This window comes from Paraglaciecola sp. QJM3NY_14 (assembly GCF_056173245.1).
The window spans coordinates 1,499,457-1,960,829 of record NZ_CM149664.1; the positions used below are offsets into that span (position 1 = coordinate 1,499,457).

The 461,373-nt window shown below is 44.5% G+C and carries 387 protein-coding genes, 5 tRNA genes, 3 rRNA genes, 13 pseudogenes and 1 riboswitch (2 of these 409 running past the window's edge); of the genes and pseudogenes, 222 read left to right on the plus strand and 186 right to left on the minus strand.

From position 1 onward, the window contains the following. Positions 1-79 carry the 3' end of a flagellar motor protein PomA gene (gene pomA, locus AC0VYA_RS06360; RefSeq protein ID WP_006992184.1) on the plus strand. Its footprint begins 686 nt before the window's first position, so the window shows 79 of its 765 coding nt (coding positions 687-765); the start codon falls outside the window, past its left edge; its stop codon occupies positions 77-79. A 3-nt stretch (positions 80-82) separates the two neighbouring features. Then, positions 83-1,000, plus strand: coding sequence for a flagellar motor protein MotB (locus AC0VYA_RS06365; RefSeq protein ID WP_011574170.1), 918 nt, complete (start codon positions 83-85; stop codon positions 998-1,000). A 120-nt stretch (positions 1,001-1,120) separates the two neighbouring features. On the opposite strand, the gene AC0VYA_RS06370 is transcribed toward AC0VYA_RS06365, so the two are convergent. Genes AC0VYA_RS06370 through AC0VYA_RS06400 form a run of 7 tightly spaced genes read right to left on the minus strand, consistent with a single transcriptional unit; the run spans position 1,121 to position 6,621 of the window. Then, complete coding sequence (locus AC0VYA_RS06370) at positions 1,121-1,678, minus strand: DUF3833 domain-containing protein (protein WP_475490435.1); 558 nt, start codon at positions 1,676-1,678, stop codon at positions 1,121-1,123. A gap of 8 nt (positions 1,679-1,686) precedes the next feature. Beyond that, a complete protein-coding gene (locus AC0VYA_RS06375; RefSeq protein WP_475490436.1) occupies positions 1,687-2,211 on the minus strand; it encodes a chalcone isomerase family protein in 525 nt (174 codons plus the stop codon). Between the two features lie 3 nt (positions 2,212-2,214). Next, complete coding sequence (locus AC0VYA_RS06380; RefSeq protein ID WP_473479276.1) at positions 2,215-3,468, minus strand: class I SAM-dependent methyltransferase; 1,254 nt, start codon at positions 3,466-3,468, stop codon at positions 2,215-2,217. Between the two features lies 1 nt (position 3,469). Then, positions 3,470-4,198 (minus strand): DUF1365 domain-containing protein, encoded by a 729-nt coding sequence (locus AC0VYA_RS06385; RefSeq protein ID WP_475490437.1) that lies wholly within the window; start codon positions 4,196-4,198, stop codon positions 3,470-3,472. After that, positions 4,198-5,469, minus strand: a complete 1,272-nt coding sequence (locus AC0VYA_RS06390; protein ID WP_475490438.1) for an NAD(P)/FAD-dependent oxidoreductase — start codon at positions 5,467-5,469, stop codon at positions 4,198-4,200. Before AC0VYA_RS06390 ends, AC0VYA_RS06385 begins: the two co-directional genes overlap by 1 nt. Positions 5,470-5,485: 16 nt before the next feature. Next, positions 5,486-6,202, minus strand: coding sequence for an SDR family NAD(P)-dependent oxidoreductase (locus tag AC0VYA_RS06395; protein WP_475490439.1), 717 nt, complete (start codon positions 6,200-6,202; stop codon positions 5,486-5,488). Further along, positions 6,199-6,621, minus strand: a complete 423-nt coding sequence (locus tag AC0VYA_RS06400) for a nuclear transport factor 2 family protein (protein WP_475490440.1) — start codon at positions 6,619-6,621, stop codon at positions 6,199-6,201. The genes AC0VYA_RS06395 and AC0VYA_RS06400 overlap by 4 nt, the downstream gene beginning before the upstream one ends. Positions 6,622-6,783: 162 nt before the next feature. Between AC0VYA_RS06400 and AC0VYA_RS06405 the strand changes: the two genes are divergently transcribed. From AC0VYA_RS06405 to AC0VYA_RS06415, 3 genes are read left to right on the plus strand one after another with little or no spacing between them, the layout of a single operon-like run. Continuing rightward, positions 6,784-7,350, plus strand: a complete 567-nt coding sequence (locus AC0VYA_RS06405; protein ID WP_011574178.1) for an LON peptidase substrate-binding domain-containing protein — start codon at positions 6,784-6,786, stop codon at positions 7,348-7,350. Positions 7,351-7,405: 55 nt separating this feature from the next. Next, positions 7,406-8,020, plus strand: coding sequence for a sigma-70 family RNA polymerase sigma factor (locus tag AC0VYA_RS06410; RefSeq protein WP_011574179.1), 615 nt, complete (start codon positions 7,406-7,408; stop codon positions 8,018-8,020). Then, a complete protein-coding gene (locus AC0VYA_RS06415) occupies positions 8,013-8,684 on the plus strand; it encodes a ChrR family anti-sigma-E factor (protein WP_475490441.1) in 672 nt (223 codons plus the stop codon). Before AC0VYA_RS06410 ends, AC0VYA_RS06415 begins: the two co-directional genes overlap by 8 nt. 79 nt (positions 8,685-8,763) lie before the next feature. On the opposite strand, the gene AC0VYA_RS06420 is transcribed toward AC0VYA_RS06415, so the two are convergent. Beyond that, positions 8,764-9,528 carry an outer membrane protein assembly factor BamD gene (locus tag AC0VYA_RS06420; RefSeq protein ID WP_473481247.1) on the minus strand — a complete coding sequence of 255 codons (765 nt, stop codon included), beginning with the start codon at positions 9,526-9,528 and terminating at the stop codon, positions 8,764-8,766. Between the two features lie 175 nt (positions 9,529-9,703). On the opposite strand from AC0VYA_RS06420, the gene rluD reads away from it, so the two are divergent. The 3 genes from rluD (at position 9,704) to clpB (ending at position 14,125) form a co-directional block, all read left to right on the plus strand. After that, a complete protein-coding gene (rluD, locus tag AC0VYA_RS06425; RefSeq protein WP_011574182.1) occupies positions 9,704-10,687 on the plus strand; it encodes a 23S rRNA pseudouridine(1911/1915/1917) synthase RluD in 984 nt (327 codons plus the stop codon). Between the two features lie 6 nt (positions 10,688-10,693). Beyond that, complete coding sequence (gene pgeF / locus AC0VYA_RS06430) at positions 10,694-11,428, plus strand: peptidoglycan editing factor PgeF (RefSeq protein WP_475490442.1); 735 nt, start codon at positions 10,694-10,696, stop codon at positions 11,426-11,428. A 120-nt stretch (positions 11,429-11,548) separates the two neighbouring features. Further along, a complete protein-coding gene (gene clpB / locus AC0VYA_RS06435; protein ID WP_475490443.1) occupies positions 11,549-14,125 on the plus strand; it encodes an ATP-dependent chaperone ClpB in 2,577 nt (858 codons plus the stop codon). A 107-nt stretch (positions 14,126-14,232) separates the two neighbouring features. Here the strand turns inward: clpB and prsT are convergent, their stop codons facing one another. Both prsT and xdp1 read right to left on the minus strand, forming a co-directional pair. After that, positions 14,233-17,028, minus strand: a complete 2,796-nt coding sequence (gene prsT, locus AC0VYA_RS06440) for an XrtA/PEP-CTERM system TPR-repeat protein PrsT (RefSeq protein ID WP_475490444.1) — start codon at positions 17,026-17,028, stop codon at positions 14,233-14,235. A gap of 157 nt (positions 17,029-17,185) precedes the next feature. Further along, a complete protein-coding gene (gene xdp1, locus AC0VYA_RS06445) occupies positions 17,186-17,962 on the minus strand; it encodes an exosortase-dependent surface protein XDP1 (RefSeq protein WP_475490445.1) in 777 nt (258 codons plus the stop codon). 378 nt (positions 17,963-18,340) lie between these two features. Here xdp1 and pssA point away from each other — a divergent pair, with 378 nt between their 5' ends. Further along, positions 18,341-19,165: a CDP-diacylglycerol--serine O-phosphatidyltransferase gene (gene pssA, locus AC0VYA_RS06450; protein WP_011574187.1), complete on the plus strand. Its 825-nt coding sequence runs from the start codon at positions 18,341-18,343 to the stop codon at positions 19,163-19,165. A gap of 431 nt (positions 19,166-19,596) precedes the next feature. Here pssA and AC0VYA_RS06455 read toward each other — a convergent pair whose 3' ends face one another. Then, the gene (locus AC0VYA_RS06455; RefSeq protein ID WP_475490446.1) at positions 19,597-19,890 is read right to left on the minus strand and encodes a hypothetical protein; all 294 of its coding nucleotides are present in this window, start codon (positions 19,888-19,890) and stop codon (positions 19,597-19,599) included. Between the two features lie 136 nt (positions 19,891-20,026). Between AC0VYA_RS06455 and AC0VYA_RS06460 the strand changes: the two genes are divergently transcribed. The 5 genes from AC0VYA_RS06460 to rrf all read left to right on the plus strand — a co-directional run bounded on the left by AC0VYA_RS06460 (position 20,027) and on the right by rrf (position 25,476). Beyond that, positions 20,027-21,559: ribosomal RNA gene (locus AC0VYA_RS06460) — 16S ribosomal RNA — on the plus strand. A 103-nt stretch (positions 21,560-21,662) separates the two neighbouring features. After that, positions 21,663-21,738: transfer RNA gene (locus AC0VYA_RS06465), tRNA-Ala, on the plus strand. 18 nt (positions 21,739-21,756) lie between these two features. Further along, a tRNA-Ile gene (locus AC0VYA_RS06470) sits at positions 21,757-21,833 on the plus strand. Positions 21,834-22,212: 379 nt separating this feature from the next. After that, a 23S ribosomal RNA gene (locus AC0VYA_RS06475) occupies positions 22,213-25,097 on the plus strand. Positions 25,098-25,360: 263 nt separating this feature from the next. Next, positions 25,361-25,476 (plus strand): 5S ribosomal RNA (gene rrf / locus AC0VYA_RS06480). Together the 16S, 23S and 5S rRNA genes with 2 tRNA genes alongside form the textbook arrangement of a ribosomal RNA operon. A 907-nt stretch (positions 25,477-26,383) precedes the next feature. Here the strand turns inward: rrf and AC0VYA_RS06485 are convergent. Further along, positions 26,384-28,540 (minus strand): tRNA(Met) cytidine acetyltransferase TmcA, encoded by a 2,157-nt coding sequence (locus AC0VYA_RS06485; RefSeq protein WP_475490447.1) that lies wholly within the window; start codon positions 28,538-28,540, stop codon positions 26,384-26,386. Positions 28,541-28,607: 67 nt separating this feature from the next. On the opposite strand from AC0VYA_RS06485, the pseudogene AC0VYA_RS06490 reads away from it, so the two are divergent. From AC0VYA_RS06490 to rimI, 9 genes and pseudogenes are all read left to right on the plus strand, one after another. Further along, a pseudogene (locus AC0VYA_RS06490) lies at positions 28,608-29,007 on the plus strand (acyl-CoA thioesterase). Then, positions 29,007-29,912, plus strand: a complete 906-nt coding sequence (locus tag AC0VYA_RS06495; protein ID WP_475490448.1) for a hypothetical protein — start codon at positions 29,007-29,009, stop codon at positions 29,910-29,912. Before AC0VYA_RS06490 ends, AC0VYA_RS06495 begins: the two are co-directional and overlap by 1 nt. Positions 29,913-29,998: 86 nt before the next feature. After that, positions 29,999-30,103: riboswitch (TPP riboswitch) on the plus strand. A 74-nt stretch (positions 30,104-30,177) separates the two neighbouring features. Further along, positions 30,178-32,241, plus strand: coding sequence for a TonB-dependent receptor (locus AC0VYA_RS06500; RefSeq protein WP_475490449.1), 2,064 nt, complete (start codon positions 30,178-30,180; stop codon positions 32,239-32,241). Between the two features lie 15 nt (positions 32,242-32,256). Next, the gene (locus tag AC0VYA_RS06505) at positions 32,257-32,514 is read left to right on the plus strand and encodes a hypothetical protein (RefSeq protein ID WP_011574192.1); all 258 of its coding nucleotides are present in this window, start codon (positions 32,257-32,259) and stop codon (positions 32,512-32,514) included. Further along, complete coding sequence (gene pnuC / locus AC0VYA_RS06510) at positions 32,514-33,161, plus strand: nicotinamide riboside transporter PnuC (protein WP_011574193.1); 648 nt, start codon at positions 32,514-32,516, stop codon at positions 33,159-33,161. Before AC0VYA_RS06505 ends, pnuC begins: the two co-directional genes overlap by 1 nt. Further along, entirely contained in the window at positions 33,139-33,978 is an 840-nt protein-coding gene (locus AC0VYA_RS06515; protein WP_475490450.1) for a phosphotransferase, read from the plus strand. The genes pnuC and AC0VYA_RS06515 overlap by 23 nt, the downstream gene beginning before the upstream one ends. A gap of 73 nt (positions 33,979-34,051) precedes the next feature. Further along, positions 34,052-34,128: transfer RNA gene (locus AC0VYA_RS06520), tRNA-Trp, on the plus strand. Between the two features lie 439 nt (positions 34,129-34,567). Continuing rightward, entirely contained in the window at positions 34,568-35,107 is a 540-nt protein-coding gene (locus AC0VYA_RS06525) for a hypothetical protein (protein ID WP_475490451.1), read from the plus strand. Continuing rightward, positions 35,100-35,546 carry a ribosomal protein S18-alanine N-acetyltransferase gene (gene rimI / locus AC0VYA_RS06530; protein ID WP_475490452.1) on the plus strand — a complete coding sequence of 149 codons (447 nt, stop codon included), beginning with the start codon at positions 35,100-35,102 and terminating at the stop codon, positions 35,544-35,546. Before AC0VYA_RS06525 ends, rimI begins: the two co-directional genes overlap by 8 nt. Before the next feature lie 54 nt (positions 35,547-35,600). Here rimI and AC0VYA_RS06535 read toward each other — a convergent pair whose 3' ends face one another. The 4 genes from AC0VYA_RS06535 to AC0VYA_RS06550 all read right to left on the minus strand — a co-directional run bounded on the left by AC0VYA_RS06535 (position 35,601) and on the right by AC0VYA_RS06550 (position 38,084). Beyond that, complete coding sequence (locus AC0VYA_RS06535; protein WP_006993853.1) at positions 35,601-35,855, minus strand: helix-turn-helix domain-containing protein; 255 nt, start codon at positions 35,853-35,855, stop codon at positions 35,601-35,603. A gap of 286 nt (positions 35,856-36,141) precedes the next feature. Further along, a complete protein-coding gene (locus tag AC0VYA_RS06540) occupies positions 36,142-37,029 on the minus strand; it encodes a hypothetical protein (RefSeq protein ID WP_475490453.1) in 888 nt (295 codons plus the stop codon). Between the two features lie 78 nt (positions 37,030-37,107). After that, positions 37,108-37,818 (minus strand): hypothetical protein, encoded by a 711-nt coding sequence (locus tag AC0VYA_RS06545; RefSeq protein WP_475490454.1) that lies wholly within the window; start codon positions 37,816-37,818, stop codon positions 37,108-37,110. Then, positions 37,818-38,084, minus strand: a complete 267-nt coding sequence (locus AC0VYA_RS06550; protein ID WP_006992269.1) for a helix-turn-helix transcriptional regulator — start codon at positions 38,082-38,084, stop codon at positions 37,818-37,820. Before AC0VYA_RS06550 ends, AC0VYA_RS06545 begins: the two co-directional genes overlap by 1 nt. A gap of 594 nt (positions 38,085-38,678) precedes the next feature. On the opposite strand from AC0VYA_RS06550, the gene AC0VYA_RS06555 reads away from it, so the two are divergent. Next, positions 38,679-39,491: an SDR family NAD(P)-dependent oxidoreductase gene (locus AC0VYA_RS06555; protein WP_475490455.1), complete on the plus strand. Its 813-nt coding sequence runs from the start codon at positions 38,679-38,681 to the stop codon at positions 39,489-39,491. A gap of 394 nt (positions 39,492-39,885) precedes the next feature. Here AC0VYA_RS06555 and AC0VYA_RS06560 read toward each other — a convergent pair whose 3' ends face one another. Both AC0VYA_RS06560 and AC0VYA_RS06565 read right to left on the minus strand, forming a co-directional pair. Further along, the gene (locus AC0VYA_RS06560; RefSeq protein WP_011574200.1) at positions 39,886-40,131 is read right to left on the minus strand and encodes an HP1242/YdcH family protein; all 246 of its coding nucleotides are present in this window, start codon (positions 40,129-40,131) and stop codon (positions 39,886-39,888) included. 210 nt (positions 40,132-40,341) lie between these two features. After that, complete coding sequence (locus AC0VYA_RS06565; RefSeq protein WP_475490456.1) at positions 40,342-41,247, minus strand: LysR family transcriptional regulator; 906 nt, start codon at positions 41,245-41,247, stop codon at positions 40,342-40,344. Positions 41,248-41,353: 106 nt separating this feature from the next. On the opposite strand from AC0VYA_RS06565, the gene AC0VYA_RS06570 reads away from it, so the two are divergent. The 5 genes from AC0VYA_RS06570 to lysS all read left to right on the plus strand — a co-directional run bounded on the left by AC0VYA_RS06570 (position 41,354) and on the right by lysS (position 48,976). After that, positions 41,354-42,343: a zinc-dependent alcohol dehydrogenase family protein gene (locus tag AC0VYA_RS06570; RefSeq protein ID WP_475490457.1), complete on the plus strand. Its 990-nt coding sequence runs from the start codon at positions 41,354-41,356 to the stop codon at positions 42,341-42,343. Positions 42,344-42,694: 351 nt separating this feature from the next. Then, complete coding sequence (gene prfC, locus AC0VYA_RS06575; RefSeq protein ID WP_011574203.1) at positions 42,695-44,281, plus strand: peptide chain release factor 3; 1,587 nt, start codon at positions 42,695-42,697, stop codon at positions 44,279-44,281. 75 nt (positions 44,282-44,356) lie between these two features. Continuing rightward, complete coding sequence (gene argS / locus AC0VYA_RS06580; protein WP_475490458.1) at positions 44,357-46,093, plus strand: arginine--tRNA ligase; 1,737 nt, start codon at positions 44,357-44,359, stop codon at positions 46,091-46,093. Between the two features lie 187 nt (positions 46,094-46,280). Continuing rightward, positions 46,281-47,379 (plus strand): peptide chain release factor 2 gene (gene prfB / locus AC0VYA_RS06585; protein ID WP_473479340.1). Its coding sequence is split into 2 segments (ribosomal slippage): positions 46,281-46,355 and positions 46,357-47,379, totalling 1,098 coding nucleotides; the frame shifts between segments, so codons are not numbered across the junction. Positions 47,380-47,422: 43 nt separating this feature from the next. Further along, positions 47,423-48,976, plus strand: a complete 1,554-nt coding sequence (gene lysS, locus AC0VYA_RS06590) for a lysine--tRNA ligase (protein WP_011574206.1) — start codon at positions 47,423-47,425, stop codon at positions 48,974-48,976. A 155-nt stretch (positions 48,977-49,131) separates the two neighbouring features. Here the strand turns inward: lysS and AC0VYA_RS06595 are convergent, their stop codons facing one another. The 3 genes from AC0VYA_RS06595 to AC0VYA_RS06605 are packed head-to-tail and all read right to left on the minus strand — an operon-like array spanning position 49,132 to position 51,306. Next, positions 49,132-50,016 carry a ketopantoate reductase family protein gene (locus AC0VYA_RS06595; RefSeq protein ID WP_475490459.1) on the minus strand — a complete coding sequence of 295 codons (885 nt, stop codon included), beginning with the start codon at positions 50,014-50,016 and terminating at the stop codon, positions 49,132-49,134. A 17-nt stretch (positions 50,017-50,033) separates the two neighbouring features. Continuing rightward, entirely contained in the window at positions 50,034-50,750 is a 717-nt protein-coding gene (locus AC0VYA_RS06600) for a TIGR01621 family pseudouridine synthase (RefSeq protein ID WP_475490460.1), read from the minus strand. Continuing rightward, positions 50,743-51,306 (minus strand): Hpt domain-containing protein, encoded by a 564-nt coding sequence (locus AC0VYA_RS06605; RefSeq protein ID WP_475490461.1) that lies wholly within the window; start codon positions 51,304-51,306, stop codon positions 50,743-50,745. The genes AC0VYA_RS06600 and AC0VYA_RS06605 overlap by 8 nt, the downstream gene beginning before the upstream one ends. Before the next feature lie 105 nt (positions 51,307-51,411). Here AC0VYA_RS06605 and AC0VYA_RS06610 point away from each other — a divergent pair, with 105 nt between their 5' ends. The 4 genes from AC0VYA_RS06610 (at position 51,412) to AC0VYA_RS06625 (ending at position 61,670) form a co-directional block, all read left to right on the plus strand. Beyond that, positions 51,412-54,288: a M16 family metallopeptidase gene (locus tag AC0VYA_RS06610; RefSeq protein WP_475490462.1), complete on the plus strand. Its 2,877-nt coding sequence runs from the start codon at positions 51,412-51,414 to the stop codon at positions 54,286-54,288. Positions 54,289-54,391: 103 nt separating this feature from the next. Further along, positions 54,392-55,981: a glutamate--cysteine ligase gene (gene gshA / locus AC0VYA_RS06615; RefSeq protein WP_475490463.1), complete on the plus strand. Its 1,590-nt coding sequence runs from the start codon at positions 54,392-54,394 to the stop codon at positions 55,979-55,981. Between the two features lie 2,769 nt (positions 55,982-58,750). Continuing rightward, the gene (locus AC0VYA_RS06620) at positions 58,751-59,407 is read left to right on the plus strand and encodes a transglycosylase SLT domain-containing protein (RefSeq protein WP_011574212.1); all 657 of its coding nucleotides are present in this window, start codon (positions 58,751-58,753) and stop codon (positions 59,405-59,407) included. 715 nt (positions 59,408-60,122) lie between these two features. Next, positions 60,123-61,670, plus strand: coding sequence for an AMP-binding protein (locus AC0VYA_RS06625; RefSeq protein ID WP_475490464.1), 1,548 nt, complete (start codon positions 60,123-60,125; stop codon positions 61,668-61,670). Here AC0VYA_RS06625 and AC0VYA_RS06630 read toward each other — a convergent pair. Next, positions 61,667-62,293, minus strand: a complete 627-nt coding sequence (locus AC0VYA_RS06630; protein WP_011574214.1) for a TetR/AcrR family transcriptional regulator — start codon at positions 62,291-62,293, stop codon at positions 61,667-61,669. The genes AC0VYA_RS06625 and AC0VYA_RS06630 overlap by 4 nt on opposite strands. A 134-nt stretch (positions 62,294-62,427) precedes the next feature. Here AC0VYA_RS06630 and AC0VYA_RS06635 point away from each other — a divergent pair, with 134 nt between their 5' ends. Both AC0VYA_RS06635 and AC0VYA_RS06640 read left to right on the plus strand, forming a co-directional pair. Then, the gene (locus AC0VYA_RS06635; protein ID WP_475490465.1) at positions 62,428-63,303 is read left to right on the plus strand and encodes a crotonase/enoyl-CoA hydratase family protein; all 876 of its coding nucleotides are present in this window, start codon (positions 62,428-62,430) and stop codon (positions 63,301-63,303) included. 31 nt (positions 63,304-63,334) lie between these two features. Next, positions 63,335-65,383: an oxidoreductase gene (locus AC0VYA_RS06640; RefSeq protein WP_475490466.1), complete on the plus strand. Its 2,049-nt coding sequence runs from the start codon at positions 63,335-63,337 to the stop codon at positions 65,381-65,383. A gap of 96 nt (positions 65,384-65,479) precedes the next feature. Here the strand turns inward: AC0VYA_RS06640 and AC0VYA_RS06645 are convergent, their stop codons facing one another. Beyond that, positions 65,480-66,361, minus strand: a complete 882-nt coding sequence (locus AC0VYA_RS06645; protein ID WP_475490467.1) for a LysR substrate-binding domain-containing protein — start codon at positions 66,359-66,361, stop codon at positions 65,480-65,482. Between the two features lie 147 nt (positions 66,362-66,508). Between AC0VYA_RS06645 and AC0VYA_RS06650 the strand changes: the two genes are divergently transcribed. From AC0VYA_RS06650 to AC0VYA_RS06660, 3 genes are all read left to right on the plus strand, one after another. Beyond that, positions 66,509-67,486 carry an aldo/keto reductase gene (locus AC0VYA_RS06650; protein ID WP_473479369.1) on the plus strand — a complete coding sequence of 326 codons (978 nt, stop codon included), beginning with the start codon at positions 66,509-66,511 and terminating at the stop codon, positions 67,484-67,486. Between the two features lie 87 nt (positions 67,487-67,573). Further along, positions 67,574-67,999 carry a GlcG/HbpS family heme-binding protein gene (locus tag AC0VYA_RS06655; RefSeq protein WP_475490468.1) on the plus strand — a complete coding sequence of 142 codons (426 nt, stop codon included), beginning with the start codon at positions 67,574-67,576 and terminating at the stop codon, positions 67,997-67,999. Then, positions 67,996-69,777, plus strand: coding sequence for an alpha-amylase family glycosyl hydrolase (locus tag AC0VYA_RS06660; RefSeq protein WP_475490469.1), 1,782 nt, complete (start codon positions 67,996-67,998; stop codon positions 69,775-69,777). Before AC0VYA_RS06655 ends, AC0VYA_RS06660 begins: the two co-directional genes overlap by 4 nt. A 91-nt stretch (positions 69,778-69,868) precedes the next feature. Here the strand turns inward: AC0VYA_RS06660 and AC0VYA_RS06665 are convergent, their stop codons facing one another. After that, a complete protein-coding gene (locus tag AC0VYA_RS06665) occupies positions 69,869-71,200 on the minus strand; it encodes a Na+/H+ antiporter NhaC family protein (RefSeq protein WP_475490470.1) in 1,332 nt (443 codons plus the stop codon). A gap of 390 nt (positions 71,201-71,590) precedes the next feature. Between AC0VYA_RS06665 and AC0VYA_RS06670 the strand changes: the two genes are divergently transcribed. From AC0VYA_RS06670 to AC0VYA_RS06680, 3 genes are all read left to right on the plus strand, one after another. Next, entirely contained in the window at positions 71,591-72,130 is a 540-nt protein-coding gene (locus AC0VYA_RS06670) for a hypothetical protein (protein ID WP_473479379.1), read from the plus strand. A gap of 451 nt (positions 72,131-72,581) precedes the next feature. After that, the gene (locus AC0VYA_RS06675; protein ID WP_473479380.1) at positions 72,582-73,865 is read left to right on the plus strand and encodes a cation:proton antiporter domain-containing protein; all 1,284 of its coding nucleotides are present in this window, start codon (positions 72,582-72,584) and stop codon (positions 73,863-73,865) included. Between the two features lie 148 nt (positions 73,866-74,013). Further along, entirely contained in the window at positions 74,014-74,415 is a 402-nt protein-coding gene (locus AC0VYA_RS06680; RefSeq protein ID WP_475490471.1) for a BLUF domain-containing protein, read from the plus strand. A 52-nt stretch (positions 74,416-74,467) separates the two neighbouring features. Here AC0VYA_RS06680 and AC0VYA_RS06685 read toward each other — a convergent pair whose 3' ends face one another. Both AC0VYA_RS06685 and AC0VYA_RS06690 read right to left on the minus strand, forming a co-directional pair. Next, positions 74,468-76,336: a choice-of-anchor I family protein gene (locus AC0VYA_RS06685; RefSeq protein ID WP_475490472.1), complete on the minus strand. Its 1,869-nt coding sequence runs from the start codon at positions 76,334-76,336 to the stop codon at positions 74,468-74,470. Positions 76,337-76,584: 248 nt separating this feature from the next. Next, the gene (locus AC0VYA_RS06690) at positions 76,585-76,959 is read right to left on the minus strand and encodes a cupin domain-containing protein (protein ID WP_475490473.1); all 375 of its coding nucleotides are present in this window, start codon (positions 76,957-76,959) and stop codon (positions 76,585-76,587) included. 757 nt (positions 76,960-77,716) lie between these two features. On the opposite strand from AC0VYA_RS06690, the pseudogene AC0VYA_RS06695 reads away from it, so the two are divergent. Continuing rightward, a pseudogene (locus AC0VYA_RS06695) lies at positions 77,717-78,672 on the plus strand (IS110 family RNA-guided transposase). Positions 78,673-78,704: 32 nt separating this feature from the next. Here AC0VYA_RS06695 and AC0VYA_RS06700 read toward each other — a convergent pair. The 5 genes and pseudogenes from AC0VYA_RS06700 to AC0VYA_RS06720 all read right to left on the minus strand — a co-directional run. After that, positions 78,705-79,388: a hypothetical protein gene (locus tag AC0VYA_RS06700; protein ID WP_475490474.1), complete on the minus strand. Its 684-nt coding sequence runs from the start codon at positions 79,386-79,388 to the stop codon at positions 78,705-78,707. A gap of 163 nt (positions 79,389-79,551) precedes the next feature. Beyond that, positions 79,552-79,977, minus strand: coding sequence for a hypothetical protein (locus AC0VYA_RS06705; protein WP_475490475.1), 426 nt, complete (start codon positions 79,975-79,977; stop codon positions 79,552-79,554). A 1,653-nt stretch (positions 79,978-81,630) separates the two neighbouring features. Beyond that, positions 81,631-81,792 (minus strand): annotated as a pseudogene (locus AC0VYA_RS06710) (transposase); the annotation flags it as partial. A gap of 218 nt (positions 81,793-82,010) precedes the next feature. Beyond that, on the minus strand, positions 82,011-82,994 hold the full coding sequence (locus tag AC0VYA_RS06715) for a transposase (protein ID WP_475490476.1): 984 nt from the start codon (positions 82,992-82,994) through the stop codon (positions 82,011-82,013). Between the two features lie 116 nt (positions 82,995-83,110). After that, positions 83,111-83,308: pseudogene (locus tag AC0VYA_RS06720) on the minus strand (IS4 family transposase); the annotation flags it as partial. A gap of 176 nt (positions 83,309-83,484) precedes the next feature. On the opposite strand from AC0VYA_RS06720, the gene AC0VYA_RS06725 reads away from it, so the two are divergent. Beyond that, positions 83,485-83,961, plus strand: coding sequence for a phosphate-starvation-inducible PsiE family protein (locus AC0VYA_RS06725; RefSeq protein ID WP_473481249.1), 477 nt, complete (start codon positions 83,485-83,487; stop codon positions 83,959-83,961). Positions 83,962-84,110: 149 nt separating this feature from the next. Here the strand turns inward: AC0VYA_RS06725 and AC0VYA_RS06730 are convergent, their stop codons facing one another. The 7 genes from AC0VYA_RS06730 to sodB form a co-directional block, all read right to left on the minus strand. After that, the gene (locus AC0VYA_RS06730; RefSeq protein WP_011574232.1) at positions 84,111-84,479 is read right to left on the minus strand and encodes a YacL family protein; all 369 of its coding nucleotides are present in this window, start codon (positions 84,477-84,479) and stop codon (positions 84,111-84,113) included. Positions 84,480-84,500: 21 nt separating this feature from the next. Further along, a complete protein-coding gene (locus AC0VYA_RS06735; RefSeq protein ID WP_475490477.1) occupies positions 84,501-84,995 on the minus strand; it encodes a M48 family metallopeptidase in 495 nt (164 codons plus the stop codon). Positions 84,996-85,014: 19 nt separating this feature from the next. After that, a complete protein-coding gene (locus AC0VYA_RS06740; protein WP_011574234.1) occupies positions 85,015-85,308 on the minus strand; it encodes a VF530 family protein in 294 nt (97 codons plus the stop codon). Between the two features lie 66 nt (positions 85,309-85,374). Beyond that, positions 85,375-86,940 (minus strand): SpoVR family protein, encoded by a 1,566-nt coding sequence (locus AC0VYA_RS06745; RefSeq protein WP_475490478.1) that lies wholly within the window; start codon positions 86,938-86,940, stop codon positions 85,375-85,377. A gap of 3 nt (positions 86,941-86,943) precedes the next feature. Then, positions 86,944-88,227, minus strand: coding sequence for a YeaH/YhbH family protein (locus AC0VYA_RS06750; protein WP_475490479.1), 1,284 nt, complete (start codon positions 88,225-88,227; stop codon positions 86,944-86,946). A gap of 53 nt (positions 88,228-88,280) precedes the next feature. Next, positions 88,281-90,203: a PrkA family serine protein kinase gene (locus tag AC0VYA_RS06755; protein ID WP_475490480.1), complete on the minus strand. Its 1,923-nt coding sequence runs from the start codon at positions 90,201-90,203 to the stop codon at positions 88,281-88,283. Between the two features lie 332 nt (positions 90,204-90,535). Further along, positions 90,536-91,117, minus strand: a complete 582-nt coding sequence (gene sodB / locus AC0VYA_RS06760) for a superoxide dismutase [Fe] (protein ID WP_011574238.1) — start codon at positions 91,115-91,117, stop codon at positions 90,536-90,538. Between the two features lie 266 nt (positions 91,118-91,383). Here sodB and AC0VYA_RS06765 point away from each other — a divergent pair, with 266 nt between their 5' ends. Continuing rightward, complete coding sequence (locus tag AC0VYA_RS06765; protein ID WP_011574239.1) at positions 91,384-91,713, plus strand: Grx4 family monothiol glutaredoxin; 330 nt, start codon at positions 91,384-91,386, stop codon at positions 91,711-91,713. Positions 91,714-91,898: 185 nt separating this feature from the next. Here the strand turns inward: AC0VYA_RS06765 and AC0VYA_RS06770 are convergent, their stop codons facing one another. Then, positions 91,899-92,093, minus strand: coding sequence for a bacterioferritin-associated ferredoxin (locus tag AC0VYA_RS06770; protein ID WP_006993419.1), 195 nt, complete (start codon positions 92,091-92,093; stop codon positions 91,899-91,901). Between the two features lie 265 nt (positions 92,094-92,358). Between AC0VYA_RS06770 and AC0VYA_RS06775 the strand changes: the two genes are divergently transcribed. Then, positions 92,359-92,964, plus strand: coding sequence for a peroxiredoxin (locus tag AC0VYA_RS06775; protein WP_006993420.1), 606 nt, complete (start codon positions 92,359-92,361; stop codon positions 92,962-92,964). A 135-nt stretch (positions 92,965-93,099) separates the two neighbouring features. Here AC0VYA_RS06775 and rnt read toward each other — a convergent pair whose 3' ends face one another. Next, entirely contained in the window at positions 93,100-93,735 is a 636-nt protein-coding gene (gene rnt, locus AC0VYA_RS06780) for a ribonuclease T (protein ID WP_473479408.1), read from the minus strand. A 209-nt stretch (positions 93,736-93,944) separates the two neighbouring features. Here rnt and AC0VYA_RS06785 point away from each other — a divergent pair, with 209 nt between their 5' ends. After that, positions 93,945-94,808, plus strand: coding sequence for a flagellar protein MotY (locus AC0VYA_RS06785; RefSeq protein WP_475490481.1), 864 nt, complete (start codon positions 93,945-93,947; stop codon positions 94,806-94,808). 134 nt (positions 94,809-94,942) lie between these two features. On the opposite strand, the gene glpQ is transcribed toward AC0VYA_RS06785, so the two are convergent. The 7 genes from glpQ to AC0VYA_RS06820 all read right to left on the minus strand — a co-directional run bounded on the left by glpQ (position 94,943) and on the right by AC0VYA_RS06820 (position 102,023). Then, entirely contained in the window at positions 94,943-95,932 is a 990-nt protein-coding gene (glpQ, locus tag AC0VYA_RS06790; protein WP_473479410.1) for a glycerophosphodiester phosphodiesterase, read from the minus strand. A 56-nt stretch (positions 95,933-95,988) separates the two neighbouring features. Further along, complete coding sequence (gene gloA, locus AC0VYA_RS06795; RefSeq protein WP_475490482.1) at positions 95,989-96,372, minus strand: lactoylglutathione lyase; 384 nt, start codon at positions 96,370-96,372, stop codon at positions 95,989-95,991. A gap of 103 nt (positions 96,373-96,475) precedes the next feature. Then, positions 96,476-96,790, minus strand: coding sequence for a quaternary ammonium compound efflux SMR transporter SugE (sugE, locus tag AC0VYA_RS06800; protein ID WP_475490483.1), 315 nt, complete (start codon positions 96,788-96,790; stop codon positions 96,476-96,478). A gap of 421 nt (positions 96,791-97,211) precedes the next feature. Further along, positions 97,212-98,585, minus strand: coding sequence for a cellulase family glycosylhydrolase (locus AC0VYA_RS06805; RefSeq protein WP_475490484.1), 1,374 nt, complete (start codon positions 98,583-98,585; stop codon positions 97,212-97,214). Positions 98,586-99,406: 821 nt separating this feature from the next. After that, positions 99,407-100,432: an NADP-dependent oxidoreductase gene (locus AC0VYA_RS06810; RefSeq protein ID WP_475490485.1), complete on the minus strand. Its 1,026-nt coding sequence runs from the start codon at positions 100,430-100,432 to the stop codon at positions 99,407-99,409. A gap of 404 nt (positions 100,433-100,836) precedes the next feature. After that, a complete protein-coding gene (locus tag AC0VYA_RS06815) occupies positions 100,837-101,607 on the minus strand; it encodes an SDR family NAD(P)-dependent oxidoreductase (RefSeq protein WP_475490486.1) in 771 nt (256 codons plus the stop codon). 164 nt (positions 101,608-101,771) lie between these two features. Continuing rightward, the gene (locus AC0VYA_RS06820; RefSeq protein WP_475490487.1) at positions 101,772-102,023 is read right to left on the minus strand and encodes a hypothetical protein; all 252 of its coding nucleotides are present in this window, start codon (positions 102,021-102,023) and stop codon (positions 101,772-101,774) included. A 303-nt stretch (positions 102,024-102,326) separates the two neighbouring features. Between AC0VYA_RS06820 and AC0VYA_RS06825 the strand changes: the two genes are divergently transcribed. Beyond that, positions 102,327-104,147 (plus strand): acyl-CoA dehydrogenase C-terminal domain-containing protein, encoded by a 1,821-nt coding sequence (locus AC0VYA_RS06825; protein ID WP_475490488.1) that lies wholly within the window; start codon positions 102,327-102,329, stop codon positions 104,145-104,147. Between the two features lie 275 nt (positions 104,148-104,422). Here AC0VYA_RS06825 and AC0VYA_RS06830 read toward each other — a convergent pair whose 3' ends face one another. The 4 genes from AC0VYA_RS06830 to AC0VYA_RS06845 form a co-directional block, all read right to left on the minus strand. Beyond that, positions 104,423-105,133: a hypothetical protein gene (locus tag AC0VYA_RS06830; RefSeq protein ID WP_475490489.1), complete on the minus strand. Its 711-nt coding sequence runs from the start codon at positions 105,131-105,133 to the stop codon at positions 104,423-104,425. Between the two features lie 83 nt (positions 105,134-105,216). Further along, on the minus strand, positions 105,217-105,525 hold the full coding sequence (locus AC0VYA_RS06835) for a hypothetical protein (protein ID WP_475490490.1): 309 nt from the start codon (positions 105,523-105,525) through the stop codon (positions 105,217-105,219). Between the two features lie 342 nt (positions 105,526-105,867). Continuing rightward, positions 105,868-106,359, minus strand: coding sequence for a hypothetical protein (locus tag AC0VYA_RS06840; RefSeq protein ID WP_475490491.1), 492 nt, complete (start codon positions 106,357-106,359; stop codon positions 105,868-105,870). A 118-nt stretch (positions 106,360-106,477) separates the two neighbouring features. Further along, complete coding sequence (locus tag AC0VYA_RS06845; RefSeq protein ID WP_475490492.1) at positions 106,478-106,729, minus strand: hypothetical protein; 252 nt, start codon at positions 106,727-106,729, stop codon at positions 106,478-106,480. A 253-nt stretch (positions 106,730-106,982) separates the two neighbouring features. On the opposite strand from AC0VYA_RS06845, the pseudogene AC0VYA_RS06850 reads away from it, so the two are divergent. Next, positions 106,983-107,085 (plus strand): annotated as a pseudogene (locus AC0VYA_RS06850) (transposase); the annotation flags it as partial. A gap of 262 nt (positions 107,086-107,347) precedes the next feature. Here the strand turns inward: AC0VYA_RS06850 and AC0VYA_RS06855 are convergent. After that, the gene (locus AC0VYA_RS06855) at positions 107,348-108,478 is read right to left on the minus strand and encodes a PepSY-associated TM helix domain-containing protein (protein ID WP_475490493.1); all 1,131 of its coding nucleotides are present in this window, start codon (positions 108,476-108,478) and stop codon (positions 107,348-107,350) included. A 2-nt stretch (positions 108,479-108,480) separates the two neighbouring features. After that, entirely contained in the window at positions 108,481-110,568 is a 2,088-nt protein-coding gene (locus AC0VYA_RS06860; protein ID WP_475490494.1) for a TonB-dependent receptor, read from the minus strand. Positions 110,569-110,723: 155 nt separating this feature from the next. On the opposite strand from AC0VYA_RS06860, the gene AC0VYA_RS06865 reads away from it, so the two are divergent. The 3 genes and pseudogenes from AC0VYA_RS06865 to AC0VYA_RS06875 form a co-directional block, all read left to right on the plus strand. Next, entirely contained in the window at positions 110,724-111,605 is an 882-nt protein-coding gene (locus AC0VYA_RS06865) for a helix-turn-helix transcriptional regulator (RefSeq protein WP_475490495.1), read from the plus strand. Positions 111,606-112,099: 494 nt separating this feature from the next. After that, the gene (locus AC0VYA_RS06870; RefSeq protein ID WP_475490496.1) at positions 112,100-112,423 is read left to right on the plus strand and encodes a hypothetical protein; all 324 of its coding nucleotides are present in this window, start codon (positions 112,100-112,102) and stop codon (positions 112,421-112,423) included. A gap of 399 nt (positions 112,424-112,822) precedes the next feature. After that, a pseudogene (locus AC0VYA_RS06875) lies at positions 112,823-113,312 on the plus strand (transposase); the annotation flags it as partial. Between the two features lie 22 nt (positions 113,313-113,334). On the opposite strand, the gene AC0VYA_RS06880 reads toward AC0VYA_RS06875, so the two are convergent. Further along, complete coding sequence (locus AC0VYA_RS06880) at positions 113,335-114,201, minus strand: Abi-alpha family protein (RefSeq protein ID WP_475490497.1); 867 nt, start codon at positions 114,199-114,201, stop codon at positions 113,335-113,337. Between the two features lie 1,178 nt (positions 114,202-115,379). Between AC0VYA_RS06880 and AC0VYA_RS06885 the strand changes: the two genes are divergently transcribed. From AC0VYA_RS06885 to eutC, 11 genes are all read left to right on the plus strand, one after another. Next, positions 115,380-116,048, plus strand: coding sequence for a GntR family transcriptional regulator (locus AC0VYA_RS06885; protein ID WP_011574257.1), 669 nt, complete (start codon positions 115,380-115,382; stop codon positions 116,046-116,048). Between the two features lie 99 nt (positions 116,049-116,147). After that, positions 116,148-117,026: a methylisocitrate lyase gene (gene prpB, locus AC0VYA_RS06890; RefSeq protein WP_011574258.1), complete on the plus strand. Its 879-nt coding sequence runs from the start codon at positions 116,148-116,150 to the stop codon at positions 117,024-117,026. A gap of 115 nt (positions 117,027-117,141) precedes the next feature. Beyond that, positions 117,142-118,266 carry a bifunctional 2-methylcitrate synthase/citrate synthase gene (gene prpC / locus AC0VYA_RS06895; protein WP_475490498.1) on the plus strand — a complete coding sequence of 375 codons (1,125 nt, stop codon included), beginning with the start codon at positions 117,142-117,144 and terminating at the stop codon, positions 118,264-118,266. 132 nt (positions 118,267-118,398) lie between these two features. Beyond that, a complete protein-coding gene (gene acnD / locus AC0VYA_RS06900; RefSeq protein ID WP_475490499.1) occupies positions 118,399-121,005 on the plus strand; it encodes a Fe/S-dependent 2-methylisocitrate dehydratase AcnD in 2,607 nt (868 codons plus the stop codon). Between the two features lie 9 nt (positions 121,006-121,014). Further along, positions 121,015-122,244 carry a 2-methylaconitate cis-trans isomerase PrpF gene (gene prpF / locus AC0VYA_RS06905; protein ID WP_475490500.1) on the plus strand — a complete coding sequence of 410 codons (1,230 nt, stop codon included), beginning with the start codon at positions 121,015-121,017 and terminating at the stop codon, positions 122,242-122,244. A 217-nt stretch (positions 122,245-122,461) separates the two neighbouring features. Continuing rightward, positions 122,462-123,643: an MFS transporter gene (locus tag AC0VYA_RS06910; protein ID WP_475490501.1), complete on the plus strand. Its 1,182-nt coding sequence runs from the start codon at positions 122,462-122,464 to the stop codon at positions 123,641-123,643. A gap of 192 nt (positions 123,644-123,835) precedes the next feature. Further along, the gene (locus tag AC0VYA_RS06915; protein WP_475490502.1) at positions 123,836-124,846 is read left to right on the plus strand and encodes a GGDEF domain-containing protein; all 1,011 of its coding nucleotides are present in this window, start codon (positions 123,836-123,838) and stop codon (positions 124,844-124,846) included. Between the two features lie 484 nt (positions 124,847-125,330). Then, positions 125,331-126,425, plus strand: a complete 1,095-nt coding sequence (locus tag AC0VYA_RS06920) for an alkene reductase (protein ID WP_475491041.1) — start codon at positions 125,331-125,333, stop codon at positions 126,423-126,425. A 177-nt stretch (positions 126,426-126,602) separates the two neighbouring features. Further along, entirely contained in the window at positions 126,603-127,658 is a 1,056-nt protein-coding gene (locus AC0VYA_RS06925) for an NAD(P)-dependent alcohol dehydrogenase (protein ID WP_475490503.1), read from the plus strand. Between the two features lie 682 nt (positions 127,659-128,340). Continuing rightward, the gene (locus AC0VYA_RS06930; protein WP_475490504.1) at positions 128,341-129,744 is read left to right on the plus strand and encodes an ethanolamine ammonia-lyase subunit EutB; all 1,404 of its coding nucleotides are present in this window, start codon (positions 128,341-128,343) and stop codon (positions 129,742-129,744) included. Further along, entirely contained in the window at positions 129,744-130,652 is a 909-nt protein-coding gene (eutC, locus tag AC0VYA_RS06935) for an ethanolamine ammonia-lyase subunit EutC (RefSeq protein WP_475490505.1), read from the plus strand. The genes AC0VYA_RS06930 and eutC overlap by 1 nt, the downstream gene beginning before the upstream one ends. A gap of 128 nt (positions 130,653-130,780) precedes the next feature. Here eutC and AC0VYA_RS06940 read toward each other — a convergent pair whose 3' ends face one another. From AC0VYA_RS06940 to AC0VYA_RS06955, 4 genes are all read right to left on the minus strand, one after another. Further along, positions 130,781-132,487, minus strand: coding sequence for a DUF3466 family protein (locus AC0VYA_RS06940; protein WP_475490506.1), 1,707 nt, complete (start codon positions 132,485-132,487; stop codon positions 130,781-130,783). A gap of 304 nt (positions 132,488-132,791) precedes the next feature. Beyond that, on the minus strand, positions 132,792-134,303 hold the full coding sequence (locus AC0VYA_RS06945) for a hypothetical protein (protein WP_475490507.1): 1,512 nt from the start codon (positions 134,301-134,303) through the stop codon (positions 132,792-132,794). Positions 134,304-134,749: 446 nt separating this feature from the next. Continuing rightward, on the minus strand, positions 134,750-136,000 hold the full coding sequence (locus tag AC0VYA_RS06950; RefSeq protein WP_475490508.1) for a Vgb family protein: 1,251 nt from the start codon (positions 135,998-136,000) through the stop codon (positions 134,750-134,752). A gap of 172 nt (positions 136,001-136,172) precedes the next feature. Then, on the minus strand, positions 136,173-136,853 hold the full coding sequence (locus AC0VYA_RS06955) for an SDR family oxidoreductase (RefSeq protein WP_475490509.1): 681 nt from the start codon (positions 136,851-136,853) through the stop codon (positions 136,173-136,175). A gap of 333 nt (positions 136,854-137,186) precedes the next feature. Between AC0VYA_RS06955 and AC0VYA_RS06960 the strand changes: the two genes are divergently transcribed. Continuing rightward, positions 137,187-138,413, plus strand: coding sequence for a threonine/serine exporter family protein (locus tag AC0VYA_RS06960; protein WP_475490510.1), 1,227 nt, complete (start codon positions 137,187-137,189; stop codon positions 138,411-138,413). Positions 138,414-138,459: 46 nt separating this feature from the next. On the opposite strand, the gene AC0VYA_RS06965 is transcribed toward AC0VYA_RS06960, so the two are convergent. The 3 genes from AC0VYA_RS06965 to AC0VYA_RS06975 form a co-directional block, all read right to left on the minus strand. Beyond that, a complete protein-coding gene (locus tag AC0VYA_RS06965) occupies positions 138,460-140,091 on the minus strand; it encodes an FMN-binding glutamate synthase family protein (protein WP_011574273.1) in 1,632 nt (543 codons plus the stop codon). Positions 140,092-140,268: 177 nt separating this feature from the next. After that, complete coding sequence (locus tag AC0VYA_RS06970; RefSeq protein WP_011574274.1) at positions 140,269-140,640, minus strand: VOC family protein; 372 nt, start codon at positions 140,638-140,640, stop codon at positions 140,269-140,271. A 176-nt stretch (positions 140,641-140,816) separates the two neighbouring features. Beyond that, positions 140,817-141,701: a LysR substrate-binding domain-containing protein gene (locus tag AC0VYA_RS06975; RefSeq protein WP_041713494.1), complete on the minus strand. Its 885-nt coding sequence runs from the start codon at positions 141,699-141,701 to the stop codon at positions 140,817-140,819. Positions 141,702-141,933: 232 nt separating this feature from the next. Between AC0VYA_RS06975 and AC0VYA_RS06980 the strand changes: the two genes are divergently transcribed. The 3 genes from AC0VYA_RS06980 (at position 141,934) to fghA (ending at position 144,497) form a co-directional block, all read left to right on the plus strand. Beyond that, the gene (locus AC0VYA_RS06980) at positions 141,934-142,260 is read left to right on the plus strand and encodes an SMR family transporter (protein WP_473479485.1); all 327 of its coding nucleotides are present in this window, start codon (positions 141,934-141,936) and stop codon (positions 142,258-142,260) included. A gap of 144 nt (positions 142,261-142,404) precedes the next feature. Beyond that, complete coding sequence (locus AC0VYA_RS06985) at positions 142,405-143,529, plus strand: S-(hydroxymethyl)glutathione dehydrogenase/class III alcohol dehydrogenase (protein WP_475490511.1); 1,125 nt, start codon at positions 142,405-142,407, stop codon at positions 143,527-143,529. Between the two features lie 125 nt (positions 143,530-143,654). Next, complete coding sequence (gene fghA / locus AC0VYA_RS06990; protein ID WP_475490512.1) at positions 143,655-144,497, plus strand: S-formylglutathione hydrolase; 843 nt, start codon at positions 143,655-143,657, stop codon at positions 144,495-144,497. A 77-nt stretch (positions 144,498-144,574) separates the two neighbouring features. On the opposite strand, the pseudogene AC0VYA_RS06995 reads toward fghA, so the two are convergent. Further along, a pseudogene (locus AC0VYA_RS06995) lies at positions 144,575-144,769 on the minus strand (LysR family transcriptional regulator); the annotation flags it as partial. Between AC0VYA_RS06995 and AC0VYA_RS07000 the strand changes: the two are divergent. Beyond that, positions 144,763-144,942, plus strand: a pseudogene (locus AC0VYA_RS07000) (DUF4437 domain-containing protein); the annotation flags it as partial. The pseudogenes AC0VYA_RS06995 and AC0VYA_RS07000 sit on opposite strands and share 7 nt — an antisense overlap. 606 nt (positions 144,943-145,548) lie before the next feature. Here AC0VYA_RS07000 and AC0VYA_RS07005 read toward each other — a convergent pair. Then, positions 145,549-147,171, minus strand: coding sequence for a sulfatase-like hydrolase/transferase (locus AC0VYA_RS07005; RefSeq protein WP_475490513.1), 1,623 nt, complete (start codon positions 147,169-147,171; stop codon positions 145,549-145,551). A 326-nt stretch (positions 147,172-147,497) separates the two neighbouring features. Next, positions 147,498-148,805: a short-chain fatty acid transporter gene (locus AC0VYA_RS07010; RefSeq protein WP_475490514.1), complete on the minus strand. Its 1,308-nt coding sequence runs from the start codon at positions 148,803-148,805 to the stop codon at positions 147,498-147,500. A 288-nt stretch (positions 148,806-149,093) separates the two neighbouring features. Between AC0VYA_RS07010 and AC0VYA_RS07015 the strand changes: the two genes are divergently transcribed. Further along, complete coding sequence (locus AC0VYA_RS07015; RefSeq protein WP_475490515.1) at positions 149,094-150,020, plus strand: bestrophin family protein; 927 nt, start codon at positions 149,094-149,096, stop codon at positions 150,018-150,020. Positions 150,021-150,423: 403 nt separating this feature from the next. On the opposite strand, the gene AC0VYA_RS07020 is transcribed toward AC0VYA_RS07015, so the two are convergent. After that, complete coding sequence (locus AC0VYA_RS07020; protein ID WP_475490516.1) at positions 150,424-151,356, minus strand: 2-hydroxyacid dehydrogenase; 933 nt, start codon at positions 151,354-151,356, stop codon at positions 150,424-150,426. 181 nt (positions 151,357-151,537) lie between these two features. After that, entirely contained in the window at positions 151,538-152,191 is a 654-nt protein-coding gene (gene maiA / locus AC0VYA_RS07025; RefSeq protein ID WP_475490517.1) for a maleylacetoacetate isomerase, read from the minus strand. A 536-nt stretch (positions 152,192-152,727) separates the two neighbouring features. On the opposite strand from maiA, the gene AC0VYA_RS07030 reads away from it, so the two are divergent. Then, positions 152,728-155,112: a multiheme c-type cytochrome gene (locus AC0VYA_RS07030; protein ID WP_475490518.1), complete on the plus strand. Its 2,385-nt coding sequence runs from the start codon at positions 152,728-152,730 to the stop codon at positions 155,110-155,112. A gap of 87 nt (positions 155,113-155,199) precedes the next feature. Continuing rightward, the gene (locus AC0VYA_RS07035; RefSeq protein ID WP_475490519.1) at positions 155,200-155,547 is read left to right on the plus strand and encodes a VOC family protein; all 348 of its coding nucleotides are present in this window, start codon (positions 155,200-155,202) and stop codon (positions 155,545-155,547) included. A gap of 50 nt (positions 155,548-155,597) precedes the next feature. On the opposite strand, the gene AC0VYA_RS07040 is transcribed toward AC0VYA_RS07035, so the two are convergent. Further along, positions 155,598-156,227: a LysE family translocator gene (locus AC0VYA_RS07040; RefSeq protein WP_011574290.1), complete on the minus strand. Its 630-nt coding sequence runs from the start codon at positions 156,225-156,227 to the stop codon at positions 155,598-155,600. Between the two features lie 382 nt (positions 156,228-156,609). On the opposite strand from AC0VYA_RS07040, the gene AC0VYA_RS07045 reads away from it, so the two are divergent. The 10 genes from AC0VYA_RS07045 to AC0VYA_RS07090 all read left to right on the plus strand — a co-directional run bounded on the left by AC0VYA_RS07045 (position 156,610) and on the right by AC0VYA_RS07090 (position 166,796). Then, the gene (locus AC0VYA_RS07045; protein WP_473479508.1) at positions 156,610-158,196 is read left to right on the plus strand and encodes a cytochrome ubiquinol oxidase subunit I; all 1,587 of its coding nucleotides are present in this window, start codon (positions 156,610-156,612) and stop codon (positions 158,194-158,196) included. Then, complete coding sequence (cydB, locus tag AC0VYA_RS07050) at positions 158,193-159,332, plus strand: cytochrome d ubiquinol oxidase subunit II (RefSeq protein WP_475490520.1); 1,140 nt, start codon at positions 158,193-158,195, stop codon at positions 159,330-159,332. The genes AC0VYA_RS07045 and cydB overlap by 4 nt, the downstream gene beginning before the upstream one ends. Positions 159,333-159,403: 71 nt before the next feature. Further along, positions 159,404-159,556, plus strand: coding sequence for a cytochrome bd-I oxidase subunit CydX (gene cydX / locus AC0VYA_RS07055; RefSeq protein WP_006992518.1), 153 nt, complete (start codon positions 159,404-159,406; stop codon positions 159,554-159,556). Continuing rightward, entirely contained in the window at positions 159,546-161,333 is a 1,788-nt protein-coding gene (gene cydD, locus AC0VYA_RS07060) for a thiol reductant ABC exporter subunit CydD (protein WP_475490521.1), read from the plus strand. Before cydX ends, cydD begins: the two co-directional genes overlap by 11 nt. Continuing rightward, positions 161,326-163,200, plus strand: coding sequence for a thiol reductant ABC exporter subunit CydC (gene cydC, locus AC0VYA_RS07065; protein ID WP_475490522.1), 1,875 nt, complete (start codon positions 161,326-161,328; stop codon positions 163,198-163,200). Before cydD ends, cydC begins: the two co-directional genes overlap by 8 nt. A 292-nt stretch (positions 163,201-163,492) precedes the next feature. Beyond that, positions 163,493-163,927 carry an OsmC family protein gene (locus tag AC0VYA_RS07070; protein WP_475490523.1) on the plus strand — a complete coding sequence of 145 codons (435 nt, stop codon included), beginning with the start codon at positions 163,493-163,495 and terminating at the stop codon, positions 163,925-163,927. 160 nt (positions 163,928-164,087) lie between these two features. Then, positions 164,088-164,306 (plus strand): DUF6500 family protein, encoded by a 219-nt coding sequence (locus AC0VYA_RS07075; protein ID WP_011574297.1) that lies wholly within the window; start codon positions 164,088-164,090, stop codon positions 164,304-164,306. Between the two features lie 128 nt (positions 164,307-164,434). After that, complete coding sequence (locus AC0VYA_RS07080; RefSeq protein ID WP_473479525.1) at positions 164,435-164,821, plus strand: VOC family protein; 387 nt, start codon at positions 164,435-164,437, stop codon at positions 164,819-164,821. 174 nt (positions 164,822-164,995) lie between these two features. Next, the gene (locus AC0VYA_RS07085; RefSeq protein WP_475490524.1) at positions 164,996-165,211 is read left to right on the plus strand and encodes a hypothetical protein; all 216 of its coding nucleotides are present in this window, start codon (positions 164,996-164,998) and stop codon (positions 165,209-165,211) included. Positions 165,212-165,641: 430 nt separating this feature from the next. Beyond that, positions 165,642-166,796, plus strand: a complete 1,155-nt coding sequence (locus tag AC0VYA_RS07090) for an HDOD domain-containing protein (RefSeq protein WP_475490525.1) — start codon at positions 165,642-165,644, stop codon at positions 166,794-166,796. A 43-nt stretch (positions 166,797-166,839) separates the two neighbouring features. Here the strand turns inward: AC0VYA_RS07090 and AC0VYA_RS07095 are convergent, their stop codons facing one another. From AC0VYA_RS07095 to AC0VYA_RS07105, 3 genes are all read right to left on the minus strand, one after another. Further along, positions 166,840-167,238: an ACT domain-containing protein gene (locus AC0VYA_RS07095; protein ID WP_475490526.1), complete on the minus strand. Its 399-nt coding sequence runs from the start codon at positions 167,236-167,238 to the stop codon at positions 166,840-166,842. Between the two features lie 136 nt (positions 167,239-167,374). Beyond that, positions 167,375-168,136 (minus strand): enoyl-CoA hydratase, encoded by a 762-nt coding sequence (locus AC0VYA_RS07100; protein WP_475490527.1) that lies wholly within the window; start codon positions 168,134-168,136, stop codon positions 167,375-167,377. A 39-nt stretch (positions 168,137-168,175) separates the two neighbouring features. After that, positions 168,176-168,625, minus strand: a complete 450-nt coding sequence (locus AC0VYA_RS07105; protein WP_011574302.1) for a MarR family winged helix-turn-helix transcriptional regulator — start codon at positions 168,623-168,625, stop codon at positions 168,176-168,178. Between the two features lie 217 nt (positions 168,626-168,842). Here AC0VYA_RS07105 and AC0VYA_RS07110 point away from each other — a divergent pair, with 217 nt between their 5' ends. Then, positions 168,843-169,805 carry a serine aminopeptidase domain-containing protein gene (locus tag AC0VYA_RS07110; protein ID WP_473479535.1) on the plus strand — a complete coding sequence of 321 codons (963 nt, stop codon included), beginning with the start codon at positions 168,843-168,845 and terminating at the stop codon, positions 169,803-169,805. A gap of 180 nt (positions 169,806-169,985) precedes the next feature. Continuing rightward, positions 169,986-170,291, plus strand: coding sequence for a hypothetical protein (locus AC0VYA_RS07115; protein WP_473479537.1), 306 nt, complete (start codon positions 169,986-169,988; stop codon positions 170,289-170,291). Between the two features lie 285 nt (positions 170,292-170,576). On the opposite strand, the gene AC0VYA_RS07120 is transcribed toward AC0VYA_RS07115, so the two are convergent. Then, a complete protein-coding gene (locus AC0VYA_RS07120; RefSeq protein ID WP_475490528.1) occupies positions 170,577-171,035 on the minus strand; it encodes a hypothetical protein in 459 nt (152 codons plus the stop codon). 48 nt (positions 171,036-171,083) lie between these two features. On the opposite strand from AC0VYA_RS07120, the gene cls reads away from it, so the two are divergent. From cls to map, 5 genes are all read left to right on the plus strand, one after another. Beyond that, complete coding sequence (gene cls, locus AC0VYA_RS07125) at positions 171,084-172,538, plus strand: cardiolipin synthase (protein WP_475490529.1); 1,455 nt, start codon at positions 171,084-171,086, stop codon at positions 172,536-172,538. 58 nt (positions 172,539-172,596) lie between these two features. Beyond that, positions 172,597-173,370, plus strand: coding sequence for an endonuclease/exonuclease/phosphatase family protein (locus AC0VYA_RS07130; protein WP_475490530.1), 774 nt, complete (start codon positions 172,597-172,599; stop codon positions 173,368-173,370). A 198-nt stretch (positions 173,371-173,568) separates the two neighbouring features. Continuing rightward, positions 173,569-174,000: a universal stress protein gene (locus AC0VYA_RS07135; protein ID WP_475490531.1), complete on the plus strand. Its 432-nt coding sequence runs from the start codon at positions 173,569-173,571 to the stop codon at positions 173,998-174,000. Positions 174,001-174,475: 475 nt separating this feature from the next. Continuing rightward, positions 174,476-174,682: a ParD-like family protein gene (locus AC0VYA_RS07140; RefSeq protein WP_011574309.1), complete on the plus strand. Its 207-nt coding sequence runs from the start codon at positions 174,476-174,478 to the stop codon at positions 174,680-174,682. 1 nt (position 174,683) lies between these two features. Then, positions 174,684-175,460 (plus strand): type I methionyl aminopeptidase, encoded by a 777-nt coding sequence (gene map / locus AC0VYA_RS07145; protein ID WP_475490532.1) that lies wholly within the window; start codon positions 174,684-174,686, stop codon positions 175,458-175,460. Between the two features lie 123 nt (positions 175,461-175,583). Here map and AC0VYA_RS07150 read toward each other — a convergent pair whose 3' ends face one another. The 6 genes from AC0VYA_RS07150 to leuA all read right to left on the minus strand — a co-directional run bounded on the left by AC0VYA_RS07150 (position 175,584) and on the right by leuA (position 186,686). Continuing rightward, on the minus strand, positions 175,584-178,700 hold the full coding sequence (locus AC0VYA_RS07150; RefSeq protein ID WP_475490533.1) for an FG-GAP-like repeat-containing protein: 3,117 nt from the start codon (positions 178,698-178,700) through the stop codon (positions 175,584-175,586). A gap of 117 nt (positions 178,701-178,817) precedes the next feature. After that, positions 178,818-180,755: a CRTAC1 family protein gene (locus tag AC0VYA_RS07155; protein WP_475490534.1), complete on the minus strand. Its 1,938-nt coding sequence runs from the start codon at positions 180,753-180,755 to the stop codon at positions 178,818-178,820. Between the two features lie 654 nt (positions 180,756-181,409). Then, on the minus strand, positions 181,410-181,793 hold the full coding sequence (locus tag AC0VYA_RS07160; RefSeq protein ID WP_011574315.1) for a nuclear transport factor 2 family protein: 384 nt from the start codon (positions 181,791-181,793) through the stop codon (positions 181,410-181,412). 839 nt (positions 181,794-182,632) lie between these two features. Further along, entirely contained in the window at positions 182,633-183,157 is a 525-nt protein-coding gene (locus tag AC0VYA_RS07165) for an Atu1372/SO_1960 family protein (protein WP_473479558.1), read from the minus strand. Between the two features lie 63 nt (positions 183,158-183,220). Next, positions 183,221-184,546 carry an aminotransferase class V-fold PLP-dependent enzyme gene (locus AC0VYA_RS07170; RefSeq protein ID WP_475490535.1) on the minus strand — a complete coding sequence of 442 codons (1,326 nt, stop codon included), beginning with the start codon at positions 184,544-184,546 and terminating at the stop codon, positions 183,221-183,223. Positions 184,547-184,958: 412 nt separating this feature from the next. After that, positions 184,959-186,686 carry a 2-isopropylmalate synthase gene (leuA, locus tag AC0VYA_RS07175; protein ID WP_475490536.1) on the minus strand — a complete coding sequence of 576 codons (1,728 nt, stop codon included), beginning with the start codon at positions 186,684-186,686 and terminating at the stop codon, positions 184,959-184,961. Between the two features lie 156 nt (positions 186,687-186,842). Here leuA and AC0VYA_RS07180 point away from each other — a divergent pair, with 156 nt between their 5' ends. Further along, positions 186,843-187,304 (plus strand): Lrp/AsnC family transcriptional regulator, encoded by a 462-nt coding sequence (locus AC0VYA_RS07180; RefSeq protein ID WP_011574319.1) that lies wholly within the window; start codon positions 186,843-186,845, stop codon positions 187,302-187,304. Positions 187,305-187,689: 385 nt separating this feature from the next. Here the strand turns inward: AC0VYA_RS07180 and yiaY are convergent, their stop codons facing one another. The 5 genes from yiaY to AC0VYA_RS07205 all read right to left on the minus strand — a co-directional run bounded on the left by yiaY (position 187,690) and on the right by AC0VYA_RS07205 (position 192,785). Further along, the gene (gene yiaY, locus AC0VYA_RS07185; RefSeq protein ID WP_011574320.1) at positions 187,690-188,838 is read right to left on the minus strand and encodes an L-threonine dehydrogenase; all 1,149 of its coding nucleotides are present in this window, start codon (positions 188,836-188,838) and stop codon (positions 187,690-187,692) included. A 305-nt stretch (positions 188,839-189,143) separates the two neighbouring features. Continuing rightward, positions 189,144-190,079 carry a hypothetical protein gene (locus AC0VYA_RS07190; protein ID WP_475490537.1) on the minus strand — a complete coding sequence of 312 codons (936 nt, stop codon included), beginning with the start codon at positions 190,077-190,079 and terminating at the stop codon, positions 189,144-189,146. Between the two features lie 60 nt (positions 190,080-190,139). After that, the gene (locus AC0VYA_RS07195; RefSeq protein WP_475490538.1) at positions 190,140-190,787 is read right to left on the minus strand and encodes a LysE family translocator; all 648 of its coding nucleotides are present in this window, start codon (positions 190,785-190,787) and stop codon (positions 190,140-190,142) included. Between the two features lie 184 nt (positions 190,788-190,971). Beyond that, a complete protein-coding gene (locus AC0VYA_RS07200; protein ID WP_475490539.1) occupies positions 190,972-191,478 on the minus strand; it encodes a DUF6515 family protein in 507 nt (168 codons plus the stop codon). Positions 191,479-191,612: 134 nt separating this feature from the next. Further along, on the minus strand, positions 191,613-192,785 hold the full coding sequence (locus tag AC0VYA_RS07205; protein WP_475490540.1) for an aminotransferase class I/II-fold pyridoxal phosphate-dependent enzyme: 1,173 nt from the start codon (positions 192,783-192,785) through the stop codon (positions 191,613-191,615). 365 nt (positions 192,786-193,150) lie between these two features. Here AC0VYA_RS07205 and AC0VYA_RS07210 point away from each other — a divergent pair, with 365 nt between their 5' ends. The 6 genes from AC0VYA_RS07210 to AC0VYA_RS07235 all read left to right on the plus strand — a co-directional run bounded on the left by AC0VYA_RS07210 (position 193,151) and on the right by AC0VYA_RS07235 (position 200,157). Then, on the plus strand, positions 193,151-195,184 hold the full coding sequence (locus AC0VYA_RS07210) for a TonB-dependent receptor plug domain-containing protein (protein ID WP_475491042.1): 2,034 nt from the start codon (positions 193,151-193,153) through the stop codon (positions 195,182-195,184). Positions 195,185-195,212: 28 nt separating this feature from the next. Continuing rightward, a complete protein-coding gene (locus AC0VYA_RS07215; RefSeq protein WP_475490541.1) occupies positions 195,213-196,337 on the plus strand; it encodes an HmuY family protein in 1,125 nt (374 codons plus the stop codon). Between the two features lie 159 nt (positions 196,338-196,496). Beyond that, the gene (locus AC0VYA_RS07220; protein ID WP_475490542.1) at positions 196,497-197,429 is read left to right on the plus strand and encodes a heme/hemin ABC transporter substrate-binding protein; all 933 of its coding nucleotides are present in this window, start codon (positions 196,497-196,499) and stop codon (positions 197,427-197,429) included. Between the two features lie 89 nt (positions 197,430-197,518). Continuing rightward, positions 197,519-198,547 carry a FecCD family ABC transporter permease gene (locus AC0VYA_RS07225; RefSeq protein ID WP_475491043.1) on the plus strand — a complete coding sequence of 343 codons (1,029 nt, stop codon included), beginning with the start codon at positions 197,519-197,521 and terminating at the stop codon, positions 198,545-198,547. A 5-nt stretch (positions 198,548-198,552) separates the two neighbouring features. Continuing rightward, on the plus strand, positions 198,553-199,389 hold the full coding sequence (locus AC0VYA_RS07230; protein ID WP_011574329.1) for an ABC transporter ATP-binding protein: 837 nt from the start codon (positions 198,553-198,555) through the stop codon (positions 199,387-199,389). Positions 199,390-199,422: 33 nt separating this feature from the next. After that, a complete protein-coding gene (locus tag AC0VYA_RS07235) occupies positions 199,423-200,157 on the plus strand; it encodes a HugZ family pyridoxamine 5'-phosphate oxidase (RefSeq protein WP_475490543.1) in 735 nt (244 codons plus the stop codon). Positions 200,158-200,300: 143 nt separating this feature from the next. On the opposite strand, the gene AC0VYA_RS07240 is transcribed toward AC0VYA_RS07235, so the two are convergent. Then, entirely contained in the window at positions 200,301-200,861 is a 561-nt protein-coding gene (locus AC0VYA_RS07240; protein ID WP_475490544.1) for a lysozyme, read from the minus strand. 252 nt (positions 200,862-201,113) lie between these two features. Between AC0VYA_RS07240 and AC0VYA_RS07245 the strand changes: the two genes are divergently transcribed. After that, the gene (locus AC0VYA_RS07245) at positions 201,114-201,551 is read left to right on the plus strand and encodes a potassium channel family protein (RefSeq protein ID WP_041713514.1); all 438 of its coding nucleotides are present in this window, start codon (positions 201,114-201,116) and stop codon (positions 201,549-201,551) included. 35 nt (positions 201,552-201,586) lie between these two features. After that, positions 201,587-202,528, plus strand: coding sequence for a hypothetical protein (locus AC0VYA_RS07250; protein WP_475490545.1), 942 nt, complete (start codon positions 201,587-201,589; stop codon positions 202,526-202,528). 167 nt (positions 202,529-202,695) lie between these two features. On the opposite strand, the pseudogene AC0VYA_RS07255 reads toward AC0VYA_RS07250, so the two are convergent. Continuing rightward, positions 202,696-203,667 (minus strand): annotated as a pseudogene (locus AC0VYA_RS07255) (integron integrase). 228 nt (positions 203,668-203,895) lie between these two features. Here AC0VYA_RS07255 and AC0VYA_RS07260 point away from each other — a divergent pair. The 4 genes from AC0VYA_RS07260 (at position 203,896) to AC0VYA_RS07275 (ending at position 205,813) form a co-directional block, all read left to right on the plus strand. Beyond that, complete coding sequence (locus AC0VYA_RS07260) at positions 203,896-204,399, plus strand: hypothetical protein (protein WP_475490546.1); 504 nt, start codon at positions 203,896-203,898, stop codon at positions 204,397-204,399. Positions 204,400-204,500: 101 nt separating this feature from the next. Next, on the plus strand, positions 204,501-204,860 hold the full coding sequence (locus AC0VYA_RS07265) for a hypothetical protein (RefSeq protein WP_475490547.1): 360 nt from the start codon (positions 204,501-204,503) through the stop codon (positions 204,858-204,860). Positions 204,861-204,973: 113 nt separating this feature from the next. Further along, positions 204,974-205,384, plus strand: coding sequence for a hypothetical protein (locus AC0VYA_RS07270; protein ID WP_475490548.1), 411 nt, complete (start codon positions 204,974-204,976; stop codon positions 205,382-205,384). Between the two features lie 87 nt (positions 205,385-205,471). Beyond that, entirely contained in the window at positions 205,472-205,813 is a 342-nt protein-coding gene (locus tag AC0VYA_RS07275; RefSeq protein WP_475490549.1) for a ribonuclease E inhibitor RraB, read from the plus strand. A gap of 104 nt (positions 205,814-205,917) precedes the next feature. Here AC0VYA_RS07275 and AC0VYA_RS07280 read toward each other — a convergent pair whose 3' ends face one another. Next, entirely contained in the window at positions 205,918-207,126 is a 1,209-nt protein-coding gene (locus AC0VYA_RS07280; protein ID WP_475488912.1) for an IS4-like element ISPat1 family transposase, read from the minus strand. 130 nt (positions 207,127-207,256) lie between these two features. Between AC0VYA_RS07280 and AC0VYA_RS07285 the strand changes: the two genes are divergently transcribed. Further along, a complete protein-coding gene (locus AC0VYA_RS07285; RefSeq protein WP_475490550.1) occupies positions 207,257-207,790 on the plus strand; it encodes a hypothetical protein in 534 nt (177 codons plus the stop codon). A gap of 107 nt (positions 207,791-207,897) precedes the next feature. Here AC0VYA_RS07285 and AC0VYA_RS07290 read toward each other — a convergent pair whose 3' ends face one another. Further along, positions 207,898-209,106, minus strand: a complete 1,209-nt coding sequence (locus tag AC0VYA_RS07290; RefSeq protein ID WP_475491044.1) for an IS4-like element ISPat1 family transposase — start codon at positions 209,104-209,106, stop codon at positions 207,898-207,900. 492 nt (positions 209,107-209,598) lie between these two features. Between AC0VYA_RS07290 and AC0VYA_RS07295 the strand changes: the two genes are divergently transcribed. Continuing rightward, the gene (locus AC0VYA_RS07295) at positions 209,599-210,861 is read left to right on the plus strand and encodes an AAA family ATPase (RefSeq protein ID WP_475490551.1); all 1,263 of its coding nucleotides are present in this window, start codon (positions 209,599-209,601) and stop codon (positions 210,859-210,861) included. Between the two features lie 133 nt (positions 210,862-210,994). Continuing rightward, on the plus strand, positions 210,995-211,360 hold the full coding sequence (locus AC0VYA_RS07300) for a cupin domain-containing protein (protein WP_475490552.1): 366 nt from the start codon (positions 210,995-210,997) through the stop codon (positions 211,358-211,360). A 33-nt stretch (positions 211,361-211,393) separates the two neighbouring features. On the opposite strand, the pseudogene AC0VYA_RS07305 reads toward AC0VYA_RS07300, so the two are convergent. The 4 genes and pseudogenes from AC0VYA_RS07305 to AC0VYA_RS07320 form a co-directional block, all read right to left on the minus strand. Then, a pseudogene (locus tag AC0VYA_RS07305) lies at positions 211,394-211,792 on the minus strand (transposase); the annotation flags it as partial. A gap of 217 nt (positions 211,793-212,009) precedes the next feature. Next, positions 212,010-212,510 (minus strand): annotated as a pseudogene (locus tag AC0VYA_RS07310) (transposase); the annotation flags it as partial. A gap of 296 nt (positions 212,511-212,806) precedes the next feature. Beyond that, positions 212,807-213,763, minus strand: coding sequence for a proline iminopeptidase-family hydrolase (locus AC0VYA_RS07315; RefSeq protein ID WP_475490553.1), 957 nt, complete (start codon positions 213,761-213,763; stop codon positions 212,807-212,809). Positions 213,764-213,978: 215 nt separating this feature from the next. Next, the gene (locus AC0VYA_RS07320) at positions 213,979-214,863 is read right to left on the minus strand and encodes a LysR family transcriptional regulator (RefSeq protein WP_475490554.1); all 885 of its coding nucleotides are present in this window, start codon (positions 214,861-214,863) and stop codon (positions 213,979-213,981) included. A 154-nt stretch (positions 214,864-215,017) separates the two neighbouring features. On the opposite strand from AC0VYA_RS07320, the gene AC0VYA_RS07325 reads away from it, so the two are divergent. From AC0VYA_RS07325 to AC0VYA_RS07335, 3 genes are all read left to right on the plus strand, one after another. Beyond that, positions 215,018-216,202, plus strand: coding sequence for an MFS transporter (locus AC0VYA_RS07325; RefSeq protein WP_475490555.1), 1,185 nt, complete (start codon positions 215,018-215,020; stop codon positions 216,200-216,202). A 781-nt stretch (positions 216,203-216,983) separates the two neighbouring features. Further along, the gene (locus AC0VYA_RS07330; RefSeq protein ID WP_475490556.1) at positions 216,984-221,114 is read left to right on the plus strand and encodes a PKD domain-containing protein; all 4,131 of its coding nucleotides are present in this window, start codon (positions 216,984-216,986) and stop codon (positions 221,112-221,114) included. A gap of 117 nt (positions 221,115-221,231) precedes the next feature. Next, a complete protein-coding gene (locus AC0VYA_RS07335) occupies positions 221,232-221,843 on the plus strand; it encodes a PEP-CTERM sorting domain-containing protein (protein ID WP_475490557.1) in 612 nt (203 codons plus the stop codon). Between the two features lie 97 nt (positions 221,844-221,940). Here AC0VYA_RS07335 and AC0VYA_RS07340 read toward each other — a convergent pair whose 3' ends face one another. Further along, complete coding sequence (locus tag AC0VYA_RS07340; RefSeq protein ID WP_475490558.1) at positions 221,941-224,196, minus strand: tetratricopeptide repeat protein; 2,256 nt, start codon at positions 224,194-224,196, stop codon at positions 221,941-221,943. Positions 224,197-224,469: 273 nt separating this feature from the next. On the opposite strand from AC0VYA_RS07340, the gene AC0VYA_RS07345 reads away from it, so the two are divergent. Genes AC0VYA_RS07345 through AC0VYA_RS07355 form a run of 3 tightly spaced genes read left to right on the plus strand, consistent with a single transcriptional unit; the run spans position 224,470 to position 227,242 of the window. Continuing rightward, a complete protein-coding gene (locus tag AC0VYA_RS07345; protein ID WP_475490559.1) occupies positions 224,470-224,772 on the plus strand; it encodes a DUF1330 domain-containing protein in 303 nt (100 codons plus the stop codon). 3 nt (positions 224,773-224,775) lie between these two features. Then, positions 224,776-225,831: a nitrilase-related carbon-nitrogen hydrolase gene (locus AC0VYA_RS07350; protein WP_475490560.1), complete on the plus strand. Its 1,056-nt coding sequence runs from the start codon at positions 224,776-224,778 to the stop codon at positions 225,829-225,831. Beyond that, positions 225,824-227,242 carry an aldehyde dehydrogenase family protein gene (locus AC0VYA_RS07355; RefSeq protein ID WP_475490561.1) on the plus strand — a complete coding sequence of 473 codons (1,419 nt, stop codon included), beginning with the start codon at positions 225,824-225,826 and terminating at the stop codon, positions 227,240-227,242. Before AC0VYA_RS07350 ends, AC0VYA_RS07355 begins: the two co-directional genes overlap by 8 nt. Before the next feature lie 336 nt (positions 227,243-227,578). Here AC0VYA_RS07355 and AC0VYA_RS07360 read toward each other — a convergent pair whose 3' ends face one another. From AC0VYA_RS07360 to AC0VYA_RS07370, 3 genes are all read right to left on the minus strand, one after another. Continuing rightward, the gene (locus tag AC0VYA_RS07360) at positions 227,579-228,844 is read right to left on the minus strand and encodes an MFS transporter (RefSeq protein ID WP_475490562.1); all 1,266 of its coding nucleotides are present in this window, start codon (positions 228,842-228,844) and stop codon (positions 227,579-227,581) included. 82 nt (positions 228,845-228,926) lie between these two features. Then, complete coding sequence (locus AC0VYA_RS07365) at positions 228,927-229,232, minus strand: YciI family protein (protein ID WP_475490563.1); 306 nt, start codon at positions 229,230-229,232, stop codon at positions 228,927-228,929. 11 nt (positions 229,233-229,243) lie between these two features. Beyond that, the gene (locus AC0VYA_RS07370) at positions 229,244-229,999 is read right to left on the minus strand and encodes a GntR family transcriptional regulator (protein WP_473479651.1); all 756 of its coding nucleotides are present in this window, start codon (positions 229,997-229,999) and stop codon (positions 229,244-229,246) included. 92 nt (positions 230,000-230,091) lie between these two features. Between AC0VYA_RS07370 and AC0VYA_RS07375 the strand changes: the two genes are divergently transcribed. The 4 genes from AC0VYA_RS07375 to AC0VYA_RS07390 are packed head-to-tail and all read left to right on the plus strand — an operon-like array spanning position 230,092 to position 235,689. Next, positions 230,092-231,441, plus strand: a complete 1,350-nt coding sequence (locus AC0VYA_RS07375) for an MmgE/PrpD family protein (RefSeq protein ID WP_475490564.1) — start codon at positions 230,092-230,094, stop codon at positions 231,439-231,441. A gap of 3 nt (positions 231,442-231,444) precedes the next feature. Next, positions 231,445-232,863: an MmgE/PrpD family protein gene (locus tag AC0VYA_RS07380; protein ID WP_475490565.1), complete on the plus strand. Its 1,419-nt coding sequence runs from the start codon at positions 231,445-231,447 to the stop codon at positions 232,861-232,863. 4 nt (positions 232,864-232,867) lie between these two features. After that, positions 232,868-234,343: a phenylacetate--CoA ligase family protein gene (locus tag AC0VYA_RS07385; protein WP_475490566.1), complete on the plus strand. Its 1,476-nt coding sequence runs from the start codon at positions 232,868-232,870 to the stop codon at positions 234,341-234,343. Further along, on the plus strand, positions 234,343-235,689 hold the full coding sequence (locus AC0VYA_RS07390) for an amidase (RefSeq protein ID WP_475490567.1): 1,347 nt from the start codon (positions 234,343-234,345) through the stop codon (positions 235,687-235,689). The genes AC0VYA_RS07385 and AC0VYA_RS07390 overlap by 1 nt, the downstream gene beginning before the upstream one ends. Before the next feature lie 251 nt (positions 235,690-235,940). Here the strand turns inward: AC0VYA_RS07390 and AC0VYA_RS07395 are convergent, their stop codons facing one another. The 6 genes from AC0VYA_RS07395 to AC0VYA_RS07420 all read right to left on the minus strand — a co-directional run bounded on the left by AC0VYA_RS07395 (position 235,941) and on the right by AC0VYA_RS07420 (position 244,183). After that, positions 235,941-236,405 (minus strand): GNAT family N-acetyltransferase, encoded by a 465-nt coding sequence (locus tag AC0VYA_RS07395; protein WP_475490568.1) that lies wholly within the window; start codon positions 236,403-236,405, stop codon positions 235,941-235,943. Positions 236,406-236,590: 185 nt separating this feature from the next. Continuing rightward, entirely contained in the window at positions 236,591-238,138 is a 1,548-nt protein-coding gene (locus AC0VYA_RS07400; protein WP_475490569.1) for an amidohydrolase, read from the minus strand. Further along, on the minus strand, positions 238,122-239,288 hold the full coding sequence (locus AC0VYA_RS07405; RefSeq protein WP_473481260.1) for a M14 family zinc carboxypeptidase: 1,167 nt from the start codon (positions 239,286-239,288) through the stop codon (positions 238,122-238,124). Before AC0VYA_RS07405 ends, AC0VYA_RS07400 begins: the two co-directional genes overlap by 17 nt. A gap of 76 nt (positions 239,289-239,364) precedes the next feature. After that, positions 239,365-242,532: a TonB-dependent receptor gene (locus tag AC0VYA_RS07410; RefSeq protein WP_475490570.1), complete on the minus strand. Its 3,168-nt coding sequence runs from the start codon at positions 242,530-242,532 to the stop codon at positions 239,365-239,367. A gap of 86 nt (positions 242,533-242,618) precedes the next feature. After that, positions 242,619-243,617, minus strand: a complete 999-nt coding sequence (locus AC0VYA_RS07415) for a FecR family protein (RefSeq protein ID WP_475490571.1) — start codon at positions 243,615-243,617, stop codon at positions 242,619-242,621. Next, the gene (locus AC0VYA_RS07420; RefSeq protein WP_475490572.1) at positions 243,614-244,183 is read right to left on the minus strand and encodes an RNA polymerase sigma factor; all 570 of its coding nucleotides are present in this window, start codon (positions 244,181-244,183) and stop codon (positions 243,614-243,616) included. The genes AC0VYA_RS07415 and AC0VYA_RS07420 overlap by 4 nt, the downstream gene beginning before the upstream one ends. 171 nt (positions 244,184-244,354) lie before the next feature. Here AC0VYA_RS07420 and AC0VYA_RS07425 point away from each other — a divergent pair, with 171 nt between their 5' ends. Together AC0VYA_RS07425 and tmpT are read left to right on the plus strand one after the other, a co-directional pair. Continuing rightward, on the plus strand, positions 244,355-244,897 hold the full coding sequence (locus AC0VYA_RS07425) for an NUDIX domain-containing protein (RefSeq protein WP_475490573.1): 543 nt from the start codon (positions 244,355-244,357) through the stop codon (positions 244,895-244,897). 222 nt (positions 244,898-245,119) lie between these two features. Beyond that, the gene (gene tmpT / locus AC0VYA_RS07430; protein ID WP_475490574.1) at positions 245,120-245,779 is read left to right on the plus strand and encodes a thiopurine S-methyltransferase; all 660 of its coding nucleotides are present in this window, start codon (positions 245,120-245,122) and stop codon (positions 245,777-245,779) included. Between the two features lie 51 nt (positions 245,780-245,830). On the opposite strand, the gene AC0VYA_RS07435 is transcribed toward tmpT, so the two are convergent. From AC0VYA_RS07435 to AC0VYA_RS07450, 4 genes and pseudogenes are all read right to left on the minus strand, one after another. After that, positions 245,831-246,154: a hypothetical protein gene (locus AC0VYA_RS07435; RefSeq protein ID WP_475490575.1), complete on the minus strand. Its 324-nt coding sequence runs from the start codon at positions 246,152-246,154 to the stop codon at positions 245,831-245,833. Continuing rightward, positions 246,151-247,002: pseudogene (locus tag AC0VYA_RS07440) on the minus strand (YHYH protein); the annotation flags it as partial. The pseudogene AC0VYA_RS07440 and the gene AC0VYA_RS07435, both read right to left, overlap by 4 nt. 328 nt (positions 247,003-247,330) lie before the next feature. Continuing rightward, on the minus strand, positions 247,331-248,023 hold the full coding sequence (locus AC0VYA_RS07445; protein WP_475490576.1) for a response regulator: 693 nt from the start codon (positions 248,021-248,023) through the stop codon (positions 247,331-247,333). Then, a complete protein-coding gene (locus tag AC0VYA_RS07450) occupies positions 248,020-249,471 on the minus strand; it encodes an ATP-binding protein (RefSeq protein ID WP_475490577.1) in 1,452 nt (483 codons plus the stop codon). Before AC0VYA_RS07450 ends, AC0VYA_RS07445 begins: the two co-directional genes overlap by 4 nt. A 137-nt stretch (positions 249,472-249,608) precedes the next feature. Here AC0VYA_RS07450 and AC0VYA_RS07455 point away from each other — a divergent pair, with 137 nt between their 5' ends. Both AC0VYA_RS07455 and AC0VYA_RS07460 read left to right on the plus strand, forming a co-directional pair. Then, positions 249,609-249,857: a hypothetical protein gene (locus tag AC0VYA_RS07455; protein WP_475490578.1), complete on the plus strand. Its 249-nt coding sequence runs from the start codon at positions 249,609-249,611 to the stop codon at positions 249,855-249,857. A gap of 116 nt (positions 249,858-249,973) precedes the next feature. Then, positions 249,974-250,318 carry a hypothetical protein gene (locus AC0VYA_RS07460; protein WP_475490579.1) on the plus strand — a complete coding sequence of 115 codons (345 nt, stop codon included), beginning with the start codon at positions 249,974-249,976 and terminating at the stop codon, positions 250,316-250,318. Between the two features lie 140 nt (positions 250,319-250,458). On the opposite strand, the gene AC0VYA_RS07465 is transcribed toward AC0VYA_RS07460, so the two are convergent. After that, positions 250,459-251,232, minus strand: a complete 774-nt coding sequence (locus AC0VYA_RS07465) for a GDP-mannose dehydrogenase (RefSeq protein WP_475490580.1) — start codon at positions 251,230-251,232, stop codon at positions 250,459-250,461. A 299-nt stretch (positions 251,233-251,531) separates the two neighbouring features. Here AC0VYA_RS07465 and AC0VYA_RS07470 point away from each other — a divergent pair, with 299 nt between their 5' ends. Together AC0VYA_RS07470 and AC0VYA_RS07475 are read left to right on the plus strand one after the other, a co-directional pair. Then, positions 251,532-252,077 (plus strand): heme NO-binding domain-containing protein, encoded by a 546-nt coding sequence (locus tag AC0VYA_RS07470; protein WP_011574370.1) that lies wholly within the window; start codon positions 251,532-251,534, stop codon positions 252,075-252,077. After that, complete coding sequence (locus AC0VYA_RS07475) at positions 252,070-253,563, plus strand: sensor histidine kinase (protein ID WP_475490581.1); 1,494 nt, start codon at positions 252,070-252,072, stop codon at positions 253,561-253,563. The genes AC0VYA_RS07470 and AC0VYA_RS07475 overlap by 8 nt, the downstream gene beginning before the upstream one ends. On the opposite strand, the gene nosR is transcribed toward AC0VYA_RS07475, so the two are convergent. From nosR to AC0VYA_RS07495, 4 genes are all read right to left on the minus strand, one after another. After that, complete coding sequence (nosR, locus tag AC0VYA_RS07480) at positions 253,541-254,860, minus strand: response regulator c-di-GMP phosphodiesterase, NosR family (protein WP_475490582.1); 1,320 nt, start codon at positions 254,858-254,860, stop codon at positions 253,541-253,543. The genes AC0VYA_RS07475 and nosR overlap by 23 nt on opposite strands. A gap of 37 nt (positions 254,861-254,897) precedes the next feature. Continuing rightward, on the minus strand, positions 254,898-256,583 hold the full coding sequence (locus AC0VYA_RS07485; RefSeq protein WP_475490583.1) for an ATP-binding protein: 1,686 nt from the start codon (positions 256,581-256,583) through the stop codon (positions 254,898-254,900). Positions 256,584-256,621: 38 nt separating this feature from the next. After that, positions 256,622-257,446 (minus strand): phosphate/phosphite/phosphonate ABC transporter substrate-binding protein, encoded by an 825-nt coding sequence (locus AC0VYA_RS07490; RefSeq protein ID WP_475490584.1) that lies wholly within the window; start codon positions 257,444-257,446, stop codon positions 256,622-256,624. Between the two features lie 74 nt (positions 257,447-257,520). Continuing rightward, positions 257,521-258,078, minus strand: coding sequence for a response regulator (locus AC0VYA_RS07495; RefSeq protein WP_475490585.1), 558 nt, complete (start codon positions 258,076-258,078; stop codon positions 257,521-257,523). Positions 258,079-258,231: 153 nt separating this feature from the next. Between AC0VYA_RS07495 and AC0VYA_RS07500 the strand changes: the two genes are divergently transcribed. Together AC0VYA_RS07500 and AC0VYA_RS07505 are read left to right on the plus strand one after the other, a co-directional pair. Continuing rightward, a complete protein-coding gene (locus AC0VYA_RS07500; protein ID WP_475490586.1) occupies positions 258,232-259,281 on the plus strand; it encodes a putative porin in 1,050 nt (349 codons plus the stop codon). A gap of 79 nt (positions 259,282-259,360) precedes the next feature. Next, complete coding sequence (locus tag AC0VYA_RS07505) at positions 259,361-261,052, plus strand: EAL domain-containing response regulator (RefSeq protein WP_011574376.1); 1,692 nt, start codon at positions 259,361-259,363, stop codon at positions 261,050-261,052. Here AC0VYA_RS07505 and smrB read toward each other — a convergent pair. Next, positions 261,049-261,609 (minus strand): endonuclease SmrB, encoded by a 561-nt coding sequence (gene smrB / locus AC0VYA_RS07510; RefSeq protein WP_473479718.1) that lies wholly within the window; start codon positions 261,607-261,609, stop codon positions 261,049-261,051. The genes AC0VYA_RS07505 and smrB overlap by 4 nt on opposite strands. Before the next feature lie 112 nt (positions 261,610-261,721). Here smrB and prmB point away from each other — a divergent pair, with 112 nt between their 5' ends. The 4 genes from prmB to cspE all read left to right on the plus strand — a co-directional run bounded on the left by prmB (position 261,722) and on the right by cspE (position 265,535). Then, complete coding sequence (gene prmB, locus AC0VYA_RS07515) at positions 261,722-262,648, plus strand: 50S ribosomal protein L3 N(5)-glutamine methyltransferase (RefSeq protein WP_475490587.1); 927 nt, start codon at positions 261,722-261,724, stop codon at positions 262,646-262,648. Positions 262,649-262,721: 73 nt separating this feature from the next. Next, positions 262,722-263,822 (plus strand): chorismate synthase, encoded by a 1,101-nt coding sequence (aroC, locus tag AC0VYA_RS07520; RefSeq protein ID WP_473479721.1) that lies wholly within the window; start codon positions 262,722-262,724, stop codon positions 263,820-263,822. Between the two features lie 50 nt (positions 263,823-263,872). After that, positions 263,873-265,006 carry an MFS transporter gene (locus AC0VYA_RS07525; protein WP_475490588.1) on the plus strand — a complete coding sequence of 378 codons (1,134 nt, stop codon included), beginning with the start codon at positions 263,873-263,875 and terminating at the stop codon, positions 265,004-265,006. A 322-nt stretch (positions 265,007-265,328) separates the two neighbouring features. After that, the gene (gene cspE / locus AC0VYA_RS07530; protein ID WP_006994582.1) at positions 265,329-265,535 is read left to right on the plus strand and encodes a transcription antiterminator/RNA stability regulator CspE; all 207 of its coding nucleotides are present in this window, start codon (positions 265,329-265,331) and stop codon (positions 265,533-265,535) included. A 126-nt stretch (positions 265,536-265,661) separates the two neighbouring features. On the opposite strand, the gene ansA is transcribed toward cspE, so the two are convergent. The 3 genes from ansA to AC0VYA_RS07545 form a co-directional block, all read right to left on the minus strand. After that, entirely contained in the window at positions 265,662-266,669 is a 1,008-nt protein-coding gene (gene ansA, locus AC0VYA_RS07535) for an asparaginase (RefSeq protein ID WP_041713537.1), read from the minus strand. 115 nt (positions 266,670-266,784) lie between these two features. Continuing rightward, complete coding sequence (locus AC0VYA_RS07540) at positions 266,785-267,771, minus strand: hypothetical protein (protein WP_475490589.1); 987 nt, start codon at positions 267,769-267,771, stop codon at positions 266,785-266,787. 6 nt (positions 267,772-267,777) lie between these two features. Next, on the minus strand, positions 267,778-268,515 hold the full coding sequence (locus AC0VYA_RS07545) for a dienelactone hydrolase family protein (protein WP_475490590.1): 738 nt from the start codon (positions 268,513-268,515) through the stop codon (positions 267,778-267,780). Positions 268,516-268,661: 146 nt separating this feature from the next. Here AC0VYA_RS07545 and ppnP point away from each other — a divergent pair, with 146 nt between their 5' ends. From ppnP to AC0VYA_RS07560, 3 genes are all read left to right on the plus strand, one after another. Continuing rightward, entirely contained in the window at positions 268,662-268,943 is a 282-nt protein-coding gene (gene ppnP, locus AC0VYA_RS07550; protein WP_011574384.1) for a pyrimidine/purine nucleoside phosphorylase, read from the plus strand. 40 nt (positions 268,944-268,983) lie between these two features. Beyond that, on the plus strand, positions 268,984-269,331 hold the full coding sequence (locus tag AC0VYA_RS07555; RefSeq protein ID WP_475490591.1) for a Fis family transcriptional regulator: 348 nt from the start codon (positions 268,984-268,986) through the stop codon (positions 269,329-269,331). Between the two features lie 76 nt (positions 269,332-269,407). Continuing rightward, a complete protein-coding gene (locus AC0VYA_RS07560) occupies positions 269,408-269,749 on the plus strand; it encodes a hypothetical protein (protein ID WP_475490592.1) in 342 nt (113 codons plus the stop codon). Between the two features lie 18 nt (positions 269,750-269,767). On the opposite strand, the gene AC0VYA_RS07565 is transcribed toward AC0VYA_RS07560, so the two are convergent. From AC0VYA_RS07565 to AC0VYA_RS07650, 18 genes are all read right to left on the minus strand, one after another. Next, entirely contained in the window at positions 269,768-270,310 is a 543-nt protein-coding gene (locus AC0VYA_RS07565) for a cupin domain-containing protein (protein WP_475490593.1), read from the minus strand. 168 nt (positions 270,311-270,478) lie between these two features. Further along, positions 270,479-270,763, minus strand: coding sequence for a hypothetical protein (locus tag AC0VYA_RS07570; RefSeq protein WP_473479742.1), 285 nt, complete (start codon positions 270,761-270,763; stop codon positions 270,479-270,481). A 99-nt stretch (positions 270,764-270,862) separates the two neighbouring features. Beyond that, positions 270,863-271,783, minus strand: coding sequence for a peptidylprolyl isomerase (locus tag AC0VYA_RS07575; protein ID WP_475490594.1), 921 nt, complete (start codon positions 271,781-271,783; stop codon positions 270,863-270,865). Positions 271,784-271,881: 98 nt separating this feature from the next. Beyond that, on the minus strand, positions 271,882-272,844 hold the full coding sequence (gene lipA, locus AC0VYA_RS07580; RefSeq protein ID WP_475490595.1) for a lipoyl synthase: 963 nt from the start codon (positions 272,842-272,844) through the stop codon (positions 271,882-271,884). Further along, entirely contained in the window at positions 272,837-273,490 is a 654-nt protein-coding gene (gene lipB, locus AC0VYA_RS07585) for a lipoyl(octanoyl) transferase LipB (protein WP_475490596.1), read from the minus strand. Before lipB ends, lipA begins: the two co-directional genes overlap by 8 nt. Before the next feature lie 61 nt (positions 273,491-273,551). Then, positions 273,552-273,818, minus strand: a complete 267-nt coding sequence (gene ybeD / locus AC0VYA_RS07590) for a DUF493 family protein YbeD (protein ID WP_198136279.1) — start codon at positions 273,816-273,818, stop codon at positions 273,552-273,554. Between the two features lie 17 nt (positions 273,819-273,835). Beyond that, entirely contained in the window at positions 273,836-275,008 is a 1,173-nt protein-coding gene (locus tag AC0VYA_RS07595) for a serine hydrolase (protein WP_473479748.1), read from the minus strand. 176 nt (positions 275,009-275,184) lie between these two features. Then, positions 275,185-276,150, minus strand: a complete 966-nt coding sequence (locus AC0VYA_RS07600; RefSeq protein ID WP_473479750.1) for a septal ring lytic transglycosylase RlpA family protein — start codon at positions 276,148-276,150, stop codon at positions 275,185-275,187. Continuing rightward, positions 276,140-277,258 carry a lytic murein transglycosylase B gene (gene mltB, locus AC0VYA_RS07605; RefSeq protein ID WP_475490597.1) on the minus strand — a complete coding sequence of 373 codons (1,119 nt, stop codon included), beginning with the start codon at positions 277,256-277,258 and terminating at the stop codon, positions 276,140-276,142. The genes AC0VYA_RS07600 and mltB overlap by 11 nt, the downstream gene beginning before the upstream one ends. Before the next feature lie 50 nt (positions 277,259-277,308). After that, positions 277,309-278,433: a rod shape-determining protein RodA gene (gene rodA, locus AC0VYA_RS07610; RefSeq protein WP_011574396.1), complete on the minus strand. Its 1,125-nt coding sequence runs from the start codon at positions 278,431-278,433 to the stop codon at positions 277,309-277,311. 15 nt (positions 278,434-278,448) lie between these two features. Further along, positions 278,449-280,380: a penicillin-binding protein 2 gene (gene mrdA, locus AC0VYA_RS07615; protein ID WP_475490598.1), complete on the minus strand. Its 1,932-nt coding sequence runs from the start codon at positions 280,378-280,380 to the stop codon at positions 278,449-278,451. Between the two features lie 2 nt (positions 280,381-280,382). Further along, positions 280,383-280,853, minus strand: coding sequence for a 23S rRNA (pseudouridine(1915)-N(3))-methyltransferase RlmH (gene rlmH, locus AC0VYA_RS07620; RefSeq protein WP_473479756.1), 471 nt, complete (start codon positions 280,851-280,853; stop codon positions 280,383-280,385). Positions 280,854-280,899: 46 nt separating this feature from the next. Further along, positions 280,900-281,217, minus strand: a complete 318-nt coding sequence (gene rsfS / locus AC0VYA_RS07625; RefSeq protein ID WP_006994605.1) for a ribosome silencing factor — start codon at positions 281,215-281,217, stop codon at positions 280,900-280,902. A gap of 38 nt (positions 281,218-281,255) precedes the next feature. Continuing rightward, on the minus strand, positions 281,256-281,915 hold the full coding sequence (gene nadD / locus AC0VYA_RS07630) for a nicotinate-nucleotide adenylyltransferase (RefSeq protein ID WP_475490599.1): 660 nt from the start codon (positions 281,913-281,915) through the stop codon (positions 281,256-281,258). Further along, positions 281,912-282,934, minus strand: coding sequence for a DNA polymerase III subunit delta (holA, locus tag AC0VYA_RS07635; protein ID WP_475490600.1), 1,023 nt, complete (start codon positions 282,932-282,934; stop codon positions 281,912-281,914). The genes nadD and holA overlap by 4 nt, the downstream gene beginning before the upstream one ends. Then, on the minus strand, positions 282,934-283,455 hold the full coding sequence (locus AC0VYA_RS07640) for an LPS-assembly lipoprotein LptE (RefSeq protein ID WP_011574401.1): 522 nt from the start codon (positions 283,453-283,455) through the stop codon (positions 282,934-282,936). The genes holA and AC0VYA_RS07640 overlap by 1 nt, the downstream gene beginning before the upstream one ends. A 15-nt stretch (positions 283,456-283,470) precedes the next feature. Beyond that, positions 283,471-286,083, minus strand: a complete 2,613-nt coding sequence (gene leuS, locus AC0VYA_RS07645; RefSeq protein ID WP_475490601.1) for a leucine--tRNA ligase — start codon at positions 286,081-286,083, stop codon at positions 283,471-283,473. Between the two features lie 189 nt (positions 286,084-286,272). Continuing rightward, the gene (locus tag AC0VYA_RS07650) at positions 286,273-286,458 is read right to left on the minus strand and encodes a hypothetical protein (RefSeq protein ID WP_475490602.1); all 186 of its coding nucleotides are present in this window, start codon (positions 286,456-286,458) and stop codon (positions 286,273-286,275) included. 486 nt (positions 286,459-286,944) lie between these two features. Here AC0VYA_RS07650 and AC0VYA_RS07655 point away from each other — a divergent pair, with 486 nt between their 5' ends. Beyond that, positions 286,945-289,332, plus strand: coding sequence for a Lon protease family protein (locus tag AC0VYA_RS07655; protein WP_475490603.1), 2,388 nt, complete (start codon positions 286,945-286,947; stop codon positions 289,330-289,332). Between the two features lie 84 nt (positions 289,333-289,416). After that, complete coding sequence (locus tag AC0VYA_RS07660; protein ID WP_475490604.1) at positions 289,417-289,911, plus strand: FKBP-type peptidyl-prolyl cis-trans isomerase; 495 nt, start codon at positions 289,417-289,419, stop codon at positions 289,909-289,911. 123 nt (positions 289,912-290,034) lie between these two features. Here the strand turns inward: AC0VYA_RS07660 and yhbY are convergent, their stop codons facing one another. Continuing rightward, the gene (yhbY, locus tag AC0VYA_RS07665; protein ID WP_006994613.1) at positions 290,035-290,331 is read right to left on the minus strand and encodes a ribosome assembly RNA-binding protein YhbY; all 297 of its coding nucleotides are present in this window, start codon (positions 290,329-290,331) and stop codon (positions 290,035-290,037) included. 95 nt (positions 290,332-290,426) lie between these two features. Between yhbY and rlmE the strand changes: the two genes are divergently transcribed. The 12 genes from rlmE to rplS all read left to right on the plus strand — a co-directional run bounded on the left by rlmE (position 290,427) and on the right by rplS (position 300,430). Next, on the plus strand, positions 290,427-291,056 hold the full coding sequence (gene rlmE, locus AC0VYA_RS07670; RefSeq protein WP_475490605.1) for a 23S rRNA (uridine(2552)-2'-O)-methyltransferase RlmE: 630 nt from the start codon (positions 290,427-290,429) through the stop codon (positions 291,054-291,056). 52 nt (positions 291,057-291,108) lie between these two features. Further along, positions 291,109-293,079, plus strand: a complete 1,971-nt coding sequence (gene ftsH, locus AC0VYA_RS07675; protein ID WP_011574407.1) for an ATP-dependent zinc metalloprotease FtsH — start codon at positions 291,109-291,111, stop codon at positions 293,077-293,079. Between the two features lie 85 nt (positions 293,080-293,164). After that, complete coding sequence (gene folP, locus AC0VYA_RS07680) at positions 293,165-293,989, plus strand: dihydropteroate synthase (RefSeq protein ID WP_475490606.1); 825 nt, start codon at positions 293,165-293,167, stop codon at positions 293,987-293,989. A 2-nt stretch (positions 293,990-293,991) separates the two neighbouring features. Beyond that, on the plus strand, positions 293,992-295,335 hold the full coding sequence (gene glmM / locus AC0VYA_RS07685; protein WP_011574409.1) for a phosphoglucosamine mutase: 1,344 nt from the start codon (positions 293,992-293,994) through the stop codon (positions 295,333-295,335). A 129-nt stretch (positions 295,336-295,464) separates the two neighbouring features. Further along, on the plus strand, positions 295,465-296,214 hold the full coding sequence (tpiA, locus tag AC0VYA_RS07690; RefSeq protein WP_475490607.1) for a triose-phosphate isomerase: 750 nt from the start codon (positions 295,465-295,467) through the stop codon (positions 296,212-296,214). Positions 296,215-296,223: 9 nt separating this feature from the next. Continuing rightward, positions 296,224-296,595 carry a preprotein translocase subunit SecG gene (gene secG, locus AC0VYA_RS07695; RefSeq protein WP_475490608.1) on the plus strand — a complete coding sequence of 124 codons (372 nt, stop codon included), beginning with the start codon at positions 296,224-296,226 and terminating at the stop codon, positions 296,593-296,595. Positions 296,596-296,607: 12 nt separating this feature from the next. Continuing rightward, positions 296,608-296,692, plus strand: a tRNA-Leu gene (locus AC0VYA_RS07700). Between the two features lie 102 nt (positions 296,693-296,794). Continuing rightward, complete coding sequence (locus AC0VYA_RS07705; RefSeq protein ID WP_475490609.1) at positions 296,795-297,967, plus strand: ABC transporter ATP-binding protein; 1,173 nt, start codon at positions 296,795-296,797, stop codon at positions 297,965-297,967. 501 nt (positions 297,968-298,468) lie between these two features. Continuing rightward, the gene (rpsP, locus tag AC0VYA_RS07710) at positions 298,469-298,720 is read left to right on the plus strand and encodes a 30S ribosomal protein S16 (protein WP_006994621.1); all 252 of its coding nucleotides are present in this window, start codon (positions 298,469-298,471) and stop codon (positions 298,718-298,720) included. 30 nt (positions 298,721-298,750) lie between these two features. After that, the gene (gene rimM / locus AC0VYA_RS07715; RefSeq protein WP_475490610.1) at positions 298,751-299,281 is read left to right on the plus strand and encodes a ribosome maturation factor RimM; all 531 of its coding nucleotides are present in this window, start codon (positions 298,751-298,753) and stop codon (positions 299,279-299,281) included. Further along, complete coding sequence (trmD, locus tag AC0VYA_RS07720) at positions 299,281-300,078, plus strand: tRNA (guanosine(37)-N1)-methyltransferase TrmD (RefSeq protein WP_006994623.1); 798 nt, start codon at positions 299,281-299,283, stop codon at positions 300,076-300,078. Before rimM ends, trmD begins: the two co-directional genes overlap by 1 nt. After that, on the plus strand, positions 300,071-300,430 hold the full coding sequence (gene rplS, locus AC0VYA_RS07725) for a 50S ribosomal protein L19 (protein ID WP_006994624.1): 360 nt from the start codon (positions 300,071-300,073) through the stop codon (positions 300,428-300,430). Before trmD ends, rplS begins: the two co-directional genes overlap by 8 nt. Before the next feature lie 68 nt (positions 300,431-300,498). On the opposite strand, the gene AC0VYA_RS07730 is transcribed toward rplS, so the two are convergent. Continuing rightward, entirely contained in the window at positions 300,499-300,882 is a 384-nt protein-coding gene (locus AC0VYA_RS07730) for a VOC family protein (protein WP_475490611.1), read from the minus strand. Positions 300,883-300,972: 90 nt separating this feature from the next. Here AC0VYA_RS07730 and soxR point away from each other — a divergent pair, with 90 nt between their 5' ends. From soxR to AC0VYA_RS07750, 4 genes are all read left to right on the plus strand, one after another. Beyond that, positions 300,973-301,428 (plus strand): redox-sensitive transcriptional activator SoxR, encoded by a 456-nt coding sequence (gene soxR, locus AC0VYA_RS07735; RefSeq protein WP_475490612.1) that lies wholly within the window; start codon positions 300,973-300,975, stop codon positions 301,426-301,428. Positions 301,429-301,538: 110 nt separating this feature from the next. Beyond that, positions 301,539-302,456, plus strand: coding sequence for a 23S rRNA (adenine(1618)-N(6))-methyltransferase RlmF (gene rlmF, locus AC0VYA_RS07740; protein WP_475491045.1), 918 nt, complete (start codon positions 301,539-301,541; stop codon positions 302,454-302,456). A 169-nt stretch (positions 302,457-302,625) separates the two neighbouring features. After that, positions 302,626-303,216: a sugar O-acetyltransferase gene (locus AC0VYA_RS07745; RefSeq protein ID WP_475490613.1), complete on the plus strand. Its 591-nt coding sequence runs from the start codon at positions 302,626-302,628 to the stop codon at positions 303,214-303,216. 10 nt (positions 303,217-303,226) lie between these two features. Then, on the plus strand, positions 303,227-304,018 hold the full coding sequence (locus AC0VYA_RS07750; RefSeq protein WP_475490614.1) for a DNA-J related domain-containing protein: 792 nt from the start codon (positions 303,227-303,229) through the stop codon (positions 304,016-304,018). A 68-nt stretch (positions 304,019-304,086) separates the two neighbouring features. Here the strand turns inward: AC0VYA_RS07750 and AC0VYA_RS07755 are convergent, their stop codons facing one another. Further along, on the minus strand, positions 304,087-306,297 hold the full coding sequence (locus AC0VYA_RS07755) for a M3 family metallopeptidase (RefSeq protein ID WP_475490615.1): 2,211 nt from the start codon (positions 306,295-306,297) through the stop codon (positions 304,087-304,089). Between the two features lie 424 nt (positions 306,298-306,721). On the opposite strand from AC0VYA_RS07755, the gene AC0VYA_RS07760 reads away from it, so the two are divergent. Genes AC0VYA_RS07760 through AC0VYA_RS07770 form a run of 3 tightly spaced genes read left to right on the plus strand, consistent with a single transcriptional unit; the run spans position 306,722 to position 309,650 of the window. After that, entirely contained in the window at positions 306,722-307,813 is a 1,092-nt protein-coding gene (locus AC0VYA_RS07760) for a 3-deoxy-7-phosphoheptulonate synthase (RefSeq protein WP_006994631.1), read from the plus strand. A gap of 11 nt (positions 307,814-307,824) precedes the next feature. Continuing rightward, the gene (gene tyrA, locus AC0VYA_RS07765) at positions 307,825-308,952 is read left to right on the plus strand and encodes a bifunctional chorismate mutase/prephenate dehydrogenase (RefSeq protein WP_011574420.1); all 1,128 of its coding nucleotides are present in this window, start codon (positions 307,825-307,827) and stop codon (positions 308,950-308,952) included. A gap of 29 nt (positions 308,953-308,981) precedes the next feature. Beyond that, complete coding sequence (locus tag AC0VYA_RS07770; RefSeq protein WP_473479796.1) at positions 308,982-309,650, plus strand: DUF1275 family protein; 669 nt, start codon at positions 308,982-308,984, stop codon at positions 309,648-309,650. 55 nt (positions 309,651-309,705) lie between these two features. Here the strand turns inward: AC0VYA_RS07770 and pheA are convergent, their stop codons facing one another. The 3 genes from pheA to yciH all read right to left on the minus strand — a co-directional run bounded on the left by pheA (position 309,706) and on the right by yciH (position 312,267). Beyond that, entirely contained in the window at positions 309,706-310,905 is a 1,200-nt protein-coding gene (gene pheA / locus AC0VYA_RS07775) for a prephenate dehydratase (RefSeq protein ID WP_011574422.1), read from the minus strand. Between the two features lie 208 nt (positions 310,906-311,113). Next, a complete protein-coding gene (locus tag AC0VYA_RS07780; RefSeq protein ID WP_011574423.1) occupies positions 311,114-311,914 on the minus strand; it encodes a response regulator in 801 nt (266 codons plus the stop codon). Between the two features lie 32 nt (positions 311,915-311,946). Beyond that, positions 311,947-312,267 (minus strand): stress response translation initiation inhibitor YciH, encoded by a 321-nt coding sequence (yciH, locus tag AC0VYA_RS07785; protein ID WP_011574424.1) that lies wholly within the window; start codon positions 312,265-312,267, stop codon positions 311,947-311,949. Positions 312,268-312,400: 133 nt separating this feature from the next. Between yciH and AC0VYA_RS07790 the strand changes: the two genes are divergently transcribed. From AC0VYA_RS07790 to purF, 17 genes are all read left to right on the plus strand, one after another. Further along, the gene (locus AC0VYA_RS07790) at positions 312,401-312,706 is read left to right on the plus strand and encodes an STAS domain-containing protein (protein ID WP_006994065.1); all 306 of its coding nucleotides are present in this window, start codon (positions 312,401-312,403) and stop codon (positions 312,704-312,706) included. 33 nt (positions 312,707-312,739) lie between these two features. Then, entirely contained in the window at positions 312,740-314,386 is a 1,647-nt protein-coding gene (locus AC0VYA_RS07795; RefSeq protein ID WP_475490616.1) for a SpoIIE family protein phosphatase, read from the plus strand. Positions 314,387-314,394: 8 nt separating this feature from the next. Continuing rightward, positions 314,395-314,856, plus strand: coding sequence for a GNAT family N-acetyltransferase (locus tag AC0VYA_RS07800; protein ID WP_041713552.1), 462 nt, complete (start codon positions 314,395-314,397; stop codon positions 314,854-314,856). An 80-nt stretch (positions 314,857-314,936) separates the two neighbouring features. Beyond that, positions 314,937-315,953 carry an extracellular solute-binding protein gene (locus AC0VYA_RS07805; RefSeq protein ID WP_475490617.1) on the plus strand — a complete coding sequence of 339 codons (1,017 nt, stop codon included), beginning with the start codon at positions 314,937-314,939 and terminating at the stop codon, positions 315,951-315,953. 33 nt (positions 315,954-315,986) lie between these two features. Next, a complete protein-coding gene (locus tag AC0VYA_RS07810; protein ID WP_475490618.1) occupies positions 315,987-317,639 on the plus strand; it encodes an ABC transporter permease in 1,653 nt (550 codons plus the stop codon). Beyond that, entirely contained in the window at positions 317,632-318,678 is a 1,047-nt protein-coding gene (locus AC0VYA_RS07815) for an ABC transporter ATP-binding protein (protein ID WP_475490619.1), read from the plus strand. Before AC0VYA_RS07810 ends, AC0VYA_RS07815 begins: the two co-directional genes overlap by 8 nt. 95 nt (positions 318,679-318,773) lie before the next feature. After that, complete coding sequence (locus AC0VYA_RS07820) at positions 318,774-319,223, plus strand: tellurite resistance TerB family protein (RefSeq protein ID WP_011574430.1); 450 nt, start codon at positions 318,774-318,776, stop codon at positions 319,221-319,223. 459 nt (positions 319,224-319,682) lie between these two features. Continuing rightward, a complete protein-coding gene (locus AC0VYA_RS07825; RefSeq protein ID WP_041714338.1) occupies positions 319,683-319,955 on the plus strand; it encodes an EF-hand domain-containing protein in 273 nt (90 codons plus the stop codon). A 114-nt stretch (positions 319,956-320,069) separates the two neighbouring features. Continuing rightward, positions 320,070-321,473 carry an ATP-binding protein gene (locus AC0VYA_RS07830; protein ID WP_473479818.1) on the plus strand — a complete coding sequence of 468 codons (1,404 nt, stop codon included), beginning with the start codon at positions 320,070-320,072 and terminating at the stop codon, positions 321,471-321,473. Further along, positions 321,473-322,075, plus strand: a complete 603-nt coding sequence (locus tag AC0VYA_RS07835) for a hypothetical protein (RefSeq protein WP_475490620.1) — start codon at positions 321,473-321,475, stop codon at positions 322,073-322,075. Before AC0VYA_RS07830 ends, AC0VYA_RS07835 begins: the two co-directional genes overlap by 1 nt. After that, positions 322,072-323,421 carry a sigma 54-interacting transcriptional regulator gene (locus AC0VYA_RS07840; protein WP_006994077.1) on the plus strand — a complete coding sequence of 450 codons (1,350 nt, stop codon included), beginning with the start codon at positions 322,072-322,074 and terminating at the stop codon, positions 323,419-323,421. The genes AC0VYA_RS07835 and AC0VYA_RS07840 overlap by 4 nt, the downstream gene beginning before the upstream one ends. Positions 323,422-323,641: 220 nt before the next feature. Next, positions 323,642-324,433 carry a tRNA pseudouridine(38-40) synthase TruA gene (gene truA / locus AC0VYA_RS07845; RefSeq protein ID WP_011574435.1) on the plus strand — a complete coding sequence of 264 codons (792 nt, stop codon included), beginning with the start codon at positions 323,642-323,644 and terminating at the stop codon, positions 324,431-324,433. Between the two features lie 137 nt (positions 324,434-324,570). Continuing rightward, complete coding sequence (accD, locus tag AC0VYA_RS07850) at positions 324,571-325,419, plus strand: acetyl-CoA carboxylase, carboxyltransferase subunit beta (protein ID WP_473479824.1); 849 nt, start codon at positions 324,571-324,573, stop codon at positions 325,417-325,419. A 15-nt stretch (positions 325,420-325,434) separates the two neighbouring features. Then, on the plus strand, positions 325,435-326,715 hold the full coding sequence (gene folC / locus AC0VYA_RS07855; protein WP_475490621.1) for a bifunctional tetrahydrofolate synthase/dihydrofolate synthase: 1,281 nt from the start codon (positions 325,435-325,437) through the stop codon (positions 326,713-326,715). Beyond that, positions 326,712-327,356, plus strand: a complete 645-nt coding sequence (locus AC0VYA_RS07860) for an SPOR domain-containing protein (RefSeq protein ID WP_475490622.1) — start codon at positions 326,712-326,714, stop codon at positions 327,354-327,356. Before folC ends, AC0VYA_RS07860 begins: the two co-directional genes overlap by 4 nt. Positions 327,357-327,493: 137 nt before the next feature. After that, complete coding sequence (locus tag AC0VYA_RS07865; RefSeq protein WP_011574439.1) at positions 327,494-327,982, plus strand: CvpA family protein; 489 nt, start codon at positions 327,494-327,496, stop codon at positions 327,980-327,982. 26 nt (positions 327,983-328,008) lie between these two features. Continuing rightward, entirely contained in the window at positions 328,009-329,526 is a 1,518-nt protein-coding gene (purF, locus tag AC0VYA_RS07870; RefSeq protein ID WP_473479830.1) for an amidophosphoribosyltransferase, read from the plus strand. Between the two features lie 151 nt (positions 329,527-329,677). Here purF and AC0VYA_RS07875 read toward each other — a convergent pair whose 3' ends face one another. Then, positions 329,678-330,277 (minus strand): Yip1 family protein, encoded by a 600-nt coding sequence (locus tag AC0VYA_RS07875; RefSeq protein ID WP_011574441.1) that lies wholly within the window; start codon positions 330,275-330,277, stop codon positions 329,678-329,680. Positions 330,278-330,593: 316 nt separating this feature from the next. On the opposite strand from AC0VYA_RS07875, the gene AC0VYA_RS07880 reads away from it, so the two are divergent. The 7 genes and pseudogenes from AC0VYA_RS07880 to miaE (AC0VYA_RS07910) all read left to right on the plus strand — a co-directional run. Further along, a complete protein-coding gene (locus AC0VYA_RS07880; RefSeq protein ID WP_475490623.1) occupies positions 330,594-331,607 on the plus strand; it encodes an HlyD family secretion protein in 1,014 nt (337 codons plus the stop codon). Next, positions 331,607-334,414: a ribosome-associated ATPase/putative transporter RbbA gene (rbbA, locus tag AC0VYA_RS07885; protein ID WP_475490624.1), complete on the plus strand. Its 2,808-nt coding sequence runs from the start codon at positions 331,607-331,609 to the stop codon at positions 334,412-334,414. Before AC0VYA_RS07880 ends, rbbA begins: the two co-directional genes overlap by 1 nt. Before the next feature lie 3 nt (positions 334,415-334,417). Beyond that, a complete protein-coding gene (locus AC0VYA_RS07890) occupies positions 334,418-335,542 on the plus strand; it encodes an ABC transporter permease (RefSeq protein ID WP_475490625.1) in 1,125 nt (374 codons plus the stop codon). A gap of 181 nt (positions 335,543-335,723) precedes the next feature. Continuing rightward, positions 335,724-336,485: a tRNA isopentenyl-2-thiomethyl-A-37 hydroxylase MiaE gene (miaE, locus tag AC0VYA_RS07895; RefSeq protein ID WP_475490626.1), complete on the plus strand. Its 762-nt coding sequence runs from the start codon at positions 335,724-335,726 to the stop codon at positions 336,483-336,485. 69 nt (positions 336,486-336,554) lie between these two features. Further along, entirely contained in the window at positions 336,555-337,496 is a 942-nt protein-coding gene (locus AC0VYA_RS07900) for a hypothetical protein (RefSeq protein ID WP_475490627.1), read from the plus strand. Positions 337,497-337,524: 28 nt separating this feature from the next. Next, the gene (locus AC0VYA_RS07905; RefSeq protein WP_475490628.1) at positions 337,525-338,676 is read left to right on the plus strand and encodes a hypothetical protein; all 1,152 of its coding nucleotides are present in this window, start codon (positions 337,525-337,527) and stop codon (positions 338,674-338,676) included. Between the two features lie 72 nt (positions 338,677-338,748). Further along, a pseudogene (gene miaE / locus AC0VYA_RS07910) lies at positions 338,749-339,381 on the plus strand (tRNA isopentenyl-2-thiomethyl-A-37 hydroxylase MiaE); the annotation flags it as partial. A gap of 15 nt (positions 339,382-339,396) precedes the next feature. Here the strand turns inward: miaE (AC0VYA_RS07910) and AC0VYA_RS07915 are convergent. Beyond that, positions 339,397-339,921 (minus strand): HAD family hydrolase, encoded by a 525-nt coding sequence (locus tag AC0VYA_RS07915; protein ID WP_475490629.1) that lies wholly within the window; start codon positions 339,919-339,921, stop codon positions 339,397-339,399. A 151-nt stretch (positions 339,922-340,072) separates the two neighbouring features. On the opposite strand from AC0VYA_RS07915, the gene AC0VYA_RS07920 reads away from it, so the two are divergent. Then, complete coding sequence (locus AC0VYA_RS07920) at positions 340,073-340,693, plus strand: HvfX family Cu-binding RiPP maturation protein (RefSeq protein WP_475490630.1); 621 nt, start codon at positions 340,073-340,075, stop codon at positions 340,691-340,693. 114 nt (positions 340,694-340,807) lie between these two features. Beyond that, complete coding sequence (locus AC0VYA_RS07925; protein ID WP_011574448.1) at positions 340,808-341,359, plus strand: NAD(P)H nitroreductase; 552 nt, start codon at positions 340,808-340,810, stop codon at positions 341,357-341,359. Between the two features lie 119 nt (positions 341,360-341,478). On the opposite strand, the gene AC0VYA_RS07930 is transcribed toward AC0VYA_RS07925, so the two are convergent. From AC0VYA_RS07930 to AC0VYA_RS07940, 3 genes are all read right to left on the minus strand, one after another. After that, on the minus strand, positions 341,479-342,822 hold the full coding sequence (locus tag AC0VYA_RS07930) for a DEAD/DEAH box helicase (protein WP_475490631.1): 1,344 nt from the start codon (positions 342,820-342,822) through the stop codon (positions 341,479-341,481). Between the two features lie 93 nt (positions 342,823-342,915). Next, complete coding sequence (locus AC0VYA_RS07935; protein WP_011574450.1) at positions 342,916-343,572, minus strand: 3-oxoacid CoA-transferase subunit B; 657 nt, start codon at positions 343,570-343,572, stop codon at positions 342,916-342,918. A gap of 9 nt (positions 343,573-343,581) precedes the next feature. Next, complete coding sequence (locus AC0VYA_RS07940) at positions 343,582-344,301, minus strand: CoA transferase subunit A (protein ID WP_475490632.1); 720 nt, start codon at positions 344,299-344,301, stop codon at positions 343,582-343,584. A 119-nt stretch (positions 344,302-344,420) separates the two neighbouring features. On the opposite strand from AC0VYA_RS07940, the gene AC0VYA_RS07945 reads away from it, so the two are divergent. Then, the gene (locus AC0VYA_RS07945; RefSeq protein WP_475490633.1) at positions 344,421-345,314 is read left to right on the plus strand and encodes a LysR substrate-binding domain-containing protein; all 894 of its coding nucleotides are present in this window, start codon (positions 344,421-344,423) and stop codon (positions 345,312-345,314) included. Between the two features lie 46 nt (positions 345,315-345,360). Here the strand turns inward: AC0VYA_RS07945 and AC0VYA_RS07950 are convergent, their stop codons facing one another. Together AC0VYA_RS07950 and AC0VYA_RS07955 are read right to left on the minus strand one after the other, a co-directional pair. Beyond that, complete coding sequence (locus AC0VYA_RS07950; RefSeq protein WP_041714342.1) at positions 345,361-346,083, minus strand: hypothetical protein; 723 nt, start codon at positions 346,081-346,083, stop codon at positions 345,361-345,363. Between the two features lie 95 nt (positions 346,084-346,178). After that, positions 346,179-346,874 (minus strand): sensor histidine kinase, encoded by a 696-nt coding sequence (locus AC0VYA_RS07955; protein ID WP_475490634.1) that lies wholly within the window; start codon positions 346,872-346,874, stop codon positions 346,179-346,181. 196 nt (positions 346,875-347,070) lie between these two features. Between AC0VYA_RS07955 and cysB the strand changes: the two genes are divergently transcribed. Next, positions 347,071-348,045 (plus strand): HTH-type transcriptional regulator CysB, encoded by a 975-nt coding sequence (gene cysB / locus AC0VYA_RS07960; RefSeq protein WP_006994097.1) that lies wholly within the window; start codon positions 347,071-347,073, stop codon positions 348,043-348,045. 137 nt (positions 348,046-348,182) lie between these two features. Here cysB and AC0VYA_RS07965 read toward each other — a convergent pair whose 3' ends face one another. The 3 genes from AC0VYA_RS07965 to pabB form a co-directional block, all read right to left on the minus strand. Continuing rightward, on the minus strand, positions 348,183-349,556 hold the full coding sequence (locus AC0VYA_RS07965; protein ID WP_475490635.1) for an L-serine ammonia-lyase: 1,374 nt from the start codon (positions 349,554-349,556) through the stop codon (positions 348,183-348,185). A gap of 209 nt (positions 349,557-349,765) precedes the next feature. After that, complete coding sequence (locus tag AC0VYA_RS07970) at positions 349,766-350,359, minus strand: CoA pyrophosphatase (RefSeq protein WP_475490636.1); 594 nt, start codon at positions 350,357-350,359, stop codon at positions 349,766-349,768. A 4-nt stretch (positions 350,360-350,363) separates the two neighbouring features. Then, complete coding sequence (pabB, locus tag AC0VYA_RS07975; RefSeq protein WP_475491046.1) at positions 350,364-351,740, minus strand: aminodeoxychorismate synthase component I; 1,377 nt, start codon at positions 351,738-351,740, stop codon at positions 350,364-350,366. A 246-nt stretch (positions 351,741-351,986) separates the two neighbouring features. Here pabB and AC0VYA_RS07980 point away from each other — a divergent pair, with 246 nt between their 5' ends. From AC0VYA_RS07980 to pnp, 5 genes are all read left to right on the plus strand, one after another. Continuing rightward, positions 351,987-353,516 (plus strand): fumarate hydratase, encoded by a 1,530-nt coding sequence (locus tag AC0VYA_RS07980; protein ID WP_475490637.1) that lies wholly within the window; start codon positions 351,987-351,989, stop codon positions 353,514-353,516. A 213-nt stretch (positions 353,517-353,729) separates the two neighbouring features. Further along, positions 353,730-355,286 (plus strand): DNA recombination protein RmuC, encoded by a 1,557-nt coding sequence (rmuC, locus tag AC0VYA_RS07985; RefSeq protein WP_475490638.1) that lies wholly within the window; start codon positions 353,730-353,732, stop codon positions 355,284-355,286. Further along, a complete protein-coding gene (locus tag AC0VYA_RS07990; RefSeq protein ID WP_475490639.1) occupies positions 355,283-355,954 on the plus strand; it encodes an RluA family pseudouridine synthase in 672 nt (223 codons plus the stop codon). Before rmuC ends, AC0VYA_RS07990 begins: the two co-directional genes overlap by 4 nt. Positions 355,955-356,287: 333 nt before the next feature. Continuing rightward, a complete protein-coding gene (locus AC0VYA_RS07995; protein WP_475490640.1) occupies positions 356,288-357,583 on the plus strand; it encodes a pectin acetylesterase-family hydrolase in 1,296 nt (431 codons plus the stop codon). Positions 357,584-357,954: 371 nt separating this feature from the next. Continuing rightward, positions 357,955-360,066: a polyribonucleotide nucleotidyltransferase gene (gene pnp, locus AC0VYA_RS08000; protein ID WP_006994106.1), complete on the plus strand. Its 2,112-nt coding sequence runs from the start codon at positions 357,955-357,957 to the stop codon at positions 360,064-360,066. 131 nt (positions 360,067-360,197) lie between these two features. Here the strand turns inward: pnp and AC0VYA_RS08005 are convergent, their stop codons facing one another. Next, entirely contained in the window at positions 360,198-361,037 is an 840-nt protein-coding gene (locus AC0VYA_RS08005; RefSeq protein ID WP_475490641.1) for a D-hexose-6-phosphate mutarotase, read from the minus strand. Between the two features lie 76 nt (positions 361,038-361,113). Beyond that, on the minus strand, positions 361,114-362,109 hold the full coding sequence (gene gap, locus AC0VYA_RS08010; RefSeq protein ID WP_475490642.1) for a type I glyceraldehyde-3-phosphate dehydrogenase: 996 nt from the start codon (positions 362,107-362,109) through the stop codon (positions 361,114-361,116). A gap of 235 nt (positions 362,110-362,344) precedes the next feature. Between gap and malQ the strand changes: the two genes are divergently transcribed. The 4 genes from malQ to msrB all read left to right on the plus strand — a co-directional run bounded on the left by malQ (position 362,345) and on the right by msrB (position 369,371). Beyond that, entirely contained in the window at positions 362,345-364,540 is a 2,196-nt protein-coding gene (gene malQ / locus AC0VYA_RS08015; protein ID WP_475490643.1) for a 4-alpha-glucanotransferase, read from the plus strand. Between the two features lie 50 nt (positions 364,541-364,590). Next, positions 364,591-366,780 (plus strand): 1,4-alpha-glucan branching protein GlgB, encoded by a 2,190-nt coding sequence (glgB, locus tag AC0VYA_RS08020; protein ID WP_475490644.1) that lies wholly within the window; start codon positions 364,591-364,593, stop codon positions 366,778-366,780. Between the two features lie 3 nt (positions 366,781-366,783). Next, positions 366,784-368,859 (plus strand): glycogen debranching protein GlgX, encoded by a 2,076-nt coding sequence (gene glgX / locus AC0VYA_RS08025; RefSeq protein ID WP_475490645.1) that lies wholly within the window; start codon positions 366,784-366,786, stop codon positions 368,857-368,859. A gap of 128 nt (positions 368,860-368,987) precedes the next feature. Then, on the plus strand, positions 368,988-369,371 hold the full coding sequence (gene msrB, locus AC0VYA_RS08030; protein ID WP_011574467.1) for a peptide-methionine (R)-S-oxide reductase MsrB: 384 nt from the start codon (positions 368,988-368,990) through the stop codon (positions 369,369-369,371). 134 nt (positions 369,372-369,505) lie between these two features. On the opposite strand, the gene AC0VYA_RS08035 is transcribed toward msrB, so the two are convergent. Further along, complete coding sequence (locus AC0VYA_RS08035; protein WP_232283304.1) at positions 369,506-370,228, minus strand: DUF2989 domain-containing protein; 723 nt, start codon at positions 370,226-370,228, stop codon at positions 369,506-369,508. Between the two features lie 250 nt (positions 370,229-370,478). Between AC0VYA_RS08035 and AC0VYA_RS08040 the strand changes: the two genes are divergently transcribed. From AC0VYA_RS08040 to rluF, 7 genes are all read left to right on the plus strand, one after another. After that, positions 370,479-371,939, plus strand: coding sequence for a glyceraldehyde-3-phosphate dehydrogenase (locus AC0VYA_RS08040; protein ID WP_475490646.1), 1,461 nt, complete (start codon positions 370,479-370,481; stop codon positions 371,937-371,939). Positions 371,940-372,231: 292 nt separating this feature from the next. Beyond that, complete coding sequence (locus AC0VYA_RS08045) at positions 372,232-373,359, plus strand: M14 family metallopeptidase (protein ID WP_475490647.1); 1,128 nt, start codon at positions 372,232-372,234, stop codon at positions 373,357-373,359. Between the two features lie 87 nt (positions 373,360-373,446). Then, on the plus strand, positions 373,447-375,120 hold the full coding sequence (locus AC0VYA_RS08050) for an alanine/glycine:cation symporter family protein (RefSeq protein ID WP_011574471.1): 1,674 nt from the start codon (positions 373,447-373,449) through the stop codon (positions 375,118-375,120). A 94-nt stretch (positions 375,121-375,214) separates the two neighbouring features. Next, entirely contained in the window at positions 375,215-375,541 is a 327-nt protein-coding gene (locus tag AC0VYA_RS08055; protein ID WP_011574472.1) for a hypothetical protein, read from the plus strand. Then, positions 375,541-375,822, plus strand: a complete 282-nt coding sequence (locus AC0VYA_RS08060) for a YeaC family protein (protein ID WP_006994118.1) — start codon at positions 375,541-375,543, stop codon at positions 375,820-375,822. Before AC0VYA_RS08055 ends, AC0VYA_RS08060 begins: the two co-directional genes overlap by 1 nt. After that, positions 375,812-378,610: a DUF349 domain-containing protein gene (locus tag AC0VYA_RS08065; protein ID WP_475490648.1), complete on the plus strand. Its 2,799-nt coding sequence runs from the start codon at positions 375,812-375,814 to the stop codon at positions 378,608-378,610. The genes AC0VYA_RS08060 and AC0VYA_RS08065 overlap by 11 nt, the downstream gene beginning before the upstream one ends. A 135-nt stretch (positions 378,611-378,745) precedes the next feature. Beyond that, entirely contained in the window at positions 378,746-379,621 is an 876-nt protein-coding gene (rluF, locus tag AC0VYA_RS08070; RefSeq protein WP_475491047.1) for a 23S rRNA pseudouridine(2604) synthase RluF, read from the plus strand. A 236-nt stretch (positions 379,622-379,857) separates the two neighbouring features. On the opposite strand, the gene AC0VYA_RS08075 is transcribed toward rluF, so the two are convergent. From AC0VYA_RS08075 to putP, 7 genes are all read right to left on the minus strand, one after another. Further along, positions 379,858-381,585: an SLC13 family permease gene (locus AC0VYA_RS08075; RefSeq protein WP_475490649.1), complete on the minus strand. Its 1,728-nt coding sequence runs from the start codon at positions 381,583-381,585 to the stop codon at positions 379,858-379,860. An 18-nt stretch (positions 381,586-381,603) separates the two neighbouring features. Next, on the minus strand, positions 381,604-383,013 hold the full coding sequence (cysN, locus tag AC0VYA_RS08080) for a sulfate adenylyltransferase subunit CysN (protein WP_475490650.1): 1,410 nt from the start codon (positions 383,011-383,013) through the stop codon (positions 381,604-381,606). Positions 383,014-383,015: 2 nt separating this feature from the next. Next, positions 383,016-383,804 carry a 3'(2'),5'-bisphosphate nucleotidase CysQ gene (cysQ, locus tag AC0VYA_RS08085; RefSeq protein ID WP_475490651.1) on the minus strand — a complete coding sequence of 263 codons (789 nt, stop codon included), beginning with the start codon at positions 383,802-383,804 and terminating at the stop codon, positions 383,016-383,018. Further along, a complete protein-coding gene (cysC, locus tag AC0VYA_RS08090) occupies positions 383,804-384,400 on the minus strand; it encodes an adenylyl-sulfate kinase (protein ID WP_011574478.1) in 597 nt (198 codons plus the stop codon). The genes cysQ and cysC overlap by 1 nt, the downstream gene beginning before the upstream one ends. Further along, complete coding sequence (gene cysD, locus AC0VYA_RS08095) at positions 384,400-385,314, minus strand: sulfate adenylyltransferase subunit CysD (RefSeq protein ID WP_473479901.1); 915 nt, start codon at positions 385,312-385,314, stop codon at positions 384,400-384,402. The genes cysC and cysD overlap by 1 nt, the downstream gene beginning before the upstream one ends. A 131-nt stretch (positions 385,315-385,445) precedes the next feature. Next, entirely contained in the window at positions 385,446-386,666 is a 1,221-nt protein-coding gene (locus AC0VYA_RS08100) for an EAL and HDOD domain-containing protein (RefSeq protein ID WP_475490652.1), read from the minus strand. Positions 386,667-386,686: 20 nt separating this feature from the next. After that, entirely contained in the window at positions 386,687-388,222 is a 1,536-nt protein-coding gene (putP, locus tag AC0VYA_RS08105) for a sodium/proline symporter PutP (protein WP_475490653.1), read from the minus strand. Between the two features lie 106 nt (positions 388,223-388,328). Between putP and AC0VYA_RS08110 the strand changes: the two genes are divergently transcribed. After that, complete coding sequence (locus AC0VYA_RS08110; RefSeq protein WP_475490654.1) at positions 388,329-388,787, plus strand: GNAT family N-acetyltransferase; 459 nt, start codon at positions 388,329-388,331, stop codon at positions 388,785-388,787. Between the two features lie 110 nt (positions 388,788-388,897). On the opposite strand, the gene AC0VYA_RS08115 is transcribed toward AC0VYA_RS08110, so the two are convergent. The 8 genes from AC0VYA_RS08115 to AC0VYA_RS08150 form a co-directional block, all read right to left on the minus strand. Continuing rightward, a complete protein-coding gene (locus tag AC0VYA_RS08115; protein WP_473481269.1) occupies positions 388,898-389,605 on the minus strand; it encodes a DUF3379 family protein in 708 nt (235 codons plus the stop codon). Beyond that, the gene (locus AC0VYA_RS08120; RefSeq protein ID WP_011574484.1) at positions 389,598-390,155 is read right to left on the minus strand and encodes a sigma-70 family RNA polymerase sigma factor; all 558 of its coding nucleotides are present in this window, start codon (positions 390,153-390,155) and stop codon (positions 389,598-389,600) included. The genes AC0VYA_RS08115 and AC0VYA_RS08120 overlap by 8 nt, the downstream gene beginning before the upstream one ends. 186 nt (positions 390,156-390,341) lie before the next feature. After that, positions 390,342-392,096, minus strand: a complete 1,755-nt coding sequence (locus AC0VYA_RS08125) for a BatD family protein (RefSeq protein ID WP_475490655.1) — start codon at positions 392,094-392,096, stop codon at positions 390,342-390,344. Positions 392,097-392,100: 4 nt separating this feature from the next. Beyond that, entirely contained in the window at positions 392,101-394,056 is a 1,956-nt protein-coding gene (locus AC0VYA_RS08130; protein WP_475490656.1) for a VWA domain-containing protein, read from the minus strand. Further along, a complete protein-coding gene (locus AC0VYA_RS08135; RefSeq protein ID WP_475490657.1) occupies positions 394,049-395,080 on the minus strand; it encodes a vWA domain-containing protein in 1,032 nt (343 codons plus the stop codon). The genes AC0VYA_RS08130 and AC0VYA_RS08135 overlap by 8 nt, the downstream gene beginning before the upstream one ends. Continuing rightward, a complete protein-coding gene (locus AC0VYA_RS08140) occupies positions 395,073-395,576 on the minus strand; it encodes a DUF4381 domain-containing protein (RefSeq protein WP_475490658.1) in 504 nt (167 codons plus the stop codon). The genes AC0VYA_RS08135 and AC0VYA_RS08140 overlap by 8 nt, the downstream gene beginning before the upstream one ends. After that, entirely contained in the window at positions 395,573-396,544 is a 972-nt protein-coding gene (locus AC0VYA_RS08145) for a DUF58 domain-containing protein (RefSeq protein WP_475490659.1), read from the minus strand. Before AC0VYA_RS08145 ends, AC0VYA_RS08140 begins: the two co-directional genes overlap by 4 nt. A gap of 11 nt (positions 396,545-396,555) precedes the next feature. After that, on the minus strand, positions 396,556-397,512 hold the full coding sequence (locus AC0VYA_RS08150; protein ID WP_011574490.1) for an AAA family ATPase: 957 nt from the start codon (positions 397,510-397,512) through the stop codon (positions 396,556-396,558). A gap of 398 nt (positions 397,513-397,910) precedes the next feature. Between AC0VYA_RS08150 and fadI the strand changes: the two genes are divergently transcribed. Beyond that, positions 397,911-399,221, plus strand: coding sequence for an acetyl-CoA C-acyltransferase FadI (gene fadI, locus AC0VYA_RS08155; RefSeq protein WP_006994137.1), 1,311 nt, complete (start codon positions 397,911-397,913; stop codon positions 399,219-399,221). A gap of 10 nt (positions 399,222-399,231) precedes the next feature. Beyond that, positions 399,232-401,385, plus strand: a complete 2,154-nt coding sequence (gene fadJ / locus AC0VYA_RS08160) for a fatty acid oxidation complex subunit alpha FadJ (RefSeq protein WP_475490660.1) — start codon at positions 399,232-399,234, stop codon at positions 401,383-401,385. A 198-nt stretch (positions 401,386-401,583) separates the two neighbouring features. On the opposite strand, the gene AC0VYA_RS08165 is transcribed toward fadJ, so the two are convergent. The 3 genes from AC0VYA_RS08165 to AC0VYA_RS08175 all read right to left on the minus strand — a co-directional run bounded on the left by AC0VYA_RS08165 (position 401,584) and on the right by AC0VYA_RS08175 (position 409,581). Next, positions 401,584-401,736, minus strand: coding sequence for a hypothetical protein (locus AC0VYA_RS08165; RefSeq protein WP_475490661.1), 153 nt, complete (start codon positions 401,734-401,736; stop codon positions 401,584-401,586). 357 nt (positions 401,737-402,093) lie between these two features. Further along, positions 402,094-406,611, minus strand: a complete 4,518-nt coding sequence (locus tag AC0VYA_RS08170) for an EAL domain-containing protein (RefSeq protein WP_475490662.1) — start codon at positions 406,609-406,611, stop codon at positions 402,094-402,096. A 189-nt stretch (positions 406,612-406,800) separates the two neighbouring features. Continuing rightward, a complete protein-coding gene (locus AC0VYA_RS08175) occupies positions 406,801-409,581 on the minus strand; it encodes an insulinase family protein (RefSeq protein ID WP_475490663.1) in 2,781 nt (926 codons plus the stop codon). A 109-nt stretch (positions 409,582-409,690) separates the two neighbouring features. Here AC0VYA_RS08175 and sixA point away from each other — a divergent pair, with 109 nt between their 5' ends. Beyond that, positions 409,691-410,164, plus strand: coding sequence for a phosphohistidine phosphatase SixA (gene sixA, locus AC0VYA_RS08180; protein WP_475490664.1), 474 nt, complete (start codon positions 409,691-409,693; stop codon positions 410,162-410,164). Positions 410,165-410,233: 69 nt separating this feature from the next. After that, on the plus strand, positions 410,234-410,425 hold the full coding sequence (locus tag AC0VYA_RS08185; protein ID WP_475490665.1) for a hypothetical protein: 192 nt from the start codon (positions 410,234-410,236) through the stop codon (positions 410,423-410,425). A 28-nt stretch (positions 410,426-410,453) separates the two neighbouring features. On the opposite strand, the gene AC0VYA_RS08190 is transcribed toward AC0VYA_RS08185, so the two are convergent. Then, positions 410,454-411,743 (minus strand): HlyC/CorC family transporter, encoded by a 1,290-nt coding sequence (locus AC0VYA_RS08190; RefSeq protein WP_011574495.1) that lies wholly within the window; start codon positions 411,741-411,743, stop codon positions 410,454-410,456. A gap of 103 nt (positions 411,744-411,846) precedes the next feature. Continuing rightward, positions 411,847-412,635, minus strand: coding sequence for a cytochrome C assembly family protein (locus tag AC0VYA_RS08195; RefSeq protein ID WP_011574496.1), 789 nt, complete (start codon positions 412,633-412,635; stop codon positions 411,847-411,849). A 233-nt stretch (positions 412,636-412,868) separates the two neighbouring features. Between AC0VYA_RS08195 and ffh the strand changes: the two genes are divergently transcribed. The 3 genes from ffh (at position 412,869) to AC0VYA_RS08210 (ending at position 416,005) form a co-directional block, all read left to right on the plus strand. After that, the gene (gene ffh / locus AC0VYA_RS08200) at positions 412,869-414,245 is read left to right on the plus strand and encodes a signal recognition particle protein (RefSeq protein WP_011574497.1); all 1,377 of its coding nucleotides are present in this window, start codon (positions 412,869-412,871) and stop codon (positions 414,243-414,245) included. A 116-nt stretch (positions 414,246-414,361) separates the two neighbouring features. After that, positions 414,362-414,631 (plus strand): Rho-binding antiterminator, encoded by a 270-nt coding sequence (locus AC0VYA_RS08205; RefSeq protein ID WP_473479928.1) that lies wholly within the window; start codon positions 414,362-414,364, stop codon positions 414,629-414,631. A gap of 168 nt (positions 414,632-414,799) precedes the next feature. Next, entirely contained in the window at positions 414,800-416,005 is a 1,206-nt protein-coding gene (locus AC0VYA_RS08210) for a GAK system CofD-like protein (RefSeq protein WP_475490666.1), read from the plus strand. Between the two features lie 21 nt (positions 416,006-416,026). Here AC0VYA_RS08210 and AC0VYA_RS08215 read toward each other — a convergent pair whose 3' ends face one another. Then, positions 416,027-416,935 carry a LysR family transcriptional regulator gene (locus AC0VYA_RS08215; protein ID WP_475490667.1) on the minus strand — a complete coding sequence of 303 codons (909 nt, stop codon included), beginning with the start codon at positions 416,933-416,935 and terminating at the stop codon, positions 416,027-416,029. Between the two features lie 157 nt (positions 416,936-417,092). On the opposite strand from AC0VYA_RS08215, the gene AC0VYA_RS08220 reads away from it, so the two are divergent. Then, positions 417,093-418,091 carry an NADP-dependent oxidoreductase gene (locus AC0VYA_RS08220; protein ID WP_475490668.1) on the plus strand — a complete coding sequence of 333 codons (999 nt, stop codon included), beginning with the start codon at positions 417,093-417,095 and terminating at the stop codon, positions 418,089-418,091. A gap of 198 nt (positions 418,092-418,289) precedes the next feature. Here the strand turns inward: AC0VYA_RS08220 and AC0VYA_RS08225 are convergent, their stop codons facing one another. The 4 genes from AC0VYA_RS08225 to AC0VYA_RS08240 all read right to left on the minus strand — a co-directional run bounded on the left by AC0VYA_RS08225 (position 418,290) and on the right by AC0VYA_RS08240 (position 422,612). Further along, positions 418,290-419,192, minus strand: a complete 903-nt coding sequence (locus AC0VYA_RS08225) for a LysR substrate-binding domain-containing protein (RefSeq protein WP_475490669.1) — start codon at positions 419,190-419,192, stop codon at positions 418,290-418,292. Positions 419,193-419,294: 102 nt separating this feature from the next. Then, on the minus strand, positions 419,295-419,990 hold the full coding sequence (locus AC0VYA_RS08230; RefSeq protein WP_475490670.1) for a pirin family protein: 696 nt from the start codon (positions 419,988-419,990) through the stop codon (positions 419,295-419,297). Between the two features lie 23 nt (positions 419,991-420,013). Continuing rightward, positions 420,014-420,463, minus strand: coding sequence for a DoxX family protein (locus tag AC0VYA_RS08235; protein WP_475490671.1), 450 nt, complete (start codon positions 420,461-420,463; stop codon positions 420,014-420,016). Positions 420,464-421,268: 805 nt separating this feature from the next. After that, entirely contained in the window at positions 421,269-422,612 is a 1,344-nt protein-coding gene (locus AC0VYA_RS08240) for a M28 family metallopeptidase (protein ID WP_475491048.1), read from the minus strand. Between the two features lie 264 nt (positions 422,613-422,876). On the opposite strand from AC0VYA_RS08240, the gene AC0VYA_RS08245 reads away from it, so the two are divergent. Next, positions 422,877-427,451 (plus strand): EAL domain-containing protein, encoded by a 4,575-nt coding sequence (locus AC0VYA_RS08245; protein WP_475490672.1) that lies wholly within the window; start codon positions 422,877-422,879, stop codon positions 427,449-427,451. A gap of 136 nt (positions 427,452-427,587) precedes the next feature. On the opposite strand, the gene AC0VYA_RS08250 is transcribed toward AC0VYA_RS08245, so the two are convergent. Continuing rightward, positions 427,588-428,163, minus strand: coding sequence for a hypothetical protein (locus tag AC0VYA_RS08250; RefSeq protein ID WP_475490673.1), 576 nt, complete (start codon positions 428,161-428,163; stop codon positions 427,588-427,590). Between the two features lie 231 nt (positions 428,164-428,394). Between AC0VYA_RS08250 and AC0VYA_RS08255 the strand changes: the two genes are divergently transcribed. Next, complete coding sequence (locus AC0VYA_RS08255; protein WP_475490674.1) at positions 428,395-430,077, plus strand: sensor domain-containing diguanylate cyclase; 1,683 nt, start codon at positions 428,395-428,397, stop codon at positions 430,075-430,077. A 60-nt stretch (positions 430,078-430,137) separates the two neighbouring features. After that, positions 430,138-430,965 (plus strand): phytanoyl-CoA dioxygenase family protein, encoded by an 828-nt coding sequence (locus AC0VYA_RS08260; protein ID WP_475490675.1) that lies wholly within the window; start codon positions 430,138-430,140, stop codon positions 430,963-430,965. An 8-nt stretch (positions 430,966-430,973) separates the two neighbouring features. Here the strand turns inward: AC0VYA_RS08260 and AC0VYA_RS08265 are convergent, their stop codons facing one another. Continuing rightward, positions 430,974-431,249: a peptidylprolyl isomerase gene (locus AC0VYA_RS08265; protein WP_011574510.1), complete on the minus strand. Its 276-nt coding sequence runs from the start codon at positions 431,247-431,249 to the stop codon at positions 430,974-430,976. 361 nt (positions 431,250-431,610) lie between these two features. Between AC0VYA_RS08265 and AC0VYA_RS08270 the strand changes: the two genes are divergently transcribed. The 3 genes from AC0VYA_RS08270 (at position 431,611) to AC0VYA_RS08280 (ending at position 435,225) form a co-directional block, all read left to right on the plus strand. After that, the gene (locus AC0VYA_RS08270) at positions 431,611-432,378 is read left to right on the plus strand and encodes a class II aldolase/adducin family protein (protein ID WP_475490676.1); all 768 of its coding nucleotides are present in this window, start codon (positions 431,611-431,613) and stop codon (positions 432,376-432,378) included. 48 nt (positions 432,379-432,426) lie between these two features. Further along, positions 432,427-433,602, plus strand: a complete 1,176-nt coding sequence (locus AC0VYA_RS08275) for a mandelate racemase/muconate lactonizing enzyme family protein (protein WP_475490677.1) — start codon at positions 432,427-432,429, stop codon at positions 433,600-433,602. Between the two features lie 300 nt (positions 433,603-433,902). Continuing rightward, positions 433,903-435,225, plus strand: a complete 1,323-nt coding sequence (locus tag AC0VYA_RS08280; RefSeq protein WP_475490678.1) for an aminotransferase class V-fold PLP-dependent enzyme — start codon at positions 433,903-433,905, stop codon at positions 435,223-435,225. A gap of 104 nt (positions 435,226-435,329) precedes the next feature. Here the strand turns inward: AC0VYA_RS08280 and AC0VYA_RS08285 are convergent, their stop codons facing one another. Continuing rightward, positions 435,330-437,585, minus strand: a complete 2,256-nt coding sequence (locus tag AC0VYA_RS08285; RefSeq protein ID WP_475490679.1) for an acyl-CoA dehydrogenase — start codon at positions 437,583-437,585, stop codon at positions 435,330-435,332. 280 nt (positions 437,586-437,865) lie between these two features. After that, on the minus strand, positions 437,866-438,651 hold the full coding sequence (locus tag AC0VYA_RS08290; protein WP_475490680.1) for a M23 family metallopeptidase: 786 nt from the start codon (positions 438,649-438,651) through the stop codon (positions 437,866-437,868). A 297-nt stretch (positions 438,652-438,948) separates the two neighbouring features. On the opposite strand from AC0VYA_RS08290, the gene AC0VYA_RS08295 reads away from it, so the two are divergent. From AC0VYA_RS08295 to rpsO, 10 genes are all read left to right on the plus strand, one after another. Next, positions 438,949-439,395, plus strand: coding sequence for a MaoC family dehydratase (locus tag AC0VYA_RS08295; RefSeq protein WP_011574516.1), 447 nt, complete (start codon positions 438,949-438,951; stop codon positions 439,393-439,395). 281 nt (positions 439,396-439,676) lie between these two features. Then, a complete protein-coding gene (locus AC0VYA_RS08300; RefSeq protein ID WP_475490681.1) occupies positions 439,677-442,361 on the plus strand; it encodes a TonB-dependent receptor plug domain-containing protein in 2,685 nt (894 codons plus the stop codon). 174 nt (positions 442,362-442,535) lie between these two features. Continuing rightward, a complete protein-coding gene (locus tag AC0VYA_RS08305) occupies positions 442,536-442,841 on the plus strand; it encodes a 4a-hydroxytetrahydrobiopterin dehydratase (RefSeq protein ID WP_475490682.1) in 306 nt (101 codons plus the stop codon). A 195-nt stretch (positions 442,842-443,036) separates the two neighbouring features. Next, positions 443,037-443,113, plus strand: a tRNA-Met gene (locus AC0VYA_RS08310). A gap of 160 nt (positions 443,114-443,273) precedes the next feature. After that, positions 443,274-443,732, plus strand: a complete 459-nt coding sequence (rimP, locus tag AC0VYA_RS08315; protein WP_011574519.1) for a ribosome maturation factor RimP — start codon at positions 443,274-443,276, stop codon at positions 443,730-443,732. A gap of 48 nt (positions 443,733-443,780) precedes the next feature. After that, complete coding sequence (gene nusA / locus AC0VYA_RS08320; protein WP_011574520.1) at positions 443,781-445,274, plus strand: transcription termination factor NusA; 1,494 nt, start codon at positions 443,781-443,783, stop codon at positions 445,272-445,274. Between the two features lie 23 nt (positions 445,275-445,297). Then, a complete protein-coding gene (infB, locus tag AC0VYA_RS08325) occupies positions 445,298-447,907 on the plus strand; it encodes a translation initiation factor IF-2 (protein ID WP_011574521.1) in 2,610 nt (869 codons plus the stop codon). 107 nt (positions 447,908-448,014) lie between these two features. Then, a complete protein-coding gene (gene rbfA, locus AC0VYA_RS08330; RefSeq protein ID WP_011574522.1) occupies positions 448,015-448,431 on the plus strand; it encodes a 30S ribosome-binding factor RbfA in 417 nt (138 codons plus the stop codon). 3 nt (positions 448,432-448,434) lie between these two features. Beyond that, complete coding sequence (truB, locus tag AC0VYA_RS08335; protein ID WP_475490683.1) at positions 448,435-449,388, plus strand: tRNA pseudouridine(55) synthase TruB; 954 nt, start codon at positions 448,435-448,437, stop codon at positions 449,386-449,388. A 109-nt stretch (positions 449,389-449,497) separates the two neighbouring features. Then, complete coding sequence (gene rpsO, locus AC0VYA_RS08340) at positions 449,498-449,767, plus strand: 30S ribosomal protein S15 (protein WP_006994175.1); 270 nt, start codon at positions 449,498-449,500, stop codon at positions 449,765-449,767. A gap of 188 nt (positions 449,768-449,955) precedes the next feature. Here the strand turns inward: rpsO and AC0VYA_RS08345 are convergent, their stop codons facing one another. From AC0VYA_RS08345 to AC0VYA_RS08375, 7 genes are read right to left on the minus strand one after another with little or no spacing between them, the layout of a single operon-like run. Then, on the minus strand, positions 449,956-450,336 hold the full coding sequence (locus AC0VYA_RS08345; RefSeq protein WP_011574524.1) for a hypothetical protein: 381 nt from the start codon (positions 450,334-450,336) through the stop codon (positions 449,956-449,958). Beyond that, positions 450,336-450,554: a DUF3820 family protein gene (locus tag AC0VYA_RS08350; protein WP_011574525.1), complete on the minus strand. Its 219-nt coding sequence runs from the start codon at positions 450,552-450,554 to the stop codon at positions 450,336-450,338. The genes AC0VYA_RS08345 and AC0VYA_RS08350 overlap by 1 nt, the downstream gene beginning before the upstream one ends. Next, the gene (locus AC0VYA_RS08355; protein ID WP_011574526.1) at positions 450,547-452,343 is read right to left on the minus strand and encodes an ABCB family ABC transporter ATP-binding protein/permease; all 1,797 of its coding nucleotides are present in this window, start codon (positions 452,341-452,343) and stop codon (positions 450,547-450,549) included. Before AC0VYA_RS08355 ends, AC0VYA_RS08350 begins: the two co-directional genes overlap by 8 nt. A 23-nt stretch (positions 452,344-452,366) precedes the next feature. Then, the gene (locus tag AC0VYA_RS08360) at positions 452,367-453,479 is read right to left on the minus strand and encodes a GGDEF domain-containing protein (protein ID WP_011574527.1); all 1,113 of its coding nucleotides are present in this window, start codon (positions 453,477-453,479) and stop codon (positions 452,367-452,369) included. Between the two features lie 22 nt (positions 453,480-453,501). Then, a complete protein-coding gene (locus AC0VYA_RS08365) occupies positions 453,502-454,095 on the minus strand; it encodes a PqiC family protein (protein WP_475490684.1) in 594 nt (197 codons plus the stop codon). 1 nt (position 454,096) lies between these two features. Beyond that, a complete protein-coding gene (gene pqiB, locus AC0VYA_RS08370) occupies positions 454,097-455,761 on the minus strand; it encodes an intermembrane transport protein PqiB (RefSeq protein ID WP_475490685.1) in 1,665 nt (554 codons plus the stop codon). Between the two features lie 2 nt (positions 455,762-455,763). Then, positions 455,764-456,972: a paraquat-inducible protein A gene (locus AC0VYA_RS08375; protein WP_011574530.1), complete on the minus strand. Its 1,209-nt coding sequence runs from the start codon at positions 456,970-456,972 to the stop codon at positions 455,764-455,766. Positions 456,973-457,042: 70 nt separating this feature from the next. Between AC0VYA_RS08375 and AC0VYA_RS08380 the strand changes: the two genes are divergently transcribed. From AC0VYA_RS08380 to feoB, 4 genes are all read left to right on the plus strand, one after another. Then, positions 457,043-457,534: an arsenate reductase/protein-tyrosine-phosphatase family protein gene (locus AC0VYA_RS08380; protein WP_473479968.1), complete on the plus strand. Its 492-nt coding sequence runs from the start codon at positions 457,043-457,045 to the stop codon at positions 457,532-457,534. A gap of 300 nt (positions 457,535-457,834) precedes the next feature. After that, positions 457,835-459,178, plus strand: a complete 1,344-nt coding sequence (locus AC0VYA_RS08385) for a class II 3-deoxy-7-phosphoheptulonate synthase (protein WP_011574532.1) — start codon at positions 457,835-457,837, stop codon at positions 459,176-459,178. Positions 459,179-459,261: 83 nt separating this feature from the next. Further along, complete coding sequence (locus tag AC0VYA_RS08390) at positions 459,262-459,495, plus strand: FeoA family protein (RefSeq protein WP_006994185.1); 234 nt, start codon at positions 459,262-459,264, stop codon at positions 459,493-459,495. A gap of 114 nt (positions 459,496-459,609) precedes the next feature. Next, a protein-coding gene (gene feoB / locus AC0VYA_RS08395; RefSeq protein WP_475490686.1) for a ferrous iron transporter B crosses the window boundary here: on the plus strand, positions 459,610-461,373 show its 5' portion. It continues 54 nt past the right edge of the window; only the first 1,764 of its 1,818 coding nucleotides appear in the window; the start codon lies at positions 459,610-459,612; the stop codon falls past the right edge of the window.

Sequence of the window (461,373 nt, forward strand, 5' to 3'; positions counted from 1 at the left end):
GAACCCTCGTGTTATTGAAGGTATTTTGAAAAATTATCTTGCAGCCAGTAAGCGCGGTAGCGCGACAGAAGACGCATAACTGATGGAAGACGAATGCCCTAAATGCCCCCCCGCCGGATTACCCGCGTGGATGGGGACATTCGCGGATTTGATGTCACTGTTGATGTGCTTCTTCGTGTTATTGCTGTCGTTTTCAGAAATGGATGTACTGAAGTTCAAACAGATCGCGGGCTCGATGAAGTTTGCGTTTGGCGTTCAAAATAAAATTGAAGTCAAAGATATTCCCAAAGGCACCAGTGTTATCGCCATGGAATTCAGACCGGGTCGACCCGATCCTACCCCTATTGAAACCATTCAGCAGCAAACCATAGAAATGACTCAGCAAATGTTGGAGTTTCAAGCGGGTAATGAAGATTCCGCTGGTGGGCGTCAAAAACAACGCGGTGAACAAAAAGGCGGGGCTGCCCAGCAAACGGCGAGTGAACAATCCAGTGCCAAAACCACAGCGAGTCAAGAAGAAGCCAATAAGCAAATGAAGAAGGTGGCGCAGCAGCTTGAGAAGGAAATTCTTGATGGTGCCATCGAGATGGAGTCACTTGGGCAACAACTGATCATCCGTATTCGAGAGAACGGCTCTTTCTCAGCGGGCTCAGCTTTCTTGCAGCCGCAGTTTAAGCCTATCCTGCGCAAAATTGGAACCTTGTTGGCTGATATGCCTGGGGATATTGAGATATCCGGTCATAGTGACAGTTTGGTTATTTCTAACGAGCTGTATCGTTCTAACTGGGATTTATCAGCTCAGCGCGCAGTTGCGGTAGCTGAGGAGCTACGTAAAGCCCCAGGGTTTGATGAGGGGCGCATGGCGGTCATTGGTAAAGCGGACACCGCCCCATTGTTAGGTGAAGACGATGCTCAAGCAAGAAGCCGCAATCGCCGCGTGGAAATTGCGATTAAACAGGGTAAGGCGAAAGAATCAGAGCCTATCTCGGTCGTAGAATAAGCGGTATTGACCTAAGCGGAGGCAGTAGAGTAGGGCTAGCTTAGTCTATAAATTCAAATCTAAAAAGCGGCACTTCAAATTTGCGCCGCTTTTTTGTTTATTCTAATTCTCGGTATTAATTTACATTTGTGATTCACAAGAGGGAATACGTGCGCTCTTGTCAAAGAAGATAGAGAATTCTGCCACGGTCACGCCAAACTTTTTCATATACGAACGATTCATCACGCGCTGGTCGTCGAGAGCGTACATCCAATCATCAATGGCAAAATCATACTCGGTGCCATCAATGGGCACGGTCAAAGTGTACTGCCAATTAAACGCGCTACCTTGGGATGAGCCAGACGCCTGACCCACAACGTCACCGGCAGTGCCCGTCACTGTTTGGTCTTGCGCGACATTTACCTTCCAAATACGGGTCTGGCGGGTACCGTCGTTAAAGAAAAATGACTCGTGAAGTTGCCCTTTGTTACCTTGCCAAGTGGCGACGATGTCAACGCAGAATCTGCGAGTTAGCTTTCCTGAATAGTCTTGCACAATTCCCCAAGCTGTTATTTCACCATCAAAATAGTTTTTGAGTGAAAATGTGGGCCTAGTGTCACGATAATCATCGATAGAGGCACTGCAGCCTGCAAGCAGAGCTACTACGGCGGTTAATGCCAATGTTTTTAATATCGTCATATACGTTCCTATTGTGACTGGCCTATTAATTTATTACGCAGTTTCGGGTAACTGGCTTTTTTATCTAGCCAGATGCGCAAAAAATTGACGCCAAAGGTGCGATCATCAATACGCCCAATTTCTTCTTGGTTAAAATAGAAGACGCCACCATCAGTGTGGTTTAAGACAAACAACAGCTCATCGTTTTCCTGAATATCAGGCCATATTGCCGTAAGTTGTGTAAGCCATGGCTGGTAGATTGCTTCGCCTAACCCTAGCTTGTTCCATTCATCGGCAGTGGCTTCTACCAGTTCATCTGCCTCAATATCCCGCAAATACTGAATATTTAGGGCGAGAGGACTCTGACTTTCTTGCGTCAGGTCATCACTGGTAAACGTGCCGTCATCACTGTAGAGCGTTGATTGGTATATATCCCAAAATACGACCGACAACTTAGCGCTGCCTACAGGTTTGAGTGCATCGATGGGCGACGCACTTAAGCTCAAAGGCAACAGCAACGCGCTTATAAGTGTATATGTGAGCAACTTTTTCATCGTTTATCGACTAAGTTGTGCATTGTAAGCGGGCTTGCTCAGCACTAGCTGCACCGTACTAATGGTGCGCTCAAGAAAACCGCCTTCGCAATAACTAAAGTAATAGCGCCACATGTTGCCAAAGCGTTCGTCGTAGCCGTCTTTTGCTAGCGCTTCGATATTATCGTTAAACGCTTGATGCCAATGTTGTAAGGTTCTCGCGTAGTCCAGACCGATGTCATGCAGATCGCGGATCATCATATCGGTATGTTTTTTCAGATGTTGATTGATTAAAAGCTGTGAGGGTAAAAAACCGCCGGGGAAAATATGCTTTTGAATAAAATCAACACTCTTAGCGTAACTGTTCAAGCGTTGGTCACTGATGGTGATCGCTTGCAACAGCATAATGCCGTCTTTTTTGAGCAAGTTTGAGCACTGCTGAAAGAAAGTGGGTAAGTACTCTTTGCCTACTGCTTCAATCATTTCAATGGAGACCAGTTTGTCGTATTGGCCTTCAAGCAAGCGATAGTCTTTTTTCAGCAATGTAATATGCTGCTCTAGATTTTCCCGAGCCACCCATTGTTCGGCAAACTGATATTGCTCCTCTGAAATAGTGGTCGTGGTCACTTTGCAACCGTAGTGTTTGGCTGCATACACAGCTAGACCACCCCAGCCGGTACCAATTTCAAGAAGGTGATCGTCTTCGGTCAGCTGTAACTTTTCACAAATTGTTTTTAGTTTATGTTGTTGCGCCTGATGTAAGTCAGCATCTTGATGAGGATAGATTGCCGAGGAGTACATCATGGTTTGATCTAAGAAGCGTGTATAAAGCTTGTTGCCTAGATCGTAATGGTCAGCGATGTTTTTCTTCGCCTGGCTGGTGGAATTGCGCCTTGCAAGGTGGCTTAACTTTCTAAGGGGAAGGGCAAGCCATTCCATTTTACCTTCCCAGCGGTCAAGCATAGGCAGGTTTCGGGCAAATATGCGAATAACGTTGGTCAAATTGGGAGTCGTCCACATACCATCCGTGTAGGTTTCCCCTGAAGCAACGCTGCCACCAAAAAGCAAATGGCGATAAGCGCGTAAATCGATAAAGTTTATCTCAGCGTGCAAGTCAGAACCCTTTTCACCGAATACATCGACGAGCACACCATTTTCTTTTATCACCATTTCGCCTTCCGGCAGGCTAGCAAATATTTTCAACATGATTTGGCGGCTAATTTTGTCTTGCCAAGAGAGAGAATCCACCGCTTGGAGTGTCTGTTCGCTGTTAACCATATTACTTCTTACCTTGTGTTGCGTGAGCGTAAAACGGCACACGTTTTATAAATAGTTTTAGTGCCTGCCAATAAATACCAACGACGGTTCTTATGGCCATATGGGGTATTGATACTAATACGCGGAAGAGGGATTTTGAGTTCAATTCAATCCGCGTTAAATTTAACCCCGTGTCTAAATGAGTAATATCTTTCACGCATTTCAAGGTCAAGTTAAGTTTTTGATTTGGTTGCATAACCGACCATCGATATTGCATGTCCAATGGGTTAAAAGGGGAAACGTGAAACGCTTTTTGTGAATTTCTCTGGTCGTGTAAATCCACCAAATAATGATGCCGCTCATTCCAAGGGGTATTGCTGACTTCAGCTAACATATGGCTATATGTGCCGTCAGGTTGACGTAAGTAGTAAAAATTAACTGGGCTGAAATACAATCCAAACGTGCGCACTTGACCAAGAAAATAGACGTCGCCTTGCAGCGGTTTTTCGGCTAATTCAGACATGCGTTCCAGCACACTGTCTTGTAATGTGGTGTTGTTGTCGCCTAAGTAATCTTCTCGTTTAAAACGTTGCGGCGCCCAGCGAGAGGCGGAAAAAAAACGCACGTCCTTTTCGACTTTTTCTATCTCATCGAGCTTTAACCACATAAGAAAAATATCGTAATTAAAGGCATGCTTTTTGGGATAATGCCGGGCATGAAACACCCGGCCCTTGTAAATAGCGCTTTGCATTACAGACTTTCACCAAAGTGCTGGCATACGTCTAACGCACTCAGCACGCCATCTTCATGAAAGCCGTTGTACCAGTAGGCGCCACAGAAGTGTAGGCCGTCAACACCTGTTATTTCTTTGCGTCTGGATTGAGCAGCTATTGCTGCATTATCGAATTGGGGGTGAGCGTATTGGTACACGCCTAGTATTTTGTCATCTGCGATTGAGTCTCGGTCGTTCAACGTCACACAAAATGTTGTATCAGTACGCAAACATTGCAGTATATTCATATTGTAGGTCAGCACGGCGGGGGATTGATGAGCGTGTTTTTCATCGGCAATGGCGTAATTCCAACTGGCCCATGCCAGTTTACGTTTGGGCAAAACGCTTTCATCAGTATGCAATATGACCTCATTGGGAATGTACTTTATGGCGCCTAAAATGCTCTTCACCGAAGCATGCTGCACAATACTGGTATTGTCTAATAGGCGAAGCGCCTGATCACTGTGGCAAGCAAAAATAACATCATCAAAGTATTCACTGCCTTTAGAGCTGGTCAGCTCATAGCCTTGTGCTGTTTTGGTCACAGAGGTGACGGGAGTATTCAATATTATTTTATTTGTGAAGCCTCTGGTCAGGGGACCAATATACTCCCTTGAACCGCCGATTAACGTGCGCCATTGAGGGCGATCCGTCACATTCAATAGGCCATGATTACTGAAAAATCGTAGAAAAAACTTGAATGGAAATGCTTTTATATCTTCGACACTAGTGGACCAAATCGCAGCGCACATGGGCAGTATGTAATTATAAATAAACGCGTCGCTAAAATGCTGTTCCGTCAAAAAACCAAACAAGCTCTGGTCAGCGGAGATGCCATCCAAATCTTGTGCTTTACATAATTTATTAAAGCGCAAAATATCGCGTACTATACGCCAAAAAAAGGGGCGGAAAATGTTACGTCGTTGGGCAAACAAGCTGTTGATGGTATTGCCGTTATACTCAAGATTCTGCGCTGGATTTTTGACACTGAAACTCATCTCGGTGGGTTGGCTTTTCACGTTGAGTGAATCCATCAACTTGATGAAATTCGGATAGGTCCAATCGTTATATACAATAAAGCCGGTATCGATAGCATATTCTCGGCCATTAACGGTGACATCCTTAGTGGCCGTGTGTCCGCCAATATAATCGTTGGCTTCAAACACGGTGATATCGTGATTATTATTTAATAAGTAGCCGCAGGTCAAACCTGAAATACCGCTGCCGATAATGGCAATTCGTTTAGACATCTTGGTTCGTTTCCTTTTAATTATTTTTCATTTTTTTGCTTAAGGCGACTTTCAGTGAGCTTGGTAAGCGGGAAAGAAAACGCAGTAATAAACCGAACATTGTGGGGAAATAGACACTGGCAGATTGACGCTCTATGCCTTTTAGCAAGCTTTTTGCTGCTTCATGTACGGAAATCTTCATCGGCATATCAAAGTCATTCTTGTCTGTTAACGGGGTTTCTACAAAGCCGGGGGAGATACTTTGCACGACAACGCCTTTGTCCGCTAAATCCACTTCCATGGTTTTAGTCAAATAATGCAGTGCCGCTTTACTGGCACCATATGCCTGACTTTGTGTAAACGGCAGGAATCTGGCCATGCTGTCTACTAATACAAGTTGTGAGCCAGTGCTTAATTTTGGAAGCAGGGCGTCAATACAGTGGACAACGCCAAAAAAATTGGCTTCGAATACACGTTTAAACATATCTGGGTCGAATGAATCTAAATCGACGTATTCACATACCCCCGCATTTAACACATAAATGTCGGCGCTGATCGCCTCTAATTTGAGCTTCGTTTGCTGCCTGTCAGTGACATCAAATTGTAATGTGGTCACAGCTCGAACGCCCTCAAATGTTTTTAGTTTATCGGCATTTCTGCCACAGGCTATGACGTCATATCCACTTTGGGCGGCGTGCTTTACTAAAGCTTCGCCTATTCCTGACGTGGCGCCGGTAATCAGTATACGTTTCATGATGCGAGTCGCTTTTTGAGATATTTAATCACTGTGCCTAACAGCGGCACTTGTTCGTAGAGCATACTGCCCAAATCGTAATAATCTCGCTGGTAGCAAATTTTTTGTTCCTTCACTATCAGCTGGCTGATACCTTCAACGCTGATAAGCTTACCTGCCTTTAATTTAGGGTGTCTAAAATGCATTTTCCAGTTCACAAACACAGTTGAGTCAGCTTCTTTTATCTGTGAAATATCAAAGGTACACTCATTGACATCTGCTAATAATTGCTCGAAATAACGATGAACAGCAGCAAAACCCTTATGTTCGGTGACAGGGTCAACGAACACCACATCATCGCTGTATATGTTTTTAAGCTCACTGAGTGATTGGGTGTCTAGTGATTTATAAAAATTGACAAAAAGCGTTACTACTTCCATCTGTTATGCTCTTCAAAAGTATAAATATTGTTAGCGATATTATAGTAACGCGATAGACGCGTTTTAGATCACTCGTATAGCGCCGTGTTACAAGAGCGATCCTAATTTCAACTCAGACGTACTATTGCTATCAACCACAAAAAATCGTTGTTTACAGTGAATATGATAACTCTACCTTTATTTCCTTTATCAGCACACGTTCTACCCCAAGGACGTATGGATTTGCGCATTTTCGAACCACGTTATGTGCGTATGGTCAAAAATGCCTGCGCCACACAAACTGGTTTTGGAATATGCATGTTAAACGCAAAGGGTGACAAAGACCGAAATGAGCATATTCACCCTGTAGGCACGCATGTAACTGTCGTTGACTTTGATATGCTTAGTGATGGTTTGTTAGGTATAACCGTTGAGGGTGACCGGTGTTTCAATATCGAAAAAGTGACCACTGAGGAAGACGGCTTGCATGTAGGGCAGTGCAGTTGGTCACCAATTTGGCAACCTGAGCCAGAAGCGAATGTTGCGCTAGTTAAGCAACGTTTGATGGATGTATTTAACAAGTATCCGGAAATCCAAGAGTTGTATCCTGAGCCTCTTTTTAATGATCCCATGTGGGTCATCTACCGTTGGCTAGAATTACTGCCAGTATCAGCAGAACAGAAACAACATTTTATTCAGCAAAGGGACTATGTCAAAACGATCGATTATTTGACACAATTAGTGAAATGATCTTTTTCGCATCACAGCCAGTATAAAGACTATTATTAAATACCGGTGGAAAGTGATGCTAGTCGGAATCCCTTTGGAATCAAAACATTCACATGCTGTTGTACCAAAAGATTGTGCGGATGAAATGTCATCGTATCTTGTGTTGGTAGGGCAGTCTCGTTGCAAACGCTCTTTCGCAGAGATATTTAATTATTTCGCGCCACGTCTTCGCTCGTATGCCCTAAAACAAATGGGTAATGAGGCTTTAGCTATGGAATTGGTGCAAGACACCATGTCGAATGTGTGGCAGAAATCTCACTTATTCAATGCCGAAAAAGGTGCTCCCTCCACTTGGATTTTCACTATTGCACGTAATATCCGCTTCGACATGTTGCGCAAACAGCGTAACCGTAAAGAAGATATCTGCGCTGACGATCTATGGCCAGTGCTTTGCGAGCAAACCGCTGATGTAAACGAAGTCTCATTAGATGAGCAAATAACACTTCAGCAGCTCGGGGTTATATTCGAAGACCTGCCGAAAAAGCAACGCGAAGTGATTGAAGCAATTTATATTGAAGGTAAATCTCAGCAAGAAGTCGCTGACCAATTTGACATCCCTTTGGGGACGGTCAAATCCAGAACCCGTCTTGCTTTGCAGCGATTGAAAGAGATGTTAAAAGATAATGATTAATTTTCACCCAGATTTGGCGCATCTTCGCGCTTTCGCTGAAGGAACGTGCCCAACAAATTTAGCTTTGATGATATCCGCCCACGTAGATATGTGCCCTCGCTGCCAAGCAATAACCATGCAGGCACAAGAAGAGGCGGGACTTGAGGTTTTTCCAACCAACCTAGAAGCGGTCGAACCACAACCTGATTTTAACGATATGATGTTGCAAATAATGCAAACTCCCAACGTTGAAGCTCCGGTTCTTCAGCCCGTTAATAACATGCTTGAGTTGGATGGAAAGCACTTTGCCCTGCCAAGAGCGCTTGCTCGATACACCCATAAAACGGGTAATTGGTCACGGCTTGTGGGTAAGCTATGGCAGGCGCCGGTTGATTTAGGCCAGGACGGACAAGCTAACTTCATCTACATGGAAAAGGGCGGCAAAGTACCAGAGCATACTCACAAGGGAACCGAATTTACGTTAGTGATTGATGGTCAATTTAGTGATGGATTAGCTGATTACGATTGCGGAGACTTCACGATCATGGATAGTACCAAGAAGCATATGCCGTTTTCAGAAGCTGACGAGGGATGTTTGGTATTTACTATGGTGGACAAGCCGTTACATTTTACGTCAGGCTTAGCCCGTCTTTTGAATCCGTTCAGTCAATTATTTTTCAAATAAAGTTGGCCTGATTTACCCAATAACAGACAATAAAAAACGCGCTCATGGCGCGTTTTTTTTTGTGAAATTTACCGGATTGTTAGCTAATGAAGCTGCTATCAGGGTAGTTCAACTTAAGTGTTTTCATGACGTTATTTTTCAATTCGTCTAACTTAAGTTGGTCGTAACACTCCACCATAATCTCTAGTGCTTCTTGTACATGATCTGTATCAGGGTAGTACTCTAAAACATAGCGCCCGCGGTTGGCTGCAGCAACAAACGCTTCACGGCGCATATAAAAGCGTGCAATAGCAATTTCATATTTTGCTAAGCGACTTTTGATATGCAACATACGTTTTTGTGCATCAGCGGCATATTTGCTGTCAGGGTATTTCTCGATTAAACGCCTGAAATCTTCGAAAGCTTCACGAGACTTACTTGGATCGCGATCTGAGCGGTCTATACCGACCAATTCTTGGAATAGGTTTTTATCGGATTCCATGTTGGTTAATCCACGCATATAAATAGCGTAATCAACGTCAGCATGGTTTGGGTTCAAGCGAGTGAAACGGTCGATAGTTGATATCGCTTCATTTACTTTACCTGACTTGTAATATGCATAAATCAAGTCCAACTGAACCTGATTGGATAAAGGACCAAAGGGGTATCTGGAATCTAATGCGCTGAGTGTTGCAGTCGCGGCATTGAAGTTACCAATTGCCATTTTTTCTTTCGCATCTTCATACAAAGACTGAGCACTACGGTTGTTGACTACGACTTCTTCTTCATCTGGAGAGGACGAACAGCCACCTAGTGCGATGATCGCAGCGGCTAGAAAAATCTTGGGTAACGATAACTTTCTCATCATATTTGTCTTATTTGCTCTTATTTATGCTTGCGATAAGCGTTCGCCGATTCATTGCTGGCAAAAATCCGTTAGAATAGGGTTTTACCGAACCGATAACAACTGCATATTCTAACCCAGCGTATTGGGCTATGCACATATAAATCGTCCGAAACACTACTAGGGTCTCCTTTGCATGTCTACCAGCTATGAAAAAATACAACTACAGGCCGTGGTGCCGCAAACGTTATTAGGTAAACGTTTGGATCAAGCTTTGGCTGAAATGTTCCCTGATTATTCGCGATCTCGTATAAAAGATTGGATTTTGGCGGATCAAGTTGCCGTTGATGGTCAGATAGTGAACAAGCCAAGAGAAAAATTGCTTGGTGAAGAGTTAATTGAAATTGATGCGAGTATCGAGATACAAGAGCGTCACAGCGCACAAGAAATTGAGCTAAACATTGTTTACGAAGATGAGCATATTTTAGTCATAAACAAACCAACCAATTTGGTTGTTCATCCGGGGGCGGGCAACGCGAGTGGCACTATTTTAAATGCATTGCTAAGCCACGTGCCTGAGATTGCGAGTGTGCCCCGCGCTGGTATCGTCCATCGATTAGATAAAGACACCACGGGTTTGATGGTGGTAGCCAAAACGATACCAGCACAAACACATTTAGTTGAAAAGCTGCAAGCGCGTGAAATCAGCCGCGAGTATGAAGCTGTCGTATACGGTAACTTGATTGCTGGTGGCAGTGTTGATGAGCCTATCGGTCGTCATCCGACTAAGCGCACCAGCATGGCAGTAGTGCAATCTGGTAAGCCAGCGTTAACCCATTATCGGGTTAAACATAAGTACCGGGCGCATACGCATTTACGCTTAAAACTAGAATCGGGTCGTACCCATCAAATACGCGTGCATATGGCACATTTACGTCACCCTTTGGTGGGCGACCAAGCTTACGGTGGTCGTCCTCGATTACCAAAAGCGGCAAGCGAATTGATGATAGAAACGATTCGTGGCTTTAAGCGCCAAGCTTTACACGCCATCCAGTTAGAGCTTGAACATCCAATCACAGGAGAGTGGATGTCTTTTCAAGCGCCGTTGCCCGACGATTTTGTCAACTTGTTGGACGTGTTAAAAGAAGACACGGCACAAAATCCGGATGATCTTGTTTAACACATCATGGCACTAGATCTGATTATCCCTCAGTGGCCCGCACCACATAATGTGCGGGCTTTCTCAACGACGCGTACAGGTGGCTTGAGCGAAGCTCCATACGACTCACTCAATGTGGGAGCACATGTAGGAGACGATCTATCCACTGTGGAGGGGAATCGCGCGTTACTGCCAAAGCATCAACATATAAAATGGTTGAATCAGGTTCATGGCAATGCATGCGTTTCAGTTGACGCCAGCAGCGAACAAAATCAAAGCGTTGATGCCAGTACGACGCTAGATGCCGGTGTTGTCTGCGCAGTCATGACGGCAGACTGTTTGTCCATTTTGTTATGCAACAAAAAAGGCAGTGAAGTTGCGGCCGTCCATGCTGGCTGGAAAGGGTTGGCTGACGGGGTGATTGAAAACTGTTGCCATCACATGAACAGCTCTGCTTCAGAGTTGATAGCTTGGATTGGTCCGCATATTAGTCAGAAGAACTTTGAAGTTAATGAAGCAGTGTTAAGTCGTTTTCAGCAATATGGGCATTGCTTTACTCAAAGCAATGTTGCTGGCAAGTATTACGCTGATCTACAGCAAATCGCCATAGAAAAACTGTCGCGTCTGGGCGTGAGCGGCGTATTTACCGCCAATAAGTGTACTTATGAACTTGAAGAGCAATTCTTCTCTCACCGACGAGCCACCCATCAAGGCCTTTCTCAAACAGGGCGTATGGTGTCGGGCATTTATTTGCAGCCCTGACGACCTTGGAAAAATTGATCTAGCGCAATATTCAGTGACGAATGTCACATTTCCAGCTTGAATATTGACGGCAACGCACCATTAATAGGTTAATTAATAATCCATTAAAGTGAGTGGCATATGCGTTTAGATAGTTTTACCAGCAAGTTTCAACTTGCCATTTCCGATGCTCAATCAATAGCGCTTGGGCGTGACCATCAATATATTGAACCCGTGCATTTGATGACGGCTTTGTTAAACCAACAAGGCGGCTCAGTGCGTTCGCTTTTCGATCATGCCAAGTTGAATGTGAATACCTTACGCTCGGCGTTAGCAGAGGCTGTAGATCACCTACCGCGTGTTGAAGGCGTAGGCGGTGACGTTCAGTTAGCGAAAGAAACGGTAGTGCTGTTAAATTTGAGCGACAAAATCGCCCAAAAACGTAAAGATAAATACATCACCTCTGAAATTTTCGTTTTGGCTGCAGTACAAGATAAAGGCAAGCTGGGCGAGATCTTACGCCAAATTGGCGCCAATGAAGAGTCTATCGACAAAGCAATCGAAGCAATGCGTGGCGGGCAGACCGTCAATGATCCGAATGCTGAAGATGTGCGCCAAGCACTCGAGAAATTTACGACTGATCTGACTGAGCGCGCAGAGCAGGGCAAACTAGACCCTGTGATTGGTCGAGACGATGAAATTCGCCGTACTATCCAAGTTCTGCAGCGTCGTACCAAAAACAACCCCGTACTGATTGGACAGCCTGGTGTGGGTAAAACTGCCATCGCTGAGGGGCTTGCCCAGCGTATCATTAACTCTGAAGTACCTGAGGGGCTCAAAAACAAGCGAGTGTTATCTCTTGATATGGGCGCATTAATCGCGGGTGCTAAGTTTCGCGGTGAATTCGAAGAACGCTTGAAAGCCGTTCTAAACGAGCTGGCTAAAGAAGAAGGCCGCGTTATCCTGTTTATCGATGAATTGCATACCATGGTCGGTGCAGGTAAAGGTGAAGGCGCAATGGATGCCGGTAACATGCTAAAACCTGCGCTGGCTCGCGGCGAGCTACACTGTGTCGGCGCTACCACATTAGATGAGTACAGGCAGTTTATCGAGAAAGATGCAGCATTAGAGCGTCGCTTCCAAAAAGTATTGGTAGATGAGCCGAGTGTTGAAGACACGGTTGCGATATTACGCGGGTTAAAAGAGCGTTATGAATTACACCATTCGGTAGAGATAACAGACCCTGCTATTGTGGCAGCGGCGTCGTTATCGCACCGCTATATAAGTGATCGCCAATTACCAGATAAAGCGATTGATCTTATCGATGAAGCAGCGTCAAGCATTCGTATGCAAATGGATTCTAAACCTGAAGACATGGACAGGTTAGAGCGACGTATCATTCAGTTAAAATTGGAAGAGCAAGCGCTGGCCAAAGAAAAGGATGAAGCGAGTCACAAACGCTTAGAGCTGATCGAGATCGAGCGAGAACAAGCGGAGATCAAGTTTTCTGAATTGGAGAAAATTTGGAAATCAGAAAAGCAAGCCATGCAAGGGACACAAAATATTCGTGCCGAGTTAGACCAAGCGAAACTAGATTTGGAGATTGCGCGCCGTGCATCCGATCTGAGCCGTATGTCTGAACTGCAATATGGCCGGATCCCTGAACTTGAAAGTAAGTTAGAGCTAGCCACAGAATCTGAATCGCAACCACTGGAGCACCAACTTCTTAAAAATCGAGTAACAGAAAGTGAAATTGCTGATGTGCTTTCACGTTGGACAGGCATTCCAGTATCGAAAATGCTTGAAGGTGAGAAAGACAAACTTATGAGTATGGAAGCGGCCTTGCATGAGCGTGTAGTGGGGCAAAGTGAAGCCGTGAATGCAGTGTCTAATGCGATACGTCGCTCTAGAGCTGGCCTTGCGGACCCGAATAAACCGATTGGTTCGTTTTTGTTTTTAGGGCCAACCGGTGTAGGTAAAACTGAGCTTTGCAAAACCTTGGCTAATTTCTTGTTTGACACAGAAGACGCCATGGTGCGTATCGACATGTCAGAGTTTATGGAAAAGCACTCCGTTTCCAGGTTAGTGGGTGCACCTCCAGGCTATGTTGGCTATGAAGAAGGGGGGTACTTAACCGAAGCAGTCAGACGTAAACCTTACTCGGTCATTTTGCTAGATGAAATCGAGAAGGCTCACCCTGATGTGTTTAACATTTTGCTTCAAGTGCTAGATGACGGCCGTTTGACCGACGGGCAAGGGCGCACGGTTGATTTCAAAAATACTGTTATCATCATGACCTCTAACTTGGGCTCAGACATTATTCAAGAGCAGCACAGTGAAAATGATTACGAGAAAATGAAGCAATCTGTACTGAACGTGCTGAGCACGCACTTCAGGCCTGAGTTTCTGAACCGTGTTGATGAAACGGTTGTGTTCCACCCACTCGGCTTGGCACAAATTACATCAATTGCGAGTAAGCAATTACAGTTTTTGCGCAACCGTTTAGAAGAGAAGGGGATTGGGTTGGAGTTAACCGACGCTGCCCTTAAGAAAATTGCTGAAGCAGGGTTTGATCCCGTGTATGGAGCCCGCCCACTTAAACGCGCGATCCAAATGGAAATTGAAAACCCATTAGCACAAAAAATTCTGTCAGGTAAATTGGTGTCAGAAGGTGTGGTAAGCATTGATGCTGATGAGAACGGGCTAATCATCGACTAGCTATATTGCGGTAGAGCAATCAATCATTTTCATGCAAAAAGTAAAACGGCTACCTAGGTAGCCGTTTTTTATGTTTAAAAATCAATTGGTTAAAAAACTTTGAGCGGTTACAGCGTTTGAAGCAACGCTTGGGCATCTCGTTTTTCAGGAAACGTTTTATTACTTGCCAATGCTTGTTTCAATTCATTTTTCGCCTGGTCAATTTTACCCAGTCCTTTTAATGCGGCAGCTAAGTGATATCGGATAGAGGGATCATTCGAACGCATGGTAAAAGCTGTTCGCAGTGTCGTTAGTGCTTCTTGATAGCGTGCGTTATTAACCAATAACCAACCTTTGGTGTCTAAGATCGCGGCAGAGTTCGGCGCTAGTTCGACTGCGCTTTGAGCGTACTCTAAGCCTAGTTCTGGTTGGGAACGGACTTTGATTAAAGCGAGGTTATTATATATACGGGCTTTGTTGGGCAAGTCTTCAACCGCGATAAGTTTGAGGTAATGAGCCTCTGCGCGTTGCATACTTTTTTCAATGTAGAGTAAATCCGCAAGAAGGTGTCTTTGAAAGTGTGCATCCTCATTCGTTAATACGTGCTGCTTCAAATACTCTTTAAAGTCTTGTTGATGTTTACCGTGACTGGCTATTTGATATAACTCGATAAGCGGCAGGGTAAAGTTAGGGGTAAGCGTTACGGCCTCAAAATAAGCGTTATAAGCTTGGTCATCATCGTTCGTGGCTTTAAAGTAATTCCCCTGTAATACATATACATTCGGGTTATTAGTAAAGCTTTTTTGCATATTATCAATAACGTATTTTGCGTCGGTTAAATTCCCTTGATTGATAAGTAATTGACCGTACTCGAGTTTCGCTAACGCATATTGCGGGGCAATAACAGATGCTCTTTCTAAGCTCGATTTTGCACCGCTTATGTCGTTCGCTTGTAATTGAACACGACCTAATTCAACGAGTTGAGAGGCATCATCTGACCATTGTGCAGATAAGATATCCAATTGGTTCTTGGCTTTTTGCGGTTCATCTAATGCTATCAGCAAATTCGCTTTTTCGAATATGTAAGCTGAATTTAACCGGTCTATTTTCAGCAGAGCATTAATTTCATCTAATGCAATAGCGTACTTCTGTTGCACACGATAAATATTGGCAAGAAGTTCATGGGGAGTCACTTTATTAGGGGCTGAGGCTTTCGCCGTGAGTAGTGCCTCTATTGCATCATCAAGATTTCCCTGCTTGACTAATATTTGAGCGCGCAAAACAAGTGCTGATATATTCGTCGGTTGAATAGTAATGACTTTTTCAATTGTTTGACGAGACTCTGATAGCGCTTGTTGTGCAAACTGAACTCGGGACAAATTCATTAGCGCCGCAATGTTGTTAGGATCTGTCGCGAGCACTTCGTTCAAAGAAGCAGTGGCTTGAGCAAAGTGAGCCAAGCGGATGTGCAGATCTGCATGTAGATTTTTATAATCTACATTTTCGGGCGCTAATTCAATCAATTTATTAGCAGACAGTAATGCGTCTTCATAGCGTTGATTGTTAGCTTCAAGTGTCGCTTTAAAAAGTAGAACGTCTTGTGCATTAGCATCAAGAAGACTGTTACCTAAAAGAGCGAGGGCGTCATCAATTTTGTCTCTACGTACTAGCAGCTTTGCCTCTAATAAAATAATCGTATGATTACTGTCATGCACCTGTTTCAATTCTTCAACTAGGCTATCGCACTTAAATACCTTGTTACTTGCTAAATACAGGTCACATAATAACGACGATACAGGAACACTACTGAGCACGATACGCTCGTTGAGCTCGAGCAATTCCATGGCCTTTTTAGCGTCGCCTTGGCGAATATGCGCTTCGGCCAACATACCTAATAATTCAGGAGGAGCTGAGCCACTTTTAATATAGCGGCTTAGCTCTCGCACGGTGACTTCGTAATTTTTATTAATATAAGCGGTTATGCCAGCAACTAAGCTGAGCCAGCTTGTTTGTTCTTTATTTTCTTCGGTGGCCAAGCTCAACATTTGATTAAGTTGAGCGAGTAGTGCATCAGCCTCTGAGCTTTTTTCTTGCATCGCTAATACGCGGGCTTTTAATAGTTGCGTTTGCAAGTCACCAGAAGTTTGTTCTTCAATAAGGGCAATCATCTCCTGTGCTTTACTGAGCATATTCGCTTCTACGTAACTATTGGCAAGAGCGCGTTTAATGGTTGGGTCGAAGTCATCAAACTGATAGGCAAGCTCAAATTGGGTTCGAGCTTCGTCACTTTTGCCCTGGCTTTGCAACACTAAGCCACGCATCATTAGACTTTTGGCATTGTTATGGTCAATTGACAGGGCTTCATCTAGATATTGGTTAGCTTGAGCATATTCCTTATTTAAAAGTGCTATCTGCGCTAATCCGTTTAATACATTGCTGTTTTCACCGAGCTGAAGTTGGGCATTCTGATAAATAGATTTTGCTTTATCTAACTCCTTTTCTTGAATATGCGCCGCCGCTTTTAATAGCTGAACTTCGAGCTTTACGGATGAAGATAAACTGCGAGGTGTCGGCAAATCGATAAGTGCGTCAAATCTTCGACTAATCAGGTAAGCATTTGCCAATGGCACTAGCACTAAGTTTAAATCTGCGCCTGCATCCATAACCTCTTCAAATTCTGTAATAGCGTCATTGATATAACCGTCTACTAATAAAACACGACCCATTAGCAGTTTCGACGGTAAATGTGACGGGGATTCTTGCAGGGCATTTTTAAGATGAATGTAAGATTCAGAAAATGCTTCTTGATTAAACGCAGAGAGCGCTTTTTCATAGTTTTCAGATGTATCGGCGAACGCCAATGAAGGTAATACTGCGCAAAAAGCAATGGCACGAAGCGAAATGGGAAGTGAACGAAGTTTCATATATTGGATTGACTCTTTTCCATAGAATGCATGGCTAAAATACTACGGTATATTTTACCTGAATACCCTAGGTATTTAATGGACACAAATATACTAATGTATATTTCAAGGCAAAAAAAAACCTCACAAGGTGAGGTTTTCAAAACGTTAAACGTGTTTATGCAGTTTTACGACGACGCCATACAGCGAATAAGCCAAACGAAGCTAACACTGCTAATGAGCTTGGCTCTGCAACATCTGTAGGTGGCTTAGGATCTGGGCCAATGCCGGCTATAGTTTTAATACCTGCAATTTTTAAAAAGTCATTTCCACTACCAAAATAACCGCTGCTAGAGCCTGACTGTCCAAAAGAACTATTATAGGCACCAATGACCCAATATTTAGAGTCATATCCAGAAGTTTCGCTGGTCAGTGATGTCCAGCCTTCGCCAATATCAGAAAAACTTGTACTGAGCATTACACTACTTGTCGACGCGATTTCTGACCAAGTGTTACCTTCTAAAGTAGGTAATGAATCGAATGCAGCAATTGAAAAATCAGAATCGTGGGAAGCAGAACCAATGTTAATTTTCGTTATGGAAACAAAGTCGTCAAAAGTTAGTAATAACATATCGCTGTTAGTACCATTATCAACGTAATGCCCGTCGTTATTGTCCTGATTGTAGTTCAACAAACCCCAAGCGTTTTGAGCTACTGTTGCTGTCTCCACAGTGTAGGAATTACCTGTATCCGACCATGCGTTGACCGACACAGCGTTGTCTGATGATGTAAAGTTTAATACATTACCATCATCGTTCCCATCGCTACCATAATACGAATAGCTTGAGTTAGTCGTAAAATCCCACGCTGTATAATCTGTAGCAAAGCTAGCAAATGACATAGACAGTAACGATGCTGCAATCGCTGCGCTGCGCAAAATAAGTTGTTTTTTCATATTTAACCTTCCAGTCCGTAAAAGATGCTGAGTGTTATCAATTATATATTTTCACTCTAAGCATAAATTAAGCCACTTATAAAAGTGCTTCTATTTCAATTGGTTGTTTGATTTTAGAATCGCACTTTAGTTTTATTGTAAAGAAGTTCGACAGCTGAGCTGACCAGTGACTCAATCCATATACATTACGCTAATTATACATTTATTTGTGGGAGCGAATATAGGAAATACGTATAATAGGTATGCTTAAAAATACGCCAACATAGTTTGAAAAAAAATTTAGTAATGGATTGATCTTGCAGTTTTTTTGGATTCCCCAATAACTACCATCAAACGTTTATGTTATCTTGGCGCCGTTATTTTATCTAAGGAGCTGTTATGCCCGAATCTAAGCGTAAAGGTATTTACCTTTTACCTAATTTATTAACCACTGCCGGTTTATTTTCTGGCTTCTATGCTGTTGTTGCGTCAATGAATGGACACTTCGAAGCTGCGGCTGTAGCGATATTCATCGCAATGATTTTTGACGGCCTTGATGGCCGTGTTGCTCGTATGACCAATACCCAAAGTGAATTTGGTGCTGAGTATGACTCTATGGCAGATATGGTGTCATTCGGTATGGCGCCAGCGCTGGTTGCCTACAACTGGGGATTAAGCGGTTTAGGTAAAATAGGTTGGTTAGCTGCCTTTATATACGTAGCTGGAGCAGCTTTGCGTTTAGCGCGTTTTAATACTCAAATTGGTATTGCCGATAAACGCTATTTCCAAGGTTTAGCCAGCCCCGCGGCGGCTGCATTGGTGGCAGGTCTCGTGTGGGTAGGCGGAGAGTATGACGTCAATGGTGACGACTACGGCGTTCTAGTTGCCTTGGTCACTAGCTTGGCAGGCCTATTGATGGTGAGTAATTTTAAATACAATTCATTCAAAGAAGTAAACTGGCACGGTAAAGTGCCATTTGTTGCTTTACTTCTAGTGATGCTGATTTTTGTAGTGGTAGCGACTGAGCCTGCTTTAGTTCTATTCGTGGTTTTTGCCTTATACGCACTCGCTGGGCCTATCAACACCTTTAGGAGTGTAGATAAGGTCAAGTTAGAACATGTAGTAGGCGATGCAGATGAAAACGATGCCGATTTTACCCAAGGTGATGAGCAATCTGAGAGCACCACAGATGATGACGTTGAGGAACCAACGAACAAGCAGTAGCGCTTTGTGGCTATGACGTTCATAAAATCAAAGTCATAGTCTTATATAAAGATGGCAGGGCTAATTAGAGAACTAAGCCCTGTCGTCTGCTTCAAAATCCACCGCTGTGTTCTTTAACTCTCAATAGAATAATTATCTCGTGTAGTATGTAGGCTAGTGATTAGTCGTTAGCTTTTCCAGATCGCACACATACTTTCCTTAATTTACGTTTCATTTTCTTCCTGATTTTCAACAAGACATAACCCGCTAGTAAACTCATTCATGTTTTGCGTTTTTATATACACAGCTTTTTGGATAATACAGGGCAGTTAATTGTCTAAATCTGATACTAAAAATCTGGCGTCATAGGGTGGATTGCAAGTTAGGGATTCTAAGACAAAAGGCAAAACGTTGGAAAATCGACCAATTTGTACCTTCTGCGTGCTTAATGGTTATAAGTTGAGCAGTTGAACATTTTTTTGAAATAAACACTTGCGATCAAAAAAGGGATCTCTATAATGCGCATCTCGCTTCGGGACAGCCGCTAAAACAGCTGCACCGGCACTGGTTTTCACCAGGTGATTTAAGGCTTTTATAAAGACTTTAATCGGCGTGATGTAAGGCGGTTTAGTTTGGTTTTTCAGTTTGTGATTTACGTCAAAAATTGATTCGAAATTAAATAAAAATAACACCTTGACATCGAAACTTGAGAGCGTATTATACGCCTCCCGCTTAAGAGGGTCCACGGACAGCATCTTAAGCCGCTTCTAAAGAAGCACGCTACTTCGGTAGCACTGTTCTTTAACAATTAATAACAAGACAATCTGTGTGGGCACTCACTTGATGAGTGTCTACCAAAAAAATTCATGTTCGATAAATATTTAATTGAAGAGTTTGATCATGGCTCAGATTGAACGCTGGCGGCAGGCCTAACACATGCAAGTCGAACGGTAACATTTCTAGCTTGCTAGAAGATGACGAGTGGCGGACGGGTGAGTAATACTTAGGAATATGCCTTTGTGTGGGGGATAACTATTGGAAACGATAGCTAATACCGCATAACGTCTTCGGACCAAAGGGGGCTCCGGCTCCCGCGCAAAGAGTAGCCTAAGCGAGATTAGCTTGTTGGTGAGGTAAAGGCTCACCAAGGCGACGATCTCTAGCTGTTCTGAGAGGAAGATCAGCCACACTGGAACTGAGACACGGTCCAGACTCCTACGGGAGGCAGCAGTGGGGAATATTGCACAATGGGGGAAACCCTGATGCAGCCATGCCGCGTGTGTGAAGAAGGCCTTCGGGTTGTAAAGCACTTTCAGTTGTGAGGAAAGGTTAACGGTTAATACCCGTTAGCTGTGACGTTAGCAACAGAAGAAGGACCGGCTAACTCCGTGCCAGCAGCCGCGGTAATACGGAGGGTCCGAGCGTTAATCGGAATTACTGGGCGTAAAGCGCACGCAGGCGGTTTGTTAAGCTAGATGTGAAAGCCCTGGGCTCAACCTGGGAATTGCATTTAGAACTGGCAGGCTAGAGTTTTGGAGAGGGGAGTGGAATTCCAGGTGTAGCGGTGAAATGCGTAGATATCTGGAGGAACATCAGTGGCGAAGGCGACTCCCTGGTCAGTAACTGACGCTCATGTGCGAAAGTGTGGGTAGCGAACAGGATTAGATACCCTGGTAGTCCACACCGTAAACGCTGTCTACTAGCTGTTTGTGGATTTAATCCGTGAGTAGCGAAGCTAACGCGATAAGTAGACCGCCTGGGGAGTACGGCCGCAAGGTTAAAACTCAAATGAATTGACGGGGGCCCGCACAAGCGGTGGAGCATGTGGTTTAATTCGATGCAACGCGAAGAACCTTACCTACTCTTGACATACTAGAAACTTTTCAGAGATGAATTGGTGCCTTCGGGAATCTAGATACAGGTGCTGCATGGCTGTCGTCAGCTCGTGTCGTGAGATGTTGGGTTAAGTCCCGCAACGAGCGCAACCCCTGTCCTTAGTTGCCAGCCTTAAGTTGGGCACTCTAAGGAGACTGCCGGTGACAAACCGGAGGAAGGTGGGGACGACGTCAAGTCATCATGGCCCTTACGAGTAGGGCTACACACGTGCTACAATGGCGAGTACAGAGGGAAGCAAACTTGCGAGAGTAAGCGGATCCCTTAAAGCTCGTCGTAGTCCGGATTGGAGTCTGCAACTCGACTCCATGAAGTCGGAATCGCTAGTAATCGCAAATCAGAATGTTGCGGTGAATACGTTCCCGGGCCTTGTACACACCGCCCGTCACACCATGGGAGTGGGTTGCAAAAGAAGTAGCTAGTTTAACCTTCGGGAGGACGGTTACCACTTTGTGATTCATGACTGGGGTGAAGTCGTAACAAGGTAACCCTAGGGGAACCTGGGGTTGGATCACCTCCTTACTATTAGGTTAGGCCTCATCAGGCTGAGTGTTCACACAGATTGTTTTGTTGTTAGTAAAGAAGAACCGAGAGACTCTTTAAAAAGACTGATGTCGATTTAAGAGGGGCTATAGCTCAGCTGGGAGAGCGCCTGCCTTGCACGCAGGAGGTCAGCAGTTCGATCCTGCTTAGCTCCACCAAATTGCTTGCGCAATAATAGGCTTGTAGCTCAGCTGGTTAGAGCGCACCCCTGATAAGGGTGAGGTCGGCAGTTCAAGTCTGCCCAAGCCTACCAAATCTTTCCTACTCTGCGTTATGTAGTTCGTCGTTTAGCAGGCTAAACGTCCTCACTACATGCCTTGATTAGAAAAGATTGCAGCGGCATAGGAGACTCGGTTTTAGTAGAAAAGATTAGCCTTAATCAATGTGTACTGATTCAGTATTTATTGATTAGGGTTTTTTAAACCCTACGTGAATGCGTGCAAACGCAAACACATGTTCTTTAACAATATGGAAAGCTGATAAAAGTAATCAAAACTAAGAGAACTCTTTAAGAGCTTACTCTATCTGATTTGAAAATGAATACTTGTCACGCATGCAGAGTAGATATACTGATAACTTCGGTTATGAGTAACGTCTATACGTCAAATATTAAAGGTTATTTGGGGTTGTATGGTTAAGTGACTAAGCGTATACGGTGGATGCCTAGGCAGTTAGAGGCGATGAAGGACGTGTAAGTCTGCGAAAAGTTGTGGGGAGCCGACAAAATGCTTTGATCCACAAATGTCCGAATGGGGAAACCCACCGCTTCGGCGGTATCATGCAGTGAATACATAGCTGTATGAGGCAAACGAGGGGAACTGAAACATCTAAGTACCCTTAGGAAAAGAAATCAACCGAGATTCCCCTAGTAGCGGCGAGCGAACGGGGATTAGCCCTTAAGCTAATTATGAGCGAGTGGAAGGTGTTGGAAAGCACAGCGATACAAGGTGATAGCCCTGTACACGAACGCGAATTTTAAGTGAAATCGAGTAGGTCGGGACACGTGTTATCTTGACTGAACATGGGGGGACCATCCTCCAAGGCTAAATACTCCTAACTGACCGATAGTGAACTAGTACCGTGAGGGAAAGGCGAAAAGAACCCCTGTGAGGGGAGTGAAATAGAACCTGAAACCGTATACGTACAAGCAGTGGGAGCAGACTTGTTCTGTGACTGCGTACCTTTTGTATAATGGGTCAGCGACTTATATTTTGTAGCAAGGTTAACCGAATAGGGGAGCCGTAGCGAAAGCGAGTGTTAACTGCGCGTTTTAGTTGCAAGGTATAGACCCGAAACCCGGTGATCTAGCCATGGGCAGGTTGAAGGTTGAGTAACATCAACTGGAGGACCGAACCGACTAACGTTGAAAAGTTAGCGGATGACTTGTGGCTGGGGGTGAAAGGCCAATCAAACCGGGAGATAGCTGGTTCTCCCCGAAAGCTATTTAGGTAGCGCCTCGGACGAATACCACTGGGGGTAGAGCACTGTTAAGGCTAGGGGGTCATCCCGACTTACCAACCCTTTGCAAACTCCGAATACCAGTGAGTACTATCCGGGAGACACACGGCGGGTGCTAACGTCCGTCGTGAAGAGGGAAACAACCCAGACCGCCAGCTAAGGTCCCAAAATTATTGCTAAGTGGGAAACGATGTGGGAAGGCTAAGACAGCTAGGAGGTTGGCTTAGAAGCAGCCACCCTTTAAAGAAAGCGTAATAGCTCACTAGTCGAGTCGGCCTGCGCGGAAGATGTAACGGGGCTAAGCAATATACCGAAGCTGCGGACGCAAAGTTTACTTTGCGTGGTAGGGGAGCGTTGTGTAAGTGGCTGAAGGTGAACTGAGAGGTTTGCTGGACATATCACAAGTGCGAATGCTGACATGAGTAACGATAATGCGGGTGAAAAACCCGCACGCCGGAAGACCAAGGTTTCCTGTCCCATGCTAATCAGGGCAGGGTAAGTCGGCCCCTAAGGCGAGGCAGAAATGCGTAGTCGATGGGAAACGGATTAATATTTCCGTACTTGGTATATCAGTGATGGGGGGACGGAGAAGGTTATGCAAGCATAGCGTTGGTTGTCTATGTGAAAGTGTGTAGGGTTGAATCTTAGGTAAATCCGGGATTCTACATGCCTGAGACACGAGACGAGATTCTACGGAATTGAAGTTGCAAATACCCTGCTTCCAGGAAAAGCCTCTAAACTTATGATATATCGAACCGTACCCCAAACCGACACAGGTGGTCAGGTAGAGAATACTAAGGCGCTTGAGAGAACTCGGGTGAAGGAACTCGGCAAAATCGTACCGTAACTTCGGGAGAAGGTACGCCCCTGTTTGTGATTGAACTTGCTTCATGAGCGAATGGGGGCCGCAGTGAAAAGGTGGCTGGGACTGTTTATTAAAAACACAGCACTGTGCTAAATCGAAAGATGACGTATACGGTGTGACACCTGCCCGGTGCCGGAAGGTTAATTGATGGGGTTAGCGCAAGCGAAGCTCTTGATCGAAGCCCCGGTAAACGGCGGCCGTAACTATAACGGTCCTAAGGTAGCGAAATTCCTTGTCGGGTAAGTTCCGACCTGCACGAATGGTGTAACCATGGCCACGCTGTCTCCACCCGAGACTCAGTGAAATTGAAATCGCAGTGAAGATGCTGTGTACCCGCACCTAGACGGAAAGACCCCGTGAACCTTTACTATAGCTTGGCACTGAACATTGACCCTACATGTGTAGGATAGGTGGGAGACTTCGAAGCGTGAACGCCAGTTTGCGTGGAGTCAACCTTGAAATACCACCCTTGTACGTTTGATGTTCTAACGTTGTTCCCTTATCGGGAATGCGGACAGTGCCTGGTGGGTAGTTTGACTGGGGCGGTCTCCTCCCAAAGAGTAACGGAGGAGCACGAAGGTTGGCTAATCCTGGTCGGACATCAGGAGGTTAGTGCAATGGCATAAGCCAGCTTAACTGCGAGACAGACACGTCGAGCAGGTACGAAAGTAGGTCATAGTGATCCGGTGGTTCTGTATGGAAGGGCCATCGCTCAACGGATAAAAGGTACTCCGGGGATAACAGGCTGATACCGCCCAAGAGTTCATATCGACGGCGGTGTTTGGCACCTCGATGTCGGCTCATCACATCCTGGGGCTGAAGTCGGTCCCAAGGGTATGGCTGTTCGCCATTTAAAGTGGTACGCGAGCTGGGTTTAGAACGTCGTGAGACAGTTCGGTCCCTATCTGGTGTGGGCGTTGGATGATTGAGGGGAGCTGCTCCTAGTACGAGAGGACCGGAGTGGACGAACCGCTGGTGTTCGGGTTGTTTTGCCAAAAGCATTGCCCGGTAGCTACGTTCGGAATCGATAACCGCTGAAAGCATCTAAGCGGGAAGCGAGCCCCAAGATGAGTCATCCCTGGCAGTTTAACTGTCCTAAAGGGTTGTTGAAGACTACGACGTTGATAGGCAGGATGTGGAAGCGTTGCAAGGCGTTAAGCTAACCTGTACTAATTGCCCGTGAGGCTTAACCATACAACGCCCAAATGACTTTTTATATCGTTCTAGCGAACGAGTCGTGTTAAATGGCTTAAACGGAAGGAAACCTTCCTGACCATTTACCTACTCGCTAAAGTTAGAGCTGGATAAAATGTTTGAGTGTTGCATGTATGACAAGTATTTAATCAAGAGTAAGACTAAAGAGATTTAGCGATGATTACAGCCAGACCTGCAAGGGAACGGCATCAGCTTTTACATATTGATTTATTAAGCTACGGCTTGATAGATAACAGTTTATGTCTGGCGGCCATAGCGATGCGGCCCCACCTGATCCCATCTCGAACTCAGAAGTGAAACGCATTAGCGGCGATGGTAGTATGGGGTTTCCCCATGCGAGAGTAGCACACTGCCAGACTCCCATTTAGAATGAAGCCACCTATATCGGGTGGCTTTTTTCGTTTCTGCGCTGTAGAAAAAGCAACTGTAGTCGAAATCGCATTTTAAAGCTTGTTAACGAACTAGACGCCTAGGTGTCATACTTCCCTGTAGCTCAGCCCGACATCCATGTCGGTCGTTCAAACGGCTGAAGCGGTGCTCCACAGAGCCCCGTTTTCACCCATCAAGGGCATCTATAGTGCTTTGCATGAAAGCTGAAGAACAACCCATCCCTGGTGTTGCGCACCAGCCACGCCATCCATGGCGTGTCGTTCAGTCGGGCAAAGCTGCGCTTCGCAAAAGCCTCCGCCTTCACCCCCATGCGAGAGTAGCACACTGCCAGACTCCCATTACACGAAAAGCCCTGACCAAAAAACGGTCAGGGCTTTTTCGTATATGCGCTTCGCGCAAAGCGAATCAGCAATAAACCTCCAGGGAAGTATCAAATACGGTATAGACACGTCCATGATGAAGCATTCCCCGCGACAAAGTGGCAGCCACGCCTTCCTTGGCGTGTCGTGCGGCTGGACGTTGCTGTGCAACTAAAGACACCAGCCTTACCCAGACTTCCATTTAGAATGAAGCCACCTAACCGGGTGGCTTTTTTCGTTTCTGCGACACAGAAAATACCAAAGGCAACCGAGACTACACCTCTAAGGTGGCTTCATCCTAAGCGCTGTCGCGCAAAGCTACGCTTCGCAAAAGCCTCCGTCTTCACCCCCATGCGCGGCATCCGATGCGACATCCGTGTTGCGACAATGCCTTCGCGCCAAAGCGACTCAGCAACAAACTTTCAGGGGGTATCAAATACGGTCTAGACACGTCCATGATGAAGCATTCCCCGCGACAAAGTGTCAGGTTTGAGCTCTATGCTAGGTGTAGGGATGCTAAATACTGGCTATCGCCTTTCTTATATATGTATTCAGTTCTTTTTTGCCGTTTAAATTAAATTCTATGACTAAATCTTGGGTCGATTTAAATTGTATTAAGGCAGCTACAAGGATTTCAGTTTCCTTGGTAAGGGTATTAGCGCTATTTACTTTAGTTAGTTTGTTCAAAACGTATTTTGCTAATAACTGAGAGAAAGGCATGTAAGGAGAGGTAGATGCAATAAATTGCTCAACCCGATACCGAGTGCGCGTACAGCTCTCTTCTGGCTGGCAGTACGTTAACAGGTTCGTGAGCAAAGATGTATCCATGCTTCTGTGATAACGGGAAGCGTGGTAAATAAGTTCTTCACCAAATTGCAGTGATAGTTTATTTAATAGGGTAGAAGTAGTCGGACTTAAGGATTTACCCACAATCAGACTAACTTCGCCGCTTGAAGCGTCTCGCTTAAAGCCAAGCTTTAAAGGAACGTAGTCATTATGCCCCCAGAATTTTAGTAAATTTGTGGTTGCTCCAAATGAACTTGTGATTAACGGTATGTCATGTTCAATCGCGGATGATTCGACGAACTTTAACAATGTGCTTGCGATGCTTGTGCGTCTATAGTCTTGACTAACCGCTATTCGTACAATCCGCCATTGCTCATACGTTACGAATTTGTCATCTGCGGTATGTAAGGCCAAGTTTTGGGAGACTAAATGACCATTTACTCTTCTATGACCTAGCAGTATTTCTTGTGATATATCTGCTAAGGCGCTTCCTCCCTCTAAACAAATTAACGCAACGCCGATGACATCCTCGTTGAGTGTACAAACATACACTCGTTGTTCAGGGGCGTCGAGTAATCTGAATAAGTCATCAGGACTCGTTTGATAATGCGCGCTGATAAGCAAAGAGAATATTTTTGACAATAGATCTGGGGAGTCAACCAGTCGCTTCTTAGATACTTCTTGGCACTTAAATTCGTTTAACCTCATGGGGGAGGTTTCCCGGTTTTCAGGTATCTTATTCTGCCCAGTATCTTGGCTTTGTGGCTGGGCGTGTGAACTTGAATTGGAGTCTTGCATGATAAAAACAGTAAACCAAAAATGCTCTAAACAGTCATTTACATACCAACGTATCGGCGTGCTAAGAGTTAGGCTTTTCCAACCTTTGTGCGCAGTTTCTAAGTATGGCTTGAAACGTAATTCAAATCCTCTACCTGCGCCCTCATATCCATGGACAGTTGAGCTTAAAACAACCCTAGGATATGTATCTAAAAGTGTTTTTAAAATAGAGGGGGGGATTGCAGCAGCTTCATCAACAAATAGTAGGTCTGCGTGGTAACACCCCGACACCAATGCGTCAGGTGCTACAAATTCTAAACTCCCATTCTTATTCGAGGTGCTTCGTTCTGGCGCGGTGGCAAATGCAAATACTTGTTCGACATTATGCTTAGTCGGGGCAGTAATGAGGATCCTTTTTTCTTGCTCTAACATTAAAGCTCGTGCAGCCCGACCAAGCGCCGAGGACTTGCCTCGACCTCTATCTGCAGTGACCACCAAGGGGCGATTTCTGTGTCCAGACGCAGCTTTGATAATGCTACTAACAACCTTATCTTGCTCTAAAGTCGCGCTATCTAGTTGTCGATTAAGGTGCTCTGGCGCAATGACGGCATTGTGTCCACGAAACGAAGATGGGGTAATAACAACCGTGTTCTGATCTTTTTCAATTATCGATATCAATCGGTTGATAAACCGACTTGGCTCCAAGTATTGAGCATAGCCGTATGAGTAACGTTTTTTGGAAAGGGGATCGGTATATTGAGACCAGCTTTTCAGCTCAGGGCAAATTAAAATCATTAACCCATTCGCTTTGATAGTGCCGCTATAGGCCATAAGTGCATTTGCACTTAACCCCGAGTAACAGTTATAGATAAGAGTGTTATATTCTCTGCCTAAGTGTTGACGATAATCTACGCTATTAACCTCTTGGTAAGTACGAGGGGCATCACCTACCCACAGATGCTTACTCGCAAGAGACTCGACATTAATAAGTAAGTTTTCAGCCTGCTTTTCAGCCCACTCTTTAGCACCGCTCACAATCACCAATTGGCGGTGAAAAACATGGCTTTTCCGCTGTTTAACCCAAGCTTCTATTTTAAAGTGTAAATCCACGCTGATATTATCTGTACAATAAACTCGAAATTATCGCCAGTTTAAGCAATGTTACCAAGGAATACGAATGCGCTTTTTATCAAGACGATTAGTGATGCCCAATGATCTTAATTATGCCAACTCATTGTTCGGGGGCAGGGCACTGGAATGGATAGATGAAGAGTCTGCGATATACGCAATTTGTCAGCTAGAAACGAATCAATTAGTCACCAAACACATTGGTGAAATCAGCTTTGAATCACCAGCGTTACAAGGTGACGTAGTGGAGTTTGGGCTAGAAACCAAAAAGGTGGGCCGTACTTCAATTACGGTTACTTGCTTGGTGAGAAATAAAGAAAACGATCTGCTTAGCAGACGACATTGTATTTGTTCGTGTTGATCGTGAAACACGCTTGCCCGTCGCCCACGGTAAAACGTTTGATGAGCTGCAAGAACGAGCAAGGTTAGAAATGAAGGGACTGACTTAATGGATCTAGGTTCTTTCTATCGTGTTGCCGAGCTTCCGCGATTTACCGGAAAAATTTGGCTTGCGTTTGCTATAAGTTTTATCTCGATAAATAGTTGTGCCGTAGCGGGGCAATCAGATTATTCAATTATTGAAAGTCATTCTTTACCGAGTGAATTAGAAGAAAGCTCGGCATTGTATTGTGCCGGTAAAGATCAAATTTACAGTATTAATGATTCAGGCAATGCGCCTATTATTTTTCAACTAAGTGATGACGGCGATATTTTGTCTCTGCGCAGCCCAGCCAATGTCAAAAATAAAGATTGGGAAGCCCTGACTGCAGATGACGAATTTTTCTATGTGGGTGATATAGGCAACAATCGAGGGACACGGAAAAATGTATTTATATACAAGTTACCCCGAAATGAAATGGATAAAGCGAAAACCAAAAAACTTAGTGTGTCTTACGAAGGGAATAATCACAAAGCAAACGAGTCGCTTAATCATGACTTTGATGCAGAGGCGTTAGTCGCTGTGGGTGATGACTTAGTCTTATTTTCAAAAAGCTGGCGTACCGATGTTCTCAACGTGTATCTGGTAGATAAAAATGAAAGTAAACAAAAACTCAGCGCTCACATCTCAGTAAAAGGCATTCCAGGTGTGATCACCGGTGCGGATTACGACAAAATGAACGAGCGGTATGTCTTGGTTGGTTATCCTTCGAAACGCGTAGGCTTTGGTGATCCATTTATAGTGCTACTAGATAAAAATTTCACATTAATTGAAACCATACCGTTACCAGGGTACGGGCAGGTAGAAGGTGTGTGCGCTCATCCATCTGGGCAAATTTGGTTTACTCAAGAATCTTCAATTTTTAGCAGTAGTAAATTAGTTAAGTTAAAACTAGCGAGTCATAAAGCGACCTAACGTCATGTTTATGCGAATAATCAGCGCTTGCGCTGGATGACAGTATTGCTACACTGTCGCCGTTAACACTGTCGAGATTCATTTTGTTAACTACCAAGGGGTGCCGAAAGGCTGAGATTTGTCTCTTAAGAGATATGACCCTTACACCTGATCCGGATAATACCGGCGTAGGAATGGTTATTTCGTTCGCATTTCAAAAATGTAAACATCTCCCATTTATCTGCCGCAAAGCCGGATCTTTTCAACCTTTACTGAAGAGATCCCAATGAAGTTTTGTTCTACCTTACTTGCTCTATCCATAGCATCAAGTTTCGCCAGCCACGCTGATGAGTCCAAAGACATTGAACGTATTACTGTTAGCTCAGATTTTCGCCAGCAAGCGTTAATGTTCATCCCTGCAAGCGCAACCATATTAAGCGATTCACAAATTGAAGCTCGCCAAGCGCAACACCTTGAAGATATTTTAAATGTTGGCGCCAATATCAACTTTGCCAGTGGTGCATCTCGCGGGCGATTCATTCAAATTCGCGGTATCGGTGAGCGCAGCCAATTTTCAGAGCCAAGTAACCCATCTGTTGGATTTCTAGTGGATGACTTTGACTTCTCTGGTATTGCAGGTGTGGGCACGTTGTTTGATGTGGAACAAGTTGAAATTTTGCGCGGCCCACAAGCGACCGAGTTTGGGGCGAGTGCCATGGCTGGGGTTATTAAGGTTAAAACCGTTGATGCCGGACCGGATCAAAGCGGTAAATTATCATTTTCACTTGCCGAGCGAAATACATGGAGTGTAGGCGGCGCTTACGGCAATGCCATAACGGATAATTTATTCTATCGTGTGGCGGTTCAACAGTTTAAGAGTGATGGTTTTGTACAGAATACTTTTTTAAATCGTGACGACACCGATAACCTAGATGAATTTACCTCAAGAGTAAAACTGAAATATCTGGCTGCAGATTGGTTGACCTTCGACCTTAATTATCAATATTTCGATATAGATAACGGTTATGACGCGTTTTCTCTGGAAAATACTCGAGAATCACGTGCTGATGAACCTGGTTTCGACCGCCAAAAAACTCATGCCCTAGGCCTGAAAACGGAAATAAACACCGAGCTTACGGATGTTTTTGTTATTTTGAGTCAATCAGATTCAGATATGGGCTACAGCTACGATGAAGATTGGACATACGTCGGCTTTCATCCTGACGAGTATTCTTCCGTAGACAGCTATTTCAGAGAGCGCGATACAGATAACGTTGACATACGCTTTTTATCAAACGAAAACTCAACTTTATTCAATGGCTCAACTCAATGGTTATTTGGCTTGTATTCAAAATCCATGGATGAGAGTTTACTGCGCCAATACACCTATGCAGACGGTGACTTTACAAGTCGTTATCAACAAGACAACCTCGCCGTATATTCGCAAGTCGATACCGAACTGTCTGACACCCTTAGTTTACGCTTGGGCCTTCGCGCCGATCGTTTTGAAATAGACTACAGCGATATAAGCGGTTTCACCCAAAGCAATGATAAAACGTTGATCGGCGGTAAAGCTGTGCTTGATTATAGTATCGATAGCGCCTCTGTTTATGCCAGCGTATCAAGGGGCTACAAAGCCGCTGGCTTTAATCCAGATGAGCGGGTCAGCTCGGACAAGCGTATTTATCAACCTGAGTACAATTGGAACTACGAAATTGGGGTAAAGGGCAACTTTATCAATTACGACGCCTTTATTCGCATGGCAGTTTTCTACATGGACCGTGAAGACACCCAAGTCAGTGATTATGATGTACAAACTCGTGAAGACGGTAGCGCCACATTCATTGACATCATAGGTAATGCTGATACAGGCACTAACTGGGGTTATGAATTAGAGTCAGGCTGGCAAGTAAACGACAGTGTATATTTGCACGCTAATTTCGGTTGGCTTGATGCCACTTTTGAAGATTATACCCTAGCCGATGGCTCGGTTGTTGATAAGCAAGACCAAGCCCAAGCACCAAACTACACCTTCAATATTGGCGCCAATGTGCAATTGTCTGAGCAAGTCAGTTGGACGATAGACGCAGATGGTAAGGACGAATACCGCTTTTCTGACGGTCACGACGAAAAGTCACCATCTTATGTGTTGGTCAACACCGCGATGCGTTTTGATGTACAAGACTGGTCGTGTTCTGTGTGGGTAAAAAATGTGTTTGACCGAACTTACTACGTCCGTGGTTTTGGTGGATTCAACAATGACCCACGAGAAGGTTACGCCACTCCGGAGCCCTATTATCAACTGGGAGATGGCCGTCAAGTGGGCATCAGTGCTCAATACAACTTTTAGCAAGAGGAGCTAATAATGAAATTAGTCGCAGAGATTTCAATGTACCCGTTAAACGAACAGTACCTTGAGCCGATCCAAACTTTTATCGACCGCTTGAATGAATACGGTCACTTGAAGGTAGTCACCAGTGCTACCAGTACTTTGGTGAGCGGGGACTATTTGGCAACCATGCAAGTACTCGCTAAAGAAATGCAGCGCAGTCATCAGGAAGTCGGGCAGGCAATATTTGTATGCAAGTTCCTAAATGGTGACAAAATGAGCAGCGATGTGTAATGCAAGGCTTAATCGAGCTGTTCAATAATATTGCTCAGCAGTTTGTTGCACTACCTTGGCTAGAAGCAACGGCTTGGTTAGAAGCAACGGCGGTAATACTCGCTGTTGCTTATGTGTGGCTAGCAGCGAGAGAGAATATCTGGTGCTGGCCTTGTGCACTGGTAAGCACTGGCATTTATACTTGGTTATTTTGGGAAGTTTCGTTGCTGTTTCATACCTTACTGAACGCCTATTACTTGTTAATGGCGGTATATGGTTGGCAACAATGGAAGCAGCGTGAAGATGACGAGATCCCCATTCAAAGTTGGTCTATTCAAAAGCACCTGGTGCGATTAGTGTTATTAACGTGTATCGCGTTTGGTTTGACCGTTTTTGCTAGCATGTGGTTGGACTCTCAATACCTTTACCTAGATGCTTTTATCACAGTGTTCAGTGTTTACACCACTATGATGGTCGCGCACAAAGTGTTAGAAAACTGGCTTTATTGGATTGTGATCAATAGCTTTGCCTGTTACTTGTATTTCGCGAAAGAGATGTATCTAACGGGGGCACTTTTTATTTTTTATGTGTTATTTGCGGTATATGGTTATATCAATTGGCGCCAACAGCATGTAGGTAGGCCTTATGCCCCATCGGCATCAGCTTAACTCAGCTGTATTGGCTGAGCTAACGAGTCTAGCGCTCTGCCGAGATGGATTTAGCGTAAGGCCAGTTCAAAAGGCCGGGGCGGTTAATACAAGTTATTGTTTAACCACTGCTTCTGGTCAATTTTTTATGAAAATGTTCGAATCTGATCAGGTAAACCAACTTGATCGTCAACAGCTATTCGATATTCAAAAAGCGGTCTGGCAGAAAGGGATGGCCTGTGAGCCGGTCTATCTGTCAACGGCCGCTGGTTTTCAATTAGATGCTTGGGTACAAAGTCATACTTTGGAAAACAGCACTCTGAGCGAAGACATTAAAGCGCATCAGTTGGCTGATGCATTGCATCGCATTCATAGCTTAGATATTGAAGGGCACAGACTGAATTTACCTGCACAGTGGGCAGGCTATCTATCACAATTGCCGCAGCAACAAAATTGGAAAGAGCGCGAGGAAGCGCAGGGGTTAGCGAGTATTTGGTCTGCTACACTGCCCCATGATTTAGTTTTTTGCCATAACGATTTGTCATTTCAGCATGTCACAACAGAACAATCTAACCTGATATTCGATTGGGAATATTGCGCGTTATCAAATCGTTACTTTGACTTAGCGGCTTGCATCGAAGTGAATAATCTCAATTTTGAGGTTCAAACTTATTTGCTATCAAGATATGCACAAAATACGCAGTTACCACTGCCGTTAGTATTACAAAAGACCACTGAAATGCTTCCGTTAGTTAATCTAACGAGTCGTCTTTGGTACGCTGTAGCAAAGAAAATAACCGCCTCACAATGTCATACTGCCGATAAAATAAGCGGTTGAACCTAAACCTGATATTTTAGCTACAAAAGCACTTTACCTTTTACCCTTGTTACGTATAATTCAGCAGCTCAGCAGGGGTGTAGTTCCAATTGGTAGAACAGCGGTCTCCAAAACCGATGGCTGGGGGTTCGAATCCCTCCACCCCTGCCAATTTTTCAGATCCACTCTTCAGTCATATCTCCCATGAATTCAAAATAACTTTTTTACCCGATTGGAGGGTGCGAATCCCCATGGGGTTTGACAAATCGTCTGGAACCACTTGTGCCGAACATCGAGTACCGCGCAGCGCCGTTTACGGTCAGGTACAGGGAAGTACGTGAGTACATCCCTCCACCCCTGCCAATTTTCAGCTTCACTCTTCAATCATATCCCGCATGAATTTAGAATACCCTATTTGCTCTATTCCAGGGTGAGAAGCCCTAAGGCGTCTGACAAATTTCCTACACCTTATTGTTAGCCACATCTCAAACGACTTAGACATATGGATTTACCCCGCTGAGAGATGAGAAGTACAATGGGATTTGATAAATTGCTACCAATTAACGACTGGTGCCCGCCTTCTTTTAAGATATCGTGATAATCTATGCCCATGAATACTAAAACAACACATACACTGACTTCGTATCAACACGCTGTTCTTGGCGAGATGGGCATTGTTGCCTGGTACCCTCAGGGCTCAGAGCCTAAAGCTAGCCAGCTAAGCTCGCAAGATTCAATTCGTTCAGATATCGACCCTGCAAAAACTAATGACAGCAAAAAGACCAGCTCAGTACCTGATGCGATAAAGCGCCTTAAAACTCAATCCGCCGCAACTTCAACAACAGCATCGACATTAGATAAAAAAATAGTGCCGAACAGTTTCGTTCTAGGTGTGGGACTAGCCGAATTGCCTGAAAAATTCTTGAATGATATTTTATCTAGCATTGGTATTTCAAAACAAAATTACGAGCAGATAGCAGATGCTCAGTGTACTCAGTACGACGGGTATCCATTCGCGTGGCAGGTTGGTGATGACGTGATGTTAGAGGGGAGATTACTAACAACCCCTGCATACGGAAACGGTTTCTCATCTTCTACTAAAAAACAGCTGTGGGCGACGTTATCTGGTTTCAAGCACAATAATGACTGATTTAATTCAGCTCAATCAAGATAACTACCGATGTGCCTATGCCATCCATTGCCAGGGGCACACTCACCCTTGGTCTGAACCTGTGTTTGCTGATTGCTTGACCGATAATTATCAAGCCTATGCGTTATTGCAAGACGACATGTATGCAGGCTTGTATGTTGGATTATTTGTGCTTGATGAAGCCACTTTGATGGACATAGCTGTTGGTGAAGCGTTTCGCGGTCGAGGGCTAAGTAAGGTGTTGATGTCACATTTTTTAGCATTGTGCGTAAATAAACACATGCATTGCGTTTGGTTAGAAGTTCGGGCATCTAATGTTGCCGCAATAGGCTTATATCAAGCATATGGTTTCGAGAAAATTGAGTGTCGTAAAGACTATTATGAAACGCAGGATGGACGAGAAGACGCGTTGATGATGAAGTTAGTACTGGGTGGCTAAACTTAAACTACATTGATAATCGATGAAGCCCTTGCGGGCTTCACATCGAAAACATTATCTACGAGCTGAAGAAATGTTTAACTGTTGAGTAGGATCTTGACGTTCGATCGCTAGCTTAACAAACTTAGATGAGTTGTAGTTACAACCTACGCACATGGCAATGAACTGATTCATGCTAGGGCTACCAATTTCTTTTTCCCAGTTTTCATAGGTCTTACGTGTTTTAACGTTAGCAAGCTTTGCCATTTTAACCGTGGTTAAGCCAGCGTCTTGTCTCATTTTTCTTAGATCTGCACCTGTGATATACATGCTTTTATTCCTCATAATTTTATTGAAACTACAACAGAGCTAAAACAGCATATAAAAAAACTCTGTTTTTCTATTGTCAGGCGCAGTGTATGCCAACAAATGTGGATTGGATTCCACAAGGTGAATTAATTTCACATTATTTGAGGGGGCTATGGGCAGAATCGTTACCAGCGATTTATACAAGCGCGTGGAAAGTTAAGCCCCACAGAGTGAGGCTTAATCTACTTGATAAACTGATATGTCGTTAGTTTTCTTAGCTTATATCTTTGTTTTATTCAGCTAAGTGTTAGGCAAGAACTGGCGGTTTGCTTTTTCCAGTATTCATAGCAATGACGGGCGGTTTGCTTTTACCCGTATTCATAGCAAGAACAGGTGGCTTACTTTTACCTGTATTCATAGCAAGAACAGGTGGCTTACTTTTACCTGTATTCATAGCAAGAACAGGTGGCTTACTTTTACCTGTATTCATAGCAAGAACAGGCGGTTTGCTTTTTCCCGTATTCATGGCAAGAACGGGCGGTTTGCTTTTACCCGTATTCATAGCAATAACGGGTGGTTTGCTTTTTCCCGTATTCATGGCAAGAACGGGCGGTTTGCTTTTACCCGTATTCATAGCAAGAACTGGTGGCTTACTTTTACCTGTATTCATAGCAAGAACAGGCGGTTTGCTTTTATCCGTATTCATAGCAAGAACTGGTGGCTTACTTTTACCTGTATTCATAGCAAGAACAGGCGGTTTGCTTTTACCCGTATTCATAGCAATAACGGGGGGCTTGCTTTTACCCGTATTCATAGCAATGACGGGGGGCTTGCTTTTACCCGTATTCATAGTAATGACGGGTGGTTTGCTTTTTCCCGTATTCATAGCAATGACGGGGGGCTTGCTTTTACCCGTATTCATAGCAATGACGGGTGGTTTGCTTTTTCCCGTATTCATGGCAATAACGGGTGGTTTGCTTTTTCCCGTATTCATGGCAATAACGGGTGGTTTGCTTTTACCTGTATTCATAGCAAGAACAGGCTGTCTATTTCTCCCAGCCCCCATCTGTAGAGTATGAAGTTGGTCCCTGTTAAAAGCAGAGGAATAGGGCTGAGAAGAAAATGAAAGAGCAGGTTCGCTCGTAACAGCTAAGGAAATTACGCATAAAGTTAATGTATTTTTTAATAAAGTCATAAAACATCTCTCGAAATAATTAAATTGGCGACAGTTCGCGCTATTGATTATGTCGTGTTTGTATCGAGATGCGAAGTTTTAAGCCTTTAGAAGTTTTGGCAATAGTAATTTATAGCTTTCATTAAATATTGCCCAAATAGCTAGAGTGGCAATTCCATGCATGAAGTAAGCATTAGATGAATAGAAGAAAAGAAGATCTTTAAAATCGCCTAAATGTCTAATTAAGTATTCAATCACAATTGCAGATTGAATTATTATTGATAATCCATAGAGTCTATATATTGTCCAATCTAAATTTATCGAAGTAGCAGTCTTTTTTAGATAATACTCAGTTATGCTCACTCGTGAAAAAATAAGATTTCTGACCAGCAAATTTAAGCCTATTAATGACATGTGCCAGTATATTTGAGGAGCAGGGTATCCTTTTACTAGCCAATATGCCTCAGCGGCAAATATACTTAATGTAAATAGTAAAACGAACTTAGCAATGTGATCGTGGCGGAGGCGAAATGCAAGAATAAGACACATTCCATAAATAAAAATTTTTACTAGTTCATTATTTGATAAATATATCCAAGCTAACTCTTCAAGAATATGCTGAATCAAAATGATTAGTACGATACCGATAACATTCACGTCTTTACGGCAAGCGAAACCGGTAAAGAAAAGTATTCCAATAAATAGGCGGTCGAATAGAAGCGCATTACCAAACGTTAAAATACCTGCGGCGATAAAAAGCCCTCCAAAGAGGGCCGTTATTAGTTTAGGTAAGTACGCGCGCAATAGCATTAGGTATGATTGAAACCGAAATAATCCATAACAGTAGAAAAGAAAGATTCACGGGTTTGCTCTGATGCTTTTTGCCTGCACACTGCCCACCACTTACTAATTACTTCAACACCTATGCTATTCATGGTTTCAGGCTTTTCGTTTTCGATGGCTGACACAGTTTCCCGACTTATACCGACTCGTAACGCGAGTTCGCCTTGCGTGTATCCAGCTTCTTTGCGAAGTGATTTGAGTTGTACACCGCTGAACTTCTTTCTACGTGACATAGTAAGTTGGCTTCCTTCCTAAACATGATTTAATCGTACATTTAGTGGTTTTAGGGCTAAAAAGTTACCCTTCATTGTTCGAATATAAGGCAATGCTAGTAACTTGTAAATGACTTTTAACAAACATTTTTAATCAATCGATAATTAAATTTTGTATAAGATTCTTAAACTTAGGCGAATTCTAGGGGCTGGCGGTCATAAACACAGTGTATATTGCAATCGCTAATAGGAGGAGTCCGCACTGTGGCGAGTCGTTTAAGCAATAAGCGGGTTTTCAGAGGTGAAACACAGTACTAAAACGGGAAATTGCTCCCAAATTGGCGCAACTTAATGCAGTCGGTTATCACCATTATCAATCGATTCTATAAACTGATTCCGTTTTCCTAGTCATTATCAGGTAAATGCTTGAGTGCTAATCTACTGGTGTTTGAAATCGAAACGTTTACACGTTAAAGCGTTGATGCTTCCCATAAGGCAATAAGTGCTGGCATTTATTTTGGCTGAATGATGCCACGCTAGAAAATGCTGTTACCGCGCGTTGACAACGTTCAGCTAACGTTAGATTACTTTATTTTATCACTTGGAGAGACGAGCATGAGTAAAACAGTTTTAGTAACAGGCGCAACAGACGGAATTGGCTTTGAAACGGCAAAAATGTTGTTGTCTGCTGGTCATACAGTGCTATTACACGGTCGCAATAATCGTAAGTTGCAAGATGCACAGGCCGTATTAACCTCTGCAACAGGCTGTGATAAAACAGAATGTTATTTGGCCGATTTGTCCGACGTTAGCCAAGTTATCCAATTGGCCGATGCAATTAAAGAAAAGCACAAGGTGCTTGATGCGCTAATTAATAATGCAGGTGTATTTAAAGTACCATCTGTCATGACTGCCGATGAACTTGACGTGCGGTTTGTGGTTAATACGATAGCCCCTTATGTACTAACGAAGGCATTGCTTCCTATTCTCGCTAAAAACGCTCGTGTGGTGAATGTGTCTTCGGCAGCTCAAGCGCCTGTGAGTCTGGCGGCATTAGCGGGCAATCAATCGATAAGCGACTCGCAAGCCTACGCCCAAAGTAAACTTGCGCTAACCATGTGGTCGCGTCAGTTAGGATTATCGTTCGCGCAGGAAGGACCAGTGATTGTTGCAGTAAACCCCAAATCCCTGCTCGGCAGCAAGATGGTAAAAGATGCCTATGGCATGGCGGGCAGTGATTTGCGTGTAGGTGCAGATATTTTATGTCGCGGTGCGTTATCTGAAGAGTTTTCACAGGCCTCTGGTCAATACTATGACAATGATATTGAGCAATTCGCTCAACCACACCGCGACGCCCTAGATGAGCAAAAAACGCAAAAAATAGTGGCCGCCATGGATGATATTGTTCAGCGTATTACCTCTAAGTAAAGGAGTCTCCATCGAATTAACTCTATGTGGCAGCGATTTAACCATGCTGCCTGTTATCAAATTGGCTATGATCAAATTGTCCATGTTCAGATTGTCCACTATGTACGGCTGCCGTGGATATTATCCGTGTGACAGTTTTCAGTAACATGTGTGCACCGTTAAAAAGTGCATTTGCAGGGCCAGCCACAGTATTCATGAACGCCTAAGGCGGGCTAGTCCTTTAAGCGTAATAGCTTGTTATACTGATCTGGTTTCAGATAAATGGTTTCTCAGGTAAGTGCTTAGCAATTAAAACGTTTAGTGATATGTATTTAGTCAAACGGAATTAAACAAGGGGGGGATGCAGGAAGTACCCGAAACAGGTACTTCCCAACTAGCGTGCTCGATAAGCCTCTTATTTACTTTCCTCGAGTATCCGCTGATAGAGTAGGTCTTTCAACATTGCGCGATCGTGTTTCATCTGATGCATTGCCTCGTCATCGATAGGAGCGTCTTTAAGTTCTAACACGCGTATTTCTTTATCTAATTCGTCGTACTGCTTTGCCTTCTCAGCAAATTTGGCATCATTTTTATTGAGTGCTGAGATGACTTCTCTGTACTCAGGGAAATCGCTATTAAGTGAGTGATTTTCGCCTAACATATTGACTCCTTATTTTATGAATAAACTGACATATACAATCAGCATTGAATTTCAATCGACGCTGGTAATATTTCAACGCGAAGCGTGTTCAATCAAACTGTTAACGCCACCACCAAAAGACATAGGGACGATAGGGCCGTTTGTCAATCATTGGTACAGGAAATAACTATCGCGGACTGCAAATGCTATCGCTGTGAACATTGTGAGTTACTACTTTTGCAACGCTCGCTCCCAATAAGGTGTTTGCCCATAATATGCCAAGAAGAAATCAATGAAAGCGCGCACCTTTGGCGCTAACTGGCGATTACTCGGGTAAACTGCCCAAATCGCCGTTTTGGATACCATGGGGTAATCTTCTAACACTTGAACTAATTGCCCAGATTGCAAAGCCTGATAGGCACACCAGATAGATGACATAACAAGGCCTGAGCCTTCAATGGCAGCGTCTCGTACTGCCTCACCATTATCAATACGGATTCTACCCGTTGCTTTAATACTCACCGAGCCTTTATCTGTTTCAAAATCCCAAGTGTCTAACCCCATTAGATTAACGCACTCATGTGCGTCTATATCTTGAGGGGTTTTAGGGGCGCCATGGCTTTTTATGTACTTTGGCGAAGCGCAAACAATGCGGCGATCTGGCGCGAGTTTGCGTGCAAACAAATTGGAGTCTTTTAAAGCAGCATCGCGTATCGCAATATCAAAACCACCTTCAACTAAATCGACTATCGAGTCGTTAAAGCGAAAATCCACTGATAAATCTGGATAGCGCGCTAAAAATTCATCCAATGCGGGAACAATATGCATTCGCCCGAAAGAGGCCGGAGCCGTGACTCTCAACACACCTTTTGGGTTGTGCTCTCCATCTCCCACGGAAGCCCGTGCGGTTTCTATATTCGTGAGTATTTCTTCTGCATGAGGTAAAAACGCTTCACCTTCTTCAGTTAATGACACCTTACGGGTGGTTCGATGTACAAGGCGAACACCTAAGTTATCTTCAAGTTTGCTTATATAAGCGCTTGCTACGGCAGGTGATAGGTCCTGTTCTTGGCCCGCTGCACTGATGTTGCAGGTTCTGGCGATACGCACGAAAAGCTTGAGGTGTTCAATATTCATTCTATTATCAACTAAATCTAAAAACTGATTGTATCCATTGCCCGATTATCACTACAAAGTGAAGTGGTTACAATGCACATTCTTAATCAATAAAAAGGCCCTTGTGATGAAAGCGATGATTGTAAATGAATTTGGTGATTCCAGTGTTTTTACGCCAACCGAGATAGCCAAGCCTGAAATTAAGCCTGGCCACGTGCTAGTGCGTGTTGCCGCCAGCAGCGTTAATACAGTTGACATGATGATTAGGCAGATGGGCCCAGACTTGCCATTGTCGCCACCTGCTTCAGCCATATTAGGCATGGATTTCGCGGGTACCATCGAAGCAGTAGGCGAAGGAGTCACGGACTTCACCGTGGGTGATGAAGTCTACGGCTGTGCTGGTGGGCTAGCCGATTTACAGGGTACTCTTGCCGAATACATGCTTGCTGACGCAAAACTAATCGCGACTAAGCCTAAAAATTTATCGATGCGTGAAGCCGCTGCATTGCCTTTAGTTGCCATCACTGCCTACGAAGGCCTAAAACGCGCACAGATTAAAGAAGGTCAAAACGTCTTGGTGCATGGTGGTTCTGGCGGTGTGGGTCACATCGCATTGCAACTGGCCCGTTACTTCGGAGCTAATGTATTTTCAACGGGTGGCGGAGATGCGCAAACTTCTCTGATTAAAGAATTGGGCGCGACGAGCATTAATTACAAAACAGAAACGGTTGCTGATTATGTACAAAAGCACACCCAAGGTACTGGTTTTGACGTCATATTTGATTCAGTCGGTGGCGAAAACCTACTGAACTCTTTTGAAGCGGCTGCGTTAAATGGACAAATTGCCACAACAGTATCGTTGCTTGAACTTGACCTATCAGGCGCGCATTTCAAAGGGTTATCATTACACGTGGTGTTTATGCTTATTCCGATGCTGCACGACCACAAACGTGAAGTGCACGGACAAATTTTAACAGAATTAGCAGATATCATTGAAGCAGGTCATTTACGCCCGATACTAGATGATCTCACATTCAGCCTCGAAGACGTGAGCAAAGCGCACGATCGTTTAGCCAGTGGTCAAGGGCTAGGTAAAGTCGTTATCGATATTGAATAAAGTTGAGTACATACTGCGTTACTAGCGCGATGCGCTAGTTTTGGGGCCAATTCGGCCCCTTTTTTATTTCTCTTTTTTCTGTTACTTAGTTTTCACTTTTAGCCTTTTAAATGATGCCTTACCCATTCTTGCGTTGTGTCATTCACTTTCAGCAGAGCTGCTGAGAAAACACTATTAGCCGTTTTAAAAGTATAAATCCAAGCTGATCCACAAGCATTGATTGTTTATGTGCCTAATATCAGCGAAAATAGCGCGCAATGACGATTAACAAGACGGATTTGACGATTGAAGCGCTATCGATGGCTTCTACCTGTGCATGCAAACCGTGAAAACACGAGAAGATTTTATTAGATGTCGAACGCTTTAGTCCCGCAAGAAGTCTCACGCAGACGTACTTTTGCTATTATTTCTCACCCGGATGCGGGTAAAACCACCATTACAGAAAAAGTATTATTGTTCGGAAATGCCTTACAACGTGCTGGTACCGTTAAAGGTAAGAAGTCTGGACAGCATGCTAAGTCTGACTGGATGGAGATGGAAAAAGAAAGGGGCATCTCTGTCACTACGTCCGTGATGCAATTTCCTTATTCTGATTGCTTGGTGAATTTGCTTGATACCCCAGGTCACGAAGATTTCTCAGAAGATACCTACCGTACACTAACCGCCGTTGATTCCTGCTTGATGGTAATTGATGCTGCTAAAGGGGTAGAGGCACGTACGATTAAGTTGATGGAAGTCACTCGCTTGCGCGATACGCCGATCATCACCTTTATGAACAAGCTCGACCGCGATACGCGTGACCCCATCGACTTATTGGACGAAGTGGAAAGCGTACTGAATATCAAATGCGCACCCATCACTTGGCCTATTGGAATGGGTAAAGAATTTAAAGGTGTGTACCATTTGTTGCGTGATGAAACCATTCTGTACAGTACGGGGCAAGGCCATACCATCCAGGAAAAACGCGTTATCAAAGGGTTAGATAACCCAGAACTTGATACTGCCATAGGCGATTATGCTGAAGAACTACGTGACATGCTGGATTTGGTTAAAGGTGCATCTCACGAGTTCAATCATGAAGAATTTATTGCCGGTGAATTAACTCCTGTATTCTTTGGTACAGCGATGGGTAATTTTGGTGTGGATCACATGCTAGATGGTCTGGTTGATTGGGCTCCTTCTCCGCAAGGACGTGAAACTGACCAAGGTAAAGTGGAAGCAAAAGACGAAAAATTCAGTGGTTTCGTGTTTAAAATACAGGCCAATATGGATCCCAAGCATCGAGATCGTATTGCGTTTTGCCGGATCGTGTCAGGTAAATATCAAAAGGGCATGAAAATGCATCAAAGCCGTATCGGTAAAGATGTGCGTATTTCTGATGCCTTAACGTTTTTAGCGGGCGACCGAGAGCTTCTTGAAGAAGCATACGCGGGCGATATCATTGGTTTACATAATCATGGCTCTATTCAAATTGGCGATACCTTTACTTCAGGTGACAAGTTCCGTTTTGCCGGTATCCCTAATTTCGCTCCAGAGTTATTCAAGCGAATTCGTCTGCGCGATCCGCTTAAGCAAAAGCAATTACTTAAGGGCTTGATCCAGTTATCTGAAGAAGGTGCGGTGCAAGTATTTAGACCATTGCAAAACAACGATTTGATTGTGGGCGCCGTAGGTGTGTTGCAGTTCGATGTGGTGGTTGCACGACTTAAAGGCGAATACAATGTTGATGCTATGTATGAGCATATTAATGTGGCGACAGCTCGCTGGATTTATGGCAAAGACGAGCGAAAAGTGGATGAGTTTAGGCGTAAAGCTGAAGCCAATTTAGCCCTCGATGGTGGTGACAATCTAACCTACATCGCTCCGACTATGGTCAACTTGTCGTTAGCCCAAGAGCGCTACCCAGAGATTGAGTTCCATCAAACTCGCGAGCATTAATGGTTCGGGGCAATTCGCTCCGCCAATTTGCACATCTTCTATGTGTTTAACAAATACGATTACTGGCTTTACATTATGAATTTACACACACTTTTATTAAATAAATTTCGCGCAGCGTTAATTGCTATCGGTGCGCCTGAAAACTCACCTGCACCTCTTAGCCGTGCGACCAAAGTCGGCTTCGGCGATTATCAATTTAACGGCGCTATGGCGTTAGCCAAAGTACTTAAGCAAAAGCCTCGGGATATTGCGGAAAAAATAGTAGAAGCCGTTGAGCTCGATGGCATTGCGGAAAAACTAGAAGTTGCTGGCCCTGGTTTTATTAATATTTACTTGAGCAAAGAATGGCTCGCTGCGCAGCTGTCACAGGCCGCGGCAGACCAGCGCTTAAACATTGAATCCCAACCGACTAAAACGGTGGTCGTGGATTACTCTTCGCCTAATTTAGCAAAAGAGATGCACGTAGGTCATTTACGTACCACGATCATTGGTGATGCCGTCGTCAAAGCGCTCGAATTTATGGGGCACAAGGTTATTCGCCAAAATCACATGGGGGATTGGGGCACGCAATTTGGCATGTTGCTGGCGCATTTAAACGATAAGCTTGAATCGAATCAGGTCGCTGAAACAGCACTTTCAGATTTAGAAGACTTCTACCGTGAAGCAAAAGTACGCTTTGATGAAGAAGAGGGATTTGCTGATCGCGCCCGTGAGTACGTGGTTAAACTTCAAGGCGGCGACAGTCATTGCCTAGCACTTTGGCAAAACTTTATTGATGTGTCTATTACCCACAGTGAAGAGGTTTACCATAAGCTTAATGTGAGCTTAACCCGTGACGACATTATGGGTGAAAGTGCCTACAACCACGACTTGGCCAACGTAGTAAGCGAACTGCAAGCCAAAGGCTTAGCGGTTGAAAGCCAAGGCGCACAAGTGGTGTTTTTACCTGAATTAGCCGATAAGGAAGGCAACCCTGCTGCCTATATCGTGCAAAAATCTGGTGGCGGATACTTGTACGCCACTACAGATTTGGCCGCTATCCGCCACCGTAACAAGCAGTTACACGCAGATCGCACGCTGATCTTAACCGACGCGCGCCAAGCATTGCACTTCAAACAAACTGAATTGGTTGCCCGTAAAGCAGGCTTTATTGAGCCAGAGCAAACCTATGAGCACTGCCCATTTGGGATGATGCTAGGCAATGACGGTCGTCCGTTTAAAACCCGTACAGGCGGTACGGTGAAACTGGTTCAACTGCTAGATGAAGCGGTTGAGCGTGCTGAAACGTTATTGAGTAAACGTGAGACTGATTTATCCAGTGATGAGCTAAAAGTACTGGCCAATAAGATTGGTATTGGTGCGGTGAAGTATGCTGATTTAAGTAAAAACCGCACTACTGATTACATGTTTAGCTGGGACAGCATGCTTAGTTTTGAAGGCAATACAGCGCCATATTTGCAGTACGCGTATACTCGCGTGATGAGTATTTTCCGTAAGGCAGGAGTTGATCACCAAACCTTAAATGCACCGATTTCACTCGATGCCCCTCAAGAAAAAATCCTTGCAGTAAAGCAATTACAATATGTTGAGGCCATCAATCAGGTCATTGCAGAGGGCACCCCTCATGTCTTGTGTACGTACCTGTACGAGCTTGCTAGCTTGTTTATGAGCTTTTACGAAGCCTGCCCGATGTTAAAAGACGGCATTGAACAAGACGTGCGCGATAGTCGAATGACACTTGCGGCCTTAACGGCTAAAACCTTGCAATCGGGGTTAAGTTTGTTGGGTATCGATACGATGGAGCGCATGTAACACAGTCGCTTTAACGACATTAAAATGCAAACACCCGCTTTTTAGCGGGTGTTTTTGTTTGTGGTGATGGCGGTAGTCATGGCTGGCGGACATTGATTTTTAGTTCATCGCCCTTGACGTCTGTCATTAATACAGAAAATCCGGTAAAATCCGCCGCCATTCAATCGCTATGATAATGTTAAGGTTTATGTTCGAAATCAATCCAATATTAAATACTATCAGTGACGTAAAGCAGCGCAGTGCATCGCTTCGGGGGTACCTTTGACTATGATCAAAAGAGTGAACGCCTTGAAGAAGTTAACCGCGAATTAGAAAGCCCTGATGTATGGAATGAGCCGGAACGTGCTCAGGCCCTTGGTAAGGAAAAAGTTGCCTTAGAGCAAGTGGTAGAAACCATTGTTTTTCTTGAGCAAGGTTGTGTTGAGGTTGAAGAGCTACTTGAACTGGCGGTAGAGGAAAGCGATCAAGAAACCCTAGACGAAGCAGAAAAAGACTTAGCCGAGTTGGTATCTAGACTTGAAACCTTAGAGTTTCGTCGTATGTTCAGCGGCCCGAATGACGCTAATGATGGCTATATTGACATCCAGTCAGGCTCGGGCGGCACAGAAGCGCAAGATTGGGCCAGTATGCTGCTGCGCATGTATCTTCGCTGGGGTGAAGCGCATGGCTTTAAGACTGAGTTGATTGAAGTTTCTGATGGGGATGTTGCCGGTATTAAAAGTGCAACCATTCGCTTTGAAGGTGAATATGCTTTCGGTTGGCTGCGCACCGAAACGGGTGTACATCGTTTGGTACGAAAGTCCCCATTTGATTCGGGTAGTCGTCGCCATACCTCGTTTGCTTCTGTGTTTGCTTACCCAGAAATTGATGATGATATTGAGATAGACATCGACCCGTCTGATTTGCGTATTGATACGTATCGCGCCTCTGGTGCAGGTGGTCAGCACGTAAACAGAACCGATTCAGCGGTACGTATTACCCACGAACCGACGAATATTGTGGTGCAGTGTCAAAATGACCGTTCACAACATAAAAATAAAGCCCAAGCCATGAAACAGCTAAAAGCCAAGCTGTATGAATTCGAGATGCAAAAGCAGAACGAAGAGAAGCAAACCATGGAAGACAGTAAGTCTGATATCGGTTGGGGTAGCCAAATTCGTTCCTACGTGTTGGACGATTCACGGATTAAAGACTTACGTACCGGTGTTGAAACACGCAATACTCAAGCCGTATTAGACGGTGATTTAGACAAATTTATACAAGCCAGCTTAAAGTCTGGTCTGTAAGTAACCCACATTAATATACAGCTACTAGAAATCAGGAAAGTCGATGACTGAACAGCAACAAGATGAAAACAAGCTCATAGCTGAGCGCCGGGCTAAACTTTCACAGATCCGTGAAAATTGTAAATCGAACGGCTTCCCTAATACCTTCCGCCGTGAATTTTACAGCGAAGATCTTCAAGCTGAATTTGGTGAGCACGAGAAAGCAGCCCTAGAAGAACTCGGTAAAGTGGTCAGCATTGCTGGGCGTATTCTTGCTAAACGTGGTCCATTTCTGTTGTTGCAAGACATGACGGGTCGTATTCAAGCGTACGCCTCAAAAGACACGCAAAAAGACATTAAAGCACGTTACACCAGTTTAGATATTGGTGACATCATTGGTGTTAAAGGTGAGCTACACAAGTCGGGTAAAGGCGACTTGTACGTTAACATGAACGAATATCAATTGTTGACGAAGTCACTGCGACCGTTGCCTGAAAAGTTCCATGGCCTTGCTGACCAAGAGACAAAGTATCGCCAGCGTTATGTTGATTTGATCACTAATCAACAAACCCGCGAGACCTTTATGATCCGTAGCAAAATTGTCACCGGTATTCGCAATTTCCTAAGTGAGCGTAAGTTCATGGAAGTCGAAACGCCTATGCTACAAGTGATCCCTGGTGGCGCCACGGCAAAACCGTTCAACACGCATCACAACGCTTTAGACATTGACATGTACTTGCGTATCGCCCCTGAGCTTTACTTAAAGCGCTTAGTGGTAGGTGGGTTTGAGCGTGTGTTTGAAATAAACCGTAACTTCCGTAACGAAGGCTTATCAACACGTCATAACCCTGAGTTCACTATGCTTGAGTTCTACCAAGCTTATGCTGACTATCAAGACTTGATGAACCTGACAGAAGAAATGCTGCGTACCGTTGCACAAGATGTATTAGGTACCGCCATCGTTAAGAACACCATTAAAGATACTGAAGGTAACGTAGTCGAAGAGAAAACTTATGACTTTGGCCAGCCTTTCCAACGTTTAACCATGAGTGAAGCGGTCATTAAATACTGGCCTGAAGCAAATGTAGCGGCGATCAACGATCCTGAAGCGCATCTCGATGAGCTAAAAGCCATGGCGAAACAGCTGCACATTAAAGAGCCTGAAGTGGATGGCATTTGGGGTGCTGGTAAGTACCTATGTGAAATTTTTGAAGCAACAGCAGAAGAGCAACTTGATCAGCCTACATTCATTACTGCTTATCCTTGGGAAGTGTCGCCTTTAGCGCGTCGTAACGATGATAATCATTTTGTAACTGACCGTTTTGAGTTCTTCGTAGGCGGCCGTGAATTAGCCAATGGTTTCTCTGAGTTGAATGACTCTGAAGATCAAGAAGCACGTTTTCGTAAACAAGTGGCAGAGAAAGATGCAGGCGATGATGAAGCCATGCACTTCGATGACGACTATATTCGTGCTCTTGAATATGGTTTACCGCCAACAGCGGGCGAGGGTATCGGTATCGACCGGTTGGTGATGTTATTCACTGACAGCCCAACGATTAAAGATGTGATCTTGTTCCCGCACATGAAACCAGAAGTCAGTGGCGACAAGGCTGAATAATCAGCCAATAAGTTCAGAATGAAAAAGAGCGCTTTTAAGCGCTCTTTTTGTATTTGGGGACTGAAGAAATGCTGCGCTAAAGTCGCTCTCGCTCTTTTAAAACAATGGGCCCCTTTATAGCTAATACTTAATCTTACCGTTTGAGCGCGAAGGCTTTATGTTAGGGCGTTTATTTTGTTAACCAACTCAGTATTAAATGGCGCGTCTAATCCCTGTTTTTGGGCTTCCTGGCATATGTACCCGTTGATAAAAGCAATTTCGCTTAGACGATGATGAGCAATATCTTGATACATAGATGAGTAGTTTTCAGCGGTGGCGTTAGCCACATCAAGCACCTTTTCAACCAGTTCACTTTCATCTGCATGAAATCCACTGGCTGTCATCACGCTTACTGTTTCAGCACAAATTTTTTCGATATCAGCGCGGTATTTCAACTCGGTTAACTGACCATTTTTGACCCTGTGAATGGCAGTCAGTGGGTTGATTGCTGCATTAATCGCAAGCTTGTCCCACAGGGCTTGTTCGATGCTTTGGTGCCAGGTGCATGGGCCTAAAAGACGGTTTAATATGTTGTGGATTTTTTCAGAGTCAGTCGCTTCTGAATGTTGTAGATAGCCTAAATGACAAACTCCCAACCCCGTTTCAGTCACACTCTGCGCATCTGGCTTATAGGCAGCGTGACTAGTGGTTGCTGCGATAATTGGATTATCAGGCAGCAGTGCTTTTGCACTCTCAATCACCCCCATACCATTGTGCAGCAACACAATCGTTTGCACAGGTGTTAAATCTGCTTGCAACTGCTTGAGCGCATCCTCTACCTGATAGGCCTTTACCGGAATAATCAGCAGATTAAATTCGTTCAGGCTGGAGCGTGCAAATGAGTCGATGTTAATTTGATGGACCCGATGCTCAATGTCGGTTGCGGTAAGTGTAAAGTGCTGCTGGGAGCGCATGAAGACACCAACATCTTGCTGTATTTGATAACATTTAAGCATCAGTAAATTACCGATAGCGCCATTACCCAAAATCGCCACTTTCATTGATAGGTTCCTCTATTTCATTTACTGGCGGCAGTTGGTTTTGTTTTCGGCCAAGATAGTAACCATGGCTCAATATACTCTTGCATAGCCACTTGGCAGTCTTCGTTGGTAAAAAGCTCGCCGCTGGGGGGGAGGCAGGTAAGCTGTATCAGTTGCCCTTGGTATTCGAAGCGCAAGCAATAAGCATGTAGGTAGGTCCTATCTTGCTCAGTGCCCTTATATAAAGCATCACCTAAAATGGGGCAGCCTAAGCTTTTTAGCATAACACGCAACTGGTGGGTTTTGCCCGTCAACGGTTTTAGCAAGAAGAGACGAATCCCCGCTGAAGCGCTTTTACTGAAAAACTGTGTGGTCGCTATCCCAGTACCGTCTTGACTAAACGCCCACTTCCCATCGCGAATTTTCTTCATAGCACCGCTGACAGTGCCTTGCTTTTTTTTGGGTTTTGAGCCACCTAAGGCGAGGTAATACTTTTCAATTGCACGTGTTTCGAACAGTTTGCCCAGTGTGCTTGCTGCTTGAGCATGCTTGGCCAAAATCAGTAAACCTGACGTCACTTTGTCTAAGCGGTGTACCAGCCAGAGTTTGTCGACTGCTTGCTGAGCGCAAACCACAGGCAGGATACCTTGGGCGTCCAATTCATTTTGAACGCTTATTCCATGGGGCTTGTCGATAACAAAAAAATCAGGGTGATCTAAAACAACACGAATAGACGTGGCCGGGGAGCTATTCAAGTAAGGCAATCGCCGCGGGGTAATCAAGATCATCAATGGCATCTCGCAGTGCAACCTGACCTGCGGCATCTAAAGCGCAATCGCGAATATACTGATCGAGTTTGCTGGGGGTAATAAATTCGTTTCTATTGAGTGCTGTTAATAAGTCTTGCTTACCTTGAGCATTGACAACACCTGAGGTTTCTACTGATGCAGTGCCCGCTGCGTCCTGCGATGCGGCTACGTATTCATTAATACACGTTAATGTTTGACGAAGCACTGTATTGTATGTGGTGCAATCTAAGGCTTGCTCTTCCTCATTCTTGATTTGAGCTTCAAAATCACGGCTGGCCTGATGCAGCGCCGACATGCCCAAATTACCACTAACGCCCTTTATGGTGTGAACCAGCTGTCGAACCGAGTCTAAATTTTGTAAGCGAATATCACTGACAAGCGTGTTTTCAGCATCAGAATATTGCTCGTTAAATTTACCAAGCATTTTAACCAATAGGCTCTGATTGCCGCTAAACTGGCGCAGTGCAAAGTCTACGTCGAAAATTACGGGTTCTTGATTCATGTACAGGATCCTTTGAGCGGGCGGTAACATCGCGCGTTGCCAACCAGATAAGCTGGGTGACTTTATTATGAATGAAAGGGTAGACTATTCAACTAGTGTAAATCAATGGGCAAGTTTCTCGTGGTAAAAAAAATCGTTATATTATCGACATTTGCTGGCATTTTATCCGCATGTCAACCTACCAACACTGTGACACAACCTACGACTACAAATTTACCCACTGGGGTAACCTTAGTCGCTGAGCAGGGTGCAAGTGACGACCAAGTCAGGATCCCTTATAAAAAGTATCGTCTTGCCAATGGATTAACCCTAGTCTTACACGAAGACCATTCCGATCCCCTTGTACATGTTGATGTGACTTACCACGTGGGCTCAGCTCGAGAAGAAGTGGGTAAGTCAGGCTTTGCTCATTTTTTTGAACACATGATGTTCCAAGGCTCGAAAAACGTTGCTGATGACGAACATATAAAAATAGTGACTGAGGCTGGTGGTAGTATGAATGGCACCACCAATTCTGACCGCACTAACTATTATGAAACGGTTCCGGCTAATCAACTTGAAAAAATGATGTGGCTTGAAGCCGATCGCATGGGTTTCTTGCTCGGCTCAGTGACTCAAGAAAAGTTTGAGATACAGCGCGAAACGGTCAAAAACGAGCGTGGTCAGAGTTACGACAACCAGCCTTATGGCCTGCGTAGTGAGCGTAACTCTGAAGCCTTGTATCCGGCAGGGCACCCTTATTCGTGGTCAACCATCGGATATATTGAGGATTTGAATCGCGTTAACGTAGATGACCTAAAAGCGTTCTTCAAACGCTGGTATGGCCCTAATAATGCAGTGTTGACTATTGGCGGTGACATCGAGCCAGAGCAAGTACTTGCATGGGCAAACAAATACTTCGGTTCTATTCCTGCTGGCCCAAGTGTGAAAAACGCTGAGAAAGAACTTGTCACCCTAGATGAAGCGCGCTTTGTTACTTTAGAAGATGAAATACACTTGCCATTATTGCAGGTCACGTTTCCTACTGTTTATGTGCGCCATGAAGACGAGGCGCCGCTTGATGTGTTATCCAATATTCTAGGGGCGGGTAAAACGTCATTGTTTTATAAGAATCTGGTCAAAGATGGCTACGCGGTCCAAGCAATGGTTTCTCACCCCTGCCGAGAGCTGGCCTGTGAATTTCAATTGATAGCACTTGCTAACCCGCAAAATAGCACCAACTTGTCTGAGCTTTATGCACGTTTCGAGCAAACGTTGGCTGAGTTTGAAGAGCGCGGTGTGAGCGAAGATGACTTAAACCGCACTAAAGTGGGTATTGAATCTTCAACGATCTTCGGTTTGCAAAGTGTGTCAGGTAAGGTATCGACGCTAGCATCAAATCAAACCTTTGACGGTGAGCCTGACATGGTGCAGTACGATTTGGACCGCTACAATGCTGTCACAGCACAAGACGTGATGCGTGTTTACCAGCGTTACATAAAAGATAAACCGAGTGTGGTGTTAAGTATCGTGCCTAATGGCCAAGTGGATCTAGCTGCCAAGCCGGCTAATTTCACGGTCCCTAAGCGTCAACTAGATAATATCAAAACAGTGCAAGCGCATATCGAACAAGCCACGATTGTCGATACCTTCGATCGCAGTGTTCAGCCCCCAGCGGGGCCTTCACCTGTGGTCAGTGTGCCTGATTTTGACGAGCAGCGTTTTGAGAACGGGTTAACCCTTGTTAGCTTAGCAACGGATGAAACGCCCACGGTGTCGATTAGCTTCAACATGGAAGGCGGGCCTTTACTCGACCCTATCGACAAGGCTGGTTTAGCGTCTTTTACTGCGCAAATGATGAATGAAACGACCAAGGGCTTCACCAATGAAGAAATGGCCAATCAATTAGCGTTATTAGGTAGCAGCATTCGTTTCGATGCAAATGGCCGCTTTACCACGGTGCGTATTAATAGTTTGTCACGTAACTTAGATGCAACCTTGGCGTTATTTAAAAAGAAGATGTTCAGCCCCGCGTTTTTACAAAGTGATTTCCAGCGATTAAAACAACGTTCTGCTCAGTCACTTCAACAGCAAGTTAAAAACCCGTCTGTTTTGGCAAGTCGAGCGGTCAGCGAGTTACTGTTTGGCAAGGATAACCGTGTCAGCCTGCCAGATTCTGGCACCCTGAACACGATTCAAAATATTTCGCTAGATGATGTGAAAGCTTACTATCAGCAATATTATTCACCTTCGAAAGCAAACGTAGTCGTAGTGGGAGACGTAGACACGCAATCTTTGCAGACATCTTTAGACTTTTTAACAAATTGGCCAGCCAAGCCTTATCAGATTAAAGATTATGCTGAATTTCCTAAGATGGGTAAGCCGGTTATTTATCTGGTGGATAAACCAGGGGCAAAGCAATCGGTTGTATCTATCTTTAAACCTTACTTGCCATACGATGCCACAGGCGAGCAATTTAGAAGTAAGCTGATGAATTTCGCTCTTGGTGGCGTATTCAGTAGTCGTATCAACCTGAATTTGCGCGAAGATAAAGGCTATACCTATGGCGCTTCAACCAATTTTATTGGCGGCAAAACGCTAGGTTGGTTTAACGCTAGCGCTGACCTCAAGCAAGGCAACACCGCTGATGGTATTCGTGAAATGCTCAGTGAAATAACTGAGTATCATGAGAAAGGGATGACGCAAACTGAGTTAGAGCTGATGCGCAATGCCTTTACGCAAGGAGATGCATTAGAATATGAGACACCATCCAGCAAAGCGGGATTCCTGCGTCACCTGCTGACCTACGGCTTGGACAAATCGTACCGCGGGACGCAAAACAAGATTATTCATAATATTGGTAAAGATGAACTGAATGCACTTGCTGCAAAGGTGCTTGATCCCAACTCAATGCAAGTTGTAGTCGTTGGAGATGCAAGTGTCATCCGCGCTCAGTTGGCAACGCTTGGAAGGGAAGTGGTTGACCTGACCGTTGAATATTAATGCCTGAGCTGAGCGAATAATTGCTTAGCGAGGGTCTATATTCCTTGAAATAACTTTTACGCTCCCCATTTACTGTGGGTTGCTGACACTATTGGAATTTACTTTGCAAACATTAGATAAAGATTTTAGCGAGCGTTTAGCCATCCTAGCGAAAGAAGACCTTGCTTCTACATTAGCGGGCATAAGCCATGGAATAGAGCGTGAAGCGCTGCGCATTCAACCTAATGGTAAGTTAGCGCAAACGCCCCACAATGAAAAATTGGGGGCCGCTTTAACCCACGATTACATTACGACTGATTTCTCTGAGTCCCTTTTGGAGTTTATTACACCACCTGAGCAAAATGTTGATAAAACATTGGGCCAGCTTCGTGACGTGCATAAATTTGCACTCGCCAATATTGGTGATGAATGTTTGTGGCCTATGAGTATGCCTTGCTACATAGATGATCAAAATGAGATCCCCATTGCGCAGTTCGGCAAATCTAATGTGGGTAAAATGAAAAGCCTTTATCGGGAAGGCCTAAAGAATCGATATGGCAGTATGATGCAAGCGATTGCGGGAGTGCATTTTAATTTTTCATTGCCAGACAGTTTTTGGGATCTTTGGCTAGATAAAGTCGAAAGTAGCGAAAATAATAAAGAAACGAAGTCAGCAGCTTATTTCGCGTTAATCAGAAACTATCGGCGTTTCTGCTGGTTAATTCCCTATTTATATGGCGCGTCACCTGCATTATGCAGTTCATTTATCAAAGGTAAAAACACCACTTTACCTTTTAAAACCATCGGTAAAGGGTCGCTCTATCTACCTTATGCAACGTCATTACGTATGAGTGATCTTGGCTACACTAACAGTGCTCAGTCGGGGTTGATGACATGTTACAACCAAGTCGACAGTTATATAGCCTCGTTACGCAAAGCCATTAGTACGCCCTCAGAAATATTCGAGAAATACGCGGGCAAGAAAGACGGACAATACCAGCAACTTAACAGCAACATGTTACAGATAGAAAATGAGCTGTACTCACCCATCCGTCCGAAACAACCCACAAAACCGTTAGAGAAGCCCACAGACGCTTTGCAAGCTCGAGGGGTTGAGTACATAGAAGTACGCGCATTGGATGTGGATCCGTTTAGTGATATTGGCATCGAGCGTAATCAGTTTTTCTTCTTAGATGTTTTTCTTGTGTATTGTGTGGTGATGCCGAGCCCGGATATGACGCCAGACTCGTACCGTGAAACAGAAACTAACTTACGTGCCGTGGTTGATCATGGTCGCGACCCTGAACTGATGCTCTCGAAAGAGGGTAAATCTGTACCAATGACCCAATGGGCCGCTGAATTGTTTGCAGGCATGAGAGAAGTGGCCAAAGTACTGGACAGTAACCATGCCGTGGCAGAATACAGTCAAGCGGTAGAACAAGAGTGGCAAAAAATTGTTGATCCAGCGTTAACACCTTCTGCCAAGGTATTAGCAATATTACTAGGTGAGAACAAAGATAATGGCACGCTAGGGGTAGAATTGGCCTCAGCGTACAAGCAGAGCCTAAATGAAGCTGAATATCACTTCTTCGACGCAGAAAAGCTTAGTCAGCATGCTGTGAGCTCGTTGGATGCTCAGCATCATATCGAGAAGTCTGACACGGTGAGCTTTGATCAATTCTTAAGTGACTATTTTACCTATCAGTTTAATTAGCTTGGTAGCGGTTTTATTAGATAAGCCCGGCCTACGCCGGGTTTTTTTATGCCTGTTGCTACTTGCTAAACTGTTGGTCAGTGCAAAAAAAAGCCCAGCTAAAAAGCTGAGCTTAAAAATTTTGGGAACACACATAAACTAAAACACACATAACTTATGACCGAAGCAAATGGTGTTAGTTCACGAAAATAAAATTTTTTTTTAATAGGTGTCATTTTGGCGGTGTAGAACGCACTTTGAGAATAATTGAGGAAAAAATCACAAAACGGATAACCATGGGGGCTGAAAAACGTGTTCTTATTTGACCTTTTTAGGGTAAAAAAAAGCCCAGCTAGAAGCCAGGCTAAATAGTTTAATAAGGGAACACACATAAACTAAAACACACACTAAGTATGACCCATATACTCTCAATTTAGTTCAAACAAAAATGCAAAAAATAAATTAGTTAACTATCGGTACTAAATTGGTAGTGAGGCGAGTAAGTTTATCCATTTGAGAGGCGTCGATATTGTCTGTTCTTTCCTATCTAATTTACGTGACTTTTCCTTGCCTTAGGGACTTTTCATCGGTCAAAAAAAAGCCCGACTAAAGAGCCGGGCTAAAATAGTTTAATCGGGAACACACATAAACTAAAACACACACTAGATATGATTGGCACATCACTATTTAGTTCAACAAAAATATAAAAAGATAAATTCCGTAACTATCGGTACTAAATCAATCCCTTCTGATGGTTATCTCAAGATAGGAGGACTAGCGGTTAGCGCTTGGTTCGTTTGATGTCTGGAAAAGTGACGTGATCTTAGGTCAAAAAAAAGCCCAACTAAAGAGCTGGGCTAAAATAGTTTAATCGGGAACACACATAAACTAAAACACACGCTACATATGACTAGCGTGTTCCGTCTTTAGTTCACAAAAAGATGAAAAAAATTGATTAGGGAGTTCAGGCAGTAAAAAATCTATCTATTATGCTGAAAGCATTAAACGAATAGCGCAATCAGTTTAGACAGGGTTTAGATGAGCAACAATTTGGTTCGCTAGGTGATTTCATTATGGTCAAAAAAAAGCCCAGCTAAAGAGCTGGGCTAAATAGTTTATTCAGGAAACACACATAAACTAAAACACACACCGAGTATGACCAACCTATCCTTTATTTAGTTCATTAAAAAGAGTCAAAAAATAATTATTTATCGATTGGTATGAAATTGGCGCAAATTTAATACGAAATAAGCCCACCGGAGACATTGTTTAGGGTAGATGCTAGCGGTAAATTTTTCAGCGTGATGGGCATTTTTCTAATTTTATTTAGGTCAAAAAAAAGCCCGACTAAAAGTCGGGCCAAATAGTTTACTCGGAAAACACACATAAACTAAAACACACGCTAAATATGACCGTAAATATCGAAAAATAGTTCCCAAAAAAATAACAAAAATTAAATTTTTTGGTCGATAGTACTAATTTAGCGGCCTACGGGCTGTTTTTATCATCATACGTAGGTTTACTTGAGCTCGTTAATAAACCGATATCGTGACGTAATACGTAATACGTAATACGTAATACGCCATGAGTTCAGCTAACGCTGAATACTGCAGCTGCTTGTCTTTGCTCACCTTGGTTACTCAGAGGTACTTTAATGACAGTGGTTTTTGATCGCGTAAGAATCCAGCAGGCGTATTAGGTTAGGTCAAAAAGTAGTAACAAAGGGTAGGAAACGAAAAAGAGTTTGCGCGAGAACCAACGTAAAATATAAATCACAGGCAAAAAAAAGCCCAACTAGACGTTGGGCTAAAAATTTTTGGAAACACACATAAACTAAAACACACGCTAATTATGACCCTAGGTACTGCCAGTTAGTTCAAACAAATATGCTAAAAAACTGAAATACTTGGGCTGGAGTCCTAAGGTAGCCGGATGAGTTGGGTTACCTTGATTTTGAACGACGGGCTACTGAACACAAGAAACACAGAAACACTAAAAAGCCCTGTGTCTTTAGTGAGTGCTCTGCTGAATGCACTTTGTGAGAGACAGATTTAGAATACTTGCTTTGCAAGAACCAAGAACCAAGAACCAACTTAACTCGTATTTGATCATAAACAAGAATTGAGCGTAGTTATTATGCAAAACAGTAGGCAAAAAAAAGCCCAACTAGACGTTGGGCTAAAAATTTTTGGAAACACACATAAACTAAAACACACGCTAATTATGACCCTAGGTACTGCCAGTTAGTTCAAACAAATATACAAAAAATCATAAAAGGTAGTCAGCAAGGCGTACAGCGCATCTCAAGGCGTGTTTTCAATTAAACATTTTGGTTTCAGCAAAAGCTAAGCTTCGTCCATTCAACATTATAACGTGTTGGCTTCTGGTGCCGTTTACCACTTGTACTCTTTACTAACCGTTCGTTTAGTGACAGTTGGTCCCATTCAAAGCAGGGCTTGCGAAGTAAGCATGTAGGCTCGAATGGCATCTAAGCAAAGTTTTGTGCGTGCAAGTACAAAAAAAAAGACAAAAAAAGGGCAAAAAAAAGCCCGACAAAATGTCGGGCTAAAAATTTTTGGAAACACACATAAACTAAAACACACACAGATAAGAGTCGGCCACGCATGAATAGTTCAATTGTGAGTTTAATTTTTGTTATCTGTTTATAATCTAGCCAGATTTACTGCTCCTACTTACCATCGTCATGTCGATCGGGTTAGTATGGGCATTCACTGGGTGCGAATGAATCAACACTTGTGCTTCTTCTATAACTTTTGACGAGAGTGACGTATGTCTCGTAATGTGTACCTTCATCCAAAGTCCGGTCAAATTAAGCTCGGTCAAATTTTACTGCTGGCTGCTTCCATCTTTTGTCTGTCCAGTTGCACCACAACGCCACCGAAGAACATCAGTAATATTTGTGAAATATTTTTCGAAAAACGCGATTGGTTTGATGCCGCTGACGACATGACGGAAAAGTGGGGCGTGCCTATGCATGTGCCTATGGCAATGATGTATCAGGAAAGTTCGTTCCGGGCAGATGCTTTGCCGCCAAAAGACTATGTGTTTTTCGGTTTAATCCCTTGGGGGCGGGTGAGCAGCGCTTATGGTTACTCCCAAGCTAAAACTCCAACGTGGGCTGATTACACGCGCGAGACAGGAAATGGCTGGGCGAGCCGAGAAGATTTTGACGACGCCATGGATTTCATGGGGTGGTTTATCAGTAAAACCAACAAAATTAACCGCGTTTCAAAGTGGGACGCTGAGCTGCAATATCTGAATTACCATGAAGGATGGGGCGGTTATAAGCGTAAAAGCTATCGTAAAAAACGCTGGTTACAAAAGGTCGCCAAAACCGTCAAGGCGCGCTCGTTGCGTTACGCAACTCAACTTAAGGGTTGCCGTAAAGAGTTAGAGAAAGGCTGGTTTATGCGTTTGTTTACCTAACAATAAACATTATCCACATCACTTGGTGAATTTGTCATTAACGGCAATGCGCCGGAAAAGGAATATATTTTTAATACCAAGTAGACAAGCGCGAGCGGCTGATAAAAGCCATGAACTGCATTGAACTGTGTTCGCCTCTTGCTAGTCTTCCTATGGATTATAAGATGCCCGCATGCAGAACAGAGCAGAACAGAGCAGAACAGAGCAGAACAGAACAGAGTATGGCTGGATAGCCGCCGCTAATTAAAAACATCATTTGTTGGTTTATACTTGCCAAGCTCAACACATTACGGCGTACAAAATGCTTTTACCCTAAACAAAAAACCGGTAAAGGCTGCGTAAACTTCTCAAATGAAGCGGCATTTGATTTCGCAGCGCTGCCCGAGGGTATTAAAAAACACTGAGTGAGCGTCAAGGCTCTGCGCAATAAACATTGCCTTTCAGGCCTAAGTTCACTTGGCATTTCTTTCGCTTAGAGCACGAGGTTTTTGCAGCAGCGCTTTTTTACCGGACCCAGTGCTCTACTATGTCGCAGCAGCGCAGTGCATACTGGCCATTCACTTTAGATATACCCTCCCATTTAAAATGCTGATGCAAACCAAAGCCTTGCTTGGGTTATCCTGCTGATACTGTCGATTTATTAATCAAACCTTGGGTGTTGATAAAATTGCTTAAAGCAATGAAGGGGACGCTATACCAAGGATAGGAGAAGCGAATGTCAGGCCATTTTCATTTAGCGGGTGAACAAGTAAAGCGTGAAGACATGTTATCCCGAGCGAGAAAAATTGCTCAAATACTGCAAAACAAAGGGGTGTCAACAGGTGACGTAATTGCCATTTTACTACGCAACGATACTACGCTTTACGAGGTCGTAGAGGCATGTCGCTATGTTGGGGCGTATTATGTCACTTTGAATTGGCATGGCACCCAAGCGGAATTAATGCCCATCCTTAGTGATAGTGGCGCGAAAGTATTAGTCGGCCACAGCAATCTACTGGATCAATTTACGCAACCGCTACCCCCAGATTTAGCCGTTTTAGTGGTTGATACGCCAAAGGTTATCAATCACCGCTACGCACCGTCCGATGAAGTTCCCACAGCAAAAAGTTCGACCGACGATAGGCTCAGCGCTGCTAACCATGGGGAACGATTGGCCGCAGTGCTTAGTGATACCCCTGAAATAGAAAGTCAGCCTGAGCGCTTTAGGGGCATGTTTTCATATACGTCTGGCAGTACAGGGAAGCCAAAAGGCATTAAACGCGAATACGATGAACAAAGACCCGATCCTTACACTGTCTTTGCTGGCCTAGCAAAGGCGCTTATGCAGTTAGACAGCGGTGATCGCTTCTATATAGCAGCGCCGCTTTACCACAGTGCTCCACATGCATTAACACTATGCTGCCTGGCGGCAGGAAACGTAACTGTATTTATCGAGCCTAAATTTGATCCAGAGCGCTTTCTAGCCGATGTGCAGCAGCATAAAATAACCCATACCTACATAGTGCCTACTATGATGATCCGCTTGTTAAAGCTGCCACAAGAGGTACGTGAAAAATACGATGTGTCGAGTTTACGCTACGCATTATCCACGGGCTCTGCTTGGCCTGTTGATGTTAAACAAGGCATGATTGACTGGTTCGGGCCGATATTTTTTGAGTCCTATGGTGCCAGTGAATTAGGTTTTATGACGTTAATTTCATCTCAAGAGTCGCTGGCGAAACCCGGCTCAGTAGGCAAAGCCATAGCAGGCGGTTCGATAATTATTCTGGATGATGCTATGCAGCCAGTGCCCACGGGGGAATCAGGTTCTATTTACGTACATCTACCCATGTTTGGACCGTTTAAATACACCAATACGCAGGGGACGCTCGATGGCCTGCATTACCAAAATTACACCACACTCGGTGATATGGGCTATTTAGATGCCGACGGATACTTGTTCATCAACGATCGTAAGAAAGACATGATCATCTCAGGCGGCGCAAATATATTCCCCGCCGAAATAGAGGCCGTTCTGATTCATATGCCGCAAATAGCCGATTGCGCAATCTTCGGCATTCCTGACAGTGAATTTGGCGAGATGATAGTGCTGGCGGCTCAATGTCAGCCAGACCAACATTTAGAGATAGCGCAAGTGTGTGAGTTTTTGGACGGGCGTATCGCGCGTTTCAAATGGCCTAAAAAACTAGAGCTACATGATCAGTTGCCAAGAGAAGACAGCGGCAAAATATTTAAACAACGCTTACGAGCAGCGTATGTTTAATCAGGCTCGCGAATAAATAAATTGACTGCGCAAGTGCACATTTCTTCGATATGACTGCGATCAGCGTATATGCCGTCTATTAATAAGCGTGCGATGCCGTGCATCGTGCCCCAGGTGACCTGGGCAAGACGAAGGGTATCTTCTTGTGGCGACATTAGACCCTGCTCTTGCCATTTTTTGGTCATTTCAACTTGGCGCTGAAAGCTAGGGTAAGCAATGGCGCGCAGATCTTTAGTCGCGCTGTTCTGCTTCCAAATTGTGCGGCCAAACATCAGGTCGTACATTTCAGGGTTTTCAGCGGCGTAGCCAATGTAGCTTTGAAAAAACTGGTGATACTTTTCTCGATTACTGATGTCGGTTTGCGTCAAAATACGCTCAGCATTGCTATGCCAATGATCAAAACCTTCTTGAGCGATGGCGCACAGCAGCTCATTTTTATCTTTAAAGTGATGGTAGGGCGCCGTGCGTGAAACACCCACCCGGTCCGCCAATTTGCGCAAAGAAAGGCCTTCAATGCCCGATTCGCTAAGCATGGCTTTTGCTGCTTCAAGCAAACTAGAGCGAAGGTCGCCGTGATGATAGCTGCCTTTGGCGGAAGCTTTTTTAGATGATGTATTTTGCATAATGATAATTTACCACACATCTTGACAGCGTCAAAATAAGACTTTATCTTGACGTTGTCTAGTTTAACTGGCTGATGGGCGTGACATCGTTTTTCACGAGAAAACGCGCTAATTAGCAACCTAAAATCCGTAAAATGGAGAATAACGTGTCTGATTTAGATTTTTCAAAGCTGGAAACCTTGAGCGTCAGTATTGACCAACATATCGCTCATATTCAGTTGTCTCGCCCCGAAGCATTGAACAGTATGATCCCCATCTTTTGGCATGAACTGCCGGCCACTGTGCGCAAAATTGATGAACAGTCAGCTGCGCGTGTCATTGTTATTTCCTCGCAGGGCAAACATTTTAGTGCAGGCATGGACCTGTCAGTTTTTACTCAAATGGGTAAGGACTTTGTGGGTGAGCCTGCTCGTCGAGGTGAGCGAATGCGTCGCATGGTGCTCGAACTGCAAGACAGTTTTAATGCCCTAGAATCCGTTCGCATGCCTGTATTAGTGGCGATGCAGGGCGGTGTCATTGGTGGTGCAGTTGACATGGTTTGCGCAGCAGACAGTCGTTATTGCACCGAAGATACCTACTTCACCATTAAAGAAACTGAAATTGGCATGACCGCAGATGTGGGCACACTACAGCGTTTACCGCACCTTATTCCTCAGGGCTTGGTGCGCGAACTGGCTTATACCGGTCGTAACATGGGCGCTAAAGAAGCCAAAGAGTCTGGTTTAGTGAATCAAGTATTTGCTGACCAAGAAAGTTTACTCGTAGGCGTTATGAAAATAGCGGCCAAAATTGCCAGTAATTCGCCTCTCGCCGTAGCGGGTTGTAAAGAGATGATTAACTACACCCGTGACCATACCGTAGCAGATGCATTGAACTACATGGCTACATGGCAAACAGGTATGTTCCAAATGCCGGATATACAAGAAGCCATGAGCGCGGCGAAAGAGCAGCGCAAACCCGTTTACGAAGAATTACATAAGAATATCAGTGGTATGCAGCGTAATAAGTAAGCGCTGATTCAGAACAAAACAGGACCAAAAAATGACGACATCAACAGCAAATCTAGCAGGCGCTAGTGTATATCCAAATCTTCTTAAGCCACTGGATTTAGGCTTCACTAAATTAAGAAACCGTGTATTGATGGGCTCAATGCATACTGGCCTCGAAGAAGCGCCTAACGGCCATGAACGCATGGCGAAGTTTTTCGCTGAACGTGCCAGAGGTGGTGTGGGCCTAATCGTGACTGGTGGCATCGGCCCCAACGATGAGGGCGCAACACACCAAAATACCAAACGCTTGAGCAACGATAAAGAAGTGGCTCACCATAAAGTCATCACGGATGCGGTGCACAACGAAGGCGGCAAAATCTGTATGCAAATTCTGCACACCGGTCGTTACGCTTACAACCCGAGTTTGGTTGCGCCTTCGGCGGTGCAAGCGCCTATTAATCCATTTAAGCCTAAGGCTTTAGATGACGATGGGATCGAAAAACAGATAGAAGATTTCATTTTCACCTCAACTCAGGCGCAAAAAGCCGGTTATGATGGTGTTGAAATCATGGGTTCTGAAGGATATTTTTTAAACCAATTCATTGCTGCTCGTACTAACCAACGTGACGACGAGTGGGGTGGTAGTTACGAAAACCGCATTAAATTACCCCTTGAAGTCGTGCGCCGTGTACGTGAAGCCGTAGGTGAGAAATTCATTATTATTTACCGCTTATCAATGCTTGATTTGGTAGAAGGTGGTTCCACCTATGAAGAAGTGGTTGAGCTAGGTAAGTTGATTGAAAAAGCCGGTGCGACCATCATTAATACGGGTATTGGCTGGCACGAAGCACGAATTCCTACCATAGCAACCAAAGTCCCACGTGCTGCATTTACTTGGGTAACCGCAAAATTCCGCGAATCATTGTCTATTCCGGTTATCACGTCGAATCGTATTAACACCCCTGAAGTGGCTGAGCAAGTGCTCGCCCGAGGCGATGCTGATATGGTGTCTATGGCGCGCCCGTTTTTAGCCGACCCTGATTTTGTTATTAAGGCTATCGAAAACCGCTCTGATGAAATCAATACCTGTATCGGTTGTAACCAGGCCTGCTTGGATCACGTGTTTGAAGGCAAGATGACCAGTTGTTTGGTTAACCCTAGAGCCTGCCATGAAACAGAGTTAAATATACTCCCCACACAAGCTGCCAAGAAAATTGCCGTTATTGGCGCTGGCCCTGCAGGGCTTGCAGCGGCTAAAACCGCTGCTGAGCGAGGTCATTCGGTGACCTTGTTTGATTCTGCCGATGAGCTAGGTGGGCAATTCAATATTGCTAAGCAAGTGCCGGGCAAAGAAGAGTTTTATGAGACCATTCGGTACTTTAAACGTCAGCTCGAATTACACAATGTGACCGTTAAGCTCAATACACGCGTCAGCGCAAGTGACTTAAACGATAGCGATTTTGATGACGTGATTGTGGCTACGGGTATTGAGCCACGCACACCACCGATTGAAGGTATCGACCATGCGAAAGTCATGACCTACATTGAAGTCATTAAAGAGCACAAACCGGTAGGCAAAAAAGTGGCTGTGATTGGCGCTGGTGGTATCGGTTTTGACGTATCTGAGTTTTTATCCCACTCGGGCGAGTCAACTAGCTTGAATATTCCTGCCTTTATGAAAGAGTGGGGCATTGATATGACCTTTTCTTCTCGTGGCGGTATTGAAGGTGTTAAACCCCAACCAGCACCTTCGCCACGAGAAATTTTCTTACTACAGCGTAAAACCACCAAAGTAGGCGCAGGTCTGGGTAAAACCACGGGTTGGGCACATCGTGTTGGTTTGCTGAGTAAAGGCGTGAGCATGGTTGCCGGTTGTGAGTACTTGAAAATTGATGACCAAGGTATTCATATTAAAGTGAATGAAGAGGTGCAAGTGCTGGACGTAGATAACGTTATTATTTGTGCCGGCCAAGAGCCACTGCGAGAATTAGTGGAAGGTTTAACCAAGCCGTATCATCTAATCGGTGGTGCTGATGTCGCTGCCGAGCTTGATGCGAAACGCGCAATCGATCAAGGTACTCGTTTAGCGGCTGCATTGTAAACACATACTAACACTGCGCGCATGAGCAAACGTGACATCCCCATTACTGATTGCCGGTAATGGGGATTTTTTATGGCAGCTCCTATTCAGTAATCCTCAACCTCTGTTATCAAAGTACTCTCTAGTAAAGGCAATAAATGCCTTTAACCTAGCCGATTGATGGATCAATTGGGGATGAATAAGATACATGGCAAAATCTGGGCTTAATGCGTTGCCCAACAAAGGAACCAGCTCACCTGAGCTAACCTCTTCCTCGACAACATATTCGGGCACTAAAATAATGCCCTTTCCAGCCATGGCATGCTTCTTAAGAATAAAATTGTCGTTAACCGCTAGCGTGCTATTAATATTCACCTTGTGCTCAGCAAATTGCCAGTGGGTCTTAGGCGACTGACTTAAGCAAATATGCGCCCCTAAGTCCTCAATGCGCTTGGGGTCGCCGTGTTTAGCTAAATACTCAGGACTGGCACAACAGGTATGACGATAATCAAATAGTTTCTTAGCAACCATGTTTTGTGGGGGCGTTTTGGTCGCTCTAAAGGCTAAATCAAAATCATTCTGAGAAAGGTCGTAAGTGGTGTAGCTGCAATCAACACTAACCGAAATGGCGGGATAGCACGCTTGAAATTCAGCACATAAATCCAGAATATAACGTTGAGCAAATTGGTTGGGTGCAGTGATGCGTAGCTCGCCCTCAAGGGCATCATTGTCGTGACGAACTTCACGCTCTAGGGCCAGTAGTGAGCGCTTTATTTGATTCATGCCAGCCAATAATTGCGCCCCTTCCTCGGTGAGCGATACATGACGTGTAGAGCGAATAAATAAATGTTTATCCATGTCTTGTTCAAGCTTACGAATTTGCTCTGACAAATACCCACGGGATATTGAAAGCACTTGTGCTGCGCGGGTGAAGCTTAATTGCTTTGCTACTTCACTGAATAAAATTAAGCGTTCAAACTTTTTATGTTCACGGCTCATAGCAAACGTTCACACTGGAAAATAATATTGATATTCTAGCGCCCCATTGTTCGCTATATCAAACAATGTTTTCACTAACTCTCTCTTTTGCTTTGCTGTTAACTCACTACACTGTGCTCAACCACTATATTCCTTTAAGAGACCGTCATGACAAGTTCGTATTTCCCCCTAGCTCACTATTTACCCAATGTCAGTTCAATTGCCTATGGCTGCATGGGTCTTGGTGGCAATTGGGATGATTCACCCATTACTGACGCGCATGTCGAACAGGCTAATGATTGCGTGAATACCGCTTTGGAATCAGGGATCAATTTTTTTGACCACGCAGATATCTACACGCTTGGTAAAGCCGAGCAGGTATTTGGCAAGGTACTTAGTGAGCGCCCGCAGTTACGTAAACAAATTTACATTCAATCGAAATGTGGGATCCGGTTTGCGGATGCCAATGGCCCAAAACGGTATGACCTGTCAGCAGATTGGATCGAAGCCTCGGTTGAGAGCAGCTTACAACGTTTAAACACAGACTATTTAGATGTACTTATGCTGCACAGACCGGACCCTCTGATGCAACCTGAAGAAATTGCTCGGGTGTTTGAGGCCTTAAAGCGTGAAGGCAAGGTACATCATTTTGCCGTGTCCAATATGCAGCATCATCAAATCGCCTTCTTGCAACGCGCATTGGATGAACCGTTAGTGGCCAATCAAATTGAAGCCAGTTTACTTAAACAAGACTGGATCGATGAAGGCGTTTACGCGGGGAACAGTGAAGGGCGCCACATCAATTTTACGTCGGGTACGTTGGAATACTGTCGCCGTCAAAACATACAACTACAAAGTTGGGGGAGCTTAGCCCAGGGCGTGTATTCAGGGCGCGATGTAAAGGGGCAATCGGATGCCGTACAACGCACTAGTCAGTTGGTCGCAACCCTAGCTGGTGTCTATAACACAAGCTCTGAAGCGATAGTGCTCGCTTGGTTAATGCGGCATCCTGCGCAGCTACAACCCGTTATTGGTACCACAGACTGTGCGCGGATCGCGGCGTCTTGCCAAGCCATGAATATTCAGCTCAGTCGCGAACATTGGTACGCCTTGTATGAAAGTGCTAAAGGCCACGAGTTACCGTAATGAGGGTTTACTTACTTATTATCAGTTGCCACTTAGTAATAGCTAGCAGCCGCAATTAACAGCAAATAAAATCAAAAGAGCGCTTTAATGAATTTAAATACAGCAACAAACATGATGCAAGCAGCCATAACATCGGCGCATGCAAATAATCAACACATCGCGATTTGTGTCACCGATGGTCACGGTGAACTGTTGTGCTTCAGTCGTATGGATGACGCCAGCTTGCAAGCGGGTGTCTTGGCGCAAACCAAGGCATATACTGCAGCACGAGAGCGACAAACTACGCGCCAACTCGCCACGTGGGCGCAAGAAACCCATAAAGACATGGGATATTGGAATGATGCTAAATTTACTGGGATCGCAGGTGGTGTGCCAGTATTTGCTGATACAAAGTGTGTGGGGGCAGTCGGCGTGAGCGGTTTAAGCGAATTAGAAGATGAAGCCATAGGAATAGCGGCAATTGAAGATTGCGGTTTTACTGTAAAAGCTAAGATGAAGGACACTGCAGCATGATATTGAGCAAAGCATTATCACTTATTCTTTTTGCTGTGGTTATTGCTGGTTGCGGCACCGCCGAAAATCAGGATACGCAGCAGACAGTAAACAGCGAGAGCAAGGTCGCTGGCATCGGTAAAGCGAACAACAAACTGCCAGACGATAACTATTTGTTGCGTGATGTGCGCGACGATGTGTTTTATTTCGTGATGCCGGATAGGTTTAACAATGGTGACTCAAGCAATGATAATGGGGCTGTAGAGGGCGGTATTTCTGCTGGTGGCTTCGATGCAACGTCAAACCGAGGTTTTCATGGTGGTGATATGCAGGGCATTGAGCAGAAACTTGATTACCTGCAAGGCATGGGGATCACCGCCATTTGGATGACGCCCATATTGCGCAATAAAGCGGTTCAAAGGGATGGCGTTGCCCACCATGGTTACTGGATAGTGGATTTCACAGAGATCGATCCGCATTTCGGCTCGAACGATGACCTTAAAAGCCTAATTGCCACAGCACATGAAAAAGGCATTAAAGTGTTTTTCGATATCATCACTAATCACACTGCCGACGTGGTGAAGTATGAAGAGTGCCATCATGCCAACGGTGATTTTAAGGCAGAGAACCACTGCTTGTATAAATCTTTACAGCAGCTTGCTGAGGGTGACGACTACACGCCTTTCGTGCCGCTTAGGGAGCAAACGGTCAAAGTACCCGCTTGGCTAAACGATCCGCAATTTTACCACAACCAGGGGGATACCACCTTTACCGGGGAGAGCTCGTTAAACGGTGATTTCAGTGGACTCGATGATTTAGATACAGAAAATCCTAAGGTGTTGCAGGGCATGATCGAAATCTACAAAGATTTGATCAAAGAATTTAAACCCGATGGTTTCAGAATTGATACAGTGCGCCATGTGCGCATGCCATTTTGGCAGACGTTCAGCCCTTCGATAATGGCTTATGCGCAAGAGCAGGGCATCCCTAATTTTCATATTTTCGGTGAAGTGTATGACCCAGACCCTGCGCAATTAAGCCGCTTTACCACACTAGGTAAGTTGCCATCCGTGCTGGATTTCGGTTTTCAACAAGCCGCTGCTGACGTGTTCTATCGTAAACGTAACCCCCAAACTATTGATGCCTTGTTCGCTCAGGATGATTTATATACAGATGAAGACAGCCAAGCGGATTTATTAATGACTTTTTTAGGTAATCACGATATGGGCCGCACCGGTTATTTTATCGAGCAAGGGGTACCTGATGCTAGCAACGAAGAAAAACTGCAACGCAGTATTTTATCTCATGCGTTTATGTATTTATCTCGCGGTATACCTGTTGTGTATTACGCAGACGAGCAGGGGTTTACCGGTGACGGTAATGACGTAAACGCCAGACAAGATATGTTCCCTTCTTTGGTGGCCAGCGACAACGACGATCCGTTACTGGGAAGCAGCGCGAGCACCGCGGATAACAACTTTGACCCTCTGCACCCGATTTATCTGGCGCTGAGTGACTTAGCGCAACTCAGGCATCAACATGAGGCATTGCGCCGAGGGCAATATGAGAGCCGGTATTTTAATGAGGACTCGATGATGTTTGCATTTGCTCGTAAATTGCCACAAGGCAAAGAGTATTTAGCGGTGTTTAATGCTGGTACTGAAGCCGCTAGCTTGACGTTGCCCGCGCAATCAACACATTATGAAGGGCTGGTTGAAGCGACTAGGTTCAACTTAAGCGATGGTGTGATTAAGGTGACCGTACCTGCACTGAGCTTCGCTTTGTACCAAGCCAAATAAACGTAAACGACTTTATTTTTATCAGCAAAAGCCGCAGATGTTATTGCATAATCGATGCTTTAACCTCTGCGCGTAAGCCTTTTTATATGGTTTAACGTGCTTTTTTAGCGCGCCAAATAAAGCTTAGTAAAGTAACTCCAGCAAGAATAAAGCAATAAAACGAATAGGGGATGACGTCTACTGGCGACAGTGAAAACGTTGCGCCAATAATCAATAACTGCCCGCCGTAAGGGATTAGCCCCTGTACCACACAAGCAAAAATATCAAGTAAGCTGGCACTGCGCTTGGGCTCAATACCGCCTTGTTCTGCGAGTGCTTTAGCCGTACTACCGGCGACAATAATCGATACGGTATTATTGGCAATACAGACATTTAAGGCGCTGATAAGTACCGCGATACCTAACGAGTTGCCAATTTTAATGGGTAACGATAAAGCGCGAATAAGCTTGCTGATGGACGCTAGCAAGAAATCGATCCCCCCTTGTTGGCGCATGAGTTCGGATAATCCGCCGAGCATCAGCGACAAGATCATAATCTCCTGCATTTGGCCAAAACCGGCATATACATCTTGCCCCACAGAAACCAGTTGGTAATCAGTGATACTCATACCAATAATTGCGCTAGACAAGATACCAATCACCAGCACTGCGAACACATTTACCCCGGCAACCGCCAACACTAAAATCAGTACATAGGGCAGGGCTAGCCAGCCGTTGGTGCCTTGGGGGATATTTGCTTCGCCGGTTTCGCCTAGTACGACCAATAGTACGATAACAATCAGGGCAGCCGGTAAAGCGAGGTGTAAATTAGCCTTGAATTTATCGCGCATTTCACAGCCTTGTGTGCGTGTTGCGGCGATAGTGGTATCAGAAATGATTGATAAGTTATCGCCAAATATCGCGCCGCTGACCAATACGCCTGCCACCAAAGCGGGCTCGATACCAGTGGCTTGGGCCACGCCCAACCCCACTGGGCCAAGGGCTGCTAGTGTGCCCATAGATGTGCCCATAGCGGTGGCAATAAAGCCCGCGATTAAAAACAATCCAGGCAAGATAAATTGGGCAGGAATAATACTCAGCCCTACGCTTACCGTTGCGTCTACTCCCCCAGTGGCTTTAGCAACGGCGGAAAACGCGCCCGCTAATAAATAGATAAAACACATGGTGATAATATTGCTGTGACCCGCTCCTTCGACGTATCGCGCCATGGTTTGGGTAAGGGATTCCTTTGACAGCAATACGGCGAGTATCACCGCAGGCAGCAATGCTGACGGGGAGGGCAACTGATAAAAAGCATACTCCACGCCTTGCGCCTGATAATAAAAGCTGACACCCAAAAACAGCACCAAGAAGGTGAGCAGTGGCAATAGCGCGAGTTTAGCGCCAGTCGAATAAGGATTTAACGTAGGTGAAGGAGGTTGCATAATTTTACCATGGACGTTTAGACGTCTAAAATACTAACCGTCTGGGGGAAAATAGCAAGTTTAGTTAGTTAAATAGCAATATTTTTCAATATGATCAGATGCTTGCGCGGATATAAGCATTATATCTGTTTAATGGCTTTGCTAATTATGTAGCGGAAATAGAAATTGTCGAAAAGAAAATTGGCGCATTGTATTTGATTCTCTTGGCCGTATTAGATTTTAAACGTTTTCAAGATATTGAATTTAGTTGAATAGTCACTCATGTTGAATTAACCTGTTTTAGCCCAAAAATATTACCATCGGTGGTGGTTGCCAATCGTTAGTGATGACGAGCGCTAGCAGCATAGCGCTATCGGAAGCTATTACATTTAAATAGTAAGAGGAACAAGGATGAAATTTAGTCTTATTCAAATACATGCCATATTACTTGCAGCTGCTTTTCTGTTTGGTTGTGCATCAAAGCCCGTTGGTGAATCGTATGTAATGCAAGATTCAGCTGTTGATACCAACAAAGCACGCGTATTTATTTATAAAAACAAACAGCTTTATGGTAGTGCCTTTTCGTGGCTAATTACTGAAGGTGATACTGAATTAGCGGTTATGTCGACCAATACCTATTTTGTTTTTGATTCAACCCCTAAAACGCTGTCACTTAAAGCTGATTTAAGGACTACCCCAACATATATTCCAACCAGTCCGTTAGGCGTCGTTATGGATACTATTGGCGCCGCAAACGCGCACGAGACGAATTCGAAAATTGAATTAGAAGATCTCCATACTTTCTCAGCATCTGCTGGAGCCACGTATTACTTTAGGTTGGAGTTCAAGCATGATGTGGTTAGTTCACCGCAACCCTACTTGGTTGCAGTAAACGAAGAAGAAGCTCTTAAGGAAATGGAAGGCACACGTTTAGCATTGTTAAAGCAATAACTAAAAGCAATAACTAAAGGCAATAACTAAACGCAATAGTTGTACAGATTCTTCCGGTAGGCCTTGGCGCGTGCATTCGTGGTTCACGAGTGCGCATGTCAACACATGAAATCGCCAAAGTATCTTCTCTCGTATCTCAATTGTTTTAATCACTCACTGAGTGATTTATCAACCATCAGATACTTTGAAAGGGTGTCTGATTAAAACAATTTCAAATAACAATGCTTCTCGAAGCTGCAAAATTTTTCATGAAGTTACATTCCATAACACTTTGCGCATCAATGTTAACAGGCGTGTTAAATGGCATGGGGTATTATCCCCGCGTCAAATTAATACCTAATTGTTATGTCGAATCTGTGCAGCTGAAACCAGTGCGCTTCGGTTTTCTTCTTGGCGCTTCTGCCATGACGTCGACAACAACTCACAAGCCAATTAATCTATAGGAACGTCCATGGACGCTTGGAATCTGATCTGTTTTTTAGGGGCACTGGCTGTCCTTATCGCTTTCACCAATCAATTCGTGCTTAAACTGCAAACGACTATCGCTATTACGACGGGCTCTGTGGTGATTTCTCTGTTATTGATTTTAGCAGTTAAACTGCTGGGGGATGACTCTGCCCAGTCGCTTATCAATGTGGTCAGCAGACTAAACTTTAACCAGATTCTGCTTAATGGCATGTTGGGCTTTTTATTATTTGCAGGGGCTATGGAGATTGATTTACGCGCTTTGCGTCGCCAGCGATGGGAAATCACCATACTCGTGCTGTTTTCTACCCTTGTTTCTACCATCATAGTCGGGTATTTAAGCGCCTTTGTTTTAGCGCAATTTGGTTGGGATGTGCCGTTTATATATTGTTTGTTGTTCGGTGCGCTTATCAGCCCCACAGATCCCATCGCTGTGCTCGCGATCATTAAACAAATGCAGGCGCCTAAAAACATTTCGATTCAAGTCGAAGGAGAATCCTTGTTCAATGACGGGGTAGGCTTGGTTATTTTTTCTACTTTGTTTGCTGTTGCATTTAGCGGTGTTGAGCCAACAGTTAGCAGCGTTGCTGAGCTGTTCTTAACAGAAGCGGTAGGGGGAATTATTTTTGGTTTAGTGCTGGCGGTGATTGCCCATTACTTGATCATAAAAAGTCCAGATATTAACGTTCGCTTATTAGTCACCTTGGCCATTCCGTCTGCGGGGTATGCGCTTGCGATCGCATTGCATGTATCAGGTGCGCTGGCGATGGTGATGTGCGGGATTTTCATCGGCAATGTCACCCGCTCAAAAGGTGCGCCTTTAGCACGAATTTCTAGTATCCGCTTTATCAAGAACTTCTGGCATGCCACAGATACCTTCCTAAATGCTTTGTTGTTCTTACTGATCGGCATGCTGATTGTCAGTATGACCCTATCATTAGACGAGATCTTGATTGGTCTTTGTATGATCCCCGCTGTGTTGTTCGCGCGCTTCATAAGTGTTGGCACTCCTTACTTAGTCTTTAGGCAGTTTAGGCGCTACGACTTAAACTCGGTACGTATTCTGACTTGGGGGGGTTTACGAGGTGGTTTAGCGCTCGCGATGGCGGCGTCTATTCCCAATGACACTATGTTAGGCAATGGTCATAATTTGCATAATTTAATGGTCATTGTGACCTACATAGTGGTTATTTTTTCCATCGTGGTACAAGGCTTAACCATTTCTCCTTTGATTAAGAAGAGTATTGCCGCTGCTGAGTCTAACAATTAGGCATCTTGCTCACCTGTGCGTTTGATACTTGACCTTTCAGGCCAGAAAAGGTGAATAAGTTATTAGACTAACGTCTAGCTTACTCAGTTGATTTACCGAGTAAGCTAGACGTTTATTCGTTCCCTATTGAGTAAGAAGGTTAGGTGTTATGTTTCAATTGATTTACGTAAGCGATTTTGCAAAATCGCTCAATGAAAACGATTTGCAAGACATCCTTATCTCAGCCAGAGCTATCAATAGTGAGCAGGGGATAAGCGGTAAGCTGATTACGGTGTCTCGCCACTTTTTTCAGGTGATTGAAGGTGATGAAGTGAAGGTTAATCAGCTGTATGCCAAAATAAAGCAGGATCCTCGGCATAAAAATGTCCGCTTGGTGATGACGAAAAGCACTGGTATACGTGAGTTTGGTGACTGGACTATGGGGTTCTCGAGTTTACTCGAATCCCAGCAAGAGCAAGATGCGGCTTTTATACTGAGTGATTTTGCCAAACGCGAAAACTTCTCGCCAGAACATCACAGTGGCATCGGGTTATTACTCAAGCAGGTATAAGAAGATGTAACCTTGGTCAAAGCATTTGACCAAGGTTTTTATGCAATATTTTTTATTTCTCAGTCACTTGATAAATAGTCACTGTACCGCTTACTTCGTTGCCGATAATCAATAGCGCATTACCATTTGGGCTGTCACTTGGGGCGACAAATTGAATGCTTTCGGGCCCCAAGTCACCCGATATGGCGACTTCGCTGCAGTCCATGCCTTCGGCTTCATCGCAAGGATTGTTTAAATCATCGTCTAACTCGAAGTCTGTACTGAAATCCCGATTGTTGTAATGGGCCACATAAGCAACATTGAATGGATTTGTGACATCGTAAGCGAACAGATCACCAGATCGCTCTTGGGCAATAAATGCGTAAGTTCGACCTTCTATCTCCCCTACGGTAATGGCCTCAGGCTCGCCACCTTTATCATCAGAACGGTTGTCGCCTTTGTTTTCGGTGTGGGCGCTATTAAAGTCATTGCCTAAAATAGCGGCTGAAATCTTACCGAAGTCATCGCCAGAATCGTACACAAGATTAATGTTTTGGTCCCAGATAGAAAACGAGCGCGCGCCGTAAGCGTACAAGGCTTCAAACTCGCCGTTTTGATCTGCATCTCCCAAGGCTGTGGTGACTTTTAAACGCCCCAGGCCATCATCGCCACCACTTAGGTCATATGTGGCTTGTAAGCTAGGGGAGAGTGTCATATTCAGTTCATCTTCATCAATAATATCCGCTACTCTGACTTCTTCCGAGTAGGCGTAATAATCACGAGAATCCCCTTCATTGGCTGATAAAATAAAGGTCGCGCCATTGTATTGGTATGACGTGATTGTATCTGGCTGATACATGCCGTACAGGCCGTCTACATTGCTAAAATTAGGGAACTCATCTTTATTAGTGAAATCTAATTCAAAATCATTCCAATCTTTAAAGCCAAGGGCACGCACTTCAATCGTCATGTCTTCTAAATCGAGAATGCCAATAGCGTTGCTTTCTTGAAGTGATACATAGGCAGTTTTGCCGTTTGCTGCGTAGGTAATGTACTCAGGCTCTAATTCTTGCGCGACTGTCATGCCCGCTGGGCCAGCGAATTTAACTCCTGACGCTTGCAGCAACGCCTTACGCTTTGCATCCGTGTCAAAATCTTCATCATCAAGTGTGTCACTTGAAAACGTCATATCTGTGGTGAAATTAATCGTTTCTGCTGTGTCAGCTGGAACACCATCTTCGATGGTGATCATAGACACACTACCTTCTGGGTCAACTGCGTAATCTGTGTCTGGCTCACCTTCATTAGCGACTAATACGTTGCTGCCATCAGGGTTGAACGCCACCATATCCGGCAGAGCACCTGCGGCAACGGCCTTGATAAAGGTACCTTGGCCAGTAGCATCTAAACGGTAAAACAATACGGCACCTTGACTGGTTTTCACACTGGCCTCGACCGCAATCGCCAGCATGTCACCATTAATGGCAATGGAGTTAGCTGCTCCTAAGGTGATGGTTTGATCTGCATTTGCCTCATCTTTTACCGTTACGCTATCAGCAAATGTAAATGCGCTAGATTGTAAACTGGCATCAGAAAACGGGTTAGCGACAGCAGCGGTGGTTAAGCCCGATAAATCAATCACTTCAATTTGATTAACGGCAGAGTTAATCGCGAATGCGGTAGTCGAAGCGTGGTGAAACTGAACGATTTCAGCAGCACTCTTACCAAACACCTCTATGCCCCCGGCGGTAAAGCGGCCCACCACTTCAATGTTTACGTCACGGGGCAGGCTTTGGCCATCGGCTCCGTCAGTGCCATTTGCGCCGTCAACACCTGCGGCGCCATCTTGCCCGTCATCACCGTCAAGGGCACAGCCTGAAAGGCCAAAAACGACCGCCATAGTTAACATACTAAGTTTTAACACTTTATTGAGTGGTTGCACTGCTTGTTCCTTTTTTTAATTGTCTTGGGTAAACGCAGCCCAACAACTTAGAGTGGCCATGTGACTCTTTAACGACAATAAAATGAAAAAATTGTGACGACGACTTTTTTAAAAAACGAAACTGGGGGAAGAGCAAACATCAGAAAATTGCTTAGGTGAGAAAGCAGGCCTGAACGAAACGGTCACTTTGAATTCGCGATACCGATGATTAGATTCAAGCCTGAATATATGAAAGCATAAGCGTGTTATTAAGCTATTTCGGCCATAACTTTACCCACGTTAGACATTACCTCAGCTAATTCTTTGGTTGGGCTAAAATCAATAAATTTCAGATCCTTATCGACGATGGCGGTGTGCCCTGGCTGTGCGTAGAAAACGTCGCCGGCTTCAAATGACTCTTGTGTACCGTCATCGTATATAAAGCGGAACGTCCCTTCGAATATATAACCCCAGTGCGGACAATGGCAGTTGTTGTTGTTTAATCCCTTAAGCAAGGGTGTAAAGTCAGTGCCCTTTGGTAGTTCATGAAAAACAACCGTCATATCTCCCAATCCCGCTTGGGAGCGCATGATCATTCCGGGGGCTTGCATTACAACGGGTATATCTTCCTTTTTCATTTTCATTGCTATTTCCTTTCTATAACGCGAATAAAGTAATGCTGTTTACTACTCGACAGCGTAAAGGGTAAGTCAACAAACTTGGCTTACCGCTGATAGAGTGTAGTTAAAGAATATGAATGCTGAGTTTGATGCTAAAACGTTTACACGGAATGAAAGCTGATTTTTTAAAAAAAGGACCTTAATCCGAAATCAAACAGTAGTCCACGAATACGAAAGACAGACGTTTGACGGAGAATCGATGGTTTAAGTGAATTTTTAAGAACTCTATCTTACGGCTTGTATTACAAGAGCTTGAGCAAATTTGATTGTCGGTTAAGTGCCAGTCGCTGTCGTTTTAGGTCTAGCACTTAAACGGCAGCAATGTACGTAAAGCGGTCGTACAGATGTGAAATACCAAACGGCAGTAATGAGCGAAAAGCAGCCGTTCGAGCTTGATGATTTTAACGCCAAGCTAAGCGGATTGTGAAGTTTGGCTAAAATTGGCGAGGTACGAGCCGAGCCAAACTTTAAAATTCCTTGCTTGAGCGCCTTGTATGGATAATAACCCAGGTAAATCATCCTGATTTTAATCGGGGTGAGGTAAAGTGAGACCCAAGCTTTAGCAGCAACTAAAGCCTTCTTTTGTGGTAGTTCGATTGAGCGATGGCTCTTCAGTTGAGAGACCGATAACAAGAAAGAACGCCACAAAGGACTCCAAGCAAAACACTCGAATAGTCTACTGGGTCTCAACCCGCATTATGCAAGCAAGAGTTAGCTTATTGTGAATACAAAAACAAATCAAAACGTTAACGTCGGTGTCGATACGGGCAAGTTTCAATTAGATATTTATATCCGCCCTCTCGATATTTATTTCACTGTTTCTAATGATGAAAAAGGTATCAAGGAGGCGATAAAAATAATCAAAAAACGCGCACCTGGGCGCATTATTATTGAAGCGACTGGCCGATTAGAAATGCCGTTTATTATCGCATGTGCAAATGCCAATTTACCCTTCGTTGTCGCCAACCCATTCACATTAAACGCTTTGCTGGAGCAATAGGTCAGCGAGCTAAAACAGACAAACTAGATGCTCAATTGATTGCGCATTATGGTGAAGCTATTCAGCCTAAGTTATCTCAGTTAAAACCAGAAACGATGCAGGCTATGAGTGATTTAGTTGCAAGGCGAAATCAATTATTGGTCATGCAAACAATGGAAAAGAACCGCCTGCAAATTCTACCAAAAGAACTAGCCATGACCATCAAACCTATTCTCACTGTCTTTAAAAACCAGATAACCAAAATCGAGAATAAAATTGTCGCGCTCATTGAATCTTGTCCTGATTATCAAGCGAAGAACTGCATCCTACAGAGCATGAAAGGGATAGGAAAAATAGCCTCCGCTTCCATCATCAGTAATCTGCCAGAGTTAGGTTACATGACCAACAAACAAGCCTCTGCGTTAGTCGGTGTGGCTCCCATGAATCGAGAAAGTGGGCGCTATAAAGGGTTGCGGAAAATCCAAGGAGGCAGACATCAAGTCAGAACCGTTTTGTACATGGCGATGATGTCAGCGATACAAAGTAACCCCGTATTCAAGGAAACATATCAACGATTGGTCGCTGCTGGTAAGCCTAAGAAAGTGGCTATTATTGCCTGCATTAGAAAGATGGTCGTTATTTTAAATTCGATGCTAAGAGACGGGGTCATGTGGGAAGCGCCAAAGGCTAAAAGTTAGCTATTGACGCCATAGTCTCTTGTTATGTTCTGTTAATCAAAGTTCTTAAGTTTTGCATCCCTAAGGTCTTTAGGTAAATACTGAATCCAATTGCTAAGCCCAATAACTTGCTTAGGCTGAAGAGTACAGCGACTTAATAGGTATTTTCTTAATGACTGGACGAATTTAATACCGTCTTCTTTTTCACTTTCATTAAGGTGAGCTTCCGTTCTATCCAAAATAAATTTATAAGCATGGCAAGTAGATAAATTCCGAATAGAGAGCTTAGTATCGACCTTTTGAGATGAGTATCTTTCTAAATTCAATATATGGTTAATTTGCTTTTCGCTTAAGTCGTTGTTCTCAATATAATAATTATAGTACTCATTTAAACTTTTATACGAGAGAGAGTTGTTATTGAGTGTAAACTCATTTAAAAGTTCTTCTCGTAATAAGAGGTACGATATTGCCAATGACTTCTTTTTTTCTTCACTTACGCCACTACCGTTGCCACCACCAGTCTGCGTACCTGTACCAAGAGAAACTAAAGACTTAGTAAGATCTGGTACATCCTTTAGATCATTAGTTCCATGAGTCTCCGCGCATTGTTTACCTCCAAAGTAGATTTTACCGTCTTCGGACTCCATATAATAAGCTGTACCGGAAGAAAGCTTATGCCCCTTCGCGCAATATGACTCTGTATCTTCATTCACAAAGTCTTTTTTAATAATTTTCAAAAATAACCTCATTCATTTTATTAGTAGGGAAAGCTTCGAATACACGGAAGAACATAACGCTTAACATATGGGGCAATTACTTGCTGGCTATACTGCGCGAAGCGCCAGCCAGTGAGTAATTGTCCCAGCGAGTTTACGAGCGAAATAATGTTTTTGTTATGTTTCATGTTAACTTATCCATTACGCTCATACCAAGTGCAACCAAGGAAATAATCACAGCGGAAACAGAAGCCCGTAATGTATATTTAAAACGTTTATCTTGTAACTTTAAGTCAGCTAATACCGAAGCTAAAAAGGGGAAGTTAACACACTTAGGTTCATCACCGACTTCAAATTCAAATATTGAAACAGTGGTCTTATCGGATGATTTGTACTTGTATTTGTGAGCTAGGTAATAATATAAACGTCCAAAGATAATATCACCGTTAGTACCAAATGCATCTGCTATCAAATGACAATCGATTGGAACATATAACTTGTTAGCACGAATATTCTCATCCAGGTCATAGCGACAGAAGTCATCAAAATAATGTTTATAAATGAAATCTAATATCTCTAAATCAGTGGGGAGCTTGGTACGAGTGAACATTAACTGAACGAATCCTTGTAAACATAACTCTTTGAATATGGGGATTTTAGGAGCGCTTTTTCAGCGAGTAAAATTCCCACCATGATTTTTTTGTTAGGCATTAATTTTACTCAAACACCTAATATAGAATGCTGATACTAAAAATATTGAACAAAAATATAACACATAAATGCAAATGACAGTTGCTTCTTGTGAAGTGTCACTAATACGAATTTGAACCCAAATTGCAAACAAAAACACGTACACTAGGAACGACATATAACTAAGAACATACAGCATTATTTTATGTTGGGTTGCAAACCAATATAAACAATAAGCCCCACCTACACTTATACTTGCAGCTGCAGAAGCTGCTCTTGGGTCAGAGAGAATACTGATATGGAAAAAAAAGGCAAACAAGCCAGCAAAGCCTATCCAAGTACCAACAAAATGATATTTAGAACCATCGCCATTAGATATTAGCAATTTTACTTTGTAGCGGTGTAAATTCAATTAGATGACTAACGCTTTAAATATGGGAATTTTAGGAGCGCTTTTTCAGCGAGTAAAATTCCCACCATGATTTTTTTGTTAGTTGCCATTTGCTACCTTAGTCCATTCTTGATTTATATTTTGTTCTTCAATATTGAGATAATGTTAACAAACAATTACATAGACCCCCATCCTAAAACAACAATTACATAGACACCCATCCTAAGAATCGTGTAAAAAACTCTCCTGCTTCGAACGGAAAATACCCCTCAACAGGCGACAAGGTACTTTTGATCTAAATGGTCGGGGATTATTACTCGAAAAGTGAGCGTAGAGGAAGGAAACTGCGCGCAAGGTCAATTTTCGGGCAAGGGAGTAGGCTACAAGATATGCATGATATGTAATGTTTGAAAATTACATAGACACCCATCTTTAGAATCGAAATTACATAGACACCCATCTTTAGAATCGAAATTACATAGACACCCATCTTTAGAATCGAAATTACATAGACACCCATCTTTAGAATCGTATCAAAAACTCTTCTGCTTGGAAGGGGGGAATACCCTCAACAAGCATTAAAGTACTTTTCATTTGAATGATTGGGGATTTTTACTGGAAAAGTGAGCGTTGAGGAAGGAAATGGTGCGTAAGGTCAATTACCAGGCAAACGCTAACGCTACAAGATATGCATTAGATGTGTTAGTTGTAATGTGTTAGGCGCGCCTTAATAACTCTTTCGCTTTGGCCATTCCTCGCAGCCGTTGATGATGAGTGTGGCGTTTAAATGCATTCATCATTTGCTCCGCACCTGCTGCGTAGCAGAAGTGTTTTTCAAACTCAGTGGTTAATGTTAACCACTGAGCAGCGTCTAATCCTAATCTTTGTAGAATAGAGCAATATTAACAAAAACAATATTAACAAAGACACCCATCTTTAGAATCGTATCAAAAACTCTTCTGCTTAGTGTTAACAAAGACAGCCATCTTTAAAATCGTATAAAAACTCTTCTGCTTAGAAGGGGGGAATACCTCTAAAGAAGCGTTGAGGTACTTTTCATTTGAATGATTGAGAATTTTTCTGGAATATTGAGTGTTGACGGAGAAAACGCAGCGCAAGGTTAATTTTGAGGCAAGAAAGCTGGCTACAAGATAAGCATGATATGTAGTGTTCGAAATTGATTTAGGCGCGCCTTAACAACTCTCTCGCTTTGGTCATTCCTCGCAGACGTTGATGATGGGTATGGCGTTTAAATGCATTCATCATTTGCTCAGCACCTGCTGCGTAGCAGAAGTGTTTTTCGAACTCCGTGGTTAATGTTAACCACTGAGCAGAGTCTAATCCCCAAATTACATAGACACCCATCTTTAGAATCGTATCAAAAACTCTTCTGCTTGGAAGGGGGGAATACCCCTCAACAAGCATTAAAGTACTTTTCATTTGAATGATTGGGGATTTTTACTGGAAAAGTGAGCGTTGAGGAAGGAAATGGTGCGTAAGGTCAATTACCAGGCAAACGCTAACGCTACAAGAGATGCATTAGATGTGTTAGTTGTAATGTGTTAGGCGCGCCTTAACAACGCTTTCGCTTTGGTCATTCCCCGCAGCCGTTGATGATGAGTGTGGCGCTTGAATGCATTCATCATTTGCTCCGCACCTGCTGCGTAGCAGAAGTGTTTTTCAAACTCGGTCGTTAATGTTAACCATTGAGCAGCATCTAAGCCTAATCTTTGTAGAATAGGGCTGTGAGTGTTATCAATATGACCGGCCTTATCATCACGAATGCATCGGCCTGTCGTGTCTACCAATTCACAATAGTCTTTGAGTGAGTAAGTGATACCTCGAGGGATATTTTCACGAGGATTTCCGACAAAGGGCAGTAAAACACTGGGTTGTGACTGTTGGTTTTTAGCGGCATGAATGCGCTTTTTGATACTGGTGTGCTTTGACGTTTCAGGTGTTTCTGCTATTTTTGCGCGAATGGGGTTTAAATCTACATAGGCCATGCACGCTAGCACCGCACTTTCATCTAACAGGGCTTGTGATTTAAATCGACCCTCCCAGAAACGACCAGTGCAGCTGTCTTCTTTATTGGCTTCACGAGCAATATACTCATTTAAGTCACGCATAAACCAGCTTATGTCGTACAAACGTTGCCGATAGGTTTCAACGGTCTCATCAAAGGTGATTAGCTCGCCTTGGCTCAGCGTATCGCCGTTCATGAACTTCTGGGTCAGCAATGTGCCTCTGTGTAGCTTGTGATAACGTCTCAACACTTCATCGCTATCCCAATTATCAGCCATTGTTTTATCCACACATAGCACCACATGCGTGTGATTATTCATAACCGCATAGGCACAAATGTCTATGGCGAATACAGAAGATAAAAACAACAAACGCTCTTCTACCCAACCACGGCGGTGCTCGAAACTCTGGCCAGAGTATTTATCTATTCCACACAAGAAAGAACGCCGCACACAGCGGGAAACGCAATGGTAATAAGGGGTATCGATTAAACTGATTTGGCTTTTTCGAGGTTGAGGCATAACCAGCTACCTGATAAAAATGAGACACACTTCAAGTCTAGCTTAGCCCTGAAAATTGACCATTTTTATCATGGGTGTCTTTCTTTTTGTTTCTTTTTGGTGTCTTTCTTTTTTGCTCCAAGCAGCCTGTCGATGCGTTTAATGTTGTGTTTCGGGGCCACGGAGCCTGAGATATTTTGTCCTAATTCGGTCAACGACAGTTGCTGGCCATCTAGCAAAGATTGAGTGGCAACCATCAAAGAGGAAAGACGTTTGGCATGTAGATTAGGGCATTGTTTTTTAAGCAAATCATGTAAGATATGGATATCACGCATGGTGTTATTCTTTGTAGGTAGCAGCTTGGTTAGTTTTTGGCGAAATCCTCTTTCTTGATAAAAAACATCAAATAGCACCATGCGTGTCTATATTATTGTTTCTGCTCATAATTATGAGGGGATTCGTTAGTGTTAAGCGTTAGGGCTTTCTGCGCTATTTGCTTAACTCTGGAGATATTATGAAACATGAAGAGTTACCTGAAAACACGTCAGATAAATTATTGAACCTATTACACTCTAATATTAGATTTGCGATTAAAATACTGGCTATTTTGATGGTGTTAGTAATTTACTGGAGTATTGCTGACGTTGTTTATGTTCTTTATATGAGGTTATCAGTACCACCATACTTCCTTCTAGACGTAGAAGATATCCTTCAGGTCTTTGGTGCATTCATGATTGTATTAATCGCTGTTGAAATATTTATTAATATTCGATTATACCTTGGCTCACATATAATCCCAGTTGAGTTAGTTGTGGCAACTGCACTCATGGCTGTAGCACGAAAAATTATAGTGTTAGACCTTAAAATTGTTTCAGCCGAACAAATTATGGGACTAGCTTTGGTTACTCTCGCTTTAGGGATAACTTATTTTCTACTAAAACGTAAGGCTCAATCAAGCCCTAGCAAGCCGCTCAAGCAGGACAAATAACAGTTGGCTGCTACTCCTGCGTCGCTCATAGCCGTCTGTCAGAGTAGTTCGAAACCAGTCTGTCTCGAATATCATCATATATGTGAGCTCAAACAGATTAAATGCGGTGCTGCAAATACAATTTTGACGATAACAATCCGACCGGTGAGCTACATTCTGCCTACAAATTGTTGCCATGATAACAGCACTTCTTTGAAGTCTTCTAAGCCGCAACCGCAGATTGATTCTTGATCGTATAATTCAGTGTCTTCAGGAATATCAATTTCGCCTTCATCTCGGGTTATGGCCGCGTAAACTTCTATCTCATCTCGCGTTAAATCCATATTGAATTCACGCCCTTGCAACGCGTATTGCTCAATGTCTTTGTGTTCTAATTGCTGAATAACATCCAACAAGTGCTTTATTTTCTGGCGATCTCGACCGAGCTCTTCACTGAACCATAAGCCGAGCGTTTCCGCCCCCATTTCAAAAATGGCGGCAGGCTCTGCGCGATCGTTCCGAATAAATTGATAATCCATTAGGTGTCCAAAAAGATTGAATTAAAAAATGTCGCCCCGGGCTTCAATCTGAGTTAAATAAACTCGCAGATCAAATTCCAATTGATGGTAATCCGGCAGCATATGTAAACATAGTTGATAGAATGCTTTGTTGTGATCTTTCTCTTTTAGGTGTGCTAATTCGTGCACCACAATCATATTGAGGAAGGGCTCTGGAACACGTTTAAATAGCGTACTCACGCGAAGCTCATTCTTGCTTTTGAGTTTCGCGCCTTGCACCCGTGAAACATACGTGTGTAAACCTAACGCATGGTTAACCACATGTATTTTTGGATCAAATGCGATTTTACTAAGCGGTGCAGACTTACGCATAAAACGGTTCTTTAGGTCCATAACATATTGCCGTAATGCATTGTCGTTGCTCACGTCATGCGCATGGGGATAGCTTTTGAGCAAATAGTCTTTTAATTTATCTTGCTCAAGGAGCTGCTCTATTTTGTCTTGCAGGTGTCCAGGGTATGCAGCTAAGTACTTCATTGTATAAATGTTAATGACTCTACTTTTTAGGCTCAGGCCAAACAAATTCACCGGTAGAAGCGGGCGCTTGAACGGTTTTCTTAGGGGATGAAGATTTGCTTCTAGTGGTATACAAATAAAGCTCTTCGACTTTGGCTCTAGCCCAAGGCGTTTTGCGTAAAAACTTTAAGCTTGATTTAACGCTTGGATCGCTTTTGAAACAATTGATTTTTACTTGCTCGTGCATTCGCTCCCAACCTAGCTTTTCGACCAGTGTTTCCACTATGTGTTGCAAGGTTAAGCCGTGCAAGGGATTGTTTTTCTGAACTGTCATTCTGTCACATCTGAAATAGTTTGATATTGGGCAATATAATCTGCGACGTTAGGACCAGGAGGTACGCTAAATTATGATGCCTGTTAGGGGTTGTGAATTCTCTACCGGCTGATCCGGGTAGGTAGCAAGTGTTTGCCGTGAACCGTGTTCGTCTATTTGCTCTAATTTAACAGAAAATCCCCACAAATGATGTAGATGCTTTAACACTTTATGGTGGCTGTCAGCCAGTGGAACACCGTTTTGTGGTAAATATGACAAGGTTAAAGAGCGGTCGCCTCTGGAGTCTACATCATACACTTGTATATTTGGCTCAAGATTACTCAAGTTATATTGCGCGGATAGCTTCTCTCTGATGGCGTGATAACCGGCTTCGTCATGAATGGCGGAAACATCGAGAAACGCGTTTTGTTCATCATCTTCAATGGCGAAAAACTTAAAATCACGCATTAGCTTTGGTGACATAAACTGACTGATAAAGCTTTCATCCTTAAAGTTTTGCATAGCGAAATGGACTGTTTCCAACCAATCTTTGCCTGCAATTTCGGGAAACCATTGGCGGTCTTCATCAGTGGGTGATTGGCAAATGCGCTTTATGTCCATAAACATATTGAAGCCGAGTGCATATGGATTGAGGCCTGAATAATTCGGTTGGTTATATGCCGGTTGTGCCACCACATTGGTATGGCTGTGTAAAAACTCGAGCATAAACTTATCTGTGAGTTTACCCTCATCGTAGAGATGGTTAAGTATATGGTAATGCCAAAAGCAGGCCCACCCCTCGTTCATAACCTGCGTCTGTTTTTGTGGGTAAAAATACTGAGATACTTTACGCACGATACGTACTAATTCTCGTTGCCAAGGTTCCAACAAAGGGGCGTTCTTTTCGATAAAATAGAGCACATTTTCTTGAGGCTCAGAAGGGAACCTTCGATTAGGTTCACTGCTTTTGGCTTCAGACTTGGGCAAGGTACGCCATAATTCATTCACTTGAGATTGGATATGTTGCTCACGATTTTGCTGGCGCTCCCGCTCGATCTGCATGGATATTTTCTGCGGCCGTTTGTAGCGGTCAACGCCGAAATTCATCAACGCATGACAAGAGTCGAGCACATTCTCGACTTCACTCACACCATATTTTTGTTCGCACTTAGCCACATAATTTTTGGCAAATAATAAGTAGTTTATGATAGAGCTAGCGTCTGTCCATGCTTTGAAAAGATAGTTGTTTTTGAAAAACGAGTTATGGCCGTAACAAGCATGGGCTATTACCAGTGCTTGCATAGGCATGGTGTTCTCTTCCATTAGATAGGCAATGCAAGGGTCTGAATTAATAACGATTTCGTAGGCCAATCCCATTTGGCCGCGGCGATAATTTTGCTCTGATTGAATAAATTTTTTGCCATAAGACCAATGGGCGTAATTAACCGGCATACCGATACTCGCGTAGGCATCCATCATGTGTTCAGCGGTAATAATTTCTATCTGGTTGGGATAAATGTCTAAGCCATAATGTTTCGCTACGCGATCAATCTCTTGTTCGTATTCGGTCAAAAGCTCGAAAGTCCAGTCGGGGCCATCGCTTAGCACATCGGAAGTTTGCTTGTGCTGCACATCTGCTTGAGTATTTTTCATAAGCTAAGCCACTCCTGATTGTTTTTCTATGCCTTGGTCGAACAGCTCCCTGAAAACTGGGTAAATGTCATCAACATCAACAATATGCTTAATGGCAAAATTATTATGGGTTTCGCTGAGCTTTTCATATTCATGCCAGAGCTTTTGATGTTGACGTGCAGTAATTTCGATATAAGCGAAGTAACGCACCGCAGACAGCAAGTTCTTTTCGAGTAATTCAGTGCACTTGGCGCAATCGTCTGTCCAGTTATCTCCATCAGACGCCTGTGCTGCGTATATATTCCACTCATGACGAGAGAAACGCTGCTTTATGATTTGCTTCATCAACACTAAGGCACTTGAGACAATCGTGCCGCCGGTTTCTGTTGAATAAAAGAATTCTTGTTCGTCGACCTCTTTGGCTTGAGTGTGGTGATGTATATAGACGACCTCGACATCCTTGTAGGTGCGTGTTAAGAATAAATACAGCAAGATATAAAACCGTTTGGCTTTGTCTTTGGTGGCTTGGTCCATTGAACCCGACACATCCATTAGGCAAAACATAACGGCTTTGCTTGAAGGTATGGGGCGTTTTTGATAATTGCGAAAGCGAAGGTCGAAGGTATCGATGAAGGGCACGCGAGCAATGGCCTTTTCCAACTGCGTTATCTCTTCTTTTAGCTTTGCCAGCATATGTTGATCAGGCAGACTAGATTCGAGGGCTTCAGCAAGCTGCGCTTGCAGTAACTGTAATTGCGCTTTTTTACCGGCACTGAGAGCGATGCGCCGAGCTACCGACCCTTTTAAAGATCGCACTACATCTAAATTACTCGGGACACCGTCTGATACAAATCCCGCTCGATAGCTTTCATATTCAACCAGTTTATCCTGCTGTGTTTTCTCGAGATTCGGCAGGATCAGATTTTCAAAAAGAAGATCTAGGTATTCGTCTTTTGAAATTTGAAAAACAAAGTCGTCTTGTCCCTCACCGCTATCACTGGCGTTGCTATCCCCGCCTTGCCCGGCACCCGAATCGGGGCGTTTGATCTTATCCCCCGCGGTAAATTGGTCATTGCCGGGATGCACGATGCTTCTGGCACCCCCTTTACCTGTATGAAAAATAGGTTCAGATATATCTCGGCTGGAAATGCCGATTTTTTCACCACTGGTCACGTCGGTGACACTGCGTTTGTTGATTGAATCAGACACCGCCTTCTTAATTTGCTCCTTGTAACGGCGCAGGAAACGTTGGCGGTTGACTGTACTTTTTCCTTTGCCGTTGAGCCGTCGATCAATAAAATGGGCCATACTACTTTACCTCAATGGATTCCATTGGAGCGCTGTTGTTTACCAGTGCCACATTAAGAAGATTTCCTCACCCGTAAATACCATTCGCATAACAATCTGACTTGCTTTTGGGTGTAGCCTTTTTCGGCCATACGGGCGACAAAATCATCGTGTTTTTTCTCGTCTTCCGCAGAGCCTTTTTTATTAAACGATATAACGGGTAATAGATCTTCAGTGTTGGAAAACATTTTCTTTTCAATCACAGTGCGTAATTTTTCGTAGCTGGTCCAGCTTGGGTTCTTGCCCTTATTATTGGCTCTAGCGCGCAGCACGAAATTGACTATTTCATTGCGAAAATCTTTAGGGTTGCTTATACCTGCGGTTTTCTCAATTTTCTCAAGCTCAGTATTCAGCGCTTCTCTGTCAAATAGCTGGCCGGTTTCAGGATCTCGATATTCCTGATCTTGGATCCAAAAATCCGCATAAATGACATAACGGTCAAACAGATTTTGACCGTATTCAGAATAGGATTCTAAATACGCGGTTTGGATCTCTTTACCAATAAATTCCACGTATTTGGGGATCAGATAACCTTTTAAATGCTCTTTGTATTTATCAGCAATTTCGGTGGCGAATTGCTCACGTTCAATCTGGCGCTCGAGTACATAAAATAAATGCACTGGGTTGGCGGCCAATTCCTGTGGATCAAAATTAAAGACGCGAGACAATATTTTGAATGCAAAGCGGGTCGATAGACCTTGCATGCCCTCGTCCACACCTGCGTAATCTCGGTACTCTTGATAGGACTTGGCCTTAGGATCCGTGTCTTTCAAGCTTTCACCGTCGTACACCCGCATTTTTGAATAAATGCTCGAGTTTTCAGGCTCTTTCAAACGAGATAACACACTGAACTGGGCTAGGGTTTCTAGCGTGTCTGGGGCACATGGGGCGCCGGATAGTTCACTGTTATCGATGAGTTTGCGATAAATCTGCATTTCTTCTGATACGCGCAAGCAATATGGCACATTGACAATAAATACACGATCAAGAAAGGCTTCATTGTTCTTGTTATTGCGAAAGGTTTGCCACTCTGACTCATTTGAGTGGGCCAATATTACGCCTTCAAAAGGCAGGGCAGACAAACCTTCGGTGGAATTATAATTACCTTCCTGAGTGGCGGTTAACAAGGGGTGAAGCACTTTTATAGGCGCCTTAAACATCTCCACAAACTCCATTAGGCCCTGGTTTGCGCGGCACAATGCTCCTGAATAGCTGTAGGCATCAGGGTCATTCTGGGCAAAGTGCTCTAAACGTCTGATATCCACTTTGCCGACTAAGGCGGAGATGTCTTGGTTGTTCTCATCACCGGGCTCGGTTTTAGCAACCGCAATCTGATCGAGTATTGAAGGGTGTAACTTGACCACCTTAAACTTTCGGATGTCCCCGTTGTATTCATGTAAGCGTTTACGTGCCCATGGTGACATGACGGTTCTTAGGTAGCGATGTGGAATACCATACTCGTTAAGCAGCAATGAGCCGTCTTCATTCGAATCAAACAAACTAAGGGGGTGGTCGTTCACCGGGGAGTCTTTGAGTACGTAAATGGGCTGTTGCTGCATCAGTTCTTTTAGCTTCTCTGCTAAAGAAGACTTGCCACCACCGACAGGGCCAAGCAGGTATAACACTTGTTTCTTTTCTTCCAGCCCCTGAGAAGCATGCCGAAGGTAAGACACGATTTGTTCTATTGATTCTTCCATGCCATAAAATCCGTCAAACGCTGGGTAACGAGCGATGATTCGGTTAGAAAAAATACGGCTTAAGGTGGCATCTTTGGCGGTGTCGACCATTTCTGGTTCACCGATTGCTTTAAGAAGACGTTCTGCTGCATTGGCGTATGCTGAATCATCTGTTTTACAGATTTCTAAGAATTCGTCGATGGTTAATTCTTCTTCTTTACGGGCTTCGTACCGTGTCTGATATTGCTCTAAAATTCCCATAACTCGACCTCACATATAGAAAATTTTCTGGCTTCACTGGTAAGATTAGACCCTTATTGGCATTTGTATGTTTCAGATTTAGAACAATATTTTCTAGAGAATGCTAAAAACTGATTTTTAAGCACTAACGAAGTTGGCGCAAAAGAAGCGCAAAGTAGGCAAGACTGAATGGAGTATGAACAGGCGCCTATTATTGGCAAATTTTAAAGAATGCTACTGATAAAGTGCAGGATGATTATTGGCACAAGCGGGAAGACATCAGATACAAAAAAGCCTCGATTTATCGAGGCTTTTAAATCATCTTCTGATTACGTTAATCAGATCAGGATCGCTTAAGCGAAGTTGCTCGCTGCGAAATCCCAGTTTGCTAGTGCCCAAAAACCTTCAAGGTACTTAGGACGAGCATTACGATAATCGATGTAGTAAGCATGTTCCCATAAATCTACTGTTAGTAGAGGGGTAACACTTGCATCCGTTAACGGGGTGCCTGCGTTGCTAGTGTTAACGATGTCTAGGCTGCCATCAGCAGTTTTTACAAGCCAAGTCCAGCTTGAACCGAAGTTGTTAACTGCTTTGTCGTTTAATGCGGCTTTGAAGTCTGCGAAAGAACCCCATTTAGCATTGATTGCATCAGCAAGGGCGCCAGTTGGCTCGCCGCCGCCATTAGGGCTTAGGCTGTTCCAGTAGAACGTGTGGTTCCAGATTTGAGCAGCGTTATTGAAAACTCCGCCTTCTGACGATTTAACGATCTCTTCAAGATCTTTATTCGCCATATCAGTACCTTCAACCAAGCCGTTTAGCTTAGTAACATAAGTCGCGTGATGCTTGCCGTAGTGATATTCCAACGTTTCAGCTGAGATATGTGGTTCTAAAGCATTTTTTTCATACGGAAGAGCTGGTAGTTCGAAAGCCATGATAATTCTCCATTTAAAGTTAACAAAAATCGTGTGTCTAACCTTGTGTAAACGCTAATGTTTTATACACGAATATAAAACGGTTTGTCCAAAGTTATCCTGAAACCCAGTCACCGATCTTAGGGCGCTTAAGGTACATTACAAGGGGTAAGCTTGATAATAATTTGAAACCAATAAAGATCACAAGGGAGCATTGGTATATTGCCTTGAAAACGGTAAACTTGACCGCATTACTAGCGTTAATAAAATTTTGAGTGAGAATATTTATGGAAACAGTTGAAAAAATTCAGCAACAAATCAGTGAAAACCCCATTCTTCTTTATATGAAAGGGTCGCCTAAATTGCCTAACTGTGGCTTTTCAGCTCAGGCATCACAGGCGTTGATGTCTTGTGGCGAAGAGTTTGCTTACGTTGATATTCTGCAAAACCCTGACATTCGTTCAGAATTGCCAAAATACGCTGACTGGCCTACTTTTCCACAGTTGTGGATCGACGGTGAGCTTATTGGTGGTTGTGACATCATCATGGAAATGGTTCAGCAGGGCGAATTGCAAACAATCGTTAAAGAAAGCGCTGAAAAACGCGCTGATAAGTAACAAAGGCAGTTGCTCTAAACGACGTCGATTGGCTGCGTTTAGAGCAGTTAATCATCCATAAAAAAAGAGTCCTGTAGGACTCTTTTTTTATTTGTGTCTTGTTCCCTGCGTCATAATACTAATGAACGCTAAAAAGGCACTGATTTTTTGGTGTTCCTAGCGAGTGTTGACTCCGCTAGGTTGGGTTAACACACTTCTTTAAATAGAGATTCATCAATAATCGTGTTGTCAACGATGCTTTGCGCCATACGCACACATTTGCCGCACTGATCACCCACGCCAAGCGCTTCACGTAACTGGCGCATATTGCCCACACCGTCTTCGCGAACGGCCTGTTTAATAGCTTTGTCGGTAATGCCGTGACACAAACAAACGTACATAATTAACCTTACTGAATATTGATGTAAATGATAATAATTGTTGTTTGCAGTACTTTCAAGTATTTCTTTTGTCAATTTGTACATTAAATAGTCTAGATTGATTTCTACTTGATAGTGTGAGGTGAGGGGCCGTAAAATCTGACTCGCCACTTGGTTTTTACCAAACCATACCTACATTATTGGTTCGTAAAAGAGTGTGATAACCCGTTAATAGTCGTTACACTATGCGCCAGCATATTTTAAACCCAAAGAATGGAGATCAAAAATGAGTGTACTAGTTAGTCGCCCAGCCCCAGATTTTACCGCCGCAGCTGTATTAGGAAATGGCGATATCGTTGAAAACTTCACCCTAAGCGAAGCAATCAAAGGTCAAAAAGCAGTATTGTTTTTCTACCCTCTTGATTTCACTTTTGTTTGCCCATCTGAATTGATCGCTTTTGATAAGCGTTACGATGAGTTCAAAAAACGTGGCGTAGAAGTGATTGGTGTGTCTATTGATTCTCAGTTTACCCATAACGCATGGCGTAACACTGCTATCAATGACGGCGGTATCGGTAAAGTGAAATACGCTATGGTTGCTGATGTTAAGCACGAAATTTGTCAAGCATACGATGTTGAGCATCCAGAAGCTGGCGTTGCTTTTCGTGGTTCATTCTTGATCGACGAAGAAGGCGTTGTGCGTCACCAAGTGGTCAACGATCTTCCTTTAGGTCGTAACATTGACGACATGCTTCGCATGGTTGATGCGCTTAACTTCCATGAAGAACATGGTGAAGTATGCCCAGCCGGTTGGCAAGCTGGTGAAAAAGGTATGGTAGACAGCCCTGAAGGTGTTGCTAGCTATCTTTCAGAGAACGCTGATTCGCTTTAATTCAACGCTGATCCGCTTTAATACAACGCTGATCCGCTTTAATACTCTTTAGCGTGATGCGTTATAGTTGAAGTGATAGAAAAGCCGCTGTGATCTTATGTGAACAGCGGCTTTTTTGTGTCTGCGAAATAAGGCTTAGTCATGCTCTGGGGTAGGCCAACCACATGCGCTTTGCCATTTATTAACAATATAACAATAGAGTTCAGCCGTTTTCTGGGTGTCATATAAGGCTGAATGTGCTTCGCTTTGATCGAAACTAATATTGGCCGCTTGGCATGCTTTGACTAATACCGTTTGCCCCAACGCTAAACCTGATAGCGTGGTGGTATCGAATGATACGAATGGATGAAACGGCGTACGCTTAATTTTACTGCGTTCGATAGCGGCATTGATAAAACCTAAATCGAATGCGGCGTTGTGCGCCACCATTACTGAGCGCTGGCAGTCAGCGTCCTTTTGCTCTTTGCGAATTTGCTTGCACAAGTCTTTCATGACTTCTGTTTCATCTAATGCTCCCCGCAGGGCGCACCAAGGATCTATCCCGTTGAACTCTAACGCCGCTTTTTCTAAGTTAGCCCCTTCAAAGGGAACCACGTGATAATGAAACGTTTTATCTGGGGTTAAAAAGCCATCGGCGTCCATTTTGGTCGTAATTGCAGCGACTTCAAGCAACGCGTCGGTTTGCGCATTAAAGCCCGCTGTTTCAACATCTACGATAACGGGAAAGTAGCCTCTGAATCGGTCTTTTAGGAGAAATTGGGGATCTGACATAGCTACCTATAGCGATAAAAATAAGGCGTGATTATGTCAACTATCTGCACACGTCGCTACCCTATATACTTAATAATCTAGCGAACTATAATCTTTAGTAGACTGGGCAAGCGGTGAATTCAGGGTTAAGCTTTTACCGTGGGAGTCGATAACCAATGCACAGGAGCAGTGATTGCTCATGAAGCGGAATTAATCAAACGAAAAGACTTATGAAATCTATCTTATTTATAGTGTCCCTGACGTTAAGCGGTTCTCTATCAGCTGGGCTACGGCAATACGCGGCAAAAATTGAGACATCTGACTGGCAGTTAAGCCAGCAAAGTCGTTTGCAGTGTACCTTGGCACATAAAATACCAGGCTATGGTGAGGCAATGTTTACTAGCATGGCGTCTAAGCAACTGAATATGGAGTTTGAGCTTGATATGCTGCGTTTGCCTAAAACGTTTGGTATGGCATCTGTCTATTCTGTTCCTCCTCGGTGGATGCCAGGGCAAATGCACCACGCCATTGCAGATATGACCATACGTAAGCAATACAATGGCGATCTGCCAGAGCAAGTTGCGTGGACTATGCTCTCGGAATTAGAAAAGGGTTTCTGGCCGACCATATATTATCAAGACTGGTACAATCAAAGTGACAGGATTTCAGTTGGCTTAAATGCCAGCAATTTTGCTGCCCCTTATGAAAATTTCGCACAATGTGTATCGAACCTACTGCCCTATAGTTTTGATGATATTGCCTACACCATTCTCGCCTACCAGAAAAACAGCACCGAATTGACCAAGTACTCCCAGCGTCGTTTGAATATGATTGGTCAATACCTCAAAGAAGATAGCGATATGGAATTAGTTTTGCTCGACGGTTACAGCGATAGCTACGGCGGTCGAGACATGAATAAAACCTTGTCGGTGAGTCGTGCGGTAGAGATAAAAAATTACTTTAGCGACATGGGCGTAGCGCCTCAGCGAATCGAAGTGACAGGCCATGGCGAACGACGACACATTGCCCCGAATACCAATGAAATGTCCCGTGCAAAAAACCGACGTGTGGTGATCCGCATGGCGAAACCTTAGCGGGATCACTTTCTGCCAAACAACGTCAGGATGTGACAGAGCCATCAAAAAAGCCGATTAATGCAATTAATCGGCTTTTTGCTATTGGCTAAGTGATGGCGTCGCTGCGCGCCAATGCGCTAACCAATATATCCTTAGCGGGGTTGTTGGTCTAAATACGTCACGACTGTGTCGGTAAAATCAGTAAACAAGCCATCCACTTTTAGCTGTTTAAACAATAAGTCCAGCGTTTGTTTATTGGTTACGCCTTTTGGCAGCGCGTCTTGCCTAAACGTATATGGGTGCACGTCAAGCCCTGCATCATGTGCGCGTTTGACCAATCCCGTGGGTTGTAGGGTCTGCATATCAACCAACTGAGGGATCCATGGGCCTATACCTTGAGCGATTGTGGCTAACTCTTCGAGTTTTTCAGACGTGCGCAGAGCATCATAATCAGTGGGGGATTCCCCCCAATCATTTTCACCTAGCAACTGAATCAATTTTACTTTTGCGCCCAATTCATGGCGCAAACGTTTCAGCTCAGCATAATCGAAACACTGCACATAAATGGCTTTACTAGCATCATCAAGGCTATGTTTGCGCAGGGTTTTCATAACAATTTTGCTGATATCCACGCCTTGTTCCCGGTGCCAAGCAGGGGATTTTATCTCAGGGTAAAAACCAATGTTCTTGCCAAACTGCCGGTTAAGTTGATTAATCAGCTCAATCTGTTCTTCAAAGGTCGCAATGGTAAATTCAGCGTTGCCTTGATAGCGGTTTTTGAAAATCTGTTTGCCCTCTGTTGTGCTGCGCTCATGCACTTCTAAAGACTTTAATTCTGCTAAGGTAAAATCAAGGGCATAGAAACGCCCGTCATCACGTTTTCGCTGTGGGTATTTATCAGCAACGTTTGTCACTGTATCTAAGTGAATATCATGCAGTACGACTGGTACGCCATCTTTGCTTATCACTACGTCTTGCTCAATAAAGTCTGCCCCAAGGGCGAAGGCGAGAGTAGTGGACTCCATGGTGTGTTCTGGTAGATACCCCGAAGCACCACGATGAGCAATGACCAAAGGTTCAGCCCAAGCGGCTTGGCTCGCCAGCAGCGCAAGCAATGACAACGACAAAATTGTTTTCTTCATATTGACTCCAATGTCACGAATTCCTAATTCGGGTAATTGTGGGTAATTGCGTATAATTATGTTGTTTGAATAAGCTCAATGGCGTAACCGTCCGGGTCGCGCACAAATGCAATTACTGTGCTGCCGCCTTTAACTGGGCCAGCGTCTCGATATACATCGGCTCCTTGGGCTTTTAATTGCTCACACACCTGGTATATATCATTCACCCCAAGGGCGATGTGCCCATATGCGGTGCCTAAATCGTAGCTATCTTCGTCCCAGTTATGGGTTAATTCCAATACGGTGTTGTTGTCTTCGTCGCCATAACCGATAAACGCTAACGTATAGCGGTAATCTTTGTTCTCACTGCTGCGTAGCAGTTTCATGCCAAGCAGTTCAGTGTAAAAAGTGATAGAGCGGTCTAAATTACCGACACGCAACATGGTGTGCAAAAAGCGCATAATGGTCCTTAACAATCCTGAGGTGCGACTAAGTCGTTGATTGTAACTAGTTAACTGTCTCAACAATATGACAAAGCGTAACAAAAAAATGGATAGTCAGATATTAACTGCTTAGTTTCAATCCAATGACGCCAACCGTAATGGTGATTAAACTAACCATTCGCCAAAAATTAAGCGGCTCGTTGAGCATAACAATACCAACAATCGCCGTGCCTATCAGGCCGATAACAACCCAAACGGCATACGCGGTTCCCGCTGGGAGTGATTTCATGGCTATGCTTAATAAACCAAAACTGATGGCCATGGCAACAAGAGTGAATATAGAAGGCCACAGCTTGCTGAAACCGTCACTGTATTTAAGGCCAATTGCCCACACAACTTCGAATAACCCTGCAATGATCAAAATAATCCAGTTCATTTTTATACCTACCCATTTTGAGCTGGGTCGTCCCAGAGAAAAGCGCGAGGGATGAGGTCGTCCTCATTTCGTTGATATCACAACCTTGAGCTAACACAAGCCGCTCTAAGCACGCACAGCGCACAGGTGGTGAAAATTTGATTGTCGAAAAGACGATAAGATTTTAACACAGTGGGTGACTTAATAAATAGTCGCTAAATCACAGATGCAAAACGTGGCGCACTAAACATCCTATTTCTGGGTAACACCTTGTGTAAAAAGCGCGCGTCGATCTAGAGGAAAAGCCCGCTTTAATCATTTAGTGACGGGCAAAGAAAAGAAACACGAATAGTGGTAGTACTTTTGCCGTTCACTATTCGTGTTTATTGTATCTCAATATCTAACGACGATATTCAGAAGCGGTTAAGCGCAATAGCATGGTTTAACTGCAGCTACCTAGCAATACCCATGATGTATCGTTACCTGGTAAACTATTAGTGTACCAATTTGCTTCATAAGCATTGCCTTGGTATTGCATCTGGTCACCTGTGTCGTTGTGGTTATTCGTGCCACCGGGATGATCTGCTTGCACCCAATTAGGGTAGCTATTTATTGCACTGCAATCGATGCCACTGCCTGTTGTTTGCGGGCAACCAGTAGCATCTACATTTGTGCCTTGTGGTGTGTTGGGGCACTGGTCTGTGATATCACTTACACCGTCAGCATCGGAATCGGCTATCGCACAGCCAATAATATCGACTGTTGTACCTGTGGGGGTGTTATCACATTGATCATCACTGTCACTTACTCCATCACCATCACTGTCTAAATTTACGACACTCGAGTTCCACCCTTTAATAATCGACTTCACCTTTGTGCCTGAGGCAGTCAATGAATTCCAGCTTCCGCCGGGCGTAAAAGTGGAAGCACCTTCGTCTTTATCGTTCAGCGCCCAATTAGCGTGGCTAATATTATTTGCTTTGAAAAAAGCCATCCATGCATCGGTTTCATTTGCATTTACGCCGCCATTGCCATCAGCATTGACAGTTCCCCACTCTGTGGCGAAGAGTGCTATGCCGTTATTTAAAGCCGTTTGTGCCTTATTGCGCAATGACGCACCGTGCGTGCCAGCGTAAAAGTGAAGGGTATAGGCAATATTCGCCCGATCAATGGGATCTTGTGAGGCCACATCAACATCTTGAGACCAAGTCGGCGTGCCAACCACAATCAGGCTATTTGGATCAATCGCACGTATTTTATCGATTAGCGTTTCTGCATAAGGCTTAATGTCATTGGCCCATGAAATCTGCAATGGCTCATTATAGATTTCATAAATAACGTTGTCGTAGGTACCATATTTGTTCGCGACTTCTTCGAAAAACCTCACTGCAGTGGCCTGGTCTGTATGAGCCTCGTGACTATGAAAGTCGATAATGACATACATATCTTGCTCAATAGCGGCGTTTACGACCGTGTCCAGGCGACTCATATTACCGTCCCAGTCAAAATTTAAGCTACCGGCCGTATTTACACCATGGCCTATTGCGGCACGTATTATGTTCGCACCAAACTCTGATTTTGCATTCGCAACGGCTTGCGCAGTATAGAATTTCTCGCCACCCCAACCGGTATTACTCCAAAATAGACTGTTACCCGCAAAGCTTACGGGGGTGCCATCTGTCACAATTTGATTCCCACTGACATTAAGAGGAGGTACAGCGGCCTCACTCATAATTGCTACTCCTAACATGATAGCCAAAGGTAAACTTGTGCGTTTTAAACGGTCTTTGGTGGATGTACGTAACACGTGTTTCATTAAAATTCCTTGAAATAAATTATTGATCTAGTTGTATTAATCGCCCTTACGCAGAATGTGAATACTGAAGTTCTGTCTCTTTCAACACATTTTGCACATCGATACATCAAGTGGTACAAGGGAAAATACCGCCAAATAAAAGGTAAAATAACTACCCTTTCGGGGTGAGGTTAGCGAAATTCGTTCCAAGTTGCTTAATTATTTTAAGTGATTGTTTTTACTTGATTAATATTCATTTTATGGAAGTTGGAGTTTAGTTCTGTCGTTGATTAGAGACGAACATTAACTAGATTTGATATGAGCGGCATAATATTTTCGTCAATTCTTGAGAGACTAAAATGGGAGTGAAAGACTAACCTTACGCAAACTTGAAACGTGCAATCGAATAAGAGCAAGGCGATGCTTCACACGTCATTTATTTTTATGCAGAGTCATATTCATCGGCTGGGATTAAGTGGCTGGTAAAGTATTATCGACAATAAACGCTAAGCTTTGATCACAGGCAAGATTGTTTGTTGCCGTTGCAGTGATTGCTAGCCCGCTAACTGACTTTTCGACACCCAATAAACATGCGCAAGCGCTACGACCTGCGATGACTATTTTTAGATGTAATGTTCAGAAACGAATAACGAGACGAACAAGTCAGAGAGTAGATCAAATAGAGTCAGTAGCTCAAGTGAGTTGCTAAGGCAAAAGACAGGGGATAAAATAAAGGAGCAATGCGAAACGCGGTCAAAGCATCGCCCCATGGTTAGCGATAAAAGGCATATAGCAACTATTACAACAACTATGACAGCCATTATCAGCCCTGTTATTTGTGATTATTCAGGGCTAATACTGACCAGCTGTTTACCGAAGTTTTTGCCTTTGAGCATCCCTTGGAATGCAGGTATCGATTGCTCAATGCCCTCAGCAATAGACTCTCGATACACCAATTTGCCATCTTTGACCCACTGCGCCAATTTTTGGGTGATTTGTTGGTGTTGATCTTGCCATTCAGTTTGCACAAAAAAGCGAGCGGTGGGTGGGTTAGGGGATGTTGCCAAAATATCTTGCGGCGTTTGTACCTTGCTTAGATCAGTATCGTTATAATTTGAGACATAGCCACAAATGGGCACTCTAGCGCCTGGATTGAGTAGCTTAGCCACCGCGCGAGTGACATCACCGCCTACGTTCTCAAAATAGATATCGATACCATCGGGGCAGGCTTGTTGTAAGTCTTTTTCAAGATCACCTGCTTTGTAATCTACGCAGGCATCAAAGCCAAGCTCATCAACTACGAACTGACATTTTTCGCTGCCACCTGCGATACCAATGACTTTACAGCCGTACATCTTGCCTAACTGGCCTAAAATGCCGCCAACAGCGCCTGAGGCAGCAGACACCACTAAGGTGTCGCCGGGTTGCGGTTTACCGATTTCGGTTAACCCGAAATACGCCGTGCGACCAGTCATACCCGCCGCACCAAGGTAAGCTTGCAAAGGAATATTCAGATCTTGAATTTTGTACATCATGGGCGCGTCATCCGGTTTGACGAAGTACTCCTGCCATCCGCCATAAGCGGTGATATGATCGCCCACAGCGTACTTAGTTGAGCGCGACTCCATTACCTCACCGACCACTTCACCTGTCATTGTGCCGCCAATAGGGGTCGGCGCTGCATATGATTTCATGTCATTCATGCGCGGGCGCATGTAGGGGTCCAAGGATAACCAGACAGTGCGAACCAGTATCTCACCTTGTGCAAGTGGGGCTAGAGGTTGCTCTTCAATTCTAAAATCATCATTTTGTGGCTCGCCATCAGGTCTTTTCGCTAATACAACCGCGCGGTTTACATATTGAGACATAGTGAACTCCTACATACTGTGGTAAATGTATCCTTGGTTGATGTAACGTTGATTCATTGGATCAGACTTCAATTAAATAACGATCCATAAAGCAAAAGCTAGCCAACCAAGTGTGAATAAGGTAACGGTTAGTTGAACATATTTGTGGTCTTTCTTAAGCACAATAGCCATTGTAAAAATTGATGAGGCGCTATTAACTGTCTCTATGAAAGCGTGGAATGGGAGACCAAATACACAATACAATCGTTGATAAGTAAGAACGGCAGTAGGCGAGAAATGCACAAGTCTATACTGCAAAGAAGGATACTAATTACGTTTCAGATAAAAATAGCCAGCAAAAAATGCTGGCTTTTCAACGCCCCCGTATTCAAATATGAGGCGTTATTGCTTGGCCTTAAAGCAGCTTAACCCGCATTAGCCACCTGACCACCGTCTAACACAACCGTGTGACCACACACGTAATTACTCGCCCTAGAGCAAAGGTAAATTGCCGTACCAGCCACATCAGCCAGCTCACCCACTTTGCGCGCAGGAAGGCTATCAGCAATCTCTTGCTCATGCCCTTGTAATTGTTTTGTCATCTTGCTTGGGAAAAACCCAGGGGCAATCCCATTGATATTGACGTTAGTTGGGCGAATATCGGCCGCCATATGGCGCGTCAATTGAATAACCGCTGCCTTACTCGCAGAATACGAATAATTATTCATGTGAGGGTGAGTGAGCCCGTTAACAGAGGCAATGTTGACTATCCGTGAAGGCTCGTTCGCGTCGCCCGCTAAACGAAGCGCGGGCAGTAAGCGTTGGCTCAAAAAGAAAATAGACTTCACGTTTAAATCCATGACTTTATCCCAACCTGATTCAGGGAACTCTTCTACCGGTGCTCCCCAGGCGGCACCTGCATTGTTGATGAGGATGTCTATTTTTGACTCGCGTTTAAGCATTTCCTCGGCGAATGCCTCAACTCCTGCCATGGTCGATAAGTCAGACTGAATGGCAATACATTCACCTAAGGAGGATAGTTCAGAAGCGGCCTGCTCAAGCTGTTCAAGTTTGCGCGAAGTGATATAGGTTTTCACGCCATTTTCCACGAATCCACGGGCGATCATAGCGCCAATTCCGCTAGAGCCACCTGTTACGACCGCAATCTTGCCAGCCACTGAAAAAAAATTATTCATCTACGTTCCTTATCTTAGTAGCGCGCCAAGCATAAGGCGCTTCGTTATTTTTGTTATTCTGTACTTGGTCTGGCGTTAACCAATGCCAAGGGCGATCCATAAAAAGGTTATTCTTACTGCTTATATCGATGCTACTCACCTAATGATAAAAGCGGAGTTCGCAGCTAATCTTTTGCCTGATTCTTGGCTAGCCACTTTTCTCGAAAAAAGCCAAATAGCGAATAAGCAACGAGCGCGAAGCATATAGTGGCAACGATACCCGCGGGGTAGGCCATTAACGCCATACCTGTATCCCAGCCATAAACAGCCATGACCGTACCTATGACACCTAAGGAGAACTCTATTAATAAACTTTCCCAAGGTAATTTTTGGTCGGAATTAATTGGCCGAGCAAAAAAATTCACTTTATAGGGCATCTATCTTCATCCTTAACGTCACATTAGCAACTACCCGCTTGAGCGCATTGCACCTAAACAAAGCACCTAATAGATTGAACCTAAAAACAAGCCCTGAACTATTGCGCTTTAAGACAGCTCATCCCGAGTCAGTTATTGATAACACAAAAAGCGCAACATGGTGTCTTTGAGATTATTGTCATTATTTATAATTGCTCATTACTCAGTGAATCAAGTATTTTCAGTTGAGTGGTTAGACCAGTTGTTTTTTGTCTGCTATAGTCGCCAAAAGCCGATAAGAAAAACAAATTTTGGAGTTCTACTATGTTGCAGTACAAAGCGCCCGTAATGGACATGAATTTTCTGATTGAAGACGTGTTCAAATATTATCAACATTATGAAAAATACCCGGAGTTCGCTGAAGCAACCCCTGATTTAGTGGATGCAATATTGCAAGAATGCGCAAAATTTTGTGAAAACGAATTACTGCCGCTAAACCAAAGCGGTGATAAAGAGGGCTGTAAATTCGATAATGGTGTGGTGACCACGCCAACTGGCTTCAAAGCGGCCTACAACAAATATGTAGAAGGGGGGTGGCAGAGTTTATCTCACCCGGTTGAGCATGGTGGACAAGGCTTGCCTCCTTCGCTTGGCATGGCAAAACAAGAAATGGTGGGCACGGCTAACTGGTCTTGGGCCATGTACCCGGGCCTGAGCCACGGAGCCATGAATACGATCCAAAGCCACGGCACACAAGAACAAAAAGAGCTTTACCTTACCCGCCTAACCGAAGGTACATGGACAGGCACTATGTGCTTGACTGAGCCCCAATGTGGTACAGATTTGGGCCAAGTTAAAACCAAAGCCATACCAAATGATGACGGAACCTATGACATCGTGGGCACCAAGATATTTATTTCTGCAGGTGAGCACGACCTAACTGAAAACATCATTCATATTGTGTTAGCTAGGTTGCCCGGTGCACCTGAAGGCACGCGCGGCATATCGCTGTTTATTGTGCCAAAAGTACAAGTTGATCAACAAGGCAACTTAGGCGAAGGCAACAAGGTCACGTGCGGTGCCATTGAAGACAAAATGGGCATCAAAGCATCGTCTACCGCCGTACTGAATTTTGATAATGCAAAAGGTGTGTTAATCGGGCCAGAAAATAAAGGCTTAGAATGCATGTTTACCTTTATGAATACGGCTCGCGTAGGTACCGCGCTGCAAGGTGTTTGCGCGTCCGAATTGGCTTACCAAAATTCCTTATTGTATGCCAAAGACCGCTTATCTATGCGAGCGCTAACCGGTAAAAAATGCCCAGATAAAGTCGCCGATCCCATCATAGTGCACCCTGATGTGCGCAAAATGTTGATGACCCAAAAAGCCATCTCTGAAGGTGGTCGCGCGATGATCTATTACACCGCCAAAATAGTCGATGAAATAGAAATGGCTAAGACTGAGGCTGAGCGAGAAAAAGCGGATGATAGGTTAGGCTTTATCACTCCTATTCTTAAAGCGTTTTTAACGGAAATGGGCTGTGAAAGTACTAGCCAAGGCATGCAAATATTCGGCGGCCATGGCTATATTAAAGAGTGGGGCATGGAGCAAATCGTCCGTGATGTGCGTATCTCCACTTTGTATGAAGGCACTACCGGCATTCAAGCCCTCGATTTATTAGGCCGTAAAATACTGCTTACCCGTGGCAAGTCATTAAATGCGTTCAGTAAAGAAGTGCTGCTTTTCTGTAAAGACAAAAGCATGATTTCTAAAAACCCTCACAAGCGCCAAATGAACAAATTTATTTGGGCATTAAGCAAGAATGTGGCGAACTGGCAGCAATACACCATGCGTTTAGCGTTAAAAGCGAAAAAGGATCGCGATATTGTCGGCTCAGCCTCAGTGGATTACTTGATGTACTCAGGCTATATCATGATGGCATATTTCTGGGCGCAGATGGCCCAAACCGCTTATGAAAAGCTCGCGACCGACGTGGAAAATCGAGATTTTTACCGCGCCAAAATTAAAACCGCTGAATTTTATTTTGAGCGTTTACTGCCCAGAACAAAATCACTGGCCAAAACCATGATGGCAGATCCAAAAACGCTCATGCAACTTGATCAAGATTTGCTGTCTTTCTTGTAATAGTTCATGAAAATCAGCGTTAGCGTGTAAGTGATTAAGGTATATCAAGTGTCATGAGTGCTGCAGAATAAAGGAATGCAAAAATAGCAGTAAAGAAAGGGCTAAGGCACTGAGTTATTGGAACCAATTTGACTCAGTGCCTTGGTGTTTATGCTTTCGTTTCATAAACCTAAAGTTAGGCTGCTATCAGTAAGGGGTTCTCCGTAAAGAACAGTCAGTAAAGAACAGTCAGTATCGAATTGTCAGCAAAGAAGTATGAACGCACATAGCCGTCATTAGTACCACGACTGCGAAGATGTAGGTCCGCCGTTAGTCACTAAATGAATCGAAACATTTACTTGATACAAAGCTCCAGAAGCATTTCCAGAGCCAACAAACGTAATACTGAATGACTCGTTAGGGCCCGGCAATCTAAGTCCACCCAAACCAATAGTAGGCTCAGCAACCAAAGCTTCGCGCAAACGACTTCCAAATGTGGGAAATACTCTTGCTGATGTACTTACTTTATCGTCGTCATCTGGGTCAAATATAAACCAGCCACTATCGGTTAAATTCGCGCTATTTCCCGCTGACCAAAGATCCGTTGCTGAAGGTACATTTCCAGCAGAAAAAATTTGCTGAGCACTAGATTCAACAGCACTGTAGAAGCGCTCATTATCTTGCTCACGATTTTCATCACTTGAGCTGTCTTGCTCGACTGCGCGTGCAACAAAGCCGAGAAAGGGGTTTCTGATGGTAGGCACATTCGCGGGTACAACGAACATGCCTTGCGCCCGGATCCGTCGACCGTCATCATCAGTTGAGTCTGGCGACAAAATTAGCCCTCTACGAAATCTAGAGGGAAAGAGATTACCAGTGGTATAAGGGTCTAATCGAACGTCCCCTCCAAAAGCAGTAACCATTGCAAATTGCAGCGATACTTCGTCTTCACCGAGTTCGCTGAACCCCTCTATTATTAAATCCCATGTTACTTGTACTTTAGCCATTATTTTCTCCTTTTCCTTTTGAAAAAAATGATTAGTTGCCGGCTTAATGAATATCCATCAAGGCTGACAAATTGAAGTATCTACTAGTCCAGTATGAGCACACAGTCCCAGCCTTCATCCACCAGATCGTCAAAGGCGCCTTGCAACGATCCTTTCTTTTTAATGGCAATGTGACTAGGTCCTTTTTCGCAATCGAGCTCATCATGCTGAACGGGCTCTAATGACGTCAGTTGCAATATCTTGGCGATTTCGATGGCAGACGTTCTGTCATTGGCTGCAATAACAATATCGTCTGAGTGAATTAAGTAGGGTAATGAAACCGCTTTATCCGTACATCCATTTAAGGTTGCTAAAGATATTGTTGCTAGCAGCGCTACATATAGTATTTTCATATATTTCCCCAATTAGTCGTAAAGTTAATGCGCTCAAGTGTTCTGCTGAGCCATGCAAGAATGAGTATAGTCAATTACGTTAGAGGCGAAGCGAGGTCAAAGCGATCACTGTGTATCTGATCGAGGGAGATAGTCAATATTATGAGTCGTCATCAGCATAAAATAGTCAGAAAAAACAAGCCCAATAGAAGCAAAGCGACTATTGTAGATTGCAATTAATCTTGCCTAACAAGTGGTTAAATTTAGGTACTGATAAAGCTAAAATTAGGTATGTTTATCTGAGGTAGCTAATAGCAGCAGCCAGGGTAAGTAGATAGAAGGTGGCAAATGGAGCTTACAAAATCATGGGAAGTCTGCGAACTTACTTCTTGCTATGTTGCTGTAGATACCGGCGGACTTATACCTAGCCCAAGCATCATTATGTAGCGAATGGTTTGTATCAAAGTATTCTTGGGGCATGTTGCGCTGATACCCATGGGCATTTAGTGTTTCGTCTTCCGCTTCAGTGATAGAGACAATTACTAGCGATTTTGTAAGATATTGACTGATTTCCTTGGCCAAATCAGTCTTTGAAATATCCAGGTTGAGTGATAACAAATGGTTCATAATTTCATGCACAGGCAGCAGGTGCTCTTTTATCACCCTTGAATTTTCAGTGATATTTTTGGAGCGATAAAATTGCTGTAAACCCTCTTTTGCAAGCGGCTCACTGAATTTTCTGATGAGGTGATTGATCACCACTTTACAATCGTTAACGGTACCAAGTTTGTCTTTACGATAGGTAAGTAAAGACGAAACGATTTGATGAGAAATCCCCTCTGTTGATAAAGCCACCACATCCTCCTGAACCGCCAGATATATTACTATCGCGTAAAAGCCAGCGATTATACCTGCCTATCAGGCGAGGTGGTTAAGCCATTTTTTGTCTGTCACCATAGTGATGAGTGCTTTGTTATAAACTCTGTGACTCAGACTCCGTTGGCTGCACTAGTTGTTCATTTTTCTCACTGTATTTTTCTTTAATAAATTTAATGTTCGCATTGAGCTCCATAATTTCTAATTGTGAATCACGGGCCACGTCACGTATTTCTTTGACTCGCCTCGTAATTACAAAAATAAATATGGGAACCAAGAGCCACAATATGATGAATGCTACATACACCATGATCCCTACGAGCCCGAAACTACCTAAAATACCTTCCATATAAAAAACCTCCTGTAAAATTAAACCGTTGGATGATCAATGGTACTTTTAACTAACTTGCAAAGTAACAACTTTAACTTATATATCAGATTGTTACATATCGAGGAATTAACTGTAAAGGTGAGTTTTTTTCTCAAACGTAAGGTGTGGCCAGTAAGCGTCGAACAGCTCTTACATTTATGTGAAGAAGGCAGATGGGCGGGGAGTAATCACGTATGTACGGCAACGCTTATTGAGTTTGAAATGACCTTCCTACGCGCTAGGTACCGAGCAAATGATAAATGCGATTAAGCGTCACCCATCACCAACGACTGCGAGGAATGACCAAAGCCAGTCAGTTGCTAAAGCGCGCCTAAAGCAGACGTAACGATAACAACCCATGCATAGCTTGTAGCTTAGCCCCGTGCCTACGATTTAACCGTACGCTGCCTTTCCCCTCCAACGCCCAGTATTGCTGTAAACTCCCTCAATCTACTGGGCCAAAGATACCCCAAGAATTTTTGGGTACTCCCACTTTGCATAGGGGAGTCATTATTACCTGAGCATTAAGTTGGGCATTTTGTATCTGTTATGCTGGATATCTATATAACTTACTCAATACACAACACGTGCCGCACGCTATCCATTTTGTCGCCTTCGTAACGTGCGAGTAAAGAATGTCACCAAACCTGTACCTGCAAGCAGTACGAGGCTCAGACCCGTTATGACTACAAGGATTGAACCAATAGGTTTTGCAAAGGAATAGCCTGCGTGCAATGACAACATCATGCCCGTTAATTTAACGGATATTTCCGACACGTTAGCGTTTTCGATGTAAACCTTATTATGACAAGACGTATGTACGTATATCCGGCCATCACCTTCAATCTTATTGCCATCGCTAACAGACTTATATGTCAACATGTATGGGCCGTTTTCTTTATTAGGCATAAAAAAAGTCGACAAACGTTTATTGGGGAAAGCTTGCTTTCCTGCTCGTTCAGCATCGGCTGGGGTTATTTTTTCATGACATATTTCCGCAAATCCTGCACTGGCCGGGGGGGCATAAGTGGGGGCTGATAATAACGGGCTGAACCAATTCGGTTTTGCTAAAGCCAATCCCGTTAAGCAAAAATAAATGATCAGTAAAGCACTCCATACACCAATCAAACCATGCAGTGAAAACACGATTTGCTTAACACTCCCACGTAAATGCAAACGGCTGGCTTTACGCCATACGTGACCGTGTTTTGGCCACCATATATACAGGCCACTTATCACAAAAAGAATGAGTAATATGCAAAGAATACAAACAAAAATGATGCCGGGAGCACCCATTAACAAAGAGTGATGGAAATCTATTAGTTCATGAGCAAAGGCCCCATTTAAAGGAAAGTCACCTTTATATTGTGTGCTCCAAGGGTCAACACTGAGCATGCGCAGACCGTCACTGGCATGGGAGCCAGTGGGCATCACAAATACCATTGCGGTTTCTATCTTTTCAATTCTGCTCGCGGGCATTAACACGCCAACCGTTTGAAAATCTTGCTCATAGCCTTTTGACGCTGATGCGATTAAACGCGTCACATCAGCCATCGGCGGTCGAACAGTGGGAGGCGTCGCTTTTAGTACGTCGCCATATTGAAAAATAAACAACTCACCAACAAAGGCAAGCATGGCACCAGAGCCCGCAATAAGTATGATAAAGACGGCAGATATACCGCCCAACCATCCATGTAGCGATGACAATATTCTACGCGAGGAAGCCATCACTAGAATCGAGCTTCCAGACCAATCAAAAATGTTCTTGGTTGCACCAATACCGCGCTATCAAAAGCAATATCGGGCTGTTCGCTATCGACAGGCGCCGTACCTGGGTAACGAGCCACTGTTTTGTGAACATCTCCTATATTTTTAACTGAACCGTAAATTCGGAAACGTGCAAAATCATAAGAAATTTTCGCATCGCCAATTAAGTAGGCATCGGTTTTACCACCGGGACGGTTATTTACATCAGTAAAATAGCCATTGGTATAGCGCGTCACCAAGCTTGCAGACCAATTATTGTGACTCCACGAAAACCCGATACTTGATGTTAGACTGGGGGCAGTTAATAACTGATTACCTTCAATACCCGAATCAGGGTATTCACTGACCTCGGTGTCTAGTAGACCTAGGTTAATAAAAGCTTCGAGGTTAGGCGTAATAGCTAACGTTGCTCCAAGTTCAATACCACTGGTGTTGACACGGTCTGCATTGCGCACAACAAAGGCCTCATCACGTGAATCATCCGGCGTTAGATCAAACGGTAATTGCATGTCTTTATAAGTAGAGTAAAAAATATTCTGGGTGAGAAAAAGTTTGCCGTCGAGTAACGCTTGGCGCCCGTATAATTCTGCTGTCCACACGTATTCAGCACCGTATTCATAATTTACAATAGGGAACGAAAATGTAATACCACCACCGCCAGCGTTGTAGCCGCGAGATATTTGCGCGCCCCAATTGGTTGTATCAGTTTGTTGCCAATTAATGCCTAATTTAGGTAACAAGGCAGTGTAGGTTTCGTTACTCGCAATTTTAACCAGTTCTCCTGTTGCATCTCCGCCATAACGTTGATGATGATCTCTTTCATAACGTAAACCGAAAGATAGATCTAGGTCATGAGTGAGAGGTACCAGGCCTTCATAATACATAGCAATGGTCTTGGATTTATCGGTAAAAGTCTGACCGCCAAAAATTTCAATGGTCTCATCTTGATCCGCTTGATAATAATACAAACCACCCACCACAGAAAAACCACTATTAGCCCTATAATGAACTCTAGGCTCTATCACAACATCTTGGGTATCAATGGTTGCATTGCTTGAATTTGGCGCCGCAGTTCGTTTGAACGTTAAGTCCGTTGTAGAGGTATTCAAGGTAAATCGGATTGTGTCTGACCACTCATTTTCAAAATCCGCTACAACAGACGTTGTTTTTGGATTGTGTACTGGCTGATTTGGAAAATTAGAGACTCTATCTTCAAAGGGCTGAACGATAATTTCACTATTTGGGGCGGTGTAATCGGTATGAGACAGTGTCAAAAGTAATTTGCTTTGGGGAGCAAAATCCGGTGTGAGTAATACTTTTCCTCTTAGCGCTAAGGCGTCAACCTCACTAGGGTTACTTGCTCCCTCGTAGGCAGTGTAATTAACGGCTGACTCTCGTTTGACTAAATCGCCAGTTAATCGAAAAGCCAGTTGTTCATCGATGATAGATGTATTAACCATAGCGGAAGCGCGGCGTTGCTGGTAATTGCCCCCCGCAATTTGGACAACGGCTTCATTATCAAAACTAGGATCATTGGTTTTGACAATGACTGTCCCAGCAATCGCATTTCTACCAACCAATGTACTTTGCGTGCCTTTAAGCACTTCAATACGTTCAAGATCAAATATGCCCAGGTCACCAAAAACCACTTCACTATAACTCGCGGGGCGATTATCAATTTGCCAACTTAAACGTGAACGGCTGCCCGCAAAAAAGGCATTGGCATTTTCAGCTGCGCCCGTTCCATCTACCCCGCGTACCGTTGGAGCCTTGCCTGTTCCGGTGACAACTGAAATATTGGCGGCTGATTCAAGCACGTTGCGCAACGTGTCTAAGCCTGCACGATTTCTCAAGATTTCTTCATCGAAAATGTCTGCACTGTTGGCCGTATTAAATATAGGCCGCTGGATCAACTCGCCCGTTACCGTGATTTTTTCGATGTCTTTTTGTTTATTTTTGACCGTGCCACTTGATGCTTCTTGTGCATATGTTTGAGCACAAAACGCTGTGCTTGCGATATAAAAAGCGCTTAAGAATACTGATGATTTCATTTTACCTTTCCTGCACGGATACAATTACCGCATTATCATTATTGATTGAGAATTATTCGCATTAATTGTATTGTGCCGTGCCGTCTTATTCGCTGCCACTCCAATTAAGGGCGAATTACTCCAATAGCGGCATCATTTAATAGGGATGAATTTAGATGTGTATTCAAACTTGGCAGCAGCAACATGCAGATTTTAATAATCGAATAACAGATTTAGGTGTGAAGCCATCCATATCAATTAGCGATCCAAATGGGATGTTACAGCTTGCACATGCTCACTTTGACGCCTTTGATGGTTACTTTGAAGCTTCTCCACGTTTAATGCTTAACCTGTGCACAGCGGGTGTGGCTAAATTAGGGCGATTCTCTAAAGAAGCCAATATTGAGGGCGTTATTCGAGCAGGTGATGTCATGGTATCCGTTCCTCATTCAGAAGCGACTGGCTATTACTCACCTATTTCAATGTTAGGGATCGCAGTCGATCTAACGATGTTTGAAAATGTGATTGGTGAAAAAATATCAATCGATGAGCTTTTGCCTGCAGCATCAAGTTTTCACCGCAATCCGTTAATCACCTCAGTTATGACCGCGTTATGGCGCGACGCAGAAGCAAATGGACTCACCAGTGCGTTTTTTGAACAAGGGCTGTTGGTTATTCTGCACGAATTAGTCAACTATCGTAAAAACCCTACTCTGAAACGTGTGGTCAACCCCCTTTCTGGAGCCCGTTTGAATCGTTCACTTGAGTTCATTAATAATAAGTTAGATACAAACTTGCGTGTTTCAGCCGTGGCTCAAGAAGCAAATTTAGATGTACGTACCTTTACCCGCACTTTTCGCGCGGCAACGGGCTACGCGCCATTCGAATATATGACTATGCGTCGCATGGAGGTAGCGAAAAAACTACTACGCAGAGGGGATAGTGTTACCGAAATATCTATGGCAGTTGGGTATTCCAATCCCAGTAAATTTTCAGCCGCGTTTCGCCGTCTAAATGGTAAAACGCCAAGAGAGTGGGTAGCTGCTCAGGATTATTGATTAAGGGGGCTTACCGTATTCGACAAAAAGCGAGCGCTTAAGGGAAGTGAATGAATATTGCTGCCCTCGCTATTTGAGTGACTTCATAACGCGCCCTGTTTTACATTCCAGCGCCTCTGATTTAGTGGATTCAAGGGCAAATAAAAATCAATTAAAGCCTTCACTACGAATGTCAGCCAAGACGCGCAGGTGACCAAATGTATGTCGGGAAGTACGGCTACGCAGAGAATACTTGGCCGGCGCTCCAGTTGCGGTGATGACGTGAGCGAAGCACATAATTGCCACAGGCCATAAATAAGCGTAGCGCAGGCTTATGCCTTTTCGTGACTCAAACTTTTCCGCTCAAAGTGGCGACTTGTCTTACCCTTCTTTTAAAAACCACTAGTGATTGATTCACCGATAATTTAACAAGGAACATTTTTAACATGGGTGTCTTCGTATCTAATCCCTGCTACCTGACCAGCGTTAGCCTTCGATGATCGGGGTGACTTGAGTTGATAGAAAAAGCAGCGACTAAGTCGCCAAAAGTAACGGCTACACCGCTAAAAAAACAGTTTCGTAAAGCGCCGATTCGAAATGAATTATCATGGGTGTCTTCGTATCTTTCGTATCTGACCAAACTGTGTTTAAACCCATCCTTGGTGTCTCACCCAGCTTCACCATCCATGGCGAATCGTTCACCCGATAGGAGCGTTGCTCCTAAAAGCCACGGGCTCACCCTTGTCTGGACATCTGACAAGCCAATTAAAAAGATGGAAAATTGGAGTCGTGAAAAAGACAAAGCATGTGCTTTGCACATTAGTAATCCGGTGTTTTAAGTGTGTATTTGACATGAATTAAGAATTATCATGGGTGTCTTCGTATCTTTCGTATCTGACCAAACTGTGTTTAAACCCATCCTTGGTGTCTCACCCAGCTTCACCATCCATGGCGAATCGTTCACCCGATAGGAGCGTTGCTCCTAAAAGCCACGGGCTCACCCTTGTCTGGACATCTGACAAGCCAATTAAAAAGATGGAAAATTGGAGTCGTGAAAAAGACAAAGCATGTGCTTTGCACATTAGTAATCCGGTGTTTTAAGTGTGTATTTGACATGAATTAACATGGGTGTCTTGTTAATTCGTTAAGTGTGTATTTGACATGAATTAACATGGGTGTCTTGTTAATTCGTTAAGTGTGTATTTGACATGAATTAACATGGGTGTCTTGTTAATTCGCCAAAAGAACTCGCCATGACCATCAAACCTATTCTCACTGCCTTTAAAAATCAGATAACCAAAATCGAGAATAAAATTGTCGCGCTCATTGAATCTTGTCCTGCTTATCAAGCGAAGAATTGCATCTTACAGAGCATGAAAGGAATAGGAAAAATAGCCTCCGCTTCCATCATCAGTAACCTGCCAGAGTTAGGTTATATGACCAACAAACAAGCCTCTGCGTTAGTCGGTGTGGCTCCCATGAATCGAGAAAGTGGGCGCTTTGCGGAAAATCCAAGGTGGCAGACATCAAGTCAGAACCGTTTTGTACATGGCGATGATGTCAGCGATACAAAGTAACCCCGTATTTAAGAAAACATATCAACGATTAATCGCAGCAGGGAAGCCTAAGAAAGTGGCTATTATTGCGTGCATTAGAAAGATGGTTGTTATCTTAAATTCAATGCTCAGAGACGGGGTCATGTGGGAAGCGCCAAAGGCTACAAATTAGCTATTGACGCCATAGTCTCTTGTTATGTTTTCGGGCATGTAAATGGGTCTATATCTTTGAGCTTATTCCAGTGCTGCAAAGTTACAATAAATGCCTCTAAGGGGTAAACACTGTAACCTAAACAACGCATAAAGAAATCAAGTCCTTTCAAAGAAGGGAATACATATATTCCTTCCTTGCCATTATTTAAGAATTTAACATCATAAATTAAACCTAGAACTTTCAATGCTTCAATCTGTGGCCTGAACCTTGATAAAGCTATGGAGTGGTCATTTTCTGTAGCAAGAATTTTTTCATGACTAGCATTTGCAATTGGGACTATTTCAGACAAGTCTCCGGGATAAACCTTTAGGACATCTACGACAGAGTAAATTAGTTTATTTTCTGGGTAGAAAACATCATCTTCATGGTTGCCAATTGGTGGCTTAACACTACAGCATCTAGGGTCAAAATATATCTCATTTATAAGACGAGCTTGAAATGGAGTGAGACGTTTTAAAGTATCTGTATATACCAATGAATCATCCGAAACGGCTGTATTTCCCGCCGCTACAGACAGTAAACCAGCCCACATTGATTGAATGTCTTCATCTTCACACCAAGACGCTTCTTCTAATACTTCCCGAATCAGAACAGGGTTTGCTTGGCCTGATATATCAATCTTTTGGTGCTCTATTTTCTTTTGTGCCTTTTGGGATATCTTCTCAAGATTTCTTTGGCGATAAGCTGCAACCTTATCTTTTAAAAGCAAACCGAATTCTTCAGCGGCAGGCATACAAATCGCACCGAAAAATGAACCCAGTCCATCAACAGTTTTGTCGGTTGCTTTCTCTACAGCTTTTGCAACGGGTTTAATTCCCATTAAATCTAGACTTTTTTCTTCTTCCATAATCAACTCTCTAAACTAGAGGGAAACATAACAATATTAATAGCCGGAAAAGTTTCGCATTTAATACGTGGATGCAGTCACGGCATTTTTCCGCCTTTCCCTATATGTCGTTTTTAGCATACACCGTAACTTGTTGTACAGGTTAAATTTTTTCGTTTTTTAAGCACGCTTTTGTAGAAACACGGAAAACTTCCAAGATCTTGCTATTTACCGGAATTGTCGATGAACAAGCGCATAAATTTATCCATGAATTTTGTTCTCATTTATATGAGCAAAGCCAATGTCTTGGCGATACAGTCGCTTCGTTTGCTTTTTCCGTTATGGCTCTTTTGAAAAACTATTCCTGACTCATTCGCAGACACTCTAACTACGAAGCACCCGTTTCTCGACTCAAGACTCCCCGAGCATCGAAGACTAACACTGGGTCGATTGCATGGATGCAATCTAAGTGAAAGTCGTGTCGGGAACGCGTTTTCACGACCGGTGTTAGTTGAGACGCACAGGGAATTGAGTCTTGCTGGAGAGCGGCCTTTTTTGCTTACTTTTTACGGCTGTTGGTAAAAAGTCAGTTGAGCCGCGGGACGCGGTTTGAAAATAGGCATGGATGCCATAAGCGCAGCGCATAAATGTGCACGTAGTGCATAAGTGGTCAAAGACCATAGGTGGCCGCAGGCCATAAAGTAAGCATTGCGCATAAGTGAGCGCAGCTCATAGGCAGCGAAGCTGTGCTCAGTGCACGAAGTGCATAAGTGGTCAAAGACCATAGGTGGCAGTAGGCCATAAAGTAAGCATTGCGCATAAGTGAGCGCAGCTCATAGGCAGCGAAGCTGTGCTCAGTGCACGCAGTGCATAAGTGGTCAAAGACCATAAGTGGCCGCAGGCCATAAATAAGCGAAGCGCATAAGTGAGCGCAGCTCATAAGGTAAGCAAAGCACATAAACAACCGCCAGATTAAAAAAAGGCCGAATTGTCGACAATCTCCGCATTCCCCTCTTGAAAAAACCAATTACTCTGCTATATTGTCGACAACATTAAATCGCTGACGCACTTTATCTAAGTCGCTGACGCACTTTATCTAAGTCGCTGACGCACTTTACCTAACTCGCTGACGCACTTTATTTTCAGTAAAAACTGTCGTCTTCATCGGGCGCCATCACTCAAGAGAACACGCTAAATTCATGCAAAACCTAACCGAACAACCTATTACTGCTGCTGATAAAACCTTTTTCCAGTTGCGTAAAGACATCGTTGAAGGTGTGGTGCTGGCGGGTTCAAAGCTTAGTGAAACGGAATTGTCGACAAAGTATGGCGTGAGCCGCGCCGTTATCCGTGAAGCCATAAACCGCTTAGAGGCGTGTCATATTGTCGAGCGCAAAGCCAATGTGGGGGCGCGGGTAGTGTCTTTGTCTCCCGAAGGGCTGGTGGACTTGTATCAAGTACGTGAGTCCCTTGAAGGCATGGCCGCGCGTTTAGCGGCACAAAATATGACTAATGACGAAATCGCCGACTTAAATGCTCTACTTAATGTGCACTCCCAAGACGTAAAAAATCACGGCTCTTATTATCAAGAGGCAGGGGACGTGGACTTTCACTACCGAATTATTTTAGGCAGTAAAAACAACCACCTTATCACCATGCTAGTCAACGGTATTTATCATTTGGTGCGCATGTATCGTGTGCAGTTGGGCATGTCTGGCCCTCGCGTAAGCACAGCGTTTGATGAGCATAAACATATTGTACAAGCGATCTCGAATCGGGACGGCGAGTTAGCAGAGATGCTGATGCGCCGCCATATTTTATATTCGAAAAATAATATTCAGCGCAAATTAGCGCCACAGCCGGTCTAGCTGTGGCGTCATTTTGTTGTCATCAAATAACCCTTTAATTGTTGCATTGGGGTGAATGTTCACCTCATCACATAATAACTACTCTAAGGAGCAAGTCATATGAGCCCAGGTCAAAAATTCCGCCAAGCCTTAGCCGATAATAAACCTCTACAAATCGTTGGGGCGATCAACGCGTATTCCGCCATGATGGCCAAGAAAATTGGCCACAAAGCCATTTACTTATCAGGTGGCGGTGTGGCGAATGCTTCTTACGGGTTACCGGATTTAGGCATGACGTCACTAAACGACGTGATTGTCGACGTGCAGCGTATTACCTCGGCCTGTGACTTACCGCTGTTAGTGGATATCGACACGGGGTGGGGCGGTGCATTTAATATTGCCAAAACCATTCGCGATATGGAAAAGGCGGGTGCTGCTGCGGTACATATGGAAGACCAAGTGGCCCAAAAGCGCTGTGGTCATCGCCCGAACAAGGAAATTGTGCCTTTAGAGGAAATGGTGGACCGAATCAAAGCGGCGGTTGATGCACGCACCGACCCTGACTTTTTCATCATGGCCCGCACTGACTCGTTCGCCCAAGAAGGTTTAGACGCCGCCATTGCCCGCGCTAAAGCGTATGTTGCTGCCGGTGCCGACGGTATATTCGCAGAAGCGATTAAAACAGAAGAGCACTACCGCGCCTTCGCCGAGGCCTTAGATGTGCCGATTTTGGCGAATATTACTGAGTTTGGCCAAACCGAATTATGGAACAAAAAAGTGCTAGGTGAGTGGGGTGCCGCGATGGTGCTTTACCCATTAAGTGCATTTCGCGCCATGAACAAAGCGGCCGAAAACGTGTACAACGCGATCCTAGAGCAGGGGGATCAAACCTCTGTGGTCGATACCATGCAAACACGCATGGAGCTTTACGATTACCTGAATTATCACGATTACGAACAAAAGCTCGACAGTCTTTTTGCCCAAGGCAAAAACAAGTAAGCGCATAAATAGCGCCGCGTAAACCGAAGTTTCACGGCGCAAAAAAATCAAAGTGATTAACGTTTTAACGAGCACGTCAAATAAACGTTAACGAATACATATTTAGGAGCAAACCATGGTTGACAAAAAATTAAGTGGTGCGGGTTTACGTGGTCAAAGCGCAGGTGAAACGGCGTTATGTACAGTGGGTAAGTCCGGTTCTGGTTTAACGTACTCAGGTTATGACGTTTCGGATTTAGCGGACAACGCGACGTTTGAAGAGGTAGCCTATTTACTGTTTAACGGTGAACTGCCTGATCAAGCCCAACTCGATGAATACAAAGCATCTTTGCTGACCCAGCGTGATTTACCCCAAGCACTTAAAGAAGTGCTGAAACTGATTCCAAAAGACGCACACCCAATGGATGTAATGCGCACAGGGTGCTCATTTCTAGGCAACATTGAGCCAGAAACAGATTTTTCTCAGCAGCATAAGGCGGCGAATCGTTTGTTGGCGGCGTTTCCTGCCATCATGTGTTACTGGTATCGCTTTACCCATGATGGCGTTGAGATTGATTGCACCACAGATGAAGACTCGTTAGGCGGACATTTCTTGGCGTTACTTCACGGTAAAACACCATCAGAGCAGCACCGTAAAGTGATGGATGTATCGCTTATTTTGTACGCAGAGCATGAATTTAATGCTTCTACCTTTACTGCGCGTGTGTGTGCGTCGACGCTGTCTGACATGTTCTCTTGTGTGACCGGTGCGATTGGTTCGTTGCGCGGTCCATTACATGGAGGGGCGAACGAAGCCGCCATGGACATGATCCAAAAGTTCAGCTCCCCTGCGGATGCCAAAGTTCAAATGGCCGGCATGCTTGAGCGTAAAGAAAAAATCATGGGCTTTGGCCATGCGATTTACCGCGAGTCTGACCCGCGTAACGTGATCATCAAAAGATGGTCAGAAAAACTGGCGCAAGAAAATGGCGATACATCCTTGTATGACATTTCAGTGGCCTGTGAAGAGTTCATGTGGGACAGCAAAAAACTGTTCTGTAATGCGGATTTCTTCCATGCGTCTGCGTATCACTTTATGGGTATTCCAACTAAATTGTTCACGCCTATTTTTGTGTGTTCACGCCTAACTGGTTGGGCTGCACACGTGATGGAGCAGCGCAGCAACAATCGTATTATTCGCCCAAGTGCGGATTACGTTGGGCCAGAGCCGCGTAAAGTGTCACCTATTAGTCAGCGCTAAGCGGGCGAGCAGGGCGAATGTGTATGCATTCGCTTGTGTCTCATCGCTTCTATTTTTTCGCCAGTATCTGCATTTCTCATTATCAAACAGGTTATGACTGGCGCGTTGTTACTCTCGTATTTAAGGACCGCTATGAATACTGATTACCGTAAACCTCTTCCAGGCACCCAGCTTGACTATTTTGATACTCAAGCAGCCGTGGATGCCATTACCCCTGGCGCTTATGCCAAATTACCTTATACCTCACGGGTACTCGCTGAAAACTTGGTAAGACGCTGTGCCCCTGAACAACTCACCGACGCGCTTAAGCAGTTGATTGATCGTAAACGTGACTTGGACTTTCCTTGGTTTCCCGCACGCGTGGTGTGCCACGATATTCTTGGGCAAACGGCGCTGGTTGACTTAGCTGGATTGCGCGATGCCATCGCTGAAAAAGGCGGTGACCCGTCAAAAGTAAACCCAGTGGTGCCCACCCAGTTAGTGGTGGATCACTCATTGGCCGTTGAATACGGTGGTTTTGATAAAGACGCGTTTGAGAAAAATCGCGCGGTAGAGGACAGACGCAACGAAGACCGCTTTCATTTTATTCAATGGACCAAAACCTCGTTTAAAAACGTCGATGTTATTCCCTCGGGTAACGGCATTTTGCATCAAATTAACCTTGAGCGTATGTCGCCAGTGGTGCAAAAGCTAAATGGCGTGGCCTTTCCGGATACGTTAGTGGGAACCGACAGCCACACACCCATGGTCGATGCCCTTGGCGTGATGTCGATTGGTGTCGGTGGCCTTGAAGCAGAAAGCGTTATGCTAGGGCGCGCGTCGTACATGCGCCTACCAGATATTATCGGTGTGGAATTGACAGGTCGGCCCCAAGCGGGGATCACCGCCACCGATGTGGTGTTGGCATTGACCGAATTTTTACGTAAAGAAAAAGTGGTGTCGTCGTATCTAGAGTTTTACGGCGAAGGCACTAAGCACCTGACTTTGGGTGACAGAGCCACTATTTCAAACATGACCCCAGAATACGGCGCCACCGCAGCCATGTTCTATATTGACCGTCAAACCATTGATTATTTGACTCTCACCGGCCGTGATGACGAGCAGGTGAAATTGGTTGAAACCTACGCAAAACACACTGGTTTATGGGCTGATAGCCTTGAAACTGCTGAGTACGAGCGTGTACTGACATTTGATTTATCGACTATTGGGCGCAACATTGCTGGGCCGTCGAATCCTCATAGTCGCGTTCCCACCTCTGAATTGGCCGAACGTGGTATCAGTGGGGTGATAGAAAACGAAGAAGGCAAAATGCCCGATGGCGCTGTTATTATTGCGGCGATAACCAGTTGTACCAACACCAGTAACCCGCGCAACATGGTGGCGGCTGGCTTAATTGCTCGCAATGCCAACAAGCTTGGCTTAACGCGTAAGCCTTGGGTAAAAAGCTCTTTGGCACCTGGCTCAAAAGCGGTGCAGCTGTATTTAGAAGACGCCAAATTATTGCCTGAGCTAGAACAACTCGGGTTTGGCGTGGTGGCATTTGCTTGTACATCATGTAACGGCATGAGCGGCGCGCTTGATCCGGTGATCCAACAAGAAATTACCGATCGCGACCTATACACAACGGCTGTGTTGTCGGGTAACCGTAACTTTGATGGGCGTATTCACCCTTATGCGCAGCAAGCGTTTTTGGCGTCACCCCCTTTAGTCGTGGCGTATGCTATTGCCGGTACTATTCGTTTTGATATCGAACGGGATATTTTAGGCCATGATAAAAACGGTAATCCAGTCACGCTAAAAGATATTTGGCCTACCGATCAAGAGATTGATGCGGTCGTCAAAGCCAGCGTTAAACCTGAGCAGTTCCGCAAAGTGTACGAGCCCATGTTTGATTTAAAAGTGGAGTATGGCGCGCACATCAACCCTCAGTACGATTGGCGCCCACAAAGTACTTATATTCGTCGCCCACCTTATTGGGAAGGGGCCTTAGCCGGCGAGCGTTCCATGAAGGGCTTACGTCCATTGGCGGTGTTGGGCGACAACATCACTACGGATCACTTATCGCCTTCAAACGCTATTCAATTAAACAGCGCGGCAGGTGCCTATTTGCACAAAATGGGGTTGCCCGAAGAAGACTTTAACTCTTACGCGACCCACAGGGGCGACCACTTAACCGCGCAGCGCGCAACGTTTGCAAATCCTAAACTGTTTAATGAAATGGTGCGTGAAGTCGGTGCTGACGGGAAAAGTAAGGTCAAACAAGGCTCGCTAACGCGTTTAGAGCCACAGGGTACAGAAATGCGTATGTGGGAAGCAATTGAAACCTACATGCAGCGCAAGCAGCCACTGATTATCGTGGCGGGTGCGGATTATGGTCAGGGTTCATCCCGTGACTGGGCAGCCAAAGGCGTACGCTTAGCGGGTGTTGAAGTGATTGTTGCCGAAGGTTTTGAGCGTATTCACCGCACTAACTTGATTGGTATGGGCGTATTACCGCTGGAGTTTATGCCGGGAGATAACCGTCACACGTACCAGATAGATGGCAGTGAAACCTATGATGTAGTAGGTGAGCGCAAGCCAGGTGCACAAATGACCCTGAACATTACCCGCAAAAACGGTGAGCAGGTGAGTGTGCCGGTGAAGTGCCGTATTGATACCCAAGAGGAATCGTCCATCTATGAAGCGGGCGGTGTGCTACAACGCTTCGCGCAAGACTTTCTTGAAGCGACAGTAGGGTAAGGGGTAGGCATGGCTACTGAATCTAAAATACATCAGCCACAAATCAAAATCCCTGCAACATATATGCGCGGGGGCACCAGTAAAGGGGTGTTCTTCGCTCTGAATGACTTACCAGAGGCGGCGCAAAAGCCTGGCCCTGCAAGGGACAACCTCTTACTGCGGGTGATTGGCAGCCCTGATCCTTACGCTAAGCAAACCGACGGTATGGGCGGCGCAACATCGAGTACCAGCAAAACGGTGATCCTGTCGAAAAGCGATCGAGCCTGCCACGATGTGAATTATTTGTTCGGCCAAGTGGCTATCGATAAAGCCTTTGTCGATTGGAGTGGTAACTGCGGTAACTTAACGGCTGCTGTGGGCTCGTTTGCCATCAGTAATGGTTTGGTGAGCGCCAGCCGTATTCCGCAAAACGGCATTGCCGAGGTGCGTATTTGGCAGCAAAATATCCAGAAAACCATCATCGCCCATGTGCCCATCACCGATGGCGAAGTACAAGAAACCGGTGATTTTGAGTTAGACGGTGTGACATTTCCTGCAGCTGAAGTGTTGATAGAATTTATGCACCCAGCGGATGACGGCGATGCGGCTGCCGAAGGCCCAAGTGGCATGTTCCCCACAGGTAATATTGTGGATACCTTGGATTCACCTGAGCTGGCGGCTGTTGGGGTAAACAACCTTAAAGCCACGTTAATCAATGCAGGTATTCCAACGATTTTTGTAAACGCGGAAGACATTGGTTATACAGGCACAGAATTGCAAGAAGTGATAAACGGCGATCCCGCTGCACTGACCAAGTTTGAAACCATTCGCGCTCAAGGTGCTGTGCAAATGGGGTTAATCAAGGATATTAGTGAAGCTGCGTCACGTCAGCATACGCCGAAAGTCGCGTTTGTAGCGCCGCCAACGCCTTATGTGTCATCCAGTGGCAAGGCCATTGAACGTGATGACATCGATGTATTGGTGCGGGCCATGTCGATGGGTAAATTGCATCACGCCATGATGGGTACGGCGGCCGTGGCCATTGGTACAGCTGCAGCCATACCAGGCACACTGGTAAATTTAGCCGCGGGCGGTAACGAGCGCAGCGATGTGCGTTTCGGTCACCCATCAGGCACCCTAAAAGTCGGCGCGGCTGCCGAGCAAGTGGATGGCCAATGGTCAGTGATAAAAGCGTCCATGAGTCGCAGTGCGCGTGTATTGATGGAAGGCTGGGTGCGTATCCCTAAAGACAGCTTCTAACTCGCTTAACGAGCACAGCTTAAGTCACTTGTCGGACTTGGCGCCGAATATCGCCAGTATCGCCTAAGCTGACTTAATCGGCGTCATTTAGATAAGCGATTGGAAAGCGACCTTAGCCTTTGCTAAGGTCGCTTTTTTATGTCAGCTGCTTTCACAGGGTATCGAAATTCTATTTTTCAACCTATGTTGAGCTCGTAATTAAGGATAAGCTGCAAGGATGATCGCCCCCCATACTGCCGCGTTTTGGCGCGCCACCCTAGCACTGTGTTTAGGCTCCTTCATGGTGTTTGCTAACTTGTATGTTACCCAGCCATTATTGCCTATGATAGCTGAGCAGTTTGGGGTGTCCGCGCTGCAATCAAGTGTCAGTTTTACTATTACTACCTTTACTCTGGGTATCTCTCTGCTGTTTTACGGGCCGCTCTCTGATGCCGTTGGGCGCAGAGGGATCATGTTGTTCACCATGGCGGGTATTACGGTTACTACTACTTGCTTGGCATTCGCTGGTGATTATCACAATTTGCTGATTTTACGTGCCGCGCAGGGTTTCTTTTTAGCAGGTTTACCCGCTATCGCGGTGGCCTACATGAGTGATGAATTTAACGCTGATGCTTTGATGATAGCCGTGGGTATCTATATCAGTGGTAATTCACTCGGTGGCATCGGTGGGCGCTTACTCGGGGGATTTTTAGGGGAAAACTTTGGTTTAACGGGCACATTCGAAATAATGGCGTTATTAAGTTTGAGCCTGACATTGGTGTTTGCTTGGCTTTTACCGCCCTCAAAACGCTTTACTGCTAAAGCGCTGCGGCCTATACCCATGCTAAATCAGCTGGGAGCACATCTTGCCAACAAACGCTTACTCTTGAGTTACCTGATTGGCGGACTAAGCTTTTTTATCTTTGTGAACCAATATAGCTTTGTTACGTTTGTGCTCAAAGACAGCCCGTATGCTTTATCGGCGCAGTATATTGGATTGCTATTTTTAACTTATTTATCTGGCACTTACGCATCGGCTATTTCAGGTAAGTTGGGCAAGCATTATTCGCAACCGGTATGCATGATGGCGGGTACAGTGATAATTATGCTGGGGTCAGCCGTGACCTTAATTCCGTCTTTGTATGCGATTATTCTAGGGTTACTGATTAATGCCTTTGGTTTCTTTTTAACGCATTCCACTGCAAGCAGTTGGGTAAGCTTAAATGCTAAAACGGGCAAAGCTAGCGCGTCTTCTTTGTATCTGACTTTTTATTATCTTGGTGCCAGTTCTGGAGGCATCTATTTAAACCTATTCTGGCAAGGCGGCCATTGGGGGGGCGTTGTGTTAGGGTCTTGGTTAATGCTGTTGGTTATATTGGCACTCGGTTACAAATTAAGACGTCTACATGGTATTTCATAGTAGACCTCACTATAGTAACGCCATGCACTAACACTATTTATCCTTTTCGTTGATCTGCGCGTTTGGGCACTATAAAGTTCATAGACCGGTTTACTTGTTGGAATAGCCACAATTACGAGTCATATACCAGATAACACTGTATTACTTAGCTTAAGCAAACTGAGGCAAGTTATTGCATTAGGTACAGTGCTGATGATGAGTTTTATCATTGCGGATTTAAGCGTTATCCCCGAAGCGGTTAAACAGGTCTACCTTGTCTCTCGGTTAGGCATGCAATTGCCAATATTGTGTATCTTTTTCGCTCTGACTTTCCTACCGAATTACCATCGAATTTATCACTTAGTGCTGTGTGTCAGTCTCCTTCTAGTGTGCTATGCCAACTACTGGCTGATTGTACAATGCTGGCAAATAGCAGAGTTTTCATTTTCCTATGAGGGGACTCTGCTTTATGGACTTTTTTGTATGTTTATCATGCGATTATCATTCAAATTTTCAATTATTTTTGTATCGTTTACTATATTCGGATTTGCTCTAATTGTAGGCTTATACCCTGTTTACGCAGGCTTTGGTATGGTGAATCTTGGCTTTGTCTCCCTTGGTTTACTGATCAGCTTGATTGGCGTAAAGCAAATTGAAAGTGCCTTTGGGCGCTTTCAGCATCTTAACGAAAAGCTAGTGCACTTAAATCAAATAGATCAATTAACTGGGCTATATAATCGTGGCGCTTTAGAGCAACAGTTTGATCTGATGCTATCGGTTTCTAATCGTATAGGCACATCTCTCAGTGTGTTTATGATTGACCTTGATAATTTTAAAGATTTTAACGATGGCTATGGGCATTTGCGCGGTGACGAGGTGATAAGAATTCAAGCAGAAATATTAAGGCAAGTGTTTAATCGTGAGACAGACACGGTTGCGCGCTATGGCGGTGAAGAGTTTATTGTCATATCACTGGGCATTAACGCACTGGCTTCTGAGGCGCTGGCTGCTGAAGTGCTGCGAGAGTGGGCAAGAAGAAAAATTCAACACGGTAAAGGTCAGGGCCAAGACTTTGTAAGCTGTTCCATTGGTCTGATAAGTACGCATGTAGACAAAGACACGCAGAAGATGCAATTAATAGATCAAGCGGATAAAGCACTTTATGTGGCAAAAAATGAGGGCCGAGCGCGCTTTATTAATGCTGATATTGCTGACGGGTCTTAATAGTACTTCCATTTTGGTGCACAACAACGCGACTCATTACGTGGTTGACTGCAAGGTTAAAAGCACTTCGTCACTGGGCAACCGACCGAGTAATACTGCCACTCACTTTGCAATTATTACTGTGTTAGCGCTTAGCTCCCCGGTTTTTACCTTCTAAAAATATCATTCCGTTACAGCCAAACATGTCTACACAATAGAGCGCTTCTAGCATGAGCACGCGAACGTATATAATTTCCAGTGATTGGAATACCCCTTGCTTAGCCTACGTCACATCACTTTAACGTTACGAACAGGTATGCACTTTTAAAGCGACAACCAAAGCACAAGGTGTCATGTGCAGCCAAAGCCGTAACTCAGCAAGAGGACAATACCATTGCCAAATATTCATAATTCAACGTCATCTCAGCCCGAAACAAATAACGAGCTAAGCAGTGAAAAAAGCAGCGAGAAAAGCGCCTTTCCTTCTTTATCTGCGCCAATCAATATGGGCAACATACAGCTCAAAAATCGTGTGTTCATGGCCCCGCTAACACGCTCGCGCTCAACCCCAGGGGAAAATTTACAAACGCCTTTGCATGCCTTGTATTACGCACAACGGGCCTCCGCAGGCCTGATCATCTCTGAAGCCACCCAAATCAGCCCTCAGGGCCAAGGTTATGCGTGGACGCCGGGCATTTTCACTGACGAGCAAGTTCAGCATTGGCAAGTGGTCACAGATGCAGTGCACAACATGGGGGGGCGTATTTTCTGTCAACTATGGCATGTTGGGGCAATTTCTCATCAAGTGTTCCAGCCGCATGATGCGCGGCCATTTTCATCAAGCGAATTTCAACCTGAAGGCGAAGCCTTTGTAGGGGATCTATTGCCTGATGGCCCAACGGTGCCACACCCTACAGCGCAAGCGATGACGCTTGAGGATATTGATAACCTTAGACGCGATTACCGCCACGCAGCGAAATGCGCCAAGGAAGCTGGGTTCGATGGTATCGAACTACATGCTGCCAACGGCTATTTACTTGATCAATTCATTCGCTCATCGGTGAACAAACGAGACGATCAATATGGTGGCAGCGTCGAGAATCGATTGCGTTTACTCGAAGAAGTCATTGACGTTATCGCACAGGAAATACCGCGCAATAATATTGGTGTGCGCTTATCGCCCACCGGCGGACCAGGTGGCAGTTATGACGACGATCCAGAAGGTACTTACGTTGCCGCGGCTAAGGCAGTATCTGGCAAAGGTGCCGTTTATCTACATGTGGTTCGCCCGAATAACCACACAGGCGATGGCTCAGGCATCGAGCAAGGTAACCAACTGCTTAAAGATATGCGCGCAGCCTTTAGCGGGGTGTTTATCGCGAACGGTGAATTTAGCCCACAAGAGGCTGATACGTGGATTAAAAATAATGACGCTGATGCAGTGGCATTCGGGCGCTCATTTTTAGCTAACCCAGATTTACCCGCTCGCATCGCTAAAGATGGCCCTTACAACGAGCCAAATGACGAGACATTCTACGGCGGTGGCAGTGAAGGCTACGTGGATTATCCTTCATTGAGTCATGTTAAATCAGCTATGTAAGATCTCACCCTCACACCTGTTTAATGTAAGGCAAGCAACGCAAAGCTTGCACCTAATACTTAACGTGGCGCTGACTTGTGCAAAAGTAGTTAGCGCCTCGGTTTAACAACTGCGAGAAAGCGGGTATTGAATTGACGGTTACTCACAATATTTTTCGCGATAACCAAGAGAGAAATTATGACGACTATTTCAGCATATGCAGCAAAATCAGAAGACGGCCAAATGGCACCCCATGACATTAAACGCCGAGCGCCTAGCGAGCATGATGTACAAATCGATATTCAGTTCTGTGGGGTGTGTCACAGTGATTTGCACGCGGTTAAAAACGACTGGGGCAACTCCAATTACCCTCTAGTGCCTGGCCACGAAATCATCGGTGAAGTCAGCGCTGTGGGCAGCAAAGTAAGCAACTTCAAAGTAGGTGATACCGTGGGTGTGGGTTGCATGGTGGACTCATGTCAAACTTGTGCAGCTTGTGAGGAACACCTTGAGCAGCACTGCCTGAACGGCGCGACCATGACTTATAACAGTAAGTTAAAAGACGCTGCTGATGATGAAGAAGACATCACGCAGGGCGGTTATTCTAAGCGAGTTGTGGTTAACGATAAATTCGTACTAAAAGTGCCCGAGAACTTAGATAAAGCCGCTGCCGCGCCACTACTGTGTGCGGGGATCACCACTTACTCACCGTTACATCAACATGGTGTGAAAGAAGGCATGACAGTGGGTGTGATTGGTTTGGGTGGCTTGGGCCATATGGGCATTAAGTTCGCTTCTGCCATGGGCGCCCATGTGGTAATGATAACCACCTCTAAAGATAAAGCCGATGACGCCAAAAAGCTTGGCGCGGATGATGTGTTAGTCACTAAAGACAAAGACGCCATGAAAAAATGGCGAGGTAAATTTGATTTCTTGCTTAACACCATTCCGGTGGGGCATGACGTGAACCCGTATCTATCTTTGCTTAAATACAACAGCACTATGTGTTTTGTCGGTGCCATTGAGCCACTCGATGCAGTTAACGGTGCATTTATGATTGGTGGGCGTAAAGCGCTGGCTGGTTCTCTCATTGGTGGCATCAAAGAGACCCAAGAAATGCTCGATTTTTGCGGTGAGCATAATGTGGTATCCGAAATCGAAAAAATTGATATGCAGGATATTAATGACGCGTTTGAGCGCATGAAGAGTAACGATGTGCGTTATCGCTTCGTCATTGATATGCAGAGTTTATAAGACGGCTTGATAATGAGAATTCAATAATGCGGCTATAAGTCGAACATTACCTAGAAACCCAAGCACAGTGCTTGGGTTTTTCATTTACAGCTCTCTAATACAGGCCTTGTATCTAAATACGTCCAATAAGGCTCGGGCAGCGCTTACCCAACATTGATTGATGCTTTGAAAAGGTGCATTGCAACTAAAATGGTGCTCACTTTGTTGGGCGCTGCATGGCGACAATGGACCGCATTGAGAGTTTATTTTACCATTTACATGTAAGTTGTTGATATCAATATATATTAATCAACACTTGAGATTCATAGCTGAAAAGTTAGTCCAGCGGCATGTTTCTGGCAACTTCTGATGTAGGCAAGCGAAAAATGCAACTCGTCATGGCAGGTTTGCTTTTGATAGGGCGCGTTAAATGATTTTGATTGAGACCACTAGACGTTCAATCATTCACCTTGCTCAAACAGCACACTGACCGCTGTGAGAATGTACAGAAAAGCTCAACACGCCCTGAACAAATTTGCATTTTTAAACAATAATAAAGGAACAGAACATAACGTGCGCAACACCCTAATCTGGCTGTCAGTCGTTCATGCATGTAGATCTTAAATTGAAGTCTTCTCTTCATCTTAAGGATAATGACGTGAATATGCGGCTGACACTGACCAACTTCATTATGGATAGTTGAATGAGTCAAGGTTATCGACACATAGTCGGCGGTACTACATATCAATTCACGGGTTTGGCCCAGCTAATGGCCAAAGCCACTCCGCTGCGCTCGGGAGACATACTTGCTAGGGTGGCAGCTGAGACTGAGCAAGAGCGTGTGGCTGCACAATTTACCTTAGCCGACGTTGTGCTGACTGACTTTTTAAATGAAGCTTTGGTGCCGTACGAAAGCGACGAAGTCACGCGGTTAATAGTGGATAACCACAGTAAAGAGGCGTTTGCACCGCTAGCGCATTTAACCGTAGGTGATTTTCGCAATTGGCTGCTCAGCGATTTCGCCACGAGTGAAGTACTGGCCAGTGTTTGCGCTGGCATCACCCCTGAAATGGCCGCGGCCGTGTGCAAAATAATGCGCAATCAAGACCTGATTTTGGTGGCCAAAAAGTGTCAAATTACCACAGCGTTTCGCAGCACGATTGGCCTACCTAACCGGCTCTCAACGCGATTACAGCCAAATCATCCCACAGACGACATAAACGGGATCGCGGCCAGCATGCTAGATGGATTGCTGTACGGAAATGGTGATGCGGTCATAGGGATTAACCCAGCGACTGATAATGTAGCTCAGGCCACACATTTGCTGCATCTAATGGATGACGTCATCCAGCAATATCAAATTCCTACACAAAGTTGTGTGCTTACCCACGTAACCAACACTATAGAGTGCATAGAAGCAGGCGCGCCCGTGGATCTGGTTTTCCAGTCTATTGGAGGCACTCAAGCCACGAACAGTAGTTTTGGATTCGATCTATCGACATTAGCAGAAGCGCATGCGGCAGCGCTGAGCTTAGGCAGAGGCACAGCAGGCACTAACGTGATGTATTTTGAGACGGGTCAGGGGAGTGCGTTATCCGCCAATGGGCACCACGGGTTAGACCAACAAACATGTGAAGCCAGAGCTTACGCTGTGGCTCGTAAGTTTAATCCCTTGCTGGTTAATACGGTGGTGGGTTTTATCGGTCCGGAATATTTATACGACGGCAAACAGATCACCCGAGCTGGGCTCGAAGATCATTTTTGCGGCAAATTGCTTGGTCTGCCGATGGGCTGTGATGTGTGTTACACCAATCACGCCGAGGCCGACCAAAACGACATGGACAACCTGCTGACATTACTCGGGGTAGCAGGCTGTTCATTTATTATGGGGATCCCGGGCTCAGACGACATTATGCTGAATTATCAAACGACCTCATTTCACGATGCTTTGTATTTGCGTCGGGTGATAGGCGCGCGACCAGCACCGGAGTTTGAGATGTGGTTAGAGAAAATGAATATCATGAAAAATGATGGGCAGTACATACTATCAGATCATGTGCCAGACGTTTTTGCCCGTTCGTTAAAGGCACTAAGGGGACGTTCATAATGAAAAAGTACAATGATGAGCCCAGTCACGTGAGCAATATGATGAATAGTCATGCAAGCATGACAAGCAGCGATGTCGTTAATAACCCATGGCGCACGTTACGTCGTTACACAAATGCGCGAATCGGGCTAGGCAGAGCAGGGATAAGCTTACCTACCTCAGAAATGCTGGGATTCCAGTTGTCGCATGCCAAGGCCCGAGATGCAGTAAAATTGCGATTAGACACAGAGGAGCTACAACACAAACTGACCGAGTTTTCGTCAGTGTTGCCTTGCCCACCTATGATGCTGCATAGCCAAGCGTTCGATAGAACGACATTTTTGCAGCGCCCAGACTTGGGCCGAAAACTAAATGATGTGTCGCGCAATCTATTGCTGAAGTTCATGACGCAACAAGCAGGAACTACTCAGCCAGACTATGACTTGGCCATTGTGGTGGCGGATGGGCTTTCATCCATCGCGGTGCAATACAATGTTCAACCCTTGCTTAGGCAATTAATCACTTTGCTAAAGCATGAGTCGGAATCGTGGCGTCTTGCCCCGCTGACCGTGGTAGAGCAAGGGCGAGTGGCTGTTGGGGATGAAGTAGGAGAGTACCTGAACGCCAAAGCGGTATTGATGTTAATTGGGGAGCGCCCGGGGTTAAGCTCGCCCGACAGCTTAGGTTTGTATTTCACTTGGGCACCAGAAATAGGCTTGACCGATGCGCGGCGAAATTGTATTTCGAATATTCGACCCGCTGGCTTGGGTTATGATGACGCCGCGCATCGAGCATTATATTTACTCAAAGAAGCGCGGCGCTTAAATCTGTCTGGTGTCGCTTTGAAGGATCGCTCTGATAGCCCAGCCCTCAACGCGCTAAAAACCAACGCTGTGTCTAAGCGCAGCTTTTTGACTAAGCCGAGTTAGCGTAAAGCTAGGGTGATTTGATTAAAACCGAGCTGTTGTATCGACTCCATTAAATACAACTGCTCGTTTAGGTTTTATCATGAACATCATGCTTTAGTGATGCTTGTTACCTTGTGTCTACGCGTGTTCTAGCGGTTACCAAGGTTCGTTCGCGAAGGAACAAAGCGTGCTAAACCAAACAATCCGACAAACAACAACCAGAAAGCACTGGCGCCTTCACGCTCATACTCTTCTTCGTATACGTCACAGTTATCAATCGAACCACCTGGAATGGGCACTAGCTTAATGGCGACAACGTGGGTGCTTGAAGATTGGGCATCGTACTCATCTAATTCAATTTCACCTGTAATGTCTTTGTTAACGCTAGACACAGTTGCCGTTGCGATGATTTCGCCATTTTCGTTAATGCCATTTGCTTGAGCAATGGTGTAAGGGCTGTTGCATTCAATTAAGTCGTTTAGGCTTGAGAAGATATCGTTACGATAATCATAAACAAAGCCTTCTACCCGGCGAATGCCTGAACTGGTTTCTTCAAACTCGGTGAAACCAACGACTAGGTTGTCATCATTAATTGCGGTGGGCACCGTGGAGGCACTGTCGAAGAAATCATCTGGGTATTCAATGATACCTGAGTCGTAGTCATACACGAAAAACTTGTTGGGCGTTGAGCCCAGTACGCTTTTGGTGGCGTATCCTACCACCAAATCATTGTTATTGATGTCAACCGCGTAGCTGGCAAAAACATCGTACTCTTCGTCGCTATCTTCGCTGATCGTGTAGGCTTTGTCGTTATCGTAAATCACCGCCGCTGAGGTTAATGTGTCAGTATTTTGATAGAACGCCGGTGACGTACCCACGGCAATACCAAAGTCGTTGATGGCGACAGCCGTGCTGCTGTAAACCGTAGTGTCATCGTCGTCCGGCTCAATTAACATGGGTAGGGTGTAGGTATCTTCGACACCGCCATCGTCTAGTTGCCAAATCACTCCTCGTTGCTGAAAAACGCTTCCGAGACTGGCATTGGTGCTGATACTTAAACTGCGCAAACACGACGCTTCAGGGATATCACCTCGCTCATCTTCATCGGCACACGCATCAATACTGTCTTGCAATGTGGTCGACACCAATTCAGTGCTCCCTATGCCCACCACTTGGTTTAGTTCGTTTATATCGTAGGCTTCGCTGTATCCACCCAAAGTGCTTTCAGGCGGCGTAAGCTCGATTACATCATCTTCTATTTGCGCAAATGCACGGTAGTAAAAATCATTTAGCACATAAGTGACGTCTTCAATGTCTTCTGTCACATATTCCAGTGTGTAAAAACCGTCGAAACTTTTCCCAACGGTATAGCCAAAGTCGTTGATACCACGCACCGTTGTGGTGGCACTGTTACGGTACTCGTCGGTGTCGCTGTCAATGGTGTCAAAACCATGCAGCAAAATACTGGTGTCTTCTGAGGCTACATAGCTATTTAAACTGGCGATTTGCTGGAAAAACTGGCTTTCAGCATTGGCGGTAATATAGGCATATAAAAATTCGTAGTCAGCAGTATTGAAGTCGCCTGATCGGGCGTTTTCTAAATTGGTTAACCCGGCAATGAGCGTCGCTGAATCAAAGTCCAGCAAAGAAACATCAATCACGGGATTAAACTGCGACGCTAGGTTAACGGCGATCTCACCGATGCTGTTGATGGCAGTTGGGTATGAGTCCACGCCTAATTCTGCAACGGGTAGCTCAACTACTTGATACTGAGCACCGAACGCAGCAGGAACTGACAAAAAGGCGCTAGACAGAAATGCGCTGGATAAAAAGGCTGCTATTCGTGTTTGTTTCATTGTTTTTTTCATCGCTTGTTTCATTGCTCGTGTGAACGCTTGATTATTGCGGCTTACTACTTGCCTTTATAAAAGCGCTCTGCTCAAAACGAAATGTCTGACTCTGTTAGCGCGGTTGTTTATCTAGCTTGTGCAATGCTTTACTGGTTTTTAGGCAATAAAGGGCCTAACAGCGATAAAGCAAAAAGCTTTCAAAGCGTATGATGCAGATGTCGGCTAATGTGAGTCTTGGGTCGTCACTTGATATATGAATCAGCGCCATAGCAGGACAATCCTTTACTATGGCGCGAACGCGGTAAACCAATTAGTTAACTTGGTTTTGATCCACTAATGTCATGCTGAACCCGGTTGATGCGCTGTCATCCGGGGCAAAAATCAAGAACTGCTCAACACTGTCTTCGTCTAATGTCAGTTGGAAGCTGTCCATGATGATATCGCTGCCTTCGATAGTAGCGATGGCGAACACATCGTAAGTGTTATTGATAAGCGTGATAGAGCTATTGCTTTCTTGTAAAACAGACAGGGTATTATCAGCCGTAGAAATCACTTCGTCGTTCTCAACAAAGTAGAATTTCACGCGGCTGAAGTCGTCTGAATCACTCAAGTTGACCACTTTGATTCCATGGCTATAAATGCTTGAACTGCTGCTCTTGGTGATGGTTAAAGACTTGATGATGGACTCGTAGTTATCAACGATACCGTCTTCGTTTTCATCGATAATATCGTCTTCGTCATCATCAACGGCGTCCGTTTTTGAGTATAAGAATACAATATTGTCAGCGTTTTCTTGCAAGCTTAGTAAGGCATCATGGATGAACAATTCGTCATTATCTGCATTTAGAATGTCGAATGAATAGTCACCGTTCGAGGTCGTTGTCGTTTCACTGAATTGGCCGTAGCCTAGATCATCGACCACCAACTCGCTTTCGTCATCTAAATCAACATTTAAGTCGACTACACCTGTGTAATCAGGAATGTATTGGTTGGTGGCGATGCCGTTGTAAAAACCAAATGAGGCTTCAGCGTCAACATCGTTTAGCTCAGTAACACTGTTTACACCGATACTGTCGATGGTAAAGGGTGAGCTGCCTACACCCACGTTGTCACGCAGTACCACAACATATTGGCTGACAACAGAATATGAAATATCTTCAGAGGTAAAGATTGGCTCGCTACCACCTGGCTCAGTGATGTAAAAAATATACTGGTCTTGTTCAATCTTAATATTGTCAGTAAGGCTGTTGAGTTCAACGGTTGATACGAACTCTGCTTCATTGAACGTTTCGTTATCTTCAGAGATGTAAACATCCACAGTTGAATAATCAGTGTTCAGGTTTAGAAAACGCACGTTAAACAAATCATCGTCGTCATCATCATCGTCATCTACCACAGGGATATCAAATGTGAGTACGTTAGGCGAGCGAATATCGTCAGTAAGGGCAACAAAGGTAATCACTTCGTTTTGAATTTTATGCTGCTCTTGATAAATCACTTCAAGATCGCTGCGATCGCTGCTTTCTTCGTCTTGCCAACCAAGCTCAACCCAATAAGTGTCATTGTCTAGGGCGTTGTTCGAAGTCACATTGCCGAACGTCACTGCACCATAGGTAATTTCAATTTCGTCGTCGTCATCTTCATCTAAGTCTTCATCAACGGTGAGATACACTGCTGGAGCGTTGTATGAGGCGTTGTAAAAGCGGATGTATCCAGTGTTGTCATCGTCACTTGAACCACAGCCAGTAAGAGACAATAACGCAACCCCCAAATATAGAGCAGGGGAGCGAATTATCGACGACGTCGTTTTGCTTAACTTCATTGTATCTCCAGGTTTATTTTCTTAGGTGAGAAGCGGTCATATTTCACCTAAGGCTTTGTTTAATTGCCATTGTGACGTAAGGATAAAACGTTAAGTTCATTGGCTATGAGGCTCTTTACATAACCTTTACCTTTCTTGGCAATCACTGACACTTCTATACAAATGAAGACAAAAGTCTGCGGAAAATTTGAACGAAATAGTTGGATTTAACCGGTTGGCTTGCACTGGCTACACACTGGTTACAGCTGAGCTGAAAGAAATGCCCAGCGGCTTTTGCTCTGCATTCTTATTATCTGAAAGGGAACAACCATGACTACCCAGCGACGCCTTGCTCAAAAGCCGCTGGACGCATTCTGAGGGGCATGTATTAATGCGGATAGGTATGAATAGATCAGGTTCAGATGTGGTAAGAATAAGCGGCTCGAACGAACCGCTAAATAACGGGATTAGTTCTTTTTGGTCTCAGCCTTCACCAGAATAATTCGATTAGTCGCGCTTTGGTGGATGAGCAGATTACCGTCACGGGTTGGGCGCATGTGGCGCACGATACCGGCGTAGATGCGCGCGTCTCCCTCTCCAGTGGGAATGGGCCAACTTTGAAAGGTTTGTGCTTTGCGGTCAAAACGAACTAAGGCATCAGGGCGTTTACCTGATTCGTTGTACCAAATAGCATCACCAATGACCGCGATAGCGTAGGGGTGTGAGTTTGGCCCGCTGGGGGATGGCCATTCTTTGACTTCGCCATTGTTAGGGTTGAGTCGACCTAAGCGACCACGCCCTGAATTAACGTACCAGATCATGCCATCATCGGCGATGTCAAGGCGTCTGACGGTGGTGTTTTCATTTGGCAGTGGGTACTCACTGATTGCCATGCTTGTAGGGTCTACTTTGACTAAGCAATTACTACCGTTGCACGCCACCCAAGGTGTGCCCTTGCTATCAATTTTAATGCCGTAAGGGCGAGCGTCTTGGGTGGGCATGGTGACTAATTTGATTTCCCCCGTGCTGGGTATCAAGCGGCCAATCATGTTGCTGTGCTGCAAGGTAAACCACAGTGTACCGTTGTCATCAAAAATAGCGGAGTGGGGGTCTTTCGCACGCGGGTCGGGCATTTTATATTCGGTGATCTCTCCTGTTTGCGGGTTGAGCATACCCAATGTGCCGTTCTTGTTGCCTGTGTACCAAATGTTACCTTCCCTGTCGTGGGTGACGGTGTGTGGCATGGCGTTAGCCGGCAAGGGGTATTCACGCATCTCACCGGTTTGTGGATTTATGCTCCCAATGAGATTCCCCCACTGGCCAGCCCACCAAATCGAACCATCTGGCGCTTCAATTGGGTCTCGGGAACGCTGGCCCAATGTGGGTACCACCCATTCTTCAAATGTAACAGAGGTGTCGCCCTCCACTAGTTGCGGGTTGCGATGTGACGTTGGAGGAAAGTGTTCGGCTAAATAGGCAGTGATTTTTTCGCGGTTGGGATTGCCGCCTAAATTGACCATGGTGGCAATCAAATGCTGCCAACCCGTTTGGTTGTAGTCAGCGCTAGATACAATACGCTCGCTGGTATGACAGGCATTGCAATGGGCTTCAACCAATTCTTTGCCAGATGTATCTGGCAAAGACTGTGCAAACAGAGACCCAGGGCTCAGTAAAGGACTTAGTGCCAGGGTAAAAATGGCTTTCGCTAGATGCTTCATATTTCCTCCTAAATGAAAAATACACAACCACGGCGCCACTAAATCACAATGCCGCGTAGCCAAAACGCGTCGCAATTACTTCACCTTGTAACCACGACGCCACATTCCGTGTCGTCCGACTTGAGCGTACCCCAATGAAGCAGCTATAGATTTGCCTAAGGTCCAGCCTAGTCTAGTTTGTTGGCATTAAGAAAATTTCGCGAACGCAATTTCGCTTATCAGCCTCCACGGCAAATAGCACGGCATCGGCTACATCTGCGGGAGCGAGTTTGTCTGGCTTTTCTTCATCGAAAAATGGTGTATTAACCATGCCCGGGGCAATAGTTGTGCAGCGGCCGCCCCATTCTGCCATTTCTTCTGCTAAATTTTGCCCAAACCCATAGGCAAACCATTTAGTTGCACCGTAAATCGAACCTTTAATGGGACGTCTGCCAGCCGCTGAGCTGGTAATGATAAACTGCCCTACGGACTCCCTTAGGTGGGGTAACGTGAGCTTAGCGGTGTAGAGTAAAGCATTGATGTTAATTTGAATCATGGTATCCCACTCGTCGGGATCGCCTTTCTCTGTGCCAGATGTAGACACACCCATGCCAGCATTGGCAAACGCCACATCCAGTCGACCAAATTTGTTGATTCCTTCTTTTACCACTTTCTCAAGCTCGTGAATCTCGGTGGCATCTGCGGCGACTGCAATAGCATGGTCAGCGCCGAGGTAATCGACTAATTCATCTAACTTTTCTTGTCTTCTAGCGGTCAATACTACTTTGTGGCCATTTTGGACCAATATTTTGGCTGTCATCTCGCCGATACCACTGGATGCGCCGGTAATTAATACGACTTTTTCTTTTGCCATGTTACTTTCTCCTAGTGATGTAAAATTTAATGTTTTTTTCTGTTACTACTAGAGCTGATGGTGTTTTGATCAAATTCAAGCCAGATAGACGAAGTGACTGAATGATGAGATGTAAATAATCGTGTAAGTGGAACTACCTTGGTCTATCGATCAGGAACCAATATAGAGATGCCGTTCTCGCTCGTAAGGATTAGTTTTTATAATCCAATGTGAGTAAAAAATGTGCGTTGTGTAACTCTTTAAATGTCACTAGAATCCGCGAAAATTTAAGTTAAGTCGTTAAATATGAGCGATTTAAAATAATCGAATTAGGTATCAAAAAGGGTGCGTGAAGTGAATACTGCAGAGTTTATTCAAATTCGAAAATTTATCGTTAAATTGGGCATTATGTTGCACAAATACGGTACACCTGCGTTTCGCTTAGAAGCTTACCTAACTGAGCTTGCGACCTATTTGGGGGTTCGCGCATCCTTTATTGCCACGCCCACGGCGTTGACGTTTGTGATTTGGAGCGACAGGCGGGAAGATGAGTACAACCATTCGGTACGTGTACAGCCTGGTGATTACGATATGAATGCGTTATCCCGCACTGATGAGCTGGCGACGCGCCTGCTCGCTGGTGAAGTCGGTTTAGAAGAAGCTGATCACCAACTTGACGTGATCAATGAGATGCCTAGCCCTTATGGCAAGATCTTAACCGGTCTAGGGTTTTGTGCCGCACCGGGCGCATTTGCTATGTTGATGGGGGCTAGCTGGCAAGAGATCCTCTGGACGTCATTGATCGGCTTAGTGGTTTACTTTCTGGTGTTATGGTCACAAATTTCTCGCCGAGTGACGCTAATGTTAGAGCCAGCGGCATCTTTGGCCGCTGGGTTGATTGCTTGTGCGATTAGCTTTTATTTTGATCACGGGATGAACATACCACTGGTGGTGCTCTCGTCCGTGATCATCCTGGTGCCGGGCTTAGCCTTAACCATGGGGCTAGCTGAGTTGTCATCACGTAATTTAGTTTCTGGTACCGCGCGCGTCATGGATGCGGTGATGCAACTATTTAAACTCTACTTTGGGGCATTTCTTGGGATCAGCATCGGCTTTGGATTCTTTGGGCCAAATGAGTCATCAGTTGCTACGTCTTTACCGGAATGGACACGCTGGTTCGCCATATTAATGTTGTGCTTGGGCTTAGTGGTTATCTTCAGAACGCGGTTTAAACATATTCCGTGGACCTTGCTTTCCGGTTTTATTGCGTATGGGGCGACGGTGTGGAGTTCAGCATATTTAGAGCAGGGCTTAAGCACCTTTGTGGGGGCATTTGCTCTTGGTATATACGCTAATTTATTCACCCGAATTGCCCACGCACCAGCGTCATTGGTGAGTATGCAAGGCTTGATTGTTTTAGTGCCAGGGTCGAAAACCTACATAGGTTTGAATTCCTTTGTATCTGGCCAAGACTTCGTGCAAGCAGAGCATATAGGGCAGGAAACCTTCTTAATTTTTATGTCGCTGATTGCAGGTCTCATATTCGCTAACGTCGTCATGCCTACAAAAAAGGCGCTGTAGAATTTATTTATTCTAAGCGCCTAGTGTTGGTTTAAAGATGCCAGCGTTAACTCACTTCCTTTAACCCTTCGTCCGTCTCTGCTAAATATTGTTTCGGATAAAAGCTGTCTGGACTGGCTTCTTTAAGTGCCTGAGCAAACTTGCTCGGTTTTTCTTCATCAAAAAAACTGCCTGTGGTTGGGCTTTGGTATATTTCATCGAAGCGGCGCACTTCAGTTTGACTGACACGCCTGAAAATATGCGAGCGATTAAGATCCTCTGTGTTACGTAAGCCTGCAGACGCAATAATTTCTAATGCCGAATTCACCGTGGCCTTGTGATAACGCGCCACGCGCTCGGCTTTATCTGGCACCACTAAACCTCTAGCTAATTTAGGGTCTTGCGTGGCTATGCCTGTTGGACACTTGTTGGTGTTGCATTCTAATGACTGTACACAGCCTAACGCCACCATCATACCTCTGGCGCTGTTGCACATATCTGCACCTAGGGCGAGGTTTTTGACCAAATGAAAGCCACTGAAAGTTTTACCACTGGCAATAACGCGAATGTCTTTTTTCAAATCGAAGCCAACCAAAATGTCACATACGAATGATAGGGCTTCACGCAATGGCATGCCTACGGAATTTGAGAACTCAAGTGGAGCGGCTCCTGTGCCACCTTCACCGCCATCCACTGTGATGAAATCTGGTTTGATACCGGTTTCAACCATGGCTTTGCACACAGCGACAAATTCGCTGGCCCGGCCAATACACAGTTTAAAGCCCACTGGTTTTCCACCAGATAACTCCCGTAATTGTTTAACGAAGTGCATCATTTCAATAGGTGTTTCAAACGCGCTGTGAGATGGCGGCGAGTCCACTTGCGTGCCGGGCTCAACAAGGCGAATTCTAGCAATTTCATTGGTGTTTTTATCAGCGGGTAATAGGCCGCCATGGCCTGGTTTTGCCCCTTGGCTGAGTTTAATTTCAATCATCTTGATGACATCTTTGTGGGCAATTTTTTGAAATGCTTCAGGAGCAAAATTGCCTTCTTTATCCCGACAACCAAAATAACCGGTACCAATTTGCCATACAATATCACCGCCATTTTCTAGGTGGTAATCACTGACGCTGCCTTCACCCGTGTTGTGGTAAAAGCCGCCTATGGCCGCGCCTTTATTAAGTGCTCGAATGGCGTTATCGCTCAGTGCGCCAAAACTCATGGCGGAGATATTAAAAAAACTGGCTTCGTAAGGCTGGGTGCAATCGGGGCCACCAACGGTAATGCGCGGGGCAGGGCGTTTGCTGTCATGGTGCTTTGCTGCCATTGAGTGGCCTATCCATTCGTAGCCCACGCGCTGGGTATCGATTTTTGTGCCGTAGGGATTGGAGTCCAAACTGCCTTTTGCTCTTTGGTAAATCAATGAGCGGAACATACGGGTAATCGGTGTGCCGTCGGTTTCTGATTCGAAAAAATACTGTCGAACGAAGGGGCGAATGCGCTCCATTATCCAGCGGCCGTGACCCACAACGGGAAAATTACGTAAAATGCTATGCCGTGTTTGATGATAATCGTAATAACCTAATGCCACGATCGGGATCAGCAGTACGAACAGCCAAAGCGCGGGGAGCCACAACAAGCTCAGGAGTAGAACGACCACAGCTGACCAAATTGCAATTTTTATCAGTTTTGTTTCCATTGTTGCTCACTATTGTTTGTTTTTAAGAAAGTCGATACGTATCAGACCCAAAGATTTATCCAATTCGTTCACGTATTTCAGTTAGGTTGTTCAAATATGTTCAGTTAGACCTGTAAAGTCCAATGGGTTGTGTTTCCATATTCTTCAATCAATTGTCTTAATAACGCAGAGAATTAATTATCTGTGTTGATCGACCAATATGGGATTTCCGTCTGGGTCAGTCATCATAAAGCTGCCTGGGCCGACCGTGTTTTCAGTGACTTCGCTCATAAAATCAATGTCTTTGCTTTTCAATGCTTGCTGAATGTTACGCACATCGGTGAAGGTTTCTGTGGGATTGCCGTGAACGTCCCAACCTGGGTTGAACGTCAGCGTGTTTTTTTCGAACATACCTTGAAACAAACCTATGGTTTGACCGCTATTTCTTAGGATTAACCAACCTTTTTTTTGGTCACCTCCTACTGCCGCAAAGCCCAATTTCTCGTAAAAGATTTTGGATAGAGCGATGTCCTTAACGCTTAAGCTAATTGAAAAAGCCCCCAGTTCCATGTTGTTCCCCTTTGTTCTCAATCGCTAGCAAGCACGACTGCCCATTTGCGTAATGACGAGCATGCTTTAAGTACACTAACGCTAGCATTCAAGATCAGTTCACGCAAAGGGCAGTCTTGAGTTGACGAGACTGATGGCTTAATACCAACGCCATTAAATAATTAGCCACTTAGCAATTATTTAACGGAATTGGTATACCCTATATGCTCAGCTAGATAATCCACTAAGGAGCGAATTTTGGGGGATAAATGCCTGTTACGCGGATAAATCGCCCAAATACCTTCTTCGGATTCGCGATAATTATCTAATAAACTGACCAGGGCGCCACTTTCAAGATGTTCTTGCACGTAGTAGTCTGGCAGTTGCACTATGCCCAAGCCTTTGAGCGCAGCGTCCACTAAACTAAACCCACTGTTATACCTTAGCCTGCCTTTCACGCGGATATTTCGCTCTTTGTCGTCGACACGAAAGTGCCAATAATCTAGGGTGCCCAGCAAGCAGCTGTGTTTACTCAGCTCTGATAAAGAGTGCGGGAAGCCGAATTTTGCCAAATAGGCAGGGGAGGCGCACACAGAGTTGGTGCGAGTCCCGAGTTTTCTTGCCATCATGGATGAATCGCTTAATTTTCCGAGGCGAATGGCCAGATCATATCCTTGTTCAACTAAATCGACTTTTTGATTACTTAAATAGGCGGTGACTTCTACCTCTGCGTACTGGAGCATAAAATCATTTACTAACGGCAGTATTTGCTGCTCACCATAGGTCACCGGCGCAGTGAGGCGAATTTTGCCTTGGGGCTTCGATTGTAAATTCGTGATGGCGCGCTCAGCGGCATCGAGTCCGTCAAGTACGCTGCGACAATGCTGGTAGAAGAGTCGCCCCTCGTCAGTTAGTGACACTTTTCGCGTGGTGCGATAAAACAGCTTCACGTTTAATCGCGTTTCCAGCGCGCTGATCTGGCGGCTGACTTGGGCGGTAGAGATAGCTAAGTTTTTTGACGCTTGAGTAAAACTCTCGGCTTCGGCCACATAAACAAATTCGTTGATCCCTTCCCACTGCATCATTGTTACCTGTGAGTAAAAGTAATTTACTAAATAAGCATATTATCATCTGTGAAGAAATAAATATAATGCGTCCCATATTCGCAAACGAGCATAAAACAAAAACCAATGGGCGTTTTGGCAGAAGCTCAAACTCAGCACTAGTGCAGCGAACAAGATCCGTTAACTAACTCTGGTCATGACTGAAATATTTCTGTCAGCGCGGCGCTAATACACTACATAGGGAGCAAAGATGAGTTGGGTATTTCTAATGCTAGGTGTCGTTGCAGAAGCCATGTCACATGTTGCGCTAAAAGAAACCGATGGTTTTACTAAACCTTTACCCAGCGTATTGGTGTTACTGGGGCACGTCGCGGCTTTTATGTTTTTAGGGCAAGCGATGAAAGGCATGCCTATAGGGATTGTACACGCGTTGTGGGCTGGCCTAGCGATTGTCACTGTGACCTTGTTGTCGACGGTGATTTACCGCCAACATTTAGATTTAACCACATGGTTTGGTATGGCATTTGTCGCCGTTGGTGTGGCGATGATCAATTTGTCTCAAGGCCATAGCCATTAAGTACAAGCCCATTTTTACGCCTTCAAGGTGTGGTTTAAATGAACGAAGCGCAGCACCCAAGGCGACTATTTTTACTAACGCAATTTTATTCACGAAAGCGAATTATTTCCGTAAGCAATTTATTAACTCAAAGAGAGGATCACTATGTCAGATCAATTTATAAAATCTAAAGCCGCCATTGCTTGGGGCCCTAAGCAGCCGTTGTCGATTGAGGAAGTTGACGTCATGCTTCCGCGCAAAGGCGAAGTACTGATTAAAGTGATAGCTTCTGGTGTGTGCCACACTGATGCGTTCACTTTGTCTGGTGAAGATCCAGAAGGAATTTTCCCGGTTATTCTGGGCCACGAAGGTGGCGGTATTGTTGAGCAGGTAGGTGAGGGCGTTACCAGCGTGTCGGTTGGCGATCATGTTATTCCTCTTTACACCCCTGAGTGCGGTGAATGTAAATTCTGTTTGTCTGGTAAAACGAACCTTTGTCAAAAAATTCGGGAAACCCAAGGTAAAGGCCTGATGCCTGACGGCACCACGCGTTTTTATAAAGATGGCCAGCCTATCTTCCATTACATGGGGTGTTCAACGTTTTCTGAGTACACAGTGTTGCCTGAAATCTCATTGGCAAAAGTGAACAAAGATGCCCCCTTAGAAGAAGTCTGTTTGCTAGGCTGCGGTGTGACTACAGGCATGGGAGCGGTCATGAACACCGCAAAAGTAGAAGAGGGCGCCACTGTGGCCATCTTCGGTTTGGGTGGCATTGGCTTGTCAGCGGTCATTGGTGCAACCATGGCTAAAGCCAGTCGTATCATTGCTATCGATATCAACGAAAGTAAATTTGAATTAGCCAAGAAATTGGGGGCAACTGATTTTATTAATCCAAAAGATTATGACAAACCCATACAAGACGTGATTGTTGAGCTAACAGATGGGGGCGTTGACTACTCGTTCGAGTGTATCGGCAACGTCAATTTAATGCGCTCTGCACTTGAGTGCTGCCACAAAGGTTGGGGCGAGTCTGTGATCATCGGTGTGGCCGGTGCTGGGCAAGAAATTGCAACCCGCCCATTCCAGTTAGTGACAGGTCGTGTATGGCGCGGCTCTGCATTTGGTGGCGTGAAAGGGCGCTCTGAATTGCCAGATTATGTAGAGCGTTACTTGCAAGGTGAGTTCAAACTGAGCGATTTCATCACTCATACTATGAGCCTTGAAGACATCAACGAATCGTTCGACTTGATGCACAAAGGCGAAAGTATTCGCAGCGTTATTCACTTCTGAGCGAAAGCGACTGCTTGCTCTTGAGCGAGCAGTCATGCATTTTGCGCTTTTAGCAACATCACGTTGCAACAACACGAAATTCTACAAAACAACAAGAGGCTCCTAGCGGAGTGTTAGGCATGCTTATGACAATTGAAAACTTATCCATCAATAAAAGCTTTGGTGGTTGGCACAAACAATATAGTCACCCATCCAAGACTTTAGATTGCACCATGCGCTTTGCGATTTATTTACCGCCGCAAACCGCAAACGGTACTAAGGTGCCGGTTCTGTATTGGTTATCCGGATTGACCTGCACCGATGAAAACTTTATGCAAAAAGCCGGTGCACAGCGTATAGCAGCTCAGCTGGGCATCGCCATTGTGGCACCAGATACCAGCCCTAGGGGTGACGATGTGGCCGATGCTGAAGGGTATGATTTGGGTAAGGGCGCTGGCTTTTACGTGAATGCGACCCAAGCACCTTGGGATCGTCATTATCACATGTATGACTATGTGGTGAATGAATTGCCTCAGCTGATTGAAGCCACATTTCCTGTGTCAGACAAACGCGCCATTGCCGGCCATTCAACGGGCGGTCATGGGGCATTGACTATCGCCATGCGTAACCCCGAACGTTATACATCAATGTCGGCCTTTAGCCCGATCAGTAACCCAGTAAACTGCCCTTGGGGGCAAAAAGCCTTCACCGCATACCTGGGGAGTGACATGGCTAAATGGCGTGAATACGATGCCAGCGAATTAATGCGCAGTGCCACGCAGTTTGTCCCCGCTTTGGTTGACCAAGGCGCATCAGATGACTTCTTAAGTGAGCAGTTAAAGCCAGACGTTTTGCAAAGTGCAGCTAAGGCCAGCGGTTATCCGCTAGCGCTGAATTTGCATGAGGGTTATGACCATAGTTACTACTTTATCAGCAGTTTTATTGAATCACATTTTCGTTTTCACGCAGAGCATTTGGACAAGGCCTAGCCTAAAGCCAATGTTCTGGCAGGCATCCTAGTTGGTTCAATACTCAAGAAGGTGAGCGCTTGCGCTGACCTTACCCCTCACTCGGCCTGTGGCCATTCTTCCTCGGATAAGAGTTGGTTGGTGATTAATTGTGTTCTCAATTCGTTGATGTGTCGTTTCAGTTCATCTCGAATGAGGCGAATAGCGGGGGATATTAACAGGCGACTGGGTAGCACTAACCACATTTGGGTTAACGGAATTTTATATTCGGGCATAAGCCGCTTAAGCTGACCTATGGGGCGATCGCACCGCAGATACTGCCACGGGTATGTTGGTCCGTTTTAACAAAGGGTTTGAGTCTCCGCCGCACATTCACAACATTACTTATCGGGGGATTGTGATCGAAGGCCAAATGCACAATGACGACCCAAAACCTGAAAAAATGTGGATGCCAGCCACACTTTTCATTCGCACCAACAGCAAATATCAAGTGACAGCTCCTGACAGTAAACTGTAAAAGGGGGAAAGATAGGCCTTAGGAACAACGCGAGAATGGCCAATGTAAGTTGGCCACTATTCATTATCACGACTTATTTTTTTGAGTCTAGGTATGCAAGGGATTGGATGACAAATAATTGACCGCATTCGGTGGCCATTTGTCTATTAAAGTCAAAGTGCATACGATAATAACGCTCACTACTGGCGCTCATCACATAACGTAAGTTAGCTGTTATTTTTGATGTCAGAAGATGAGACATGGGAAAATGGTCTTTTAGTAAGACTTCTTATGCCACAAGGCGCTGTTTGGCGGAGGTGTTTGATACCGTGGAACTTTTCATAAAGTGCGGCAAAATATGAGGTTAAAGCGTCAACCTTAGTCTCATCGCTGGTTTTACTTCGCGATATCGGCAGCGTTGTGCACAGCGCTCGGGCCATGCTTATGAATATTCGAACAACATACAAAAGCGAGCAAACTCAATTTTTTGGTTAACGCCTTATCAAACAATAACCAAGGCATTTCGTGCCGTTATTCCCTTATATTCCTCGGTAATCGCTGCTATACAACACATGCTTAATATGGATCTTGTGGCTTAATTTTAATGATGTCAGCGTAGTCTACGATGTTATTTTCTACTTTCCATTCTTCACACATAGCGTTTAATTTACTAACCAATTCTGGCTGTTTATTAGCTAGGTTTTGGGTTTCACCTGGATCGTTCTGTATATCATAGAGCTCGTACGCTATACCGGGCTTGGCTAAGGTCTGTAAATACCAACCTGGCTCGATTAACAACTTCCAGCGGTCTTGATAAATAACACTTTGCTGGCCTTTGTCATTGAAGAATAATGCTTCTGGGGGCGGCATCGACTGGCCTTTTAGGGTTTTAAAAACACTGCGACCATCAGGTTTTCTGGGCGTGGCGCCACGAAATGTTTTTGGGAAACTTGTTTGAGTGATTTCTAAAAGCGTCGGTACGATGTCGCCCACCCACACCACATCATTTGTCATGCTATTAGCTTTAATCACACCAGGCCAACTCGCAATTGCGTGGGTTCTTGCTCCGCCTTCCCATAATAGTGCTTTAACGCCTTTGTAAGGTGTATTCATCAAATCGCCAATATGGGAGGCAGCACCGTTATCTGAAAAATAAAAAATCAGGGTATTATCATATTCACCGCTGCGTTTTAATTCGTGAATAAGTTTTCCCACGTTCTGGTCGAGCTTTTCCATCATGGCACCATGAACCGCTGCTTGTAGACGAAATTTATCTACTTTTTGCTGCTCGGCTTTTGTCCAAGCATCATTGTTGTTGGCCGTGCTAACGTCTTTTGGAAACATGCCTGTGGCCACTAACCCTGAATGACGTTTATCAGCTATTTTTTGCAAGTTTGCGTAGCGTGTTACATATTTTTTCACCAACTCTTCAGGCGCTTGCAAGGGTTTATGAGGCGCCCGATAGGCCACATACATAAAAAAGGGAGTAGATGATTTAGACGCGCTGTTTATCATTTTTACAGCGCGATCTGTCATGCCATCGGTAGCATAAAATGCGTTCCCCGATTTGCCATGACAAGCTCCGTAACGCTGCTTGTTAAATGCATTCTCCGCGTAGCAGTGCATGGTGTATTGGCCATCATATTTTAGGGTTGCCTTTTGGTTACCCTCATAATATTCATGCTTATCTTCGGGGGTAATAAATAGGTTGCCCTGAGCCCCATGAAACACAAAGCTCTGCTGGAACCCACGTTGTGGCGGAAGTCCAAGATAATCCTGCTCCATTTCATTCTGGGTTAGCGTCATGCCCGGATGGGTTTTACGCCAGTATGGGCTCATCTGTTCAGGGTGCTGCTTAATGTAGCTCCCACCTAAATGCCATTTACCTGCCATCATGGTGTGATAACCATTATTGGCGAGCAATTCAGAAATCAGCGGTTGTTCATAGGGCAATCGCGCCCGATGCGCTTTGAAAGGGAGTTCACGCACCCAATCTCCAACCACTCCGCCACCAAAGCCTACATGTGCAGCATCGACGCCGCTTAGCAATGTGGCACGGGTTGGGCTACATCTAGCATTACTGTAGAACGCACTAAATCGCATACCTTCTTGCGCCAATTGGTCGAGGTTCGGGGTGTCAATCTCCCCCCCAAAGCTACCTATATCAGTATACCCAGAGTCATCAGACAGGATTATCACGATATTGGGTCGCTTCTGGGCGCTATGACTAGTAAACGATAAAAACGCACAGAGTAAACCGACGGATATGATTGAGAATTTCTTCACTAAATGAAATCAATTGTTAACAATATACATTGAGTGTATATCAATTTTTTGCCAACTACATGTCCTTTCCATTCGTTAGCGTATGTCAGCATCAGGCAGTGTTTTGTGGTTATCGGTCGATTTAGAGGCCGAAATACTACCTCAGCGTCGCACTTACATTAAAATATGTAGTGTGATTTGCGCAGTCTATTTCTAGCGGTTAGTGACAATGGAATGACTGGTGTTTTTATTTTTGTCTATTACACAAAGCGCAATACTAGCGAAATAATAATACCGGTGACGATAAGTTGAACTAAGCAAAATCCCATAATATCTTTGGCCTTTAGCCCAGCAATGGCTAGCACGGGCAAAGCCCAAAATGGTTGGATTAAGTTTGTCCACGCATCGCCCCACGCCACTGCCATCGCCACGCGGCTCACGTCTGCGCCTAATTCTGCGGCAGCAGGCAGAATAACAGGCGCTTGTACCGCCCATTGCCCACCGCCTGATGGCACAAAAATATTGACGATACCCGCACTGATGAAGCTCCATACGGGGAGTGACTCGGCGCTAGCAAAGCTGATAAGCCATTGGGATAAACTTTGTGCTAATCCAGATTGCACCATGACCGCCATAATTCCCGCGTAAAACGGAAACTGAATAATAATGCCACTCCCACCGTGCACGGCCTGTTGAAGACTGTGCAGCAAACGTTTAGGGGTGCCGTGTAAGACGATGGCTAAAAACAAGAAGAGGCTGTTCACGATATTCAGATTCAGGCCGCCGCCTTGAGCAAAGTAACTCACTAGGTAGGCGATACCCACAAAGCCGACTAACACCGCTAACAGCTTACTGTTCTCAAGTTTATCTGCTGGCCGAGTATTTTCGGCGCTTGGCATAGGGTCGTCATGCAGTTTATCTGGACTGACAATAATGCTCTCGTCAGCAGAGGGCATCATCAGGCGATTAACCAGAGGCACGACGATAAACAAAATCCCAAGCAGGGTCAGATTAAAGCTGCTGAATATAGTGCTGCCTGTAGTGAACACGCCGATTTGGTCCTCACTGAAGTGGCCAGGCGTGGCAATGGTCAGTGGAATTGAGCCTGCTAATCCGCCATGCCACACCACAAACCCAGAATAAGCACTGGCCACTAATAGGCGATAATCTACATGGGTCTGACGGGCGAGGGCTTTAGCAAACAATGCTCCTATGACTAAACCAAACCCCCAATTGATCCAACTGGCGGTGAGTGATACCAGGGTCACTAAAATAATAGCTTTACCCGGGGTATTTCCCAGCGTTGCCAGGCGGCCTAATAGGTTCTTCATTAATGGCGTATTAGCCAACATAAAACCGCTGACTAATACCAATAACATTTGCATAGAAAAGCTCAATAGCCCCCAAAATCCATCACCCCATTGGGTAATAACGCTTAAGACAGGTTGCTGTTCAAAAATAACCGCAGCGCCGATTGTGACTAGCGTCAAGATAAGCACAAAAATATAGGGATCGGGCAGATAGCGCTCTACTAGTTTTGTAAAGGGCTTCGCGACATGGTTAAGCATAAAGAACGCCTATAACATATTGATAACAGAAGGTATGTTAGCGCATTTTAAGTCAATGTATATGCCTTGGTATTGCGGCTAGAAAGTCAGTGACAGAACGGGAGACAAGGCGTCATATGTCGATTTGCTTATGTTCTTGATTCAGGTGCTGCTTCAGGCGCTGCCTCTGGCTCAGGAGCAGGCTAGATATGTGCAAATCTAATGATTCAATCTATTAACAAACACATTGGCACTTTTTCTTTATAATACCCAGCTTAAGGCATTTATAATATCTAGCTCGAGACTCTTATGATAGTTCGCGATACCCCTCACTCGTTTCGGTTGTTTTTTATTTTGCGTGGGTCGGTTTTACCGCTTATTTACGGGAAAATTCTATTTATCACCTTGCTGGGTGTGGCAGTTGCTGTAGCGCAACATTTCTATCCTAAAATATTCCCAGATTTTACCCTTGCGCCTGTGGCTTTGTTTGGTGTGGCGTTGTCGTTGTTTCTTGGTTTTCGTAACAATGCCAGTTACGACCGCTGGTGGGAGGGGCGTAAACAGTGGGGGCAGTTAGTGGTGGCGTCTCGTAGTTTATCCCGTCAATTGATGTCCTACATTGATAGCAGTGAAAAAGCGGGCATCGAGGCGCAAGAATATACCATCAAGCTCAGCATAGCGTTTTCTCATGCGCTACGACACCAGCTTCGCCAGACTGACCCATGGCCCGATATACAACAGTATGTCACCGAGCAAGACACAGTATGTCTGCGCCAAGCAAACAGTTTGCCGGATGCGATATTACGTATGATCGCGCTAAAAATTAGGCAGTGCCGGGAGCAAGGCTTGTTGTCAGACATTTTGCAAGCGAGCTTAAATGAGCACATTACTGCAATGGCTGAAGTACAGGCGGCATGTGAGCGCATTCAGACCACGCCGTTGCCATTTGCGTATATGTTACTGGTGCAGCGCACAGCCTATTTGTACTGCTTTATTTTACCTTTTGGTATTGTGGCCTCCCAAGGATTAGTCACGCCTTTGTTCAGTGCCATTATTGCCTACACCTTTTTTGGTTTAGATGCATTAAGCGAAGAGTTGGCCGCGCCTTTTGGCCTGTCTGCCAATCATCTGCCTTTGCATGCTATTTCTCGCACGATAGAAATCAATCTGCTGGATATATTAGGGGAAAAGCCATTGCCTGAGCCTATCGAAGCAGAAAATCACCGCCTAGCCTAGGTGCGTTAGACTTCAAAGCTAAAGACAGCGTGAACGCAATTTTTATTGGTATTTTTTGGTTGCTTATTTATTTAGAAATACGCTAGTTAAGACAGGCTCGCGCCCTTTTTAATCGCCTGTACAGTAAGCAGGCTAAGTGAGACGCTTAAAATGTGTCTGCTGCCATATTAAAAAAGCGCTCACTTTCGCTATATATCGCAAAACCATTTCGAGTATACGGTTTGATTGCAGGGCTTATTTTTGGCACCCATAGTGTCAATGTTGGTAGATTAGCTTGTGCTGCTTCATGTGTAGAGTTGAAACAGCTTCGCCAGATCAACGCACAGGATTGGGAGCAGTGCTAGCTGGGGTCATGTCGGAAATCGATTGGCCCTAGTACAAAAGTAAATGTGGTTCACCGTTTTCAGTAACCGCGGTCCCTATCCACTAGGCCAATGAGAGCTTGTTTATTGATGTAACGCTGCACATTGCTGACGAGGACTTGACCTGCGCTGTCATCTTGAGTGATAGCAGCGATATGTGGGGTCACTAAAACCTGAGCGTGTTGCCAAAGTGGATGTGTTTCAGGTAGGGGCTCAATCTCAAACACATCAAGTACAGCGTAGGCTAAATGCTGGGCATCGAGCAAAGTCATTAAATCATCTGGCACTAACTGTTCGCCGCGCCCTACATTAATCACGCTGGCCCCTTTGGGGAGCTGGCTTAGGGTTGTAGCATTGAGTATGCCTCGTGTTTCTGGTGTAAGCGGCACTAAGCACACTAAAATATCCGTCTGGGCTAAAAACGACTCTAATTCAGCATCGCCACTAAAACACGTCACCTGCTCAACTTGTTTCGGGCGGCGGCTCCAGCCATTGACACTAAACCCCAGTTGTAAAACGGTTTGTGCTGCAGCTTGGCCTAAGTTACCTAAGCCCAAAATACCGACGCGTCTTTGCTTATTAGCCACCGTGGGCATTGGTCGCCACGAGCCGACTTTATTCGCGTTGATATAGGCGAAGGTATCTCGATGAATATTCAGCACATGCATAGCAATAAACTCGCTCATGCCTTTGGCAATACCTGGGTCAAGCATACGTACCACCTGAATATGCTCAGGCACGCTAGCTAAGTCGAGTTGGTCGACGCCCGCCCCAACTGAGAATATGACTTTCAAATTGGGATAGTCTTGTTGGTAATCACGTGGCAATTTCCACACTATCATCAACTCAATAGCGTCTTTATTTTCCACATGCGGCCAGTGGTGCCAAGCCACGCTCGGCAGGGCATCAGCAAAGAGTGCCTGCCAAGTGTCGTTACGTGATAGTGGCCCGCGAAAAAGCACATGGGTTGTCATGAAAATTTGCCTCGTTGTTTATTCGTTGTGTGACGGTATCCTAACTTGAGTGAGGTAAAATTGATATTCGCTGAAGGCGATTTGTTTTAGGTAGGTGTCTTACCCCTAACACCACAACCGCAACACTCGCAACACCCATAATGCGACACTGATTATCTATTACCCGTGACGCAACCTTAGCCTACAAAGTGCTGTCTGGTTGGTTTTCTGGCGCGGCTTGGATAAAGGCGTCTAGGTTGTTACACGCTTGATAGGCACGCATTATTCTAGGGTAGGGCTGCATGTCTACTTTGAATCGCAGGGCGTTGTATACTTGTGGCACTAAATAGACGTCCACCATAGTCACCTGATCCCCCATAGCGAAAGCAGGCGATGTCGATGGCGAATTGTCTGCTGCGAGCATGCGTTCAATGGCTTCAAAACCTTGCTCAATCCAGTGGCGATACCATAGCTGTTTTTGCTCATCTTCGATGGTTAACTCATTACTGAGGTACTTCAGTACCCGTAAATTATTCACTGGGTGAATGTCACAAGCGATCATGTCTATTAAGCTGCGTATTTTGACGGCTTCCATTAGGTCTTCGGGCATTAAGGGATATTGCGGATACTTGGCCTCGATGTACGCGAGTATCGCCCCTGATTGAGCAAGAACTTCGCCGCTTTCAAGTTGCATACAAGGCACAAGCCCTTGTGGCTGCATGGCTTTATACGTTTCACCTAGGTGCTCGCCTTTAAGTAAATTTATCGCTACCAACTGATAGTCAATACCTTTTAGATTAAGAGCAATACGCACACGGTATGCTGCGGAAGAGCGAAAGTAGCTATACAATTTCATGTCTTATTTTCCAGTGTTTTAAATCGTAAACCTCGGCTTATTTAGCGGCCTTGCTTGTCGTCCCAGCCTACGTCTAACCGAAGATCGTTGCCGGCATCATAGCGGTAAATAAATCAGTTTTTCTCCCAGACTCATCTGAGTTGCCAAGCAGTGTTATTCACTAAGACGCGAAGTTTTAGTCATCAGTAGGTGAGTTGTGTTTTAATCTAATTTTTTAGTAAGCTGATCACAACAAACTCATAATCAAATAGTGTATTTAACTCAGTGCGTTAATGCGCTAAGTGTAAACTTATGTTTCTTATGAGACTGAGGCGCCCGTAATGCGCCCCCTCCTAAATCGAAACTCTTTAGGTTATTGGTAAGTTGTATTTTTGGATTCATTCCAATCGGTGATAAATCAGTTACTTACAAATTAGCCATGTACCAAAGAGAGCGATTGGGCCAAGCATGAGCCCAAGTGAAATAAGACCAGTAATTTTTGACGAGGATATAAGCAGTTGAATGTGATGAAGTGGTGCGCGGCAGATATAACACACATGAAAAAGATAAAAACATGTGCCTTATTATTCACTTTTTTTTGGTCTGCCTTGCTCACTGTTAACAGCCAAGCTGCAGATATGGACAAGGGTTCGCTATCTACCCAAGTATCTTTGAATCAAGTTAACCAAATAGCGGTTGCTGCAGCGAGTCAAATAGCCTTTAAAATCGACCCATCTCAATACGCTGGGGCGCAAGCATGTCAGGGGTGTCACCAAAGTGAGTATGACCAATGGCAGCAGTCTGATCACTTTAAAGCCATGCAAACGGCAAGCAAAGACACTGTACTGGGGGATTTCGGCGATATCGAAGTGAGATTTCATGATATAGCAACGCGCTTTTTTATTGAAAATGGCGAGTACAAAATCACGACAACCAATAAGCAAAACAAGATCGAAACTTTTGATGTGCCTTATACGTTTGGTTTCTACCCGTTGCAGCAATATTTAATTGACGTAGGCGAGGGCAAGCTACAGGCGTTTAACATTGCTTGGGACAGTCGTAGTGAAGAGGAAGGTGGTCAGCGCTGGTATCACTTACAACCCATTGAAAAAATCACTCCTGAACATCCATTTTTCTGGCAGCGTCATTTTCAAAACTGGAATAGTCGCTGTGCGGATTGTCACACAACCGATCTCAAACGCAATTTTGAACCTAAAACGAATGCTTTTGATACGCAGTTTAGTGAGGTGAATGTGGCCTGCGAAAGCTGCCATGGCCCGGCTGGTCAGCATATCAAGTTGGCTAAAAGCGATAGTTTGAGCAAAGACCATTCTGGCTTCAGCCAACTTTTACCCGCGGTGAAAAACTTTGCGTTTAGCGCCAACAATCCGATTGCCCATGCTGATGGCAAACCGAACAACAGCGAAGTTAATGTGTGTGCTCGCTGTCATTCATTGCGTACTCCTTTGTCACACCCTTTCTCAGTCAACAAGCAAAATTACAAAAAACAAAATGACAAAGACACCCATGGTAAAAATGCCATTACCCACAGTGCTAATCAGCCTCAGCAAAGCTTTGTGGATGACAACCGGTTAGAGTGGATCCGTGCGCCGTTTTATCACGCTAATGGCAGCATCAATGAAGAGGTGTTTGTGGCCGGTTCGTTTATGCAAAGTAAGATGCAACATGCGGGAGTGACTTGCTCGAACTGTCATAATGCCCACACGGGGAAAGTGAAAATTCAAGGTAACGGTTTGTGCTTACAATGCCATCAAGCTGAAACCTTCAATAGCCCAGAGCATCATCACCATACGCCGCAAACAGAGGGGGCCATGTGCGTAAACTGCCACATGCCTGAAAAAACTTACATGGGTGTGGATGACAGGCGAGACCACAGCTTTTTGATCCCAGATTTGAGTTTTGACAATGCGGCAAGTGAGCCTCAATCCTGCTTAGCTTGTCATGATAAAGACGACAAGCATTGGCGAGAAACAAGTCACAAGTTATGGGGGAGTAATTCGAAGGCAAATGAATGGAAAGTGACTCGTGAGCATGTGCAGAATTTGGCCCCTCAGGGCTTAAGCGAGGCTATCACTTATATTCAAAACCCTGAGTACAGTTATTTACGCCGAGCTTCTTTATTAGCTGATCTGAGTCAGTATCGCTCACAAGAGGGGGTAAATATCGCTCTTGAAAACCTCGAAAGCGACAATGCATTATTGCGCCGCGCTGCTGTTGAGTCGTTGAATATTCTAGGGCCACAAGCACGTTGGCAGGTACTAAGTCAGAAACTCGATGAACCGAGTAAATCAGTCCGCTTTGAAATGGCAAGAACGCTAGTGGAAAGCGTGGGTCAGTTGACACGCTCAGATAAAGCCAAATTGATGCCACTGTTAAATGAATACCGGGATATGCTTGCGATAAACGCAGACTCACCCATTACCCAATTAGCCCTTGGTCATTTGGCTAGCAACTTGGGGGATTTAGCAGGAGCGGAGCAAGCGTATTTAACCGCGTATAGAATAGAGCGTAGCTATATTCCGGTGTTAATTCAGGTGTCTGAGTTTTACCGTCAACAAGGCCAAGACACAAAGGGCGCGCGTTATTTGCAAGAAGCGTTACAGATTGAGCCAAATAACGCCCAAGCCAATCATGCGCTAGGTTTGTTCAAAATTCGCCAGAAGCAATATGGGCAAGCCTTGGCGAACTTGAAAATATCAGCACACAGTGATGAAGCTTTGCCGTCTTTTGCTTATGTTTACTCGGTGGCGCTTGACCATCAAGGGCAAACGGCAGTTGCTATCAAAGAGTTAGAGCAGGCCCATCAGCGCTGGCCAGCTGATACTGACGTGTTAAGTGCGCTTGTCAGCTATTCAAATAAAACGGGCCAAACCGATAAAGCGCAGCAATATCAGTCTATGTTGCGCGCGTTGCAACCATAATTATACAAGCGCGCGGCTAGTATTTAGCGCATAAATCGAATGCTTAATTAGGCGCTAGTTAAGCAAAGAAATTGAGGAAGGATTTTTATGCAACCTACTGACGTGCGGTTATTTATTCCTTGTAAAGACTTCGCGGTATCGCAAGCATTTTATCAGGCTTTGGGGTTTATTAAAGAGCCCGTTAATGAGCAGTTATGCATATTCAGTTGTGGCGAGTGCACGTTCTTTTTGCAGAACGTTTATAATCAAACGTTTGCTGAGAATTTAATGATGCAACTTATCGTAAAAGACATCAACGCTGTATATGAGCAAATTCAGAACATGGGCGAACTAGCCGTTAAGCATGAGCCCATCAAACAAGTGCCCTGGGGCAAGGTGATTTATTTATGGGGGCCAGCTGGTGAGTTATGGCACATCACCGAATTAAGCGTTTAAGGTTTATTTTCCTGTAGAGCACAAACTGCACAGCCCAAATCTATACTCGATTACATATTCGAGCTGACGGATGCCATTTTAATCCCTGCAAACAGTAAAAAGCCACCCGCAGATTTATTGATCATATTAACCACTGACGCTTTAACCGCGCCGCTAGACAGTTTTTGGCCGATGCAGGCGTACATAGTGTACGACAATAAATCGACCACTAAACACGACGCGCCCATAATGAATAATTGCAACAATATGGGTTTTTCAATATCGATAAACTGGGGAAGTAACGCCAAAAAATATAATAATGCTTTGGGGTTGGCGAGCTCCACGATAAAGCCCTGACTAAACAATGCGATACCTTTGGCATTTGAACTGGCACTTTGATTAACCCTCAAGCCGCCGCTTTTACTCACAATGGCATTTACGCCTAAGTACACCAAGTAAGCCACACCTACCCATTTGATTATCGAAAAAACGAAGTTTGACGCCACCAATAGTGAAGCAATGCCCGTCGCTGATAACAAAAAATACACCACGTTGGCGCTGGCCACACCCGTTACACCGAATATGGCTTTTTTCGCTCCATGGCGAGCCCCCTGAGAAGCAATGGTGATCACCGCAGGCCCAGGCGACATACACACGATTATGGTCGTGGTCAGAAAAATAAAATAGGCGTGAATATCCATGGGCACTCCCAACTGTTTTGCTGTGACGTTAATCTATATAGTGGGTAACGTTCGTATTGTCTTATGAGTCGATGTTACTGGAAGTATCTGAAAGTAACAGCGTTCAGAGCGCGTAATGTACGATGAAAAGGAATCATTTACCAGCACAGTGAACTGAGCTGTAGCGCATGTTTCAGCTGTATTTTTAGGTATTCCTGATACACGTCAATTACATGAATATTAGATAAATATAATATAACGCTCCTATTGACAAAAAATGTTCAACAGGAGTAAAGTTCACAAAGTTTCAGTAATTACTGAAACTTTAGAAGTAAAAGTTTAATACACCCACATTCAGATTTGCAATGCGTCGCATGAGCGACCACATTAGGAGCCCTTAAATATGATAGATGAAACCTTTGTGGATCTATCGAGGTTACAGTTTGCGATCACCGCACTGTTTCATTTTTTATTTGTGCCTCTAACACTGGGTATGACGTGGATTTTGGTCATCATGGAGTCGGTTTTTGTTATGACCGGCCGACAAATTTATCGCGACATGACTAAGTTTTGGGGCAAGCTATTCGGAATCAACTTTGCCATAGGGGTTGCCACTGGGCTAACTATGGAGTTTGAGTTCGGCACCAATTGGTCGTACTACTCACATTATGTAGGTGACGTGTTTGGTGCGCCATTGGCGATAGAGGGCTTAATGGCTTTCTTTTTAGAATCTACCTTTGTAGGTATGTTCTTTTTAGGCTGGGACAGACTAACGCGCCGTCAACACTTAGGCGTAACGTTCTTAATGGCGGTAGGCACTAATCTATCTGCATTGTGGATTTTGATTGCCAACGGTTGGATGCAAAACCCCGTCGGCGCGGAATTTAACTATCAAACCATGCGTATGGAAATGACTAGCTTTGCTGAGCTGGTGTTTAATCCCGTGGCGCAGGTTAAGTTTATTCATACTGTTTCCGCCGGTTATGTTGCTGCGTCAATGTTTGTGCTTGGGATCAGCAGTTATTACATTCTAAAAGGACGTGATGTTTCTTTTGCCAAACGTTCATTCTCGGTGGCAAGTGGCTTCGGCTTGGCGTCAATATTGTGTGTTATTTTACTAGGTGATGAGTCTGGTTACGAAGTAGGTGAAGTACAAAAAGTGAAACTGGCGACTATCGAAGCTGAGTGGCACACAGAAGAAGCACCAGCGGCGTTTACCATGTTTGGCTTCCCTGATTCAGAAGAGCAAGTGACTCATGCTGCTATTAAAATACCCTATGCGTTAGGCATCATTGCTACGCGCTCACTAGATGAAGAAGTGGAGGGGATAAGCGATTTAGAGAAAAACCATGAAAAACGCATTCGTAACGGCATGCTGGCTTATGAGTACCTCGATAAACTTAGAAATGGTCAAGACACACCTGAAAACATCGCCACGTTTGATGAGCTAAAAGCCGATTTGGGTTATGGCTTATTGCTCAAGCGTTACACGCCAAATGTGGTTGATGCCACGGAAGAAAATATTCAACAAGCGGTGAAAGACTCCTTCCCTAAAGTGGGCCCGATGTTTTGGTCATTTAGAATCATGGTGGCCTGTGGTGTGGCTATGCTCGTCGTATTTGTACTGGCTTTTTACTATAACGCGCACCGGGTTATCGAACAGAAACGTTGGTTATTGTGGGCGGCGGTATTCAGTATTCCACTGCCATGGATAGCCATTGAATTCGGCTGGGTGGTCGCAGAATACGGCAGACAACCTTGGGCAATTTCAGAGATTTTACCCACGTTCTTGGCAACCTCGTCATTGACCACAAACGACTTGATCATGAGTATTGCTGGGTTTGTCATCTTTTATACCGGCTTGGCAATCGTCGAAGGTTGGTTAATGCTGAGATTTGTTAAGCAAGGGCCGAGCTCATTGCACACCAATAAATATCATTTTGAAAAGATTTACCAAGAACCGGCTGAAGAACAAGGAGCGCAATCATGATTTTTGATTACGAGACGTTGAAATTATTGTGGTGGTTGATCATTGGCATTCTGTTAATTGGCTTCGCGGTAACCGATGGCATGGATATGGGTGTGGCTATGCTGCTGCGCCTAGTAGGTAAAACGGACAGCGAACGCAGAACGGTTATTAATACCATCGGCGCGCATTGGGATGGCAACCAAGTGTGGTTCATTACCGCTGGTGGTGCATTATTTGCGGCTTGGCCCATGGTGTATGCCGCTGCCTTCTCGGGTTTTTACTTCGCAATGCTACTGGTCTTGTTCGCGTTATTCTTTCGCCCACTAGCCTTTGATTACCGGAGTAAAATTGATACGTACCGCTGGCGTAATAATTGGGACTGGGCGCTATTCGCCGGCAGTGCCATTCCAGCGTTGGTTTTCGGTGTTGCTTTTGGCAATCTGTTTTTAGGGGTGCCTTTTAATATCGACAACCTGCTGCGTGCTAGTTACCAAGGTTCGTTCATCGGTTTGCTTAATCCATTTGGCATCTTGGCCGGCTTAGTTAGCATTACTATGTTAATGGGCCATGCGGGCATGTGGTTGCAGCTACGTACCGACAGCGATGTCGCCAAGCGCTCAGGCCAATACGGACGATACGCCTTAATCATATTTATGGTGCTCTTTGCTATCGCAGGCTTCTGGGTAGCCAACATGGACGGGTACCAAATTGTCAGCATGCCTGATACGCAAAGTTACGCTAATCCTATTGCTAAAGTGGTTACCTCAGCGCCAGGAGCGTGGTTAGACAACTACAGCGCAATGCCACTAACGTTAATTTTCCCTGCACTGGGGATGGGGATGGCAGCGCTTGCTTGGTTCTTCTCAAAAGTGGGTAAACCTGCGCTTGGTTTAGTGTCTTCTAGCTTGATGTTAGTGGGCGTTATTATGACGGCAGGAGCATCGTTGTTCCCATTCGTTATGCCCTCAAGCAACAACCCTAACGTGAGTTTAACCATGTGGGATGCGGTTTCGAGCCATATGACGTTGAACGTTATGTTTGTGGCAGCGGCTATTTTTGTACCATTGATTCTGGCGTACACCACTTGGTGTTACGTGAAGATGTGGCGCAGGGTGACCGTGCATGAAATTGAAAATAACACCCATGGTAGCTACTAAGCGCGGGTTAGTTGAATAATTTGCAGGTGTCATCCTATTAAGTGCTGACACCTGATATTAGGAGAGTTTTTATGTGGTATTTTGCGTGGATTTTAGGCGTGCTATTGGCCTGCACACTGGGCGTCATTAACGTGATGTGGTACGAATTTCAGCAAAACAAAGACAGCATAGCGGACGATGAAAAAGAGTTGTACGAGAGGCTGCAAAAAGAACGTGACAACTAAAGCCCGTCCAGACCGCGCTCAGCAAATGCTGTTGCGCGGTTTTTTAAAGCGCGAGTCTGCATCCGCAGCGGGCTTACTTCGATTCAGTATCGCCCTGGGTACTGTTAATGCCTTACTGATGATAGCTAGTGCCTACTTACTCGCACAAAGCATTCACCTAGTAATGTTTGAAGGGGCCGACTTAAACGCCGTTAGCCATTTTCTTTGGGCTTTAGGGGGATTGATCCTTGTTCGGGGCTTGTTTTTGGCCCTAAGCCAACGTTTAAGTGCTCAAGCTGCACGCAATATTAAATCTAAGATGCGCGCCAATCTTTTGGAAAAAATAGCGCAACTCGGGCCAAATTTTACCGATCGAAAAGGCCACGGTGCGATGCTTAATACTCTACATGATGGGGTAGAAGCACTGCACGATTACTACGCTAACTATTTGCCTAGCGTGGCGTATAGCGCCCTGATCCCTTTGGCTATTTTAGTGGTGATATTTCCCACCGACTGGCAAGCAGGATTAATATTTTTGTTTACCGCGCCGCTCATTCCTTTTTTCATGATTTTGGTTGGGCATAAAGCAGAGCAACTTAATCAAGACCGATGGCAGCAATTAGCGGTACTTGGAAATTACTTTTTTGACCGCATTCGCGGCTTAACGCAATTGAAGCTGTTTGATGCGACCAAACGGGAATTAAAGCAGATTGCTAAAATATCAGATGATTTTCGCCATGCGACCTTAAGTGTATTGAAAATCGCCTTTCTGTCTTCGTTTGCATTAGAATTTTTAGCCACGATCAGTGTGGCTCTGGTTGCTGTACTGATTGGCTTTCGTTTGTTTTTTGGCACGCTGGACTTCGCCACCGGCTTTGTGGTGTTGTTACTCGCCCCTGAGTTCTATTTACCTTTGCGTAAACTGGGGAACCATTATCACGCTCGTCTTGAAGGGATAAGCGCCGCGGGCGATATGTTAGAAATACTGCAAACCCCTAATAACGAATCGCAAGTGACGAGTGAGCCTGCATCCAGTGCGCTAGATAACAGCCTTATTAACGGCTCTATTACTGTCTCTGGGCTGAGCTTTACTTACCCTGACAGCGATGAAGGGGTTCACGATATTAGCTTGGCTTTACCGGCAACAGGCATGGTGGCTTTTGTCGGAGCAAGTGGGGCTGGTAAAAGTACTTTATTCGACTGTTTACTCGGCTTTTATCCTCAAATCATCTCTTGTATTGATGCGGGCAATGGCCCACTTAGCGCTGCAGATATTCCTACGTGGCAAAGGGAGATCGCGTGGATCCCCCAACAACCGACATTATTCTACGCCAGCATTAAAGAGAACATCATGTTAGGTAAGCCTGATGCAACACAAGCAGAGGTTTCGTTGGCGGCTGAAAAAGCAGGCGCGCTGGCATTCATCGAATCCTTGCCGGATGGTTTCGACACCCTTTTAGGCGAACAAGGTGAGGGGGTATCTGGCGGGCAAAAACAGCGTATCGCACTGGCGCGGGCTTTTTTAAAAGACGCCCCCCTTTTAATACTTGACGAACCTACCGCGCATTTAGATAGCGCCACTGAGCGAGACGTACAGCGGGCCATCAATGAACACGCTAAAACACATTTGGTACTGGTGATTGCTCATCGACTAAGTACCTTACAACAAGCAGAATCAATTTTGTTGCTTGAAGCTGGGCGCGTAGTGCAACAAGGCAATTATCAGACATTGAGCCAGCAGAATGGGCCGTTTAAGCAATTGCTAAATAGCGATAATCAGGCAGGTGCTTATGCATAATTTCAATCGTTTATTACGCCTATGTCGGCCCCATATAGGGGCGATGTTATTGGGTGTTTTTCTAACGGTATTGACCGTATTGGCGAACGTGGGGTTGCTTGCTATTTCCGGCTGGTTTTTAGCGTCCATGGCGGCTGCTGGATTAGCCGCAGCACAAATGAATTATTTTACACCCGCTGGCATTATTCGCTTTTTAGCCATTGTGCGCACGGCATCTCGTTATGGGGAGCGCCTTGTTACACATAACGCGACCTTTCTACTGCTGAGTGAAATTCGCGTCAGCGTGTTTGCCACGCTAAGTCAGTTGAATAATCAACAGCTGGCCATGAATCGCAGTGCTGATTTGTTTAATCGTATGCAAAACGATGTGGATGCCCTCGACAAATTTTATCTCAATGTGTTGCTGCCAATGCTGGTGGCATTGGTATGCGTACCGATTGTAATTTGGATAATCGCCGGTTTTAATCCACAAGTGGCGTTAGTCTGCTTAGGTGCACTGTTGTTAGTGGGGGTGGGGTTACCTGTGTTGCTCAGTGCCAAGCTTAGTCGCACTGCAGCGCAGCAGACTGAGCGCTCAGCGCAGCTTCGTGACGCCTTATCTGATATGTTAACAGGGCAACGGGAGTTGGCCTTATATCAAGCAACCGACAGCCAATTAGCAAAATGTAACGCAATACAGCAAAACTACAATGATTTGCTGGATAAGCGACACGCGGCACTCGCTGACAGTGATGGGGTGAGCTTAATCGTTGTGCAGCTAGCCATGCTTGCAAGTGTTTGCGTGCTGGTGCCTCTGGTATTCACACAGCAAATAGAAAACGTGCATTTAGCTATGCTGTCATTATTTGTTTTAGCCAGTTTTGAAACTGTGCTGACTTTGCCAAATGCCTTTATTCAACTCCCTGTAGCCTTAAGTGCCGCTGGGCGTATTTTTGCCTTGCAAGACGTGTTAGCCAAAACCCAAAATACATTGAATTCGAGTACCAACACGACAACTAGCAAAGGACAAGATAAGCAACCTGAGCCGATACTGCAGCTAAATCAACAGGTACATCAGGCCCCCAGCGTAACAAAAGGCCTCGGATTAAAACTGAAAAATGTCAGTTATCAGTATGATAGTGATCCATTTACCGGGAACCTTTCCATTAAACCCTCGACGGGCAACCAACATTTTGCACTAGAGAATATTAGTCTGTCGATTAACCCGGGCCAAAACGTGGCGCTTGTTGGCCCAAGCGGTAGCGGTAAGTCGACTTTGGTTAATTTGCTAAGTGGCTTATGGCCTGAGCAGCACGGCAGTATTTGCGTTACGCACGATGCCAACGGGCAAATTGATAAAGAATATGCCATTAAAGGGCTCACCTTTGCGCAACGCACCAAACTCATCGCGATCCTCGCCCAGCAACATCACATTTTCGATGGCACCATCGCAGATAATTTGCGCTACGCCGCGCCTGATGCCACCCACGAGCAAATGCTACATGCCTGTGAGCAAGCACAGTTGGGAGACTGGGTGTTCACTCTGCCAAATAAATTAAATACGCGATTAGGCAGTGCAGGTAGACGAATTTCACAAGGCCAATCTCGCCGCTTGGCGATTGCACAGTTGTTATTGCGTCGCCCCGCATTATTGGTGTTAGATGAACCCACAGAAGGCCTCGATAACCAATCTAAGCAAGCCGTTATGAAAGCTATCATGGGGGCGATGAATGAGAGTACGGTGCTGTGTATCACGCACGATCCAGCGCTGTTGTGCAATATGGACAAGATCATATGGTTAGAAAATGGCCAGCTTAAAGGGGAGGGCACCCACCAAGTGCTATTGGCAGAGCATCAGCAATATAAAGAGTTAATCACGCGCATTTAGTCATGTGAATTAATCCCATTCGCTGACCTGAGACAGGGTGAAAGTGTTCAATTTCTTGAAGAGGATTTTGCTGAAGAGCTTTTCTAAAAAGCTTATCTAAAGAGCTTTATTCAAGAGCTTTGTTCAAGCACATGCTTAAAGTATTAACGCCATTTTCAACGTACAGCTGCAGATATCCAACGTTTTCCAATCCCTGCATAGTTAGTAGAAAACGTATATGAAAGTAACATCAAGAGACAAGCAGGTATTCTAATTAGTATGTCTAGTCATCAATCTCTAAGGAGAAATAGCAATGCAAACACTGCCTCATCAGTACTCAGTCACCGCCAAAGGTGATTCATCAGGTGCTTTAACGGCATATTGTGACAATCTTCCGAATATTACCGTCGCGCCGCCCTCACAATTTGGCGGTGATGGTGACAAATGGTCACCAGAGGATTTATTTATGGCCGCTATCGCCAATTGTTTTGTGCTCTCGTTTAGGGCAATTGCTAGAGCGTCTAAGTTCGAATGGCAAGACATAAAATGTGAATCTCAAGGCACCCTCGACCGAGTGCAGGGGAAAACGTTTTTTACCCAAGTACGAACTACAGTGCAGTTATCGATCCCCAAAACTGAAAGTATTGAAAAAGCTGAAAAACTGCTCAATAAAGCCGACGAAGCGTGCTTGATCAGTAATTCAATTTCGTGCGAAATGAGTTTAGAGTGTGACGTTGTTGTACAGTAAGTTTGATGTCTGACTGACTTTCGATGTATTGGTTATGTCAATTTGGTAGCTAATACCAATTCCATTGAATCTTCCCTAAGTGGCTGATTATTTAGTGGCGTTGGTATAAGACATAAAATTTATTCATCATTAATAAAAATTAACGAGGGCTTATCAGAGTATGAGGGCGGAATTGCGCGCTAAGATCGTCACGGTTTGTGACAAAAAAATAGCCAGCAAGGGCGATAACGTTGGTTTGTCATTTTACGCTTTCTTTGCGAATAAGAACGACGATCCTGCATTACTGATGGAAGCAGCCACGTGGTGGATTGAAACTCACAAATTAGATCATTTTGAGAAAGCTCATAAGATCAAAGACATGGTGCTAAACAACGTTTAATTTAGAGATAAATTAACACCGCTCGGTGTACTCACGTCATAGCAGATAACAGCGTTTCACTTTGTTTCTGTAAGTTGATTCTTATTGGTTTATCCTTTGTTGAGCAGCGACATTGGGAGGGAATAATAATGCAACGAGTCACTGGGATTGGTGGGGTGTTTTTCAAAGCCAAAGATGCACCTACATTACGTGCATGGTACAAACGTCACCTCGGGATAGATGTTCAGGACTGGGGCGGCTCCTCATTTTCATGGTGTGATGCAAATGGCCAAGCCGCTAAAGGCTCGACTGTTTGGTGTATCAGCTCAGCAACTGAAGGGGCTTTTGCACCAAGTAACGCGCCCTTTATGATCAATTATCGGGTGGAAGCGCTGCACGATTTAGTCAAAGTACTAAAAGCAGAAGGCTGTGAAGTGCTAGATAATATTGAAGAGTCTGAATACGGTATTTTTGCGTGGGTTATCGACCCAGAAGGCAATAAAGTGGAGTTATGGCAGCCCCCTAACGGCCATTAACACTGTGTGCTTCATCCAGTGGAACCTCCTAGGGCACTAAAAGCCTATAGGGTTGTCTACAAGTTCTATCATTACCTGGGTTGTGTCTAAATAAGACAAATTTGATAACTCATTTTACCTTTAGTAAAACACCACTAAAAATACTCAATCGAAAAATAGCAACTAAGGATTTATATGCGTCACGCTGTGTTATGGGGAAGTGCGTTAGTCTTGGGTTTAAGTGGGTGCGCTGCATCTAAAAGTGATCAGGATGTTGTTAAACAGCAGTTTGGTGAACGCTGTGAAGCGGCCAAACTTGAACTTGATGAAGCGGTTGAAGAGGGGCAATTATCGGATTTACGGACATTAAAGCAGGATATTGAACTGTATTGCGTTTGGCGTAGAAACTAATCGACGGCTGTCGTTTACCGATGAATAGTATGAACTGGGTAGAGCGATAATCAATATAGCTAACCCAGAGTGATGGGCCTATCTGCTCCACACGAATCGCGGTGAAAATGATCAAGTTAATCTGATTTTGAAAAGATAAAGCGACGAGTCAGTGGATTAAATAGTGCGTAAATATTTTCCTATCACACTAAAGTATTAGGAATGGGGAATATCGCCGTAACATTATATAAATCAACTACTAAACAGGGGGAAAAAACTAAATTTAAAATATAATAGGAGAATAATTTTATAAACTTTAACCTATAATCAGTTTTGTAGACGGCAGACTAATGCAGGGTGGTTAGTTTCTGGACATGTTGCTGAAAGTCATGATTAGAAGTCTTCAGTACTGTAATTCGTTTTTGTTTGGTCAGTTGGAATTTTTTGAAATATGTTTGAGAAACTCATCTCCCGTCTTTTTAAGCGCAGTCGTGCTAGTAACGCTGCCGATAATGATAAAGGTGTTTCTAATAACACCGTAAATACTGCGGCTAACCCTCAGCAAAACAACACACGTAAACTTGCAAATTCAACTGAGAAAACGAGCGATAATACTGTCGAATCTTACGACATACCTATACCAACTCGCACGGTCAACATCAGTGTCGCCTCATTAAATCGTCTTGATTTCTTATTCTACGATTACTTGCTTGGGCCTTCACAAACTAGCACCACATTGAACCCCATCGAGCAATACATTTTAACGCGGGTAAATCATGCGCTAAAATCTCCCGATAGCGTACTAACCCATTTTCCAGTGTTACCGCAATCGGTTATTTCACTAACCAATTTGCTAAATAATCCTGATTTTAATTTGCAGTCATTTATCAAGGTCGTTGAACAAGAGCCAAGCATTGCGACTGAATTGATGAAAAAAGCCAATAGTCCGGCTTATAAACGCGGTGACAAAGACATTACTAACTTGCAGCAGGCTTTTATGTTTATGGGGGCAAATGACATAAAAGAGTTCGTGCTTAATCGCTTCATTAAAAACTTATGTCAGCAAAAGCCTATTTATTTTAAAACCTTCGGCGAGAAAATTTGGCTACATAGCCAAGATGTAGCCATTGTGGCCAAAACACTCGCGGCGAGGCGTAAACAAAATGCCGACGCCGCTTATACCATTGGTCTGATGCACGATTTGGGTAAAGTTGTTATTTTTCAGTTTATGGTCGAGGCGTTTAAAATGATCGACCCGGATTTCAAACAAGACTCGTTGGTGTTTAAGAAATTTCTCAGTGAGAAATCGATGCTGCTCAGCGTAGAGTTAATGAAAATCTGGAATATGCCCAGTGTGATTATTGATGTAGTGCAAGGGCAGGTGGAAGACGTTACGAACGTGGATGATCTCGACCCCATGACGGCGATATTATTTGAAGCTAATTTGATCAGCGAGATAAGCTTGTCATACCAAGATGGGCATATTCAACCCGCCGAGTTTGAGTCATTAGTCAGTAATACTAAACTTCGGGATGACGCCAAGTTACTGTTACGTGAAATACTCAATATATACTCAGACGAAGCAAGTTCATCCTGCATAACTTGACGGGGCGTGAGCATGACTAGGAACTAAGAAAGCTCTTCAGCGCTTAGCTCATATTAAATTCTTTCAATGCATTCATAGCCAGTTCAGCCTTGCCACTGGGCACATAAATGTGATCGTGATAATAGGCCGCAACCACGTTTGCACTGATGTCGTATTCGGTTAATTTTGCTGCTACTGCTGCGGTCAATCCCACAGCCTCTAGACTAGAATGTACCGTGAGGGTAATTTGTCTATAGGTGCCGTCAAAAGGAATTTTCGCCTGTTTGGCATTTTCGGCTAGTAAAATTAGTGTTAAGCCTTCCGATTCTTGAAAAAAGCACACCGGATCCAAATGTGCATAATCAGCTACCTTACCGTCTACTGTGCAAAAGGCATACTCGCCGTCTTGCAAAAATGGCGACATCGATTTAAGTAATTCATCTAACTGTGTAATGCCTGACATGTTGTTTCCTGCTTTCATTGAGATTTAATACAGTGCTAATACTGACGAGGTGAGCATCTTACCTGAATAGGCTGCATGTGTTAAAGGGCGGTAGCGCCACCCGTGAAGACGCTTATTGTCTTGTTTTTTTTCCACCTTAAGCAAAGTGAGGGGCTCGCTTTTCAAAAAATGCCGCGACGGATTCTTTAAACTCGGCAGAGGCTAGTTGCTCGGCAAATATGACACCTTCACGTTTCATTTGCGCCTGAACTACCTCTTTGTTTACGCCACGAATTAAGCGCTTTGATTGCTTAACTGAATTAGGCGCTAAACTGGCGACTTGCTCTGCTATTTTTAGACTTTCAGCGACTAAGACGTCATCCTCGAATACGCGTGTAACAAGTCCCGCACTCAATGCTTCTCTAGCATCAAGTATGCGACCTGCAAGCATTAAATCATTTGCCCATGCTTGACCCACCGCAAGGGGGAGCAACAAGCTGGATGCGGCTTCAGGTATTAAACCTACATGGGTAAAGGGGGCGCGAAAGCGTGCACTTTTGCTGGCATACACCATATCGCAATGTAGCAACATGGTAAGGCCAACCCCGATGGCAGGGCCATTCACCGCGACCACAATAGGGGGTTCACATTCTGAGATAGCCTTTAAAAATCGAATGACCGAAGGGGTGCCACTCTCTTCAACTGGGTTAATGAAATCATCTAAATCATTACCCGCAGTGAAGGTATCGCCGTTAGCGGTTAATAGAACAGCGCGGATCTGGTCGTCATGGTTGCTTCGCTCTAGCTCATCCGCTAGGGCCGCATACAGTTCACGATTGAGCGCATTTTTTAGCTCAGGACGATTTATGGTTAACGAAAGAACTCGGTTATTTAGGGAAACATTAAGGCTCTTTGACATGATGAGACTCCGGCAATGGGGTTGGGTTGATGCAAGTCACTAAAACGGTTCTTTTTCACTGACTATGTTTTCTGCATTTTGCGTGACGTGCATTAGAAACCGCGCAATGGTTTCTTGCTCATCTAAGGTGAAATGTTCCAGCAGGGCATGATTTATATTGCGTACCTTTGAAGCGGAGCGCTGTGCAAGATCACGTCCTTTGGCCAATAAGATAACATTTTGTACCCTAGCATCAGTTGTCCCCTGTTGGCGGGTAACCAGTGCTGCTTTGGTCATTCTGTCAATCACGCCTGATAAGCTGGAGTAGCTCATGTTGAGCGAATCAGCGATGGCTGTGATCGGCGCGTTATCCTGTTTAGATAATGTGAAAAGCACAGCTAATTGAGTCGTGCTGACGTGCAGCTCGCTTTTGAGTTTTTTATCCGCGGCTTTAAAAAGCGCACCATGCGCTAACTGCAGCAAGTGAAATATCTTAAGTTGCTTTTTCATTGTGTATCATTTTCATTATCTATTTATTTAATGTACGAAATAAATATTTATAACGCAACGCTTTGGTCTATTTTTGCTCGTTATTCAGTAATCTAAAACCCTTTTATTTAATGTTAGAAATAAATTATTTTACATACGAAATAAATAGTGCTCTTATCTGGTTATTGAGCATCAGAACCTAAACGCATTGACTCAATCAACAACCAAGAGGCTAGTCATGAATAATTCAACGCAATCTTTAGCAGGTGTTGCAACATCTAGTGATATAGCGGCCGAATTGAATAGCAGAAACGAGTCTTCCATCACGGATGAAGCTTCATCTAGCGGGTCAAGCATTGAGCATGTCATCGTTACAGGTGCTGGTCATTCGGTGGTGCTGAAAGTTTTTAAGAGTCAGCTAAAACCTGTAAAAGGTATTTGCGTGGTTGCGGCCGCGACGGGCGTAGCGCAGCATCTTTATCAGGATTTCGCGATATGGCTAACCAGCTTAGGCTTTCATGTTGTGACATTTGATTATGATGGCATTGGTTCGTCTATTGACCGCCATGTAAAGCATTGCAATAGTGACTTGTTAGGGTGGGCGAATAATGATTGTCCCGCAGTACTTAATTTTGTTGAGAGGCACTTCAGCGGTCTCGAGTGTATTTGGATTGGTCACAGTGTAGGCGGTCACATGCTGGGCATGATGCCTAACACTGGCCCGATCAGCCGGGCGATTACAGTTGGTACTGGCACAGGAACGTGGTGGTACAATTCGCCCCCCACTAAGCGTGTTGCGTGGTTCTTATGGTATTTTCTAGTGCCACTGACAGTGCCGACTTTGGGCTACTTCCCTGGGGATAAGCTAAACATCATGTGCAACCTGCCCAAGGGCGTAATGATGCAATGGCGACGTTGGTGCCTCAAAGAGGGGTATGCGGTTGAGAACGAAGGGCTGTGGCTTAAGGAGCGCTTCGCCAATGTGAGCTTACCTATTTGCGCAATTGCGTTCAGTGATGATGAAATGATGTCTTTGAAGAATATCGATATGTTGCATGATCAGTTCAGCGCTGCAAATATCACCCGACACACTGTCGCGCCTAAAGATGTTGGTCACAAAAGAATAGGGCATATTGGTTGGCATAAGGGACGTTACCAAAACATGTGGGAAAAGGTATTCAGGCCTTTATTGCTGAGTTAACGCGAAAGAAGCGCGTCATTATAACTGTTCAACCAGTTGCTCGCAGAGTATTACACGCTAGGGTAAGGTTTTTACCGTACATTCAGCCTTTTCATACGCAAGAGTGAACTTATTGCAGAAAACAGAGGTCAACTGTTACATAATTGTTAAATAGTAATATAAATACTTTTGTGAGAATTCATGGCGTCATTATTCCCTCTTCCTAGCGTTGCAAACAACGATAAGCCTAATCTGAAAAAACAAACAGTGAAGGTGCGTTATCACTCGAACTTATTAGTTGTGTTAATTGCAATGGACGTATTAGGCGTGCTTGTTATGTTGACGGGGTTGCGGCAGCAGTTTCATCAGCAAGGCGTTTTACCTGAAACCATTGACGGCCCTTATGCTGGTGTCATGATGGTCGTTGCAGGTGTGATGCTCACCTTGCCCTTTTTTATTTGGAGCTTTAAAGCCAGTTTTAGACCCTTTGGCACTCTAAACAAATAGCGTGCTAAGTCTGTATTAAGCAAGCTACTCCTCTTCAAAATATTCACACTTGCTTCGCCGCAGTCAAAGGCTCAGTGGGGACCCCTTATTCATTTCAAAACACTCTCAAGAGCCATATGTGGTTCATGACACTAATCAAATGCCCTGTAGCCATAAAGTCAACCAGCTAAGCAATGTTAGCCTTTGCTGAGTATTTTTGCTGCACTGTGGTCTCCCTTACCTGAGTCAAAAACGTTAACCACAACCATTTTATGCTTTTGTTCTATTCGAACATTGGACGGGCATTCAATCGAAAATAAAGGGTTCTTTATTCGCCTTAGCTCGGATCCAATTCAAGGAAGATCTCACCGACTGTCTTGATAGTAGATTCTGTTCGAGTTTGTTTTTACCTGGGAAGGGTATCAGGCTTAACCCTATCAACATGGTTATTAAGCCTTGACCGGGCAAAACTAACATAATAATCCCACACACTAGTAAAGCTATCCCAAAGAGAACTTTTACCATTTCAATGATGAATATTAAGCTGCTTTTGCTCGGCGTTCGGTTAGGGATGATAACAGCATTTTTATCTTTGTTTTTTCTGCGGATAAAGTATCGTTTATCCATGTTTGTAATGATGTAGCTCATCAATATGAAGTAACCAATAGAAACCGCCGACGTTGGCAAAATGGTCAAAAATATAAAATTTGGGCCAAATGTATCCGTTAAATAGGTTGTCGCTATGGTGTAATATTCTGTCAGCACTTAGATTTCCGAAATTGATTTACATAAGCATTATTTGAGTAGGGTTTTATGCAAATAGTTGAACAATGGACCCAATGGGTTTACATCCATTGGGTAACCATCATAGTTGTTTTGCATATTGGCTTGTCCATTATGTCATCGTTACATGTACTTATGTTCAAAGAAAATGAACGTACATCGTTAGCGTGGATTGGATTAGTGATTTTTTCGCCCGTTATAGGCAGTCTATTTTATTGGCTGTTTGGGATAAATCGTATTAAGCGCTCAGCGCAGAAAAAACACCCTCAAACACTTAAGCAGGATTTTCGCGCCCCAGAACAACCCAATAAAATATCTCATATTCCGGCGCACTGGCATCCGGCAGTCATTGCGGGGCATACCATTCATCCTGTTAACTACGTTTCAGATAATAGTGTTGAGCCATTGGTTAACGGTGATATGGCTTACCCAGAAATGCTCCAATCTATTCATGCGGCTCATCGCTATATCGTTTTATCGAGTTACATATTTGACTGCGACTCACTTGGACGACAATTTGTAGATGCCCTGTCCGATGCGCATCAAAGAGGGGTCATCGTAAACGTATTATTGGACGGTGTAGGCATTGGATACAGCTGGCATAAATCAGACCGAGCCTTAAAGAAGCTCGGGGTGAAAACGGCTCGTTTTTTACCTGCCATTTCGCTTACGACTATTCGCTTTATTAACTTACGGAATCATCGAAAAATACTTTGTGTGGATGGTGAAGTAGCCTATGTCGGTGGAATGAATATAAGTAAAAATAATGAGGTTAAATCGGCTGAACACCCGATTGATGATATCCACTTTAAAGTAACCGGTCCGGTGATAGATCAAATTAGTCAGGTATTTGTAGAAGATTGGTTTTTTGCGACCGGAGAATTAATTGAATTTCCTTCGTTCGTACAAACCACGATGACCAAAACAAGTAATAAATCGGTTATTGCTCGGGCCATTCAAGATGGTCCCGATGAAGACCACAATAAAATACGTTGGACTTTGATTAACGCACTCGTTTGCGCTCAAACAAGTGTGAAAATTATGACCCCTTATTTTATACCAGACCAAACCCTAATGACGTCTTTACACGCTGCGGCCCTACGTGGTGTATCAGTGGAGATAATCGTGCCTAGACACAGCAACATTCCTTTTGTGGATTGGGTGATGGAAGCAAATTTCTCGCGCATAATTAAGCACGGTATAAAAATGTATAAAAATAATAGGCCATTTGACCACAGTAAAATTGTTGTTATCGATGACATCTGGTCATTTGTCGGCTCGACTAACTGGGATGCCAGAAGTTTAGAATTTAATTTTGAAATTAATTTAGAGTGTTTTGATAGGCAACTTAACGCCAAATTGAGAGCGTTTTTTCTTTCTAAAAAACAAAACTCGCTACCGGTTACGCAGCAGGAAATTAGCAATCTACCCTTTTATAAGAAGACTCGTAACAATTTGTTCCGGTTATTTTCACCCTATCTTTGATAGAGTTATTGGGCACCAGACCTTTCTATAATCTTGTTTGCTAGAGGCCGATAAAGTCATGCTTAAGAGTCGTTATAGCCCATTGGAGTCTGTGAAAATAATGGGGCATGCACCCAACCCAGTTATGGGGCCGAACATTGAGCTTTTGCTGTGGAATGTGTTCAAATGCAAAAAAAAGGGCTGGTTAGAAGATTTCAAATCTCTTTCTAGTGACAAAGATTTAATCCTCTTACAAGAAGCGGTATTAAATTCACCTTATGATGTCGACTTCAAAAAGTCGCTACAGCATCAATGGATGATGGCGCGTAGTTTCAAAAACGTGAAAACGAATGTTGAAACGGGCGTTAAGACGGGGTCGACTGTTGCGGCTCAGCAACATTACTTTTCGGTATCGAAGCCTAGCGAACCTGTTTCTCAGACAAAAAAAATGTTGTTAGCAACGGTCTATCCATTGCCCACATTAGGGCAGTCGCTACTCGTAGTAAACTCCCACCTTATTAATTTTGTCTCTTTTGATAAGTTCACTATGCACTTGCACCAAGTATTCCACATGCTGGAAAATCATGATGGACCCATATTGTTAGCGGGTGACTTCAACACGTGGAATGGCAAAAGATTACGTTACTTTAATCAGTTAGCAAAATCGTTTTCGTTAGACGAAGTGAGGATGGATCGTAAGCCAAGGTTCAATCATTTGTTTCAGCACCTTGACCATATCTATTTTCGCGGATTAGAGGTTGTTAACGCTCACGTGCATACGAATATTCACTCTTCTGATCATTATCCAATCAGCTTGACGTTGCATACGTTAAATTCAACGTCTGCAAAGTAAGCTAGTGTTAATTCTATTTGAATGTATACCAACCGATTCAACGAAAGGGGTATTTAGAGTGTGGTTGAATTGATTCTGGTCACTAAATTGTCATTGGGCGCTGACTATACTTAAGTCTTTGCGACAGAGGCGAGTCTGTTCGGATGAGGCTCGTAGCGTTATTCCACCAACACCCTTTACATTGTCTAGGAGAGTAATATGCGATCACGCGCTATTTTATGGCCTACGGATTTTTCCGATACTTCGTCACATGCTTTGCAGTACGTCGTTGAAATGGCAAATTTATATCGAGTGGGTATCCGTATTTTGCATGTCATTGAGCAGCCTTCAGGAAATGAGAATTACATGATCCTTACGATCACTCCCTCTGAATTAGCTAAGAATATGGAAGATGCTGCCGCAACCAAAATGCATGATTTATTAAGTCAGTTAGATACGAGTTTAAAGATTGAGACGATTATCCGACACGGAGATGCGGTCGATGAAATCTTGGCTGAAACCAACAGCGGTGATATTGGCATGGTGGTTATCGCCAGCCACGGAAGAACCGGCATGTCTCATTTTTTGCATGATAATGTTGCCGGCGCGATCGTTAAAAAAGCGAACTGCCCAGTACTCGTAATCAAATAAATGCGTTAAATCGATGCGTTTAAGTAAGCGCGTTTAAATAAGTATGTTTGTTAAATGTGTGGCCTATGCCTGACTCAATTCTAATTTTTAAATTGACCAGAGTTGATATCAGGCTGTGATAGCACCTCATAGTCGAAGACTGAGCGCCTAATGCGGTAACGCTTTGGTGAAAGCATAGTAAATTAAAAGTAAAAAGATGACTGAATGCCCGACGCCACTTAATAGTCATGTACAAGGTCGTTCAGGTTTTACGTCAGTTACAGCGACAATCCCCCAATAGTCTCGGTGAAACCTAGTTGTTATAGTGTCCTTAAATTCACTTTGTATCTACTTTCTGTCATTTGTAAAGGGTACGCTCTGCTGACAAACACAGTGCAAATCATTCCTTTTGCAATTAACGAACAGCTATATTATTTTGCAAAACAAAATTTTAAAGTATACGATCCATATATGTTTTATATGCAAATGGTATGTCATGGGAATTATAAAAATATCTGACGAAGTTCACGATGAAGTGCGAAAAAGCTGTCAAGTCATGTCTCGTTCTATCAATGCGCAAGCTGAATTTTGGATAAAAATGGGGCGACTAGCGGAGTTAAATCCCACGTTAACGTTCTCAGAACTTATTGTTAAAGAACTGGAAAATGCCAACGCTGACACTGCCTTAAAAGTTGTCAAATAGTATGCAAGTCAACATTAAAACGGCAAAAGAAACTGAGTTGATGCGAGCGTCAGGAAAACTCTTGGCTGAAGTATTCCATATGTTAGATGGCTTTGTACAAGAAGGGATCTCTACGCTAGAGATCAATAATCACGTCGATAATTTCATTCGTAATACATTAAATGCAAGGCCTGCAAGTGTTGGTCAATACGGTTATCAATTTGCATTAAATTCATCCGTAAACGAAGTCATTTGTCATGGGGTTCCGCGCGATAGCTACAAGCTAAAGTCGCGAGATATTGTTAATTTAGACATCACTCTCGAGAAAAATGGTTTTATTGCAGACTCCAGCAAAATGTATGTCATGAGCGACGCAAGTCCACTCGCCAAGCGTCTTGTCAAAACCACTTACGAAGCCATGTGGGCAGGTATTAAAAAAGTGAAGCCGGGTGCAACATTAGGTGATATTGGTGCTGCGATACAAACCGTAGCACAAAGCAATGGTTACTCTGTTGTCAAAGAGTTTTGTGGTCATGGCATAGGCCGAGAAATGCATGAAGACCCACAAGTTCTTCACTTCGGTCAGGCAGGAACAGGGCTAACTTTGCAAGCCGGGATGACATTTACCATAGAGCCGATGATTAATCAGGGTAAGGCAAAAACAAAGACTAAAAAAGATGGTTGGACAGTGATTACTGCTGATAAAAAACTTTCTGCTCAGTGGGAGCACACGATCTTGGTGACGCAAACGGGTTTCGACGTTCTAACGCTTCGACAAGAAGAAGCAAATCTGATTTAGCTTAAATGTACTCATCAATAAGCTATCCAAGGGAAGTACTGGGTCACCATTTGGGTATCATAGTGCTTGGTAACCACTCTAGCAGGGCTTTCGAGTACAGCCCTGCTGCTGGCTTAGACTGTATCACTCGACTAGAATAAACTCTTCGATACTATCTTCAAATGTTTTGCCGTTGCTGTTGGTAAAGCTCACCACGATTGAATAAAACTGACCTTCAGGTAGCTTATCAGTGGGCACTAAGCCTGTAGTTGATAGGGTAGCGGTTGAGCTGCCTGATCCTGTGTACAGTGTGGATTTATCCGTTTCTATTCTGTCTTCAATGGGGAACCATTGTTTATTAAAGTGTCGCAGCCACACCCTAAGTCCGCCTTCATCAGCCGCTATCACGGTTTGCCCCGTTCCTGCGTGGTAATTAACGTTAACCTCAAAGGTGTCGCCGGCATGTATGGACTGGCTGGTTAATTGCGCTAAATTATCAATTTTCACAAACGGCTTAATATTGGGTTCAATAATAAACTGTAGGGAATCTTGAATGCCTGAGTTTGCATTGGCCTTTGCCGTCACAGTGACGTTACCTGGCGCTAATGCGTGTAAATTACCTTGGTTGTCGACGGAGGCTATTTTCGGCGCTGAACTGACCCAAGTGATTTGGCCGTTGTCTGGGTGTACAGGGCTCAGCTTGGCGATCAGTTTTATGCTATTGCCAACCACTACGTTCTTTTTCGTAGTGATTAATTTGAGGGATTTGATCGGTTTGTTGTACCAATCAGAGATCGTCACCTTAGCCGTGTCAAAGACCTCATTTTTATTTGGGCTGGTGGCGGTGATAGTTGTCGTTTCGCCCGCTTTACCCGTTACGCTTAGCAATCCTGTTGAACTGATATTAGCAACGGCGGGATGACTTGACTGCCATTGTACGTCTTGGCGCGCATTGACAGGGGATAGGGCGGAGGTTAGTTGAATTTTGTCCCCTTGGCGTGGTGCTAAATCCACTGTATTGATTGCCAGAGCAGTAACATCAAGTTTGTTAGTATCGAAAATACTATCCGCTTGCTTGTTGGTGAATGTTGCCGTTTCGCCGTTACGCCAGCGCACTTCAATGCGTTTTATAATCTGCTCATTGCCCAAACCGAAATGCGCGATGTTAAGCAAACTTTGTGAAAACACTTCACCTGCTGAGCCTATGCGTTTGCTGTAGGTCGTCGATGGCGTCTGTACGGTGACGTGTGCCCCAAGGGCGTCAATATGCTTGTTTGGGGAATATCCGACTCTGACCAACGCATAGTGGTTTTTGCTTACGGGTTGATTGTTGTACAAATACCACTGACCGTATTCACTGCCGCTGAGTATGTCTAAATTGCCATCTAAATCGAAATCAAAGGCTTGGCCCATATCGCCAAACCCTGGGCCGCCCAAGTCACTGGCGCCATGCATGGTGACGGTTTCAAACGCGCCTCCACCCGTATTGAGCAGCATTAAATCTGAAATGCGCTCTTCCACTAATCCCCAGCGATAAACGAACAAGTCTTGATGGCCATCGTTATTAAAGTCGCCTGTAGTCACACCTAAGGCGTTTCCACCTTTGGGAATATTCCATTGGTCGGACACGTCGACAAATTGCCCGTCTTTGTTTTCAAGTAGCACGTCCTGAATATTACGGTTTTCGGGCTCGAAGTGAGGTTTGGCCTTTTCGACGCCGGATAAGGTGAAGAAATAAGACCAGAATATATCGCCGTTACGGACGAGGGCAGCGCGCCATTTGTTGTCGCCCATATGTCCAAAATACACGCCATTGGTGGATATATCGTCTGGCCAGCCTTGGGCCATGGTTTTATCAAATGCAAACGTGCCGCCAGAGGGCACATTCATTGGGGCTTTGCTTTTTCCTAAATAGATTGGGTAGTCTTTACCTCTAAAGCCATTTTGGCCTAAGAAGTGATAGTTGTGCCATTTTAGCGGCCCGCTTGCGGTGAAACTAAACTCATCGATTCCTTTATAACCACGGGTTTTCAAAGAGAATGTTCTAGCTATAGGGTCAAAGTCAACCGACGGAGATTCGCCCTTACCATGCTCAAATTCCTTACCGCGAGCCAAGTATAAGTCTAGGTCACCGTCGTTATCGATGTCTATGTCAGTGATGGCCATCACACCGCTTAGTTCACGGACAATATTTGGAATGCTGTCGCTGATGTCTGTGTAAGTAAAGTCGCCGTTACCTTGCCACACTGAGAGGGGCCCGTACATAACGATGTCATCGATATTATCGCCGTTAAGGTCGGTGACTAATGTGCGCGACGATCTCACATCTTTGATACCCGCAACCGACTTGTAGGTGAAGCCATCTTCGCCGTCGTTTTCATAAAAAAAGTGTTGAGGCGTTTGATTAGCCAACCCCGTTTCGTTAACCAACATAAGGTCTAAATCGCCGTCTAAATCCATATCGATAAATCTGGCACCGCGACCACGCGCGCCACGATCAATGCCGACATCGCCCGTATAACGCACAAAGTTACTGTCGTTGTTACGATAGAAGTAAGACACCGATGGATTCGTTCCATTGCCACCACCTCGGCTGAGCAGCAAATCAAGGTCGCCGTCGTTATCATAGTCACCCAATGCGGTGCCGTGGAGGTCTTGCATAAACCAGCGGGATAGGTCGTTTTTGTGTTTTGTAACGGTGCCATCACCATTATTCCAGTAAATTTTACTGGTTTCAGCGTTGTGGTTATTAACGATAAAATCGTAATCGCCGTCTTGGTCTATATCAGCTACAGAAGGCCCGCCGTATTTAATCGAGCTTACTTTATCTAACCCTGCTTGAACGGAAATATCCTTGAAGTGGGGGAGTGGTAAATTCGTGACGTCCTCTATTGTGAGCATTTTTATCGTAACGGGCGAGTTGATCGTTCTGAATTGTAAATTCGTCTTGCCCAGCGCTTGAAATTGCACCACTACATTGATGGTTTGTATGCCGAATTGCGGCACATTGAGATTGTCAATTAACACCTGATTATTCGCTAGTAAAGAGATGTTGGCCGACTGCCCAGGGTTGTCAATTTCGAAGGTTAACTTCTTGGTCTTACTACCATTTACGTCATAATCGAAGTTAACAGGGGAGGATGGAGTGACACTGATATTGGAGAAGCTTTCGCTGGGCTCACCGCAGGCGGTTAAGCCAAATTGCAGCAGCACAACAAAGATGCTGAGTGAAAGATACTTTTTGAATTGCTCGTTGTTCATGTTGATACCTGTAATCGTGCACGCACCCGTATTTGAGGTGATAGGCAAAAGGGAATGAATTAACGGCAAAGCCCATGCTTGACTTTACCGCCTATTCTCAAGCGAAATGCAATACCGCTAAAGAGACTTACCTAGGGTAAGTACCTGATTAACTTTCTGGTTTTTTAAGGTTTGCGTGGTGCCGTCTCGCCAGCGTACTGTGATGTCGCTTATTACGTCATCCTTGCTTAAACCGAAATGCGCAATGTTCAACAAACTTTGAGAATGATTCGCGTTGCTCGAGCCAATAAGCTTGTACTGCTTATTGCCTTTAGTCGTTACCCACACTTTAGCGCCATAGGCGTCGACGCCATTTTCGGAATAGCCTACATTTACCAGTAGGTGGTTATGGTTATTATTTTGAGTGACGTTTTTGTACAAATGCCATTTTCCGTTGTCGTCATCGCCGCTTAAAATATCGATTTTTCCGTCAAGGTCGAAATCAAATGCCACACCTGAATCTCCGTGCGATTTGAGCCCTATCTCGCTGGTGGCATCTTGCTTATCAATGGCTTTGAACTGCCCGTGGCCGTTATTGATGAGAATCACATCGGCAATGCGGCGTTTTAATTCACCAAAGCGATAAACGAAGAAGTCTGCGTCTCCGTCATTGTCAAAATCACCTGTGGTCACTCCCCAGTTATTACTCTTAGCTTGCTCAGGTAAGTCGTTTGAAATATCGGTAAATACGCCGTTGTCGTTGCGTAGTAATACGTCAGGCACCCCTAATTCTTGCGGTGTCCAGCTGGCTTTATAGTCTGTAACGCCGGCGAACGACGCGCGCACATCCCAGGCTAAATCATCGGTGAGCATCCATTCTACCCGCCACGTGTTGTCACCTAAGTAACCTATGTACCAACCGGTTTCAGTGACTTCATCAGGAAAGCCCATTGCTTGCGCCTGTGTCACGGTCTGATCTGCTGTTGGTGTGGTAATTTGCTGTTTGTTAGCACCGATATATACCGGCATAAAATCCAGCAGTTTGGCTCTAGGGAAGTGATAAAAGTCATTGAGCACTAAGTCAGCATCAGCGTATAAGGTTAAGCCATCGTGACTTTTACTGCCGACATCTCGAAGGTCAAGCGTCTGATGCGCTTTATCAAAACTGATGCTGTTATTGGCGATGGTGTAGTAGAGCTTACCCCTAGCAAAGTAGTAATCAAGGTCGCCGTCATTATCAATATCAGCCTGAGCGACAGTGACGGTACCTGGGTAACCTTCATGTCCCGCTGGAAACACCTTGCTGGTGGTATTGGTAAAGGTAAAATCGCCATTGCCTTGCCAAATAGTGGATTTGTCGTAACTGGTGAATGTAATGATGTCCATTACATTATCGTTATTGTAATCCGTGAGTAACACTCGCTCTGCTTCTACATCTTCGAAACCTGGACTGTTCACATACCGAAATTTAGCGTTACCTATATTTTCAAAAATGATGTTTCGCGGTGAGGTCTCATCAACCATTTTGGTGGCGTTAACCTGCATAAAATCAAGGTCGCCATCGTTGTCTAAGTCTACCAAGCGCACGCTTCTGCCCCGTGCGCCTAGTTCAGATATGCCTGCTTCTTGGGTTACATCGGTAAATTTGCCATTGTCGTTGCGCAATAACCGCTGAGGTTGCGGGGTTAAACCGTTCCCGCCGCCAAGCGACAATAAAATATCATTGTCGCCGTCAGCATCGTAATCACCGGCGGACACGCCATGTAAATCCACCTTGCCATAAACCCCCTTCACCTCGCTAAAATGATGGTTTTTATCACCCATAAACAATTGTACTGGGGTGGTGTCATGGTTGGTCAATAAAAAGTCGTAGTGCCCGTCATTGTTCAAATCAACCACAGCTGGACCGCCGTATTTCCAGTTTGCATCTGTGATTAAGCCAACTGACTCAGACACATCTTTAAATGCTACAGGGTTGCTTTTGGAGGAATTTACATCGTTGTTATGACTACAAGCGCTTTGTAAAACGATAACGACGCCAAGGGCGACTAAGGAGAGTGGTTTACGTATGTTCATAGTAATAAGAGTCCCTAATGATCAATAAACACAGGCTCGGCAAATGACGTAGACCATCAACGCGTAACGTAACGATTCATTTCCGGCTAAGAAAATCACATTTATATTAATAATGTTTATTGTAAATTGTTTACAATTTTATATCATACTCGCTACATTAAGTGATCTCAATCAATGCATTAATTTTTATTTATTAGGCGCGTAAGCTATTACTCAATAAGCCTGCTAAGCCATGGCTGGCCTTATGTCAGCAAGTGAATGCGATTAAAACAATGTATTTACACTAGGGTATTTATCTTGAGCACAGAGCGGCTATTGCTAGTGGACGATATCCACTTGTTAACAGTATTGTGAGATAAAAGAGGCTGGGTAAGTGCCTTGCGTTGACATTAAATACGTGAGAATCGTTGGCCACGCTCATTTAATAATGCGAATTAGGGCGTTACTTCTATCGGCATCCACACCGCTAACCATCGTTCACGTTTTTCAGTGGGTGATAAGGTTTTAGGTGATACTGGCACTGCGCTAATAACTGCGCTAGTAAGTTGGTGTTTATCGACAATAAGATTGGCATTTATTGCGCTTTTTATGCTTTATATGACACAAGGGGCTCCAAATAGACATTGAACTGTCAATGGTGCCCATTACACGTAGTTAGTACATCGTATTCCCGTTTTTCGAATCACTGGGTATTTCTTGTATTGAATCCCAGTGCTCAACGATTTTTCCTGCATCATCAAAACGGAAAAAATCCATGGTGATGTAGTGCATATTGTCCGGCCAGGTTTGGTGAGTGTGCAGGGCGACCAAATCCCCTTGTGCAATAGCGCGTACAAATTCGATACTTTTTACAGGGTAATCCTCAGCCATTTCAGTGAAGTAATCGATAAAACCTTGTTTACCGTCTTTCACCGCTGGATTGTGTTGTATGTACGTGTCGCCTACGTAAAGTGCAACGGCCTTGGCCGGCTCACCTAAATAGGCCGTGCGGTAAAAATCAATGGCGTTTTGTTTGTTCGCCGCTAGATCATGAGTCATATTTAGCTCTTTTTTTAAGTTTATGTTGTTCTGTTAGTTTATAGCCTGGAGGGTTTAGGCACAGGTATGCAATATTCATTACACAGGATTAACAACAGTCGTTCACTGACCTCCGTTCTGGCTACTTTATCAAATGCTAGCGCCTCTTAGCGTCTCTTGGCATACCGTTACTCTCATAATAAAGTCACTTAGCGCACAATGACAATTTTTCGCATAGCTGCCACGCAGAATAAAGCAATTGCCCATATTTGAAATAGCTGCGTTCGTTGTCTCTTCTTATTGTAGTGATCAAGTGCAGTGAGCAAGTGCAGTGATCAAGTGCAGTGATAATAAAAGCACCGGCCCCGCAAATACGCACGGCGAACATTATCCAAACAGATTCTTGGTAAAGATGAATGCCACCTCTGCTTCTGCTGGAGATATAAATATTCGACAGAATATAAACCATGAACGCCATAGGCTCAAAGGCATAGCGCAACAATCAGGCTGGTAATCTGCTCTTTATTCAACTTTTCAAAAAGTAAGTGACAGGGCTAGATTCAGGCAGCAGAGCCATGTGGCGTTTTTCAATGAGCGCTGAAATTTTAATGAATCGTTCGGGGTAAGCATGTCGGTTAATATTTCGATGCACAGTATTAAATTAAACGCATTTTTTGCCCGTTTGAAACCTTAACGTTCTAGCTTTAAAAGTGAGGCAGTGAGGCAGTGAGGCGATGATGCAATAAATCAAAAAGGGGACGGAGCAACTGCCTTGCGCGATAGTCATTACTAATGAGCAATCATTAAATTAACAAGGCAGACAGCATTAAATCAGTAAGGCAGTCAGTGTAAAATGAAGATTATTCTTTTAATGCTATAACCGCACTGACTTCTACTGACATATTGCCAGGTAAGCCGCTCATACCTACCGCTGCCCGCGCGGCTTTGCCGTCGTCACCAAACGCCGTGACAAACAGATCAGAAAAGCCATTGATGACCTTCGAGTGGTCTGTAAACGCCGGAACCGCTGCTACCATGCCGTTAATTTGTAGCACCTGTTTAACCTTCGTTAAATCGCCTACTGCCAATTTTATGGTGGCCAGCGCACACAAACCCACGCGCTGAGCGGCCTCATAACCTTGCTCAACATTAAGCGTATCGCCGAGTTTTCCCAATATACTGTTACCTTCGCAGGCACCGTGACCTGACAGATACAAGGTATTCCCTGAACGTCGCCAGGTAACATAATTAGCGATGGGTTTTACCGGGGCAGGTAATTCGAAACCAGCAGCTTTAATGCGTGCTTCAGGTGAATCGCTGGCAAAGGCGTTTGCAGACATCGCAAGGCTGATGGATAAAGCGCAGGTAAGTAAAAGCTTGTTCATGGTGTTCCTTTTGCTTATTGTTTTTTCGGGGTAATTTTAGATTAATTTTGGGTTATTCAACGTTCAACCGAGGTTTTTCAAAGCGATAAGCAGTTGGCTAATATCATTCGCTGAGGTAAATACCTGTGGCGTAACCCGTATACAGCAACCACTGGATAACCCGACGCGAACGACTGTAAAAACGCCAAATTCGTTTTCTAACCTTTGCTGTAGGTTTTTCGCCTCTTCCAGCGTTGTTTTACCCGCGAGGCGAAATGCACCCATGCCTGTACAGGACTCACCGTCAGCGCCGCCCAGTACTTCGATATGCGGCATTTTACGGGCTTCGGTTGCCCACAAGGCATGTAAGTAACGCAGACGCGCTTCTTTGTTAGCGCCGCCAAGCATGTTGTGAAAATTGATAGCCGCAGGCAGGGTTAAAATTGAAGCGAAGTTGACTGTAGCTGTGTGTACGCGCGAATTCACACTGGTGTTTTTTGGGTCAGATTCACCAGGGTAGGGGGATACTTTTTTCAATGAGCCTTTTTTCATATACAGCGCACCCACACCCACTGGGCTGCCAATCCATTTATGCAAATTAAACCCTGCCCAATCTACGTTCAATTCTGTGATATTGAAGTCGAGTAATCCCCATGATTGAGCGCAGTCACATATCACATCTATACCCCGTAGCTTCGCGATGGCCGAAATCTTAGCGACGGGTAAAATCAAGCCATGTTGATTACTCACATGAGTGAGCAACATTAATTTTAAATTAGGGTGTTTATCAAAGGCTTCAATGTACTTATCGAGTATTTGCTGCTGATTTGCCTGAGGAGGTAGTGTTAACTCAACCGCCTCGAGGTTTCCAGACGCCGCAAGCCAGCGCATGGTGTCTTTAAAGCTGGGATAATCGATGTCCGTATACAAAATGGCATCATCTGGCTCTAATCGATTGTACTGGCGAATAAGGTTATGAATAGATTCAGTGGCATTGCGGGTCAGCACGACTTCGTCTTCCCGTGCCCCAAGAGCTTTAGCAACGTTAAGGGTGCTGACTCTTTCGTCGTCTTTATAGTGTTTACGTGCATAGTAAGACAGGTCAGTGTTAACCATACGGGTATTGTCTACGTAGGCTTCTTGTACTGGGCGAGACATCTTGCCCCAATAACCATGCTCCAAATTAACAATGCCTTGGGCTGTGTCGTAAAACAGTGCAACCTTGGCCCAAAAAGATTCATCCTCAGCGAGGGATTCAGGGGAAAGCCCTTTAGGGACGGCGGGAAATTCAGCCTCGCTGATTTGCGGCGCGCTGTTGGCCATTCCTGATGCAGCAAGGGTGCAAACAGCCCCAGCAGTTAAGGTTTTTAGCATGCTTCTACGATCAAAGTTCGTCGCGTCTTCGCTCATTACTACACCTTATTATGTTAGCTATTTTACTTAGTTTAAATGCTACGCTCAAACAACGATTGCTGAAAAATACTAGCGCATTCAATAGCGTGTAGCATGAGTCGAGCCAATGCGCATACTTTGGGCAAAGTCTCATCAAAGACCATAATCGGTATTGAAATCGTCATCAGTTATTGTTGAGTGTGAGCAAAAGAGATGTGACTAGGGAGTATCGAAAGACAGAAAGACAAAACACTGGTTAGAATCTCAGCAGAGTAGATAGCTTGTCCAGCGAATAGGTCAGCAGTCTCTGTGCGTCTAAATTAACATGCCCAGTAATCATGAAAAATTACTGGGCCGCGCTTTATAACACTATAGGAGCGGCACATAGCGTTGCTCTAGTGGCTGTGCTCGTTACTAAATTAACGACACACTAAGCTGAGCAAGCGGTTTGCTTTAGGTCAAATGTGTAAGCCTTGGCAACCGCGGTTTGGATGCTTTCTTGTTGCTCGCTTCTATTAATACCGCTTAGCATCGCTTTGACAGCCGCGGTCATAATATTGCTGTCTTTGGCGACGCCGAAACGAGTTGTGGTGTCACCCGTTCTTAATTCTAAGTAACATACAGCGGTGACCCCAGAGCCCTCGCCAATTGCGTGCTCATGGTAATCAACAATCTCAAGTGGCGTTTTTATCAATTGACTCATCGCGCGGGACGCCGCATCGATTGGTCCATTACCCACACCGCTAATATTCACCTCAGCGTTGTTAATAATCAGCTGAATGTCGATTTGCTGTTGGTTTTGTTCAACGGTTTTAATTTGGCACTGTTTAAACTCAATCCAATCGGGTTGAATCAAATATGTTGATTCAAAAAGCGACACAATACCCGAAGCGCTCATTTCCTTACCGCTGGTGTCATTGTGTTGCTGTACGATTTTACTGAATTCAATCTGTAATTTACGCGGTAACTGCAAACCACTTTCGCGTTCAAGTAAGAAGCTCACGCCCCCTTTTCCTGACTGGCTGTTTACTCTCACAACAGCATCGTAGCTGCGGCCTAAATCAGCGGGATCAATTGGTAAATAAGGCACTTGCCATAGGGTATCTTCTTTTTGTACCGCCAAGCCTTTTTTAATCGCGTCCTGGTGCGAGCCTGAAAAGGCGGTAAAGACTAACTCCCCGGCATAAGGGTGGCGAGGGTGCACAGGCAACTGGTTACATTCTTCCACTAAGTTGCGCACTCTATCGATATTCGAAAAATCCAACTCCGGGTTAACACCTTGGGTGTATAGGTTGATTGCAAGGGTGACTAAATCCACGTTGCCCGTACGCTCACCATTGCCAAACAAGCAGCCTTCAACTCGGTCGGCACCTGCCATCACGGCTAGCTCTGCTGCTGCCACAGCTGTGCCGCGATCATTATGCGGGTGCACACTCAATACAATATGCTCTCGGCGGTTAAGATGACGATGCATCCATTCTATTTGATCTGCGTAGGTATTCGGGGTGTTCATCTCAACGGTGGCTGGCAAATTAATGATGATTTTGTTGTCGGCACTTGGTTGCCACACCTCTACTACTGCATCACATACGTCTTTGGCAAACTCAATTTCGGTGCTAGAAAACACCTCGGGCGAGTATTGATACGTCCAATTTACCTCTGTTGCTTGGGCAGTCAATTCCTTCACCCACGCTGTGCCTTGAGTGGCAATATGCTTTACACCGGCTTTATCGGTTTTATACACAATATCGCGAAAGGCAGGGGCGACAGGATTGTACATATGTAATATAGCTTGCTTCGCACCGCGTAAGCTTTCTACTGTGCGCTCGATGAGGTCAAAGCGTGCTTGAACTAGCACTTCAATAGTGACGTCATCTGGAATGTGATTCTTTTCGATCAGCAAGCGCACAAAATTAAAATCAATGTCTGACGCTGACGGAAAGCCCACTTCAATTTGTTTAAAGCCAATAGCGACTAATTCTTTAAAAAAGCGCAATTTCGTGTCAATCGACATGGGGTCGATCAGCGCTTGGTTGCCGTCGCGCAAGTCGGTGCTCATCCAGATAGGAGCATGAGTAATGTGTTTATTCGGCCATTGGCGATCAGGTAAGCTAACCCCTTCAAAGCGTTGATATTTGGTATGTGGTTGGCTGATCATTTTTGCGCTCCGGCTTTTAAGATAAACAAGGTGTACAAGCGTAACGCAGACCCGCGAGCAGATAATTGCTAAAACTGGTTTATTTTGTTTTATTGCGCAATAATATTGCTCAATATTTAACTTTATTGATTATTTTTGCTTTGAAGGAAAGTTAACGTGGAACTTGATAAATACGATCGCCATATTCTTGAAATAATTCAGCATAAGGGCAGGATCTCGAACCAAGAACTAGCCGATGCGATTAACTTGTCCCCATCGCCTTGTTTGCGCCGGGTACGGCAATTAGAAGAAAGCGGCTTAATAGATGGTTATGTGGCGCTGGTAAATGCGCGTAAGCTTGGTTTAAACCTGTTGTCTTTTATTCAAATTATTATGGACAAACACACCCCAGAGCGTTTCGCTAAGTTTGAGGAGAGTGTTATGGGGTTTAGCGAAGTGTTGGAGTGCCACTTGATCACCGGACAAGCCGCCGATTACGTGCTTAAAGTCATTGTAAAAGACATGGATGATTTTCAGCAATTTTTGCTCGATAAACTCACTCGCATTGAAGGCGTCAGCGGCGTTCACTCCTCGTTTGTGCTTAAATCCCCCGTGAAGAAAACCTCATTGCCAGTTTAATACCAATCCGCATTATTAAGTGCCCCCTCAGAATGCGTCCAGCACTTTTTTATTAAGGCGTCGCTATGTAGTAATGGTTTTTCTCTTCCAAATAGTGATAACGCAGAGCAAAAGCCGCTGGGGCATTCCTTTCAGGCGAGTTTTAAAAGGGCTTACACTGCGTTGCATAACTTCGAAAGAGAGCGACTATTCATTCAGTCATGCGCCTTGTTTAAGCCCTTTTAAACTCTCGCTGAGTGATCACTTAATAACGTGGAATGGTAAAATCTCCCAAAATAAAAGGCCTGAAAGTTCACTTTCAGGCCTTTACACTTCACTTATTTCACGCGCACATATTTATTCATCGCAACGCTCTTAAAACCTGAGATGCATTAACAAGCGTAAATCACATGGCGACTTTGAAAATAGCGACCACATGTTCATGGGTTGGTTGAATTGGATTTGTTAAGCCGCAGGCATCGTTCATTGCATTGGTGGCGAGAATGTCGAAATCAGCTTCTTTCGCGCCAAGCTCGGCAAGACCGGCCGGAATATTCACACTGCGTGACAATGACACTATGGCACTAATGGCCGCCTCTGCACCCGCTTCATCCGTTAAACTATCTACCGCTACTCCTAGTGCTTTGGCAATATGTTTTAGGCGAGGTGCTGCTTCTTGCGCATTGTATTTTTGCACATGTGGCAGCAATACCGCGTTGCACACACCATGAGGTAAATTGTAAAAACCGCCTAATTGGTGTGCCATAGCATGAACATAGCCTAAAGATGCATTATTGAACGCCATACCAGCTAGAAACTGTGCATAGGCCATTTGCTCACGGGCAGCCATGTTAGTGCCGTTATGCACTGCCTCATGCAAGTTATCGCGGATAAGCTCGATGGCTTTGATAGCACATGCATCTGTGATCGGATCGGCGGCAGTAGATACGTAAGCTTCAATCGCATGAGTCAGTGCGTCCATACCGGTCGCGGCGGTTAAAGATGCAGGCATACCCGCCATCAGTCTTGGATCATTAACGGACAATATAGGCGTAACGTTTTTATCCACAATCGCCATTTTTATATGTCTTTCTTGATCAGTAATGATGCAGAAGCGCGTCATTTCTGACGCAGTGCCCGCTGTTGTATTAATGCTGATTAACGGTAGCTGCGCCTTTTTAGATACATCAACACCTTCATAATCGCTGATGTGGCCTCCATTTGTCGCCACCAGCGCGATACCTTTAGCACAATCATGGGCTGAGCCTCCGCCGAGAGAGATTACGCAATCACATTCATGGGTGTGCAGTACATCAAGCCCCGCGTTTACATTGTTCACGGTCGGGTTAGGTTGAACGCCGTCAAACACAAAGCTATTAACATCTTTCTCTTGGAGCAAGTTTTGTACTTCAGCGACCACACCCAATTGTGTCATGCCCGGGTCGGTTACAATCAAAGCATTTTTGAACCCAAGGGACTCAATTTGTTGAATAGCATCCTCGAGGGCATTCTCGCCCATGATATTAACGGCAGGAATATAGAATGTGTTGCTCATTAGGTTGTCCTCAATGTTACGTATGTTCACGTTGATGTAGGCTAATGATTTTCCCACTATTAGGGCCTGATAAAATTGACACAAAACAAGTTTGAATAGCGAACCACCTTCTCAGAAGCTTGAATAATGTTACAGAAAATGTCAGTTGCTGATCTGGGCTCATAGAATCGATTAAGCACGCTGTTTTTATAGGTAATCAAAACGGAGAGGGATGGCGTTTTGCGATCGTGGAATTAATTAAAAGCAGCTCTGGTGCTCGCGACTTGGAGCGAAGCAGCAACAGGAATAAATTACTGACATGGTTGTTAGTATACCCAACCATCCACGCAGTTGGTGGGTGTGCCGAGCTCGTCGATTTCTGCATAAATATCGTCGATATATTCAGGTTCCGCGCCGTCTTGTTTGGCTTTTTCGAGCCAAAATGAAGCCTGGGGCATATTGTTATGACAAGCGTAATAGGTGCCCAACCACGTTTCAGCGAAGCGGTAACCTTTTTGTGCAGACTGCTTGAAAGCCCCTAAGGCTTTATCTTTTGCGTGTTCTTGCAGAGATTTACCAAGGGCATAGTAAGCGCCGGGTTTATCAAATTCATCGACTGCGAATTGCCATAACGTTTGTGCTTTGGTGCTATCTTTTATAATCGATTGAGACAAGCTAAGAAGCGAATATCGGTAGCTACCCTGATCCAACGCGGACGCTAAATCGTGGATCTCTTGATAAGGTAAATTCTGGTAATCATTTATCTTAGCGTTAAACGCCAACTGTATTTTATGCTCGCTGCGAGCAACCTTAGGCAGACCAAACAACAGCTTGTTTTGACGTAAAAAAGCGAGGTTTTCTTGTTCATTTAACTCGGTTAAATAACGAAACCAATGGGTGAGTGCACTACCGTCGCAGCCGCCATGTTCCGCTATCACTTCGTCAACCATTTGTGTTGCCAGCAAACGCGTTTCTGCTGCGCCTTCCATCCAACGAACGAATTCATCAAAGCGGTAATCTATGTTTTTACGCAGCAAATAATCAACTTCAGGCAAGAATTTAGCACTTGTGATGAAGTCAGTTTCACAGCGCGCATTCATTTGCGTGAATGCCACATTAATCAGCTCAATTTGACCAATAACGCGCGCATACTGCATGGCCAATTGCTCCATCTCAGAAGGCGCTTGCGCATATACTCTTTTTACAGACACATTTAGCAGCAATATAGACAACAAGGCACTAGAAAATACAAACCGAAACATCAAAAATCCCATGATTATTGGACCGTTACTTAGAAAGTGAAAACTGACACGGGCGAGGAATTAATTGGATTTTACCGGAGCATCATCGAAAATAAGTTTCGATCCCAGAAAGACTAATACGCTACCAGAAATACCTTCCATCCAGCGCATAGCTGTACTGCTAGCAAAGAAGCGTTTAGCTGAGCTAACAGCGCCTGCAAGACCGCACTGCCACACCATGGCAATCACAAAGTGTATTGCTGCCATAGTCATTGCTTGCAGAAATGGCGAGTACTGAGGGTCAATAAATTGCGGTAAAAAGGCAAGATAAAACACGGCTGTTTTAGGGTTAAGCACATTCGATAAAAAGCCTTCTTTTAACGAGCGATTCAGGCTTGAAATTCTCACGCCTCTAGCATCAATGGCAACACTTGCATCACCTTTAAGCGCGGCTTTTAATGCTCCAATGCCTAACCACATTAAATATGCAGCGCCAATCCATTTTATTACCATAAAAAGCTCAGCGGATTGTAATAAAATCGCTGATATGCCCACTGCTGAAAAGGTCGCATGTACGAACAAACCAAGACAGATGCCAAGGCTAGTCACCATGCCGTCACGCCCTCCAGAACGACTCGAGTTTTTGATCACCAACACGGTATCAATCCCTGGGGTGAGGGTCAGTAGGGTGATAGCCAACAAAAAAGCTTCGAAATTTAAAATATGCATCGATTGGGATTCACTGCCGGAAAAAGATTACGCGATAAACGCCTAGCGTATTTTTATATCATATTAGGCGCGGTATCCAAATCCCTATTGCTGTTTAACAAGTGAACAGGCAAAACGGCTGGCAACTAATCGCTTAGGAGCTAATAATTGCGATGCTACTGAGACGCACTGCTTAGCTTGGATTCTATTTATAAGGATTTCTAATTACCTGATATTGTTGAGTATTTTCACTATAACGATACCAAACCCCTTTGCATTCAATGTAATCTCTATTTTGAAAGCGTGACAGTCTGTGCTGGGCAGGGATGTCATTTACCCAGACGCCCATCGGAGCAGAAATTACCTCGTAACCCTGTGGCGTATCGCGGTAAAATATGCCATCAGCATAATAGCGGCCTGAGCCGATAGGGGTATGTTTGTCGGGTATGGCGGATATGATGGTGCCAATCGCAACACCTACGCCTATAGCAATAGCTGCGACTGCACCAGAGTGCCCGCTAGCATGCACACTCACGTTACTTCGGCTATGACTATGGCCGCCTGAATGCCTGCCATGAAACAAACCACAGGACGTTAAAAGCAAACAGCTACTTAACGCAATAAAAGCGAATCGGCACTTCATACCTTGCTTTGAGCGTTTCACAGCTAGTTTTACAGATCGTTTTATATGTCGCTTCAAAGAGTGGGTCATACTAGCGCCTCCAAAGATGATATATATTGGATACGCAAGACAGAAGATTGTTAGAGGGAAAATAGTAAAGGTTGTGTAAAGAACTTGGTGAGTGATTATCTTCAAAATAAGCACTCACACAGGCTTAACAACGACTATGTTAAATTTTGCATAAAGCGCCCAAGCCTGCGTATGCCTTCGATTAACTCACTTTCTGCTGAAGCGAAAGATAAACGCACATAGTGATCGCCTTGGTGTTCGCCAAAATCATTGCCTGGAGTGAGTGCTACGTGGGCTTCTTGCAGTGCACGCTCACAAAAGTCCATGGCTGAAAGACCAGTGGGGCGAACATCAATATAGACGTAAAATGCGCCATCTGGCTGGACAGGCACGTGCAAACCACACTCTTTCAACCCGGCTAAAATCAATTCTTTTCGAGACTTAAGCATCGCTCTGCGTGACTCACACACGGCAATAGAAGCCGGTGTAAAACATTCGAGGGCGGCTTTTTGGGCGAGGGTTGATGGACAAATGTAATAGTTTTGCGCCATGCGCTCCATAACAGGTACAGCGCGCTCAGGTACCACACACCAACCTAAGCGCCAGCCAGTCATGCCGAAATATTTAGAAAAGCTATTGATAACAAGTGCTTCATCATCGAATGATAACGCGGTAACCGGCTGAAAACCTGCGTCACCGTGATGCAAATTAAGGTAAATCTCATCAATAATACGCCACGCACCGCGGCTTTTAGCGAACGCGCACATTGCCTGCAATTCATCTGGTGCAACGGCGGTGCCTGTTGGGTTTGACGGTGTGGCTAACATTAAACCTCGCGTACCGCTGTGCCAGTGATTTTCAAGCAAGTCCATATTCAACTGAAAGCGTGAACCTGCTGTCGTCGGCACTAATTGAACATTGCCTCCGAAGCTCTTTATGAATTGCCGGTTACAGGGATAAGAAGGATCGCCCATGATCACATTATCCCCAGCGTCTACAAACGCCGCCGATAACAGCAATAACGCAGCAGAAGCGCCCGCCGTCACGACCACACGATCCGGGCTTATATCGACGTTATGCGCCATTTTATAAAAGCCTGCGATAGCAGCACGTAGCTCGGGTAACCCCAGCGCTGAGGTATAGGGTAGAGGGGAAGTCGTGGCCAGGGTCTGCATAGCAAGTAACACATCAGGTGGCGCGCCAAAATCGGGCTCACCGATATTAAGCTTAATAACATGATGGCCTTGTGCTTCTAATTCGGCTGCTTTAGCCCCAAATGCCATGGCAAAGAAGGGCGAAATAGCTTGGGCGCGCTGTGAATATTTCAAATGATACGTCTCAACTTATGACTGCAAAGGGTACAAGATTGCAAAGGGCGCAACGAAAGCGCGCTATTCTGCCATTTTTATCGACATAAAGCAGCGGCTTTTCCCATTAAATGCAGGCACGGTTTGGTTGAAGCTCACGCGAATACTTGTTTGTCGCGTTACTGCTTGTCGTGGCTTTAAACGTGCTGATACAACTCACTCTTTGTGGGTATATTTTCTGGGCGAACACGCCTTGTCTGCGATCAAAATATTCACAAATCCCTTGACCAAGGGGATGAAATTGTGACAAATTAAAATGCAAATGATAACGATTACTATTTGCAGTAGATATTCACGTGAACTTAAAACCCCTCATACCTTGCCTAATGTTGTTCAATACCAGTGCTCAGGCGCAGTTATTCAATGACAACAAGCCCAATGTAAAACATATTGAAAATACACCGTTAGAGACAATGGTGGTAACGGGCACGCGCACCGAGCTTGCCCAATCACAAAGCCCAATTTCTATTGAGGTGATTACAGGAGCACAATTACAACAAGTGAGTCATGGCACGTTAGCCAGTGCTCTCAACTTTATTCCTGGGGTGGTCACTAAGCGTAACGAAAAAGACGGCTACACAGTGCAAATGCAAGGTTTTGACGGAGATCACGTATTGGTCTTGCTTGACAGCCAACCGCTAATTTCACCCACTGGCTCGTCGGTAGATTTAGACCAAATCAGTGTGCTAAACATTGAGCGTATAGAAGTGTTACGCGGTGCGGCGTCTGTGCTTTATGGTAGCTCTGCCATGGGCGGAGTGATCAACGTTATCACCCGTAAACAGAATCGAAATAGTGCCAAGATCCGATACCAAGCAAGCAGTTATATGCAAAATGCCATCGATTCTGGTGATGTGGCTGGGTTATACCAATTAAACGTCAATCAAATGATTTTGGGCTGGCAGGGAAGTGTTAGCGCACAAAAAATTGATGATCCAGGCTTTGATTACGACCAAAATACACTCTCACAAAGTGCACCCAGTACGGATAAGTCGTTTGTTAATCTGGGGTTGGCTAGGGACTTTGGTGAAGTTCACTTGGCGTTAAAGACCCGCTATTTCAGCGATGAAAAAAGCAAATTGCGCTATGCCATTCCTGGACAAGTTGGAGACATTAGTTATATATCCGACGTCGAGCAGTGGCAGCACGATATCAGTGTGAGTCAAAGCCAAGTATGGAAGGTCCAAGGGCGCTATTTACAACATGATGAAACCAGCGGAGACTCAAACGGTCTGCGTGATGCCCAAATCACGTTGGCAGAAATAGACAGTCAATATCAGTGGCAACTAAGCGATGTCGCCCTTGTATCAGGCTTGGTATTGCATCGTGATGAACTTTATCAAGTTAAGCAAGCCAGCACGGCCGGTGACGCCGGCATTGTTGAAATTGATGACCAAAGTCGTGACAGTGTTGAGGCTTATACGCAAGCCAGTTGGCAATATGGCGATCATGAATTGGTTGCGGGCCTTCGAGCACAAAATGACAGTGACTTTGGGGTACATTCTGCGGCGCGGGTAAATGGTTTGTTTACCCTAAGCGATGATAAAAATGACTTATGGCAATTGCGAGTTGGGGCAGGGCAAAGCTATCGCGTTCCTACGTTAAAAGAACGCTTTTATGTATTTGATCACAGCAACTTAGGTTACATGGTGCTGGGCAATGAAGACCTTGACCCGGAAACCGCCCTAAGTGGCAACCTTGAGCTGAGTTACCACGGCAGTGTTCAGCGCTTGTTTGGTGCTAATCGATCGCGTGATGCCGCTGGCAATAACTCTCGCAGTGACTCAAACAAAAACGCTCACAGCGCCTACCCGCGCTTGTCGCTAAGAGCCAATATTCATTACGCCAAAGCGCAAGATTTTATTAATACAGTGATCGACGTTGAGGCTTCAGCGCAAACTGGTTTATTGATTTCCCGCTACGCCAATGTCGACCAAACCTATATGAAAGGGGCAGATCTGTCGCTTAAGCTGGGTTGGCAAAAAGTGGATTATCAACTGAGCTACAGCTATCTACATGCCACCGATGGCGATGGTGTTTACTTGGCTGAACGGCCCACGCATCAGATTAAGACCAACCTCACTTGGCGACTCCCTTACGATATCAATGCGTTAGCCTACGTGGTGTATGAAACGGGCGAGCATCCAAGCAGCACACAATTGGGTATCGAAAAAGACGATTGGCTCAGCGTTAATCTCAGCGTAAATCAGCACATTAACGACCACTGGCAGTGGAATGCCGGTATCGACAACCTCTTTGATGAACATCAAAACAGCGATGCTATCGCCCAAGGCTTACTCGATGTAAGGCCCCTTTCAAGCCAGCGGGTATTTGTCGGCGTTAGCTATCAATTCTATTAAAACACTCTTACAACAAGGAAATACACACATGAAAATCAGTTACCTCGCCAGCTTGAGCACCGCCATACTACTAACAGCCTGCGGAGGGTCAAGTTCGAGCAGCGATAGCGTTGATACTTCACCCACTGAGCCGACGACACCAGTGGTAGAAGAGGGCACAATAGTGGGGCCGTTTAGCACAGGAACAACTGCTGAGCCAACTCGCGTGTATTTCGATTTAGATGCGGGTATTGCCCTTACGCTAACTGCTGAAGAAGCGGCTGAAAGCAGTGCATGGGATATCGCGTTTCAGCGCACCAAGGTCTATTTGAATACCCACAGTGACAACGGCGTTGGAGCATTTTTCACCGATGTTAACAGTGACTTTTATGATGATACTGGCGCCGCGGTTGCTAATAGCTTCTTAAACGCTGATGCAGACACAGAATTAGAGGACTATCTCGCTATTAGTGGCACGGATATTCCAGCGGATGACAGCTTTGTGGGTGACAGCGAAGAGAGTGTCATTGGCGCAAAATTTTACGATTACGATACAACAACGCACATAGTGACTGCCAACGATGACCGCTATTTCATTGTCGATTCAGATGACGCTTATACCAAGTTTCGCGTGACGGATTTAACCACTGAGGGGCGCACAATGTCATCCATTACGTTTGGCGTTGCCACGCAAAACACCTTAGCCGGGGACACCGAATTTGGTGCTGAATCAGCATTGACCATTAACACTGCAGACTGCACAGATGACATATACATAGACTTTGATTTAGGTGCGGCTATATCTGCCACAGATGCGTGGGATATTACCTTGGCGTGCACCACAGTGGATGACATCACAGGGGCTGAATTTGATATTCACATCGCTGAAGATGCCACTGCGATAGTGGATGACGACAATGCTTATGCTGCAATAGACAGCGAAGCCGCACAGTTTTACGGCTTTGCGTCAGACGTAACGCAAGAATTGGCCTTCGATAACAACCCTTGGTATCAGTACAACTTAAATGGTGGGCATTTGTTGTGGTCACAATACGGTGTGTACTTGATCAACACCAACGAAGGCACGTTTAAAATGCAAATTACCAGCTACTACGACGATGCGGGTACATCAGGTAATTACAGCTTCCGGTTTGATGAATTAACCAGCGAGTAATTCATTAGTCCTGCATGCAGGTACTCGCGCCGAAGCGTTGGCTGAGTATCTAGGTGAAGATTTCTTTTCAACAAGTGCGGTTTGCGGCGGTATTGGCGCAAACCGCACTTCAGCCGCACACAAATTCGGCAAACCGTTTAAACGTTAATTGGATGCACCATGTACAAGTTCGTTAGTTTAGTTTTTTTTCTTGCGTTAATCAGTTTACAGCCATCAGCATACGCAGGCACCTCGCTTGAATCGGATGCCCAGCAAAGTCCCAAAAAAATGCGCATTATCGCCTCGGGCGGCAGCATAACAGAAGTAATTTATGCCCTAGGTAAAGAGCAGCTTATTGTTGCTACCGACAGCACCAGTTTATTTCCTGCTGCCGCTGCTTCACTGCCTAAACTGGGGTATTTTCGTCAGCTCAGTACAGAGGGCATTTTAGGGTTCCAGCCCACCCACTTATTGGGTGCACAGGCTACTGGGCCTGAAAGTTTACCTGAGCAGTTAACAGCTGCGGGTATTCAGGTTCACATATTTGATGAGCAACGAGACGTAGCGGGTTTGCATCAGCTTATCAGTGAGATAGGCCAGTTATTAAACGCTTCAGAAAAAGCGTTAGCATTGAATCAACAGATTACCCAACAAGTAGCACAGCTAAAAGTCAAAGCAAGTCAACGCCGTTTGGCGAGTGATTCAAGTGCCCTTGCAGGTGGGCATGACAAGGTCTCAGCGCTGTTTGTGATGTCTGACAGCGATCGTGGGTTAACCGTCGCAGGGGGGAATACTGTGCCTCAAGCCTTGTTTGATGATGCTGGTGTGAGAAACGCAGCACACGCTTTGATAGATTATAAAGTGATGGATAACGAATCGATTTTAGCGGCCAACCCAGACATCATTTTTGTCGCAAGTCACCGTGCACGAGAGGCGAATGCATTACAGCGTTTATGCCAACACCCAGCACTAAAAGCGACAAATGCAGGGCGAAATTGTGCCATCAGTGTAATGGAAAGTAGCAGTGCATTAGGGTTGTCTCCTCGCTATCCACAGGCCTTGCAAACGGTGATTGCGCGCACTGCTGGGTTTTACGCTGACCAGAGCCGATGAATGCCAATATGACCTCTAATATGTCTACCAACCTAAAGGCCTCGCCCATCACCCTTCAATTTGCCCTACATGCAAGGCGAAAAAAGCATATGCGTGGCTTTACATTTGTGCTCGCCCTCGCAACGGTGTTGCTGCTAGTGGGGTTGCAATCAGGTAGTTTTGAGCAATCTAGTCAGGTCTTATTTGATGTGCTAGTCAATAAGTTCAACCATCAAGCCTTGTCTCAAGAGCAGTACTTACAGTGGTATGTCTTTTCTGAGCTGCGTGTACCACGCATGTTTATGGCCATGTTTGTTGGGGCATTATTGGCGATGTCAGGTTGTGCGATGCAAGGCTTGGTGCGAAACCCGTTGGCGGATCCCGGCTTAATAGGCATTTCAGGGGGAGCGGCTGCAGCCGCCGCCACAGCACTCGCGCTGATTAACCATTACCCACAACTTGAAATAGGTGGGCAGTATTTAATCGCCTTAAGTGCATTTATTGGTGCACTAATAGCCGTCTGGATTGTTTTGATAGTTGCGCGTACGCCAGCAGGTATGGCAATTTCGTCGCTGATTTTAGCAGGTGTTGCGGTTAATGCATTGTCGGGTACACATATTGGTGCAATTAGTTATATGGCCAATGATGACGCGCTACGGCAAATCACTTACTGGACGATGGGCAGCTTAGGCGGGGTGACGTGGTCTAAAGTGCTGTTTGTCGGAATATTAAGTATTCCGATTATCGCGCTTTATATGCATTTGCGCCAACCACTGAACTTGTTTGCTCTTGGCGAAAACGAAGCCCAGTGCATGGGCCTTGAAGTTAACAAATACAAACGTTTGATACTCTGGCTAGTGGCATTTTCGGTCGCTCTGGCTACCGCACTGTGCGGCATTATCGGCTTTGTTGGTTTGGTGGTACCCCACATTGCTCGCACGATTTTCAGCGCAGATCACAAGTATTTGATGCCTGCCTGCGGTGCGCTTGGCGCCATATTAATGTTGGGCGCTGATACCGCTTCTCGGGCGTTATTTCCCCCTCTTGAAATTCCTATCGGGATAGTGACCTCAGCTGTGGGAGCGCCGTTCTTTTTATACCTTTTAGCTAAACAAAAAAGGGGAGGGGCAATTGCTTAAACGCCATGCTTAATTTACACAATATCGCCTTAAATCACGGCGAGAACACCTTACTTGAGGGAGTGAACATCCGTTTGGATGCTGGCAGCTTTTGCACGGTAATAGGCGAAAACGGCTGCGGTAAATCGACTTTACTGCGCTGCATTGCTGGGCTTCATGCACCTTTGACTGGTGCAATAACGTTGAATGAACGCACGTTAGGCGACTGGCAAATTAAATCGCTCGCCAAAGTGCGTGCGTTTGTCAATCAACATAACCAAGTGCAGTTTGCCTTTTTAACGGAAGAAATTTTGCAGCTAGGACGCATAAATCAAACCGAAACCCTAGCTCAGAGTACCGCGCTCATTTGCCAAGTGGCTGAACAGCTCAGCATTGCACACTTATTCGGCCGTGATGTTAGAACGCTGTCGGGCGGGGAACGCCAGCGCGTGTTTATTGCCAAAGCTTTGGTGCAATTGTTACCCACAACCTTCATTGAAACAACCGAAGGGGCTTCAATGGACGTGCACAAAAAGAGACATGGGGACAGCGCGGCAAAACTGTTAGACGGCAAGTTGCTGTTGCTCGATGAGCCCACCTCAGCACTGGATTTTCGTTTTCAAAAAGCCATGATGGATGTGATTAAAACACTTTGCCAACAAGGTTTAAGCGTCATGTGTGTCAGCCATGATATTAACTTGGTTTTACCTTACGCCAGTGAGGTGATTTTGTTAGCAAATGGGCGCTGCTTAGCGCAGGGGCGAGTGGCTGACGTGATCACCGCAACAAACTTACAACAGTGTTTCGGCGTAATGCCCAAACTTATCCCACAACCAGATGGTGTGCCGTATATCACCCACTGATGGTGTTTACCCGATTAGCAATAAGGAGCAAAAATGAAATTAGACAAATACATCTTCGACGCCAAAATCCTCGTTCGTCAGCAGCACAGCGGGGTACTTAGCACACACTCACAATCAGTGCAGGGTTATCCCTTTGGCTCTGTGGTGCCGTATTTTATGACTAATGAAGGTAACTTAGTCACTTATATTAGCCAAATTGCCCAGCACACGCGCAATATCAAAGGTAACCCTAAAGTGTCGGTGACTATATTTGACACCTTGCAAGATGATTCTCAAGCCAATGGCCGAGTGACCTTTTTGGGAGATGCAGAATTGGTGGAAGATGCCTATTTAACTGAGCAGTATCTGGCGTTGTTCCCCCGAGCGATAGGCTATAAGAAAACCCACGACTTTTCGTTTTATCAAATCAAACCTGAGCGCATTCGTTACATAGGCGGTTTCGGCAAAATCTTTTGGATAAACAAAGAAGATTGGCAATCAAGCGAAAAGCCTGAGGATTGGCCGCGAGTGAGTAAAGGGATTATTGAACACATGAATGAGGATCACCACGACGCCATGACGCTCATTGTTGAACATCAATTCGCACTGCGAGCAAAACAGGTGACAATGCTATCGGCATTTTATGAAGGCTGTCACATCGAAGCTGACGGGAAAGTACTGTTCTTGAAATTTGATAAACCATGCACTAGCGCGCAAGCAGTGCGGGAGCAGTTAGTGGCAGCGACACATGCAGCAAGAGCAGACTTAACGTTAGCTGTGGCTAATTAATCGCCAGTCACTCATGAAAGAAAATGGCGCACCAAGTCTATTTAACGAAAAATGGGCGCCATTTTCACAATGTGAGCTGAAAAGTATCAGTTGGTGCTGGCGCCGCCACTGATTTCTAATTGAGCGCTTGTCGCTGCCTCATGTTACCTATCAAACAAACTTTTCTCTTTTGCGCGGCGTTGCACCAGATGCGCGTTGACTTTACCGGCTGCTTTGCGCCATACGCTAAATTGCTCGCTTGCCCCTGTGTAATCCGCTTTATTCAGTAGGCGCAACAAAGTTGATTTGTATAGGTTGCCCATGCCGATGTTGTACCCCAAGCAAACCAATGCACTAAATTGATTATTGTTTATCGGTACTTTAACTAACTTGTGCATTTGGTTTTCTATTTTGAGCAGGTCTGCTTTAAGTAATACCTCAGCTTGCGGGGCATTTATTGTCATGCCTTGCTTTACACCCGCTTTGTGACCGTAACCGATTAACCAATGTCCACCCGGGCCTTTATAAGCGTTAAGTCTTACACCTTCGGAATCTTTAATAATATCGATGCAGGCTTGATTGGTTTCGCTTTTTTGTTGTGTAACCGAGGGGATTTCTAACGAGGGCTCGATTTTCTTTGTCGCTGGGCTTTTCTGGCTTGCACAACCACTTAATGTTAATAGCAAGGCGGTGAGGGTCAGCGTATACAATGGATTCGTTTTCATAAGCGTCCTTTTTGATATGCACGTTAGCGCTGAATATGTGTTCCCTGCATTCTTTGTTGGCTAACGTCTTTTTAATGTGCCACTTAATTAAAACCGTTAGCGGGTATTTTGCAAGTTTGTTGTTTTTTATATGAAAATAGAGGGAGGACTTGGTGTTAAACTCAGGTCTGTATAAGCGAATGAGACTGGCTGATGATAATATCAAATGGCCTATCTATCATCAGGTTAAGGCCGATTCAACGGAAGTGGTAAATGATCTACGTATTTATAATTAATACCTTGCTGGTGGCCGGTGCCGTTATGCTGCACTACGAGTTTTTGCATCGTATTATGCGTTTTTTGCCTAATATGCGAGTGAAACACAGTTACCGTATTGTCTTCGGCGTGTTCGGCGCACTTCTCGCACATATCTGTGAAATTTGGATATTCGCTATCGCTTATTATTTCATGCATAGGATTGACGGGTGGGGCACACTCATTGGTAATTTCGAAGGCTCGCTAATGGATTGCGCGTATTTCTCCTTTACCGTCTATACCACAGTCGGTTTCGGCGACATTGAGCCCCTAGGTGCCTTGCGCTACTTAACCGGTATAGAATCCCTAACTGGTTTGGTGCTGATAACGTGGACAGCATCGTTTTTGTATTTTGAAATGCAGCGCCATTGGAAAATTATCGATGGCGAAAACTAACGTATTAACGTGACGGCCAATACAAGGAGTCGTAAGTGCAACTGATCAGAATGATTTGTATCTGTTTACTGAGTCAAGCGATATGCGCAGTGAGCGCTGCGAATGAGCCCATCGCTTGGTTACTGATAGACGATTTTGAGCACGGCAACAGTGTTGATAATTGGACAAAAGCAGATACCAAAAACGAAACCAAGCCCTTAATCGCCGCTCCTCAGGTGACACTCAGACAAGTCGAAACGGCGTCTAATGGGACTAATGCTTATTTGCTTAAAAAGCCTGCGCCAGAGGGGGTAGTAGGTAATCGAAAAGCGTTGACATACAAAGCTCTGCCCCAGACAGTCAAAGTGGGTGACACTTACACTTTTTATACTCGCATCAATGTTGAGGCATTCCCCAATAACCATGCCTTTGGCCTAAGTAACATGGGCCCTGATGATATAAAAAAGCATGATTACAATGCCTTTGAAGCCACACTACGTGTAACGGATAAAAGCGAGTCTAGCGGCCTTAAGAACACCGGCGCACTCATGGTTAAAGTGCCTACTGGCTACGCCAATGTGAAGCATAAATGGCATGGTGCTTTTACCAACTCCAACTCCAACTCCAACTCCAACTCCAATACCAACTCCAATACCAACACTAACTCCAACACCGAGATTGACGTCGAAAGCGACAGTGAGGGCGAAGCCGAGCCTTTAGCGCCCGGCGTTTGGTATCAAATTTGGTATGTGGTTAACAACGCTCGAGTGGCTGATGGCGGGCAAACTTATGACGTGTACTTACAAGGTGGCAGTGAGTTCCCCGTGCAGACGTTGGTTTATCAAGGTGCAACCTTTCGCATGCAGCGCGAATGGCCGCTCACGTATTTTTTGATGAATTGTAATACCGGCCCAATCGATAAACCTTATGGAAACGGCGGCCTTAAGTACGATGATATATACATGGCGAAGGGTATAACGCTAAACAGACCGAATTAGGAGAATAGCGTGTGTAGGTAAACTGCAGTACTCACACAGTATCAGATTTTCCAGCTCGATAGATTGAACAGCCAAGACAGCTTTTTATAACCATAAATCGGAAGTACGTTCGCTATATATTGAGTAGGTGCTTTCGGTGCCAAAGCGGTCATAGTGTTAATACCCCATCAATATAAACGACTCAAAGGACTTACTACGCCATTAGCGCCTTGCTGAAGAACATGAGTATATATTTGAGTTGTTTTTACATCAGAATGTCCTAATTGGGCTTGAATCGTTCGGATATCTGCGCCAGATTGTAGTAAATGGGTAGCAAATGAGTGCCTTAAAGTATGAGGCGTGATTGGCTTCGTCAAACCCGACACCAATACAGCTTGCTTGACTGCTTTGCGAACGCAAGTAGGATGAAAATGATGTCTTCTTATCTAACCAGTTTCTGGATCTGCGCTGAGTTTATGAGAGGGAAACAAGAACTGCCACGGGAGCGACTTATTCGCTGAAGGATATTTTTTAGCTAGCGCATGAGGCATCCAAACACCGGCGTATTGCTCATTCTGAATATCAAGTCTCAAGTATTCATCAACCTGCGCTATTTGATTTCTAAGTAATGGCACTAGCTCCGTTGCCAAAGTAACGATTCGGTGTTTTTTGCCTTTACCATTGTAGACCCTTAAACACTTATAATCGAAGTCGATATCTTGCACGCGAAGTTGCACCGCTTCCATGCTTCTAAGGCCACTGCCATACATCAAGCCAGCAATAAGATAGTAACGTTTGTTCAATCTTGACATAAGCAGCTTCACCTCATCCTGCGTCATAACAATAGGCAGTTTGGGTTGACGCTTGCTTCTAGCAAAATTCAAATTAAGAGACAACTCACTCTTGATAATGTGCTTATAAAGAAACGATATAGAGTTTAATGCAGTGGCTTGCGTGCGCGGTGACACATTGGCATTCAGTGCCAAATGTTCAAGGTATTGTTCCACTTCATTATCTCCCATTGATGAAGGGTGACGTTTCCCATGAAAGTGAATAAATGTAGAGATCCACTTCAAATAAGTAGAGACAGTCCTTGGAGAATACTGTCTTAGCAACATGTACTCAGTGATGTGATTTAATAGAGGGGACTTTGTCTTCATGACCTTTACTCGGCATGTATAAATATACAGTTATAGCAGCCTTTCCCCCATATTCAAGCAAACGACCCAATCGCGCGTTTACGTCCTAAAATTAAATAGCTTTATTAACTTGCAGCAACCGCCTGCGGTGACTTTTATAAACTTGATAATCATGGCAGTATGGATAAAAACGAGCGGTAGCTCGGTAGAAAAACGCGCAAGTTGCGCCTTATTAAATTGTTATACATCATGAAATACTTAACCTTTTTAATTTTATTTGTTTTTAGCTATGCTCAGGCCGGAGATAAACTGGGACAGTGGTTTTTTGAATATGGTAATTCATACTGTAGCCTTCTTCTTAAGAGTGAATACTCAGAAAGTAGAATCGTTGATACTAGTGCCTCTGCTATTGTTCTGTTCTTTTTTAACAAAAACTTAAATGGTACTAATCATCGGCACCTGGTTAGAGTTATTCCTTCGCTAGCGACAAAAACAGCGCAAGTTGCTCTTATAAAGCTAACTGTTACATCAGGCTCAATCGACATGGAACTAACAAAAAGAGGCGATTCTACAGAAAGTGTTTATCATTATTTTTTGGATACTAAATCATCTATGAAATTGCTTAGCTCACTAAAAGGTCATTCTCCAATAAAATATGTTTTCGAATTCAGTAACAATAGTTCAGTCACAATGGTAGCCGAAGGCAACGACCTCCAAGTTACCAATAAATTGTTTGATCACTGCTCCACTTAACTTTAGGTTAGCAAATGATGTATAACAAACAAATAATGTCAGGGACGCGCAAAACAACGCGCGCCCCATATTTGAGCCGTTAGAAGTACAAGGAGTAAATAATGAGCACCGTAGTTGAATTAGAGATTTTTAGCCCTCGTTGGGGACACGAAGATACTTACGAAGTGAATCTTACTCAAGATTTGATGGAAGTATCAATGGATATGAGAAAGTGTAAACTTACTTGGATTGATGGGTGTGATCCTGAATGGAGTGGGGAAGCTTTAGAGGACATTATGGGCAACGATAGTATTTATCCTCCAGCTGTTACAGCACGCCTTTTCGAATATGCATGGAAAGCATGGAGAGATGGTGAACTCAACGATCAAGCTGTTGCGGATGAACTTAGAATGGTTGCTGACTGGGTAAATACCGTAACTAAAGCGAAGCCACGTAGTGATTTTTGGCGAAAGTACTTCTAACAAAACAATAAACTATATTCGCTTCGCTCATTGGGAAAAATCCTCGCTGCAACTTCGTTACAAAGCACTCGATTTTTCCCGTTATTGTAAACGTTATGTTTACATGGAACTGTATGTATAGACTTCTAATTTTAATTTTATTTTACTCTTTAAGCTTCCCCTCGCTGGCGCTAGAAAATGATATGTTGCTTGGTCAGTGGGTGGAAGAACCACCTAAAGATACTGGATGCCCAATAATCATGTATCAATTTCTTGCTGATGGTAAAAGAAAGGCATCAGGTATTCTGTGTTCAGACACTAATATTATGGCTGTAAATTATTATGAAAAGTGGACATTGCACGACGGGGCCACAATTTCCTTTGAAAGTGACAGTGGTGATGAGGTTTATGAAAAACTAATGGGTGAAACTAGTTACCATGATTTCTATACAATAGTAGAGCTAACTCAAACTAAAATGGTTTTAAAAGCCAAAGAGACTGGAAACGTTTATTTTTTTAATAAAGTAAACATAACAAAACAATAAACAACATTCGCTTCGCTCATTGGGAAAAAGCCTCGCTGTCGCTCTGCTTTTCCCGTTATTGTAGGCGTTAGGTATTCAGGGAAAGTTATGAGTGTAGTTGAAGCATTATTGGAATCATCAGAGCAGGATACAAACTTATTAATTAGTAACGATAATAAAGGCGATAACTTTGATGTCCCAAGAGACATAGATTTTTTGTTTAAAACTAATGATCCTCAAAAAGCTGAAACAGTTTGCGGTTTCATTAATGATAACAATTATGCCAATGCACGTGTGGAACATGTAGGTAGTGATTATCAAATATTAGCCGTTGTAGCTATGCAATCTAATCAACATATAATTTGTTCTGTATCGGGTTTAATGACCTGCATCGGTAAATTATTCGATGTTGAGTATGACGGTTGGGGCTGTGTGCTACAGAATACCTAACAAGAAATTAAACAAGGACAAAAAACAGTTGGCTTTTTGTTCACTACGTTCACTTATTTTAGCCAACAATTTTTTGCCTGTTAATTGGGCGCTGGGGGATCCCCTCATAGAATTGGTCTTCCTTCTTTGTGAACCCAGGTAATATATTGGGCGATAGCCCATGTCATTTGAGCTGAGTTCATCCTGTAATCTTTTGCCCTTTTCCTGACTTCTCTGCCTAGCCTAATAATGGATAACACGCGCCGATGACGGATGGTGTTTGCTTGAAATGCTCTTTCCCAGTTTTGCTTCACGGCGATGATACCGAGTAGCCGTAATAGCCATTCTGCGAGCATCGCTATCAGCAGTAATATGTCGAATCGTTTGGTACAGCGACTGTTGCTGTGGCGCAGTCCCATTCCGTATTGAGGGCTTTTAATATCGCGGAAGGTTTCTTCTATTTGCATCCGTCTTGCATAAAGGGAAACCAGCTGTTTTGAGTTAAGTTTATCGTTCTCGGGAAGATTAGTGGCGAGTAGCCAAGGCTCTTTGCTACCCGCACGATAGCTTTGCTGGGCGGTGTGGTTTCGCCCTGCCTTTGAAGAACGGTTGTCCTTTCGATGTTTGGCCTTTGCTTTGTACAAATGCAGGTGTGCATGAAGCGGGCTTTTACGCCCTAATTGCCCACACCCAAGGTATTTGGCCCGAGAATTTGCACTGGGATAAAACGACTTATTACTTTGCCATGATGCTTGCCCATCACGCTTAAATCCCACATCACCGCGCACTCGGCCTAGCCAGAACCATCCATGCTTTTCGACTTCACGAAACCAAGGGTTACGATAGCCTGCATCGGTCACAATCAACGGGCAACAACCCGACGGCAGGATACTCGCCAACTCCCGTAAAAACGGATTATGACTAACAGGTGAATTGTATTCACCGAATGAAAATACGCGCTCATAAAGCGTGACAGAGCGCCCCTGAACACTGACCGATGCACGTAAGGTTAAATGCCTGAGCTGCTCACGCACATCAGACCAATCCACAAGGACAACGGGCATGGGGTTAGCACCGCAAAGCAAGCGAGCGTGCCAACGATAGATGTCGAGCCGTTCATTATGTAGGTTGTTATTACCAAGCAGCCTGTCGATGCGTTTAATGTTGTGTTTCGGGGCCACTGATCCTGAGATATTTCGTCCCAATTCGGTCAACGACAGTTGCTGACCATCTAGCAAAGATTGGGTGGCAACCATCAAAGAGGAAAGACGTTTGGCATGTAGATTAGGGCATTGCTTTTTAAGCAAATCGTGTAAGATATGAATATCACGCATGGTGTTGTTATCTGGTTGGTTTTTGGCGAAATTTATTAGATCAAATGGCGCTATGCGTGTCTATATTATTGTTTCTGCTCATAATTATGAGGGGATTCGTTAGAATTGGGCGTTAGGCATCAAGGATAGTATGGAGTCTGAATTAAAGATTGGTGATTGGGTTCGAAGTTACGGTTCTGGAATTTGGAGAATAAATAGAATTCTAGAACTAAACGAATTTGATATTCCATCACAAAGTTACAAACCAAGAACAGCAATATTTTCTTCTCGTTTTATTAACGACTCTTTTAAGCGTTCATTTTCAACTGAAAGTTGCGACTCAGCTTTCGTTTCTCATTTGGAGCCAGAAGAAAAGGAAAAGCTTGATTCATATATCAAACAAAACCAAGATTTTTTGTCCAAATTTGATACTTATAAACCAAAATCAATTGACGCTATTTACAATGCAAATGTAAATATACCAACTTCGAGAAATCAATCTGAACTTGAAGAAGATCTATCTGAGTTTAAATCACTTAATTTAGAGCAGCTTTATTCTAAGCTATTATCCTCTGGTTTAGGTTCAAGTGGTAGCAAAGGTTGGACGGCACAATTTGTATCCAAAAATCATTGTAGTGTTGGTGGTAAATTGGTGTATAGTTTTTCAAAGGTTTTAGCGTTTTGAATGCCTAACAAGCCAATAAATAAGGACAAAAAACAGTTGGCTGTTTTCGTTCCTCAACATTTTAGCCAACAATTTTTTGCCCATTATTAGGGCGCTGGGGGATCCCCTCATAGAATTGGTCTTCCTTCTTTGTGAACCCAGGTAATATATTGGGCGATAGCCCATGTCATTTGAGCTGAGTTCATCCTGTAATCTTTTGCCCTTTTCCTGACTTCTCTGCCTAGCCTAATAATGGATAACACTCGCCGATGACGGATGGTGTTTGCTTGAAACTCTCTTTCCCAATTTTGTTTTTGAGCAATGATACCGAGTAACCGTAATAGCCATTCTGCGAGCATCGCTATCAGCAGTAATATGTCGAATCGTTTGGTACAGCGACTGTTGCTGTGGCGCAGTCCCATTCCGTATTGAGGGCTTTTAATATCGCGGAAGGTTTCTTCTATTTGCATCCGTCTTGCATAAAGGGAAACCAGCTGTTTTGAGTTAAGTTTATCGTTCTCGGGAAGATTAGTGGCGAGTAGCCAAGGCTCTTTGCTACCCGCACGATAGCTTTGCTGGGCGGTGTGGTTTCGCCCTGCCTTTGAAGAACGGTTGTCCTTTCGATGTTTGGCCTTTGCTTTGTACAAATGCAGGTGTGCATGAAGCGGGCTTTTACGCCCTAATTGCCCACACCCAAGGTATTTGGCCCGAGAATTTGCACTGGGATAAAACGACTTATTACTTTGCCATGATGCTTGCCCATCACGCTTAAATCCCACATCACCGCGCACTCGGCCTAGCCAGAACCAGCCATGCTTTTCGACTTCACGAAACCAAGGGTTACGATAGCCTGCATCGGTCACAATCAACGGGCAACAACCCGACGGCAGGATACTCGCCAACTCCCGTAAAAACGGATTATGACTAACAGGTGAATTGTATTCACCGAATGAAAATACGCGCTCATAAAGCGTGACAGAGCGCCCCTGAACACTGACCGATGCACGTAAGGTTAAATGCCTGAGCTGCTCACGCACATCAGACCAATCCACAAGAACAACGGGCATGGGGTTAGCACCGCAAAGCAAGCGAGCGTGCCAACGGTAGATGTCGAGCCGTTCATTATGTAGGTTGTTATTACCAAGCAGCCTGTCGATGCGTTTAATGTTGTGTTTCGGGGCCACGGAGCCTGAGATATTGCGTCCTAATTCGGTCAACGACAGTTGCTGACCATCTAGCAAAGATTGGGTGGCAACCATCAAAGAGGAAAGACGTTTGGCATGTAGATTAGGGCATTGTTTTTTAAGCAAATCGTGTAAGATATGAATATCACGCATGGTGTTGTTATCTAGTTGGTTTTTGGCGAAATCCTCTTTCTTGATAAAAGACATCAAATAGCGCCATGCGTGTATATATTATTGTTTCTGCTCATAATTATGAGGGGATTCGTTAGAGCAAAGCGTTATAAGTCTTAAGGTTGGATATGCCAATATTTGCTCAGGTGTTGTTATTTGTTGGCTTTACTTGCGTCATGATTTCGACGGTCTTGGTGTTCGTTTTTAAGCTGCCGAATACCAGTGCGCTTAACCTTTTGGCTAAAGGCAGTTTCGCTTTTCGGGACTTACATAATCATGTGGCAGTAAATTGGGTTAAACCAATATACTCAATAACCTACATTGGTTTAAGTTGTATATTAATAGCAATTTTAGGTGTGCTGATAGTCAATGTATAAGACCTATAACAAGCCAAGTCAGCGGGAATTTTACTCGCTGAAAAACACTCATAAAATCCCCTGCTTTGGGCGTTAGCACCACAAATAGGAAGATCGTATGATTGAAGAAGTATACGAAGAAGTCCACGAACAATATTTTGATTCTGCTGACTTCAATGGACTGCCCATTTATCGATTAGCCGATAAATTTGATATTGAAAGTGATGAATTTCGTTCAGCTATTCGGGATGGCATTGATAATGAGATAATTACTGCAACATTTCATGGTAATACACACATTAGAGCTTTTTCGGGCTTTAAAAAAGATCAAATCTTAGAATGGTTTGATACTGAAGATTACCCATCCCATATTTGTCTATACCCTCATACAAACAAGCTATCTGATAGTGACCATTTAGAAAGATATAAAGAATCTCCATATGAGCTTGAATTAGCTAAGGGAGCAGGTCAATTAGATTACAGGACGTTTGATCTATCAGTGCTTGAATATTATAGAAATGATCCTCGTTATGCATATGACACTGACTTTATTCATGGGTCGATATCAATTGAAGACGAGTATTTTGAATCTGATTCAGTTCCAGAAAGCGATCAAGTTTTACTTAAAACATTCGGGTTTGCCTATGATGAAGAGTTTGGTCGATATGTAGCTGTTTTTGTGCGATATCTAGCGGACTTAAGCCCTGAACATCAAAAAGTGTGGGCAGCGAAAGAAGTAAAAGGCGACATTAAGCTACATCCTGATTACTACGCTTCTAGTATTGAGGGATCTTGGGGGAGTCGGATGTCTATTTTTCAAGCTTTTGTTGAGGAGTTAGAAGTAATAAACAAAATGAGCGAAATAATAGGTAAGCCAGGATTGTTCAGGAATTCTTATTATAACGATCGCCCAAAAGAGTTTGGATTTCTCCTTCGACCAACAGCTTCTGAATTCAATGATTTTATGCTTCTTCTCGATAAAATGATGTCAGATAACATAAATAAGAAATTTTTTGGCGATGAAGTAGGGCTGGAAACAGAGGAAGAGCGAGACGACGGGAAAATTATCGTTAGGCAGAAAGGCACTATCCAAATTCTTGAATCCTGGGTAAACAAGTATTTTAGACCAACAGACCCTGCTCCTGTTGAGAAAATGATGGTTAGCTTCAAAAAAGTAAGGAAGCTTCGTCAAAAGCCGGCACACAAAGTTAATACAAATCAATTTGATCAAGCAATTTTTAGGAGGCAACGGGAAATTGTTATTGATGCCTATGATGCAGTAAGAACACTTAGAATGATTCTTGCTAATCATCCAGAGGTAAGAAAAAAACCACCTGAGATCAGCGATAGATTATTCAAAGGTGAGATTTGGGACATTTAAAAAGTGCTAACAAGCGCCTGCAATCGGACAGTCAAACCTGTCACACGTTTTGCCATAAACTCGGCAAAACAAGCGCCAGATTTGCCTGCCGTTGAGGCGGGCGTTAGCAGTACATAAAAGTATGGAGTCAAAAATGAAGTTTGATGCGATCAACTTTAAAGAAAAATTCACTAAGTTTAATGAGCATTGGTCTCCGCGTGTTGTCGCTGAAATGAATGATTATCAATTTAAGCTAGTAAAAGTTGAAGGAGAGTTTGTTTGGCACGACCATCCTGATACAGATGAAGTATTTATTGTTATTGAAGGCACCCTTAATATTGAGTTTCGTGATGGTATTGTTACTCTAAATTCGGGTGAAATGTTTGTAATACCAAAAGGTGTGGAACACAAGCCTGTAGCCACCAATGAATGTAAAATCATGATTGTTGAGCCTAAAGGTGTCGTTAATACAGGTGATTCTGATAGTGAACTTACTGCCGAAGACGACGTGTGGGTGTAAAGTACTGCTAACAAGAGACTATGGCGTCAATAGCTAATTTGTAGCCTTTGGCGCTTCCCACATGACCCCGTCTCTGAGCATTGAGTTTAAGATAACAACCATCTTTCTAATGCACGCAATAATAGCCATTTTCTTGGGCTTTCCTGCTGCGACTAATCGTTGATATGTTTCCTTAAATACGGGGTTACTTTGTATCGCTGACATCATCGCCATGTACAAAACGGTTCTGACTTGATGTCTGCCACCTTGGATTTTCCGCAACCCTTTATAGCGCCCACTTTCTCGATTCATAGGAGCCACACCGACTAACGCAGAGGCTTGTTTGTTGGTCATGTAACCTAACTCTGGCAGGTTACTGATGATGGAAGCGGAGGCTATTTTTCCTATTCCTTTCATACTCTGTAAGATGCAATTCTTCGCTTGATAATCAGGAGAAATTACATAGGCACCCATTGTAATTTGCAGACAATAATTACTCCCATATCCAAGATGGAACTCTCCTAAAATAATTGGATTGATTTTTGGTCCGGTAGATTGAATGTTTTTCCTAGAATATTGAGTGATGAATAAGGAAACTGCGCGCAAGGTCAATTTTCGGGCAAGGGAGTAGGCTACAGGGTATGCATGATATGTAGTGTTCGAAATTGATTTAGGCGCGCCTTAACAACTCTCTCGCTTTGGTCATTCCTCGTAGCCGGTGATGATGGGTATGGCGTTTAAATGCATTCATCATTTGCTCCGCACCGGCTGCGTAGCAGAAGTGTTTTTCGAACTCAGTTGTTAAGGTTAACCACTGAGCAGAGTCTAAACCCAATCTTTGTAGGATAGGGCTATGAGTGTTTTCGATATGACCGGCCTTGTCATCACGAATGCATCGGCCTGTCGTGTCTACCAATTCACAATAGTCTTTTAGCGAATACGCGATGCCTCTGGGCATGTTTTCACGAGGATTACCTACAAACGGCATTAAAGCACTCGGTTGCTCTCGTTTATTTTTAATCGCCTGCGCACTTTTTTTGATACTGGTGTGCTTTGATGTTTCGGGTGTTTTTGCCATTTTTGCACGAATGGGGTTTAAATCTACATAGGCCATGCACGCTAGCACAGCACATTCATCTAACAGGGCTTGTGATTTGAATCGCCCCTCCCACTAATTTATCAGGAGTAAATTAGAACAGCTTTAGCTGGCTTCGAAGAAGTGAACGACATGGATGTTGTGAATAAAATAAGGCGTATTGATTAAACTGATTTGGCTTTTTCGAGGTTGAGGCATAATCCATCTACCTGACAAAAATGAGACACATATTAAGCCTAATTTAGCCCTGAAAATTGACCATTTTTATCATGGGGGTCTCGATATTTTCCTGTTAATTTGTTGTTGGCGCAGGAGAAAGTGCTAATTCCAGCCGCTAGCGGTAGCGGCTTCTGGTGAGGACTAAACCACAATTAGTCTAATACTTTCTCAAGGAACGTTCGCACCGACTGGATATACAGCTTTTCGTTTGCGTCCATCGTTCGATGACCTGCATCTGGAATAATAACGGTTGTGGTATTCATGATCATTTCTGCATATTTGTGGCATGATCGCGGGCGTGCCTCGTCAAATTCACCGCAAATCATCAGGGTAGGCACTTTAATGTCCTCCAGTCGGTCGCTCATATCATAATCCTTGAGCGTGCCGTATCCGTTAAAATCAGTCACACCCCAGGTGGTAACGTACATTTCGTCATTACCCTCAGGACCATCATCCCGGTATGATGTGGTCGTGCACGGATCAGTTCGGCACATATGATGTAAATAAAACAGCTCAACAGCCGCTTTAAATTCAGGCTCGTCAAGTGAACCAGCAAAATTATTCTTCCTAAGCACAGCTCGCGCGTCCGTTGGCAAATCATCTACCCAATCCTGATTGTCTTTGTTCCACTGGGGGGTGGATATTAATGGGCTAGAAAGGATCGCGGCTTTGAGGCCATCAGGGTTACGCGATGCATATTCAGCAGAGAGTGTACCTCCCCAACTATGGCCTGCGATAATAACTTGGTCCAAATTTAACGCTTTGCGAATATAGTCAATCTCGTCAACAAACCTCTTCACGGTCCAATTTTTGGGATCGCCAATACGGTCTGAGTTACCGGTGTCCAATTGATCGTATAAAATAACAGGATATGTATCAGCGAGCGCAACATAGGCCATATTACCGCGGTGCGTCCCCCCTGGGCCGCCGTGCATCATAATGATTGTAGGCTTTTTGCCTAAGTGCTCCATCCCGTTCATTCGGTACCAAATGCGCCCCCCTTCAACGGCAATATAACCTGCCTGTTCTGGATCCTGATGCGCAAATACTGGCGCGCCGAGCACACTCAATAATAATGTTGCCGCGAGTACCGAAATAATTTTTTTCATCCTGATCCCCATTTTATTTTAGATCTCTACACCTGTTCAAAACCCTGGTGCTTGCGAACGAGGGCAGCTCAACTATACAGCAAAAAAATCTCGCGACACATGACGGGGCGATTTGGATATTATCTCAACTTCATCACCAGTGCGCAGGGTAAACGACCCGTTTTTCTTCGACTTGTTATCTTGGCTGTGCTGATACTCATTAATGCTATTTTTAACTACTCAAGTTGTAATAGGGGTTTAATAAAATCTAAAAATGCAGATATCCGCTTAGCCACGGGGGAGGATTTGTAAAATACTGCATTTATTTTTTCTCTATCTGTATTGAGCAATCGATGTGAATTTAACAATGTTATCAAAGCGCCCGATGCAATATCTTCACGAACCATAAATCCTGATAAGCATGCGATACCATTTCCTGATAACGACAGTTGTCGAATTGTTTCACCATTACTTGCCGTTAAAGTAGGGGCAACAAGCTCTCCGCCTTTAATAGGCCATTTATTAAGATATGTAATGTCAGAAAATCCAATAACATCATGATTTTTTAGATCTTGTGGGAGTTTAGGCATACCTCGTCTAACAATATACTCAGGTGATGCAACAATATATAGAGGACTCATACCTAGTGCTTTTGCATGCAAAGTAGAATCCTCGAGCTTACCGATACGAATAGCGACATCGGTTCTATTTTCTATTAAATCAATAAACGCTTCATTAGATCTTAGTTCAAGCTCAATGTCTGGATAGGCTAATTTAAAAGGTTGGATTAGTGGAATAAGCTGATGAAATATAAAAGGACTCGCAGCATTAACCCTTAACTTACCAGCAGGTAATGCACCTCGTGTAATAATATCATCTTCTGCCATTTCAATAGACTTCAAAGCCGCTCGAACCGCGTCAACGAATTTTCTGCCTTCATCTGTAAGCTCTATGCGTCTAGTTGTTCTGGTTAAAATACTTACTCCTAGTTGCTGCTCAATTTTACTGACTGCTCTGGAAACACGAGCAACTTGAATATTTAGCACATCTGCAGCCGCAGAAAACCCTCCTGAATCTGCAACACAAAGCAATATGTCTAAGTCATCTGAACGTGTTTTCAAATCAATATTCCCACCATATTTTGCAAAAGTAATTTGTTAATAATGCCATTTATCGCAACAGTATAGCGATTAATAATGGCGTCTACTAAGTGATGGACAATTTTATTGCTATCACTTTCGACCTATAACTTTTTAAAAATACTTGGAGATGATTATGCCATTAGCATTACTTGCATTAGCACTCAGTGCCTTTGCAATAGGCACAACAGAATTTGTTATCGTAGGTTTACTCCCTACCATGGCTCAAGACTTGAATGTATCGATTCCTTCCGCAGGCTTACTCGTCAGTTTGTATGCGCTAGGTGTGGCAATTGGTGCGCCTGTACTTACCGCCTTAACGGGGAAATGGAACAGAAAACACGTTCTATTATTTGTCATGGGTTTATTTGTTTTTGGTAACCTAGTGGCGTGGCAAGCCCCCAGTTTTGAAGCGCTTATAGTAGCCCGAATACTTACAGGGCTTGCACATGGTGTCTTCTTCTCAATCGGCTCTACCATTGCAACAGGATTAGTATCCAAAGAGAAAGCGGCTAGCGCCATAGCAATAATGTTTACAGGTTTGACAGTTGCTTTGGTAACTGGCGTGCCACTAGGGACTTATATAGGACAACAATTTGGCTGGGAAGCAACCTTTTTAACCGTTTCAGCACTAGGTTTACTCGCGATGCTAGGCAGTGCAATACTGGTTCCCAATAATTTAACGCAAGCTAAACCCGCAAGGATTTCAGCCCAATTAAAAGTATTAACCCAGCCTAGATTACTATTAGTTTACGCCATCACAGCTGTGGGTTATGGCGGTACCTTTGTCGCATTCACTTATTTAGCCCCTATTCTTAATCAAATTACAGGGTTAGCTCCTAGTGTTATTGGCTTGGTTATGTTGGTTTACGGCGTATCTGTTGCTATTGGTAATATTTGGGGCGGGAAAATGGCGGATAAAATGGGACCTATTAAGGCACTCACCATTATTTTTACTGGTCTTGCTGCAATATTATTTATATTTAACGTTACTGCTGTAAATCCGATCGCTGCAATAATTACCATTTTAGTATGGGGAGCTTTTGCCTTTGGTAACGTGCCAGGCTTACAAGTCTATGTTGTAAAATTAGCCGAGCAGCACACCCCAGACGCAGTCGATGTTGCTTCCGGATTGAACATAGCTGCTTTCAATGTCGGCATAGCCCTCGGAGCCTGGGGAGGAGGACTGATTGTTGAACAAGCTGGATTAATGAATACGCCTTGGGTTGGTGCCGTTGTGGTATTAATTGCATTAACACTTACTCGGGTTAGTGGAGCCTTGGATAATAAAGAAATGACGTTATCTTATAAAGTTTCTTAGCTTTTTATATGTTTGCCAACGACTACTTCACCGAAAGATACGGATCTTCATAGACGAAAATCCGCTTTCAGTTAATTACGAACGTCTATTGATTAGAAAATAAACAGCTGCTTTTTTGCCTAGATTCCCAGTAGGCTAGCAGCCTCAATAGATGACTATTCACCCTGCTAGGCTTGGACAGCTAGCAGATAATATTTAAAGGAGGAAACGGCGGGAGAGTACCAGTGATGTGTCGTTGCTATAGGGATTTCGTTGATGGGTCGGCGGATAGTTGTCTGCTTTTTACTGTGTTTTTTTGAACCTCTGACATTCGTGTTTTCTTCATCTTTATTGCTTCAAATGTCATGATTTTTCGTATGTTATATTTTCAAGCTACGCTCAAACCACTTTCAATTTATTTTTAATCTATTCTCATTGCACGGCTAATCCCTAGGTCCTGAATGACGAGTGGAACAGGCTGCGATCGACAAATCCGCTTGCTGATACGGGATGAAAATTTCCACTGTTTTACTCATGCACGATGCTTTCAGTTTTTCTCATTTTCGTTCACTTCCATTCACTTAAAACGACGAATGATTCAGTTTGCTTCACTTAAGGATTAGGTGTGTTTCTTAGGCGATTTATTCTGTGTCACTGTGTTAATTCGTGTTTAGTAAATTCTTGTAACTAGCAGAGGCTCGGAGCTAGCAGAGGGTAGCAGTCGTCTATCGCGTATACGAACACACTTGGTCACGCGCGTTGTACAGCGGAGCCACTCTAACAAACATGTAAAGGAAAGATCATGGATACTAGAAACGTTACGTACAATCAGCGAGGACCTGATGCTCACATCGAACATGCTTCAGCCTCCCTTTCTAACTACGCTTCACAACGCATTTTACCTCGCTCTTTACAGCACTATTGGTTGGTACTGTGCGGCTTACTTATGCTGTGCATGGGGGCGAGTCAAGTTCAGGCCGCAGATTTGGTTAACGGCGGATCAGTCTCCGGCACCATCTCAACAGCGGGTGAACAGGATACCTGGACGTTCAACGCCACAGCGGGTGAGCGTATTAATATTCAGTTGGTAGATTTAGCCGCTGGTGATTTATTTCCTCAAATGACGCTCTATGCGCCAGATGGTACACGCGTTACTTCGGCGAGTAATTATACAGTGGCCAGTATTTATAATGCTGAAGCGCCTGAAACAGGTACCTATTCTCTAGTCGTTCAAGACGGCACCTCACGGCAGGATAATACAGGCGCTTATGCGCTTCACTTTGCTAAATCCGTTGGCGCAAATGAAAACGGCACGCTGAATAATGGCGGTGTAGTGACCAGTGACATTGCGTTGGGTGATTTAGACACTTGGACATTTGAGGCTACGGCAGGTGAAAGACTGAACATTCAAATAGCGGATGTGGATGAAGGCGACTTTTTCCCTTTCATGACGCTTTATGCACCAGATGGAACTCGTGTGGGGTCTGCTAGTAATTACACTGTGGCAAATTTGTACAATGTTGCGGCCACACAGACAGGAACGTACATCTTGCTAGTGCAAGACGGTACAAGTCGACGTGAGCAGGTGGGTAATTATGAAGTGCACTTTGCTAAGTCCATTGGCGCTAACGAAAACGGCACGTTAAATAATGGCGGCGCGGTGAGCAGTGATATCACGTTAGGGGATTTAGACACCTGGACGTTCGAGGCTACGGCAGGTGAAAGACTGAACATTCAAATAGCGGATGTAGATGACACTGGCTTCTTTCCGTTCATGACGCTTTATGCGCCTGATGGCACCCGCGTAGGGTCTGCTAGTAATTATACGGTGGCAAATTTATACAATATTGCGGCCACACAAACAGGAACGTACATCTTGCTAGTGCAAGACGGCACAAGTCGACGTGATGAGGTAGGTAGTTATGAAGTGCACTTTGCTAAATCCGTTGGTGCTAACGAAAACGGCCCACTGATTAATGGCGGTGCGGTGAGCAGTGACATTACGTTAGGGGATTTAGATACCTGGACGTTCGAGGCCACGGCAGGCGAAAACTTGAATATTCAAATAGCGGATGTGGATAACACTGGCTTCTTTCCGTTCATGACGCTTTATGCACCAGATGGAACTCGTGTAGGGTCTGCTAGTAATTACACTGTGGCTAACTTATACAACGTTTCGGCCACACAAACAGGAACGTTTACCTTGCTGGTGCAAGACGGCACAAGTCGACGAGATCAGGTCGGTAATTATGAAGTGCACTTTGCTAAATCCGTTGGCGCTAACGAAAACGGCCCACTGATTAATGGCGGTGCGGTGAGCAGTGACATTACGTTAGGGGATTTAGATACCTGGACGTTCGAGGCCACGGCAGGCGAAAACCTGAATATTCAAATAGCGGATGTGGATAACACCGGCTTCTTTACATTCATGACGCTTTATGCACCAGATGGCACCCGCGTAGGGTCTGCTAGTAATTACACTGTGGCTAACTTATACAACGTTTCGGCCACACAAACAGGAACGTTTACCTTGCTGGTGCAAGACGGCACTAGTCGACGTGATCAGGTAGGTAATTATGAAGTGCACTTTGCTAAATCCGTTGGCGCTAACGAAAACGGCCCACTGATTAACGGCGGCTCAGTAAGTGGCGATATCACCTTAGGCGATTTAGATACCTGGACATTTGAGGCCATTGCAGGGGAACGTTTACATATTCAGCTATCTGATATCTTACGTAATGTGTACTTTCCCTTAATGACGCTTTATGCACCGGACGGTAGTCGAGTCAGTAGCGCAAGTAACTATTCTGTCGCTAATTTACGCAATATTCTTGCAACACAAACCGGGACGTACATCTTATTAGTGCAGGACGGTACAGGCCGACGTGACCAAACTAGCGATTATGAAATTCACTTTGCTAAGTCTCTCGGTGCTAATGAACATGGAAAATTAAGCGGCGCTGGTTCTTATTTTGAAACGGTCACGCAAGGTGACATTGATACATTCACCTTTGATGGGGTGGTGGGTGACGAAGTGACATTAGTCATGCGAGAGATTGAAGTCACTAATTTATCCCCCTTTATTACCTTGCATAATCCAGATGGGAGTTATTTCACTAACGCGAGCCATTACTCTGAGGCTGGGGTTTATAATTTGAGCTTACCGATGAATGGAACATATACCATTGTGCTCAGTGATGGTACTTCAGGCAGAGACCAGATTGGCGACTACGTTCTTGAATATAACCTGCCAACGGCAGCGCCTGATCCGCAGAAACCGATAGCGTCTGCGTCTTCTTCGCCAACGCTATTTAAAGATCAAGTTATTCAACTTAACGGTTCTGGCTCCTTCGACCCCGATGAAGCACCAGAGGCGCTCACGTATAGTTGGACATTGTTATCTGCACCAGATAGCAGCGCTGTAGCACAGGCAGATATTGCTGAGCCGAATAGCGCGAATGCCAGCGTACAACCTGATGTATATGGCGAATACCGTTTCGAACTCACTGTCAGTGATGGTTTACTCAGTGACAGTGCGATTGTAACTGTAATGGTTATCAACCGTGCACCTAGCGCCCATGCCGGTGCAGATCAAAACGCCGAATTAAATGTGCCTACGCAGCTCGATGGCAGTGCATCAAACGATGCGGACGGTGATTTACTGACTTACGCTTGGACGGTGGTTTCTGTGCCCTCAGGCAGCGCGGTCACTGCACTGCAAAATAGCACAAGTGTTAACCCAAGCTTTACACCAGACGTCGCAGGGGATTATGTATTTACCCTTGTGGTTGATGACGGTGAAGACAGTAGCATTGGCGACTCAGTTGTGGTGCGCGTGGCCCAGGCGAATGTAGCGCCCCAGGCTGATATTCAAGTGAGCGGCGACATGCTAACCGGTACACAAGTCGCTCTAGATGGCAGTGCCAGTGTTGACAATGACAACGGCCCTCAAGCCCTAACATACGAGTGGCAGGTGATAAGTGCGCCAGCGGGTAGCACTATTAATACGGCAAGTCTTATTAGCCAAGGAACAGCCACCACTAGCTTTACAGCTGATGTAGCGGGTACCTATCGTGTACAACTCGCTGTTTTCGATGGTGAGTTAACCGATGTGGTTGAGGCCAGTATTGTGATAAACGAGGTGGTGGTCAACCAAGGGCCAGTGGCCGATGCAGGTGCTGACCAGCAACAGGAACTTGGCGACAGCGTTGAGGTTAATGCCTCAGCAAGCTTTGACCCAGACCAAAGCCCCGCGCCACTGACGTTCGAATGGGTGTTTGTGTCAGTGCCCCAGGGTAGCTTGCTGGTTAGCGCGAGTATTGAAAGCACGCCTGCGGGGTTAGCGATGTTTGTGCCAGACGTCGCAGGTACTTATACGCTCATGGTCACCGTTAGCGATAGCGAGCTAACCGACTCGGACTCCGTCATGGTGACTGTCAGTGAAAATCAAATACCGGTTGCTGATGCCGGGAGTGACCAAACCGTTGATGCAGGCGAGCGCGTAGCGCTCGATGGCTCACTAAGTTATGACCCTGACTCAGGCCCTCAAGCGCTCAGCTATTTATGGGAGGTGGCTTCTCGCCCCGAAAATAGCGTAGCTACCGTTATCAATAACAATAATGTGCTGGCGTTTATCGAGCCTGATTTGGCTGGGTTGTATACATTGCGGTTAGTGGTGAGTGATGGGCAAGCCACGGACGAGGATGAGGTACTCATTGATGTGGTCAACGTGGAGCAACCAAGAATGTGCGATGTCGATGGCAATGATTTTGTGGATAGCCTAGATATTCGTGCTATCGCACGACTTCGCAATGCAACCGCAAGCGAAGGCGATGTGGCAGATTGGGATCAAAACGGTGTGATTAACGTGCTAGACGCCAGAGGTTGTGCACTTGAGTGTGACCTATCACGTTGCGCCTTAAAACCCGAGTAATACCAGCGAGATAAGCACAAGGATGTGCTGCTTTATCTCATATGGTCAGCAAACTAACGTTTAGCACACAAGATGTAGAAAATAACTCGAATTCAATAGATTAAATAAGGAATATTCATGTTGAACAATGCAAAAATCACTTTCATGCTCAAACACCTAATCCTCGGGGCGGTTTTGCTATCAGGAGTATGTAAAACAGTGAATGCACTGCCCATTTTATCGTTTAACAACACACAAAGTAACGTAAATGAAACGGTTAATATCGGCGATACGATTATTTTCGAACTCTGGTTTTCAGGATTAGAAAACGTCGATGTAGGCGGGTTTGAATTTTTGCTTGGGTTCAACGATGCTGTCAGCTCCCTTAATTCCGCAGTGGGAAATGCGTCATTAGATGAGTTTGATATTTTTGATTTAGCAAGAAATTCAAATTACATCGATGCCTACGCGGTATCATTTGCGGCCGATTTATCCACTCAGGCTAATGAGTTTATGTTTGCGACGCTATCGTTTATGGCCAGTGATGCAGGCGTCAGCAATCTTACTTTTAATAATCTTATCGTGTCAGATTTAACCGCGTTGGCTATGGATATCAGCGTGTTCGATGCACAAATTACGGTGGTCGATGATACAAACAACATGCCGGTGCCAACCCCGACATCGTGGGGCATATTCCTAATCGGAGTATTAGCCCTAGCGTGTCGATACAGAGGGCATAAACCAAGCTGATACGTTATTCGGCCATGGTTATGCGCGCTTTGAGCGACGTACTAGGGATCGAGAGGAAAAACGCTTGTTTCAGCGGTTTTAATTATGGATGAGATGATTACATGGTGTGTGGCTCAAGTGCCTGAAAGTCAGGTGAAGCGGCGAACCCAGGGCAAATGGCCTTTAGTTTATCGCGGTAGTAGCGGGCTTTTTCTTCATTACCTAAGTGCAACCAACTTAAAGCAAGTTGATGTAACGATACTGGGTCCGCCGCGGCATTGAGTGCCTCAGCTTGTTTTTTTAAAGAGGCTAAGAGCTCTGTGGTTTGCAACTCGGGTGACAGCTCAATGACCAAAATATACATAGCCAAACGAGACGCTTTTTGCATCACATTGGCTTCCCCTTTACTTACTTCACGGTCAAGCTCGGACATAGCATTGTGATACGCCTGGAGTGCTTTTTCCGAGTTACCTTGGGTGCGATAAACATCGGCGACATTAGACCAGAGTTGATATAACCCTGGGCCTCCCTCTTCGGTGATGCGCTTAATTTGCGGCTCAAAAATATCCAACGCCTGTTGGCTTTCACCTAGGTAAAAGTGCAGTACTGCAATATTCGATAACAACACTGCATGCTGCGGTTTGAGAGTTAACGCTCGTTGATAATGCGTTTTGGCGTTTTGTAAATCACCCACGCAAAACTGTAACGCCGCTAAGTTGTTTAAGGTTTGATAATTAACTGACAATTCAGCTGCACGGGAAAAATATTCGATAGCGCCCAATTGATCCCCTTTAAAATAATGAGCACGGCCTTGGGTATAAGGGATTTTCCAGTTGTCTGGCTCAAGCTCAGCTGCATGCACTAGCTGAGATGAAATGCGCGAGAAAAGTTCAGGCTCGCGGCTTTTTAAGAAGATGCGCATTTGGCTTTCAGCCATCTTTTGCAAAGCGGTAATATCATTGGGGTCCGTATGTAAGGCTTGTTCAAAGTGTGCGTTAGCAATTAGGTAATCGCCCTTAACACGGGCAAGGTTACCCAATGCATTTTGAATAAAAACAGAATCTGGCTCTATTTCGAAGCCAGTTGAGCAATATCTGGATGCTTCTTCAAGGTTATTTTTATCACTGGTTTCAAGGTTTTGTTCCACTAAAGCCGCGCACATGCCAGCGTATCCATGGACTAAATTTGGGGCGCTGCTAATCACCCGCTGAAAATCAGCCATTGCCCGCAAAATAACTTGCTCTGAGCGCTCACCTTCAAAATACTTCATGCCATTTAAGAACCGTTGCAGGCTATACCAATCGGCGATGTCTGCAATGGGACGTTTCGTGAGCAAGGTGTTTAAACCTTTTTTAAGCTGCAATTCAATATACTGTTGTGAAGAAGACTTGCTGAAAACCCCAGACCACACTTGCTGCATATCTTCATCTCGAGATAAAAATAAGCGAACCGCGATGTAGCGGCCTATCTCAATCAGCTCTGCGCTAATCACCAAATCTGCTTTTTTATTGCGTAATAATTCTTGAGGGCTTTGCACGCCAGCATGAAGGGCTGAGCTACCTACAATTAGTTGAGTAGGGCCTGCCAGTAATTGCTCAATGCTACGGGTTATATCTGCTCCTCTGCGGCCTTTAATCGGGATCACAGCGACTACTTTATTATCGATATCAACAACACCCGCTAGTGTATTACCTGCAGAATTTAAATCATCCATCGGCCAAAATCGGTCTATGACTAAGACGCCTAACAGCACTATTAGGGTGATTACCAAAAAGGGCAGGCGTTTATTTTTTCGTTGTTCTTGTTCTTGCTCTTGTTCTTTCGGGGGCGCTTGATGCGCTCGCTCAGAAGCATGTGGTTGAGAAGGGCTGTTATCCCCATCACTGCGGCTGTCATCCGCTGAGGGCGCTTTGAAAGTAAACGGTTTGCTAAGGTTTTGTTCAGCCTGAGGGGCTGACTGCATTTCACTGTTTATTGGTGTTTGCATTTGTGTGTGTTGCGCACTGAGCGAGGGAGGAACTTCATCGGTCTGAATACCAGATGCGTCATCACTCTCCAGCAAGCCGCTACTGGGCTGATGATCGACTTCAGCTGAATCTAAATACAGCGCCCATGCTTGCACATCGAGCGCTTTTGCTACCCGCTCAATACTTAAGGGGTCGACTGATTCGCCACGAAATACGCGACTTACCAGAGAGCGCGGTGCTTTCTTTAAGCCCTCTATTTGCTGTATTTTATCAACCACCTCCGCCTGAGACTTGAACCCAGCCGCTAACTGCGCTGTACGCAATTTTTGCTGGGATGCTCGAATTCCCCGGGAGCGTGGTTTGTTAAAAGGGCTATCTGTGTGTTGTCCTTTTGTCACAGTTGTCATCCACTTTGTTAATGTTGTTTTAAGGGATTTGGCCCAGTCATTATTAAACTAAAGTGCTAGAAAGTTAATCGATTTATGAGTGTTTTTTGATCAATTTTTGAGGGTTACTGCTGCCGCATTCTCAGTAAAGCATGCATTAGCACCGCGGTTAGTGCTCACTTAAGTGCGATAACCATTGCCAAATATCAAACAGTGAACGAACTAAAAGTTCTTTCACTTCAATATGTTGTGGCATTTGCTAAAGTAAGCGAAATTCAACAAAAGAGTTGTGCTATGAGTGCGTATTTGATTATCCAAGCAACCGTTCATGATTGGGATAAATTTAAGCTTTACACCCAAGCCGTTCCTCCATTGATTAAAAAGTTCGGCGGGCATTATATCGCGATGGGGGCACCGGAATTAATTGAAGGTAAGAGCGCGCCGAAAAGTATCGTGATGTCTCAATGGGCCAGTCGTGAAGCGGCGCACGCATTTTGGGACTCGCCAGAATACGCAGAAGCAAAAAAACACCGAGAAGGCACTGGTGAGTTCAACATCATGCTGATGGACGGCCTGTCACAAACCTCCTTGGAGTAGAATATGTCTATTGCTTATACCGCTGTTGCTTTGCAAACCCGCTGTTTTGCCGTTAACAAATTGAACGTGGCTGATGCTCGTCAAAAAATATTCGATAATATTCGGCGTGTGGGTAGGCATGTTGAAGGCACAAAAGGCTTCGTTGGCCCCAGCGTAAAAATGGTTGTGCTGCCAGAGTATTTTCTCACGAGCTTCCCTATGGGTGAATCGTTGGCTCAATGGAAGGAGAAAGGCGCGATTGCTCAAGATGGCAAAGAATATGAGCTACTTAGCGAAATTGCCCAAAAAAACCAAGTGTATTTGTCGGGCAATGTGTACGAGTTAGATCAACACTTTAAAGACTTGTATTTTCAAACCTCTTTTATTCTAGGCCCCAACGGTGATTGCATATTACGTTACCGCCGTTTGGTGTCGATGTTTGCGCCCACGCCCCACGACGTGCTGGATAAATACTTAGACGTGTACGGCCAATCGTCCTTGTTTCCGGTGGTCAAAACAGAACTTGGTAATTTAGCTTGTGTGGCATCTGAAGAAATTCTATATCCAGAAATTAGCCGCTGTTTGGTGATGAATCGTGCCGAGGTGTTGCTGCACAGTAGCTCAGAAGTCGGTTCGGTTGAGTTAACCCCCAAAGACATCGCCAAACGAGCGCGAGCGGTGGAAAACTTAGCCTATGTGGTGTCGGCTAATTCAGCGGGCATTGCCGATATTGATTTTCCCGCTGAGTCCACTGATGGCATGTCTAAATTAGTCGATTTCAAAGGCAGAGTCATGGCTGAGGCGGGTATGGGCGAGAGCATGGTGGCGAATGCTGAGCTTGATATCACCGCCTTGCGTCGTTATCGCAACAAACCAGGCATGGGCAATATTCTGTCACGTCAACGTAATGAGTTGTTTAGCCAGCATTACAGCCAAGCGGTTTATCCGGCCAATACCATGCTCAATGAAAAGCAGCAGGTGAAGGTGCCGCAGCGGAGTCATTTTATTCAAACGCAAATGAGCAGCATTGCAAACCTGAAAAAAGCAGGGGTGATTTTACCGGAGCAATCAGATGAGTAATCACATGCCAACAATGGCGATAATTAACCCGCGTACAGGCCAAGAAGATTTTGATTTACCCGTGTTTAGTACCGAGCAAGTAGCGAGTATCGCCCTTACTTTAAAACAGCAGCAAGCCGCGTGGTGGGAGAGCGGGCTAAGCGGGCGAATATCGGCACTAGAGCAATTGGCGAGTAAAATGGCCGAGCATAAAGCCAAACTAGTCGCTGCTCTTATTAACGACACAGGCCGTGCCAGTGAATCGGAACTGGAAGTAGATGTCACCATAAACGCGATACATCGCTGGTGTAAGCAAGCCCCAACGCTTTTAGCAAAAGGCGATTCGTGGGCGGCAGAAATTCCCTTTATTGAATTACAACAAGATTATTTACCTTACCCGCTGGTAGGGGTCATCAGCCCGTGGAACTTCCCGTTGTTGTTATCACTCGTGGATGCCATACCCGCATTGCTGGCTGGCAGTGCTGTGTTAATTAAACCCAGTGAAGTCACGTCGCGGTTCGTCGCCCCTTTTAATGACATACTTGAAAGCGTACCGGCTTTAGATAAGGTGCTTAGTTTCGTTACCGGTGTAGGGGAAACAGGCCAAGGTGTTATTAATACCGTGGATTCACTGTGTTTCACCGGCAGCGTGGCCACAGGGCGTCATGTGGGCAAAGCATGTGCTGAGCGATTTATTCCCGCCTTTTTAGAGTTGGGCGGTAAAGACCCAGCAGTGGTATGCCATGACGCAGATCCTGCGCTCGCCGCTAGAGCACTGTGTTGGGGCAGCATGGTCAATGCTGGGCAGTCTTGTATGTCACTTGAGCGGGTTTATGTGCACAAAGCGATCGCCGATGTGTTTTTAACGACGCTAGTGCAAAACGTCAACGCCCTTAAGCATAACTACCCTGATATTCAGCAAGGGCAAATCGGCCCCATCATTTCAGCTAAGCAGGTGGGCATTGTTGAGGCTCAGCTGCAAGACGCAAAAGATAAAGGTGCGACGATTTTATGTGGTGGTGAGGTGCTTAATTTAGGCGGCGGGCGTTACTGCGCACCTACGGTGCTAACTGACGTCACACCGGACATGGATATCGTAAGTCAGGAAACCTTCGCTGCTATTTTACCTGTGACCATAGTGGATAGCGACGAGCAGGGGATTGTGATGGCGAATGACTCCGAGTTTGGTTTATCGGCAGCGGTATTTAGCCAGAATGTGGACTATGCCAAGCAACTGGCCAGCCAATTAGAAGCAGGCGCTGTGAGCATTAACGATGCTTCATTAACGGCTTTGATCCATGAAGCAGAAAAGCAATCGTTTAAATACTCAGGCTTAGGTGGCTCGCGTATGGGCGCTGAATCAATCAGGCGCTTTACCCGTAAAAAGGCCTATATTCGCAACACTGGCGTACCATCCCCTTGGTGGTTTTAGCGCAATCTTTGTAAAGTAACGCGATAAAGAAAAGCCATAAGTGAAAGCAATAAAAATGAAAGCAACGAGCGAGCCTAATATTCGAAATTAGGGTCGCTTTTTTTATGCTTGATACTTAGTCAATGACTGAAATTATGACGTTTTACCCAAAGACGTGTGAACGGTGTGTTGCAGAGAGCGAACAAGAATAAAGCGTCAACGCGTATTCAAAAGGTGTAAGCACTTAAACGTTGGGGCAATGTATAGGTCGCGAGTATGTGGAGGTAGTGATTACAGAGGTAATAGTGAAAAATCCCCCAGCGTAATGGAGTAAAACGCTAGGGGATTGCAATGGGGCTAAACGTGTTTTTTTACTTGGCTGATAAGGATTACAGACAAGGCAACCAATACGCAGAAGATCATAAAGGCATTTTGATAGCTACCGTAGGCATCGTATATTGCGCCTGTGGCATAAATGCCCAGTCCACCACCGAATGCATCGAGCACGGTAATCGTTCCCAGCAACTTGCCTGAGGCTTTCAAACCGAAGTTATTCACGGCGTTTAATTGCAGCAAGGTGTAGAAACCACCCCACATAAAGCCAATTAATCCAATGGCAATCAGCACGTTATCTTTATCCGCGAATAGCATGCCTATTAAGCCTGTTAGCATCAGTAGCAGGTTTGTATAAAGCACACGCTTACCAGTAATTTTATCCGCCACTAAACCAAACAAAAACTTACCTATCAGTGCGGGGACAAATAATACGCTCAGGCCCGCTGCGGCAGATTGCAAAGTAAAGCCTAAATCCGTTAAGTGGAGCACCAAGTTCGCCTGAAACCCCATGATCGTATAAAAGGTAAACATGGCAATAAAGGCAATAGACCAAAACGAACGCGTTTTGATAGCCTCTTTGTAGGTTAACCCGTGTTGGGATAAATCAGCCCCAGGTGCATTCGCTTCACCTGAAAAGCCAAAAGGTTTTAGCCCAATGTCTGTCGGGCGATTACGCAGTAAGAACAGCGCCAGTAAGAACAATGCTGACGGAATCAGTGCGGCCAACTGCATGCCCTCACGCCATGTCATGCCATCAGCCAACCAAGAGCCAAACAAGGGGGCGAGTACGGCACCGCCAAGTGACGTCCCGACCACCGCAATGCCAATGGCAGTGCCGCGTAATTTTACGAACCAGTTTGACACCAAGATAACGGCCACGTTTAGGCCACACGCCAGCAGCACAATCGAAAAGGCTGCGTGTATCAAATACAGATCAGAGATATCTCTGATATTGCCGTAAGCATAGAAGCACAGACTAAGCACGACAGCACCGACCATGACCAAAAATTTCACCCCAATTTTATCGATTAAAATACCAACAAATGGCGCTAGCATGCCGGTGAGCGCTAATGTGATCAAGCCGCGCAGTTTCAAATCTCCACGGGACCAATCGCTGAATTCAGTGAGCATGGCACTGTCGAATGCCGTAATGCCGGTGATCACCATGCCGTTTGAAATTAACAAACACATCATGGCGATAAAAACGGTTATCCAGTGCATAGGATGTCCTATTCGTTTGCCCTCATTGGATATTGGGCTGTCACTTGATTCTGTTACTGATTGCATGGGAACTCCTGGTTTTCTTGTTGTTATCTGGAATGCTTTGGTTTCTTTTTATTAAACTAGGGTGCTTTCTAAGGAAAAGTGTTCATGTTGGCCAATTTTTACCGCCAACCCAATTACCTGCATACGCATTGAATTCATGTGTTTCTATTGACTGCCAAATGTTGGCCAGGTAATAAGGGTCACTGAATAAAATTGCTTTTGCTTCATCGATATCTTCTGTTTCAAGCACATAGAGCGAACCAATAATTTCACCGTCATCTTTCAATGGGCCTGCGACACAAATGTTTGCCATATTCTCTTCGACCCAAGCAAGGTGTGCGCCCAACTGCGCAAGCCGTATATGTTGCATTGAAGGTAGGTGATCGATGCAGTTAAATTGCACTAACATGGCGTTTTTGCTCACTTATTGGGATAAAGAACCGACGTGAAGCTAAAACGCTTCGCCGGATAAATACTTTGGGCAACCAGAATTAAATCGTCGTCACTCAAAGAGTAGTAGCGGCGTGTAATTTTCATTGCGGCGGAATCTGCCGTGGCTCCCAATTGTGATGCGAGGGGCTCAGGTAGAAGACAAGCTGAAATTTGCTGTTCGATTTTGCCAATTTTTTTATCATCTAAAGCTTCAATCACCGCGTAGATCGCTGTTTTAGTATCTTTGAGTTTTTCATCCACTTCATCTTGATGTGGTCGGCGGTAGATATTCGAATAACAGATGGGTTTTTTATCATGGGGCTCAAACCGCACACCGCCTATGTGTATGCATTCTTGCCCCGCTGCGCTATCGAGTAGCTCAGCCATTTGCTCGTCAAGGATGATCATGTCACTGACTTGCACTTCAAATCGGGTATTTTGACCAAAAGCCAACAAGTCTTTCACTGAGTTAATAAACTGATTAATTTGCTCGGGCATGGTGCTGCGTTTTACCAAGGTCCCTGAGCCTTGTTTGCGCTCCACTAGGCCTGTTTTTTCTACATGACGCAGGGCTTCACGAGCCGTATGGCGGCTAATTGAAAACTGCTCACAGAGTTGTTTTTCAGTTGGCAATAGCGTGTTGAGTGCATATTCACCGGCTAAAATTTGGCTGATCAACGTTTCCCCAATATCTTGATATTTAGGCAAAGTATGTTTAGTGGGTAGCGATTTGATTTTAGTCATTTATCCTCAATGGTTATTCGAATAACGAAAAAATACCTGTTATAAATATGTCCGGACAAATCGAAGAGTATAGGAATTAAAGTAACTTGCCAATGACACTTTCACTCAGCAAACAGCTATTAATTGACATTGATCAAATGCCTATCACCCAGCAAGACCTTGCCCGAGCAGGGGAACATGTGCTGGATTGGTTGGCGTGTGCCAACTTAGGTAAATTGTCTGATGCGGGGCGCGCTTATCAAGGCTTACTCGCCCTCGATGAAGGCGGCAAGTGCTCAGCGGTCGGTGGGCAAAAAACGACTATGCAAAACGCAGCCCAGCACAACGGTGCCCTAGGTAATGTGCTGGAAATGGACGATATTCATCGCGGCTCAATATTGCATCCTGGGCCGGTCATTATCCCGGCGGCGTTGGCGGTTGCTGAGCAAATGGATTGCACACTGGAGTCTTTTTTAACGGCCATCATTAAGGGTTATGAGCTAACCATTCGCCTAGGCGAAGCCATTGGGCGTAGCCATTACCGTTATTTTCATAATACAGCCACCTGCGGTGCGCTTGGTGCCGCGCTTGCGTCGTCTACGATACTTAAATTATCTCAGCAACAAGCACTTTGGGCGATAGGCAATGCGGGCAGTTCTACGGGCGGCTTGTGGCAAATGCGCAATGAGAAGGTCCTCACTAAGCAGTGGCATAATGCACAGGCGTGCCACTCGGGTGTGATGGCGGCGTTTATGGCTAAGCAAAATTTATCTGGCCCTGAATATATTATTGAAGGCCCTCAGGGGATTTTCAACGCGCTGTCTGATGATGCGTCACCTAAGCGATTTCGCGCTAAGCAATCAAGTTGGCGGATATACGATTGCAGCTTTAAGCCTTGGCCGGCGTGTCGCCATGCTCATGGTGCGATGGACGTACTGCTGGAAATACTGAAAGAAGGCACAATGGATATAAACGATATCGAGCGCGTCGATGTGGGGGTTTATCAAGACGCGCAAGTGTTTTGTGACCGGTTAACCCCACAAACCAGCCTGCAAGCAAAATTCAGCATCCAACACGCCTTGGCCGCTATTTTACTCTGGGGGGAACCTCAACTTGAGCATTACACGCAAACAGCCTTTGAAGACAAACAATGCAGCATGTTGCGCGGGCTTATCAACATACGCGTGGATCAGCATATAGAATCGGCGTATCCCCAGCATTTTGGCGCTAAGTGCACAGTGGCTCTGAAAAATGGCCAGCAAATTGTGCGCAGTCAGCAAGATACGTTAGGTGACCCCGAAAAGCCTTTGAGTCAAACCCAACGTCATAAAAAAGCGCATATGCTGCTTAGCCATTCTGGTATGACAGAGGACAACATTGCTAAGTTATGCACATTCGATTGGTCACAATCTGCGCCAATTTCCAGTCTTACCGCGCTGCTGCGCCCATTACAGAGTCTTTAGTCTATGAGCGATGCGCCTGTTAATCCTCTTCCTATAAGCACCGCGTCTATAGAAAATGCTCCTGATGCCATTGAATTATTATTGCAACATATTGAAAGCACGGGCTTTGAAGACTTGCTTACGTCAACTGTCAACGCGGCGAAGACCTTTATTTTGGACTCCATTGGAGTTGGGTTAAGTGGCTCGCGAGTAGAAAATGTCGCGAAGATAAAACAAGCGGTGAGCCAGTGGGGGCAGGGGCATCAAGCACAAGTGTGGGCCACAGGCGAATGGCTACCTGCGGTGTCAGCTGCAGCCGTAAATGGCTATCAAATTCATAATCAAGAATGGGACTGCGTGCATGAGCCGGCGGTAGTTCACCCAATGGCGGTGATTTTGTCATCACTGGTGGCGTATGCCCAGCAACATAATTTGTCTGGTAAGCAACTGATTTTAGGCGTGGTTATAGCGGTCGATGTGGCCACCTTAATCGGTGAGTGTGTCACCTCGAGCTTGAAGTTTTTTCGCCCATCGATTTGCGGCTGCTTAGGCGCCGCGGCTGGCATGAGTGCCATGCTAAACATGAAAGGTGAAACACTGCAAAACGCCCTTGGCATAGCGTACAGCCAAATGAGCGGCACCATGCAATCTCATGTGGAAGGCTCGCCTATGCTGGCTATGCAAATAGGAATCAATGCCTCAGCCGCTATTCGCGCAGTGGATATGGCACAAGCAGGGTTTGCCGGCCCTAAAGATATTTTGCAAGGCCCCTATGGTTACTTTCGTTTATTCGAAGACAGTTTTGATATCCAGCCTCTGGTGCAAAAACTTGGCCGCGAGTATCAAATAGAGCGTGTTAGTCATAAACCTTTCCCTACTGGGCGCGCCGGCCACGGCACCATTGATGGCTTGCAACAACTGCAAAAGCAGCATGCTTTTTCAGCGCAAGATGTTGCCCGCGTTGATGTATACGGTACCCCTTTGATCAACAAATTAGTCGGTCGGCCCATCAAAGAGGGTATGGATGCAAGCTACGCCAAATTGTGTAACGGCTATATTGCCGCCAGCGCATTACTCACCGGTGACATTGGAGTAGTCGACTTTGAACCTGAGTGTTTACAAGATGCAGAGCGTTTAGCGCTAGGCAGTAAAGTATATACCCACTTAAATGCCGTTAGTGACCCAAATGCGTTAGCGCCTGTCAGTGTGTCAGTAACCTTAAATTCAGGGGTAAAGCACAATGTTGAATTGCAACACGTATTGGGCAGCCCGCAAAATCCACTGGGCCGTGAGGTGCAATTAATTAAATTTAGCGCCGCTTGCAACAGCGCCATTGTGCCTTTTAGCGATGCTGATATTGGCTTTTTGATAAAACGCATAGACCAACTCGAGCAGATCACCAATATTAATAACTTAGTTGAAGCACTCGTCAGTAATAGGTAATGAAATGAATAATATGGTTGATACCGCACCAAGCACAGAAAACAAAGCCCTTAATCGTTCTTCAGGGAACATAAAAAAGGCCACATACCCAACCTATTTCGAATCATTCGATTACAGCCAAATGCTGCGTGATTACCCATTGGGGGATGGCGTATTTGAGCAATTTGAAGGGATGAGTAAAAGCGCGCTCAAAGCACTGCAGAACGAGCGTTTTATGCACGTGGTGAAACGCGCCTGGGAGATCCCTTTCTATCAGCGCATTTGGGGCAATGCTGGCGTTAAACCAGAGGATATTCAAAGCCTTGATGATATTGAAAAGCTGCCGCTTATTTCAAAGTCAGACATCATGGACAGTGTGGAGCAGTACCCCCCGATTGGTGATTTTCATGGGCTTGGTGGCATACCGCCTGAGCAGCGCCCACCTTTGGTATTTCATACCACGAGCGGTACTACAGGTACGCCGCAACCTTTGTTGTTTGGGCCTAAAAGTCGAGAAATACAGTCTTTGTTAGTGGCGCGCTCGTACCGTTTTATGGGGTTAAAACCCGCAGCTACGATTCAATCTTGCTACGGTCACGGCATGATCAACGGCGGTCACTACATTCGCGAAGCCGTCACTAAATACACTAACTCAATGTTTCTATCAGCTGGCACTGGGGTTGAAACACGCTCGGTACAACAAGTTAATTTAATGAAAACCTTTGGCGTAAACGTACTGGTTGGGTTTGTTGATTATATAAAGCGCCTAGCAGATGTGGCCAAAGAAGAAGGCTTAATTCCTGGCAAAGACATTAAAATCGATATGATCATTGGTCATTTAGGCATGGAAAGCCGCGAAAGTATTGCTAAAACCTGGGGTAACCCTGAGCTATTCGATTGGTATGGGGTAGGTGACACAGGCACTATCGCCGCAGAGGGACCTGATCACAGCGGCATGTACGTGTGGGAAGATGCCCAGTATTTAGAACTGCTTGATACCGATAGCAACGAGCCGGTAGCGCCCGGTGAAACCGGCAACATGGTGGTAACGTGCCTTTATAAAGACGATGTGTATCCAATTATCCGCTTTAACACCCACGACATCACCCAAGAAGTGGTAGGTGAAAATAGCCTCAATCTGCCGTTTAAGCGCATCAAAGGTTTTATGGGGCGCTCTGATAATATGGTCAAGCTGCGCGGTATTAATATCTACCCTCAGGGCGTTGGACCAATGCTTGACGAGCGAGTTGAGTTTCTGGGGGAATTCATTTGCGAAGCTGTTCGCGATGCTAGCGGACGTGACGAGATGATTGTGACCGCTGAAGTGTCTACTCCCCTTGGTGAGCGAGATGCCTTGCTGCCTGCCTATGCTGATGTGCTGAAGCGTAAAATAGGCATTGAAGTGAAAGTGGCCTTGGTGGGGGAAGGGGAGCTGACCCCATTAACTCAAGTAGACATAAGACAGAAACCTATACGTTTAATCGACAGCAGGTTTAAGTAATGGATATCGCACTGCTCAGCCAAGACGTGAGTACGCATATTGCGCTCATCAAAGATAAACAAATCTCAGCTCAAGAATTAGCAACCGAGCAACATGGCTTCATCGAACGTGTCAATCCGTCGATAAATGCTTTTATCAGCTACGTCATGCCGAATGTTGAGCAAAACTCTTCTTTTGATAAGTCCTTATTCCAAGGAATTTGTATTGGCGTGAAAGACAATATTGATGTGCAAGGTTTTGCTACCACAGCGGGCATGGCCACGCGAATCGGGCGCCAAGCTAAACAAGATGCGTTTGTGGTCAGCCGATTAAAGCAAACCGGCGTTCAGGTGATGGGCAAGCTTAATATGCACGAGGGCGCGCTTGGCGCCACCAATCAAAACGAGCATTTTGGAGATTGCCACAACCCCCATAAGCATGGCTATAGCCCGGGCGGTTCATCTGGCGGTTCAGCCGCTGCGGTGGCCTCTGGTATGGTGGGATTGTCACTGGGTACTGATACCATGGGCTCGGTGCGTATTCCTGCAGCGTATTGCGGTATTTTTGGTTTCAAACCCAGTCGCGGAGCGGTGAGTAATCACGGCACTGTGACGTGCAGCCGAGTGATGGACAATATCGGCCCGCTAGCCCGCTCAGCAAAAGATTTAACCTTAGCACTCAGTGTGATGAAAGCCTTCGATGAGGGATGTGCGGCATCCATCGATTTCAGCGTATTTAATCGCCTGTCGTACACTGACAATAAAGTGTTGCTGGTGCCTGAGAACTTAGAACAATTAGGCGTTGCACCAGACATCGCTGCTGACTTTGCCGCTAATTTAACGGCATTCACCGACTTAGGGTTTAGTATTCAGTATTTTGATTTTTCAGGATACGACTTTGGTGCAGCCCGAATAGCGGGTTTGCTGCTGTGCGAAGCCGATATGCGTATTGAGCACCAAGAGGATTGGGCCAACAACCAGCACAAATTTTCAGAATATATGCGCGGCATGCTGTCGTATATCGAGCGAAAATCCCCCATGGATATGATGCAGTCTGAGCGGGTTCTGGATAACGCGAAAGTATTTGCGCGTCAGTTGTTCAAACAAGGCTGCGCGATATTAATGCCTACTGTTTTACAACGAGCATTTTTGTTTGAAGAGCCAGTGCCAGCCAATCAAGCAGACTTAACCAGTTTTGCCAATCAAGCGGGCTTGCCGGCGGTGTCTTTACCCATGCTCAGTGATAATCCGTTACCCGCTGGAATGCAAATTGTCGGGCCTTTGGGCAGTGATAATCAACTATTGCAGTTAGCAGAGCGTTGGCAAGAGCACACGCAATTTCGCTGTACCTTGCCTAGCGTGGACTAACCGTAAGATAGGTGAAAAACGCTCAGGTAAATGATCACGAGCAAAGTGAAATCGTATGCACGGGACTAAGCTAAATTAAATGCATGGGTATCTACTGTTCAAAATTGATTCCGGCGCGCTTTAACAACGCTTTCGCTTTGGTCCTTCCTCGCAGCTGTTAATGATAAGTGTGGCGCTTGAAGGTATTCATCATTTGCTCCGCGCCTGCTGCGTAGTAGAAGTGTTTTTCTAAAGAGGGGATAAGAACAGCATTAGCTTAAATCGCTAACCATATAAATGCAGTCTATTAGGGGCATATCAGTTGGGTATTCGCTTTGTTTGAAGCCTAACCTTTGATAAGCATGGATCGCGTTGGAATTGTCTTCAAAAACAAACAGTGAGCAGGTGTTTACCTGTAAATGCTCTTTTCCTTTTACCGTTAATTTCGCAATAAGCGTGGCCACAATACCTTGGCCTCGTTTTACGGGATTAACGACTAATCGTCCTAAATGGCACCTTTTTTCACGCAAGTAATATTGACCAAATGCCAGCAACTCTCCTTGTGGTGATAACAATGAATAAGATGAGAGCGTTGACAATTTCAAGTCTTTTTTGAAAGTGGATTCGGTAAACGGATAACGAAAGTTCGGTCCCGACCACATCGTTAGTTGCGCCTCGTTTTCAAACCAGCTCATCAATTGAACTAGGTGTACGTCACTCACTTCGGCTAATTTCATACATTCTCTTTATAAATTAGTTATATATTCTTGATGCTCTCTTTATATTGTTTCCTTAGTGTTTGTTGACCCACGGCTAATAGCCCTCATGATTTGGCCGACCTAGGCAACACTTAAATGGTACCCGGTCAGCCTAGTCGCTAGCATATTGCCAATGGGCACTCAGTGATTGCTTTATTTCGGCTTTATTTCGGCGTGATTGCCGGTGCGCGCTCGCCAATCTGAGATTGGTACCGCACATTTCCTACTCGTGTTTTCCACTCTGCTTTTGCTTTTTCTATCAGCGCAGGTTGTTGAAATAAGCGTATTGCACTTAGTGCGAGCGTCTTGCTGGCTAGGTGCATGCCTTTATGACCAATACTCATGCCGCCAGCAGCAACCGCTTGCCAGGTGTGAGGCGCTGTACCTGGTACCCAAGTGGCGGCTAGAAAACCTGCCGTGGGCACGTTCCAGCTAATATCCCCCACATCGGTAGATGCGGTAGCGTGATAGATATCATCCGTATAGGGTTGAATGATTTGCTCGTTGCCGACTTGGTTCAATGCACGTTTACTGAGTGTTGGGCGCAACTCTTCAGCAAATGCTTGTTCTTTAGGAGCGTATGTAATACCACCAAAACGCTGCATAGCATCAAATGTCACTTTCGCGAGCGTGGCATTTGGCAAGGTACTCCACACGCCTGACATAATTTCCCAATCGACCTTCGTTTGTGTACCCAGCGCGGCCGCTTGTGCGGTTTGCTCTAAGCGTTGCCATAACTCGGGTAGCTCGCCGGCTGATGGGGTGCGCAGGTAGTAATAGACTTCAGCAAATTCAGGCACTATGTTGGGGGCTTCGCCGCCGCTGGTGATGACATAGTGAATGCGCGTGTTTGAGGGCACATGTTCACGCATCATATTTACCATGTAATTCATGGCTTCTACGGCATCAAGTGCTGAACGGCCTCGCTCCGGCGCTGCAGCGGCATGCGAGGCAATGCCATGAAAGCGAAATTTAGCGGTTTTGTTGGCCAGTGTTGTCATGGGCTGAGTCGTGTTTTGGCCACCAGGGTGCCAATGCAATACGCTATCGACATCATTGAACAAACCCTCTCGCACCATATACACCTTGCCTGAGCCGCCTTCTTCCGCTGGTGTGCCGTACAAACGAATTTCGCCGCTTAGCTTGTTCAGAACCAGCCAGTTTTTAACCGCTATTGCAGCGGCCAGCGAGCCTGCGCCGAATAAATGATGACCACACGCGTGGCCTGCGGCTTTACCTGCAATGGGGGCTTGGTGAGGAACCGCTCCTTGAGATAAGCCGGGTAGGGCGTCCATTTCTGCTAAAATAGCAATCACTGGCCCTTGGCTTGCTGAGCGTTGATGCTTCGACGCGCTATCTGAGCGATAACGAGCGACAAATGCAGTGGGCATACCTGCTACGCCAACATCGACTTCAAAGCCATGCTCAATGAGGATATCTTGCATGGCTTGACTGCTTTTTTGCTCGTGAAACCGAGTTTCGGCCCACTGCCACATATTGTCAGCGAGAGTGTTGCTCATTGCTTGCTGTTGGTTAATCTGCTGTTCAACAAACGTCGCAGCATCGCCGTTCGGGTCTAACGGGTTAACTGCGGCCAAGGTTGCGCTTGAGTAGATATAACTCGTGGCGAGCAGCAAAACGTTGCTTACTGAATAAAAACGCTTTGAGTACGCGCGTAATAGCGCTGCTAGCCAGTTATTTTTTATCAACATAAAATGCTTCTGGTTCAACGTCTAACAGGTTTTCTACCAAGGCTTTGGCAGCTTGCTTTGCAACATAAGGAATAAGTTGGCGATTGGTGTTATCACCCACTTCGTAGGTGACCCCGTGTACTTTATAGTGATCGGCGATGTACTGCTTGAATATTCCGCGATCAGGTGATGAGGCTGACTTATTCACGGTTTTGAAAACCCAACCTGTCTCGGCATCTAAATCGGATAGCCAGCCGGCCATCAAAGGGATAGGTGCTAAATCATGATCATCTGGCATGGTGTAAAAAACATCATGAAAGGTTGAGTGAAAATCTACCGCAAATACAATTTTACCGCCGCCTTGCACTATGCTGGTCATTTTGTCTCGTACCAGCCGCGTTTCTGCCTGAGCGAAGTTTTTCCAGTCCCGGTTAAGGTCAATGCCATTGGCATTGTGTCGCCAGTTACCGGTTTCAACGCCGTCTGGGTTCAAATCTGGCACCATCAGAACGTTAAAGCGTTCAAAGAACGGGGTACTTAGTGCCTCATCCAGTAATAGGGCTTCACTGAAAGCAAATAGCGCCATGGCCCCTGTCACTTCTGGCGGGTGTTGGCGTCCTATGATCACTAGCCATTCGTTATTCTTCGGCGACTGTTTAATCAACGCTTTGATTGGCCGGCCCTTTTCTGATAGCCCTAACGTTTCAACCTCAAGGGAGGGTTGCTGTTTTTTGAGACTGGCTAGCCAGTCGTCATACTCTTGATTATCAATGGCTTCTTGGGCTGAAATCCAAATTGGCTCTTTGCCTGTGTTCAGGCTGATCCACATTTCTTTGCCTTTGGTGTTAAACGGAATGTTTTGCCACTGAGTGCCATCCGTACTGAGTTTGGGTAAATAGCGGGGGTTGTTGCCATTGAACGTCAGTTTAAGCGTTATCTGGGCATTTTGTTCTGACTGAACTTTAAAACCAAACCAAGGGCTAGGATTAACCGGCTCATTTTCTGGCAAAATCCCAATATGGTATTCATGTTTAGCCAACCGTTCGCAGGTACTCAAACGGGCAGTGCTAAAGTCGCTATGAAAGGTGACATCGTCAAATTGGCAGTCTTTGGCCTGACTAAATGCTGAAAACGTGGCGAGTAATACTAAGGGGAAAAAATATCTAAGCATGGTGGTAGCATTCCATTCTTTATGGGTCATAAAAAAGCCAATCAGCGTATCCGCGATTGGCTGTGTTGCTAAAGGGCTAAAACTTCTTGTTCAGAGTCATGTACAAGTAGCGGCCTGATGAAGAGTGAACACTGCTTTCGTAGCCAAATGTGCCAGAGGTGAAAGGTGGTTCTTTATCACCAATATTACGTGCACCTAAGGTTAACTTGGTGTTCTCTAGTAAACTGTTTTGCTCGTTGAAGGAGTAGGAAGCGTAGGCATCAACCGTAGACCAATCGTCGATTTGTTGATAAATCAGATCACCCGCATCATCAAAATAAGATAAAAAGACGTTTTCTAGCTCGCTGATGTATTTGTATTTAACCCCAGCGCCCCAGCTGTCTTTTTGCCACTTAATGCCGATGTTGCTGCGCCATTCGGGGCGACCATTTTTAGTAAGCAAATCACCAGCGGCACCGGGAATGCCAACAGCTTCACCATTAAATAGTACCGCTTCATTACCGCTTTCTTGGGCAGTGACTACCTGCTGAGTGATGGAGTCCAAGCCCTGGTCAAATTGGGTTAAATTCGCCGCATTGGCGGTGAAGGTGAAATCGCCTACTTCAGTATTCATTTTGTAAAAGATGCTGTAGTCGACGCCTTTAATTTCACGAGGCAAAAGGTTGGTGTAGTCGTTCGTCACATACAAGATTTCATTGTTTTCATCACGAATAACGTTGGCGTTGCTGCCACCATCGGCACGTAGTAGCGTATCGTACAAAATCTGCGTTTGACTGCTTAGAATTCCCACCACGTCTTTTTGCTTTATGTGCCACCAATCAGCGGTTAACGTCAGGTTTTTCATAGGGGTAAATACAATGCCTGCAAAGGTGTTGGTACTAGTTTCAGGTTTTAAATCATCGCTACCGTTACGAATTTCAAGGGTGCCTTGGCGAATGCCTGATATGGGATCAGAGCGGGTGTTTGAGCGTGACACATCAACCGCGGTGGTTTGCGGTAATCCTGGTGCTTTAAAGCCTTCGGCATAAGCTGCACGAAGCTGAACCATGTCGTTGACTTGCCAAGCGAGAGATATTTTGGGTTTGGTAATATCCCCCACATCTGAAAAACGCTCATAGCGAGCAGCCAATTGCATGTTTAAGCTTTTTACCAGAGGTAAATCAGCTAACAAAGGCACGGCAAATTCCACATAAGTGGAAAACACATTGCGACTACCTGAAGAGTCTGGCGTTGGGCTACTGCCCAGCACTGTACTGGCAAGCGCCGATGGATTGCCGGTGACCACATCAATAAAACTATCAGTGCCATTTAACGCATCACTACGGGCATCAGAGAAACTTTCATAGCGGTATTCAATACCCACTGCCATGCCCACGTCCCCGGCGGGTAACTCGAAAATGTCAGGGCGGGATATTTTAAAGTCATATAGGGCGAGCTCGGTTTGGGATTCGCGCTCGATATTGAACATAAAGCCGTCGATAACGTCTTGGTCGTTACCTGTGTCATCGCCACTGTTTGGCGAAGTTAAGCTGCCACCGTTGAACAAGTTATAGGCTGTGCTTTGTTCTGTGCTGTTCACTGCTTGCTGAAACAAAGTAGTATTCACCCGATTCGCAGAGTCTAGGGTATGCGCTTTTGAATAAAGCAGTGCCGTGTCCCAGTCCCAATCTTGATAGTAACCTCGCAGACCAGTCAAAAAGCGGTAGGAGTAATCTTCAACATTAATTGCACGTGGGCCTGTATCAATAGGGCGATAGCGTCTAACCGTTACGTCTTCGCCGAATGGATTGTAAAATGCATCACTGGCGACAGTAAAACGCTGAGCGGTTAAGTTTCCGCTTTGTTCGCGTAGGCGGTCAGCTTCTGCTCGGTAATACAGAGCTTCGCCATATAATTCAATTTCATCAGTCAGGTCATGGGTCAGCAATGCGTATAAATTTACGCGGCTTACTTCTGAGCTTAATGAACGTTCTGAGTTTGAATCGTAACGCAACTCACGATCTAAGCTGCCACCGTCTGCGCATATGCCATTGCCAAGGGCAACCTCACAACCATCGAATGTATCTGGCTGAATGTGAAATGTGCCTAAGCTGCCTGAGCTTAACTCTGCCCAAGGCGTTGAGGTAGTGCGACCATCTAATGAAGTGTTGCCGACAAATTCAGGGTTCAAACCTGGATAATTACGGGTATCTGAACTGGCTGCATATTCTCGCTCAGATGCCATGAGCATATCTTGCTCATACACGCTGGCACTGAGTGTCAGGTGGGTTTGTTCATTGTTAAAAAACCAACCGCCAGAGCCAGATAAACTGAAGGTGTCTTTGTCAGTGCCATCATTTTTACCGTATTGGAACTGCACGTCGCCACCGGTGTTTTTGTCTTTAAGAACATAATTAATAACGCCCGCTATGGCATCTGTACCGTATATTGCAGCGGCACCGTCGCGTAATACTTCGACGCGTTTAAGGCCCCGTACCGGTAGGGCATTTGAGTTGACCGTGGTCACGGGCACTAAGTCTTCTGCCTGGGTACCAGGGTGCAATACTAAGCGCCGTCCGTTAAGCAGCGTTAAGCTATACCCCGTACCGATACCGCGCAGATTAACCGAGGACACATCGCCACGGGCATCGTTTACACCGCCCACCACGCGCTCACTGTTGAAGCTGACTTCGCCCTGCTGGGGCAATTCAGCCAGCAAATCTGCACCGCTAGTAATGCCTAAATCTTCGAAGTCTTCGGCACTGAATGTGCTAATAGGCAATGCGCCAGAGTCTTGGTTGACGCGAATATTTGAGCCCACAACTTTGATGCGCTCAACACTGGCTTCGCCATCAGCCTTTTTTACTGGTGTACCTGCAGCGCTTTTTACTGCCTCAACAGGCTCGATAGTCTCTGATGTATTGGAGCTTGATGAGGTGCTCTTATTTTTTTCGCGAATGATAAACGTATCCGCAGAGCGCTTAACGAACTCTAACGAGGTGTTTTCAAGTAAAATACGTAAGGCGTCGTCTACTGATAACGTGGCTGATATTCCACGAGTGGTAACATCTGGGGTAATGGCAGAAGAAAACAAAATTTGCGTTTCACTTTCTTCGGCGAGTTCGAGCAATGCCGCATCGAGTTTTTGTGCGGGTATGTCTATGTTCTGTTGCTGTGTTTGAGCTGCAAAACTGTTCCCTGTTTGCAGCATGAGCATAATGCTGCAAGCAAGGGAGCTGAGTTTAAACGACTGATGTGATTTCATATGTGTGCCTCTATTATTATTAGAAATGACTGTTCCTATTAGAGGTATACGCAAGGCACTAAATGATCCTCCACAAAAAGTGAAAATTAGTTTCTTGCGCTCAATTCTATATAGTCAGGGTAACGGTCAATCTCAACAGGTAGCGCGGCTTCAAGGGCGGACAAAATACTGTCTCCGTCTTTTAACTTAAATACCCCACTTATTTTTAGTTTGCCAAGATCTCGATTTTGAAGAGTGATTTTCTTCAAGCGATAACGGTTAAATTCAGTGATAACGTTCGCCAGCGGCTCATTGTTGAAACGAAATATCCCTTGTCGCCATTGTTGGTTAGCCAGCACTTCCTTAGATGTCACATGGGTGATAACTTCACTCGTGCCGTTAAAAGCGCCGACTGAGCCCGCGGGGAGTAGGGTTTCCGCTTCTTCAAAATCTATATGCTCACTCGAGGGCAACGCCGAGGGCTGTATTGCGACTAAACCTTCTGTTACCGATACTTTTAGCGTTGCATCAGACTTTCGCACATTAAATTTTGTACCAATGACACGAATGGTTTTCTCGCCGGTGTTAATGCTAAATATCCGACTTTCGTCTTTCGCTACATCAAAAAATGCTTCGCCACGCTCTAACCATATTCGGCGCTGCTGACCTGTAAAATCTATTCTGATCGCACTGTCGGTGTTGAGTGTTACGGCACTGCCATCGGGCAAGCCGACCGTGCTTATTTCACCTATGGCTGTGTGGTAGGTGTTCGGCTTATGGATGGCCGCTTGATACAAAGGGGCGGGGACGGGGAGCGTGAGATACCACATCACTAGCACAGTACATACTAAGCTTGCAGCAATGCTCGTTAACCAGTAAGCGTTTTTCTTATTCTTTTTCTTATTTGGTTGTGCAGTTTGAAACAGTTGATTGCTGGTGTCCCAAATAGCAAGCATGGAGTCAAACTCCTGCTGGTGCTCAGGAGACCTGTCGCACCAGACGTAAATTTGCATTTCTTCTTCCGCGCTAAGCTCACCTGAATATAGACGCGCAACGTAAGTCGCCGCTTGCTGTTGTATTACTTCATGATTCATATTGCTGCTCATAGGGAAGACACCTTCGCTCTGATGGCAACCAAGGCCGCTGAAATATACTTTTCTACTGTGCTGACTGATACACCTAATGCGTCACTGATTTCCCGGTAACTCATGCCTTCTACTCTGTTTAACATAAATGCCTGTTTGTGGCCGGTTTTAATCTCTGCTAATGCAGTCTCTATTTCCCGTAACTGCTTTCTGTTTTGCAGTGCTCGCTCGGGGGAAAATAAGGATGTAAATATAGCCGTATCTTGTTCGCTTACATGGGCGTCTTTGCAGCGCACTTTAGCACGGCGGTCACGGTCGATTAATATATGGGTGGCAATTTGAAATAGATAATTACGTACTGTATCCATTCTACCTGACAGCTTTTGAGGTAAATCGTCTAGCTTCAACAGGCGCTCATATACCTCTTGCATTACATCTTCACAGTCGCTGTCGTTTAATCGTGAGCGCACGCGAATAAAACGGCGTAATGCACTGCCATACTCATCGTACAGTTGTTTTACCAGCAGGCTGTTTTCATCTCTGGCAATGAGCTGTTTTTTTGCCCGATGTAGTTGGATGACTTTCACGCCTTACCCATTAAATAACCTCATGTTACTACGTATACGCAGCGAAATTAAAACCCCTCAATAAATCTCGGAATTACTTTTGTATGCAATGAGAAAATACTCATGCTTTTACGCTAGGATAGGTCGGCTCAGTGTAGCGCGACCTAACAACTAATCTACTAGGATGAAAAAATGAGCGATGAAATACAGACATTAACCAGCACGGTTGTTTATGAAAACAAATGGATGCGCTTAAAAGAAGATAAAATTCGCCGCAGCAGTGGTAACGAAGGGATTTATAGTGTGGTTGAGAAACCCGACTTTGTAGTGATTTTAGCTGTGCAAGACGGGTTTATTCATTTAGTTGAACAATATCGCTATCCGATTAAAAAACGCTGTTGGGAATTACCCCAAGGCGCGTGGGAGGAAAACCCTGATGCTGATCACGCATTATTAGCCGCTGGAGAGTTAAAAGAGGAAACCGGGTTGGTTGCGAATAAAATGCATTATTTGGGAGAGCAATACCTAGCCTACGGGTTTTGCAATCAGATGTACCATATTTACCTTGCCACTGAACTTACCTTTACCCAAATCAATTTGGATCCTGAGGAAGAGGGATTAATTACCAAAAAGGTACCGCTCACTGAGTTCGAGACAATGATTTTATCTGGTGATATTAAAGATGCCTCTACTGTGAATGCCTACGGGCTAGCAAAACTTAAAGGGATTCTTTAAATGAAACTGGCTAACTAGCCTAGTTGTGTTCAGGTTTGAGATGTCTCGATAAGCGCTTTGATTGAGTCAAAAAACCTTGACCTAAAGTGGACTTTAAGTGGCATGATGGTGTTTGTTGGTATTTATGAAGGGTCTATATAGGTTTTATATAGATTTTATAAAGTCACTACCAAGTACGGATAAGAAGTCGCAATACTATTTAAGCGAAGTGATGGAGTAAATATGCAAGCGAGTTATTGGCATGAGAAGTGGCAAAAAGGGGAGACGGCTTTTCATCAATTTAAAGGGAGCCCTTTGTTAAAAGCGCACTTTGATGAATTAGGATTACCCAAGTCAAGCCGGCTATTGGTGCCTCTTTGCGGTAAAACCAGAGATATTTCTTGGCTGGTGGCGAATGGTCATCATGTGGTTGCCGCCGAGTTGCACGAGCCCGCTGTTATTCAACTGTTCAAAGATATGGAAATAGAGCCCAAGATCATGCATTTTGAAGAAATTGACCTAATTCATTACCAAGCAATGGTCGGTGGGTTGATGATTGACGTGTATGTAGGGGATATTTTTCAACTAAACCCAGCGTTGGTTGGTCGGGTTGATGCGATTTATGATCGTGCAGCCTTAGTGGCATTGCCTTTTGATATGCGTGAAAAGTATACCTTACACATGCGCGAATTGACCGGTGCAGCTCCGCAATTATTGATTAGCTTCGATTATGAACAACATTTGTTACCCGGCCCACCTTATTGTGTAAATGTTGATGAAATTACTGGCCATTATGGCCAGCACTATGATATTTCGCAGCTGGCAAGCGAAGATGTAGTCGGGGGCCTAAAAGGTAAACTAAAGGCGAATGAAGAGGTTTGGCTGCTGAAATACAAAACCTGAAGGCGCGAAAAGGCGAGTCTTAATTCAGACTCGCCGCAACTGACCGCTTAGCTAGTTTTCCAGCGGTTCGAGTACGATGGTTTTAATGGGCTGATTACGCACACACATCTTATTGTGCGATATCTTTTGGCAATATCCGCTGTATAGCTTGGCGGATTTTTCGTCTATTTGCTTCATGTATTCACATGATTCACGCAAGGCTTTTTCGCTGCAAGCGAACTGAGCGTCTTTATCTACGTGGCCCTCATGCGCTAGGGCTGATGTCGAATTAGCACATAGCAAAATGGATAAAACAGCGATTAACGGCCTTGAAACTAATGGTTTCAGATACAGAGCTTTTGCTTTTACCTTTATGTTTGCTACTGAATTAATCATTCGCTGCCCAACCATTCGCCTTGTTCACCATGAAAACAACCGATAAACATATTCTCACCTGGGCTGGCTACGTGATAGTGATAACCTCGCGTGTTATCGGTATGACCGCGGCACTCATCTAAGTCGGTTTCTTCGAATCCACTGGCGTCTAACATGGCGTAAATACTGTAACCGTCCAGTGCGTAACCAATCTGATTGGCGTGACCATCTTCTTGGTCAATACCTGTAGAGCACCCAGTGGCAGCATGATAATGATAGCCTTCAAATGGATTGATATGGCCACCACAATCGTCAAACGCAGCGATGGTGTAATTGCTCAATATGGCATCCACGGGGGCTTGTGCCGCTAATATCACGCCGTTCAACGATACCCCCATATTGGCATTGACGTAACTGGGGTTAGATAACGGCACTGGTGTAACAGGCAGTAAAACGGTTTCACTCACACCACCGCCGTAATAATCCAAATCGCATTGCACGCAGTAATTTTGATATTCCGGGTCGACATTTGGTCGCGCAGCGGCTTCGCATGCCTCTTGAGTATCAGTGATGTTTACCTCCCCGGTGCTCAGGTCATATAACTGCCAGCCATCACCGTAAAGCTGATCTAAGTTACTGATAAATTCACCGTCTATGTCGTACACCTCGCCAGAGCCATCAAACCAAATTCCCCCTTGTGATGCGTCAGAGGTGATTGTTGGTGGGCAAAAAGGGCCTATTTCGTCATTCGCTGGCTCGCCCGTGAGGGTAATGCGATAACAGGTGGTTTGTGTACCGCCAGATAAAGTACAGCTTTGTGTTGTGATGGACTCGACGACCGAGTCGTCAAAGAAGAACAGGTCGCTAGCGTCAATGGCTGTCTCTGTTTGTGTTTCGCTATCGTTGTCAGTGTCAGTGTCAGTACCAGTATCCGAGCCGGAGTTAGCGGTTGCGCTATCGCTCGTTGTGTCCGTTTATGTGTCGCTGCCGCCGCACGCGAAAAGTGTGAATGTTAAGGTCAGTAGCAAAATGAAGTGGGAGTAATTTCGTATCGTATTCATAGCGTATCTTTTTTTGTTAACCAGCTATCACTGTAAAAAAACAAAACGCAGAAACGGTGCAGTTATTAAGGATTTGGTGTGCAAAATAAGATGTTGCGTGCCAATAGGCTTTTACGCGTGCTCGGCAATATACCTGTTACATCAGTTTATAACCCACGCCATAAACAGACTGCAAAATAGGTTGAGGATCATTTGTAAGTGCGACTTTATTGCGCAGATTTTTCATGTGGCTGTCGATAGTACGATTGCTCACAATTCTGGCGTCTTCATAACAGCTCTGCATCAAGCTCTCTCTAGAAAAAACCGTTCCTGGTCGACCCATCAGTGTTTTGAGCAGGCGAAACTCGACAGGAGTAAGTTCGGTCACTTGTTCATTAATCTCACACTCAAAGCGCTCAGTATTCAAGCTGATATGTTTGAACGTTAAAATACAGGTTTCATCTGATGAAGGAGCTGAAAATGTGGCTCTGCGCAAAATGGCTTGTACTCGTGCGACCACTTCTCGCGGCGAAAAAGGTTTGCAAACGTAATCGTCAGCACCGAAACCCAAACCCATTAAGCGGTCAATTTCATCTACCCTTGCGGTAAGCATAATAATCGGCACCTGCGAAAATTTGCGCACATCCTTACATATACTCAAACCATCTTTACCCGGTAGCATTAAATCGAGGATGACACAGTCAGGCGTTTTGGTCCTGATGGCATCTTCCGCTTCATCACCATTATGAATGACTTGTGTAGCAAAGCCTTCTATGGTCAGAAAGTCGACCAGTATTTGAGCGATTTTGGGCTCATCTTCCACAATCAGTATCTGTTGTTGATTGCTCATATTTTATCCTTAGTTAACGTAAGCTCCACGCGCACACATAACCCCCCTAGGGTTGATGGTGAAGCAACAATGCTGCCTTTGTGGGCAATTACGATATTTTTGCATATGGTTAGGCCTAATCCGGCACCCGCAGCAGAGCGATTTCGTGAGGCGCTTTGGCGGTATAAAGGGTCGAATAATTTTTCACAATCCTCAGCAGGTACACCGGGTAACGTATCATTGATTTCGAAGACTGCCGAGTGGGCATGATGGGCCAGTGACACTTGTATTTTTCCGCCTTGTTGAGTGTACAAAATGGTGTTGTTTAACAGGTTGATAAATAATTGCTCAATTCGTTGAAGATCCGCTAGGCAGATGACCTTATCTTGGATTTGAGTCGTTACCTGTAAGCCTTTTTGCTGAGCTTTGCTTGTTAGAGCACTGCACACGTTATGGCAAATTTTGCTGATGTCGATTTGGTTAAAGTGGTACTTCAAGCCGCCCACATCAGACATAGAGAGTTGGTAGAGATCGTCCACCAAACGGTGTAATAGCAACGCTTCTTGCTGTAAGGATTCAATTTGCTCAGGCCCAAATGGCCGAATACCTGCTTCCAAGGCATCTAGCTCGCCGAGTAAAATAGTTAAGGGGGTGCGTAGTTCGTGGGATATGTCGGCAAACCATCGATTCTTTGCACTGCGGTTTTCATTTAATATATGACTTAAGCCATTTAGGTTTCGCATAAGAATACCCAATTCATCAGCTCTTACCGGGTTTAGCGATAGGTCATAGTGACCTCGACTTAAACGCTCAACACCGTGAATGACTTCGTTGACTGGCGAAGTGAGCTTTCTAGCCAGTAGCCAGGATGCGATCCCTGCCAAAAGCAGGCATAACAGACCAATAGCAATGCTCGCATACCTTTGCTGCATGGAAAATGATGAGGCGAGCTCGCTCTGGGGCACCGAGTCTAACCAGCTACGTAATTCACCGATTTTCTCATCTTGTAAATAAATGCTGAAACTGACCATATCGTTTGCATCTGAATGAGGTTTTGCCCCTACTAACCATTTACCTTGGGGGTCGAATAAAGCCGTTGGCGGCGCGGCATCTTGCCCGTTACGCCTAGGGTGAGGAGGAGCAGTCCGATTGCTTGGAGAGCCAGGACCTTTGCCTTGTTGCCTTAGGGGGCGGGGTTGATTCAACGCGGGTGGGCGACCTCTAAAATGGATCGGAGGAGTGCTCGCATAGTACTCCAAGCCGGACTCAATCACGGTGCTCCATGTTTTATCACGAGAGTAAGCTGCGCTAAGGGCTACGCTAAGTTCTCCCAGCCGTTGCTGCTCTAGGCCTGCTACAAAATCAAGAAACCCTTGGTCAAAGCTCCAACGAGCAAGTCCTAAGGTGATCAGAAGAGTGAAGGCAGTCAAGCCTAAAAAAGATAAGAAAACTTTACGGAATATATTCATCGCTTAAGTATACCTGTACAAAAGTTCGCTTAACCAGTCAGGGGCAGCAATTTAACCGACTTCTCCATGCAATCTCCACTGTTTCTGCACATTTGCTTGATAGTATTTGTTGTAGACTAAATCTGGAGTAAAAAAATATGCCATCATCAAAAATGTTTATCGTCGCTAGTGTTTTCACACTTAGCAGTCTTACAGCATGTGCACAAGAAGGTCGTGGGCAAGGTGGCGAGCGCCGTCCGCCTCCTGAAGCATTTGAAGCCTGTGAAGGTCAATCAGAGGGTGATTCTGTCAGCGTAGAAACTAGACGAGGAGACTCAATGAGTGCGACTTGTCAGATGATTGATGACACCTTGGTTGCTGTACCTGAGATGGGCAAAAGAGACTAGGCCGGCAGGACTGTTTCGCGATTAAAACGCTTCCATGTAGACCAAATTGCGTACAGCAAAGATCAACGCGCCCTAGCGTCGATGTTAAATTATCACCCTAAAAAAGGATAACTGAAATGCAAATAAATGCTGCTAACCAATCCATGAATCCATTGGCTTCGTCAGACGTTGGTCGCCCAAAGGGCCCACCTCCACCGCCGCCTGAGGGAGGAATACCACCAGGCATGGAGTCTGCGGTGTCGACCCTATCGAGTGAAGAGCAAAGTGCTGTTACTGATATGTTGTCCAGCTTGAGTAAGGATCAACAGTCATCTTTAAAGTCACAGTTAGATAGTTTACGTGATAACGCCAGCAGTATGTCTGAAGATGAACTTGGTGCAGCATTTAAAGATATGCTGACGTCGTTAACCGGTAGCCAGTCGAGCACGTCATCAGTTAATCAGGTTGATACCTACGCGTAAGTATGGGTATTAAACGCTCGCGTTCATACGCAGCGATTAATCTTAGTTTTATCATTTGAAAAGGCGCAAATAACGTCGGTTTTTCTCCGATTTATTTGCGCCTTTTTCCGATTTTTAACTGGGTACTGGAAAATAAGTGCTTACCAGCTTATGCGCCTGATACTCGCTTTGAAACCGTTAAATAGTTGCTCGGTCATTTGACAACTCTGCTTGTCGATAAACTGGATGACTAATTGCGCGGGTTGATAAAACTCTTTGATGCTGCGAGTAGTCTGGTTACCACTTTGCATTGACGTGACACCAAATGCTTCAGACACTTTTTTGCCACTTTGTTTTTCTAAGATGGGAATAAGCACATCCTTGACTATTTCCGATGCTAATTGTTGGCAGAAGACGATATTATGATAATGCTCTTTGTATCTCAGGCTCAGGCCAATCTGCTCGCAAATGATTTTGAGTTTATCAATGCTGACGGAAGTCGTGCTGTCTGCATCGTCATTTACGTAGATCAGTGAATAATCAGAGCGTTTGACCGCATTAAAACCATCGTCGGTTGCAACCAAATTACAGAATGTACCGATTTGGGCCAGTAACTCGGGCAAACCATCTTCGTCTGAGAACGTTCGACCTTGATTGAGCGCGTTGATGCGGCGCTGGTCTAAATCGACACCTATTACTTTGTGCCCAATGGCTGCCATGCAAATAGCCGACAGTGCGCCGTTATGGCCAAGACCAAACACACTAATGCGCTTGCTATTGCGGCACTTTGGTAATTGGTAGCCTTGCGCGCTGCCGTCACTGAAGGCGACGATGCGATTAAAACCACGGGTATTGTCTACTGCAAGCTGTGGTTTGCTGCCATAAGCATAGGCATGGTGATCATGTGAATTATCGAACCGCTGAGAATCAAACATTTAATTGTCCTTATATTAATAATGTTGGTCCCAAGTAAATTGTTAGGCACAACATTCATTTAATCTCAAGTTAGCAGTTCTTGTTCCAATTTCTATATATTTAAATATATCAATAGGTTAAGGTTTGATTGCGATACGTGTAGGGGCTTGAATGTTGCATATTTAAGACAGAATTACACGCAAAGGTAGACTAATTTACGTTGAGGTTAGCGGTAAAAATCGACTATCTTGGAATTGAACATTACTTGTTAGTCAATGTTGGCTAGTTGTCGAGAGTGTAACGCAGCGGAGAATAGCTTATGAAAGGCATTATTTTTGTAAAGTTGAATCAGTTTGTTGATGAATTATGGGGCGATGAGTTTTGGGACGAATTGTTGCAAGATGCAGAGTTACCCAGTGACGGCATATACACTTCAGTTGCGACTTACGATGACGCAGAACTGTTTACCCTAGTGGGTTTAATTATGGGAAAGAAGGGCCTAACGGGTCAACAGGCTCAAATGGCGTTCGGCCAATGGATGTTCAAACAGTTGTTAGAAGCCGCTCCCCCTGAGGCGCATAAATTTACCGACGTATTCAGCTTTCTTTATGGGGTACAAGATGTTATCCATGTGGAAGTGAAAAAGCTGAATCCAGAAGCGATATTACCAGAATTCGAGTTTATAGAGGAAACAGAGAACTCTTTGAGTTTTCATTATCTCTCTCCGCGCAAGATGTGTTACTTTTGTGAAGGGATCATAGAGGGGTTGGCTGATCATACAGGTCAAAAAGTGGCAATTGAACAACCAGAATGTGAGCATGATGGCGACGCACGATGTGTGATAAAGGTTACCAAAGTTGGCTAAATCGAACGAGGAATTAGAGGCAAGGATCGCCGTTTTAGAGCGTAAAGTCGAGCGAGAAAAGAAAGCCCGAGTGATGTCTGAACAGCACTTAGAGGTGCACTCTCGTGCACTGTATGAAACCAATCAGTCGTTGCAAACTTCCTTGGCGATGGCTAAGAAAAAACAAGCTGAGCTAGAGTTTTTACGCCAAACCTCAGGTGACGTCTCCTCGGATATATCCTTACAAGAGCTGATAACGAATACGGTGGAGTTGACTGGGCAATTTTTTTCGGTGGAATGTGGCATGTTTATCGTGACGCAAAATGGCCAAGCGTTAGAATCTAAAGTCGACAATATTTGGCGGGCGCCAAATGAGTGGGTCTCTGACAAAGCATTCTTACAGCAAGCAACACAGTTCTTACCCATTCAACAGCAAGAATGCCTGAGCATGTGGTTGGTCTCAGCTATCGATGAACAATCTAGCCAAGCATTAGCCGGATTCAAATGGATAGTGTTTGTTAACTTTGAATTACTCGGAAAGAAAATTGCATGGTTAGCGTTTTTTAGCCGAGCGGAATATTTAGACGAAGAGGCGCTCTCTGTGCTCAGCACCGCCAGAGAACACCTGTTAAGCGGCATTACGCGGCGCATTACTGACGTAAGTATTCGAAAGCGCACGGTGGAACTGCAAGACACGGTGAACCGCTTAGAGCAGGCTAAACAGCAACTCATTCAATCAGAAAAAATGGCCTCTTTAGGGCAGCTTGCCGCTGGCGTTGCCCATGAAATTAATAACCCAGTGGGCTTTATTCGCTCAAATCTAGAGATGCTTGAAGAATACCTACAAGATTATCAGCAACTACATGCGTTAATTTCAAAGCAAATTGGTATCTCAGGGCAGTTGGATGCAGCGCAATACAAGTCATTATGTGAAAACATTGATTTAGTCTACATACAACAGGATGCCAAAGATTTACTGGCATCGAATTTAGAAGGGTTAGACAGGGTAAAAGAGATCGTTGAGAACTTGAAAACCTTTTCTCACAGCGGTGATGGCAAACTAGACAAAATAGACATTAAAGCCTGCATTGAAGGGGCGCTGAAAATCGCTTGGAATGCCCTTAAATATGAACATGTAGTGGATAATTTGTTGCCGGAGGATTTACCAGAAGTACTTGGAAACATTGGGCAACTGCAACAAGTTTTTGTGAACTTATTTGTGAATGCCGCTTACGCCATGTCAAAGGGCGGCAAGCTAACGATTAAATCAAAACTGACCCCCAGGGTATTATTGATAGAGGTGATCGATAATGGCTGTGGCATGGACAAAAAAACACTCGACCAGTTATTTACACCGTTTTTCACCACTAAGCCTGTAGGCGTAGGGACAGGTTTAGGGTTGTCGGTGTCATACGCTATTCTCGAGTCACATAACGTGCATACACAAGTGCAATCTACCGTAGGTAAAGGAACTCAATTCTCTCTTAGTTTTCCTCTACCTCAGTAGTGTCTGGCGCGGTTTCTGCTGGATGCACATGGATGGAAAAAGACTGGCTTTTTTGTTTTTCATAGTTGGCTAGTTGGCGAATGGAAGTATCAGAAAACACATGACCTTTAGGCAGCACCAATATGTGATTTTCCGTCAGAATATCTTCTTTTAAACGCATACCATCACGCAGATCAACGACTTGTATTGCCGCGGCAATAAACTGGCCACTGATAAGATCTGGATTTTTGACCAAAATGTCTAGGACTTTTGCCGCGTATCGTAATCCTCGGTATTTCTTCAGCTCATTAATCGCTTCACTATTGGATAGAGGGGTTTTACCTATACGCCCTAATTTATAGCGCCAGAAATCCCTCGCGACCGCTAGAATTTGTGCACCTAATGGTATTTGCTCAAGGAAAAGCTTGTTAGGGCCTGTGCCGTCTACGTATTCAAACTGACACGTAATAATATCCAGTTCGTCCCGAAGATGAGTTGCAGGGCTTAAAATTTGTTCAGCATATTTAGTTTGATGCATAAAAATATCTTGCTGATTGTAGTTAAGCTCACTGAAAGGTTTAGCATACAGGGCGGTGTCTAAACCTAATAGGCCGATTTCACAAAGCAGCGATGCAAAAGTAACTTGATTGTGTTCTTTTTCAGGCAAAGACATTTGGTCGGCAATTTTACCTGCTAGATGGCTCACACTTTGCGCAAACCCGCCATCAAGGTGGGGATTAATACTAATGAAATTATACAGTACTCGCTGGGTGGCAAGGGTATTGCGCTCTAGCTTGCGCATCGCGAGTACTATTTGTTTGCTGCGCAGTTTTACTTTTTCATCTAAGTTGTGATTCAAATCCTTCAACAAGGTATTTTGCTTATTAACTAAGCTACTCAGACGCTTGTTCTCAAGTTTAAGTTTAATTTTCGCCAGACCATCGTTAACCGTGGTGATGAGCTCGTGGTTATCCCATGGCTTTTGTAAGTAACGGTCGATGTCTCCTTTGTTTACGGCATCAATGGTTGATGACATATCGGAATAACCAGTCAGCAGGATGCGATAGCAGTCGGGGATAATTTCAGTACTTTTCTGCAAAAACTCAGCGCCTGACATATTTGGCATTCTCATGTCTGAAACGATGACCTGAACGGATTCTTGCTTTAGTATCTCTAACGCTTGTGCACCACTTTCAGCTGTGATCAGTTTAAAATCTTGCCTGTGAAGAACCCGTTTGATGGCTTTGAGAATATTGACTTCATCATCGACACATAAAACCGTAAACGTGGTCGTTTCGTTTTCTGATAACGTGTTCATATACTGACTCCTATTTTATGAGTTGTAAGGCTCATTATTAGACGGTTTCTGTGGGTAAAGTGGCTGCGGGCAAGCTTAAGGTAAAGCGACTGCCTTTGTGTTCTTCGCTGAACACGCTCAGATCGCCGCCATGTTCTTGGGCAATACCAAAAGAAATAGCCAAACCAAGTCCCGTGCCTTGCCCTTCTGGCTTAGTGGTAAAGAAAGGGTCAAACAGGCGCTTTAGATTCTCAGCTGGAATACCATGACCAGTATCACTGACCACCACATATACCAATTCATGATGAGAATAGGTTTCAATAGTGATGACGCCTTGTGGGGCAATACCTTGTGGGGCAATACTTTGTTGGGAAGTATCTTGCGAACCAATTGCTTGACCTGCATTGATGAATAAATTGGTTAGTACCTGACAAATTTTGCCTACATTGATGTTAACTTGAGGGACATCTTGCAGGTGCGTGACGATGTCACAGTGGTATTTAAGTTCGTTGCTGACCATACTCAACGTGGTTTTAACACAGTCATTGATATCAAAGTATTGACTCTCTTTACTGTCAGCTCGGGAAAATTGTTTCAGTCCTGATACGATATCTTTAACCCGTATTAGGCCTTCATTCGATTCATTGATTAACGCTTGAATGTCTTCTTGCATAAACGCAAGATTTTCACTTTGAATAAATTCAATTAGGCTGTTTTCGTACTTTTTGCGGTCTTCTGGTGTTTCGCTCGATTGCCAATCGGTGATATGTTGCCCCAGCTTAACGTACACATCTGCATACTCTGAAAGAGATGTTAGGTTACTGCTAACAAAGCCTATTGGATTATTTATTTCGTGGGCAACCCCAGCTGCTAATTGCCCAAGAGAGGCCATTTTTTCAGCCTGTACAAGTTGTTCCTGTGTGCTCTTTAATTCAAAGTTGATAAGGCTTAATTGTGCGTTTTTATCTTCAAGTAGTTGCGTTCTTGCCACTACACGCTTTTCCAAAGTTTGATTTAGATGCTCTAGTTCTTCTTGATATTTTTTAACCCGAACGCATTCCGCTTCTAAGGTTTCGACCATTTGGTTAAAGGCGTGGGCAACTTCTCCGAGTTCATCCTTAGTTTTTATCGCAATGCGGGTGTCATTAAAATCACCCGAGAGTACGCTATAGGATATCTTTTTCGCCCCAGCCCTAAGCAAACCAAGTTGGCGGGTTAAATAATGACCCAAAGCATATGAAAATAAAGCCACGAGAATTAACTCTACAACTGCAATGGAGGTGGTCCATTGTTTTATTTTGGCGATAGAAGTGACGGCCTGCTCTGTGCTCATGCCTATTTCCACGCGACCATAAACAGTATCCCCTTCAATGATATCGGCGTAGGTGTCAAAGATGCCATCGGTGACGTCGGACATATGCATATCGGCGTTAAATGCACGGGCCAATGCTGAAGCAGAGCCTTTTTGCGATAAAATGCCCTCAGTGCTACTAATGACTCGAGCGTATTCTATACCGGGGTTTTTAAGCGCTTCAGAGACAAAATCATCCAGTGACGCAAGATCGTACGAAAGGACAGCATCTTTGGTGGTGGTTGAGAACAAAGTCGCAGTGGTAGAGGCATGTTTAATCAAGTCTTTGTTCACAGATTGACTTAAAAACGTCACGGCGGTGATGATTAACGAAAGCAACAGCACGGCTTCTATGCTGGCAATACCTATTATTGTTTTTCGACGCAAAGACATGTGAGACTCCCGTTAAAATATTCTAAGCATGACGCGTATTAAAGCGTTTTAATGCCCAAGGCCCGAATGTCATCCCAGTCATTATCTTCTGCGCTTTCAAAAGTGCTAAAGTTAATGGTTTTTAGCAGACCCTTTCCTTGTTTTGTTTTGTCTAGGCTAAGTAAACTTTGTAGTACTCGTTCACGAACCTCCAACGGGACACTCATGTGGCTAGCAATGGCGTGAGGCGTGTGCGCTTTGGTTTTCCAAAGGACTCGCAGGCTATCTCTGACTTGCTCTGGTGCATTATTGAACGTACGCATAATGCCGCCTCCTGCAGGCAGCAAACCTCTTGCGACAGCAAGGTAAACAGAGTCGTGAGAGGATACGTAGCGGCTTTCAATCAGTATATTTTGAGCTTGTAAGTCAGCTTTAGGCAAAAGCGTGGCAGCAAATGCCGCAGGAGCAGGAAATGCCAAGGTCAGGTTTTCTAATTGCTGCAGGGTTGTGATGGGCGAGTCTTGTTTGACCACGATGATCCCCTGAATAGATTTATTTCTTTGCTTTGCTAGCGCGTGGTAGCCTGCCGTTTGGTTGAACACAGTAAAATGGTACGGGTTCATATAAGCAAAGTCGTATTCACCACGCTCTAAACGTTGTTCAAATATGGGGATATTGGGTGCCGTAGTAAATACAAGTTCAACCCCACTAGTTGCACTTATTTCCTTTAATAGTGGGGTCCACAACTTGGCTAGTTTTTTCGCTGATTGTTGAGGCACAACAGCAAAGGTTAATGCTTGCTGTGACTGCTTTTCAGCGGCCAAAGCTGGCAATGTGGTTAAAGCGCAGAATAAAAAAATACAGCCTAGAAAACGTTTTTTCATCTTGTACTCCTATCATCGTTCGAAAGTGAACAAAAAAACAATCAAAAAGAGACCAACACGTGTGTAGCCAAAAATTATTTAACCAGCAGGCTTTCAATCGTGTTTAGTAATTCTTTGTTTGAAAATGGTTTAGACAGTGACATATCAGCGCCCAAATCGACTGCCTGTTGTCGTTGCTCTTCTCCTAGGGCTGAAATAATTAGTATTTTCAACGATTTATCGTCGTAATCATGGCGGGCAAATTTAACGATGTCATAACCGTTAACCCCAGGCATGCTTAAATCGAGTGTCATTAACTGCGGTTTGAAACTGGTCAACAACGCACCTGCCATAAAAGGGTCTGTCGCTATAACACTTTTGAAGCCGGCGCGAGTGGTTACTCGGCTTATGGCTTTTGCCACTTGCAATTCATCGTCAACTATCAACACACGTGTCTCTTTTGTTTGAAACTCAGTAGGGATAGGTAGCTCGTTATCTTGCAAAAATGCGAGAAAATCTTTTTCTTTCACACGGTTATTACCACCACCAGGCAACTTGTAGCCTTTGAGTCTGCCACTATCAATCCAGCGGATAACCGTGCGCAAATTAACGTCACAGTACTTCGCTATTTCACCGGAGGTTAATGTTTTCATTGATTTCTCTTGGCTGTCATTACGTATGATTAGTTTATACCATTTATGACTAAAATGACAAATAGGACTAAAGTGTAATGTGTGACAATAGTGGCATTGTGTAATTATTAGTCTCACGAATGTAATGTTATCTGGGATGGCAAGGAGTTTTCGATGGAGAAGTTTATGTTGCGAGTACTCATAGCGCTCAGTGCAGTACCCAGTGCAGCGATTGCGAGTGATCTTGATGTATTTGGCAATATGATTCTGAGATACGAACATGAAAGCCAGCACAATAATTTGCCAGACCGGGAGCGTCTTCGCTTGATTGCCCGTTTAGGGCTCAAGGCTGACATCAATAATAATTGGTCTGCACAGGGACGTTTAAGTACGGGGTTGAAAAATAAGCAAAATGTACCAGCCATTACTGTCGCTAGATTTAATACACAGCCTCAGCCAGATAACGATGTGTATGTAGAACGCCTATTTATGACTGGAAAATTTAATTCAGGAAAATCCAGCCAAGCTCAGCTTTATATCGGCAAAATTCCGTGGCAATCGAAGCAAGTCACTGACATATTTTGGGATAGAAATTTGCACCCTATTGGCGTTCACCTGAATTATCAGTTCAATGAACAGCATCAACTGCAACTCGCATCACTGAAACCTCTGGATGGAAACAGCGATGTAATAGGTCTGATGCACATCATACAGTTGAATATGAACTATGATTTTAAGGGGATAAAGCTGAGGGTTTCACCTTGGCTGGTGGATTACCACGGTCAGCAGGGCGCAAGGTATGCGAAAAAAGACACTGAGCTAGATAACCGTTCGATACGCCTGTCCACGAGTGTTGGCTATCAAGGATATAAATTGGGCGTAGATATAGGGCATTCGTTGGAAAGCTTCTCACAGTTTGACCAATTTAATGATCAGAAAACCAGCCTTGCTTTGCAGTTTAGCCAAGGTACCTTAAAGCAAGTGGGCAATTATGCTTGGCATATAAGGTATCTGCGGGTCGAACGTTTTGGTGTGATTAATGAATTTGCGCAAAACGGCACCGCTAGGTTTGCTACCTCGAATTTGCAGGGGGTTGATATTAGATTGCGCCGGAAAATGAACCATAACTGGTGGTTAGGTGCCCGCGTCAGCGACATTAGAACTATTAAAGGGAAAGACGAACAAGGTGTTCGAGTGCGAATTGAAGGGCAGTATCAGTTTTGAACATCAACATACTAAAAATCAGTGCTCTGTTACTTAACACTGTCTTAATTAACATAATAATGCTTAGGGGCTAACGCAAATGAACAGCCAGCAATTACATGCCACTCCGGCGACAGGTAAGCTTTTAGTTGTGGACGATGAACCGAATATTTTATCGTCATTAAAACGCTGTTTAGTGAAAACACCATTTGAAGTCTTTATGGCCAATAGTGCCCAAGAAGGGCTTGCCATAATGCAAGAGCACAACATTCAAGTGGTGCTGTCGGATTTTCGTATGCCACAGATGTCAGGTGCTGAGTTTCTCGAGCAAATTAAGCAACATCACCCTGATGTGATATCAATGGTACTGAGTGGTTTTGCAGATTTTGATTCAGCCATCGGTTTATTAAACAGCGGTGCGGCGCATAAATTTTTGCGTAAGCCTTGGAATAATCAACAGTTAATAGAAGAAGTCGACGGCGCGTTTGTTGAATATCACGCCAGAATAATGAATCGGCGCGTATTAGAAGGCGAGCACAATCCTGAGTATTACGCATTTGAGCAAGCGGTGCGCGACCAGTTTGAGATGCAACAAGAGTTTTGCCTCGTTTCGCTTAAAATTAAGGACTACGACTACTTAGAACAGCATGCTGGGCCGGGTATTTTCACTGGACTGTTAACTGAAATTAGAGGATTAGTCAGTAGCGAACTGCCACAAGGCAGTAAAACGTTTGCCTTTGACAGCGGCAAAATTTTCATCATCATTCCTGATTTTGAAAGTGAAGAGGTGATCCGTCGTCGCTTATCAGCCATTAACCACAAATTAAACGAGCCCAATACACAGCGCAAAGGCTGCGTTAAAATAAACTGTGTGATGGGGTATGCATTGGCTCCCACTGATGGCGAAGACCCAAGTAGTTTGATGGAAAACTTACGTTGTGCGTTTTCAGTCGATAATTCAGACAGAGAAAGGTTGTGCCGTTTTGATTCAGCCTTGCGTGACTTGCAGCAACGCCAGCTTAAGATTAAAAACTCCATTAATGGTGCGCTACGTGATAACCAGTTCTTCTTGCATTTTCAGCCGAAAGTGCACTTACCCGATCAGCAAATTGATAGCGCGGAGATCCTTATCCGTTGGCAACACAATGAATTGGGATGGATCCCGCCCAATGAGTTTATCAATTTGAGCGAACTAGATGGTCAAATTGAGCAAATCGGCGAATGGCTGATAGATCAAAGCGTAAAAAAAATTGCTGAGCTTCACCATTTCACTCCTGACTTAAAGCGTGTCGCGATAAATATTTCCTCAAGACAGCTAGCTAATCACAGCGTAGTGGAGCAATTCGAACACCTGTTGGATAAGTACGCATTGCCGCCGTCACTCATTGAGCTGGAAATTACTGAGTCTTGCCTGATCCAAGATTTTGAGCAAACGTTGGCGATCTTATGGGAGCTTAAAGAGCTTGGGGTGAGCATCGCTATGGATGATTTTGGCACTGGGTACTCGTCTTTCGCTTATCTGGCAAAATTACCTATTGATGTGCTGAAACTAGATAAAGTGCTGGTGGACGGCATTGAAGGCTGCAAGGAAATTCAGAGCATGATTGGTGGATTGATTGCTATGTGTCATGAACTAGGTATTGATGTGGTTGCTGAAGGGGTTGAACTAGAAGGGCAGGTTGCGCTATTGAAGCAACTCAACTGCGACTACATTCAAGGGTATTATTTTAGTAAAGCACTGCCTAAGCCTGAGTTTGAAAAATTGTTATTACAACAGCCGTTTATGCACTAATACTTGCTGTGCACTTGGGGGAGGTCTATCAGTACTAATACGGCGCCTTGACCACCCCATTCCAATGGGGCCTGGTGAAAGCCTTTTACGCTGGGGTGCTGAATTAACCAGTTTGGTACATTCTTTTTCAGCACATAACTGCCGATACCATGGACGATACAGACACAGTGGTAATGCTGTTTTTGCGCTGCGTAAATGAGCGCGGCAATTTCCAATTTCGCCTGTTCTTTGTTCAACCCATGTAGATCCAAAATGAGGTCAGGTGGGTACTCACCGCGACGTAAACGTTTCACTTCGAAAGAGTCGGCCCCGGGCTGAACGTATTTGAGTGGCTGGTGGCTATCAAAGTGTCCTTCAAATCCGTCCGAGAATTGAAAAGTTGCATTTCGCTGCTTAACGTCATTGAGGCGATCAAGCTTTTTAGCTAAATCCGCGGATTTATGCTTGCTGGAAAGGCGTTGAGGCGGTATTTTGTCCTGCTTTATTGGCTTTACATCAGTAAACTCACTTCGAAATAGTGCCGTGTCAGATGGTTCGAGGGGGGGCGTTTTTTTCATAGCGTTGAATAGCGGGCTTGATGTAAGGCATTTATTCCGCTTAGTTTAGCAAAATCTGGGTAGTGAAACTACGAAGAGCCGTTGATTAAGCAAAACAAATTTTAGGGTGAAAATGAATAACCGCGTGGATACAGAACAAGCCGTGAATGATTTGCATACAATGCTGGATATGGTGCGTTGGTCGGTCAGTCAATTTAATCAAGCCGGTTTGTTTTATGGCCATGGTACTGATAACCCCTGGGACGAAGCGGTGTGTTTAGTACTACATACCTTAAATTTGCCTCAAGATATGCTGGAGCAAACAGGTGAACAGTTGTTTCAAGCTCGCCTAACCCAGATTGAAAAACGTGATATCGCCGCACTGGTTCAGCGCCGCGCAGAAGAGCGGATACCGTTACCGTATTTAATGCACCAAGCGTGGTTCTGCGGCTTACCATTTTATGTTGATGAGCGCGTATTAATACCGCGTTCGCCTATTGCTGAGCTGATTGATGATAAATTTGCGAACTGGGTGTCAACACCCCCTACGCATATTCTTGATCTATGTACCGGCGGTGGCTGCATCGCTATCGCGTTGGCGTACGCGTTTGAAAGCGCAACGGTTGACGCGGTTGATATCAGTCCAGAGGCGCTTGAAGTGGCTGAAATGAATATTCACGAGCATCAATTGAGCGATAGAGTATACCCTATTCAATCCGACTTAATGGCTGCGCTAGAAGGGCAAAAATACGACTTAATCATCAGCAATCCGCCCTATGTGGACGCAGAAGATATGGCTGACTTGCCCGAAGAATTTCATCATGAGCCAGAGCTTGCATTAGCGGCAGGCGATGATGGATTGGACTTAGTGCATAAGATGTTGCGCCAAGCACCAGCGCATCTAACTGACGATGGTTGGTTGTTTGTGGAAGTGGGTAATAGCCAGTTCCATATGGAGCATATATACCCTGATTTAGCGTTGCAATGGGTGGAGTTTAATCGAGGTGGTCATGGTGTGTTTGCAATCAGTAAAAGCGATTTAGAGGCATATTTTGCCTGATAAGTGACGCAAGCATCTCTTAAGCAATTATTATTAAGCATTTGAAACTAGCGAATACGAGGAATATAACACTATGGCTGGCAATACCTTTGGCAAGCTTTTTACTTTAAGTACCTTTGGCGAGAGTCATGGCATTGCTATTGGCGGTGTTATCGATGGTTGTCCTCCTGGTTTAGAAATCAGTGAAGCGGACTTGCAAGTAGATTTAGATCGTCGTAAACCAGGTACCTCACGCTACACCACAGCACGACGTGAAGAAGACGAAGTGCAAATTCTCTCTGGTGTGTTCGAAGGCAAAACCACGGGTACCAGTATTGGTTTGCTGATTAAGAATACCGATCAGCGCAGTAATGATTATTCAAAAATTAAAGATACCTTTAGACCTGGTCATGCTGATTACACCTATCAGCAAAAGTACGGGCTACGCGATTATCGCGGAGGAGGTCGTTCTTCTGCACGTGAAACCGCAATTCGAGTGGCCGCAGGTGGGGTAGCAAAAAAATTCCTTAAGACCCATTTAGGCATTGAGGTGCGGGGATATTTGTCACAGCTCGGTCCGATTAAAATCGACAAGGTTGATCACAGTGTAACCAACACGAATGCGTTCTTTTGCCCTGATGAGAGCAAGTTAGAAGCGTTAGATGACTATATGCGTGACCTTAAAAAACAAGGTGATTCGATTGGTGCTAAGGTTTCTGTTGTTGCGACCAATATGCCTGTTGGACTCGGTGAGCCTATATTTGACCGGCTAGATGCTGATTTAGCCCATGCCATGATGGGCATCAATGCGGTAAAAGGCGTTGAAGTGGGGGATGGGTTTGACACCGTCGAACAAAAGGGCAGTGAGCATCGTGATTTAATGTCCGCTGATGGGTTTAAATCAAACCGTTCAGGGGGCGTTTTAGGCGGTATTTCAAGCGGCCAGGATTTAGTGGTGCATATGGCGCTTAAACCTACTTCAAGTATCAGCGTGCCGGGAGAAAGCATTGACATCAATGGCGAAACAGCAGAAGTCGTCACCAAAGGTCGTCACGATCCGTGCGTGGGCATCCGTGCGGTCCCTATAGCAGAAGCCATGATGGCCCTAGTGTTGATGGACCATTATTTGCGTCACCGCGGCCAAAACGCGGATGTGCAATCTATCACGCCCGTTATTCCTGCCCAAAGTAAATAAGCGTTTACGTGGTAGCGACTCAGGCAGCATTTTCCAGAGGCAATCTGGTGATGCTGTCTCTAACTTTCTTTTTGTATTTTGGTCAACTTGGCGTACTGGTCCCTTATCTGGGCGTGTTCCTTGACGGTCGAGGATTTAGCTCACAAGAGATAGGTGAGTTATTTGCGCTTATTACCCTGATGCGCATTATTGGGCCGAATTTGTTTGCTGCTTTTGCTGACAAGTCAGGCAAGTCTCTGCGCATTCTGCAGTTCGGGGCGTTTCTTACTTTTGCTACATTTTGTTCCATCTTTTGGTTAAACAGCTTTTGGGGACTCACCGTCGCGTTTGGTTTGATGATGCTGTTTTTTACCGCGATTGCGCCACAAACTGAAGTGATTACCCTTGGCAGCGTGCGTGGAGACGCGACTAAATATAGTCATGTGCGCTTATGGGGAAGCATAGGCTTTATTGTACTCACAGTGTTGGCGGGTAAACTTATTGATGTGTTCTCGAGTGAGGCGCCTATCTATCTAAGTGGTGCTGTGCTGCTAGGATTGTTTTTGATCACGCTTGGCTTAAAGGAAGCTAGCGCCAGCGACCGCACACTGACTAGTGGTGAATCGATTTGGAAAAAAGTGCGCACAAAAGTGTTTGTTGGCTTTATTGTGTCCTCGACATTGATCCAAGTAAGCTTTGGCCCTTATTACGGTTTCTTTGCATTGTACGCGAGAGATTTAGCTTACACTGGCCAAGAAACGGGAGCCTTGATCGCCTTGGGTGTTGCGGCAGAAGTAATCATATTTTTACTCGCTGGGAAGCTGATTAGTCGCTTTGGTGTTAAGTGGACATTGTTAGTCAGTATGCTTCTTACTGCATTACGCTGGTATCTGTTGGCTGTTGCTGCGCAGCATTGGCCTGCATTGGTCGTCAGCCAGATGCTACACGCATTTAGTTTTGGGTTGATTCACGCCGCTTCAATTAACTTTATTCACCATTATTTTGGTCATCAGTTTCGTAGCCAAGGACAAGCGTTATACACCAGCATCGGATTTGGTGTAGGGGGAGCGGCAGGCAACTTCGGCGCTGGATTGATATGGGATCAGGGGCAGGGGGCGGAAATCGCTTTTACAATCGCTACCGTATTCGCGTTATTAGGCGCTGCTATGGTCGCCTGTATTCCTAGCCGGTATATGCCGAAATAGTGACTTTCTAGGCGCAGTAATCTGCGCTGTTTCAAGCCTTGTTATTAACATGCTTTTTACATGTACGTGGGAGCGTATGTATTTGATTTCATATCGATAAAGAAGAGCTCGTAAGACCAGTGAAATTGATAATAATGGTTGACGTTACTGTGAGGGGTGTTATTCTAATCGCGCTTGAAAGTACGTTTGATATTTATGCACACTGTTTCGATGTTCCATTGTAGTACCTCGTCTTGTATATCATAAGTAATAGCAACACGCTTCAGCAAACCTCGCCTTGAAAAAGGTTTTTTTATTACTCTTGAAAATTATAGGAAAGACTATGTCTACTACTACTGGTACAGTTAAATGGTTCAACGAATCTAAAGGTTTTGGTTTCATTCAGCAAGAAAATGGTCCTGACGTATTTGCTCACTTCCGTGCAATTACTGGTACTGGCTTCAAAACACTAGCTGAAGGCCAAAAAGTTGAGTTCACTGTAACTCAAGGCCAAAAAGGTCCTCAAGCAGAGAATATCGTAGTACTTTAATTCAAGCTTGCTTGATTAAATACGAATTCCAAAAAAAGGCAAACTTCTAGTTTGCCTTTTTTTATGCTTGAAATTTAGTCTTTTGGTATAGGTCAAGCCTCAATAGAATCGACCTATGCGTGGCTGTTAGACAGTCAGCTCACCCTTAAGGTTACTGGTGAGTCTTTGTTTCATTTCTGACACACTTAAAGTTTTGCTCAGAAGGTAATGCAGTTTCGCGAGTGCAGCTTCTGGTGTCATGTCTCCTCCTGAAAGTACCCCCACATCCTGTAGAACATTACCATTGGCATAACCGGACATATTGACTTTGCCGCGCAGGCATTGGGTGCAGTTAACGATTAAAATACCGTTGTCATTGGCTTGCTTGAGTTCATTCAACAACGCTGGGTTTTGCGGCGCGTTACCTACACCGTAACTAAGCAGAATAAGGGCTTTGACTGGCTGTTGCAGAATGTTGCGTATCACTTCTGCGCTGATCCCTGGATATAAGCTAACCACGCCCACCGGTTGAGGTGTAACGCTGCTCACGACCAGAGGTTGCTGATCAATCGGTGTGACTTTCCCTGCTTTTACCTCAATGTTAATACCAGCTTTAAGCAGCATCGGAAAATTGGGTGAGCCAAATGCATCGAAACCGTCAGCGTCTAATTTTCGGCTACGATTACCGCGAAACAGCTTATTGTTGAAGTACAGGCTCACTTCAGGAATAGGGTAGTTAGCCGCCAAATAAAGGGCGTTTAGTAGGTTCTCTTGGCCATCAGATCGCAATTGCGCTAACGGTATTTGCGAGCCAGTGACAATAACCGGTTTACCGAGGTTTTCCAGCATAAACGACAGCACGGACGCGGTGTATGCCATGGTATCAGTGCCGTGTAGAATGATAAAACCGTCATAATCTTGATAATTTTGCTTTATGTCATCCGCTATTTGTTGCCAATCTTTTGGGCTCATATCCGCAGAATCGATCAAGCTATGATATTCATTGATGGTGAAATCAGGCATTTCTTGACGATGAAATTCAGGCATCTTAGCGATAGTTTCAGATAAGAACCCAGCTGCGGGCACATAACCTTTTGATGAAGGGCGCATGCCGATAGTGCCGCCCGTATAAGCAACATAGATTTGTTTTTTCACTTTAAAACTCGTATGACTTAATTTAAGCGAATTGTATCCCAATAACTGGGCAAAAACCCTCCGTACTAAGCGCTTAGTACAAACCGCTTAGTACAAACCGCTTAATGCAAAGTTTTTAGGGTAAGGCCCTAACGCCCTCTGTTGGCGTGACATTGTTTGCAAACGCTTGGGGATAGAGCTGACGTGCTGGCAGGTTTTCAAATGAGGCAAGCAGCTCAGTGAAAACAGGTGCCCCGAGTAATCCATCTAGATCATTCATTACTTGCCCAGCACTAGCGTATTGCTCATTACAGCAGAATTGATACTGGCTAATCAATTTGCTGAGCCGAGTATGGTGTTGTTCAGCCAATGCTTTATCTGCAAGTATGAAAAAATAAGCACTGCCCCAATAAGCGGCAGGGTATTGTTTTTGGCTCATTAATCGCCTAGCAATAGAGGCTGGCGTTAAGTCGCTGTTGAACCATTTCAAATGAGGGGCTATTTTATTTTGGTAATTTTGCTCCAACGAACCCTCAAGTATCCCTGCGTTCGCCATGATTTGATACTGCATAAAACTAGCGAATCCCTCGGCAAGCCAAGCATAGTTTCCGCCCAGATAGGGAAGCGCTAAATGGCTTATTTCGTGATAAATCGTCCAATCGCGAATGAATTTATCTTGCTGAAAACGACTGTCCACGTGTAAATAAATACGCTGAGGTTTATCCCGTCGCGTGTAAGCCCAAGGTACAGGTTGATTAGATTTTTTAGGCACCAGATGAAATATTAAGCGTGATGGGTACACCCCTAAGGTATCTCGGGTGGCATTGACGCCTGTTTTCACCCATTGCTTTAATTTTTCTTTATCAGCGGCATTAAAACGCTTAAATCCGTGGATCTCAAACTGATCGAACTGCCCTGCATTTATTTGTCTTATTCTGCTTTCAACACGCTCTACTCGCGCGCTCTGGATGTCTTCAAGCAAGGGGGCAGTCATTGCTTGGGTATCGAACAAAACAGCCAATAAGAGCAAATTAAAGCACAAAGAGCGGCGTCGAGGACTGCGGATAAACCGCGTGGAGTTGGGGGCGAGGCCCCCTGAAATTAGCTTTGCAGCGGATAGCATTGAAGATCAACTCAGGCAGCGGTTGAACATCTGTATCGCCATTTGGTAACACTCAAGAGCTAGAGCAGGATCGTATCTCTCACCTTCATCGCGCATAAATGCATGCTGGGCATTGAGCTCATGCCAAGTGAAGTTGAGGTTGTGATCTTGCATAGTGGCGTTGATCAGTTCTCTGCCTTCTCGGGATACGTGTGGGTCTTGTTTGCCAAAAATCATACACAGCTCAGCTTTAATTTTGGGGCATTGGCTCAAGGAGTCATTGCCATGGGCACAGGGTAAGGTGTTGGAGTGAATGTCTGTTGGATATAAACAAAAGGCGCCGTCTACTCTTGGGTTCAAAGCAGCCCTAAAGGCAAGATGGCCACCAATACACACGCCCATAGAGCCTACCTTTGCATTGCAGTAGGTCTGTGAATCGATGAAGTTGAGCATGCTTTGGGTGTCGCTGTCGTGTTGCTCCAAAGGCTTGGCGAATTTATCCGCATTGCCTTTGTCTTTACCTATATCATCATAGGCAAGTACGGTCCCGGCTGGATTTAGCTCATGAAACACCTCGGGTACTAACACAACAAATCCGTGTCCTGCTATCAGTTTGGCACTGCGTGTTATTGGTGCCGTTTCTTGAAATATCTCAGAATAAAAGATAATGCTAGGATAAGCGCCAGCACTGACAGGTCGGTAAATTGACGTTTGCATATTGCCACTTGGCGTAGAAATAACGGCTTGATGAGATTGAATGATCATAGCTGATTGAAGTCACTGAATAAGAGTAGGCCTAAGAGTAAATCAAGGAAGGCTATCTTTGAAGAAAAAGATAGTATCGGCTGTGCAGGTGACCAGTAAAGCTGCTACATTAACGCCCGCAAAAATAATCTAACTGGAGTGGAACGATGTTTAACGTAAATGAATATTTTGAAGGTAACGTAAAATCTATCGCATTTGACACAGCAGTGGGTAACTCTACGTTAGGTGTTATGGCGCCTGGTGAGTATGAGTTTGCCACCTCACAGCATGAAACCATGAGCGTAGTCAGCGGTGCAATGACCGTTTTATTACCAGGCGAAAGTGAGTGGAAAACCCTTACCGCCGGCCAAGTGTTCACAGTAGATGCTAACGTGAAATTCAAAGCGCAAGTGTCAGTGAATACTGCTTACCTTTGTGACTATGTATAGTTGCTAAGAAACTAACTGTCGGTAAAGGCGAATAACGAACATGCAAAAAACGGTTAAGAAGCTCGATAACAATGTGATAAAAGCGTTGACCATTGTTTGTGAGCAAGCCAAACGAGAGGTGCCGGGCTTTGAATGGATTACCCATATAGCTAGCTACGACCGCTTCCCTGGTAGTTTAGCGGTCATTTGCGTGTTCGATACTCAGGCCTCGTTAGAACAAGCACAAATGCATGAACAGGATGTGTATTTGCGCCGCCAAATCCAAGCGCAATTGCTCAAGGTGGGGATTAAGTTGAAAGATGCTCGTCATCATGTGCGTTATGATACTGAGCAAGCATGTGAAGCGCAGAACAATGGCAATTGGCAGCTGCGTTTAAAGCAACACTGACAGATTCGGTTTTATGTTTAGGCAGTCTTGCCTAGGCCATATTTATACCCAACTATGACATGATAAGAGCTTCCCTTTGAATAAAAACGTACCCAGTGCAACGGTGACATTTCGCTTTTTGAACCTGGACAAGATGCAAGCGTTTACCTTGGTAAGAGAAGTTGAGGGGGCTCACTATGTCGCCGCAGACGTTGCAGGTAAATATGTTGGAAGCGTGGAACTTGCAGAGCAACGATTTGATGAATTAAACATATTTTTTGTTCGTCAGCAGATAAATATTGCCGAGTGCGATATTCATATTGCTGCGGTGTTAAACCATAATGACCAGCAAGTGGCCGCGCCGCCGATGGTGAACAAGTTGCTAAAACACATCGACTGTCAATTGACGTTTTCTGTTATTAAAGGCGACCCAGTGTAAAGTCGCCTTCTATTGTCGCTAGTGCTTATTCTTATTCGCCAAGCGGTCGATTATCGCTTTATGTTGGGGGAATTTTTCGAGTAGTGCTTCACGGTTTATTTCTATCATATCTTCTTTTTCCCAACCGGGGGCTACCGCTTCACTGACCAAACCGTATGTGCCAGCAAGCAATTCAGCCGCTTTATAGGTTCCACCAGGAACGGCGAGTTGTAGTTGCTGACCGTTTTGGATATCAGGCCCAACGACCACTTTCTCGTATCGCCCATCAGGGTAAATCATGTGATACGTGATTGGCGCACCCATATGATAAAACTCAATGCCATCAGAGTGCTTGGTGTGAAAATGATCAATGTTGTTGTCGTCGGTCAGCATGTAGAAAATAGCCGTCATAGTGGTTCTATCACCTCGAGGGGTCGTGACTTTGTCTCTGTGATTGGCTTTGAATGTTTGACGAAAATATCCCCCTTCAAAATGATGAGATAACTTGAGCTGGGATATGACTTGCTCTTTGCTCAGCTGGGGTACGGGGGGATTCGCTGCCATTAGCTCAGTGGTAAACATTGCGCTGCTTACTAGGCTAAGTGTTACCAGCGTTTTTTTAATCCTGAGAATAGCTGTTGATTTCGTTTTAGACGTTGCGTTGCACTGCATGTTATCGTTTTTACCCTTGCTGTATACGTTTATTGCGTTGAGTATCTGGGGAGTAACTTAAATATCGCGCCTGTCAGGTTATGATAGAGGTTGGACTGTTTCGTCCAAGGTTACTGTTTTGGCATCGACTCGATCAATTATTTTGATTATGGTGGTTTGTACGGTTTCATCTTTGCGAATATCGTTGTCGCTACTGAAACTTTCCGTCATTGGCGCGGCGTCTTCTTGCTCTATAAAGCTCACTTCCACTTTACTTGCTAGCGCACTCGTTTCACCAAAATACTGAATACTGATCATAGGGTACCCGTGAAAGCCACGTTTAACCCGTTTCTCGATACGTTTTTGCGCTTTATCTAGGTTCATTTTTCATCATCCGATAGGTAGATAGATTTTAAAATAGGCGTCACTAGTGTGATGTCGCTACTGCATTTGGTGCTGCCATAAATACTATAGCAATGTGTATTATTCTACTATTCGAGTTTTCAAGTTGTAATAACACACATCTAAATTGCCATTACCTTTGTAATGAAAAAATTCATTCTCCAGTGTGCGACCGCGCGCTATGCGAGTGGCAACGGCGTCAGAGTGTTCATTTTGCACCTGCACGTCAACACGCTGCTGTGCCGGAATATCATTGGCAAGCCTAGCCCAGACTATTTTGGTGCGCTTTGTTGGGTCTTCAATTACCCCGCTGGGGACATTCACTGAGGCGCGTTTAATACGTTGTACATGGTGCATACCGTAAATCACTTTTCCCAGCACGCTCATGTTCCTATCAAGATGCCTTGGGGCTTGTCCGGTGGCGATATAAAACTCGGAACTCGCGGTGTTAAGTCCATTGTTACGGCCAAATGCAACCACACCCGGGCAGTGCAATAACCACTCTTGGTGAATTGATGGGGCGCGACCTGCAGCAAAACCGTTTAAGAAACCTGTTTGCGGAGCCATAAACTCGCCAGTTTGCACCAACACGAACGGGTCATCGCCAGCGTTGCCTACGCCGTTATAACTACGAGTTAGTTCCGCTGGCAGCTGTTTAGTGTGTTCATGAGGCCTACTTTCTGTAACATCTCCCCCTTGAGCTACAAAGCCGTCAATCACGCGATAGAAGTCTAAACCATCGTAAAAGCCGTCTTTGATGAGCCCTTTAAACTGCGCAACATTGATAGGGGACATGAACGGTGCCAGCTCCATAGTAACGAGCCCTGAGTCCAGCTGCATATAAACCTGATTTGTTGATTCAGGTGTTCGCCATTGAGGTACGACGCGAGTTGAATTTTCTGTCTTGGCTACAGGGCTATTCGTTTGTGAAGAAGTCGCAAATAGTGAAACGAATAGAGTGATAATACTAAGTGTGATGGCGGTGAGGGTGTATCTACGCATTGTTAAATTTATCTATTGGCGCAACAAGTTATGTTATAGAATCAAAAAACTCGCCGATTGGCGAGTTTTGTTTTTATATGCAAACGGTAGAGTGATAATTACTTAACTTCTACACCGGCTGCTTGCTTATCAGCATGGTAGCTTGAACGCACCATAGGGCCACATGCGGCGTGAGTAAAGCCGATATCTCTTGCGATCACGCCAAGCTCGTCAAATTCCGTAGGATGCACATAACGCTTTAATGGGAAATGGTGCTTACTCGGTTGTAGGTACTGACCAAGGGTAAGCATCTCAACATTATGAGCACGTAAGTCTTTAAGTACTTCTGCGATTTCTTCTTTGTTTTCGCCCATGCCCATCATTAAGCCTGATTTGGTAGGGATATCAGGATGTTGCTCTTTGAATTTCTTGAGCAAATCAAGTGACCACTGATAGTTTGCCCCAGGGCGACATTCACGGTATAGGCGAGGGATGGTTTCCAAATTATGGTTAAACACATCTGGCACGCCGTTTTTAAGGATCTCTAATGCTTTGTCCATACGACCGCGAAAATCGGGTACAAGTACTTCAATTTTAGTCGTTGGACTGTGCTCGCGAATAGCGTTTATGCAATCAACAAAGTGTTGGGCGCCACCGTCACGTAAATCATCGCGATCCACAGAGGTGATAACCACATACTTAAGTTGCATTTCAGCGATGGTCTTGGCTAATTTGACTGGCTCTTCTGCACTTGGAGGCAGTGGCTTGCCATGAGCAACATCACAAAACGGGCAGCGACGGGTGCATATATCGCCCAAAATCATAAAGGTCGCAGTACCATGGTTAAAACATTCAGCAAGGTTGGGGCAACTTGCTTCTTCGCACACCGAGTGCAAATTGTTTTTACGCAATGTCTTTTTAATATGATCGATACGATCCGTGGTGCGCGGTAAGCGAATTTTAATCCACTCTGGTTTGCGCAACATCTCTGCCTTTTCAGTGGGCATGATAGTGATCGGAATATGTTTAACTTTTTCATCATCCCGGAGTTTTTCTCCGGCTTGTGGACGTGCGTTACTCATCAAAACCTTCTTTGTTTTCGACGCTTGCAATACCAAGCAATGAACATAATTTTTCGGCGATAGCTGGGCCAGCAACAGCGAGTGAATCTGGCCCGCCTAATTGGGTGCAATCTACCATTTCTAGGCCGGCATAACCACAAGGATTAATTCGTTGAAAGGGAGCTAAGTCCATATTAACGTTCAGGGCAAGGCCATGAAAGGAACATCCTCGACGAATACGTAAGCCAATTGAGCAGACCTTTTTGCTATCAACATACACACCAGGGGCATCTGCCTTGGGGTAAGCGTCTACCTTGTACTCTTTTAATGTATCAACAATGCAGCTCTCTAATGCGCTAACCAAGGTGCGTACACCTAAGCCGTGTCGCTTTAAGTTTAACAGCACATACATCATTTGTTGGCCAGGGCCGTGATAGGTGACTTGACCACCTCGGTCGACTTTTACGACTGGGATATCCCCTGGGGCAAGAAGGTGCTCTTCTTTACCGGCTTGGCCTTGTGTAAATACAGGGTTGTGTTCAACTAGCCATATTTCGTCTTGGCTGCTGCTGTCCCGCGAATCGGTAAAATCTTGCATCGCTTGCCAAATCGGAAAATACGCTTGGCGTCCGAGCTGGCGAATAATGACGGGGGTTGTGTCGTTCAAACCTTAGTGGTGTCCTATAGAAGAATAGCGCACAGACAGGTGCGCTATATATAGCTTGCTTTTAGAGAACTACACGAACCAATTCAAGCTTAGAAAGCTCAGTATAGATGGTTTCCATGTGCTCTTTGCTCGTTACACGCACGCTGATAGACAACGAATGGTAAGTGCCTTTTGAGCTCGGTTTTACACTGGGGGAATAGTCACCAGGTGCATGGTTTTGCAAGCAGTTGATGACATGATCCGGTAACCGTTCATCCGCTACACCCATGACCTTGAAGGTTTGGTGGCAAGGGAAGTCGAGTAATTTATCAAATTGGGTTTGCATAATATTCTGCTCAATTTGTCTTAGCTATCAAAGCCAAGTTGCAGTTTAACGAAGTCTACAAGGCGGTCAATCATACCGCCTTCTTTTACTTCTTGTAATGTAACCAAAGGATATTCGGCTACGTCTTCACCGTCTAATTGCAAGAATAACTTTCCAACTACTTCACCTTTAGCCAAAGGTGCTTCTAACTTCTTATCTAGCTCGAAGTTGGCTTCTAAATTTTTGCTCTGACCGCGAGGAATAGTAATGGGGGTGTCTTGTGAAATACCAAGATCTACAGTCTCTTTGTCGCCCATAAATATGCGGTGTGATACAAAGCTTTCGCCTGCCTGATACGGGGTAATAGTTTCATAGAATCTAAACCCATACTTAAGCAGCTTTTTGTTTTCAACTTTACGTGCACGCTCGCTATCAGCGCCCATGACCACCGCGATTAAACGCATGTCGCCTTGGGTCGCTGAGGACACCAAGCTATAACCTGCATCTGAGGTGTGGCCCGTTTTTATGCCATCCACATTCAGGCTTTTATCCCACAATAAACCGTTACGGTTATATTGCTTGATGTTGTTGTAGGTAAACTCTTTTTCGCTATAAACCTTATACTCATTTGGCACATCTGTGATCAATGCGCGGGCTAAGGTCGCCATATCCCGAGGGGTCGTGTAATGGTCGGCATCTTGTAAGCCATGGCTGTTTACAAAGTGCGTTGACGTCATGCCTAACTTTTCAGCGTGCAAATTCATCATGCTGGCAAACGCATCTTCGCTACCGGCAATGTGCTCTGCCATCGCCACGCATGCATCATTTCCCGACTGTACAATGATGCCGCGATTTAAGTCGCCCACCGAAATTTGTGTACCCACTTCGATAAACATCTTAGATGAATCAGGAAAGTTCTTGGCCCAAGCATTTTCTGAAATCGTGACCATGTCAGTGTCTTTAATATTGCCATTGGCGATCTCTTTGCCGATCACGTAGCTTGTCATCATTTTAGTCAAGCTTGCTGGCGGTATCTGAATATCAGAATTTTGCTCAGCAATCACCTTGCCGGTTTGAAAATCGACTAAAATAAAGCCTTTAGCCGATACGGAAGGCGCGTCAGGTATGATGACCGCTGCACTCGCCGCATGAGATAAAAAGGAAAGGGAGAAGCAGCTAAAGATGGCTAATATGAGTGTCTTGGTGTTTCGCATGGACCTACCGTAATGTGATATTTGTTAAGAAAGTGGTGTTTGACGTGTCGCGCCTAAAACGATGGCTAATATATCAGTTTTTCAATGACTTTGCTGCGCTGACAACAAAAATTGTTACACAAAACAAAATCGTTAAAAAGCGCTCATAAGACAATCTTCTGGACGGAAAGTTTAACCTAGGGCTCATTCGAAGGATAAAACTTGTAAGCGTCGCTATATCCGCTTTTACGCAGCTGATTTAAGATCCCCAATGCTTCGTGCTCGGACGTAAATGGCCCAAGTCTTAAGCGATATAATCCTTCTTCAAGTGGTGCAACAAAAGGCACTTGATACAAATTTGCCAGGGCGTTACCAATTTTGGTAATTCGCTGATCGTTACTCAGGGCTGCTATTTGAATGAATACCTTTTCTTGGGTGGGTATTTCTGTAGGAGTCGCTATTGGCGGCGCAGATGCGACACTAGGTGAGTTTGGTGATGTAGCCGATGTTGTACCTAAAGCCGGTACGCGGGGCACTTGGGCGATTTGTACATTGTCGTTACGCATAGCATCATCTTTTAACGGAGTAGGTGGCTCAGATAAACCGTTACCCACTGTCTGCATACCTGCTTCGTCAATATGAATGACCTCTAGTTTAACTTGGGTAGTGCCTGTACTTAACATACCGAGTTTCATTGCAGCTGCATAAGATAAATCGATTATTCTTTTGTCATGAAACGGGCCACGGTCGTTTACCCGGACTATGGCTTCGCGGCCATTTTTTAGGTTAGTTACTTTTACGTACGAAGGCAGTGGCAATGTTTTATGAGCAGCACTCATGGCGTACATGTCGTAGGTTTCACCGTTGGACGTGAGATGCCCATGAAATTTCTGGCCATACCAAGAAGCGCCGCCAGTAGCTGAGTATCCTTTACCGGTTTTAAGAGGGGTATACTGCTTGCCTAAAACTGAATAGCTGCGCAAATTCGCAAGGGCGTAGGGTTCATACATAGGTTCGGCATCATCAAACTTTATTCCATCTCTAATCGCGCTGGGAGCGGAATCTTTATGCTGGCTGTAGCGGCTGTTATTTGAACTCGGCGAATTGGCGCACGCCGCTATGAATGTGACCAGCATGATTAAAAACGCGTACTTAAGCATCATCTTGTGAACTCAGTTGTGCGTCTTTGTCTAACGAGTTGATGCCGCTGGCTAATTGTCGGCTAAATTGAAACGCGACCATTGCATACAATTTGCTGTGGTTATAGCGAGTGATCACGTAAAAATTTTTCAACCCAAGCCAATAGTCGTGCCCGCTAGCTTGGGCAAAATTAAGTAATTTAGCGTCACTATCAGCCGCGATACCATCCCACTTATCTTGGGCTTTTTCGATCCCGACGCGCTTAGCTGTTTCGACATCAATGCTAATATCTGCTTGGTGCAACTGGGCAAAGGTCTCACGATACTTAAGGGATTTTCTTAACCAAGGCTTTGCGTTTCCAGGCGTTACGTTTACTGGAAAAGCAATCGATTCACCTCGTTGCCAGCCGTTACGTTTAAAATAATTGGCGATACTGCCAATAGCGTCTACTGGGTTATTCAGTAAATCGCGTACGCCGTCATTGTCAAAATCAACTGCATAATGGCGATAACTAGATGGAATGAATTGCCCCCAGCCCATAGCCCCTGCGTAAGAGCTTTGTAACTGCTTGGCATCAAACTCCTCTTCATTCGCTAACAATATTAACTGAGCCAATTCCTTTTTGAAAAATGAGGCACGGGGCGGATAGTGAAAGCCCAGAGTGTAGAGGGCATTGAGCGCTGTGTAGTTACCTTTGTAGGTACCATAAAAGGACTCAATACCTAAAATAGCGACGATCATCTCTGCTGGTACACCATATTCTTTCTCTGCGCGGGCCAATGTTTCCCGGTGAGCTTGGTAGAATTCGAGGCCTTTTTGTAGTCTTTTCTCAGTCAAAAATATGGGGTAATACTGATGCCAAGGCTTTGCTTCCCAAGGCCGTTTTATCGCATCGATCACTGCTTGGTCTTTTTCAGCTTGGTTAAGTAACTGCCGCACCGTTTCGCGATTTAAATTGTGCTTTGTTACTATGGCGTCCAAGAAGGCAGTTTCTGCCTCAGGCAGAGATTGTGCACTACTTATTGGTGCCAATACTATTAGATTAAGAGCAAGCAATACGTGGGGTACGCGGCGAAAAAGACGATTACATAAGGTTGAGAACGACACATTAGCTCCACAAAGTGACAACATTAATTTACCCACTGACGTGCTAAGTACATTAGCAAATCTATATATAAGTGTTAACGGGACAATAACCGTTTCTGGGTGGCGATGGCCATTAAAATGCCAAACCCTGCGAGTAAGGTGACCATGGATGTCCCTCCATAGCTTACGAGCGGCAAGGGCACACCGACTACGGGTAGTATGCCCGATACCATACCCATATTAACAAATACATAAACAAAGAATGTTAGCGTAATACTGCCTGCGAGTAGCTTACTAAAGGCATCTTGAGCGCGGTTTGCGATGATCATGCCGCGGATAACGATGAAAGTATAAATGGCCAATAAGCCGACCACGCCCCAAAAACCAAATTCTTCACTAAATACTGCAAAAATAAAATCTGTATGTCGCTCGGGTAAAAATTCTAATTGAGACTGAGTGCCTTGCAACCAACCCTTACCCTCGGCGCCGCCTGAGCCTATGGCAATTTGTGATTGAATAATATGGTAGCCAGACCCCAATGGGTCGCTTTCTGGATTGAGGAAGGTTAATACTCGTTGTTTTTGATAGTCCTTCATGAGGAAGTTCCACATGATAGGGCTGAATATGGATACCGCTAAGGCAATACCTCCGATGAAGCGCCAACTCATACCAGCAAGGAAGAGTGCGAATATCCCTGAGCTGGCAATTAATAAAGAGGTGCCTAAATCAGGTTGTTGCGCAATCAACAACGTGGGAACGCCTACCAAAATAAAGCCAAATAATATGTGCCTTAATTTCGGGGGAAGGTTAAATTGACTGATGTACCAAGCCACCATCATGGGAACAGCAAGCTTCATTATTTCTGAAGGTTGAAAACGCACTACCCCTAAGTCCAACCAGCGCTGAGCGCCTTTTCCTACATGGCCGAATACGATCACCGCAACCAACATGGCGATCCCGAGTATATAAAAATAAATAGATAACTTTTGGTAGGCTAACGGTGGGATTTGCGCCACGGCCAACATGACCCCAAGCGCCAAGCCGAGTCGAATAAGTTGACGGTCAATGAGTTGCCAGTCTTGGCCCCCGGCAGAATATATCGTTACTAAGCCAACGGCCATCAGTACCAGCAACCCGATGAGTAGCGGCCCGTCACAATGTATGCGATTGAGCAAAGAACGCTTATTGGGGTCAAGCTTGGTGCGTAGCATCATATTCATAACAATCGTCAGTGCCTAATGAGTGTGTGAAGTGGTTTGATGGGCGACATCTTGCGATACTTCCCGTTCTTTTACGTCCGGTTTAGGCGCAAACTCTCGCTCTTCAAAGTATTTATCCATCATCATTCTGGCCAAAGGAGCGGCTTGTGAGCTACCGCCACCGGCATTTTCAAGCACCACGGTAACGGCAATTTCCGGTTTTTCATAGGGCGCAAAACCCACGTACATGGCATTGTCGCGCAAGTTTTCAGCCAAGCTCTCGGCATCATATTTTGCATCTTGGGCGATGGCCACCAATTGTGCTGTACCGGTTTTACCCGCCGACACATAGGGTGTATCAACAAACGCACGACGAGCCGTACCGGTTTTGCGGTTAACTACGCCGTACATGGCATCTAATACAGTGTCCCAGTTTTTATCATTTTTAATGTCCATCGGGCGGCGCTCTTTGCTGCCCTCAAGCACTACTTCATTGTTAACGTATTTTCCGCGCAATATCTGCGGAATATAACGATGTCCGTGATTGACTAAGGTGGTGATAGATTGTGTCAATTGGATAGGAGTGACGGTCCAATAACTTTGGCCAATGCCCACGGGAATGGTATCGCCGATGTACCAGGGTTGATTGAATCGAGCACGCTTCCAGCCACGGCTGGGCATGTTTGCATCTGACTCTTCGTGTAAATCTATGCCGGTGTAATCGCCGAAACCAAATTCAAACATGTTATCGCTGATTTTATCGATACCTAACCGATAAGCCAGATCGTAAAAGTAGATGTCACAGGATTGTTCTATGGCTGAGGTTAAATCAACCCACCCATGTCCCCAGCGTTTCCAGTCTCGCCACACGTGTTCTACATTTTTTAGGCGATATTTGCCGTTATCGAAAATGCGCGTTTTTGGGGTCACTGTGTTCTCTTCTAGGCCAACTAAGGCTAAATGAGGCTTTATGGTTGAAGCTGGAGGATACTGACCTTGCGTGGCGCGGTTAATCAGTGGGCGCCCATTTGAATTTAATAACGCGCTGTAATTTTTACTGCTAATACCGTGAACGAATAAGTTGGGGTCGTAGCTAGGGCTACTGAACATGGCCAACACACCACCGTCATCTGAATCAAGCATTACGATGGTACCCTTGTCACCATCTAAAATGCGCTCTGCTTCTTGTTGCAGTTTCAAATCGATATTTAGGACGATATCTTGCCCTGGAACGGGAGGGCTAAAGTTGAGCGTGCGGATCACGCGCCCTTGGTTGTTGACCTCTACCTCTTGATAACCTACTTGACCATGCAGAATATCTTCGTGGTACTTTTCAACCCCAAGCTTTCCTATGTCATGGGTTGCGGCATAATTTGCTTCAAGGCCTGCTTCGCTAAGCTTTTGTAGATCCTTTTTATTAATTTTTGATACGTAACCCAGTACATGGGTTAATGTTTTTCCGTATGGATAGTGTCGTGTTAAGCGAGCTTCTACACTCACTCCTGGGAACTTGTGTTGATTGGCAGAAAAAAGGGCGACTTCTTCTGGAGTCAAACGTTTACGCAAAGACACGGGTTTGAAGCGTCGATTGCGTTTTATTTCTCGATAAAAGTCGGTGATTTCGTCTTCGTCCACATCGAGCAATACGCTCAACAGGCCAAGCGTTCTCTCTAAATTATCTACCTTTTCAGGAATGACTTCCAAGTTGAAAACGGGACGGTTTTCAGCCAACAGAGTGCCATTTCTGTCGTAAATTAACCCGCGGTTCGGCGCGACTGGCAATATTTTTATGCGATTGCCATTAGAGCGCGTTTGATAATCTTCAAAGCGGGTGATTTGCAGGTAGTATAGGTTGCTCAATACCATGGCAATCATCATGAAAATGACCAACATAGCGATGACCGTACGCCGAGCAAAAAGGTTTGCTTCAGCGGTGTGGTCTTTAATCGTTACACGATGACGAGCCATGATTATTCTCGATGATACGGATGGTTGGTATTCACCGACCAAGCTCGATACAAGCTTTCAGCGACAATGATCCTGACTAGAGGGTGGGGCAAAGTGAGCGGAGATAGAGACCATTTTTGTTCAGATGCAGCAATACACTCCGGTGCTAAGCCCTCAGGGCCGCCAATGAGTAGGCTGACATCCCGTCCATCCATTTGCCACTTTTGCATATTACTCGCAAGCATTGGCGTATCCCAAGGCTTACCCGTCACTTCGAGAGTCACAATGCGATTGCCTTTAGGAATTGCTGCCATGGTCAATTCGCCTTCCTTGTGCAAAATACGTTTTATGTCCGCATTTTTACCGCGCTTACCAGCAGGTATCTCTGTTAGGCTAAGGGGCATATCAGAAGGAAAACGTTTACCGTATTGTTGGTAACCTTGTTCAACCCAACTTGGCATTTTACTGCCAACGGCTATTAGTTGAATTCGCATGGTGTTATCTACTTTGCAATGTTACAGCTAGTGCTTCGACGGGGAATTAGCCCCAAAGTTTCTCTAACTGATAAAAATCTCTGGCGTCGTCTTGCATTACGTGTAGCACTACATCACCTAAATCAACTAATACCCAATCGCCAACTTCACGGCCTTCGATGCTCAGAGGTGGATTACCCGCTTGTTTGGCTTCAACCACTACATTTTCGGCAATAGAGACCACATGTCGTTTTGAGTTTCCTGAACATATCAGCATGGTTTCTGTCACGCTTGATTTTTCTGATACGTCTAAATCTATGATATCTCGACCTTTTAGGTCTTCAATTTTTTCTACCACAAAGGCTTTTAACTGTTGGTGATCCAAAGGGATTCCTTATATTGAACGGGCGAAGTCTAAGTTTATCAGAAAGTGGTGCTCGGCTGATATAACTTATGTGTTTGTATGTATCGACGTACCTTCGGAGCGAGCATGTCGTCTGTTGGTAAGTTGTTAATTATACGCCAGCGTATCTCGCTAGAAGATATGTCCAGTTCCGGTGTGTCGGCAAGAAATATTTTACCATGTAATGCATTGTGCAGGGCATTATTAGTGGCGACCTGTCGCTCTACTAGTAGAGCTTTCAATTCTTCACTCAAGGGCGTTTTAGTACCTGGACGGCAACACACAACAAAATGGCAATAATCGAATAGTGCTTGCCATTCATTCCAACTCAGCAACGAATGCAGGGAGTCCATACCGATAAAAAAGCATAGAGGATGCTTTGGATACTCTTTGCGCAATGCTCGCAGCGTGTGAATGGTGTATGAAGGCGTATCGCTGTGTATTTCCCGCTCATCAATATACAACTGCGGGTACTGCTCAATGGCTACTTTCAGCATGGCTAAGCGGTGATGACTGTCACTGGGGGCATGATTTTTGTGCACGGGAATATGACACGGTAGCATCGCCACAGATTGCACACCAGCTTGCTGTGCTGCCACGATAACGGATTCAGTGTGGCCGCAGTGGACAGGATCAAATGTCCCCCCAAATATGCCTAATGCTGGTCGTAAGTTATTCAAATTAAAGCAAAGTTATCTAAAGACATAGGAATAAATAGCAAACACAGGTGACAAAGTTCAACATATGGGCGTTCCACTTGGGATTGCTTCAATGCGCTGTCCATGATGTTGAGTTTGTGCTGAAGTTGTTGCAAATGAATAGGAGATAATCGCTGTAAGGCAGATAGATACATACCTTGACGGTTCTTCCAAATGCGATGTTGATTCCAGTTTATGGCTTGTCCTGCCTGTTTGCTGGCTTGCAGTGCGCGTAGTGTCTGCCATTCGCGGGTTAGCGCCCACATAATAATATTTGGCTCTACACCTTCACTTTCAAGGCGATATAGCATTTTCACTGACTTTTGGCTGTCCCCTGCAAGCAACACGTCTATCAATTGAAAGACGTTGTACCTAGATTGATCAACCACTGCTTGCTCCACCTCTTCTATGGTTGGGTTGCCATTAGGGTAGAGTAAACAGAGCTTTTTAATTTCTTGACTGGCGGCTAGCAGATTACCTTCACAATACTCCGCTAAAAGTCGGGTTACATCTGCCGTGACTTGTAATCCTTGGGTACGCATTTGCTCCATTAACCACTGCTGCAGAGCGTTACCTTCTAGTGGGTAACAAGGTACATACGTACCGTGTTTATCAAGGGCTTTAAACCACTTACTGTTTTGCACGTCCTTGCCAATTTTGGCTCCGTGAATAACCAATAGAATATCAGGATTATTTTGTGCACTCAGCTCGGTCAGTATTTTACTGCCTTGGGTGCCAGGTTTCCCTGTGGGCAACTCGAGCTCAATATACTGACGAGAAGAAAATAACGAGAGCGTTTGCGTTGCTTCGAGTAATGTTGCCCAATCGAACTGCGCATCGGCCACGAGGGTTTGTCTTTCGTCAAATCCTTGCTCAGTAGCCAGTTCGCGTATTTGGTTAATCGCCGTCAGCTTTTGCTGGGGTTCATCACCAAAAATGAGATAAAAGGGCTGCAGGCCCTTTTTCAACGTTGCGTGAAATCGATTGGGGTAAACTTGCATTAAGGTCTAATGGGTGCTGTGTTTGCTATGGTGCGCTGGGCAATTGATATTTGATGGATGATACGGATTGCCGCTTGTTTGCGCATTTCAGATAACACCAGTTCAAGCTCACGAGATTTTGCCAATACGGCATCAGGATCATCTTGGTACTCTCGCTTAATATCAAACTCGAGCAATTGAGCATCACTATTGGCAAACTGTAGCTCATAGCGAACAGTGTAAATCAATTCATACTCAGCGACTTGACCTGTGCTGAAAAGCGATAATAAACGTCTATCAAGAACATCACTCAACAGGTATATGCTAGAGGTGTTAGAGGTGCCTTTCACACTAGAGTCAATCACCTCAACACTGTATGGCTTTAGTTCATTGCGAAGGGCGCGCTCTAGCGCCGAGTGTGCTTCGCTTGAGCCTACCCTTAACTGAGAAACACTTGCGGGTAGCTCATAATTGCCACGCAATGAAAAACCGCAACCACTGATAATAAGGCTACAGAATAAGCAGATGATGAGGTTTCGCATTGCGTTTTTCACTCGTTAGTTGGCGACAATGTTGAGCAATTTACCAGCAATGTAAATCACTTTGCGTATGGTCTTGCCGTCTACAAACTGCTGCACATTTTCTTGAGCCAAACCAAGGGCCTGTACTTCTTCTTGGCTGGCATCTGCTGCCACAGTAATTTTAGAGCGTACTTTACCGTTGACTTGCACGATGATCAGTTTTTCATCTTCTACTAACGCTGATTCATCCACCATCGGCCAAGGCGCAGTCTCAATATCATTTTTGTGGCCTAGGTCGTGCCATAAAATGTGACACATATGGGGGGCAATAGGGTTAAGTAATAACACCACTGATTCAATGGCTTCGCGCAGCACAGCTTTGTCTTGCTCTGTACTCTGAGGCGCTTTTTGCAAGCTATTGAGCAATTCCATGATTGCCGCAACAGCAGTGTTAAAGGTTTGGCGACGACCTACATCATCTGTCACTTTTGCAATGGTGCGGTGCACGGCGCGGCGCAAGGTTTTTTGATCGCCCGTTAGAGCTGTCTTGTCAATAGCCGGTGCAGTGTCGCCATCAAGGGTGTCGATATGGTCTTGAGTCAGCTTCCACACGCGCTTGATAAAGCGATTAGCCCCTTCAACGCCGGAGTCTACCCACTCCAATGTTTGCTCAGGTGGCGCGGCAAACATAGTGAACACACGGATTGTATCTGCGCCGTATAAATCAATAACATGCTGGGGGTCGATACCGTTGTTTTTCGACTTAGACATTTTGGTCATGCCACCGTGCTCAACCGGCTTACCATCCGCTTTTAAAGTTGCTTGCGTAATACGGCCCTTTTCGTCTTTCACTGTGTCAACATCTGCAGGAGAGAACCACTCTTTCTTACCGCTCTCATCTTCTCTGAAGAAGGAATCAGCGAGTACCATACCTTGGCACAATAAACGCTTATAAGGCTCGTCAGAGTTCACGAGTCCTTCGTCACGAAGCAGCTTGTGGAAGAAGCGTGAATACAATAGATGCAAAATAGCGTGCTCAATACCGCCCACATATTGATCTACCGGTAACCAGTAGTTGGCTTGAGTTGGGTCGAGCATGGCATCTTGATTTTGGGCACTGCAGTAGCGGGCGTAATACCAAGAAGATTCCATGAAGGTATCGAATGTATCGGTTTCACGTAGCGCAGGTTGACCGTTATATTCCGTTTTCGCCCAGTCAGGATCGGCTTTTATTGGCGAGATAACACCGTTCATTTGCACGTCTTCAGGTAATTCAACGGGCAGCTGATCGCTTGGAACAGGAACAGACTCGCCGTTTTCAAGATTCAGCATCGGGATAGGTGAACCCCAATAACGTTGACGAGACACCCCCCAGTCACGCAAACGGTAATTGACTTTTTTACTACCCGCACCAAGTGCTTCGAGTTTAGCTGCAATGGCATCAAACGCTTCTTGAAACGCTAAGCCATTAAATTCAGCTGAGTTCACAAGCACGCCTTTTTCAGTGTATGCCGCTGTGGTTAAGTCACATTCTTGTGGCTCATCTGCACTGGGCTCAACCACTTGCTTAATAGGTAGGCCGTATTTCTGGGCAAACTCCCAATCACGCTGGTCATGACCAGGTACAGACATAACCGCACCCGAGCCATAGCCCATTAGCACGAAGTTAGCGACCCACACGGCCACTTTTTCACCGGTTAACGGGTGAATAGCGAACAAGCCAGTGTCACAGCCTTTTTTCTCCATAGTGGCAAGCTCAGCTTCGGCCACTTTGGTATTTTTACAAGATTCAATAAACTCGGCTAGTTCTGGTCGAGTTTGTGCGGCATGCAAGGCAAGAGGATGCTGTGCAGCAACGGCGACGTAAGTTACACCGTAAAGTGTGTCAGGTCGCGTGGTATACACGTCAAAACTACTAATGTCAGCAGCGTTCTCACTAAGATTAAAGGTGATATCTACACCTTCTGAACGGCCAATCCAGTTCTTCTGCATGGCACGTACTTGTTCAGGCCAGTCCTCTAACTGCTCCAAGTCTGTCAATAACTCTTCTGCGTAATCGGTGATTTTGATGAACCACTGAGGGATCTCTTTTTGCTCCACCAACGCACCAGAGCGCCAACCTCGACCATCAATAACTTGCTCGTTGGCCAATACTGTGTGATCAACCGGATCCCAGTTAACGGTAGAGTTCTTCTTGTAGACCAACCCTTTCTCATACAGGCGAGTGAAGAACCATTGTTCCCAGCGGTAATAGTCTTTTTTACAGGTAGCAACTTCACGATCCCAGTCATAACCAAAACCAAGCGATTTTAACTGGTTTTTCATGTAATCGATGTTTTGATATGTCCACTTAGCTGGAGCGGTATTGTTGTTTAATGCGGCGTTTTCAGCCGGTAAGCCGAATGCATCCCAACCCATTGGTTGTAAAACGTTCTTGCCATTCATACGTTGAAAACGGCTAACGACATCACCTATGGTGTAATTACGCACATGACCCATGTGCAAGCGCCCACTTGGATAAGGGAACATGGACAAGCAGTAGAATTTCTCTTTATCTTCTTGTTCAGTTGCTTTAAAAGTTTGATTGGTTTCCCAAAGCGCTTGTACCTCTTGTTCGATTTTCTGAGGTTCGTAAATTTTTTCGGCCATTAAAAAGAGTTTCCGCGAAGATAAGATGTATTTATTAAGATAGCCGGTAAGAATACCCTAACGGTTTGCTGGGTCACAATAGCTGAACTGGGATTTAGCGCTAATTATCGTAAAAAATAACAACTTAACGCCAAATCCGTAATGTTAATCTGGTTTTAGCTGTTCAATAAAACTCGCGAGAGAGGTAAATTAGCTGCTTTGTACCTTATCAATAATAGCTGCCAATTTGGCCCAATCACCTTTGATAACTCTGTGAGCTTGGTATACGAGAGTAGGCCTAGTGGTGTTGTTATCTTGCTGGGTAAGTTGCCAATTCAGCGCTTCGTGAACTTCTATTCCTTGCAAAGGCCTTAAGCCGCCTGTCATGCGCAGCAAACTGTTGATCTAAATAAAACGGATACGCACATGCTTGGTTGAGTCATCTCTGGCGCTTTCACAAAAGCAACCGCCCGGAATAGGTTACAGGGGCAACGTTGCTTCACCTTCTCTTTATGTGTGGTTTTTATGCCAGCACTTATCAATCTTATTCATTAACGCGTCCCAGATTTGCTCCTTTGGATGGTAAAAACAACGGAATTTTGGCGCTAAGACCATGCTTTTTTAAGACGCGTGACGTGGGCAAAACGCGTTGGAGAAAAAAACGGCGAAAATTCCTGTGAAGATAAATTTTTTTATGTGCATAAAGTGAGGCATGCTATTCCCACTTTTTTGTTATGATATTTGAATCAAATATCAGCTTATTAAGCAATGCAGAGAAGCGCTACTTAATAGGTTTATCACATACTTTAGTACGCTAAAGTGAGAGTTTCAGTATGAGTAAGTGTATTTTACTTGCTCGCATAAGGACAACGCCAGTTAACCATGCATCTTAAATACGCTTTGAGTTTAAAAGAAATTACCGCCAAGCCAAGTCGCCGATTGATTAACCACGCACTTAAAGATGACAAAGCGCTGCAAGCTACCTTTATTGGGCAGGCGAGAGCGCGCGAAGCATTGGACTTCGGTTTAGGCCTAGACGCCAAAGGGTACAACTTGTATGTGATGGGGGAGCAAGCGACGGGCCGGTTTACCCTAGTGCATGAATATATCGCTAAGTATGTGCAAAAGGTGCTCACGCCGGATGACTGGTGCTACATCAATAATTTTGAAGACGAGCGTGAACCCTTTGCATTGCGTCTCCCTCCTGGGGAAAGTAAGCGCCTCGTAAAGGAAATGGGCAAGTTGGTGGATGAATTGCTCGATACATTTCCCGCTGCGTTTGATAATCCAGGCTACCAGCGCAAAAAAGTAGCGATAACCCGAGAGTTTGACCAGCGTTATGATCACGCCATTGATTCTGTTGAGCAGCTAGCACAAGCCCAAAACGTGGCATTGTATGAAGAAAATGGCAATATCAGTTTTTCACCTATTGTTGATGGGAAGCCCATCACCGATGCGGATTTTGCCAAGCTAAGTGATGAGGAACGTCAGCGTTACTATCAGTTAATTGATGAATTGGAAAATCGCTTAGGCGAGGCGTTGATTGAGCTGCCTAAGTGGAAACGGGCATCTTCAGAGCAGCTTAGGCATCTTAAAAAGGACACAGCAGAGCAGGGAATTAAACCCTTGCTTAAAGAATTAGAGCATCTGTATGCGTCTGATTTAGGCATTTTAAAGTTTCTACGGCAATTAAAACCCCACTTGGTCGAAACGATAGTGGAGATTTTGGCAGATGATAAAAAAGACGATAAACACGATGAATACGACCGTCGTTCCGTACTTGAAGAACAGTATTTGCCTAATATTCTGGTCAGCCATGAGTTAAATAGTGGCGCACCGGTTATTTATGAAGCCAATCCTACGCATCAGAACTTGTTCGGTCGTGTTGAATATACCAATGTCTCGGGCTCAGTTTTTACTAACTATCGCATGATCCGCCCAGGAGCATTGCACCGTGCTAATGGCGGTTATTTATTGCTAGATGTCGATAAGCTGATTTTACAACCTTATGCCTGGGAAACATTAAAGCTAGTCCTCAAATCTGGGTATTTGAAAATGGACTTGCCACAGCCAGATGTGGGCATGGTCAACTCAATCACACTTAATCCGCAACAAATCCCCATTAACGTTAAAGTGGTGTTACTTGGTTCGCGGGAGTTGTATTACAACTTGCAAGATTTTGATGATGAATTTTATGAAATGTTTCGTGTACTGGTCGATTTTGATCACGAAATCCAGTTAGACAAAAAAACACTTTATGACTTTGTCGGTAGAGTAAGACATCAAGTTTCGCAATTGGGATTGAGCAGTATTTCACCGAAGGCGATGTATCGCCTTGTAGAATACAGTTTACGTATGGCAGAGCACCAACAAAGGTTGTCAGCGCGCTTCTCAGATGTCATCGAATTGCTTAACGAAAGTCTTTATTTCTGTCGCCAAGGTCATGCATTAGATTTAGATGTTACGCATATTGAAGCGGCGTTGAGTGCAAAAACGCGCCGTACTGGTCGCGTAAGCGAAGCGGTGCTTGACGACATTAAACAGGGGCAAATTCTAATTGCTACCGAGGGCGTGGATGTCGGCAAGGTTAATGGTCTTACTGTGCTTGAAGTAGGGGATAGCTTATTCGGTACCCCAGCGCGGATTACGTCTACCGTGTATGCTGGGGCGAACGGTGTAGTTGATATCGAACGAGAAGTTGAACTCGGCCAGCCTATCCATTCCAAAGGCGTTATGTTGTTGACCGGCTATTTAGGCCATAAATATGCCCAGCTATTTCCGCTGACCTTATCAGCCAATATCGCCATTGAACAATCGTACGGTCATATAGATGGCGATAGCGCCTCGCTGGCAGAATTGGTTGCGCTGATCTCAGCCCTGACCAACATTCCTACCCGCCAAGATCTCGCCATTACAGGCTCAATCAATCAGTATGGCCAAGTTCAATCGGTAGGTGGTGTAAATGAAAAAATTGAAGGCTTTTTCAAACTTTGCCAACACCGGGGATTAACTGGAAACCAAGGGGCGATTATTCCTAAGTCGAATCAGATTTCCCTTATGTTAGATAAAGAGGTTGTTGCGGCGGTGAAGCTGGGCAAATTTCATATCTGCGTCGTGGAAACGGTCGATCAAGCACTTGAGTTATTAATGAACAAAGAAGTGGGAGTGATGAACACTAAAGGGCGTTACCCTAAGGGCACGATTAATTATATGGCAGTGAGTAGTTTGCTTAACATCGCTAATGTGGTGAATGGCGCAGATGATGAATAGGCATGATTAATGCGCTATTTAGATGTCACTTTTACACTGTTTTGATAGACTGCCGCCAAAATTATTGTTAATCAGAGATAGAAGATGCAAATCGAAAAAGACACAGTTGTACAGTTTAAATACATCATTACCGAATTAGATGGTACTGAGCTTGAAAATAACCGTGATGCAGAGCCCGTAGCTTACCTTCATGGGCACGACAATATGATGCCAGGTGTTGAAGACGCTCTAGAAGGCAAAAGTGTCGGCGATAGTTTTTCAGTGGAGCTTGAACCTGCAAAAACCTATGGTGAAATTCGTGATGATGCGCAACAACGTATTCCAATGAAGCATCTGCAAGACGATAAAGGGACGAAAAAGTGGAAAGCGGGTATGACCGCGGTAGTGAACACCGAGCAAGGTCAACGTGAAGTGACGGTACTCAAGGTCGGTAAATTTATGGTGACCGTGGATTTGAATCATCCGATGGCGGGAAAAACACTAAACTTTGCTTTAGAGGTAGTTGATGTGCGCCAAGCGACACCTGAGGAAATTCAGCATGGGCATGCCCATGGCGTTGGTGGTCATCACCATGAATAGACGCTTCGATTGATAGATTCTTTGCATAAGGTAATTTATCAACCGAAGCAGCAGCCCCGTATTTTGCAAGTGATTAATTGCTAGGATACGGGGACTTCATGATGGGATACTACTGTTGGTGTACTATTTACGGGGCAACTCGATTTTCTTCTCGTCACTTTGACGGAATAAGACCAAAGTATGTCCAATGGTTTGTAGCTTTTCAGCTTTCGTTTCACGGATAATGGCGTCCATGATTAAGCCTTTCTCTTCTCTGTCGTCAGTAGGGACTTTAACTTTAATGAGTTCATGATGGCTAAGTGCGCCTTCAATTTCAGCCAATACGCCTTCAGTTAATCCATTTGCGCCAAGTTGAACCACTGGCTTAAGTGAATGAGCGAGGCCTTTAAGGTGTTGTTTTTGCTTGTTTGATAGAGTCATTGAGTAATATTTCTTACAATTATATTGAATGTGAACAGTTGAAAACCAGTATTCTAGCGCCATCTTCCAAGTATTCCTAATGACAAACGAAGCCAATGGGTAAAAATAAGCAATCTGAAAGCAGTAAACGCTGGTTAAAAGAGCACTTTGACGATAAATATGTCATCCAAGCAAAAAAACAAGGTTTGCGCTCTCGAGCGGTGTTTAAACTTGAAGAAATTCAAGCGAAAGACGGTCTGATTAAACCCGGCATGACGGTAGTTGACTTAGGTGCTGCTCCTGGTGGCTGGTCGCAATATGCGGTCAAGCAAGTTGGCGATAACGGCCATGTTATCGCGTGCGATATTTTGTCGATGGACCCGTTGCCTGGTGTTGATTTCTTGATGGGGGACTTCCGTGAAGAAGCAGTGCTGGATGCGTTATTGAACAAAATCGGTGGAAAAAACGTAGATGTAGTGATGTCCGACATGGCGCCTAACATGACGGGCAACGATACCGCAGATCAGGCGAAATCCATGTATCTAGTCGAACTGTCACTGGATATGTGCCGTCAGGTTTTAAAGAAAAACGGCAGTTACACCGTAAAAGTATTTATGGGGGAAGGTTTTGACCAATTTTTTAATGAAGTCAAAAATGCTTTCAAAGTAGTCAAAACACGTAAACCAGATTCATCTCGTGCGCGTTCCAGAGAGGTTTATCTGGTAGCGACGGGCTTTAAATTATAGTAGTCTCAGGCGTGAGATACGCAACAGAATTGAAATAACAGAGGTCAACAACTTGAGCGACATGGCAAAAAATTTAATCTTATGGTTGGTCATAGCTGTCGTTTTGATGTCAGTCTTCCAGAGTTTTTCTCCGGGAGAGTCATCAAAGGTACAAACGGATTATACAACGTTTCTTAAAGAGGCAAATCAAGGACAAATCCGTGAAGTACGCATAGATAGTGAATCACGTGAAATCAAAGGAACAAAACGTTCTGGGGAAAGTTTCTCCACTTATATCCCTTATTTTGATGATCAGCTTATTTCAGATCTGGTAAAACAAGATGTAAAAATTCTTGGCGAGCCGCCTGAAGAGCCTTCTTTACTTACCTCTATCTTTATCTCATGGTTTCCTATGTTGTTGCTTATTGGTGTGTGGATATTCTTCATGCGTCAAATGCAAGGCGGAGGTGGCGGCCGTGGCGCTATGTCATTCGGTAAAAGTAAAGCGCGTTTGATGGGCGAAGACCAAATCAAAACGACTTTTGCAGATGTGGCAGGGTGTGACGAAGCGAAAGAAGATGTGGTTGAACTTGTCGACTTCTTGCGTGATCCAAGTAAATTCCAAAAGCTGGGCGGACGTATTCCTACAGGCGTACTGCTAGTGGGGCCTCCTGGGACGGGTAAAACCCTTCTTGCTAAAGCCATTGCTGGTGAAGCGAAAGTACCGTTCTTCTCAATTTCAGGTTCTGATTTCGTTGAAATGTTTGTGGGTGTCGGTGCATCTCGTGTACGTGATATGTTCGAACAGGCGAAAAAAGCCGCACCTTGTATCATATTCATTGATGAAATTGATGCTGTTGGTCGCCAACGTGGTGCCGGCATGGGCGGTGGTCATGATGAACGTGAACAAACATTGAACCAGATGTTGGTTGAAATGGATGGCTTCGGCGGGAATGAAGGTATTATCGTTATAGCGGCGACTAACCGTCCTGACGTACTTGACCCTGCATTATTACGCCCAGGTCGTTTTGACCGTCAAGTACATGTTGGTTTACCGGATATCCGAGGTCGCGAGCAGATCCTAAAAGTCCACATGCGCAAAGTGCCTTTAGGAGACAACGTTGAACCGTCTTACATCGCTCGTGGTACACCCGGTTTCTCTGGGGCTGATTTAGCCAACCTTGTGAACGAAGCTGCATTATTTGCTGCCAGAAGTGGTAAGCGCACCGTTTCAATGGAAGAGTTTGATAAAGCTAAAGACAAGATCATGATGGGCTCAGAGCGCAAAAACATGGTCATGTCAGAGGAAGAGAAAACGAATACTGCTTATCATGAAGCAGGGCATGCAATTGTTGGTCGCTTAGTACCAGAGCATGATCCCGTGTACAAAGTATCGATTATCCCACGTGGACGAGCGTTGGGCGTGACCATGTATTTGCCTGAGCAAGACAGATACAGCCATAGTAAACAACATCTTGAGAGCATGATCTCAAGTTTGTTTGGTGGCCGGATCGCAGAAGCGCTAACCCTAGGTGAAGATCGCGTAACCACTGGAGCATCAAACGATATTGAACGCGCTACCGACATTGCCCGCAAGATGGTGACTCAATGGGGCTTGTCTACCAAAATGGGACCTATGCTTTACGCAGAAGAAGAAGGTGAAGTGTTCCTTGGTCGCAGCATGGCCAAATCTAAGCATATGTCAGATGATACAGCGCGTGCTATCGATGCTGAAGTGAAGTCTTTAATCGACCGAAATTATTCACGTGCAGAGAAAATATTGACTGATAACATTGATATTTTACATGCCATGAAAGATTGTTTGATGAAATATGAGACCATTGATGCAAAACAAATTGATGATCTGATGGCCCGTACAGATGTTCGTCCTCCTGCTGATTGGATCGAAGATTCAAAAAATGACAACACCCCTCCAACAGGTGGTGCATCAGTCAGTGAAGAGCCAAAAGGCGACGCTGACGAAAAAACAGAGACAAACAAATCTGATCCTACGGTTGGTAAACCAGGTGATGCTACTCACTAATTAGGTGGGTCATTAATACAACGCTTTGTTGAGTGATCAACAAAGCGTTTTTTTTAAGCTCAGCTTAGGTATACCAATCGCAATCATGAATTTTCGTCATAAAACATTAAAGCTTGATTCCCCTAAGGTGATGGGGATCTTAAACGTCACGCCTGATTCTTTTTCAGACGGTGGTCAATATGCGTTAATAAATAAGGCTATTGAACATGCAGCTGAAATGATTGCATCAGGGGCTGATTTTATTGATGTAGGTGGTGAATCCACTCGCCCTGGGGCCGCCGACGTTGCAGAGCAAGAAGAGCTCGACAGGGTAGTGCCAGTTATTGAAGCCCTTCAGGCGCGTTTTGATACAATCATTTCAATCGATACCAGTAAGGCTGCGGTAATGAAAGCCGCTGTGAATGCAGGTGCGGGGCTTATCAATGACGTAAGAGCATTGCAAGAGCCTGGCGCTTTGGAAGTTGCTACAACCGCCAACGTACCGGTTTGCCTGATGCATATGCGTGGTCAGCCTCGTAGTATGCAGAATGCGCCTCATTACGATAATGTATTCATTGATGTGCAAAATTTTTTATTGGCCCGAGCCAAGGTCTGTATTGAGGCGGGTATGAGTAAAGAACGTATTTTATTCGATCCAGGTTTTGGCTTCGGTAAAATTTTGAACCATAATTATAAGTTACTTGCGCAGTTGGAAACTTTACACAAATTGGGTTACCCCTTATTAGTAGGTATGTCTAGAAAATCTATGATAGGCCAGCTTCTTAATCGTCCAGTAGAAGAACGACTAGCAGGCAGTGTGGCGCTGGCGACTATTGCTGCGCTTAAAGGTGCGCAAATTATTCGTGTACACGATGTGAATGAAACGGTTGATGCGATTAAAATTGTATCTATGTTACAAAAGGAAAAATAATAATGAGTGACAGAAAGTATTTCGGGACTGACGGTATTCGCGGCAAAGTTGGCGAGAATTTGATTAACCCAGAGTTTGTAATGAAACTAGGCTGGGCTGCAGGAAAAGTACTTGCAGGCAGCGGTACGAATAAAGTCATTATAGGGAAGGACACGCGTATTTCTGGATACATGCTTGAGTCGGCTTTGGAGTCAGGCCTTTCTGCAGCAGGTATCAATATCGGCTTACTCGGGCCGATGCCGACCCCTGCTATCGCTTATTTAACGAAAACTTTTCGTTCTGAGGCAGGTATTGTGATCAGCGCGTCACATAACCCATATTATGATAACGGCATTAAATTTTTCTCAGCTGACGGCAGCAAATTAGACGACGACATAGAGCTTGCGATAGAAGCTGAAATGGACAAGCCAATGCAATGTGTCGCATCCGATAAACTAGGTAAAGCCGTGCGTATTGCCGATGCTGCTGGCCGTTATATCGAGTTTTGTAAAGGCAACTTCCCATCAAATCTATCTTTGAAAGGCTTGAAGATCGTTGTGGATTGCGCTCATGGAGCAACCTACCACATAGCGCCTAATGTATTAAGTGAGTTAGGTGCAGAGGTGATCGAAATTGGTACTGAACCTGATGGCCTAAATATTAATCGCAAAGTGGGGGCAACCTCGATGAAAGCGATTGTCGATAGCGTGATTAAGCACAAAGCGGACCTTGGATTTGCCCTAGACGGTGACGGTGACCGTATTATGTTGGTGGACCATCACGGTAATGTTATTGATGGTGATCAGATTGTTTATATCATCGCCCGGGATGCCCTCAAGTCAGGCAAGCTCAAAGGTGGTGTGGTTGGCACTGTCATGAGTAACTTAGGGTTAGAGGTGGCTTTGAGTACGTTAGGGGTGCCATTTGAGCGCAGTAAAGTAGGTGATCGATACGTACTTGAATTGCTACGTCAAAAAGGTTGGTCAATTGGCGGCGAAGGTTCGGGCCATGTATTGAATCTCGATGCAGCTTCAACTGGAGATGGTATTGTCGCAGGCTTGCAAGTATTGGCGGCGATGCTAAACGCTAATATGACCCTAAACGAGTTAAGCCGTGGGATGACCAAATTCCCACAAACCTTAATCAATGTCCGTTTCAACGAAGGCGACACACCTTTGGATGCGCAAGATGTTAAAAATAGTGTGTTAGAAGCTGAATCTGCATTGGGGGAAAGAGGAAGAGTACTATTGCGTAAAAGTGGTACTGAACCTCTCATTCGCGTTATGGTTGAAGCGAACGATGCAACCGATTCGCGCAAGTGGGCGGAACATATTGCAGACGCCGTGCGCAAGGCAACTGGACAATAAAACAGCAATATCAAATAGCGGCCAGTTATTTACTGAAGAAAGTCGTTAAAATTCAATTCTGCTACTTGTATATTGGTAGCAGGTTGGTTAATATCTCGCGCGCTTTTCACTGGCACTACAGGAGTTAGGATGCAAATGAATAACCGTCGACCTATAGTCGCAGGTAATTGGAAAATGAATGGCAATCTTGCGTTAATTAAGCAAGTTGAAGACGCATTTTCCAAGGCTGATGTATCTCATGTAGATGTTGTGGTGTGCCCACCGTTTCCTTATTTAGGTGGATTCAACGACAGTAATTTTGCCTTAGGTGGCCAAAATATCAGTCAATATGAATCTGGTGCGCATACTGGCGAAACCGCCGTAAGTATGTTGAAAGAAATGAAGTGCCAATACGTCATATTGGGGCATTCAGAGCGACGTGCTGATAACAACGAGTCAAATGAATTGGTTGCCGACAAAGTTGAGCTGGCTTTAACACATAAGCTCATCCCTTTATTTTGTGTTGGCGAACCAGAAGATGTGCGTGAAAGCGGACAATTATTCGATTTTATCGCGGCACAAATTGATGCGGTAATAAATAAAGTGGGTATTGCAGCATTTAACGGTATTGTTATTGCCTACGAGCCTATTTGGGCGATTGGAACTGGCAAAACTGCGAGTCCCGGACAAGCACAAGAAGTGCATGCATTTATACGTCAACATTTGGCAAAGCAAGATGGCGAAATTGCTAACCAATGCGTGATTTTATACGGTGGAAGCGTCAAAGGCAGTAATGCTGTTGAATTGTTTTCACAACCCGATGTTGATGGCGGTTTGATTGGCGGAGCCAGTTTAAATCCAGAAGATTTTTTAAGCATTTGCTTAGCGGCAAAGCGATAGAGGCGACAGATGTTTTACGAAGTTTTGATTGTAGTTTATTTGATAGTAGCGATTATGTTGATCGGCTTTGTTCTTATTCAACAAGGCAAAGGTGCAGACATGGGCGCATCGTTTGGTAGCGGCGGTTCAAACACTGTGTTTGGTTCAACGGGGTCAGGTAACTTTCTGACGCGTACTACTGCGATATTGGCTACGTTCTTTTTCGTGACCAGCTTAATTCTAGGTAATCAAACTGCGGATAAAGAAAAAGCAGTTGATGACTGGCAAAATATTGAAGTTCCTGTTTTAGATGAACCTGCTCAATCTACTACAGCACCTGTAGAATCTGATGTACCCGTTACTACATCAGACGCACCTGCGAGTGATGTGCCTCAAAGTTAAAAGAATTACCACGCGGATGTGGTGGAATTGGTAGACACGCAGCCTTGAGGGGGCTGTGGCTTAGGCCGTGGGAGTTCGAGTCTCCCCATCCGCACCATATTTTGGAAAAGGCTGTAACGTAAGTTACAGCCTTTTTTTATGGCACATATTTTCGTTAATTATCTTCGTCAATCTGCACGCAAATTGGATATTTTTATTCATGAGTCAAATTAGCCTACAAAATATTTCTACGGTGCTACGTAGCACGAGGAGCAGTTTTCGTTTCCCGCCAATATCCGCAGAATTTGCAGTGGGGGAATTTGTCGCTATTGTGGGTCCCTCCGGAGCAGGGAAGTCGACTTTACTTAGGCTGATTGCCGGTTTAGAGCACCTTACACAAGGAAGTATCTTTTTTGATGGTGAGTCTGTTGAGCATTTGCCGCCCCAGCAACGCAATGTCGGCATGGTCTTTCAAAATTACGCTTTGTTTCCTCACCTAAACGTGGCGGACAACTTAGGTTATGCCTTGAAAGTCAAAAAAGTCGCCCAGTCACAAGTTACCCATGAGGTTGCCCTCGTAGCTAAGCGTTTAGCCATTAGTGACCTACTCGAGAGATACCCTAAACAACTATCAGGAGGGCAAAGGCAACGCGTGGCTATTGGTAGGGCTATGCTGTCAAAGCCGCAATTATTTCTATTTGATGAACCATTTTCCAACCTCGATCCTGAGCTACGAACAGAAATGCGTCAGCAGTTGAAACGGCTGCATTTGGAGTTAGCCACCACCACTCTCTTTGTCACTCACGATCAACATGAAGCTATGGCATTAGCTCAACGTATATTGCTTTTAAGTCATAACGGTGTGGAACAGTTTGACACCCCTGAGAATATCTACCGTTCACCTAATAACGTTTACGTAGCTCGCTTTTTTGGTGAGCCTAAAATCAATTTATTTGTAGTAAAGGCTGACAAGCAAGGATTACAACTAACAGGAAAGATTGAGCATCGTATTTTTTGTGATGTGCCTGAAGTGCTGCACAAGCAAACGTTATTAATGGGGGTAAGACCAAGGGCATTTAGGGTTTCGCTTCTACCCATCCCTCAAGGGATCCAAATGCACGTCGCTAAAGTAGAGTACTTAGGCGATGTTCAGTATCTCTATCTGTCACCTTCGATTAGCTCGTCGCAGGTCATTGAGTCATCTAGCTCGACTGACTCGACCCTTTTGGTAAATAACATTGAATCAGAAGCAAATGGCGAGCTAGAACAAGGAAGTCATGTGGTGGTCGTTTTATCGAGTGAAGCCGTGGATGTAGGCCAAGTGATTTATCTTACTTTTACGCTGGCAGACACACTCTTGTTCGATGAAAACGAAAAACGTATTTCGCTTTAATTAAGCCTGTTTATCTCCCGCTATACGAATTCGGGTCTAAGTGTGAGCATTTTAGTGGTGAAATAGTCCCATAAGCTAACTGGACAAATCTGAATGTTACATTGCTGACTTCCTTGGCTGGGCCTATGCGCCAATTAATACTGAGTTGAATGTTACTGTTGTAACGTTGCTCGCTGCCCAAGTATCCACTTTGTTTAAGTCGCTCACAGTCTGATACAAAATGCCCGGCAAAGACGAGCCGTCTCTATTGTGTATTAACGCATGTACTTTACGTACAAGCCCCAATCCTCTGCGTCATTCACGGGGTTCTATACAAATGAGCCATGGGGATTACACAAGGCAGATAACTGAATTAAATCAATTGCCTATTCTTTACTAACTAGACTTGCAATCAAGCCTAAAATCCGTACAATACGGCGTCCTTTTATCTAGCAGTAAATCGTTAGATAGCTAAAAAGGTACATAAGTTAACGTTAACGCTACAACGAGTTTGAGGCATTTATGGTTACTATTCGTTTACAGCGTGGTGGCGCGAAAAAGCGTCCATTTTATCAAGTAGTGGTTGCTGACAGCCGTCGTTCACGCGATGGTCGTTTTATTGAAAACATCGGTTTCTTTAATCCAACAGCACAAGGTCAAGAAGAGCGTTTGCGTCTTGATCTAGACCGCGTAGAGCATTGGGTAGGAAATGGCGCAGGCCTTTCTGACCGTGTTGCTCGCTTGGTTAAAGATGCACAAAAAGCAGCTGCTTAATTGCAATTGCAAAGAAAGATTGAGGTATAAATGAGTCACGCGTCTGACACATTAGTGATGGGCAAAATCGGCGCACCTTATGGTGTTAAAGGTTGGGTCAAAATCACTTCATATACCGATGAATTAGACGGTATTTTTGGCTATACCCCTTGGCTTGTGGGCCAAGAAGGGAATACTAAAGAAATCGTCGTTGACCAATGGCGAACCCACAATAAAGGATTGGTTGCCAAACTGGTTGGGGTTGAAACAAGAGACGATGCTGAAAGTATCAAAAATCTCGACATTTCAATTAAAGCTCAACAGCTACCTCAGTTAGATGGTGATGAATTTTATTGGAGAGAGTTGGTCGGCATGCAAGTCGTAACCGAACAGGGTTACAACTTAGGTGTCGTGAAAGAATTATTCGAAACGGGTGCGAATGACGTTATGTTAATCAAAGCCAATTTGAAAGATGCTTTCGGTCAAAAAGAACGCATGGTCCCTTACTTAATTGACCAAGTCGTTAAGAAAGTGGACCGTGAGGCGAAGACCATACAGGTTGATTGGGATCCGAGCTTTTAATGAGTTCAGATACACAGCGTTGGTTTGGGGTAGTGAGTCTGTTTCCTGAAATGTTTCAGACTTTTACCGAACAGGGCGTAACAGGACGAGCTGTAAAAAGCGGTAAGTTGAAAGTAGATTTCTTTAATCCAAGAGACTTTACTCACGACAAACATCGTACTGTTGACGACCGACCATACGGTGGTGGTCCAGGAATGCTGATGATGGTTCAGCCTTTATTAGACGCAATTCGTGCAGCCAAACAGGCTGCCGAGAAAAAAACTAAGGTGATTTATCTCTCACCTCAGGGGAAAACATTAACACAGCGTGGTGTGAAGCAGCTTTCTGAAAATGAAAGTGTGATTCTAGTCGCCGGTCGCTACGAAGGTATCGACGAGAGAGTAATAGAAGCTGAAATAGACGAAGAATGGTCTGTTGGTGACTATATTCTCAGCGGTGGTGAACTACCTGCGATGATCTTAATGGATGCGGTCGCAAGACTGGTACCTGGTGTATTAGGGCATGCACAATCTGCCGAGCAAGATTCGTTTAGCGACGGTTTGCTAGATTGTCCGCACTATACCCGACCAGAAAACTTGAATGGCCAATCAGTTCCTTCTGTATTGTTGAGTGGGGATCATCAAAAAATCAAACAGTGGCGTGATAAACAGTCGCTAGGTAGAACCTGGCAACGACGCCCTGAATTATTAAACGACCTAGCTCTGACTGAGGAGCAACAACGTTTGTTAGATGAATATCAGCAAGAGTTGTTGCAGCAAAATGGCAGTTATTCTGGGATGAGAGGATATGATGAGTAAAGTCAATCAAGATATCATCAAGCGCATTGAAGAAGCACAGTTAAAATCTGATGTTCCTGCATTTGGCCCTGGTGATACAGTTGTTGTTCAAGTACGCGTTAAAGAAGGCGAGAAAGAGCGTCTTCAGGCATACGAAGGCGTTGTAATCGCTAAACGTAACCGTGGCCTACACTCTGCTTTTACAGTTCGTAAGATTTCTAGCGGCGAAGGTGTTGAGCGTACGTTCCAAACCCACAGCCCTGCAATTAGTTCAATTGCTGTGAAACGTCGTGGCGATGTTCGTCGTGCTAAGCTTTATTACTTGCGTGACCGTTCAGGTCGTTCTGCACGTATCAAAGAAAAGCTTAACTAATATTAATTTTGCGTTACCGTTAACTTATAAAAAAGCCCGCATTTTGCGGGCTTTTTACTGCCTGTTATTTAATCCGAGTAACTCACTACTTCAGCTTCAATTCTTTCACTGAGCATAAAGTAGAAACGTCTTCCCGGCTCATAATCCCCGTGGTTAAACGTTTTGAACCCTAGTGCTATGACGCATTTTTCTACGGCATCTAGCTCATTGACCAAGATCCCAATATGATTCACTTTACCTATGTTGCGATGATTTATATCGCCGTTTATGGAGTGCTTTGGCTTGTACAAAGCCAAGTAAGCCGTTTCTGACCCCACATGCACCGTATAACCATCATCTTTAGCAGCGCCTGACCAGCGAATATGCCAGTTAAATAACTGACAAAGTATTTCTGCCGTTTTGTCAGGGTCCGTAACGGTTAAATTAACGTGTTCAAACAGAGCTGGGCGCATAAGTATTCCTTTTTGTGACTGGATTATTGTATGGGGACAGCTTAATATCTAAAGCTAACTTTAGATCAAGAAAAAGTTGAGTTTAATTTTATGCCACAGGAACCACTGGTCAGTATCGGCTTTATCGCAAAGCGCACTGGTAACGCGGTCTCTTTAATCCGCTACTATGCCAACCAAGCACTTATTCCATCTGTTCGCACTCCAGGCGGCAGCCGCGTCTTTCCTCGTTCAGTCATACGCCGGGTGTCCTTTATTCTCATTGCACAAAATATGGGATACAGCTTGGATGAAATACGCCAACTACTAAAAGCATTGCCTGATAACCGAACACCGACAAAAAAGGATTGGACCGCCTTAAGTGAGATTTTTAATCAGCGTATTGAGCAGCGTATTGCTGAACTTACCCAACTTAAATCGTCATTAGCAGGGTGTATCGGTTGTGGCTGCCTGTCTTTAGACAAATGTCGTCTGTACAATAAAGAAGATAACATTGCGACAAAAGGCGCAGGGGCGAGATTTTTATTAGGCGATAGGCCGAATTTATAACCACATAATGGCGAGTAATCGGTTTCTCGATAAGCATGACAATAACCACAACAGTAAAGGCAAAAAAGTTGGCTGTGAATAATAAAAACGCACCACACACTAGCGCTACGATGCATCCGCGTAATGTACACCGAAACGGTTACCCAATGTCAGCGTTGTGTCAAAGTTACCCTACGCTTGATGCACATGTGATCAAGGCGAAGAGTGGTCAGCAGAGCATTGATTTCTCGAAAGCTGCGTCTGTTAAAGCGCTCAATGCCGCTCTGCTTATTCATTATTACGGGTTGAATATGTGGGATATACCCGAAGGGTATCTGTGCCCGCCGGTGCCAGGCCGAGCAGACTACATTCATAGTCTTGCAGACCTGTTAGCCAAAGACAATAAGGGCGTTGTGCCAACAGGTAATCGAGTAATAGGGTTAGATATTGGCGTAGGCGCTAATGCTATTTACCCGATTATCGGCAGCCAAACCTATGGTTGGGACTTTGTGGGCAGTGATGTTGACGACGTTGCACTGAAATCAGCGACGACATTAGCTAATAATAATCCCAAATTGAAACCCTTGCTCGCTGTGCGTAAACAGCACGACAAAGCATATATTTTTGCCGGCATCATTCAGCCCGACGACCATTTTACGTTTAGTCTGTGCAATCCGCCGTTCCATAAATCTGCTGAAGAGGCTGCCACGGGGAGTCTGCGTAAAGTAAAGGGACTTGGACGTAATAAGCAAAAAAGCAACAACACAAGTAACGCCCAACCGATAACGGCAAATAAACTTAACTTTGCTGGTCAAAGTAACGAACTCTGGTGTGACGGTGGTGAGTTGGCTTTTATACAGCGAATGATAAAAGAAAGTGTCGAGTATCAATCTCAGGTTGGTTGGTTTACCTGCTTAGTGTCAAAAAGTGTGCATCTTAAAGCCATTGAAACCAGTGCTCGTTACTTCGGGGCTAAGCAGTTTATGAAAGTTGACATGGGACAAGGCCAAAAAATAAGTCGGTTTGTGGCGTGGAAGTTTAGAGACTGAAAAATAAGGCTCGAAAGATCAACGCACGACAGTACAAGGGGTACTGTATTTCAACCTTGCTTCAATCGAATATTAGGTCTGAAAATCTTAAAAAAACAGCGTTATCTATACAGTGATACTTATCTTATGGCGAAATATCGCAACCAGAACCATTAATGCAGGAGTAACAATGGAAAAGCTAACTGAAAAAGAGAAAATGCTAACAGGCGAGCTATATTTTCCAAGCAATAAAATGCTGCAGCAAGACAGGGCCAAAGCGAAAGCTGCATGTCAGCAGTTTAATTTAGCATCTGAGGCTGAACGAAAATCCGCCATGAAAACTCTGCAAAATATATTTGCGGACTCACCTAATTCTTGGATAGAGCCCACTTTTTACTGCGATTACGGTTACAACATTCGGATGGGCAGAAACTTTTATGCTAATCATAATGTGGTTATTTTAGACGCCGCCGCCGTTACTTTTGGCGATGATGTGATGCTTGCCCCTGGTGTGCTTATTTCAACTGCGTCACATCCATTGGATGCGAAAAGACGTAACAAAGGCTTAGAAACGGCACGACCTATTACTATTGGAAACAGTGTGTGGATAGGCATGGGGGCGAAAATTTTAGATGGGGTGACGATAGGTGACAACGCCGTCATTGCTGCAGGGGCAGTGGTGAATAAAGATGTTGCTGCAAATACGGTTGTGGCAGGGGTGCCAGCTGTGGCAATTCGCCAAATTGACAACACGTCATTAGATGACGAACGTGCTAAGTAGCGAGCTTAGCGTGAGCCATGTTTCAGTGAAAGAAAAATGGCAAATGGTTACTCAGTCTTTACTTAGTGTTGTCGAAGCATTATTGCTTGCCCATCCCGAAGGAATAAGTGAATACAACTTGCTGAAATGCATGCAGACTTCGTCAGGTGAGTCTGAAGCGGCCTCGACTGCTAAATTTGAGCAGTGGAAAGCCGAAAACGCTTATGAGCGTTCAAATGGCACTTCTAGTGAACACTTGTCAGTGCAGCCAAGTTCAGATAACGCTGCGCTATTTTCATCGTTAACATTGAGTGAGCCCTTAGCTCTATTTCGCACTCACTTTGTGCTCTTCAATGGGTTATATCAGTTACGGCAAACTTGGCGAGAGCAGGGTATTGGTGATATCGATATTTATACTCTCAATATCCGACCTATACCGCTCAATATTCGACCGCTACCGCTCAATGCGCAGGGCAACAATAATAGTCTTTCGACAGCCGATCCTTTGGCGGAGTATTACTTGGATTGGGATAACCTCACAGAGACCTCCCAAGCTGAGGTGGAAACGTTGCTGGATAGCTTTTGGCTAAATTATCTGCAAGAAGAGCATCGCTGCGCGCAAAAAAAGTACGGTAATACACGACAGCTCGAGAAAAGTTATGCCGTGTTAGCGCTTCCTATTAATGCGCCATTAAAAGCAGTGAAGCGCCAATATCTGAAGCTTATTCATCAGCACCATCCTGATAAAGGCGGTGACGTGCATAGCGCACAGATGCTACAGGGAGCATATGCTTACATACTTGAAAATCAGGGAATTAGATAGGCTTACAACAGACACAAAAAAAGCCCTGCTAGACAGGGCTTTACATACTTATTTAGTCGTATAGTGACTTACTGCGCTTTCATTGTTTTTAACTGCTCATCAGACAGCAAACCACGACGCTCAAGCAAAGGCCATACTTTTGGATCTTGACCTCTGAAACGACGATACATGATCATCGGGTCTTCCGTGCCGCCAGTTTCAAGAACATGTGCACGATAGGCGCTCGCAGTGTCTTGATCGAAAATGCCGTTTTGGCTAAACACTTGCCATGTATCAGCATCATAAATGTTTGACCAAATGTAACCATAATAGCCTGACGCATACCCACCGGAAAATATATGCGAGAAATAGCCTGTACGATATCTAGGAGTAATTTGCGGGATCAAGCCAATCTCATCCATCGCAGCCTTTTCAAACGCATCTGCATCCTGTTCAGTGGCCGTTTCAAGGGTGTGCCATTTCATATCCAGTAATGCTGCCGCCATGTACTCTGTGGTAGCAAAACCTTGATTGAATTTACCCGCAGCTTGAATTTTATCAATCAGAGTCTGAGGGATCACTTCACCGGTTTTATAGTGCTTGGCAAACTGCGCCAAAACATCAGGCTCCATCATCCAGTTTTCCATCACTTGCGACGGATACTCTACGTAATCACGTGGTAATGAAGTGCCCGTTTGCGATTGATAGTAACCATCAGATAACAAACCTTGTATAGCGTGACCAAATTCGTGAAATAAGGTCGATGCTTGATCAAACGTAAGCAGAACCGGCGCGTCGCCTACAGGGCGAGGGTAGTTAAGCACATTGTAAATAATTGGCTTAACGTTCTCGCCAAACATTTTTTGCTGTTTACGGTAGGAGTTCATCCAAGCGCCACCACGTTTGCTTTCGCGTACGTAGTAATCCGTCATATAAACGCCAATGCTAGAGCCGTCTTTGTCGAACACTTCGAAGGTACGCACATCTGGGTGATATTTGGGAATATCTTGGCGCTCTTTAAAGGTTACTCCCCAAAGCTTTCCAGCTGTATAAAAAACGCCTTCGCGGGTTGCATCAAGAGAGAAATACGGCTTAGTTTGCGCGGCATCCAGATCGTAACGGGCTTTGCGAATTTTTTCAGCGTAATACCACCAATCGTAAGCTGCGAGCGTAAAGTCGTCGCCTTCTGCTTTGATCATATCTTGCATATCTGCTACTTCGTTTTTCGCTTGGGCTAATGCCGCTGGCCATACTTGGTCCAATAAGCCATAAACGTTTTCCGGGGTTTTCGCCATGGCTTTTTCAAGCACAAAATCCGCATAAGTTTTATAGTCAAGTAAGTGGGCTTTTTGGTAACGTAAAGAGGCTATTTTTGAGGCTAACATTTTATTATCGTCAGCATTATCGTTGTCTCCACGTTGAATGTAACCCTCGTATAAGGCTTTGCGCAAATCGCGATTTTCGGCGTAAGTCAAAAACGGATTTTTACTAGGGCGGTGAGTAGTAAATACCCATTTCCCATCGTGGCCCCGCTCAGTGGCCGTTACTGCCGCTGCGGCAATAATGTCATCGGGTAATCCTGCCAAGTCATCTTTGGCATCAATAACCAATTCAAAGGCGTTGGTTTCAGCGAGTAGATTCTCGCCAAATTGAACAGATAATTTAGACAGTTGACCGTTTAAATCACGCAGTGTCGCTTTATCTGCTTCGCTTAAATTAGCGCCGCCACGTACAAAAGATTGATAGCTATCATCAAGTAAGGTTTTCTGATCCACGCGCAAGTCTAGGTTATCTCTTTGTTCATATACAGATTTTACGCGAGCGAACAATTTAGCATTGAGATATATATCGTCATTTAACGCAGATAAGCGAGGAGACATCTTTTTAGCAATGCTCTGCATCTCTGTGCTGGTATCAGTGCCGTTTAGTGCGTAGAAAACAGTCGCCACATGATTAAGAGCTTGACCTGATTTTTCCATCGCTTCGATGGTATTTTCAAACGTCGGGGCTTCACTCGAAATAGCAATGTCGTCAATTTCCTGTTGGTTTTGGGCAATAGCAAAATCAAATGCTGGCTCGTAATGTTCAATTGTTATTTTTGAAAATTCAGGCACACCAAATGGGGCATTTGACTTGGCCAATAAAGGGTTGTTTTTTGTGATGTCACCATTTAATGGGGAAGTGTCTTGCTGGCTGGCTTTTTGTTGCGCCGCGTTCTGATTTGTTTGGCTTGCGGTGTCGGGCTGACACGCAGCAAGCATAACAGCCAATGCAACTGGGCTGAGTAATGCTTTTTTCATAGGGATCCCTGAGCTAAAAATTTGACGACTGTATTATCGTTCGATGTTGTTTATTGTGATTGTTCTTACTCTCGTTGACGTGAGTAATGCGAAAGACTATCGCGATCGGCTACCCAACCGCAAATTTGTTACTCTATATCTGCTGTAGAAAGTGTAAACACTGATGTGCAGTCATAAGCACTGGTTATTAAAGGGAGTTTTTGCATTTTTTTTGAGCGTAAATCAAGTGAAATAACGATTAAGACAATTAAATCTTGCGAAAAAAATTATCAAATGTTAAAAAGTCAATCAAATTACATAAAAAGTTAATTTGCAGTTGTAGTTATATGTTTACATTTAATCGGCCGCTTGCTTTAAACATGTTATTTCCAGTTCGACTGCCATGCAGTTCGTGTTTTACCCTTTACTTTGTGAGTCTAAGATTATGTTACGCGACAACATTAATAATATTAACGTTACCTCTGAACAGGTACTTGTTACCCCTGAAACCTTAAAGAGTGAGCTTCCTGTTACGGACCACGCTTTATCCGTGATCCAATCTTCACGTCAAATTATTTCTGACATTATTCATCGTCGAGATCATCGTTTTTTGGTTATCAGTGGACCATGCTCAATTCATGACATTGAAGCGGCAAAAGAGTACGCACTTAAACTCAAAGAGTTACATGAATCATGCAAAGACACGCTATACATAGTGATGCGAGTATATTTTGAGAAACCACGTACGACGGTCGGTTGGAAAGGGCTGATCAACGATCCACATATTGATGATACGTTTGATATTGAAACAGGTTTACGTAAAGCGCGGGAGTTACTCATTTGGTTGGCTGAGCTTGAAATTCCAGTTGCTACAGAAGCGCTTGACCCGATTAGCCCTCAGTATCTAGCTGAACTATTCAGCTGGTCGGCAATTGGCGCGCGTACTTCAGAGTCACAAACTCACCGTGAAATGGCGAGCGGCCTATCAATGCCTGTGGGCTTTAAAAACGGTACTGATGGTAGCCTAGGTATTGCTATTAATGCACTGCAGTCAGCGGCCTCAGGTCACAGTTTCATGGGGATAAATGGCGAAGGGCAGGTGAGTGTGATCCAAACGCAAGGTAACCCAGATGGCCACATTATTCTTCGTGGTGGTAAGCAACCAAACTATGATTCTGTTTGCGTGGCAGATTGTGAAGAAGAAATGCGCGCTGCAAAATTAAGTGCTGGTTTAGTCGTGGATTGCAGCCATGCAAACTCTAGTAAAGATTACCGCCGCCAGCCATTGGTAGCACAAAATGTGGTGAATCAAATACTCGGTGGTAACCAATCGGTGATTGGCATTATGTTAGAAAGCCATTTGAATGCGGGCAATCAAAGCAATAAGGGTAAGACCCCTAGTGAGCTAGAGTATGGTGTGTCTATCACCGATGGTTGTATCAATTGGGAATCAACAGATGAGTTAATTAATCACATGCGTGATAAACTTATTACTGTATTGCCTTTGCGGTTAAATAAACTTAACAGCCCAAATTAAAAGGAACTTGAATGCCAACCGAACTAGAAATATTACGCGACCAAATTGATACCCTAGATTCTGAGCTAGTGGCGCTGTTAGCAAAGCGCGCTGCGCTGACTGAACAGGTTGGTGTGTATAAAAGTAAGGTTGGCTTGCCTATTTATGTCCCCGCTCGTGAAGCCGAGTTGATCGAACAGCGCTGTGAACAGGCCAAAGCATTAGGTGTTCCTCCTGCATTAGTCGAAGACCTATTGCGCCGAATTATGCGTGAGTCTTATCACACGCAAAATAAGCGCTATATGTGTTGCGCTCCAAACGTTAACAATATTGTTGTTATTGGCGGCGGCGGCGCGCTGGGGCGTATTTTTGTAGATATGTTTACCCGAAGCGGTTACAAGGTCGATGTTCTTGAACAAAAAGATTGGCCTAGGGCCGATGAGATGTTCGCCTCGGCAAGTTTGGTACTTGTGGCCGTACCCATTAAGTTAACAGAACACATTATCGCCAAGCTAGATAACTTGCCAACGAATTGCATTCTTGCTGATATTACTAGCACCAAAGCGCTGCCTTTGGCTGCCATGCTCAAAGCCCATAGAGGCCCAGTGGTTGGCTTGCATCCTATGTTTGGTCCTGATGTGTCCAGTATGGTCAAACAGGTCGTGGTTGTGTGCCATGGCCGTGAAGAAGACAAATACCAATGGTTATTGCAGCAGATGCGTGTGTGGGGGGCAGCATTACAGGAAACTGATGCTCAAGAGCACGATGATTCAATGGTGTTTATTCAAGTTATGCGTCACTTCTCTAGTTACGTATTTGGTGCGCACCTGCTGACTGAAAACCCGTCGCTGGATCAACTTATCTCGCTCAGTTCGCCAATCTATCGATTGGAACTGGCTATGGTTGGGCGCTTATTCGCCCAAGATCCTGCTTTATATACGGATATCATTTTTAACAATAAAGACAGTGTTGCCGTACTCACTAGTTTCAGAGATACCTTTGATCATGCGTTAGATATGCTCAAAAAAGGTGATAAAGGCTCGTTTATTAAATTATTCTTTAAGATTGGCGCTTGGTTTGGCGATTATTCAAAGCAATCGTTGGTAGACAGCAAAAAGTTACTTCTTAAAGCGAACGACGATCGTACAATAAGCGAGTAAGACTCATCCATTAATAGTGTTTTAACATCATGATTTCACGTTTACCAAGGTGGGTGGAGTACGGCGCATTTATATTGGCTATGATAGCTGGTAGTGTCAATGCAGTAGGATTGTTAGGCTTTACCCATCAAGCTATATCTCATTTATCAGGCACCGCAACGCTGATTGGCGCAAGTTTAAGCCATGTGTCGTGGCAAGAATCGCTTCACCTTTTCGCTATTCTGCTCAGCTTTATGCTGGGGGCGGCTTTCTCTGGCTTTTTCTTACGTAATCGTACTCTCAAGTTATCTCGTCACTATGACTTTTTACTTTTCACCGAAGGATGCCTTTTATTGCTATCTATTTGGTTACTTAGAGATAATTACGCTGCTGGTCACTATACTGCGTCAGCTGCATGTGGTTTGCAAAATGCGCTAGCAACCACCTACAGCGGAGCCATTATCCGGACCACTCACATGACAGGGATTTTCACCGATTTGGGGATCATGCTAGGCGAACGGTTACGACAGAAAACCTTTGATAAACGCAAAATGATATTGTTTTTATTATTAATCAGCGGCTTTATTAGTGGTGGAGTGATGGGCACCAGTTTATTTACCTACTTCGGCTTTAACGCGTTGTTAGTGCCGTCATCACTATGCTTTGCGCTGGCGCTGAGCTATCGCGTTTATCGCAACAAAATGAAAAGAAGGCGCTAATTAGCGCCTTCTTTATGTCAAATCGACTCACCCTCTAGGTGAAAAGTCGCTTTAACTATTCTTCTTTAAGGGCATTTACTGCCGCAATTTTGGTCGGGTTTATTTCATCATTGGGATAGCAGCCCAATATTTTGAAATAACGAGTGGTATTTTTGAGCTCCTCGAGGGCGACTTGCATAGGCCCATCTTGAATATTACCTTCAACATCAATGTAAAACATCTCTTCCCATGGATTACCGGTAATAGGCCTTGATTCGAGTTTAGTCATATTGATGTTATTGCTTTTAAGTACCATTAAAGCTTCTACCAATGCACCAGACTTTTGTATTGTAGACATGACTAGGGTTGTTTTTGCCGGAACTTGCAACGGCACATTAACCGGTTGACGCGCAACCACGAAGAAACGGCTGTGATTCTCTTTTTGATTAGCAAGGTTAGACTTGATCGCATGCAAACCATACAAAGCACCACCTGCTTCACTGCCTATAGCGGCCACTGACTCACTTTGTAATTCATTCACCGTCATCATAGCTGTTGATGTGGCGTCACAGGTTATGACTTCCACATTACCGAGCTCAGCTAAAAAGTGACTGCACTGGGCAAATACCTGCGGATGCGCATATAAGGTTTTAATGCGGTGAACGTCGGTATTTTTAGAAACTAACAATGCATGTTTGATCGGGTGTGTTAATTCGCCAATGATTGACAGATGCGTGTGCTGTAATTGGTCGTACACTTCATTGATACTACCAGAGGAGGTATTCTCAATCGGCAATACGGCGTAGTCAGCCTCGTTGGTTTCTACTTTTTTGATGATTTCGCCAAAGCTTTGGCAGCCGATCTCTAAAAGTTCACCCGGGCGACGCGAAAAATATTTTTGTGTCGCAAGATAGCTATAAGAGCCTTTGTCCCCTAAAAACGCCACGCGATTAAGAGGCAGACTACTACCCGGATTCGCTCTTTCAGCCAACAGCGCTTGCTGATTAAGCACTGAATCTTCAATGATCACATGAAACAACTGAGTCACATAATGAGCATCGAGACCGTGGCCTTGACCGCGCTTAATCAAACTGACAAGCAGCTGTTCTTCGCGCTTATGATCCCTTACCGGAATATGATGGGTAATTTTCGTTTCAGCTACTTGATTGGTGCATTGCTGGCGCTCTGCGAGCAGCTTAAGTAACTGCTGATCAATTGAGGTAATTTGTTCTCTTAGTGTATCTAGCTCCACGACTGACATTTTACTCACTTCCATAAACGGGTTAAAAAGCCTTTTTGGTAAGGCATAAGTTCTTTGTATATAAATGATTTAACACAGGCTTGGCGCACTGGAACTATTATCAGTTAAGCTATCGAATCTATTAACTCGTGCGGCTTATGTCAATCATTACCTTATGCCAAAATAGCCTTTAGGCTCTTAAATCCCTATAAACAGGTTAAAAATCTAAGTTTTGAATACGAAATTACTCTTCCAAAAGGGAAATAAGTAGCATCTTCACTTGTTCGACTTCGAAGGGCTTATCACATAGAGCATTCACCCCTGTCTGGTGAATGTTGGCCATATGCAAGCTATTAACAGATTCAGAAGTAACCATAATAATAGGGATATGAGAGGTTTCACTGTTAAAACGGATGAACTCTGATAATTCTCTACCATCCATTTCAGGCATATTGTAATCAGTGACTACTAAATCAAAGGTGTGTTCTTTAAGTTTACTCAACGCCGTTGCACCATTTTCGGCTTCAATTATCTGCTCAATCCCCAGCCCTTGTAGTACACGTTTAATATGATTGCGGGCTAATTTGCTGTCATCCACCAACAGAACCCGCACTCGACGTACATCGAATAACTCGAGATCTAATTCTTCTGTGTTAATCAGGTCAAGAGATGCTTTCAATGCTCGGGATAAATTTTCTGTGCTGAACGGCTTGGGTAACATTGCGGCAACACCGGCTTGTTTAAACTCTTCTAGCTTTTCAGGTCTGTTTTCTGATGACACCAGCATAAAGGGAGTGGCACACAGTTCAGGGGAGTTTTTTATGGCTTTTAAAATATCTAGGCCAGTGCCATCTTCTAAGTACATAGAGCTGACAACAAGATCTGCGCCTTGCTTTTGAATGGCTTCTATTGCCTCTGCCACCGTGCCAACGGCGTTAACATTTTCGACATTTTCTTTATGTAACAGCGTACTGATGATTTTTCTTTGAGTATCGGATGGCTCGACTAAAATAATGCTTAAGTCAGCTAACAAAATTTTTTGCATGGTAAACCTTTTTATAGCGCTAGTGTGACGAATTATCCGCCGGCGAGCTTTACAGTGTAGCCGCGCTTTTCCAGCGCAAGCTTAATTTTATCTCTATTATCCCCTTGGATTTCAATAATGGCATCTTTTACTGCACCACCGGTTCCGCACATTTTTTTTAGCTCTGAGCACAAGGCTTTAATTTGCGTTGCGTCCATATCCATGCCGGAAAGGGTGGTAACGCCTTTACCTTTGCGGCCTTTGGTTTCTCGGCGGATCCTAATAATTCCATCAGTTTGAGGGCGAGCAGGCTGGATTTTTTTAGTCTCAACTCTGCCCCCATCTGTACTGTATACAAGGTTATCTTGGCTCATTTTCACTATCGCTTTGACTTGAATGATAAGGTTAAAAACATGATTCTATTAAAAAAGCGCTGATCTTTATAGGCAAAATGAGCAAACTGCTATTTAATATACCGGTAATGAAGTGCAGTGTTAGGGAGTGAGTATGAGTTTGGAGCGCAGATTTTCAGCTGATAAAAAACAATTAACAGTCGTAGCTGATGAAGTGTTTGATTTTGGAAAAGTGCAAGACTTTCGTGTGGCCTTTTCCACCGATATTGAAGATGTTGAAGCGGTGATCATCGATTTGCATAAAACCGCTTACATGGATAGCTCAGCGCTGGGCATGTTGCTTAATATGCAAAAGTTGCTATCTGGTAAGGTGACGAGCTTCAAGATTATTAATACCCGTCCTCAAGTGCTTAAAATTTTACAAATTGCACGCTTCGATAAAAAATTCGAGATCACTTAGCCACTAACACGATTAACCGACCGGATCGTATTTATGCGTATACTTATAGTCGATGATGACTCCCTTAATCGATTTTTACTTTTGCATATGCTCGAACAAAAGGGTTATGTAAATTGTTACGAGGCTGAAAGTGGCCACGAGGCAGTGTCATTGGCTAAGCGGATCAATCCAGAATTGGTCTTACTCGATGTCATGATGGACGACATGAATGGGTATGAAGTCGCACCGATACTCAAAGAACAAGCCGGTGATATCTATTTACCCATTATCTTCATCACGGCACTGGATGATGAAGAAAGCTTAGTGCGCTGCTTAGAGGTAGGCGGTGATGACTTCGTCGCCAAGCCATTTAATAAAACCATTTTAGCGGCCAAAATCAGTGCCCATGCACGCACACGCGAATTAAGCAAAAAGTCCTACGAGCAAAATCAACAACTGGTTTTTTACCGCAGTGCGGTGGAGCGAGAGCACAAAATTGTTGAGCACATCTTTTCGAATGCAGTGACTAACGACAAAAAATTGTTGCCGTATATAGATTTTACGCTCATGCCAGCGACAGATTTTAATGGCGATTTATTGTTGTTTAGCGCGAGCCCTAATGGCGGGCTGTATTACTTGATCGGGGATTTTACTGGTCATGGCTTGGCCGCGGCGATCGGTGCGTTGCCCGTCTCTCAAGCCTTTCATACTATGGCGAGTAAAGGATTGTCAGTGTTTGAAATGGCTCAAACCTTAAACGAAACTTTACTCAAACTATTACCTGGAGATATGTTTTTTGCCGCAGCGATTGTGCATGTTAGCAGCACTGGTACGCGCTTTGAGATATGGAACAGTGGGATGCCGGATCTTCTACTTTTTGATTTGAATGGGCAAGTCATTAAGCGCTTTGGGTCTCAGCACATGGCTCTGGGCATATTAGAACCCCACGAAATGGGTAAGGATGTTCAGCGGCATCAAAGCTCAGTGGGTGAACGTTTACTGGCGTTTTCAGATGGTGTAATTGAGATCACGGACGACGAGAAAAATATGCTAGGTGAAGCGCCTATTACGGACTGGATTGCCCAAAAAGCGGATATGTCAGTTTCTGAATTATTTGAACACATTACACATTTTAGCCAAGATACAGACCCCCTAGACGATCTCACCTGCGTATCTTATACCTGTCAGTCTCTGTCTGCGCTCGCACGGCGTCAGCAGGTTACACATGTACCCTTTAAATTAAACCTTACTCTTGATGCTGAAACGATAATTGAAACTGATCCCGTGAAAAGTGTAATCAATATGGTTTGTAGCCAAATAGGTATGTATGGTTTACATGCTCGCTTATTTACCCTGGTGAGTGAATTATACAATAACGCACTGGACCACGGAGTATTGCAGTTAGATTCAAATCTAAAGCACTCCCCCGAAGGTTTTGAAGCATATTTTGACTTGCGTATGCAGAGGTTGGCGCAATTGAACCAGGCGCAGATTACGATTACGCTAACGTACGAGCCTGCACAGAGACGCTTGATTATCGTGGTACGCGACTCCGGATCTGGTTTTGATTACCAGCAGTATTCTAAGCAAGTGGATGTAGAGAATTGCTTTGGGCGAGGCATCCAGCTAGTCAATGAGTTGTCGGATTCAGTACGATATTTTGAATCTGGCAATGCAGTTGAAGTGACAATTAACGTATGAGGCAGAAAATGCAAACACAGCTACAAACCATCATCAGGAAAGCACAGGTCAGTGATATTCAGTCACTCGTTAATTTCAATCAATTAATGGCCAAAGAAACTGAAGATAAACAACTCGATAGCGATGTTCTAACTCTAGGGGTCAGCAACTTAATAAATGATGCTAGCAAAGGGTTTTATCTGGTCGCAGAAATAGAGGGGCAGGTAGTTGGCAGTTTAATGGTAACAACCGAATGGAGTGATTGGCGAAATAGCGAGTTTTGGTGGATACAAAGTGTGTACATTGTGCCTCAGTATCGCCGAAAAGGTTTGTATAGTGCTCTGTATAATCAAGTGAAATCTTTTGGCGAGAAGGCCGGTAACGTTTGCGGTTATCGCTTGTATGTGGAACGCGAAAACCGCGTGGCCCAGCGTACGTATGAAGCATTAGCAATGGGCGAAAGTCATTATCTTATGTTCGAAGGGAAATAGCTTTCGGCTAATTGATAATTATTCTCAATTAGGTTAGGCTGGTGGCCATTCTTAAAATATTACTTATGCAGGGTATGAGTTTGAAACGATTTCTTAAATTGGTTGGTTTAGTTAGTTGTATTTCGATGAGTGCGTTGGCCGAAGCGCAAGAACTCAATGTGTACTCAGCCCGAAAAGAGGCGTTAATCAAACCGCTCTTGGATAAATTCAGTGCCAGCTCTGGTATCTCAGTAAATTTAGTGACGGGTAAAGCGGATGCCCTTATTACGCGCTTAAAAAGTGAGGGTAAATACAGCCCTGCTGATATTCTGATTACGACAGATGTAGGCAGACTTCACCGAGCGAAAGAACAAGGTTTAACCCAAGCCATTCAAACTGATGAGTTCAAAGATTTAATCTCACCAAATTACATTGACCCAGACAACAATTGGATAGGCTTTACCCTAAGGGCTCGCCCGATGATGGTGGCTCCAGAGCGTGTTGATATTGCTCAGTTAACTCGTATTGAAGACTTAGCCGATGAGCAGTGGCGAGGCAGAATTTGCGTACGCTCTTCAAGTAATATTTATAATCAGTCATTGGTTGCGGCTATGATCGCACAGCTTGGTGAAGAGCAAACTCAGTCTTGGTTAAACGCTTTTGTGAAGAATTTTGCACGCACACCAAAAGGGGGGGATCGAGATCAAATTAAAGCAGTGGTAGCAGGCCAATGTGATGTAGCCATTGCCAATACCTATTATCTGGCCGGCATGGCCAGTGATGGCGACGAGGCGACACGTGACACCGCCAGTAAAGTAAAGGTGATTTGGCCAAATCAACAAGACCGTGGTGCTCATGTTAACATTTCTGGTGCAGCAATCACCAAATACGCGCCAAATGCAGCGTCTGCGCAAAAACTAGTGAGTTTTATGCTTCAAGAAGAATCCCAAGAGTGGTACGCAAAGACTAATCATGAATATCCTCTGCGCAGCGATGTAGAGCAAAGTGTGGTGTTAACAACCTTTGGCGATTTCAAAGCTGAAGATATCGATTTGTCAAAGGTTGGGGAGTTAAATCGTCAGGCGGTTGTGCTGATGGATAAAGCAGGCTGGAAATAATCCGCTAGCATTCTTCGCATTAGATCCCTTGATTTGAAAACCCGTCTTTGGCGCGAGCCTTGGTTATGGACCGTTACTGCCTTTAGTTTACTTTTGGCAGTGCCGGTTCTTTTGATTTTTAGCAGCATATTCATCCCGCAAAAAGCCTTATGGCAACACCTAATCGACACTGTACTCAGTGACTACGTTTATCACTCGCTTATAATTGCTTTCAGTGTTGGCGCCCTGACATTACTTGTGGGGACCAGCTTAGCGTGGTTGGTCGCGAGATATGAGTTTTCTGGGCGGGGGGCATTACAGTGGTTGATCCTTTTGCCCATGGCAATGCCTGCCTATATTTTGGCGTATACCTACACAGGTATGCTAGATGTAGCTGGGCCGTTACAAATGCAGCTGCGTGCGTTTTTCAATTGGACCTATCACGATTACTGGTTCCCTGATGTGCGCTCAGTGGGCGGTGCTATATTGATGTTATCACTGGTGTTATATCCCTATGTTTACATGCTTGGGCGTACCGCTTTTAGTGAACAATCGGCCAGCTTTTATGAAGCAAGCCGCAGTATGGGCGTAAGTGGCTTTGCTTATTTTTGTAAAGTCGCTTTTCCTTTAGCGCGACCTGCCATTTTAACCGGAACGGCGCTTGCAATGATGGAAGCGTTTGCTGATTACGGTACCGTCCAGTACTTTGGCATAAGCACATTTACTACGGGAATCTTTCGCACCTTCAATGGCTTGGGGAATGCGATAGGCGCTGCGCAATTGGCAGCTGTGCTGACAAGTTTTGTGTTAGTGCTGCTTCTGATAGAAAAACACTCTAGACGCCGGTTACGCTATTTTCATCAGGGGCAAAAACAACAAAGTGTGAAACGTATCAATTTGTCTCCCATCAAGAGTTTTTGGGCTGTGGTGGCGTGTTTAATTCCTGTTTCATTGGGGTTTATTGTCCCGTGTGCTCAGCTGATCATTTGGGCGGCAGAGCGAGCTACCTCGCAGATTGACGCTCAGTTTGTGGTTTTAATATGGAACAGTTTTTATTTGGCGGTGAGCGCCGCGCTTATCGCTGTAAGCTTAGCATTGCTATTTTCTTATGCTAAGCGTCTACGCAGTCACTGGTTACTCAATAGCCAAGTCCAGCTGGCAAGTTTAGGGTATGCCATACCAGGCACCGTTATTGCTATCGGCGCTATGCTGATGTTAAGCGCAGCAGATGACGCGATAAACGCACTGACGGAGGCCTGGTTTGATACCAGTGTAGGGTTAATCTTTTCTGGCACATTGGTTGCGCTATTGCTCGCCTATTCTGTGCGCTTTTTGGCTGTCGCTATGCATAATGTTGAAGCGGGCTTGCAGCGAATAAAACCCAGTATGGATGATGCGGCACGCTCTATGGGCTTGTCTTCTTTTTCGGTACTCAAAAAGGTGCATGTTCCTTTACTACGGGCCAGTGTGCTAAGTGCTTTATTGTTAGTATTTGTTGATGTACTAAAAGAATTGCCAGCGACGCTTATATTGCGCCCCTTTAATTTTAATACACTTGCCGTTCGTACATTTGAATTAGCCTCAGAAGAGCGACTTCAAGATGCAGCGGTGCCTGCTATCACTATTGTTATGGTTGGTCTACTTCCCGTCATATTGTTAACACGGGCGCTGGAGTCAACCAAACACAAGTCGAGTTCACATGCTTAGTTTACATAGTATCAATGTCGCCTATGACACTAAAACGGTGGTCAACGGCGTGTCTTTTTCGTTATCCGCCGGGGAAATCGGCTGTTTATTGGGCCCCTCTGGCTGCGGGAAAACATCGATTTTGCGCGCTATCGCAGGCTTTGAGCCTGTCACCCAAGGGAACATTCAGTTAAGAGGTGCTGAAGTCGCCAGCGTGCGCACTCATATCGCCCCAGATAAACGAAAAGTGGCAGTAGTGTTCCAAGATTTTGCACTTTTCCCTCACTTGAATGTGGCTCAGAACATTGGCTTTGGCTTGCACAACTGTACACCTCAAGAAAAAGCCCGACGGGTGAATGAGTTACTTGCCCTAGTAGGGCTACCGGATATCAGTGAGCGATACACTCACTCTTTGTCTGGCGGCCAGCAGCAGCGAGTCGCTTTGGCACGCGCACTGGCAGTTAAGCCTGATTTATTGCTGCTCGATGAGCCATTCTCCAGCCTCGACGCTGAACTGCGCGAAGACTTAGCGCAAGATATCAGGCGCATCCTTAAGCATGAAGACACTAGTGCATTGTTGGTCACCCACGACCAGCATGAAGCGTTCGCCATGGCTGATACCATAGGGGTCATGCAGGGTGGGCGATTACTGCAGTGGGCGACAGCCTATCAACTCTATCATCGTCCAGTGGACAAGTTTGTTGCAGCATTTATTGGGCAAGGCACCTTACTGCGTGCAAAGGTGGTTGACGGCAGCCATATCTCAACAATGCTAGGTGTTTTCGCTCTAACGGACGAACAAACGCGCTTATTTTCTGATTCGCATACCTTAGATGTGCTCGTTAGGCCTGATGATATAATTCATGACGACAGCAGTCCTAATGTAGCCATGGTGTTGTCACGCGCATTTAAAGGCGCGCATATACTTTATGAGCTTGCGTTGAATGATGACCCAAGCGCTAAAGTGTTGTGTTTAGCGCCGAGTCATCACGACCACGCGCTAGGTGAGCATATTGGTATTCGGTTAGATTTGAAACATCTGGTGGTGTTCAACGCCTAAAGCCTACTGTTTATCGTGACTTGATGTATGTCCCCTTGTTTTCTGCCTAATAATCAATAGATATACAGGCAAGGCTTATCTTATGAGAAGTGTTTATGATTACAAAATTAGTAAATTGGTTTGAAGAGAAGACTCGTCAAAATGAGGAGTCAGGTCAGGGGAGCTCACAAGAAGTTGCGACAGCCGTTTTACTATATGAGCTGATGCGGGCTGACGGTGATTTTAGTGCTCAGGAGCAACACGCTTACGAGCACATATTACGTTCTCATTTTTCCCTTGATGACAGTCAGTTGAACGAGCTGCTTGCATTGACTAAAGAAAAGGCATCACAGGCAACTGATTTCTCTCAGTTTACGCGGGTGATCAACGCGACCAGTTCTGTGCAACAGAAACGTGGCATCATCGATGGCTTATGGAAAATAGCCTATTCGGATGACGTGCTTGACCCTGAAGAAGAGCACATGATTAGACGAGTAGCTGATTTGCTATATATACCCCATAGCCAATTTATTAAAAGTAAACTTGCCGCTTCAGGCGAACTATAAACTTATAGCGCTGGGTGTTGCTGATAGTAGACACCTTTAAGCGCATATAGACCATCCGCGCTGTTCGAATTTACGGCAGCGTATTTGGGCTGTGAAAACTTTCATGGCTCCTGTCTTAAATTTGCGACATTATTGCATTTTATCTTCTAAGAATAACCTCAGAAATCCAGTTAACCAATTGATTAATATGGATTATTAATTTGTGGCTCAATTATTGTTATACCAAAGGCGTAATCGTGCTTTTCCCGACTGGTTCCTCGGGTATTCTGCAAGGATAGTGGGCACGGTGAGAATAGTAATAGTCAATACAGATACTGTTATTGGCTGCGATGGCGTTTGCAACTAATGGCTATTGTTATTCTTAGCTAAGCTCACGAGCTGCGCTAATTGCTGGGCACGGATGCCACTTGTAATTCCAACGAACCCAATGACTGCCTTGATGCTGCGGATATTAAAGTTATGAAACTCGCCCTTACGTTTTCCCGTTCTATTTCCTTTTCCCTTCTTCTTTCGAGTAGCTTTGCTTTGGCTATTCCACATCAGTCAGGTGATGACATTTTACAACGTTTGGATAAAAACGCCGATGGAGAGATATCCATCAAAGAAGCGGTGGCAGATCCAATTATTCTAGAGTCTTTTAGTCGAATAGATATCAACGGTGATGGCCTTATCAGCCGTCATGAGCTCACGAGTTTGCATGTCAGGCGTTCCCACGGTGGTGGGATAAACTAACCATACCGGTTGACAGTGGATTGGCAGTTACCCCCATGATATTTACTGCCTTGTGTCATCACCTTTTGTTATTATGCTGGCGAATTAGGAAGGAATAGATTGTTAGGATTGCCAATGCAACTTGGATCGTTACGCCAGCTTACGTTAGTTAGTTTTGCGCTTGTGCTCGTGCCTTTGGTGGTGCTGTTATGGCATAGCCAGATTACGTTAGGCAGAATGGGAGAAATCGCCACCAACGAAGCTGAATTTTCAGTGGCTATGGTTCGGCGGGTTAATAACTTGGAAAGTTTCTCAGTGGATATTGAGCGACTCATCCGCCAATACCACGTGTTAGACAAACCTGAGTTGAAAGAACTATCAGATAAATACGTCCAGCGCTTTACTGAGTCCCTCGGTAGCCTATGTGTGAAACTTGATAATTCCCGGGAATGTAACGTACTGAGCGACCGCCTTACGTGGTTTCGAAGTTACGACAGGTTGAGCGATGAATTGTTACTTGATGCGCAATTAGCTGAATTTCGCCGAGCGTTGACTGAGTTGGGAGCGAGTGTGGACTCTTTACTCGACGACCGAATCAAACAACGTCAAGCGTACGTAAGTTCAGTTCAGCAAACGCAAGCATGGTTGACGGCTTTGCTGGTGAGTATTAGTTTGATACTGATCATTTTTGGTAGTCAGCTGATTCTGCGCCCTGTACGAAAATTGGAGCATGTTATTCAGGCCATATCGCTGCAAGAAGACGAATTACCTGAAATTTCTAACTCGGGGCCTAAGGAACTGATCCTAGTTGAACGCAAACTACATCGCCTTTCAGATAGGCTAACCCAGCTAGAGCACTTACGCCACGCGTTGCTGCGTCATGCGTCTCATGAGTTGAAAACGCCACTGGCGAGCATTAAAGAAGGCTGCTCACTGTTAACTGAGCAAGTGGTTGGAGAGCTCAACGATCGGCAAATGGAAGTGATGTCTTTGCTTAATAGCAGCACAGATCGCCTTAACACCTTGATCATGCAGTTGCTTGATTACAACTTATTACTGCAGCAGGCAAAGCCTGATTTTCAGTGGTTAAAAACATCCACTTTGATGGAAGGTTTTATTACAGACAACCGCCTAGCACTGCAACAGAACAACCATGAGTTGGAAACGAAAATTGAGTTGCCGCAAGTGTACGCCGACGCCAACTTATTTAGGCGTATTCTTGACAATCTGCTGTCAAATGCCATTGCCCATGGCAGCAAGGGCCGCCCAATTAATATTAAGCTATACCAAGAAAAACATGTTCAGGTGTTAGACGTTTCAAATCGCGGGCAAAAAATATCACCTGAACAAAGGGCTATTTTATTCGAGCCATTTAATCGCGGTGAGGGAAAACGTAATGACCGTATTATTGGTTCCGGGCTAGGGTTGTCGATCGTTGCCGATTGTGCGCGTATGATGCGAGGGAAAGTTGAAATTGTCGACGTGGATTATGCGGATGTGTGCTTTCGCGTTTCAATCCCCTTAACTGAGAAAAAGTAATGAATGCGATAATAATTAAAGCAGGGATAAGCTTGCTCGTTTTGAGTTTGGCTGGGTGTAAATTGGTACCTGAAAATAATGTGAATGTTGAACGCCAAGAAGTACTACACGAAAGAAACTATTGTCTATACCAAACGCCAGATGCGTCCGTAGAAAAAAACTGCGACATTCATTATTGGCTTAATTATTGGCTCGATGGCGATGAGATGACATGGGCTCAACGTAAAGCAGAGATTGCTCTGTTGTCCGATAGCCCTCAAGACCAACTTCGTAAAATATTACTTTGTCAGGGCAAAGATACTCCTTACCAAGACAAGTTGCGATCACAGTCATGGGCGTTAAGCCTGATAAAAGAATTTGATGGGGGCATGCAAGACATGCTCAGTGTCATGATTTACCACCCGAGTCAGGTGTTGCTTGAGTCAGAATCAGCGGTGGTGACATTAAGTAAGATTAACGGTGGCCAGTCCACTCGAATTGAAGAGCAGCAGGAGTTGGTTGATCAACAAAGACTGCAAATTGAACAACAGCGAAATCAAATTGAGCAGCTATTAAAAATCGAAGCGTCAATTATGGATAACGCTAAAGGAGATCCTAAGTGAGTAAAGTTGAAGCGTCGTTAAAGCCACAAATATTACTCGTAGATGATGACGAAAGTTTACTACGGTTAATGGCTATTCGCTTAGAAGGTGAAGGCTATAGTGTGCAAAGTGCAGAAGGCGGCAAAGAAGCGCTGCGCTTGATGAATACCCAAAATTTTGATGCGGTATTAAGCGACCTTAGAATGCCAGGGTTAGATGGCTTAAGTTTATTTGAAGAAATTATGTCTTTGGGCAAAGACCTGCCGGTTATTTTGATGACAGCCCACGGCACAATCCAAGATGCGGTTGAGGCGACCCAAAGAGGCGTTTTCGGTTTCCTTACCAAGCCGATTGATCATACCGAGTTGCGTGACTTATTAGCCAAAGCGGTGAGTCAAAGCCAAGGCTCGCAAACAGGTGCTTGGCGTGAGCAAATTATCACGCGTTCCATGCAAATGGAGCAGTTGTTGGACCAAGCCCACCGAGTGGCGCAACGTGACGTCAGCGTGTTGGTCAGCGGGGCAAGTGGAACGGGTAAAGAGTTATTGGCCAATGCCATTCACAAAGCCAGTAAAAGGGCGAATAAACCGTTTGTGGCGATCAACTGTGGTGCTTTGCCTGAAAACCTACTTGAGTCTGAACTTTTCGGACACGCCAAAGGGGCCTTTACTGGCGCAGTGAATGAACATCAAGGCTTGTTTCGTGAAGCAGATGGTGGGACGTTGTTTTTAGATGAAATTGGTGACATGCCAACGCCGTTGCAAGTTAAATTACTTCGTGCATTGCAAGAGCAAGTTATTCGTCCTGTGGGTAGCAGCAAACAAATACCCGTTGATGTTCGCATTATTTCGGCAACTCACAAAAATCTTGCAACAGAAATGAGTGAAGGGAATTTCCGTGAGGATCTGTATTATCGCTTAAACGTTGTGAATTTAACGCTGCCAACGCTGCGTGAACGCTCAGAAGATATTCCCTTGCTGGCTCGTTATCTACTTAAGAAAAGCGCCGAGCGCCATGAAGTGCGCGTCAGCCGTTTTTCTGATGACGCCATGCAACTGTTGACCACTGAATTGTGGCCAGGCAATGTGCGGCAGTTAGTCAATGTGGTTGAGCAGTGCGTTGCATTAACACAAACATCAGTGATTGCAGTGCACCTTGTGGAACAAGCGCTGTCGACGTCTGAGCAAAAATGGCCAACGCTCACCGAAGCGCGAGATGCTTTTGAACAGAGTTACCTGCTAAAACTGCTCAAAATGACCGACGGGAATGTTACTCGGGCCGCTGAAATTGCCGGTCGTAATCGCACCGATTTACACAAGTTGATGAAGAAACATGATTTGCACTCTACTGATTTTAAGCATGACTAATGGCTAATTAAATAAGTAAGTAAGTAAGTAAGTAAGTAAGTAAGTAAGTAAGTGATGGATTGCCCCGTAAGCGCGAATATTGTTATTCGCGCTTTTTTGTTTTTAGGGAACGTGGTTGTATTTTTATAAAAAAGAGAGGGTATAGCGCAAAGTTAGTGCAACACATTCCTGTTTTCTGTTTTAGAATACACAGCAATTTTTTAAAGAGGTAAGTAGTTAAATGCGAATAGCGTTAGGAGTTGAATACGATGGTGCCCGCTTTCATGGCTGGCAAAGGCAAAATGAAGTCATAAGTGTACAGCAGCACTTAGAGGAAGCCTTGACGCGTATTGCTAACGAACCTATCCGCGTTGTGTGTGCAGGTCGCACTGATGCGGGTGTGCATGCGACAGGGCAGGTGGTCCATTTCGAGACGACTAGCCAGCGCCCTGATAGAGCATGGACACTGGGTATCAACACCTACTTGCCAGATACAATATCTGTGCGTTGGGTAAAAGCCGTGCCTGAGGATTTTCACGCACGTTTTTCTGCTACTGCCAGGCGTTATCGCTATATCATCTATAACAACACGTTGCGCAGCGGTATTTTGGCTAATGGCGTGACGCATATCTACGGTGATCTTGATCATGAGTTGATGCACGAAGCCGCACAAAAATTAGTGGGTAAACATGACTTTAGCTCGTTCAGAGCAGTGAACTGTCAAGCGAAAACAGCGACCCGCACCATGTCCCATATTCGCGTTAAGCGTATGGGCGACTATATTGTGATTGATGTACAAGCCAATGCTTTTTTACATCATATGGTGCGTAACATTACGGGGACTTTGGTGGCTATTGGACATAAAGAAAAGCCAGTGGAGTGGGTAGACGAATTATTAGAGGTCAAAGACAGAACGAAAGCGGGTATTACCGCGCTACCAAACGGTTTGTATTTAGTGCACGTTACGTATCCAGAAACGTTTGCACTGCCAAAACTGAAAATGGGGCCTTTGTTCCTTGCGGATGACTTCTAAGACCAGTTTTATTTTCGTAACTTTGGATAACTGTGTTTTAATACGGTTTGAATGTGCCTAGAAAATTAATCGTTGCATCTGTCGTTGCATATCCTCAATAAAAACAACGATATGATTGCCAAAGAAGGTTTAAATTAATGAGTTGGATTGAAAAGATATTACCGCGTACAAAATCACCCACTAAAAGTAATGTACCTGAAGGTATATGGACTAAGTGTGGACAGTGTGATGCGGTTCTATACAAGACTGAGCTAGAAAAACAGTTAGGCGTATGCCCTAAGTGTAATCACCATATGCGTGTCTCTGCGCGTGCTCGGTTGAATCAATTTTTAGATCAAGGTGAACGTACCGAGTTAGGTAGCGAACTTGAACCGAAAGATTTACTGAAATTCAAAGATTCCAAAAAATACAAAGATCGTTTAGTTGCTGCGCAAAAAGCCACAAATGAAAAAGATGCTTTAGTGGTCATGCAAGGTAAATTAAAAGGTATGCCGGTAGTGGTTGCTGCGTTTGAATTTGCCTTTATGGGTGGGTCTATGGCGTCAGTAGTTGGGGCGCGCTTTGTGAAAGCGGTTGAGGCCTGTTTAGAACACAACATGCCACTTATCTGTTTCTCTACCAGTGGTGGTGCGCGTATGCAAGAAGCGTTGCTTTCACTAATGCAAATGGCAAAAACCAGTGCTGCATTGGCGAAAATGAGCGAGAAAGGCCTGCCTTACATATCGGTTATGACGGATCCTACTATGGGGGGTGTATCAGCCAGTTTAGCCATGTTGGGTGATGTTAACGTAGCAGAGCCTAAAGCGTTAATTGGTTTCGCTGGACCTAGAGTGATAGAGCAAACCGTTCGTGAAACCTTACCTGAAGGCTTTCAGCGTAGTGAGTTCCTATTAGAGAAAGGTGCGATTGACGTGATTATTGATAGACGCGAAATGCGCGATCGTTTGCACAGTATGTTATCTAAGTTGCATCATCAACAGGCATAAAATTTCAGCACCTAAATGACAAATTTATCTTCTATACAGGCCTCTAGTTTTGAGGCCTGGTCTTTAAATGAGTGGCTTGACCACCTCAGCGCATTACATCCTAAGAATATCGAAATGGGCCTTGAGCGAGTGAACAAGGTCTTTGAGCAACTCAATATCTCTTTTTCAAAGCAAACCGTGGTCACTGTTGCCGGTACTAACGGTAAAGGCACCACCTGCGCATTTCTTGAACAAGCCTGCTTGGCAGCAGGTAAAAGGGTTGGAGTTTATAGCTCACCTCATCTGATTCAGTACACTGAACGAGTGCGCATTAACGGTATCGATGGGAGTGAGCAAGCCCACTGCCGAGCGTTTCAAGCCGTCGAGCGCGCTAGGGGGGATATTCCTCTTACGTATTTTGAGTTTGGTACCCTAGCAGGTCTTAAACTTGTACACGATGCCAATGTGGATATCGCGTTACTTGAAGTGGGCTTAGGCGGGCGTTTGGATGCCGTGAACGTGGTGTCGCCTGACATTGCAGTGATCACCAGTATCGATTTGGACCATCAAGATTTCCTAGGTGATACCAAAGAACTAGTGGCTGCAGAAAAAGCCGGCATCATGCGTGACAATATACCCGTGGTGGTGGGTGAGCCTGTGAAATACCAAGCTTTGCTTGATGCTGTTTCTCAGCACAGCGCACTGGCATCTTGGCAGCATGTGGATTTTGATTATCAGCTAGCAGATGATTATATGGTGTGGAGCAATCATCAGCTTAGTTACGCGCAATTACCCATTCCGCATATTCCTGCACAAAACGTGTCTACTGGCTTGCAGGTGATCCAACTCCTAAAGCTGGACTTAAGTGAAGGGGATTTGGCTAATGTGATCACTGACACCAGACTACCTGGTCGATGTCAGTATATCGGATATTCTCCTGCCATTATGGTGGATGTCGCCCATAATCCTCATGCCACGGGTTATTTACTTTCGCAAATACGTAAGCTTGATTACGACAGGCTTTACTTAGTTGTGGGTATGCTGAAAGACAAAGATATTCGCTCGAGTCTAGCGGATTTTTCAAACTTAAATGCGCACTGGATGTTGGGCGGCTTAGATGTGCCAAGAGGTGCTGCCGCTGCGGATATTAAATCAGTGTTAGACGAGCAACAAAAAGTGCTAGAATTTTACACGGTTTGCCAGGCGTTTGAAAAAGCGAAGGCTTTAGCGCGAGAGCAAGACTTGATTGTTGTATTCGGTTCGTTTTTTACTGTATCAGACATTCTTAAGCTATCAAATAAAGGAAATAACGAGTGACCTCTGCGCTAAAAAATCGATTAATTGGTACGGTGATTATTGTGGCTATCGCTGTTATTTTTTTGCCGGATTTATTGGGCGGTAAAACCCAAAGCGAAAAAGAACTGTTTGTTGAATTACCAGAACGTCCAGCGGTGAAAACCGTGCAACGTCCAGGCAGTTTTTCTACTGAGGATGTTGCCAGTCTTACCTCAAGAGACATTGAAATAGTTGAAGACAATGCTATCGACGACAACACGTCTGGCAATGCAGCAGTACAAGAAAGCGATATCAAAGGTCAGGAAGACGCTGATGTGGCTGCTCAATTAGCCAATACAGCACCCGTGCAAAATTCAGAGCCACAGACAAAGCCCGTTACAGCATCGAGCACGCACGCTTACGAAAAGGCTTTACTTGAAGGAGCCGGCTGGGTTGTTCAGTTGGGGACGTTTAGGCACAAAAAAAATGTGCAGGAATTACTTGAGAAGTTAGAAAAAGCTGGCTATCGCGCTTTTACCCGACCGGTTCAAACCAGTAGTGGCAAGTTAACTAAAGTGTTTGTGGGGCCTGATTTGCAAAAGACTCGTTTAGAAAAGTCCCTCGGCGAACTGACCGAGTTAACAAAATTAAAAGGGCGAATTACCCCATTCACCGTCCAGTAATATGGATTGCTATTAATACTAAAATTAGCAAGATTTTAGTCATGAGTTTTGCTAATATGCGCGCGAATTTAGTGTTATGGCGTGAAGATTAGGTTTTTGATCCACGTTATGCATCACCAGCGGATTTATCAATTTTTATGAACTGGATAGACTACGCCATCATCGGCGTCATTCTGCTCTCCACCGTTATCAGTTTAGTACGTGGGTTTGTTAAAGAAGCAATCTCACTCGCTGTCTGGTTTTGCGCCTTCTTTATTGCCAGTCGTTTTTATGCGGACTTGGCGACCTACCTAACTAGCATTGATGATCAAACTATTCGCAACGGCGTGGCGATTGCTATTTTGTTTGTGGCGACTTTGATCCTTGGCGGATTACTCAATTACTTGATTTCGCAGCTAGTGCACTACACAGGCTTGTCAGGCACCGATCGTGCACTTGGTGCAGTATTTGGTGTGCTACGTGGCGTTTTGATCGTCAGTGCTTTACTCTTTTTTCTCGATACGTTTACCCCGTTGGCTGATGCCGATGGATGGAAAACATCATTACTTATTCCAGAATTCAGCTTAGTGATAGAGTGGTTCTTTCAATATTTGCAAGGTAACTCAAGCTTCATCAAACCCATTTAACAAACCCGTTTAAAAAGGTAACTCACATGTGTGGTATTGTCGGAATCGTAGGTAAAAGTCCAGTAAACCAGTCCTTGTATGACGGGCTGACTGTATTGCAACATCGGGGGCAAGATGCAGCAGGGATTGTCACCATAGACGAGGGTGTGTTTCACCTGCGTAAAGACAATGGGTTAGTGCGCGATGTTTTCCACACGCGTCATATGAAGCGACTCACAGGTCAGTTTGGTATTGGTCATGTACGTTATCCTACAGCCGGCAGTTCTAGCTCTGCAGAGGCGCAACCTTTCTACGTTAACTCACCTTTTGGTATTGCCTTTGCCCACAATGGTAATTTAACCAATGCACATGAGCTAAAAGATGACGTATTCCGGATTGCTAAACGCCATATTAACACCACGTCTGACTCCGAATTATTGCTCAATATTATTGCGCATGAACTTCACAACTGTGAAGGGTTAAGCCTAACCCCAGAAGAAGTATTCAAAGCGGTGACCACAGTGCACAAAAAAGTGCGTGGTGCATACGCTGTTGTTGCTGCAATCATAGGTAACGGCATGCTGGCTTTTAGAGACCCATTTGGCATTCGTCCTTTGGCTCTGGGCAAACGCAAAACTGAATTTGGCGACGAATACATGGTGGCCTCTGAAAGTGTTGCATTGGATGCCGTGGGTTTTACGTTTATCCGTGATGTGGCGCCAGGTGAAGCTATTTATGTGACCGAAAGCGGCGAATTGCACACCCAACAATGTGCGCATGGGGCAATTAATGCTCCTTGTATTTTCGAATTCGTTTATTTTGCCCGCCCAGATTCTTTTATCGATGGTATTTCGGTTTATGCGTCACGCGTTAATATGGGTCGTAAGCTAGGTCAGAAAATCGCTCGAGAGTGGGCAGATTTGGATATAGACGTTGTCATTCCTATCCCAGAAACATCAACTGATGTCGCCCTACAGATTTCACTTGAGTTGAACCTGCCATACCGCCAAGGTTTTGTGAAAAATCGTTATATTGGTCGCACCTTTATCATGCCTGGACAAACCATGCGTCGTAAATCGGTACGTCGTAAATTGAATGCCATTCCCTCTGAGTTTGCCGGTAAAAATGTATTGCTGGTGGATGACTCGATTGTGCGTGGCACTACTTCAGAGCAGATCATCGATATGGCGCGTGAGTCTGGCGCGAAGAAAGTGTATTTTGCGTCGGCGGCGCCTGAAATTCGTTTCCCTAATGTGTACGGTATCGACATGCCTTCGGTGAACGAATTGATTGCATATGGTCGTGAGATTGAGGAAATTAGCGATTTGATCCGAGCCGATGGTTTGATATTCCAAGACATCAGCGACTTAGTTGAAGCGGTGACTGAACTTAATCCAGTTATTAATCGCTTTGAAACATCGGTCTTTGATGGAAACTATATTACAGGTGATGTAGATCAACATTACTTGGAGCGTATTGATACATTGCGTAATGAGGGGGCTAAAAACGCTGGCATTCAAACTGAGCTAAGCAACCTTGAAATGCACAATATGCAGGAAGACTAAACGAAAATTGTGTTCTTAAAACATAAAAAAAGCGCTGTTATTCAGCGCTTTTTTGTATCTGCTGTTTGCATATCTTTTTGCGGACAGTCGCTAATGCGGTCAATACTGATTCTATAAAGTCTTATCCAGTAAACACTTACCCAATAAACATTTAACCAGTAAAGACTGGCCCCATGCCCATGCTCCACAAGATAACGGACGCAGCCATCAAAATAGTTAATAGTACCAGACCACAGGTCACCACAGAGCTCGCATAAATAAAGCCTTTCTCTTCAGGGATGTGCATAAGAATAGGCGTGCCGGTGTAAAGTAAATACACCGAGTAGGTGAGGCCCACTAAACCGATCATCATGACAAACCATAAAACAGGGTAAAATGCCGCAAAACCTACCATAAACAACGGGGTTGCCGTGTAAGCTGCGAGTTCAAGTGACTGGGTATAAGTGGGTGTCGAGTCGAACGCTTTGGCCAGCTCGTGAATTAGCACAGATAAGGCTAGAACGCCGACCACTAAGCCTAAGTAGGTACCGGCGCTCATAATAGCAGCGCTTTCTTTAGTGAGTTTGATTGTGTCGCCAACACCAATGCTCCAACCCAAATACGCGGTAGAGTAGTAGGTCATTAAAGCGGGAATAAGAGATATTAGGGCGATGTGACTTAAGCTGTAAAAATAGGTTTCGTGACGGTCATCAATGCTGTGCCATTCTTCTTTAGGATGGGCATACAACCCCCACAGGTGATTCAAAATCATATAGTTACTCGCTCTTTTGTTATTAACAATGAATTTACAACTAATTAACGTTCATTCTGTTGTAGGTTGGTTAATTCGTCAACAGTTTTCGTTTTCTACCTTAGTATTAGCCGTTTTGTTAGATTTGATATGTCTTAGCGTGGTTTCTCAACGAGCCTGACGATCTGTTTTGTATCCTGCGCTTTTTCATTGCGTTGGTAGTTACCTCTAAAAATCTGTCTTCAAGTTGATTCGTGTCATTTTCTTGCTACCTCATTGGCGTAATATGTAGGGTACGATTTGCGAAATGTTTTAAACATCAACATTGGATAGCACCTTGAAAAAGTTACTCTCACTTATTTTACTATTGGCCGTTATTGCTGCTGGCTATTTCGCTTGGCATTACTTTAATTCTTCTGATGCAATCGTTGGGTTTGCTTTAGGGAATGGACGTGTTGAAGCCGTTCAAGTTGATGTATCTACTAAGATTGCCGGGCGAGTAGAGGCAATTTATGCTCAGGAAGGCGACTTAGTACAACAGGGGCAAACGATTGCAAAAATCGATACCAAGCAGTTACACGCTCAGCTTCTGCGCTATGAGGCCGACGTGGCCGCTGCGCAAAGCCAAGTGGCATCAGCCAATGCTGGAATTGCTCAAGCCAAGGCAGAAAAGCGACTAGCTGAACAAGAGCTAGCCAGAGCAAAGCAGCTTATTAAGCAAAATAATATCAGTAAGGAAACCCTAGATACCCGCGAAAGTAATGTGGCAGTGGCTGTTGCCAACGTTGAAGCCGCTGAAGCGTTAAAAGTATCGCAATTGCGCAGCGTGGATGCAGCCAAAGCGGTAGTGGAAGAAATACAAACACAAATTGATGATGCCACGCTTGTTTCCCCTAGCATTGGCCGGGTACTTTATCGGTTAGCTGAGCCTGGTGAAGTCCTTGGCAGCGGTGGTACTGTGATAACTTTGATTAACCTTTCCGATGTATATATGGAGATATTTTTGCCTACAGCGCAAGCTCATCGTGTGGAAATGGGGGCCGAGGCGCGCGTCAAATTGGATGTGCTTGATATCGCCATTCCTGCAACCGTGAGCTATGTATCGCCAGAGTCACAATTCACCCCTAAGCAAGTGGAAACGGCGACTGAACGTGAAAAGCTGATGTTTCGGATCAAAGTTCGCATCCCACAAGCGCTTGTGCTGAAGCATATCGAAAAGGTAAAAACTGGGGTAAGGGGAGTGGCTTACATTCGACTTAATACGCTGGACAATGAGCCTTTGGCTGACTGGCCAGCGTTTTTACAGAAATTACCTAAAGAAACCGCATCTAACGATAATAGCGCTCGCTAATGGCAACGTCAGATTCTGCGCCTTTGCTTGCAAGCTTGCAGGGAATCAATCATAAGTATGGCGATGTACAAGCGCTAAATGACATCACGTTGGATATTCCTGCCGGCATGATGGTGGGACTTCTCGGGCCCGACGGCGTCGGAAAGTCGACATTATTAGGGCTTATTTCTGGGGCCCGAAAATTACAAGACGGCCAATTGCAGGTATTAAATGGAGACATGCGCTCATCAGTCCACCGTAAAAAGGTCGGCCCTAAAATCGCGTATTTGCCCCAAGGTCTTGGAAAAAACCTATACGCTGATTTGAGCGTAGAAGAAAACTTGGATTTTTTTGCTAAGTTATTTGGTCAAACATCGCAAGAGCGCGCTTTACGCATCACGCAGCTCACTAAAGCCACCGGACTTGAATCCTTTTTGCACCGTCCAGCAGGGAAATTATCCGGTGGTATGAAGCAGAAACTAGGGTTGTGCTGCTCTCTTATTCACGATCCAGACCTGCTGATCCTCGATGAACCAACGACTGGGGTCGACCCCTTATCTCGACGTCAGTTTTGGCAACTTATTGCGCAAATTCGCTCACAAAGGCATCAAATGAGTGTTGTTGTGTCCACCGCGTATATGGATGAAGCGGAAGAATTCGATTGGCTTGTTGCTATGGATGCGGGCAAAGTTCTTGCTTCTGGTAAACCACAAGCTTTAAAAACCTCTACCGGCACTGATGATCTCGAAAGTGCCTTTGTGGCGTTACTCCCACCAGAAAAACGAGGAAATACACAAAAGCTCGTTATTCCTCCACTTGAAGTATCAACCGAAAAACCCGCGATTATCGCCAAGGGTATCACCCGCAAGTTTGACGACTTTGTGGCCGTGGATGATGTTAGCTTTGAAATAAAAGCAGGAGAGATTTTCGGTTTTTTAGGCTCCAATGGATGTGGAAAAACCACGACCATGAAAATGCTTACGGGTTTATTGCCAATATCCTCAGGCAAAGCGTTTCTGTTTGGTAAAGAAGTTGACGCGAGTGATATGCTGACCCGCATGAGGGTGGGGTTTATGTCCCAAGCGTTTTCTTTGTACACCGAGCTGACAGTGTATGAAAACTTATTATTACATGCTCGTTTGTTCCATATATCCAAAGAGAAAACAGCACAGAGGATTCGTACACTGGTAACACGGTTTGATTTACAATCGCAGTTGCATACCAAAGCCCAATCATTGCCCCTTGGGATCCGTCAACGTCTTTCACTTGCTGTTGCCGTTATTCATGAGCCTGAAATGCTCATTCTAGACGAGCCGACCTCGGGGGTAGATCCTGTTGCTCGGGATGTATTTTGGCGTTTATTAGTGGAATTATCACGCAGAGATAAAGTCACTATTTTTATATCAACTCATTTTATGAATGAGGCCCTAAGGTGCGATCGCATATCGCTTATGCATGCTGGAAAGGTATTAGTGTATGACGAGCCTAAGCACCTTGTTGCCGCCAAACACGCGTCTACATTAGAAGAAGCCTTCATTGGCTATTTAGAGGAAGCCATTGGGGAAAAAGAAGCACCTGAGAACGAAGAACCGAACGTGCCCTTGACCAACATTCCTTCTAAACCCTCGGCGTCGCTACTGGAGCCGCTAGAGGGGGCATCAGATGAGGCCGCAAATACGAAAAATACCGCAACAGATAGTGTTTTCAGTCTTAAACGTGTGCTCGCTTTTAGCTACCGTGAAATCATGGAAGTGATGCGCGACCCAGTGCGCTTAACATTTGCTTTTATCGGTAGTGCATTGCTGTTGCTCGTGGTTTCCTATGGTATATCTCTTGATGTAGAGGATTTGACCTACGCGGCATATGACAATGACCGTACCCCCCAAAGTCGCGAGTACCTGAGCCATTTTGAGGGCTCGAGGTATTTTATTAAAAAGCCGAGTATTCAAAGTGAAGATGATCTGCAAAGACGTATGCAGTCGAATGAAATTACCCTGGCGCTGGAAATTCCTTCTGGTTTTGGTCGCACCCTGATTAGAGGTGAAACACCCTCTGTTTCTGCTTGGATTGACGGCGCGAATACCACGCGGGCGGGTACCATTGAAGGTTATGTGTCGGGTGTGCATGTTGCGTATTTAACCCAGCTCTTTGCTGAGCAAGGTTATGACATAGACGATTACGCGAATGTAGACCTTCAACCTAGGTACCGTTATAACCCGACCTTTGAAACGATTTTTTCTATGGGGCCTAAAACCCCAGCCATGTTGTTGTTATTGTTTCCTGCCATATTGATGGCTGTCAGTATGGCGCGGGAAAAGGAGATTGGCACAATAACCAATTTCTTTGTTACGCCGACCACGCGTTTTGAGTTTTTATTGGGTAAACAGCTGCCTTATATCGTTATCGGTATGATTAATTTTGTGACCTTAACCCTGCTGGTGGTCTACCTGCTCAAAGTGCCACTAACTGGAAGTGTGACGGGGTTGATGCTCGGCGCCTTCTTTTATGTCTTTGCAGCAACGGGCTTTGGTTTATTGGTTTCCTCAATCACCAACACGCAAGTGGCTGCGGTGTTTGCTACGGCCATTTTAACCCTAATGCCTACCGTGATGTTTTCCGGCATGATCCAACCTACTTCTACTCTGGAGGGGGGAGGGTATATTATTGGTACGTTATGGCCAGCCACCTATTACATGCACCTGAGCGTTGCTGCATTTACCAAGGGACTAAGTGTGTGGCAGTTGATGAATGATATATATGTTCTCGCTATTTTTGGGCCCGTTTTTGTGGTGGTGACTGCGTTGTTTCTTAAAAAGCAGGAGGCCTAGTTGATGAGAGCATGGATAAATATTTACTGGTTAGGGCTAAAGGAATTGCGCAGTGTATTGAGTGATTTCGTCATGCTTCTACTCATTATTTACTCATTTAGTTTGGCAATATACGCACAATCAACAGCCACAAGCGAATCAGTGAATAATGCCTCTGTGGCAATCGTCGATGAAGACCACTCTGCGTTGTCTCGCGCCATAGCGAATGCGTTATACCCACCTTATTTTAAAGTGCCAATCCTCATTTCAGCATCCGAAATTGACGATGCGATGGACAGCGATACCTATATGTTTGTCGTTAGTATTCCGCCCAATTTTGAACGCGATGTAAGAAAAGGCGAACGACCCAGTGTGCAAATCAATATTGATGCCACGGCAGTCACTCAAGCCAGTTTAGGCAATACCTATATTCAAAATATCGTGACCGATGAGGTAAATCACTATATCACTCGCGCTGATGAAGACACCGAATATCCTGTTGAATTGGTGCAACGCAGAGCGTTTAATCCTAACGGCACGGGAATGTGGTTTGGGGCAATTAATGCACTGCTTAATCAGATATCTATGCTGACTATTATCTTAACTGGGGCAGCGTTGCTGCGCGAAAGAGAGCACGGCACTATTGAACATTTACTGGTGATGCCATTGACCTCTTTTCAAATTGTGATGTCAAAAGTCTGGGCAAACGGTCTTATCATCTTGGTGTCGTTTATGCTGTCTACTTTTTTTGTAGTGGAATGGATTTTGGACGTGCCCATTGCAGGCTCTCGATTCTTACTCTTTGGTGGCACGGCATTGTACTTGCTGGCAGCTGCGGCGATAGGGATTTTTCTAGGGACAATTGCACGTACCATGGCACAGTTCGCCTTATTACTGCTGATGGTCATCATACCCATCATGATGTTGTCCGGCGGGTTAACGCCCATTGAAAGTCAACCTGAGGTGATCCAGCCAGTGACGTGGTTACTGCCTTCACGCCATTACATGGCATTCGCTCAAGCGGTGGTTTTTAGAGGAGCGAACATGATGATCGTATTACCTGAAATGCTAAAAATTCTCGGTTTGGGATCTGCATTTTTTATTGCGAGCATTCTGTTATTCAGGCGTTCTATTAGCGTTAGTAAGTAAAAGATGTGAACAGTAATCAATAGCCTCAGCTTACTGATAGAGTGGATCATCGATAAATTGTAAGCTGCGCGGCTCATCATCACACCGCTTATGGTATAGTACTGCGCGCCAATTTCCCGAGCGTGTCAGTTGTATATGCTGCGGTATTTATTCACAAAAATTATGTAAGGTTGTTTGCTGCTTGGAAAACCTATTAGCCCCCATCAAAGCGTTTTTGAAATGCGACACCCCAGACGAGTGGGTCACCGCAGCCGTTAAAAAAGAAAATCTAGCGGTATTGCTGACGGATCACCTGATCTGTGAGTTAAAGGCAGCGCAAAGCGCGATGTTTTTAATTCGTCGTTATGCGGTAGATGCCGACAGTGCAAAAGCTTTATTGGCTTGGTTAAAGCCTTATGAGGATTTTGCTTATCGTCAAATTGGCGATTGGCAAGAGCTTGAAAAGTTAAAGTTAGATAAATCTATGCTGGTTAGAACAGGTAGTCGCTACGGCCAAGATTTAGTGGATAAAATGGTGATGCTCATTCGCGAAGAGTTGCACCATTTTTATCAAGTCCTCGAGATGATGAATCGCTACGATATCGAGTATGACAAAATTGAATCGAGTCGTTACGCAAAAGGGCTTTTACGTCATGTTAAAACCCACGAGCCTGATGCCCTCATCGACAAGCTAATTTGCGGTGCTTACATTGAAGCGCGCTCTTGTGAGCGTTTTGCTAAAATAGCGCCATTTTTAGACAAGCCTTTAGGCGATTTTTATATCTCTCTATTACGCTCTGAAGCGCGCCATTATCAAGATTATCTAACATTAGCCGAAGAAATAGCTGGTCATGATATTTCTGAAAGAGTGGCTTATTTTGGAAAAGTAGAAGCTGATTTAATTTCGTCTCCTGATGAAGACTTTAAGTTTCATAGTGGAATACCAGCAACTAGTGCTGGTTAAATGACCAGTCTCCAATTGAGCAGTTACTTATGGCATTATACTTAACTTATTAAGTTTTAAGGAATAAACATGGAAGTAGGAAAAGACAACAGATTGGAATTGCACTACTATTTCTCTGACGCATCTCATGACATTGATGCTTTATTAAGAAATAAGTGTGAATCAGAGTTACTAGCAATTGCGTATGAAGCCGCATCAGTTTTTGATATTAACTTAAGGTTAGTTGCTGAACCACCAGAAGAAGGTGGATTTAAAGAATTTTGGAAGGCATTGGGAGATAACTCTCAACAATTGCAAGTTTTGTTGGTTGCCATTGGTGTTGTAACGACTGTTTATTTCAATTACACACCAGAAGATGACCAACGTAAAAAAACATTAGAAGAGCTTCAAATTCAAGAACTAAAGTTGCGACTTAAGGATATGAAGGCAGCTTCTGAAGTTGAAAAGCTAGAAATAGCTGAGGCAATGGCGAACAAACTATCTAAAAACCTTAAAATCACCAAGAGAAAGTCTAACTTTTATTCTCTCTTAAGCAATTATCCAAAAGTTTCGTTTGTTAGTTTAAATGCTTTCTACCGTGAGCGGAGATTGAGAGACGAAGTAAAGCTCTCACGTTTAGACTTCCAAAAATTCATCCTAAGTTCGAACAAACTAAAAGTACAAGAAGTCGAATCTGCTGAAATTGAAATCATATCACCTGTGCTAAAAGACGGTAATTATAAGTGGAAAGGCGTTTATGAAGAGCAATCCATTAGTTTTAGCTTGACCGATAATAAGTTCAGAGATTCTATTTTTATTGATGGACTCAACTTTCATGCAGGCACAACGATTAGGTGTGTATTACAAATTCATAGGGAATTAGATGAAATAGGAGAGGTAAAAGTAAAAGGTTACTCTGTTCCAACTGTAATCGACGTGCTTGATGGGCCAACAGCTCACAGAACCAAACAAGGGACGGCATACCTTCATGCCAAAGGGATGAAAGATAAGCAAAGCGATCTTTTTACCTAATAAACATACCAAACCGAGATTCGAATAAATGGAAGTATATCTGAATCATACATCAAACAAGCAATCCAACTTATTCCTAAGAGCTTTTTGCGCAACATTAAGAAAAGAATTTGGTAAATGTGCTTGGAACTTTAGTCCTTACAAAGACGGTCAACGAAACTATGTTTGCTTTGGGGACGCAGATATTGGTATAGGCGAGTCAATAAAAGTAATAGTTAAATATAAGGTAAAAGGAGTTATTGAAAAGGTCGTTATCCAAGGAACTAAAATTGATGATTCTATCGCCAAGAGGCTTGCTTCAGTAATTGATAGTGCAAACAACGCCCAACCTGCGGATAAACATTCGCTAATAGCAAGGATTAATATTACTACAGTCTTTGATAATTCCGAACAAAAGCTGTTTTTTGAAAATATAGCAGGTGAGGGTTTTTCGATTCTATCAAATGATGAATATTCATATCTTTGCTTTGAGTTTTTGGCCTTTGATTATAATGATGCAATATTTGTTGGGTTGCCTAAAGCCAACTCAATTCGGGATTTTCTAGCTGTTTGCACTAACACTAAATTGTCATTACAGCCTTGCAAGGAATTACCAGCAAACGTAAAGCATGACTTTAGAGACAGAACTAAACTAGAAGAAGATTGGATTGATGGTGTGCCAATTCATGAAGGGACGATAAATATATCTGATAATCAGGCAAACTTTATAAGTAAAATCGTTGCTGGAACAGCAAATCATACGTATTTAAAAGCCTGTGCCCACTTTTATAATGCTCAACAAAGTTGGTCAATGAGTTCAATCAATGAGCATACATTAGAAGTAGCGACTGTATTGTATGTTTCAGCCTTGGAAGTTGCTGCCGAATTATATGCAAGTGAAACGAAGACATGTTCTAGTTGCGGTCAGGCTAAATATTCCATCAGGAGAAGAGTTTTAGATTTGGTTAAGCTCCACATGGGGGATGGTTCTAAGTATCTAATTGATGAATTCTATCAGATTCGTTCGAAATATTTGCATGCAGGTGTACCCTTGTCCCGTAACAACTACTCAGGCAGTGTAATTCCTCAACTAAACCCTGAATCTAATACAGGCTGTTATCCGGCTGTTTCTCAAATGCCATTGAACCTAATGGAGTATGTATCTTATATACTTCGAAAAGTTTTACTTGATAAAAGATAGTATCTATTAGTTGATAACTTCGCATCTGTGTAAAGGGTATTTATATTTCGTTTGTGCAATGTTTACTTTAGTGAGTTAAAGGCAGCGCAAAGTGCGATGTTTTTAATTCGTCGTTATGCGGTAGATGCCGACAGTGCAAAAGCTTTATTGGCCTGGTTAAAGCCTTATGAGGATTTTGCTTATCGTCAAATTGGCGATTGGCAAGAGCTTGAAAAGTTAAAGTTAGATAAATCTATGCTGGTTAAAACAGGTAGTCGCTACGGCCAAGATTTAGTGGATAAAATGGTGATGCTCATTCGCGAAGAGTTGCACCATTTTTATCAAGTGCTCGAGATGATGAATCGCTACGATATCGAGTATGACAAAATTGAATCGAGTCGTTACGCAAAAGGGCTTTTACGTCATGTTAAAACCCACGAGCCTGATGCCCTCATCGACAAGCTAATTTGCGGTGCTTACATTGAAGCGCGCTCTTGTGAACGTTTTGCCAAAATAGCGCCATTTTTAGACAAGCCCTTAGGCGATTTTTATATCTCGCTACTGCGCTCTGAAGCGCGCCATTATCAAGATTATCTGACATTAGCGACAGACATTGCGGGTAAGGATATATCACAGCGAATTGCATTTTTTGGGGAAGTGGAAGCGGATCTCATTGTGCAACCTGATACTGATTTTAAATTCCACAGCGGCGTACCTACGCGATAATGCTGACAATCACTGTTATCTGAACGACCGTGCCTGGGCGTGCAATTCATCCAAGTGGTGTATTTCGCAAAAAGACGGCCTTTCTTTTAAAGGGATATTTGCGACTGTTGCCGCTGTCGTTGCATCGATGTTTGATGGGTTGTACCAAATAGCACGAAGACCGGCTGCCAGTGCAGGGCGATTATCTTTGTCAAAGGTATCTCCCACCATCGTTACATCTTTAGGAGCGACACCTAGATTCTTTATTATTTCTAAATAAAACGCAGGTGTGCTTTTGTTCAAGCCAGTGTTGGCGAAACAAAAATAGCCTGAAATGTACTGCGCTAATTCGACGCGCTCAAATGCTTTCTTGATTTCATGTTCATCAGAGTCCGCTGCATTAGTGGCGATATAAATGGCACTATTTTTCGCTAATTGACTTAAGGCTGAAGTTGCACCGTCAATGCATTTGACCGTGGGCCAAAGATACATTTTGCCTAGCGCGTCAGGGAAATCTACCATAAGGGTGTCTCCCCAATCGAATAAATAAGTTGTACTCATTGTCTTACTCATAAAAGTGGGAGCTGCATGGCTATTAACGCTGCAGTTTGAAGGATACGACTGAAGTAAGACTAATTATTGTTGGCATTGATTGAAAGTTTTTTTGAATATCTGCTATCTAATGGGTAGCAAATTATTTATTGGAACCTTTATGAGCGTCTTGAATTTAGTCACAGGTGCACAGCGCACACTAGAAAAAACCTCCGTCTTTGAGGGCATTGCACCCTTGCTACTTCGTTTGTATTTAGCGCCGATCATGATCCAAGCTGGTTGGACAAAACTGGGTAGTTTTGACAATACCGTTGATTGGTTCGCCAGTCCAGATTACGGCCTAGGATTACCCGCCCCTGCGTTGTTGGCCTCATTAGCGATAGCAGCTGAACTGCTCGGCGGTATCTTCATTTTAGTAGGACTTGCCACCCGCTGGGCGTCTATTCCCTTAATGTTTACTATGCTTGTTGCTGCATTTTCTGTGCATTGGCCAAACGGCTGGCCAGCGATAGCTGATGCCTCTAGTTGGTTATCAGATGGTACGATCATGCTGAATGAAAATGTTATGAGCGCACCTGATAAGTTAGCCGCAGCTAAAAGCTTGTTGCAAGAGCATGGGAATTACAACTGGCTGACATCAAGTGGTAAGTTTGTGATCTTGAACAACGGCATTGAGTTTGCCATGACATATTTCTTTATGTTGTTGTCGTTGTTCTTCACAGGTGGTGGTAAATTCACCAGTGCGGATTACTTTCTACGTAAAAAATTTATGCCTCAATAGGGCGCAATTACTATAAAAATCAAGGCGCATTGGGCGCCTTTTTTATTGCTCCGAGTTGTGATAATCGCCATACTGACTGCCTACATTCTATTTTCCTTGAGGTATTTTTATTCTATGGACGCCTTAAACCTGCTGCTTAATCGTAGCTCTCATCCTAGATTACAAGCCCCTGCACCAGCAGGTGAAGCATTAACCAATATTATGCAAGCCGCACTTCGCGCCCCTGATCATGCGTGTTTAGCGCCATGGCGGTTTATTGTGTGTGAAAAATCGGGCCTAGCAAAGCTGGGTGATATTTTTGAACAAGCAGCAATTGATGCTGATATGACTGAGAAAGAGATAGAGCGAGCACCTCAATTACCTAAGCGTGCACCTATGGTGATCGTAGCGATTGCAAAATATGTGGAACATCCCAAAGTGCCTTGGGTTGAGCAAGTTGCTTCTGCCTCGTGTGCTGTGCACGCCATGCAAATGGCTGCAGTCGCGCAGGGGTTCAATGGAATCTGGCGTACAGGCAGTTATGCGCAAGATGAAAATGTTAAACAGGCGCTTGGGTGCGCTGAAAAAGATGAAATTGTCGGCTTTTTATACTTAGGAACACCGATGACGGATGCCTCATCTAAACCAAATCGCGATGTGGCAGACTTCTTTGAAGCGTGGAAATAGAGGGACTAAAGCGATAATAGCTGTCAGAGCACAAGCGGAAATATAATCAACTCAAAAATGCGGTTCTGGACGGTGAGCTATCGACCAGAGCCGCGTTATGCCGCGTTATCACGGTTTATTTATTCTTCATTATCGTCGTCTTGAATAACTTGCCGCGGTTTACGCTTCATTGGACGGCCGCCAACTTCCGTGCCTTGCATGGGTTTTACTCGGTCAGGCCCTTGATTATTCGCCCCAGAGCCCGCTTTACTATTATGCGCAGCCTTACCTGACGCTTTTTTAACAGGCGTTTTGGCTTTCTTAGGCGGGCGTAATCCTTTAAATTTCGCCTCTAGCCCTTCAATTTCACTAAAGCTGACCTCTTGTTGTAAGAAGCTTTTGATAGAAAGATAACTCGCCCAATCTTTTGGCCCAACAAATGATACCGCTTCACCTTTATTACCAGCGCGCCCAGTACGGCCCACTCGATGCACATATTCATCTGCGAGTTTGGGTAAATCGAAGTTCACAACTAAAGAAACATTAAGCAAATCTAACCCACGAGAGGCAATGTCTGTAGTCACCAATATGTGTTGTTGGCCGCGACCAAATTCACTCATGATGTTATTGCGCTGGCCTTGGCTTAAATCCCCACTCAAGGCGATGCTATACAAACCTTGTTCTTTTAATAGACTCGACAAGCGTTCGGTGTCGGCGCGGGTTGCAGTAAATACAATCACTTGACGATGATCTTTTTCGTTGATCATATGCGTTAGTAAGCGTTCTTTATGGGTCACATTGTCGGCTAGGAAAAAACGTTGCTGTATATCTTTATGCTCAGCGCTAGAAATACCAATGCTAATACGGTGAGGCGCTTTGAGCATCGATTGCGTGAGATAATGTAGCGCAGCGTTGTCTAATGTGGCGGAGAACATCATTGACTGACGTTTACGGTGATCCGCAGCCGCATTGATTTGTTTTAATTGCTCAGAAAAGCCTAAATCAAGCATACGATCGGCTTCATCCATTATGAGCATTTCAAGCCCATTCAAATACAGAGACTTACCCGCTAAGTGATCGGCAATACGGCCGGCAGTACCCACTACAAATTGCGGGTAATGGCGTAGGGCTTTCACCTGATCGTTAAAGTTCTCACCGCCAAGAATGAGCGCCGCTTTTAACTGATGTTTAGCAATCAACCATTTAAGCTGAAAAAAGACCTGTTTCGCCAGTTCCCGCGTCGGTGCAAGAATAAGTACACGAGGATCTTTACGGCTAAGAGGTTGTTTGGTCAACACTCTTTGCACTGCCGGTAACAGGAAAGCCAAGGTCTTACCTGAGCCTGTTTTTGACGAAGCAATCAAATCTTTACCCATAAGGGCATAAGGAATGGCTTGCGCTTGAATTTCAGTTGCTTCGGTAAAGCCTTTTATCTCTAAGGCCTTACCTAAGCGGTGGTCTAATGGTAGATCGCTAAATTGCAAAAAATAAATACTCTAAAAAGGGATTGGGCGCATTATACAATTGCCGCACATTTTATGGAGCTTTATTTTCTATTTTACGCACTTTACGCGTTATTACACGCGCATTTCCGGCACGTTATCACCGGCAATCAACTGACCAGCGGTTTTACTTTTAATTTCTTCAACGCTAACGCCCGGTGCGCGCTCTAGTAAATGAAATGCACCGTCTTTCACTTCAATCACCGCTAAATCGGTGATGATACGGTTTATGCAGTTCACGCCAGTTAAGGGCAAGGTGCATGCTTCAAGGAGTTTCGAATTACCATGTTTATCTGCATGGGTCATGGTCACAATAATATTCTTTGCACCGGCCACTAAGTCCATAGCACCGCCCATGCCCTTAATCAGCTTACCTGGGATCATCCATGAGGCAATGCTACCGCTTACGTCAACTTCAAATGCGCCCAATACGGTGACATCAACGTGGCCGCCGCGGATCATAGCAAAGCTTTCAGCTGAACTAAAAATCGATGCGCCTACGCCAGCGGTAACCGTTTCTTTACCGGCATTGATCATGTCCGCATCAACGTCTTCTTCTGTGGGGTAAGGCCCCATGCCAAGCAAGCCGTTTTCTGATTGCAACATAACTTGCATACCATCTGGTACGAAGTTAGCGGCAAGGGTAGGAATACCGATCCCTAAATTAATGTAATCACCGTCGTGAAATTCTTGTGCCACACGCATGGCGATTTGGTCTCTTGATAGTGCCATGATGCTCTCCTATTGCCCTAGTTCGTTATTGGTTTTTGCTAAAACTTTACGCTCAATGCGTTTCTCAAATTTCCCGACGATAACGCGATCAATATATATGCCTGGAGTTTGAATTTGGCTAGGCTCAAGTTCGCCAGGCTCAACTAATTCTTCCACTTCTAATACGGTAATTTTGCCCGCGGTGGCTGCCATAGGGTTGAAATTTTGTGCGGTGTGGCGATAAATGCAGTTGCCATAACGATCTGCTTTCCAGGCTTTAACAATGGCGAAGTCACCGACGATAGACTCTTCCATGATGTAAGGACGGCCGTTGAATTCTTTGACTTCTTTACCTTCACCTACAGGTGTACCGTATCCGGTTGCCGTATAAAAAGCAGGAATGCCGGCACCGCCAGCGCGCATTTTCTCTGCCAGCGTGCCTTGGGGAGTGAGCTCGACTTCAAGCTCGCCGTCTAGCAACTGGCGTTCAAATAAGGCGTTTTCTCCTACGTAAGACGAAATCATCTTTTTGATTTGTTTGTCTTCTAACAAAAGGCCTAGGCCAAAGCCATCAACACCACAGTTATTCGACACTATGGTAAGACCTTTGGTACCCATTTTTTTCATTTGACCAATTAGGCCTTCAGGGATCCCGCATAAGCCAAACCCGCCAGCAATGACGGTCATATTGTCCTCTAAACCTGCCATCGCTTCTGCGTAGCTGGCTACAATTTTATCAAAACCTGCCATGTTAATTCCTTGTTTACGTTTATTTAACATCAATATAAAGACTATCTTTTAATAGTAAAGTTGAATTAATATGCTTATTAATAAATAAAATTTATTAATAAGCTTCGAGTGACTCCCTCATGAATGTTTCGTATCGCCAACTACAAGCGTTTGTACAAGTGGCGCAATCGGCAACGTTTGCTGAAGCTGCGCAAAAGATGTTTCTTTCGCAGCCTGCGCTGTCTAGTGCCATCAAAAAAATGGAAGAGCAAGTGGGTGGGGCGCTGTTTTCACGCACCACACGTAAGGTACAACTCAGTCCTGAAGGCCAAGACTTCTTACCTGTAGCAATACGCTTGATGAATGACTGGCAAGATGCATTTGGCGACTTGCAGCAAGTGTTTTCAATGGGAAGAGGAAAGTTGTCTATCGCCGCGATGCCCTCGTTTGCTGTAGGGCATTTACCGGCGATTTTAGGAGCGTTTCAATCTCAGTTTCCTAACGTCAAGGTCGCCGTGGCGGATATTGTAATGGAGCAAGTCATCAATGCCGTTTCTGAGGAACGAGTGGCGCTGGGTTTTACCTTTGAAACCGAACAATTAGACGGCCTACTGTTTCATCCCATGTTCACCGACGAGTTTATTGCCGTGCTGCCAAAGTTACACCCGCTGAGTCAGCAAAGCAGCGTCACGTGGAATGCGTTAGCGCAATCTCCCTTTATTGCTATGAATAGAGGGTCCGCCATTCGCAGATGGGTCGACAACCATTACGAAGCGCTAGAGCTCAAGGTAAATATGGTGGCTGAGGCATCGCAATTAGCGACACTGGGGCAATTTGTAGAGCATGGTTTGGGGGTGTCTATTGTGCCTGGGCTATGCCAGCAGCAAATGCAGCGACTTGGATTGAGGTGCTTACCGATCAAAGGAGACAGATTGAGTAAGCAAGTGGGCATGATTAAAAAGGTGCAGGGCAATATGTCCGTTTCGGCGCAAGCCTTGTGGGACTGGGTGATAAAGCAACCATTAGCAGAGTGAACGTCGCTTAGGTATCAATAGGGTTAGCGGGACAGTATAAAAACGATTACCACTTTTTCTTTTCGGAAAATAGCTCGTCAAGCTCGTTGCGTTCAGACTCTTTTCGTTTACGCACATCTTCAGTGTTTGCACTGCGCAAACTGTCTTGAATCTGCTTAAGTTGTCGTTCGAGCTCTTGCTTACGCTGAATAATGTAATCGTCTGGCTGAGATTGGCTGTCTAACGCCGTAATCGCCTTTTCAATGCACTGGCGAGCAGAGCCGAGTTGCTGGGCTTGCATAGATGATTCGCCGCGGCGCATCAGCGTTTCTACGTTTGCTCTTAGCTGTAAGCGTTCCAAATATTTGTCTTCTACCATAAAGGCACTGCTGTCTACGCGGCCTTTGGTGTACTCAGAGCGCAGCAACCCGCGCATTTTTTTAACGCATTTGATGTAAGCGACCACTTGTTTATCGCTATTGGGCAGGTTGAAGCTATCCGTCGAAACAGGCTCTTGATTTGCTGACAGCTCTTTAAGCTTATTACTGGCACTTTCAATACGACTGCTGATGTCCATTACGCCAGGGTTTACTTGAGCGATAATTTTAAGGGCATTGACGATACGTTGCTGAAAAATAAACTTCAGTTGCTGACTAACGGTGATGTGCTCAGTGGCGAGTAAAATCTCTTCTGTTTCATCAATGACATTTTTTTGTTTTGCTACTTCTACGCGTTTCTCAGCCTCCACTTTGTTTCGGTGCTGTTGCACGGCATTGACAATAATCGCCATGACAATGAGAGATACGATGAGAACAATTATTATAGGGAAAATCATTTATTACTCTATTTTTCGCCACTAACCTGGTTATGCATACAACAATTATGCTAAACGGGAATTTTTAAGGTAAATACGCTACCGCCCAATTTGCCGCCATTGGCGAGCGAAATTGAGCCGCTACAGTCGTGCGCTTTATGCGCCTCTGCAATTAATCTAGCAAAAAATAAGCCAAGCCCTGTGCGGCCTTGGCTTATGTCATAATTTTGCATGGTCACTGTGTTGGCTTCTAACATGCTTTGAGGGTAACCTGGGCCATCGTCCTGTACTTCAAATATAAGGTGGTTATCGTCGCTGAACACTTTGAGCAATATATGCTGGTTACTGTAACGCATAGAATTGATCAGCATGTCATTGAGCAACAAGCAAATTAAATCAGCGTCGAAGTATCCCACTAAGTCGGGCTCTTGCTCAACGTTTAGGTTGATTTTTTTGTGATTTATATAACTTTCATTAGTAGCAAGGATTTCATCGACAACATCTTCAACGTAGTGCTCGTCAATATTCAGCGGCATATTATCCATGCCTGCTCGGTATAACGACAATAATTGCACTAACCCAGTATTTAAACGAGAAGCTTCGTAATGGGCAGAAGCAAAGTGCTCACCAACCTCGTTATCTTGGTTTTTAAGTGTCAGCCCAAGGTTTTCAATGGATTGGATCAGCAAAGACAAAGAATTTTTCATGTCGTGCACCGCTGAGGCCAATACTGTGGCAAAATCAATTTGTCCGTTGTCGTTGTTCATACTTCACCGTGAGCTGATAAATGACTAGAATACACTAGCATAAAAATAGAGTATCCTTTAATTTACAATGCGTTAGTGACAGGCCTTAAGCAAAAAAATTTTCATTTTTGTTAAAATCTTATGGAATTAATGGCCCGCTAGGTATATAAGAAATTAATATATATAGAACTCTGAATATAACTATCAAGGCATTGCCATGAAACTACAACAGCTTCGTTACATCGTTGAGGTGCTCAACAATAATTTAAATGTGTCGGCAACGGCCGAAAGCTTGTATACCTCTCAACCGGGGATCAGCAAGCAAGTACGTATGTTAGAGGACGAGCTAGGGGTGCAAATTTTTGGCCGTAGCGGAAAGCATTTAACCCATGTAACTGATGCCGGCCAAGACGTAATCAACATTTCACGAGAAATATTGGCCAAAGTTGAAAGTATCAAAGCGGTTTCCAGAGAGCACACTTTACCAGACCAAGGTAAACTGAATATTGCGACCACGCATACACAAGCACGCTACGCTTTGCCTGATGTTATTAAAGGGTTTATGAACAAATACCCTCGGGTATCGTTACATATGCACCAAGGAACGCCTTCGCAAATCAGTGATTTGGCCGCAAAAGGTGAAGCCGATTTTGCCATTGCGACCGAAGCTTTGCACTTGTACAACGATTTGGTGATGCTGCCTTGCTACCACTGGAACCGCAGTATCATAGTGAATCGCGACCATCCGCTGGCACAAACTACCTCTATTACTATTGAAGACATTGCTCAATATTCATTGGTGACCTATGTATTTGGCTTCACGGGTCGTTCAGAGTTAGATCAAGCCTTCAGTCGCGCAGGACTTGAGCCGAAAATCGTATTTACAGCAACCGATGCTGATGTCATTAAAACGTATGTGCGCTTAGGTGTCGGCATTGGTGTTATTGCTTCAATGGCGGTGGATGAAAAGCTGGACAGCGATTTGGTAAAAATAGATGCCAGCCATCTGTTTGAATACAGCACGACAAAAATTGGATTCCGTAAAGGATCGTTTTTACGCAGTTACATGTATGACTTCATTGAGCGTTTTGCACCGCATTTAACTAAGAGTGTGGTTGAAAAAGCCATGATGCAAAAAAATAACGATGAAGTGGAACGCATGTTTAAAGGCTTAACCTTACCCGTTAAGTAAAGGTGTAGTACTGCGCGAATGAGGTATGAACAGGGTATTGTTCACCTCAAAACGAAAAAAGAGGCAATGTATTGCCTCTTTTTTTGTGTCTGTAGCCAGGCTTCGCCTAGCAAAATACCTTAATACTCAATAGCGTATCAACATTCGATGATGTTAACGGCTAACCCGCCCCGGGCGGTTTCCTTATACTTTGATTTCATGTCATTACCCGTGTCCCACATGGTTTTAATGACTTTGTCGAGGGAGACTTTATGCTGGCCGCTACCACGCAGAGCAAGGCGTGATGCATTAATCGCTTTTATCGCACCCATCGCATTGCGTTCTATACACGGAACTTGCACTAAGCCACCTACAGGGTCACAGGTTAAGCCAAGATTATGTTCCATGCCTATTTCTGCTGCGTTTTCGACCGCATCCACTGAGCCACCGATAATTTCAGTTAATGCCCCTGCAGCCATTGAGCAAGCAACGCCAACTTCACCTTGGCAGCCCACTTCAGCCCCAGAGATTGAGGCATTTTTCTTATATAAAATACCGATAGCAGCAGCGGTGAGTAAATAACGACTCACAATATCTTCATCTACTGGGCGTACGAATTTATCAAAATAACACAGTACCGCAGGCAAAATACCGGCTGCGCCATTAGTAGGGGCGGTCACTACGCGCCCGCCAGCGGCATTTTCTTCATTGACCGCCAAAGCAAACAAATTCACCCAATCCATAGCGACCATGGGGTCGGCGTTTTTTTCACTTTGTAGGCGGCGATGTAGCCCTGGAGCTCTGCGGGTCACTTTTAATCCGCCGGGTAAAATGCCTTCGGTTTTAATACCGGTTTGAATACATGCGTGCATAACCTGCCATATGTGCCAAAGCTTGGCAGTAATATCGCTTTTGGGCTGAAATACTTGCTCGTTTCGGTACATTAACGAGCTAATAGAAAAACCGTTTTCCTTACACAAGCGCACTAACTCTTCTGCGCTAGAAAAAGCAAAAGGGACGGGTTTTTCTACCAACGTGAGGGCGGCGGTTTTTTGCGCTAAAAAGTCCTCGGCACGAATAATAAAACCGCCACCGATGGAATAATAAGATTGCGATGAAATGATTTCGCCTTTATGTAAGGCGTTAATGGTCATGCCATTGGCGTGATGGGGGAGTGTTTTACGTCGATGGAAGACGATGGCGTCTTTGGCAGCAAAGCGCACTGGATGTAATTGATCCAGCGTTAACCTTCTGCTTTTTTCAACTTCCGCTAGCATCTCATCAACAGCGGTAGCATCGATGGTTTCAGGTGCGTGGCCCAACAAGCCTAAGATCACTGCTTTACCCGTACCATGTCCTTTGCCCGTTTGTCCTAAGCTGCCGAATAGCTCAGCGCGCACTTCGTCCGTTTTATCAAACAAGTTTTGTGTTTTTAATTGCTGGCTAAACTCTTTTGCCGCTCGCATGGGTCCCACAGTGTGAGAGCTAGATGGGCCGATACCAACACTGAACATATCAAAAACACTGATCATAAAAACGCAAAACCTATTGAATTATAAAGACACTAATTGTGCAGGTTTGTGTGGGCATGAACAACTCAGCTTAGGGATATATTGCCTTTAGGCAATGTAAAGATATTGTTGCGACCCGTGAATAGCTGCGACCTGTGAATAGTTGCGAACGTGCAAATGAAGTAGACCTATTGCTGCTCTTCTACTGATCCACTTTTAACACTCGATTTTTACTGCTCGACTGAAAAGTCTTGGGCTACATGGTTTGATAACACACGAACGAACGCGGCGGTTGCTCCCCATATGACTTGTTCGTGCCATTTTATAAAATAAATGGGATGCTGGGCGGCGTTTTTACGCTTCACCCAATGGATAAAGTGATTATTTTTGTCCAGTAAGAACGACAGGGGGACTTCAAACACTGATTCTACTTCGTTGGTATCCAGTGTCATTTCTAATGGCATGCGCACAAAACCCACAAAAGGGATGACTTCATAGCGGCTCACGGTACGATAACGCGGCAGGCTGCCCACCACTTCTATACATTGCGGGTGTATACCGATTTCTTCATGGGTCTCTCTTAAAGCCGTACTTAAAAGGTTGTTGTCACTTGGTTCTTGCTTGCCGCCGGGGAAGCTTACTTGACCAGCGTGGTGCTTTAAGTGCCTAGAGCGTAATGTGAACAACATGCTAAGTTGGCCCTGTCTTTCAAGCATGGGCATTAATACTGCGGCAGGCTTACCGGCAGTAAGCAATGGATAGTCCAATTCAGGGTGGATAGTACGGGCATGATGAAAACGAGAGAGAAATTCATTTTTATTCATGTGCTTAGGCGTTCCCTTGCAATAATACGGGCAGTATTTTACACACTTTGTCTAAACTTTCTTGATATTCGTCTAGTGCGGTAGAATCTAGCACAATTCCGCCGCCTGCCCAGCAGTAAATATGTGAATTTTCGAGCAATATTGTACGAATGCATATGCTGGTGTCCATATCCCCATCAATACCTAGGTATCCAATGCTGCCACAATAAATATTACGTCTTTGGGGCTCTAACTCTTCAATGATTTCCATGGCGCGAATTTTAGGTGCTCCAGTGATAGAGCCACCGGGAAACGCGCCACGTAATAAAGACAGGGCGGTCTGTTGATCAGCGAGTTGACCTGTCACCGTGCTGACTAAATGATGCACTGCAGCAAAGCTCTCTATTTCAAATAGCGCAGGCACGTCCACTGAGTGCGGTTGGCAAGACTTGCTTAAGTCGTTGCGCAGTAAATCCACAATCATTAAGTTCTCTGCTCGGTCTTTACTTGAACCTCGAAGCGCCTGAATATTTTGCTCATCTATCGCTTGATCCGGCGAGCGTGGTCGGGTGCCTTTAATGGGTTTCGTTTGCACTTTTCCATGGTTGTCGACCGACAAAAAACGTTCAGGGGAAATACTAATGATCACTGCTTTAGGAATACGAATAAAGGCTGAAAACGGCGCTTTGTTGGCGTCCCGTAGTCGCAAATACGCCTGATACTCGTCACCTGAATAGGGGGCGTCAAATCGTTGAGCAAGGTTAACTTGATAACAATCGCCACTTTTTAGGTAAGCGTTAACCTGCGCGATTTTATGCACGTACTGACTTTTGTTCATATTGGACTGCCATTGTCCACTTAAGATGAATTTCTGAGTATCATCAGTGGGGCATGCTGCGTCAACATGGTTCAACAGGGCATTTATATGCGCTGCATCAGGCGCATTGTCATTGTGGTCAGTGGGAAAGTGGCACAGGTAAAATTGCTCAGTCCGGTTGTCTTTAACAACCGCCCAGTGATAAATCCCTACTGCCATATCAGGGGCAGAATATGGGTTTTCTGCCTGTTGGGGTAAGTCTTCGAATCGTCGTCCCAAATCATAACCAAAGTAGCCCATTGCGCCGGCTTTAAAAGGCAGTGCAGAGGTGCTGAGTGAAGCCGACTCCGCGCCCAAGTACTCTTCGAGCACAGCTTGCACTAACATCATGGGGTCTTCTTGACTGACACGATTGTTCTGGGGCGCGCCCGTGAAGGAAATGTGTGTGCTTTCACCGGTGGTGACGAGCGTGGCGAGTGGGCTTGCAACCATAACATCATACCGACCATCAATGTGGGCACTGTCGGCAGAGTCTAACAATATGGCCCATTCTTGGTCGGCGAAGTGCTGGAATAAACGGCTCATACTGTGATTTTTAGGTGCGTTTAATTCAGTGATGTTCAGGGTTGGCAAAGCTGGATTTCCATCTAGTCGAGCGTATTAAGTGTGATGATATTGGCCAAAAACAGTCATTGCGAGTTCTATAAGGCGATTTATCATGGAGCAATCTATCATCACAGGTTATCATATGCGCGACCTACGAACGACAATTGTCGAGCTCTTTGACATGACTTTGTCGAAACTTTGTGACACATCAAACAAGAGGCAACTATGGCTGTTATCCGTCAACAGGACTTTATCGATAGCATTGAAGATTCTTTGCAGTTTATTTCCTATTATCATCCGTTAGATTATATCAAGGCCGTTGAAAAAGCCTACAACAAGGAAGAAAGTCAGGCCGCAAAAGACGCTATGGCACAAATACTGATTAATTCACGTATGTCAGCCGAAGGTAAGCGTCCGTTATGTCAAGATACGGGCATAGTGACCTGTTTCGTTAAAATAGGTATGGGTGTGCAGTGGGATAAAACTGACCTGACGGTGCAGCAAATGGTTGATGAGGGAACGCGTCGCGCTTATAACAATAAAGAAAATCCGTTGCGTGCTTCTATTGTTTCAGATCCAGCGGGTGCGCGTAAAAATACCAGAGACAATACGCCAGCGGTTGTGCATATCGATACCGTACCAGGCGAAGGTATTGAAGTGATGATCGCGGCCAAAGGTGGCGGTTCAGAAAATAAATCTAAAATGGTGATGTTAAACCCCAATGACAGCATTGCAGATTGGGTGGTGAAAACCTTACCGACTATGGGGGCAGGGTGGTGTCCACCGGGCATGCTGGGTATAGGCATAGGTGGTACCGCTGAAAAATCAGCCGTTCTTGCCAAAGAAAGCTTGATGGATCCGGTTGATATCCAGGAGCTAATGGACAGAGGCGCACAAACGACCGAAGAAAAATTGCGTCTTGAAATCTTCAAAAAAGTGAATGATTTAGGGATAGGTGCACAAGGTTTAGGAGGGTTGACGACCGTGGTTGATATTAAAATTAAATCATTGCCAACCCATGCCGCTTCATTGCCAGTGACGATGATCCCTAACTGTGCAGCAACCCGCCATGCGCATTTCCATCTTGATGGTACTGGTGCAGCAGAATTTACACCGCCTGATTTAAACGATTGGCCTGAAGTGACGTGGGAAGTGAGTAAAGACACCCGCCGCGTTAATTTAGATGACGTCAAAAAAGAAGATATTCAAGAATGGAAAGTAGGCGAAACGGTATTGCTTTCTGGCAAGATGTTAACCGGACGCGATGCCGCTCACAAACGTATTCAAACCATGCTCGATAATGGAGAAGGCTTGCCAGACGGTGTGGATTTGACCGACCGCTTCATTTATTACGTGGGCCCAGTTGATGCAGTAGGTGACGAAGTTGTGGGACCTGCAGGCCCAACAACGGCTACCCGTATGGACAAATTCACTGATTTGATGCTTGAACAAACTGGCCTTATTGGCATGATTGGTAAAGCCGAACGTGGCCCAGCTACGGTTAGCAGTATTGCCAAGCACAAAGCGGTCTATTTGATGGCCGTGGGCGGTGCCGCTTACTTGGTGTCTAAAGCGATTAAGAAGTCACGTGTGGTGGCATTCGAGGATTTAGGGATGGAAGCCATCTATGAATTCGAAGTGAAAGACATGCCGGTTACTGTTGCAGTAGACAGCACTGGGGCCAATGCCCATGAAACTGGACCTGCCATTTGGAAGGTGAAGATTCAAGAAGCAAACGCCAAAGCTGAAGCTTGATTTAGCATGCTGATTTAGAATAGGCGCCGGGTTAATGGCGCCTTTTTTGTGCTACACCTTCCGACATCAAACTTCGATATTTTTATATCACGGTACTTACATCACGGTACTTTTATCAAGGTACACTTATCATGGTTTTTTTATCAAGGTACATGTATCACGATACTTTGATTACCAACTATTTATCTTCAGTTTTAGGATCTCTTTTACCCTATGAATTTTTTCCAGCACTTTTCCTTCGATGATCCCAATCTATTAATCTTACTTGGCTCCGTAGCCGTTTTGGGGATCCTTATCGGCTGGTTGTTAAACGCGGTATTCTCTGGTCGCCAGCAAGCTGAGCTAACATCCCAGTTAGAGCAACGTTTTCAACAGTCGCAAACCTATGTTCAGCAACAAGTCCTGGACTTAAAAGAAGCGCTGCAAGAATCAAACAGCGAGAATAAAAATTTACGGCAGTTGCAGTTAAATCAACAAAATGCGTTAGGGCAACTGAGCCAGCAAGTAGAGCGTATCCCCGTGCTTGAACAAGACAGCAAACGTTGGCAAGGGCATTATCAGCAAATTCAGCAACACGCGGCAGATTTACGTGAAGAACTGGCCGAAAAAACAGCGCGCTTTGAACAAGAAAAGCTTGCCAGCGATGAGAAGCTTGCGTTGCTTGAGTCATCAGAACAACGTTTGCAACAGCAGTTTGAGAACTTAGCGAATAAAATTTTCGAGCAGAAAAATAACGCATTCCAGCAGTCAAGCAAAGCCGGTCTCGATGCCTTGCTGAGTCCGCTGAAAGACCAAATTGAAGGGTTTAAAAAGCAAGTCAGTGACCAGTACGTGAAAGAGGGTCAAGAAAGAGCCTCACTTAAAACGGAAATCATGGGCTTAAAAGAGCTGAATCAGCAAATTACCCAAGATGCCGCTGCGCTCACTAAAGCCCTTAAGGGTGATAATAAGCAGCAAGGCAATTGGGGGGAAGTCGTATTAGAGCGGGTGTTAAAAGAGTCCGGCTTGCGGGAGGGGCACGAATTTGATACCCAAGTTGCCCTTAAAAATGACAGTGGTAAAAGTTATCAGCCTGATGTCGTGGTGCACTTGCCCAACGACAAAGACGTAGTGATTGATTCAAAAGTGTCTCTTGCCGCCTATGAGCGCTATTTTAACGAAGAACATGAAGAATCACGGCAGGTGTATTTAAATCAACATGTCGCATCTTTGCGTAATCATATCAAAGAGTTAGGTAATAAGGATTATCAAGACTTAAAAGGCTTAAGAACACTGGATTATGTGTTGATGTTTATTCCTGTCGAGCCCGCATTTTTACTCGCTGCTGAACATGCTCCTGAGCTGGTCAAACTCGCCTTTGATAATAATATTATGTTGGTCAGTCCAACGAATTTGCTGGTGGCGCTGCGCACTATCAACAATATTTGGCAGTACGAATATCAAAATCAAAACGCGCAGAAAATTGCGGCTAACGCAGGCAAATTGTATGACAAGTTTCATGGGTTCGTCAGTGACATGGAAAAAGTCGGCAAATCGATGGAATCTACACAGCGTAACTATGACGCCGCAATGAATAAGCTGACGACGGGTAAAGGCAACTTAATCCGCCAAGCAGAGCAATTTAAAGCCTTAGGAGTGCAATCGAACAAGAAACTTGATACGCGTTTATTGCAGGAGGATGACATTGTACTGCCTGATAACGATCACCCCGAAGACACAGATAACTTGCTGAGTAAGGCGCCGCGGCAAAATGATGAAAAATTATCATGACAGCCATCATAGATACTTTTATCGCGCCGCCATGTGATGAGGCGGTCACGGTTTTGTATCAAGATGAATACCTGTTAGCGGTAAATAAACCTAGTGGGTTACTGAGTTTATCGGGTAAAAACCCGTTGAATAAAGATTCAGTGCATTACCGAATTGTGCAGGAATTTCCTACTGCTTCGATGGCACATCGTCTGGACTTTGGCACGTCAGGTGTGCTGCTGCTGGCCCTTGATAAAAATAGCAATGCTCAGTTAACTAAGCAGTTTCAGGCACGAACCGTAAAGAAGCGTTACACGGCTGTGCTACTAGGAAAAATTGAGCAAACCGAGGGGAGGGTATCAGTGCCTATCGCGAAAGATCCGCCTAATTTCCCGCGACAAAAAATCTGCTATGACACGGGTAAAGAAGCTATAAGTCATTATCGTGTCATTGAGTATGTTGACAACCCGCTGCGCACTCGCGTTGAGTTCACCCCTGAAACGGGGCGCACTCATCAATTGCGGCTGCACAGCTTAGCGATGGGCCATCCCATTTTAGGGTGTGATTTATACGGCAATAGCCACAGTGTGCAAATGGCCTCCAGACTTTTGTTACATGCCTCTCATATCAAATTTACCCACCCTTACAGCGGAAAAAACATGGAAATAGAAGCGCCTATACCGTTTTAAACCGCTAGAGTGTTCTTTTCTATAGGATGCTACTAATGCTCAGCAGCCCTGTTCGTGCTCGCTGTAGTAAGGTTTTTTTACAGCCAAAAAATGTGAATGTATCCAATAAGTGTCAATTTCTTATATATCCCACTGATAAACCTGTTTATAATTTTTTTACCTAGTATGTGGTAAATAAAATCATCTCTCTTTGCGAACTTAGTTATCCGTTGGTGTGTTGCCATTAGGCGCATTCAATAGGAGCGTACTCGCACGGCAGATAGGTTTGAATACTTGCGAGTTGTATAGGTGATTTTTTAGTTCGAAGTTTTTTTATCTCACGGAGTGAAACATATGAAAAGCAAGTATTTAATGGGCGTTGCATTATTAATCAGTACGTTACCTGTGATGGCGAAACATCATCAACAAGAACAAAGCGAGTGGCAAACCATACCGGTGGCATCCGAAATGGACATTGTCGATGAGAATGGGCAGCCAAAAACGATTACTCCTTCTTGTGCATTCGATACAGTACCAAATCCACTTGACGGTACTCCACTGGACAATTCTTTCCGATTTTATTTTAAAGAGGGCAAGAGCAAAAACGTGTTGGTCTTTTTTAATGGCGGCGGGTCTTGTTGGAATGATGCGACCTGCGTAGCATCATTGGCACTGGACAACGTGCCAGATAATCGCCCAACCTATAATCCATCAGTACTGCAAGAAAACTCTCCCGTCGATGCGGGTGGGGTATTTGACGATGACAATAGACGAAACCCTTTTAAAGACTGGAGTAAAGTTTTTATTCCTTACTGTACCGGGGATTTACATGCCGGTTCAAGTGAAGTGGTTTATACCGATGTTGACGGAACTATCACCGGCTTTCCTGGCGCACCTATCACTGTCAAACACAGAGGCTATGATAATTTTCTAGCCGTTCAAGAATGGATGAAAAACCGTTTCAAGGAAAAAAAGAGGTACAGAAAAGCGATAAACAAGATGTTGGTTACGGGCTCTAGCGCTGGGGGCTATGGCGCGACTCTAAACTTCCCATATCTTCAGGCTGCTTTCCCGCGGGTTAAAATAGCGTTGTTGGCTGACGCCTCGGCATCTATCGTTTCTGAAGGGTTTGTTAACGATGTTTTTCATTCGGGCAGTCCTTGGAATTTCGAAAATACCTTACCTAGCATTTTTAGAAGTGGTCTGGGCACCTATACCGCGGCAGATTTAAACGTGGATTTATTTCAACGCTTATCATATCGCTATCCGCGTAATCGGTTCGCTCAGTACACGACTGAATTTGATGGGGTACAAGTGCTATTCAACAAAGTCATGGATCAAATCGATCAGGGCAATACCAATCCTTTCTCTTGGGCATTGCAACCAAGCGATTACTTGTACTTTGCCGAGTGGAATGCACGGATGACAGCTTCTTTCGACCAGTTAGCGGATACGACCCGCAACTATCAGTACTATATTGGTCAAGGCTCGATTCACACCATTATGACAGATGATTTTGCCACCGACGAGGTGCCGCATCCGTTTTACGATGAGCGAAGCGCTCGAGGTATTAGATTTACCACTTGGCTGAATTACTTTGTGAATGCCAGATGGTTTTACCCTATTAGCTTGGCCTATCAAGGCGATTAATTCCTTCATAGCGTTTCAGTGCTTTTAGAATTATGCACCATAGGTTATCCGTTGATCTATGGTGTTTTTAATTGGGGGGCCGATTCTGGCTCTGGTTCCGTGGCAAGTAAACGTTTGGTTATTGTTTGCATTATTTTTGCTTTAAAGATATCGCGGTAACTACTTGGCTTAACGTTATTGCTTCGAAAGTGTTTATAAAACTTTCATCAGAATGTCACTTAATGACCAGAACGCATATCGCGTTACATTAAATGCCTATTTTTCAGGGTTATTTCCGCCCAGTCGCTGTTTTTAATACGACCTTACCGCTATACTATGCGCCGCATTTAAAAGCGATAAAGAAAGCATTAGTTAAAATTTAAAGGAAAATAATGACTCCTATTACTAAATCATTTCAGTATGGTCAGCATACTGTCACGCTAGAAACGGGCGTAATCGCTCGTCAAGCAACCGCTGCTGTTATGGCAAGCATGGACGACACATCAGTGTTGGTTTCTGTTGTTGGTAAAAAAGACACCAAGCCAGGCCAAGACTTCTTCCCGTTGACGGTTAACTACCAAGAAAGAACGTACGCTGCGGGTAAAATCCCAGGTGGCTTCTTTAAGCGTGAAGGTCGCCCTTCTGAATACGAAACACTAACGTCTCGTTTGATTGACCGTCCAATTCGTCCATTATTCCCTGACGGGTTCATGAACGAAGTACAAATCATAGTGACGGTTGTTTCAGCTAACCCTGAAATTCCAACTGACATCATCTCGCTAATCGGTACGTCTGCCGCGCTTGCTATCTCAGGTATGCCTTTCAATGGTCCTGTTGGTGCTGCGCGTGTTGGTTACACTGATGGCCAATATGTACTTAATACACGTACTTCTGAGCTTGAAACTAGCCAACTAGACTTAGTGGTTGCCGGTACCAAAGGCGCAGTATTGATGGTTGAGTCAGAAGCTGAAGTATTGTCTGAAGACGTGATGCTAGGTGCCGTTATGTTCGGTCATGAGCAAATGCAAACCGTTGTTAATGCAGTGACTGAATTTGCTGCTGAAGTTAACACGCCTAAGTGGGATTGGGTTGCTGAGCCTGCTAACGTTACACTTAAAGACAAAATTAAAGCACTTGCTGAAGCTGAAATGACAGAGGCGTATCAAATCTCTGACAAGATGGCACGTAAAGACGCTATCGTTGCACTAACAGACAAAACTGTTGCTGCCATCGTTGAAGCGGATGCAGAGCAAGACGCTAAAGAAGTATCTGAGCTTTTACATGAGCTTGAAAGTGACGTAGTACGTTCACGTATTCTTGCTGGTCAACCACGTATCGATGGTCGCGACCCTGCAATGATCCGTGCACTTGACGTAGCAACGGGTATTTTGCCACGTACTCACGGTTCTGCTTTGTTCACTCGTGGTGAAACACAAGCTATCGTTGCCGCTACCCTTGGGACAGAGCGTGACGCACAGATGATTGACGGTCTAAACGGTAAAGTGGATAGCCGTTTCATGTTGCATTACAACTTCCCTCCTTACTGTGTAGGCGAGACAGGTTTTGTTGGTTCACCTAAGCGTCGCGAAATAGGCCACGGTCGTCTAGCAAAACGTGGTATTCAAGCGGTTATGCCGTCTGAAAAAGAATTCCCGTACGTAGTACGTGTGGTGTCTGAAATCACTGAATCAAACGGTTCGTCTTCTATGGCATCAGTTTGTGGTACCTCTTTGGCATTGATGGATGCGGGTGTTCCAATTAAAGCATCAGTAGCTGGTATTGCTATGGGTCTTGTGAAAAACGATGAAAACTTCGTTGTTCTTTCAGACATCTTGGGTGACGAAGATCACCTTGGTGACATGGACTTTAAAGTAGCCGGTACCACTGAAGGCATCACTGCGCTTCAAATGGATATCAAAATCGAAGGTATCACTCAAGAAATCATGCAAGTTGCTTTGAAACAAGCAAAAGAAGCGCGTTTGCATATTCTAGGTGTGATGGACCAAGCGATTTCTGGTCACCGTGATGAAATGTCTGAATTCGCTCCGCGTATTTACACATTGAAAATCGACCAAGATAAAATCCGTGACGTTATCGGTAAAGGCGGCGCAATGATCCGTTCTATTACTGAAGCATCTGACACTAACATCGAAATCGAAGATGATGGCACAATCAAAATCTTCGCTACCGAGCGTGCTAAAGCTGATATCGCTATCAGCAAAATTGAGCAAGTGACGGCTGATGTTGAAGCAGGCAAAACCTACGAAGGTAAAGTGACTCGTATTGTTGATTTTGGTGCGTTCGTTGAAATCTTACCGGGTAAAGAAGGTCTAGTACACATTTCACAAATCGCTCATGAGCGTGTGAATAAAGTGGCTGACCATCTTAGCGAAGGTCAAATCATCAACGTTAAAGTGATGGAAATTGATCGTCAAAACCGTGTTCGTTTGAGCATCAAAGAATTGCTAGAAAAGCCAGCAGCACCTGCTGAAGGCAACGAGTAATCGTTTAGCAATTTGGCGTTGTAGGTATCGCTAAGGTAGCTACTGCGCTGTGTAGATTTAAGAAGGGAGCCGTCGGCTCCCTTTTTTATTGCTTGGTGTAAAACATTATCAAAAAAAGCTGTATATCGAGGTTAGCGAATAACTTGTTCTAACGTGTGAGACTGGCCTGGTAGTACTTGTTGGCCTTGGGTCACAGCAGTTTCAACGCACAGCATTTTTTGAAAGCCATCATCTTCCATGTCTTGCATACTCGCTGACTTTTCAGCCCATGGGTTCCACACTACTATGCTGTCGTGACCGGTTGACGCGATGCCAGTCTGGTGCGCTCCTGAGCTTATCGATAATGTTTTAGGCGTGGCTAAATGCACTCTGTCAGTTTCCTGCTGAAATCGATAAGGGGTAGGGGTATCAAAACGTTTAAAGTCTTGTAGTTTGTCTAAATATTCACCTGTTAGCCCAGTCAATTCACAGTCATTAATATCATCTACATGAAAATAAGTGTGCAATGCGCCGGTATAAGTCAATGCGCTATTGCCGGTATTTTCGGTGACCAACTGAATACGAAGTTCAGCGCCCACGGTAACGATCATTGTTAATCGTGCTTGGCCGTCAAAGCCTAGGCCAGTCGTTGTAGTTGGTCTAAGGCTGATCTTGGTGCATTGTTCAGTGTCCTGGCAGTCAACGATGTGCCAGTTCTGATTGCGCACGTAACCATGAGAGCCTAACTCTGCGTTTGTGGCATGAGCGCCAAACCAAGGCCAACAAATAGGGATTCCACCACGTATAGGATGCTTGCCATCGAGCAATGCATTCTTGCTCAACCACAGGCGTTGCACTTTATCGTGCTTGGGAGTGAAACTGAGAATATGCGCACCAAACAATGAAATGGTCGCATGAGCATGCTCGTTATCAATAATAAGCATTTCGATGTCGTCTTGGGGAAGCAAAGAGGCGGTGTTACAAAGGTGCATGGAAGAGTCCTTGAGATCAAAAAAAGGCAGTCACCTAGTGTAGATGACTGCCTTTTCACAATAAAGATAAGTTAGCTTATTTGCTGATATGAGCAACCAAGTCCAATACTTTATTCGAGTAACCGATTTCGTTGTCGTACCAAGATACTAGTTTGACGAAGGTGTCGGTTAGTGCGATACCTGCGGTGGCATCAAAGATTGACGTACGTGTATCACCAATGAAATCTTGAGACACAACAGCGTCTTCTGTGTAACCCATAATGCCTTTCAGATCACCTTCAGATGCCGCTTTCATTACTTCGCAAATTTGCGCATAAGTTGCTGGTTTAGCTAGGTTGACGGTTAAATCTACCACAGAAACGTCAGCCGTCGGCACACGGAACGCCATACCCGTTAACTTACCGTTAAGCTCAGGAATAACCTTACCTACGGCTTTTGCTGCGCCAGTTGATGACGGGATGATGTTTTGAGACGCACCGCGTCCACCGCGCCAATCTTTGTGAGAAGGGCCATCAACGGTCTTCTGCGTCGCTGTCGTAGCGTGTACCGTTGTCATCAGGCCGTCAACAATACCGAAGTTATCATTTAATACTTTAGCCAGCGGCGCTAGACAGTTAGTTGTACATGATGCGTTTGAAACCACTTCTTGACCAGCGTATGTGTCGTGGTTAACACCCATAACGAACATAGGTGTATCATCTTTAGAAGGCGCCGAAAGAACCACTTTTTTAGCGCCAGCAGTGATGTGCTTACGCGCGGTTTCGTCGGTTAAGAACAAGCCTGTCGCTTCAACCACGACTTGCGCGTCAACGTCAGCCCATGCTAATGCAGCAGGGTCGCGCTCAGCCGTTACGCGGATGGTTTTACCGTTAACAACCAGTTGTCCGTCTTGTACTTCAACAGTGCCTTTGAACTGGCCGTGAGTTGAGTCGTACTTCAACATATACGCCATGTAATCTGCGTCTAATAAATCGTTGATACCGACTACTTCGATATCGCTGCGCTCACATGCTGCGCGAAAAACAAATCTACCTATACGGCCAAAACCGTTGATACCAATTTTAATAGTCATATATACATCCTCTAAGCGGGTCGTAAGTTCGAACTCTGACGAGTCGTAAATTCAAAATTGTGAAATATAATTACGAAATTATGGACTAAATGGATAAATAAGGCAAAATAATCCCTTAAAAATGTTATTTTGTTACAGTTTTATTTAATGCAAACGTATTCAACTTCGCCTGACGTTGGCTTTGATTGATAATGGTAGGCTGAACATAGTCCCCATTTATAGGAATTACATATTAATGACAGCTTCATTGATTGATCAGCTCGTAGAGCATCGCGGTATTGAGTCAAATTACACCGATGCGTGGGGTAAACCTGCCACCATCGAATCAACAGTGAAGAAGAAGCTGTTAGGCGTTATGGGATATAACGTTGATGATCAATCTGCTCTGGAAGAGCAAGTGAAGCAAGAAATGATCAAAGATTGGTTAACACCGCTCAATCCCGTTCATGTGCAACGCAGCAATGATTCGCTTTCCTTTTGTGTGCGCCTACCTATCGAGTTGGTGACCGATGAATATAGCGCGCAGCTAACATTGGAAAGCAGCGAAGTGATTGCCCATTCTTTCGAGCCCATCGACGGTGAACTGGTTAACGTGAATCATATTGATGAGATAGAGTTTCACGAATATTACATTACAATCGAGTGCAACTTGCCTTTGGGTTACCACAACCTATCACTAATAGTCGATGGCGAGTCGCTGAGCGAGATGCGCGTCATTATCGCGCCTCATGCATGCTATCAACCACAAACGTTATTAGACGGTAATAAAGTGTGGGGCTTGAGTGTGCAACTGTATTGTCTGCGCAGTGATGATAACTGGGGAGTGGGGGATTTTAGCGACTTGGCTTATTTGACCGCAGAGGCAGCGAAAACCGGCGCGGATTTTATCGGCTTAAACCCCATTCATTCATTGTATCCTGCCAACCCTAGCGCATGCAGCCCTTATGGGCCTTCGTCTCGTCGTTGGTTAAATTTTATTTACATTGATGTTGCTGCCGTTGACGGGTATGAGCAAGACAGCACCAAGGCTATTGTGAATGCTGCTGAGTTCCAAGGGGCTATACAGCAAGCACGTGGCAGTGAGTTAGTTGATTATCCCGTCGTGACCAAATTAAAACTTAGAGCATTAAGCACGGTGTTTGACTGGCAACGCCAGCAATATTTTACTAAGAACACGACTCAAAACCGCGCATTTAAAGCATTTGTCGAGCAAGGGGGTGAAAGCCTACAAACCATCGCTGTATATGATGCATTGCAAGAGGACTTAGCCTTAAAAGGCAAAGCTTCATGGGGATGGCCTGTCTTCCCTCCAGAGTACGCTGATTTTAACGCCCCAGCAGTGGCTAAATTTGCCAAAGCGAACGCTAAACGTGTGCAATTTTTCTTGTGGTTACAATGGCAGGCTGCCCAGCAATTTGAAAAAGCCAATAAAGTCGCCCAAGACCACAACATGCAGATTGGTTTATATCGTGATTTGGCTGTAGGTGTCAGTGAAGGCAGCGCAGAGATTTGGGGAAACAAAGCGTTGTACTGCACTGAGGCAAGTGTGGGAGCGCCACCAGATATTTTAGGACCGCTTGGACAGACATGGGGATTGCCACCTATGGATCCACACAAATTATACGAACAAGCGTATCAACCGATCATCGATTTGTTCAGTGCAAATATGCATGCTACCGGCGCTTTGCGTATCGATCACGTGATGGCACTTTTGCGGTTGTGGTGGGTGCCTAAAGGGGACAGCGCTAAGCAAGGAGGCTATGTTTATTATCCTGTGGATGACTTACTTGCGATCTTGGCACTAGAGAGCCATCGCAATCAATCTATGGTGATAGGAGAAGATTTAGGCACAGTGCCGGAGGAAATCCGTGAAAAGCTGGCGGATAATGGCGTTTATTCTTATCGCGTGTTCTTTTTCGAACAAGCCAAAGATGGCGGGTTTTATTCGCCTAGTCATTATCCAGTGCAATCAATGTCGACGTTAACCACGCACGATATGCCAACCTTAAATGGCTTTTGGCATTGCGACGATTTGGCGTTAGGCAAGGAACTAGGCTTGTATCCAACACAAGAGATCCTTGCAAGCTTGTACGAGAGCAGACATGATAACAAACAGTCTATTTTAGATACCTTGCATGGTCATCATTCTATTTCTGATGAAATCAGTGGAGATGTGAATCAAGTAGGTATGACCAAGGGACTTAATTTTGGTATGCAAACGCACATGGCTGGCGGTTCGAGCTCTCTGCTCAGTTTGCAGCTAGAAGATTGGTTAGAAATGGATAAACCCGTTAATATTCCGGGTACATTTAATGAATACCCGAATTGGCAACGTAAACTGACTCAAAGTTTACAACAGATTTTTAGCAACCCTGAGCTACAAGCGTTAGCTCATCGCTTGACAGAGGTAAGACGTCAAGCAAAGCAATAAATAACTCAGGCGGCCTGTATGTCAGGCCGCCAACACTGCAAGGCGGCACAATGCAATTAGAAAAACAGCTACAACACGCTCAATGTACCTTTCCTTTTTCTCATCTAGGTCTTCTCAAAACCGACAACGCTTTTACTATCACAGCCTGGGTACCAAACGCCACTGGTATTAAGGTGATTGATTTAGTGACGGAAAAAGCGATAGGCAGCCTCAAGAGGCAAGCCCAGAGTGATCTGTTTACGGCTGAGTTTACTAAAGGTAATCCCCCTGCAGTGTATGCATTTGAAGTTAAAAACGCGCAAGGCAGCTATCGCATCATCGACCCTTATCAGTTTCAAGAGCAAGCCTTTCACGCGGTGCATTTCGTTGATCATTTGCCAAAAAACATATATCAGCAATTAGGTGCGCAATTAATTGATTTAGACGTCGGTTTGAAAACTCCTATCCCCGCGACCCGATTTGCCGTGTTTGCGCCCAATGCCAGTGCAGTATCTGTTATTGGGGATTTCAATTATTGGGACGGCTCATGTTTGCCTATGCAAAAAACCGATTTTGGGTACTGGGTATTAGTTGTGCCGGGTGTTAAAGCCGGTGATAAATATAAGTATCAAATCAAAGATGCCCACGGTAATGAGCTGCCGCACAAGGCTGACCCAGTTGGCTTTTATGCTGAACAATACCCGTCCCATGCCTCGGTGGTATTTGATCACGAGCAATACCAGTGGCAAGACACGAAATGGCAACAACAAGTCAAAGGGGATAAATACACTCAAGCCATGAGTATCTATGAGGTGCACTTAGGCTCTTGGAAGCGCCCAGATAGCCAATCTGGCAAAACATATCTTAGTTACCACGAATTGGTCGATGAGCTTATTCCTTATGTAAAAGACATGGGGTACACCCATTTAGAGTTATTGCCTATTTCGGAGTTTCCATTTGATGGTTCTTGGGGATATCAGCCTGTAGGCTTGTTTGCACCTACTAGTCGCTTTGGTGGGCCAGATGACTTTAAGTATTTTGTTGATCAATGTCACCAAAATGGCATTGGCGTCATCATCGATTGGGTACCTGCCCACTTCCCTGAAGATGGCCATGGTTTGGCGCGCTTTGATGGCACTCATGTGTACGAATATGAAGATCCACGTAAGGGTTGGCACCCAGATTGGAACTCTTGTATCTATGATTTTGGCAAAGACACAGTGCGTCAATTTTTAGTGGCTAACGCTTTATTCTGGCTAGATAAATATCATGTTGATGGCCTTCGTGTTGATGCAGTGGCATCTATGCTTTATTTAGATTATTCCAGAGAAGCAGACGAATGGGTGCCTAATGTGGATGGCGGTAACCACAATTACGAAGCCATTAGCCTATTGCAATGGATGAATAAAGAAGTGTATTCCCATTACCCGAATGCGATGACCATTGCGGAGGAGTCTACTTCATTCGCCAAGGTATCTCGGCCGGTATTTGAAGGCGGATTAGGATTTGGCTTTAAGTGGAATATGGGCTGGATGCATGATTCGTTGCATTATATATCTAAAGATCCGTCTTATCGTAGATACCATCACGGGGAAATGACTTTTTCCATGGTGTATGCATATGACGAGAGTTTTGTATTGCCCATATCTCATGACGAAGTAGTGCATGGTAAAGGCTCGCTATTGCGAAAAATGCCAGGGGATGAATGGCAGCAAGCGGCGAATCTACGTTGCTACGCCGCCTTCATGTATGCGCACCCAGGCAAGAAACTTAATTTTATGGGTAATGAGATAGGGCAATCGGCAGAGTGGAACCACGACAGTTCTATTAACTGGCATCTTCTTGATTATGACAAACACAGTGGCATACAAGCGCTGTATCGAGATTTGAATACACTTTACGCTGAATACCCTGCATTACATGAATTAGACCATGATCCCGCGGGTTTTGAGTGGATTGAGCATGAAAATGCTGAGCAAAGCACCTTAGCCATGTTGCGACAATCAAAAGGGGGTAAGCAGCAAGTTTATGCTTTGAGTAATTTTACTCCCGTGCCGCGCACCAATTTTCGCTTAGGCGTTAAGGCCCCAGGGGAATACAGCATTTTGCTCAACACCGATGATAAACAATATTGGGGCAGTGGGCACAGCCAGAATAAAACCATCAAAGCGGATAAAACGCCGTGGAACAACCAAGCCTATTCTATTAGTGTTTCGTTACCCCCTTTGGCAACCGTGTTTATTTTGTATAAGGGACAGTAAGTAATGACAGTGTCAGATTTAAACGTGCAGCCAGGAAGCGCTACCTATTTAGGTGCCGTGCTCGACGAAAATGGTTGCAATTTTGCCGTGCATTGTCCGAACGCTGATCTGGTTCAGCTGTGTTTGTATAGCAGCGAAGATGAGGCAGAAATTGCGGTTATTGACGTGCCCGCTAAAACGGGCAAAGTCTGGCACTGCTATATTGAAGGTATCCAAGCGGGGCAGTTGTACGGCTACAGAACATCTGGGGGCAACAAAGAAGCCACTGGTTTTCGCTTTATGCCGGAAAAACTGTTAATCGATCCCTACGCTAAAAAGTTGAGTCGGCCGATGGTTTGGGATGCGAAGCTATACTCTGGCGACAGTCAGAAGATGGTTGCCAAGAGCGTGGTCGTTGCAAATTCAGCATGGCAAGACCGTCCAGCAAAGCCCAATACGCCTTTGGATCACACTGTGCTTTACGAGGCTCATGTAAAAGGTATGACGGCGCAGCACCCGAATATTCCATCCGAGCTAAAAGGGACGTATTTAGGCATGTGCCAGCCTAGCGTGATTAAGCATTTACAAGACTTGGGGATCAGTGCCGTTCAATTAATGCCAGTGGCGGCCTTCATGCCTGAGCCTTACATTACGAATAAAGGCCTAACCAATTATTGGGGCTACAACCCGATAAACTATTTCAGTCCGGAACCAAGATATGCTGTAAATGACGCTATTGGTGAATTTAAAACCATGGTGGATAGTTATCATGAGGCGGGCATCGAAATCATATTAGATGTGGTGTTCAATCATACGGCAGAAGGCGGTTTAGACGGCCCGGTCTTGTCTTTTAAAGGGTTTGATAACTCGTCTTTCTATTTATTTGAACGCAATGAATACGGGGCTATTGATTATACCAAGTTCGTAAATAATTCTGGCTGTGGTAACAGTGTCAACACGGCTTTTCCGTATGTCCTCAAAATGGTCATGGATGCATTACGCTACTGGGTACAGGAAATGGGAGTGGATGGATTCCGCTTTGATTTGGCTGCCAGCTTAGGTCGCGATCCTTATGAGTTTTCAGCCTTATCAGGTTTCTTTAGAACGATACGTCAAGATCCTGTGTTAATTGGCTGCAAGTTAATTGCTGAGCCTTGGGATATAGGGCATGGTGGATATCGTTTGGGGCAGTTCCCGTCTAACTGGCTTGAATGCAATGACAAATATAGAGATACCGTGCGCGCATTTTGGCGAGGAGATAAAGGCACCACCAGTGATTTTGCCACCCGTTTGCTAGGCTCAAGAGATGTATTTCCCAAAGAAAGCCGCTCTATTTTAACCTCTGTAAACAACGTGAGCTACCACGATGGTTTTACCTTGCATGATATGGTGAGTTATCAAGAACGCCATAATGAAGCAAATGGTGAGCAAAACCGTGATGGACACGGACATAATTTGTCCGCCAATTACGGCGTAGAAGGTCCAACGACAGATCCGAAAATCATTGCTATCCGCGAACGGCAGAAACGTAATTTGTTCACCACCTTGTTATTATCCCAAGGTATACCTCATGTATTGGGTGGGGATGAACTAAGTCGTACTCAACAAGGTAACAATAATGCCTATTGCCAAGATAACCCTATTAGTTGGCTTGATTGGAACTTAGACGCTACCCAGCAAAAGTTTTTATCCTTTTGCCAGCACGTAATTGATATTCGCAAGCAAAGCGTGCTGTTGCACCATTTGCAGCTTCAAGACGACAATTTTGACTTATCCCACAATGTGGCAAAAATTTATTGGTATCGCCCAGACGGAGCTCGTAAATTAGAAGATGATTGGCACGACCCTGATAATCAATGTTTTGCTGTAGAACTGCGCGGGGAAGAATATGCAACCGGTGAAACGACAGAACACTGGTTAATCGTGTTCAACGCCAGTGACCATGATGTTAAGTTCAACTGCCCAACTTACGAGGCTAATCAACGTTGGAAGTTGGTACTTGATACGCGTTATGCCCAGTTTAGTGAACAACCTGAAGTTGTGGTTCAAAATTGCTACAAACAAGCCAGTAATAGCATTTGTTTGTTCAACGCGATCTAGCATAACAGATGGCACAAAGCTGAGCGTTAGGCATTGAAAGCGGCAGGTTTTAGTTGGTAAACGATGAAAACCACGATGTCATCCCCATTATAATGCCTAACGTATAAACAGAGAATTGAGGTAAAACGATGAAATTATCTGAGCAAGAATGGCGTGAAAAACTCAGTGATGAAGAATTTAGGGTGACGCGCCAAAAAGGCACTGAACGCCCTTTCACTGGAGAGCTGTTAGATAACAACGCGCTCGGAGATTATGTATGTCGTTGCTGCGGTGAGAAGTTGTTTGACGCCCAAGACAAATTTGATGCGGGCTGTGGTTGGCCGTCGTTTTCGGCGCAAAGTGCTGATGGAAACGTCGAGTTTCAACAAGACAACAGCCATGGCATGCAGCGTATCGAGATCGTGTGTAAAAACTGTGATGCGCACTTAGGTCATGTCTTTAGCGATGGACCCGCCCCAACGGGACAACGGTTTTGTGTCAACTCTGTGTCTTTGGCCTTCAATAAAACGTAAAAATAACGACTTTTGCTCGTTCTGTTGCATAAAACATCCTCTAATTTGATAAAACTGAAAAAAAATAAATTTTTTTAGTGAAAGTTTTTTTCAGATGTTGGTTGTTTTTTGTACACATTGGCTCTTTGATATGTTCAAAGTGAAAATACACGGTCGTCAATTTCTTCTTTATATTGCTCTGCTTTGTCTTCGAGCGACGTTATGTCGCTTGAGGCCGGCAGGGCATTTCTAATGTCAGTCAAGCTGATATTTTCCACTTTGAACTCATGAGCTAAGTACGCCCATACGTAGGCCTCAGGGTAATTTTCTTGTTTTAGGTTAATGGTACTCAGGCTCACGAAGATATTGGTATCAATATCTTGCTCTTCCGTATAAAGCGCTAATGCCTTATATAAAGCGCCTTTGGCCTTCTCTAAATCAAATTTCACATAATAAGAGGCTAAGCCTAATTGCAGACTCGCGGTATTTAATTTGCCTTGTTTTTCAAGTGCTAAGAAGTGGGTTAACGCGTCTTGTTTACCAAAGCGCGACCAGTGATAAAGCAATAAATGTGGCTCTTTTGAATTACGCGTCTTGCGTACTAACCGATTCAACTCACGCTCCGCATTGACTGCGGCTTGCCTGCGCTTAGTTTGCTTTTCTACCTGAACGATATGTTCAATTTGTGCAGCTTTATTGATACACACTTTGTACTTTTCAAAGTCTTCAAGCAAGTAATAGTCAAGCAGTTCGCTAGGTGACTGCTGGTAAGCGTACCTATGCTTAATGATTCGGCTCTTCTCCGCTAAGCACCACCCATCAGGATTAAGGTCATCACAGAATTCAGAGTGCTCTTCACAAATTTTTGTGGCTGTCATAGGGAACAGCATGTCGCATCCCGAGAGGGCGAAAATAGAAAGTAGGATGCCAGTGATCCGCATAAATTCCCTTGTAGTTAAATTACCAATATATTGCCATTTTATACGACAAATTACTGAATTAAGTAAATTTTCAACAATTTGGCGCAAACAGTCCCTTTGATTAGAATAACGGCCCATTTTGCTTTATCCAAGCAATCTCGTCGCTTTTTATGAGCCAACTTACGTTTTTTGAGAGTTTTTAAAGATCATGAATCAACAATCTGAACAAGCATTAATGAGCAGTTGGCAAGAACGTCAAGAGTACGCAGAGCGTATGTTGCCGTTATTGGGAAATTTGTATCGCAATAAAGCCATTGAAATATCAATATATGGTCGCCCTATGTTAGGCGCATCTACCATTGATATTATTAAGGCGCATCGCACGGTTCGCCTAAAAGAAGGCACTAAACTGCGCCTACGAGAAAGCTGGCCCTTACTGGAGGAGTTAAGCAAATTACCTCTCGCGCCAGCACAGATTGATCTTGGAAAACTCGCCTACGCGTTTCATTTTAAGGATGAACACAAGGGTAAGAGCATTGAACAATATTTGCGCGAAGAACTGGCCGACATCCTAGATGTGGACGACAGTCACTCTGCACAAGATGTGGTGTTATATGGCTTTGGTCGTATAGGTCGTTTGTTAGCGCGCTTGCTCATAGAGCGCCAGGGCAAAACTAACAAGCTGCGTTTAAGAGCAATTGTGGTGCGAGGCGGTAAAGAAGGCGACCTAGAGAAACGGGCAAGCTTGTTACGCAGAGACTCAGTGCATGGACCGTTTAATGGCAGTATCACTGTGGATACCGAGCGTAATGCGATTAAAGCCAATGGCTCATACATTCAAGTCATCTATGCCAACTCGCCAAGTGAAGTCGATTACAGCCAGTACGGTATTGAAAACGCTATCGTGGTGGACAACACCGGTATGTGGCGTGACGAAGCAGGTCTTGGCCAGCATTTAACCTCAAAAGGTGTGAAAAAAGTGCTGTTAACAGCACCGGGTAAAGGCGCTATTAAAAATATCGTTTATGGCGTAAATCAAAACGATATTCAATCCCAAGATACGATTTTGTCAGCCGCTAGTTGTACTACCAACGCCATCACGCCTGTTTTAAAAGCGTTAGATGAAGAATATGGTATTAACGGTGGTCATGTTGAAACAGTGCATTCATTCACTAATGACCAAAACCTGATTGATAATTTCCACAAAGCGGATCGCCGTGGACGCAGTGCAGCGCTGAATATGGTGATCACAGAAACGGGTGCTGCAAGTGCCGTTGCCAAAGCCTATCCGCAGCTTGAAGGTAAGCTCACAGGCAGCTCAATACGCGTACCGACTCCAAATGTATCCTTAGCTATTTTGAATTTACACTTATCGAAGGAAACCGACAAAGCGCAAATAAATGAATTTTTGCGCGATGTTTCGTTATTTTCACCGTTACAAAACCAAGTGGATTACACCAGCTCGAAAGAGATAGTGTCGACTGATTTGGTCGGCTCTCGTGCTGCGTCTGTGGTTGATTCTCAAGCAACGATCGTGGCGGCTAATAGAGCCACCTTATACGTATGGTACGACAACGAATTTGGTTACAGCTGCCAAGTTCTGCGCGTTGTTCAGGATATGGCAGGTTTGCATTACCCAAGTTTGCCGAAGGCAAAATTGGCTGTTTAATGCCGAATGTAAAGTTCAATGCAAAGTGATTATTGAGCTAATACACATCGAGTTTCTGAGTGGGCGTGTTACTTTCTTGTTTAGGTAGCGCGCCTTTTTTGTTGGCTGAATGTTGTTGCTTAAATGCACAAATTTTCCTGATAACTCAAACTGCCTTTTCACACAGTAATGAAGGGGAGTATGCGGCTGTGTAAAATGTTGCAAATCTCCTATACAAAAAGCAGTGCATCCTTGGCTTTTTAGTCTGACAATATGCTAAATTGACCGCGGTTAAATTAGATGGACAGTAAATGTGAGAATTAGTAGCAATTTTGACAGTGGTAATATTCGCGTTATATCAGCACAGAACGAAAGCGACATTAAACTCGCTATCAACAAAGACAATCAGTCTGACTTTTATCAGTGGTTTCATTTCAAATTAGATACCCGCCCTTGGATATCCCATCGTCTCACCATTACCGATCTTGAACATTCAGCTTATCCTGAAGGCTGGAAGAACTACCAAGCCGTAGCGTCTTACGACAGACAAGAGTGGTTTCGAGTTGAAACTGAGTTTGACGGTGACAACCTCGTTATCGAACATACACCCGAACAAGGCCAAATGTACTTTGCGTATTTCGCGCCTTATGGTTATGAGCGCCATCTAGATTTATTAGCTTGGGCGCAAACCAACGCTTTATGTGAAGAGACATTTCTTGGTAATACCCTAGATGGACGAGACATGTCTATGTTAACCATAGGTGAGCCGGGTGAAGGTAAGAAAGCAATTTGGATCACAGCTCGTCAGCACCCTGGCGAAACGATGGCGCAGTGGCTAGTAGAAGGACTGCTGGAGCGCTTATTGGACGAAGACGATGGCCTTGCTCGCTTGTTGTTAGATAAAGCTGTTTTTTATGTTGTACCAAATATGAATCCTGATGGCGCAGCTCGTGGGCATTTACGTACCAATGCAAAAGGGGTAAATTTAAATCGTGAATGGGCCACGCCTAGCATGGAGAATAGCCCAGAAGTCTTTTTAGTGACTGAAAAAATGCAGCAAACTAGCGTTGATTTGTTTTTAGATATGCACGGTGATGAGGCTCTGCCTTATAACTTTGTAGCAGGTAGTGAAGGGAATCCTAACTACGATGGACGGATTGCTCAGTTAGAATCGTCATTTAAAAATGCACTACTCACGGCAACGCCTGAATTTCAAGATGTGTTCGGCTACGACAAAGATGAGCCAGGTAAAGCGAATATGACCGTTGCAACCAATGCAATCGCTCATGCGTTTTCTTGCTTGGCGTATACCTTAGAAATGCCTTTCAAAGACAACATAGAAATACCGGATACAGCCTATGGCTGGTCCCCAATTCGTTGTAAGCAACTGGGCCAAGATGTGCTTGTTGCCATACGCGCTGTGGTAGATGAATTGCGCTAGCAGTTCATCTACACGTTTTACCATTAGGCTTAACATTACAAAATAAAATAATAACGATTAAAAACAAAATAAAGTAAGGGGAACAGTGTGGAAGGCTTTCATGACTTATTGAAGATGCTAGATGGAATGCTTGGGGGCGCTTGGTGGTTTCCTTATGTGTTACTTGGAACAGGTTTATTTTTTACGATTTATTTAAAGTTTCCGCAAGTGCGCTTTTTCAAGCACGCTTGGCTGGTCGTAACAGGGAAATACGATAAAAAGGGCTCTGAGGGTGACACCACTCACTTTCGTGCATTAACGACGGCATTATCGGGAACCGTAGGCACGGGTAACATTGGCGGTGTGGCATTTGCTATTTTCTTGGGTGGACCAGCTGCGCTCTTTTGGATGTGGGCGACCGCGTTTTTCGGTATGACCACCAAGTTTGTCGAGGTGACGTTATCCCATAAATATAGGGTCAAAACTGCCGATGGAACCATGGCGGGTGGCCCCATGTATTACATGGACAGACGTCTTAATATGAAATGGTTGGCTGTTGCCTTCGCAATTGCAACCGTTATCAGCTCGTTCGGCACAGGTAACCTTCCTCAAAGTAACAACATAGCGGCCAGTATAGAGTCGACCTTTGGCTTCGACCCTTTAGTGGTAGGAAGTATACTAGGCATTTTGCTTGGCTTGGTTATTTTAGGTGGCATTACGCGCATTGCAGCGGTGACCTCTAAAATTGTGCCCCTTATGGCATTAATATACCTAGTGGGCGCCTTAGCTGTCATTTTTGCCAATCTAGAAAATATCGGCCCTGCGTTTGCCTCGGTCATTGGCGATGTGTTTACTGGTTCAGCGGCAACGGGCGGCTTTTTAGGCGCAACGATTGCTTATGCATTTAACCGAGGCGTTAACCGTGGTTTGTTCTCAAACGAGGCGGGTCAAGGTTCAGCACCCATTGCCCATGCCGCGGCTAAAACAGATGAGCCAGTATCAGAAGGCATGGTGTCTATTTTAGAGCCATTCATCGACACCATTATTATTTGTACGATCACCGGTTTGGTTATTCTGTCTTCAGGGGTGTGGAAAGAAAAACACCAAAACGTGTTTGACCGCAGTGACATGATGATTGTTGCGGGCGCTTATTCGGATACCGACGATAACGACAGACAAGCGCTTTACGCTTACATCAATGATCTTGATACCTCAACTGTGGCGCCTTATAACGGCGACATACAGATAGTAAACGGTAAATCAATTAGCACAGGTTATACCTTGCTCAACGCGCGCTCTGTCGCAGAAAACGTGAAATTTACCTTTGGTGAAGATGAAGATTTGTTTACCGGAAAACTCAAAGTGGTTGACGGTAACCTAATTAAAGACAATATCGTGGTCTCAGGTAAGTCTTTAATTCACTCGGCAAGTTTAACGGCGCTGGCGTTTACCAAAGGCTTTTTTGGTGAGTCAGGCAAATACATCGTTTCCATTGGTTTATTGCTGTTCGCGTTTTCAACCGCAATAGCTTGGTCATATTACGGCGACAGGGCAATGACTTATTTGTTAGGGCCGCGCTCAGTCATGCCTTATCGCGTAGTGTACGTGTTTGCGTTCGTTTGGGCCGCAGTATCAGATACCACTCTAGTGTGGACGTTGTCGGCAGTGGCTATTGTGGTGATGACATTGCCTAACTTATTAGGCATATTTTTGCTGCGCAAAGAAATGAAAGAATCAGTCAATGAATATTGGGATGATTTTAATAAAGAACACAAGTCCTAGTCACGGTATCCATAAATTAAGCGCGGCACTGTCCGCGCTTTCGTGATCTAGTGTCAAGGTGAAATTGTTAACCGTATTAGTAGTGGAGTAAAAAATGGCGTTAATTGATTGCCCATCGTGCAATAAGAAAATCTCTGACAAAACCGAAGAATGCAATCACTGCGGTTTCGCCATGGGGCATGCGAGCGATGAAGATATTGCCCGCAAACGCAATTTACAAAAGTACCTGAAATCACAAAAAATCCAAACCCAGTCAATGATAGCCATGCTGATGTTTGTCTCTGGGTTTGGATTTATGTATTGGGGTGGAGCTGCTCCAGGTGAAGTGCAATATAATATTGCTGTGGGTGTCGCGATTATCGGTTTTGTTTGGTACATCATCAATCGTGTGCGTCTCGTTTTTGTTAAGAAGTCTAATTAATGAACCCAGAAATGTTACTCAAATCGATGACCCCAGAGGTTTATCAAAAATTGTTGCAAGCGGTGGAAACCGGTAAGTGGCTTGATGGCAACCCGTTAACAGAAGGGCAACGAGAAACGACTATGCAAGCTGTTATGTTGTATCAAGCGAAAATCCTTAAGTCAGATCAACATATGACTGTTGGGGCTAACGGCGAAATAGTGCAAAAAAGCCGTCAGCAATTTAAGCAAGAGCTAAATGATAAAAACACCATAGCGCGGTTCACCGAAAATGATATTTAAAAAACTGTTTCGTCCTAAGCATCAAGATCCAAAACCTGCGGTGAGAGTAGTCGCTATTGACTCGTTGTCTCCAGACTTGCCAGAACAAAAGTCAATTCTGCATGAATTGGCGTTCAATGATGAAGATGTGAATGTGAGTTTAGCCGCGCTGACAAAGTTAAATAGCTTCGTGTTGTGGTACAAGATGGCAGAGATAGCCAAAAACGAACGTGTGCTCAAACGCGCTCAACAAGTCGTTGATAATACACTATTTGACGACGATGAGAGCCTATTGAGTAAAGCTCAGAAACGCGAATTTGCCTATGAGTGTAGAAACAGTAAATTGCTCGAGCGCTTGATTAAGCAGCCTTGGGTGCAGCAAGAGCCTAAATTGGTACTGCATATTTTGTCCGTACTGAATAAACCGCAACTGGCGTTACCTATTCTGTTATCCAGCGATGATGACGTTCTTCAAAGTGCGCTTCTTGCGTATGCAGACAGTCCTGCAAGCTTACAAAAAATAATCAAAAAAGCTTCTAGTGAAAGCATTAAGTCTCAGGCGCAAGATAAGTTAAATCAGTTAGCATTTGCCAAAGCCCAACCGATTGAAGTTGAAAAGGGGACGCGTCTCGTTTTGTCTCGCTTGTTAGCGTTAAAAGAGCAGCGTGATTACCGAAAGTTGGTGGATACTCGAACCAAACTAAATGACGAATACGTAATTTTTTCAGCACAATTCGATTGCTTATCACAAGAGAAACGCCAAGAATTTACGGCTAAATATACTGATTTAAACAGTAAGTTAGACATTCTAGATGCAGAATTAGCACCTGTTTATCAGGCGCAGCAGCGCAAACGAGATGTAATAGATGCCGTGCAGCATGCCACGGCAGATACGCAAGCGATGCTAGTGTGGTTGTCAGATATTTTATCAAGCGATGTATCAAGTGTTACGTTGGCACAAACGGAGCAAGCACAAACAGAAATTCAGAATCGTATGTCTCGTATTGACGCTTTGTTATTGGATGCCAATTCAGTGGGCATGCCCGTGCAAACGAAAGCGCTACAGGCTTTACTTGATGCCTTACAAAAACGCCAGCACACGTTCAATCATTTACCTGCATTTCAAGATGCCCTAAAACAAGCGGATTCGTTATTGACGGATTTTGCCCAGTTGGCCATCCCTTCTCAAGGGGATGATGTGCAAAGTGCTAAATCGATATTGCAGAGCACGACGCAGCAGTGGTTTGCGCTACGTGAAGCATATCAAGACAGTTGGCCTGGAGCGCTTGATCAAAGGTTTACGCAATTACAGAGTACGTGGCGCAGTGCAATCAAAACCCTTTCAGCAAGCATTACTCAAGATGTGAACCGTATCCGCAGTAAAGCTAAGGCCATTGATGTGCTTATCGAACAGGGAAAATACAAGGCGGCCATGGCTCTCTTTACCAAGGTCACTAAATGGTTTGAAGCGTTACCTGAACAAGAAAAAGCTCGCAATGAGCGCACACTCGAACAGGTCAGCGCTAAAATAGAGGAATTAAAGTCGTTGCAGGCCTACATCGCCTTGCCGCGAAAGCCCGCTTTGCTTGAAGAAGCAAAAGCGTTAGTTGATGCTAAATTGCCAGTATCATTGCGGGCAGAGCAGGTGAAAGAGCTGCGTCGACGTTGGAATAGTTTGGGTGTGTTGAATACACCTGACGATGATGTGCTCAATAAGCAGTTTGACGCGTTAATTGAACTTTCTTTTGCGCCTTGTCGCGAACACTTTGAAAAGCAACAGTTGCAGCGCGAAAATAACCTTGCGCAAAAACAGGCTCTGATCAACGAGATTGGCACATTAGCTGAGCATGGTTTATCCGCTGATGCGTTAGCAAAAGCGATTCAACAGGTGCAGCAGAAGTGGCAAAACGTCGGTGATGTTGATTTCACTGTTAAAACACAAGTGAACAATGCTTATCGTGAAGCCTTGGCGCCGTTGAAGAAACAAGTCGAAGTGTATTTCGATGAGAATACTGAGATGAAGCAAGCGCTTATCCTGCAAGCACAAGCATTGTCAGCGGTCGAAGATGTTAATGTCGCTATTGAGCAAGCCAAAGCATTACAAGAAAGGTGGAAACACGTAGGCCAGACCCAACGTAAAGTTGAAAATGCCTTGTGGGATCAATTTCGAAAAGCCAATGATGTGATTTTTGCTAAGCGCAAAGCGCACAATCAGCTACAGAAGCAGGAAATTAACGTGCAAGTAGCCGCCTCAGCTGACATATTGCAAAAATTGCAACAGGCGATTAATGAAGCGCAAACGTTTGATGAATTGGACGGCACTCACATTTTGCAAACTGAGCTAGAAGCGCAATTGGTAGCGATGCCTAAAGCGTCAGGCTCTGGTTTATTTCGTCGCTTATCCGGGCTTATTGATGAACGACAAACCAAATTGGAGGGGTTGCAACGCCAATCTAGAGCCCACAGTGTGAGCGCACTATTTGATATACTAAAGCGCTGGGAAACGCCTGCTTTGCCTGACGATATAAATTCATTGCCTAACCAATGGCAGCAGTCGTTTAAAGCTCTTGGGCAAAGTGACGTACCTCGTCTTAATCTAACCTTGATGCTAGAAATAGTATGCGATGTCCCTTCGCCGCAAGCTGACGAAGCGTTGCGTAAGGAAATACAGCTGCAATTGATGGCCGATAAACTGCAGCAAGGCCTTGAATATGACAAATCGTCATTACTGAAGTTATGGATACAACATGGTCCTGTCGCAAAACAAGAGCAGGTGTTGTTATCCCGTGCTCAACGATGCTTTGCTTAGTCAAGCGTTATCAACCGTTTACATCTGTTTCGCCTAGGAATGCCTGGGCGCTAACTAAAGATGACATAGTGGGTTACATTGAATACATCGAACACATCAAGCACAACTGTTTCTAGCATTCGCTTAAACAAATTTATTAGTGACTCAGGTTTCTGCTCTCGTCGCGAAGCAGATAAGTTGATAGACAGCCAACGCGTGACGATCAATGGCGTTATTCCTGAATTAGGCACTAAAGTGTTGCCTGGGGATGAAGTGCGCGTTGACGGAAACTTGATTAAAGCGAGTGCCGAGAATAAGTCTGACAGAGTGTATTTGGCATACCATAAACCTGTCGGGATTACGTGCACGACTGAGCGCCACGTCAAAGGGAATATTATCGATGCCATCGGTCATCCCGAGCGCATTTTTCCCATTGGCCGATTAGACAAACCTTCGGAAGGTTTAATTTTTTTGACTAGTGACGGTGACATAGTTAACAAAATTTTGCGCGCTGAAAATGCCCATGACAAAGAGTACATAGTGACGGTGGACCGACCGTTGACAGAGCGTTTTATTCACGCCATGGGAGCCGGAGTACCTATACTCGACACGGTGACTAAGCCCTGTACGGTAACAATGCAGAGTAAATTCGTATTTCGTATTATTTTAACCCAAGGGTTAAATAGGCAAATTCGCCGTATGTGCGAATACTTAGGTTACGGCGTAACCAGGTTAAAACGCAGCCGTATTATGTCAATTCGTTTAGCGGGGCTAAAGGTAGGGCAGTGGCGAAAGTTAACCCCTGATGAAATGCGTGAAATTAGTGACGCTGTTGAGGGCTCAACCAAAACAGCACTGAAAACCGATCAGAAAATAGCAGCTAACGTTACCGATAAAAATGCCCCAAAGACCGAGCCAACCCGCTCTTCCAAGCGCAGTAGTTATCGAGGGATCAAGTCCCAAGGGGGGGGGGGGAGGAAAAACACGGAAGTAGACGTCAAGCGACAAACAACACCGCACCGGCCACGCTGAGCCGAGGACGCAAACCTAAGGCGTAAGCTGACATTTACTGCGGACTTATGTCAATCATTCCAACTCCAATAAATTTCCGCTGAGGGGCTAATTATTTAATGGAATTGCTATAAGACACAAACACAATATAAGAAAAAGACGAGAGTGGTGACACTCTCGTCTTTTTTGTCTTTGGAAGTGGATTATTTGCGTTTTAAAACGGTTAACCCGTTGGATTGCTGAAAATGTTCGCTGACTTAAAAGTCATATGTGTACTTCAGTAGGATGAGCACGATGCTCGAGTAACAAACTGAAATAGGCAAACCAAATTTCACAAAGTGTTTCATCTTATAATTACTGGCACTAAAAACCAGTAAATTGGTTTGATACCCATAGGGCGATATAAAGCTAGCGCTGGCGGCAAAAGCGACCGCTAAGGCAAACGGCATTAAAGGTACGCCTAAACTCTCTACCAACCCATAAGCAAAGGGGAACATCAGTGCTGCAGCAGCGTTATTGGTAACTATCTCTGTTAACAACAAGGTTGCTAAATACACCATTACCAATGCCACAAATGGACTGGAGCTTGTCATGAAGGGCTCTAAATAGTGAGTGAGAGTGGTTATCACTCCTGCACTTTCTAACGCGTTAGCCAGGCTAAGGGCGCCGACAATCACGATAATGAGCTCTAACGGTAGGTGACGTTTAACTTCGTTGGTGGATGTAACGCCAGTGGCTACCAATATCGCTAGGAAAAACACTAAACCTGTGGCAAGTGAAATGATGGATGCGGCAGCAAGGGCGATAGTGACTAGAAAACCGCCTAAGGTTATCCACTCTTGTTTATCGAGGAGTTTTGTGGCGACTTTTTTCTCGGATAAAATAAAAAAGTTTTTGGTTAAGTTTTGGCGCTTGACGAAGTCAGGGCCTGTAGCCAAAAGCAAAAAATCACCTGCTTGGAGTTTAATTTCCCCTAACTTTCCTGATAGGGTTTCACCGTCTCGACGGATAGCCACAACAGCTGCATCAAATAATGCCCTAAAACCAACACTTTTCAGCGTTTTACCAATGATTTGTGCCCGATTAGAAATAATCACTTCGGTAAGGTTTTCACGTAGCAAACCATTTGATTCTGCAAAAAGGGTTAATCCCTTGATGTGACTTAAATTATCGACTTTATGGATATCCCCTGAAAAAATCAGTTTGTCGTTTTGTTGTATGACTAGCTCAGGGTTAACAGGACTGATAAGTTTACCGTTGCGTACCACTTCGATTAAAAAAAGCTCAGGTAAATTGCGTAAGTGGTTTTGCTCGACACTTTTACCAATTAATTCAGAATCTGCTTCTACTTTCGCGTCAATAAAATAACTATTGTACTTGCGGTTTTTGTTTTCGATTACGGGCAACAGTGGCGTTAACAAAAACATTAACACGCCACAGCTTAAGCCTGCGACCAAGCCATAGAGCGTAAAGTCCCAGAAGTTAAAACCTGCGTGACCATGCTCGCGCATGAAACTATCAACAATGAGGTTGGTGGAGGTACCTATAAGTGTCACTGTACCGCCTAAAATTGCTGCGTATGAAAGAGGGATAAGTAACTTAGAAGCAGGATGGTATTGATTTTGTTTAGTCGGACCAATCAAACTTGCTACCACGGCGGTGTTATTCAACAATGCTGAAGAAGCAAACGTTAGCCCAAATAAGCGCCAGTAACTGCGTTTGAAGCTCGCAACGATAAGCGTGCGGCCCAACCGTTTGACGAGGGACGTTTTATCTACTGCTGTGCTTACAATCAACAGCAGAATAAGGGTAATTAACCCTTGGTTTGTGAAGTTGGTAATGATGTTTGAAAGCGATAATTGCTGACTTAATATAAGTGCTAACAATGTACCCGCAAAAATTGAAGAAGGGCGCTTATTCGTGAGAATAAGCGCCGCTAATGTACCGGTAAATATTGCTAATACCAGAAGCTGGTTTATGTCCATATAGTATCGACGTTGCGCCTACAGCTTAGTGATGTCAGTGGCATTCCAATGTGGAAAATGCTTTCTAACCAAGGTATTAAATTCAAGTTCAAACTCAGAATATTCTGTTTTCGTACCTGAGTCTTGAATGGCATCAATCACCATACCTGCACCGACTGTGCTATTGGTTAATCGGTCAATAATAATGAACGCACCGGTTTCACGGTTTTTGGTGTATGGGTCACAGGCAACTGACTGCGTAAGCTTGATTTTCCCAACACCAATTTCATTCAAATTAAGCCTTACTGCCTCTTTGTGCTCCATGGTATTTACATCAATCTGGTGTTCGATGTCCGTTACGCTACCTGGTACAAACTTAGTAGCAAATTTGAAACCGTATTGTTTGTTTGGCATTAACGGTGTTTCGCCCATCCACACTAAATTGACTTCATAAGCACTGCTTTGTAAAGGCAAGTTGTCAGATTTGACAATCATGTCACCACGAGAGATATCGATTTCATCTTCAAGGGTGATGGTAGTGGTAAGCGGCGTATAAGCCACCTCTTGTTCGCCTTCAAAACCGACAATAGAGCGCACGGTAGATTGTTTGCCCGACGGAAGCGCGGTGATCTTATCGCCTTTTTTGATTTGGCCAGACACAACCGTGCCAGCAAAACCACGGAAGTTAAGATTAGGGCGGTTTACGTATTGCACGGGGAAACGGAAATCATCGATATTGGCGTCATTACCAATTTCAATATTTTCCAAGGTTTTCATTAACGTAGAGCCTTCAAACCAAGGAGTATTCTCGCTCTTATTAACCACATTATCGCCATCAAGGGCTGAGATAGGCACGAACTGAATATCAGGAATATCTAGTTGTTCAGAAAAGACCAAGTAGTCTTTCTTGATGTTCTCGTACACTTCTTCACTGAACTCCATTAAATCCATTTTGTTGATTGCCACGATGACGTGTTTGATGCCAAGCAATGAAACCAAAAATGAATGACGACGGGTTTGGGTTTTAACTCCCGCACGAGCATCTACCAATATGATGGCCAAATCACATGTTGATGCACCCGTTACCATGTTGCGGGTATATTGCTCATGTCCCGGCGTATCGGCGATGATAAACTTACGTTTATCCGTTGAGAAGTAACGATATGCCACATCAATGGTGATCCCTTGCTCACGCTCAGACGCTAGGCCATCTACCAACAAGGCTAAATCTACTTTGTCGCCAGTGGTACCAGACTTCTTACTGTCTTTGGTGATGGCGGCAAGCTGATCTTCGTAAATCATTTTCGAGTCGTGTAATAAACGACCAATTAGGGTGCTTTTACCATCATCTACGCTACCGCAGGTTAAAAAACGCAGCATGTCTTTTTGCTCATGCTGTTCGAGGTACGCCAGGATGTCAGATTGTAATAACGCGTTTTCACTATTCATGATCAGCAACTCACAAGGAAATAAGGGTTTAAAACGGATTCTTTTTGGTTGTAGCTAAGAGGTTTAGCGTGTTCATCGAACACATTGGCAGCACTTTCAATAATAGTGACTTTACCACCGGCGGCACGAACCACCGCATCAGCTGCACCTGTATCCCATTCAGACGTAGGGCCTAAGCGAGGGTATAAATGCGCTGCACCTTCAGCAACTAGGCATAATTTCAACGAACTGCCCATGGCCACAAGTTCAGGCTCTCCACCAAGTTTGGCAAGTAGCGCTTGAATGTCAGGACTTTGATGTGAGCGACTGCCTACCACGCGCCACTCTTCGTCGTCGCTCTTCATTTTAGGGGTAATCGCTGTACGGCTATCACCTTCTAGCTTATAAGCGCCTTGGCCCACAATACCGACATAGGTTTGCTTTAGTACGGGGGCAAAAACGACACCAAAGACGGGTTCACCGTTATCAATTAATGCAATGTTGACTGTAAACTCGCCATTCTTTTTTATAAACTCTTTTGTGCCATCAAGGGGGTCTACTAACCAATACTTATCCCATGTCTGGCGTTCAGACCAAGGTATGTTAGCGGATTCTTCTGACAAAATAGGTAGATCAGATACAGCTTGTAAGCCTTTCACAATGCAATTGTGGGCAGCTAAATCAGCTTCTGTTAAAGGGCTTTCGTCAGACTTTTCATATACCGCAAAATCACGCTGATATATATCCATTATTGCATCACCCGCTTGGTGTGCAATCTGAGTAATACTGTCTATCAATTTGGTATCGAGCATTAGTCAATCAATCCTTTTTGCTTTAATTGAGTGAACAGTTGTTCCGCAGATTCTTGGGCGCTTTGTCCGCTGAAATTAAGGGTGATTTCAGGAGATTCTGGCGCTTCATAGGGTGAGCTGATACCGGTAAAATCAGTAATTTCGCCAGAACGCGCTTTTTGATACAACCCTTTAGGATCGCGTTTTTCGCATTCCTCTAATGGCGTATCGACGAACACTTCAACAAATTCGTTTTGCTCAAGCAGTGAGCGGCAGTAATCACGTTCACTCTTAAACGGCGAGATAAATGCGGTGATGACAATCAAGCCTGAATCTACGAAGAGTTTGGATAACTCACTTATGCGGCGAATGTTTTCAACCCGATCTTTGTCGCTAAAGGTCAAATCACCATTGAGACCATGACGAACATTGTCGCCGTCAAGTAAGTAGGTGTGCTTGCCGTTATCGGCTAATTTTTTTTCTAACAAATTAGCGATGGTCGACTTGCCAGAACCGCTTAACCCAGTCAGCCAAACCACACACGGCTTTTGCCCTTTAGCGTCAGCGCGGCGACGTTTGTCAACCTCGTGCTGATGCCAAACAATGTTGTTTTCCATTAGAAATAACCTTCCATTTTTTTCTTCTCCATAGAGCCAGATGAATCATTATCAATGACTCGCCCTTGGCGCTCGGAGGTTTTAGTTAGTAGCATTTCTTGAATAACTTCAGGTAGTGTATTCGCAGTCGATTCAACGGCACCTGTTAATGGATAACAGCCTAACGTTCTAAAGCGTACTGAACGCATCTCTGGCGTTTCACCTTCTTCTAACGGCATGCGTTCGTCATCAACCATGATCAACAAACCGTCGCGCTCTACTACTGGGCGTGGCTTAGCAAGGTATAAAGAAGGAATTTCGATGTTTTCCATGTAGATGTATTGCCAGATATCTAACTCTGTCCAATTCGACATTGGAAATACACGAATGCTTTCGCCCTTGTTAATTTGTGAATTGTAGATATTCCATAATTCAGGACGTTGGTTTTTAGGATCCCAGCGGTGGTTTTCATCCCGGAAAGAGTACACGCGCTCTTTGGCACGTGACTTTTCTTCATCACGCCTTGCGCCGCCAAACGCAGCGTCGAATTTGTATTTGTTTAACGCCTGCTTAAGACCAACCGTTTTCATAATATCTGTATGCTTAGCACTGCCATGAATAAATGGGTTAATGTCCATATCCACGCCTTCTTGGTTAATATGAACCAACAAGTCTAAGTCGTGCTTGTCTGCCATTTGGTCACGAAAGGCAATCATTTCGTGGAATTTCCATGTGGTGTCTACATGCAGCAAAGGAAAGGGGATTTTACCAGGGGCAAAGGCTTTACGCGCTAGATGTAACAACACAGAAGAATCTTTACCTACTGAGTAAAGCATTACTGGGTTATCAAATTCAGCGGCTACTTCACGAAAAATGTGAATACTTTCCGCTTCAAGCTGTTTCAAATGTGTAACGTTTGGAATCGACGAAGTCATAGAGTTTCTCGTGCTAAGTTAATGGATATACTAAAATATTATATGCATAGAACGATATCATGAATTACGGCCGTCATGATATATTTTTTAAAAATATATCATGACAAAGTGACAATTGTTTGAATAGGGGATTACTTTAAAGCTTGGAGTCTTTCTTTTGCCCACAGTTGAGATTGTTGAAACATTGAAAATGCATCATCAAAATTAATGTCGAGATTTTCACACAGGCGATTGACATCACTCCATCGACCTTCCTCAAAAAATTCGCTCAGCATTAAGTATTTGGCCTGTTCGCCCTGACGTAGCACGATACTGTCTTTGATATTCTGAGATATAGGCAGTTTTTCCATAAGGTCTGCGATATCAGCATCCAACATGGCGTCAAGTAATGACAAAAGCCCAACCAAGAAAGCGGATGCCACGCCGTCGCGTTGATGGGAATATTCTGTGAGTAGTTCACAATAACGAGCCCGCGAAAGTGACATCACGGTAAGCTCAGCAGGCTTACCTTCACTGAATTGAGCAGTAAAAAGCAACGACACAAAACGCCTAAGCTCAGTTTGCCCCAACACCACAATAGCTTGTTTTATCGTCTCAATTTGTTTGGTGCGTTTAAAAATCGGCGATTGGGCATAACGCAGCAATTTAAAAGAGAGACTCACATCAGATTCAAACGCTTGAGTGATAATCTCAATTTTGGGGTCTTCTTTGGCCATTTCCCCCATCAATTTCGCGATCGACATTTGCGAAGGCGTTAGGGCTGTGTTTTTTATGATCTCTGGTTTACTGAAAAAGTAGCCTTGAAAATAACAACAGCCATACTCCAGTGCTTGTAAGTATTCTTGGTGGGTTTCAATCTTTTCTGCTAACAGTTTTATCTTGGGGAAGGGCTTTATTGCTTCTATTATCTTTAGAATTTGCTCATGTGAGGTATCTTGATAGTCAATTTTAATAATATCGATATAAGGAAAGAAATGCAGCCAGACTCCTTGGTGAACATAGTCATCAAGGGCAACGATATAGCCCTTTTCCTTTAGATCGATACACGCATTAAGTAGTTTTTTACCTGGTTTAACCGTTTCTAAAATCTCTACTACAATCTTCTCTTTAGGTAGCATCAAAGGATACCCTTCTAATAACGAATTGTGTGTAAAGTTTATGAACGCTAGCGTGTCAGGCAACAAGCTGTCTAACCCTAGATTAAATTGAAGCCCAGCGACCATTTTCGCTGTAGCTTCATCTTCATTTATATTTGGAAAGGTATTCTCCAAACTATCCCGAAATAACAATTCATAAGCAAACAGTGTTTTATCTGCATGTAATATCGGTTGCCTAGCGGCATAAAAGTTCATGTAAATTCCCTATTTAAACATTAAGAAGCATTGCCGCCGTTATTCACCGAGTCGTGCAGAGTCTTCTCTACTTTCTCAAATGTATTGATAATTGAACTATCACTTTGTTTTGACACTAGGCTGATTACAACAATAGTCAAGCTCGACAATATAAAGCCCGGTACTATTTCGTATAACCAAGCACTTAAGCTCTGGCCATCAATAGTAATTGGCAAATAAATCCATAATAACACTGTTACAGCGCCGACTAACATGCCACTTATGGCTGAGATGAGTGTCATTCGCTTCCAAAATAGGCTGAATAAAATCAAAGGCCCAAATGCTGCACCGAAACCGGCCCACGCATTACTGACCAATGACAATATGCTGCTATCTCTGTCGTACGCCAAGAAAATAGCGACCAAAGCAACAATGACCACGGATATACGGCCAACGATGATCAGTTCGTGTTGACTCGCATCTCGTCTGAAAAATGCTTGATAAAAGTCGCTCGTTAGAGAGCTCGATGTGACCAGTAATTGCGAGGAAATAGTGCTCATAATTGCAGCCAGAATTGCTGCAAGCAAGAAACCACCGATTAAAGGATGAAAGAGCAACTGAGATAAATAAATAAAGATTGTTTCCGCGTCATTCAATGGTGTGCCTTGTTTGGTCACATAAGCTAGCCCTAGTAGCCCCGTTGCTAATGCCCCTGTTATGGCTACTACCATCCACGATATGCCGATCGTCTGAGCGGTTTTAATGTCGTTTACGCTGCGAATGGCCATGAAGCGCACGATGATATGGGGTTGCCCAAAATACCCGAATCCCCAAGACAGCATGGATATGATGGCAATTGTCGATACAAGCTCACCATTTGAAGCATTGACGAACATATCCAAGTATTGACCATCAAGGGTACTTAAAGACTGGGTGACACCTTGCCAACCGTCTAAATCGACGAGCACCACCACTGGAACCAATACCAGCGCTACAAACATGATACATCCTTGCACGAAGTCAGTGATGCTCACGGCCATAAACCCTCCGAATAAGGTATATGCCACGACCACACCAGCGGTAATGTATAAACCCAATTCATAATTTAGACCGAATGATGTTTCAAACAATTTGCCGCCAGCAACGACACCGGATGAGGTATATAAGGTAAAAAACAGCACAATGACGATAGAGGAAACAATGCGCAAAACGCGGCTCTTGTCGTTGAACCGATTCTCAAAATAGTCTGGGATAGTAATCGCATTATTTGCCACTTCTGTGTATACCCGTAAACGGGGAGCTACCAGTACATAGTTAAAATAGGCGCCAATGGCGAGACCTATTGCTATCCAAGCACTTGACAAACCGGTCAAATACATTGCGCCGGGCAAGCCCATTAACATCCATCCGCTCATATCTGAAGCGCCAGCCGAAAGGGCAGTAACTTTTGGGCTAAGGTTTCGCCCCCCCAGCATATAACCTTCTACGTCAGTATTTGCCTGTTTGAAAGAATAAAGGCCAATAGCGAGCATGGCGAGAAAGTACAATCCTAATGATATAAAAGTGGCTGTTTCCATGGTGTCCTTCGATTAAGATGAGGAATGATTGAATTTTTGTTTACGCTGTTGCAAATTAGCGTTTACTTTTTTACACCATGCTATCAAGCAACCTAGGAATACACTAGTGTCGGCATTATATAAAACCCAAGTAATCTCTTTTAATCAGCTGGAGTTGAACGATTTATACGCAATTTTACAGTTGCGTCAGGACGTATTTATCATCGAACAACAAAGTATATACAGAGACATAGACGAGCAGGATAACGTCAGCACACACGTTTGCGTGTTTCACCAAGCTAGGTTAATTGCTTATGCAAGGGTACGTACAACAAAACAGCCAAATATCGCCAAGATTGAGCGGGTGGTGTGTTTGCCAGAACACAGGGGGCAGGGAGTCGGGAATAGATTAATTGAAGAGGCGATTGTGCAGATTCGTCTTGACCCTAAAGTCACAACGATCACGTTATCAGCCCAGACTGATGCGTCTGATTTCTATCTTAAATTTGGTTTTCATCCAGAGGGTAAGCCTTACGATGATGGCGGCATCGAGCACATTGATATGTTTTTATCGGTGGGCAGATAAGGGGAGCTTCAAAAGAGAGTCGAGAGGGACAAAAAAAGGAGCATAAGCTCCTTTTTCTCAAACATTGTCGTTTTCTATGTAGCGCGCTCTTCTTTACGCGCTACGCATTCTTAGGCAGAGAAGGTCATGCCTCTAGTCAATTTATCTTTGGTCTGCTCTACATCATGTACATTTTCACTGACGATCACTAAGCTGGTATCTTTCATATCCACTGCTTCGGCGGTTAGATAGCCATCGCTGACTCTGTCTTTTGCTTTGTAACCGTCTTTATGAGGCACAACAAACACAGTCACTTTGCCATTCTCGCCTTGCATGACTAAGTGCAGGCTTCTAACCCCTTCGAAGTCACAGTGGTTAGCGTAAAATACTTGCCCCATATCCTCATTTAAATGACCACCGTATTGGGCGAGCTTAGCGTTGACTTGTTGCAAGGTAAAATCTTCGTTCGCATCAAGCGCATGAGGACCTTCATGATATACATGAGCCAGTGATTGGGCTGACACATCAATGTAATTTTGTTGTTGCCACAGCGTGAAACTGACACCCACAACAAACGCTAAAGATGCCGCTAGCGCTAAATGCACCCGGGCACGCTTCTTATTGTGTTGGTGAGTTTGCATAGTTTGGCGCAAAATAAGTTTGTGTGCTAAATCGTCAGGCACATCGACTTTCATCGCCGCTTGTAAACTCGCATCGATCTTTTTTTGCTCAGACCAAAATTCGTGTTTTGCAGGGTCTTGTGCTGCCGCTTCTTTGACTCGTATGTCATCGCAATTCGGATCAGCATAAATGGTTCTGCGAAATTCTAAATCATCCATTTTTCCGTTCTCGATTGTCATTTGATTTCTCTAGCGCCTCTTTAATTTGGCTTCGCGCCCTAAATAGTCGGGTCATTACGGTATTCTTGTTTAAATCTAGTTGAGCTGCAATTTCATCTCCGCTGTATCCAAACATGATTTGCAACATTAATGGCTCTCTATACTCTTCAGTCAAAGACGCCATTATTTTCCGTAACTCTCGGTGCTCAATCTCAACTTCGTGAGTCAACTGATCGTCTGAGATAGACACATCATCGATATCAACCAAGTCGAACTGCTTACGTTCAAAGCGTCGGGCATTTTCCCGACGCAGTATCGTAATCAACCAAGATTTGGCGGCTTTTTCGTCCTTTAATGAATCCAATGATTTCCATGCACGCAGAAATGTCTCTTGGACTATGTCTTCTGCCACCGCTTTATCTTTCACCAGCCAGTATGCATAGCGGAATATATCACCATGCAATGCTTGGACTAGGGTTTCGTATCGTTTTTGTTTATCTAGCATGTCACTAGAGACCGAGGCTTTTTTAAATTGCTTTCGCAAATTCATTATTTATTTCCGCCTTTTATGTGTGATCTTATTATTCGTTAAAGCGGGGCATAGTGCAATTCGCCCTTAGTCGTGACAGAAAGACTGATTGCACATGCATTTTTACTGCGGAAGTTGCCCCATATTTGCAAATGAGGCATGAAAAATAGCGCTCTTAAGTCATCAAAGCTGTTACCTATTCATCAGCTAATAAAGTGGGGCTAATTTTTCGTTGCTGTGATGAGCGCTAGCTTGCTGTCGAATTAAGCTAAGTATTGAGACAATTTCTTCCTTGTTCCACTGTTTGTCCTCGGCGCCAAATTTAGATGCATATAATGTACTTATCGCATTATCTAACGAGGCGTTGCTAAATTCGTTTTGTAATGTATTGATTGATTTACCATTACTTCCCGTTAACGTATTTAGCCATAACGTTAATGCCTGAATAATTGCCTGCGTATCCTGTTTGCTGATGGCCGCTTGCAACGATTTCCACGCTTGCTTCTCAGAAGGATTCACCTTATTCGCTGCGCCATTATTGGCTCTACTAAACACGTTTGCTTTGGTTGTTAAGCGACGAACGTGCGCCGCCCAGCCAATAAGTGTGGTTACCCACAAGATTATTAATGTGCAGCTGAGCCAGAACCAGAGATTGGTTTTTTGGCTGACCCTTGAGGCTGATTGTTCAACGCTGTGTTGGCTGTCCTGCTGGGGGGCCTGTTCTGCAGTTTGCACAGTAGGGGGAAACTGTTCGTTTTTGCCAACAGCAGCAGGCGGAACGTTGGAGGCTGACGTATCATTAGCGCCTGCAACGACCGTGATGATGCGTTTGGGCAGCGTGGCGTATTCTACTTGTCCGCTGACAATATTAAACCAAGGAACGCTCACTTCATCTAGCGTGAATTCACCCGCTTGACTGGGAATGATCGCGATGGTTTCAGTGCGCTGGGCGATGAGCGTATTGTCTTTTTCAACAGTGGTGGTATTTGGTTGGTTAGGATAAACCTTCACGCCGCTGGGATATTGACTATTGATACTTGGCAGCTGCGCTTCATCAACACCTACAGCGGTAAGAGTCAAAGTGCGGGTGATTGGCTCACCGACCGTGAATTTGGATGCATCAGGTTGCCACTCTTCGTGTAGCTCAACATAATCACTCGGCAACCAGGTACCAGAATAATTAGCCGGAATGGGTTTCACGGTTATTTCTTGTGCTGGCCCCACACGATTAATGGTTTTACTGCGGCTGAAGAAACCAAAGCTTTGTTGCCTATCCTGAACTACTTCGCCTTCAAACATCGGGCCTTGGATGGTAAAGGTACCGCTCTTTTGTGGAATAACCGCAAAGGTGCGTTCAATCACCCGATAGCGTTTTCCATCGACGATGTCGTTGTATTCTGCATCTTTACCGATTTGTCGAATTTCTCCGTCGGCCAACGTAGGAGCCGATAAGCTACCTCGCTGCAGGTCTCTGGCAAGAAACAACTTTACGGTATAACGGATTTGTTGCTGTAGGTAGGTTTCATCTGTGTCTACTGACGTTGTGACATACACATCTCGACCTTCTGTACTTTGACGAGCCGATACCGGTAAAACCATCATATTAATGGGTGCTGAGCTTTTGCCTTCTATGGTAAATGCTGGAATGACAAAGCGCCCTGGCTTGCGTGGAATAAGAACGGTGGTCCAAATGGTGGTGCGGGTTGTGTCAAAGTTTATCATTTGGGTTTGCGAGCTAACAGAGGTTCTGCCTACGATAAAATCTGCGTTCAATGGGCTAGGATCGAATGCCTCGCGAGATGCATCGCCCGAGGCAACCACACTTAGGGTTATCGATTCATCAGCGAGTACGGGGTTTTTATCGACCGTGGCTGACAGCTCATCTATTTGCGCAAGAGCAAATGTGCTTAAGGCCCAGAGGAATAAACATGAACGAGATAAATAACGGATAAATAACTGCATTTTGCTACCAGTTCCTTTGTCGTTGAGTCGGTGTACGTTGTTGTCTTCGCTTTTGATTTTCTATCTGCATTTTTCGTTTTAATAAAAATGCTGGATCGTCAGGAACGCGGTTGAGCAATGTTTGCATGCGTTGCATTTGTTCTTTCTGTTCGTCAGTAAGCTCTTGTGGTGCTTGTGCGCCCATGGAAGCCGCCTGCTGCTGAGACGCATCTTGTTCCTCTGCTTGCTCATTTTCATCCATAGAGGCAGGTTGAGATGATTGCTCATCTTGGGACTGCTCTCGCTCCTCTTGTTGAGAAGACTGTGCACCGTCTTGCTGACTGTTGTTTTCGCTATCTTGCTCGTTAGGCTCAGGTTGTTCCTCAGAAGTGGATGGCTCGCTATCACCTTGTTGCGTGTCATTATTCGTTTGCGATTGCTGTGGGTTTTCCTGTGAAGATTGCTCAGGGCTGTTATCGGCATCTTGGCCCTCTTGTTGATCGCCAGATTGGTTGTTGTCACCTTGCTGGTTTTCGTCTTGCTGTTGTTGTTCAGCATTTTCCTGCTGTTCTTGATTTTGCTGGTCTTGTTGCTGGTCCTGTTGCTTTTGCTGTTCGAGCAATGCCTTGTTTGCTTTTGCATCCTCGTGAGCGGGATCAACCGCCAGTGCTTTGTCGTAGGCTTTAATGGCCTCATCAATTTCACCTAGCTGGGCAAGAGTATTTCCCTCGTTGTAACGGGCTTGCGCGCCACTTGCTGCGCGAAATGCATCAAGTGCAGCAGCGTAGTCTTGCGCTTTGTAGGCAGCTGTTCCTCGCCACATAGGGTCGTCAAAGTCTTTAGCTGCTTCTTCGTAATTCTCAGTTTTAAAGGCGTGTTGACCTTGCTGATCTGCGGTTTGCCACATGTCATCCCACCAAGTTGCACTGGCGGGCGGTGTATACCCGGGCAATAACATGAAAACTGCAAATATGCTTAGTAACCCGCGACGAAAGCCATACGCGGCTAGGGGTAATAACAGTATTAACAGATAAGGGCCCATCTCTTGCCACTTATCACCAAACTTGTCATCGGTTTCGCCAGGCTTGTCTTCTTGTGACGAGAGCACAGTTTGGTTTTTAAGGTAGTCGATATCGCTATCATCTGTGCGCATCGCAATATACCTGCCCCCCCCTTTGCGTGCGAGGGTTTGCAGGTTACTTGCCCGTAATCGAGGCACGACTACAGCGCCACTATTGTCTTTTAAAAAGTCACCATTAACCAGTTGAATAGGAGCTCCATCGGGTGTACCAATCGACAATATGGAAAGGCGATAAGGTGAATCCTCAAGCAATTTACTCACCTCAGCCACTTGCGTATTTTCAATGCCATCGGTTATCCAAAATATTTCACCTTGCTGGTAACCAGCATTGCGTAATAGCGCGATCGCTGATTCCAAGCCTAAAAACGGCTCGCTACCGGCAACGGGCATAATTTCGGGCGACAGGCTGGGGATCAAAGCGGTTAAATTCTGCCCATCAGAACTTAGCGGGCTAATAGTGAAGGCATCACCAGCATAGGCAACGAGGCCGGTTTCACCTTCGGCGATGGCCTTGACTAAATCAATAGCCTTGTACTTAGCACGAGTTAGACGGTTCGGCGTGACATCTGTTGCTCGCATTGACAATGACATATCTAGTACCACGACTTTTCCGCTGTTTAACTGATAAACCGGCTGAGGCAAGCGCTGCCACGTTGGTCCCGCGAGGGCTAAGCAGGCTAAGGTCCAAGCGACGACTAATACGTATAAAGGCGGTTTTGAAGATTTAACCCCATTATTTGCGACAAGGTGTTGGTACAGGTGTGAAGGTAAAACAGATTGCCACCCTGAGCGTTGTTGGTTCATGCGTTTCAACAGCGCAATGAGTAAAAACAAAGGAATAATGGCTAATAACCACAAAGGGCGCAAAAAATGAAAATCCGCTAGGGTAAAATCAAACATCAATTTGGCTCCTTTCTTTAGATGTTCTAGCGTTTTTAAGATTAAACAACCAGCTGGAAACAAGCGGTTTAAGGGCCAGTAATAAGGAAATAAGTAGCGCCAAGCCTAAGGGGTAGAAATAAAGTGCCTGCAGCGGGCGCATTTGTCGACTTTCTCTAGCGATGGGCTCTAATTCGTCTAGCTTGCTATAAATTTCCGTTAGGCTTTGGGCGTCTCTTGCACGAAAGTAGCGGCCCCCAGTGGATTCTGCAAGGGTGGTTAACATGCCTTCATCTAACTCTTGTGAGGGATTGACTTGGCGACTGCCAAAGATACTTTGTACTAACATTTGGTCGGAACCGACGCCTATTGTGTATAATGTGACGCCGTTGTTAATGGCTAATTCATTGGCTTGTTCCGGCGTAATGTTGCCCGCGGTATTTTGCCCGTCAGTTAACAGGATCAATACTTTGTTTGACTCTTCTTTGCTCTTGAAGCGCTTGATGGCTAAACCAATGGCATCCCCGATAGCGGTTTGTTCTCCTACCAAGCCAATGAGTGACTCGTTTAATAACTGTGACACTGTCTCACGATCGTAAGTCAAAGGTGCTTGCAAGTAGGCTGTGTCAGCAAAGAAAATAAGCCCTAATCGGTCACCTATGCGACGTTGAATGAAGTCATGTAATACTGACTTTATCATTTGCAAGCGATCGACTTGACGGCCGTTAACTTGCATATCGTCAATTTTCATACTGCCAGATAAATCAACCGCAATCATCAGGTCGCGGCCTTCTGCGGGAATACTAACGGGCTCGCCTAACCATTGAGGGCGGGCACTTGCACTTACTAGGGCAACCCAGCCTATGGTGGCAATTATCAAAAATGCCTTTCTACTTGTGGGTGGCTTAGAGACGTTTTGGATCCCTTGGGGCAGGTGAGGTACCCTCAAAGCAGCAGATTGCACTTGTGCCTTTGCGGGCAACAAGTAAACCAATATGGGTAACGGTAAAGCGAACCACATCCACCACCATGCAAACTCAAACATGTGCGGCTCCTGTTGAAGAAGACTCACTAACATCTTTTAATTTGGCGTACTTTAGCCATACGCCGACTTGGGCCTGAATAGCAGTAAATTGCGTACTGTCCGCGGTAGCTGGGCGGTAGAGTTGTGTTTGCAATGCTGAAAAGGCCGCGTTAAAGGAACCTTGTTGAGACGACGGCAACTGCTCACAGAGATAAGCTTGCCAGCGCTGAGAGTGCAAATTTGCATGTTGCTCACTCGGTAAATAATGCATGCAAGTACGCTTGAGCAAAGTATTCATACGAATTGGCCAATCAGATTGATTGCTTGTGATTGAAGCTAGTTCATTCAGTGCATGGCGTCGTGCGGCGTTATATTGTCGGTGTTTCACCCATGCGGTGATGAGCACAATGAGAACTAAAAGGATAATAAAGGCGACTAACCACCAACCATAGGCCGGCGGCCAAGGGCTTATTTGAGAGGGAATGTGGATGTCTTTTAATTGGTCTAACGGATTCATACGTCTGTTTCACTACTACGTTTTGCTAACTGTCGCTCTAGAGATTGTGCGCAACTTATCGGTACTACATTGGCTCGGCATTTTTTCAAACGCGTATTGATCGCGTTAAATCGCTGTTCGTGTTGACTTTGGTATTGCGTTGCGATGCGCTGTTCACCGATGAGTATTTGTTGCTCGTTTTGTCCATCAGTTAAGTTAAGCATTTGTTGGAATTTACTTTGGGGCAATGCGTGTTCAAAAGGATCGCTGATAGGATAAGCGGTTACCTCACAGTGCCGGCTTAACTGGGATATGTGCTGTTGAGCCGAATCCGTTAAGTTGGAAAAATCACTCAATATAAAGACCAAACTCCCCGGATGTGCTAAACGCCTAAGTCGGGCACACGCATCAGAGAAGGTCACTTGCTCTTCATCATGTTTAGAGGGCAGTGATTGGGGATGATGCAAATTGACCATACCATTCAATAAAGAAAGTACGGCTTTCTGCCTAGAAAACGGTTTAAATTCCTTGTGCTGTGTTTGGTTGTATACCAACCCGCCTATTCGATCCCCTCGTTTATGAGCCGCCCATGCGATTAATGCGGTTAAGTGTGCGACCTGTACAGATTTAAACAGTAATTGGGTACCAAAGTGCATTGAGCTTGATAAGTCCGCTAACACAAAAACAGGACGCTCTTTCTCTTCGCGGTATATTTTTGTGTGGGTTTTACCCGTGCGCGCAGTGACTCGCCAATCGATTGCTCGAATATCATCACCAGGCTGGTAATGACGAGCTTCATCAAACTCCATACCGCGGCCTTTCGTCTTCGCGAGGTAACCCCCGGCTAGCTTGGCTTGTGCGGGGCGTCCTAAGCTTAAATTCAACAGACTCGCTTTGGTGCGATAATAAAGCAGTTCTTTTATACTCAGATTAACGCCATCGCTATGATGGCTGGCCAGCCACTGAGGTATGTCCTGTATCGTTTGCATATCCAGTGTCCTTAAGGAACAGGGACAAGTTGCAATATGCTATCAAGCACTTGATTGCTGCTAACACCTTCCGCTTCTGCCTCGTAACTGAGTAACAATCGGTGGCGCAGTACATTATGAAATACCGCGTGAATGTTATCTGGTCCTACAAAATCTCTGCCCATTAACCAAGCGTGAGCCCGAGCGCATTTGTCTAGAGCAATCGTGGCTCTTGGGCTCGCACCAAATTCGATCCAACTCGCTAGTTGTTCGCTGTATTTTTGCGGTTGACGAGTGGCGATAATCAATTCTACTAAGTAGCGCTCTAAGGATTCATCTAAATGGATTTCCAGTACCGATTTGCGTGCCTTGAATATGTCTTCTTGCGTCAAGTTGGGTGGCATAACCGGGGCACTATTTAATGATTCATTGCGCGTGAGCTTTAACACCGCTAACTCTGTTTCTGCCCCAGGGTAATCAATTTCTAAATGCATTAAAAACCGGTCTAGTTGTGCTTCAGGTAAGGGGTAGGTGCCTTCCTGCTCAATAGGATTTTGAGTTGCCATCACTAAGAATAACGCAGGCAACGGATAGGTTTTGTTACCTACAGTAATTTGCCTTTCCGCCATTGCTTCTAGCAGCGCCGACTGCACCTTGGCGGGCGCGCGGTTTATTTCATCGGCAAGGACCAAATTATGAAAAAGTGGGCCTTTTTGAAAATCAAATTTGCCTGTTTCTGGTCGATATATATCTGTACCTGTTAAATCAGCGGGCAGTAAATCTGGGGTAAACTGAACACGGTGAAAGTCACCCTCAACACCGTTTGCCAATGAGTTAACGGCGCGGGTCTTTGCCAATCCGGGAGGACCTTCAACCAATAGATGGCCGTCAGCAAGTAACGCCACGAGAATATTTTGCGTCAAGGTTGTTTGACCAATAACTTGTGAGTCTAAATACGCTTGTAGTTGTGAGAATTGAACTGAAGGCATGCGTTCTTATTATTCCTTGGTTGATTGGCGTACAAAGGTGTACGGGAAAATAAACTGTATAACAGACAATGCTGTGTATATAGGGTTCCATTGGTGAAAAACAATGTTACAAATAACATATTTTCGATGAAAACCAATCCGATTTGACGGTATAAGCTATTGTATACATTGTTAAATAGCGTAACTAATGGGCATAACACCCTGACGCTGCCTTATTCAACGTCGCCTGACCGCATGGGGTGAAATGGCGCGTGTTATTCACCACCTTGAGGACTATTGTAAATGTACAAAATTGACGCAATATTACTTGGACTTTCAAAATTTCTATTCTCCCTGTACAATCGATTAAAATTACAGGTCAGACCACTTGGTTTTTGACTCAACATTAAGGGCAAATCATGACGGCAAAGCAAACAGTTACGACTCGAGATGGAGAGCGCATCGCTATCGTAGCGGGACTACGAACACCATTCGCTAAAATGGCGACGAATTTTCACGGCGTTCCTGCTGTTGATCTAGGCAAAATGGTAGTGAATGAGATGTTGGTTAAGCACAATGTGGACCCGCTACTTATCGAGCAATTGGTCTATGGTCAAGTCGTGCAGATGCCAGAAGCCCCTAATATCGCACGTGAAATAGTGCTTGGCACAGGCATGAGTGTGCATACCGACGCTTACAGCGTATCTAGGGCGTGTGCGACGAGCTTCCAGTCTACGGTGAATATTGCGGAATCGATGATGCTGGGCAATATCAGTGTCGGCATTGCCGGGGGCGCTGATTCTACGTCTGTGTCTCCCATTGGCGTTTCCAAAAACCTAGCACGGGCTTTGACAGATCTGCAAAAAACCAAAACCTTAGGCCAAAAATTCAATGTTCTTAAAAAGCTAGGTCTAAAAGATTTGTTACCGGTTCCACCTGCAGTTGCAGAGTATTCAACTGGGCTGTCCATGGGACAAACTGCTGAGCAAATGGCCAAGAGTCATAGTATTAGTCGGGCAGACCAAGATAAGCTCGCACACCGTTCGCATTCTTTAGCAGCGCAGAGCTGGAATGAAGGTAAATTAGCTGGCGAAGTGATGACCGCTTACCCTGCGCCGTACAAAAGCGCATTTGAAAAAGACAACAACATCCGCTTCGATTCAAAATTAGAAGGCTATGCCAAACTTCGCCCTGTGTTTGATAAAAAGCACGGTACTGTCACCGCGGCGAACGCTACCCCATTGACTGATGGTGCTTCAGCTGTGTTGATGATGACAGAAAGCCGTGCAAAAGCACTGGGTTATACCCCTCTTGGTTACATTAAGAGTTATGCGTTTGCCGCTATCGATGTGTGGGAAGATATGTTAATGGGGCCATCGTATGCCACGCCCATGGCGTTAGATAGGGCGGGTATGACATTAAACGACCTAACCTTAATTGAAATGCACGAAGCGTTTGCGGCGCAAACATTGGCGAACATCAAAATGTTTGCTAGTGATAAATTTGCCCAAGAAAAGCTCGGTCGTAGTAAAGCCACAGGCGAAATTGATATGGCTAAATTTAATGTTATGGGAAGTTCACTTGCCTATGGGCATCCATTTGCAGCGACGGGCACACGTATGATCACCCAAATGTTAAATGAATTAAATCGACGTGGAGGCGGCAGTGGATTACTCACCGCTTGCGCCGCTGGCGGTCTGGCCGCAGCAATGATCGTTGAAACAGAATAAGGGCGAAAAGATGACAACTGAAAATAGTACCCAACAACTTGCCCCTAGCGCGTTTACCTTAACCAAGCGTGATGATGGCATCGCGATTTTGAGTATGGATGTGCCAGGGGAAACCATGAATACGCTCAAAGTGGAGTTTGGTGAGCAAGTCGGTGACATGCTTGACCAAATTCAAAGTGATAGCGCTATTAAAGGCGTGGTAGTGATCAGTGGTAAAGATAACTCGTTTGTGGCCGGTGCTGATATCTCTATGCTCGCAGGATGTAAAAGTGCAGAAGAAGCTGAAGCGATTGGAAAAGGTGGACAAGCGGTATTCCAACGTATCGAGGATATGGCAGTGCCATTTGTCGCTGCGATCCACGGCCCTGCTCTGGGAGGCGGGCTTGAACTGGCGTTGGCCTGTCACATGCGAGTATGTAGTGACGACAATAAGACGCAGCTGGGCTTACCTGAAGTACAGCTTGGTCTTTTACCCGGTAGTGGTGGCACGCAAAGACTCCCGCGGTTAATTAGCGTTCAACAAGCAATGAAAATGATGCTCACAGGGGCCTCTGTACGAGCAAAACAAGCCAAAAAATACGGTATCGTTGACGATATGGTGCCGCGTTCTATTTTGCTTGAAGTCGCGATTGAAATGGCGAAAAAACCTAAACCGAATAGAAAACCAGTAAAGCTTGATGCAATGGGGCAGTTTCTTGAACGTACCCCTATGGGCCGAAAACTCATGTTTAAACAAGCTCGCAAACAAACTCAGGCTAAAACAATGGGGAATTATCCCTCACCTGAGCGCATTATTGATTGTATCGAAACGGGATTAGAGAAGGGAAAAGCCCAAGGTTTTGCTGTGGAAGCTAAGCATTTTGGTCATCTGGTTATGACGTCTGAATCAGCTGCTTTACGTAGTTTGTTTTTCGCGACCACCGAAATGAAAAAAGAAAATGGCGTGGAAGGAGTAGCGCCTAAAACACTGAAGAAAATCGGCGTGTTAGGCGGTGGGTTGATGGGCGGTGGCATTGCGTTTGTGACGGCAACCAAAGCTAAACTTCCGGCTCGAATCAAAGATATCCGCAGCGATGGCATCGCGCATGCGATGAAATATTCCTACGATATTTTGAACAAAAAAGTGAAGCGCAAGTTTATGCTGCACTCAGAAATGCAATCTCAGTTATCACGGCTAACAGGCTCTGTTGATTATGTTGGGTTTGATAACACCGATGTGGTGATTGAAGCGGTTTTCGAAGATTTAGCGTTGAAACAAAATATGGTTGCGGATGTGGAAGAGCATTGCTCAGAGCATACGATTTTTGCTTCGAATACATCTTCTATCCCCATAGGTCAAATTGCCGCTAAGGCGAAGCGCCCTGAAAATGTTATTGGTTTACATTATTTTTCACCGGTAGATAAGATGCCCTTGGCAGAAGTTATTGCGCATGAAGCCACCTCTGACCAAACAATATCCACTACGGTTGAGCTAGCGAAGAAGCAAGGTAAAACCCCGATCGTTGTAAAAGACGGCGCAGGTTTTTATGTTAATCGAATTTTAGCGCCATATATGAATGAATCTGCTGAAATTCTATTGGCTGGTGAGCCCATTGAGCAGTTAGATAAGGCGTTAGTCAAATTCGGTTTCCCTGTGGGACCCATCAAACTTTTAGATGAAGTTGGTATTGATGTTGGCACTAAAATAGGACCAATTTTGGTTGCTGAGTTCGGTGAGCGATTCCAGTCAGCGCCAGGTTTTGACAAATTATTGGCGGACGATCGAAAAGGTAAGAAGAACAAGCGTGGTTTTTATAACTATGAGGGTAAAAAGCCTGGCAAAGAAGTCGATGAAAGCGTTTATGATCTACTTGGCATTACGCCTAATAGCCGCTTGAGCGAGCATACTATTGCCGAACGTTGTGTGTTACTCATGCTCAATGAGGCCGCTATATGTCTTGACGAAGGTGTTGTGCGTAATCCTAGAGATGGTGACATAGGTGCGATATTTGGTATCGGCTTCCCACCATTCTTAGGCGGCCCGTTTAGATACATGGATACCTTAGGCATTAACCACGTTGTGGAACGATTAACGCATTATCAGCAGCAGTTCGGTGACAAGTTTGCGCCTGCTAAGCGCCTTTTAGACATGGCAGAAAGTAAGGATACGTTTTACCCGAAATAGTTAATGTGTATTTTAACTAGCCTTTGAAAGCCGAGCAGACCAGCTCGGTTTTTTTACGCCTTATTTTACAAAATGACCAATTAGTTAAATCGGAGTGTTCCGACTCGTCATACCAACCTTAAATTACGGGCATAAAAAAAGAGAGTTCCTCTCTCTTTTTTGACTGAATAAAATTTATTCAGTTAGATGTTTTCAAACTTAAAACCTGACAGAGCCTACTTTAATTGCTTTATTCTTTTCATTTGTAGTCACTGTTTTATTGGCTTCTGGTGCTTTAGCACTTTCAATTGATTGTGTTGCAACAGGAGCAGCGGTAGTAAGGGCTAGAGCAATTGCATAAGCTTTTAACATTGGATATTCCTCTTTATATTTTTATTATTGACGTTTCGCTGACTATTATTTGTCAGTCGAAAGTATTAATGCTTATTGTGTGCCAATGTGCTCAAGGTAGAATTAATACACGATGAAATTACATAGCGGGGAGGTGATCTATACGCGAGAAGCTGAAGATACTTTCAGAAACCGTATCGCAATATTTTGCGATAATTATATAGATCAAGATTCTTAATTTTTAACGAATAAGGAGATGATGAATCAAATAGAATTCTCCTCAAGCCATGTAGTATGGGGTTGTTAACGATAGCGTTTAAATTTTTTTTGCGATGAAAACTAGGCAGCGCTAGGGGCTTAAAAAAGCTAAGGGTGCCCTTAGCTACCTTGCAATAATTTGTTTAGCTGGTGATTTTCTTTCAGTAACCGTTCGAAGCGTGAGGAGCTCAGAGGCTTGCTATAAAGATAGCCTTGGAGCATTTCACATTCATAGCGACGTAATATTGACATCTGTTCTTCGAGCTCTACACCCTCGGCAACAACTTTGAGGCCAAGATTGTGCGCTATGGTGATAATAGCGGCAGTCATGTGCCGGTCAACGCTGCTGGTGGCAATGTCATCAATAAAGGCTTTGTCTATTTTAAGGGTGTTAAGCGGGAACCGTTTTAGATAGGCCAGAGAAGAGTAGCCTGTACCGAAGTCATCAAGGGCTAAATGTATGCCTCTTTCACGCAAACGAGTCATCATGCGCAGAGCATTGTCAGGGTCTTGCATCAAGGTGCCTTCGGTAATTTCACACTCTAGATGCAATGGCGAAAGATCTGCTTTTTGCAAAATGCTCTCAATTTTCTCATCTAAATCTGGTAATTCAAATTGTCGCGCTGATATATTAACCGCCACGCGACCGGTGAAAATCCCCGCTTTAACCCAACGTTTGGTGTCTTCACAAGCTTTTCGTAATACCACCTCACCAATATCGATGACTTGTCCAGTTTGCTCTGACAACGGGATGAACTGAGCTGGGCTTACAATGCCCTTCTCTGGATGTTCAAAGCGCACTAAGGCTTCCATACTAACCAATTTGCCGGTAGCGATGTCAATCTTAGGCTGATAATAGACGTTAAATAAATCTTCCTTTAAGCCGTGGCGTATCAAATTCTCTATTTGTAATTGGCGCACTGCATTTTGATTCATTTCACCGCTGAAAAATTGATATTTGTTACCGCCAGCGTTCTTGGCGAAATACATTGCGGTATCCGCATTTTTCAATAATTCCTGTGGTGAACTACCGTCTTCAGGATAAAACGCGATCCCAATACTGGCACCCAGCACAAATTCTTGATGATTGATTAAAAAAGGGCGGGCCAAGTCATCTAAAATGGATTGGGTGAAATGCGTCACACTGTGCACGTCAGTGTCTTTGTCGAGCAGTATACTAAATTCGTCGCCGCCAAGGCGGTAGCACGTTGCACTTTTACCGGCTAATTTCTGCAAACGCCGTGCTATTTGTTTAATCAATAAGTCGCCGGTTTGATGACCTAATGAGTCGTTAATTTTTTTAAAGTTGTCCATGTCTAAACATACCAACGCATGCTGGGTGCCACGGCGCACAATATTATTATGGCTCGCTTGAAAGAAAGAGCGGTTTGGTAGGTCGGTAAGGGGATCCGTATTGGCTAACTTAAGCAATTCTTTTTCGGTGCTTTTTCTAGGTGTAATATCAGAAAATACACCTACGTAATGGCTAATGCGTCCGTCTTCGTCATTAATAGCATCGATGTTCAATTCCATCTCATACTTCTCACCATTTATTCGTCTTGATTCGACCTCTCCGTTCCAATTGCCTTTTTGACGAAGGGATTTTTTTACTTCTTCGGTAAAAGCCCCAGGGTATTGATGGAAAGTGAGATAGCTTGCTAATGCTTGCTCTCGCGTTTCGCCAGTATATTTGCAATATGCCTTGTTGACAGAAATGTACCTAAAGCTGGTATCTGCGATAAATACGCCGTCTGAAATGGTTTCGATGGAGCGTTTGAAAAGCTTTAATTGCTCTTCAGCTTCTTTCAGGTGGCTAATATTTTTAAATGTACCTGTCATCCGAACAGGTTGATTATTGTTATCACGGCTAACAACCTTGCCACGGTCAAGCACCCACAACCATTCACCTTTAAAGGTGCTTGCTCGGTATGTGACTTCAAAATGCTCGGTTTTATCTTGTAGGTGCTCGTTCAGCGCATCCTGAACCCGCTTTAGATCGTTCTGGTGGATATTGGCTTGGTAGGCACTGTTAACGCGAATATCATCTTGAGGAAAGTCCATGATCCCCCACGTGTTCGAGCGGAACACTTGACCCTGATAAATATCCCAATCCCATAATTCGTCACCGCTGCTCCATAGTGTCAATTTTAGACGCTCTTCACTTTCGGTTATTGCCAAGCGCGCCACACGCTTAGAGCGATACTGTTTAACCACCGCTAATACGCTGAACAAAGCTAATACACAGTAAAAAATGAGAGCATTGCGATGTAACCATAGCGGTGGCTCGATGTTGACTGTCAACTTTCGGGAATTAGACCATGGGTCCATGTTGTGCCGACTTTGAACCTCAAATTGATATTGGCCAAAGTCTAAGTTTGTAAAAGTCGCTTCTCGTGTACGTTTATCTGCATCCAGCCATTTATTAGAATAACCACCTAACTTGTAACGATAAGAATACCCTTTAGCATCTAGCGGATTAAGTTGTCCAAAGGTTAAGCTAACGTGGTTTGAGCTGTTAGGAAGCGTTAGTTCTTCGGTGAGGAAAATAGGTTTCTGCAGCGGAGTCCCTATACTATGAACGTCGATTTTTCTATTGAATAATCCTAGGTGAGTAATGATTGGAGGAATTGAAATATTGCTATCAGCAAAGTTGCCGTTCGAGGGCTGTCTATTCTGAGTTATTTGGTCATGATCGAACAGGTTAAAACCTTGTGAGCCGCCAAATAAAATTTTCCTATCTGAAGTGACGAGTCCAGCGCCTTCATTAAAATCATTAAAGTTGAGTCTGTCAGGCGTTATTTGTTGGATAACCTGAGCAGATGAAACAGACACTTCTTCGATTCCGCCTGCCATGGTAGTTAACCAAATACTATCGTCTACTTTTAAAGCTTTAACGATTTGATTGTCAAGCAGACCTGAGTTGACATTAATTTTTTCGGTTATCTGGAAGGTCTGCTTATCTATAACAATAAGTCCAAACTCAAGAGACGCCAACCAAAACTGCTCGTCTGTTTCAACCACGGCGCTAAAATTGTTGCTGGTAAGTAGCGGATCGCTTGACAGCTGATCAAGTTTTTGCGTTTTCATGTCAAAGAGCAGGAGTTCATTGTTTCCCCTTAACCATAATCGCTCTTCACTATCGATAAATATTGGATCTAGCGACTTAAAAGCAGTATTGCCAAGTTGAATCGTATGTTCGCTAAAATCTTCTGTATCTACCCACCGTAAATTGTCACCTTGAGACTTTAACCATACCCTATTATTAGAATATAAGACTCTGTAATAAAAATTGCCTTTAGATAAAACTTTCAAAAATTTCAGTTCTTTATTTGGGCTCTTTTCATAGATATATATACCTCCACTGGTGGCTAACCAAATACGATTTTTTTGGTCGATAGTAAGGTCCCATATACTGTGTTTGAATCCTTCTAACCAAGTAGTGAATAACTCAGTTTCTAAGTCAAACTCTGATATGCCACCAGACTGGGATGCGAGCCAAATTTTCCCATGAAAATCTTGTTTAATTGACCAAACGACGTTGCCTGCAAGCGAATTTTCAACGGACGGATTTGCAATGTAATGTCGAAAAAGTGCTGAGTCTTGGTTATATCGATAGATCCCTGCTGTATGGGATCCTAACCATAGAGTGTCGTTGCTATCACGAAATGTGCTAAGTAAAAATATTCCTCTCTCGCTTTGTGGTGATAAGTTACTCAATCCACTCTCAAGTTCTATATGTTTGGTTGAGTCAAAGCCTTTGTTGACGATTGTTAAGCCAGCTGATGTACCGAGCCAGATATTTCCATCATTGCCTTGTTGGATGCTGCGTACTTCGTTTCCAAGAAGGCTTGGCGAGCTGTTCCCGTTGAAATGCAGTAGCTCTTGAGTTTCTTTATCCCACATATAGGCGCCAAGCTCGGTCGCAAACCAATAACTGTTTCCGAAATGCTTTACATCAAATAAATATTGAGCAGGAATAGTGATGTTAAGTGGGTTTTGAGCGTTTAAGTCATAGAGTGTATTTGACTCATTCTCTAGTAGATAAATGCCGTGTCCGTAGCTACCAATGATGCTAAAGGTATCTTCGGCAAGTATCGCTTTAATTTCTGCAGGCAGTCGTTCCGAGGATACCTCTACTGGGGTGAAATCATTTGTCTGTTTAGAATACGTGTAAAGAGTCGATTCGTTAGCGACTAGCAATTTTCCAGTATTGGTGAGACTTAGGGTATTTATAATATTGTTATTTAAACTGCTATTTTGTTGGTTATAACGAGTGAAATCATCCGATAAAGGATTGTAGCGCGCCAGACCGTTTTGCGTGCCGATCCACAGTGCCCCGTCCTGATCTATTAACATAGTTCTCATAAAATCATGAGGTAATGATTTAACGTCATTTGGGTTGTGTTGATAATTGACAAATTCATAGCCGTCGAAACGGCTCAAGCCGTTTGCAGTGGCAAACCACATAAAGCCGCGCTTATCTTCAATGATGTCGGTGATGGTATTTTGCGTTAAGCCGTCGGCTTTGGTGAGATTATCAAATGAAAATGTTTGAGCATGAGCGGCATTAATAAAGCCAAAAGTAGTGCTTACAAGCCACAGACACCAAAAGATGGATGGAATAGTTAAAGTACGCAATTAACACCTGTCAGCAGTTTTTCTGCTTTGTAATTATTAATATTTAGGAAACTATCCGTAGTACCCACGGCCTTAAATATGCCTAAAATATGGGGCCTTAACAAGTTTTAATCGTTACTTTTTAACGCTACAGCTAACTTTTACTAACAAGCAGTGAATTGTTCGGTCTATTAGAGAAATATTAACGCTTTATTCTACTAACGGCGTGCGTTTTTTAAACTCCGAGACATCGTTAACTGGAGTCGTCAAAAGCTCATCGGCCGATATTGAATGCTTAGGGTCGCTGTACAGTATTAATTCACCCGTGTTTTTACCGATGATGAGACCGTTTACAAAGTTCATAAGATCCGAAAACTCGATGCATTCTAATTCATTCGCCGTGTCTCTATTTTGAGAAAAACGATAGTCTTGATTGCCTAATGCAGACCACAAACGTTGACTCTTGATACTTAGATTTGCATCTCTTTGACATAATTGCTTCATCACGCCATGTTTTATGTCACGCCAATTTTTCTGATAAGACAATAGATCTACTGTTAACTTTTTCAAAAAGTCTCGGATGACGGTAATGAGGTATTGCGCCGAATATTTAGGTGATTGCACATAGAATGCTATGCCGGGATGTTGGTTGAACGGCACATAACCACTCCCCACTAAATAACCCAATTGCGCTTGCTGGCGGGCAAAGTTAAAAAAGACAGGTGACACTAATTGTTCTAATAATATCGTCAACAATGTGTCTCGGCGCCCGGTATTGGGAGATTGGTAATAAATGACCACAGCGGCATCCGGATGCTCACAGGGAAGGGCGTGAAGTAACGAATCTTGCTTTGATAAATCAAATACACTCCTCGATAGCTTTTTGTGCCCGCTATATAATGCGTGTTTTTGATGTAATTTATCCGAGAACCGGTGTACGTGATTGATATCCCAGTTTCCAAAAATGAGAGATTCCATATATCTATCATTTAGCAATTGGCCTTTTACGGTGTGGACATGTTCAAGTGTTGTGCTCTCCATGGCAGCGACCATACTCAGTGGTGTATGGGTATTTTGCTGCATGAAAGCCGAGAGTCTGGCGAATAATCGGTTGATGGGTTTATTCAGTAAGTTGTTGTGTAGGCTCTGACATTGTTGTTGTTTAATCTGCTCAAAGTGTTTTTCAAAGTCTTCAAAAGAGTGTAATTGATCTATTAGCTCCTGATTAAAGGTCAGTTGCTTGGCGCTAAAGCCACTGGTATGCAAAGAAAAACCACATTGGTGTGAATACAAATGATAATTAAGCCCTGCTACATTTGCTTGATAATAAGCTTGCTGGAAATGGTTATTGAGTAAGGCAATCCACAGTTTTCTAGATGCTGTCGCTTCAACCCCAGTGGTGGCTGCTTGGCAATCGAATGAGATATAGCAATCACCTCTTGGTAAACCAAATTGGGTATCTTGACCAAACCAGACATTGAAGTCCTCTGATGCAACTATGTTTTGGGGTACAGAATACTTCTTTTCAGCTTGAATCAATGTATGCTCGAGGCTCAGAAATTGATTTTCTTCAGGTAACATTAAGAGCGAACTGCAACTCTCATTTTGCAATTTCTTTAGCAATTGAGGGGGCAGGGGAGACACTGCGTAAGGGGTGTTGTACCACTGGCTTATTTGGTTCGTTTGAGCATCAGGGGAAACGACTTTAAAGCGCATATTTGACGGCGTAAAAAAGCCCAGTATTTCGTCCACAATTGAAGGGTCGGCCTTATCGAGTATGTATTCTGAGGCAATAAGGTGTTCACAAGGGTAGAGAAATATTGCGCTGGATAAGCTAACAGCTTCATCAATCGGTTTTATGGCATCAGCAAATTGCCAGATTTGTTCCAGCAACGCTTTCTTTTCATCAAAGAAGCGCAGTTTACTGTGCTGTCTAATATTCTCTAAGTATTGGAATAGCGTTTCTAACATGGAGTCAATGTTGGCTAACCCCAATTCTGTTAGTTGTAGGTTGACATTGAAGTCTCGAAAGTTACTGCCTTCGATACCACCACCGACACTAATATTGGTAGCGAATCCCTTTTCTTTAAAAAATCCAAGTAAGCCATTTGGGCCCTCATCAGCCAATAACTCGCTGATAATACTTAGCGGTTTAGTGCGATAATAATGGTGTACACATGGCAGTGCGAACGTGACGATAAGCCTGCGAGCCGATTTTAGGGGGGTAATATCAATTCTAATACCCAACTGCTCGGGCAGGTAAAGTGCTGGTAAAGGGGGTCGCTTAGACGGTTTTCTATTTTCCAGTTGTCCAAAATATTGCTCAATGAGCGCTAAACTCGTTTGATGACTAAATGGGCTGATGATGCACAATGCGATATTTTGAGAGACGTATTTATCTTGATGCAGTGTTTTTAGACGCTGCCGCACTTCTTGTAAATTAAGTTCACCCAAGGTGGCTGCATTACCGACAGAAAATTGACTAAAAGGGTGGTCCGGGTTAGCCGTTTCCTTGTGCACCTCATATAGCCTGCGCAAATCGTCGTGTATTTTTAATGAAAACTCAGCATCAATCGCGCCGATTTCTTTTTCAATTGCCCCTGTTTCAAATAAAGGCGCTGTCAATAACTGACTGAAATGATCAAGTGCAGATGAGAGATGTTCACCGGTTACCGAAAAGTAATAGTGACTATATTCTGAGCCGGTGGCAGCGTTTACCGAGCCGCCATGTAAAGAAAGAAAAGTATCAAACGCATCTATCGTTTTATATTTTTTGTTGCCTTGAAACAGCATATGTTCCAACAAATGGCTCAAGCCTAAGCAATCAACAGGATCACTAAAATGACCATTGCCAACAGTAGCCGCTACGTTGCACACTTCACTGCTTGGGTCTTCGACAAATATCACTCTCAAGCCGTTCTCAAACTGAGAAAAGTGATAGTGACGATTATCGAGGCGATGAGTAAGCAAAAGACTAGATCCTGTTTTCATATATTGCGCTGAAATAGCATAACGCAAAAAACACTCAACTCTCGGATTTTCAAACATTTATTTGCTATATTAAGCGTAACAAAGTTTGTTAACCATTCAGCAGTAATTTATGCATATTATTATCATGCGTCATGGCGAAGCCGAGACTGCTCAATATGAAGACAGTTCCCGTGAATTAACTAGGTTTGGCCTAGAGCAGGCCAAGGCTGCAGGGCAATGGTTATTAGACCGCTGTGAGCCGTCAGGGATCGAGATGAGCCTTGTTAGCCCTTTTATCCGAGCACGACAAACATTGGAAGCGGTCGGTGAAGAGATAACAGTCCATAGCCAAACTGTATCAAATGATATAACGCCTGACGGGAACATTTGGCTAACTCATGATTACATTGATTATTTACTCGAAGAGAATAGGGTGAAACATTCGCTATTAATTGTGAGCCATATGCCGTTTGTGAGTTATTTTTTAGACGAGGTAACAGGACAACAACATTCGTTATTTTTTGACACTTCGAGTATAGTTATGGTTGATTATCAACCAACCACACACTCAGGGACGGTGTTGGATATTTATCACCCATCTTGAAGTTAAGGGATAAACTTTCACTATAGATTTGAGTATGAGAACCGATAACTCGTTAGAGGGGTTACATTCATGCCAGGCAAAAATTTACCTGCCTACTTAAAGCAGGTACTTGAACATCATGTATCAAATGCACAACTGACTCATGACTCTGAGCTTCAGGGCATTTACGAGCGCCTGACAAACCTGAATACAAAAGTAGAGCTAGCAAAAGAAAAAATCCGTCAAAATAGACTGGCAAGAGATCCCCTTACCAAAATTTAAGGTTTCAATGGTGTTGGTATAATCTCGCTCAATCAGATCTATTATTATCTTGTGCTAAGTAGAATTGCGGCATTATTCGTACTGTTTTGACAACGTTATCTTTCATTTCGATAATTTCAAGAGGATAGCCAGCTAATCGTAAACTGATATTGGCTTCTGGAATATCTTCCAAATACTCTAAAATAATCCCATTAAGGGTTTTTGGTCCTTCGGTGGGAAAATGCCAATCCATCTCTTTGTTTAACTCTCGAACATTGGCGCTACCGTCAACCAGTACACTGCCATCCTGCTGAGTATCTGCTTCTTTGCTATGATCCGGCACCATGCTTGTGGTGAAGTCACCAATAATTTCTTCAAGGATATCTTCTAAGGTAACCAAACCTTGAATATCACCGTATTCGTCCACAACTAGACCAATGCGTTCTTTAACGGCTTGAAACTTGTACATTAATGTATGTAATGGTGTCGATTCAGGGGTGAAGTAGATTTCCCGGACTGCGCGCAAAAGGCTGGATTTGGTAAACTCGTCTTTGGACAGCAACCGCAAGGCATCACGCACATGAACAAAGCCAACTGCGTCATCAATGCTATCGCGATACAGTAAAACACGAGTGTGTTGCGAGTTTATCAACTGTTTTTGAATGTCTTTCCATTCATGATTGATATCTATGGCCACAATTTCATTGCGTGGGACCATAATATCTTCAGCGGTCACTTTCTCTAAGTCTAAAATGCCCACTAACATGTCTTGGTGCTTTTTGGGGATCATGGCGCCCGCTTCGTGTACTACGGTGCGCAGTTCTTCTCTGCTTAAACTACCGCTGCCACTGTCATCAGTACTGATGCGCAACAGCTTTAAAATAAAATTAGTTATTCCGTTTACTAAAAACACCAATGGGTAAAGTAACTTAAGCATAGGTAGAAGGAAAAAAGAGGCTGGAAAAGAGACTTTTTCTGGATAAAGTGCTGCAACCGTCTTAGGTGTGACCTCAGAAAAAATAAGGATAACCAGGGTGAGCACCACTGTCGCCATCGCTATACCGACATCTCCGTATAAACGTAACCCTAATACGGTTGCAACTGCCGATGCTGCAATATTGACGAGATTATTGCCAATAAGGATTAAACCGATCAAGCGATCAGGCCTTTCAAGAAGCTTTTGAACTCTCAGAGCACCTTTATTGCCTTCGTTACCCAAGTGTTTTAGTCGATATCGATTGATCGACATCATACTGGTTTCAGAGCTAGAAAAATAAGCGGAAAGTAATACTAAAATACCAAGTAGAATAAATAGACTACCTGTTGATATATCGTCCAACTAAGGGATCCCTAAAGGTTGTTAAAGCGAAACTTTAAGGGCAAATTCCCCACGTTTCAAGCAAGTTGGCTTATTTTACTATAGATATTGGCTAAAAACAGGATCAGCTTAGAATTATTTCTTTGACAAACCGACTACCAAAATAAGCCAGACTCAAAAGTATTGAGCCCAAAATAGTGGCGAAAATAATGGGTTTACCGCGCCAACCAAATTTGAAGTGTCCAAATAGCTCAACAGAAAACACCAACCAAGCCAATATCGACAAAATGGTCTTGTGAGCTTGTCCTTGGCCAAACATGTTTTCTAAGAATACAAACCCACTTATTAATGACAGTGTTAGAAGAATGGTACCAACGGTAAGCAATTTGAAGAGGATGCCTTCAACCATCATTAACGGGGGGAGGGAAGAGTGCAGGAGCGAGGCTTTTTTCTCTTTAAGGCGCATGTTGATATATGCCAACTGTAGCGCGTAGAGTAAGGCAATACCAAGGCAAGCATAAGCAAATAGCGCTAACCCTATGTGAATCATTAATTCAGGGCGCACGCCAATTTGCATAATGTGCGCATCGGGAATAAAGAGGTCAAGCAGAATTATGACACCAGTAAATGAATAGACCACAGGCAGTAAAATGGTATTTGGCATGGTAAAGGCGGCTATCAACATGGTCACACTAATCAACCATGCGACAAGTGAAGCAACATTGAGCATGCTTAAATTCTCGCCAAGGCTAACAAAAATATCGTTATTTAATAGCCAAGCATGCATGGCTATCGCTGCGATAGCTAATACATAAGACAGTTTTAGGTTGGGGCCTTTATGGTCAAAAAACTTCAATAAAATTACGCCAGCAGCGCCAGCATATAGGCAAAAACAAATTAAGCCTAACAACATGATCTAACCTCGATTTCCGTATTGATGTTGAGCGAATTCACGAACGAAGCCTGAAGGGCAAAAACGCGAACGATTAACGCTCTGAGACGACGGAGTATAACCATTATGCCCTTTCATACCTAGTGTTTAGCAATAATTCTCATTAACTTTATTTGTTGTACTGCTTTGGTTCTTATCTGGGAGGAATTTAGGTATCATAAGCACATCTAGAATTTAACTTGTATCAATTTGCTATGTTTGAAAATTTAACAGAACGCTTAGGCAAAACTCTCAAAGATATCAGCGGCCGTGGCCGATTAACTGATGACAACATCAAAGACACCCTGCGCGAAGTACGCATGGCGCTTCTTGAGGCCGATGTCGCCTTGCCAGTGGTAAAAAGCTTCATTGAGCAGGTGAAAGAGCGTGCTGTAGGCACCGAAGTTTCAAAAAGTTTAAATCCCGGCCAGGTATTCATCAAAATTGTACAAGCTGAGTTGGAATCTGTCATGGGGCAGGCCAATGAAGGCTTAGACCTTGCCGCGCAGCCGCCAGCAGTCGTACTCATGGCAGGTCTGCAAGGTGCGGGTAAAACCACCAGCGTGGGTAAACTAGCGCGCTATTTAACCGACCGTGAAAAGAAAAAAGTACTTGTGGTCAGTGCTGACGTGTATCGTCCTGCGGCCATCAAGCAGCTTGAAACCCTAGCGATTGAAGTCGGTGTAGAGTGTTTCCCGTCGACGATTGAACAAAAGCCGATTGATATTGTTAATGCAGCAGTTGATCACGCAAAGAAAAAATTCTTTGATGTGTTATTAGTCGATACTGCGGGGCGTTTACACATAGACGCAGAAATGATGGGAGAGATTAAAGACCTTCATCAAGCGATTAAACCGATAGAGACATTGTTCGTGGTGGACGCCATGACCGGGCAAGATGCCGCGAACACGGCCAAAGCGTTTAATGAAGCGTTGCCATTGACCGGTGTTATCTTGACGAAGACAGACGGTGATGCCCGCGGTGGTGCTGCATTATCTGTTCGCCATATCACTGGCAAGCCTATTAAATTCTTGGGTATGGGCGAAAAGATTGACGCCCTTGAACCTTTCCACCCTGAGCGTGTTGCTTCACGTATATTGGGTATGGGTGATGTACTGAGCCTGATTGAGGAAGTTGAGCGTAAAGTTGATAAAGATAAAGCCCAACGTCTTGCCAAGAAAGTACAGAAAGGCAAAGGTTTTGACTTACAAGACTTCAAAGAGCAGTTGGAACAAATGCGTAATATGGGCGGCATGATGTCCATGATGGATAAACTACCCGGTATGGGCAACATGACCGCTCAGGTGAAAGACAAGGCCAACGACAAGTCATTTAACCAAATGGAAGCGATCATTAATTCAATGACACCCCTTGAGCGTGCTAAGCCCGATACCATCAAAGGCTCACGCAAACGTCGAATTGCTATGGGGTCTGGTACTCAAATTCAAGACGTAAACCGCCTGTTGAAGCAGTTTACCCAAATGCAAAAGATGATGAAGAAAATGTCAGGCGGTGGCATGAAGAAAATGATGCGCAACATGAAAGGTATGATGCCCCCTGGTGGTCCTGGTGGAATGTTCCCACCACGTTAACTAGCGTTTTCATTGCAGCTTGCTGATACTGATAGCCCACATTGTTGGGCTATTTTTTTGCATTTTATAGCTCATTGACATGAGTCAGTATCTTTAGGGTAGACAGGAGATGAACGATGAAATGTGCTGAACAAGATTATATTGAGCTAGCTTGCTTATTTAACATGCCAATTTTGTTACGTTTGCGCGATGGTAGTGAGATTAAAGGGACGGCAAAAGACACAAGCTACAATAAGCAGAAACAAGAATGTATTGTGCTTCATTCAGCAGAAGGGGAATGCAGCATAGCGCTCAATTTAATTGCTTTGATGCAAGCTCAACATGCAAACCCACATTTTAGCGAAATCAGGTTTTCAAAGTCATTGGCCACTAAAAACAACGCCTAGTAAAAACGCTAACTCACAAGCCGCTATCAATTTTACGGCGTCTTAATATAGCTTTTACTCTAGCAACATTACCTTCGCCCTTGGCTTTTTTGTACGAAGGTGTAATCTATTATGCATAATAATAAAGTCACACTCAGGGTTAACCTCATCATATGAATGCCTCTATTTATGCGCGTTAAGCCAACTCAGCACACAAAATTAACGTCTGTTCTGTCTCCTTTGGACGCTCAGCATAGGGCAGCGCATCAGGGGAAGAACCTTTTATTTTTCAGTGGCGGTAGCGCATTGCGAAGTTTCTGTCAGCCACTGATAGAAGCAACGCATAATTCGGTGCACCTTGTAACACCGTTTGATTCAGGTGGCAGTTCAGCGACCATTCGTCGGCATTTTGCATTACCAGGCGTTGGAGATATTCGAAATCGTTTACTGGCCCTAAGTCACAATATTACGCCGGAACAAAACGTTGTAGTTCGCTTATTGGGTTATCGATTGTCCTGTATTGCAGCTCAGCACGTTCTTCGTGAACATCTTAAGTCGATGGCAGAAGGCCAAGATCCACTTGTACGTTCGCTAGAAATAGAGAAGCGCCAAATGTTCTGTCATAAAATGGCTAGGGTTTTGCAAAGTTTGCCTGATAATTTTGATTTAAACGGTGCCAGTATCGGTAATTTGTTGTTCATTGATACCCTGTGCGCAGGTGAAAATAGACTGCAATGTAGCATCGATTTCTTTCATCAAATGTTGGATATTCGTGGTGTAGTCAGGCCGATAGTCGAGTGTAACTTGCAAATAGCCGCAGAATTGCAGGACGGCAGTACGGTGATTGGTCAGCATTTATTAACGGCCAAAGAAACCCCTGTATTGCATAGCGCTATTACCAAACTTTTTTTGTGCGAGAGCGATGAAAACCCCGAGGCTGTCGATTGTTCTTTGTTAAGCGAAAATCGCCAATATATTGAGCAAGCCGATATGATTTGTTATCCACCTGGCAGCTTTTTTACCAGTATCGTGGCTAATTTATTGCCTGTCGGAGTAGGGGACGCTGTCAGCAGAAACCCAAATCCAAAGGTCTACATTCCCAATCTAGGTAATGATCCTGAACAGCTAGGTATGAGCTTAGAAGATTGTGTTTTGACTCTCATTAGCTATTTGCGCAAACACACAGAACAACCTCTTCCACCAGCCAAATATATCAGTACCATTTTACTCGATGTAAATGAGAAATATTACGCGGGTGGGATTCCTTTTGAGCGACTCCGTGAGCTAGGAATTAAAGTCGTACAGCGTGATTTAGTGACGATGCGCAGTGCGCCGTTTTACAACGATGAATTGCTGTTAAGAAGTTTATTAGATATCTGCAAAAATCACGTTTAAATTGATTATCTTCAGAACCACTTAAGCATGCAATTGTTTTATTCTTGCGACCAGGAAGTCCACTGCTGCTTTGACTTTTGGCACTAAATAGCGCTGTTTTTGGTACAAAAGATAAATACCGAAATCACTGCTCGAAGTGATGTTAATTTCGGGAGACAGGCTTAACTCTTGCAGGTCCCCGGAAACAAGATATTCCTTAAGCAGCCATTTGGGCGCCATCATCATGCCTTGCCCCGCTAGCACTTTCCCTAATAACCATTTTCCATTGTTTGAAACCGCCACCTGTGGGGCGGATACGTCTTGCCATTGGCCGTTTATTTCGCTGATCCAGCGCAATGGACCATTAGGGGTTCGATAATACAATCCTTTATGATGACAGAGATCCAATGGTGTATTTGGTGTGCCATATCGTTCTAAATAAGCCTTAGTGGCAACGGCAATAAATTGATTTTCCATTAATTTAATTGCAATCACGCGCTCATTGGGCGCATACCCGCCTCGTATAGCAATGTCTACCTCGTCTCGGGACAAAGCCGATAGTTCGTCGCTGAGGCGCACATCAAGAATAATTTGCGGATAACGCTGTGAAAATTCTTCTAATAATGGAAACAATATGGGCTCACCAAACTCAACCATGGCACTGATCCTAAGCTGCCCTGTAGGTACTGTTTGATAGCTACGCACCGTGTCATTACTTAACTCTAATTGACGCAATATATCGTTGACTTGATTGTAATAGGTTCGTCCTATTTCAGTTAATCTCACCACTCGCGTTGAGCGCTTAAGCAAGGTTGCACCTAACGAACGCTCTAAGTCAGCGACCCTTCGTGACAGAGATGACGGAGGGACATTGAAAGTCGTAGCAGCGTTGGTGAAGCTGCCGGTTTCAACTACTTTGCAAAAGTATCGAATCGCTCTGAGCTGATCCATAAATTATCTGTTTCGCTTTATTTCGCTCTATTGTTGCTATTAAGACAATAAAGATTGGCTTTTATAGGGAGTTATCTTAGCAAAATAAAGCCTAATATAATATTTATCGCTGAAATAGCAGTGAAAACACAAAAATACGATTGTTAGGAGAAATATAATGTCAACGTATACCGCTATAAACCTCATTCAACGCCCAGAGCCAGGCCCAATCCCCGCTTCAACTTTCGAAGTCGTTGAAAAACCGGTGCCTGCGCCAGGACCTGGTGAAATCTTGGTCAAACAAACCTACATGTCACTTGATCCTGCGATGATCGGTTGGATGAGTTCTGATACCAAAAGCTATATTCCACCCGTAGCACTTGGCGATGTCATGCGCTCTTCTGGTATAGGTGAAGTCGTAGAAAGTAATCATCCCGATTTTACAGCAGGGGATAAAGTCATGGGGATGACCGGCTGGACAGAGTACTTCGTCAGTACCGGCCAAGGCTTAAACAAATTACCCGCGGGCGTAGGCGAAGAACAAGCATTGTCAGTGTTTGCTTTACCCGGATTAACGGCCACTCAAGGCTTATTCGGAGTCGCTAAGCCAAAAGCGGGAGAAACTATTGTGGTTAGCGGCGCTGCGGGGTCAGTAGGCTCCATAGTAGGTCAACTTGCAAAGGCAGATGGGTTGACGGTTATCGGTGTTGCTGGTTCTGACGAAAAGTGCCAGTGGTTAGTTAATGAGCTAGGGTTTGATGGCGCGATTAACTATAAATCAGACGATATGAACGCCAAGCTAAATGAACTTGCGCCAAATGGTGTGGACATTTTCTTTGAAAATACCGGTGGCGCAATTCAGCAGCATATCTTTGAGCATATGAATGCCCATGGGCGCATAGCGGTATGCGGAATGATTTCAGATTATGCTACCTCACAGCCGAGCGCTGGACCTAACTGGATCCCGATTATTAAGAAGCGACTCACCATTCAAGGTTTTACAATGCCTGACCATTACGCTCAGGTACCTGAATTACTGGCGAAGTTAACGCCCTACGTGATGAAAGGGCAAATTAAATACCGTGCTCACGTACTTGAGGGGTTACCATCAGCAGTTGATGGGTTGAACATGCTGTTAAGTGGTGCCAACAATGGGAAATTAATGGTTAAGCTTTAACGACTGTTTCTACAAATGAATGACTCTTTTGATAACCGTTTCATAAATAGCATTCATTACTTTCTATGCTGGCTGGAAAGTTAATTTCCTGCCAGCTTATGAATTTTTATGTGTTCAAAGCGCAATCTTCACCGAGCTATTTAAATTGCCTGTTTTTGAAGCGTGATGTGACCAAAAAATGCGCTGTTATGTAATATGTCACGATTGAGGGGCCAGCCAGTTATACTGACTCAATCGCTCCCAGAACCATTGCGCGGCCTTGCCTGAGGTTGATTTTTCTCTGGCAAAATAAATAGGAATAGGCGGGCGAGGTAGTGATGTACCTTTTGCCACTAAGCTGCCATTGTCTAAAAATGGCTTTGCAATATGAATAGGTAGAAAACCCACGCCAATCCCGGCGGCCTGGGCTTGGGCTTTACTTTTCATGCTACTTACTCGAATCAACTGTTTATTATCGAACAACCCACTGGTACGTCCCGGCAAGGTGCGGGAACTATCGGCCACGACTATGTAAGGGTATTGGCGTATATGATGCCCTTCTATTAAACCAACAAAATCTGCCAACGGATGCTTAGCGCTCACAGCAAATACAAATTCTAACTCCCCAAGAAGCGCGACATCATATTGTCCCTTGGGTAGTTCGCCCGTAACGCCTAAAGCAATATCGGCACGATTTGTTTGAAGTGCATCCCAACCGCCACCAAGTGCTTCCTCAATCAAGGTGATGTCTACATGTTTATCCAGAGTGCAAAATTCCGCGATAAGCTTGAGTAATGGCGCTTCAGAGATGATTGTATCTTTTGAGATCACCAATTTTGATTCCCAGCCAGATTCTAATTGTTGAACCCGCTCTTCTAAATCGTCGGCGGCTCTTAATATTTCACTCCCCTCGCTAAGCACCAATTTGCCGGCCGGAGTTAGTATAGCCCGTTGCCCTTTGCGATCGAAAAGAGCAACTCCCAAATCCGCTTCAAGTTTACTGATGGTATAAGTTAAAGCTGAGGGCACTTTGAATAACGCGTCTGCAGCGGCAGCAAAGCTGCCCTTGCTATGAATGGCGTTTAGCACTCTAAGGGCTTCAAGGGTAACGGCGTGGCGCATTTTTTCTCCATAAACGAAAGTCACCACCCTAAGCAATCTTAGGGTGGTGTGGTTATAAATAGCACTTTATTGTTTCACTCTAAGTTGCGTTTAAGTAATTGATTAAGGCAAATCAAATAACAACGCAGTGACACTCTGTGTGCCTTTGTTAGCTAAAACCAAAGTGTCGAGTTCATTTATTTTCGCGCCATCACCTGGATTAAGTCGATGCTGGTTAATATCAAGCTGCCCGCTGACTTGGTGCACGTACGTATTGCGCGCTTTATCCAATTCGATGTTCAGGCTTGTCTCAGGAGCAAGCACCAATTGACTCAGTGTGGCATCTTGCTTAATCGCCAGCGTGCCATTTTTACCTGTTGGGGTGATAATGGGCGTAAGGCCTTGGCGTCTACCAAAGGCTTTTTGCTGGTAGCCAGGCGTCCCCCCCTGACGACTCGGCATGATCCAAATCTGTAAAAAGCGCAAGGACTCACTTTGTGATGCATTATACTCGCTGTGAGTCACTCCAGTACCGGCAGACATAAGCTGAAATTCACCTGGGGGCAAGTGCTTCACATTACCCATGCTGTCTTTGTGAGCAATAATGCCCTGAGTTACAAAGCTAATTATCTCCATATCTTTGTGACCATGGGTGCCAAACCCAGTACCCGGTTCGACTTTATCATCGTTGATCACACGTAATGCCGAATATCCCATGTGCTTCGGATCGTGATAGGAGCCAAATGAAAAAGTATGACGGCTATCGAGCCATCCAAAGTTGGCATGCCCCCGTGTTGCTGCTAAACGAATATCTATCATAGCTGTCACCTACCTAATGAATTTTATTTTATGCCACGAGCAGAAATTATTGAGTCTATCGATAATCTACCCGCTCCTGAGAATACCAAGGAGACAGACACAGCTAATAACGCCAGTGCATACTCATAACCATTGTTGGCCATAAACAAACCATTACTTATGTGTACACCAAAAATAGCCACCAACATGGTAAAAGCGAGAACTGCAGCAGCAGGGCGAGTCAATAAACCGAGCAATATCGCGATGCCACCGAAAAATTCTGCACTACCTGCTAAAAAGGCCAAAGTATAGCCGGGCTCTAGTCCGATGGAGGCCATCCATTGTCCGGTACCCTCTAAACCATATCCGCCGAACGCACCAAAAAGCTTCTGTGCGCCGTGAGCAATGAAGGTAATGCCAACGGGAATACGTAGCGACAATGCTGAGAAACCCGCTTGTGACGTTGTTAATTTTGCTAAAAATGTACTTTTCATGGTTTTCCCTCAATATATTTGATTCAAATTAATTCAACTTTTCAAGTTCTACACTGCTCGCTAACTCACAATCAATCTTAGTTAAAGTAAGCGATGCGTGTTGATGTGGCTAAAGTAACTCGACAGATAATGAAAGAAAATAAGAATATTTTGATGAGTTTGTTCAAAAAATTTGAATTTAAAGAAAGTTTGGCACAAACGGTCCTCACCGAGCACTTTGAAATTTAGAAAGACTCTTCGATTGGCATGATGTTACCGGCGAGCGAAATATCTGCTCAGCGGGATGGCGGGCAGCATCAGCTCGAGATTAGCAATCACTTGAATGCCACAGTGCTACCCGACTTTTAATTAAATATAATTAAATAAACGACTTTTAATTAAATAAAGAAGGGGGCGATGAGAAAATGATATTGCCAGCACCCTCAAAGCCGAGCAGGTCAATACCTGTTTAACCGTTTCGATCAGTCAGCAGTAAACAGGCATAACTTCTCTACCACGCCAACAGGTGTAAAAATCGGTAATTGGTACTTTACTCGAGGCAAGTATACCGAGTTATGGAACTGCAGCAGTACGACAAAAAAAGCATACGCTAGAACTCGTGCATACTTAGGGTGGGATCCGCACAAAGGGTAAATCGGACGCGCTATTATGCCCTGATTGCCACACAGTTTTTATTATCGCAGCGTGCAGCCTCTGCAAGTGGCAACATTCATCCAACCAAATGTCATTCTTAAAAACACAAGCGATAGTGGTTCAATACTCAGGTACACCATAGCCTGCGTTTTTCTATAAGAAGTCACCTAGGTTATTCGCCAAACGCTCCCGCGGCGCCGGGGAAAACAACCGGACTTTCTGTACCGTCTTGACTCACGCTGGCAACACCAAAAAAGTAGTTATCAATCACAACGTTCTCAAGGGTAAATGTATTCACATTGCCCACGAAACGACTGAATTGCCATTGTGGTGCATCTGTATAGCGCCAATAAATTTTATAACCTTTGAGTTGCGGGTTTTGCTCTTTACTCAGCGCCTGCCAGCTTAAGGTGGTGCTTGGTTTTACTGCCCCCGCAATTTTTACCTTAGCCGGCGGGGAGGGTGCCCATGCCATTCCTGCAAGTGATACAGCATTCAACGCTGTGAGTTTTGCGGCATAATCAAAGTTCACACCTTCGATGGTATCCCCGTAGTCAATGCCGTTTTCGCTGCGTATATCTTGGTGTTGACGGTTGTAATTTTCGTTGGTTTCCATAATGCGTACACCAGGGTAACCCAAATCGTTAAACGGGCGATGATGCCCTCCGCGCCCGAAGCGGTCTAGACGGTAAATGACCATGGTATCTAGGTTAGGAATGTAGCGGTCTGCCATCCAGTCGATGTAACGCGCTAAGTTGCGACTCGGAGAATCGACCTCACCACCAGTAAAGCGACGTGTTTTCGCTTCCTCCGGGGTTTCAGTTTGGCGAGTGCCTTCGGCAAATATACGGGCTGTGGTGTTATTAATAACGCCATTTATGCCTTCGATATTGCCAATCATATCGTTGTTGAGCACGGCTTTGATACGCCAACCGTCTTTTTGAGCCTGCTCAGCCAGTATCTTACCGCCAAATAAACCTTGTTCCTCCCCGGCTAATGCCGCGTAAACGATGCTGCCATTAAATTTATATTTTGATAACACTCGCGCGGCTTCTAATGTGCCCGCGACACCCGATGCATTGTCGTTAGCGCCAGGAGATATAGACGTACTATTCATGACATCTGATACGCGGGAGTCAATATCGCCTGACATCAACACGTAGCGGTCAGGATCGTGACTGCCGCGCTGTACGGCGATAACACTCACTACTTCCGTGGCGTTAGGAATGCGGGGTTCACCGCTGATGCTTTTAGATTGAAAATACACCTCTAAACAACCGCCGCACGCTTGCGATATTTGTTCGAATTCGCTTTTTATCCAGCGTCTAGCTGCGCCAATACCCTGGGTGTCTGATGCCGTATCAGATAAAGTATGGCGGGTGCCGAATCCTACTAGGGTTCTAATATCCTGTTCGATATGTTCTGCAGAAACTGCTTTTGCTATGTCGTGCAGGCGTTGTTGGTCCTGATAGCTTGGAGGGCTTTGTGCATAGCTGATAGCAGTGGTCAACGTCATTGCAAGTGTGATACCTGCAGAAAGAATGTGTGTCATGAGAGCCTCTTATTATTATGTTATCGAAATGTCGTCTGATGCATGTTACTGAAATTTGCTCGTCGAGGTATAGGTAATGCGACAAGCGCGCCAGTAATAAGGATGAATATCGTCTATAAAAACACAAAAGTGACATTTTTTTGAATCAATAATGTTATTGAATTTATTATTCTTGTTACATCACGTTACAATAGAGGGGGTAACGAGCAGGTTGAAAGACGGAGTCGCATGTTTGGTAAATATTGTTGTTTGTTGGGATGGTTGTGGATATTGCTTCATTCTTTGAAGGCGCTGGCGGTCCCAGATGTTTCACATGCAATATTAAAGTCCCCAGTTTTCTCTCAATTAACGACTGAAAATGGCTTGAGTCAAGACACGATCAACGTGATGCACACAGATGATCAAGGTTTCTTATGGCTAGGCACAGACACAGGATTGAACCGTTACGATGGTTATCAAGTCGACGTCGTCGAACCGAGTAACGTCGCCCTAGGCGCCAAAACGATAAATGACCTGATGCAAGATAGCCAAGGCAATTTATGGATCGCGACATTTAGCGCGGGTATTTTCAAGATCAACTTATCAAGCGGCGAAGCAAGGTTAATCGACAAGCGAAAATCCCAAGTCATAGCTGATTGGCAACAGAGTTTTAATGCCATCGCTGAAGATAACGGCGGCGCAGTTTGGCTCGCATCAGATGAGGAAATTCTGCGATACGAGCCGCACACAAATACCCTAAAAAGCATTTTTTCTATGGCCACGAATAAGATAGAAAAAGGCTATTATATCCGCACCTTGGTTTGGCATAACGATTTATTATTTTTTGGCACCAATGAGCGCTTGTTCGTATATTCCCCTCAGCTTAAGGAAAGCTTCGATTTAGGCTTTTTATTTGCAGAATTTAGCAATGAAGGGCAAAAAGATGTCAAGTCTCTTTTCGTAGATAAAAGTCGTGATACATTGATGATAGGGACGGTAAAGGGGTTATACAGTGTCTCTTTAGCGCAGATATCTGATTATGTTACCCAGGATATTGCCCCCGACCCACTCGCTACATTAATTGCAAGTCGCAACATTTGGCGTATTCGCACCTTGAATGATTCACTTTTTTACCTACCGACGGATCAGGGGGTTTTCACTTATGACGCCCAATCCGGACAAGCCCAGCATTTACTTTTACCCACAGACAGTAGGTTATTACTGTCACAAGACGTTGTTTACGATATTGCATTCGATGACAGTAGCAATTTATGGCTAGGCACCCGCTCAGATGGGGTTTTGCATTGGGTTAGTACTTCGCAATCCTTTCAAAATTTACTCAATCTCAACGGTGGGCGATTTGCTAAAACGTTGAGCGATAATAATATATGGGCCTTAATGCAAGTCGACCCGAGCGGGTACTGGATAGGCACCGACAATGGGCTAAACTACTATGATTTTGAAACGGCAACTGTTGAGACCTTTTTAGTTTCATCTAATGAGCTAGCACAATATTCAGAATCAAGTATTCATCAAATTTTACCAGCCGACCCTGGGTACTTATGGTTGCTTACTGGAGAGGGGGTACGCCGTTTTCATATTCAATCAAGAAAGCTCGAAACGATACAGGTCAAAAAAACAACCGATGAGCGCATTCTCAACGAATATATTCAAAGCGCTATCGCAACGAAAGGCGGCGATTTATTTTTCGTATATGAACAAGGTGTTTACTACTACAATCTGCAAACAAAGGACATCACTGCACTTAAAGAACTTAATGCACTTGCTACCACAAAGTTACTGCGAGGTATTATGCCTCCGCTTCCAGGCGCTCCTAATAGTCTTCTATTGAGTACCTTAGGTGGCATGTTTCAGTGGGACATCAACCTAAAGCAATTAACGCCTATTCATCAACTGGACAAGCAATTAAGTGCTAACTTATGGCCAGATAGCTGGGTTCTGGATAAGCAAAATATTTTGTGGGTTAGCTACCCAGGCTATGGCTTAGTCGGGCTTGATGGTGACACCTTCGAACAAAGGTATTTCTTTAATAAAGAGAATCTACTGCCGTCGAATAATATTTATAGCTTGCAATCAGATGGTGAAAACGCTATCTGGATAAGCTCTCATAACGGGTTACTTAAATTCGATCCCAAATTCATGACACTGCAACGCTACGGCCACGCTCACGGTTTAGCCAATGAAGAATTCAATCAGGGAGCCAATATAAAACTTGAAAATGGCAAACTGGTATTCGGTTCGCCCAAAGGCCTAGTAATGTTTACTCCTGGGACATTGCCAAACAGCCAGAAAACGTCGCAAAAGCCCAAAATTACCGGCATAAAGGTTTCAGCCTCGCCTTACTCATCGAAACTTATAGATTTAGCAGATAGTGAAGTACACATGGCTTACGATGATGTGGGGTTGCGAATTAGATTCTCAACGTTGGAATTTGCTAACTTACATAGCACACGGTATCAATATCGGCTTAGTGGGACACAAGACATAACCTATCCAAGTACACCCGATCCTCAGGTGTATTTTCCCAAACTTGATCCGGGATCATATGTTTTCAGTGTTTCTGCCATTGGTATGTCTGGCGGCAAGGAAAGTCCCAGTGCACAAATCAAAATAAAGGTAGATTATGCGCCTTGGAACTCACCTTTAGCCTATCTAAACTACGCCCTACTGATCGGCCTAATTGCTTATATTTTTTGGAAAATGCGCAGTTTGCAGGCTCAAAGGTTGCTAAGTGCGCATAAAGAAGCCGTCCAAAGTAAGGGCCGACTGACACTTGCTCTACAAGCAAGCAACAGTGACGTTTGGGAGTGGGATGAAAAGAGTGACACGGTCCAAGCCTCTCGCTTCCATGATGAGCTAGGTTACGAGAATAAGACTGGCGCAGTCTCACGAGAAGAGCACTTATCCCTTATTCATAATCGTGACAAAGAGATGTATTTAGCGCGCTGGCACAGCTTTTTAGAGCAAGAAGATCGTGTGTTTGATGTGACTTACAGAATGCGCTCCCACAACGGGCATTGGTTGTGGTTTCGTGATGTAGGCAATGTGACAGGGGGTGTTGCTAGCGAGCACAACCAGCGCGTTGTAGGGACCTATACCAACATTACGGACAGCATTGCAGAGCAAGAAGATTTGCGTCTGTTTGGTGAAGCATACAAGCACACGCGCGACTGGGTGTTAGTGTGCAACCGTCACACAGTACCAATGGCCGCAAACCAAGCTTTTTGCAACACATTTAATATTGATGAGCAACAGGACATTGCCTCGCAACTCAAGCTTGTATATGACGATCAACAAGCCGGATTGCTAAGCTTCTGGAGCAAACTCGAAAGTTTAGAAGCAAGTGAAGATTGGCGCGGTGAAGACCAAATCATGTTACAAAATGAGGAAGTACGAGATGTATTGGTATACATCAAAGCCGTCGCCTGTATCAACGATGTCACGGATATTGATTCTTATCTGATTATTTTAAGTGATATCAGCGAACATAAGAAAGCTCAGCAAGCATTAATAAAACTGGCAAATTTTGATGCACTTACTGGTTTACCCAACAGAGCGCTATTGCTTGACCGTGTTGATCATGCGATTTATCAAGCTCAGCGTTCAGCAAGCACGTTAGGTTTGTTTTTTATTGATCTGGATAAATTCAAACAAGTAAACGACAGTCTGGGACATAACGCAGGGGATACACTGCTACAAGAAATTTCCGCCCGCTTACTTAATTTGTTACGCAAAGAGGACACCATTGCCAGATTGGGCGGCGACGAATTTGTGGTACTGATTGAAAATGTACATACCATTGATGACCTCACACACTTGGCTAGCCAAATTATTGAAATCATCGATACCCCGGTTCAGCTGGAAAACCATCTAGTGAGCGTATCTTCGAGTATTGGTATCGCGCTCTATCCCGATGATGCGCAAGATGCACAAGAGCTCTTGCAAAATGCGGATATTGCGATGTATCACGCGAAGGAAAATGGCCGCAGTCACTTTCAATTTTTCACTGCCAAAATGAACGTCCTCGCCCAGCAAAGGTTGGCGTTAGAAAGTGACCTCAAGTACGCCCATAGCCATCAACAGCTTGAAAATTATTATCAACCCATTATTGATATTAGCCGCAATAAAATTGCCGGCTTTGAGCTACTAATGCGCTGGTTTACCGACACTGGAAAAGTTTCTCCCGGGCGTTTTATCCCCGTAGCGGAAGAGCTTGGTTTAATTGAAAGTATGACGTTACAAGCCATGGAACGGGCGCTTCCTATGTTTAAGCATTGGCAAGCCAATGGATTCGATGGGTATTTATCCGTTAATTTATCGGCCCGTCACTTTGAGTCTCTTCAGTCTATAAAGGATGTGATCGCCTTTTTAGCATCGAACGCCTTACCGGTAGAGATGGTTAGATTTGAAATAACCGAAAGTGCGCTGATGAAAGATTATCACAAAGCAATTATCTATATGAAACACCTACGGGAAGCCGGCTTCAGTATTGCCCTAGATGACTTCGGTACTGGATATTCGTCTTTAAAATACCTTAAAGAATTTCCGTTAAGTGTGATTAAAGTAGATAAAAGTTTCGTCGATGACATAGGCATAAACAAGAATAACGAGGCTTTGATTGAGACCATCTTACGCATGGCACAAAGCCTTGATATGTATTGCGTGGCAGAAGGGATAGAAACTAAAGAGCAAGTAGCGTTTTTTAAAGAGCACGATTGCCAATTTCTGCAAGGGTTCTACTTTTCGAGACCTGTTGCCTTGGCTGATACCTTCGCATTAATAGATGAAACTTTGGTTTATTAACGGTGAATAGACACTTTTTAATACAACGCACTAGGGGGCGGAATGAGAGTGCTAGTTGCTAAAAGTTGCTAAGTGCCGCTTTGCAGAACCGTTATAAAGATGAACTCAACGACGCACCATAGTAGGTTATGCTAGCTTAGTCATTTTCAATCGCTAGCTGTACCAAAGGATGTGCGATCAACTTGCCTGTTATGCGAACATCTTCGCTAATAAACACAGAGGGCGGCGCCATCTCGTTTCCATCAATCTGATTCATCTGCCGGCCAATAAACACGTTACCAAAAACGACGGTATTACCGGTTAAACTTATATCTCCTTGCAGGGACTTAATGTGACCAAATACGGTTACGCCGTTTAACACTATGTTGCCATCGTTTGTGTTAATCGAACCCAACACAACGCTACTCTCGGGTAATTCAACATCTGTACGAACAGTGCGAATATCTGACATCATTTGCATAGGCAAGCTTCTTTTAACGTCGTTACCAATAAGGCTTAGGTTTTCAACCTCTGGTGTCGATAGGCTATCGTTACTGTAGGGTAAGTGGCGCATTAGCTTCTTCTTGGCTTCAGTCAGTGCAGATGGGCGACTTTCATATCGCATTTGCGCAATATTCTCAAAATAGAAAACTTCAACTTCTTTTTGACTGGTCAGTGCAATACTTGGACTAATAGCCAATATGACTGTAACTAGTATGATCGGTAAACTCATCGTAATCTCTCATCATTTGTTAGGCGTAATTCTCAATGAGCAATGCAAGGCAGATCCTGTGCCAAGTAATTAAATCGTTGTTAATAAAGAGTATTTTTAATTTTAAGTCATGTGGATTGAGACTTTAGTGCCGAGGGTAAGTCAAATTCGCTAACATTTAGCCAAAATGAGAATTCCCTAGATGCGCTATTTAACACATAAGAATCTGAATTTTAGGTGTATACATTAGGTATGACGTATTTTAATGCGGTGCACGTGTCTGTAATCATGACGCTAAATCTTTGGGGTAGCCGTATCCTTAAACCTATTTTCAGCTGTGTACTAGTAAGTGGCAGAAGTAAAGGACAGTTTGCTACTGGTTCTCTCTGTTATCTATCTGCGGCGCTATTGATATGCAGTATATTCAGTCATCGTCTTTATGCACAAGAACAGGACACCTGCTTTGTATTCCATGAACAGCAGAATGATACATCACTTTCCCTTACGCTAAATCAAATCAAAAGAGTGCCTGTTAAACAATTTACTAACCACCTATCAGTAGTGTGTCATGTCAAAGAACAAAGTGTATTAATTATCAACAACAATGCTATACGCAAAGCAAGTTTGCACATTGAGCATGAAGAGCAGCAGAAAATTGCCGCTAATAAACTGGTTTTTGTTTTACCCCAGGGGCAGTACAACGCAAGTTTAGTAATAGACGCCGAGCGGGACTTTAGCCTAACACTCGTTCGCAAAACTTGGCCAGATTACGCATTAGCGGGGCAACAACATAATTTGTTATTGGGCCTGTTTTATGGGCTGTGCATTACACTGGTTTTTTATTTGTATGTGATGGGGAGAAGCCTTAAAGATAAACGCTTCCACTTTTATTGCTACTACGTTCTCTGTGCGGGCATTTTTTTCCTGTTACAAGAAGGGAACATAAACCTATTCTTTGATGCAAACCTAACCAACAACATAAGGTTAAACCTTTTATTCGCTGGCTTAACGGTATTTACCGGTACGATTTTCGTTGTAACCTTATTGGGCTTACAGCGACGTTGGTCACGATTCACTCGCTATGTCGTGATGTATCCTGCTGTTTTCGTGTTAGGTGTCTCAATTGTGCTGTGTTTTTTACCTAGAGGGGAATGGTTTACATTACTTGCCATCATTATGGCAAGAACCACCATGGCCGTATTGATGTGTACGTTTGGATTAATTGCATATGCCTCCTACGTTCGAGTACACACCGCTCGCCTTGTACTGCTCGCTTCATTGATTGTGTGTTGTGCGATGGTTTTCCGGATATTTTTGGGTGATCAAAGTCCGTTTTTACAGCGTTATGGCCTGTTGTTTTCATTTGCCATTGAGAGTTTTCTTCTTGCTATCGCTACCTCAGAACGAATAAAGCGCATCAACCAAGAGAAGATTTTGGCTCAAGCCCAAGCCATGACGGATCCGCTATGTGAAATTTTTAATCGAAGAGGCTGGGAAGAAGCCGCAGAAAAAATCGTAAAGACCCACAACACGCAGCAGGGAATATTATGTTTGTTGTACATCGATTTAGATTACTTCAAAGAGATTAATGACAATTTTGGTCATAAAGCAGGAGACCAAGTACTGCGAATTATGGCTAAAATCATTCGTAAACAAATGCGAGATCAAGATGCAGTTGGCCGTCTAGGCGGTGATGAATTTGTCGCTCTTGCTCAATTTGAGGATGAACGTCAATCAGAAATATTAAGAGAACGTGTTACGAAACGCTTAAAGAATATTAATATCAGTACCGACAGTGCGCAGATCCGAGTCACCGCCAGTGTGGGGTGTGTGGTGTTCAGTGATAACGAAATAAGCGTTAGTGAAATGCTGCAAAAAGCAGATCAAGCGATGTATATGAGCAAAAGGGAGAATCAAGACAAGACCTGCTCTTGACTTGAACGCAAGATAATATACTGTTTTGCAAGAAATTTTGATACAAAGTGTGAGGTCTCTATGCTGTCTGTCGATCAGAAAAATGAATTTCGAGCCCAAGGGTATATCGTATTAAACCAGCTTTTTTCCACGGCAGAAATGGCCTCTTTAAAAAGTGAAGCTGAATCTATTGTTGAGTTGTTCGACCCTAATTCAACTCGTGCTGTTTTTTCTACCCAAGATCAGAGCAAATCAAGAGATGATTACTTCTTACAATCAGGCGATAAAATCCGCTGCTTTTTTGAAGAGGAAGCCTTCGACGAGAAAGGCGACTTGAAGCAAGCTAAGGCAGTAAGCATTAACAAAATTGGCCATGCCCTGCACACGCTAAACCCCGTATTTAAAGCATTCAGCCACGATCCTAGGATCAGACAATTAGCAAGAGATATAGGGTTATTCAAACCGCAAATTCATCAATCTATGTATATTTTTAAACAGCCGAGGATAGGAGGAGTGATCCGCTGGCATCAAGACGGCACCTATTTCCTAAGCGACCCCTTGTCCGTAGTGACATTTTGGTTTGCAGTGGAAGATGCCACAATTGAAAATGGCTGCTTACAAGTTAAGGCCGATGGCAGTGATACGCCTCTGCGCGAGCAATTTATGCGCTTTACCGATGACAGCACAGAATTAAAAGTGCTAGATAACACGCCTTGGCCAAAAGATGAAGATGCAAAACCTTTAGAGGTAAAGAAAGGTTCGCTAGTGGTATTTGATGGGTTACTGCCGCATTTTAGTGCGCCAAATCGCTCGGAGAAATCACGCCATGCTTTTACGCTGCACATGACGTGTGCTACCACAAAATATGACCCGCTAAATTGGTTACAAGCCTCGCCCTGTCTTCTGTAGTTCTTCTATTAACCGCGATAGAGGGTTTTGATTAGGTGGTAACCAAATTGAGTTTTGACTGGCCCATGTACGGTCAAAATCTCTTTTTTAAATACTACGCTGTCAAAGGCTTTAACCATAGTGCCTGGGCTGAACTCACCTAAATCACCCCCTTTTTTGCCTGATGGACACAGTGAATGCTTTTTAGCGAGTTGTTGGAAGTTCGCGCCTTTGTCTAATTGCGCTTTCAATTGTTGCGCTTCTTTTTCAGTTTTGACCAAGATATGGCATGCGCCTGCTTTCATGATAATTCACCTGTTTTGTTAACGTACCCACTGGCTTTTTACAGGACTCAAATGGACGCGTAATCTTGTAAACATTAATACTGTTATTGTGCCACGGGACTGATGTTAGCAGCAAAGGCAAATATCTATATTTAAAAACCATAAGGTAATTCCTATAGGTCTCGGATATTGTTTGTCACTCAGTTATCATAGTTGTTTTATGACAGCAGTACTCAGCTTAGTGAAAACAGAGCTTATGTTGATAATAAGTATGTTGATAATATGCGCGCCGGTCTTTTGAGGCTAATTTTCAGGGCGCAGTAAAACGAAACGACAATAGCTAGAGCGATTTGACGCTTAATTTGAATAGTAAGGAGATAAGGTGTTTGCGTTATCAGATAGAAGCTTAAAAGGGCAAGTGTCCGATGTTGAGTGGCAAACTCGCGTTGATCTAGCTGCATGTTACAGACTCGTTGCAGACGCTCGCTGGGGCGACCTTATTTATACCCATATTTCTGCGCGTGTTCCCGGTACAGATGAGTATTTGATTAATCCTTTTGGGTTAACATTTGAAGAAGTCACCGCCTCGAACCTAGTGAAAGTGGATTTAAAAGGCAATATCTTAGATGGTTCGCCGTATACTATTAATCCTGCTGGTTTTACCATTCATAGCGCTATTCATGAAGTGAGACATGATGCGCAATGCGTCATTCATTTGCATACCAAAGCGACGATCAGCGTTGCCAGCCTAAAAGATGGTTTGCAACCATGGAGCCAATACGCGATGTTCTCCTTGTCGTCCATGAGCTACCACGAATATGAAGGTCTGGCGGTTAATGCCGAGGAGAAAAGGCGCCTGCAAGATGATTTAGCTAACAACAACCATATGCTTTTACATAATCATGGCGGTTTGACATTAGGCCCAACGGTGGGGGATGCCTTTATGCGCTTTTATGATTTGCAGCGCGCATGTGAGATTCAGATGGATTTACTACAAGCAAATCAATCGGTTATTGAAATTCCACAGGCCATAGTCGATGGCATATATGCTCAAGCTAATGTGGTTCACAGTGGGCAAACCGGCGGCCAAAAAGCCTGGCCTGCCATGTTACGTAAAGCTTACAAGCTCGATCCGAGTTTTTGCGAATAACAAAATACACATTAAAGACAAGAATAATTACTTTCAGGAATAGAATTAATGAAAATTACCCGCGTTGAAATTTTTGATATCGAGTGCCCAAAACGCACAGTGTGGAACCCCGTTTTTATTCGTATTCATACAGATGAAGGGATAACAGGCGTAGGGGAGGCTGGTCTTGCATACGACTGGGGACACAGTGCTGCTGCGCATATGATTAAGGAAATTGCAGAAGCATTACTGATCGGTTTCAATCCGGTCAATACCGAACTGCTGTGGAGTAAAATGCTCAGAGAAGGTTTTTGGGGATTAGGTGGCGGCCCAGTGTTTTATGCGGCTATGAGCGCAATCGATACGGCATTATGGGACATTAAAGCCAGAGCGCTAAATGTACCTTTGTACCAATTATTGGGTGGAAAAACCAACGATAAACTTCGCACTTATGCTAGCCAATTACAATTCGATTGGGATAAAGAGGTTACCCGCTTGAACGACCCTGTTGATTACGGACGCGCAGCTGAGAAAGCCGTGGCTGAAGGCTATGACGCTGTTAAAGTTGACCCGATTGTTTACGATAAAAACGGGGCAGGGCACTTTGATCGCACCAAGTTATTTACTCAGCCAGAAATGCGCTTGTTCAGAGCGCGGTTGCAAGCCATCCGTGATGCGGTAGGTGACGACGTAGATATTATTTTTGAATGCCACAGTTTACCCGGTGTTGCCACGGCCATTCAGTTAGGTGAAATGGTCGAAGACATTGGTTGTTTGTATTATGAAGAGCCAGTTAACTACTTGAATTCTAAACTACACGATAAAGTCGCTAAGCGCGTGAATGTGCCCATTGCTGGTGGTGAGCGTTTATATAATCGTTGGGGGGTTAGACCGTATTTAGAAGATCAAAGCCTAGACGTATTGCAGCCCGACATTGGCTTATGCGGTGGTTTCACTGAAGCCAAAAAAGTCTGTGATTACGCTGATGTGTATGACGTACGCATTCAGGCCCATGTGTGTGGTGGCCCCGTGGCGACGGCGGCGAGCTTACATTTAGAGACTGCTATCCCTAACTTTTTGATTCACGAGCATCATACTTACGCCATTAAAGACTGGAATCGCGAATTGTGTATTCAAGACCCTCAGCCCGTTAATGGCTTTTTCGAAGTCAGTGAAACCCCAGGCATTGGTATCGATCTCAACGATGAGATTGTTTACCGCTCGCCGCATATGGAAGTGAAATAAATCTTGCAAGCATAATAACATGAGCACTGTGCCACCATTCGAGGGGCACAGTGCTGAGTGATTCAGTATTCTCGTTTTCAGCTTTACCGATCGTATCTTTTCTTGTTAGTGACATTATTTTTGTCCAATCCCATTTCATCCTGTTTATCTTTTTGACGTATTTTTGAGCACTATATTGATGCTCTAAAAAAGCGAAGTTCCAGTATTGCCCTACACTTATGCCTATTACTCCATGGCTTAACGCGTTGTAAATGTGTTCTTTTAGCCTTAGGAGCGGCGAGATAAGAAAGGAGGATTTATATGTTAAGACGTCAGTTTTTACATGCATTGGGGCTGAGCGCCGGAGCAGGTTTGGTGAGCATATCGTCTTTATTAAAAGCAGGACCAAATACAGTACCTAAGATAGCAAACACAAGTAGTTTTCCTGCACCGAGTGATTGGCAAGCCTTACGTAATTTGTTTCCATTGACTCGGGACTACATTCAGCTATCAACATTCTTGTTAGCGTCGCATCCCGCACCAGTTTCTCAAGCCATCGAAAAGCACAGACAAGCATTTGATGAGAACCCTTCGGATTACTGGCATGAGCACTTTCTCACTATTGACGGTGAAATAACCCAAGCCGCGGCTGATTATATGGGAGGAGAAGCTCGACACATCGCGTTAACCGACAGCACCACTATGGGGTTAGGCTTGATTTATAGTGGATTAAAATTGCAGCAAGGGGACGAAATTCTGCAAACCGTGCACGACCATTACTCCACTGATATGTCGTTGGTGCACCGGGCTAAACGCACTGGGGCCACGGTTAAGCGCATCGCTCTGTATGACGAGCCAGCGCAAGTCAACGTGGATCAGGTGTTAAAGCGATTGCGCAATGCTATTGGCAGGCAAACAAAAGTGGTTGCGGCTACGTGGGTGCATTCATCCACTGGTGTAAAGCTGCCTATTCGGGCTATGGCAGATACCATCATCAAGATTAATCAGCAGCGTAAAGGCGATCAACAGATACTGTTTTGCATTGATGGCGTTCACGGGTTTGGTATTGAGGATCAAGATATTAGCCAGTTAGGGTGTGACTTTTTCGTCGCTGGCACTCACAAATGGATATTTGGCCCAAGGGGCACAGGTGTTGTGTGGGGAAATGAACGGGCGTGGGATCAAAGCGAGCCGGTTATTCCTAGTTTCAGTGAGTCTTACAATGTTTGGCTAGGGTCAACGACGCAAGATAACGTGCCGATTGGCGATCATATGTCCCCTGGGGGTTTTCACTCATTCGAGCATCGCTGGGCTTTGCCAGAGGCATTCAAATTACACCTTCTGTTGGGCAAGGCGAACGTACAAGAGCGCATCCATCAACTTAATTCGCAAACCAAGAAAGGGTTAGCAGAAATGTCGCATGTGACATTGTATACACCCCATGACAGTGCGCTTTCATCTGGCCTAGTGTGTTTCGACGTGAAGGGACTTGCGCCGCAAGCCGTAGTAGAAAAGATGCATGCTAAAGGTATTATTATGAGCAGTACGCCTTATCGGAAAAGCTATGCGCGCTTCGCACCATCCTTGCTGAACAACGAACAGGAAATAGAATTGGCGCTGGCTGAAATTCGTGCACTGGCGTAGCGCTAGAAATAGAGCGGGTAAAGATCGCTAGAACCATTGCGGGCTAAAATCAAAAAAAAGGGGATGATATAAATATCATCCCCTTTTCGCTTCCCCTGCCTGCTTTACGCGGCGTCTGTGTGCGCTTCTTGTTCACCTTTGACGAGCTGTTGATTTGCATCAAGCAGTTCCATATCAAAGGTATACTCATCAACACGCACGGCTAATTGTCGCTTATTATTATAATCGATTACGCGAGCGTATTCGTTTGCGCTTAGTTCACCGTTTTCATGCAGCTTAGTCACTGCATTTTCAAAGGAAACAAACGGGACCACTGGATCCTTACGGAGTGCTTTTTGCACAACTTTAAGAATAGGCATGACATCGTGCTTTGCAGCAAATGCTTCTTGGTTGATGTGATTACCATCACCAGGAATAACCTTAACCAAGTGGGTTAAATCTGCCATGATCGAGCTTTGCGCCATAGTGGCATCAGAAAGCTGTCGTTTTAATTTGTCAGATATGGCCGGAACTGAGCGCGTATAAGTGTTAGTTAATACACGCATCAAACCACGAGTGGCTGTGTTCGGGAAGTTACTGACGAATTCATTCAAAGCCTGCTCACCCTGCAATAAACACCACTGAATGGCGTATTCGAAATAAGGCTTGGCTTCAACTCGGTTTGTTACCCGTTGCTCGTAAAAACGAACCACCGCCATGGAGGCATACAAGTAACTCATCACATCACCCAAACGTGCCGATAGCATTTCGGCTTTCTTCAAATCACCGCCAAGAACAAGTAGCGATAAATCAGCAAGAGGTGCTAGTTTGGCTGATAAAGCGTTCATGCGTTTTTCGTATGGCTTCACTTCAGGCAAGCTAGATTGCGCGCCGCGCGTAAAGGTTAAATAGCTTTTACTGAAGCTGCGCAACGAATTCTTAACACTGAAGCTGATGGTTTTACCCAACACTTTATTAAACTCTTTGTCTGCTGAGGCTTCATCGCTGTGAATAAGATCAACCATTTCTTTCATATGTGGATGACAGCGCATTGCGCCTTGACCAAATATCATTAAGCTTCTGGTTAAAATGTTTGCACCTTCAACCGTAATGGCAATGGGTTGCGCTGCATAACCATTCGCTAAGGTATTTTGCGGCCCTCGTTGAATCGCTTTACCGGCTTGGATATCCATCGCGGTGTTACACACATCACGACCTAATTCAGTCATGTGGTATTTAGCCATTGCCGTTACAACTGAAGGCTTAAGGCCTAAACCTAGGCCTTCTGTGGTCAATACACGCATGGCTTCTAAAACAAACGTTTTACCCGCTATATCAGCAAGTTTTTCCTGAATTCCTTCGAAACGCCCAATTGGCACGCCGAATTGTTCACGAACAAACGAATATTCTGCGGTAGACTTCAAAGCAGATTGTGCTGATGCCACGCCCATTGCTGGAAGTGAGATACCGCGTCCCGCACCCAAACAACTGACAAGCATTTGCCATCCACGACCAATGTTTTTCTGACCGCCAATAATGAAGTCCATTGGGATGAATACTTTGTTACCTCGCGTGGTGCCGTTATAGAAACGAATACCCATAGGATCGTGACGATTACCTAGCTCAACACCAGGGTGTGACTTAGGGATAAGCGCGCACGTGATACCCAGCTCCACTTTGTCACCCAATAAATGGTCGGGGTCGAATACTTTAAAGGCTAAGCCAAGTACCGTAGCGATAGGCGCAAGCGTAATGTAACGCTTATCCCAAGTCACCGATAAGCCAATTACTTCTTTGCCCTCGTACATTTCTTTGGTCACAATCCCTGTATCAGGAATAGCACCCGCATCTGAGCCTGCCTCAGGGCTGGTCAGTGCAAAACATGGAATGTCTTTACCTACAGCTAAATTGGGCAACCAGTGGTCTTGTTGCTCTGTAGTACCGTAATGCATTAGCAATTCGCCCGGTCCTAATGAGTTAGGCACCATGACGGTTACCGCAACCGCGCTGCTTTTTACTGCAATTGTCGCGACTATGGTTGAATTAGCATAAGGAGAAAACTCTAATCCACCAAATCTCTTGGGAATAATCAAAGCGAAAAACTTATTTGCTGATAAAAAGTCCAACAGATTCTGTGGTAAATGATGACCGTTTTGCAGTTCGTGATCATCTACCATTTCCAATAGCTCTTGTACTGGACCGTCTAAGAAAGCTTGCTCATCTGCGCTCAAAGTCGCTTTAGGAATGGCACGCAAGGCTTGCATATCAGGGGTACCACGATAGATGGATGATTCAATCCATACATCACCCGCGTCTAACGCTTCTTGCTCTGTTAAAGAAATTGCAGGTAATACTTTTTTAAGGTTTGTTCTAATACTCATGATGGTTACTCATCCGCTCATCTGACCAGTTGTAATTAATACTACGCAATTTCTAAAATAGATCAAATTTATCTTCAGGATATAGGTGCTTAGAACGCTCAGTGACATGTAAACTTTTTTACACAAAAGTTCCGTTTTAGCATACAAAGGACTAGTCAAATCAGTTGGATAAGGTTTGTTTTTGAAAATAGAAGTGATGATTAAACGTGGATAAAATAAAAAACGCCCTAGCTTTTGCTGGTAGGTAATTTACACGATGATACTACAGGGAACTGGCGGGTCACTTCTTGAATGTTATTTTTATTGATTGGTACTTACCAAAACTTTTGGCTTGATAGACAGCGAAATGCAAATGGGGCAGGGAGGAGAAGCCGGTATTGCCTGAATAACCAATAAGTTGTCCTCGTTTAATATCTTGTCCAAGGGTAGGCACTACACCATTTAGGCGCAAATGATAGTATTCACCTGTCGTGCCGTCATCGTGCAGTACAGTGATGAAATTAGCGTATCTGGCAAAACTCCTAGCGGCACCACCTCTGTCATGTTTTTGCTGTAAGTCGATCACCTGACCACCACGTGCCGCATGGATAGGCGTACCTATTGGCATTGCAAAATCCACAGCGTATCGCGATGCCCCTTGGTGGCTATAGCCGCCGTTAAATCCTTGCACGACCCTAAATGTCTGGCCCTTTCCATAAGGTAACGCATATTGGTAACTATCATCGTGTTGGGCGTCTTCGATACCTGGGGTCCAGTAAAAATCTTCTTTGCTGTGCAATGGGCGAGCGCTATCAATCGGCTGCAACGTCAAAATTTTAACGCGCTCTAAGGGTCCTAAAACCAATGTTTTGATGTATCGCTCTTTAGCTGCATTCTCGGTTTTAAGGTTTTGTGTTCTCACATCGAGCGTAGAGGTGATGGGGTAGGGCTTGTTGTTGCTTAACCAGTATTCTATTACCTCGTCGTGCTTAACCTTTTCAAAACATGCCCAATCATCTATGCAGTAGGCTTGGGTGACACGTGAGACACAAGATAAAAGTGCGATAACTAACCAATGTCTAACCATTTGGGTCCTCTTGGTGATTATTGACGTCTAATTGCGTCTATATGCAGACCCTAAAAGTAGGAATAAATTTCTTTTGTTAGAAAATATCACATGGAACACAGCACCTACCCACCAGACTAGTACCAGAGTCATCACGAGCGTGAATGTTTACTATATATCAACAATGTATTTCATTTAATGCGCGAGTTTTTTCCTCATACTTAGTTTATACATCTAAATAAATTCAGGTGAGTTGTCTTCTCCAGAGACTGGGTGCTAGCGTAAGCATGACCAAACTACAATCTAAAGGAGCCAATGATGGCCAAGGGTTTATTACAAATTGAAGTCGGTGAAGAGTTAGCGCCAAGCGCTTGGTTAAAAATAGATCAAGCGCGAATAAACTTATTCGCTGATGCCACAGGTGACCATCAATGGATACATATTGATCCTAAGCGCTGTGAAAAAGAAAGTCCGTTTAAAACTACTATTGCCCACGGTTATTTGAGTGTGACACTCATGCCTGAGTCCTTCTACCACATGGTTCAGCTCGATTCTGCCAGCCAAACTGTATTGAACTACGGGATAGATAAAATACGCTTTTTGGAGCCTGTGCGTGTCAACGATGAGATTCGCTTTGTCTCTTCTCTTGCTAGGAAAGAAAAGAAGCCGTTAGGCACTTTATTTAGCTTTGACACCCAGATAGAAATTAAAGGCAGAGACAAGCCCGCAGCAGTAGGCACTTTTTTAATGATGTTACTGGCTTAAACTTTAGTATGAGCAATCTTTTTACCTGTTAGATTGCTCTCCTTTTTTAGACTGGTCCGACCATGAGTTGAACGAATGTTTACATATAAGTAACATTGCGTTTACATCGAGCGAATCCCCCCCTACTATCATTGTGACGCGTTATTTTAGCGCCCGAGAATCAGTCACTTACTGGTTGGAATTAGAACTATTAGACAATATTGACGCGCGGTCTGAGTGGTTGGAAAGGTCCGTTGTTAACACGCTCGATTTGAATCTAATAATTACCTCGAGAACACACAATGAAGATAAATACACGAGTCAGTGCTTTAGCCGCGGCCATTTCCGCACAGTTTTTATTTGCTACGCCTACAGTATTAGCCCAAGAAGCTGATGTAGAGAAAAAAGAAGACATCGAAATGATCATGGTGACCGGTAGTTTCGTTCGCCGCAGTGAAAACTTTGAATCGCCGTCGCCATTGTCCGTCGTGGACAGCGTTGCAATTGACGCCCTTGGCGCGAAAAATATCGCTGATATTACCCAAACGCTAACCATTAACACTGGGGCTGAAAATAACCCCGACGCATTTACGCAAAATGCGACAGCCGGTACGTCAAATATTAACCTTCGTGGTCTAGGTGTGGCATCGACGTTGGTTTTGCTAAACAATAAACGTCAAGTGGTTAACGCCCAACCGACCAACAATGGATTAAATTTCGTTGATACTAGCTCACTCGTTCCTATGATTGCGATTGACCGTGTGGAGATCATTAAAGATGGTGCATCTGCTTTATATGGTTCGGATGCTGTGGCCGGGGTAGTTAACTTTATAACAAAACGCAATTATGACGGCGTGAAACTTAGCGCGGACTATCAAGACGGTGCGCACGGCAATAACAAAGAATATGTACTACAAGGGTTGTGGGGCACCAGTAGTGAGGATAGCAGCATTATCGCTGCGGTAAGTTACACCAATCGTTCCCCTTTATTTATAAAAGACCGTCGTTTGAGCCGCCCCCAAGATGACAGCAGTGCGTTAGGTAATCCAGGCTCGTACTTTATTGGTGCTACACCCTTTATTGACCCCTATGGGTGTGAAGAGTTTGGTGGTGCATCCAATGTGTTAGCGCCTCCTGGCACTGTGCCTGGCCTAGATGTAGGCCTTTGTATGTTTGATTTCGGTAAAGATTATTCATACGTACCAGATGAATCTCGTCTCAACGCTTATGTGAAAGCAGAATATGAATTGACGGACGAAATGAGTTGGACCACAGAAGTTAGCTTTGCGCGTAACCGTGCATCTCGTGGTGGCGCACCAAGTTTCCCAATTCTTACTGGGCCCGTTGTGCCTGCTGATCATCCTGAAAATCCATTTGGACAAGCTGTGACCTTTTTCGGCCGTGCTGAAGGTAACGGTAAAGCACCTGATTTCGCTAATACTGAATCCGATACATTTCGTTTTAACACTGCGCTGCAAGGTGAGCTAGAGCATGGTTTTTGGGAAGTCAGTTACACCAATGCTACCAACGACTTTTTCTTCAGTGTACCGGATGTGTTGAACACAGAGTTTAACTTAGCGTTGAACGGTTTGGGCGGTGGACAATGTAATCCGTTAACGGGTACTCCCGGGGAAGGGGATTGCGAATACTTCAATCCTTTCGCGACATCGTACACAACTGCACCCAACTCTCAGTACGTAATTGATTCATTTACGGGTCTTGAAACCATCGATTCAAAAGCTGATTTACAAGTATTTGAAGGCTTTATGTCATTCGATGTGTTTGATATGGATGGCGGAGCGGCAGGTCTCGCATTTGGTATGCAATACCGTGAAGAGTCATTGAGCCAAGATTACGATGCACTGGCTAATCAAGACAGCTTTACGTTTGTAATTGGTAACCCTGACTTTGACGGCTCATTAGATGTGTGGGCTGCGTTTGCTGAGATGGCACTACCGGTAACTGACGATCTAGATATTCAGCTTGCTGTGCGTTACGAAGATTACGGCGGCACCATTGGTGATACGATTGATCCTAAAGTGGCTTTTTCATATCGCGCCAGTGAACAATTGTCTTTACGAGGTTCAATATCAACATCGTTCAGAGCGCCAACGGTATTTTTAAGAAATGGTGGCGGGACCTCACTACAACAACTCGTTGACCCTCTTATCGGTGCAAATGCATTCGCTGCAGTGCGTACTGTAGGTAATGAAGACTTAAAACCTGAAGAATCTACCGCATACAACCTTGGTGTGTCATTTGAGCCGATTAGCGACTTTTCTATTGAAGTTGATTACTGGAACTTCGAGTTTGAGGATTTGATTATTCAAGAAAATCCGCAGGCTGTATTAAACTTAGACCCAAGCGATACTGAGCGTGTTGTTCGTGCAGGTGACCCACTAACCGGCCCGTTAACACAAGTTAACAATACTTATGTTAATGCAAGCTCTCTTGAAACCTCTGGTCTAGACTTTGTGACCAGTTATAAGATTGATACGGACGCTGGTATGTTTGTGCCGTCAATCAATGCTACTTACATTCTGGAATATGAACTAAACGACCCGCAAGCAGGTAAAGTCGATGGGGCAGGGCGCAGAAACTTTACAAATATAGGTACTTCTTCTCCTGAGCTACGTTTAAACCTTGGGCTAAATTGGTCCTCAGGTGCTCATTCTGCCAATATCTTTGCCCGTTATATTGACAGTTATGATGACGACCAAAACTGTGCTGATGGCAGCGTCAATACAGGTTCATGTGAAGGATTAGGAGGGTTTAAAGGAGTTGATAGCCAAGTGACCTACGATGTTCAGTACAACGTTAATTTGGGAGCTTTGTTCGATACCCAGAACAACTATGTATTGTCTGTGGGTGGTATCAACATCACAGATGAAGAGCCGCCACAGTTATTCACTAACAGTGGCTTTGATAGTAAGGTGCATGACCCAAGAGGGCGTCAAATATACGCGCGCTTCGCCGTCGAATTCTAAACTCAGTAATTTATATAAAAAACCTGCTTCGGCAGGTTTTTTTGTTTTACCGCTTTGTAAACTTAAGTGACCGAATGTCATCTAGGTAAATCATGCCTTTGCTTTCATTTTGATTGGCTAAGGGCATGATAGACAGTGTGAAACAAATCAATGAATCGCAAAAAGGAGGATTACATGGTAGATAAATTATCAGAAAGTGAAACGCAAACTAAGTTGATTGCGCTCAACCAAGGCTTGCCAGCAGAACAACACTGGCACATTAACGATGGTAAACTTGCCAAGAACTTCAAGTTTAAGAGCTTTATTCGTGCGTTCGGCTGGATGAGTCAAATCGCCATTTGGGCGGAAAAACTCAATCATCATCCTGAATGGTTCAATGTATATAATAAAGTGGAGGTTAAACTCACTACGCATGACGTTGATGGTTTAAGTGAATTGGATTTTAAACTGGCGTCTAAGATGGACCTTTTGCAGGTCTAGTTAGCTGTATAATTTGGCTTAGCGCATTGCGTAATCAGTGGTTTTGTACGAATTGCATACAATCTAATAAACCTTCTGGATTTATTTAAGTTTTATGCTTCACAAGACTTGCGCGTTTCGGTTAGCTATGTATAATACGCCCCACTCGAGACGCGACACGCAATGCATAGTGTCCTTATCGAAAAAGATTTCAAGCGCGGGATGGAGCAGTCTGGTAGCTCGTCGGGCTCATAACCCGAAGGTCGTAGGTTCAAATCCTGCTCCCGCAACCACTTTTTGAAACTTGGCATTCAGCCAATTTTCAGTGAGAATAGTGGACTAGGGTCCAGAAACAAAAAGCCCCGCTTGTACGGGGCTTTTTGTTATCCTTTTTATCCTGTTTTTAATTTATTCTGGGCTTATGGCCCTTTTTTCGTTTTTGGAGCGTGAGTTTTGTCACAACTAGAACAGAAATTAACTGAAATGTTGACCGCACCTGTTGAAGCGCTTGGCTTTGAAATGGTGGGGATTGAATTTGTTCGCGCTGGAAAACATTCAACCATGCGCGTTTACATTGATCACCCTGACGGTATTTCAGTCGATCATTGTGCAGAAGTGAGTCATCAAGTGAGTGCCGTACTTGATGTAGAAGATCCGATTAATACCGAATACAACTTAGAAGTGTCCTCGCCGGGCATGGAACGTCCCTTATTTAAGTTACAACATTATATCGAATCAGTGGGTGAAGTCGTCACATTACGATTAAAGATGCCAATGGGAGACAGACGTAACTTTAAAGGTAAGTTATTGTCCGAAGCCGATGGCATGTTAACCATAGAAGTGGACAACCAAGAATTTGTATTGGCCTTTGCCAATATTGAAAAAGGCAATGTTGTTCCAACGTTTGATTGAGTAGATGGCCATTAAGGCTTTTGCTAAAGAATAATCAGTGAGGCAATCATGAATAAAGAAATTTTGTTAGTGGCGGAAGCCGTTTCAAATGAAAAACAAGTTCCAAGAGAAAAAATCTTTGAAGCGTTAGAGTTTGCCATTGCAAGTGCTACTAAAAAGAAAACTGAAGGCGAAATTGAAGTACGCGTTGCTATTGACCGTATTACTGGCGACTTTGATACGTTCCGTCGTTGGATGGTTATCGCTGATGATCAAAAGCAAGAGAATCCTTTTGCAGAAATGACTATTTCTGCGGCTCAAATTGATGAGCCTGACATTCAACTAGGTGACTATGTTGAAGATCAAATCGAATCAATCAAATTTGACCGTATAACCACACAAACGGCTAAGCAAGTTATCGTACAAAAAGTACGTGAAGCTGAGCGCGCCCAAGTGATGGCTGAATACGAAGAGCGTGTGGGTGACTTAGTCACTGGTACCGTTAAAAAGGTCAATCGCGACAACATCATCATAGACTTGGGTAACAACGCGGAAGGCGTAATTTACCGTGACGATATGTTACCTCGTGAAACGTTCCGCCCAGGTGACCGAGTACGTGGATTATTGTACGTCATTCGCCCTGAAGCGCGCGGTGCTCAATTGTTTGTGAGCCGTACGCACCCAGACATGCTGGTTGAGTTGTTTAGATTGGAAGTGCCTGAAATCGCAGAAGAAACCTTAGAAATTAAGGCTGCTGCTCGCGATCCTGGTTCTCGCGCTAAAATCGCGGTTAAAACCAACGATAAACGTCTTGACCCAGTAGGTGCTTGCGTAGGTATGCGTGGTTCACGCGTACAAGCAGTCAGCAGCGAATTAAGTGGCGAGCGAGTAGACATCGTATTGTGGGATGACAATCCAGCACAATTCGTTATCAATGCAATGGCACCGGCTGAGGTTGCATCCATCGTTGTTGATGAAGATAACCACACCATGGATGTTGCGGTTGAATCTGACAATCTAGCTCAGGCGATTGGTCGTAGTGGTCAAAACGTCCGTTTAGCCGCTCAGCTTACTGGCTGGGAATTAAACGTGATGACGGTTGAAGACTTAAACAACAAACACGATGAAGAAAATTCAAAAGTGTTAGCTGTGTTCGTTAATGGTCTTGATATTGACGAAGAGTTTGCAGCGGTATTGGTTGATGAAGGTTTCTCTACGCTTGAAGAAATCGCTTATGTACCCATTAATGAGCTACTTGAAATAGACGGTCTTGATGAAGACATTGTTGATGATTTACGTAGCAGAGCGCGCGCAGCACTCACCACGCAAGCGTTAGCGAACGAAGAGACATTGGAAGCCTCTGAACCAAAAGAAGAGCTATTAAGTTTAGCCGGTATGGAACGCCATGTTGCCTACACATTGGCAAGTCGCGGCATTACCGATCTTGAAGCACTTGCGGAGCAAGGCGTAGATGAGATCAGCGATATTGAAGAACTAGACGAAGAAAAAGCGGGCCAGTTAATTATGGCTGCACGTAACATTGTCTGGTTTAACGAAGAATAGGGTCACCAAGAGGAATTACGAATATGGCAGAAGTATCCATTGAAAAACTCGCCGCCGATATCGGCACTTCGGTTGACCGCTTAGTTAAGCAGTTTAAAGATGCTGATATTGTTAAAGCGGCAAATGAAAACGTGACTGAAGATGAAAAACGTCAGCTGTTGGATTATTTAAGCAAACAACATGGCGGTACGGGCTCTGAAGCGCCTAAGCGAATGACATTACAACGCAAAACGACCAGTACTCTGAATATGGGTAAGTCGAAAGCGGTCACAGTTGAAGTACGTAAAAAGCGTACTTATGTTAAACGTACTGATGTGGAAGAAGCACGTTTGGCAGAAGAAGAAACAGCGCGCGCTCTAGCAGAGCAACAAGCGCAACTTGAAGCTGAAAAAGCGGCCGCAGAAGAAGCGAAAAAAGCTGCTGAAGAGAAAGCGAAGAAAGCCGCTGAATCTAAAGCGAAAGCGGAGGCTGAACGTCTTGCCCGTGCTGAAAAAGCGAAAAAAGAAGCAGAAGCGCGTCAAGCCGAAGAGTCAGCGTTAAGCCCTGAAGAAAAAGCAGAACAAGAGCGTGTTCGCACTGAAGCGGAAAATATCCGTAAGAAGCAAGAACAAGAGTCTCAACGTAAGCTTGAAGAAGATGCGAAAAAAGCCGCTGATGAAGCGCGCAAACTTGCTGAAGAAAACTCACGTCGCTGGAAAGAAGAAGAAGAGCGTCGTAAGAAGCAAGAAGCGGAAGAAGTACATGTGCACAGTAATCGCTACGCACAAGAAGCTGAAGATGCTGATGATATTAAAATCGAGCGTGGCGGACGTCGTCGTAAAAAGTCAAAACGCAATGCAGGTTCAGACCTTAAGCATGCGTTTAACAAGCCAGCGCAGCCAGTTGAGCGTATCGTTCGTCTAGGCGAAACGATCACGGTGAGTGACTTAGCTAGCAAGTTAGCCATTAAAGCGACTGAAGTCATCAAAGCGATGATGAAAATGGGCGAGATGGCGACCATTAACCAAGTTCTAGACCAAGAAACAGCGGTTCTCGTAGTGGAAGAAATGGGCCACAAATACGAATTAGTGAACGATAACGCCTTAGAAGACGAATTGTTGGCTGACAAAATATCGTCTGAGCTTGCGTCGCGTGCACCAGTTGTAACGATTATGGGTCACGTTGACCATGGTAAAACATCATTGCTAGATTACATTCGTCGCGCGAAAGTCGCTGCGGGTGAAGCAGGTGGTATTACTCAGCATATCGGTGCTTACAGTGTTGAAACTGACAACGGCCGAATTGCTTTCCTAGATACTCCAGGTCACGCCGCATTTACTGCTATGCGTGCACGTGGTGCCACAGCAACCGATATCGTTATTTTGGTTGTTGCAGCAGATGATGGTGTAATGCCACAAACAAAAGAAGCGGTTCAGCACTCCAAAGCAGCTGGTGTCCCTTTGATTGTTGCTGTTAACAAAATGGATAAAGAAAGCGCCGATCCAGATCGTGTTAAGACTGAATTGTCACAACTAGAAGTGATTTCAGAAGAGTGGGGCGGAGAACACCAGTTCGTTAACGTTTCTGCTAAAACAGGTGAAGGTATCGACGCGTTGCTTGAAGCGATTAGCCTACAAGCTGAATTACTAGACTTGAAAGCGCCGCCTACAGGCTCTGCTAAAGGTATTGTTATCGAGTCTCGCTTGGACAAAGGACGCGGCCCAGTGGCTTCTGTCTTGGTGCAAGAAGGTCAACTTAAGGCCGGCGATATCTTGCTGTGTGGTATTGAGTACGGTCGTGTACGCGCTATGCGTGATGAAAACGGTAAAGACGTTGCCATCGCAGGGCCTTCAACACCAGTAGAAGTACTAGGTTTGTCGGGTGTTCCCGTGGCTGGTGAAGACGCGCTAGTGGTACAAGATGAGCGTAAAGCGCGTGAAGTAGCGACTAAACGTAATGCTAAGCAGCGTGAAATTAAACTGGCTAAGCAGCAAAAAGCGAAACTTGAAAACATGTTCGCGAACATGGAAGCAGGTGATGTTAGCGAACTTAACATCGTGCTTAAAGCCGACGTTCAAGGCTCTGTTGAAGCAATCTCTGATTCATTGACCAAATTGTCTACTTCTGAAGTGAAAGTGAACATAGTAGGCAGTGGTGTTGGTGGTATTACTGAGACTGACGCCAGCTTAGCGGCTGCATCTAGTGCGATCGTGGTGGGTTTCAACGTACGTGCCGATGCAAGTGCAAGACGCGTGATTGAAGCCGAAGAAATCGATTTGCGCTACTACAGTGTTATCTATAGCTTGATTGATGAAGTCAAGATGGCGATGACCGGTATGCTAGCCCCTGAATTCAAACAAGAAATCATTGGTTTGGCTGAAGTACGTGACGTATTTAAATCACCTAAACTTGGTGCAATTGCCGGTTGTATGGTGGTTGAAGGTACGATTAAACGTAGCAACCCAATCCGCGTGTTACGTGAAAACGTCGTTATCTACGAAGGTGAGCTTGAATCACTAAGACGCTTCAAAGATGACGTACAAGAAGTACGTAACGGTGTTGAGTGTGGTATCGGCGTGAAGAACTACAACGACGTTAAAGTGGGCGACCAAATCGAAGTATTTGAAATCGTTCAAGTTGAGCGTGAACTATAATTCGCCAATATAAAATGTTAGCGCGTTATTAGTATTGAATTAAAACGGAGGCTTAGGCCTCCGTTTTGTCTTAACAAAAGCATCATTTAATGCTTTAGGAGATTAAAATGGCAAGAGAATTCTCTCGCACCGACCGCGTAGGTCAGCAAATCCATAAAGAGATCGCCAGTATTTTACAGAATGAGTTCAAGAATCGTGACCCGCGTTTGGGCATGGTGACTGTGTCCGCTGTTGAAGTATCTCGCGATTTAGCATACACAAAAATTTACGTGACCTTTTTTGAGAACGACGAAGAAGTCATGGACAACTACTTGTCGATCCTAGAAGAAAACAAAGGTTACATCCGCACTTTACTGGCGAATCGCATGCGTATGCGTGCTGTACCTGCGATCAAATTTGTTCGCGATGGTTCATTGAGTGAAGGTATTCGTATCAGCAATTTAGTGGATGAAACGCTAAACAAAGATAAAGAGCGCGCGCGCAATGCAGGCCGTTCTTTAGATGAAGACGAACAAGAGGATTAAGGCTTGGCTAGACGTCGTAAAGGTCGCGCAATAGACGGAATTTTGTTGTTAGACAAACCATTGGAAATTTCGTCAAATCAGGCGCTGCAAAAAGTGAAACGCGCATTTTTAGCCGCCAAGGCCGGTCATACTGGCGCACTGGATCCACTGGCTACCGGGATGTTGCCAGTGTGTTTAGGTGAAGCCACTAAGTTTTCCCAGTTTTTATTAGATGCCGATAAAACCTATATTGTTACGGCTAAGTTAGGCGTAAGAACAACGACGTCAGACGCTGATGGTGAGGTTGTTGATACCCGTCAAGTGAATGTGACTGAGCAGCAATTAATTGATGCATGCGAGACGTTTAAAGGGCCAATCAAACAAGTTCCGTCAATGTTCTCAGCGTTAAAGCATCAGGGCAAACCTCTGTACCACTATGCACGTCAAGGAATAGTCATCGAGCGAGAAGCGCGCGATATCACTATTTTCTCACTTAAGATCACTCGCTTTGAAGATGATGAAGTCGACATGGAAGTGCACTGCAGTAAAGGCACTTACATACGCTCTTTGGTTGATGATCTAGGACAGCTTTTAGGCTGCTGTGCCTATGTGAGTAAATTGCATCGTACTGCTGTCGCTGATTACCCGAGCGACAAAATGGTGACCTTTGAAATGCTTGAGTCTTTGCTCGAAAAAGCCCAAGCGGAGCAAATACCCCTAACGGATATTCTCGACCCATTGTTAATCCCCATGGACAGCGCCGTAAAAGCACTGCCTAGTGTTGAACTCACACCCGCTTCAAGAGACTCATTTCTGCATGGTCAGCCAGTGCCTTATGTTAGTGAGGCCACTATTGACCAGGGCACTCTGGTGCGCACATATTGCACTGAAGGAAACGTATTCTTGGGTGTGTCAGAGCTCGATAGCGATAACAAAGCCGCTCCTAAACGTGTTGTGGTGTTCACCGAGCAAGGTTAGTCGTATTTGCCCTTGCTAATTCGTTGGTAGTCACTATAATACGCGCTCCTTGGCATGGCTGAATTAGTGATCGGCCTGCTGTATTTTAGCTCTTATATTGGAGAAAGTTATGTCACTAACTACTCAAGAAACTGCAGCAATCATTGCTGATTATGGCGTAAAAGAAGGTGATACTGGTTCACCTGAAGTTCAAGTTGCATTGTTGACGTCTAACATCAACAAGCTTCAAGGCCACTTTGCTGACCATAAAAAAGATCACCACTCACGTCGTGGTTTATTACGCATGGTTAGCCAGCGTCGTAAACTTCTTGATTACCTTAAAGGTAAAAATGTTGAGCGTTATCAAGATCTAATCAAGCGTTTAGGCCTACGTCGTTAATTCGACAGCTTATTGCGTTTGAAAGAAAGCACCTTCGGGTGCTTTTTTCGTTTAAGGAGAAAATTTCGGTCAGATAATGATGTCGGTATTAGTATTGAAAACATTGCTCAAACGCTTTTAGCCTTTCAACCGCGGCTTTGTAAAAACGGCGAATCTATTTAGGTGGCTATGCCACTTTGTGCCAGTCGTTAACCGAGTAATGCCTGTTCGCGCTCTTTCTCTGTTAATACGTTGACGAAGGGAGTTCTGCGTCTAAGTTTGCGCATTTGAGGCGTGTCAGCAAGTACCCCTTCGATGAAGCTATCCGGGGTGTCATCAATACACTCCATCAAACAACTCCACACTAGGTAGCCACCGTGGCGTAATTGGCCATTGGCGTATCTTGATTCAATAGTGTCTATGACATGTTGACGAAGTTCAGGTTGTGCAATAAGTTTTTCAACCATAGCCTGATGCAACGCTAATATCTGCTTATCAATATTTTCATATTGCGCGCTATTACCTTTTCGAAGAGGATTTCGACGGGTATTTCGATGCGCCCGGTCGGCGCGAAGATGTGGTCTATTCATTATCTCAGTAGTGGTTGAAGCATGGTTTCTAAACCATTGACTTTTACTTCGTGCATTAGGGCCAGTTGTTGTCCAAGTTTACCCTCGGGAAAGCCTTTTTGGCTAAACCAAACGAGGTAAGGCTCGGGTAATTCCAGCAGCTTGCGACCGGCGTACTTACCAAAAGGCATGATTTGATTGATGGCATCAACGAGTTGTTGATGTTGCTGTTCAGGCATCTTTTGAGTTCACTTTTTGTTGTGTATTCCACAGATGGTAATACGGACCATTATTGGCTAAAAGCAGTGTATGACTACCTTGTTCTACCACGCGGCCATCTTGGATCACTATGATGCTGTCAGCATCGACTATGGTCGAGAGCCTATGGGCAATAACAATACTGGTATGCCCGATTGCAATCTCTCTAAATGCACTCAAAATCGCATGTTCAGATTGACTGTCCAGAGACGAAGTTGCTTCATCAAACAATAGGATCGGAGCACCTTTTAATATAGTGCGAGCAATGGCGACGCGCTGTTTTTCGCCCCCCGATAACTTAAGACCCCGCTCGCCTACTTTGGTGTCTTTCCCTAGGGGTAGGGCTTTGATGAATGCAGATAGATGTGCGTGGTCGATGGCTTGGTAAACCTCTTCATCACTCGCCAAAGGGTTACCGTAACGGATATTCTCAAAAATACTGTCATTAAATAACACTGTGTCTTGCGGCACTATACCGATGGCTTGCCGTAACGAGGCTTGTGTCAATTGGCTGACAGGCTGCTCATCAATATAAATTTCGCCGCTATTGGCATTATAAAAACGAAACAATAATTTAATAATGGTAGATTTACCGGCGCCGCTTGGGCCAACAATGGCTACTTTTTTACCCGCAGGTACGCGAAAGCTCACACCGTGCAAAATTTGTCTGTCAGGTCCGTAGCCGAAACTTACGTTTTCAAAACGTACATTGCCTTTGCTGACGACTAACGGTTTGGCATCTTGATTGTCGATCACTTTTGGAGATTTACTGAGTAAGGTAAAAAGATTCTCGATGTTTGCTAATGCTCCTCTTATCTCGCGATATACAAAACCAAGGAAGTTCAGAGGCATGAAAATTTGCATGGTAAAGGCGTTAACCAAAACAAAGTCACCAATGGTCATGGTGCCTTGTGCAACATAATATGCAGCAACGGCCATCATGCTGGTCATGGCAATAGCAATAATGGTGGCTTGACCGCCATTTAGGGCAAAAAGAGACAATCTGTTTTTGCGCCGTGCCGTTTCCCAGTCCGCTAAGGCAACATCGTAGCGCTTAGCCTCATAATCTTCGTTATTGAAATATTTAACTGTTTCGTAATTCAGTAGGCTATCAATCGCTCTGGTATTACTCAGCGAATCGGCTTGATTGACCGCTCGCACAAACTCGGTTCTCCAGTGCGTTGCTCTTACAGAGAAGCCAATGTAACCAATAACTGAGACCAAAATAATCGCCGCGAAGCTCCAACCATAGTTGTAAAAAAGCACACCGACAACAGCCAGTATTTCCAGCAGGGTAGGGACAATATTAAAGACTAAGAAGCGCATCAGAAAACTTATGCCACTGGTGCCACGCTCAATGTCGCGAGACAATCCCCCCGTTTGGCGATTTAAATGATAGTCGAGATCTAGTCTGTGCAGATGTTCAAATACTTGTAGGCTAATACGGCGCATAGCGCGTTCAGTCACACGTCCAAAAAGCGTGTCACGTATCTCCCCAAACAAGACATTGGCTAAGCGCAGCAGCCCATAGGCGGCAATGAGCGCAAAAGGAACAAGCACCAAGGCGTTTTCTGCATCTGGCGTGTTTAGAGTGTCAACGGCGTGTTTTAAGACAAAAGGCAGGCCGATACTGGCGATCTTTGCTGCGATAAGGCAGAGCATTGCGATGAAAACGCGGCGCTTGAATTCCAATAAATAAGGCCATAGTTGTTTTACTACGCGCCAATTAAAGGGGACATCGTCAATTTGTGTGTGTTGTTTAGAACGCATGAGTCTCGTTATTCAGTATGTGCTCAATCGGATTTTATTGAGCAGTTTCGACCATTGGACTTGGCGCGGTATAAATTTGTATCGGCACGGCTGATAGCATGGTCTAGATTGTCTTGAGGGTGCATTTGATATATCCCTAAGCTGACCGTGACGGTGAAACTATCTGAGCCTGCTTGATATTGCTGCTTAGAAACTTGAGCGCGTAGCTTTTCCGCTAACGTAAAGGCTTGCTCTTGTGTGGTTTCAGGCAAAAGAAACAAAAACTCTTCTCCGCCCCAGCGCGCAACGGTATCTTGTTTACGAAGTGCTTTGTCAAAAAGTTGACCAACTTGTGTGATGACACCGTCTCCCACATCGTGACCAAATTTGTCATTTACTCGCTTGAAATGGTCGATATCACACATCATAAGCGTCAAATTTTTATGGTGCCTTAACGTACGCTGGTGCTCGTATTCTAACTTCTCAAGCATGCCCCGACGATTTTGCAATCCTGAGAGTGGGTCTAAGCGCGCTTGCTTTTCAAATTCACGGCTTAACTCTTGAAGTGTTTTAAACGAACGCTGACGAGAATATTCATAGAACACGAATAGCAAGCTGACGGTAATAAACGAGTAGATAAGCCGTGAGCTAAACTCGTCACTGTATTGAGCCATTAAGAACAGGTTACCTGGATACTCCAATATCACAATAGCCACAAAAGCGAAGCAACCTAATTGGATTAAGCCCCGCTTCAAGCCACCAAAAAAGAGCACTACAGGTGGAACAATGTAAATCCACAGTGGGCCGGTATTCTTAACCCCACCAGTGACTATTAGGTAGAGCATCAGAAGCATTAATGCGCCTGTGACCAAATTAGCCGAAACTTTATAGCCATTTTTACTTTGAAAAAATTTGAGAATTAAGCGAGAAGTGAAAAATAAAGCACTTGCTACCAATAAAGTCACGCCTAGATAGAAGTCGTCATTTTTCGCCCCGGCACTACGGATCAGGGCACTTACCCCGAGCACCAATGTGATGAAATAACCAATCAAGCCAAATAAGTTGGTGACTTGAATTTGCTGACGCACCGCTGGCGTGTTGCTCTTATTCGTGCCGGTATTTAAATAGGCGCTAAATAAACGCTTTACGATAAACATACTTGTTCACTTTCCCTTTGTGTTACTCAAAATCGCTCACGATCTGGGAACTCAATTGCGATAATTGCTCTGCAAGTAGCGCCACGCTATGGCTGTACCCTTCCTGGGTTAGGGGCGAGGTAAAAGAAAAGCTGTTCGTTGATACACTTTTCCCGTTTTTACCCGCATCCGTCCGTCCATTCCCTGTTCGCCAAAACTGACCACTGCTAATGACCGTTCCCTGATCTGTCGGCATAAAATACTGAACACTCAAAATAAGATGCTCCTGACCCAAGTTTGCTTCAGGTGAATCATAAGCGACAAAACGTGTCGCTTCAGCATGCTGGTTTAACCACGCAAGCATCGTATCATGAATCCCATTTTGCAAACTTTCTGCCCAAAGATCTACGTCAGAATAATACAGCTTGTTGCCCTGAATTTGCATCACTAAATTAGGCCGTTTGAGATAGTCGGCAAGCTGTATTTTGTCCAATATAACGACCTTCTCAATCTCGGGATTGTTTATCGTGATCAACGGCGCGTCGCTGTTCAATAAATATATCTGTCTATTAGGGGCAGGGGATGAACTGCAGCCAGAAATCAATCCTATCATTAGAAAAATGCTAAACATCTTCATATTATTTTCGCTCTTGCTGAGTGTTATTATTGCTGATGCCGGGCTGTAAATAAGGCTTAGGCGCTTTATCAAAAATTAAACTATTAGGTGCTTGATTAAGCTCCAGAAGCAAAGGTTGTAGCTCCCTTAGCCTCTGCTGGAGTGTGTCTAACGTCTGGTTAATTTCATTATTGGTTTTGGAGCCTGCAGAGAAGCCTTTTGTTAACTCTGCGATCCCCGCCAAGGCATTTGCTAGTTTAACGCTAACTTGTTGTTCTTCCATCTGCTTCAACGTACCGGAAAAATCATCAGCGGTGCTGTTCATACTATTGGCGCTCGCGCTTATGTCGTCCATCATTTTGTTTGCAGCTTCGGATAACTGAACGAGATCCATGTCGTTAATGTTATCTAATATGGCCCCGACTTTTTCGGTGATTTGTGAGAATTCATTAGAGATACTGGGGATCACTGGATAGTCTTGAAATTTTTCCATTTCAACAGATGGCAGATTGGCATATTGTTCCAAGTTAACAAAGAGCGCTCCAGTGAGTAAATTACCTGTTTGTAATGACGCTCTAAAACCGTTTTCGACCCATGTAGTTATCTGTTGGTTAATAAATTTAATACCAATATCATCGTCCGTTTGCTCAACACGCCCAGGTTGAATGCCAATGACGACAGGAATCGCTACCCCAGCGTCTAACCACTTTTGTTGGTTAGCATTAGGTGGGTTAATATCCAATACTTTACCCACTTTAATGCCTCTATACTCAACGGGGGCACCCACGTGCAAGCCCCGTACAGTATCTTCCACTAAAATCACAAATTTGGCCGATTCTTTATAGCGCTCTTCAGCGGCTGAGTCGTAAGAGTCATGAATATTGAAATATGATCTTTCACTGACTCTATTGCCTTGTGGCATGCCTTCAGGCACGCCAAACGCAACCCCGTTTGTGATTAGTGTTTCGATACTGCTACTTTTCACTTTAAAACCGTTTGCGCCAATGTCCATCTCTACGCCACTGGTATTCCAAAACTTGGTATTCGTGGTAATTAACTTGTGATATGGCGCTTGTATAAACGTGTTGTAGTACACAACACGTTCTTCGAAGTTAAAATAGATACTTTCAAACTCTCCGACCTTTAACCCTTTATAAATAACAGGATCGCCTTCTTTAAAGGCGAATTCAGCGTCACTATTGAGCGTAACGTGCAGTCCAGGGGTGCCACTGGGCGTGATAGGTGGTGCTGAAAGTGCCACGAAATCGCGGCTTGATGGGCCTTCTAAATTGGTCGACATATTGATGTAAGTGCCCGACACTAAAGTATTTAAACCCGATATACCATTGAGTGATATGCGCGGGTTGACGGCCCAAAATTCGGTGCTCTCACGCAACAGCCCTTCAGAATGTGCTGACATTCGTGCGGTAACAAGTACTTTCTGTAAGTCTTCGGTCAATGCAATGGTTTTCACTTCACCGACATCGACGTTATGCATTTTTATTTTAGTTTTGCCGACCTCAAGACCAGATGCATTTTCGAACACAATATTAATGAGTGGCCCTTGGTTGCTCCATTGGTGATAGAACATCCAAGCTCCCATACAGATTGCGACAATCGGCACCAACCATATTTTAGATATACTCTTTACGTTTGTGACCTCAGCAGGTTCGCCGTTTTCTTGCATGATTAGTGATCGCTCCAAATTAACTTTGTATCGAATGACATTGCCGCGAGCATGGTCAAAATGACCACAGAGCAGAATGCGAGGGCGGCATAGCCAGGGTAAATACTCATGATATTTCCTAGTTGGATCAGGCTAACCAAAATCGCGACAACAAAGACATCGATCATTGACCAACGACCAATAAACTCAGTAAATCGATAACTGATCATACGGGTTTTTTTACGGCCTGCGAATTGGGTTTGCACACTGAAATTCAACCAACATAATATGCACAGTTTCGCCACTGGCACCACTATGCTGGCTATGAAAATGACGGCGGCTATCGGATATGAGCCCATTTTCCATAGCGTTATAACGCCCCCAAGAATAGTACTGGGCTCATCATCTCCTAAGATATCCGTATGCATGATTGGCAAGGTGTTCGCAGGTACGTAGAGTAAAATCGACGTCAATAGTAATGCCCACGTCGCTTGAATGCTGTGAGATGGGGAGTGCCGTTTATGTATTTTGGGTAACGCACATGATGTGGTGAGATACATTTGATGTTCGTCCATATACATCAATGTGTAGGTCATACAAATAGCAAATAACGCGTACGCATAGAAAGACAAGCCGATACCAATATCTGCCATAGACATTATTTTAACCAAGCTTACTAGCACAGCGACAAGAAAAATTTCCACCATGGTCCAAGCGCGAAGCGCAAAGATAATTTTGAGTAAAACGGCCGCATGTTGCGGTTTTTTACCAAACAGCACAGGGATTAGTAAATACAGTAAACAAAACAGTATGGTCAGCGGCAACACAAGAATAACGGCACTTTGCAAAATCGCTAAGGCCACATAATCATTGTCTGCGAGAGTTTCAATGCTACTGAAGATATTGATTGCATGGTATTGACCGTTTGCACTAAACGATAAAAAATTAAAACTTAGCGCAGCAACCATAAGGACTAAGGCCGCTAACGAGAATGCTACCAACTTTTGAACCATATTCTGGTAGTAGGTTGTGATAACATAATGGCATCTAGGACATTGAGCGCGCTGGCGATGTACAAGGGGAGGTACTTCAACCAAGTAGCCACATTCGTGACACTGAACTTGTTGACAAGCCGTTGTAATCTTTATCGATTCGTCCATACGTGACACATTTGATTTACAATATCTGTAGGTTACCAAAAAGCGCTCAAGTGTGGAAAGATAATCACGCATCCTAAGTATTTTTAGCCAATGCTAGAATCCAATCCTTTTAAATATTCACAATTTCACGGGTGTTATTCAGGTGTTTGACAAAAAAGTAAAAAAAACTATCACATCAGTCCTCTTCGTATGTTTGGGCAATATTTGTCGCTCGCCTACGGCAGAAGCGATATTTCGCCATAAAGCACTACATGCGGGCATGAGTATTGAAATAGATTCCGCCGGTACGCTTGGGGCACACATAGGTTCGCCACCGGACAAGCGTTCACGGGCTGTGGGCGAAGAGAGGGGCTATAGTTTTAAGAAAATAAAATGCCGTAAGGTAGACCTAAGTGATTTTGAACACTTCGATTACATTGTCGCCATGGACAAACAGAATCTACGGAACTTACTAGAAATATGCCCAGAGGAACATCAACACAAGATTGCTCTTATGATGAGTTTTTGTTCCTCACAAGAAGATGAAGTACCGGACCCCTACTACGGGGGCAAGCGCGGGTTTGAATACGTATTGGATTTAATTGAACAGGCATCGGATGGTCTGCTTGAACAGATCAAGCAGCGTTTTGCTTAGGGAAAAAGAAAGACGGTATTGGAGTAACTAACAATGCGTTTTTTGGTTTTGGAATTTAACAACGCATTTCCTTGTATTTTTGATTGTGAATGGCGGTGTTATCTGGGGAATCGCGCATCCATATGGCTTACTGAGATAACTTAACAGCGAATAATTGATTTTTATCGTCATTCTTTACCTTGAGCGTATTTCATCAAGGCCGAGATCAGGTATGATTAGGGGTCACATTTGTATGTTGCTTACCAACCGTTTGTGAACTAATTTTTCATTTCCTACTTTACTAATTTTTAAGGACACATTGTGAGCCAATGGCAACCTGATAGTTGGCGTCAAAAGCCAATTCTGCAACAACCTACTTACCATGATCAGCAACACCTAAAAGATGTAGAGCAAAAGCTTAAATCTTATCCGCCACTTGTTTTTGCCGCTGAAACGCGTCAGTTGTTTAAAGAGTTAGGCCAAGTTGCTGACGGTAAAGGCTTTTTGCTACAAGGTGGCGATTGTGCAGAGTCCTTTGATGAATTCAACGCACCGAAAATTCGCGATACATTCAAAGTTATTTTGCAAATGGCGATTGTGTTGACCTTCGCAGGCCGTTGTCCGGTGACAAAAGTTGCTCGCATGGCTGGGCAATATGCTAAGCCACGCTCCGGCGATTTTGAGACCATTGGTGATGTGTCTCTACCTAGTTATCGCGGCGATATCATCAACAACTTTGAGTTTACTGAAGCGGCACGTACGCCAGATCCTCAGCGCATGCTCGATGCGTATCATCAAAGCGCATCCACCTTAAACTTATTACGTGCGTTCGCTCAAGGCGGCTTGGCAGACTTACATCAAGTAAACCGCTGGAACATGGCGTTCGTTGAGAATAACCCTCTGAAAGAGCGTTACCAAGATGTGGCGCGTCGTATACAAGACTCGTTAGAGTTTATGGACGTGATGGGGATCAATACCAGCAATACGCCGACCTTGCACGAAACAAGTTTGTATACCTCTCACGAGGCCTTATTGCTTAACTATGAGCAAGCACTGACGCGCGTAGATACCTTAACTGACAAGTGGTACAACTGCTCAGCGCACATGTTGTGGATAGGTGAACGTACCCGTCAACTTGACCATGCACACATTGAGTTCTTCCGGGGTATTCATAACCCAATCGGGGTAAAAGTAGGACCGACCATGCAAGGCGATGAATTAATTAAGCTCATCGATGCGCTAAACCCAGAGAATACGTCTGGTCGTTTGACCTTAATTACTCGCATGGGAGCAGATAATCTCGAGCAAAACTTACCTGCGCTACTGCGCCGAGTGAAACAAGAAGGGCGAAATGTTGTGTGGAGCTCTGATCCTATGCACGGCAATACCTTCAAGGCATCAAGCGGTTACAAAACGCGTAACTTCGACGCTATTTTGCGTGAAATACAGCAGTTCTTCGCAGCACACCGTGCCGAGGGCACTCATGCCGGCGGAATTCATTTAGAAATGACTGGTCAGCATGTAACCGAATGCACTGGTGGCGCATATCAAATTGGTGATGATGACTTAGCACAAGCCTATAAAACCCAATGTGATCCGAGGTTGAATGCAGACCAAGTGCTAGAAATGGCGTTCTTGGTAGCTGACCATTTAAAAGTCGGGTAAGCAAATCGCATTGCACCCATAGCCAAATATGTGGTATTAATGAAAATAGTTTTCATTTGTATTAATTGTTTGGTGAGGGTGCGATGACACTTTGGGATGTCCCTGCAAAAAAATCTGCATTGATCAGTGGTTTAGACGCTTCTTTACTGCCAGCGGTAACAAACCGATTGTTAGAGATGGGCCTAACAGACGGTCAGTCAGTTCGTTGTTTGAGGCGCAGTCCTATGCGCGGACCACTTGTGGTTCAAATTGGCGACTGTGTTTATACCTTAGAGCAAAGTATTGCTGATAAGGTTGCTATCAGTAGCCTTTCTTAATTTTCTTATTTCGTTTTTACCCCGATTAAATTATTCATTTTCCAGGGATAAATACTCAAGAGTAACCTTTACTATATGGGCGTTAACCTAACGCTCGTTCAATCAAGTTGTGTCATGAAAAATATTATTTTAGTGGGTAAGCCCAACTCTGGGAAAAGTCTGTTGTTCAACCAATTAACTGGGTTACGTCAGAAAGTGGCTAATTTCCCAGGTGTAACCGTTGAGCTCAAAAGTGGTCAATTTGGTGAACATAGGTTAATTGATTTTCCAGGCGCTTACTCCCTAAGCACGCTTTCTCGAGATGAAGAAATCGCCGTGGAAAAAATCCACGAAGCCATGCACGACGCCAATACAGGCGTCATTGTGTGTAACCTTGACGCCACTCGATTAGAGCGAAGCTTGGTATTTGGGTTACAAGTGCGCGACCTAGCTAAACAGCATAATAAAGCGTTGGTGTTTGCCTTGAACATGATTGATGAGGTTGAGCGCTTTAGCCACAACGTTGATTGTGAGAGGTTAGCGCAAGACTTGGGTGCCCCTGTATTTCCTGTGTCGGCGAAAACGTTGAGTGGATTACATGAATTTAAATTAGCATTACAGGACGTGGTCGCTCGGCCCGAAAGCTTTGTGCCAACCAAAAGCGTAGGTGAAGGCGATACCGTGTTCAGTATCAGTCGTCAAATCGCCAAACATTACGGCATTCACGCTGATATCGTATTAAAACAGCAAAACACAATTGATAGCTTCCTACTTAATAGCGTGCTGGGGGGCGTAGCGTTTTTCGGTATAATGTTCTTGTTGTTTCAAAGTATATTTACTTGGGCTACGCCACTAATGGACGGCGTCGAAGAAATCATTGGCTGGTTAGCGGTTGCTGTTACTTCTGCAATTGGTCCTGGCCTTATCAACGATTTTCTGCAAGACGCCATTTTTGGTGGCTTAGGCTCATTTCTTGTTTTTGTGCCGCAAATAATGGTACTCACTTTTATTATCGGGTTATTAGAGGACAGTGGCTACCTTGCTCGCGCAGCGCTAATTTGCCATAAACCGTTGAGTTATTTTGGTTTATCAGGGCGTAGCTTCATACCGTATTTATCGGGTCACGCCTGCGCTATCCCTGCTATTATGGCGGCTCGCACCATTGAATCTCCTCGTAAGCGCTTGATCACCATGATGACCATTCCACTGATGTCTTGTTCAGCGCGCTTACCCGTGTACGCCTTGCTTATCGCGGTTCTGATTCCAGACACGACATACTTAGGTGGGCTTTTAAGCCTGCAGGGAACGGCATTTTTTGTACTCTACTTTCTTGGAATTGTCACCGCACTGTTAGTAAGCGTGCTATTGAACAAGTTTACCAACAAGGATACTGACAAAGCCGAAATGCCCTTTATATTGGAGTTGCCCAATTATCGTTTACCGCACTGGAAGCCACTTTTATTTCGGGTGGTCACCAGTGCGAAGCAATTTATTCGCAGGGCAGGGCCGGTCATTTTCATGGTGTCTGTGGTTATCTGGTGCTTAGGGTATTTCCCAAGTTCAGAGCATGCGTTAGAGGATTCTTATCTAGCCATGATAGGCCAGTGGATAGAGCCTATTTTTGCGCCTTTAGGCTTAGATTGGCGCTACGGCGTAGCCATTTTGGTCTCCTTCCTGGCAAGAGAAGTGTTCGTTGGGGCACTCGGGACCTTGTTCGGTATTGAAGGGGCCGATGAGAACATTGCTGGCCTTGCGACAAATATTCAAGCTGACGGCCTAACCTTAGGCGCAGGGCTCGGCTTACTGATATTCTATGTTATCGCCTTGCAATGCGTTGCCACGGTAGCAACCTTAAAAGGTGAAACGGGTAGCAAAAAAATTGCTTGGGGATTGTTCGCT

Coding starts and splice junctions, on each gene's coding strand:
- AC0VYA_RS06365 (WP_011574170.1), top strand. CDS start 83: ATGGAAGACGAATGCCCTAAATGCCCCCCCGCCGGATTACCCGCGTGG.
- AC0VYA_RS06370 (WP_475490435.1), bottom strand. CDS start 1,678: ATGACGATATTAAAAACATTGGCATTAACCGCCGTAGTAGCTCTGCTT.
- AC0VYA_RS06375 (WP_475490436.1), bottom strand. CDS start 2,211: ATGAAAAAGTTGCTCACATATACACTTATAAGCGCGTTGCTGTTGCCT.
- AC0VYA_RS06380 (WP_473479276.1), bottom strand. CDS start 3,468: ATGGTTAACAGCGAACAGACACTCCAAGCGGTGGATTCTCTCTCTTGG.
- AC0VYA_RS06385 (WP_475490437.1), bottom strand. CDS start 4,198: ATGCAAAGCGCTATTTACAAGGGCCGGGTGTTTCATGCCCGGCATTAT.
- AC0VYA_RS06390 (WP_475490438.1), bottom strand. CDS start 5,469: ATGTCTAAACGAATTGCCATTATCGGCAGCGGTATTTCAGGTTTGACC.
- AC0VYA_RS06395 (WP_475490439.1), bottom strand. CDS start 6,202: ATGAAACGTATACTGATTACCGGCGCCACGTCAGGAATAGGCGAAGCT.
- AC0VYA_RS06400 (WP_475490440.1), bottom strand. CDS start 6,621: ATGGAAGTAGTAACGCTTTTTGTCAATTTTTATAAATCACTAGACACC.
- AC0VYA_RS06405 (WP_011574178.1), top strand. CDS start 6,784: ATGATAACTCTACCTTTATTTCCTTTATCAGCACACGTTCTACCCCAA.
- AC0VYA_RS06410 (WP_011574179.1), top strand. CDS start 7,406: ATGCTAGTCGGAATCCCTTTGGAATCAAAACATTCACATGCTGTTGTA.
- AC0VYA_RS06415 (WP_475490441.1), top strand. CDS start 8,013: ATGATTAATTTTCACCCAGATTTGGCGCATCTTCGCGCTTTCGCTGAA.
- AC0VYA_RS06420 (WP_473481247.1), bottom strand. CDS start 9,528: ATGAGAAAGTTATCGTTACCCAAGATTTTTCTAGCCGCTGCGATCATC.
- rluD (WP_011574182.1), top strand. CDS start 9,704: ATGTCTACCAGCTATGAAAAAATACAACTACAGGCCGTGGTGCCGCAA.
- pgeF (WP_475490442.1), top strand. CDS start 10,694: ATGGCACTAGATCTGATTATCCCTCAGTGGCCCGCACCACATAATGTG.
- clpB (WP_475490443.1), top strand. CDS start 11,549: ATGCGTTTAGATAGTTTTACCAGCAAGTTTCAACTTGCCATTTCCGAT.
- prsT (WP_475490444.1), bottom strand. CDS start 17,028: ATGAAACTTCGTTCACTTCCCATTTCGCTTCGTGCCATTGCTTTTTGC.
- xdp1 (WP_475490445.1), bottom strand. CDS start 17,962: ATGAAAAAACAACTTATTTTGCGCAGCGCAGCGATTGCAGCATCGTTA.
- pssA (WP_011574187.1), top strand. CDS start 18,341: ATGCCCGAATCTAAGCGTAAAGGTATTTACCTTTTACCTAATTTATTA.
- AC0VYA_RS06495 (WP_475490448.1), top strand. CDS start 29,007: ATGGATCTAGGTTCTTTCTATCGTGTTGCCGAGCTTCCGCGATTTACC.
- AC0VYA_RS06500 (WP_475490449.1), top strand. CDS start 30,178: ATGAAGTTTTGTTCTACCTTACTTGCTCTATCCATAGCATCAAGTTTC.
- AC0VYA_RS06505 (WP_011574192.1), top strand. CDS start 32,257: ATGAAATTAGTCGCAGAGATTTCAATGTACCCGTTAAACGAACAGTAC.
- pnuC (WP_011574193.1), top strand. CDS start 32,514: ATGCAAGGCTTAATCGAGCTGTTCAATAATATTGCTCAGCAGTTTGTT.
- AC0VYA_RS06515 (WP_475490450.1), top strand. CDS start 33,139: ATGCCCCATCGGCATCAGCTTAACTCAGCTGTATTGGCTGAGCTAACG.
- AC0VYA_RS06525 (WP_475490451.1), top strand. CDS start 34,568: ATGAATACTAAAACAACACATACACTGACTTCGTATCAACACGCTGTT.
- rimI (WP_475490452.1), top strand. CDS start 35,100: ATGACTGATTTAATTCAGCTCAATCAAGATAACTACCGATGTGCCTAT.
- AC0VYA_RS06535 (WP_006993853.1), bottom strand. CDS start 35,855: ATGTATATCACAGGTGCAGATCTAAGAAAAATGAGACAAGACGCTGGC.
- AC0VYA_RS06540 (WP_475490453.1), bottom strand. CDS start 37,029: ATGACTTTATTAAAAAATACATTAACTTTATGCGTAATTTCCTTAGCT.
- AC0VYA_RS06545 (WP_475490454.1), bottom strand. CDS start 37,818: ATGCTATTGCGCGCGTACTTACCTAAACTAATAACGGCCCTCTTTGGA.
- AC0VYA_RS06550 (WP_006992269.1), bottom strand. CDS start 38,084: ATGTCACGTAGAAAGAAGTTCAGCGGTGTACAACTCAAATCACTTCGC.
- AC0VYA_RS06555 (WP_475490455.1), top strand. CDS start 38,679: ATGAGTAAAACAGTTTTAGTAACAGGCGCAACAGACGGAATTGGCTTT.
- AC0VYA_RS06560 (WP_011574200.1), bottom strand. CDS start 40,131: ATGTTAGGCGAAAATCACTCACTTAATAGCGATTTCCCTGAGTACAGA.
- AC0VYA_RS06565 (WP_475490456.1), bottom strand. CDS start 41,247: ATGAATATTGAACACCTCAAGCTTTTCGTGCGTATCGCCAGAACCTGC.
- AC0VYA_RS06570 (WP_475490457.1), top strand. CDS start 41,354: ATGAAAGCGATGATTGTAAATGAATTTGGTGATTCCAGTGTTTTTACG.
- prfC (WP_011574203.1), top strand. CDS start 42,695: ATGTCGAACGCTTTAGTCCCGCAAGAAGTCTCACGCAGACGTACTTTT.
- argS (WP_475490458.1), top strand. CDS start 44,357: ATGAATTTACACACACTTTTATTAAATAAATTTCGCGCAGCGTTAATT.
- lysS (WP_011574206.1), top strand. CDS start 47,423: ATGACTGAACAGCAACAAGATGAAAACAAGCTCATAGCTGAGCGCCGG.
- AC0VYA_RS06595 (WP_475490459.1), bottom strand. CDS start 50,016: ATGAAAGTGGCGATTTTGGGTAATGGCGCTATCGGTAATTTACTGATG.
- AC0VYA_RS06605 (WP_475490461.1), bottom strand. CDS start 51,306: ATGAATCAAGAACCCGTAATTTTCGACGTAGACTTTGCACTGCGCCAG.
- AC0VYA_RS06610 (WP_475490462.1), top strand. CDS start 51,412: ATGGGCAAGTTTCTCGTGGTAAAAAAAATCGTTATATTATCGACATTT.
- AC0VYA_RS06620 (WP_011574212.1), top strand. CDS start 58,751: ATGTCTCGTAATGTGTACCTTCATCCAAAGTCCGGTCAAATTAAGCTC.
- AC0VYA_RS06625 (WP_475490464.1), top strand. CDS start 60,123: ATGTCAGGCCATTTTCATTTAGCGGGTGAACAAGTAAAGCGTGAAGAC.
- AC0VYA_RS06630 (WP_011574214.1), bottom strand. CDS start 62,293: ATGCAAAATACATCATCTAAAAAAGCTTCCGCCAAAGGCAGCTATCAT.
- AC0VYA_RS06635 (WP_475490465.1), top strand. CDS start 62,428: ATGGAGAATAACGTGTCTGATTTAGATTTTTCAAAGCTGGAAACCTTG.
- AC0VYA_RS06640 (WP_475490466.1), top strand. CDS start 63,335: ATGACGACATCAACAGCAAATCTAGCAGGCGCTAGTGTATATCCAAAT.
- AC0VYA_RS06645 (WP_475490467.1), bottom strand. CDS start 66,361: ATGAGCCGTGAACATAAAAAGTTTGAACGCTTAATTTTATTCAGTGAA.
- AC0VYA_RS06650 (WP_473479369.1), top strand. CDS start 66,509: ATGACAAGTTCGTATTTCCCCCTAGCTCACTATTTACCCAATGTCAGT.
- AC0VYA_RS06655 (WP_475490468.1), top strand. CDS start 67,574: ATGAATTTAAATACAGCAACAAACATGATGCAAGCAGCCATAACATCG.
- AC0VYA_RS06660 (WP_475490469.1), top strand. CDS start 67,996: ATGATATTGAGCAAAGCATTATCACTTATTCTTTTTGCTGTGGTTATT.
- AC0VYA_RS06665 (WP_475490470.1), bottom strand. CDS start 71,200: ATGCAACCTCCTTCACCTACGTTAAATCCTTATTCGACTGGCGCTAAA.
- AC0VYA_RS06670 (WP_473479379.1), top strand. CDS start 71,591: ATGAAATTTAGTCTTATTCAAATACATGCCATATTACTTGCAGCTGCT.
- AC0VYA_RS06675 (WP_473479380.1), top strand. CDS start 72,582: ATGGACGCTTGGAATCTGATCTGTTTTTTAGGGGCACTGGCTGTCCTT.
- AC0VYA_RS06680 (WP_475490471.1), top strand. CDS start 74,014: ATGTTTCAATTGATTTACGTAAGCGATTTTGCAAAATCGCTCAATGAA.
- AC0VYA_RS06690 (WP_475490473.1), bottom strand. CDS start 76,959: ATGAAAATGAAAAAGGAAGATATACCCGTTGTAATGCAAGCCCCCGGA.
- AC0VYA_RS06705 (WP_475490475.1), bottom strand. CDS start 79,977: ATGTTCACTCGTACCAAGCTCCCCACTGATTTAGAGATATTAGATTTC.
- AC0VYA_RS06715 (WP_475490476.1), bottom strand. CDS start 82,994: ATGCCTCAACCTCGAAAAAGCCAAATCAGTTTAATCGATACCCCTTAT.
- AC0VYA_RS06730 (WP_011574232.1), bottom strand. CDS start 84,479: ATGGATTATCAATTTATTCGGAACGATCGCGCAGAGCCTGCCGCCATT.
- AC0VYA_RS06735 (WP_475490477.1), bottom strand. CDS start 84,995: ATGAAGTACTTAGCTGCATACCCTGGACACCTGCAAGACAAAATAGAG.
- AC0VYA_RS06740 (WP_011574234.1), bottom strand. CDS start 85,308: ATGACAGTTCAGAAAAACAATCCCTTGCACGGCTTAACCTTGCAACAC.
- AC0VYA_RS06745 (WP_475490478.1), bottom strand. CDS start 86,940: ATGAAAAATACTCAAGCAGATGTGCAGCACAAGCAAACTTCCGATGTG.
- AC0VYA_RS06750 (WP_475490479.1), bottom strand. CDS start 88,227: ATGGCCCATTTTATTGATCGACGGCTCAACGGCAAAGGAAAAAGTACA.
- AC0VYA_RS06755 (WP_475490480.1), bottom strand. CDS start 90,203: ATGGGAATTTTAGAGCAATATCAGACACGGTACGAAGCCCGTAAAGAA.
- sodB (WP_011574238.1), bottom strand. CDS start 91,117: ATGGCTTTCGAACTACCAGCTCTTCCGTATGAAAAAAATGCTTTAGAA.
- AC0VYA_RS06765 (WP_011574239.1), top strand. CDS start 91,384: ATGGAAACAGTTGAAAAAATTCAGCAACAAATCAGTGAAAACCCCATT.
- AC0VYA_RS06770 (WP_006993419.1), bottom strand. CDS start 92,093: ATGTACGTTTGTTTGTGTCACGGCATTACCGACAAAGCTATTAAACAG.
- AC0VYA_RS06775 (WP_006993420.1), top strand. CDS start 92,359: ATGAGTGTACTAGTTAGTCGCCCAGCCCCAGATTTTACCGCCGCAGCT.
- rnt (WP_473479408.1), bottom strand. CDS start 93,735: ATGTCAGATCCCCAATTTCTCCTAAAAGACCGATTCAGAGGCTACTTT.
- AC0VYA_RS06785 (WP_475490481.1), top strand. CDS start 93,945: ATGAAATCTATCTTATTTATAGTGTCCCTGACGTTAAGCGGTTCTCTA.
- glpQ (WP_473479410.1), bottom strand. CDS start 95,932: ATGAAGAAAACAATTTTGTCGTTGTCATTGCTTGCGCTGCTGGCGAGC.
- gloA (WP_475490482.1), bottom strand. CDS start 96,372: ATGCGCTTTTTGCACACCATGTTGCGTGTCGGTAATTTAGACCGCTCT.
- sugE (WP_475490483.1), bottom strand. CDS start 96,790: ATGAACTGGATTATTTTGATCATTGCAGGGTTATTCGAAGTTGTGTGG.
- AC0VYA_RS06805 (WP_475490484.1), bottom strand. CDS start 98,585: ATGAAACACGTGTTACGTACATCCACCAAAGACCGTTTAAAACGCACA.
- AC0VYA_RS06810 (WP_475490485.1), bottom strand. CDS start 100,432: ATGTCTCAATATGTAAACCGCGCGGTTGTATTAGCGAAAAGACCTGAT.
- AC0VYA_RS06815 (WP_475490486.1), bottom strand. CDS start 101,607: ATGAATAATTTTTTTTCAGTGGCTGGCAAGATTGCGGTCGTAACAGGT.
- AC0VYA_RS06820 (WP_475490487.1), bottom strand. CDS start 102,023: ATGCCCTATAAAGTGAATTTTTTTGCTCGGCCAATTAATTCCGACCAA.
- AC0VYA_RS06825 (WP_475490488.1), top strand. CDS start 102,327: ATGTTGCAGTACAAAGCGCCCGTAATGGACATGAATTTTCTGATTGAA.
- AC0VYA_RS06830 (WP_475490489.1), bottom strand. CDS start 105,133: ATGGCTAAAGTACAAGTAACATGGGATTTAATAATAGAGGGGTTCAGC.
- AC0VYA_RS06835 (WP_475490490.1), bottom strand. CDS start 105,525: ATGAAAATACTATATGTAGCGCTGCTAGCAACAATATCTTTAGCAACC.
- AC0VYA_RS06845 (WP_475490492.1), bottom strand. CDS start 106,729: ATGGAAGGTATTTTAGGTAGTTTCGGGCTCGTAGGGATCATGGTGTAT.
- AC0VYA_RS06855 (WP_475490493.1), bottom strand. CDS start 108,478: ATGGCTTCCTCGCGTAGAATATTGTCATCGCTACATGGATGGTTGGGC.
- AC0VYA_RS06860 (WP_475490494.1), bottom strand. CDS start 110,568: ATGAAATCATCAGTATTCTTAAGCGCTTTTTATATCGCAAGCACAGCG.
- AC0VYA_RS06865 (WP_475490495.1), top strand. CDS start 110,724: ATGTGTATTCAAACTTGGCAGCAGCAACATGCAGATTTTAATAATCGA.
- AC0VYA_RS06880 (WP_475490497.1), bottom strand. CDS start 114,201: ATGGAAGAAGAAAAAAGTCTAGATTTAATGGGAATTAAACCCGTTGCA.
- AC0VYA_RS06885 (WP_011574257.1), top strand. CDS start 115,380: ATGCAAAACCTAACCGAACAACCTATTACTGCTGCTGATAAAACCTTT.
- prpB (WP_011574258.1), top strand. CDS start 116,148: ATGAGCCCAGGTCAAAAATTCCGCCAAGCCTTAGCCGATAATAAACCT.
- prpC (WP_475490498.1), top strand. CDS start 117,142: ATGGTTGACAAAAAATTAAGTGGTGCGGGTTTACGTGGTCAAAGCGCA.
- acnD (WP_475490499.1), top strand. CDS start 118,399: ATGAATACTGATTACCGTAAACCTCTTCCAGGCACCCAGCTTGACTAT.
- prpF (WP_475490500.1), top strand. CDS start 121,015: ATGGCTACTGAATCTAAAATACATCAGCCACAAATCAAAATCCCTGCA.
- AC0VYA_RS06910 (WP_475490501.1), top strand. CDS start 122,462: ATGATCGCCCCCCATACTGCCGCGTTTTGGCGCGCCACCCTAGCACTG.
- AC0VYA_RS06915 (WP_475490502.1), top strand. CDS start 123,836: ATGATGAGTTTTATCATTGCGGATTTAAGCGTTATCCCCGAAGCGGTT.
- AC0VYA_RS06920 (WP_475491041.1), top strand. CDS start 125,331: ATGGGCAACATACAGCTCAAAAATCGTGTGTTCATGGCCCCGCTAACA.
- AC0VYA_RS06925 (WP_475490503.1), top strand. CDS start 126,603: ATGACGACTATTTCAGCATATGCAGCAAAATCAGAAGACGGCCAAATG.
- AC0VYA_RS06930 (WP_475490504.1), top strand. CDS start 128,341: ATGAGTCAAGGTTATCGACACATAGTCGGCGGTACTACATATCAATTC.
- eutC (WP_475490505.1), top strand. CDS start 129,744: ATGAAAAAGTACAATGATGAGCCCAGTCACGTGAGCAATATGATGAAT.
- AC0VYA_RS06940 (WP_475490506.1), bottom strand. CDS start 132,487: ATGAAACAAACACGAATAGCAGCCTTTTTATCCAGCGCATTTCTGTCT.
- AC0VYA_RS06945 (WP_475490507.1), bottom strand. CDS start 134,303: ATGAAGTTAAGCAAAACGACGTCGTCGATAATTCGCTCCCCTGCTCTA.
- AC0VYA_RS06950 (WP_475490508.1), bottom strand. CDS start 136,000: ATGAAGCATCTAGCGAAAGCCATTTTTACCCTGGCACTAAGTCCTTTA.
- AC0VYA_RS06955 (WP_475490509.1), bottom strand. CDS start 136,853: ATGGCAAAAGAAAAAGTCGTATTAATTACCGGCGCATCCAGTGGTATC.
- AC0VYA_RS06965 (WP_011574273.1), bottom strand. CDS start 140,091: ATGGAAACAAAACTGATAAAAATTGCAATTTGGTCAGCTGTGGTCGTT.
- AC0VYA_RS06970 (WP_011574274.1), bottom strand. CDS start 140,640: ATGGAACTGGGGGCTTTTTCAATTAGCTTAAGCGTTAAGGACATCGCT.
- AC0VYA_RS06975 (WP_041713494.1), bottom strand. CDS start 141,701: ATGCAGTGGGAAGGGATCAACGAATTTGTTTATGTGGCCGAAGCCGAG.
- AC0VYA_RS06980 (WP_473479485.1), top strand. CDS start 141,934: ATGAGTTGGGTATTTCTAATGCTAGGTGTCGTTGCAGAAGCCATGTCA.
- AC0VYA_RS06985 (WP_475490511.1), top strand. CDS start 142,405: ATGTCAGATCAATTTATAAAATCTAAAGCCGCCATTGCTTGGGGCCCT.
- fghA (WP_475490512.1), top strand. CDS start 143,655: ATGACAATTGAAAACTTATCCATCAATAAAAGCTTTGGTGGTTGGCAC.
- AC0VYA_RS07010 (WP_475490514.1), bottom strand. CDS start 148,805: ATGCTTAACCATGTCGCGAAGCCCTTTACAAAACTAGTAGAGCGCTAT.
- AC0VYA_RS07015 (WP_475490515.1), top strand. CDS start 149,094: ATGATAGTTCGCGATACCCCTCACTCGTTTCGGTTGTTTTTTATTTTG.
- AC0VYA_RS07020 (WP_475490516.1), bottom strand. CDS start 151,356: ATGACAACCCATGTGCTTTTTCGCGGGCCACTATCACGTAACGACACT.
- maiA (WP_475490517.1), bottom strand. CDS start 152,191: ATGAAATTGTATAGCTACTTTCGCTCTTCCGCAGCATACCGTGTGCGT.
- AC0VYA_RS07030 (WP_475490518.1), top strand. CDS start 152,728: ATGAAAAAGATAAAAACATGTGCCTTATTATTCACTTTTTTTTGGTCT.
- AC0VYA_RS07035 (WP_475490519.1), top strand. CDS start 155,200: ATGCAACCTACTGACGTGCGGTTATTTATTCCTTGTAAAGACTTCGCG.
- AC0VYA_RS07040 (WP_011574290.1), bottom strand. CDS start 156,227: ATGGATATTCACGCCTATTTTATTTTTCTGACCACGACCATAATCGTG.
- AC0VYA_RS07045 (WP_473479508.1), top strand. CDS start 156,610: ATGATAGATGAAACCTTTGTGGATCTATCGAGGTTACAGTTTGCGATC.
- cydB (WP_475490520.1), top strand. CDS start 158,193: ATGATTTTTGATTACGAGACGTTGAAATTATTGTGGTGGTTGATCATT.
- cydX (WP_006992518.1), top strand. CDS start 159,404: ATGTGGTATTTTGCGTGGATTTTAGGCGTGCTATTGGCCTGCACACTG.
- cydC (WP_475490522.1), top strand. CDS start 161,326: ATGCATAATTTCAATCGTTTATTACGCCTATGTCGGCCCCATATAGGG.
- AC0VYA_RS07070 (WP_475490523.1), top strand. CDS start 163,493: ATGCAAACACTGCCTCATCAGTACTCAGTCACCGCCAAAGGTGATTCA.
- AC0VYA_RS07075 (WP_011574297.1), top strand. CDS start 164,088: ATGAGGGCGGAATTGCGCGCTAAGATCGTCACGGTTTGTGACAAAAAA.
- AC0VYA_RS07080 (WP_473479525.1), top strand. CDS start 164,435: ATGCAACGAGTCACTGGGATTGGTGGGGTGTTTTTCAAAGCCAAAGAT.
- AC0VYA_RS07085 (WP_475490524.1), top strand. CDS start 164,996: ATGCGTCACGCTGTGTTATGGGGAAGTGCGTTAGTCTTGGGTTTAAGT.
- AC0VYA_RS07090 (WP_475490525.1), top strand. CDS start 165,642: ATGTTTGAGAAACTCATCTCCCGTCTTTTTAAGCGCAGTCGTGCTAGT.
- AC0VYA_RS07095 (WP_475490526.1), bottom strand. CDS start 167,238: ATGTCAGGCATTACACAGTTAGATGAATTACTTAAATCGATGTCGCCA.
- AC0VYA_RS07100 (WP_475490527.1), bottom strand. CDS start 168,136: ATGTCAAAGAGCCTTAATGTTTCCCTAAATAACCGAGTTCTTTCGTTA.
- AC0VYA_RS07105 (WP_011574302.1), bottom strand. CDS start 168,625: ATGAAAAAGCAACTTAAGATATTTCACTTGCTGCAGTTAGCGCATGGT.
- AC0VYA_RS07110 (WP_473479535.1), top strand. CDS start 168,843: ATGAATAATTCAACGCAATCTTTAGCAGGTGTTGCAACATCTAGTGAT.
- AC0VYA_RS07115 (WP_473479537.1), top strand. CDS start 169,986: ATGGCGTCATTATTCCCTCTTCCTAGCGTTGCAAACAACGATAAGCCT.
- cls (WP_475490529.1), top strand. CDS start 171,084: ATGCAAATAGTTGAACAATGGACCCAATGGGTTTACATCCATTGGGTA.
- AC0VYA_RS07130 (WP_475490530.1), top strand. CDS start 172,597: ATGCTTAAGAGTCGTTATAGCCCATTGGAGTCTGTGAAAATAATGGGG.
- AC0VYA_RS07135 (WP_475490531.1), top strand. CDS start 173,569: ATGCGATCACGCGCTATTTTATGGCCTACGGATTTTTCCGATACTTCG.
- AC0VYA_RS07140 (WP_011574309.1), top strand. CDS start 174,476: ATGGGAATTATAAAAATATCTGACGAAGTTCACGATGAAGTGCGAAAA.
- map (WP_475490532.1), top strand. CDS start 174,684: ATGCAAGTCAACATTAAAACGGCAAAAGAAACTGAGTTGATGCGAGCG.
- AC0VYA_RS07150 (WP_475490533.1), bottom strand. CDS start 178,700: ATGAACAACGAGCAATTCAAAAAGTATCTTTCACTCAGCATCTTTGTT.
- AC0VYA_RS07155 (WP_475490534.1), bottom strand. CDS start 180,755: ATGAACATACGTAAACCACTCTCCTTAGTCGCCCTTGGCGTCGTTATC.
- AC0VYA_RS07160 (WP_011574315.1), bottom strand. CDS start 181,793: ATGACTCATGATCTAGCGGCGAACAAACAAAACGCCATTGATTTTTAC.
- AC0VYA_RS07165 (WP_473479558.1), bottom strand. CDS start 183,157: ATGAACAAGCTTTTACTTACCTGCGCTTTATCCATCAGCCTTGCGATG.
- AC0VYA_RS07170 (WP_475490535.1), bottom strand. CDS start 184,546: ATGAGCGAAGACGCGACGAACTTTGATCGTAGAAGCATGCTAAAAACC.
- leuA (WP_475490536.1), bottom strand. CDS start 186,686: ATGATCAGCCAACCACATACCAAATATCAACGCTTTGAAGGGGTTAGC.
- yiaY (WP_011574320.1), bottom strand. CDS start 188,838: ATGAGCAACACATTCTATATTCCTGCCGTTAATATCATGGGCGAGAAT.
- AC0VYA_RS07190 (WP_475490537.1), bottom strand. CDS start 190,079: ATGTTTCGGTTTGTATTTTCTAGTGCCTTGTTGTCTATATTGCTGCTA.
- AC0VYA_RS07195 (WP_475490538.1), bottom strand. CDS start 190,787: ATGCATATTTTAAATTTCGAAGCTTTTTTGTTGGCTATCACCCTACTG.
- AC0VYA_RS07200 (WP_475490539.1), bottom strand. CDS start 191,478: ATGACCCACTCTTTGAAGCGACATATAAAACGATCTGTAAAACTAGCT.
- AC0VYA_RS07210 (WP_475491042.1), top strand. CDS start 193,151: ATGTTGTTCAATACCAGTGCTCAGGCGCAGTTATTCAATGACAACAAG.
- AC0VYA_RS07215 (WP_475490541.1), top strand. CDS start 195,213: ATGAAAATCAGTTACCTCGCCAGCTTGAGCACCGCCATACTACTAACA.
- AC0VYA_RS07220 (WP_475490542.1), top strand. CDS start 196,497: ATGTACAAGTTCGTTAGTTTAGTTTTTTTTCTTGCGTTAATCAGTTTA.
- AC0VYA_RS07225 (WP_475491043.1), top strand. CDS start 197,519: ATGCGTGGCTTTACATTTGTGCTCGCCCTCGCAACGGTGTTGCTGCTA.
- AC0VYA_RS07230 (WP_011574329.1), top strand. CDS start 198,553: ATGCTTAATTTACACAATATCGCCTTAAATCACGGCGAGAACACCTTA.
- AC0VYA_RS07235 (WP_475490543.1), top strand. CDS start 199,423: ATGAAATTAGACAAATACATCTTCGACGCCAAAATCCTCGTTCGTCAG.
- AC0VYA_RS07240 (WP_475490544.1), bottom strand. CDS start 200,861: ATGAAAACGAATCCATTGTATACGCTGACCCTCACCGCCTTGCTATTA.
- AC0VYA_RS07245 (WP_041713514.1), top strand. CDS start 201,114: ATGATCTACGTATTTATAATTAATACCTTGCTGGTGGCCGGTGCCGTT.
- AC0VYA_RS07260 (WP_475490546.1), top strand. CDS start 203,896: ATGAAATACTTAACCTTTTTAATTTTATTTGTTTTTAGCTATGCTCAG.
- AC0VYA_RS07265 (WP_475490547.1), top strand. CDS start 204,501: ATGAGCACCGTAGTTGAATTAGAGATTTTTAGCCCTCGTTGGGGACAC.
- AC0VYA_RS07270 (WP_475490548.1), top strand. CDS start 204,974: ATGTATAGACTTCTAATTTTAATTTTATTTTACTCTTTAAGCTTCCCC.
- AC0VYA_RS07275 (WP_475490549.1), top strand. CDS start 205,472: ATGAGTGTAGTTGAAGCATTATTGGAATCATCAGAGCAGGATACAAAC.
- AC0VYA_RS07280 (WP_475488912.1), bottom strand. CDS start 207,126: ATGCGTGATATTCATATCTTACACGATTTGCTTAAAAAGCAATGCCCT.
- AC0VYA_RS07285 (WP_475490550.1), top strand. CDS start 207,257: ATGGAGTCTGAATTAAAGATTGGTGATTGGGTTCGAAGTTACGGTTCT.
- AC0VYA_RS07290 (WP_475491044.1), bottom strand. CDS start 209,106: ATGCGTGATATTCATATCTTACACGATTTGCTTAAAAAACAATGCCCT.
- AC0VYA_RS07295 (WP_475490551.1), top strand. CDS start 209,599: ATGATTGAAGAAGTATACGAAGAAGTCCACGAACAATATTTTGATTCT.
- AC0VYA_RS07300 (WP_475490552.1), top strand. CDS start 210,995: ATGAAGTTTGATGCGATCAACTTTAAAGAAAAATTCACTAAGTTTAAT.
- AC0VYA_RS07315 (WP_475490553.1), bottom strand. CDS start 213,763: ATGAAAAAAATTATTTCGGTACTCGCGGCAACATTATTATTGAGTGTG.
- AC0VYA_RS07325 (WP_475490555.1), top strand. CDS start 215,018: ATGCCATTAGCATTACTTGCATTAGCACTCAGTGCCTTTGCAATAGGC.
- AC0VYA_RS07330 (WP_475490556.1), top strand. CDS start 216,984: ATGGATACTAGAAACGTTACGTACAATCAGCGAGGACCTGATGCTCAC.
- AC0VYA_RS07335 (WP_475490557.1), top strand. CDS start 221,232: ATGTTGAACAATGCAAAAATCACTTTCATGCTCAAACACCTAATCCTC.
- AC0VYA_RS07340 (WP_475490558.1), bottom strand. CDS start 224,196: ATGACAACTGTGACAAAAGGACAACACACAGATAGCCCTTTTAACAAA.
- AC0VYA_RS07345 (WP_475490559.1), top strand. CDS start 224,470: ATGAGTGCGTATTTGATTATCCAAGCAACCGTTCATGATTGGGATAAA.
- AC0VYA_RS07350 (WP_475490560.1), top strand. CDS start 224,776: ATGTCTATTGCTTATACCGCTGTTGCTTTGCAAACCCGCTGTTTTGCC.
- AC0VYA_RS07355 (WP_475490561.1), top strand. CDS start 225,824: ATGAGTAATCACATGCCAACAATGGCGATAATTAACCCGCGTACAGGC.
- AC0VYA_RS07360 (WP_475490562.1), bottom strand. CDS start 228,844: ATGCAATCAGTAACAGAATCAAGTGACAGCCCAATATCCAATGAGGGC.
- AC0VYA_RS07365 (WP_475490563.1), bottom strand. CDS start 229,232: ATGTTAGTGCAATTTAACTGCATCGATCACCTACCTTCAATGCAACAT.
- AC0VYA_RS07370 (WP_473479651.1), bottom strand. CDS start 229,999: ATGACTAAAATCAAATCGCTACCCACTAAACATACTTTGCCTAAATAT.
- AC0VYA_RS07375 (WP_475490564.1), top strand. CDS start 230,092: ATGACACTTTCACTCAGCAAACAGCTATTAATTGACATTGATCAAATG.
- AC0VYA_RS07380 (WP_475490565.1), top strand. CDS start 231,445: ATGAGCGATGCGCCTGTTAATCCTCTTCCTATAAGCACCGCGTCTATA.
- AC0VYA_RS07385 (WP_475490566.1), top strand. CDS start 232,868: ATGAATAATATGGTTGATACCGCACCAAGCACAGAAAACAAAGCCCTT.
- AC0VYA_RS07390 (WP_475490567.1), top strand. CDS start 234,343: ATGGATATCGCACTGCTCAGCCAAGACGTGAGTACGCATATTGCGCTC.
- AC0VYA_RS07395 (WP_475490568.1), bottom strand. CDS start 236,405: ATGAAATTAGCCGAAGTGAGTGACGTACACCTAGTTCAATTGATGAGC.
- AC0VYA_RS07400 (WP_475490569.1), bottom strand. CDS start 238,138: ATGTTGATAAAAAATAACTGGCTAGCAGCGCTATTACGCGCGTACTCA.
- AC0VYA_RS07405 (WP_473481260.1), bottom strand. CDS start 239,288: ATGCTTAGATATTTTTTCCCCTTAGTATTACTCGCCACGTTTTCAGCA.
- AC0VYA_RS07410 (WP_475490570.1), bottom strand. CDS start 242,532: ATGAAATCACATCAGTCGTTTAAACTCAGCTCCCTTGCTTGCAGCATT.
- AC0VYA_RS07415 (WP_475490571.1), bottom strand. CDS start 243,617: ATGAGCAGCAATATGAATCATGAAGTAATACAACAGCAAGCGGCGACT.
- AC0VYA_RS07425 (WP_475490573.1), top strand. CDS start 244,355: ATGAGCGATGAAATACAGACATTAACCAGCACGGTTGTTTATGAAAAC.
- tmpT (WP_475490574.1), top strand. CDS start 245,120: ATGCAAGCGAGTTATTGGCATGAGAAGTGGCAAAAAGGGGAGACGGCT.
- AC0VYA_RS07435 (WP_475490575.1), bottom strand. CDS start 246,154: ATGATTAATTCAGTAGCAAACATAAAGGTAAAAGCAAAAGCTCTGTAT.
- AC0VYA_RS07445 (WP_475490576.1), bottom strand. CDS start 248,023: ATGAGCAATCAACAACAGATACTGATTGTGGAAGATGAGCCCAAAATC.
- AC0VYA_RS07450 (WP_475490577.1), bottom strand. CDS start 249,471: ATGAATATATTCCGTAAAGTTTTCTTATCTTTTTTAGGCTTGACTGCC.
- AC0VYA_RS07455 (WP_475490578.1), top strand. CDS start 249,609: ATGCCATCATCAAAAATGTTTATCGTCGCTAGTGTTTTCACACTTAGC.
- AC0VYA_RS07460 (WP_475490579.1), top strand. CDS start 249,974: ATGCAAATAAATGCTGCTAACCAATCCATGAATCCATTGGCTTCGTCA.
- AC0VYA_RS07465 (WP_475490580.1), bottom strand. CDS start 251,232: ATGTTTGATTCTCAGCGGTTCGATAATTCACATGATCACCATGCCTAT.
- AC0VYA_RS07470 (WP_011574370.1), top strand. CDS start 251,532: ATGAAAGGCATTATTTTTGTAAAGTTGAATCAGTTTGTTGATGAATTA.
- nosR (WP_475490582.1), bottom strand. CDS start 254,860: ATGAACACGTTATCAGAAAACGAAACGACCACGTTTACGGTTTTATGT.
- AC0VYA_RS07485 (WP_475490583.1), bottom strand. CDS start 256,583: ATGTCTTTGCGTCGAAAAACAATAATAGGTATTGCCAGCATAGAAGCC.
- AC0VYA_RS07490 (WP_475490584.1), bottom strand. CDS start 257,446: ATGAAAAAACGTTTTCTAGGCTGTATTTTTTTATTCTGCGCTTTAACC.
- AC0VYA_RS07495 (WP_475490585.1), bottom strand. CDS start 258,078: ATGAAAACATTAACCTCCGGTGAAATAGCGAAGTACTGTGACGTTAAT.
- AC0VYA_RS07500 (WP_475490586.1), top strand. CDS start 258,232: ATGGAGAAGTTTATGTTGCGAGTACTCATAGCGCTCAGTGCAGTACCC.
- AC0VYA_RS07505 (WP_011574376.1), top strand. CDS start 259,361: ATGAACAGCCAGCAATTACATGCCACTCCGGCGACAGGTAAGCTTTTA.
- smrB (WP_473479718.1), bottom strand. CDS start 261,609: ATGAAAAAAACGCCCCCCCTCGAACCATCTGACACGGCACTATTTCGA.
- prmB (WP_475490587.1), top strand. CDS start 261,722: ATGAATAACCGCGTGGATACAGAACAAGCCGTGAATGATTTGCATACA.
- aroC (WP_473479721.1), top strand. CDS start 262,722: ATGGCTGGCAATACCTTTGGCAAGCTTTTTACTTTAAGTACCTTTGGC.
- AC0VYA_RS07525 (WP_475490588.1), top strand. CDS start 263,873: ATGCTGTCTCTAACTTTCTTTTTGTATTTTGGTCAACTTGGCGTACTG.
- cspE (WP_006994582.1), top strand. CDS start 265,329: ATGTCTACTACTACTGGTACAGTTAAATGGTTCAACGAATCTAAAGGT.
- AC0VYA_RS07540 (WP_475490589.1), bottom strand. CDS start 267,771: ATGCTATCCGCTGCAAAGCTAATTTCAGGGGGCCTCGCCCCCAACTCC.
- AC0VYA_RS07545 (WP_475490590.1), bottom strand. CDS start 268,515: ATGATCATTCAATCTCATCAAGCCGTTATTTCTACGCCAAGTGGCAAT.
- ppnP (WP_011574384.1), top strand. CDS start 268,662: ATGTTTAACGTAAATGAATATTTTGAAGGTAACGTAAAATCTATCGCA.
- AC0VYA_RS07555 (WP_475490591.1), top strand. CDS start 268,984: ATGCAAAAAACGGTTAAGAAGCTCGATAACAATGTGATAAAAGCGTTG.
- AC0VYA_RS07565 (WP_475490593.1), bottom strand. CDS start 270,310: ATGTTTACCACTGAGCTAATGGCAGCGAATCCCCCCGTACCCCAGCTG.
- AC0VYA_RS07570 (WP_473479742.1), bottom strand. CDS start 270,763: ATGAACCTAGATAAAGCGCAAAAACGTATCGAGAAACGGGTTAAACGT.
- AC0VYA_RS07575 (WP_475490594.1), bottom strand. CDS start 271,783: ATGCGTAGATACACCCTCACCGCCATCACACTTAGTATTATCACTCTA.
- lipA (WP_475490595.1), bottom strand. CDS start 272,844: ATGAGTAACGCACGTCCACAAGCCGGAGAAAAACTCCGGGATGATGAA.
- AC0VYA_RS07595 (WP_473479748.1), bottom strand. CDS start 275,008: ATGCGAAACACCAAGACACTCATATTAGCCATCTTTAGCTGCTTCTCC.
- AC0VYA_RS07600 (WP_473479750.1), bottom strand. CDS start 276,150: ATGATGCTTAAGTACGCGTTTTTAATCATGCTGGTCACATTCATAGCG.
- mltB (WP_475490597.1), bottom strand. CDS start 277,258: ATGTTGTCACTTTGTGGAGCTAATGTGTCGTTCTCAACCTTATGTAAT.
- rodA (WP_011574396.1), bottom strand. CDS start 278,433: ATGAATATGATGCTACGCACCAAGCTTGACCCCAATAAGCGTTCTTTG.
- mrdA (WP_475490598.1), bottom strand. CDS start 280,380: ATGGCTCGTCATCGTGTAACGATTAAAGACCACACCGCTGAAGCAAAC.
- rlmH (WP_473479756.1), bottom strand. CDS start 280,853: ATGCGAATTCAACTAATAGCCGTTGGCAGTAAAATGCCAAGTTGGGTT.
- holA (WP_475490600.1), bottom strand. CDS start 282,934: ATGCAAGTTTACCCCAATCGATTTCACGCAACGTTGAAAAAGGGCCTG.
- AC0VYA_RS07640 (WP_011574401.1), bottom strand. CDS start 283,455: ATGCGAAACCTCATCATCTGCTTATTCTGTAGCCTTATTATCAGTGGT.
- leuS (WP_475490601.1), bottom strand. CDS start 286,083: ATGGCCGAAAAAATTTACGAACCTCAGAAAATCGAACAAGAGGTACAA.
- AC0VYA_RS07655 (WP_475490603.1), top strand. CDS start 286,945: ATGCATCTTAAATACGCTTTGAGTTTAAAAGAAATTACCGCCAAGCCA.
- AC0VYA_RS07660 (WP_475490604.1), top strand. CDS start 289,417: ATGCAAATCGAAAAAGACACAGTTGTACAGTTTAAATACATCATTACC.
- yhbY (WP_006994613.1), bottom strand. CDS start 290,331: ATGACTCTATCAAACAAGCAAAAACAACACCTTAAAGGCCTCGCTCAT.
- rlmE (WP_475490605.1), top strand. CDS start 290,427: ATGGGTAAAAATAAGCAATCTGAAAGCAGTAAACGCTGGTTAAAAGAG.
- folP (WP_475490606.1), top strand. CDS start 293,165: ATGAATTTTCGTCATAAAACATTAAAGCTTGATTCCCCTAAGGTGATG.
- glmM (WP_011574409.1), top strand. CDS start 293,992: ATGAGTGACAGAAAGTATTTCGGGACTGACGGTATTCGCGGCAAAGTT.
- tpiA (WP_475490607.1), top strand. CDS start 295,465: ATGCAAATGAATAACCGTCGACCTATAGTCGCAGGTAATTGGAAAATG.
- secG (WP_475490608.1), top strand. CDS start 296,224: ATGTTTTACGAAGTTTTGATTGTAGTTTATTTGATAGTAGCGATTATG.
- AC0VYA_RS07705 (WP_475490609.1), top strand. CDS start 296,795: ATGAGTCAAATTAGCCTACAAAATATTTCTACGGTGCTACGTAGCACG.
- rpsP (WP_006994621.1), top strand. CDS start 298,469: ATGGTTACTATTCGTTTACAGCGTGGTGGCGCGAAAAAGCGTCCATTT.
- rimM (WP_475490610.1), top strand. CDS start 298,751: ATGAGTCACGCGTCTGACACATTAGTGATGGGCAAAATCGGCGCACCT.
- trmD (WP_006994623.1), top strand. CDS start 299,281: ATGAGTTCAGATACACAGCGTTGGTTTGGGGTAGTGAGTCTGTTTCCT.
- rplS (WP_006994624.1), top strand. CDS start 300,071: ATGAGTAAAGTCAATCAAGATATCATCAAGCGCATTGAAGAAGCACAG.
- AC0VYA_RS07730 (WP_475490611.1), bottom strand. CDS start 300,882: ATGCGCCCAGCTCTGTTTGAACACGTTAATTTAACCGTTACGGACCCT.
- soxR (WP_475490612.1), top strand. CDS start 300,973: ATGCCACAGGAACCACTGGTCAGTATCGGCTTTATCGCAAAGCGCACT.
- rlmF (WP_475491045.1), top strand. CDS start 301,539: ATGCATCCGCGTAATGTACACCGAAACGGTTACCCAATGTCAGCGTTG.
- AC0VYA_RS07745 (WP_475490613.1), top strand. CDS start 302,626: ATGGAAAAGCTAACTGAAAAAGAGAAAATGCTAACAGGCGAGCTATAT.
- AC0VYA_RS07755 (WP_475490615.1), bottom strand. CDS start 306,297: ATGAAAAAAGCATTACTCAGCCCAGTTGCATTGGCTGTTATGCTTGCT.
- AC0VYA_RS07760 (WP_006994631.1), top strand. CDS start 306,722: ATGTTACGCGACAACATTAATAATATTAACGTTACCTCTGAACAGGTA.
- tyrA (WP_011574420.1), top strand. CDS start 307,825: ATGCCAACCGAACTAGAAATATTACGCGACCAAATTGATACCCTAGAT.
- AC0VYA_RS07770 (WP_473479796.1), top strand. CDS start 308,982: ATGATTTCACGTTTACCAAGGTGGGTGGAGTACGGCGCATTTATATTG.
- pheA (WP_011574422.1), bottom strand. CDS start 310,905: ATGGAAGTGAGTAAAATGTCAGTCGTGGAGCTAGATACACTAAGAGAA.
- AC0VYA_RS07780 (WP_011574423.1), bottom strand. CDS start 311,914: ATGCAAAAAATTTTGTTAGCTGACTTAAGCATTATTTTAGTCGAGCCA.
- yciH (WP_011574424.1), bottom strand. CDS start 312,267: ATGAGCCAAGATAACCTTGTATACAGTACAGATGGGGGCAGAGTTGAG.
- AC0VYA_RS07790 (WP_006994065.1), top strand. CDS start 312,401: ATGAGTTTGGAGCGCAGATTTTCAGCTGATAAAAAACAATTAACAGTC.
- AC0VYA_RS07795 (WP_475490616.1), top strand. CDS start 312,740: ATGCGTATACTTATAGTCGATGATGACTCCCTTAATCGATTTTTACTT.
- AC0VYA_RS07800 (WP_041713552.1), top strand. CDS start 314,395: ATGCAAACACAGCTACAAACCATCATCAGGAAAGCACAGGTCAGTGAT.
- AC0VYA_RS07815 (WP_475490619.1), top strand. CDS start 317,632: ATGCTTAGTTTACATAGTATCAATGTCGCCTATGACACTAAAACGGTG.
- AC0VYA_RS07820 (WP_011574430.1), top strand. CDS start 318,774: ATGATTACAAAATTAGTAAATTGGTTTGAAGAGAAGACTCGTCAAAAT.
- AC0VYA_RS07825 (WP_041714338.1), top strand. CDS start 319,683: ATGAAACTCGCCCTTACGTTTTCCCGTTCTATTTCCTTTTCCCTTCTT.
- AC0VYA_RS07830 (WP_473479818.1), top strand. CDS start 320,070: ATGCAACTTGGATCGTTACGCCAGCTTACGTTAGTTAGTTTTGCGCTT.
- AC0VYA_RS07835 (WP_475490620.1), top strand. CDS start 321,473: ATGAATGCGATAATAATTAAAGCAGGGATAAGCTTGCTCGTTTTGAGT.
- truA (WP_011574435.1), top strand. CDS start 323,642: ATGCGAATAGCGTTAGGAGTTGAATACGATGGTGCCCGCTTTCATGGC.
- accD (WP_473479824.1), top strand. CDS start 324,571: ATGAGTTGGATTGAAAAGATATTACCGCGTACAAAATCACCCACTAAA.
- folC (WP_475490621.1), top strand. CDS start 325,435: ATGACAAATTTATCTTCTATACAGGCCTCTAGTTTTGAGGCCTGGTCT.
- AC0VYA_RS07865 (WP_011574439.1), top strand. CDS start 327,494: ATGAACTGGATAGACTACGCCATCATCGGCGTCATTCTGCTCTCCACC.
- purF (WP_473479830.1), top strand. CDS start 328,009: ATGTGTGGTATTGTCGGAATCGTAGGTAAAAGTCCAGTAAACCAGTCC.
- AC0VYA_RS07875 (WP_011574441.1), bottom strand. CDS start 330,277: ATGATTTTGAATCACCTGTGGGGGTTGTATGCCCATCCTAAAGAAGAA.
- rbbA (WP_475490624.1), top strand. CDS start 331,607: ATGGCAACGTCAGATTCTGCGCCTTTGCTTGCAAGCTTGCAGGGAATC.
- AC0VYA_RS07890 (WP_475490625.1), top strand. CDS start 334,418: ATGAGAGCATGGATAAATATTTACTGGTTAGGGCTAAAGGAATTGCGC.
- AC0VYA_RS07900 (WP_475490627.1), top strand. CDS start 336,555: ATGGAAGTAGGAAAAGACAACAGATTGGAATTGCACTACTATTTCTCT.
- AC0VYA_RS07905 (WP_475490628.1), top strand. CDS start 337,525: ATGGAAGTATATCTGAATCATACATCAAACAAGCAATCCAACTTATTC.
- AC0VYA_RS07915 (WP_475490629.1), bottom strand. CDS start 339,921: ATGAGTACAACTTATTTATTCGATTGGGGAGACACCCTTATGGTAGAT.
- AC0VYA_RS07920 (WP_475490630.1), top strand. CDS start 340,073: ATGAGCGTCTTGAATTTAGTCACAGGTGCACAGCGCACACTAGAAAAA.
- AC0VYA_RS07925 (WP_011574448.1), top strand. CDS start 340,808: ATGGACGCCTTAAACCTGCTGCTTAATCGTAGCTCTCATCCTAGATTA.
- AC0VYA_RS07935 (WP_011574450.1), bottom strand. CDS start 343,572: ATGGCACTATCAAGAGACCAAATCGCCATGCGTGTGGCACAAGAATTT.
- AC0VYA_RS07940 (WP_475490632.1), bottom strand. CDS start 344,301: ATGGCAGGTTTTGATAAAATTGTAGCCAGCTACGCAGAAGCGATGGCA.
- AC0VYA_RS07945 (WP_475490633.1), top strand. CDS start 344,421: ATGAATGTTTCGTATCGCCAACTACAAGCGTTTGTACAAGTGGCGCAA.
- AC0VYA_RS07950 (WP_041714342.1), bottom strand. CDS start 346,083: ATGGCGATTATTGTCAATGCCGTGCAACAGCACCGAAACAAAGTGGAG.
- AC0VYA_RS07955 (WP_475490634.1), bottom strand. CDS start 346,874: ATGAACAACGACAACGGACAAATTGATTTTGCCACAGTATTGGCCTCA.
- cysB (WP_006994097.1), top strand. CDS start 347,071: ATGAAACTACAACAGCTTCGTTACATCGTTGAGGTGCTCAACAATAAT.
- AC0VYA_RS07965 (WP_475490635.1), bottom strand. CDS start 349,556: ATGATCAGTGTTTTTGATATGTTCAGTGTTGGTATCGGCCCATCTAGC.
- AC0VYA_RS07970 (WP_475490636.1), bottom strand. CDS start 350,359: ATGAATAAAAATGAATTTCTCTCTCGTTTTCATCATGCCCGTACTATC.
- pabB (WP_475491046.1), bottom strand. CDS start 351,740: ATGAGCCGTTTATTCCAGCACTTCGCCGACCAAGAATGGGCCATATTG.
- AC0VYA_RS07980 (WP_475490637.1), top strand. CDS start 351,987: ATGGCTGTTATCCGTCAACAGGACTTTATCGATAGCATTGAAGATTCT.
- rmuC (WP_475490638.1), top strand. CDS start 353,730: ATGAATTTTTTCCAGCACTTTTCCTTCGATGATCCCAATCTATTAATC.
- AC0VYA_RS07990 (WP_475490639.1), top strand. CDS start 355,283: ATGACAGCCATCATAGATACTTTTATCGCGCCGCCATGTGATGAGGCG.
- AC0VYA_RS07995 (WP_475490640.1), top strand. CDS start 356,288: ATGAAAAGCAAGTATTTAATGGGCGTTGCATTATTAATCAGTACGTTA.
- pnp (WP_006994106.1), top strand. CDS start 357,955: ATGACTCCTATTACTAAATCATTTCAGTATGGTCAGCATACTGTCACG.
- AC0VYA_RS08005 (WP_475490641.1), bottom strand. CDS start 361,037: ATGCACCTTTGTAACACCGCCTCTTTGCTTCCCCAAGACGACATCGAA.
- gap (WP_475490642.1), bottom strand. CDS start 362,109: ATGACTATTAAAATTGGTATCAACGGTTTTGGCCGTATAGGTAGATTT.
- malQ (WP_475490643.1), top strand. CDS start 362,345: ATGACAGCTTCATTGATTGATCAGCTCGTAGAGCATCGCGGTATTGAG.
- glgB (WP_475490644.1), top strand. CDS start 364,591: ATGCAATTAGAAAAACAGCTACAACACGCTCAATGTACCTTTCCTTTT.
- glgX (WP_475490645.1), top strand. CDS start 366,784: ATGACAGTGTCAGATTTAAACGTGCAGCCAGGAAGCGCTACCTATTTA.
- msrB (WP_011574467.1), top strand. CDS start 368,988: ATGAAATTATCTGAGCAAGAATGGCGTGAAAAACTCAGTGATGAAGAA.
- AC0VYA_RS08035 (WP_232283304.1), bottom strand. CDS start 370,228: ATGACAGCCACAAAAATTTGTGAAGAGCACTCTGAATTCTGTGATGAC.
- AC0VYA_RS08040 (WP_475490646.1), top strand. CDS start 370,479: ATGAATCAACAATCTGAACAAGCATTAATGAGCAGTTGGCAAGAACGT.
- AC0VYA_RS08055 (WP_011574472.1), top strand. CDS start 375,215: ATGGCGTTAATTGATTGCCCATCGTGCAATAAGAAAATCTCTGACAAA.
- AC0VYA_RS08060 (WP_006994118.1), top strand. CDS start 375,541: ATGAACCCAGAAATGTTACTCAAATCGATGACCCCAGAGGTTTATCAA.
- AC0VYA_RS08065 (WP_475490648.1), top strand. CDS start 375,812: ATGATATTTAAAAAACTGTTTCGTCCTAAGCATCAAGATCCAAAACCT.
- AC0VYA_RS08075 (WP_475490649.1), bottom strand. CDS start 381,585: ATGGACATAAACCAGCTTCTGGTATTAGCAATATTTACCGGTACATTA.
- cysN (WP_475490650.1), bottom strand. CDS start 383,013: ATGAATAGTGAAAACGCGTTATTACAATCTGACATCCTGGCGTACCTC.
- cysQ (WP_475490651.1), bottom strand. CDS start 383,804: ATGCTCGATACCAAATTGATAGACAGTATTACTCAGATTGCACACCAA.
- cysC (WP_011574478.1), bottom strand. CDS start 384,400: ATGGAAAACAACATTGTTTGGCATCAGCACGAGGTTGACAAACGTCGC.
- cysD (WP_473479901.1), bottom strand. CDS start 385,314: ATGACTTCGTCGATTCCAAACGTTACACATTTGAAACAGCTTGAAGCG.
- AC0VYA_RS08100 (WP_475490652.1), bottom strand. CDS start 386,666: ATGAACTTTTATGCCGCTAGGCAACCGATATTACATGCAGATAAAACA.
- putP (WP_475490653.1), bottom strand. CDS start 388,222: ATGGAAACAGCCACTTTTATATCATTAGGATTGTACTTTCTCGCCATG.
- AC0VYA_RS08115 (WP_473481269.1), bottom strand. CDS start 389,605: ATGGATGATTTAGAATTTCGCAGAACCATTTATGCTGATCCGAATTGC.
- AC0VYA_RS08120 (WP_011574484.1), bottom strand. CDS start 390,155: ATGAATTTGCGAAAGCAATTTAAAAAAGCCTCGGTCTCTAGTGACATG.
- AC0VYA_RS08125 (WP_475490655.1), bottom strand. CDS start 392,096: ATGCAGTTATTTATCCGTTATTTATCTCGTTCATGTTTATTCCTCTGG.
- AC0VYA_RS08130 (WP_475490656.1), bottom strand. CDS start 394,056: ATGTTTGATTTTACCCTAGCGGATTTTCATTTTTTGCGCCCTTTGTGG.
- AC0VYA_RS08135 (WP_475490657.1), bottom strand. CDS start 395,080: ATGTTTGAGTTTGCATGGTGGTGGATGTGGTTCGCTTTACCGTTACCC.
- AC0VYA_RS08140 (WP_475490658.1), bottom strand. CDS start 395,576: ATGAATCCGTTAGACCAATTAAAAGACATCCACATTCCCTCTCAAATA.
- AC0VYA_RS08145 (WP_475490659.1), bottom strand. CDS start 396,544: ATGCAAACGATACAGGACATACCTCAGTGGCTGGCCAGCCATCATAGC.
- AC0VYA_RS08150 (WP_011574490.1), bottom strand. CDS start 397,512: ATGCCTTCAGTTCAATTCTCACAACTACAAGCGTATTTAGACTCACAA.
- fadI (WP_006994137.1), top strand. CDS start 397,911: ATGACGGCAAAGCAAACAGTTACGACTCGAGATGGAGAGCGCATCGCT.
- fadJ (WP_475490660.1), top strand. CDS start 399,232: ATGACAACTGAAAATAGTACCCAACAACTTGCCCCTAGCGCGTTTACC.
- AC0VYA_RS08165 (WP_475490661.1), bottom strand. CDS start 401,736: ATGTTAAAAGCTTATGCAATTGCTCTAGCCCTTACTACCGCTGCTCCT.
- AC0VYA_RS08175 (WP_475490663.1), bottom strand. CDS start 409,581: ATGAAAACAGGATCTAGTCTTTTGCTTACTCATCGCCTCGATAATCGT.
- sixA (WP_475490664.1), top strand. CDS start 409,691: ATGCATATTATTATCATGCGTCATGGCGAAGCCGAGACTGCTCAATAT.
- AC0VYA_RS08185 (WP_475490665.1), top strand. CDS start 410,234: ATGCCAGGCAAAAATTTACCTGCCTACTTAAAGCAGGTACTTGAACAT.
- AC0VYA_RS08195 (WP_011574496.1), bottom strand. CDS start 412,635: ATGTTGTTAGGCTTAATTTGTTTTTGCCTATATGCTGGCGCTGCTGGC.
- ffh (WP_011574497.1), top strand. CDS start 412,869: ATGTTTGAAAATTTAACAGAACGCTTAGGCAAAACTCTCAAAGATATC.
- AC0VYA_RS08205 (WP_473479928.1), top strand. CDS start 414,362: ATGAAATGTGCTGAACAAGATTATATTGAGCTAGCTTGCTTATTTAAC.
- AC0VYA_RS08210 (WP_475490666.1), top strand. CDS start 414,800: ATGCGCGTTAAGCCAACTCAGCACACAAAATTAACGTCTGTTCTGTCT.
- AC0VYA_RS08215 (WP_475490667.1), bottom strand. CDS start 416,935: ATGGATCAGCTCAGAGCGATTCGATACTTTTGCAAAGTAGTTGAAACC.
- AC0VYA_RS08220 (WP_475490668.1), top strand. CDS start 417,093: ATGTCAACGTATACCGCTATAAACCTCATTCAACGCCCAGAGCCAGGC.
- AC0VYA_RS08225 (WP_475490669.1), bottom strand. CDS start 419,192: ATGCGCCACGCCGTTACCCTTGAAGCCCTTAGAGTGCTAAACGCCATT.
- AC0VYA_RS08230 (WP_475490670.1), bottom strand. CDS start 419,990: ATGATAGATATTCGTTTAGCAGCAACACGGGGGCATGCCAACTTTGGA.
- AC0VYA_RS08235 (WP_475490671.1), bottom strand. CDS start 420,463: ATGAAAAGTACATTTTTAGCAAAATTAACAACGTCACAAGCGGGTTTC.
- AC0VYA_RS08240 (WP_475491048.1), bottom strand. CDS start 422,612: ATGACGTTGACCACTGCTATCAGCTATGCACAAAGCCCTCCAAGCTAT.
- AC0VYA_RS08245 (WP_475490672.1), top strand. CDS start 422,877: ATGTTTGGTAAATATTGTTGTTTGTTGGGATGGTTGTGGATATTGCTT.
- AC0VYA_RS08250 (WP_475490673.1), bottom strand. CDS start 428,163: ATGAGTTTACCGATCATACTAGTTACAGTCATATTGGCTATTAGTCCA.
- AC0VYA_RS08255 (WP_475490674.1), top strand. CDS start 428,395: ATGACGTATTTTAATGCGGTGCACGTGTCTGTAATCATGACGCTAAAT.
- AC0VYA_RS08260 (WP_475490675.1), top strand. CDS start 430,138: ATGCTGTCTGTCGATCAGAAAAATGAATTTCGAGCCCAAGGGTATATC.
- AC0VYA_RS08265 (WP_011574510.1), bottom strand. CDS start 431,249: ATGAAAGCAGGCGCATGCCATATCTTGGTCAAAACTGAAAAAGAAGCG.
- AC0VYA_RS08275 (WP_475490677.1), top strand. CDS start 432,427: ATGAAAATTACCCGCGTTGAAATTTTTGATATCGAGTGCCCAAAACGC.
- AC0VYA_RS08280 (WP_475490678.1), top strand. CDS start 433,903: ATGTTAAGACGTCAGTTTTTACATGCATTGGGGCTGAGCGCCGGAGCA.
- AC0VYA_RS08285 (WP_475490679.1), bottom strand. CDS start 437,585: ATGAGTATTAGAACAAACCTTAAAAAAGTATTACCTGCAATTTCTTTA.
- AC0VYA_RS08290 (WP_475490680.1), bottom strand. CDS start 438,651: ATGGTTAGACATTGGTTAGTTATCGCACTTTTATCTTGTGTCTCACGT.
- AC0VYA_RS08295 (WP_011574516.1), top strand. CDS start 438,949: ATGGCCAAGGGTTTATTACAAATTGAAGTCGGTGAAGAGTTAGCGCCA.
- AC0VYA_RS08300 (WP_475490681.1), top strand. CDS start 439,677: ATGAAGATAAATACACGAGTCAGTGCTTTAGCCGCGGCCATTTCCGCA.
- AC0VYA_RS08305 (WP_475490682.1), top strand. CDS start 442,536: ATGGTAGATAAATTATCAGAAAGTGAAACGCAAACTAAGTTGATTGCG.
- nusA (WP_011574520.1), top strand. CDS start 443,781: ATGAATAAAGAAATTTTGTTAGTGGCGGAAGCCGTTTCAAATGAAAAA.
- infB (WP_011574521.1), top strand. CDS start 445,298: ATGGCAGAAGTATCCATTGAAAAACTCGCCGCCGATATCGGCACTTCG.
- rbfA (WP_011574522.1), top strand. CDS start 448,015: ATGGCAAGAGAATTCTCTCGCACCGACCGCGTAGGTCAGCAAATCCAT.
- rpsO (WP_006994175.1), top strand. CDS start 449,498: ATGTCACTAACTACTCAAGAAACTGCAGCAATCATTGCTGATTATGGC.
- AC0VYA_RS08345 (WP_011574524.1), bottom strand. CDS start 450,336: ATGAATAGACCACATCTTCGCGCCGACCGGGCGCATCGAAATACCCGT.
- AC0VYA_RS08350 (WP_011574525.1), bottom strand. CDS start 450,554: ATGCCTGAACAGCAACATCAACAACTCGTTGATGCCATCAATCAAATC.
- AC0VYA_RS08355 (WP_011574526.1), bottom strand. CDS start 452,343: ATGCGTTCTAAACAACACACACAAATTGACGATGTCCCCTTTAATTGG.
- AC0VYA_RS08360 (WP_011574527.1), bottom strand. CDS start 453,479: ATGTTTATCGTAAAGCGTTTATTTAGCGCCTATTTAAATACCGGCACG.
- AC0VYA_RS08365 (WP_475490684.1), bottom strand. CDS start 454,095: ATGAAGATGTTTAGCATTTTTCTAATGATAGGATTGATTTCTGGCTGC.
- pqiB (WP_475490685.1), bottom strand. CDS start 455,761: ATGCAAGAAAACGGCGAACCTGCTGAGGTCACAAACGTAAAGAGTATA.
- AC0VYA_RS08375 (WP_011574530.1), bottom strand. CDS start 456,972: ATGCGTGATTATCTTTCCACACTTGAGCGCTTTTTGGTAACCTACAGA.
- AC0VYA_RS08390 (WP_006994185.1), top strand. CDS start 459,262: ATGACACTTTGGGATGTCCCTGCAAAAAAATCTGCATTGATCAGTGGT.